Annotated in this window: 412 protein-coding genes, 1 tRNA gene, 3 rRNA genes and 15 pseudogenes (2 of these 431 cut by a window edge); 267 read left to right on the top strand and 164 right to left on the bottom strand. The window is 61.4% G+C overall.

Annotated features, from left to right (window positions below; all coding sequences use genetic code 11):
- Positions 1-960: the 5' portion of a TadE/TadG family type IV pilus assembly protein gene (locus AC1Z3V_RS03845; RefSeq protein ID WP_483497313.1), read on the bottom strand. Its footprint begins 375 nt before the window's first position; 960 of the gene's 1,335 nt are visible here — the first part of the coding sequence; the start codon lies at positions 958-960; its stop codon lies off the left edge, out of view.
- A gap of 247 nt (positions 961-1,207) precedes the next feature.
- Between AC1Z3V_RS03845 and AC1Z3V_RS03840 the strand changes: the two genes are divergently transcribed.
- From AC1Z3V_RS03840 to AC1Z3V_RS03825, 4 genes are all read left to right on the top strand, one after another.
- Positions 1,208-1,339, top strand: a complete 132-nt coding sequence (locus tag AC1Z3V_RS03840; protein WP_483497312.1) for a hypothetical protein — start codon at positions 1,208-1,210, stop codon at positions 1,337-1,339.
- A 635-nt stretch (positions 1,340-1,974) separates the two neighbouring features.
- A complete protein-coding gene (locus AC1Z3V_RS03835) occupies positions 1,975-2,865 on the top strand; it encodes a hypothetical protein (RefSeq protein ID WP_483497311.1) in 891 nt (296 codons plus the stop codon).
- Positions 2,866-2,988: 123 nt separating this feature from the next.
- Positions 2,989-4,680 (top strand): type I secretion system permease/ATPase, encoded by a 1,692-nt coding sequence (locus tag AC1Z3V_RS03830; RefSeq protein ID WP_483497310.1) that lies wholly within the window; start codon positions 2,989-2,991, stop codon positions 4,678-4,680.
- 1 nt (position 4,681) lies between these two features.
- Positions 4,682-6,217 (top strand): HlyD family type I secretion periplasmic adaptor subunit, encoded by a 1,536-nt coding sequence (locus AC1Z3V_RS03825; protein ID WP_483497309.1) that lies wholly within the window; start codon positions 4,682-4,684, stop codon positions 6,215-6,217.
- Positions 6,218-6,849: 632 nt separating this feature from the next.
- Here AC1Z3V_RS03825 and AC1Z3V_RS03820 read toward each other — a convergent pair.
- A complete protein-coding gene (locus AC1Z3V_RS03820) occupies positions 6,850-7,746 on the bottom strand; it encodes a LysR family transcriptional regulator (RefSeq protein ID WP_483497308.1) in 897 nt (298 codons plus the stop codon).
- Positions 7,747-7,883: 137 nt separating this feature from the next.
- Between AC1Z3V_RS03820 and AC1Z3V_RS03815 the strand changes: the two genes are divergently transcribed.
- Both AC1Z3V_RS03815 and AC1Z3V_RS03810 read left to right on the top strand, forming a co-directional pair.
- A complete protein-coding gene (locus AC1Z3V_RS03815) occupies positions 7,884-8,213 on the top strand; it encodes a nuclear transport factor 2 family protein (RefSeq protein WP_483497307.1) in 330 nt (109 codons plus the stop codon).
- Positions 8,210-8,989, top strand: a complete 780-nt coding sequence (locus AC1Z3V_RS03810; RefSeq protein WP_483497306.1) for an SDR family oxidoreductase — start codon at positions 8,210-8,212, stop codon at positions 8,987-8,989. Before AC1Z3V_RS03815 ends, AC1Z3V_RS03810 begins: the two co-directional genes overlap by 4 nt.
- Before the next feature lie 337 nt (positions 8,990-9,326).
- Here the strand turns inward: AC1Z3V_RS03810 and AC1Z3V_RS03805 are convergent, their stop codons facing one another.
- Both AC1Z3V_RS03805 and AC1Z3V_RS03800 read right to left on the bottom strand, forming a co-directional pair.
- On the bottom strand, positions 9,327-10,187 hold the full coding sequence (locus AC1Z3V_RS03805; RefSeq protein WP_483497305.1) for an ImmA/IrrE family metallo-endopeptidase: 861 nt from the start codon (positions 10,185-10,187) through the stop codon (positions 9,327-9,329).
- Positions 10,180-10,566 (bottom strand): helix-turn-helix domain-containing protein, encoded by a 387-nt coding sequence (locus AC1Z3V_RS03800; RefSeq protein WP_483497303.1) that lies wholly within the window; start codon positions 10,564-10,566, stop codon positions 10,180-10,182. Before AC1Z3V_RS03800 ends, AC1Z3V_RS03805 begins: the two co-directional genes overlap by 8 nt.
- Positions 10,567-10,749: 183 nt before the next feature.
- Between AC1Z3V_RS03800 and AC1Z3V_RS03795 the strand changes: the two genes are divergently transcribed.
- The 4 genes from AC1Z3V_RS03795 (at position 10,750) to AC1Z3V_RS03780 (ending at position 13,734) form a co-directional block, all read left to right on the top strand.
- Complete coding sequence (locus AC1Z3V_RS03795; protein WP_483497302.1) at positions 10,750-11,202, top strand: multiubiquitin domain-containing protein; 453 nt, start codon at positions 10,750-10,752, stop codon at positions 11,200-11,202.
- Entirely contained in the window at positions 11,162-12,364 is a 1,203-nt protein-coding gene (locus AC1Z3V_RS03790) for a ThiF family adenylyltransferase (protein ID WP_483497301.1), read from the top strand. The genes AC1Z3V_RS03795 and AC1Z3V_RS03790 overlap by 41 nt, the downstream gene beginning before the upstream one ends.
- Positions 12,361-12,771 (top strand): ubiquitination-like system serine protease family protein, encoded by a 411-nt coding sequence (locus AC1Z3V_RS03785; protein ID WP_483497299.1) that lies wholly within the window; start codon positions 12,361-12,363, stop codon positions 12,769-12,771. The genes AC1Z3V_RS03790 and AC1Z3V_RS03785 overlap by 4 nt, the downstream gene beginning before the upstream one ends.
- A 141-nt stretch (positions 12,772-12,912) precedes the next feature.
- Complete coding sequence (locus AC1Z3V_RS03780) at positions 12,913-13,734, top strand: DUF3800 domain-containing protein (protein ID WP_483497298.1); 822 nt, start codon at positions 12,913-12,915, stop codon at positions 13,732-13,734.
- Between the two features lie 290 nt (positions 13,735-14,024).
- On the opposite strand, the gene AC1Z3V_RS03775 is transcribed toward AC1Z3V_RS03780, so the two are convergent.
- From AC1Z3V_RS03775 to AC1Z3V_RS03765, 3 genes are all read right to left on the bottom strand, one after another.
- Complete coding sequence (locus tag AC1Z3V_RS03775; protein WP_483497297.1) at positions 14,025-14,237, bottom strand: hypothetical protein; 213 nt, start codon at positions 14,235-14,237, stop codon at positions 14,025-14,027.
- A gap of 100 nt (positions 14,238-14,337) precedes the next feature.
- Complete coding sequence (fabF, locus tag AC1Z3V_RS03770; RefSeq protein WP_483497295.1) at positions 14,338-15,615, bottom strand: beta-ketoacyl-ACP synthase II; 1,278 nt, start codon at positions 15,613-15,615, stop codon at positions 14,338-14,340.
- 50 nt (positions 15,616-15,665) lie between these two features.
- Positions 15,666-16,250 (bottom strand): TetR family transcriptional regulator, encoded by a 585-nt coding sequence (locus tag AC1Z3V_RS03765; RefSeq protein WP_483497293.1) that lies wholly within the window; start codon positions 16,248-16,250, stop codon positions 15,666-15,668.
- A gap of 97 nt (positions 16,251-16,347) precedes the next feature.
- Between AC1Z3V_RS03765 and AC1Z3V_RS03760 the strand changes: the two genes are divergently transcribed.
- Together AC1Z3V_RS03760 and AC1Z3V_RS03755 are read left to right on the top strand one after the other, a co-directional pair.
- Complete coding sequence (locus tag AC1Z3V_RS03760; protein WP_483497291.1) at positions 16,348-17,460, top strand: efflux RND transporter periplasmic adaptor subunit; 1,113 nt, start codon at positions 16,348-16,350, stop codon at positions 17,458-17,460.
- A pseudogene (locus tag AC1Z3V_RS03755) lies at positions 17,460-17,906 on the top strand (efflux RND transporter permease subunit); the annotation flags it as partial. The gene AC1Z3V_RS03760 and the pseudogene AC1Z3V_RS03755, both read left to right, overlap by 1 nt.
- Positions 17,907-18,028: 122 nt before the next feature.
- Here the strand turns inward: AC1Z3V_RS03755 and ppk2 are convergent.
- Genes ppk2 through AC1Z3V_RS03740 form a run of 3 tightly spaced genes read right to left on the bottom strand, consistent with a single transcriptional unit; the run spans position 18,029 to position 21,263 of the window.
- Positions 18,029-18,889: a polyphosphate kinase 2 gene (ppk2, locus tag AC1Z3V_RS03750; protein ID WP_483497290.1), complete on the bottom strand. Its 861-nt coding sequence runs from the start codon at positions 18,887-18,889 to the stop codon at positions 18,029-18,031.
- 55 nt (positions 18,890-18,944) lie between these two features.
- The gene (locus AC1Z3V_RS03745) at positions 18,945-19,919 is read right to left on the bottom strand and encodes a DUF2950 domain-containing protein (RefSeq protein WP_483497289.1); all 975 of its coding nucleotides are present in this window, start codon (positions 19,917-19,919) and stop codon (positions 18,945-18,947) included.
- A gap of 21 nt (positions 19,920-19,940) precedes the next feature.
- Positions 19,941-21,263, bottom strand: a complete 1,323-nt coding sequence (locus AC1Z3V_RS03740; RefSeq protein ID WP_483499537.1) for a DUF3300 domain-containing protein — start codon at positions 21,261-21,263, stop codon at positions 19,941-19,943.
- Between the two features lie 271 nt (positions 21,264-21,534).
- Here AC1Z3V_RS03740 and AC1Z3V_RS03735 point away from each other — a divergent pair, with 271 nt between their 5' ends.
- The gene (locus tag AC1Z3V_RS03735) at positions 21,535-22,137 is read left to right on the top strand and encodes a helix-turn-helix domain-containing protein (protein WP_483497288.1); all 603 of its coding nucleotides are present in this window, start codon (positions 21,535-21,537) and stop codon (positions 22,135-22,137) included.
- A gap of 48 nt (positions 22,138-22,185) precedes the next feature.
- Here the strand turns inward: AC1Z3V_RS03735 and AC1Z3V_RS03730 are convergent, their stop codons facing one another.
- Positions 22,186-22,446 carry a hypothetical protein gene (locus AC1Z3V_RS03730; protein ID WP_483497287.1) on the bottom strand — a complete coding sequence of 87 codons (261 nt, stop codon included), beginning with the start codon at positions 22,444-22,446 and terminating at the stop codon, positions 22,186-22,188.
- 297 nt (positions 22,447-22,743) lie between these two features.
- Between AC1Z3V_RS03730 and AC1Z3V_RS03725 the strand changes: the two genes are divergently transcribed.
- The 5 genes from AC1Z3V_RS03725 (at position 22,744) to AC1Z3V_RS03705 (ending at position 29,585) form a co-directional block, all read left to right on the top strand.
- Positions 22,744-24,522, top strand: a complete 1,779-nt coding sequence (locus AC1Z3V_RS03725; protein WP_483499536.1) for a hypothetical protein — start codon at positions 22,744-22,746, stop codon at positions 24,520-24,522.
- 132 nt (positions 24,523-24,654) lie between these two features.
- Positions 24,655-25,872: an alpha/beta hydrolase gene (locus AC1Z3V_RS03720; RefSeq protein WP_483497286.1), complete on the top strand. Its 1,218-nt coding sequence runs from the start codon at positions 24,655-24,657 to the stop codon at positions 25,870-25,872.
- 34 nt (positions 25,873-25,906) lie between these two features.
- Positions 25,907-27,835 (top strand): mechanosensitive ion channel family protein, encoded by a 1,929-nt coding sequence (locus AC1Z3V_RS03715; RefSeq protein ID WP_483497285.1) that lies wholly within the window; start codon positions 25,907-25,909, stop codon positions 27,833-27,835.
- Positions 27,836-27,908: 73 nt separating this feature from the next.
- Complete coding sequence (locus tag AC1Z3V_RS03710; RefSeq protein WP_483497284.1) at positions 27,909-28,349, top strand: hypothetical protein; 441 nt, start codon at positions 27,909-27,911, stop codon at positions 28,347-28,349.
- 3 nt (positions 28,350-28,352) lie between these two features.
- A complete protein-coding gene (locus AC1Z3V_RS03705; protein ID WP_483497283.1) occupies positions 28,353-29,585 on the top strand; it encodes an HlyD family secretion protein in 1,233 nt (410 codons plus the stop codon).
- A 467-nt stretch (positions 29,586-30,052) separates the two neighbouring features.
- Here the strand turns inward: AC1Z3V_RS03705 and AC1Z3V_RS03700 are convergent.
- From AC1Z3V_RS03700 to AC1Z3V_RS03690, 3 genes and pseudogenes are all read right to left on the bottom strand, one after another.
- Positions 30,053-30,526 (bottom strand): annotated as a pseudogene (locus tag AC1Z3V_RS03700) (KUP/HAK/KT family potassium transporter); the annotation flags it as partial.
- A gap of 13 nt (positions 30,527-30,539) precedes the next feature.
- A complete protein-coding gene (locus AC1Z3V_RS03695; protein ID WP_483497282.1) occupies positions 30,540-31,235 on the bottom strand; it encodes a hypothetical protein in 696 nt (231 codons plus the stop codon).
- Positions 31,232-31,801: a hypothetical protein gene (locus AC1Z3V_RS03690; RefSeq protein WP_483497281.1), complete on the bottom strand. Its 570-nt coding sequence runs from the start codon at positions 31,799-31,801 to the stop codon at positions 31,232-31,234. The genes AC1Z3V_RS03695 and AC1Z3V_RS03690 overlap by 4 nt, the downstream gene beginning before the upstream one ends.
- A 673-nt stretch (positions 31,802-32,474) precedes the next feature.
- Here AC1Z3V_RS03690 and AC1Z3V_RS03685 point away from each other — a divergent pair.
- From AC1Z3V_RS03685 to AC1Z3V_RS03595, 19 genes are all read left to right on the top strand, one after another.
- Positions 32,475-33,386, top strand: coding sequence for a nucleotidyltransferase and HEPN domain-containing protein (locus AC1Z3V_RS03685; RefSeq protein WP_483497280.1), 912 nt, complete (start codon positions 32,475-32,477; stop codon positions 33,384-33,386).
- Positions 33,387-33,877: 491 nt separating this feature from the next.
- Positions 33,878-36,751, top strand: coding sequence for a DNA translocase FtsK (locus AC1Z3V_RS03680; RefSeq protein WP_483497279.1), 2,874 nt, complete (start codon positions 33,878-33,880; stop codon positions 36,749-36,751).
- A 230-nt stretch (positions 36,752-36,981) separates the two neighbouring features.
- Complete coding sequence (locus tag AC1Z3V_RS03675; protein WP_429818452.1) at positions 36,982-38,052, top strand: LacI family DNA-binding transcriptional regulator; 1,071 nt, start codon at positions 36,982-36,984, stop codon at positions 38,050-38,052.
- Positions 38,053-38,071: 19 nt separating this feature from the next.
- Positions 38,072-38,818: a transporter substrate-binding domain-containing protein gene (locus AC1Z3V_RS03670; RefSeq protein ID WP_334196993.1), complete on the top strand. Its 747-nt coding sequence runs from the start codon at positions 38,072-38,074 to the stop codon at positions 38,816-38,818.
- Positions 38,819-38,898: 80 nt separating this feature from the next.
- The gene (locus AC1Z3V_RS03665) at positions 38,899-40,554 is read left to right on the top strand and encodes an amino acid ABC transporter permease (RefSeq protein WP_483497278.1); all 1,656 of its coding nucleotides are present in this window, start codon (positions 38,899-38,901) and stop codon (positions 40,552-40,554) included.
- A gap of 10 nt (positions 40,555-40,564) precedes the next feature.
- Entirely contained in the window at positions 40,565-41,227 is a 663-nt protein-coding gene (locus AC1Z3V_RS03660) for an SDR family oxidoreductase (protein WP_483499534.1), read from the top strand.
- 13 nt (positions 41,228-41,240) lie between these two features.
- The gene (locus AC1Z3V_RS03655; RefSeq protein WP_483497277.1) at positions 41,241-44,273 is read left to right on the top strand and encodes an aminotransferase class III-fold pyridoxal phosphate-dependent enzyme; all 3,033 of its coding nucleotides are present in this window, start codon (positions 41,241-41,243) and stop codon (positions 44,271-44,273) included.
- A 194-nt stretch (positions 44,274-44,467) separates the two neighbouring features.
- Entirely contained in the window at positions 44,468-45,616 is a 1,149-nt protein-coding gene (locus AC1Z3V_RS03650; RefSeq protein ID WP_483497276.1) for an ABC transporter ATP-binding protein, read from the top strand.
- A gap of 20 nt (positions 45,617-45,636) precedes the next feature.
- Positions 45,637-46,866, top strand: coding sequence for an ABC transporter substrate-binding protein (locus AC1Z3V_RS03645; protein WP_483497274.1), 1,230 nt, complete (start codon positions 45,637-45,639; stop codon positions 46,864-46,866).
- 19 nt (positions 46,867-46,885) lie between these two features.
- Entirely contained in the window at positions 46,886-47,842 is a 957-nt protein-coding gene (locus AC1Z3V_RS03640) for a carbohydrate ABC transporter permease (RefSeq protein ID WP_483497273.1), read from the top strand.
- Positions 47,835-48,647 carry a carbohydrate ABC transporter permease gene (locus tag AC1Z3V_RS03635; protein ID WP_429818464.1) on the top strand — a complete coding sequence of 271 codons (813 nt, stop codon included), beginning with the start codon at positions 47,835-47,837 and terminating at the stop codon, positions 48,645-48,647. Before AC1Z3V_RS03640 ends, AC1Z3V_RS03635 begins: the two co-directional genes overlap by 8 nt.
- Before the next feature lie 4 nt (positions 48,648-48,651).
- Positions 48,652-50,349, top strand: coding sequence for an amylo-alpha-1,6-glucosidase (locus tag AC1Z3V_RS03630; protein ID WP_483497272.1), 1,698 nt, complete (start codon positions 48,652-48,654; stop codon positions 50,347-50,349).
- A gap of 20 nt (positions 50,350-50,369) precedes the next feature.
- Positions 50,370-51,404, top strand: a complete 1,035-nt coding sequence (locus AC1Z3V_RS03625; RefSeq protein ID WP_483497271.1) for a LacI family DNA-binding transcriptional regulator — start codon at positions 50,370-50,372, stop codon at positions 51,402-51,404.
- 121 nt (positions 51,405-51,525) lie between these two features.
- Entirely contained in the window at positions 51,526-53,538 is a 2,013-nt protein-coding gene (locus tag AC1Z3V_RS03620) for a beta-galactosidase (protein ID WP_483497270.1), read from the top strand.
- Positions 53,539-53,786: 248 nt separating this feature from the next.
- Positions 53,787-54,536, top strand: a complete 750-nt coding sequence (locus tag AC1Z3V_RS03615) for a GntR family transcriptional regulator (RefSeq protein WP_483499533.1) — start codon at positions 53,787-53,789, stop codon at positions 54,534-54,536.
- A 4-nt stretch (positions 54,537-54,540) separates the two neighbouring features.
- Positions 54,541-55,326, top strand: a complete 786-nt coding sequence (locus tag AC1Z3V_RS03610; protein WP_483497268.1) for a transporter substrate-binding domain-containing protein — start codon at positions 54,541-54,543, stop codon at positions 55,324-55,326.
- Positions 55,327-55,447: 121 nt separating this feature from the next.
- Positions 55,448-56,119: an amino acid ABC transporter permease gene (locus tag AC1Z3V_RS03605; RefSeq protein WP_483497267.1), complete on the top strand. Its 672-nt coding sequence runs from the start codon at positions 55,448-55,450 to the stop codon at positions 56,117-56,119.
- Positions 56,116-56,775, top strand: a complete 660-nt coding sequence (locus tag AC1Z3V_RS03600; protein ID WP_483497266.1) for an amino acid ABC transporter permease — start codon at positions 56,116-56,118, stop codon at positions 56,773-56,775. Before AC1Z3V_RS03605 ends, AC1Z3V_RS03600 begins: the two co-directional genes overlap by 4 nt.
- Entirely contained in the window at positions 56,753-57,478 is a 726-nt protein-coding gene (locus AC1Z3V_RS03595) for an amino acid ABC transporter ATP-binding protein (protein ID WP_483497265.1), read from the top strand. Before AC1Z3V_RS03600 ends, AC1Z3V_RS03595 begins: the two co-directional genes overlap by 23 nt.
- Before the next feature lie 71 nt (positions 57,479-57,549).
- Here the strand turns inward: AC1Z3V_RS03595 and pcaF are convergent, their stop codons facing one another.
- Genes pcaF through AC1Z3V_RS03580 form a run of 3 tightly spaced genes read right to left on the bottom strand, consistent with a single transcriptional unit; the run spans position 57,550 to position 60,410 of the window.
- A complete protein-coding gene (gene pcaF, locus AC1Z3V_RS03590; protein WP_483497264.1) occupies positions 57,550-58,755 on the bottom strand; it encodes a 3-oxoadipyl-CoA thiolase in 1,206 nt (401 codons plus the stop codon).
- Positions 58,755-59,537, bottom strand: a complete 783-nt coding sequence (locus AC1Z3V_RS03585) for a CoA-transferase subunit beta (protein ID WP_483497262.1) — start codon at positions 59,535-59,537, stop codon at positions 58,755-58,757. Before AC1Z3V_RS03585 ends, pcaF begins: the two co-directional genes overlap by 1 nt.
- Before the next feature lie 12 nt (positions 59,538-59,549).
- The gene (locus AC1Z3V_RS03580) at positions 59,550-60,410 is read right to left on the bottom strand and encodes a CoA transferase subunit A (RefSeq protein ID WP_483497261.1); all 861 of its coding nucleotides are present in this window, start codon (positions 60,408-60,410) and stop codon (positions 59,550-59,552) included.
- Positions 60,411-60,587: 177 nt separating this feature from the next.
- Here AC1Z3V_RS03580 and AC1Z3V_RS03575 point away from each other — a divergent pair, with 177 nt between their 5' ends.
- The 3 genes from AC1Z3V_RS03575 to olsE all read left to right on the top strand — a co-directional run bounded on the left by AC1Z3V_RS03575 (position 60,588) and on the right by olsE (position 63,533).
- Positions 60,588-61,343 (top strand): IclR family transcriptional regulator, encoded by a 756-nt coding sequence (locus tag AC1Z3V_RS03575; RefSeq protein ID WP_429818478.1) that lies wholly within the window; start codon positions 60,588-60,590, stop codon positions 61,341-61,343.
- 89 nt (positions 61,344-61,432) lie between these two features.
- A complete protein-coding gene (locus AC1Z3V_RS03570; protein WP_483497260.1) occupies positions 61,433-62,095 on the top strand; it encodes a sulfite oxidase-like oxidoreductase in 663 nt (220 codons plus the stop codon).
- Between the two features lie 496 nt (positions 62,096-62,591).
- Positions 62,592-63,533 (top strand): ornithine lipid hydroxylase OlsE, encoded by a 942-nt coding sequence (gene olsE / locus AC1Z3V_RS03565; protein WP_483497258.1) that lies wholly within the window; start codon positions 62,592-62,594, stop codon positions 63,531-63,533.
- A gap of 49 nt (positions 63,534-63,582) precedes the next feature.
- Here the strand turns inward: olsE and AC1Z3V_RS03560 are convergent, their stop codons facing one another.
- Entirely contained in the window at positions 63,583-65,031 is a 1,449-nt protein-coding gene (locus AC1Z3V_RS03560; RefSeq protein WP_429818484.1) for an NCS1 family nucleobase:cation symporter-1, read from the bottom strand.
- Positions 65,032-65,222: 191 nt separating this feature from the next.
- Here AC1Z3V_RS03560 and AC1Z3V_RS03555 point away from each other — a divergent pair, with 191 nt between their 5' ends.
- Positions 65,223-65,681, top strand: a complete 459-nt coding sequence (locus tag AC1Z3V_RS03555; RefSeq protein ID WP_483497256.1) for a hypothetical protein — start codon at positions 65,223-65,225, stop codon at positions 65,679-65,681.
- A 41-nt stretch (positions 65,682-65,722) separates the two neighbouring features.
- Positions 65,723-66,037, top strand: coding sequence for a hypothetical protein (locus AC1Z3V_RS03550; protein WP_483497255.1), 315 nt, complete (start codon positions 65,723-65,725; stop codon positions 66,035-66,037).
- A gap of 34 nt (positions 66,038-66,071) precedes the next feature.
- Here AC1Z3V_RS03550 and AC1Z3V_RS03545 read toward each other — a convergent pair whose 3' ends face one another.
- Entirely contained in the window at positions 66,072-66,959 is an 888-nt protein-coding gene (locus AC1Z3V_RS03545; protein ID WP_483497254.1) for a helix-turn-helix domain-containing protein, read from the bottom strand.
- A gap of 128 nt (positions 66,960-67,087) precedes the next feature.
- Between AC1Z3V_RS03545 and pobA the strand changes: the two genes are divergently transcribed.
- Positions 67,088-68,260, top strand: a complete 1,173-nt coding sequence (gene pobA, locus AC1Z3V_RS03540; protein ID WP_483497252.1) for a 4-hydroxybenzoate 3-monooxygenase — start codon at positions 67,088-67,090, stop codon at positions 68,258-68,260.
- Here pobA and AC1Z3V_RS03535 read toward each other — a convergent pair.
- Positions 68,254-68,796, bottom strand: a complete 543-nt coding sequence (locus AC1Z3V_RS03535) for a GNAT family N-acetyltransferase (RefSeq protein ID WP_483497251.1) — start codon at positions 68,794-68,796, stop codon at positions 68,254-68,256. The genes pobA and AC1Z3V_RS03535 overlap by 7 nt on opposite strands.
- Positions 68,797-68,877: 81 nt before the next feature.
- Positions 68,878-69,792, bottom strand: coding sequence for a LysR substrate-binding domain-containing protein (locus AC1Z3V_RS03530; RefSeq protein ID WP_483497250.1), 915 nt, complete (start codon positions 69,790-69,792; stop codon positions 68,878-68,880).
- 701 nt (positions 69,793-70,493) lie between these two features.
- On the opposite strand from AC1Z3V_RS03530, the gene AC1Z3V_RS03525 reads away from it, so the two are divergent.
- The 12 genes from AC1Z3V_RS03525 to AC1Z3V_RS03470 all read left to right on the top strand — a co-directional run bounded on the left by AC1Z3V_RS03525 (position 70,494) and on the right by AC1Z3V_RS03470 (position 82,982).
- Positions 70,494-71,603 (top strand): NAD/NADP octopine/nopaline dehydrogenase family protein, encoded by a 1,110-nt coding sequence (locus tag AC1Z3V_RS03525; RefSeq protein ID WP_483497248.1) that lies wholly within the window; start codon positions 70,494-70,496, stop codon positions 71,601-71,603.
- A complete protein-coding gene (locus tag AC1Z3V_RS03520; RefSeq protein ID WP_483497247.1) occupies positions 71,604-72,791 on the top strand; it encodes a glycine C-acetyltransferase in 1,188 nt (395 codons plus the stop codon).
- A 13-nt stretch (positions 72,792-72,804) separates the two neighbouring features.
- Positions 72,805-73,839 carry an L-threonine 3-dehydrogenase gene (tdh, locus tag AC1Z3V_RS03515; protein ID WP_483497246.1) on the top strand — a complete coding sequence of 345 codons (1,035 nt, stop codon included), beginning with the start codon at positions 72,805-72,807 and terminating at the stop codon, positions 73,837-73,839.
- A 108-nt stretch (positions 73,840-73,947) separates the two neighbouring features.
- A complete protein-coding gene (locus AC1Z3V_RS03510; RefSeq protein ID WP_483497245.1) occupies positions 73,948-74,943 on the top strand; it encodes a LysR family transcriptional regulator in 996 nt (331 codons plus the stop codon).
- A 61-nt stretch (positions 74,944-75,004) separates the two neighbouring features.
- Positions 75,005-76,105 (top strand): extracellular solute-binding protein, encoded by a 1,101-nt coding sequence (locus AC1Z3V_RS03505; protein ID WP_334196962.1) that lies wholly within the window; start codon positions 75,005-75,007, stop codon positions 76,103-76,105.
- A 76-nt stretch (positions 76,106-76,181) separates the two neighbouring features.
- Positions 76,182-77,162: an ABC transporter permease gene (locus AC1Z3V_RS03500; RefSeq protein WP_483497244.1), complete on the top strand. Its 981-nt coding sequence runs from the start codon at positions 76,182-76,184 to the stop codon at positions 77,160-77,162.
- Between the two features lie 10 nt (positions 77,163-77,172).
- On the top strand, positions 77,173-77,964 hold the full coding sequence (locus tag AC1Z3V_RS03495; RefSeq protein WP_483497243.1) for an ABC transporter permease: 792 nt from the start codon (positions 77,173-77,175) through the stop codon (positions 77,962-77,964).
- A gap of 5 nt (positions 77,965-77,969) precedes the next feature.
- Complete coding sequence (locus AC1Z3V_RS03490; RefSeq protein WP_483497242.1) at positions 77,970-79,040, top strand: ABC transporter ATP-binding protein; 1,071 nt, start codon at positions 77,970-77,972, stop codon at positions 79,038-79,040.
- Positions 79,041-79,054: 14 nt separating this feature from the next.
- Positions 79,055-80,524, top strand: a complete 1,470-nt coding sequence (locus tag AC1Z3V_RS03485) for an NAD(P)-binding domain-containing protein (RefSeq protein WP_483497241.1) — start codon at positions 79,055-79,057, stop codon at positions 80,522-80,524.
- Between the two features lie 27 nt (positions 80,525-80,551).
- The gene (locus AC1Z3V_RS03480) at positions 80,552-81,052 is read left to right on the top strand and encodes a CMD domain-containing protein (protein WP_483497240.1); all 501 of its coding nucleotides are present in this window, start codon (positions 80,552-80,554) and stop codon (positions 81,050-81,052) included.
- Position 81,053: 1 nt separating this feature from the next.
- Positions 81,054-81,632 carry a peroxidase-related enzyme gene (locus AC1Z3V_RS03475; RefSeq protein ID WP_483497238.1) on the top strand — a complete coding sequence of 193 codons (579 nt, stop codon included), beginning with the start codon at positions 81,054-81,056 and terminating at the stop codon, positions 81,630-81,632.
- The gene (locus AC1Z3V_RS03470) at positions 81,633-82,982 is read left to right on the top strand and encodes an MATE family efflux transporter (RefSeq protein ID WP_483497236.1); all 1,350 of its coding nucleotides are present in this window, start codon (positions 81,633-81,635) and stop codon (positions 82,980-82,982) included.
- Positions 82,983-83,000: 18 nt separating this feature from the next.
- Here the strand turns inward: AC1Z3V_RS03470 and AC1Z3V_RS03465 are convergent, their stop codons facing one another.
- Together AC1Z3V_RS03465 and AC1Z3V_RS03460 are read right to left on the bottom strand one after the other, a co-directional pair.
- Entirely contained in the window at positions 83,001-84,239 is a 1,239-nt protein-coding gene (locus AC1Z3V_RS03465) for an NAD(P)/FAD-dependent oxidoreductase (RefSeq protein WP_483497235.1), read from the bottom strand.
- A 23-nt stretch (positions 84,240-84,262) separates the two neighbouring features.
- Entirely contained in the window at positions 84,263-85,087 is an 825-nt protein-coding gene (locus tag AC1Z3V_RS03460; RefSeq protein ID WP_483497234.1) for a M55 family metallopeptidase, read from the bottom strand.
- Positions 85,088-85,198: 111 nt separating this feature from the next.
- Between AC1Z3V_RS03460 and AC1Z3V_RS03455 the strand changes: the two genes are divergently transcribed.
- From AC1Z3V_RS03455 to AC1Z3V_RS03410, 10 genes are all read left to right on the top strand, one after another.
- Positions 85,199-86,656: a M81 family metallopeptidase gene (locus AC1Z3V_RS03455; RefSeq protein WP_483497233.1), complete on the top strand. Its 1,458-nt coding sequence runs from the start codon at positions 85,199-85,201 to the stop codon at positions 86,654-86,656.
- Positions 86,657-86,833: 177 nt separating this feature from the next.
- The gene (locus tag AC1Z3V_RS03450; protein WP_429818528.1) at positions 86,834-87,466 is read left to right on the top strand and encodes a helix-turn-helix domain-containing protein; all 633 of its coding nucleotides are present in this window, start codon (positions 86,834-86,836) and stop codon (positions 87,464-87,466) included.
- Positions 87,467-87,589: 123 nt separating this feature from the next.
- Positions 87,590-89,131, top strand: coding sequence for an ABC transporter substrate-binding protein (locus tag AC1Z3V_RS03445; RefSeq protein ID WP_483497231.1), 1,542 nt, complete (start codon positions 87,590-87,592; stop codon positions 89,129-89,131).
- A 134-nt stretch (positions 89,132-89,265) separates the two neighbouring features.
- Entirely contained in the window at positions 89,266-90,279 is a 1,014-nt protein-coding gene (locus AC1Z3V_RS03440) for an ABC transporter permease (protein ID WP_483497230.1), read from the top strand.
- A gap of 2 nt (positions 90,280-90,281) precedes the next feature.
- Entirely contained in the window at positions 90,282-91,190 is a 909-nt protein-coding gene (gene ddpC / locus AC1Z3V_RS03435) for a D,D-dipeptide ABC transporter permease (RefSeq protein ID WP_483497229.1), read from the top strand.
- The gene (locus tag AC1Z3V_RS03430; RefSeq protein ID WP_483497228.1) at positions 91,187-92,209 is read left to right on the top strand and encodes an ABC transporter ATP-binding protein; all 1,023 of its coding nucleotides are present in this window, start codon (positions 91,187-91,189) and stop codon (positions 92,207-92,209) included. The genes ddpC and AC1Z3V_RS03430 overlap by 4 nt, the downstream gene beginning before the upstream one ends.
- Positions 92,206-93,198, top strand: a complete 993-nt coding sequence (locus AC1Z3V_RS03425) for an oligopeptide/dipeptide ABC transporter ATP-binding protein (RefSeq protein ID WP_483497227.1) — start codon at positions 92,206-92,208, stop codon at positions 93,196-93,198. The genes AC1Z3V_RS03430 and AC1Z3V_RS03425 overlap by 4 nt, the downstream gene beginning before the upstream one ends.
- 225 nt (positions 93,199-93,423) lie before the next feature.
- Complete coding sequence (locus AC1Z3V_RS03420) at positions 93,424-94,584, top strand: alanine racemase (protein WP_483497226.1); 1,161 nt, start codon at positions 93,424-93,426, stop codon at positions 94,582-94,584.
- A gap of 63 nt (positions 94,585-94,647) precedes the next feature.
- A complete protein-coding gene (locus tag AC1Z3V_RS03415; protein ID WP_483497225.1) occupies positions 94,648-95,472 on the top strand; it encodes a creatininase family protein in 825 nt (274 codons plus the stop codon).
- Positions 95,473-95,526: 54 nt separating this feature from the next.
- Positions 95,527-97,146: an ABC transporter substrate-binding protein gene (locus AC1Z3V_RS03410; protein ID WP_483497224.1), complete on the top strand. Its 1,620-nt coding sequence runs from the start codon at positions 95,527-95,529 to the stop codon at positions 97,144-97,146.
- Positions 97,147-97,222: 76 nt separating this feature from the next.
- On the opposite strand, the gene AC1Z3V_RS03405 is transcribed toward AC1Z3V_RS03410, so the two are convergent.
- The gene (locus AC1Z3V_RS03405) at positions 97,223-97,519 is read right to left on the bottom strand and encodes a hypothetical protein (protein WP_483497223.1); all 297 of its coding nucleotides are present in this window, start codon (positions 97,517-97,519) and stop codon (positions 97,223-97,225) included.
- A gap of 81 nt (positions 97,520-97,600) precedes the next feature.
- Positions 97,601-98,527 carry a pca operon transcription factor PcaQ gene (pcaQ, locus tag AC1Z3V_RS03400; protein WP_483497221.1) on the bottom strand — a complete coding sequence of 309 codons (927 nt, stop codon included), beginning with the start codon at positions 98,525-98,527 and terminating at the stop codon, positions 97,601-97,603.
- Positions 98,528-98,618: 91 nt separating this feature from the next.
- On the opposite strand from pcaQ, the gene pcaD reads away from it, so the two are divergent.
- The 5 genes from pcaD (at position 98,619) to AC1Z3V_RS03375 (ending at position 102,350) form a co-directional block, all read left to right on the top strand.
- A complete protein-coding gene (gene pcaD, locus AC1Z3V_RS03395; protein WP_483497220.1) occupies positions 98,619-99,431 on the top strand; it encodes a 3-oxoadipate enol-lactonase in 813 nt (270 codons plus the stop codon).
- Positions 99,424-99,828, top strand: coding sequence for a 4-carboxymuconolactone decarboxylase (pcaC, locus tag AC1Z3V_RS03390; RefSeq protein WP_334196943.1), 405 nt, complete (start codon positions 99,424-99,426; stop codon positions 99,826-99,828). Before pcaD ends, pcaC begins: the two co-directional genes overlap by 8 nt.
- 12 nt (positions 99,829-99,840) lie before the next feature.
- Positions 99,841-100,590, top strand: coding sequence for a protocatechuate 3,4-dioxygenase subunit beta (gene pcaH, locus AC1Z3V_RS03385; protein WP_483497219.1), 750 nt, complete (start codon positions 99,841-99,843; stop codon positions 100,588-100,590).
- Positions 100,590-101,204, top strand: coding sequence for a protocatechuate 3,4-dioxygenase subunit alpha (pcaG, locus tag AC1Z3V_RS03380; RefSeq protein ID WP_483497217.1), 615 nt, complete (start codon positions 100,590-100,592; stop codon positions 101,202-101,204). The genes pcaH and pcaG overlap by 1 nt, the downstream gene beginning before the upstream one ends.
- Positions 101,205-101,294: 90 nt before the next feature.
- Positions 101,295-102,350 (top strand): 3-carboxy-cis,cis-muconate cycloisomerase, encoded by a 1,056-nt coding sequence (locus tag AC1Z3V_RS03375; protein ID WP_483497216.1) that lies wholly within the window; start codon positions 101,295-101,297, stop codon positions 102,348-102,350.
- A gap of 20 nt (positions 102,351-102,370) precedes the next feature.
- Here AC1Z3V_RS03375 and AC1Z3V_RS03370 read toward each other — a convergent pair whose 3' ends face one another.
- Both AC1Z3V_RS03370 and AC1Z3V_RS03365 read right to left on the bottom strand, forming a co-directional pair.
- Positions 102,371-103,108, bottom strand: coding sequence for a FadR/GntR family transcriptional regulator (locus AC1Z3V_RS03370; RefSeq protein ID WP_483497215.1), 738 nt, complete (start codon positions 103,106-103,108; stop codon positions 102,371-102,373).
- Positions 103,109-103,195: 87 nt separating this feature from the next.
- Positions 103,196-103,990, bottom strand: coding sequence for an NAD-dependent epimerase/dehydratase family protein (locus AC1Z3V_RS03365; protein WP_483497214.1), 795 nt, complete (start codon positions 103,988-103,990; stop codon positions 103,196-103,198).
- Between the two features lie 284 nt (positions 103,991-104,274).
- On the opposite strand from AC1Z3V_RS03365, the gene kdgD reads away from it, so the two are divergent.
- From kdgD to AC1Z3V_RS03335, 6 genes are all read left to right on the top strand, one after another.
- A complete protein-coding gene (kdgD, locus tag AC1Z3V_RS03360) occupies positions 104,275-105,186 on the top strand; it encodes a 5-dehydro-4-deoxyglucarate dehydratase (protein ID WP_483497213.1) in 912 nt (303 codons plus the stop codon).
- 19 nt (positions 105,187-105,205) lie between these two features.
- Complete coding sequence (locus tag AC1Z3V_RS03355; RefSeq protein ID WP_483497212.1) at positions 105,206-106,348, top strand: mandelate racemase/muconate lactonizing enzyme family protein; 1,143 nt, start codon at positions 105,206-105,208, stop codon at positions 106,346-106,348.
- Positions 106,345-107,217: an amidohydrolase family protein gene (locus AC1Z3V_RS03350; RefSeq protein WP_483497210.1), complete on the top strand. Its 873-nt coding sequence runs from the start codon at positions 106,345-106,347 to the stop codon at positions 107,215-107,217. Before AC1Z3V_RS03355 ends, AC1Z3V_RS03350 begins: the two co-directional genes overlap by 4 nt.
- A gap of 129 nt (positions 107,218-107,346) precedes the next feature.
- Complete coding sequence (locus AC1Z3V_RS03345) at positions 107,347-108,324, top strand: TRAP transporter substrate-binding protein (protein WP_483497209.1); 978 nt, start codon at positions 107,347-107,349, stop codon at positions 108,322-108,324.
- Positions 108,325-108,407: 83 nt separating this feature from the next.
- Positions 108,408-108,929 (top strand): TRAP transporter small permease, encoded by a 522-nt coding sequence (locus AC1Z3V_RS03340; RefSeq protein WP_483497207.1) that lies wholly within the window; start codon positions 108,408-108,410, stop codon positions 108,927-108,929.
- The gene (locus AC1Z3V_RS03335; protein WP_483497205.1) at positions 108,930-110,210 is read left to right on the top strand and encodes a TRAP transporter large permease; all 1,281 of its coding nucleotides are present in this window, start codon (positions 108,930-108,932) and stop codon (positions 110,208-110,210) included.
- A 67-nt stretch (positions 110,211-110,277) separates the two neighbouring features.
- On the opposite strand, the gene AC1Z3V_RS03330 is transcribed toward AC1Z3V_RS03335, so the two are convergent.
- From AC1Z3V_RS03330 to AC1Z3V_RS03320, 3 genes are all read right to left on the bottom strand, one after another.
- Positions 110,278-110,610 carry a tetratricopeptide repeat protein gene (locus AC1Z3V_RS03330; protein ID WP_483497203.1) on the bottom strand — a complete coding sequence of 111 codons (333 nt, stop codon included), beginning with the start codon at positions 110,608-110,610 and terminating at the stop codon, positions 110,278-110,280.
- A gap of 30 nt (positions 110,611-110,640) precedes the next feature.
- Positions 110,641-111,237: a flavin reductase family protein gene (locus AC1Z3V_RS03325; RefSeq protein WP_483497202.1), complete on the bottom strand. Its 597-nt coding sequence runs from the start codon at positions 111,235-111,237 to the stop codon at positions 110,641-110,643.
- A gap of 249 nt (positions 111,238-111,486) precedes the next feature.
- Complete coding sequence (locus AC1Z3V_RS03320; RefSeq protein WP_483497201.1) at positions 111,487-112,095, bottom strand: superoxide dismutase; 609 nt, start codon at positions 112,093-112,095, stop codon at positions 111,487-111,489.
- 134 nt (positions 112,096-112,229) lie between these two features.
- On the opposite strand from AC1Z3V_RS03320, the gene AC1Z3V_RS03315 reads away from it, so the two are divergent.
- Positions 112,230-112,874 carry a helix-turn-helix transcriptional regulator gene (locus AC1Z3V_RS03315; protein WP_483497199.1) on the top strand — a complete coding sequence of 215 codons (645 nt, stop codon included), beginning with the start codon at positions 112,230-112,232 and terminating at the stop codon, positions 112,872-112,874.
- A gap of 66 nt (positions 112,875-112,940) precedes the next feature.
- Here AC1Z3V_RS03315 and AC1Z3V_RS03310 read toward each other — a convergent pair whose 3' ends face one another.
- From AC1Z3V_RS03310 to AC1Z3V_RS03285, 6 genes are all read right to left on the bottom strand, one after another.
- Complete coding sequence (locus tag AC1Z3V_RS03310) at positions 112,941-113,708, bottom strand: 3-hydroxyacyl-CoA dehydrogenase (RefSeq protein WP_483499531.1); 768 nt, start codon at positions 113,706-113,708, stop codon at positions 112,941-112,943.
- A gap of 144 nt (positions 113,709-113,852) precedes the next feature.
- On the bottom strand, positions 113,853-114,173 hold the full coding sequence (locus tag AC1Z3V_RS03305; RefSeq protein WP_483497198.1) for a FliM/FliN family flagellar motor switch protein: 321 nt from the start codon (positions 114,171-114,173) through the stop codon (positions 113,853-113,855).
- A 155-nt stretch (positions 114,174-114,328) separates the two neighbouring features.
- The gene (locus AC1Z3V_RS03300) at positions 114,329-114,718 is read right to left on the bottom strand and encodes a hypothetical protein (protein ID WP_483497197.1); all 390 of its coding nucleotides are present in this window, start codon (positions 114,716-114,718) and stop codon (positions 114,329-114,331) included.
- A gap of 264 nt (positions 114,719-114,982) precedes the next feature.
- Positions 114,983-115,252: a hypothetical protein gene (locus tag AC1Z3V_RS03295; RefSeq protein WP_483497196.1), complete on the bottom strand. Its 270-nt coding sequence runs from the start codon at positions 115,250-115,252 to the stop codon at positions 114,983-114,985.
- Positions 115,249-116,043 carry a DUF899 domain-containing protein gene (locus AC1Z3V_RS03290; RefSeq protein WP_483497195.1) on the bottom strand — a complete coding sequence of 265 codons (795 nt, stop codon included), beginning with the start codon at positions 116,041-116,043 and terminating at the stop codon, positions 115,249-115,251. Before AC1Z3V_RS03290 ends, AC1Z3V_RS03295 begins: the two co-directional genes overlap by 4 nt.
- Before the next feature lie 179 nt (positions 116,044-116,222).
- The gene (locus tag AC1Z3V_RS03285) at positions 116,223-117,119 is read right to left on the bottom strand and encodes a LysR family transcriptional regulator (RefSeq protein WP_483497193.1); all 897 of its coding nucleotides are present in this window, start codon (positions 117,117-117,119) and stop codon (positions 116,223-116,225) included.
- 94 nt (positions 117,120-117,213) lie between these two features.
- Between AC1Z3V_RS03285 and AC1Z3V_RS03280 the strand changes: the two are divergent.
- Positions 117,214-118,221 (top strand): annotated as a pseudogene (locus AC1Z3V_RS03280) (cyclase family protein).
- 204 nt (positions 118,222-118,425) lie between these two features.
- Here AC1Z3V_RS03280 and AC1Z3V_RS03275 read toward each other — a convergent pair.
- A complete protein-coding gene (locus AC1Z3V_RS03275; protein WP_483497192.1) occupies positions 118,426-119,910 on the bottom strand; it encodes an MFS transporter in 1,485 nt (494 codons plus the stop codon).
- A gap of 159 nt (positions 119,911-120,069) precedes the next feature.
- Positions 120,070-120,918 (bottom strand): LysR family transcriptional regulator, encoded by an 849-nt coding sequence (locus tag AC1Z3V_RS03270; protein ID WP_483497191.1) that lies wholly within the window; start codon positions 120,916-120,918, stop codon positions 120,070-120,072.
- A 97-nt stretch (positions 120,919-121,015) separates the two neighbouring features.
- On the opposite strand from AC1Z3V_RS03270, the gene AC1Z3V_RS03265 reads away from it, so the two are divergent.
- The 6 genes from AC1Z3V_RS03265 to AC1Z3V_RS03240 all read left to right on the top strand — a co-directional run bounded on the left by AC1Z3V_RS03265 (position 121,016) and on the right by AC1Z3V_RS03240 (position 127,413).
- Positions 121,016-122,326: an aspartate aminotransferase family protein gene (locus AC1Z3V_RS03265; RefSeq protein ID WP_483497190.1), complete on the top strand. Its 1,311-nt coding sequence runs from the start codon at positions 121,016-121,018 to the stop codon at positions 122,324-122,326.
- Positions 122,327-122,728: 402 nt separating this feature from the next.
- Entirely contained in the window at positions 122,729-123,901 is a 1,173-nt protein-coding gene (locus AC1Z3V_RS03260; protein ID WP_429818604.1) for an ABC transporter substrate-binding protein, read from the top strand.
- 183 nt (positions 123,902-124,084) lie between these two features.
- Positions 124,085-124,951 (top strand): branched-chain amino acid ABC transporter permease, encoded by an 867-nt coding sequence (locus AC1Z3V_RS03255; protein ID WP_429818606.1) that lies wholly within the window; start codon positions 124,085-124,087, stop codon positions 124,949-124,951.
- A 2-nt stretch (positions 124,952-124,953) separates the two neighbouring features.
- Positions 124,954-125,952 (top strand): branched-chain amino acid ABC transporter permease, encoded by a 999-nt coding sequence (locus tag AC1Z3V_RS03250; RefSeq protein WP_483499530.1) that lies wholly within the window; start codon positions 124,954-124,956, stop codon positions 125,950-125,952.
- Positions 125,952-126,716, top strand: a complete 765-nt coding sequence (locus AC1Z3V_RS03245; RefSeq protein ID WP_483497188.1) for an ABC transporter ATP-binding protein — start codon at positions 125,952-125,954, stop codon at positions 126,714-126,716. The genes AC1Z3V_RS03250 and AC1Z3V_RS03245 overlap by 1 nt, the downstream gene beginning before the upstream one ends.
- Positions 126,697-127,413, top strand: coding sequence for an ABC transporter ATP-binding protein (locus AC1Z3V_RS03240; protein ID WP_483497187.1), 717 nt, complete (start codon positions 126,697-126,699; stop codon positions 127,411-127,413). Before AC1Z3V_RS03245 ends, AC1Z3V_RS03240 begins: the two co-directional genes overlap by 20 nt.
- An 8-nt stretch (positions 127,414-127,421) precedes the next feature.
- Here AC1Z3V_RS03240 and AC1Z3V_RS03235 read toward each other — a convergent pair whose 3' ends face one another.
- From AC1Z3V_RS03235 to AC1Z3V_RS03225, 3 genes are all read right to left on the bottom strand, one after another.
- Entirely contained in the window at positions 127,422-129,410 is a 1,989-nt protein-coding gene (locus AC1Z3V_RS03235; protein ID WP_483497185.1) for a CHASE2 domain-containing protein, read from the bottom strand.
- Positions 129,411-129,427: 17 nt separating this feature from the next.
- Entirely contained in the window at positions 129,428-133,084 is a 3,657-nt protein-coding gene (locus AC1Z3V_RS03230) for a FecR domain-containing protein (protein WP_483497183.1), read from the bottom strand.
- Between the two features lie 336 nt (positions 133,085-133,420).
- Positions 133,421-134,107: a GntR family transcriptional regulator gene (locus tag AC1Z3V_RS03225; RefSeq protein ID WP_483497182.1), complete on the bottom strand. Its 687-nt coding sequence runs from the start codon at positions 134,105-134,107 to the stop codon at positions 133,421-133,423.
- Positions 134,108-134,310: 203 nt separating this feature from the next.
- On the opposite strand from AC1Z3V_RS03225, the gene AC1Z3V_RS03220 reads away from it, so the two are divergent.
- The 8 genes from AC1Z3V_RS03220 (at position 134,311) to AC1Z3V_RS03185 (ending at position 143,088) form a co-directional block, all read left to right on the top strand.
- The gene (locus AC1Z3V_RS03220; protein WP_483497181.1) at positions 134,311-135,354 is read left to right on the top strand and encodes a 4-hydroxythreonine-4-phosphate dehydrogenase PdxA; all 1,044 of its coding nucleotides are present in this window, start codon (positions 134,311-134,313) and stop codon (positions 135,352-135,354) included.
- A gap of 74 nt (positions 135,355-135,428) precedes the next feature.
- Entirely contained in the window at positions 135,429-136,415 is a 987-nt protein-coding gene (locus AC1Z3V_RS03215; protein WP_483497179.1) for a tripartite tricarboxylate transporter substrate binding protein, read from the top strand.
- A 159-nt stretch (positions 136,416-136,574) separates the two neighbouring features.
- A complete protein-coding gene (locus AC1Z3V_RS03210; protein ID WP_429818622.1) occupies positions 136,575-137,075 on the top strand; it encodes a tripartite tricarboxylate transporter TctB family protein in 501 nt (166 codons plus the stop codon).
- 128 nt (positions 137,076-137,203) lie between these two features.
- On the top strand, positions 137,204-138,742 hold the full coding sequence (locus AC1Z3V_RS03205) for a tripartite tricarboxylate transporter permease (protein WP_483497177.1): 1,539 nt from the start codon (positions 137,204-137,206) through the stop codon (positions 138,740-138,742).
- A 46-nt stretch (positions 138,743-138,788) separates the two neighbouring features.
- Positions 138,789-139,724 (top strand): sugar phosphate isomerase/epimerase family protein, encoded by a 936-nt coding sequence (locus tag AC1Z3V_RS03200; RefSeq protein WP_483497175.1) that lies wholly within the window; start codon positions 138,789-138,791, stop codon positions 139,722-139,724.
- A gap of 13 nt (positions 139,725-139,737) precedes the next feature.
- Complete coding sequence (locus AC1Z3V_RS03195) at positions 139,738-141,456, top strand: dihydroxyacetone kinase family protein (RefSeq protein WP_483497174.1); 1,719 nt, start codon at positions 139,738-139,740, stop codon at positions 141,454-141,456.
- Positions 141,457-141,800: 344 nt separating this feature from the next.
- Positions 141,801-142,325, top strand: coding sequence for a DUF992 domain-containing protein (locus AC1Z3V_RS03190; RefSeq protein ID WP_429818630.1), 525 nt, complete (start codon positions 141,801-141,803; stop codon positions 142,323-142,325).
- A 166-nt stretch (positions 142,326-142,491) separates the two neighbouring features.
- On the top strand, positions 142,492-143,088 hold the full coding sequence (locus AC1Z3V_RS03185) for a DUF922 domain-containing Zn-dependent protease (RefSeq protein ID WP_483497173.1): 597 nt from the start codon (positions 142,492-142,494) through the stop codon (positions 143,086-143,088).
- Between the two features lie 66 nt (positions 143,089-143,154).
- On the opposite strand, the gene AC1Z3V_RS03180 is transcribed toward AC1Z3V_RS03185, so the two are convergent.
- Genes AC1Z3V_RS03180 through phnG form a run of 8 tightly spaced genes read right to left on the bottom strand, consistent with a single transcriptional unit; the run spans position 143,155 to position 148,596 of the window.
- The gene (locus AC1Z3V_RS03180) at positions 143,155-143,769 is read right to left on the bottom strand and encodes a DapH/DapD/GlmU-related protein (RefSeq protein WP_483497172.1); all 615 of its coding nucleotides are present in this window, start codon (positions 143,767-143,769) and stop codon (positions 143,155-143,157) included.
- Positions 143,766-144,473 (bottom strand): phosphonate C-P lyase system protein PhnL, encoded by a 708-nt coding sequence (phnL, locus tag AC1Z3V_RS03175; protein ID WP_483497171.1) that lies wholly within the window; start codon positions 144,471-144,473, stop codon positions 143,766-143,768. Before phnL ends, AC1Z3V_RS03180 begins: the two co-directional genes overlap by 4 nt.
- Positions 144,474-144,475: 2 nt before the next feature.
- Entirely contained in the window at positions 144,476-145,252 is a 777-nt protein-coding gene (phnK, locus tag AC1Z3V_RS03170) for a phosphonate C-P lyase system protein PhnK (protein WP_483497170.1), read from the bottom strand.
- Positions 145,249-146,127 (bottom strand): alpha-D-ribose 1-methylphosphonate 5-phosphate C-P-lyase PhnJ, encoded by an 879-nt coding sequence (locus tag AC1Z3V_RS03165; RefSeq protein ID WP_483497168.1) that lies wholly within the window; start codon positions 146,125-146,127, stop codon positions 145,249-145,251. The genes phnK and AC1Z3V_RS03165 overlap by 4 nt, the downstream gene beginning before the upstream one ends.
- Positions 146,124-146,411, bottom strand: coding sequence for a hypothetical protein (locus AC1Z3V_RS03160; protein ID WP_483497167.1), 288 nt, complete (start codon positions 146,409-146,411; stop codon positions 146,124-146,126). Before AC1Z3V_RS03160 ends, AC1Z3V_RS03165 begins: the two co-directional genes overlap by 4 nt.
- Positions 146,408-147,517 (bottom strand): carbon-phosphorus lyase complex subunit, encoded by a 1,110-nt coding sequence (locus AC1Z3V_RS03155; RefSeq protein WP_483497165.1) that lies wholly within the window; start codon positions 147,515-147,517, stop codon positions 146,408-146,410. Before AC1Z3V_RS03155 ends, AC1Z3V_RS03160 begins: the two co-directional genes overlap by 4 nt.
- Before the next feature lie 3 nt (positions 147,518-147,520).
- A complete protein-coding gene (gene phnH, locus AC1Z3V_RS03150; protein WP_483497164.1) occupies positions 147,521-148,129 on the bottom strand; it encodes a phosphonate C-P lyase system protein PhnH in 609 nt (202 codons plus the stop codon).
- The gene (gene phnG, locus AC1Z3V_RS03145) at positions 148,129-148,596 is read right to left on the bottom strand and encodes a phosphonate C-P lyase system protein PhnG (protein ID WP_483499528.1); all 468 of its coding nucleotides are present in this window, start codon (positions 148,594-148,596) and stop codon (positions 148,129-148,131) included. The genes phnH and phnG overlap by 1 nt, the downstream gene beginning before the upstream one ends.
- A 90-nt stretch (positions 148,597-148,686) precedes the next feature.
- Here phnG and phnF point away from each other — a divergent pair, with 90 nt between their 5' ends.
- From phnF to AC1Z3V_RS03130, 3 genes are all read left to right on the top strand, one after another.
- Positions 148,687-149,418, top strand: coding sequence for a phosphonate metabolism transcriptional regulator PhnF (phnF, locus tag AC1Z3V_RS03140; RefSeq protein WP_483499526.1), 732 nt, complete (start codon positions 148,687-148,689; stop codon positions 149,416-149,418).
- Between the two features lie 162 nt (positions 149,419-149,580).
- Positions 149,581-150,975, top strand: a complete 1,395-nt coding sequence (locus tag AC1Z3V_RS03135; RefSeq protein ID WP_483497163.1) for a selenium-binding family protein — start codon at positions 149,581-149,583, stop codon at positions 150,973-150,975.
- A gap of 33 nt (positions 150,976-151,008) precedes the next feature.
- Positions 151,009-151,635, top strand: a complete 627-nt coding sequence (locus tag AC1Z3V_RS03130) for a hypothetical protein (RefSeq protein WP_483497162.1) — start codon at positions 151,009-151,011, stop codon at positions 151,633-151,635.
- 37 nt (positions 151,636-151,672) lie between these two features.
- On the opposite strand, the gene AC1Z3V_RS03125 is transcribed toward AC1Z3V_RS03130, so the two are convergent.
- Positions 151,673-152,362 carry a glutathione S-transferase family protein gene (locus AC1Z3V_RS03125; RefSeq protein ID WP_483497161.1) on the bottom strand — a complete coding sequence of 230 codons (690 nt, stop codon included), beginning with the start codon at positions 152,360-152,362 and terminating at the stop codon, positions 151,673-151,675.
- Positions 152,363-152,451: 89 nt separating this feature from the next.
- The gene (locus AC1Z3V_RS03120) at positions 152,452-153,042 is read right to left on the bottom strand and encodes a VOC family protein (RefSeq protein ID WP_483497160.1); all 591 of its coding nucleotides are present in this window, start codon (positions 153,040-153,042) and stop codon (positions 152,452-152,454) included.
- Between the two features lie 256 nt (positions 153,043-153,298).
- Between AC1Z3V_RS03120 and AC1Z3V_RS03115 the strand changes: the two genes are divergently transcribed.
- The 4 genes from AC1Z3V_RS03115 (at position 153,299) to AC1Z3V_RS03100 (ending at position 155,614) form a co-directional block, all read left to right on the top strand.
- A complete protein-coding gene (locus AC1Z3V_RS03115; protein ID WP_483497159.1) occupies positions 153,299-153,754 on the top strand; it encodes a hypothetical protein in 456 nt (151 codons plus the stop codon).
- A gap of 118 nt (positions 153,755-153,872) precedes the next feature.
- The gene (locus AC1Z3V_RS03110; protein WP_483497158.1) at positions 153,873-154,472 is read left to right on the top strand and encodes a hypothetical protein; all 600 of its coding nucleotides are present in this window, start codon (positions 153,873-153,875) and stop codon (positions 154,470-154,472) included.
- Positions 154,472-155,062, top strand: a complete 591-nt coding sequence (locus AC1Z3V_RS03105; protein WP_483497157.1) for a hypothetical protein — start codon at positions 154,472-154,474, stop codon at positions 155,060-155,062. Before AC1Z3V_RS03110 ends, AC1Z3V_RS03105 begins: the two co-directional genes overlap by 1 nt.
- Before the next feature lie 12 nt (positions 155,063-155,074).
- Entirely contained in the window at positions 155,075-155,614 is a 540-nt protein-coding gene (locus AC1Z3V_RS03100) for a hypothetical protein (protein WP_483497156.1), read from the top strand.
- On the opposite strand, the gene AC1Z3V_RS03095 is transcribed toward AC1Z3V_RS03100, so the two are convergent.
- The 5 genes from AC1Z3V_RS03095 to AC1Z3V_RS03075 form a co-directional block, all read right to left on the bottom strand.
- The gene (locus AC1Z3V_RS03095) at positions 155,595-156,857 is read right to left on the bottom strand and encodes a hypothetical protein (protein WP_483497155.1); all 1,263 of its coding nucleotides are present in this window, start codon (positions 156,855-156,857) and stop codon (positions 155,595-155,597) included. The genes AC1Z3V_RS03100 and AC1Z3V_RS03095 overlap by 20 nt on opposite strands.
- 69 nt (positions 156,858-156,926) lie before the next feature.
- Positions 156,927-159,065 carry a methylmalonyl-CoA mutase gene (gene scpA, locus AC1Z3V_RS03090; RefSeq protein ID WP_483497153.1) on the bottom strand — a complete coding sequence of 713 codons (2,139 nt, stop codon included), beginning with the start codon at positions 159,063-159,065 and terminating at the stop codon, positions 156,927-156,929.
- Positions 159,066-159,105: 40 nt separating this feature from the next.
- Entirely contained in the window at positions 159,106-161,109 is a 2,004-nt protein-coding gene (locus tag AC1Z3V_RS03085; RefSeq protein ID WP_483497152.1) for an acetyl-CoA carboxylase biotin carboxylase subunit, read from the bottom strand.
- Positions 161,110-161,139: 30 nt separating this feature from the next.
- Entirely contained in the window at positions 161,140-161,430 is a 291-nt protein-coding gene (locus AC1Z3V_RS03080) for a hypothetical protein (RefSeq protein WP_483497151.1), read from the bottom strand.
- 11 nt (positions 161,431-161,441) lie between these two features.
- Complete coding sequence (locus AC1Z3V_RS03075; RefSeq protein ID WP_483497150.1) at positions 161,442-162,974, bottom strand: acyl-CoA carboxylase subunit beta; 1,533 nt, start codon at positions 162,972-162,974, stop codon at positions 161,442-161,444.
- Positions 162,975-163,133: 159 nt separating this feature from the next.
- On the opposite strand from AC1Z3V_RS03075, the gene AC1Z3V_RS03070 reads away from it, so the two are divergent.
- From AC1Z3V_RS03070 to AC1Z3V_RS03035, 8 genes are all read left to right on the top strand, one after another.
- The gene (locus AC1Z3V_RS03070) at positions 163,134-164,552 is read left to right on the top strand and encodes a helix-turn-helix domain-containing protein (RefSeq protein WP_483497149.1); all 1,419 of its coding nucleotides are present in this window, start codon (positions 163,134-163,136) and stop codon (positions 164,550-164,552) included.
- Between the two features lie 195 nt (positions 164,553-164,747).
- Entirely contained in the window at positions 164,748-165,890 is a 1,143-nt protein-coding gene (locus AC1Z3V_RS03065) for an isobutyryl-CoA dehydrogenase (RefSeq protein ID WP_483497148.1), read from the top strand.
- Positions 165,891-165,913: 23 nt separating this feature from the next.
- Complete coding sequence (locus tag AC1Z3V_RS03060) at positions 165,914-166,966, top strand: enoyl-CoA hydratase/isomerase family protein (RefSeq protein WP_483497147.1); 1,053 nt, start codon at positions 165,914-165,916, stop codon at positions 166,964-166,966.
- A 56-nt stretch (positions 166,967-167,022) separates the two neighbouring features.
- Positions 167,023-167,919, top strand: a complete 897-nt coding sequence (mmsB, locus tag AC1Z3V_RS03055) for a 3-hydroxyisobutyrate dehydrogenase (protein WP_483497146.1) — start codon at positions 167,023-167,025, stop codon at positions 167,917-167,919.
- A gap of 516 nt (positions 167,920-168,435) precedes the next feature.
- Positions 168,436-169,987 (top strand): 16S ribosomal RNA (locus tag AC1Z3V_RS03050).
- A gap of 225 nt (positions 169,988-170,212) precedes the next feature.
- Positions 170,213-173,136 (top strand): 23S ribosomal RNA (locus tag AC1Z3V_RS03045).
- Positions 173,137-173,366: 230 nt separating this feature from the next.
- Positions 173,367-173,481: ribosomal RNA gene (gene rrf, locus AC1Z3V_RS03040) — 5S ribosomal RNA — on the top strand.
- Together the 16S, 23S and 5S rRNA genes with 1 tRNA gene alongside form the textbook arrangement of a ribosomal RNA operon.
- Before the next feature lie 265 nt (positions 173,482-173,746).
- Positions 173,747-173,823, top strand: a tRNA-Met gene (locus tag AC1Z3V_RS03035).
- 181 nt (positions 173,824-174,004) lie between these two features.
- Here AC1Z3V_RS03035 and AC1Z3V_RS03030 read toward each other — a convergent pair.
- Genes AC1Z3V_RS03030 through AC1Z3V_RS03020 form a run of 3 tightly spaced genes read right to left on the bottom strand, consistent with a single transcriptional unit; the run spans position 174,005 to position 175,228 of the window.
- Positions 174,005-174,511, bottom strand: coding sequence for a recombinase zinc ribbon domain-containing protein (locus AC1Z3V_RS03030; protein WP_483497145.1), 507 nt, complete (start codon positions 174,509-174,511; stop codon positions 174,005-174,007).
- Positions 174,508-174,783 carry a recombinase family protein gene (locus AC1Z3V_RS03025; protein WP_483497143.1) on the bottom strand — a complete coding sequence of 92 codons (276 nt, stop codon included), beginning with the start codon at positions 174,781-174,783 and terminating at the stop codon, positions 174,508-174,510. Before AC1Z3V_RS03025 ends, AC1Z3V_RS03030 begins: the two co-directional genes overlap by 4 nt.
- Before the next feature lie 19 nt (positions 174,784-174,802).
- Positions 174,803-175,228, bottom strand: coding sequence for a hypothetical protein (locus tag AC1Z3V_RS03020; protein ID WP_483497141.1), 426 nt, complete (start codon positions 175,226-175,228; stop codon positions 174,803-174,805).
- 68 nt (positions 175,229-175,296) lie between these two features.
- Between AC1Z3V_RS03020 and AC1Z3V_RS03015 the strand changes: the two genes are divergently transcribed.
- Both AC1Z3V_RS03015 and AC1Z3V_RS03010 read left to right on the top strand, forming a co-directional pair.
- Entirely contained in the window at positions 175,297-175,596 is a 300-nt protein-coding gene (locus AC1Z3V_RS03015) for a type II toxin-antitoxin system TacA family antitoxin (protein ID WP_483497139.1), read from the top strand.
- Positions 175,597-175,599: 3 nt separating this feature from the next.
- Complete coding sequence (locus tag AC1Z3V_RS03010; RefSeq protein WP_483497138.1) at positions 175,600-176,103, top strand: GNAT family N-acetyltransferase; 504 nt, start codon at positions 175,600-175,602, stop codon at positions 176,101-176,103.
- 69 nt (positions 176,104-176,172) lie between these two features.
- Here AC1Z3V_RS03010 and AC1Z3V_RS03005 read toward each other — a convergent pair whose 3' ends face one another.
- The gene (locus tag AC1Z3V_RS03005; RefSeq protein ID WP_483497137.1) at positions 176,173-176,334 is read right to left on the bottom strand and encodes a hypothetical protein; all 162 of its coding nucleotides are present in this window, start codon (positions 176,332-176,334) and stop codon (positions 176,173-176,175) included.
- 43 nt (positions 176,335-176,377) lie between these two features.
- Between AC1Z3V_RS03005 and AC1Z3V_RS03000 the strand changes: the two are divergent.
- The 3 genes and pseudogenes from AC1Z3V_RS03000 to AC1Z3V_RS02990 form a co-directional block, all read left to right on the top strand.
- A pseudogene (locus AC1Z3V_RS03000) lies at positions 176,378-176,904 on the top strand (ArdC-like ssDNA-binding domain-containing protein); the annotation flags it as partial.
- Between the two features lie 91 nt (positions 176,905-176,995).
- A complete protein-coding gene (locus AC1Z3V_RS02995) occupies positions 176,996-177,220 on the top strand; it encodes an antitoxin MazE family protein (RefSeq protein ID WP_483497135.1) in 225 nt (74 codons plus the stop codon).
- Positions 177,217-177,570: a type II toxin-antitoxin system PemK/MazF family toxin gene (locus tag AC1Z3V_RS02990; RefSeq protein WP_483497134.1), complete on the top strand. Its 354-nt coding sequence runs from the start codon at positions 177,217-177,219 to the stop codon at positions 177,568-177,570. The genes AC1Z3V_RS02995 and AC1Z3V_RS02990 overlap by 4 nt, the downstream gene beginning before the upstream one ends.
- Before the next feature lie 272 nt (positions 177,571-177,842).
- Here AC1Z3V_RS02990 and AC1Z3V_RS02985 read toward each other — a convergent pair.
- The 3 genes and pseudogenes from AC1Z3V_RS02985 to AC1Z3V_RS02975 form a co-directional block, all read right to left on the bottom strand.
- Positions 177,843-178,617 (bottom strand): annotated as a pseudogene (locus AC1Z3V_RS02985) (recombinase family protein); the annotation flags it as partial.
- 10 nt (positions 178,618-178,627) lie between these two features.
- On the bottom strand, positions 178,628-179,008 hold the full coding sequence (locus AC1Z3V_RS02980) for a helix-turn-helix domain-containing protein (protein ID WP_483497133.1): 381 nt from the start codon (positions 179,006-179,008) through the stop codon (positions 178,628-178,630).
- Positions 178,998-179,321, bottom strand: coding sequence for a type II toxin-antitoxin system HigB family toxin (locus tag AC1Z3V_RS02975; protein ID WP_483497132.1), 324 nt, complete (start codon positions 179,319-179,321; stop codon positions 178,998-179,000). Before AC1Z3V_RS02975 ends, AC1Z3V_RS02980 begins: the two co-directional genes overlap by 11 nt.
- A gap of 202 nt (positions 179,322-179,523) precedes the next feature.
- Between AC1Z3V_RS02975 and AC1Z3V_RS02970 the strand changes: the two genes are divergently transcribed.
- Positions 179,524-179,835, top strand: a complete 312-nt coding sequence (locus tag AC1Z3V_RS02970; protein WP_483497131.1) for a DUF2958 domain-containing protein — start codon at positions 179,524-179,526, stop codon at positions 179,833-179,835.
- A 292-nt stretch (positions 179,836-180,127) separates the two neighbouring features.
- On the opposite strand, the gene AC1Z3V_RS02965 is transcribed toward AC1Z3V_RS02970, so the two are convergent.
- On the bottom strand, positions 180,128-180,607 hold the full coding sequence (locus tag AC1Z3V_RS02965) for an Lrp/AsnC family transcriptional regulator (RefSeq protein WP_483497130.1): 480 nt from the start codon (positions 180,605-180,607) through the stop codon (positions 180,128-180,130).
- Positions 180,608-180,612: 5 nt separating this feature from the next.
- Positions 180,613-181,206 carry an amino acid synthesis family protein gene (locus AC1Z3V_RS02960; RefSeq protein ID WP_483497129.1) on the bottom strand — a complete coding sequence of 198 codons (594 nt, stop codon included), beginning with the start codon at positions 181,204-181,206 and terminating at the stop codon, positions 180,613-180,615.
- 138 nt (positions 181,207-181,344) lie between these two features.
- Between AC1Z3V_RS02960 and AC1Z3V_RS02955 the strand changes: the two genes are divergently transcribed.
- From AC1Z3V_RS02955 to AC1Z3V_RS02910, 10 genes are all read left to right on the top strand, one after another.
- Positions 181,345-183,174, top strand: a complete 1,830-nt coding sequence (locus AC1Z3V_RS02955) for a helix-turn-helix domain-containing protein (RefSeq protein WP_483499525.1) — start codon at positions 181,345-181,347, stop codon at positions 183,172-183,174.
- A 166-nt stretch (positions 183,175-183,340) separates the two neighbouring features.
- On the top strand, positions 183,341-184,333 hold the full coding sequence (locus AC1Z3V_RS02950; RefSeq protein WP_483497128.1) for a flavin reductase: 993 nt from the start codon (positions 183,341-183,343) through the stop codon (positions 184,331-184,333).
- Position 184,334: 1 nt separating this feature from the next.
- Complete coding sequence (locus tag AC1Z3V_RS02945) at positions 184,335-185,849, top strand: aldehyde dehydrogenase (protein WP_483497127.1); 1,515 nt, start codon at positions 184,335-184,337, stop codon at positions 185,847-185,849.
- Between the two features lie 39 nt (positions 185,850-185,888).
- The gene (locus AC1Z3V_RS02940) at positions 185,889-186,965 is read left to right on the top strand and encodes an LLM class flavin-dependent oxidoreductase (protein WP_483497126.1); all 1,077 of its coding nucleotides are present in this window, start codon (positions 185,889-185,891) and stop codon (positions 186,963-186,965) included.
- 1 nt (position 186,966) lies between these two features.
- On the top strand, positions 186,967-187,776 hold the full coding sequence (locus tag AC1Z3V_RS02935) for an alpha/beta fold hydrolase (protein ID WP_483497125.1): 810 nt from the start codon (positions 186,967-186,969) through the stop codon (positions 187,774-187,776).
- Positions 187,769-188,158, top strand: a complete 390-nt coding sequence (locus tag AC1Z3V_RS02930; protein ID WP_483497124.1) for a carboxymuconolactone decarboxylase family protein — start codon at positions 187,769-187,771, stop codon at positions 188,156-188,158. Before AC1Z3V_RS02935 ends, AC1Z3V_RS02930 begins: the two co-directional genes overlap by 8 nt.
- Before the next feature lie 144 nt (positions 188,159-188,302).
- Positions 188,303-189,136 carry a transporter substrate-binding domain-containing protein gene (locus tag AC1Z3V_RS02925; protein WP_483497123.1) on the top strand — a complete coding sequence of 278 codons (834 nt, stop codon included), beginning with the start codon at positions 188,303-188,305 and terminating at the stop codon, positions 189,134-189,136.
- Between the two features lie 61 nt (positions 189,137-189,197).
- Positions 189,198-190,172: an amino acid ABC transporter permease gene (locus AC1Z3V_RS02920; RefSeq protein WP_483497122.1), complete on the top strand. Its 975-nt coding sequence runs from the start codon at positions 189,198-189,200 to the stop codon at positions 190,170-190,172.
- Complete coding sequence (locus tag AC1Z3V_RS02915) at positions 190,169-190,912, top strand: amino acid ABC transporter ATP-binding protein (RefSeq protein ID WP_483497121.1); 744 nt, start codon at positions 190,169-190,171, stop codon at positions 190,910-190,912. The genes AC1Z3V_RS02920 and AC1Z3V_RS02915 overlap by 4 nt, the downstream gene beginning before the upstream one ends.
- 459 nt (positions 190,913-191,371) lie before the next feature.
- Positions 191,372-192,718 carry an IS5 family transposase gene (locus AC1Z3V_RS02910; protein ID WP_483497120.1) on the top strand — a complete coding sequence of 449 codons (1,347 nt, stop codon included), beginning with the start codon at positions 191,372-191,374 and terminating at the stop codon, positions 192,716-192,718.
- Between the two features lie 736 nt (positions 192,719-193,454).
- Here the strand turns inward: AC1Z3V_RS02910 and AC1Z3V_RS02905 are convergent.
- Positions 193,455-194,453, bottom strand: coding sequence for a nucleotidyl transferase AbiEii/AbiGii toxin family protein (locus AC1Z3V_RS02905; RefSeq protein ID WP_483497119.1), 999 nt, complete (start codon positions 194,451-194,453; stop codon positions 193,455-193,457).
- Entirely contained in the window at positions 194,386-194,979 is a 594-nt protein-coding gene (locus AC1Z3V_RS02900; RefSeq protein WP_483497118.1) for a hypothetical protein, read from the bottom strand. Before AC1Z3V_RS02900 ends, AC1Z3V_RS02905 begins: the two co-directional genes overlap by 68 nt.
- 109 nt (positions 194,980-195,088) lie before the next feature.
- Between AC1Z3V_RS02900 and AC1Z3V_RS02895 the strand changes: the two are divergent.
- The 6 genes and pseudogenes from AC1Z3V_RS02895 to AC1Z3V_RS02870 all read left to right on the top strand — a co-directional run.
- Positions 195,089-195,240: pseudogene (locus AC1Z3V_RS02895) on the top strand (type II toxin-antitoxin system RelE/ParE family toxin); the annotation flags it as partial.
- A 13-nt stretch (positions 195,241-195,253) separates the two neighbouring features.
- Positions 195,254-195,562 carry a HigA family addiction module antitoxin gene (locus AC1Z3V_RS02890; RefSeq protein ID WP_010400830.1) on the top strand — a complete coding sequence of 103 codons (309 nt, stop codon included), beginning with the start codon at positions 195,254-195,256 and terminating at the stop codon, positions 195,560-195,562.
- A gap of 151 nt (positions 195,563-195,713) precedes the next feature.
- Positions 195,714-196,007, top strand: coding sequence for a hypothetical protein (locus AC1Z3V_RS02885; RefSeq protein WP_483497116.1), 294 nt, complete (start codon positions 195,714-195,716; stop codon positions 196,005-196,007).
- Positions 195,946-196,542: pseudogene (locus AC1Z3V_RS02880) on the top strand (recombinase family protein); the annotation flags it as partial. The gene AC1Z3V_RS02885 and the pseudogene AC1Z3V_RS02880, both read left to right, overlap by 62 nt.
- 112 nt (positions 196,543-196,654) lie before the next feature.
- Complete coding sequence (locus tag AC1Z3V_RS02875) at positions 196,655-196,957, top strand: hypothetical protein (protein ID WP_483497115.1); 303 nt, start codon at positions 196,655-196,657, stop codon at positions 196,955-196,957.
- Positions 196,954-197,336: pseudogene (locus tag AC1Z3V_RS02870) on the top strand (PIN domain-containing protein). The gene AC1Z3V_RS02875 and the pseudogene AC1Z3V_RS02870 overlap by 4 nt, the downstream one beginning before the upstream one ends.
- A 240-nt stretch (positions 197,337-197,576) precedes the next feature.
- Here AC1Z3V_RS02870 and AC1Z3V_RS02865 read toward each other — a convergent pair.
- A pseudogene (locus tag AC1Z3V_RS02865) lies at positions 197,577-197,740 on the bottom strand (cold-shock protein); the annotation flags it as partial.
- Between the two features lie 231 nt (positions 197,741-197,971).
- Between AC1Z3V_RS02865 and AC1Z3V_RS02860 the strand changes: the two are divergent.
- Positions 197,972-198,898, top strand: a complete 927-nt coding sequence (locus tag AC1Z3V_RS02860) for a nucleotidyltransferase and HEPN domain-containing protein (RefSeq protein ID WP_483497114.1) — start codon at positions 197,972-197,974, stop codon at positions 198,896-198,898.
- A gap of 147 nt (positions 198,899-199,045) precedes the next feature.
- Here AC1Z3V_RS02860 and AC1Z3V_RS02855 read toward each other — a convergent pair.
- From AC1Z3V_RS02855 to AC1Z3V_RS02845, 3 genes and pseudogenes are all read right to left on the bottom strand, one after another.
- A pseudogene (locus AC1Z3V_RS02855) lies at positions 199,046-199,335 on the bottom strand (YciI family protein).
- Positions 199,336-199,344: 9 nt separating this feature from the next.
- Positions 199,345-199,956 carry a TetR/AcrR family transcriptional regulator gene (locus AC1Z3V_RS02850; protein WP_483497113.1) on the bottom strand — a complete coding sequence of 204 codons (612 nt, stop codon included), beginning with the start codon at positions 199,954-199,956 and terminating at the stop codon, positions 199,345-199,347.
- Positions 199,957-200,170: 214 nt separating this feature from the next.
- The gene (locus AC1Z3V_RS02845; protein WP_483497112.1) at positions 200,171-201,727 is read right to left on the bottom strand and encodes a winged helix-turn-helix domain-containing tetratricopeptide repeat protein; all 1,557 of its coding nucleotides are present in this window, start codon (positions 201,725-201,727) and stop codon (positions 200,171-200,173) included.
- 107 nt (positions 201,728-201,834) lie between these two features.
- On the opposite strand from AC1Z3V_RS02845, the gene AC1Z3V_RS02840 reads away from it, so the two are divergent.
- Entirely contained in the window at positions 201,835-202,296 is a 462-nt protein-coding gene (locus tag AC1Z3V_RS02840; RefSeq protein WP_483497111.1) for a cupin domain-containing protein, read from the top strand.
- A 95-nt stretch (positions 202,297-202,391) separates the two neighbouring features.
- On the opposite strand, the gene AC1Z3V_RS02835 is transcribed toward AC1Z3V_RS02840, so the two are convergent.
- The 16 genes from AC1Z3V_RS02835 to AC1Z3V_RS02760 all read right to left on the bottom strand — a co-directional run bounded on the left by AC1Z3V_RS02835 (position 202,392) and on the right by AC1Z3V_RS02760 (position 220,635).
- Positions 202,392-203,159: a GntR family transcriptional regulator gene (locus AC1Z3V_RS02835; RefSeq protein ID WP_483497109.1), complete on the bottom strand. Its 768-nt coding sequence runs from the start codon at positions 203,157-203,159 to the stop codon at positions 202,392-202,394.
- 12 nt (positions 203,160-203,171) lie between these two features.
- Entirely contained in the window at positions 203,172-203,915 is a 744-nt protein-coding gene (locus AC1Z3V_RS02830; RefSeq protein WP_483497108.1) for an aspartate/glutamate racemase family protein, read from the bottom strand.
- Between the two features lie 12 nt (positions 203,916-203,927).
- Entirely contained in the window at positions 203,928-204,650 is a 723-nt protein-coding gene (locus AC1Z3V_RS02825; RefSeq protein WP_483497107.1) for an ABC transporter ATP-binding protein, read from the bottom strand.
- Positions 204,651-204,653: 3 nt separating this feature from the next.
- Positions 204,654-205,433, bottom strand: coding sequence for an ABC transporter ATP-binding protein (locus AC1Z3V_RS02820; RefSeq protein ID WP_483497106.1), 780 nt, complete (start codon positions 205,431-205,433; stop codon positions 204,654-204,656).
- A 4-nt stretch (positions 205,434-205,437) separates the two neighbouring features.
- Entirely contained in the window at positions 205,438-206,418 is a 981-nt protein-coding gene (locus AC1Z3V_RS02815; protein ID WP_483497105.1) for a branched-chain amino acid ABC transporter permease, read from the bottom strand.
- Positions 206,419-206,422: 4 nt separating this feature from the next.
- Positions 206,423-207,289 (bottom strand): branched-chain amino acid ABC transporter permease, encoded by an 867-nt coding sequence (locus AC1Z3V_RS02810; RefSeq protein ID WP_483497104.1) that lies wholly within the window; start codon positions 207,287-207,289, stop codon positions 206,423-206,425.
- A 71-nt stretch (positions 207,290-207,360) separates the two neighbouring features.
- Positions 207,361-208,560, bottom strand: coding sequence for an ABC transporter substrate-binding protein (locus AC1Z3V_RS02805; protein ID WP_483497103.1), 1,200 nt, complete (start codon positions 208,558-208,560; stop codon positions 207,361-207,363).
- A 332-nt stretch (positions 208,561-208,892) separates the two neighbouring features.
- Positions 208,893-210,452, bottom strand: a complete 1,560-nt coding sequence (locus tag AC1Z3V_RS02800) for an ABC transporter substrate-binding protein (RefSeq protein WP_483497102.1) — start codon at positions 210,450-210,452, stop codon at positions 208,893-208,895.
- An 854-nt stretch (positions 210,453-211,306) separates the two neighbouring features.
- On the bottom strand, positions 211,307-212,653 hold the full coding sequence (locus AC1Z3V_RS02795; protein ID WP_483497101.1) for an NAD(P)/FAD-dependent oxidoreductase: 1,347 nt from the start codon (positions 212,651-212,653) through the stop codon (positions 211,307-211,309).
- A 102-nt stretch (positions 212,654-212,755) separates the two neighbouring features.
- The gene (locus AC1Z3V_RS02790; RefSeq protein WP_483497100.1) at positions 212,756-213,667 is read right to left on the bottom strand and encodes a dihydrodipicolinate synthase family protein; all 912 of its coding nucleotides are present in this window, start codon (positions 213,665-213,667) and stop codon (positions 212,756-212,758) included.
- A 109-nt stretch (positions 213,668-213,776) separates the two neighbouring features.
- Positions 213,777-214,814 (bottom strand): quaternary amine ABC transporter ATP-binding protein, encoded by a 1,038-nt coding sequence (locus AC1Z3V_RS02785; RefSeq protein ID WP_483497099.1) that lies wholly within the window; start codon positions 214,812-214,814, stop codon positions 213,777-213,779.
- Entirely contained in the window at positions 214,807-215,694 is an 888-nt protein-coding gene (locus AC1Z3V_RS02780; protein WP_483497097.1) for an ABC transporter permease, read from the bottom strand. Before AC1Z3V_RS02780 ends, AC1Z3V_RS02785 begins: the two co-directional genes overlap by 8 nt.
- 89 nt (positions 215,695-215,783) lie before the next feature.
- Entirely contained in the window at positions 215,784-216,785 is a 1,002-nt protein-coding gene (locus tag AC1Z3V_RS02775) for an ABC transporter substrate-binding protein (RefSeq protein ID WP_483497096.1), read from the bottom strand.
- 113 nt (positions 216,786-216,898) lie between these two features.
- Positions 216,899-218,245, bottom strand: a complete 1,347-nt coding sequence (locus tag AC1Z3V_RS02770; protein WP_483497095.1) for an NAD(P)/FAD-dependent oxidoreductase — start codon at positions 218,243-218,245, stop codon at positions 216,899-216,901.
- 3 nt (positions 218,246-218,248) lie between these two features.
- Entirely contained in the window at positions 218,249-219,133 is an 885-nt protein-coding gene (locus tag AC1Z3V_RS02765) for a dihydrodipicolinate synthase family protein (RefSeq protein WP_483497094.1), read from the bottom strand.
- A gap of 2 nt (positions 219,134-219,135) precedes the next feature.
- A complete protein-coding gene (locus AC1Z3V_RS02760; RefSeq protein WP_483497093.1) occupies positions 219,136-220,635 on the bottom strand; it encodes an aldehyde dehydrogenase in 1,500 nt (499 codons plus the stop codon).
- Positions 220,636-220,973: 338 nt separating this feature from the next.
- On the opposite strand from AC1Z3V_RS02760, the gene AC1Z3V_RS02755 reads away from it, so the two are divergent.
- The gene (locus tag AC1Z3V_RS02755) at positions 220,974-221,687 is read left to right on the top strand and encodes a GntR family transcriptional regulator (RefSeq protein ID WP_483497092.1); all 714 of its coding nucleotides are present in this window, start codon (positions 220,974-220,976) and stop codon (positions 221,685-221,687) included.
- A gap of 50 nt (positions 221,688-221,737) precedes the next feature.
- On the opposite strand, the gene AC1Z3V_RS02750 is transcribed toward AC1Z3V_RS02755, so the two are convergent.
- The 7 genes from AC1Z3V_RS02750 to AC1Z3V_RS02720 all read right to left on the bottom strand — a co-directional run bounded on the left by AC1Z3V_RS02750 (position 221,738) and on the right by AC1Z3V_RS02720 (position 229,409).
- Complete coding sequence (locus tag AC1Z3V_RS02750; RefSeq protein ID WP_483497091.1) at positions 221,738-222,736, bottom strand: Ldh family oxidoreductase; 999 nt, start codon at positions 222,734-222,736, stop codon at positions 221,738-221,740.
- A gap of 1 nt (position 222,737) precedes the next feature.
- On the bottom strand, positions 222,738-224,723 hold the full coding sequence (locus AC1Z3V_RS02745; RefSeq protein WP_483497090.1) for an oxidoreductase: 1,986 nt from the start codon (positions 224,721-224,723) through the stop codon (positions 222,738-222,740).
- Positions 224,724-224,843: 120 nt separating this feature from the next.
- Positions 224,844-225,923 carry a quaternary amine ABC transporter ATP-binding protein gene (locus tag AC1Z3V_RS02740; protein WP_483497089.1) on the bottom strand — a complete coding sequence of 360 codons (1,080 nt, stop codon included), beginning with the start codon at positions 225,921-225,923 and terminating at the stop codon, positions 224,844-224,846.
- Positions 225,916-226,803 carry an ABC transporter permease gene (locus AC1Z3V_RS02735; RefSeq protein ID WP_483497088.1) on the bottom strand — a complete coding sequence of 296 codons (888 nt, stop codon included), beginning with the start codon at positions 226,801-226,803 and terminating at the stop codon, positions 225,916-225,918. The genes AC1Z3V_RS02740 and AC1Z3V_RS02735 overlap by 8 nt, the downstream gene beginning before the upstream one ends.
- 100 nt (positions 226,804-226,903) lie before the next feature.
- Positions 226,904-227,905: an ABC transporter substrate-binding protein gene (locus AC1Z3V_RS02730; RefSeq protein ID WP_483497086.1), complete on the bottom strand. Its 1,002-nt coding sequence runs from the start codon at positions 227,903-227,905 to the stop codon at positions 226,904-226,906.
- 66 nt (positions 227,906-227,971) lie between these two features.
- Positions 227,972-228,772: a pyrroline-5-carboxylate reductase family protein gene (locus tag AC1Z3V_RS02725; protein ID WP_483497085.1), complete on the bottom strand. Its 801-nt coding sequence runs from the start codon at positions 228,770-228,772 to the stop codon at positions 227,972-227,974.
- A gap of 7 nt (positions 228,773-228,779) precedes the next feature.
- Positions 228,780-229,409, bottom strand: coding sequence for a TetR/AcrR family transcriptional regulator (locus AC1Z3V_RS02720; RefSeq protein WP_483497084.1), 630 nt, complete (start codon positions 229,407-229,409; stop codon positions 228,780-228,782).
- A gap of 148 nt (positions 229,410-229,557) precedes the next feature.
- Here AC1Z3V_RS02720 and AC1Z3V_RS02715 point away from each other — a divergent pair, with 148 nt between their 5' ends.
- The 5 genes from AC1Z3V_RS02715 to AC1Z3V_RS02695 all read left to right on the top strand — a co-directional run bounded on the left by AC1Z3V_RS02715 (position 229,558) and on the right by AC1Z3V_RS02695 (position 235,263).
- Positions 229,558-231,594, top strand: coding sequence for an oxidoreductase (locus AC1Z3V_RS02715; protein WP_483497083.1), 2,037 nt, complete (start codon positions 229,558-229,560; stop codon positions 231,592-231,594).
- Positions 231,595-231,596: 2 nt separating this feature from the next.
- Positions 231,597-232,202, top strand: coding sequence for a dimethylsulfonioproprionate lyase family protein (locus AC1Z3V_RS02710; RefSeq protein WP_483497081.1), 606 nt, complete (start codon positions 231,597-231,599; stop codon positions 232,200-232,202).
- Between the two features lie 45 nt (positions 232,203-232,247).
- Positions 232,248-232,997 (top strand): electron transfer flavoprotein subunit beta/FixA family protein, encoded by a 750-nt coding sequence (locus AC1Z3V_RS02705; RefSeq protein WP_483497080.1) that lies wholly within the window; start codon positions 232,248-232,250, stop codon positions 232,995-232,997.
- Between the two features lie 117 nt (positions 232,998-233,114).
- Entirely contained in the window at positions 233,115-234,044 is a 930-nt protein-coding gene (locus AC1Z3V_RS02700) for an electron transfer flavoprotein subunit alpha/FixB family protein (RefSeq protein ID WP_483497079.1), read from the top strand.
- A gap of 91 nt (positions 234,045-234,135) precedes the next feature.
- A complete protein-coding gene (locus tag AC1Z3V_RS02695) occupies positions 234,136-235,263 on the top strand; it encodes an S-(hydroxymethyl)glutathione dehydrogenase/class III alcohol dehydrogenase (RefSeq protein ID WP_483497078.1) in 1,128 nt (375 codons plus the stop codon).
- 308 nt (positions 235,264-235,571) lie between these two features.
- On the opposite strand, the gene AC1Z3V_RS02690 is transcribed toward AC1Z3V_RS02695, so the two are convergent.
- Both AC1Z3V_RS02690 and AC1Z3V_RS02685 read right to left on the bottom strand, forming a co-directional pair.
- Positions 235,572-236,657 carry an FAD-binding oxidoreductase gene (locus AC1Z3V_RS02690; RefSeq protein ID WP_483497077.1) on the bottom strand — a complete coding sequence of 362 codons (1,086 nt, stop codon included), beginning with the start codon at positions 236,655-236,657 and terminating at the stop codon, positions 235,572-235,574.
- The gene (locus tag AC1Z3V_RS02685; RefSeq protein ID WP_483497076.1) at positions 236,647-237,900 is read right to left on the bottom strand and encodes an aromatic ring-hydroxylating oxygenase subunit alpha; all 1,254 of its coding nucleotides are present in this window, start codon (positions 237,898-237,900) and stop codon (positions 236,647-236,649) included. The genes AC1Z3V_RS02690 and AC1Z3V_RS02685 overlap by 11 nt, the downstream gene beginning before the upstream one ends.
- Positions 237,901-238,022: 122 nt before the next feature.
- Between AC1Z3V_RS02685 and AC1Z3V_RS02680 the strand changes: the two genes are divergently transcribed.
- The 8 genes from AC1Z3V_RS02680 (at position 238,023) to apnL (ending at position 247,415) form a co-directional block, all read left to right on the top strand.
- On the top strand, positions 238,023-238,934 hold the full coding sequence (locus AC1Z3V_RS02680) for a LysR substrate-binding domain-containing protein (RefSeq protein ID WP_483497075.1): 912 nt from the start codon (positions 238,023-238,025) through the stop codon (positions 238,932-238,934).
- A gap of 375 nt (positions 238,935-239,309) precedes the next feature.
- Positions 239,310-240,137, top strand: coding sequence for a phosphogluconate dehydrogenase C-terminal domain-containing protein (locus tag AC1Z3V_RS02675; RefSeq protein WP_483497074.1), 828 nt, complete (start codon positions 239,310-239,312; stop codon positions 240,135-240,137).
- Positions 240,138-240,259: 122 nt separating this feature from the next.
- On the top strand, positions 240,260-241,201 hold the full coding sequence (locus tag AC1Z3V_RS02670) for a substrate-binding domain-containing protein (RefSeq protein ID WP_483497073.1): 942 nt from the start codon (positions 240,260-240,262) through the stop codon (positions 241,199-241,201).
- A gap of 68 nt (positions 241,202-241,269) precedes the next feature.
- Complete coding sequence (locus tag AC1Z3V_RS02665; RefSeq protein ID WP_483497072.1) at positions 241,270-241,914, top strand: DUF2291 family protein; 645 nt, start codon at positions 241,270-241,272, stop codon at positions 241,912-241,914.
- Positions 241,911-243,452: a sugar ABC transporter ATP-binding protein gene (locus AC1Z3V_RS02660; protein WP_483497071.1), complete on the top strand. Its 1,542-nt coding sequence runs from the start codon at positions 241,911-241,913 to the stop codon at positions 243,450-243,452. Before AC1Z3V_RS02665 ends, AC1Z3V_RS02660 begins: the two co-directional genes overlap by 4 nt.
- Positions 243,452-244,516 (top strand): ABC transporter permease, encoded by a 1,065-nt coding sequence (locus AC1Z3V_RS02655; protein ID WP_483497070.1) that lies wholly within the window; start codon positions 243,452-243,454, stop codon positions 244,514-244,516. The genes AC1Z3V_RS02660 and AC1Z3V_RS02655 overlap by 1 nt, the downstream gene beginning before the upstream one ends.
- A 2-nt stretch (positions 244,517-244,518) precedes the next feature.
- Positions 244,519-245,553 carry a Gfo/Idh/MocA family protein gene (locus AC1Z3V_RS02650; RefSeq protein WP_483497068.1) on the top strand — a complete coding sequence of 345 codons (1,035 nt, stop codon included), beginning with the start codon at positions 244,519-244,521 and terminating at the stop codon, positions 245,551-245,553.
- Complete coding sequence (apnL, locus tag AC1Z3V_RS02645) at positions 245,550-247,415, top strand: D-apionate lactonase (protein WP_483497067.1); 1,866 nt, start codon at positions 245,550-245,552, stop codon at positions 247,413-247,415. Before AC1Z3V_RS02650 ends, apnL begins: the two co-directional genes overlap by 4 nt.
- 3 nt (positions 247,416-247,418) lie before the next feature.
- On the opposite strand, the gene AC1Z3V_RS02640 is transcribed toward apnL, so the two are convergent.
- On the bottom strand, positions 247,419-248,135 hold the full coding sequence (locus tag AC1Z3V_RS02640; RefSeq protein WP_483497066.1) for a transcriptional regulator NanR: 717 nt from the start codon (positions 248,133-248,135) through the stop codon (positions 247,419-247,421).
- 135 nt (positions 248,136-248,270) lie between these two features.
- On the opposite strand from AC1Z3V_RS02640, the gene oiaX reads away from it, so the two are divergent.
- From oiaX to AC1Z3V_RS02625, 3 genes are all read left to right on the top strand, one after another.
- On the top strand, positions 248,271-249,527 hold the full coding sequence (oiaX, locus tag AC1Z3V_RS02635) for a 3-oxo-isoapionate-4-phosphate decarboxylase OiaX (protein WP_483497065.1): 1,257 nt from the start codon (positions 248,271-248,273) through the stop codon (positions 249,525-249,527).
- Between the two features lie 3 nt (positions 249,528-249,530).
- Positions 249,531-250,832, top strand: a complete 1,302-nt coding sequence (locus AC1Z3V_RS02630; RefSeq protein ID WP_483497064.1) for a four-carbon acid sugar kinase family protein — start codon at positions 249,531-249,533, stop codon at positions 250,830-250,832.
- A gap of 423 nt (positions 250,833-251,255) precedes the next feature.
- On the top strand, positions 251,256-253,634 hold the full coding sequence (locus AC1Z3V_RS02625; RefSeq protein WP_483499524.1) for an OmpA family protein: 2,379 nt from the start codon (positions 251,256-251,258) through the stop codon (positions 253,632-253,634).
- Positions 253,635-254,245: 611 nt separating this feature from the next.
- Here the strand turns inward: AC1Z3V_RS02625 and AC1Z3V_RS02620 are convergent.
- The 5 genes from AC1Z3V_RS02620 to AC1Z3V_RS02600 all read right to left on the bottom strand — a co-directional run bounded on the left by AC1Z3V_RS02620 (position 254,246) and on the right by AC1Z3V_RS02600 (position 258,532).
- A complete protein-coding gene (locus tag AC1Z3V_RS02620) occupies positions 254,246-254,461 on the bottom strand; it encodes a hypothetical protein (RefSeq protein WP_483497063.1) in 216 nt (71 codons plus the stop codon).
- Between the two features lie 140 nt (positions 254,462-254,601).
- Entirely contained in the window at positions 254,602-255,384 is a 783-nt protein-coding gene (locus AC1Z3V_RS02615) for a FadR/GntR family transcriptional regulator (RefSeq protein ID WP_483497062.1), read from the bottom strand.
- A gap of 44 nt (positions 255,385-255,428) precedes the next feature.
- Positions 255,429-256,325: an NAD-dependent epimerase/dehydratase family protein gene (locus tag AC1Z3V_RS02610; RefSeq protein WP_483497061.1), complete on the bottom strand. Its 897-nt coding sequence runs from the start codon at positions 256,323-256,325 to the stop codon at positions 255,429-255,431.
- A gap of 186 nt (positions 256,326-256,511) precedes the next feature.
- Positions 256,512-257,504 (bottom strand): sugar-binding protein, encoded by a 993-nt coding sequence (locus AC1Z3V_RS02605; RefSeq protein ID WP_483497060.1) that lies wholly within the window; start codon positions 257,502-257,504, stop codon positions 256,512-256,514.
- A 47-nt stretch (positions 257,505-257,551) separates the two neighbouring features.
- Entirely contained in the window at positions 257,552-258,532 is a 981-nt protein-coding gene (locus AC1Z3V_RS02600; protein ID WP_483497059.1) for an NAD-dependent epimerase/dehydratase family protein, read from the bottom strand.
- A gap of 172 nt (positions 258,533-258,704) precedes the next feature.
- Between AC1Z3V_RS02600 and AC1Z3V_RS02595 the strand changes: the two genes are divergently transcribed.
- From AC1Z3V_RS02595 to nuoG, 16 genes are all read left to right on the top strand, one after another.
- Complete coding sequence (locus AC1Z3V_RS02595; protein ID WP_173515008.1) at positions 258,705-259,475, top strand: ATP-binding cassette domain-containing protein; 771 nt, start codon at positions 258,705-258,707, stop codon at positions 259,473-259,475.
- Positions 259,476-259,521: 46 nt separating this feature from the next.
- Entirely contained in the window at positions 259,522-260,517 is a 996-nt protein-coding gene (locus tag AC1Z3V_RS02590; RefSeq protein ID WP_483497058.1) for an ABC transporter permease, read from the top strand.
- Positions 260,518-260,812: 295 nt separating this feature from the next.
- Complete coding sequence (locus AC1Z3V_RS02585) at positions 260,813-261,313, top strand: NADH-quinone oxidoreductase subunit J family protein (RefSeq protein WP_483497057.1); 501 nt, start codon at positions 260,813-260,815, stop codon at positions 261,311-261,313.
- Positions 261,313-261,615, top strand: coding sequence for an NADH-quinone oxidoreductase subunit NuoK (gene nuoK, locus AC1Z3V_RS02580; protein ID WP_077965613.1), 303 nt, complete (start codon positions 261,313-261,315; stop codon positions 261,613-261,615). Before AC1Z3V_RS02585 ends, nuoK begins: the two co-directional genes overlap by 1 nt.
- A 4-nt stretch (positions 261,616-261,619) precedes the next feature.
- A complete protein-coding gene (locus tag AC1Z3V_RS02575; RefSeq protein ID WP_483497056.1) occupies positions 261,620-263,083 on the top strand; it encodes a monovalent cation/H+ antiporter subunit D family protein in 1,464 nt (487 codons plus the stop codon).
- On the top strand, positions 263,080-263,334 hold the full coding sequence (locus AC1Z3V_RS02570) for a hypothetical protein (RefSeq protein WP_483497055.1): 255 nt from the start codon (positions 263,080-263,082) through the stop codon (positions 263,332-263,334). The genes AC1Z3V_RS02575 and AC1Z3V_RS02570 overlap by 4 nt, the downstream gene beginning before the upstream one ends.
- A complete protein-coding gene (locus tag AC1Z3V_RS02565) occupies positions 263,327-265,087 on the top strand; it encodes a Na(+)/H(+) antiporter subunit D (RefSeq protein WP_483497054.1) in 1,761 nt (586 codons plus the stop codon). Before AC1Z3V_RS02570 ends, AC1Z3V_RS02565 begins: the two co-directional genes overlap by 8 nt.
- Positions 265,088-265,095: 8 nt before the next feature.
- Positions 265,096-266,571: a complex I subunit 4 family protein gene (locus AC1Z3V_RS02560; protein ID WP_483497053.1), complete on the top strand. Its 1,476-nt coding sequence runs from the start codon at positions 265,096-265,098 to the stop codon at positions 266,569-266,571.
- Positions 266,568-268,004 (top strand): NADH-quinone oxidoreductase subunit N, encoded by a 1,437-nt coding sequence (locus AC1Z3V_RS02555; protein WP_483497051.1) that lies wholly within the window; start codon positions 266,568-266,570, stop codon positions 268,002-268,004. Before AC1Z3V_RS02560 ends, AC1Z3V_RS02555 begins: the two co-directional genes overlap by 4 nt.
- A gap of 155 nt (positions 268,005-268,159) precedes the next feature.
- Positions 268,160-268,525 carry an NADH-quinone oxidoreductase subunit A gene (locus AC1Z3V_RS02550; RefSeq protein WP_483497050.1) on the top strand — a complete coding sequence of 122 codons (366 nt, stop codon included), beginning with the start codon at positions 268,160-268,162 and terminating at the stop codon, positions 268,523-268,525.
- Entirely contained in the window at positions 268,513-269,016 is a 504-nt protein-coding gene (nuoB, locus tag AC1Z3V_RS02545) for an NADH-quinone oxidoreductase subunit NuoB (protein WP_173515017.1), read from the top strand. Before AC1Z3V_RS02550 ends, nuoB begins: the two co-directional genes overlap by 13 nt.
- Positions 269,013-269,549: an NADH-quinone oxidoreductase subunit C gene (locus AC1Z3V_RS02540; protein ID WP_483497049.1), complete on the top strand. Its 537-nt coding sequence runs from the start codon at positions 269,013-269,015 to the stop codon at positions 269,547-269,549. The genes nuoB and AC1Z3V_RS02540 overlap by 4 nt, the downstream gene beginning before the upstream one ends.
- 92 nt (positions 269,550-269,641) lie before the next feature.
- Positions 269,642-270,856: an NADH dehydrogenase (quinone) subunit D gene (gene nuoD / locus AC1Z3V_RS02535; protein WP_483497047.1), complete on the top strand. Its 1,215-nt coding sequence runs from the start codon at positions 269,642-269,644 to the stop codon at positions 270,854-270,856.
- Positions 270,857-270,872: 16 nt separating this feature from the next.
- Positions 270,873-271,385: an NADH-quinone oxidoreductase subunit NuoE gene (nuoE, locus tag AC1Z3V_RS02530; protein ID WP_483497046.1), complete on the top strand. Its 513-nt coding sequence runs from the start codon at positions 270,873-270,875 to the stop codon at positions 271,383-271,385.
- A gap of 4 nt (positions 271,386-271,389) precedes the next feature.
- Positions 271,390-272,655, top strand: coding sequence for an NADH-quinone oxidoreductase subunit NuoF (gene nuoF / locus AC1Z3V_RS02525; RefSeq protein ID WP_483497044.1), 1,266 nt, complete (start codon positions 271,390-271,392; stop codon positions 272,653-272,655).
- Positions 272,656-272,686: 31 nt separating this feature from the next.
- A complete protein-coding gene (gene nuoG, locus AC1Z3V_RS02520; protein WP_483497042.1) occupies positions 272,687-275,257 on the top strand; it encodes an NADH-quinone oxidoreductase subunit NuoG in 2,571 nt (856 codons plus the stop codon).
- 60 nt (positions 275,258-275,317) lie between these two features.
- Here the strand turns inward: nuoG and AC1Z3V_RS02515 are convergent, their stop codons facing one another.
- From AC1Z3V_RS02515 to nuoH, 3 genes are all read right to left on the bottom strand, one after another.
- Positions 275,318-275,758, bottom strand: a complete 441-nt coding sequence (locus tag AC1Z3V_RS02515; RefSeq protein ID WP_429810384.1) for a CBS domain-containing protein — start codon at positions 275,756-275,758, stop codon at positions 275,318-275,320.
- A gap of 35 nt (positions 275,759-275,793) precedes the next feature.
- On the bottom strand, positions 275,794-276,360 hold the full coding sequence (locus AC1Z3V_RS02510; protein WP_429810382.1) for an NADH-quinone oxidoreductase subunit I: 567 nt from the start codon (positions 276,358-276,360) through the stop codon (positions 275,794-275,796).
- Between the two features lie 131 nt (positions 276,361-276,491).
- Entirely contained in the window at positions 276,492-277,478 is a 987-nt protein-coding gene (gene nuoH / locus AC1Z3V_RS02505; RefSeq protein WP_483497041.1) for an NADH-quinone oxidoreductase subunit NuoH, read from the bottom strand.
- A gap of 96 nt (positions 277,479-277,574) precedes the next feature.
- On the opposite strand from nuoH, the gene AC1Z3V_RS02500 reads away from it, so the two are divergent.
- From AC1Z3V_RS02500 to AC1Z3V_RS02470, 7 genes are all read left to right on the top strand, one after another.
- Positions 277,575-277,712 (top strand): hypothetical protein, encoded by a 138-nt coding sequence (locus AC1Z3V_RS02500; RefSeq protein ID WP_483497040.1) that lies wholly within the window; start codon positions 277,575-277,577, stop codon positions 277,710-277,712.
- A 343-nt stretch (positions 277,713-278,055) separates the two neighbouring features.
- Positions 278,056-279,054 (top strand): LacI family DNA-binding transcriptional regulator, encoded by a 999-nt coding sequence (locus tag AC1Z3V_RS02495; protein ID WP_483497039.1) that lies wholly within the window; start codon positions 278,056-278,058, stop codon positions 279,052-279,054.
- A 53-nt stretch (positions 279,055-279,107) separates the two neighbouring features.
- Positions 279,108-280,400, top strand: a complete 1,293-nt coding sequence (locus AC1Z3V_RS02490) for an ABC transporter substrate-binding protein (protein WP_483499523.1) — start codon at positions 279,108-279,110, stop codon at positions 280,398-280,400.
- A 66-nt stretch (positions 280,401-280,466) separates the two neighbouring features.
- A complete protein-coding gene (locus AC1Z3V_RS02485) occupies positions 280,467-281,399 on the top strand; it encodes a carbohydrate ABC transporter permease (protein ID WP_483497038.1) in 933 nt (310 codons plus the stop codon).
- Positions 281,392-282,285 carry a carbohydrate ABC transporter permease gene (locus AC1Z3V_RS02480; RefSeq protein ID WP_483497037.1) on the top strand — a complete coding sequence of 298 codons (894 nt, stop codon included), beginning with the start codon at positions 281,392-281,394 and terminating at the stop codon, positions 282,283-282,285. The genes AC1Z3V_RS02485 and AC1Z3V_RS02480 overlap by 8 nt, the downstream gene beginning before the upstream one ends.
- Before the next feature lie 2 nt (positions 282,286-282,287).
- On the top strand, positions 282,288-283,994 hold the full coding sequence (locus AC1Z3V_RS02475; protein ID WP_483497036.1) for a GH32 C-terminal domain-containing protein: 1,707 nt from the start codon (positions 282,288-282,290) through the stop codon (positions 283,992-283,994).
- 13 nt (positions 283,995-284,007) lie between these two features.
- A complete protein-coding gene (locus tag AC1Z3V_RS02470; protein WP_483497035.1) occupies positions 284,008-285,054 on the top strand; it encodes an ABC transporter ATP-binding protein in 1,047 nt (348 codons plus the stop codon).
- 198 nt (positions 285,055-285,252) lie between these two features.
- On the opposite strand, the gene AC1Z3V_RS02465 is transcribed toward AC1Z3V_RS02470, so the two are convergent.
- Entirely contained in the window at positions 285,253-285,501 is a 249-nt protein-coding gene (locus AC1Z3V_RS02465) for a DUF982 domain-containing protein (protein ID WP_483497034.1), read from the bottom strand.
- Between the two features lie 211 nt (positions 285,502-285,712).
- Between AC1Z3V_RS02465 and AC1Z3V_RS02460 the strand changes: the two genes are divergently transcribed.
- Complete coding sequence (locus AC1Z3V_RS02460) at positions 285,713-286,357, top strand: glutathione S-transferase family protein (RefSeq protein ID WP_483497032.1); 645 nt, start codon at positions 285,713-285,715, stop codon at positions 286,355-286,357.
- A 92-nt stretch (positions 286,358-286,449) separates the two neighbouring features.
- On the opposite strand, the gene AC1Z3V_RS02455 is transcribed toward AC1Z3V_RS02460, so the two are convergent.
- On the bottom strand, positions 286,450-286,653 hold the full coding sequence (locus AC1Z3V_RS02455; RefSeq protein ID WP_483497031.1) for an Lrp/AsnC ligand binding domain-containing protein: 204 nt from the start codon (positions 286,651-286,653) through the stop codon (positions 286,450-286,452).
- 71 nt (positions 286,654-286,724) lie between these two features.
- On the opposite strand from AC1Z3V_RS02455, the gene AC1Z3V_RS02450 reads away from it, so the two are divergent.
- Positions 286,725-287,069, top strand: a complete 345-nt coding sequence (locus AC1Z3V_RS02450; protein WP_483499521.1) for a DMT family transporter — start codon at positions 286,725-286,727, stop codon at positions 287,067-287,069.
- Positions 287,070-287,072: 3 nt separating this feature from the next.
- Positions 287,073-287,633 carry a TetR/AcrR family transcriptional regulator gene (locus AC1Z3V_RS02445; protein ID WP_483497030.1) on the top strand — a complete coding sequence of 187 codons (561 nt, stop codon included), beginning with the start codon at positions 287,073-287,075 and terminating at the stop codon, positions 287,631-287,633.
- 892 nt (positions 287,634-288,525) lie between these two features.
- Here the strand turns inward: AC1Z3V_RS02445 and AC1Z3V_RS02440 are convergent.
- Entirely contained in the window at positions 288,526-289,905 is a 1,380-nt protein-coding gene (locus AC1Z3V_RS02440) for an enoyl ACP reductase FabMG family protein (protein WP_483497029.1), read from the bottom strand.
- Between the two features lie 274 nt (positions 289,906-290,179).
- Between AC1Z3V_RS02440 and AC1Z3V_RS02435 the strand changes: the two genes are divergently transcribed.
- On the top strand, positions 290,180-290,482 hold the full coding sequence (locus tag AC1Z3V_RS02435; RefSeq protein ID WP_173515036.1) for an alkylphosphonate utilization protein: 303 nt from the start codon (positions 290,180-290,182) through the stop codon (positions 290,480-290,482).
- A gap of 220 nt (positions 290,483-290,702) precedes the next feature.
- On the opposite strand, the gene AC1Z3V_RS02430 is transcribed toward AC1Z3V_RS02435, so the two are convergent.
- Positions 290,703-292,820 carry an oxidoreductase gene (locus AC1Z3V_RS02430; RefSeq protein WP_483497028.1) on the bottom strand — a complete coding sequence of 706 codons (2,118 nt, stop codon included), beginning with the start codon at positions 292,818-292,820 and terminating at the stop codon, positions 290,703-290,705.
- A gap of 439 nt (positions 292,821-293,259) precedes the next feature.
- Here AC1Z3V_RS02430 and AC1Z3V_RS02425 point away from each other — a divergent pair, with 439 nt between their 5' ends.
- From AC1Z3V_RS02425 to AC1Z3V_RS02400, 6 genes are all read left to right on the top strand, one after another.
- Positions 293,260-295,371, top strand: a complete 2,112-nt coding sequence (locus tag AC1Z3V_RS02425) for a carboxy terminal-processing peptidase (RefSeq protein WP_483497027.1) — start codon at positions 293,260-293,262, stop codon at positions 295,369-295,371.
- A gap of 557 nt (positions 295,372-295,928) precedes the next feature.
- Positions 295,929-297,143 carry a septal ring lytic transglycosylase RlpA family protein gene (locus tag AC1Z3V_RS02420; protein WP_483497026.1) on the top strand — a complete coding sequence of 405 codons (1,215 nt, stop codon included), beginning with the start codon at positions 295,929-295,931 and terminating at the stop codon, positions 297,141-297,143.
- 86 nt (positions 297,144-297,229) lie between these two features.
- A complete protein-coding gene (gene cysP, locus AC1Z3V_RS02415; RefSeq protein WP_483497024.1) occupies positions 297,230-298,216 on the top strand; it encodes a thiosulfate ABC transporter substrate-binding protein CysP in 987 nt (328 codons plus the stop codon).
- A 78-nt stretch (positions 298,217-298,294) separates the two neighbouring features.
- Positions 298,295-299,116 (top strand): sulfate ABC transporter permease subunit CysT, encoded by an 822-nt coding sequence (cysT, locus tag AC1Z3V_RS02410; protein WP_483497023.1) that lies wholly within the window; start codon positions 298,295-298,297, stop codon positions 299,114-299,116.
- 2 nt (positions 299,117-299,118) lie between these two features.
- Positions 299,119-299,994, top strand: coding sequence for a sulfate ABC transporter permease subunit CysW (gene cysW / locus AC1Z3V_RS02405; RefSeq protein WP_483497022.1), 876 nt, complete (start codon positions 299,119-299,121; stop codon positions 299,992-299,994).
- Positions 299,991-301,010 (top strand): sulfate/molybdate ABC transporter ATP-binding protein, encoded by a 1,020-nt coding sequence (locus AC1Z3V_RS02400; protein ID WP_483497020.1) that lies wholly within the window; start codon positions 299,991-299,993, stop codon positions 301,008-301,010. Before cysW ends, AC1Z3V_RS02400 begins: the two co-directional genes overlap by 4 nt.
- A 168-nt stretch (positions 301,011-301,178) precedes the next feature.
- On the opposite strand, the gene AC1Z3V_RS02395 is transcribed toward AC1Z3V_RS02400, so the two are convergent.
- The 4 genes from AC1Z3V_RS02395 to AC1Z3V_RS02380 all read right to left on the bottom strand — a co-directional run bounded on the left by AC1Z3V_RS02395 (position 301,179) and on the right by AC1Z3V_RS02380 (position 309,510).
- Positions 301,179-303,542 carry an ethanolamine ammonia-lyase gene (locus AC1Z3V_RS02395; RefSeq protein WP_483497019.1) on the bottom strand — a complete coding sequence of 788 codons (2,364 nt, stop codon included), beginning with the start codon at positions 303,540-303,542 and terminating at the stop codon, positions 301,179-301,181.
- A 157-nt stretch (positions 303,543-303,699) separates the two neighbouring features.
- Positions 303,700-307,554 (bottom strand): GH36-type glycosyl hydrolase domain-containing protein, encoded by a 3,855-nt coding sequence (locus AC1Z3V_RS02390; RefSeq protein WP_483497018.1) that lies wholly within the window; start codon positions 307,552-307,554, stop codon positions 303,700-303,702.
- 137 nt (positions 307,555-307,691) lie between these two features.
- Positions 307,692-308,720: an alcohol dehydrogenase AdhP gene (adhP, locus tag AC1Z3V_RS02385; RefSeq protein ID WP_483497017.1), complete on the bottom strand. Its 1,029-nt coding sequence runs from the start codon at positions 308,718-308,720 to the stop codon at positions 307,692-307,694.
- Positions 308,721-309,243: 523 nt separating this feature from the next.
- The gene (locus AC1Z3V_RS02380; protein WP_483497015.1) at positions 309,244-309,510 is read right to left on the bottom strand and encodes a hypothetical protein; all 267 of its coding nucleotides are present in this window, start codon (positions 309,508-309,510) and stop codon (positions 309,244-309,246) included.
- A 556-nt stretch (positions 309,511-310,066) separates the two neighbouring features.
- Between AC1Z3V_RS02380 and AC1Z3V_RS02375 the strand changes: the two genes are divergently transcribed.
- Both AC1Z3V_RS02375 and AC1Z3V_RS02370 read left to right on the top strand, forming a co-directional pair.
- Positions 310,067-310,189: a hypothetical protein gene (locus AC1Z3V_RS02375; protein WP_483497014.1), complete on the top strand. Its 123-nt coding sequence runs from the start codon at positions 310,067-310,069 to the stop codon at positions 310,187-310,189.
- A gap of 18 nt (positions 310,190-310,207) precedes the next feature.
- Positions 310,208-311,008 carry a M55 family metallopeptidase gene (locus tag AC1Z3V_RS02370; protein ID WP_483497013.1) on the top strand — a complete coding sequence of 267 codons (801 nt, stop codon included), beginning with the start codon at positions 310,208-310,210 and terminating at the stop codon, positions 311,006-311,008.
- Here AC1Z3V_RS02370 and AC1Z3V_RS02365 read toward each other — a convergent pair whose 3' ends face one another.
- Positions 311,009-311,950 (bottom strand): LysR family transcriptional regulator, encoded by a 942-nt coding sequence (locus AC1Z3V_RS02365; protein ID WP_483497012.1) that lies wholly within the window; start codon positions 311,948-311,950, stop codon positions 311,009-311,011.
- 40 nt (positions 311,951-311,990) lie between these two features.
- Between AC1Z3V_RS02365 and AC1Z3V_RS02360 the strand changes: the two genes are divergently transcribed.
- From AC1Z3V_RS02360 to AC1Z3V_RS02325, 8 genes are all read left to right on the top strand, one after another.
- Complete coding sequence (locus tag AC1Z3V_RS02360) at positions 311,991-312,134, top strand: hypothetical protein (protein ID WP_483497010.1); 144 nt, start codon at positions 311,991-311,993, stop codon at positions 312,132-312,134.
- A 20-nt stretch (positions 312,135-312,154) separates the two neighbouring features.
- On the top strand, positions 312,155-313,780 hold the full coding sequence (locus AC1Z3V_RS02355; protein WP_483497008.1) for an amidohydrolase: 1,626 nt from the start codon (positions 312,155-312,157) through the stop codon (positions 313,778-313,780).
- Between the two features lie 55 nt (positions 313,781-313,835).
- A complete protein-coding gene (locus AC1Z3V_RS02350; protein WP_483497006.1) occupies positions 313,836-315,428 on the top strand; it encodes an ABC transporter substrate-binding protein in 1,593 nt (530 codons plus the stop codon).
- 82 nt (positions 315,429-315,510) lie between these two features.
- The gene (locus AC1Z3V_RS02345) at positions 315,511-316,446 is read left to right on the top strand and encodes an ABC transporter permease (RefSeq protein WP_483497004.1); all 936 of its coding nucleotides are present in this window, start codon (positions 315,511-315,513) and stop codon (positions 316,444-316,446) included.
- Positions 316,447-316,451: 5 nt separating this feature from the next.
- Positions 316,452-317,273, top strand: coding sequence for an ABC transporter permease (locus tag AC1Z3V_RS02340; protein WP_429810334.1), 822 nt, complete (start codon positions 316,452-316,454; stop codon positions 317,271-317,273).
- A complete protein-coding gene (locus tag AC1Z3V_RS02335; protein WP_483497002.1) occupies positions 317,270-318,181 on the top strand; it encodes an ABC transporter ATP-binding protein in 912 nt (303 codons plus the stop codon). Before AC1Z3V_RS02340 ends, AC1Z3V_RS02335 begins: the two co-directional genes overlap by 4 nt.
- Positions 318,178-319,140, top strand: coding sequence for an ABC transporter ATP-binding protein (locus AC1Z3V_RS02330; RefSeq protein ID WP_483497000.1), 963 nt, complete (start codon positions 318,178-318,180; stop codon positions 319,138-319,140). Before AC1Z3V_RS02335 ends, AC1Z3V_RS02330 begins: the two co-directional genes overlap by 4 nt.
- Positions 319,141-319,263: 123 nt before the next feature.
- Complete coding sequence (locus AC1Z3V_RS02325) at positions 319,264-319,968, top strand: gamma-glutamyl-gamma-aminobutyrate hydrolase family protein (RefSeq protein WP_483496998.1); 705 nt, start codon at positions 319,264-319,266, stop codon at positions 319,966-319,968.
- A 47-nt stretch (positions 319,969-320,015) separates the two neighbouring features.
- Here AC1Z3V_RS02325 and AC1Z3V_RS02320 read toward each other — a convergent pair whose 3' ends face one another.
- Positions 320,016-321,308 (bottom strand): MFS transporter, encoded by a 1,293-nt coding sequence (locus tag AC1Z3V_RS02320; RefSeq protein WP_483496996.1) that lies wholly within the window; start codon positions 321,306-321,308, stop codon positions 320,016-320,018.
- Between the two features lie 78 nt (positions 321,309-321,386).
- Here AC1Z3V_RS02320 and AC1Z3V_RS02315 point away from each other — a divergent pair, with 78 nt between their 5' ends.
- The 3 genes from AC1Z3V_RS02315 to AC1Z3V_RS02305 all read left to right on the top strand — a co-directional run bounded on the left by AC1Z3V_RS02315 (position 321,387) and on the right by AC1Z3V_RS02305 (position 324,063).
- The gene (locus tag AC1Z3V_RS02315; RefSeq protein WP_483496994.1) at positions 321,387-321,593 is read left to right on the top strand and encodes a hypothetical protein; all 207 of its coding nucleotides are present in this window, start codon (positions 321,387-321,389) and stop codon (positions 321,591-321,593) included.
- 54 nt (positions 321,594-321,647) lie between these two features.
- Positions 321,648-322,508, top strand: a complete 861-nt coding sequence (locus tag AC1Z3V_RS02310; protein ID WP_483496992.1) for a LysR family transcriptional regulator — start codon at positions 321,648-321,650, stop codon at positions 322,506-322,508.
- Between the two features lie 103 nt (positions 322,509-322,611).
- Entirely contained in the window at positions 322,612-324,063 is a 1,452-nt protein-coding gene (locus AC1Z3V_RS02305) for an amidohydrolase family protein (RefSeq protein ID WP_483496990.1), read from the top strand.
- 180 nt (positions 324,064-324,243) lie between these two features.
- Here the strand turns inward: AC1Z3V_RS02305 and AC1Z3V_RS02300 are convergent, their stop codons facing one another.
- From AC1Z3V_RS02300 to AC1Z3V_RS02275, 6 genes are all read right to left on the bottom strand, one after another.
- Entirely contained in the window at positions 324,244-324,948 is a 705-nt protein-coding gene (locus AC1Z3V_RS02300) for a GntR family transcriptional regulator (RefSeq protein ID WP_173515047.1), read from the bottom strand.
- Between the two features lie 161 nt (positions 324,949-325,109).
- Positions 325,110-326,306, bottom strand: a complete 1,197-nt coding sequence (locus AC1Z3V_RS02295) for a cyanate transporter (protein ID WP_483496988.1) — start codon at positions 326,304-326,306, stop codon at positions 325,110-325,112.
- Positions 326,307-326,524: 218 nt separating this feature from the next.
- A complete protein-coding gene (locus AC1Z3V_RS02290; RefSeq protein ID WP_483496986.1) occupies positions 326,525-328,237 on the bottom strand; it encodes a dipeptide ABC transporter ATP-binding protein in 1,713 nt (570 codons plus the stop codon).
- 1 nt (position 328,238) lies between these two features.
- A complete protein-coding gene (locus tag AC1Z3V_RS02285) occupies positions 328,239-329,135 on the bottom strand; it encodes an ABC transporter permease (protein WP_429810314.1) in 897 nt (298 codons plus the stop codon).
- The gene (locus AC1Z3V_RS02280) at positions 329,135-330,100 is read right to left on the bottom strand and encodes an ABC transporter permease (protein WP_483496984.1); all 966 of its coding nucleotides are present in this window, start codon (positions 330,098-330,100) and stop codon (positions 329,135-329,137) included. The genes AC1Z3V_RS02285 and AC1Z3V_RS02280 overlap by 1 nt, the downstream gene beginning before the upstream one ends.
- Positions 330,101-330,262: 162 nt before the next feature.
- On the bottom strand, positions 330,263-331,837 hold the full coding sequence (locus AC1Z3V_RS02275; protein WP_429810311.1) for an ABC transporter substrate-binding protein: 1,575 nt from the start codon (positions 331,835-331,837) through the stop codon (positions 330,263-330,265).
- 165 nt (positions 331,838-332,002) lie between these two features.
- Between AC1Z3V_RS02275 and AC1Z3V_RS02270 the strand changes: the two genes are divergently transcribed.
- The 5 genes from AC1Z3V_RS02270 to AC1Z3V_RS02250 all read left to right on the top strand — a co-directional run bounded on the left by AC1Z3V_RS02270 (position 332,003) and on the right by AC1Z3V_RS02250 (position 337,353).
- Positions 332,003-333,379, top strand: coding sequence for an amidohydrolase family protein (locus AC1Z3V_RS02270; protein WP_483496982.1), 1,377 nt, complete (start codon positions 332,003-332,005; stop codon positions 333,377-333,379).
- A 26-nt stretch (positions 333,380-333,405) separates the two neighbouring features.
- Positions 333,406-334,602 carry an amidohydrolase gene (locus AC1Z3V_RS02265; protein WP_483496981.1) on the top strand — a complete coding sequence of 399 codons (1,197 nt, stop codon included), beginning with the start codon at positions 333,406-333,408 and terminating at the stop codon, positions 334,600-334,602.
- A gap of 39 nt (positions 334,603-334,641) precedes the next feature.
- Positions 334,642-335,355 carry a GntR family transcriptional regulator gene (locus AC1Z3V_RS02260; RefSeq protein ID WP_483496980.1) on the top strand — a complete coding sequence of 238 codons (714 nt, stop codon included), beginning with the start codon at positions 334,642-334,644 and terminating at the stop codon, positions 335,353-335,355.
- Between the two features lie 601 nt (positions 335,356-335,956).
- On the top strand, positions 335,957-336,613 hold the full coding sequence (locus tag AC1Z3V_RS02255) for a flavin reductase family protein (protein WP_483496978.1): 657 nt from the start codon (positions 335,957-335,959) through the stop codon (positions 336,611-336,613).
- Positions 336,613-337,353 carry an aspartate/glutamate racemase family protein gene (locus AC1Z3V_RS02250; protein ID WP_483499519.1) on the top strand — a complete coding sequence of 247 codons (741 nt, stop codon included), beginning with the start codon at positions 336,613-336,615 and terminating at the stop codon, positions 337,351-337,353. The genes AC1Z3V_RS02255 and AC1Z3V_RS02250 overlap by 1 nt, the downstream gene beginning before the upstream one ends.
- Before the next feature lie 148 nt (positions 337,354-337,501).
- Here the strand turns inward: AC1Z3V_RS02250 and AC1Z3V_RS02245 are convergent, their stop codons facing one another.
- The 8 genes from AC1Z3V_RS02245 to AC1Z3V_RS02210 all read right to left on the bottom strand — a co-directional run bounded on the left by AC1Z3V_RS02245 (position 337,502) and on the right by AC1Z3V_RS02210 (position 346,469).
- The gene (locus tag AC1Z3V_RS02245; protein WP_483496977.1) at positions 337,502-338,452 is read right to left on the bottom strand and encodes a beta/alpha barrel domain-containing protein; all 951 of its coding nucleotides are present in this window, start codon (positions 338,450-338,452) and stop codon (positions 337,502-337,504) included.
- An 11-nt stretch (positions 338,453-338,463) separates the two neighbouring features.
- Positions 338,464-339,138, bottom strand: a complete 675-nt coding sequence (locus AC1Z3V_RS02240; protein ID WP_483496975.1) for an iron-sulfur cluster-binding protein — start codon at positions 339,136-339,138, stop codon at positions 338,464-338,466.
- A 6-nt stretch (positions 339,139-339,144) separates the two neighbouring features.
- Positions 339,145-340,716: an AbgT family transporter gene (locus AC1Z3V_RS02235; protein ID WP_483496973.1), complete on the bottom strand. Its 1,572-nt coding sequence runs from the start codon at positions 340,714-340,716 to the stop codon at positions 339,145-339,147.
- Between the two features lie 440 nt (positions 340,717-341,156).
- Positions 341,157-342,071, bottom strand: coding sequence for a TIM barrel protein (locus AC1Z3V_RS02230; protein ID WP_483496971.1), 915 nt, complete (start codon positions 342,069-342,071; stop codon positions 341,157-341,159).
- Between the two features lie 30 nt (positions 342,072-342,101).
- Positions 342,102-343,223, bottom strand: coding sequence for a sn-glycerol-3-phosphate import ATP-binding protein UgpC (locus tag AC1Z3V_RS02225; protein ID WP_483496970.1), 1,122 nt, complete (start codon positions 343,221-343,223; stop codon positions 342,102-342,104).
- Between the two features lie 42 nt (positions 343,224-343,265).
- Positions 343,266-344,153 (bottom strand): ABC transporter permease subunit, encoded by an 888-nt coding sequence (locus AC1Z3V_RS02220; RefSeq protein ID WP_429810293.1) that lies wholly within the window; start codon positions 344,151-344,153, stop codon positions 343,266-343,268.
- 7 nt (positions 344,154-344,160) lie between these two features.
- Positions 344,161-345,051: a carbohydrate ABC transporter permease gene (locus tag AC1Z3V_RS02215; RefSeq protein ID WP_429810291.1), complete on the bottom strand. Its 891-nt coding sequence runs from the start codon at positions 345,049-345,051 to the stop codon at positions 344,161-344,163.
- Between the two features lie 74 nt (positions 345,052-345,125).
- On the bottom strand, positions 345,126-346,469 hold the full coding sequence (locus AC1Z3V_RS02210) for an extracellular solute-binding protein (protein ID WP_429810289.1): 1,344 nt from the start codon (positions 346,467-346,469) through the stop codon (positions 345,126-345,128).
- A gap of 433 nt (positions 346,470-346,902) precedes the next feature.
- Between AC1Z3V_RS02210 and AC1Z3V_RS02205 the strand changes: the two genes are divergently transcribed.
- The 5 genes from AC1Z3V_RS02205 to AC1Z3V_RS02185 all read left to right on the top strand — a co-directional run bounded on the left by AC1Z3V_RS02205 (position 346,903) and on the right by AC1Z3V_RS02185 (position 352,226).
- A complete protein-coding gene (locus AC1Z3V_RS02205) occupies positions 346,903-347,325 on the top strand; it encodes a hypothetical protein (protein ID WP_483496969.1) in 423 nt (140 codons plus the stop codon).
- A 308-nt stretch (positions 347,326-347,633) separates the two neighbouring features.
- Positions 347,634-348,164 (top strand): YcnI family copper-binding membrane protein, encoded by a 531-nt coding sequence (locus tag AC1Z3V_RS02200; protein ID WP_483496968.1) that lies wholly within the window; start codon positions 347,634-347,636, stop codon positions 348,162-348,164.
- Positions 348,165-348,209: 45 nt separating this feature from the next.
- Complete coding sequence (locus tag AC1Z3V_RS02195) at positions 348,210-349,820, top strand: copper resistance CopC/CopD family protein (protein ID WP_483496966.1); 1,611 nt, start codon at positions 348,210-348,212, stop codon at positions 349,818-349,820.
- Between the two features lie 777 nt (positions 349,821-350,597).
- Complete coding sequence (locus AC1Z3V_RS02190; protein WP_483496964.1) at positions 350,598-351,881, top strand: DUF763 domain-containing protein; 1,284 nt, start codon at positions 350,598-350,600, stop codon at positions 351,879-351,881.
- Positions 351,882-352,031: 150 nt separating this feature from the next.
- On the top strand, positions 352,032-352,226 hold the full coding sequence (locus AC1Z3V_RS02185; protein ID WP_173520071.1) for a hypothetical protein: 195 nt from the start codon (positions 352,032-352,034) through the stop codon (positions 352,224-352,226).
- On the opposite strand, the gene AC1Z3V_RS02180 is transcribed toward AC1Z3V_RS02185, so the two are convergent.
- The 3 genes from AC1Z3V_RS02180 to AC1Z3V_RS02170 form a co-directional block, all read right to left on the bottom strand.
- Positions 352,223-352,690 (bottom strand): NUDIX hydrolase, encoded by a 468-nt coding sequence (locus tag AC1Z3V_RS02180; RefSeq protein WP_483499518.1) that lies wholly within the window; start codon positions 352,688-352,690, stop codon positions 352,223-352,225. The genes AC1Z3V_RS02185 and AC1Z3V_RS02180 overlap by 4 nt on opposite strands.
- A 144-nt stretch (positions 352,691-352,834) precedes the next feature.
- Positions 352,835-353,875: a glutathione synthetase gene (locus AC1Z3V_RS02175; RefSeq protein ID WP_483496962.1), complete on the bottom strand. Its 1,041-nt coding sequence runs from the start codon at positions 353,873-353,875 to the stop codon at positions 352,835-352,837.
- 113 nt (positions 353,876-353,988) lie between these two features.
- Positions 353,989-355,791, bottom strand: a complete 1,803-nt coding sequence (locus AC1Z3V_RS02170) for an ABC transporter ATP-binding protein/permease (protein ID WP_483496960.1) — start codon at positions 355,789-355,791, stop codon at positions 353,989-353,991.
- Between the two features lie 419 nt (positions 355,792-356,210).
- On the opposite strand from AC1Z3V_RS02170, the gene AC1Z3V_RS02165 reads away from it, so the two are divergent.
- Positions 356,211-356,708, top strand: coding sequence for a YciE/YciF ferroxidase family protein (locus AC1Z3V_RS02165; protein ID WP_483496958.1), 498 nt, complete (start codon positions 356,211-356,213; stop codon positions 356,706-356,708).
- Positions 356,709-356,801: 93 nt separating this feature from the next.
- Here the strand turns inward: AC1Z3V_RS02165 and AC1Z3V_RS02160 are convergent, their stop codons facing one another.
- A complete protein-coding gene (locus tag AC1Z3V_RS02160; RefSeq protein ID WP_483496956.1) occupies positions 356,802-357,098 on the bottom strand; it encodes a PRC-barrel domain-containing protein in 297 nt (98 codons plus the stop codon).
- A gap of 193 nt (positions 357,099-357,291) precedes the next feature.
- On the opposite strand from AC1Z3V_RS02160, the gene AC1Z3V_RS02155 reads away from it, so the two are divergent.
- The 3 genes from AC1Z3V_RS02155 to AC1Z3V_RS02145 all read left to right on the top strand — a co-directional run bounded on the left by AC1Z3V_RS02155 (position 357,292) and on the right by AC1Z3V_RS02145 (position 358,743).
- A complete protein-coding gene (locus AC1Z3V_RS02155; RefSeq protein ID WP_483496954.1) occupies positions 357,292-357,615 on the top strand; it encodes a PepSY domain-containing protein in 324 nt (107 codons plus the stop codon).
- 12 nt (positions 357,616-357,627) lie between these two features.
- Positions 357,628-358,227, top strand: a complete 600-nt coding sequence (locus AC1Z3V_RS02150; RefSeq protein WP_483496952.1) for a hypothetical protein — start codon at positions 357,628-357,630, stop codon at positions 358,225-358,227.
- A gap of 252 nt (positions 358,228-358,479) precedes the next feature.
- On the top strand, positions 358,480-358,743 hold the full coding sequence (locus AC1Z3V_RS02145) for a hypothetical protein (protein WP_483496951.1): 264 nt from the start codon (positions 358,480-358,482) through the stop codon (positions 358,741-358,743).
- A gap of 143 nt (positions 358,744-358,886) precedes the next feature.
- Here AC1Z3V_RS02145 and AC1Z3V_RS02140 read toward each other — a convergent pair whose 3' ends face one another.
- Entirely contained in the window at positions 358,887-359,255 is a 369-nt protein-coding gene (locus AC1Z3V_RS02140) for a hypothetical protein (RefSeq protein ID WP_483496950.1), read from the bottom strand.
- Positions 359,256-359,381: 126 nt separating this feature from the next.
- Positions 359,382-360,884 (bottom strand): MocR-like pyridoxine biosynthesis transcription factor PdxR, encoded by a 1,503-nt coding sequence (pdxR, locus tag AC1Z3V_RS02135; protein WP_483499517.1) that lies wholly within the window; start codon positions 360,882-360,884, stop codon positions 359,382-359,384.
- A 143-nt stretch (positions 360,885-361,027) separates the two neighbouring features.
- On the opposite strand from pdxR (AC1Z3V_RS02135), the gene tauA reads away from it, so the two are divergent.
- The 8 genes from tauA to pta all read left to right on the top strand — a co-directional run bounded on the left by tauA (position 361,028) and on the right by pta (position 369,619).
- Positions 361,028-362,044 carry a taurine ABC transporter substrate-binding protein gene (tauA, locus tag AC1Z3V_RS02130; protein ID WP_483496949.1) on the top strand — a complete coding sequence of 339 codons (1,017 nt, stop codon included), beginning with the start codon at positions 361,028-361,030 and terminating at the stop codon, positions 362,042-362,044.
- An 86-nt stretch (positions 362,045-362,130) separates the two neighbouring features.
- A complete protein-coding gene (locus AC1Z3V_RS02125) occupies positions 362,131-362,943 on the top strand; it encodes a taurine ABC transporter ATP-binding protein (RefSeq protein WP_334196753.1) in 813 nt (270 codons plus the stop codon).
- Complete coding sequence (locus AC1Z3V_RS02120; RefSeq protein ID WP_429810259.1) at positions 362,936-363,763, top strand: ABC transporter permease subunit; 828 nt, start codon at positions 362,936-362,938, stop codon at positions 363,761-363,763. Before AC1Z3V_RS02125 ends, AC1Z3V_RS02120 begins: the two co-directional genes overlap by 8 nt.
- Positions 363,764-363,874: 111 nt before the next feature.
- Positions 363,875-364,261, top strand: a complete 387-nt coding sequence (locus AC1Z3V_RS02115) for a nuclear transport factor 2 family protein (RefSeq protein ID WP_483496947.1) — start codon at positions 363,875-363,877, stop codon at positions 364,259-364,261.
- An 18-nt stretch (positions 364,262-364,279) separates the two neighbouring features.
- Positions 364,280-365,680 (top strand): NAD(P)/FAD-dependent oxidoreductase, encoded by a 1,401-nt coding sequence (locus AC1Z3V_RS02110; RefSeq protein WP_483496945.1) that lies wholly within the window; start codon positions 364,280-364,282, stop codon positions 365,678-365,680.
- Between the two features lie 35 nt (positions 365,681-365,715).
- Positions 365,716-367,491, top strand: coding sequence for a sulfoacetaldehyde acetyltransferase (xsc, locus tag AC1Z3V_RS02105; protein WP_483496943.1), 1,776 nt, complete (start codon positions 365,716-365,718; stop codon positions 367,489-367,491).
- Between the two features lie 71 nt (positions 367,492-367,562).
- On the top strand, positions 367,563-368,600 hold the full coding sequence (locus tag AC1Z3V_RS02100; RefSeq protein ID WP_483496941.1) for a YeiH family protein: 1,038 nt from the start codon (positions 367,563-367,565) through the stop codon (positions 368,598-368,600).
- The gene (gene pta, locus AC1Z3V_RS02095; RefSeq protein ID WP_483496940.1) at positions 368,600-369,619 is read left to right on the top strand and encodes a phosphate acetyltransferase; all 1,020 of its coding nucleotides are present in this window, start codon (positions 368,600-368,602) and stop codon (positions 369,617-369,619) included. The genes AC1Z3V_RS02100 and pta overlap by 1 nt, the downstream gene beginning before the upstream one ends.
- A gap of 165 nt (positions 369,620-369,784) precedes the next feature.
- Here pta and AC1Z3V_RS02090 read toward each other — a convergent pair whose 3' ends face one another.
- Complete coding sequence (locus tag AC1Z3V_RS02090; protein ID WP_429810249.1) at positions 369,785-370,660, bottom strand: LysR substrate-binding domain-containing protein; 876 nt, start codon at positions 370,658-370,660, stop codon at positions 369,785-369,787.
- Positions 370,661-370,778: 118 nt separating this feature from the next.
- Here AC1Z3V_RS02090 and AC1Z3V_RS02085 point away from each other — a divergent pair, with 118 nt between their 5' ends.
- From AC1Z3V_RS02085 to AC1Z3V_RS02050, 8 genes are all read left to right on the top strand, one after another.
- Positions 370,779-372,431 (top strand): Na/Pi cotransporter family protein, encoded by a 1,653-nt coding sequence (locus AC1Z3V_RS02085; protein WP_483496939.1) that lies wholly within the window; start codon positions 370,779-370,781, stop codon positions 372,429-372,431.
- 102 nt (positions 372,432-372,533) lie between these two features.
- On the top strand, positions 372,534-373,736 hold the full coding sequence (locus AC1Z3V_RS02080; protein WP_483496937.1) for a 2-aminoethylphosphonate--pyruvate transaminase: 1,203 nt from the start codon (positions 372,534-372,536) through the stop codon (positions 373,734-373,736).
- A 17-nt stretch (positions 373,737-373,753) separates the two neighbouring features.
- A complete protein-coding gene (gene phnA / locus AC1Z3V_RS02075; protein WP_483496936.1) occupies positions 373,754-375,016 on the top strand; it encodes a phosphonoacetate hydrolase in 1,263 nt (420 codons plus the stop codon).
- Positions 375,017-375,026: 10 nt separating this feature from the next.
- Positions 375,027-376,481, top strand: a complete 1,455-nt coding sequence (gene phnY / locus AC1Z3V_RS02070) for a phosphonoacetaldehyde dehydrogenase (protein WP_483496935.1) — start codon at positions 375,027-375,029, stop codon at positions 376,479-376,481.
- A 400-nt stretch (positions 376,482-376,881) separates the two neighbouring features.
- Positions 376,882-377,940 (top strand): IS110 family RNA-guided transposase, encoded by a 1,059-nt coding sequence (locus AC1Z3V_RS02065; protein WP_483496593.1) that lies wholly within the window; start codon positions 376,882-376,884, stop codon positions 377,938-377,940.
- 254 nt (positions 377,941-378,194) lie between these two features.
- On the top strand, positions 378,195-379,217 hold the full coding sequence (locus AC1Z3V_RS02060) for a putative 2-aminoethylphosphonate ABC transporter substrate-binding protein (protein WP_483496933.1): 1,023 nt from the start codon (positions 378,195-378,197) through the stop codon (positions 379,215-379,217).
- 80 nt (positions 379,218-379,297) lie between these two features.
- Positions 379,298-380,467 carry a putative 2-aminoethylphosphonate ABC transporter ATP-binding protein gene (locus tag AC1Z3V_RS02055; RefSeq protein ID WP_483496932.1) on the top strand — a complete coding sequence of 390 codons (1,170 nt, stop codon included), beginning with the start codon at positions 379,298-379,300 and terminating at the stop codon, positions 380,465-380,467.
- Between the two features lie 8 nt (positions 380,468-380,475).
- Complete coding sequence (locus AC1Z3V_RS02050) at positions 380,476-382,485, top strand: putative 2-aminoethylphosphonate ABC transporter permease subunit (protein WP_483499516.1); 2,010 nt, start codon at positions 380,476-380,478, stop codon at positions 382,483-382,485.
- A gap of 69 nt (positions 382,486-382,554) precedes the next feature.
- On the opposite strand, the pseudogene AC1Z3V_RS02045 reads toward AC1Z3V_RS02050, so the two are convergent.
- Together AC1Z3V_RS02045 and AC1Z3V_RS02040 are read right to left on the bottom strand one after the other, a co-directional pair.
- Positions 382,555-382,743, bottom strand: a pseudogene (locus AC1Z3V_RS02045) (helix-turn-helix domain-containing protein); the annotation flags it as partial.
- 26 nt (positions 382,744-382,769) lie between these two features.
- Positions 382,770-383,702: a LysR family transcriptional regulator gene (locus tag AC1Z3V_RS02040; RefSeq protein ID WP_483496930.1), complete on the bottom strand. Its 933-nt coding sequence runs from the start codon at positions 383,700-383,702 to the stop codon at positions 382,770-382,772.
- A gap of 90 nt (positions 383,703-383,792) precedes the next feature.
- On the opposite strand from AC1Z3V_RS02040, the gene speB reads away from it, so the two are divergent.
- The 7 genes from speB to betA all read left to right on the top strand — a co-directional run bounded on the left by speB (position 383,793) and on the right by betA (position 390,614).
- Positions 383,793-384,764: an agmatinase gene (gene speB / locus AC1Z3V_RS02035; RefSeq protein WP_483496928.1), complete on the top strand. Its 972-nt coding sequence runs from the start codon at positions 383,793-383,795 to the stop codon at positions 384,762-384,764.
- A gap of 4 nt (positions 384,765-384,768) precedes the next feature.
- Positions 384,769-385,551, top strand: a complete 783-nt coding sequence (locus AC1Z3V_RS02030; RefSeq protein ID WP_483496926.1) for an SDR family NAD(P)-dependent oxidoreductase — start codon at positions 384,769-384,771, stop codon at positions 385,549-385,551.
- Entirely contained in the window at positions 385,548-386,285 is a 738-nt protein-coding gene (locus AC1Z3V_RS02025; RefSeq protein ID WP_483496925.1) for an SDR family NAD(P)-dependent oxidoreductase, read from the top strand. The genes AC1Z3V_RS02030 and AC1Z3V_RS02025 overlap by 4 nt, the downstream gene beginning before the upstream one ends.
- Complete coding sequence (locus AC1Z3V_RS02020) at positions 386,282-387,172, top strand: polysaccharide deacetylase family protein (protein WP_483496924.1); 891 nt, start codon at positions 386,282-386,284, stop codon at positions 387,170-387,172. Before AC1Z3V_RS02025 ends, AC1Z3V_RS02020 begins: the two co-directional genes overlap by 4 nt.
- Before the next feature lie 103 nt (positions 387,173-387,275).
- Positions 387,276-387,446, top strand: coding sequence for a hypothetical protein (locus tag AC1Z3V_RS02015; protein WP_483496923.1), 171 nt, complete (start codon positions 387,276-387,278; stop codon positions 387,444-387,446).
- Position 387,447: 1 nt separating this feature from the next.
- Positions 387,448-388,911, top strand: a complete 1,464-nt coding sequence (locus AC1Z3V_RS02010; RefSeq protein ID WP_483496922.1) for a purine-cytosine permease family protein — start codon at positions 387,448-387,450, stop codon at positions 388,909-388,911.
- Between the two features lie 17 nt (positions 388,912-388,928).
- Positions 388,929-390,614: a choline dehydrogenase gene (betA, locus tag AC1Z3V_RS02005; RefSeq protein ID WP_483496921.1), complete on the top strand. Its 1,686-nt coding sequence runs from the start codon at positions 388,929-388,931 to the stop codon at positions 390,612-390,614.
- A 633-nt stretch (positions 390,615-391,247) separates the two neighbouring features.
- On the opposite strand, the gene AC1Z3V_RS02000 is transcribed toward betA, so the two are convergent.
- Genes AC1Z3V_RS02000 through AC1Z3V_RS01985 form a run of 4 tightly spaced genes read right to left on the bottom strand, consistent with a single transcriptional unit; the run spans position 391,248 to position 394,418 of the window.
- Positions 391,248-391,931 (bottom strand): transporter substrate-binding domain-containing protein, encoded by a 684-nt coding sequence (locus AC1Z3V_RS02000; protein WP_483496920.1) that lies wholly within the window; start codon positions 391,929-391,931, stop codon positions 391,248-391,250.
- On the bottom strand, positions 391,918-392,709 hold the full coding sequence (gene hpaI / locus AC1Z3V_RS01995) for a 4-hydroxy-2-oxoheptanedioate aldolase (RefSeq protein WP_483496919.1): 792 nt from the start codon (positions 392,707-392,709) through the stop codon (positions 391,918-391,920). Before hpaI ends, AC1Z3V_RS02000 begins: the two co-directional genes overlap by 14 nt.
- An 8-nt stretch (positions 392,710-392,717) precedes the next feature.
- Positions 392,718-393,500, bottom strand: a complete 783-nt coding sequence (locus AC1Z3V_RS01990; RefSeq protein WP_483496918.1) for a fumarylacetoacetate hydrolase family protein — start codon at positions 393,498-393,500, stop codon at positions 392,718-392,720.
- Between the two features lie 24 nt (positions 393,501-393,524).
- A complete protein-coding gene (locus AC1Z3V_RS01985; protein WP_483496916.1) occupies positions 393,525-394,418 on the bottom strand; it encodes an intradiol ring-cleavage dioxygenase in 894 nt (297 codons plus the stop codon).
- A 252-nt stretch (positions 394,419-394,670) separates the two neighbouring features.
- Between AC1Z3V_RS01985 and AC1Z3V_RS01980 the strand changes: the two genes are divergently transcribed.
- Genes AC1Z3V_RS01980 through AC1Z3V_RS01935 form a run of 10 tightly spaced genes read left to right on the top strand, consistent with a single transcriptional unit; the run spans position 394,671 to position 402,042 of the window.
- Positions 394,671-395,408: a GntR family transcriptional regulator gene (locus AC1Z3V_RS01980; protein ID WP_429810215.1), complete on the top strand. Its 738-nt coding sequence runs from the start codon at positions 394,671-394,673 to the stop codon at positions 395,406-395,408.
- Positions 395,408-396,229, top strand: coding sequence for a sugar phosphate isomerase/epimerase family protein (locus AC1Z3V_RS01975; RefSeq protein ID WP_483496915.1), 822 nt, complete (start codon positions 395,408-395,410; stop codon positions 396,227-396,229). Before AC1Z3V_RS01980 ends, AC1Z3V_RS01975 begins: the two co-directional genes overlap by 1 nt.
- A 46-nt stretch (positions 396,230-396,275) precedes the next feature.
- Positions 396,276-396,944, top strand: coding sequence for an amino acid ABC transporter permease (locus AC1Z3V_RS01970; protein WP_483496914.1), 669 nt, complete (start codon positions 396,276-396,278; stop codon positions 396,942-396,944).
- Between the two features lie 9 nt (positions 396,945-396,953).
- Positions 396,954-397,604 (top strand): amino acid ABC transporter permease, encoded by a 651-nt coding sequence (locus AC1Z3V_RS01965; RefSeq protein WP_429810209.1) that lies wholly within the window; start codon positions 396,954-396,956, stop codon positions 397,602-397,604.
- Between the two features lie 42 nt (positions 397,605-397,646).
- Complete coding sequence (locus AC1Z3V_RS01960) at positions 397,647-398,471, top strand: transporter substrate-binding domain-containing protein (RefSeq protein ID WP_483496913.1); 825 nt, start codon at positions 397,647-397,649, stop codon at positions 398,469-398,471.
- Between the two features lie 7 nt (positions 398,472-398,478).
- On the top strand, positions 398,479-399,252 hold the full coding sequence (locus tag AC1Z3V_RS01955) for an amino acid ABC transporter ATP-binding protein (RefSeq protein WP_483499514.1): 774 nt from the start codon (positions 398,479-398,481) through the stop codon (positions 399,250-399,252).
- 18 nt (positions 399,253-399,270) lie between these two features.
- On the top strand, positions 399,271-400,131 hold the full coding sequence (locus tag AC1Z3V_RS01950; protein WP_483496911.1) for a shikimate dehydrogenase: 861 nt from the start codon (positions 399,271-399,273) through the stop codon (positions 400,129-400,131).
- A gap of 14 nt (positions 400,132-400,145) precedes the next feature.
- The gene (locus AC1Z3V_RS01945) at positions 400,146-400,514 is read left to right on the top strand and encodes a 5-carboxymethyl-2-hydroxymuconate Delta-isomerase (RefSeq protein ID WP_483496910.1); all 369 of its coding nucleotides are present in this window, start codon (positions 400,146-400,148) and stop codon (positions 400,512-400,514) included.
- 33 nt (positions 400,515-400,547) lie between these two features.
- Positions 400,548-400,997: a type II 3-dehydroquinate dehydratase gene (gene aroQ / locus AC1Z3V_RS01940; RefSeq protein WP_429810203.1), complete on the top strand. Its 450-nt coding sequence runs from the start codon at positions 400,548-400,550 to the stop codon at positions 400,995-400,997.
- Positions 400,998-401,004: 7 nt separating this feature from the next.
- Positions 401,005-402,042: a Gfo/Idh/MocA family protein gene (locus AC1Z3V_RS01935; protein ID WP_483496909.1), complete on the top strand. Its 1,038-nt coding sequence runs from the start codon at positions 401,005-401,007 to the stop codon at positions 402,040-402,042.
- Positions 402,043-402,234: 192 nt separating this feature from the next.
- Here AC1Z3V_RS01935 and AC1Z3V_RS01930 read toward each other — a convergent pair whose 3' ends face one another.
- From AC1Z3V_RS01930 to AC1Z3V_RS01910, 5 genes are all read right to left on the bottom strand, one after another.
- Positions 402,235-403,260 carry a mechanosensitive ion channel family protein gene (locus AC1Z3V_RS01930; RefSeq protein ID WP_483496908.1) on the bottom strand — a complete coding sequence of 342 codons (1,026 nt, stop codon included), beginning with the start codon at positions 403,258-403,260 and terminating at the stop codon, positions 402,235-402,237.
- 75 nt (positions 403,261-403,335) lie between these two features.
- On the bottom strand, positions 403,336-403,755 hold the full coding sequence (locus AC1Z3V_RS01925) for a cupin domain-containing protein (RefSeq protein ID WP_483496907.1): 420 nt from the start codon (positions 403,753-403,755) through the stop codon (positions 403,336-403,338).
- 61 nt (positions 403,756-403,816) lie between these two features.
- On the bottom strand, positions 403,817-404,569 hold the full coding sequence (locus AC1Z3V_RS01920) for an SDR family oxidoreductase (protein WP_483496905.1): 753 nt from the start codon (positions 404,567-404,569) through the stop codon (positions 403,817-403,819).
- 163 nt (positions 404,570-404,732) lie between these two features.
- Positions 404,733-405,701 (bottom strand): MBL fold metallo-hydrolase, encoded by a 969-nt coding sequence (locus AC1Z3V_RS01915; protein WP_483496904.1) that lies wholly within the window; start codon positions 405,699-405,701, stop codon positions 404,733-404,735.
- Positions 405,702-405,951: 250 nt separating this feature from the next.
- Positions 405,952-406,407, bottom strand: coding sequence for a carboxymuconolactone decarboxylase family protein (locus AC1Z3V_RS01910; protein ID WP_483496903.1), 456 nt, complete (start codon positions 406,405-406,407; stop codon positions 405,952-405,954).
- 355 nt (positions 406,408-406,762) lie between these two features.
- Between AC1Z3V_RS01910 and AC1Z3V_RS01905 the strand changes: the two genes are divergently transcribed.
- Complete coding sequence (locus tag AC1Z3V_RS01905; RefSeq protein WP_483496902.1) at positions 406,763-407,671, top strand: alpha/beta hydrolase; 909 nt, start codon at positions 406,763-406,765, stop codon at positions 407,669-407,671.
- Between the two features lie 3 nt (positions 407,672-407,674).
- Here AC1Z3V_RS01905 and AC1Z3V_RS01900 read toward each other — a convergent pair whose 3' ends face one another.
- The gene (locus tag AC1Z3V_RS01900; RefSeq protein WP_483496901.1) at positions 407,675-408,604 is read right to left on the bottom strand and encodes an MBL fold metallo-hydrolase; all 930 of its coding nucleotides are present in this window, start codon (positions 408,602-408,604) and stop codon (positions 407,675-407,677) included.
- A 399-nt stretch (positions 408,605-409,003) separates the two neighbouring features.
- Here AC1Z3V_RS01900 and AC1Z3V_RS01895 point away from each other — a divergent pair, with 399 nt between their 5' ends.
- From AC1Z3V_RS01895 to AC1Z3V_RS01875, 5 genes are all read left to right on the top strand, one after another.
- Entirely contained in the window at positions 409,004-409,984 is a 981-nt protein-coding gene (locus tag AC1Z3V_RS01895; protein ID WP_483496899.1) for an alpha/beta fold hydrolase, read from the top strand.
- Between the two features lie 398 nt (positions 409,985-410,382).
- Positions 410,383-413,592, top strand: a complete 3,210-nt coding sequence (locus tag AC1Z3V_RS01890) for a PAS domain-containing protein (protein ID WP_483496898.1) — start codon at positions 410,383-410,385, stop codon at positions 413,590-413,592.
- Positions 413,589-414,230 (top strand): response regulator transcription factor, encoded by a 642-nt coding sequence (locus AC1Z3V_RS01885; RefSeq protein WP_483496897.1) that lies wholly within the window; start codon positions 413,589-413,591, stop codon positions 414,228-414,230. The genes AC1Z3V_RS01890 and AC1Z3V_RS01885 overlap by 4 nt, the downstream gene beginning before the upstream one ends.
- Position 414,231: 1 nt before the next feature.
- On the top strand, positions 414,232-414,621 hold the full coding sequence (locus tag AC1Z3V_RS01880) for a response regulator (protein WP_483496896.1): 390 nt from the start codon (positions 414,232-414,234) through the stop codon (positions 414,619-414,621).
- Complete coding sequence (locus AC1Z3V_RS01875; protein WP_483496895.1) at positions 414,611-415,306, top strand: response regulator transcription factor; 696 nt, start codon at positions 414,611-414,613, stop codon at positions 415,304-415,306. Before AC1Z3V_RS01880 ends, AC1Z3V_RS01875 begins: the two co-directional genes overlap by 11 nt.
- A gap of 49 nt (positions 415,307-415,355) precedes the next feature.
- Here the strand turns inward: AC1Z3V_RS01875 and AC1Z3V_RS01870 are convergent, their stop codons facing one another.
- Positions 415,356-416,288, bottom strand: coding sequence for a LysR family transcriptional regulator (locus AC1Z3V_RS01870; RefSeq protein WP_483496893.1), 933 nt, complete (start codon positions 416,286-416,288; stop codon positions 415,356-415,358).
- Between the two features lie 58 nt (positions 416,289-416,346).
- On the opposite strand from AC1Z3V_RS01870, the gene AC1Z3V_RS01865 reads away from it, so the two are divergent.
- Entirely contained in the window at positions 416,347-417,096 is a 750-nt protein-coding gene (locus AC1Z3V_RS01865; RefSeq protein WP_483496891.1) for an SDR family NAD(P)-dependent oxidoreductase, read from the top strand.
- A 67-nt stretch (positions 417,097-417,163) separates the two neighbouring features.
- On the opposite strand, the pseudogene AC1Z3V_RS01860 reads toward AC1Z3V_RS01865, so the two are convergent.
- Positions 417,164-417,366, bottom strand: a pseudogene (locus tag AC1Z3V_RS01860) (hypothetical protein); the annotation flags it as partial.
- Positions 417,367-417,455: 89 nt separating this feature from the next.
- Positions 417,456-418,967, bottom strand: a complete 1,512-nt coding sequence (pdxR, locus tag AC1Z3V_RS01855; RefSeq protein WP_483496890.1) for a MocR-like pyridoxine biosynthesis transcription factor PdxR — start codon at positions 418,965-418,967, stop codon at positions 417,456-417,458.
- A 251-nt stretch (positions 418,968-419,218) separates the two neighbouring features.
- On the opposite strand from pdxR (AC1Z3V_RS01855), the gene AC1Z3V_RS01850 reads away from it, so the two are divergent.
- From AC1Z3V_RS01850 to AC1Z3V_RS01825, 6 genes are all read left to right on the top strand, one after another.
- Positions 419,219-420,313, top strand: a complete 1,095-nt coding sequence (locus AC1Z3V_RS01850) for an ABC transporter substrate-binding protein (protein WP_483499512.1) — start codon at positions 419,219-419,221, stop codon at positions 420,311-420,313.
- 81 nt (positions 420,314-420,394) lie between these two features.
- On the top strand, positions 420,395-421,279 hold the full coding sequence (locus tag AC1Z3V_RS01845; protein WP_483496889.1) for an ABC transporter permease: 885 nt from the start codon (positions 420,395-420,397) through the stop codon (positions 421,277-421,279).
- Complete coding sequence (locus AC1Z3V_RS01840; RefSeq protein WP_483496887.1) at positions 421,276-422,064, top strand: ABC transporter permease; 789 nt, start codon at positions 421,276-421,278, stop codon at positions 422,062-422,064. The genes AC1Z3V_RS01845 and AC1Z3V_RS01840 overlap by 4 nt, the downstream gene beginning before the upstream one ends.
- Positions 422,065-422,066: 2 nt before the next feature.
- A complete protein-coding gene (locus tag AC1Z3V_RS01835; RefSeq protein ID WP_483496885.1) occupies positions 422,067-423,125 on the top strand; it encodes an ABC transporter ATP-binding protein in 1,059 nt (352 codons plus the stop codon).
- An 86-nt stretch (positions 423,126-423,211) separates the two neighbouring features.
- On the top strand, positions 423,212-424,183 hold the full coding sequence (locus AC1Z3V_RS01830) for a sugar phosphate isomerase/epimerase family protein (protein ID WP_483496883.1): 972 nt from the start codon (positions 423,212-423,214) through the stop codon (positions 424,181-424,183).
- Positions 424,180-425,001 carry an inositol monophosphatase family protein gene (locus AC1Z3V_RS01825; protein ID WP_483496882.1) on the top strand — a complete coding sequence of 274 codons (822 nt, stop codon included), beginning with the start codon at positions 424,180-424,182 and terminating at the stop codon, positions 424,999-425,001. Before AC1Z3V_RS01830 ends, AC1Z3V_RS01825 begins: the two co-directional genes overlap by 4 nt.
- 68 nt (positions 425,002-425,069) lie before the next feature.
- On the opposite strand, the gene AC1Z3V_RS01820 is transcribed toward AC1Z3V_RS01825, so the two are convergent.
- Entirely contained in the window at positions 425,070-426,035 is a 966-nt protein-coding gene (locus AC1Z3V_RS01820) for a LysR family transcriptional regulator (RefSeq protein ID WP_483496881.1), read from the bottom strand.
- Positions 426,036-426,288: 253 nt separating this feature from the next.
- Between AC1Z3V_RS01820 and AC1Z3V_RS01815 the strand changes: the two genes are divergently transcribed.
- The 8 genes and pseudogenes from AC1Z3V_RS01815 to AC1Z3V_RS01780 all read left to right on the top strand — a co-directional run.
- Complete coding sequence (locus AC1Z3V_RS01815) at positions 426,289-426,933, top strand: glutathione S-transferase family protein (protein WP_483496879.1); 645 nt, start codon at positions 426,289-426,291, stop codon at positions 426,931-426,933.
- 51 nt (positions 426,934-426,984) lie between these two features.
- Entirely contained in the window at positions 426,985-427,908 is a 924-nt protein-coding gene (locus AC1Z3V_RS01810; RefSeq protein WP_483496877.1) for a DMT family transporter, read from the top strand.
- Between the two features lie 298 nt (positions 427,909-428,206).
- Complete coding sequence (gene ugpB / locus AC1Z3V_RS01805; RefSeq protein ID WP_483496875.1) at positions 428,207-429,511, top strand: sn-glycerol-3-phosphate ABC transporter substrate-binding protein UgpB; 1,305 nt, start codon at positions 428,207-428,209, stop codon at positions 429,509-429,511.
- A gap of 64 nt (positions 429,512-429,575) precedes the next feature.
- On the top strand, positions 429,576-430,457 hold the full coding sequence (gene ugpA, locus AC1Z3V_RS01800) for a sn-glycerol-3-phosphate ABC transporter permease UgpA (RefSeq protein ID WP_483496874.1): 882 nt from the start codon (positions 429,576-429,578) through the stop codon (positions 430,455-430,457).
- A gap of 7 nt (positions 430,458-430,464) precedes the next feature.
- A complete protein-coding gene (gene ugpE / locus AC1Z3V_RS01795) occupies positions 430,465-431,313 on the top strand; it encodes a sn-glycerol-3-phosphate ABC transporter permease UgpE (RefSeq protein WP_483496873.1) in 849 nt (282 codons plus the stop codon).
- Complete coding sequence (locus tag AC1Z3V_RS01790; RefSeq protein ID WP_483496872.1) at positions 431,313-432,362, top strand: sn-glycerol-3-phosphate import ATP-binding protein UgpC; 1,050 nt, start codon at positions 431,313-431,315, stop codon at positions 432,360-432,362. The genes ugpE and AC1Z3V_RS01790 overlap by 1 nt, the downstream gene beginning before the upstream one ends.
- Positions 432,363-432,586: 224 nt before the next feature.
- A complete protein-coding gene (locus AC1Z3V_RS01785; protein ID WP_483496871.1) occupies positions 432,587-432,895 on the top strand; it encodes a type II toxin-antitoxin system RelB/DinJ family antitoxin in 309 nt (102 codons plus the stop codon).
- A pseudogene (locus tag AC1Z3V_RS01780) lies at positions 432,892-433,101 on the top strand (type II toxin-antitoxin system RelE/ParE family toxin); the annotation flags it as partial. The gene AC1Z3V_RS01785 and the pseudogene AC1Z3V_RS01780, both read left to right, overlap by 4 nt.
- A 215-nt stretch (positions 433,102-433,316) precedes the next feature.
- On the opposite strand, the gene AC1Z3V_RS01775 reads toward AC1Z3V_RS01780, so the two are convergent.
- From AC1Z3V_RS01775 to AC1Z3V_RS01765, 3 genes are all read right to left on the bottom strand, one after another.
- The gene (locus AC1Z3V_RS01775; RefSeq protein ID WP_483496870.1) at positions 433,317-435,116 is read right to left on the bottom strand and encodes an NAD(P)-binding domain-containing protein; all 1,800 of its coding nucleotides are present in this window, start codon (positions 435,114-435,116) and stop codon (positions 433,317-433,319) included.
- Positions 435,117-435,183: 67 nt separating this feature from the next.
- Positions 435,184-436,257, bottom strand: coding sequence for a 2,3-butanediol dehydrogenase (locus tag AC1Z3V_RS01770; RefSeq protein ID WP_483496869.1), 1,074 nt, complete (start codon positions 436,255-436,257; stop codon positions 435,184-435,186).
- A gap of 162 nt (positions 436,258-436,419) precedes the next feature.
- Positions 436,420-438,291, bottom strand: a complete 1,872-nt coding sequence (locus AC1Z3V_RS01765; protein ID WP_483496868.1) for a sigma-54-dependent Fis family transcriptional regulator — start codon at positions 438,289-438,291, stop codon at positions 436,420-436,422.
- A gap of 208 nt (positions 438,292-438,499) precedes the next feature.
- Here AC1Z3V_RS01765 and AC1Z3V_RS01760 point away from each other — a divergent pair.
- From AC1Z3V_RS01760 to AC1Z3V_RS01745, 4 genes and pseudogenes are all read left to right on the top strand, one after another.
- Positions 438,500-438,779: pseudogene (locus AC1Z3V_RS01760) on the top strand (transposase); the annotation flags it as partial.
- 162 nt (positions 438,780-438,941) lie between these two features.
- On the top strand, positions 438,942-440,381 hold the full coding sequence (locus tag AC1Z3V_RS01755) for an FAD-binding oxidoreductase (RefSeq protein WP_483499511.1): 1,440 nt from the start codon (positions 438,942-438,944) through the stop codon (positions 440,379-440,381).
- Between the two features lie 707 nt (positions 440,382-441,088).
- Positions 441,089-442,486 (top strand): endo-1,3-1,4-beta-glycanase EglC, encoded by a 1,398-nt coding sequence (gene eglC / locus AC1Z3V_RS01750; protein ID WP_483496866.1) that lies wholly within the window; start codon positions 441,089-441,091, stop codon positions 442,484-442,486.
- 92 nt (positions 442,487-442,578) lie between these two features.
- Positions 442,579-442,698 (top strand): annotated as a pseudogene (locus AC1Z3V_RS01745) (peroxiredoxin); the annotation flags it as partial.
- A gap of 137 nt (positions 442,699-442,835) precedes the next feature.
- Here the strand turns inward: AC1Z3V_RS01745 and AC1Z3V_RS01740 are convergent.
- The 6 genes from AC1Z3V_RS01740 to AC1Z3V_RS01715 all read right to left on the bottom strand — a co-directional run bounded on the left by AC1Z3V_RS01740 (position 442,836) and on the right by AC1Z3V_RS01715 (position 448,436).
- Positions 442,836-444,170, bottom strand: a complete 1,335-nt coding sequence (locus AC1Z3V_RS01740; protein WP_483496864.1) for a sensor histidine kinase — start codon at positions 444,168-444,170, stop codon at positions 442,836-442,838.
- Entirely contained in the window at positions 444,167-444,907 is a 741-nt protein-coding gene (locus AC1Z3V_RS01735; protein WP_483496863.1) for a response regulator, read from the bottom strand. The genes AC1Z3V_RS01740 and AC1Z3V_RS01735 overlap by 4 nt, the downstream gene beginning before the upstream one ends.
- Positions 444,908-445,130: 223 nt before the next feature.
- On the bottom strand, positions 445,131-445,370 hold the full coding sequence (locus AC1Z3V_RS01730; RefSeq protein WP_483496862.1) for a tautomerase family protein: 240 nt from the start codon (positions 445,368-445,370) through the stop codon (positions 445,131-445,133).
- Between the two features lie 127 nt (positions 445,371-445,497).
- Positions 445,498-446,211 (bottom strand): SDR family NAD(P)-dependent oxidoreductase, encoded by a 714-nt coding sequence (locus AC1Z3V_RS01725; RefSeq protein ID WP_483496860.1) that lies wholly within the window; start codon positions 446,209-446,211, stop codon positions 445,498-445,500.
- Between the two features lie 143 nt (positions 446,212-446,354).
- A complete protein-coding gene (locus tag AC1Z3V_RS01720; RefSeq protein ID WP_483496859.1) occupies positions 446,355-447,287 on the bottom strand; it encodes a LysR family transcriptional regulator in 933 nt (310 codons plus the stop codon).
- Positions 447,288-447,407: 120 nt separating this feature from the next.
- Complete coding sequence (locus AC1Z3V_RS01715) at positions 447,408-448,436, bottom strand: NAD(P)H-dependent flavin oxidoreductase (protein WP_483496858.1); 1,029 nt, start codon at positions 448,434-448,436, stop codon at positions 447,408-447,410.
- Between the two features lie 256 nt (positions 448,437-448,692).
- On the opposite strand from AC1Z3V_RS01715, the gene AC1Z3V_RS01710 reads away from it, so the two are divergent.
- The gene (locus tag AC1Z3V_RS01710) at positions 448,693-448,890 is read left to right on the top strand and encodes a hypothetical protein (protein ID WP_483496857.1); all 198 of its coding nucleotides are present in this window, start codon (positions 448,693-448,695) and stop codon (positions 448,888-448,890) included.
- 322 nt (positions 448,891-449,212) lie between these two features.
- Here the strand turns inward: AC1Z3V_RS01710 and AC1Z3V_RS01705 are convergent, their stop codons facing one another.
- The 3 genes from AC1Z3V_RS01705 to chrA form a co-directional block, all read right to left on the bottom strand.
- Positions 449,213-449,620: a PIN domain-containing protein gene (locus AC1Z3V_RS01705; RefSeq protein WP_483496856.1), complete on the bottom strand. Its 408-nt coding sequence runs from the start codon at positions 449,618-449,620 to the stop codon at positions 449,213-449,215.
- Positions 449,620-449,874: a type II toxin-antitoxin system Phd/YefM family antitoxin gene (locus tag AC1Z3V_RS01700; protein ID WP_429810125.1), complete on the bottom strand. Its 255-nt coding sequence runs from the start codon at positions 449,872-449,874 to the stop codon at positions 449,620-449,622. Before AC1Z3V_RS01700 ends, AC1Z3V_RS01705 begins: the two co-directional genes overlap by 1 nt.
- 443 nt (positions 449,875-450,317) lie before the next feature.
- Positions 450,318-450,800: the 3' portion of a chromate efflux transporter gene (gene chrA, locus AC1Z3V_RS01695; RefSeq protein ID WP_483496855.1), read on the bottom strand. The gene runs 924 nt beyond the window's last position; 483 of the gene's 1,407 nt are visible here — the last part of the coding sequence; its start codon lies off the right edge, out of view; the stop codon is at positions 450,318-450,320.

Genomic DNA, 450,800 nt, shown 5'->3' with positions numbered 1-450,800 from the left:
CTGGCTGGCGAATTTAAGTGGGCTGCCGTCGATGATGTAGGCGCCCGGCCGCAAGAGAACCTTGCCCTTGATCTCCAGACCGCCATAGGTGCCAGGCTTCAGTTCGACGGTATAGCCGGCGGGCGGATTGTTCGGCGTCTTGCTGGTACCGTTGCAGTCGCCATTGCCGCTACCGCCACCGACAAAGTTCTGTCCGCATCCCGCGAGGCTCACCCAGTTCCCCGTCGGCGGCATTTTCTTTGACTGGAACGGGTCTTGGACCGGCGCAACGTCTTCCACCGCCTTGGGGCAGGCAAGTTCGAGATGGGCCAGCGTCGCCGAGACTTTGCCAGCCGTGTAAAGGCATTCGGTTTTGAGCGTGGCTGAACCGCTGAGATAGATCGACTGCGGGTCGCTCGAATTCGAAGTGATGGTACAGCCGGACGTATCGACCGTGGCGCTGCCGCTCACTTCGAAAGCCCGGGTTGCGGTCGAGCTAAGCGCCAGCATACAGGCTTCTCTTCCCGGCATGCGGGCGGCGACGCTTACGCGATCAATCGTATAGGGTTGAAGACCAAAGAATAGCGGCGCGTATTTGAGTTCATAGGTCGCCGTTGCCGTACTCTCCACCCCGAGGGAACCAAAAGCGACCTTGACTGCTTGAGAAGCCCCAGGTGCCGAACTCCCCGAACCCAGCTCGTCGACGATCTCAGACGTGCCGAAATTGGCGAAGAAGGTGCCATTCGCGAGGTCCTTCGCCTTGGTTTCATTTCCTTCGTCACCGTAGGATTTCAGCGCGGAAAAGGCGGCCGCATCGAGCGCGTCCTGCATCTTGGCGGACTCGAGATTGATGCGGGCGAGATTGATGGCGATGGAAGCAGCCGTAAACAACGGTACTATCGCCAAAGCTGTCATGATGGCGAAGTTTCCGTTTTTGTCCGCAAGGATGCGGATAAACGTGTTCCTCAGTTTGCTTAGCATTTTGCTTCGTTGCCCCTCAACAGATCACGACGGCTTCGGAGCCACGAGACCCGAAAGCAAAAAGCGTCGTCGATTTTAATGAGCGGGGGCGAAATGCGGCCAGTTGGCTGCACGTTCCCTGCCGCCCCAATCGGTACATTAGGAATAGATAATGTTATGCGGACTAAGAAGTCGTTAAAAGCGAACAGGAGCAGTAGCTGATTCAATCATTCCGCGAGAATAAGCCTCGTAAGCAGGGATGATTGGCATGGCGCGCGAGAATTTCTCGGACTGCCTCAGCGACGAGGTGAGCGAAAGGCGTGTTCATACCTCGCCGAACCGTTTAGCTACGATCCGGATGTTCAAGGTCGAGGCGCGCAGCCCCCCGGAGAAGCCCTGACGAGATCAAAGTGTGTGGACGTAAGTCTCACTCAAGAAGAAGCAGGCAAAACCATTAAAATCGTGGGGGTTACGCAATGACATACGTATTTGAAATCGTCGATGAAGCTGGGGCGGTGCGCAACTACGTAGCCAGATTTATGCGCCGGGAAGCAGACAAGCTTGTCGTGGAGTATCGCGGGCTTCAGATGAGATTTGCAATATCGCATATCCGCGACTGGTGCGCGGTGGAGTAATACGAAGGGACTGGTTGCACTCCCCGAAAGTCGACGGCAGGAAGCAGCCGACGATGAATCGCCTGCGTTCAGCGGATCGGGGCACGAGGGGCGACCAGGAATTATCCCTGTGCGATCATCGTTAGGGCCCCTGGTTCTGGGAGCTGCACCCAACCTCAGCGCCCGGCGCTCCGTTGCTTGTGGCGAGCGACGCAATGGCTTCGACTAGTCCCTCATTGCAATGAAAAAAGAGCCAGCACCTCAGGTTCAGACCAGCGCCGCCCAATAGGAATAGTGAATTGTTTGGTATTGACTGAAGTCGCCAGGAGTACCCACATGCCAAGCCGGGGAAAAATCGTCGGACTTATAGCGGAGAGCGACGTTTATATTGATGGGTTGAGTATCCCGCCGGGCCTCTACTGTGACGGAGTGGACGTCGGGCAACGCTAAAAACGTGCAGTACCACGCCCGCGAATATTACACGGACTTCCATGCGGACGCTGCGCCGGCCAACTGGGATCACCCGGTAACAGAGAACCATCAGCCCACGGCCACAACGATCCATGTGGACGTGACCGAGACGCAATCGATCTATAACGCCGCTCATCAGATCACCAACCTCGCCCCCGATGTCGAGACCGTCCAGCTCGTCAACGGCGTCGCAAGTGATGTAGACGGAGATGTGCTGCACATCGTTGACGGCAGCGTGAGCTTGGACGGCGGTGGAAACCTGCCCTCCTATATCACGGTCGTTGGAGATACTATCGAGATCGATAAGAACAGCCGTGCGCTCGATGAGCTCTTGAGTGGTGGCGTCAAGGAAATCAAGCTCACCTACCAGATTACCGACGGCCATACCGATCCGATCACCAACACGGTAACAATCGATATCACCGGCACGGCAGATCAATATCATGTTGAGGGTGAAGGCCACGTTTCCGCTACTCACTACCGCTCGGATTCGACCACCGGCGGCGGCAACATCAATGGAAACGTCCTGTCCTTTACCAATCCGCTTCCGAGTGACGCCTTCGACTTCCACTTCAGTGGTACGCTGAAGGCAGAGTCGGCGGACCTGACAGGCAACCAAAATGGTGGCGTGAGTGATAGCGGCATCGGTGCAGCAGTCGACTGGACTAGCGGGGCTATCAATCTGGATGCAACGCATCAGTCGGGGCAGGCGAACCTGACCTCGACCGCGTTGAACGATCACCAGGTTGATTACAATATTCACTTTAACGGCCAGGCGGATCCTGGCGATTCAATAAAAGTAACACTCGATTACCAGTACGATTACTGGCACATGGCCTGAGCGAGGTCCTCACTGGACTTTGACAAGGGGCGCGTCTGCGCAACTTGTTGCAAGTCCCGAAAGTTCAGCCAGCGGGGCGGCCTCGGCCGGCAAAGCGTGAGCGTCAAACCGAAATCCGAGGAATTGAACGCGGCCTTTTCGGCCTGCCGGCGTTATTTCGCGACGGCGGCGCTGTTCAGCCTTGCCATCAACATCCTGTACCTGGCCTCGCCGCTTTACATGCTGCAGGTCTACGACCGGGTCATCAATAGCGGCAGCGAAGTCACGCTGGTGATGCTGACGCTGGTTCTGCTTGTGGCGCTGGGCGCGCTTGCTTCGCTGGACATGGTGCGGGCGCGCATCTTGTCGCGCGCCGGGGTTCGCCTGGACAGCCTTCTCGCACGGCGCATTGTCGGCGCCACCTTCGACGGCATATTGCGGCGCGGGCGCGCGGCGCATCCGCCGCTGCGCGATTTCGACACCTTCCGGCAGTTCGTTACCGGGCCGGGCATCCACGCGCTGTTCGACCTACCTTGGGCGCCGATCTACATCTTCGTCATCTTTCTGCTTCACCCATATCTGGGTGCCTTTGCCCTGTGCTGCGCGCTCATCCTGGTCGGCATGACGGTCGCCAACGAATGGCTGGTGCGCCAACCGATGGTCGACGCCAACGAAGCCGCCTCGCGCAGCTACAATTTCACCGAGGCAAGCTTGCGTAATGCGGAGGTAATCCAGGCCATGGGCATGTTGCCCGGCCTTCTTCTGCGCTGGCGGCGCGATCGCAACAGGATGATCGATCGCCAGCAACTCGCCAGCGACCGCTCCGCGGCGGCGTCGGGCCTGATACGGTTCCTGCGGTTGACGATGCAGTCCCTCATTCTGGGCGTCGGCGCCTATCTGGTCATCGAGCGCATGGCGACCAGCGGCGCGATGTTCGCGGCCTCCATCATGCTGGGGCGTGCCTTGCAGCCGGTGGAACAAATGGTCGGCTCCTGGCGCAACCTCGTCGCGGCGCGCAGCGCCTATGAGCGCGTCAAGCTTATGCTCCTCGACAACCCGGTACAGGAACAGAATTTGAACCTGCCGCGCCCGGAAGGGCACCTGACGCTGGAGGCGGTGGGTTTCGCGTTGCCGGGCAACGGAAAGCCTATCCTGCGTGGCATCAGCTTCGGCATCGGCGCCGGCGAGGTTCTGGGTGTCGTCGGCCCCTCGGGCGCTGGCAAGTCGACGTTGGCCCGCCTCATCATCGGGGTCACGGCGCCCTCCGCGGGCGTTGTGCGATTGGACGGCGCCGACGTTTCCGTTTGGCCGCGCGCCACGCTCGGCCGCCATCTCGGCTACCTTCCGCAGGATATCGAACTGTTCGCCGACACGGTTGCTGCCAACATCAGCCGCTTCCGCCGTGAGGGCGACATGCGCGTTATCGAAGCCGCCAGGTTGGCCGGCGTGCATGACATCATTCTGCGCCTGCCGAAGGGCTACGACACCAATCTCGGGGAGGGGGGAGCTGTGCTTTCCGGGGGCGTGCGCCAGCGCATTGCCCTGGCGCGGGCCGTTTACGGCGATCCTAGCCTCGTCCTTCTCGATGAGCCGAGTTCGAACCTGGACGCGGACGGCGACGCCGCGCTTCTTGCCTGCATCGCGGAATTGAAGCGGCGCGGGACGACCGTTGTCATGGTCACCCACCGGCCCAATACCTTGTCAGTGGTGGATACTCTACTGGTGCTGAAAGACGGTATGGTGGAGGCCATGGGACCGCGGCAGGAAGTGATGGCCCGGCTGGTGCGCCCGACCGTTCCCAATGCCTTGCAGGACGGCAACAGGCGGGGGGCATGAAGTGGCGCCGACCAATGTGAGCAATTTGAAATCGCTTCTAGGACGCCTTGACAGCCGGCTGCGGCCGGCGGTGGCCGATGCCCTGCGTGCGGCGCCTGTGCAGGAGATGGTGGAGCAGGCCGGAGCGGACCGCGCGATAGCGGTGGCGCGCGCGGCCACTTCGCTACCGGATACTCACCGAAAGAGCGTCCAGAAAATGGACCCCGGCGCGGTGGGCGATGACGGCCAAGACGGGAACGAACCACCGCCGTCAGATTCCATCCGCCATCTGTCGCTGTTCGGCTGGGCCGTCATCTTCCTGTTTTTTGGTGTGCTCGGTGGCTGGGCCTTGTTCGCTCCGCTGCGTGGCGCGGTGGTGGCCAATGGCGTCGTCAAGGTGGAGGGGAACCGCAAGAGCGTCCAGCATCTGGATGGTGGCATCGTCAAGAGACTGTCGGTGAAGGAAGGCGACCACGTCAAGGCGGGCGACCTTCTGTTAGCGCTGGACGATAGCCAGGCGCGCGCCGAGTTCAAGGTGCTGCTGCAACAACTCTATGCGCTGCGGGCCGCAGGTGCGCGGCTGAAGGCGGAACTCGCACGCGCTTCCAGCCTTGTCATGCCCGCGGATCTGAAATCCGCGCAGAAAAAGGACGTGCAGGTCACCGATATCTGGAACGGGCAGGTGCAGCAGTTCGAAAGCCGGCAGGCGGCGCTGGAAGGGCAGCGCAGCGTCCTGCGGGCGCGGATCGCGCAATATGAAGCACAGATCCATGGCAGCGAGGCGCAGGTGAACGCCTTACGCGCACAGCTTCAGTCCGTTCTCGAGGAGCTGAAAAGTATCGACCCGCTCGTCAAGAAAGGATTGACCTCGAAGCCCCGCCAGCTCCAGCTCGAACGCACCGGCGCCCAGCTCGAAGGCGAACTGGCGGATATGATTTCCGCGATGGCAAAAGCGCGCCAGGCAATTGCTGAGCAAAATCAGCAGATCGCGCAACTGGACAACGAACGGCTTTCCGACGCTTCGAAGGAGTTGGAAGCCACGCAGGCCAAGGAACTCGAAGTGCTGTCGCGCCTGGACAATGCCAGGGCCGTTTTTGCGCGAACCGAAATTCGTGCGCCCTATTCCGGGCAGGTGGTCGGACTGACTGTGTTTTCCGTCGGTGGCGTGATCATGCGCGGAGAGAAGATCCTCGATCTGGTGCCGGACCGGGACTCACTGGTGATCGACGCACAAATCGCGGTTGACGAGATCAGCGATGTCCATCCCGACATGCTGGCTGAGGTTCACCTGACGGCATATAAGCAGCGCATAACGCCGATGGTGCAAGGCCGCGTCGTCAATGTTTCGGCCGACAGGCTGGTGGATAACCGAACAAACGCGCCATACTACGTCGCGGAAATCAGAATAGACCAGAACCAGCTTGCCGAACTTCCGCAGGTGAAACTGTATCCGGGCATGCCGGCGAATGTTATCATACCGACCGTCGAACGCACTGCGTTCGAATACATCGTCGGCCCGTTGACCATGACGTTCAACAAGGCGTTCAGGCAGAAATAGGTTTCAGGCTAGGGGCGCACTCTGGACCACAAGCGTCAATGATGGTGGGGTCAAATCTAATGCCGTTGACGCGTGTCTACAAATGGCTTGCCGTTTCCGATCCGGCAAACGCAAATGCCCCTCCTCTTAGGCGGTAAGAGGAAGGGCCGGCGTCTGAGCGTTCGACTTCACAGACATTTCATCTGTGGCTGAAGTAACCAAGATATCAACCCCTTCACGAAATAATTAGCCAGCACAGGGTCTTGGGGACAGGTTTGGCTACTGATACACCAATGAAAGGTGAGGGCGTCGCATGGAGCGTGGTATGGTGGGCCCGGGCCATGTATCAAGTGGGAGCATCTTAACTCGTTGCTTTGCTTGGCTTCGCAGCCAACCGTATCGACCAGGCGCCTGAAGGCCTCGAACAGTTGTGAACAGAGCCGCCCCGGTAACGGGAAAATCATCCGGTGTCGTCATTTCACCAGCTCGACCTCGCTTGGACGCCAAGTTTTATCGAAAACCGAAGGTAGTACATTGTCCAGATGAAAAGCGTCCGGAAAACGGTCGTTTCGCTTACAAGGAGAGCTAGAAGATTCTCTTTGACTTTGGAAAGCTGATGTGGCTGATCCCAAAATGCCGATCTATGCGGGAGGTCAGCGACTCGCGAAATCGCGAGCAGCCTGAATGAACGCACTGAAGGCAGCCGGCGGGTTCTTTCTGCCAGGGTAATAAAGCGCGAGTGGCGCCAAAGACGGTGTCCAGTCCTCAAGAACGCGCACCAATCGCCCCGCCGCAATGTCATCGCGCACGTCCGCTTCCATGACGTATCCAAGACCCACCCCATTCTGCGCCGCTATCCTGACAAGGCTTGGCTCGTCGAGCGTGATCGAGCCTTCCACGTCAATCTGGACAGGGTTCCCGTCCTTCTCGAAGCGCCAACGGAACAATGCGTTATTGGGCAGGCGTGCGCGGATGCAACGAAACCGGTACAAATCGGCAGGAACGACAGGCTTGCCGTGCGTACGCAGGAACTCTGGCGATGCGACGACGGCGTTGCTGCGCTTAAGACCGAGTGGCACAGCGATCATGTCGTTCGGCACCAAATCGGCCGACCTCAAGCCCAGGTCGAAACCGGCCGCTACTATGTCGACGAGCCGCCCCTCCGTGACCAGATCAATGTGCACCTGCGGGAAGCGCTGCAGGAAAGAGAGAATGAGCGGCGCCATGACCTCTCGGGCTGCCGAAGCAAAGGCATTGATGCGCAACGTGCCGGTCGGAATCTCCTGATGCGCTTGAGCGGCGAGCATAGCATCGTGGATGTCGGTCATTGCCGGCCCAACCCGCTCGACAAAGGTCTTTCCTGCATCGGTAAGCGAGACGCTTCTCGTTGTGCGGTTGAACAGGCGAATACCCAGGCGCTGCTCAAGCTTTGCGATGGCGTTGCTCAACGCTGTCGTGGATATGCCCAGCTCCAACGCGGCAGCCCGGAAGGACCCTAGGCGAGCGATGCTGAGAACGGCATCCAGATCGGCAAGAACAGATCGCGTCATTATCCCTCTTTTCGCAACGCCTCATCCTGCTTTGTCCCAGTTATCAAGCCAATCGTCCAGTCTTAGATTAGGCGTGTCGGCCTCAAGAGGGTCGCGGCACAGCTGGCTAAGGCTGGAAATATGATTGGAAGACCAAAATGACTGTCGAACTACCTAAGGCCATAAAAGTCTATTTCGACGCGGACAGAGCTGGCGACCCCGATGCTGTCGCTGCCGCCTTCACCGAAAACGGCAGCGTGAAAGATAAGGGCAAGACTCATGAGGGCCGTGACGCCATTCGCAAGTGGATGGCTGAAGAAAGCCAGCAATACAGCTACACGGTGGAACCCTTCTTTATTGCCACCGAAAACGGGAAGACCCAAGTGACGGCCCACGCCGTCGGCACCTTCCCTGGCAGCCCGATTGACCTGCGGTTCTTCTTCGTCCTCGCGGACGAAAAGATCGCCGAACTGGAGATCACCGTATGACACAGTTTCTTACATTACAGGGACGCCGATCCCTGATCACCGGAGGCACTTTGGGTGCCGGCGCTGCAACCGTGGCCTTGTTCAAGGAACTTGGTGCCCGTGTGCTGACGACGGCGCGCACCAAGCCAGCGGACTTCTCCGGTGCGGCATTCGTTGAAGCCGACCTGACCACTACGGCGGGGGTTCAAGCGGTCGTTGACGCGGTGCATCGGGAACTTGGCGGGCTCGATATCCTTGTGAACATGCTGGGCGGCTCTTCGGCCGCTTCAGGCGGCTTTACCACGCTCACCGACGAGGAATGGGACAAGGAGTTCAACCTAAACTTTTTTCCGGCGGTCAGGCTCGATCGTGCACTGATCCCCGGCATGATCGCTCAAGGAAGCGGCGTGGTCATCCACGTGACGTCGATCCAGAGAAACCTTCCGCTACCGGAGGCGACGACCGGCTACGCTTCTGCCAAGGGCGCGCTCAACACCTACAGCAAAAGCATCTCCAAGGAGGTTTCGCCGAAAGGTGTACGGGTGGTGCGCGTTTCTCCCGGCTGGATTGCCAGTCCAAACTCCAATGGTCTGGCCCTGCGCATCGCCGAGGAGGCCGGTATTAGCTACGACGACGCGGTGGAAGTGATCATGAAGTCGCTCGGTGGCATACCGCTGGGACGACCGGCTCAACCGGAAGAAGTTGCCGATCTGATCGCGTTCCTTGCCTCGGATCGAGCAACATCCATTACGGGGACAGAGCATGTGATAGACGGTGGGACCGTTCCGACCGCTTGAGCATACGACAGGTGCCGGCTCATCACGACCTTCATCTGCTACGAAGGAAGTGGCAAGAGCCAAGCTCGTCAATTGCTGGCGGCCGCGGTTGGGCTATGCCAGCCGCGGCCACCGAAATGGCCCTCTCAGTGCCATGCCTGCGACATTCGGCAGAGCAGGAATTGAGATCGGCGAGCACATCCGTCGGCGTCTCCCGATCAGGCATCGCGATGGTCTGAGCGTCAGTGGATTAAGCTCAGTTCTGCCGTCGGATTGCCTCGGCGGGGTCGAGGGTTCAATTTGGTTCAAGGCGAGGGATAGGAGACATCCGCGCTGCCGGGTTCCTTCAGGCCCTGACCTATCGCCGCTTCCTGCGACCCGGCCAGGGCAGATTGCCGTCAAGCTCACGCAGGCCGTAGGTCTGTTCCTCCCACTGCTTGCGCTCGAGACGCGGGGGCGGGGCATCGTCCTCTTCGTACCAAAGTAGCGACAGCGTCTGATCCCATTTTTCAACATGCAGGACATCTTCGAAAAGACCACCTTCGCGGTCCCAGTCTTCGAACCACTCATCGGCCGCAGCTTCTTCAGGTACTGACGGCTTCTCACCGGCTCGTACGCGTGCGCTGTAGGAGCTCTCCGGCAGGAGCGACCCGGGCCTGATCCAGCCCTTGGCTTGGCGTAGACTTGCCGAGCGGGCGCTGTAGCGAACCTTGCCGCCTTCCGAGACGACGAAGGCGCAGAGATTTTTTGAGAATGTTGCAAAACGCGAGCCGGTCGCGAGAAGCGAGGCGTCGAAATCATCGGCCAGAGCGCGAACAGCCGCCATGCCCATTTCCACCAAGTCAACCTGCGGCTTGAAGAGCTTATAAGGGAGAAGCAGCTCGGCGGCGAAAATGTCGCAGAAAATCTCGCCTTGGGGCCGCTTGCTGAAACTCCAGCTTGGCTGGCTATGATCGGGGGCGATGTCTAGAACCGCGTGGGCGATCTCGTGGCAGACTGTAAACCGCTGGCGCCTGCCATTCTGATTGCAGTTCACGCAGATATTGTACTTTCCTTTCGGGGTCTTGAACGACCAGCCATCTTCGCCGTCGTTCAAGGCTTCCTTTTTGATGCTGCCGCCGATTGCTGCCGCATAGGTCTCGACCGAGACCGGCTGCGCAAGAGGGCCGCATTTGCTGATAAACGCCCGTGCTGCTGAAACAACTGACAGCTCATCCATCGTCGTCATCCATCATCATGCGTCTGATGCGCGCGAGTGAGGTTGCGTAATCCGCCCTCGCGCCGCGATTCACAACGGTGGACAGCATCTGCAGCTCATCGGCGCTGATGCTCTGATCCTTACGGACAAACTCCAGGATATTCGGATCGACGTTCGTCTGGCGCGCGAGATAGCGCAGAATGTCGCGATCGCGCTTTGAGGCTGACAGCGCCTTTGCTAGCTTTTGCAGAACGTCTTCCGACGGGGCTTCCTTCACGCCCGTTTCCAGCCGATAGATGTAGGCGTGATCGACCTCGCTGCGCTGGCCGAGATCCCTCAGGCTCAGCTTCTTTTCTTCCCTTAGGCCTTTCAACCACACGCCCAGTGCTGTTTCCGGCATTCGCCCTCCTTGACAAATTTTACTCAATGCTTAATTGTTGTCTACGTAGACAACAGGCTCTGATCTTACGTGAACAAGACCAGGGCTTTTTTGGAGCCCTTCCTGTTGTCTGGCCGGACACCAAGATGCCATCGGCCAGGGCGAAACGCAAGCACCGCCAGAGGGCGGGAAAGGACATGATTCATGCTGGATATCGCCGCGCTGCACATCGTGCGCATCCATATCAACCGCGTGGCGGTCGAGTCACCCAACCCGACGACGGGTGAAGCGCTCTATGCGCTTGCCGAAATCCAGAAGCGCGAAAAGCTCTATCGCGAAGTCCCGGGCAACGGGGAAGATGAGCGCATTCCGCGTGATGAGACGCCGATCCATCTGACGCGGGGTCAGCATTTTTATAGCCAGAAACTCTTCGACATTCTCGTCAATGGCGACGAGCACGAGATCGACACCAACAAGATCACATACGCCTGCGTGGTCGATCTCTATCTCGGGCAGGGCGGTCAGCCCTCAAACGAATATCTCGTCAAATACTCCAACGGCCCGGTCGAAAACCCGAGCGGCACGCTCGCACCCGGTCAGAAAGTGAAGGTGAAAGATGGAATGCGCTTTCGGGTTGCCGGAACTGGCGAATCATAATCCCTTCCTCAGGGATCTGGATGAGACGGGATATCTGATCGACTTTGTCGGAGGGTATCTCGTGATCTACGGCCTGCCTTATCTCGATGGCCAAGGCGGGCTGCAGTATGGCGACTGGGTGAGCCCGCTCGATCTGGACGGAGCGATCATCGGCGCGCCCTCCAATCATCAGGCGTGGTGGCGGGGCGTCAGGCCGCACGACCAGCAGGGGCGCGCGCTTCGGCTTGGCGGCGGCGACGGTGTAATCACTGTGATGCCGGAACTGATCACGACCAGCGCGTTTTCGTATAAACTGATGGATGAGCAAGGCGCGCTGCGTCCGTACCAGTCGTTCGAGGAGAAGGTGCGGACTTACATCGATACGATCACGACGCCGGCGATCATTGCCTATCCGAATGCAACGCCCTTGCGCGCTATCGCCGTCAAGGCCGCTGCCCAGGGTTCGCCGCTGCGCTTTCCCGACGCTATGTCCGCGCGCTATCATCTTAATGATCTTTCGGCGCTCTTGCGCGGCAAGAAAGTTGCGATCGTCGGCCTTGGCGGGACAGGCGCCTTCATTCTCGATTCCGTAGCTCGTACCCATCTCGAGCAGATCGCGCTGTTCGATGATGACAAGGTCCATCTCCATACGATCTTCCGATGGCCGGGCTTTATCCCTGGCGCCATCGGCAAGCTGAAGGTCGAGGCACTGGCCACGCATTATGATCAATGGCATGCAGACATTGTGCCGGTCGCCGAACGCATCACGGCCGACAATGTCATGCGGCTTCGCGAATTCGATTTCGTTTTCGTCTCCATCGATGAGGGGCCCGCGCGCCTGATAATCGTGGACTGGCTGAGTGCGAATGACATTCCCTTCGTCGATTGCGGCATGGGCCTCAACCGCTCATCCGTCGGGCTCAGCGGTTTCGTGCGCATTACGGGCACCGGTCGCGAAGCCTTCGACAACAATCGAGGCACGGTGCGTCTGCCGGTCCAGAACGCGAAAGCTGACGAATACCGCAAGCAGGCGCAGATTCCTGAACTCAATGCGCTGAATGCCAACATGGCAGTGATCCGGTTCAAGCAGCATTTCGGGCTGCTGGACCGAGAGAGTGCTGCGACTGCCACAATCTTCGATACCGTGACCTTCGAAATGGACCGGGCGGAGGAACCTAAATGAGATTTCGCTATGAAGCCGTCGAACGCATGCCCAGGCCTTTGATGCCGGGCGTCGTCTACCACAGCGAGGAATTCGAGATCGGAGCCCTGCTGTGCGCCTGCGGCTGCGGTCATCGTGTCTCGCTGCTGGTGCCAGACAGCCACCAGGTCACTGAACGAGATGGAATGGCGACGGTGCGCCCGTCGATCGCCGTCTGCGATGCACCATGCAATTCGCATTACGTCATTACGGCCGGCGAAGTTGAGTGGCTGCGCGCCTTCGATCCAGCCATATCGAAAGCGGTGATGCGCGAACAGATCGCTCGTCACGCGCAGGGCGATTGCAAGCGTCTGTCCTTCCTGCAGCGTATGCTGGCTGCCCTAGGCCGAGCCTGGACCTGGCTCACTTCCTTCGGGCCGCCGCGGTAGACTTCGCGGCAGGCCGGTTGATCTTCAGGTACTGAGCGACATCAAGGTGGATGATGAAATGGTAGTGAGCAAAAATTATGTATTCGCGGGTATCAGTAGTCGACTAGAACGAAACCGATCGACTGCCACGAGAGGATTGCCTTGCCTGTCACCTTGAACCTCTACCTCGACGATTCCGGAACTAGACATCCCACCCACAAGGTCGGGAAGAAAGCGGCGCACGGGTACGACTGGTTCGCACTCGGTGGCATCCTAGTTCGAAGTGACGAAGAGGACAGCGCCCGAGACCTTCACGCAAAGTTCTGTGAGAAATGGGAAATCACGGCGCCCTTGCACTCTTCAGAAATCAGATCGCAGAACGAGAACTTCGATTTCCTGCGGGGCTGGGAAAAGGACAAGCTGGGAGCATTTTACGAGGAACTTTACATTCTGATGCGAGGGGCGCCCGTGGTCGGTATCGCGTGCACTGTCGACCGTCCCGGATACTGTGGACGATACCTCGAGCAGTACAAACAGAATCCTTGGATGCTCTGCAAAACCGCATTCACTGTCGTCGTCGAACGCGCCGCGAAATACGCTATCGCCCAAGGCATGAAGCTGCGCGTGCATCCTGAGCGCTGCAACAAGGCTGAAGATGCGAACCTGGAGGGCTACTACAAGGCTCTAAAGGCGGAGGGAATGCCGTTCGCTAAGGACAATTCCGATAAGTACGGCCCCTTGACCGCCGAGCAGTTGACCCAGACGCTCTACGAGTTCAGGACCAAGAAGAAGACTTCGCCGATGGCGCAACTGGCGGATCTGTATCTATGGCCGATCTGCATGGGCGGCTATCATGCCAGCAATCGCCCTTACCAGCGCCTGACCGACGACGGAAAGCTGATTGACTGTCATATCAAGGAAGACGAGCGGCCGATGCTCGGATCCAAATACAGCTGCTTTGAGAATGTCGAACGAAAGGCCTAAAAACTCAAAAAGCCTCCGACGTTTCCATCGAGGCTTTTGGGCGACCGCAAAGGCGATCTCGTGGGCCAGGCCCGACCGAATAACTATCGTACCCCATGATTTGTTGCAAGGAATTTTTCGTTAAGCCGAATTAACCTGACGGCGGTACGAACGCAACATTCGTCGAAATGATGTACGAACTGGCATCGCTCGTTCTCTCGTAAGCTATCACCATGCCGCTGTTGCTGTCGACATCCCACCGCGCGACGACGTCGGCCGTCACCGCCCGCGCGGCTGCAAGGTCAGCGTGTTTATTGTCTTCCACCTTCAGGGTTCAGCTTGTCGAGAGACAAGAGGCGCTCAATCGGAGATTCCGGAAAGCGCCTTTCCTTCAATAACGCCAGCTCCTTCTCAAGGCTCACCACACGCTGCTCCAGGTTCATGAGATGATCTCCGTGTAGGTCATCTATCCCGTCGAGCGCTTGCTCCCAGAGTCGCCACTTTGCCAAAAAGCGTTTCAGCATCGTAATCTCCTGCAACATGTACTTGCATCGCATCCTAAGGCTGGTTGTGCCAATCGACCCCGGATCCGGTCCTAGCCAGTGGCGACTTTTCGGCTGATGCTCACGCCCGTATTGCGGTCCAACGCTTGAACAGTGCGCTTGCGTTCACACCTCCAAAACCGAACCCATTGGTGATCGCGTAGTTCATTGGGACCGAACGGGCCTCGTGCGCGACGATGTCTATTCCGTCGCTTGCCGGGTCCGGCGCATTCAGGTTCAACGTCGGCGGCGCGATCTGGTCTCTGAGCGCCATGATCGTAAAGATGGCCTCCAGCCCGCCAGCCGCACCGAGGAGGTGGCCGGTCGCGGACTTCGTGCCGCTGACCGCCAGACCGGCCCCTTTCCCGAACACCGTCTTGATCGCCTCAATTTCCCCACGGTCTCCAACAGGGGTCGAGGTCGCATGTGCATTTAGGTGCTGGATCTCTTGCGGGGCGATGCCTGCCTGTTTGATCGCAATCTGTATGGCCCTTGCCGCGCCTGACCCGTCCTCAGGACCTGAGGTAATGTGGTGGGCGTCGGCCGTGGTGCCGTAACCGACCAGCTCGGCCAATGGTTGGGCGCCGCGCGCAAGCGCATGGCTCAGGGATTCGATCACCAGCACGCCCGCGCCTTCGCCCATCACGAAGCCGTCACGCAACATGTCGAATGGTCGTGACGCCAGCTCAGGGGTGTCGTTGAACCCTGAGGACAGCGAACGCGCAGCGGCGAAGCCGCCAAGGCTCACGATGTTCATACAGGCTTCGGTGCCACCGCAGATCGCAATATCGGCCTCGTTTCCACGGATGAGCCGCGCGGCGTCGCCGATAGCTTGTACACCCGCCGCACACGCCGTCACCGGCGCCCCGAGCGGACCTTTGAACCCATGTCGGATCGACACCTGACCCGCTGCCAGATTGACCAGGAACGAGGGGATGGTGAACGGCGACAGGCGCCGCGGTCCCTTTTGGTCGACGGTCCTGACCGCGTCGGTTATGGCCGGAAACCCACCGATCCCCGAGGCGATGATCGTTGCCGTTCTCAGGCGGTCTTCTTCCGAGATCGGCCACCAGCGCGCTTGCGCGAGCGCCTCTTCAGCCGCCGCGAGTGCGAACACAATGAAGCGATCTATCTTGCGCTGGTCCTTTGGCGGGAGGACGGTTTCGGGGTTGAATCCTACTTCCGCGTCGTCATTGCTCGAAGGAACGACGCCGCCCACCTTGGCAGGAAGATCGCCGACGATGTCGTCCGACAGACGGCGAATGCCCGACTTGCCGGCCAGAAGCCGGCTCCAGGAACTGGTTACATTGGCACCGAGCGGACTAACCGCTCCCATGCCTGTGACGACGATACGACGCATGACGACTCCAATGTATTGCAGGCTATTGCCGGATCAGGACGGGCGTCGTCCTAATCGTCGTTGAGCGGGGCGAGACGCTTGACCTCGTTTGCGGCTGCTTCGAGCAAGCGATCCGACAGATTCGCATCGGTCACGATCCGGGAGAGCGTGACGGCGCCGACCAAAAGCGACAGGACAACCATGGCCTTTTCGTTGGGATTGGGTTCACCTTGCTCCGGCATCAGTTCCTCCAACACCTGGATGTGAGCCTTGATGCCATCCTGGAAGGGTGTCCGCACCTCCGGACTCTGACGAGCCGCGTCCGCGCCGAGCGCCACAAGTGGGCACCCGTCGGCGGTTTCGCCGCGGTGACCGGCTGAAAGATAGAGATCGATGACGGCTCGAAGTGGATCGGAGCTCGAGGCTGCGACGGATGACCATCTGCGCGTCGCGCTCTCCATGGCCCGTCTTGACGCAAGGGCGGCCAGATCCTCTTTGGACTCGAACTGCTTGTAGAAGCCGCCCTGGGTCAGACCGGCACCTTTCATCAGATCCTTGAGACCGATGCCGTCAAAGCCGTGCTCGCGAAAGAGCCTGCTGGCAGCGTTGATCACGGCTTCCCGGTTCGCTTCGGCTTGGGCACGAGTGACTCTCATGGTGGTCTCCTTTTAGATTTCAATTGACATCTATATATGATTTAGAGTTAGATCACAATCTATTCAGAGCGCGTCGACCGTCAAGAAGGGTCACCACATGAAAACGAAGTTTATTCTCTCCTCGGCGGCTGTACTCGCCGGTGCGGGGGTTGCGACGGCAGCTTTTATCTTCTGGCCCAATGAGAAGGTCGCGATAGCTGCGGATCCTCGGACCGCTGTCCCCTTCGTCAGCGTCATCAAAGCGAGAACGCCGGACGCGGGGGCACGCAGCTTTACCGGAACCATAGCCGCACGTGTGCAGAGCGATCTCGGCTTCCGCGTTCCGGGAAAAATCGTTGAACGGCTGGTGGAGCTCGGAAACGAAGTACGGGCCGGGCAACCACTGATGCGGATCGATGAGACAGATCTTCGTCTGGCAGTCGCCGCCAAACGCAATGCGGTTGCGGCCGCCAAAGCAACCTTTGTCCAAGCGCAGGCCGACGAGAGGCGTTATGCGGAGCTCGTGAAGAATGGCCTGGCGGCTTCTCCTCAGAGGTACGAACAGTCCAAGACTGCTCTCGATACCGCGACAGCGCAGCTTGCTGCGGCAGAAGCTGAGGCGAAAGTTGCCGAAAACGAGGCGACATACACGCTCCTTGTGGCAGATGCCGACGGCACCATCGTCGAGACACTTGGCGAACCCGGCCAGGTCGTATCAGCCGGTCAGCCAGTCGTCAGGCTTGCCAAGGCGGGCGCGCGTGAAGCGCTGGTCTGGATGCCGGAAAATATCAGACCTGAGATCGGCGCCCTTGCCCGCGCCACCGTTTATGGCCGCCAAGCGGAAGAAGCCGCGTCCTTGCGGCAGATGTCTGCTGCTGCGGATCCTCAGACCCGCACCTACGAGACTCGCTGGGTGTTGCAGGGTGCAGCCGCTACTGCGCCGTTGGGTGCAACTGTGACGATCAGAATACCGAACAAGCACGCCCAAATTCATGCCGAGGTGCCGGTCGGCGCCGTCCTGGACGATGGCACTCAGACTGGCGTCTGGGTGGTCGATGCGCAAGCGTCGAGTGTGCACTTTCGCGAAGTAAAGATCGAACGGCTCGGTGAAGAAAACGCGATCGTGACGAACCTGAATGCCGGCGAGGCGGTAGTCGCGCTCGGCGCGCATCTTCTGACCGACGGCGCGACCATCCGCACCAACGTCGAAAAGGCAGAGGCGGCGAACTGATGAACTTCAATTTTTCCGCGCTCGCCGTTCGTGAGCGGGCAGTCACCCTGTTCTTCATCGTCCTTCTGGTTGCGGCGGGTGTCTACGCCTTCGTCAAGCTGGGGCGCGCGGAAGATCCTTCGTTCACTATCAAGACGATGACGGTCACGGCCGTCTGGCCGGGCGCGACCGCCCGAGAGATGCAGGACCTCGTCGCTGAACCGCTGGAAAAGCGTATCCAGGAACTCACCTGGTATGATCGGGTGGAGACGACAACCCGCCCCGGTTACGCATATTTGACGGTCACCCTCAAGGACAGCACGCCGGCGAGCGCCGTCGAAGAGGAGTTTTATCAGGCCCGCAAGAAACTCGGCGATGAGGCGAGAAACCTGCCGCCCGGAGTGTTCGGGCCCTTCGTCAACGATGAATATTCGGACGTGAGCTTTGCCCTTTATGCGCTGAAGGCCTTTCGATCGGAGCCGTTAAGTTCGGCCTCTGCCATGAGTCTCATGACAGCAGCACTTATCCCTGCTCAAAGAGAACACTCCGTTTCGGTAAGCCCGCGCCGCAAGGCGCGGGCTTACCAGTCCTAGAAGACGTCGGGTACCGTCCTGCGAACGTGATCGTCGTCCGCGAAGTCGTTCGGCCGCTTCTGGCGCTTGCCGAGGTCCGGTTCGGTGAACTTCACGCGTTCGTACGGGATCGAGGCGAGAATGTGCGAGATGCAATTGATGCGCGCCCGCTTCTTGTCGTCTGACGGGACGATCCACCAGGGGGCATACTCCGTGTCCGTCATGCGGATCATCTCGTTGTAGGCCCGGGTATAGTCCCACCAGCGCTGATAGGACTCGACGTCCATCGGGCTGAGCTTCCATTGGCGCAACGGGTCGGCGATGCGCTGGCGGAACCGGCGCTCCTGTTCCTTCTCGCTGACATCGAGGAAGTACTTCAGCAGGACGATGCCGCTTTCGACCATTGCCGCTTCGAAGCGCGGTGCGAGTTCGAGGAAACGTCGGGCGCTGTCTTCCGAGCAGAAACCCATGACGCGCTCGACGCCCGGGCGGTTGTACCAGGAGCGATCGAAGATCACGACCTCGCCGGCGGCCGGCAAATGCTGGATGTAGCGCTGCATGTAGATCTGGGACTTTTCCCGCTCGGTGGGCGCGGGCAGGGCCGTGACCCTGAAGACGCGGGGGCTGACGCGTTCGGTCAGCCGCCTGATCACGCCACCCTTGCCGGCGGCATCGCGCCCCTCGAAGACGATGACGATGCGCGCGCCGGTCTTTTTCACCCAGGCCTGCAGATGCGCGATCTCTTCCTGCAGTCGGGCAAGCTCCTTGGCGTAGCCGCCGGATGAGCGCTCCTCTGGTGCGGCGGCTGCTTCGGTAACCCTATCGGCGTCGTTCTTGTCCTTATTCTTTTTCTTCTTCTTGGTTTTATCTTTTCCCATTTCTTCTTCCTGTTTCGAAACTGCGCGCTGTTTTAACGGTGCTAGAGTTCGCCGCTCAATCGGGTACGACGTCCCATTTGTCGTCGGGATTGAAACGATCGATGAAGGGCACGATCTCTTCGGTGCTGGGTCCGAGATCGCGTTCGTAGACGATGCCCTGCTGGTTGACGACGAAGGTCTTGACGCCGGTTTCGGCATAGCTGACCGGCCAGGCGATCAACGCGAAACCGCCGATCATGTTGCCGTTGATGACATAGTCATAGCGGCCGCCGGCAATGTTGTCGCCCTGCGATGTCAGAATGCGGAAACGGTAGCCGAAATAGCCCTGGCCGGCCTTCGCCTTTTCCAGCGCTGCTTCGCTGATCGCGTCGCCGACCGGGCTTTCGCCGTCGCCCTGACCGGCCGGCCAGTAGAGCCCGTCGGTCTGGCCCGGCGTGCTGATCAGTTTCTGCGCATATTCGAGGACGCCGTCGGCGTCGCGATCCCGCGAGGCATATTCCTGCTGGGCATCGACATAGGCCTGTACCGTATCGATCGCCTCGAGCTCGTTCTCGCCGACGCGGCGATTGAGGATCTCCTCGAGCCCGACATAGGTGTCGAAGGCCCATTTGCCGTCCTCGCCCTTGGTGAGCGGGAAGGGCAGGGGCCACAGCCGGTCGCCGATCTGGATGATCTTGCGTCCCTCGAGGTCGCGTACGACGACGTTGCGGGCGGCACCTTCGCGAATGAGCGCGAAGGTATCCATCGCCCCTTCACCGGCCTTCAGCTTCTCGGCATTGAGCCCCAGTAGTTTTGCCAGACCGGCGAAGTCATTGGCGGCGAGCTTCGCCTTGAATTCGTCGACCGCCTTGGCGGGATTATCGAAGACCGGGGGATCCTCGTCGGCCGCATAGGCATCGAGGCCGGCCGCCATCTGATCGGTTGGTGCCTGCTCCGCTGGCGCCTTTGTCTGCGCCAAGGAAGCGTTGAGCGGCACGCTGGCCAACGCCAGAACCGATGCCAGGAGAAGCGGATTGAAGAGCTTGGTCATGGTCGTTCTCCTGTGATCCGATTAACGTCTTGCGCCGCCGCCGCGGCCACCGCCGCCGCCACCGCGTTGGATTGGAGGTTTGCCCCCGCCGCGGGTCGCTTGTGGGCGCCCACCGCCGCGCTGGCCGCCGCCCATGCTCTGTCCACCGCGCTGTGAAGAATTAACCTCGCGACGGCCGGAATTGACGTTGCCGAGGCCAGACGGCTTCGCCGGTCGGTTCTCGGCCTTACCGCCCATCTTCGGCTTTCCTGCTGGTCGGTTTGCCGGGGTTTGCTTTGTTTGCGGACGGTTTGCGCTTGCCTTGGCGTCGCCGGCCTTCGGTCTTGTCGCCTGACCATCGGCAGGACGGGTCGCGGGCCGTTGCTGCGCCTTCAACCCTTCAAGCGTGTTCTTGCGCACGTCCTTGATCTGGCCAGCGCTGCCACCGGCGGGCCGCGCGTTCGGCCGATCGCGGTTGATCTCGTTGGCGCGGTTGCGCAGGTTGTTGTTGCCGTCGGCCTTGATGTTGTTCTTGACGTTGGTCCGGTCGAAATTCTGAAGCTGGGTGCTATCAAACTTGATCTTGCTGCGATCGACATTTTTCCAGTCGACGTCGTTCCACTTGACCTTGCCGTTGATATTGTTGAAGCAATTGTTGCAGTCGATGTCGACGTCGCCGCCATTCCAGCGCCCGCCCCAGACACCCCAATCGTCCCAGTCGACGATCGCCGCGAAGGCGGCACCCGTCACAGCTCCGGCGAAGAAGGTCGCGCCCGGATACCAATAGGCGGGAGAGGGTTCTTCGTAGTAGCTGATCGGCGCCGGCGTATAGTTGGGCTGATACAGCATTTCCGGCGGATACTGCGGCACATAGATCGTTTCCGGGTTCACCGCCTGGATGACGACGTTGTCGCCCTCCTGGATCACCTTTACCTTGTCGTCCGTCTTGATGATGTTCTTGGCGACGGCCTCGTCACGCAGTTGCTGTATGGCGATCAGCACGTCTTTCTGCTGATTGCCGATCGCCTCGCCGAAAGACTGCGTCCACTCGAGGTCTTCGGCCATCATCTTGACGATCTGGGGAAAGTTGAGCAGCGAAATGACGCTGCCGTCCCAATCGTCCTTCGGCTTCATGTCGGGCTTCTTCTGGCGCACTTCCAGGAACCGCTCCGCCTCGACGATCTGAAGCGGATAGAGCGCGGCGGCGGAAATGAGCGCCACCAGTTCGTCCGGATAGAGCGCGATGCGGGCGACCAAAATCTCGAGTTCGTCGTCGCTGAGTGGTTCCGGCGCCGTTTGCTGCTCAGCCGGCGCGCCCGCTGTCTGCTGTGCGAACACCATGCCCGTCGGTGACGAGAGCATCATGGCGATAGCACTTCCAAGTACGATTATTGTCTTGCGCACTAAAGATCACCTCCGAGCATGAGGACGGCGCATCCCAGTTGGCCGGCCCAGGGGCGAATAAACATGGCTGCGCATGCGCGCGAAAGATCTCCATCGGGGGGCAGTCGTAAGTTCGCGTAAGTTACGCTGCGCGCGTAGGTGGACGTCGTATTGTCATCAAAGTGATTTTTCCTCTCGACAATCTCGATCGCATATCCGCCTGCGCACCGTTATCGCCGTCTAATGAGGCCAAATGACTGTTGGAATATCGACCAGTGGCAGCAATTGTCTCCAGGAAGGTGCTCCCCTTTTGACCTTTTTTAATGGCCAGGCAATTTACTGCGCCGGGGACGCGACCAACCGCGCCTTCCGCGTCGCTTTCGGGACCGTTCGCGTCTATCGCATGCTCTCCAGTGGCCGGCGACAGATTCTTTCGTTTCATATGGCGGGAGAATGGTTTGGGATCGAACCAGGCAAGCATCGAAATTTCTGCGCGGAGGCGATAGGATCGGTTGGTATACTCTCCGTGAACGCCACCACCGGCGATAAAACTGTGCCCCTATCCTCAATATACTTGGCCCTGTCATCTGCGCAGGAGCGGCAGCTCGTCGTCGGCCGACCAAGCGCCAATGAACGCGTTGCTGCGTTTCTGCTCGAAATGTCGGCTCGGCATCATGGTTCCAACGCGTTCGAGTTGCCAATGCCTCGCAGTGACATTGCAGATTACCTGGGTTTAACCACCGAATCGATTTCGCGCACTGTGACAAGATTGAAGCGAGGTAGGCTGATCCGGCTCGACGGCTCTCGTCGCATCGAGATCCTGAATATTAAAGCCTTGAAAGCAATTTGCGGCTGAGACGACCACAGGGGCACGGACCGGATACGTCCGGCGCGACATTTCCATTTACGCCAGGAATTCCTGGATTTCCTTAACCAGAGCCTCGATGAGCTCTTCGAACTCCTGTCGGCGTTCTTCACGAAGATGTGCCGAATACAAGCCGACCCTGGCTAGGGCATCGTCAGCAACGGCCAAGTCTTCGCACAATCCTCGAAAACTCTCCCGCCTCAGAAGAAGCTGTCTTATTCGAAGGGACTTGTCGGGGAAGCGATTCAGCGCAGCCTGAAGCCCCGCGCTACTTCCGTTTGAACTCAATCGCGCTTCCATGCTCCCCTCCCGCCGGACACGACGACCCGTCTCAACCCTTGCCGGATATTAGGGGGAGGATGGTGGTTGAAAAGGTATGATACGCGACAATACGGTCGATGCGCGCAGCACCTGACGGCTCATATCAGCAAACTTCCCGCGAAGCGGCCGATGCTGCCTAGCGGGGTGCTTGGTGTCTAAGATTTTTCTCGTCGGCGGCTATTCTTGCGCGAGTTCTAAACATAGTATCATTAAAGTGGGGTATTTAGTAACCGGATCGCCTTTAAGTTGGGCTCGGTCGACATCGAAAGGGATCTGATGATCGCGGCAAGCTCGGGCAAGGAGGAAATCGAAGCGCCCTCCGCCGACGACGTGCGAGAGCAGCTAGCCCGTATCCTCTCCAGCGACAAATTCCATCTTCCTGACCGGGCTCGGAACTTTTTGCAATTTGTCGTCAATGAAACCCTGGAAGGCCGTGCCGAATACCTGAAGGCATTCACGATTGCCCATGATGTTTTCGGTCGACGAGACACGTTCGACGCGCAAAACGACCCAGTCGTTCGAATTGAAGCTGGCCGTATCCGTCGCGAACTGGAGCGCTACTATCTGCTGTCGGGGCCAACTGAACGAGTGGTCATCACAATTCCGAAAGGTGGCTACGTGCCGGCTTTCGAATTCAATCCTGAATTCAAAGGCGTTGAGCAGGCCGGAGCTAAGACGCTAGACCAGTCCGAGCATGGACTTGAGTTTTCGTCTCCCAAACTGAAAGCTATGTTCCGCTTCGGATTCCGGCTAAAGGCCGCGCTGACCGCTGCTGTCGTGGGCGCGGTGGTCACGTCAACGTTGTTGTTGCGAGCGGGCGGTACAGATCACAGTGCTGCATCAGCGGAAATGGCGTCCGCTCGACCTGCAATCGCGGTGGAGCGCTTCAGGGATGTCGTGGCAAGCGATCGCTCCTCGAGTCTCTCGATGGGGCTGACAGATGAGATCATCGGCAATCTGGTCAAGTTCAAAGAGATCGTCGTTGTTGAGGGGACGGCGTCTGCAGGGCGCAACCCTATTGCTTCAGGCTATATCTTGCAGGGCTCTGTAAGACTGGAAGGTGACAAGGTCCGTGCGATTGCACGGCTCGTCCGACGGTCGGATGGGGTGATCATCTGGGCGAGCAACTACGATTCAGATTTGCGCGCACAAAGCGCATTCGAAATTCAAGACGCCCTTGCAAAAGACATTGCTTCCGCGGTCGCGCAGCCTTTCGGCGTCATCTTTCAGACCGATACCAAGGACATTGCGTCCCAGAGTGTAGGCGGAGTGGACGCTTATACTTGCACCTTGGCTTACTACAGTTATCGCACTGAAATGACACAGCAGGCCCACGAAGTCGCGAAAGACTGTCTGGAGGAGGCGATCAGCAGTGCACCCGCTGATGCCACAACGCAGGCGTTTCTGTCCCTTCTCTATCTCGATGAAGTGCGTTTTTCCTACAAGCTCGGCGTGAAACCCGTTCAGCCGTCGCTGGAAAAGTCTTTCAAATTGGCTGAGCACGCAGTCGAACTCGATCCGCAAAATGCTCGCGCTCTACAAGCGCTTATGCTCGCCAACGTTTTCCGCAACGATATCCAATCTGCCTTGCGGGCCGGTGCGGCTGCCTATGCCATCAACGCGAATGATACTGAGGTCGCAGGCGAGTACGGTTTGCGCCTGGCGATGTCCGGAAAATGGGAGACCGGTTGCGGACTTATATCGAACGCTGTCAGCAAAGAAGCGGGTCCCAAGGGTTATTTCGAAGTTGGCATGGCGCTCTGTGCATTCATTGGCGGTGACTTGGGGGCGGCCGAGCTCTGGTCGCGAATGTCTGACCTCAATTACAATCCGATGCACCACATGGTCTTGACGGCCATTCTCGGGGCCTCGGGTCGGGTCGATGAGGCCAGAACCGAGCTGAACTGGCTTAACGAACACGCCCCCGCGCTGATGCCGAACATCACTCGGGAGATCTCCGTGCGCATCGGCCGTCCTGAAGATCGAGAACGCATATTCGCGGGCCTGCGTGCGGCGGGTGCGGAAATCGCAAAATCTCCACCCCCTACGAATTAATCGGCTTCAGTTGGGGAAAAGCTCCCGGCCAAGGCATAGATGTTACGCGAAGCTACGCTGCCAACTGACGGCGATTTGATAAGCGTCCCGGCAAAAGGGGAGCTTGTTCTCCAGCCGGACCAGGACGCTTTGATGAGTAAACGGAACTCTGCACTTCTTCTTCTGCTGCTTCTGTCTGGCTGTGGACATCCAAGCGGCGTCATGACGCCGGTATCACCGTCAGCATCGAACGTTGCTACTTCAAAAGTTGATATGCTGGTGGCGACAACCCGTGAGGCTTCCGGCGATCCTGCTACCTTGTTCAACGGAGAGCGCAGCCCCGTGCCCTCTCTCACGCAGGTTTCGGTTTCGCTACCGCCCAACCGGCAGTCTGGAACCGTTCAATGGCCGAAAAGCCTTCCCCCCAACCCGGCGACAGACTTCGCCGTGACAAAAGTCCAGCAGATCGCGACGGTGGACGAAGGTCGGGCCTGGTTCAAGCAGCATGTGAATGGCGGCCATGCACTTGTCTTCATCCACGGCTTTAACAACAAGTACGAAGATTCGGTCTTCCGACTGGCCCAAATCGTCCATGACAGCGGCATGCAGGCGACGCCGGTGCTGTTCACCTGGCCGTCGAGGGCGGAAATCACCGCTTACCAGTATGACAAGGAAAGCACGAACTACTCGCGCACGGCATTAGAACAAGCGCTTCGCACGCTGGCTGCCGATCCGAACGTCAAAGACATTACCGTCATGGCTCACTCGATGGGCACGTGGCTGGCCATGGAATCACTGCGTCAGATGGGGATTCGGGATGGGCATGTGAATTCAAAAATTCACAACGTCATTCTCGCATCGCCAGATATCGATATTCAAGTGTTCGCGAAGCAGTACGTTGAGATGGGAGAGCCACGGCCGAAGTTCACGATTTTCGTGTCACAGGACGATAAGGCCCTGGCCGTTTCCAGCTTCATTACCGGCAAGGTGTCAAGACTGGGTGCCATCAACCCGGCGGAAGAACCCTATCGATCGAAATTAGAAAAAGCCGGCATCACGGCTGTGGACCTGACGACGCTGGATACTGAAGACAGTCTTAGCCATGGCAAATTCGCCGAAAGCCCCGCAATCGTTCAGCTCATCGGTCAGCGCTTGATGAAAGGGCAGACGCTCACCGATTCCAACGTTACGCTCGGACAGGGCATTACGGCGGTCGTCGGCGGAACCGTTACCAATATAGGCAATGTGGCGGCAACCGCAGTTGCCGCGCCGGCGACACTGGTCGAACAACCCCTGAGCGGGCGATCACGAGCACGCTCGTCGAATACGACGCTTGACGAAGATCTGAAGCCGCAAGAGCTCACGAAATAAAGTCGCATAGCATACCCGTACAGGACATACCCGCATGAAATGGCTTCTCTCCCTGGCTGCAGGGCTTCTTTTCGCGTCTCTCGCATTCGCGCAGACACCGGCCCCGGCTACCGAGCAAAAGATCGATGATTTCGTTCGGCTTTTGCAAGACCCGGACATCCAGGCTTGGCTCGACAGTCGGAAGGCGACGCCCGCTGAGCCGAACTCGGCAGTGGCAAAAGAGCCGGCAATTTCCGCTTGGGAAAACAGCGTCCGGACTCGGTTAAGCACGCTAGTGGCCGCAGTGCCGAACATACCGTCGGAAGCAGCTGCCGCGATTGTCAGAACCAGACAAGATGCGGCCGCTCATGGTCAGGCCCCGGTGTTCATCATATTTGCGGGTCTGGTCGCCTTCGGTCTGCTCGCAGAATCGCTTTACCGCGGATTTGTTTTTCGGGGGAAGTCGCTGGCCAGCAGATTGGCGCCGGTCGGCATTTTTTCGACTGCAATGGCTGTAGTGTTCTTTGCTGTTGAATGGCCACCCCTCGCGCGGATCACGTTGCTTGCCTATTTAGCGGCCTTCGTCGCTTTTCGTGTAGCTTACGCTGTTATCGGCTCGATCATTGTGAACCCAGGTCAGCGACCGCGTCTGCAGATCTTGGCTGGCATTTTATGTTTCGCGGTCGCCACAGCTGCACTCGGGGATCCGCTCGGCGTCAGCCGCCAAGTTTCTGAAGCTGCCAGCTATTGCTTCTCTATCGTGATCTTTCTGTTGGTTATCGAAGCCGTTTGGTCGACATCCACGCGACAGTCTGCCCAGAAAGCAGTGATTTCCGTCTTCGTTCTCGTGCTTTGGGTTCTTTGGTGCCTCGCCCTAAAAGGGTTGTTCTGGATCGGGGTCTACGTTCTCGTGTTGCCGGGCCTGTTGAACGCGGCAGGAAGTTTGGCGTCCGCGTTTGCTGCAAACTCAGGAAGTTTGCGCAACGTACTTGTTACACGGGGCGCGCGCGCAGTTGTGGTCGGTCTCGCTGTCGCTTGGCTTGCGCTCGTCTGGCAATTCAATCCTGACACAGTGGGCCAACGGGATCCCTGGGTGGCTGCTTTGTTCTACGGCGGATTGAAGAGCGTGCTGATTTTGGTTGCCGCAGACTTCCTGTGGCAGGTCACCAAGAACTGGATTGATCGGGGACTGCAGGTTCCGAGCAATGCGGGTGAACTTCTACCTGCCGATGCGGCGCGTCGTGCGCGGTACCGGACGCTTTTACCAATCTTTCGCAATGTGCTTGCCGTCGTCGTCGCCGTGATGGCCGGATTGATCGTGCTCGCACAACTCGGTGTCGAAATTGGTCCTTTGATCGCTGGCGCCGGCATTTTCGGTGTCGCGCTAGGCTTTGGATCGCAAACCCTCGTGAAGGATGTGATCAGCGGCGTGTTCTACATGCTGGACGACGCGTTTCGCGTGGGAGAGTACATACAGGCGAAGACCTACAAGGGCACAGTGGAAGGATTCAGCTTACGATCCGTCCGGCTGAGGCACCATCGCGGTCCCGTGTTCACGGTGCCTTTCGGCGAACTCGGCGCGATTGAAAATATGAGCCGCGATTGGGTTATAGACAAATTCCGCATCTCGGTGGGTTTCAATACCGATATCGACAAGGCAAGGAAGCTGACGAAAAAGGTTGGCGTCGAGCTTAAGGAAGACCCCGAGCTTGGCAAGCTGTTCATCGAGCCGTTGAAAATGAAAGGCGTCGAGGAATTTGGCGATTATGGTATCGTTTTGAGCTTTGCCATGACGACGGTTCCAGGGATGCAGACCTACATACGCCGCAAAGCCTACGCCCGAATCCGCGAAGTCTTCTTGGCGAACGGGATCGATTTTGCACAGCCAACCGTGCAGGTCGGGGGGGACGACAAAGGCGGCGCAGCCGCTGCAGCCACGGCCATCCGCTCGCAACAGACCAACGTGCCGGTTCCAGCAGCATAGGCAGCCTCTTGCCAGGCAACTCCATCCATCACTAAGACGATTCTGATCTGCCGGTGCGTTCCGGGGAGATACGATGTCCGACAGCATACATCCTACCGCAATTCATCATTTGCCAGCGTTCATCACGGCGCCGGGACAGAGCGACGTCCTGTTCAACGTGGTCGTCGTTTTCATGGTTCTGGCGATCTTCGCGCTTGGCACTTTCTATCTCCGGCTGCATTCGCTGCCGGAAACCATGGCGCACAAGAGCCACAAGGTTCAATACGAGCTGGTGGCGGTGCTGGGGCTGATCTCGCTGGTCACGCACAACAACATCTTCTGGATCGCGGCACTGATTCTGGCGCTGATCGACCTGCCGGACTTTTCGTCGCCGCTCGCGTCAGTCGCCCGCTCGCTGGAGCGGATCGCCGGCAAGGTGGATGCAGCAACCGAACCGGCGCCGGCCGCGCCGGAGCCGGCAGCGGGCCATCCGGCCGCGCCTGCAGATCAGCCGTCGGTGGAAGGGAAGGCCTGAGCCATGTTCGAATTCATGCTTTGCTCGATGCTGACGATCCTTCCGGATTATCTTTTCCGCCGCTATGTCCAGGGCAAGAGGTTCGGCAAGGAGATCACCATCTATTCGGTGTGGTTCGAGCTGCGCTGGGGCATCACCGCCTGCATCATCCTGACGATCTCGCTGATCACGCTGATCTTCTACTTCCATCCGTCGACGAAGAACGTCACCGCGGCGTTCCGCACGGTCGCGGTCCTGCCGGAGACGGGTGGGCGCGTCTCGGAGATCTACGTGACCACCTTCGAGAAGGTGAAGGCCGGCCAGCCGCTGTTCAAGCTCGACAGCTCGGAAGAGGAAGCCGCCGCCGAGGTTGCACGCCGGCAGATCGCCGAGGTCGATGCCGAGATGATCGTCGCCCGCACCGAGCTCATCGCTGCGGATGGCGCGATCGTGCAGGCGCAGGCGGCGGTGCAGCAGGCCCAGGACGAGTACGACACCCAGGTCGAATTGAATCGGTTGAACGCCAATGTCGTGGCGCGGCGCGAGATCGAACGCCGGCAGGTCGCGCTCGAGGGCAGCAAGGGTGCGCTGACCGCCGCCCAGTCCAACAAGCAGACGCTGGAGACCAAGCTTCAGTCGCTCTTGCCTTCACAAAAGGCGAGCGCCGAAGCGGCGCTAAAGCAGGCGGAGGTCGATATTACCAAGGCCACGGTCAGGGCCGGCGTGTCCGGTACGCTGCAGCAGTTCACCCTCCGGGTCGGCGAAGTCGTCAATCCGATGCTGCGGCCAGCAGGCGTTCTGGTACCTGAAAATGCCGGCCGGGCGCGGCTCATTGCCGGCTTCGGCCAGATCGAGGCGCAGGTGATGAAGGTGGGCATGATCGGCGAGGCGACCTGCGTCGGCAAGCCTTTCACCATCATCCCGCTGGTTGTCACCGAGGTGCAGGAGGTGATCGCCTCGGGCCAGGTGCGCGCCAGCGATCAGTTGATCGACATCACGCAGATCTCGAAGCCCGGCACGCTGACCGTCTTCATGGAGCCGCTCTATCCCGGCGTGCTCGATGACGTTCCGCCCGGCAGCAGTTGCATCGCCAACGCCTATACCAACAGCCACGACGAACTGGAGTCACCCGATATCAGCACGCTTCGCTGGGCCTATCTGCACGTGGTCGACACCGTGGGCCTCGTCCATGCGATGATCCTGCGCATGCAGGCGCTGATGCTGCCGGTGCAGACGCTGGTGCTCGGCGGCCATTGAGGGGGCGGTCTACAGCGCCGCGCGTCCTATCAGCCGCGCAAAGGTCGCTGCAGCATTTTGAATTGCTGCCTGTTTTTGTCCTTTAATCGGCTACGATTAAAGGACACATGCAGCAGCCTCTCTGGAGCGCCGCTGCGGCGGTCAAATAGAAAGGGCCCCGACTGGAAACGGTCGGGGCCAGATTTGCAGAAGCAGTTTCGTCGCAGGGGCAGCGCCGCCAAGAACTGGGTCCAGGGTTCGATACCCCTCAAGGCGTGAGATTGGGACGCTGCCAATGGTCGTGGATGTTCACTGCCATTTTCGTTGGGGGGGCTAGCGCAGGGATCCCCGATATTGCCGGTGGGCGCCCTGGTTTTAAACCAACTTCCGAATTCAGCACGCGCCCAAACTCGCGTAATGTATCGACTGGAAGGCGCCGTATTTATGCCGGCGAGCAATACGGTGTTGACGTCCGGAACGTAGATCTAACCGGTGCTGGATTCCGAAGTGAAGCGGATTTCGAGCCGCGGGAGAAAACCAAGGTGGATCGCTTGGCGTGCGAGCGAGAAGGCACCGGTGACCACGGCCTGGCTCGCAATGATGGTTGCCGCCGTTGCGAGGATGATCACCGGCAGCAGCGCCTATACCGGAAACATCAGGTAAAAGGGATCGGAGGAGGCGGATGGGGCGTCGAGGACCAGTGCACCCTGTCCGAGATAGTTGAGGGCGAGCGATGGAAACACGAGAGCGAACTAGGCCGCCTGGATCGGCCGCCTCCCGAAATGACCGAGATCGGCGTAGAGCGCCTCCGCCCCCGTGACCGTCAAGAACACTGTACCGAGCACAATCAGGCCGACAAAGCCCGCGTGCGTTATGAAGTTGACCGCATGGATCGGGTTGAGAGCATTGAGGATGGAGGCGTCGTCAGCAATATGGGCGAGGCCGCCGGCCCCCATCACCAGAGAGCTTCAATGTTCATGTGCGACTTATCGCGACGAAGCGATCCCGCACGATATCGACCCGGCCGGCAGGACCACGGATGTTGCCGTTAAGGAAATCATCGAAGTCACGGTGCTCCAACAGCGCGCGAAATTGGCCGGCAATGAAGTTCCGGATGTCGTCCTCTGTCGTGGTGATTTCGCCCGGGAGGCTTTCTCTTCCGTCGACGATAAGAAGGATGTCTTCCGCATCCCGGCTCATGAAAAGATCATCGTTTCCGGGCCCGGCAAAGGCTTCGAGCTTCGTTGCAAGAAACAGCGCCGGCGTCAGCACCTGAATGGACAGATCTTCTGAAAGCTGATGCTGCGTCGCCGTTTCGATGCCTTTCGCGTACCAGCGATTGCTGAAGCCGAGGATGTTTTCGTCATCGGGCATGAAATCAACCTTGAGAGGACCAAGACGCATCCGGCATATCACCTCCTCGTCAGCCGCCTCTACAAAACCGCGCTGTCGAAGCTCTTCCTGAAGATGCGCCCATTCCGCTTGGCCTGTCAGATCGACGATGAGATCGATGTCGTCGGTGGCGCGAACATCCTCGAGCGTGACGGGATCGGTGATGAACAGCGCAGTAGTACAACCGCCGACAAAGACCAGTCGTCTCCGCAGGTCCTCGCCAGGTGCGGCTGCAACGGCTTTGAGCATCTCTAGCAATTGAGCGCGGATTGCTGTCATTTACTCATGATCTTCGACTTGAGGTGATCGGTTGCGAGACCGACTTCCCGCTGGTTCCCGAGCCTAATCGCATCTACCAATGCCAAGTATTCATAAAGTCGCCAGTCTTTCAAAGCGGCCTCCGGGACGCTTTTGAAAAGGGGGGCGACCGTTTGACCCATCTCTCGTCCAGCGGGGTGGGGCCAGACGTAGTTATAGGTCCCGCCGCTGACGAGAAGCTCTTGAAGCATCGGCGCAGCAAACGCCGTGGGGACGCCGCGTTGCATCGGTCCCACCTGTGCGGGAAACACGAACTTAAGGCCATGGGTGACGAACCCGAAAAGGTTTCGCCGATGCGGCCGTGGTTCATTGGTGCGACTATCTTTCCGCGCGATCCCGGAAGCGATGCTTCTCTTGATCGACTGCGCGATTTCGGATTTGCTAATCCCGAGCAGGGCTTCGAGATTTCGCACCGAATAAGGGTCGCCGCCGAGGGATTCAGATCGCAGTTGATCTGTACCCCTTGTGAGTTCCTGGTCCTGCAGGCTGAGTAGCTTCAGCAGGACGATTATGTCTTGGCTTTTCATGGCGACTGTCCTTTGTCCTAGGACTGAGGACAGTAAGCACGAACTTTTCCGCCTTGTCAAAGCCGGAGTGGCCGAGATTTTACCCATTGCCAAGCCGGCGGCGTCTGCCGCCGGCCGCTCTGGCTGAAATCGAGAATACCGACAGTGTTTTGTTATTTAGCGCGGCGAGTCTTTGGGAGGTCGCCATCAAGCGCGGGCTTGGCCGCGCCGATTTTACCGTGGATGCTCGCCTACTTCGTCGCGGTCTCATCGATAACGGCTACCACGAGCTCCCAATCACTAGCGAACACGTAGTAGCGGTGGATGGACTGCCGGCGATCCATAAGGACCCTTTGATCAGATCTTGGTCGCTCAATCGATCGTGGAGGGTGTCACGCTGTTGACCGTTGATGAACTGGTCGGGCAATATCCGGCCCCCATTCGCTGCATGCAAAATAGCTCGAAGTCCCTGCTCGCTCATACGGGGCGAGCCGGTGTTGACGACTTCTGGCGCGTTCACGTTTCCCTCGGCGGTGCTGCAGCGTAGGCGCTTGCGGTAGGCCGCAGGCTAAAGGTTGAACTGCGTGCGGTCGAGGAGGCTTAAGAGACACCGATCTGCGCCACCGATCGCACGCGCGCCTTACTCATGATTCCAGTAGTAGACGGCGAATCGTCTTTATCCTATCGGTTGAGTATGAGAACGAGCCTGGAACATCTTCCCGAGAAGAAGCAGCGCGAGCTTGATCGCGTCGTGGAGATCATCCACGAGGAGTTTGCCGATGCGCTCGAGGGTGGCTCGGCCGACTTCAAGAAGCGCGGGCGGATCCTGAAGATCATCCTGTTCGGCTCCTACGCCCGCGGCACCTTTGTTGACGAACCGCACACGATGAAGGGCTATCGCTCCGATTACGATATCCTCGTCATCGTCAATTCGAAGAAGCTCGCAGAACCGGAATATTGGGACAAGGCGACCGACCGGTTGATGTGGGACAAAGGAGTGTCGACGCCGGTTGGGCTGATCGTCCATGGTGCCCGGGAGGTGAACAACTTCCTTGCGGACGGACAGTATTTCTTCGTCGATATCCTGCGCGAGGGCGTCGTGCTCTACGAACTCGACGACCGGCCTCTGGCCGAGCCGAAACAACTCTCGCCTGCCGACGCGCTCAGGGTGGCGAAGGAGCATTTCGAGAGACAATGTGCGAGCGCGAATTACTTTTGTCAGTTGGCTCGATACGCCATCTCTGACAAGCAGCGAAATCATGCAGCGTTTAATTTGCACCAAGCAGTAGAGACAGCCTATTCCTGTCTGCTCCTCACCCTTACCAACTACAGCCCACCGTCGCACAATATCAAATTTCTCCGCGGTCTCGCCGAGGATCGGGATCAGCGGCTGGTCGGAGCCTGGCCGCGCGACCAGCATCGCTTTACCGCCTGGTACAACGTTCTCAACGAAGCCTATGTGAAAGCACGTTACTCCAAGCACTTCGAGGTCACCGAAGAAGGGCTGGGCTGGCTTCTCGAGCGGACCGAACATCTCCACCGCCTTGTCGAGACGATCTGTCAGGAGCGGCTGACCGAACTGGCTCGAGTAGTGGACGCCACCTGAGCCCTCGTCTTGGTCGGGATTGATGGTTGGGTCGATGGTTCGACCGCGCCTTCACGATCAAGCAAGGCATCGTCACTCCCGACGATCTTCTCTTCAGGGTAGGCCGCTTCCATCGTAAATCGCAACCGCGATCTGTTTCGGGAAATTCAGCGGCGCAAGGAGGCAGGCGGGTGAGAGCCTGCAATCCCGCCATTCAACTGCGCGCCGGCCCGATTCGTTTTCCTGGCGACACTGATAGCGCGCCACCACAGGCGCTGGCCCCATGCATCAATTTGGCTCTTCCTCCAGAAATATTTTCTGCTCAGTGACCGCGGCGACGGAACGCCGCGGGGCCCATTGAGGCGCCGGGCGTTGACGACGTTTCTCGCCTCGGAGAAGGCGGTTTTAGACCCCGGATGTCGGCTCGAAACGGGGCGTTGGAAGGGACTTGTTAACCTTCATTTCCTATCGCTTAGAAGGCCGCGGCGATGTCTCTAGCTCTTCCAGGACCCATGCGTATTCCCAGGACAAACTTCTCACAGGCTGCTTTGCATGATGCAAACCAGGCGGATTATATCGATGGTCCGCATGACGATGCGTTGAGCGGTATGCCCACCCATGAGGCGGAAACCGCCGACCCCTATCAGTTGTATGAGGCGCCGTCGGCACCCCGCCGTGCCGCCAACCAGCAGACCGAAACGCTTAGCCGCGCAACGCGTCTCTATGGCCAGGGCTCGGCCTATGCGCCGGCGCAGGTGACCGCGACGACCAGCGAGCCGCTGCCGACGTTGTCGGAGATTGCCGGCCACTACGGCGATTCGACCTGGGAGAGCCATTTCTTCCTGGCGCCGAACGTCCGCTTTACCCGTACGCCGGAGCGCGAGTTCATGAAGCGGCGCGCGCCGCAGGTCGAAGAAGGCGAAACCGCCACCGACGAAACATCGGCGGCGGAAGTCGACGCGGCAACCGTCGAGATGACGGTGGAGCCTGCGCCGGTTTCTGCAGAAGTGATCGAGCCCGCCGTGACGGCTCCGGTTGAACCGGTACAAACGGAAACATCCGCTGTTGCCACTGACGCCGCGCCGCAGGCCGAGGTCACGCTGCCGTCCTATAGCCCGTCCGAACTGTTGCGCATGCTGACGAACCAGCTCCCGACCTGGACCGCGGCACAGAACACGATCGAGCCGGCGATGCTCCTGCGCGCCGAGGCTCTGGCCGATGACAGCGTCTCGCTTGCGCCGGTTCTCACGACGCCGATCGCCGTTTCCGAACCTGTCGCGGAGCGCGCGCCCGCTCCAGAACCGACCAGCCCGGCCGCCGATCATAGCGCCGCGCGTTCGAGCTTCCTCTCCGACTTCGCTTTCTTCGAATTCGGCCCGGCCGATGATGTCGAAATCGCCGGCGAGGAAGCCACGCGCCCGAAGCCCTTTGTCGAGACGCCTGCGCCCCCGCAGATTGCGCCGTTGACCGCTCCCGTTGCTGCTGTCCCGCCGGCACCGGTGCGTCCGGTCGAAATCCGCCGCATGCCGCCGACGGCAATCACATCGCTGTTCCGCGTCGTTGATGTCCGCGGCGCGAAGGCCGAGGGGGGGTCGGCTCCGTTGCAGCCCGCCGTCGCCGAGCCCGTTGCGGCCATTGCTTCGGCCCCCGTTGCAGTGGCCGAGACATCTGCGGTCGTCGTCACCACCGAACCGGAAGTCATCGACGCCGAACCGGTCGAAATCGAGCAGCCGGCGCCGGTCGCCTCCAAGGCGGCGATCACCATGCCGGCCCAGGTCACGCGTGCGCCGAGTGCCTTGCCGGCCATTGGTACAACCGATCGCGCCTCGAGCGCGGATAACTACGAGTTCCCGTCCGAGGACCTCCTGCAGGAAGCGCCTGTCGGCCAGGGCTTCTTCATGACTCAGGAGCAGCTCGAACAGAATGCTGGTCTGCTCGAAAGCGTGCTGGAGGATTTCGGCGTCAAGGGCGAGATCATTCACGTCCGTCCGGGGCCGGTCGTCACACTCTACGAATTCGAGCCCGCGCCGGGCGTGAAATCGTCCCGCGTCATCAACCTCGCAGACGATATCGCCCGCTCCATGTCGGCGCTTTCGGCCCGCGTCGCGGTTGTCCCCGGTCGCAACGTCATCGGTATCGAACTGCCGAACGCCACCCGCGAGACCGTCTATTTCCGTGAGCTGATCGAATCCGTCGATTTCCGCAAGACCAGCTACAAGCTGGCGCTTTGCCTCGGCAAGACCATCGGTGGCGAACCTGTCATCGCCGAGCTCGCGAAGATGCCGCACCTACTCGTCGCCGGCACCACCGGTTCGGGCAAGTCGGTGGCGATCAACACGATGATCCTTTCGCTACTCTACCGGTTGAAGCCGGAAGAGTGCCGTCTGATCATGGTCGATCCGAAGATGCTAGAGCTCTCCGTCTATGACGGCATCCCGCATCTGCTCACCCCAGTCGTTACCGACCCGAAGAAGGCGGTTATGGCGCTGAAATGGGCCGTGCGCGAGATGGAGGATCGCTACCGCAAGATGTCGCGGCTCGGTGTGCGCAACATTGACGGCTACAACCAGCGCGCCGCCGCCGCCCGCGAAAAGGGCGAGCCCGTGATGTGCACGGTTCAGACCGGCTTCGAGAAGGGCACCGGCGAGCCGCTGTTCGAGCAGCAGGAAATGGATCTGGCGCCGATGCCCTATATCGTCGTCATCGTCGACGAGATGGCCGACCTGATGATGGTCGCCGGCAAGGAGATCGAAGGCGCGATCCAGCGCCTGGCGCAGATGGCGCGTGCCGCCGGTATCCACCTGATCATGGCAACGCAGCGTCCCTCGGTCGACGTCATCACCGGCACGATCAAGGCGAACTTCCCGACGCGTATCTCGTTCCAGGTCACTTCGAAGATCGACAGCCGCACGATTCTCGGCGAACAGGGCGCCGAACAATTGCTCGGCCAGGGCGACATGCTGCACATGCAAGGCGGCGGACGCATCGCCCGTGTTCACGGTCCTTTCGTCTCCGACCTTGAGGTCGAACACGTGGTCGCGCATCTGAAGACCCAGGGGCGCCCGGAATACCTGGAGACCGTTACGGCCGATGAGGAGGAAGAGGAGCCCGAGGAAGAAACGCCGGTTTTCGACAAGAGCGCGCTTGCCTCCGAGGACGGCAACGAACTCTACGACCAGGCGGTCAAGGTGGTCCTGCGCGACAAGAAGTGCTCGACCTCGTATATCCAGCGCCGCCTCGGCGTCGGTTACAACCGTGCCGCCTCGCTGGTCGAGCGCATGGAAAAGGAAGGCCTCGTCGGCCCCGCCAACCATGTGGGCAAGCGCGAGATCATCTACGGCAACCGCGACCACATGAATGCGCCCGACAACGACGATATGGATTGATTGGAGCCGCTCTTACACGGATCCGCTATGCCGAACTATCGAATAAGCCGCCTCCGGGCGGCTTTCTCGTTTCTGTAACAGGGAATTGTTCCCGGGCGCGCTAGCCACTGCGAAGACCGGTCGTCTTGTTTTGCACATATCAAAATAAAAACGTTTTTATTTTTCTTGAAAACGTTTTTATTGGCTGCTACCTCTAATCTCCAGGAGAGGCCGACGCCTGGGGAGGGTGCATGGCGACTGAAATGCACAGGGCGCAGCGCGCGCCGACGCCGACGATCAAGACCTTGGCCGAGATGACCGGCTATTCCATCGCCACGATCTCGAAGGCGCTGCGTGAATCTCCCGTGGTCGCCCCGGCGACCCGTGACCTTATCTTCAAGGCGGCGCGTGAAGTCGGCTATCAGGCGAATGCGCGCGGCATGGCGCTTCGCACCGGCAAGAGCTTCCAGGCGGCGGTCCTGATGCCGGTAACCGCTGCGCGCGACTACGAATGGGACGGCGTCGAATATACGCAGACCTTGAGCGGCATCAGTCAGGCGCTCGAAGGTACGGACTATCGTATGTCGGTGCACGTCATCCGCGATGCCGCCGACGGCGCCGAGGCCGCGCGCCGGATTGTCGATCAGGGATTGGCTGACGGCCTGATCTTCTCCGGCATTCTCGCGGAAGATCCGCGGATCGATCTGCTCGTTGCCGAGCACTTCCCCTTCGTTTCGATGGGGCGCTGCCGCAAGGATCTCGTCTACGCCCATGTGGATATCGACAACGAATGGGCGGCGCATGCGGCGACCGCACGGCTGATTGCCGGCGGCCACAGGCGGATCGCGCTGGTCAATCCCGAGCGGCGGCTCTCCTATGCGCTCGACAGGGTCGACGGGTTCGTCCGGGCGTTTCGCGAGGCGGGTCTCGATGCGCCGATGGCGCTGATCGCCGAAGGCGATCTCTCGACCCATTTCGGCCGGCAGACGGTGATCGACTTCCTGCAGCTGGACGATGCCCCGACCGCTTTCGTCTGCATCAACGAATCCACCACGCTTGGCGTGCTTTCGGGGCTCGGCAGCCTCGGGCGCCAGATCGGCGTCGACGTCGACGTCATCGCCTATGACGACATCAATGTCAGCGCCTATTTCACCCCGCCGATCACCACCTTCTACCAGCCGATCGAAGTGCTCGGCCGCACGCTCGGACAGTTTCTGCTGCGGCGCATGGAGGGTGAGGATCCCAAGGCGCTGCGGCAGGTCTTCAGGCCGACGCTGATCGCGCGCCAGCCCGACAATCTCGGCGGCCGCCTTAAAAGTTAATCATCCAAGGAGGAGAACCATGAAAAGACTGATGATTGCCCTGGCCGTTGCGGCCCTTGCTTCGAGCGTTTCCCATGCCGCCGATCTCGGCGGTAAGCTTCTGAAGGTCGGCTCCGACACGACCTCGCCGCCGATGGAGAGCATCGATCCAGCAACCGGACAGGTTGTCGGCTTCGACGTCGACGTGGTCAATGCCGTCTGCGCCAAGATCAACTGCCAGGCCGAATTCATCACCACCGGCTGGGACGGCATCTTCGCAGCCCTCGACCAGGGCAATTTTGACCTGGTCGCATCGGGCGTCTCGATCACCGAGGAACGCAAGAAGGCGATGGACTTCTCCGATCCCTATATCGTCAACAGCCAGGCCGTGCTGATGCGGGTTGAAGATCAGGGCATCACCCTCGACCGCTTCAAGGATGCCGGCAGAAAGCTCTCTGCCCAGGCGAACACGACGGACGCGCAGGTTGCCGAGAGTGTTGTCGGCAAGGAGAATGTCGCAGCCTACGACACCTTCAGCGCGGCAATCATCGCACTCAAGAACAAGGACGTCGACGGCGTCGTCATTAACGGCGCCAACGCTGCCGCTTACGAACGCGAATTCGCCGGCGAACTCGTCGTTGCCATCAAGGACCTCGAATCCGATCCGCTTGGCCTCGTTTTCCGCAAGGGTGATGAAAACGTCGCGGCCTTCAACGAAGGCCTGAAGATGATCAAGGACGACGGCACGCTCGACCAGCTGATCAACAAGTATTGGGGCCTGAAATAGGCTCTCAGTGCCAATCGGACCCGGAGTGCGCATCGCGCTCCGGGTCTTCCGTCTGTTTATCCATGCCCCCGGAGGAATGAATGTCGTTCCTGAGAAGCGTGCGTCCGAGCAATCTGATCATCCTGACCGCGCTGCCCTTCATCATCTATCTCTTCATTTCCTCCGGCGACTACCAGCGCTCGCTGAGAGCGATCCTCGGCGTGGAAAACGGCTCCTCGGCCTTTGTGACCGGTTTCCTGGCGCTGGCAATCGCATTCTGCTCGGGCATTTCTGTGCTTGTTTTTTCGCGCGCCAAGGCGCTGCGTCCGCGCTTGGCCAACCTGGCGGCACTCCTTAATCTCGCTGCGGCCGCCGTGCTTGTCATTGGCCACAACATCCATCCCTTCATTGCCTCTGTCGTTGCCAACGGTGTCGATCCGTTCAAGTCGACGCTGATCGTCAAGGGTGTGACGCCCCGTCAACTGACCGAGGCGGCCGACCTCATGGTGCGAGGCGTCGAGGCCTGGCTGTTTCCGATCTATTTCGCTGTCACGGTGGTTGGGCTTGGTCTCCATTTCCTGAGCAGTCGCTCCGATGCCTCTTCCAACGGAAGGGCGCGGCGCATGGCCCGCTGGATCACCGGCCTCGTCAACGGCGCGGGTCTCGTCTTCGTCTTCTTTTTCGCCCATATCGCCTTTGCGGCAGGGGTCGCGACCACCATCCGTGCGGCGATCGCCGCCTATATTCTGGCGGCGCTCATGGGCCTCGTCTGGGTCGGGTTGCTGCAGCTCAGATCGACCGCCAGAACCAGCCTCTATTTCGCGCTTGCCACGCTGGTGCTGGCGCTCGCCTCCGGCTGGTTCCTGATGCAGCCGCGCGACGCCTATGTGCTGGCCGGTACGCTGGACGGCAAGGTCGGCATCGTCACCAACACACCGGCGGGCCTGATCAGCGCCGTGCGCTTCGGCCAATATGATGGCGCTCCGCAGACGGAGACACCGGTGCGCACCTTCGTCGGCTCGACCGAGGCGCTCGCATCGATCGCCAAGGGCGAAGGTGTATCCGCGGCCCTGTTGCCGGTGGCCTCCGCACCAGCCGACATGCCGGTCATCTGGAAGACCGAAGCATTGAATGATCGCGATCGCGCCGCCGGCGTCACCGTCGCCGTGCTTGCAATCATTCTCGGCCTCTTGAGCTTCGGCGGCTACCTGCATCAGCGCCATCCGCTAGCGATCGGATCGGAATTCATCGTCGATACGATCCGCGGCATCCCGATGCTGGTGATCGTACTCTATGTCGGCCTGCCTTTGAGCGGTGCACTGAAAGATGCGACGCAAGGCGTGCTCGACCCGCCGAACCTGATGCGCGGTATTGTCGCCATGGCGCTTGCCTATTCGGCCTATCTCGCCGAAATCTTCCGCTCGGGCATCAACGCCATACCGGTTGGCCAGATCGAGGCGGCGCGCAGCATCGGTCTCAACCGCTGGCAGACGGCGCGGCTCGTCGTGTTGCCGCAGGCGTTCCGCATTATCATTCCGCCGCTCGGCAACGAGTTGATCGCGATCCTCAAGGACACGTCACTGCTGTCGATCCTCTCGATCCGCGACATCACCCAGCGCATGCGCGAGTTCCAGTCGGCGAGCTTCCTGCCGTTTGCGCCTTATAACTCGGCGGCGATCTTCTACATCTTCCTGACGCTGGCGGCCGCAAGCCTCGTCAACATGATCGAGCGGAAATATGACATCAAGCACCGCTAGACCTCGCACGGTGCTGATATCAGGCACCTCCCGCGGGCTCGGCGCGGAGCTCGCGCGGCTCTATGCCGAAGACGGCTGGCGGGTGATCGCCTGCCAGCGGGGAGCGATCCGGGCCGAAGACGCGACGGATCGGTTGACGCTGGACGTTGCCGATCCTGCCTCGATTGACGCACTCGGACGGGCGCTCCAGGGCGTCGCGATCGACGTGCTGATTAACAATGCGGCCGTGCGCGGCGACATTGGCGGCCTCGCGACACTCGATACGGAAGGCTTTCTCGATGTGATGCGCGTGAATGCGCTGGCGCCGCTGCTGGTGACGCGAGCGCTGCTTGCGAACCTGCGTGCCGGCGAGCGCCGGGTCGTCGCCAATATCAGCAGCCGCGCCGGCTCGCTTGCCGAAGGTACACTCGACGATGACGACGGCGACTATGCCTATCGCTGTTCGAAGGCGGCGCTGAACATGGTGACGGTCAAGCTTGCGCAGGACCTGAAGAGCGACGGGATCTCCGTCGTCTCGCTGCATCCGGGTTGGGTGCAGACCGATATGGGCGGCAGCGAAGCCGTCGTTTCGGTCGCAGAGAGCGCGGCCGGACTGAAGGCGATCATCGACAAGACGGATTTGGCCGATAGCGGCAGCTTCCACGCCTATGACGGGCGGCGGGTTTCGTGGTGACAGGACAGTGAGAATGGCAGACAGAGATTTGAGAACCGAGCAGGAGCTGGCAACGATCCGCGGCTGGCTCAGCGAGACCCACGGCATCGAGGCGAGCCTGTCGCCGCTGCCGGGCGAACACGACCTCAACTATCGGGTCTTTGCTGCCGATGGCCAAGAGTTCCTGCTGAAGCTGCACGCCGCCGGCAACGCGGACGAGCTCGATATGCAGGTGGCGGTGCTCGAACACCTCGCTGCCAAGGTGTCGGGTCTACCGATATCCCGGGCCTTTCGCGACCGCTCAGGGGCTGCTACCAGCAAGATCGAACTTCGCGGCCCGCGTACAGCGCGGCTTCTCTCCTGGCTGCCCGGCGACGTCTGGGCGAAGGCGCCAATCCGCAGCGCCGCCAGCGCCGAAAGCCTCGGGCGCCTGCTCGCAGGGCTTGATCGCAACCTGGAAGACTTCTCCCACGCCGGCGCCAAGCGGCTCTATGGCTGGGATATCGGCCGGGCGGACATGCATCGCAAACACGTCGAGCTGATCGATGGCGCCGACAAGCGTGCGGCGGTCGACGTAATCCTCGAGCATTTCGCTACGACGGTCTTGCCATGCCTCACAACCTGCCCGATGCAGGTCATTCACAACGACGCCAACGACTACAACGTGCTGCTCGACGAGGCGGGTCAGGTCAGCGGCCTGCTCGATTTCGGCGACATGGTCGAGACCTGGCGGGTGATCGAAGTCGCCGTCGCCTCGGCCTATGCGCTGATCGGATCGGACGATCCGGTTGGGACCATCGCAGCGCTCGCCGGCGCTTACCATCAGGTCAATCGCTTGAGCGAAGCGGAAGTCGAACTGGTCTTCGATCTGGTGTTGACCCGTTATGCAGTCAGCATGTGCATGGCGGCCAAGCAGATCCGCGAGAACCCTGAGAATACCTACCTGCTCGTCAGTCAGGAGGATGTCTGGCGCGAACTCAATCGCCTGCGGAGCGAGAACCGGAAAATCGCCGTGGCGCGCATCCGCGACGCCTGTGGTTTTGCGCCGATCCCGCAGGCAGCCGCGGTCGTCCGTTGGCTGGAAAAGAACGCCCATGACTTCGCATCGATCGTTCGGTCTTCGGCCAGCAAACCGAAAGTGACGGTGTTCGACTTCTCCGCCTCCGGCCCGGAGGCCGCGCAATGGGCCAACCTCGATGCGGCGAAGGCCGAAGCCCGGATCGCGGCTGAGATCGGCAGCGAACAGGCCGCCTTCGGCATTGGTCGCTATGGCGAGGACCGCGGGATCTATCAGGGCGAGGCCTACGAAACGGCAGCAAAGGGCGCACGTCGATCGGTGCATCTCGGCGTCGATATTTTCGCCCCGGCGGGCGAGCCGGTTACCGCACCTTTTGCCGGCAAGGTCGCCTTCATTCATGACGACGCCGTTGCCTGTGGTTTCGGTCCGACCGTGTTGCTCGAACATGAGATTGAAAGTGGCGTGCAGTTCTGGACGCTCTACGGACACCTGTCGCGCGAAAGCGTCGCCAAGCTCTCCGAGGGGCAATCGATTGCCAAGGGTGAGGTCTTCGCTGCCTTCGGCACGGCCGAGGAGAACGGCAGCTGGGCGCCGCACCTGCATTTCCAGATCGTCACCGACCATCTCGGCCTTGGCGGCCGCATGCATGGCGTCGGCGTGCGCGATCAATGGCAGGTGTGGCGCGAGGTGAGCCCGGACCCGAGTGTCGTGCTTGGTCTCTCGGCGCCGGTGTCGGTGATCGTGCCGCGCGACAAGGCGTTCCTGGTGCGCGAGCGCCATCGCCGCATTGGTCGGTCGCTGAGCATCGCCTATAGCGCCGCACCGCTAAAGATCGTTGGCGGCGAAGGCGCGCATCTGATCGACGAGGACGGCACGCGCTGGCTCGACATGGTTAACAATGTCTGCCACGTCGGCCATTGCCATCCGCGCGTCGTCAAAGCCGCGCAGGCGCAGATGCAGCGGCTGAACACCAATTCGCGTTACCTGCACGATTCGCTGGTCGAATATTCCCGAAGGCTTGCCGCGCAGTTCCCGGATCCACTGAATGTCTGCTTCTTCGTCAATTCCGGCAGCGAGGCGAATGACCTGGCGATCCGGCTGGCGCGTGCCTATACCGGCAACCGCGACATCGTCACCGTCGATCACGCCTATCACGGCCATCTGTCGAGCCTGATCGACGTCAGCCCCTACAAGTTCGCCGGCAAGGGCGGGGAGGGGCAGAAGGCGCATGTGAAGGTCGCCGAGATGCCGGATCTTTACCGTGGGCGCTACCGCTACGGGGATGCGGATGCCGGTCGCAAATATGCTGAGGACGTCCGCAATCAGGTCGCAGCGCTTGCCGCCAACGGCCGTCGCCCGGCGCTGTTTTTCAGCGAGGGCATCCTCGGCACCGGCGGGCAGTTGACACTGCCGGAAGGCTATTTGCGCGAAGCCTATGCGCATGTGCGAGCCGCCGGCGGCCTCTGCCTCGCTGACGAGGTGCAGGTGGGCTTCGGCCGCGTTGGTAGCCACATGTGGGCGCATGAGCTGCAGGGCGTCGTGCCCGATATCGTCACCATGGGCAAACCGATCGGCAACGGCCACCCGATGGCGGCCGTTGTGACGACCGAAGCGATCGCCGCCTCGTTTGCCAATGGCATGGAGTATTTCAACACCTTCGGCGGCAATCCGGTTTCGGCCGAAATCGGGCTTGCGGTGCTCGACGTCATCCGCGACGAACGGCTGATGCACCATTGCCGCGTCGTCGGTGACCGGCTGATGGACGGCGCGCGGGCGCTCGCCGAAAAGCACGCGATCATCGGCGATGTCAGGGGCCATGGCCTCTTCAACGGCATCGAATTGGTGCGCGACCACGAGACGCTGGAACCGGCAGCGCGCGAGCTCGATTTCGTCATCGCCGAGATGAAGCACAACCACCGGATTCTCTTGAGCAGCGAGGGGCCGCATCACAATGTGCTGAAGGTGAAGCCGCCAGCCCCCTTCAGCGCCGAGGATTGCGATTACTTCCTCAACGCTTTGGACGAGACGCTCGGGCGTCTAACGCCCTGACAGAAATAACCAAAACGGTCGCCGTCCGGCGGCCGTTTTGCTTTTGCGCTTGACCTTCAACAGCAAAATCTGATCAACGCGATTTTTTCCTTTACAAGAAAGTTAAACGTTTTTATCGTGCATATAAACGTTTAACTAAGCGCATAGCTCGTGCCGTTGGCCTCTGCTAAGCGCTGGCCGGCAGGGAGGGCCCGTTGGCAGCGATCCGCATCGAAAATTTGCGCAAAGGCTTCGGTTCGCTCGAAGTCCTGAAAGGTATCAACCTCGATATCGCCGATGGCGAGTTCGTCTGCTTCCTCGGCCCGTCGGGCTGCGGCAAGAGCACGCTGCTTCGCTCGATCGCCGGGCTCGAGGATCTGGATGGCGGCTCTATCCACCTCGGCGAGCGCGACATCACCGAGGTAGCGTCGGCCAAACGCGACATTGCCATGGTCTTCCAGAACTACGCGCTCTATCCGCATATGAACGTGCGCAAAAACCTGTCTTTCGGTTTGGCGCTGAACGGTATGAAGCGCGACGAGATCGATCGCCGCGTCGAGAATGCCGCCGACATCCTGCGCATCAAGGAACTGCTCGCCCGCAAGCCGCGCCAGCTATCCGGCGGCCAGCGCCAGCGCGTGGCGATCGGTCGTGCGATCGTGCGCGAACCAAAACTCTTCCTGCTCGACGAGCCGCTCTCGAACCTGGATGCGGGTCTCCGCGTCACCATGCGCGTCGAGCTTGCGGCCCTGCACGAGCGCCTAGGCGTCACGATGATCTACGTCACCCACGATCAGGTCGAGGCGATGACGCTCTCCGACCGTGTCGTGGTGCTCGACAAGGGTAAGGTTAGCCAGTTCGGCACCCCGCTCGAACTTTTCTACCAGCCGGCCAACCTGTTCGTTGCCGGCTTCATCGGTTCGCCGCGCATGAATTTCGTGACGACAGAAGTAACAGGGCAGGTCGACACATCCGTAACGCTTGCCGGCGGTGGTCTCGCCCATCCGCTGACGCTCGAGATGCTTAACGCCACGCCGATTGCCGGGGCAAAGTCGGTGACGCTCGGGATTCGTCCGGACAAGATCGAGCTGGTTTCGGCTGAGGCGGGGCATCTCGTCGGCGACGTGCGCTTGGTCGAGCGGCTCGGCACCGAAAGCCATGTTCACATCAGCCTGCAAAACGGCGGCGACATGACCGCCGTCGTGCGCGGGACACACCCGGTTTCGGCGCGAGAGCGCGTGCATCTGCGCCTGCCGGCCGAGCACTGCCATCTGTTCGACGGCGATGGTCGGGCGGTCGCGCGGCGGCTCGATGTCGAGACGCAGGCGCTCATCAATCAGGAAAAGGCAAAGCGGGTCGCGTAACCCGAATGAGGAGGAGAAGCATGCTCAACAGGAAGTCGTTCATCGGCTCGCTGATGGTTCTGGCGATGGCCGGAGCCGCCACGGCCCGCGCGGAAGAAGTGCTGCGCTTTGCGACCTGGGACACGGACGAAAGCCTGGCGATCCAGCAGGCGATCGCCAAGAAGTTCGAGGAGAAGCACCCAGGTGTAAAGGTTCAGGTCGAGCCCTATGCGGATGGCTACGATCAGAAGCTGATCGCCGCCTTCGGCGCCGGCAACCCGCCGGATGTGATGTATATGTGGAACTTCCCGCAATACTACACGTCGCTGAAGCCGCTGGACGATCTGATCGCCAAGGACGCGGCCGAGATCAAGCCGGACGATTTCCCGAAGGGCCTGATGAACACCGTGCGTGTCGAGGGCAAGACCTACGGCATGCCGTCGGGCTTCACCACGCAGGTCGTCTTCTACAACAAGGACATGTTCGCCAAGGCTGGTGTCGAGGAGCCGAAGGACGGTTGGACCTGGGACGACCTGCGCGCCAAGGCCGCCAAGTTCCGCGACGAGCCGAACAAGGTCTATGGCTTCGCCGTCGACGCCAAGCCCGACCCTTATGACTTCGAGCAGTTCCTCTGGTCGAACGGCACCAAGTACATCTCCGACGATGGCAAAAAGATCGATGGCTACATGAACAGCGATGCGGCCGCCCAGGTGCTCGACATGTTCGCCGACATGGCCAAGAAGCAGGAGGCGATCACGCTGAACCTCGGCGACGACACATCAGGCAGCACGCTCTTCAAGGGCGGCAAGATCGCCATGTTCCAGAGCGCCATGTGGTCGAAGTCCGGCATCGATCAGTCGGGCATCAAGTATGGCGTGGCACCACTGCCGAAGTTCGGCGACAAGACGGCCCATTCGGCGCTCGGCGTTTCGGCGATCTCGATCGCCAAGGATGCCGCCCATCCGGACCTCGCCTGGGAGTTCGTCAAGTTCTTCTCTTCGCCCGAAGCCGTCGCCATGCGCGTCAATGACCTGCCGGTGCGCACCAGCGTCGCCGAAGAGAAGGGCATGACCAAGGACCCGATCTACAAGCCTTTCTTCGACATTCTCGCCACCTCGAACACCGAGACCCACGCGTTCCTGAAGAACGCAAACTGGGGCAAGGTCCAGGACAATCTCGCCCGCGCCATCGAGGCGACGATGATCGACCAGGGCAATGCCAAGCAGCATCTCGACGATGCGGTCAACCGCTCCAAGCGTCTGATCAAGTAAGCGAAGGGAGTACGGGGAGATGGATATGACCTATGCCGGTGCAGAGCCAAAGGTGGCAAGGCGCAAGCGCTCCGCCATCGCGCGCTATGCGGCGCCCTACCTGTTCATCTCCCCGTGGATCCTTGGGTTCCTGTTCTTCACGCTCGGCCCGCTCGTCTTCTCGCTGACGATGAGTTTCTACGACTGGCCCGTTGTCGGCGAGCGCAGCTTCGTCGGCCTCGACAACTACCGCTCCATGCTCTTCGAGGACCCGCAGTTTTGGGAGAGCCTCTGGATCACGGTGAAGTTTGCGGCAATCTACGTGCCGTTCAACATCGTCATGTCGTTCCTGCTGGCGCTGATGCTGCACCATATCACCTTCGCCAGCGGCTTCTTCCGCACCGCCTTCTACCTGCCGAGCGTCATTTCCGGCGTAGCCCTCGTGACGATCTGGAGCTGGATCTACAGCAAGGAATACGGCCTCCTGAACTTCATGCTGTCTTTCGTCGGCATCGAGGGGCCGAACTGGCTCGGCGATCCGAACCTGGCGATCGTCGCGATCATCATCGCCAGCCTCTGGGGGCTTGGCGGCACGATGCTGATCCTCTTGACCGGCCTCAAGGCGATCCCGAAGGAACTCTATGAGGCGGCGACGGTTTCCGGGGTTCCCGGCTGGGCGCAGATGCTGTTCATCACGCTCCCGATGCTCGGGCCGATGCTGCTCTTCACCTTCATCACCTCGATCATCTCCGCCTTCCAGCAACTGACGATCGCGCTGCTTCTGACCAAGGGCGGGCCGCTCGGTTCCACCTATTTCTTCGCCATGTATATCTACGACAACGCCTTCAAATATTTCGACATGGGCTACGCCGCAGCCGGCTCCTGGGTGATGTTCATCATCGTCCTTCTGCTCAGCCTTGGCGTCATGCGCTGGTCGGCCGCCTGGGTCTATTACGAAGGCGAAGTCCGCCAGAACGATGGAGAGCACAATGCGTAAGACGCTGCTCTATTCCGCGCTCATTCTGCTCTCTGCGCTGTTCATTGCGCCATTCTACTGGACCTTCATGACGGCGATCAAAAGCGCCGCCGAACTCTACCAGTTTCCGCCGGTCTTCTGGCCGTCGGAATGGCACTGGGAAAACTTTGCCGCCGCCTGGAACAAACAGCCCTTCGGCACCTATCTCACCAACTCGGTGATCGTCGTGGTGCTGTCGACGATCGGCCAGCTCATCTCCTCGTCGCTCGTCGCCTATGGCTTTGCCCGCTTCCGTTTCCCCGGCCGTGATCCGCTGTTCATCCTGCTGCTCGCCACCATGATGATCCCATGGGACGTGAAGATGATTCCGCTCTACATGGAGTTCAACCTGCTCGGCTGGATCAACACGCTGAAGCCGCTGATTGTGCCGGCCTATTTCGCCGACGCCTTCTTCGTCTTCCTTCTCAGGCAATACATCATGACCGTGCCGATGGAGATCGACGAGGCCGCGCGCATGGACGGCGCCAATGCCTTCGACATCTACTGGCGCATCCATCTGCCGCTGATGATGCCGGCGCTGGTGCTGGTCGGCACCTTCCATTTCATGAACGCCTGGAACGACTATCTCGGCCCGTTGATCTTCCTGAACGACCAATCGAAGTACACGTTGACGCTCGGCCTCTCGATGTTCAAGGGCCTGCACGAGGTAGATGTGACATCAATCGCCGCGATCACCGTCATCCTCTGCCTGCCGCCGCTGGCACTCTTCTTCGTCGCCCAGCGCTACATCATGGATGGCGCGGTCGGCTCGTCGGTGAAGGGATAACGGCATGCTGTTCGATATTAACCACGTCCCCTTCAGTCGCAGGGGCCGGTTCCTGACGCTCTCGACGATGCGGGTACCGGGCCGCGATGGCGAGCGGGCGCTTTATCTGCGCCACGTTGCCGGTGGCGACGAGCGGCCCTCGCTTGGTCGCCTCTGCCGCGTCGAGTTTCTCGATGCGGAAGGCAAGACCGTGACGCCCGAGCTGATGCTTTCCCCGGAGCGGCTCGACGCCCGCATCGGCGAGGGTATGGTCCGCTTCGTCATCGGCGAAGGAGAAAGGCTGCACATATCCGGCAAGCAGGCCGGCGTCCGCTTCCATCTGGAGGGGTCACGCTACGACTATGTTTACCGCACGCCACAAAGTGAGGATTGCCTCGTCGCCGCGGTCGAGAACGTCAAGTTCATCCCACGGGCGATCGCTGGGGAATTGAAAGTCACCGGCGCCTGGCAGCGCGACCATTCCGATGACGTGTCCTTTTCCTTTTCGGCGCCCGACCTCTTCGAGGGCAATGTGGACTTCTTCCGCACCGTGCCGCCTGTCGATCGACCCGGCCGTTTCGCAGAGGCCCTGTCCGGCGCTGCGGCCGAATTTGCTGAATGGCACGCCCGCGTTCCAAAGGGCGTCCGCGGCCAGGACGAGGCGCATCGGCTGGCGAGCTATTTGCTCTGGGCGAACGGCGTGCCCGCGGGCGGTGCACTGACGCGGCCGGCGATCTATATGTCCAAGAACCACATGATCAATATCTGGAGCTGGGACAACGCCTTCTCGGCCCTTGGTGTCGCCGCCTTCGAACAGGACCTCGCCTTCGACCAGTTCGCGGCGATCTTCGACCATCAGGACGACTCCGGCCTGCTGCCGGACTATATCAACGACCGCGACGTGCTCTTCGCGTTCACCAAACCGCCGGTGCATGGCTGGGCGGTGTCGCTAATCGCGGCAGCCGATCCGTCCTTCCTGACGGCTGAGCGCAAGTGTTATCTGCGTGATGCCATTGGCCGCCAGGTCGATTACTGGCTGACCTATGGGCGCAAGGATGCGGAGAGCCTGCCGTCCTATTTTCATGGCAACGATAGCGGCTGGGACAACGCGACCTTCTTTGCCGAAGGCGGCCCGGTGATCTCGCCGGACCTGCCGGTTTTCCTGATCCTTGCCTGCGAGACGCTGGCGGACCTGCTGGAGGACGACGCGGAACGCCAGGCGACGTGGCGGCAAAAGGCTGACCACCTGCAGGCGTTGCTGTTCGAGCGCCTGTGGACCGGCGAAACTTTTGGCGCGCGCTTGGCACAGAATCCGGAGCGAGCGCTGCCGGGCGACAATCTCATCCAGTTCATGCCGCTGCTCTTGGGCGCGCGACTGACACCCGACATGCGCGAAAAGCTCGTGGCTCGTCTCGTCACCGGCGGCTTCATTACCGACTGGGGACCGGCGACCGAAAGCCCGCAGAGTTCCTTCTACGAGGACGACGGCTATTGGCGCGGGCCGATCTGGGCGCCGACAACGCTTCTTCTTTGGGATGGTCTGCGCCGGCAAGGGAAGATTGAGCTTGCGCGTGAGGTCGCGGAAAAGTTCTGTTCACTTGCAAGCAAAAGCGGTATGGCCGAAAACTTCGATGCGCGCTCGGGGAGGGGCCTTCGCGATCGGGCATTCGCCTGGACATCCGCAGTCTATCTCGTGCTGGCGGCATCGCTCAGCGCCAACTAACCGTGACGAGTCGAGACGCCATGCAGAGACCGACGATCAAGACCATCGCGCAGGAGACGGGGCTTTCCATCGCCACCGTTTCCAAGGCCCTGAAGCATTCGCCTCAGGTTCGCCCGGAAACGCGCGCGATCGTGATCGAGGCGGCGACACGCGTCGGCTACGAGCTCAACATGCATGGCGTGCAGCTGCGCACCGGCAAGACCTATCAGGTCGCCGCGATCATGACTGCGCCGGGCCCGAAGCAGAACGAATGGGAAGGCGTCGAGTACGCCCAGCTCTTAAGCGGCATTTCCTGGGCGCTGGAAGAAAGCCCCTATCGCGTCTCGCTCTATGCCGTCCGGAATTTCGAAGAGAGCCAGGCGGTCATCAAGCAGATCGTGTCGTTGAAGAAGGCGGACGGCATCATCATCTCGGGCACGCGCGCAGACGATCCGCGCATCCGCACCATGCAGGCGGCGGACTTCCCCTTCGTCACCTACGGCACCAGCATCCACAACGCGCCGCATGCCTATGTCGATGCCGACAACGAGCAGATGATCCGGGTGTCGATGGCGCGGCTGATCGAGCGCGGCCATCGCCGCATCGCGTTGCTCAACCCGCTCTCGGACTTAAGCTACGGTATCACGCGGCTGGAAGCCTACAAACACGGCCTTGAGACGGCGGGGCTTCCCTATGATCCGGCGCTCGTTGCCCATGGCCGGCTGACGCCAGCCTTCGGCCGCGAGAACGTGCTGACGATGTCGGAACTCAGCGATGCGCCGACCGCCTATATCTGCGCCAACGAAGCTTCGGCGCTCGGTGCCTTCTCGGGCTTCCATGAGCGCGGACTGGTGCATGGGCGTGACGCCGTCATCAATGCCACCGACGATCTCAACGTCAGCCAGTATTTCGCGCCGCCGATCACCACCTACTACCTGCCGATCAGCGAACCGAGCAGCCTGCTCGGCGCCTATATTCTGAGGCGCATGGAAGGCGAACCGCCGGAGGCGCTGCAAACGCTCCTGATGCCCAATCTGATCGAGCGCTGCGACGATCGCTTGAACCCCAACCGTTGATGGAACCGTGGTCCCGAAGGGCCGCTCACTCATGCTTCAGGATATAAACGTTTATATCCGAGCGCCAGACAAACCCCAGGCCGGACCCAACCGGCCGAGAGAATGACGAAGGACCGGACCCGTGCACATGCCCCTGACGAGATCGAACCGCTTCAACGCCAAAGAGCAGCAGACCGACATGCTGGAACTCGGCGTCTGCTACTATCCGGAGCAGTGGCCGCGCGAGAACTGGGAAGAGGATGCGCGCCGCATGGTCGAGCTCGGCCTTGCTTGGGTGCGCATCGGTGAATTCGCCTGGGCGAAGATCGAGCCGCGGCCGGGCGAGTTCCATTGGGCTTGGATGGATGACGCCATCAACGTGCTCGGCAATGCCGGCCTCAAGGTGATCTTGGGAACGCCGACCGCCGCGCCACCGAAGTGGCTGATCGATCGCTATCCCGACATTCTGCCCGTCGACGCCAAGGGTGTGGTGCGAAAGTTCGGCGCTCGTCGTCACTATTGCTTTTCCAGTCGCCGCTATCGCGTCGAGGCGGCACGCATCTGCGAAGCCATGGCCGAGCGCTACGGACAGAATGCCTTCGTGCACGCCTGGCAGACCGACAACGAATATGGCGACCATGACACGATCTACAGCTATTCCGACGAGGCGCTACGCGCGTTCCGTGAGTGGCTGGCTGAGCGCTACGGCACCGTCGAGGAACTGAACCGCGCCTGGGGCACGGCTTTCTGGGCGATGAACTATCTGAGCTTCTACGAGGTCGATCTTCCGAACAACCTGGTGGAGGAGCCGAGCCCGACCCATATCGTCGATTACATCCGCTTCTCCTCCGATCAGGTGAAAAGCTTCAACAAGGCGCAGGTGGACATTATCCGCAAGCATTCGCCGGGCCGTCCGGTGACGCACAACTTCATGTCGCAGAATACCGACTTCGACCATTACAAGGTCGGCGAGGATATCGATATCGCGTCCTGGGACGTCTATCCGATGGGCGGGTTGTTGAACGGCCGTCTCTCGTCGGAAGACAAGGGCCGCTACCTCCGCGTCGGCGATCCGGACCAGCCGGCTTTCAACCACGATCTCTACCGCGCCGTCGGCAATGGCCGCGTCTGGGTGATGGAGCAGCAACCGGGTCCGGTGAACTGGGCTTCGCACAACCAGTCGCCGGCGGACGGCATGGTGCGGCTGTGGACCTGGCTCGCCTATGCCCATGGCGTCGACATGGTCTCTTATTTCCGCTGGCGCCAGGTGCCGTTTGCGCAAGAACAATTCCATGCCGGACTGCTCTTGCCGAACAGCGAGGCGGATCAGGGCTATCTCGAAGTTGCGCAGGTTGCCGAGGAGATGAAGCGGCTTCCCAAGGGCGAACGCCGCCAGAAGGCCAAGGTCGCGATCCTGCTCGACTACAATTCGCGCTGGGCGACACGCGCGCTGCCGCAGGGCCGTACTTATTTGGCATCGGCGATCGCACTCGACTGGTACTCGACGGTTTCCCGTCTCGGCGTCGATGTCGATTTCATCGGCCAGCATTCGGACCTCGAAGGCTACCAGCTCGTGCTCGCGCCCGACCTTGTCATCCCCGATCAGGCTTTCGTTCAGAAGCTTGCCGCGTCAGGCGCCAAGGTTCTGTTCGGACCGCGCAGCGGCAGCAAGACCGAGGACATGCATATTCCGGAGGGCTTGCCGCCGGGCCCGCTCGCCTCTCTGATCGACCTCAGCGTGTCCCGGGTCGAATCCCTGCCGGAGTTTCACGGCGAGAGCGTGCTCTACGGCAATGAGACCTATCCGGCCGGCGTCTGGCGCGAGACGGTCCGGACCAGCGAGACCGTGCTTGCGACCTTCGAAGGCGACTACCGCACCGGTGCTCCGGCGCTCGTCGGCAACGACAAGGCGCGCTATCTGGCAACCGGCGCCCGCGGCGAACTGCTGAAGAAGGTGATCGGCGACGCGCTGGGCTGGGCCTCGGTCGAGGCACTGGCGGATTTGGGCGATCTGCGCATCACCCGCCGCGGCAAGCTCACCTTCGCCTTCAACTACGGCAAGACAGCCGTCGAGGTACCGGCGCCTGCCAACGCGACCTTCCATGTCGGCGGCCGCAAGCTCGGCCCCGTCGATGTCGCGATCTGGTCGGAGTAGTCGGGGAGCGGGAACGCGCCCGTTTCCAACGACAACGCTTTCACACCGCGCATCGGTCCAGCTGCGCGTTGTGACCGCGCGTGCACGGGAAGGGAGCATTCATTCCGAACAAGGCAGCTCCGCGGCCCGAAATGTCTAAAAAGCGAGCTGACTGCACCTGAATAGCCGAAGGTGAGAAGTGCATCTCCCGCAAGCCCTTGAAAATATGGCTACAGGAGATTGGCACAGGCTTTGCATTCCTGTCTTGTATGCAAGGTAGAATCGCACCGACCGCCCATAATCCGATCGAGACGTCCATCGTCTCCGGCATTCTCTCGGGCCGCATAGAACCCGGAACGCGGCTCAGCGAGAACCAATTGGCCGCTCTCTTCGGCGTGTCGCGGACCCGGGTGCGCGAAGCGATGATGCGCCTCGAGACACGCTGCATCGTGCATGTCAGCCCACGTAGAGGCTGGTTCGTCGCGCAGCCATCTGCCGAAGAGGCGATGATGGTCTATGATGCCCGGCGCGTCATAGAAGCGGGGCTGCTGCGCAGTATGCGGCCGCTGACCAAGAGCGGTCGCGAACGGTTGCATGCCCATCTTGCCGAAGAAAGGGCGGCAATCGAAGCCGGCGACCGCCAGCGCCTCACCTGCCTGATGGGCGACTTCCATATTCGGGTGGCCGAATTGGCGGATAACGCCATCCTCATCGAGATACTCCGCGATCTCACGGCCAGAACCATCCTGATTTCGATGCTTTATCAGTCGGATTTCCACGCCCTGCAATCCCACCTCGGACACTGTCGCATCGTCGAAGCGATGGAGCAGGGGGATTTTTTGAGAGCGGCCGCGCTCTCTGTCGAACACCTGGACGAGGTGGAAACTGGACTGGACCTGACGAAGCATCCCGATCCGCTGGCCGACCTTCGGCGATCCCTCTCGCTTCCTCCCAAGATCGTGACTGCGCCGACCAGGGCGTCACGCAGCAAAACACCGCGAACTCAAGAAGGAGAATGACTCAATGCTCGCAAGACGACTGTTCATCGCCATGGCGGCGATGGCCGCGACCATCGGCTTCGGCTCGGTTTCCTATGCCGACGCGCTTGGCGACATCACGTCGCGCGGCGCGCTTCGCGTTGCCGTTCCTCAGGATTTCCCGCCGTTTGGCAGTGTCGGCACGGATATGGCGCCGATGGGCTATGACGTCGACATGGCCAATCTGATCGCAGACAAGCTCGGCGTGAAGGTCGAACTCGTGCCGGTTACCAGCGCGAACCGGATTCCTTATCTGCAGACCAACAAGGTCGATCTGGTCATTTCGAGCCTCGGCAAAAATCCAGATCGGGAGAAGGTCATCGATTTCTCCGCCGCCTATGCGCCCTTCTTCAATGGCGTGTTCGCGCCCGCGGAACTCGCAGTCACCAAGCCGGAGGAACTTACCGGCAAGGTCGTAGGCGTCACCCGCGGCGCGGTCGAAGACCTGGAGCTGACCAAGGTCGCGCCGGCAGATACGGTCATCAAGCGCTATGAAGACAACAACGGCACGATCTCCGCCTTCCTGTCCGGGCAGGTCGAGGCTGTTGCGACCGGCAACGTGGTGGCGGCTGCCATTCTCGCCAAGAACCCGCCAAAGCGGCCTGAGCTGAAGTTCCTGATCAAGAATTCGCCCTGCTACATCGGGCTTGGCAAGGCGCAACCCGCCCTTCTTGAAAAGGTCAATGCCATCATCGCGGCGGCCAAGGCGGACGGCTCGCTGAACGCCATTGCGCAAAAGTGGCTCGGCACGGACCTGCCGACCGATCTCTGATCAACCCAGCCTCGCCGCCTCGCCGCCAGAGCATCCTGCTTTCAGGTAGAAACACTGAAAGCGGATAAGATGCTCTAGGCAGGACGGCGCCGGCGGATACTCGTCAAACCAGGGGTACGCCTTGAATTACCAGTTCGAATTTGGCTGGCTGCTCGAATATTATCCTCAGATCATCAAAGGGATAGGCATCACCGTTCAACTGATCGCGGTTGGTGCCGTCGCCGGCATCTCGCTTGGAATCTGCTGCGCCTGGGCGAGGGCACTGGGCCCTGCCTGGCTCAAGCCGATGGTCGCAGCCTATGTCGAGCTGATCCGCAACACGCCATTCCTGATCCAGCTTTTTTTCATCTTCTTCGGCCTCCCGTCCTTGGGATTGCAGCTTAGCGAATTGCAAGCCGCCAATATCGCGATGATCGTCAATCTCGGGGCCTATAGCTGCGAGATTATCCGCGCCGGCATCCAGGCGACGCCAAGGGGGCAGTTCGAGGCGGGCGCCAGTCTCGCCATGACGCGCTTCGAGACATTTCGACACGTCGTGCTGGTTCCATCGCTCCAGCGCATCTGGCCGGCCCTGTCATCGCAAGTCGTCATCGTCATGCTCGGTTCCGCCGTCGTGTCGCAGATCGCCGCCGAAGATCTCACCTTCGCCGCCAACTTCATTCAATCCAGGACTTTCCGAGCCTTCGAGGCCTACATCGTATCCACGATCATCTACCTCGTCCTGGCGATCCTGCTTCGCCAGGCGCTGGCGATCGTCGGCGGGTTCATTTTCCCACGGAGGACCGCGCGATGATCGAGTTCACCATTTGGGATATCTTGCGCAACCTTCTGCTCGCGACGCGCTGGACCGTCGTCCTCTCGCTTGTCTCGTTCCTGGGCGGCGGTATCGTCGGGCTTGGCTTGCTCTTCCTGCGCATCAGCAAACGCAAATCGCTGCGATCACTCGCCCGCTATTATATCGAGCTGTTTCAGGGGACGCCGCTGCTGATGCAACTCTTCATCGCTTTTTTCGGGCTGGGCCTGTTCGGTGTCGATGTGCCGGCCTGGCTTGCCGCCGGATTGGCATTGATCTTCTGGACCGCCGCCTTTCTCGGAGAGATCTGGCGTGGGTGTGTCGAAGCGGTGGCCAAGGGGCAATGGGAGGCCTCCGCCAGCCTTGGCATGGGCTGGCTACAGCAGATGCGTTACGTCATCCTGCCGCAGGCGATGAAAGTTGCGGTCCCGCCAACCGTCGGGTTTTCCGTACAGGTCATCAAAGGCACGGCGCTGACCTCGATCATCGGCTTTGTCGAACTGTCGAAGGCCGGCACCGTCGTCACCAACGTCACCTTCCAGCCCTTTACCGTCTATGGCCTCGTTGCCCTTATCTATTTCGCGCTCTGCTGGCCCCTGTCGAAGAGCAGCCAGATCCTCGAAAGGAAGCTCAATGTCGCTCATCGGAATCACTGAAGTCCGCAAGAGTTATGGCGCGAACGAAGTCTTGAAGGGGATCAGTCTTGACGTTGCGCCAGGCGAAGTCATCGCCATCATCGGCAAGAGCGGCTCTGGCAAATCGACGCTGCTTCGTTGCATCAATGGCCTCGAGACGATCAACAAAGGCTCGATCTCTGTCGCGGGTGCGCAGCTCCTCGACGATGAGGTGCATCTGAAGGCATTGCGATTGAAGGTCGGAATGATCTTTCAACAGTTCAATCTCTTTCCTCATCTGACGGTCGGCGGCAATGTCATGCTGTCGCAGACGGTCGTGAAAAGGACGCCGAAGCCGGAAGCGGAGACGATCGCTCGCAAGATGCTGGAGCGCGTCGGTCTTGCCCACAAGTTCGACGCTTACCCCGACGAGCTTTCAGGCGGGCAGCAGCAGCGCGTGGCGATCGCGCGTGCGCTTGCGATGCAGCCGATCGCGCTGCTCTGCGACGAGATCACCTCGGCGCTTGACCCGGAGCTGGTGGCCGAAGTGCTTGCGGTCGTGCGCGAGCTTGCCGCAGAAGGCATGACGCTGCTGATGGTGACGCATGAGATGAAATTCGCACGCGACGTCTGCTCCCGAGTCGTGTTCATGCATCAAGGCCGTGTCCACGAAGTAGGGCGGCCGGACGAGGTTTTCGTCCGGCCGCAGACACCGGAACTGAAGCAGTTTCTCGGCCTCCATTAAGAGGCAGAGCCCGGCGCGGCGAGCGCGATCGGCTCCGCACCAGCCGGGTCTTACGTCGTTGCGCTGGAGCGCTAGACGCGCTCCAGCGCAACCGCGATGCCCTGGCCAACGCCGATGCACATGGTTGAGAGCGAGTAGCGACCGCCGGTTTCCTGCAGTTCGAGCGCGGCGGTGCCGGTGATGCGGGCGCCGGACATACCGAGCGGATGGCCGAGCGCGATGGCGCCGCCATTGCGGTTGACGCGCGCATCATCGTCGGCAATCCTGAGATCGCGCAGCACGGCAAGCCCCTGCGAGGCGAAGGCTTCGTTGAGTTCGATGACGTCGAACTGCGTCTGCGTGAGACCGAGGCGCGCCATCAGCTTCTTCGACGCCGGCGCCGGCCCCATGCCCATGATGCGTGGCGGCACGCCGGCGGTGGCCCCGCCGAGGATGCGGGCAATCGGTCGTAGGCCATACCTCTTCGCCGCCGCTTCCGAGGCAATAATCAGGGCGGTTGCGCCATCGTTGACGCCGGAGGCGTTGCCGGCGGTCACCGTGCCGCCTTCTTGTCTGAAGGGCGTGCCGAGCTTGGCGAGCGCTTCCATCGTGGTTGCGCGCGGGTGTTCGTCGCGATCGACGACGACGGGCTCGCCCTTCCGCTGCGGGATCGTCACGGCAACGATCTCCTTCGCCAGTCGTTCATTCGCCTGTGCCGCCGCCGCCTTCGCCTGGCTGCGAACGGCGAAGGCGTCCTGGTCCTGGCGGCTGACGTGAAAATCCTCCGCGACGTTCTCGCCGGTCTCCGGCATGGAATCGACGCCGTACTGCTTCTTCATGAGGGGATTGATGAAGCGCCAGCCGATGGTGGTGTCGTAGATCTCGGCGTTGCGCGAGAAGGCGGTGTCGGCCTTTGGCAACACGAAGGGCGCGCGCGACATGCTCTCGACCCCACCTGCGATCATCAGTTCCGCTTCGCCCGATTTGATGGCACGTGCCGCGGTGATCACCGCATCCATGCCGGAGCCGCAGAGCCGGTTGATCGTCGTGCCCGACACGCCGACCGGCAGACCGGCCAGCAGCAGCGACATGCGCGCGACGTTGCGATTGTCCTCGCCCGCCTGGTTGGCGCAGCCGAAGATGACGTCATCGACCGCGTCCCAGTCGACATTAGCGTTTCGCTCCATCAGGGCGCGAAGCGGGATCGCACCGAGATCGTCGGCCCGTACCGAGGAAAGCGAACCGCCGAAGCGGCCAATCGGGGTGCGCACGTAGTCGCAGATGAATGCCTCGGCCATTAGGCTGCCTCCTTGTCGCCCTGATGCGCCTTCTTGGTGCGGGCATTGATGTCGCGAAGGGTCGCAAGTTCCAGTTCCGTCGGCGCAGGCGTCTCGATCACCTGGTCGGCAAATTTGATCGCCCAGCCGCAATTTTCGACGATCTGCTCGCGCGTCACGCCAGGGTGCACCGAAACGACGGTCAGCTCCTTGGTCTCAGGATCCGGCTCCAGAATGCAGAGATCGGTGATGACCCGGGTCGGCCCCTTCGTCTTCATGCCGAGCCGTTCGCGATGATTGCCGCCTTCACCGTGGCCCATGGAGGTGATGAAGGGCAGCTTCTCGACGAAGCCGCGCTTCGACAGCGCCATGGTGATGAAGATGCGGCCGCAATTGGAGGCGATCTCCGGGGCGCCGCCGCCGCCGGGAAGTCGCACTTTCGGGTGATCGTAGGGGCCGACGACCGTGGTGTTGAGATTGGCGAATTTGTCGATCTGGGCGCCGCCGAGGAAGCCCGTGGTGATGCGTCCGCCCTGCAGCCAGTAGCGGAACATCTCGGGCACCGAGACCGTGAAAAGCGCTGTATCGCACAGTTCGCCGTCGCCGATCGAAAGCGGCAGCACGTCGGGCTTGGTTCCGACCGTGCCGCTTTCATAGATCAGCGTGATATCCGGCGCGTGCGTCAGCCGCGCGACATTGCAGGCAGCCGATGGGGCACCGATGCCGACGAAGCAGACGTCGTCGTTGGAAAGCGCCCGGGCGGCGGCGATCGTCATCATTTCGGTGGGGGTGAAGTCGCTCATCCTATCCTCCCTTTAGGCCGCCTTCGCCGGTTTGTTGCCGGCATGCCTGGCGAAATCTTCCGGCTTGGCGTTCAAAACATTTTCCTTGATCCAGGCGGTGAAGCTGTCGCGGTCGCGGGCGATCTCGTCCCAGCCGATGTAGAAGGCGTTGGAGCGCGGATAATAGCCGTGCGCATAGGACGGGAAGGCGCCGCCCGGAACGTGGGCAACAGCCGTGATTGCCCAGCTCGGCAGAACAAGCGAATTGGGCGACGGCGGGTTGAGTTCGTCGACGATCTCCTCGACCGTGACGATCGAGCGCCTGGCGGCGAGCACCGCCTCCTTCTGCACGCCGACGATGCCTTCGATCAGCACGTTGCCCTTCTTGTCGGCGCGTTGGGCGTGGATGATCGTGACATCCGGGCGGATCGCCGGCACGGCGGCCAGTACTTCGCCGGTGAAGGGGCAGATGACCGACTTGATGTTGAGGTTCACCTTCGGCAGGTCGGCGCCAATATAACCGCGCAGCGTCGCAAAGGGCAGGTTGGCGGCACCCGCCTCATAGGCATTGGCCATCGCCGCATGGGAGTGCTCCTCGATTTCGAGCGGTCGCGGCCACTGGTTTTCGACGGCATCGCGGAACCGATGCAGCGAGCCGACGCCGGGATTGCCGCCCCAGGAAAACTTCATGCCCCGCGCCGCACCCACGCCGATCAACTGGTCGTAGAGAATATCGGGCGTCATGCGCACGAGAAAGAGGTCCTTGCGGCCCTGGCGGATCACCTCATGGCCCGCGGCATAGGGGATCAGATGGGTGAAACCTTCCATGGCGACGGTGTCGCCATCCCTGACATTGTCGCCGACGGCCTCGGCGAGCGAAACGATCTTCGCCATGTTTCCTCTCTCTGCTGCTTTTCTGTTTGCGGCCCCGGCACCTCTTCGGTGGCGAGGCGGCTCGCTCTTCCGCATGCCAATAAGCGCCGATCAGAAAGCGCGGTCAAATATTTTGTGCGTTATTTGACTTTTGTTCGTATATCGCACAAAATCGTTGTCGTGATTTGGGAGGCGACAATGCGAGAAACCGATTTCGTCAGCGGCTTTGCCAGAGGGCTGGCGGTGATCGAAGCCTTTGATGAAACGCGGCCGAAACTGTCGATCGCCGAGGCGTCGAAGATCACCGGCCTCGACCGGGCGACGGTGCGTCGTTCGCTGCTGACCCTCTCCGAACTCGGCTACGCCGACTATGATGGCAAGTTTTTCGCGCTTACGCCGAAGATACTAAGGCTCGGCCATGCCTATCTTTCGGCAACGCCGCTGCCGACCATCATCCAGCCCTATCTCGACCAGCTTTCGGACCGCGCCGGGCAGAGCGCCTCGGCCTCGGTACTGGATGGCACCGAAATCGTCTACATCGCCCGGGCCTCGCAGAAGCGGGTGATGTCGATCAACCTGACGACGGGTTCGCGACTGCCTGCCTATTGCGCCTCCATGGGGCGGGTGTGGCTCGCGGCTTTGCCGGAGCAAGAGGCGCGCGAGATCCTTTCGCGCTCGAGCCTCAAGGCAAACACGCCCTATACGAAAACTGATCCGGAGGAATTGATCGCCGAGTTCCGCCGCGTGCGCGAGCAAGGCTACGCGCTTATCGATCAGGAACTGGAACTCGGTCTCTGTTCCATTGCCGTGCCGCTTGAAAATGATCGCGGCCGGATCGTTGCGGCGCTGAATATCGGCGCACCGGCCGTGCATGTGGCCGCGGCGGAGATGGTGGAGCGTTATCTGCCGCTGCTCAAGGAAACGCAGGCCGCCCTGCGTGTGGTCCTGCGATAGCAACTTTACGCGCCTGTGCTTGACGTTCCACGGCTGCGCCCTTCTTACTCTCACTTGGCGAGGGAACCAGGGGTGGGGAGCAGAGATTCATGACCGACGACACGCATCCGCCGGAAACCAAACTCACGTCGACGAAGCGGCGCTGGGCCGCGGACGGCAAATTCCTGACCAGACGAATCGCCCGGCCGGAAGACGAACGCCTGCCGCCCGGTCAGCACCTGGTCAAGGATTGGCCGGTGCTCGATCTCGGCCAGCAGCCGATCGTTCGGACGGAAAGCTGGCGGCTCGAAATCACCGGCCTTGTCGAGCACCCCGTGTCGCTCGCCTGGGCCGACTTCAAGGCGTTGCCACAGAGCGATAGGCTCTCGGACATACACTGCGTCACCACCTGGTCGCGCTATGACAACCGCTGGCAGGGTGTCGCGACCCGTGATCTGCTGGATCATGTCATGCCGAAGCCCGAAGCAAGTCATGTCATGCTCACGAGCTATGACGGCTACACGACCAACCTGCCGCTCGAAGACTTCGCCGCCGAGGATGCGATCCTGGCGACGGACTGGGAGGGGCAGCCGATCACCCGCACCCATGGCGGACCGATGCGGCTCATCGTTCCACATCTCTACTTGTGGAAGAGCGCCAAGTGGCTGACACGCATCGATTTTCGCGCCAGCGACATCGCCGGCTTCTGGGAGAAGAACGGCTATCATATGCGCGGAGACCCGTGGCGCGAGGAGCGCTATTCCGACGACTGATATCTTCGCCGCCTCTCAAGGCTTTACCGGATCCATCAGCGACTACAGGCCCGCGGACTGGTAGCGGCAGAAGAGATCGATGCCGTCTGAATGGACGCTCCATCCTTCCGACCTTTCCGCAATGCTCGTGTAATCCGCTCCCCCCAAAGTTCGGCAACAACGTTTTCAAACAAGGGCGGTTGTCGATGCGATTGGTCGTCTTGCCAATGTGGATGATGCTGTTCGGCGCGGGTGCGGGCCATGCCGACGACAAAGGACTGTGGATTGCGGACGATCCGCAACGCACCACACAGCATCTGTACGATCCCTGTCGTGATGGTCGGCTAAGTGACGGAAGGCCGCGCACTTGCGCCGAGATCAGGCACATATACGGCTGCACGAGGTGGGGCGACTGGTCCGAGCCGGACCTCCGCCTGGGTGCATGTTCTGATGGGCGCATCAGCGATGGTCGTCCGCGCACATGCCGCGAACTGCTGGATTGGATGGAGCGTCATTGATGGTTTCAGAGCGTAGCCGCGCCCATTCGAAGCTCGGGGACTTACTAAAACATGTTGTTCGATACCTGTCCTGGCCTCTGGTGTTCCTCTGCGGACTGTTGGGTTCGTATTTTGCCTTTTCAAGCGCCCATCCGATGGCCGCCTTCGCGGCGGTCTATGCCGCCGCGGTCTTCGTTCTGTTCCTGCTCGAACGATACATCCCCTACGAGAGGCGCTGGTTGATGTCGGATGGCGAAGCGGTAAACGACATCGGGCACACGCTGGCGACCAAGGGATTGCTGCAACTGGCCGGGTTGATCGCTGCCGTCTTCCCCATGTACGCCGCCAACATCCTGCAGCCCCTTGCTGCGTTGAAGTTCGGACTGTGGTCCTCGGATTGGCCGATGGTGGTTCAGGTGGCGCTCGCGGTGGTGATTGCGGAACTCGGCCTCTACTGGGCCCATCGCATCGCCCATGAAAAACTGTTCTTCTGGCGGTTCCACGCCCTGCATCACAGTGTCGTCCGGCTCTGGGTCATCAACACCGGCCGCTTCCATGTTGCCGATTCGCTCTTCAAGGTCGCGATGAGCCAGATTCCGCTCTATTTCCTCGGTGCACAGCTCCACGTTTTCTGGTGGCTTGGGGCCGTTACGGCCTTCATGGGTATCCTCACCCATTGCAATGTCGACATGCGCACCGGCGCCTTCGATTTCGTCTTCAGCACGCCGCGCCTTCACCGCTGGCATCATTCGAAAGACCTTCGTGAAGGCAACATGAACTACGGCGAGAACGTCGTGATCTGGGATCTGATCTTCGCCACCTATTATAATCCCGATCGTCCATCCTCCACCGACATCGGCATCAAGGGGCAGATCGCACGGGGATTTCTGAAGCAACTGGTCCAGCCCTTCACCAAGGAAGGCGTTCGCCAGATTCTCGGCCGCCCAAGTCGAGGCTCGTGATCGCATGGATGCCGTACCCAGCCGTTCGGCCGGGTACGGCATTGGACGGCTAGGAGGCAAAGGCCGGCTTGCGTGCGCCGATCCTCAATACGTAGTAGATCGCCCCACCGATCGCGACACCGAAGAACCAGCCATAGGTTCCCCACCAGGCCGGAAGGACATTCGTGAATGTCGGCAGGATCGACGAAAACAGCGCGCCGATCGCAAAGGCGATAAAGGCATTGCTGTGCCATCCGTTCTGGAAGCGGAATTCGCCATCCTCATGGTAGAGCGCTTCGACGTTGAGCTGGGCTCTGCGGATCAGATAGTAGTCGACCATCATCACCCCGAAGATCGGCCCCATTGTCGAACCGATGAAGTTGACGAAATGCGCTGCGCCCGTTTCCCACGGCGCGAAGGGATAAAGGATGAGGGCGATCAGGGCCGCAATATAGCCGCCGCGCTTGAAGGTGATCTGCCGCGGAAAGACGTTGGCGAAGTCGAAGGCGGGTGACACGAAGTTTGCCACGACGTTGATGCCGAGCGTCGCCACCGCAAAGGTGAGCGCCGCAAGCAGCGCCAGGAACCAGCTATCGAACTTCGCCGAAATCTGGTCCGGATGCAGCAGCACCTCGCCATAGACGGCGAAAGCCGCTGTCGTCGTCACGCCGGCAACCAGGCAGAAGGCCAGAAGGTTGATCGGCAAGCCCCATAGATTGCCCTTGCGCAGCGTACTTACGTCCGTCGCATAGCGCGAGAAGTCGCAGAAATTCAGATAGAGAGCGGCGAAATAGGTGATCCAGGTGGCAGCGACCGCCGCAAGCGCCGGGAAGGTGCCGGGCTCCCAGGGTACACCCGCATCCTTGGTTTTTTCGATGAGCACATCGCGCGGGATTTCCGAGCCGAAGGAGAAGGTACCGGATTTGACGATCAGATAGACGGCGAGGATCAGCATCATGATCCAGACCGCGGGGCCGGCCCAGTCCTGGAATTTTCGAACGGTCTCCATGCCGCGCTGGATGATCAGCAATTGCAGCGACCAGACGATGACATAGCAGATGACCTCGAGCGTCGAGTGGCCGAGCATGTGGCTGTTCTGGTGAAACGCTAGCATGCTTTCGTTGCGGACGAGAAGCGCGACGATCGCGCCTGAGGCGGCGGCCGTCTGCGCGCCATACCAGAAGCAGGCGACGACCGCGCGTACGAGTGCCGGAACGTTGGCCCCGAACGTACCGAAGGAGGCGCGGGCGAGCACGGGGAAGGGCACGCCGGTGCGCACGCCCGCATTGCCGACGAGGCTCATCAGGAAGAAGATTGCCAGCGACCCGATGCCGATCGCGATGACGAAGTTTATGAAACTGCCGCAGAGCAGGAACAGGCTCGCTGCGAGATAATAGCCCCACAGGCTATGCACGTCGGATGTCCACACATTGAAGATGCTGAAAGCGCCCCACCGGCGCTCCTCGGCCGGTGCCAGATCCTCGTTATACAACGAGGGCGACGGATCGCGTACTGCCATGTCTTCCTCCGTATATCCTCCGGGTCCCCCTCGGACCCGAGCATTGATTCTGCTCCTGTTTTGAGTCGTTGCAAAAGTCTTTTTAGGCCGGCGTGTTGCGTTTTCTCCTTGATGCAGGAAGGGTGAGTGCATTGGAATTCACATGCGCCCCACCCTGCTTGTTATAGGCGCTTGCCGCCTGGAGTATCTCGATGAAGATCAATACTGGCGCCGTGGTCGAGGTGCCCGTTTCGTCAGGACTGGCTTACGCTCAACTTACACACACGGCGAAACCTTACGGCGCACTCTTGAGGGTTTTTCCGGGCATCTTTGAAGCCAGGCCCCGGGACCTCTCGGCGGTGGTGAATAGCGTTCCGCTCTTCTCTTGTTTCTTTCCGCTGGCAGCGGCCGTCAGACAACGGCGTGTGGCAATAGCCGGCCATCAACCGGTTGCTGAGGCGCTTCGGCCATTTCCGATTTTTCGGGCAGGAATAGTGAATCCGCAGACAGGCAGGGTTGACGTCTGGTGGTTGTGGGATGGTGTGAACGAAATCCGGGTCGACAAGCTCGAACACCAGCTGCGAAAGCTCAATATCAGAGGCGTCTGGAACGATACGCTACTGGCGGTCCGCATTGAACAGCAGTGGAGGCCGGAGTGCGATCCGTGTTGATTGGCTCTGGAGGACCGAGTGCTGTCGAACGGTCGCGTCTCGTGGAAATCGTCGAGGCTGCGAAAGCCGAGGACTGGGAGCGGTTCGCATGCCTGACCGACCGACCTTTCGCGAACACCACCGCGATGGCGGAACAATTCCGGGACGCCTCCGGGATGCTGCGGCGCGTCCGTGACGAGCCGACCCTGGAGGCGATCGTCAAGTACCACGATGACGGAAGTCGCCTGATCTTCGCCAAACTGGTTTTCAACGATCCGGTTGATCTCCCGATCATTCTGACGCTTCACAGCACCTCAGCGGCGCCTGAAAGTGCCATCAGCATCTGGACATTCTATCAGGACGTGCACTTCGGCTAGGCTGGGGACGACCGGCAGGGAGGCATGGCGGCCTCTACGCGCCGAGCCTGTCTCGCTCGGCGAGCCGCCATGCGCGCGGCGTCATGCCGGTGTGGCGCAGGAAGAAGCGGGAGAAATAGGCAGGATCGGCAAAGCCGAGGCGGAAGCTGATCTCCTGCACACTGGCGCGGGTGAAGACCAGTTCGCGCCTCGCCTCGCCAACAAGCTTTCGTGAGATGACCTCGTGGGCGCTGAGGCCGATGATGGCGCGTGTGATGCGGTTAAGGTGGGTCGGCGACAGACCAAGTTCGCGGGCATAGGCTGCGGCTGGCCAGTGCGAGCGGTGGTGCTGCTGCAGGAGCGCCTGGAAGCGCTGGACCCGCTGTTCGTTTTCGCTATCGGCCGTATCGTCCCGCTCGTCGCTTGCCTCGTCGAGACGCGCCGTCAGCGTCAGGGCCGAGGTCAGATAGGCATCCAAAAGGTCGGCGCGATTGCTGCGGTTGGTTTCCCACTCCCTGGCCAGGCGGGTGAGGGTTGCTGCGATGTAGGCCGCATCCTCGCGGTCGTCGAGCCGGGTCAGATGCGGGCTGGCCAGCCATGCACCGAGACGGCTGCGTTCGCCGGGAGATGTCTTGAGATGCGAAGCCAGAATGGTGAAGACGAAGCCGTCAATGTCGCGTGAGAAGCGGAAGCCGTGGCTGAGCGCCGGTGGAACCATGATCACGGCGGGGGGCTCTATGGCATGCACCGTGTCGCCAAAGACGGCGTCGCCGGAACCGGCGGCAATGTACAAGATCTGAAAGAAGCTCTCGTGGCGATGCAGCCCGATCTCCCAATGATAGAGGCTGCTGCGTGACGGAATCGTCTCGCAATGCAGCCAGAAATCCGGCCGCTCGCCGATCCTTTCGCCATAGAGGTCATAGGTCGGAACCGTCCTCTTCATCTCACGTACCCCAAAGCCATGTTCGATTTGTGCAATTTCATGGCGGATTTGTCCATTGAGAGCGAAGTCCGCTCGGCGCAGATTTTGCCAAAAGACAATTCTGCCAAAAGACAATTCTGGAGGAGAGCATGCGCACCAAGGTCGTCATCATCGGGTCAGGGCCATCCGGGCTTTTGCTTGGGCAATTGCTGAGGGAAGCCGGCATCGACAACGTCATTCTCGACCGCGTCAGCAAGGATTATATCCTCGGTCGCGTGCGCGCCGGCGTGCTAGAGGAGGGGACGGTCGGCTTGATGGATCGCGCCAGGGCCGGCGCACGAATGCACAAGGAGGGACTTCCGCATGACGGTTTCTCGCTTGCCTTCGATGGTCGCGACCACCGCATCGATCTGTTGCATCTGACCGGTGGCAAGCGCGTCATGGTCTATGGCCAGACGGAACTGACGCGTGATCTGATGGAACATCGCGAGCGATCGGGTGCGACGACGATCTATGAGGTCGGCAATGTCGAACCGCATGACTTCGACGGCCATCGACCCTACGTCACTTTCGAGAAGGATGGCACGACGCAGCGTATCGATTGCGACTTCATTGCCGGCTGCGACGGCTTTCACGGTGTCAGCCGCAAGTCAGTCCCCGAAAAGGCTGTCCGCATCTTCGAGAAGGTCTATCCCTTTGGCTGGCTCGGCATTCTGGCCGACGTGCCGCCCGTCGATCATGAACTCATCTACGCCAACCATCCCCGCGGTTTCGCACTCTGCTCGATGCGCTCGCAGACGCGCAGCCGCTACTACATTCAATGCTCCGTGAGCGAAAGGATCGAGGACTGGTCCGACGAACGTTTCTGGGACGAGTTGCGCCGGCGGCTGCCGCAGCACCATGCGGAGGCGATGGTGACCGGTCCTTCCTTCGAAAAGTCGATCGCGCCGCTGCGCTCCTTCGTCGCCGAGCCGATGCGCTTCGGTCGTCTGTTTTTGGTCGGGGATGCCGCGCATATCGTGCCGCCGACCGGGGCGAAAGGGCTGAACCTCGCGGCCAGCGACGTGCACTATCTCTTCGAAGGGCTGCTCGAGCATTATCAGGATCGCTCGAATGCAGGGATCGATGCCTATTCGGCACGGGCGCTCGCGCGCGTCTGGAAGGCGGTGCGGTTCTCCTGGTGGATGACCACCATGCTGCATCGTTTCCCGGACACCGGCGATTTCGACCAGCGGATCCAGGAAGCCGAGCTCGACTATCTCACCCACTCGGTTGCCGCCGAGACGGTGTTGGCCGAGAACTATGTCGGATTGCCTTACTGAGAAGAGATGGCGCGCTCGGGCCATTCGCCTCTGAGAAGTCCGTAGATTGCTGTGTCCCAACGGGCATCCCCGACCTTGGCCGAGGACCGGCGGACGCCTTCCTCGCGAAAGCCGAGACTGCGGTACGTGCGGATCGCTGCCTCGTTGAAGGTGTAGACGTTGAGTTCCAGTCGCTCGAAAGAGGGATTGACGAAGAATAGCTCGGTCACCTCACGCAGAAACGGCCGGGCGAGGCCGCGACCGCGCAGGGCCGGGTTAATGGCAACCCGGCTGAGGCGGCCGACACCGTGCTGCCAATCAAGCGCGACCTGTGCATGGCCGGCGAGCTTGCCGCCGACCAGGCCGGCGAACATCAACCGTTCAGGCTCGGCAGCTTTGGTTTCCGCAAGCATCGCCTTGATGTGTGCGGCTTGCAGTGGAAAGGAGAGACCAGGGCCGCCCCATTGCACCAGCGCTTCCAGGCTCGAAAACCAATCGAGCATCTCGGGAATGTGCGCTTCGGAAAATGCGTCAACGAGGAGGGGAACGGTCGGCATGGATCACCAATTCTGTCTGGATCGCAATCTCGGTCGCAGGCCGAAGCTTGTAAAGCCGCGAAATCCGGCAGGCGCGCAGTCTCAGATTGCATCCATCGCCAGCCGCATATCCTGGACCGTGGCGCGCGTCGCCTCGACATAGGCGTCGACCAGGTGACGGTTTTTCGTATCGCGCAGCCAGCAGAGGCTGAGATCCGATGCGATGCTGGGGAGGAAAGGTTTGATCGTCAGCCGGTCGCGCTGGCCAAAGGTGAATACCGGATCGACGATGGCGATTCCCAGTCCATTGGCGACCATTTCACACACCGCCGGCGCAAGGGTGGCATCCATGATGTAGTTCAGGCGGGTGCCGTAGCTATCGAGTGTGCTTTCGATCTTCTGCCGGATGCGGTTGTCCGCGGCAAAGCCGATATAGGGTTCGCCGTGGATGTCGCCGGGCACGATCTCCTGTTTCTCAGCGAAGCGATGATCGCGCGGCGCGATGCAGACGAGGTCTCCGCCACGGAGCGGAACGCACTCGATATAGGGGTTGTCCGTATTGCGGTTGATCAGGCCGATATCCACCTGCTTGGACAGAAGCCATTCGACGATGAACTGCGAACTGCGGATCACCACCGAGATGTAGGCATCGCCGTGCCGCGCGAGAAAGCGCTTGTTGGTGTGGCTGATGAAGAGGCCCGAAAGCGCCGGCATCACGCCGACCGAGATCTGCCCGAGTTCCTCGCGCCGGATCAGGTCGACGGCACGCTCGATCTGCTTGATGCCGGCAAACACTCGATCGATTTCCTTGTAGAGCCGCATCCCATGCTCCGAAGGTATGAGCCGCCCCTTGATGCGGTCGAACAGTTCAAGTTCCGTATCTTCTTCGAGATGCGCCAGGAGCTTGCTCACCGCGGGCTGCGAGATATGCAGGACTTCCGCGGCACGGCTGACGGTGCCGCATTCGATCACGGCTTTGAGAGCCTCGATTTGCCGCAGGTTCGGTGCGCGTTTCATTCCATAACTTCCCACAGGGCCGACCTGCCTTCACCCTAGCTTTGCGCGCAGAGGTTGACAATCGAGCGCCCCGAGATCCCCGCAAAATATAGCCCTTCGCGGTTCCGGCTTAGATGTCTAGCTATAACCTTTTGGAATGGATGCAGGCTCAAAAACAATTAGACGGCTCAAATTTGCTGCGCCTATCTATAGGCGGGCTGCAGCCGGATCGATCCTGTTGCGCGATTGGCGACAGGACCGGAAGAGCGCGCATGCGCGCACCGGCGCCATCAAGTCACGCTGGGAGGCGAGCGGAGGAACAATGGTATTCGGGCAGAAAATCAATCGCAGGAACGCGCTCAAGCTGCTGGGCGCAGGTGGCGCTATCGCCCAAGGCCGGTGACGCGATCTGCGTCGTGCTGCGCCCGGAAGCGATCCAATGTTCGGCAGGCGGACCGGGTGTCGCCGACCGGGTGAAGGGTCGCATCCGCCAGCGCATTTTCAAGGGCAGCCATCATCGCTCAACGTCGAAATCGGCGAGGAGCATCTACTCAACGCGCTCGTTCGTCCGAGCGAAGTGCAAGGGCTCAGCCGCGACGACATCTGGCTTGGCTGGTCCTCGGAGGCGACCAGGCTCATTTCGTCCGGCAACGCTTCAATAGAAACGACGTCTCGACGGCGGGCGGTGCCTGCCACCGACTATCAAATGGAATGGAAACGACATGCGTGTAGGTATCGCGGGTGCTGGCTCTATTGCCTTCGGCACTGCCGCCCTTCTGGAAAAGCTCGGGCACAAGGCAACGCTCTGGTCGCCGTCTGGCACGGGAACACGGGCACTTGCCGCGGGGGAAAGCCTGACGGCCGAAGGTGCCGTCGAAGGCACCTTCCTTCCGGCAGTTGCGGAACGCGCGGAAGATCTGGTCAGCGATGCGGATGCGATCCTCATCGCGCTGCCGGCCTACGGCCACCGCTTCGTGCTGGATGCGATCGCGCCGCATCTGACGGCCAGGCAGGTCGTGATCTTCAGTTCGCATACCTCGTTCGGAGCGCTTTATCTCTCGTCGCTGCTTGCGGCGCGCGGTATCACCGTGCCGATCGTTGCCTGGGGCACGACGATCGTCAGCGGCCGGAAGCTCGGCCCGGCGGTGGTGCACGTAAATACGATCCGCAAGCAGGTTGACCTGGCGACCGTTCCCACGTCGGAGAGTGCACGCGGGCATGCGGTCTGCACGGCGCTGTTCGGCGAACATTTCGTCGACCGCGGCAGCCTGCTGGCGATCGCCCTTTCGAACCTGAACCCGCAAAACCACCTCGGCATCGCGCTCGGCAACATGTCGCGCATGGAGCGCGGCGAAACCTGGGTGCAGGCGCAAAACGTTACCCCCAATATCGGCCGTCTTCTGGAGACGCTCGATCGCGAGCGCCTGGCCATAGCCGAGAAGTTGGACCTGAAGGTGCGCGACATCTTCCAGCATTTCCACCTGTCGTTCCATGTGCCCGTCAGCACCATCTCGCAGATGAACCAGGAAATGTACCAGGCCGGAAACAACGGCATCGGCCCTGCGACAGCGGACAGCCGCTACGTGACGGAAGATGTCCCCTTCGGCTTGGTGGTCACAGCGCAGCTCGCGCGCCTCGCCGGCTGCCCGGCGGTCCTGCATGAATCAGGCATCCGAATCTTCTCGGCCATGTATGGCCGAGACTTCGAAGGCGAGAACGATCTCCTGCCTGAACTGGGCCTCGAGCGACTGGGTCTCGAAGGTCTCGATGCCCTGTGCCGCACCGGCTTTCCGCCCATTGCCGCTGCCGATCGAGCCGAGGGACGTGCCTGAATGGACGAACGCTTCCTGTCTCATCTTCGTTTCGAACTCGAGGGCCTGAAGACGGCCGGGCTTTACAAGTCCGAGCGCGTCATCACCTCGAAGCAGGCGGGCGAGATCGCGGTCGCCTCGGGCGACCGCGTGCTCAACTTCTGCGCCAACAACTATCTCGGCCTGGCCGACAACGAGGCGCTCGCCGAGGCCGGCAAAAGGGCGCTCGACCGCTACGGCTACGGCATGGCCTCGGTGCGCTTCATCTGCGGCACCCAGGAGGAGCATAAGCAGCTCGAGGCCCGCATCTCCTCCTTCCTCGGCATGGAAGACACGATCCTCTATTCCTCCTGCTTCGATGCCAATGGCGGCCTGTTCGAGACGCTGCTTGGCGAAGAGGACGCGATCATCTCCGACGCGCTCAACCATGCCTCGATCATCGATGGCGTGCGCCTCTCCAAGGCCAAGCGCTTCCGCTATGCCAACAACGACATGGCGGCGCTGGAAGAGGAACTGAAGAAGGCCGAAGGCAGCCGTTTCAAGCTGATCGCCACCGACGGCGTGTTCTCGATGGACGGCATCATCGCCAATCTCAAAGGGGTCTGCGACCTCGCCGACAAATACGGCGCCATGGTCATGGTCGATGACAGCCACGCGGTCGGTTTCGTCGGCAGGAATGGCCGCGGCTCGGCCGAGCACTGCGGCGTCGAGGGCCGGATCGACATCATCACCGGCACGCTCGGCAAGGCGCTCGGCGGCGCCTCCGGCGGCTATACCGCGGCCAAGGCCGAAGTGGTCGAGTGGCTCCGGCAGCGTTCGCGCCCCTATCTGTTCTCCAACACGCTGGCGCCGGTGATCGCGGCGGCCTCGCTCAAGGTCTTCGATCTGATCGAGAACGGCGCTGCGCTGCGCGCGCGGCTCTATGCCAATGCGAGCCTCTTCCGCGCCGAGATGTCGAAGCTCGGCTTCACGCTTGCCGGCGAGGGGCATCCGATCATCCCGGTCATGCTCGGCGATGCCGCGCTCGCCCAGGAGATGGCGGCCCGCATGCTGCAGAAGGGCGTCTATGTCATCGGCTTCTCCTTCCCGGTGGTGCCGAAGGGGCAGGCGCGCATCCGCACGCAGATGTCGGCGGCGCACAGCGACAACGACGTGCGCCGGGCGATCGCCGCCTTCGAAGAGGTCGGCCGCGACCTCGGGGTGATCTGAGGGGAGAAAACCGATGACGAACATGATGAAGGCGCTGGTCAAGTCGAAGCCGGAAGAGGGCCTCTGGATGGAGCGCGTGCCGGTGCCGGAGATCGGCCCGAACGACGTCTTGATCAAGGTCAAGAAATCGGCGATCTGCGGCACCGACGTGCACATCTGGAACTGGGACCAGTGGGCGCAGAAGACGATACCGGTGCCGATGGTGGTCGGCCATGAGTTCATGGGCGAGATCGCCGCGGTCGGCTCGGCCGTCACCAAGTACCATGTCGGCGAACGGGTGTCGGGCGAGGGGCATATCGTCTGCGGCAAGTGCCGCAACTGCCGCGCCGGCCGCGGGCATCTGTGCCGCAACACGCTTGGCGTCGGCGTCAACCGGCCGGGCTCGTTCGGCGAGTTCGTCTGCCTGCCGGAATACAACGTCGTGCCGATCCCGGACGACGTGCCCGATGAGATCGCCGCGATCTTCGACCCGTTCGGCAATGCCGTGCACACCGCGCTGTCCTTCGATCTCGTCGGCGAGGACGTGCTCGTCACCGGCGCCGGGCCGATCGGCATCATGGGGGCGCTGGTCGCCAAGCGTTCCGGCGCCCGCAAGGTGGTGATCACCGACATCAACCCGACACGGCTGGCGCTCGCGAAAAGCGTCGGCATCGACTATGTCGTCGACGCCTCGAAGGAAAACCTTGCCGACGTGATGAAGGCGATCGGCATGACCGAGGGGTTCGACGTCGGGCTGGAGATGTCCGGTGCGGCCCCCGCCTTCCGCGACATGATCGACAAGATGAACAATGGCGGCAAGATCGCCATCCTTGGCATCGCGCCGGCCGGCTTCGAGATCGACTGGAACAAGGTGATCTTCAAGATGCTGAACCTCAAGGGCATCTACGGCCGCGAGATGTTCGAGACCTGGTACAAGATGATCGCCTTCGTGCAAGGCGGCATCGACCTGTCTCCGGTCATCACCCACCGCATCACGATCGACGAATTCCGCGACGGTTTCGAGGCCATGCGCTCCGGCAACTCCGGCAAGGTCGTCATGGACTGGTGAGCAGGCGCTCAGAGGACCCAACGAGAAAAATTGTCTTTTGTCACTAGAACTAAGAATGCGTTTTATGCACTATCGATAAATCAGCATGCAAGGAGCGCATGATAGCCCATGGAAGTTCGCGATCTCGAGGCCTTTCTCGCCGTTATGTCGACGGGCAGCATTACCGGTGCTGCTCGCCTTCTCGACCGCTCGCAGTCGCAGGTGACGCGTCTGATTCAGGACCTGGAGACGTCGCTCGGCTTCGCGCTGTTCGAGCGCAATGGCCCGAGGATCGCGCCGACCGACAAGGGCATCGCCTTCCACGAGGATGCGGAGCGTTTCGTCAGCGGCATCGGCCATCTGCGCAACCGCGCCAAGGCAATCGCTGACAAGGAGCCCGAGCCGATCGAGATCGCCGCGACTCCGGCGTTCGCCAGCGGCATCATTCCGATCGCGCTCGCAGAACTGCCAGAGCATCTGCTGCCGCACACGATCAATCTTCGCAGCATGCCGGCCGAGGCTGCCGTTCAGTCGGTGTTCGCCCGCACGGCGGATTTCTGCGTTACCTCGCTGCCGGCAGACCAGCCGGGCCTGGAGGTACAAGGGTTCTTCGAAGGCCGTTGCGTGGCTGCAGTTGCGCCGCACGATCCGCTGGCTGCCAAGGACGTGATCTCGATCGCCGATCTTGCCGGGCGCACGCTCGTCACCATGTCCAATCCCTTTCGACTCCGCCACAGCGTCGATGAAGCACTCGATGCAGCCGGGGTGCGGCCCAATCGGATCATCGCGACCAACGCGGCCAACAACGCCGTGCAGATCGCATCACTCGGCCTTGGCGTGGCGATCATCGAGCCGGCGACGGCCTACGGCCTGCAATCGGCGTCCATCGTCGTTCGGCCGCTCGATGTCGAGATCCCTTTCCTGTGGGCGATCCTGTCGGCAGGTTCGCGCCCGCTCTCTGCCGGCGTCCGGGAACTCATTCGACTGATAGCGCGGATCGCCTCGGAGCGGATACCGGATCTTAGTGCCCACGATCCCAAGCAGATGGCGCGTATCGCCGAAAGGAGCTTTGCCGGCAGGAAGGCCGGCATCGGTGCGCTGCCGGATAACCCGGCGGCGGAATAAAGGGGAGCAAAAGCTCTAAACGCTCACACGGAATTGAGCCTGCTAAAATGAGGAGAATGAGATGAACAATTTTGACGTAACCCGCCGATCGGCAATGAAGCTGCTGGCGGCTGGGGCCGGCGTGCTTGCTGCGCCTTCGATCCTTCGCCCGGCTTTCGCACAGAGCAAGGTCGTCAACATCACGACCTATGACAAGTTCGTACCGCAGTCCTTCATCGACCAGTTCCAGAAGGATACCGGTATCGAGGTGCGCATTCGGCTGACCGACGACCAGGGAAAGCAGTACAACCTCCTGACCGCGGAGGGGGCCGCACCTTCCACCGACATCGTGACCGTGACCGGACACCGTCTCTCGCAGTTCATGAAGTCGAACCTCTTGGCGACGCTCGACACCGGGCGGCTGAAGAACTGGGACAAGCTCGCCGCCGCCTACAAGGGCGCGCCGCAGCTGACCGTCGACGGTAAGACCTTCGGCGTACCGCTGCTTGCAGGTTTTGAGGGCCTCGTGCGCAACACCGAATACGCCAAGGCCTCCGACAGCTGGAGCATCATGTTCGACGACGAGAACAAGAACCTGACGTCCTATATCGTCAGCGACTTCCTCTCGATCGTCATGCGCTACCAGGGCAACGACGGCGACTACGTGACCTATGGCGACAAGCCGGATGTCGCGCAGGCCGCGACGAACCAGGCCCGCGATTTCCTCATCCAGCACAAGGACAAGGTTCGCAAGTATTACGATGCCGGCTCCGAGCTGCAGCAGATGTTCGTCAACGAGGACATCTACCTGGCGCAGGCCTGGTCCGGGCCGGCCGCCAAGCTCGTCATGGACGGACATCCGATCGAAATCTCGGTGCCGAAGGAAGGCACTTTCGGCTTCCTCTATTCGTTCAACATCGTCAACAACGCACCGAACGCTGACGCGGCCTACACCTTCCTCGACGCCATCCTGTCTTCGCCGGAGATCGGCGCTGCGATGACTCGCCAGTCCGGCTTCTCGTCGGCCTTCGAAGGCGTCGACAAGGTGCTGGACGACAAGGAGCGCGCCGCGCTGTCGCTGCCGCCCGAGCAGGTCGAACGCATCCAGTTCTTCAGCTCGGTCAACCGCGACATGAAGAACGAGATGATCGACAAGGCCGCCGCCGAGATCAAGGCAGCCTGACGTCTGAACCCGGGCGATCGGCTGCGGCCGGTCGCCTTCAAAAAAATGGACTCTTCCAGAGCCGGGAACAAAGAGAATGCTGGATACGACAACACAACCGCCACCCGTCGGTTTGTCGATGGTGCCGCGCTATGCCGGTTGGATCGGTAGGACGGCGCGTTCGGGGCTTTATCGCCATACAATCGGACTTCTGGTCGAAAGCCGGCGCGTGCGTCTCGCCGTGCTCGCCGGCGTGCCACTTGTCTGGATCGCCATGCTGCATATCGGCCCGATCCTCCAGATGGCCAATATCAGCCTTCTTGCCAACTACCCGCCGCAACCGGACAAAAGCAGCGAATATACGCTTGCGAACTATGCGCTGTTCTTTTCCGACCGGCTCTATTTCCTGCCCTTCGTCCGCAGCCTGATCTTTGCCGCTGTGGTGACGATCTCGACGTTGGTGATTGTCTACCCCGTTGCCTACTACGTGGCGAAGGTAGTGCAGCCGAAGAACCGGATGCGGGCCCTGTTGTTGCTGCTCATACCCTTCTGGGCCGGTGAACTGATCCGCACCTTCTCGGTCATCATGCTGCTTGCCAATCGCGGGGCGCTGAACGTGCTCCTGCGCGAGTTCGGCTTCATCGACCGGCCGATCCCGATGCTCTACACCTTCTTTTCGCTGAGCTTCGGCGTCATCTATCTGCTCGCGCTCTATATGCTCCTGCCGCTCTATTCGGCGATCGAGAAGATCCCGACGCCGCTGATCCATGCAGCCGCCGACCTCGGCGCCGGACCCCTCCAGCGGTTCCGCCGGGTCATCCTGCCGCTCTCCAAGGACGGCATCGTCTCCGGCTGCAGCCTCGTCTACCTGACGGCCGTCGGCGTCTTCGCAGCACCGCTGCTGCTCGGTGGCCCCAATGCGGTGATCTTTCCCGAGGTCATCGCGACCCTCTTCCACGGGTCGAACGACAAATGGCCGGAAGGTGCCGCCTTCTCGATGATCATGCTGGTGGTGTCGCTGACGACCGTCGGGCTGTTCATGCGGGTCGTCGGCGGCCGCTCCGTCCGGCTGATGTGAGGGCCGACCGATGCGAAACTACTTCAACGACCTTCCGAAAACCGCGCTCGGCGCCTCCTACTGGATCTTCGCCGTCTATCTGGTCTTGCCGCTGACACTGATGACGGCGATGAGTTTCAAGGACGCGAACTTCATCGCCTTCCCGATCGGCAACTGGACGCTTTCCTGGTATGGCAAGGTGGTCCAGGATAAGCAGTTCCTCGAAGCCTCGCTCTATTCCATCGGCATCGCGCTTGCCACCACGCTCTCGGCGACGATCATCGGCGTCTGGATCGCGCTTCTCGTGTCGGCGGAAAACATCTGGGGCAAGGCGGTGATCTTCGCGCTTGCCTGTCTGCCCGCCGTCGTGCCGGGGCTGATCAACGCGATCTCGATGCGCATCTTCATCCGTGCCGTTGACATTCCGACCGGATCCTTCGCAATCATCCTCGCACATACGGTTCATGCCGTGCCCTTCGTCGTCATCATGGTTTTGACGCGGCTGCGTTCGATGCCGGCCAATCTGGTGGACGCGGCGCGCGATCTCGGGGCCGACCCCTTCATCGCCTTCCTGCGCGTAACCATCCCCTATCTGATGCCGGCGCTCTTCGGCGGCATGATCTTCTGCGTGCTGACCAGCATCGACGACTTCGTCCGCACTTTCTTCCTCGGCGGCTACCAGCCGACGCTCCCCATGCTGATCTTCGCCAAGGTGCAAAGCGGCATGTCGCCGGAAATCAACGCCATGGCGACCATCGTGCTCGTCGTCACCACTGCCATCGGCCTTTACGCCGAGCATTTCACCCGCCGTTCCAGGAGCTGACGCGAATGCAACCTGTCGTCCATTTCAAGAACGTCAACAAGTCCTATGGGGCGCTGACCGCCGTCGATGATCTCGACCTTTCGATCGCGCCCGGCCAGTTCGTCACGCTGCTCGGCCCTTCCGGCTGCGGCAAGTCGACGACGCTACGCATGCTCGGCGGTTTCGATAGCCCGACGTCGGGGGAAATCTACCTCGAGGGCAAGCCGATTTCGCACCTGCCGCCGAACAAGCGCAACGTCAACATCGTCTTCCAGGATTATGCGCTCTTCCCGCACCTGACGGTCGGCCGCAACATCGCCTTCGGTCTGGAGCTGAAGGGCATGGAAAGTGCCGCGATCCACAGACGGGTCTCCGAGCTTCTCTCTCTTGTCTCGCTGGAGGACCATGCCGAGCGAATGCCGGCGCAGCTCTCCGGCGGACAGCGCCAGCGCGTGGCGTTGATGCGGGCGCTGGCGCCCGATCCGAACGTGCTGCTCCTCGACGAGCCGCTTTCGGCGCTCGACGCCAAGCTGCGCCAGCAGATGCAGATCGAGCTCAAGTCGATCCAAAAGAAGACTGGCAAGACCTTCATCTTTGTCACCCATGACCAGGAAGAGGCGCTCACCATGTCCGATGTCATCGTCGTGATGAACAAGGGCAGGATCGAGCAGATGGGCGGACCGGACGAGCTTTATGCCCGGCCACGCAGCCGCTTCGTCGCGAACTTCATCGGCCAGAGCAATTTTCTCGAGGGCACGGTCGTATCGGTTTCGGGCCGGCTAGCCGCGGTCGAGTGGCGTGGCAACGTCGTAAACGCGGACGTGAATGGCACGGCGCCGAGACCGGGAGATCATGTCACCCTGGCGCTGCGTCCGGAGGCGGTTTTCTGCTTGTCGCGCAAGCCCGAAGATCGCCCGTCGCTGAAGGCGCGTATCAACCAGCGCGTCTTCAAGGGCGCCCACACGTCGCTGACCGTCATGCTCGACAACGGGAGCACGCTCTCGGCGCAGATCGACCCGGTGGCACTTTCACACGTCGAAGGAGACGACGTCTGGGTGGGTTGGCGCGACAGCGACGCCGTCCTGCTGGCGAAATGAAAGGGAGACCGGGGATGACCGACAGTCAACACAAGCAGCGGCTTGCCGAGCTCAATGCGCGCGTAAGGCAGGATCTGAGCTATCTCAACTATCCGCCGGCCAACTGGTCGAAGCCTGTGACGACGGCGGCGGGCGATGCCGTGAGCGACGTGGTGGTGATCGGCGGCGGTATGTGCGGGCTCGTTGCCTGGCATGCGCTCACGCGCGCCGGCATTGTCAATCTGCGCATCGTCGATCGTGCGCCGAAGGGTTTCGAGGGGCCTTGGGTGACCTATGCGCGCATGGAGACGCTGCGCTCGCCGAAGAACCTTCTCGGCCCCGCGCTGGGAATTGCCTCGCTCAGCTTTCGCGCCTGGTTCACTGCACTTAATGGCGAAGCGGAATGGGATGAACTGTTCCGTATTCCGCGGCCGATGTGGATGGATTACCTGCGCTGGTATCGCGAGGTCATGGATGTTCCGGTCGAAAACGACACCCATGTCACCCGCATCGTGCCGCGTACCGACGGTTTGCTGGAGCTTGAAATCGAAGGCGGCGCGAAGCCTGCGATCATCACCCGCAAGCTGGTGATGGCGACCGGCCGCGACGGGCTCGGTGAGCCGACCATTCCCGACTTCGTCAAGGGAATGGAGCGGCACCGGTCCTGGGCGCATTCGGCCGACGACATCGACTTCGTTCGTGTGAAGGGCAAGCGTGTTGTCGTCATCGGCGTGGGCGCTTCGGCGGTGGACAATGCGGCGGAGGCCCTGGAGCAGGGGGCAGGAGAGGTGCGGCTTCTCGCCCGCCGCAAGGAAATGCCGACCGTCAACAAGCTGATGGGCATCGGCTCCTTTGGCGTCACCGCAGGCTTTGCCGAGATTTCTCCGGAATGGCGCTGGCGGCTGATGGACTATGCAGCCAAGCAGCAGACGCCGGCGCCGCACAATTCGACGCTGCGTGTCAGCCGGCATCCGAACGCCTACTTCCATTTCGGCTGCGGTATCCGCTCGATGAAGGAGGAGGGCAGCGAGGTCGTCATCACCACCACCAACGGTCGCATCTTCCGCACCGATTTCGTCATCCTCGGCACCGGCTTCTCGATCGATCCGCTGAGCCGCAGCGAGCTTGCCCCCTATCAGCACCAGATCGCCTGCTGGGAGGATCGCTACGCGCCGCCGCCGGGCGAAGAAAACCCTGGGCTCGGGCGCTTTCCCTGGCTGAATGCGGATTTCTCCTTCACCGAGAAGGAGCCCGGAACGGCACCCTGGCTGAAGGACATCCATTGCTTCAACTACGGTGCCTCGGTCAGCGTCGGCAAGGTCAGCGGCGACATCCCCGCCATCAGTGAAGGCGCCCTCTGGCTGGCGCGCGGGGTTGCCGCCTCGCTCTTCATCCGCGACGTCGACTACCATTGGGAAGCGCTGATCGCCTACGAAAAGCCGGAGCTCGACGGGACCGAATGGGTGGATGCGGATGCGCCGACGCCGGCACAGAAGACGGCATGAACCTCATTTCAGATAACTGGAAAACCAATGACCTCACCATCGACAAATGACGTGATCGACACCGTGCTCGGGCTCGGTCGCTTTCCCGACCTGCAGGCACTGCGAGAACAACGGGCGAAACTGAAACACTTGAGCCAGACGAGCTATCAGGCAGCCCTTCGCCCGGCCGAGCCGCGCAACTTCTCCTATGCGCTGAGGGCGGCGCTTGCCGCGCGTATGGCGGCACTCTGGAAGTCGCAGGAACTTGCCGCGCATTTCCGGGCGCTGCTCGAACGCGAGGAGGAGGGCTCCGGGTTGGCGTCGATTGCCGATCCTGGCAACGGCACCGAAGATCCCCGCCTTCAGGCGATTCTCGCCCATGTCGATCTCGTCACGCTTTCACCAAAAGAGGCGACGCGCGCCCATATCGAAAAGCTTCTTGCGGCCGGCCTCGACGACCGGGACATCGTCACACTCGCCGGGCTTATCGCCTTTGTGAACTATCAGGTGCTGGTGGTGGCTGGCCTCAAGATGCTGAGGGATAACTGACATGTCACAAGCCGTGCGCGAATTCACCGTCGAAGCGCTCGACTGGAAGCCCTACGTCAAGCCGGTCGATATCGATACGGCGACAGCCGAACAGCTCGACGCGCTGAAGATTACGCCTTCCAACAAGAAGATCTCGGACTATGTGCTGGTTCTTGCCAACGAGCCCGAAACCTTGAAGGAGCGCACGCCGCTCTTCAACGACATCATGTATAGCGAGGGCGGCCTCTCCCGCGGCGGTCGCGAGATTGGTGCGCTTGCCGCGTCCTTCGTCAACCGCTGCATCTACTGCGCTTCGGTTCATGCCGCGCGTTACATCCAGCTCGAAAAGCGGCCGGAGGTGGTGGACGAGATCTATGGCAGCGGTCTCGACGCGAACCTGCCGGAGTTCGAGCAGGCGCTGTTCAATTTCGGCGTCGACCTGACCGCCCACCCGGACAATGTCGGCGCCTACCAGTTCTACCATCTGCGCGAGATCGGTCTCGACGACCTCCAGATCCTCGATCTCATCCATGCGGTCGCGATCTTCGGCTGGGCCAACCGACTGATGCATACGCTCGGCGAACCCCACCGGCTGGATTGAGTGAAACACGCGCCTCGCGACCATACTGCGGTGACGATCCGCCCCTTCGACATCGCGCATCGCGACGTGCTCCGCATCGCGCTGCCGATGATGGTCGCCTATCTGTCGAGCCCGCTGGTCGGGCTCGTCGCAACCGGTGTCATCGGCCAGCTGCGTGACGAGACCCTGATCGGCGGCGTAGCGCTTTCCACCGTCATCTTCGACGTCATCTTCGTCACTTTCAATTTTCTGCGCGGCGCGACCACGGGCTTTACTGCCCAGGCGCTCGGCGCCGGTGACCGACGCGAAGAGCAGCGCATGCTCGCAAGCGGGCTTGTCATCGCGCTGGTGGCGGGGGCGGCGCTGCTTCTGCTTCAAAAGCCGATCGGCGCGCTCGGTCTTGCCGCAATGGGAGCGGAGGGGAAAGTGGCCGAGGCGGCCGCCACCTATTTCGCCTGGCGCGTGTGGTCGGCGCCCTTCGTTCTGTTCAATTTCGTGGTCTTCGGCTGGATCATCGGGCGCGGCGATGCGCTCTGGGGCATGATCCTGCAAACCCTGCTCAATGCACTGAACGCCGGCTTGAGTGTCCATTGGGTCCTCGGCCTTGGCTGGGGCGTGGCGGGCGTTGCTGCCGCTTCGTTGGTGGCAGAGGCTGTCACGGCGCTGGCGGGGCTCTATCTCATCTGGACAAAGACCGACCGGACCGCCTGGAACCTGCCGGATCTTACCGCCTTTCGCCGCGCCTTCTCAGTTAACGGCGACATGATGATCCGGTCCTTCGCGCTTCTGATCGGGCTCTCCTTCTTCACCCGCCAGAGCGGTATGCTCGGCATCGAGATCCTCGCGGCCAATACGATCCTGCTGCGGTTCTATTTCTTCGGTGTCGCCTTTCTCGACGGGGTGGCAACGGCGGCGGAGCAACTGGCGGGGCGTGCCGTCGGCGCGCGCTACCGGCCGGCCTTTGACCGGGCTGTCGGCCTGACCACGATATGGGGCTTCATCTTTGCCGGGATCGTCGCGCTATCACTGCTTGCGGCCGGCGACTGGGTGATCGGCATCACCGCCCCGACGGAGAGCGTGTCCGCGCTTGCGCATACCTACCTGCCCTATGTCGCGGCTCTCCCGATCTTCGGCATCGTCGCCTTCCAGATGGACGGTGTCTATATCGGGGCTACATGGTCGAAACAGATGCGAAACCTGATGGTCGCGTCACTGGCGATCTATTTTGCCGCCTGGGCGATCCTGCAGCCCGTGTTCGGTAATGACGGCTTGTGGATCGCGCTGATCCTGTTCCAAAGCGCCCGCAGCGTCGCCTTCCGCCTGATGCTGCCGCGGCTCGCCGACCGCACGTTTTCGACAGCAATGCAATGACCGGGCTTCAGCGTTCGGCTATGCCCAGTCTCGGGTCGACGGCAACAGGGGCAGGGCCAGCGGATTGGTGTGATGCCCGTCAATCAGCTCTGCCAGGAGAAGCGCTGTTGTCGGCCCCAGGGTAAAGCCCTGGTGCCCATGGCCGAAATGGAACCAAAGGCCCTTGTGCCGAGTGGGCCCGACGACGGGTAACATGTCGGGCATGCAGGGGCGCGTGCCCGACCACGGTCTTGCTTCAACGGGCTCGCGCAGCGTGAAGAGTTCGCGGGCGGCGCTGACGGCGTGCCGTATCTGCCGCGACGCCGGCGGGGTGCCGAGCGGCGCCAGGTGCGCGCCGGTCAAGACCCGCCACCCCGCGTTCATCGGGGCGATGAGGGCGGCGCTATCGACGTCCAGCATCGAGATGCGAGGGCCGTCCTCGCCCGCAAAGTGCCAGTGATAGCCGCGTTTGAACACCATGGGGACACGATAGCCGAAGCGCGCCAAGAGCACCGGTGACCACGGCCCCAGAGCGACGACCGCGTTTTCAGCCGTGACGTCGCCGTCCTCCGCCCGGACCCGCCAGCCGACGCCGGTCTGCTGCAGGGACATGGCGTCGCCCCGGGCGATTTTCCCGCCACGGGCGACGAAGAGCGCGGCGTAGCGCGCGACCAGCTCGCCGGGATCGCGGCAGGTCCAGGGCGAGGTCCAGTGGACCGCCCCCGCCAGCCGGCTTTTGAGGGCAGGCTCGCTTGCCGCAAGTTCGTCGGACGTGAGCACGGCCGAGGGCACGCCGTAATCACGCTTGAGGCGCGAAGCGGTCGCGGCAGCTGCGTCGAGTTTCGCGCGTGAACGGTAGACGGCGCGCCAGCCCTGGCGAACAATCAGGTCATCGGCTTTGGCAGGCTCGACGAAGCGCGCGTGGTCGTCGCTCGCCCTCAGCGCCAGCTTCGAATAGGCCGCAATGGTTCTCGCATAGGGCGTGGGTGCCGATTGCGTGAAATAGCGCCAAAGCGGTCGCGCCAGGTGCGGCATGTCGCCGAGCCGCCAGTCCGTATCGTTGCCGCGCTTCAGGGCGACCCTGATGATTTCGGCAAGCGAGCGGGGGAAGGCATAGGGTTCGACGGCCTCGGTCTGAATGATGCCGGCGTTGCCGTAGCTGGTTTCCCGGCCCGGCGCCTTGCGATCGACGAGCACCACCTCGTGCCCGGCCTCCTTTAAGGCGAGCGCGGTGGAGACGCCAACCATGCCGGCGCCGAGGACGATAGAGGTGGTCATTGTAGGTACCGAAGTAGGGGGTTTCAGAAAGTCAGGCGGGAGTTGTAGCCGACCACGAACTGGATGAAGCGCGACACGTCGACCATGTCGTCACCCTGATAGCGGATCGTGTAGCCGTCGGTGCGTTCGACGCCCTTGAGATAGGAGAGGTATTCGGCGGGAAGGCGGTTGCGAAAGACGATCTCCAGGACAGGGTTTTCCAGCTTGAACGGTTTGGCCGAGCCGGCTTTCGCCAGCGCCGACTTGACGCCCTCGCGGATGCGGCGATGGGCGACGGCGGGCGTCAGCGTGATCGCCGATTGTGTACTGTAGACCTGCTTGACCGGCACCGTCACGATGTCGCCGATACGCTCCCTGATCTCCTCCAGGGCGACACTGTCGCCGGATGCGAGCAGCACCGGGACGCCGAAATGTCCGGCAATGGCGGCGTTGATGCCGGCCTCCGGCATGACGACTCCGTTGATCCGCACTTCGGCGAACGCCGTACCGCCGATCGTGTGCGACAGCACGCCGCCCAAATGGCTCGCTCCAGCATGGTAGCCGAGAAGCATGGCGCCGACGAAGGAGCCGAGTTCGACGCCCTGCATCATCATCAGCGGTCGCGGCCAGCTGCGCACGACCTGCACATAGTCGGGCAGGCGGTCGATCAGAATGCTCTCGCCATTTCCGTGGGAATCGCTGAGGATGACTTCTTTTACACCTTCCTCGTGCGCAGCCTCGCAGGCATGGACCACTGTGTCGGTCATCCAGCGCCTGGCGTTTTCGTATTCGAAACCTTCGGGCATCAGGTGGTCGCGGCTGACGACCCCGACGATCCCCTCGATGTCAGCGGAAATATAGATGCGCATTCCTGCCTCCCCGGTCAGCCGCGCGTGGGCGCGGATAATGCATTTGACTTTCCGACGATAAACATAGTTTTATGATTAGAAAATATCTTTCTTGATAGGCGGAGGGCGGAAATGAAACTTTTCATCGCGGGGCTGGACACCGAGACCAACACCTTCTCGCCAATGCAGACAGGCCTCGAGGCCTTCCGGGAAAACCTGATCGCATACGGCGATGCGACCAGCAAACCACTCAACTGCTGCTCGTCCCAGATGTTCGTCTGGCGCAACGCCGCTGAGGAAAATCGCTGGGATGTGGTCGAGAGCCTGTGCGCCGTGGCCGAGCCTGGCGGCAGGACGACGCGGGCGGTCTATGAAAGCTTCCGCGCCACCATTCTCGACGATCTCAGGGCAGCGATGCCGGTTGACGCCGTCATGCTTGCCCTGCACGGCGCCTGCGTCGCCGACGGATACGACGATGTCGAAGGGGATCTGCTTGCGCATGTCCGGCAGGTGGTCGGACCGGATGTGCCGGTCGCGGCCGAACTTGATCTCCACTGCCATATCACCGACCGCATGCTCGCCAATGCGACCATGATTGCTACCTACAAGGAATACCCGCATACCGACATCGAGGAGGTTGCGGAGCAACTGTTCCGGCTGATGGAGCGCACGCTCGCGGGCGAAGTGAAGCCGACAATGGGTGTGCACGACTGCCGGATGATCAACACCTTCCATCCCCATCGCGCGCCGTTGCGCGGCATTGTCGATCGCATGAAGGCGATGGAGGGAGAGGAGGGTGTGCTGTCGGTCTCCTTTGGCCATGGCTTTCCCTGGGGCGACGTCGAAGATGTCGGCGCCAAGATGCTTGTTGTGACTGACAACGATCCGGAAAAGGCGACGCGTGTCGCCCGGTCCTTCGGCCGTGAAATTTTCGAGGCACGTGAAGACATGCGGGGAGACTATCTCGGCATCGACGCCGCTCTGGACCGGGTGGTGGCCGCGAAAGCAGGACCCGTCGTGCTCGCCGATGTCTCGGACAATGCGGGTGGGGGGGCTCCCGGAGACTCGACCTTCATCCTGCGTCGCATCATCGAGCGCCGCATCGAAGATGTGGCTTCCTGTCTCTACTGGGATCCGATTGCGGTGCGCATGTGCCGCGAGGCGGGAGAGGGTGCCACATTGGCGCTGAGGATCGGCGGCAAGGTCGGGCCGGCCTCCGGTGACCCGCTCGATCTGACGGTGACCGTCAGGCGCGTGGCGTCCGGCATCACCCAGCGCTTCGGCCCGACGCCGCTTGCCATCGGCGATGCCGTGTGGGTCTCGTCCGGCAGCATCGACATCGTGCTCAACACCGTGCGCACCCAGACCTTCCATCCGGAATGTATGACGGCGCTGGGCCTGGACCCCGCACGGAAAAAGATCGTCGTGGTGAAATCCAGCAACCACTTCCGCGCCGGCTTCGAACCGATCGCGCACAACATTCTCTATGTGAGCGCGCCCGGCGCCTTGCAGCCGACTTTCGAGGATCTGCCCTTCACCAAGCTGAAGCGCCCCTACTGGCCAAGGATCGCCAACCCGTTCGCCGAGTAGGTGGGCGGCCAAACGCTGCAAGTGGATGTGGGGCGGGGACTTGCCTTCAACACGATGTTGATTTCGGTCACGTATTATAGGAAATGGTTTTCCTATCATGCCAATCGGATTCTGTGTTTCGGGCGGGTGTAGACCCGCGAGCACTTCGATGGCTGCAGGCAAATGGAGACGCCAACGATGACCGACGCGAAATCCAGCCTCGGCGATATCCTCAAGGATATTCGCAACCGCAATCGCTGGACCTTGGCCGAAGTCAGTTCCATGACCGGGCTTGCTGTCTCGACCCTCTCCAAGGTCGAGAACAACCAGATGCAGCTCACCTATGACCGGTTGATCCAGCTTGCCCAGGGCCTGAAGGTCGACATCGTCGAGCTTTTCGGGACCACGGCGGGCGGGGAAGATGCTCCCAACATGCTTGGCCGGCGCACCTATACCAAGTCCGGCGACGGGCGGGAGATCATCACGCAGAACTACGATTATCTCTATGTCTGTACGGAGATCTCGAAGAAGTCGATGGTGCCTATTCTGGCGGTGGCGCGGGCACGCACGCTCGAGGAGTTCGGCCCGCTTATCCGGCACAAGGGCGAGGAATTCTTCTACGTTATCGACGGCGAACTGGAGCTTCACACGGAGATCTATGCCCCCCTGCGGCTCAAGAAGGGCGATTCCTGCTACTTCGACGCCATGATGGGGCACGCCTATCTGAGTGTCAGCGAAGAGCCGGCGCAGATCCTGTGCGTTTGCTCGACCCCGGAAACCGAGCTGGTGTCCACGCTGGCAAATGCGCAGACGATCAAGCTCAAAAGCTGATCGAAACTAAAAAACAAATACGATAAGAAAAAATATTGCACTTAGGAAAATCGTTTCCTAGTCTAGCACTGCGGTAGGTGCCGGGAGGGCATCGCACGCCGCAGTTCTGGGGAGGACTACGAGATGAACGGTTCCAAGTGGAAATCGATCGGCATTGCATTGCTTCTGGCATCGACGCCGCTTTCCGGCGCGATGGCCGCGCAGGACGTTCTGGTGCTGGCGCGCGCGGAAGATCCGCCGACGGCCGATCCGGGCATTGAGATCAGCAACAGCGGCTACACGCTCACTTATGCCGCCTATGAAAGGCTCGTCGCCTACAAGGGCGCCTCGACTGAAGTTGGGCCGGAACTCGCCGAAAGCTGGACCGCCGACGATGCCGGCCTCGTCTGGACCTTCAAGATTGCGGCCGGTCACAAGTTCGATGACGGCTCGCCGGTCGATGCGGCGGCCGTCAAGTTCAGCTTCGATCGGCTGATGAAGCTGAAGGCTGGCCCCTCCGATGCGTTTCCGGTGCTGAAGGAGGTCGATGTCGTCGATCCGCTGACCGTGAGATTTCACCTGACGGCGCCGTTTGCGCCCTTTATCTCGACGCTTGCCGTCTCCGGTGCCGCGATCATCAATCCCAAGGTGATCGAGCATGAGAAGGACGGCGACATGGCGAAGGCCTGGCTCGCCGAACATTCGGCCGGCAGCGGCCCCTACCGCATCGCCTCCTGGGAGCGCAACCAGAGCATCGTTCTCGACCGCAACGAACACTACGCCGGAAGCCAGCCGGCACTGAAGCAGGTGGTCATCCGCATCGTCGGCGACGTCTCGGCCCGCCGCCTGCAACTGACCAACGGCGATGCCGACATCATCGAACAGATTCCGCTCGATCAGGCCGAAGCGCTGCAGAAGGATGCCTCCGTCGTCGTCGAGAGCAATCCGAGCATGTATGTGAACTACATCTACATGAACAACCGCCAGCCGCCGCTCGACGACGCCAAGGTCCGTCAGGCGATTTCCTATGCGGTCGACTATCAGGGCATCATCGACGGCATCATGCTCGGCCAGGCCAAGCAGATGCGCGGCGCGGTGCCGAGCGGCATGTGGGGACACGACCCGCAAGGCTTCCAGTACACATACGACATCGAGAAGGCCAAGGCGCTGCTTGCCGAATCCGGCAAGGGCGATATTCGGTTGACCTACACCTTCTCGCAGGCCGATCCGGCCTGGGAGCCGGTCGGCCTTGCACTGCAGGCCTCGCTTGCGGAAATCGGCATCGAGCTCGATCTGCAGGCAGTCGCCGACACGACCAAGCGCGAACTGGTCGCCAACGGCAAGTTCGATATGGCGCCGGGCGCGTGGACGCCTGACTTTGCCGACCCCTACATGTTCATGAACTACTGGTTCGACGCCGACAAAATGGGTGGGCCGGGCAACCGTTCCTTCTACGCCAACAGCAAGGTGACTGCGCTCGTCAAGGAAGCCGGATCCATCGTCGACGAGGAGAAGCGCAAGGCGCTTTACATCGAAGCGCAGAAGCTCTCGACCGATGACGCGCCCTATCTCTACATCATGGAGAAGAACGACATCTTCGCCCGCCGCGCCGCCGTCAAGGGCTATGTCTACAATCCCATGCTGATCCAAGTCTACAACTTCGCAACGATGTCGAAAACGGAATGAGGCATAGGGCCAAGCGGCGCCTTGGCCAACCTCATGTCACGGAACGCCTGCCGCCGGTCACAGCGCCCGTGCCGGCAGGGGTTCATCGTTTCCCAAGCTAGGCCGGGTTTTCCCTGCCGGAAGGGCTGGCATCCATGGCAATCACCCGCATCATACTTCCGCGTCTGATCCTGCTGCTTTTCGTGGTGCTGGGTGTCGCGGTCATCACCTTCACGATCTCGCACCTCATTCCCGGCGATCCCGCGCGCATGATTGCGGGTGACCGGGCAAGTGCTGAAACGCTGGAAAACGTCAGGCGCAACCTCGGTCTCGACCGGCCGGTCGTCGAGCAGTTCACCATCTATATCGGCAATCTCCTGCAAGGCGATCTCGGCACGTCGCTCCGCACCAATCGCCCGGTTGCCGCCGACATCCGCACCTTCCTGCCGGCGACGCTGGAGCTGGGAACGGTCGCGCTTTTCATCGCGATCTGTCTCGGCGTACCGCTCGGCGTGCTCTCGGCCGTCTACAAGGATGGCCCGATCGACCAGATCGCGCGCACGGTCTCCGTCTGCGGCATCTCGATGCCGGTCTTCTGGTTCGGGCTGATCCTGATTTACGTCTTCTACGCCAAGTTCCAGATCCTGCCCGGCAGCGGACGGCTGGCGATGGGCATCGTAGCACCCGAACGCATCACCGGCTTCCTGCTCATCGACTCGCTGTTGCAGGGTCGTTTCGATGCCTTTGGCAGTGCCCTCTACCACATCATCTTGCCGGGCTTCGTGTTGGCTTTTGCCAATATGGGCGTGATCACCCGCCAGATCCGCGCCTCGATGCTCGACGTGCTGCAGGAGGATTACATCCGAACGGCGCGCGCCAGCGGCCTGCGCAAGGGCATGATCATCTTCAATTATGCGCTCAGAAACGCGCTCACCCCTTCGATCACGCTGCTGGGGCTGGCGCTGGGCGATCTTCTCTATGGTGCGGTGCTGACCGAGACTATCTTTGCCTGGCCGGGCATGGGCACCTATGTCGTGACCTCCATTCAGACGCTCGATTTCCCCGCCATCATGGGCTTCACCATCGTCGCATCTGTCGGCTATGTGCTGATCAACCTCCTGGTCGATCTCGCCTATATGCTCGCCGATCCACAGATCAGGGAGGTCTGACCATGACCGCCGTCATGCCGACAGAACCCGTCGCAACAAAGGCAGCAATGCGCCGGACCAAGTCTCTCTCCGAGCGACTGCGCTATCTCTGGTACCTCAGCCGCCGCAGCCCGCTGACCCTGGTCGGCGTCGCGATCATCCTCGTCGTTCTCGTCATGATCGTCGCGGCACCGGTCATCGCGCCCTACAATCCGGACAAGGTGTCCCTGACGGCGCGCCTGTTGCCGCCGAGCGCCGCGCACTGGTTCGGCACCGACGAAGTCGGGCGTGACCTGTTCTCCCGCGTGATCTACGGGGCAAGGGCGTCCTGCGGCGCCGCCTTCATGATCGTCCTGATTTCAACAGCGATCGGAGTGTTGATCGGCTGTTTTTCCGGCGTGGTCGGCGGACGGGTCGACACCGCCATCATGCGGCTGATGGATGTCGTACTCGCCCTGCCGGCGCTGGTGCTGGCCATGGCGCTGGCCGCGGCCCTTGGCCCGAGCCTGTTCAATTCCATGCTGGCGGTGGCGATCGTTCGTATTCCCGCCTATGTGCGCCTCGCCCGCGGCCAGACGCTTTCGCTGCGCGAGCAGGTCTTCGTGAAGGCGGCGCGCACCTACGGCGCCTCCTCCTTCTATATTCTGCGCTGGCATCTCCTGCCGAATGCAATGTCGCCGATCATTGTCCAGGCGACGCTCGATCTCGGCGGCGTCGTGCTGATCGCCGCCGCCCTCAGTTTCATCGGCCTAGGTGCCCAGCCGCCGACCGCCGAATGGGGCGCGCTCGTCAGCAGTGGTCGCAGCTACATGCTCGATCAATGGTGGTACGCGACCTTTCCGGGGCTGGCGATCCTGATCACGGCCATGGGGTGCAATCTCGTTGGTGACGGCATTCGCGACATGCTCGACCCGCGCTTGAGCGGCAGATGATGACGGGCACGGCAGAACCACGCGGCCAGGCGCTGGCCATCAACAATCTGTCGCTGGAGTTTCCTACCTTCAGCGGCGCCGTCAGGGCGCTCGACAATGTGTCGATCAACGTCGGAAAGGCCGAGATCGTCGGTATCGTCGGCGAGTCTGGCTGCGGCAAGTCGGTGGCGACAATGGCCGCAACCGGCCTGCTGCCCAAGGGGCGCTACAGGATCACCGCCGGATCCGTCAGGCTCTTTGGCCACAGCACGCTTTCCATGGACGACAGTCAGTTGCAGGACCTGCGCGGCAAGGTGGTCTCGACCATTTTCCAGGAACCGATGAACGCACTGAACCCGACGATCCGCATCGGCAGGCAACTGACCGACGTCATCATGCGTCACGAGGAAGTGGGTCCGACTGATGCCAGGCGCATCGCCCGCGACATTCTTGCCGACATGCTGATCGGCGAGCCCGAGCGGGTGATGAACCTCTATCCGTTCGAGCTCTCCGGCGGCATGCGGCAACGGGTGCTGATCGCCATGGCGTTTTCCTGCAATCCCGGCCTGATCATCGCCGACGAGCCGACAACCGCGCTCGATGTCACCGTCCAGGCGGTGATCCTTAGGCTCATCCAGAACCGCGCGCGCCGGACGGGCACCGCCGTCATCTTCATCTCGCACAATGTCGCCGTCGTGTCGCAGCTCTGCGACCGGCTCTACGTGATGTATGCCGGGAGGATCGTGGAGCACGGCGCGACCCGCACCGTGCTCGAAACACCGCAGCATCCCTACACCCAGGCGCTGCTGCGCTGCCTGCCGGAGCGGGTGGCACCGAAACAGGAACTCGAGGCGATTCCCGGTGCCGTGCCGAACCTCCTGCATCCGCCCGCGGGTTGCTATTTCCAGCCGCGCTGCAAGGAGGCGGTCGAACAATGTCGATCCAAGACCCCGCAGTTGGCGGGAACCGACGGCCAGCAGGTGGCCTGCTGGCAGCGCGGCGTAGCAGTGGAACTGGCAGGACAAGGGAGCCGCCAATGACGGAAGGCGTTGATACGTTCACGCGGCCGGTGCTCGAAGTCTCCGATCTCCACGTCCGCTTCCCGGCGTCCCGCAACTGGCTCGGCCGCCCCACCTCCCATGTGCATGCCGTCAACGGCGTGACCTTGACGGTTCGCGCCGGGAGGAGCCTTGGCATTGTCGGCGAGTCCGGCTGCGGCAAGAGCACGCTCGCCCAGGCGATCATCGGACTTGCACCTTACGAAGTGGGCAAGGTCAAGATCGACGGCGAGGATTTTCAGGCGGCTCAAGGCAAGCAGAAGCGCGTCTTGCGGCAAAAGATGCAGATCGTCTTTCAGGACCCGCAGTCCTCGCTCGACCGGCGCCTGCCGGTCTGGCGGCTGATCAGCGAACCGCTGCATGTTCGCGGCGGCCACACGAGGGCCGAGCTGCATGAGAAGGCGGAGGAACTGGCCGTCGCTGTCGGGCTCCGGCCAGAACATCTCGATCGGCTGCCACACGAGTTTTCCGGTGGCCAGCGCCAGCGCATCGCTATCGCCCGCGCGATCAGCACCGACCCGGACCTCATGGTTCTGGACGAGCCGACATCGGCGCTCGACGTGTCGGTGCAGGCGCAGATCATCAACCTGCTCCTGAAGCTGCAGCGAGAGCGCGGGCTCACCTATCTCCTGATCTCGCATGACGTCGCGCTGGTGCGCCATTTTTGTGACGACGTCGCGGTGATGTATCTCGGCCAGATCGTCGAATCCGGCCCGGCCGAAGAGGTCCTGCGCAATCCCCGCCATCCCTATACCCAGACGCTTCTGGCGGCGGCGCCGAGTTTCGAAAGCCCGCTGCCGGACATCGCCCAGGTACGGGCAGGTGAACTGCCCAACAACCGCAGTCTGCCGGACGGCTGCTTCTACAGGCAGAGATGCGACAGGATCAGTGGTGGCTGCGAGGCAGGGCAGGCCCTGCGGCGCCTGGCCGACAGCACACGCCAAGTAAGGTGCCATCTGGCGCAGACATGAAAGCGCAGACGCCGTGGCACATCCTGGCCGCTGGCAGCCACCGGAGCGGTGCCGCATCGCCGCCTATGCCGTTTGATGCGCCGTGCGCACATTTTGAGAAATATAATTTTCTTATAGGAAAAATAATTTGATTGATATTTCCGACTGTGCAAATTTGTAGCCGCCGCCTTCGGGCGGAGCTTGCCAATCGGGGGCGCTTCTTCGCGACCCCGCCGCTTGCCGGAGATGAGATTGACTGACTCAACGTTGATCGCCGCCTTCCGTCGACCGAACGCGGCCGACCTGCCGACGCCCTATGTCGAACTCGATGAAGTCAGGCTGATGTCCAATCTGCGCGGCATGCAGGCGCGGGCCAATGCCTCGGGTGTCACGCTGCGCCCGCACATCAAGACCCACAAGAGCCTTGCGATCGCCCGCCGCCAGCTCGATCTCGGTGCCGTGGGCGTGACCGCTTCCAAGCCTGAGGAAGCGCTGGTTTTCGTCGAGGCGGGGGTCCCGTCGCTCACACTTGCCTATCCGATCGTCCGGCGCGAGAAGATCGACCGGCTGGTGGCAAGCGCCAAGGCGCGCGGAACCGAACTGCTGCTGATCGCGGCGCATGAAACGGGCGTTGACGCCATCGCAGCCGCAGCCGCGGCACTTGGCGTTCGCCTTGGCGTTTTTCTCAAGGTGGACGTCGGTCTCGGCCGCGTCGGCGCCAAGCCGCAGGATCCGGCAGCCCTTGTGCTGGGGAAGAGGATCGACCGCCATCCCCACCTGGCCTTTGCCGGCCTGCTCTCCCATGCCGGTCACGCCTACGGCAGCAAGAGCGCGGAGGAACTCGCAAACATCGCATCGGCGGAGGCGCGCGATCTTCTCGAACTGGCCGGGCGTTTGCGGCAAGCCGGGATCGACGTGCCGAGAATTTCGGTCGGCGCGACGCCGACCTGCCTTGGCGCTCCCGTTCCTGAGGGCGTCACGGAGATCCGCCCGGGCAACTACGCCTTTCTCGACCGCACGGCGCTTCGCCTCGGTATCGCCACGCCGGACGATCTTTCGCTTTCGGTGGTCGCAACCGTCGTCGCCCACAACGATAGCCATTTCATCGTCGACGCCGGCTCCAAATCGCTCTCGTCCGACCTTGGCGCGCATGGCTCCGGCGGCAGCGGCTTCGGTATCGCGGTCTGTGCCGACGATTGCGCGCAGGCGTCCTGGGAGGTCGAGCGGCTTTCCGAGGAACACGGCTTTGTCCGTTTTGCAGACGCCCCACCCGCCATCGGTAGCCGCGTCCGCATCTTTCCCAACCATTCCTGCGCGGTCGTCGCGCAATTCGACAACGTCACCCTGCGGCCATCGGACGGGGGCGCTGTGACGCTGCAAGTCGATGCCCGGGGACGCCAGACGTAAGCCGCACGCCGCCCGTGCGGCGGCGAACAGATTTTGGTTCGATGAAATGAAAGAGAACTGGACATGACGAAGGAAGTCGAATGGGCGCGCATGACCGCGCCGAGCCTGCGCGAAATCGCCGGCAAGCCGGGCGCGCTGGCAATCCTGCCGATCGGCTCGCTGGAGCAGCATGGACCGCACCTGCCGGTCATCACGGACACGGCGAGCGCATCGGCAGCCGCGATCCGCGCTGCCCGGCTGGTAGCCGATGACATTCCGGTCGCCGTTCTGCCGGGCTTGTGGACCGGCATGAGCGAGCATCATCTGCCCTTCGGCGGTACGATCACGCTCGACTACGATACGCTGAGCCGCCTCATCCGCTGCATCGTCCGCTCGCTGAAGACGCTCGGCTTCCAGCGCCTGTTCATCGTCAACGGTCACGGCGGCAATATGGATCCGCTGGCGGTTGCCGTGCGCGAACTGGCGGTCGAGTTCGCCATGCCGATCGTCGCCACCACGCCATGGATGCTGGCACCGGAGGAAGCATCAAAGATCTTCGAGGTCGACACGGGCGCCCACCATGCCTGCGAAGGCGAGGCCTCGGTCATGCTGGCAATCGTGCCGGACGCGGTGAAGACCGAGATGTTCGGCCAGGCCTTCGGCAACCAGCAGCACCCCGTCGACGTGCCTGCGGACGTGTCGCGCTTCTATTCCTTCTCCGAGCGCGCGCCGGTCACCGGCACCTGGGGCGATCCGCGCAGCGCAACGGCTGAAAAGGGAGAACGCTTCCTCGACCTGCAGGCACGCGAACTCGTCAAGCTCATCCGCAACGACGTGCTCTGGACTGCGCCGGATCCCGTCTGGGCGCCAGGTCGCGGGCTCGGCACGACGGCCGGCAGGGCCGACTGATCTTTCCGGCACGCCATCTGCCGGTCCATCGCATTTCTTAGGGAGGACACACCAATGAACCCGAAATTCGCGCGCACGCGCAAGCTCCTTGTCTCGCTCTTCGCTGCAACCGTGCTTTCGGGCGCAGCACTGTCTCCGGCCATGGCAAAGACGCTCGTCTATTGCTCCGAGGGCGCGCCGGAAGGCTTCGACGCGGCCCTCTATTCGGCCAACAGCACTTGGGACGCGTCGGCCGAGACGGTCTATGACCGCCTCACCGAATTCGAGCCCGGCACCACTAATGTCGTGCCCGGCCTTGCCGAAAGCTGGACCATTTCCGCCGACAATCTCGAATATACGCTGAAGCTGCGCCAGAGTGTGAAGTTCCAGACGACGGACGATTTTACGCCGACGCGCGATTTCAACGCGGATGACGTGCTCTTTACCTTCAATCGCCAGCTGGACAAGGATGATCCGTGGCACAGCTATTTTGCCGGCGCGAACTGGGAAATGTTCAACGCGATGGAGATGCCGGCGGCGATCAAAGAGATCGTCAAGGTCGATGACCGGACCGTCAAATTCGTCCTGAACCAGCCGGATGCGTCGCTGCCGTCGAAGCTCGCGCTGAATTTCGGCTCGATCGTTTCGAAGGAATATGCCGACAAGCTGGCGGCGGAAGGCCGGCGCGAGGACCTCGACCGCAAGCCGGTCGGCACCGGGCCGTTCCGCTTCGTCGACTACCAGCAGGACGCGGCGATCCGCTTTGCCGCCAACGCCGACTATTGGGATGGCGCGCCGAAGATCGACAATCTCATCTTTGCGATTACCACCGACCCGACGACCCGCATGCAGAAGCTTCAGGCAGGCGAATGCCATGTCGCTCCCTATCCGGCACCGGCTGATATCGCAGGGCTGAAGGCCAATCCGGACCTCAACGTTCTCGAGCAGCCCGGCCTCAACGTTTCCTATCTGGCGATGAACACCCTGGTCGCGCCGTTCGATAAGCTGGAGGTCCGCCGCGCCATCAACATGGCGATTGACCGCAAGGCGATCGTCGATTCCGTTTATCAAGGCATGGGCCAGCTCGCCCAGAGCGTGCTGCCGCCGACGATGTGGGGCTATAACGGCAGTATCGATGGATACAGCTATGATCCGGAGGCGGCAAAGAAGCTCCTCGACGAGGCAGGCGTCAAAGATCTAAGCATGAAGATTTGGGCGATGCCGGTCAGCCGCCCGTACATGCCGAACGCACGCCGTACGGCGGAACTGATGCAGGCGGATCTCGCCAAGGTCGGTATCAAGGTCGAAATTGTCTCCTACGAGTGGGGTGAATACCTCAAGAAGTCGCGCGACAAGGCGCGCGATGGCGCCATCATCCTCGGCGGCACGAGTGACAACGGCGACCCGGACAACCTGCTCAGCTACTTCTTCAGCTGCGCCGGCGTCGGCGGCAGCAACAATGCCAACTGGTGCTACAAGCCGCTCGACGAGATCTTCCAGAAGGCGCGGATGAGCGCGGATCAGAGTGAGCGGACCAAGCTTTACGAGGAGGCACAGGCGATCATCAGCGAGCAGGCGCCGTGGGTACCGATCGCCCATTCCACTGTCGTGCTGCCGATGTCAAAGAAGGTGAAGAACTACGTGATGGAGCCTCTGGGTTCGCATCGCTTCGACAAGGTCGACATCGAGGAGTAGCCCACGCGCCCCGCGCCGGGTCTGTTTGCGGCTCTCAGGCGGTGTTCGTCCGGTCCCGTCCGGGGAGCTGAAGTTCTCAGGCTTCAGTGGTCCCCGGGGAGGGGTGGATGAACGGCCGCGACAATTCCCGTCTGGCGGTGGCCGTTTCCACGGGCTCGAAGATGAGATTGTGCGCCGGCGTCTTGGCGGCGAGCATGCGGACACAGCCGCCGGCGCCGGAGACGACGCCCTCTTCATTGATCTCGTGCGCGATCCCCACCGGACCAACGCCGATATCGCAGCCGCCGGCTATCCGCTGGTGCAGGCCGCCGGTTTGCTGAGCAGCAGCCGTATAATGAATGTCGGAGCGGTTGCCGGCGCGAGATGATGGCAAGCGGGCTTGTCGGCCCGTCGCTTTGATCAGGAAACGGCTCGCTGCTGTCGCCTCCGTGATGCAGCAGCCGCCGCCGGCCCGCTAGAGCTTGGTCGAGACCGCCGTCGCCGCTTCGCGAATAGTCTGCATCAGCAGCGAGAGGGCGAGCGTCGGCGCCGCGTCGGCGCGCATGGTCAGGCCGACCGGTCCCTTCGTTTCGCTGGTGTCGATCGGCAGGATCGCGATCGTGCCGTCGTCGACATCGGCGGCGACGACGCCGGCGGAGATGATCCAGATCGCATCGCTCGCCCGCACGAAAGCACGGCCGAAGGCGTCGGACACGGTTTCTATCTGGTTCGGCAGGCTGGCGATGCCGTTGGTGATCAGGAAGCGTTCGACGAAGGGGCGGATGATTGAGGCGCGCGTCGGCATCAGCACCGGGAAATCCGCGAGCCGTGCAAATGTGGAATGCGCGCCCGCAAGCAGGGGATGGCCAGCCCTGACGGCAAAGACCACCTGTTCGGAATAGAGATGTTCGAAGGAAAAACCGGTCATCTTGTCCGGCGCCGCAAGCCGCCCGACGACGAGGTCGAGGTCGCCGACGCGCAACTGTTCGAGAAGCACGGCGTTTTCGCCGGTGACGATCTTGATGCGCGCACCGGTATCCTCTTTGAGGAAGAGCGTCATGGCGTGCGGCATGATCCGTGTCGAGACCGTCGGTAACGCCCCGACCCGGACCGGTACCCCGTCGCCAGCGCGCTGCTGCGAAACGGAATCGAGCCCTTGCCGCAGCGCCGTCAGTGCCGCACCGGCGTGGCGCAGGAATACCTCGCCGTAACGTGTTATCTTGATGCCGCGCCCATCGCGCTCGAAAACCGCGACGCCAAGCACCTCTTCGAGTTCGCGGATCGTCTTGGTCACGGCCGGCTGGCTGACATGCAGCAGTTCGGCCGCCTTCATCACGCTCTTCTGCCGGGAGACCTCGACAAAAGTCTGCAGATGGCGAAACTTGACCCGGGCGTCGAGCATGGAATTCATAACCCTCAAGTTAATGAAAGGCCATGAAATATCATTTTACCTAACCAGATTAAATATCCAATTTGGTGACGGAGGAGAGCCCGTGCAGTTTGCCCGCATCAACGACATCACGATCCACTACCAGGTGATCGGCGCGACCGGCGACCGGCCGGTGCTGGTTTTTGCCAATTCGCTCGGCACGGATTTTCGCATCTGGCGCGACGTCGTCGTTCGGCTCGCGGGGGACTACGCCATTGTCCTCTATGACAAGCGCGGCCATGGCCTTTCGGAAATCGGGCCGACGCCCTATGCGATCGAGGATCATGCCAACGACCTTGCCGGCCTGCTCGACATGCTTTCGGTCAAGCAGGCGATCGTCTGCGGCCTCTCCGTCGGCGGCCTGATTGCGCAGTCGCTCTACCGGCGCCGGCCCGATCTCGTGCGTGCGCTGGTTCTTTGCGACACGGCGCACAAGATCGGTACCGCCGAGATGTGGGCGGCGCGCATCGCCGCCATCGAGGAACATGGTATCGAAGGGATCGCCGACAGTGTGCTCGAACGCTGGTTCACGCCGGCCTTCCGCCGGCCGGAAAACACCGCCTATGCCGGCTATCGCAACATGCTGGTGCGCCAGCCGGTAACCGGATACTTGGCCACTTGTGCCGCCATCCGCGACGCCGACTACACGGAGGCCGCCGCCCACATCGCGGTGCCGACGCTCTGCGTCGTCGGCGACCAGGACGGTTCGACGCCGCCAGATGTCGTGCTCGCCACAGCCCGCCTCATTCCCGGTGCACGATACGAAGTCATTCGCGATGCAGGTCATATTCCCTGCGTCGAAAGCCCGGAGGCGCTGACCGCGGTGTTGCGCGCCTTCTTCGAAATCGCAATGCATGGAGACAAGACCCATGAATGACGCCTCTGCGCCCTCCGATCGCTATCGCCAGGGCATGGCCACGCGCCGGGCCGTGCTCGGCGACAATCACGTGGATCGGACGCAGTCGGTTTCCACCGAGTTCGATCGCCCCTTTCAGGAACTGATCACCGAGGCGGCCTGGGGTCATGTCTGGTCGCGTCCGACTTGGACGAAGCGCGAGCGCTCGATCGTAACGATCGCGCTGCTCGCTGCGCTCGGCCAGGATGACGAGGTGGCGATGCATGTGCGGGCGACGAGTAATACGGGTGCAAGCCGCGAGGATATCTGCGAAGCGCTGCTGCATGTGGCGATATATGCCGGCGTGCCGGCGGCCAATCACGCAATCAAGATCGCCAAGCAGGTCTTTGCCGAGATCGATGCCGGCAAGGCGGCCTGACGGGAGAAGATGATGTCCGACAGAACGAATGGAAAGCCGGAGACCGGCGCCTTTTTCCCGCGTGACCGGCAATGGCACGCGCCGGCGCTGACGCCAGGCTACAAAACCTCGGTTTTGCGCTCGCCGCAAAAGGCACTCCTGTCGCTCGACGGTACGATCTCGGAAATCACCGGCCCGGTCTTCGGCCATTCTGTCATCGGCGAGCTCGACAACGATTTGATCCACAATTTCGCCAGACCAGGGGAAAGCGCCATCGGCGAGCGCATCATCGTGCATGGGCGCGTGCTCGACGAGCGCGGGCGCGCAGTACCGGGCGCGCTGCTCGAATTCTGGCAGGCCAATGCCGGTGGCCGTTATCGCCACAAGAAGGAAAGCTACCTTGCGCCGCTCGACCCGAATTTCGGCGGCTGCGGCCGCACGATCACCGACGACGAGGGCTGCTATTCCTTCCGCACGATCAAGCCTGGCCCTTATCCCTGGCCGAACGGCGTCAACGACTGGCGTCCGGCCCACATCCATTTCTCGGTCTTCGGCCACGGCTTCGCGCAGCGCCTGATCACTCAGATGTACTTCGAGGGCGACCCGATGATCTGGAAGTGTCCGATCGTCAACACGATCCCCGATCGCCAGGCGATCGAACAATTGATCGCGCCGCTCGACTGGGCGAACACGATTCCGTTCGACGCGCGTGCCTACAAGTTCGATATCGTGCTGCGGGGACGCCGCTCGACGCTGTTCGAGAACCGGCTGGAGGGCAACTGATGGTTCAGCAACTTAGCTATCTCAAGGAAACGCCGTCACAGACGGCCGGCCCCTATGTGCATATCGGCCTGACCCCGAACTTCTGCGGCATCGGCGGCGTCTATGAAACGGATCTGGGCGCACGGATGGTGAACGAGCAGACGCTTGGCGAGCGGATCACCATTACTGGCCGCGTGATCGATGGCGCGGGTACGCCGCTGAAGGACGCGCTCGTCGAGATCTGGCAGGCGGATGCGGCGGGTCTCTATAACTCGCCAACCGAGTTGCGCGGTTCGGCAGATCCGAATTTTTCCGGCTGGGGACGTTGTCCGACCGCCGCGGACGACGGCGTCTTCATCTTCGAGACCGTTAAGCCGGGGCGCGTGCCTTTCAAGGACGGCCGGCCGATGGCGCCGCACATCACCTTCTGGATCGTTGCGCGCGGCATCAATGTCGGGCTGCACACGCGCATGTATTTCCCCGAGGAAGCCGAGGCCAACGCCGTCGATCCGTTGCTTGCGCGAATAGAACATCGCCATCGCGTCGCGACGCTTGTCGCGACCGGAGCGGCGCCTAATTATGTTTTTGACATTCACCTGCAAGGTGAGAAGGAAACGGTGTTCCTCGACATCTGAACAGGAATGTCACGCCTGGACATGGGGCGAAGAATAGTGCGTCCCATGCAGCAGGTGGCATTTCGTTCAGCAAGCAGAAACGGGGAAACCATGACCTATTCCGCCTTCGACCATCCTTATCTTTCCGGTCTCCTGGGTGATGAGGCGGTTGCCGCCGAGTTTTCGGCCTCCGCCGAGATCCATGCGATGCTCGCCTTCGAGGCGGCGCTTGCACGGGCGGAAGCCGTGCACGGCGTCATCCCGGCAAGCGCCGCCGACCGGATCACCGGGGCCTGTCGTGCTTTCTCCCCCGACGTCATCGCGCTCAAACGCGCCATGGGTGTGGATGGGGTGGTTGTGCCGGAACTCGTCCGGCAATTGCGTGCAGCCGTTGGTGGCGAGGTTGCGGACTATGTGCATTACGGCGCCACCAGCCAAGATGTCATCGATACCAGCATGATGTTGCGCATGAAGGCGATCGCCGAGCTTTTCGCCGTGCGCCTCGGCAATGTCGTTTCGGTGCTCGAGGAGTGCGACAACGAATGGGGGGAGCGTTCGCTGATGGGGCGGACCCGGATGCAGGCGGCGATCCCGATCACCGTATCCGACCGGCTGCGCAGCTGGATCGAGCCGCTGCTTGACCACAAGGACCGGCTGGAAGCGATGGACCGTGACCTCTTCGCCGTCCAGTTCGGAGGCGCTGCAGGAACGCTCGAAAAACTCGATGACCGGGCAGATGACGTGCGCGCCACGCTTGCGGAAGAACTGGGACTCGCCGATTTTCCGCAATGGCACAGTCAGCGCTCGGAAGTGGCGGATTTTGCCAATGCGCTATCGCTGATGACCGGCAGCCTGGGTAAGTTCGGCCAGGATATCGCGCTGATGGCGCAGCAGGGCGACGAGATCGAACTTGCCGGTGGCGGTGGTTCCTCGGCGATGCCGCACAAGCAGAACCCCGTTGCGGCGGAGGTTCTGGTATCCTTGGCACGTTTCAACGCGACCCAGCTCTCCGGCATGCACCAGGCGCTGATCCACGAGCAGGAACGCTCCGGTGCCGCCTGGACGCTCGAATGGCTGATCATGCCGCAGATGGCTGGTGCAGCGGCGGCAGCGCTTCGCCTGGCGGCCGAGCTTGCGAGCAACATACGCCGGCTTGGCCGGGCCTGAGCGCGGCCGCCACCCGGCCCTCAACGGGCCGCGCGCAACATCGAGCGGTATCGCACCTGACTGTTCTTGAGGTGCTGGCGCATGGCGCTGCGCGCCTGTTCCTCGTCGCCATCCTGAATTGCGATGAGGATGGCCTCGTGCTCGGAGATCAATCGGCTCAGTTCTGTCGACGCCAGCACGGTCTCCTCGCCACTTTCGGAAACCGCGCGGCGGGGAATAAGGGCCGGACCCAGCATCTGCAGGAACTCGCTGAAGCGCGGATTGTTGGTCGCCTGGGCAATCGCGAGATGGAAATTGAAATCGGCTTCGGCGGTTGGACGTCCCTCGGAGGCGCTCGTACAGAACCTGTCGAAGGCTTCGACGATCTTTTCCTCCTGCGCCGGCGAGCGGCGAAGGGCGGCGAGGGCGGCGGCATCGCCTTCGACTGCGGTTCTGAGCTCCAGCATTTCGATCAACGAGGAGACCCGCGCGAGATCGACGCCGTGGAAAGGCAAGGGAGCGACCGGAGTCGGCTCCAGCACGAAGACGCCGATGCCGTGTCTCGCCTCGACCAGTCCGCCGGAGCGGAGTGCCGCAATCGCCTCACGCACCACGGTGCGGCTGACGCCGAACTCCTGGGTAAGTTGTGCCTCGGACGGCAGGCGGTCTCCCGGCTTGTAATGACCGCCGGCAATCTGGCTGCTGAGTGCATCCGTCACCTTCGCCACCAGTGTCTTGCCTGGTGGAGCGGCGGTCTCGGATGCGGTTGCATTGGTCATGGGGCCAATTCCGTAATTTAACGAAGGCTTCTGGATACGCCATTGCCGATCGGCAGTGCAATCCATGGGGGGCAAAGCACGATCCGCTTAATCCTTGAAAATCGGATCATCGACGAAGGCGCCGCCCTGAAACCGCACCAGGGAATCCTCCGGCTTCGGTTTCGGCGTGTTTGCGGCGATCTTCTCGCGGAAGACCTCCGCATTATCCTTCGCTCGCCACCCGAGCCAGGAAACATGGGCGTTGTCCCACCATCCGGCGTCGTTTGCGGAGGCGCCCCAGATGACCGGGCAGCCAAGAACCGGCACGCGGAACACCGCTTCGATCATCGAGGCGAAGTCGTCATGCGAAAGCCAGGTGGAGAGCATGCGGTAGTTGGTCGGTTCAGGCATGCAGGAGCCGATGCGGACAAGTGCCGTCTCCTGCCCGAACTTCTCGAAATACATGCGGGCAAGCGCTTCACCGAAACACTTCGAGACGCCGTAGAGCCCATCAGGCCGGTAGGGCGCGTTCGGACCCAGCCGCTCGTTTTGCGGATAAAAGCCGATCGTGTGGTTGGTGCTGGCGAAGAGAATGCGTGGTTTGCCGTTCGCACGGGCCGCCTCGTAGAGATTGTAGAGGCCGAGGATGTTGCCGTCGAGGATTTCCGAGAACGGCCGCTCGACCGAGATGCCGCCGAGATGCAGGATCGCGTCGCAACCGGTGACGAGGTCATGGACGGCCGCGGCATCGGCGAGATCGCATTGAATGCACTCTTCGTTTTCGCTTGGCGGATCGAGCGGCGACCGGTCGGAAAGTCGGATCACGGTTGCCAGCGGCGCAAGTTTCTTGCGCATGGCGCGGCCGAGCTGCCCCGCCGCGCCGGTGATCAAAAGCCGTTCCATTTCCTCTTTCCTCCAGAAGGCCAGCCGGTGTCGCGGCATTGTCATATGCCATCATACAATAGGGGCTAACACATAATATGTGATCGACGCAATATGGACGAGTTGCGTCAATTTTGTTTCTGCGTCGAAGTGAGATATGCCCCAAAATCCGGCGGAAAGGCCTGCTTTCAAGCGCGATTGTGGCATATTTTAGCTTGTATGATCACTTGTATTATGACCTATTGACATGAATGCCATGACTTGCTTAGTAGGATGCATCGCGTTTTGAGGAGGACCCGCACGAAATGACCCCCGAGCAGATCAAGGCCGCTCTTGGATCGGGCCTGCTTTCTTTCCCGGTCACGCATTTTGATGCCGAGGGCCGTTTTGCGCCGGACAGCTATCGGGCGCATGTCGAGTGGCTGGCCGGCTACAAGGCGCCGGTGCTATTTGCTGCCGGCGGCACCGGCGAATTCTTCTCGCTGAAGCCCGATGAAATTCCCGGCATCGTGCGGGCCGCTAAGGAGGTTGCAGGCGACACGGCAATCGTTTCCGGTTGCGGTTACGGTACGGAGATGGCCATCGATATCGCCCGGTCGGTCGAGCGCGTTGGCGCGGACGGTATCCTGCTTCTGCCGCACTACCTGATCGACGCGCCGCAGGAAGGGCTTTACGCCCATGTGAAGAAGGTCTGCCAGTCGGTCGGTATCGGCGTCATGGTCTATAACCGCGACAATTCGGTGCTGCAGGCCGACACGCTGGCCAGGCTCTGTGACGCGTGCCCGAACCTGATCGGCTTCAAGGATGGCACCGGCGACATCGGGCTTGTGCGTCAGGTCACGGCCAAGATGGGCGACCGCCTGATGTATCTCGGCGGGATGCCGACCGCCGAGCTCTTTGCCGAGGCCTATCTCGGCGCCGGTTTCACCACCTATTCCTCTGCCGTCTTCAACTTCGTGCCGGGCCTTGCCAACGAATTTTACGCCGCCCTTCGCGGCGGCGACCGCGTCACCTGCGAGCGCATCCTCAAGGACTTCTTCTATCCGTTCATGGCAATCCGCAACCGGGGCAAGGGCTATGCGGTTTCGGCGATCAAGGCCGGTGTGCGCCTGCAGGGCTTCAATGCCGGCCCGGTCCGCGCCCCGCTGAAAGACCTCACCGATGACGAAGTCGCGATGCTCGATGCCCTGATCGGTGCGAACAAGCGCAAGAATTGAACCGCAGCGAGGGCAACCGATGAAAATCACCGCCGTCCGCACCCATCTCCTCGAGCACCGGCTGGCCGTGCCCTTCGAAAGCGCGTCCATGCGCTTTGATCGTCGCGCCCATGTGCTGGTGGAGATCGAATGCGATGATGGCACTATCGGCTGGGGCGAGTGCCTTGGGCCGGCGCGGCCGAATGCGGCCGTGGTCGCGGCCTATTCCCCCTGGCTGATCGGCCAGGATCCGCGCCAGACCGAAAAGCTCTGGGCGATCCTCTATAACGCGCTTCGCGACCAGGGGCAGCGCGGCCTCGCGATCACGGCGCTGTCCGGCATCGACATCGCGCTCTGGGACCTCAAGGGCAAGCACTACGGCGCCTCCGTCTCGATGCTGCTTGGCGGTCGCTGGCGCGAGAGCGTTCGCGCCTATGCGACCGGCTGCTTCAAGCGTGATGGCGTCGACCGTGTGTCCGACAACGCGATGGAGATGGCGGAGCGCCGGGCGCAGGGGTTTCACGCCTGCAAGATCAAGATCGGCTTCGGCATCGCGGAAGACCTTTCCGTCATCCGCGCGGTGCGCGAGGCGATCGGCGACGAGATGCGGCTGATGATCGACGCCAACCACGGCTACACCGTCACCGAAGCGATCCGCCTCGGCAAGGCTGCGGCGGACTATGACATCGATTGGTTCGAGGAGCCGGTCGTGCCGGAGCAGCTCTCGGCCTATCGCGAGGTCAGGGCAGGGCAGCCTATCCCGGTCGCGGGCGGCGAGACCTGGCATGCGCGCTATGGCATGTGGCCGGCGATCGAGAGCCGCGCCGTCGACATCCTGCAGCCGGACCTGTGCGGTTGCGGCGGTTTTTCCGAAATGCTGAAGATCGCCAGCCTCGCGACGTTGCATGGCGTTCGCATCGTGCCGCATGTCTGGGGCACGGGGGTTCACATTGCCGCGGCGCTGCAATTCATGGCGGCGATGACGCCGGATCCGGTGCGGGTGAAGCCGATTGAGCCGATCCTGGAGTTCGACCGGACGGAGAACCCGTTCCGCCAGGCCGTGTTGACGGCGCCGATCGAGGCCGTCAACGGCGTCGTCGCCATACCGGACGCCCCGGGGCTCGGTATCGAGATCAATCGCGATGCGCTCGCCGAATTCAAGATGCCCGAGACTGCAAGATGATCGAGCGAATCCTGACCGGCCGCCCGCCTGAACCGCGTCTGCCGAAGGGCGCGATCGATTCGCAGATGCACATGTATCTGCCAGCCTTCCCGTCGCTTCCCGGCGGTCCGCCTTTGCCTGTTGAACCCTTGCCGGACGCTGCGGCCTATCGTCAGGTCATGGCCTGGCTCGGCATCGACAGGGTGATCATCACCCAGGGCAACGCCCATCAGCGGGACAATGCCAACACGCTTGCCTGTGTTGCGGCAATGGGTGCCGCCGCGCGCGCCGTCGTCGTCATCGACGAGGACACTTCGGATGCGCAGATGCGAAAGTTGAGCGAAAGCGGCGCTGTCGGCGCACGCATCATGGACTTGCCGGGTGGCGCGGTGGGGCTCGGCGCGCTGGAAGCAGTGGACGCGCGGGCATACGCGGCAGATTGGATGATCGCCGTGCAGTTCGACGGCAACAGGCTGCTCGACCATCTGTCGCGGCTGGAGCGCATCAGGTCGCGCTGGGTGTTGGATCACCACGGCAAGTTCTTTGCCGGCGTCGATCCTGATGGACCGGATATCGCGGCGCTGCTGAAGTTGATCGACCGCGGCAATGTCTGGTTCAAATTCGCTGGCGTCTACGAAAGTTCGCGGGAGGGATGGCCATACGAAGACGTGGCCGCCTTTTCGCGCCGGATCGCCAAACATGCTCCGGAACGCATCGTCTGGGGCTCGAACTGGCCGCATAACATGATCCGCAAGACGGAAGACTATCCCGATGACGCGCGGCTCGCGGAACTGGTGCTCGGCTGGCTTGCCGACGACCGGGCGCGGCACCTGGCCCTCGTCGAGAACCCGGAACACCTGTTCAAGCTGCCGGCCTTCGCCGTGGCGTGACGTCAGCCCGCAATGGGAGTTGGGAGGCTCCCTGCCGGGCCTAACGACAAGAGGATTTCGCATGCCGGCCCGGACGGGCAGCAACCCGGCCTTGGGAGAGGCCGAAGCACGATCAGAGGAGGAGAAAACATGAAGAAAATTGCAGGCATGCTTTGCGTCGCCATGGGGCTGGCGTTTGCCGGCACAGCGGCGCAGGCGCAGGAAATCACCCTGCGCTCGGCGGATATCCACCCGGACGGCTACCCGACGGTCGAGGCCGTCAAATACATGGGGCAACTGCTTTCCGAGCGCAGCAACGGGCGGATCAAGGTCGAGGTCATGAACAATGGCGTGCTCGGCGGCGAGAAGGACACGATCGAGCAGACGCGCTTCGGTGTCATCGACATGAACCGCGTCAACGCGGCGCCCTTCAACAACCTCGTCAAGGAGACGATGGTGCTTGGCATGCCGTTCCTGTTCCGCTCGACCGAGCACATGCACAAGACGGTCGACGGCCCGATCGGCGACGAGGTGCTGGCGGCCTTCGAACCGCACGGCCTGATCGGTCTCGCCTTCTATGATTCCGGCGCGCGTTCCTTCTACACCACCAAAAAGCCGATCGAGAAACTGGCGGACCTCAAGGGCCTGAAAATCCGGGTGCAGCAGTCCGATCTCTGGATCGCCATGATGCAGGCCTTCGGTGCCAACCCGACGCCGATGCCGATGGGCGAGGTCTATTCGTCGCTCGAGACCGGTGTCGTCGATGGCGCCGAGAACAATTGGCCGTCCTACGAATCCGCCCGTCATTTCGAGGTCGCCAAGAACTATTCGCTCACCGAACATTCCCTCAATCCGGAAATCCTGGTCATTTCCAAGATCACCTGGGACAAGCTTTCCCCCGAGGATCAGGTCCTGGTTCGTCAGGCGGCCAAGGATTCCGTTGGCAAGATGCGTGAACTCTGGAGCGCGCGCGAGAAGGTCTCGGAAGAGAAGGTTCGTGCCGCCGGCGCAAACGTCATCAAGGTCAACAAGGAGGAGTTCGCAGCCGCGATGGCGCCGGTCTACGACCAGTTCGTCAGCGACCCGAAACTCAAGGACCTTCTCGAGCGGGTGAAGGCGGTCAAGTGACGGCAGATGAAAGGCCGGGTCCGGAAAAGGAACCGGCCTTCGCAACTGTCCATAGGATCGCTTTTTGCGGAGGAGGAAGAAAGATGCGTCGTTTCATGCGGGCGATACGCCCGCTTCTCGGGGCGCTAAGCTGCGCGTCGCTCTATATCGCCGGCACCGGCATGGTCGCCATGACACTGATCGTCGGCTGGCAGGTGTTTGCCCGCTATGTTCTGAACGACTCGCCAAGCTGGTCTGAGCCCTTGTCTCTCCACCTGATGGCCTGGTTCATCATGCTTGGCGCGGCGGTCGGCGTGCGCGAGAGCGTCCATCTCGGCCTCGATGTCATCCGCCACGTGATGAAGCCTTCGGTCCAGCTTGCCATGGATCTGACGAGCCTTGGCCTGATCGTCATCTTCGGGGCATCCATGGCCTATTACGGATTGCTTCTTTGCATCGGCACATGGAGCGCCACCATTCCGGTCCTTGGATGGCCGGGAGGGGTCGACTTTTTTCCGCTCATCGTCGGCGGCGTGATGATTGCCCTCTTCGCTGCCGAGCGTTTCATCGATCTGGTTCTGGGTGTCGACGTCGCCGCCGATATTGTCGTGCAGGAGATGGCCTGAATGGCTTACACTATTCTCTTCGGGGTCTTCACCCTGCTGATGTTCATCGGCACGCCGATCGCGTTTTGCCTCGGCATCGCTTCCTTCGCCACCGTACTCTATCTCGGCCTGCCGCCGGTGGTGGTGTTCCAGCAGTTGAATTCCGGCATGAACATTTTCGCCATGATGGCGATCCCGTTTTTCATCTTTGCCGGCGACCTGATGGTGCGCGGCGGCATCGCCAACAGGCTGATCCAGTTCGCCGCCGGTCTCGTCGGGCATCTGCGTGGCGGCCTCGGCCAGGTCAACATCGTGGCCTCGACGCTCTTCGGCGGCATCTCCGGCTCGGCGGTCGCGGATGCTTCGGCCGTCGGCGGCCTGATGATCCCGCAAATGGCAAGGCGCGGCTATGACCGTGACTACGCCGTCAACGTGACCGTCAACGCAGCCATCATCGCGCTGATGGTCCCGCCGTCGCACAACATGATCCTTTATTCGATCGCCGCCGGCGGCAATGTCTCGGTCGCCGATCTCTTCACCGCCGGCATCATTCCCGGCCTGCTGCTCGCGCTTTCGCTGATGGTGACCGCCTATGTCGTCGCAAGGCGTAGAGGCTATCCGGCCGAGCCGTTCCCGGGTTTTTCCAGGCTCTTCTACTACCTGCTCGCCTCATTTCCGGGCATCGTACTGATCGGCATCATTTTCGGCGGCGTGCGCTCCGGCGTGTTCACCGCCACCGAAAGCTCCTGCATCGCCGTGCTCTATGCTTTCCTCGTCGCGATGCTGGTCTATCGCGAACTGGATTGGACAGGCTTCGTCGAAGCGGTCATGGGGGCGGTGCGCACCACCGCCATGGTTCTCCTCGTCATCGGTATGGCGGCATCCTTCGGCTGGCTGATGGCCTTCCTGCAGGTGCAGGCGCTGATGATCGGCGCGATCGGTGCGATTTCGGAGAACCCGATCATCGTGCTGCTCGTCATCAACATTATCCTCTTGTTCCTCGGCACCTTCATGGACATGGCGCCGATGGTGATCATCTGCACGCCGGTGCTGCTTCCGGTCGTCAAGGCCTTCGGCATCGACCCGGTGCATTTCGGGGTGGTGATGATCCTGAACGCCGGCATCGGGCTCAACACGCCGCCGGTGGGCACGGTGCTCTTCGTCGGCTGCGCCGTCGGCGGAATTACCATTCGCGAGGCGATGCGCACGATCTGGCCGTTCTTCGGCGCCAGCATCGCGGTGCTGATGGCCGTCACCTACATCCCGGCGCTGTCGCTCTGGTTGCCGTCGGTCTTCAAGTGAACTGACCGTTCGCGATGTTTCCGGGCTCGGCATTTATGCCGGGCTCGGTCCAGTTTCGGGGTGAGGGCTATTCGTTCCTGTTGGCGGCGATGCACTGGCGTTCCAGGCGCTTGAGGAAAACGCCGATCTCCTTCGCCGCCTGCAGATCGCCCTTCCGCTCGGCGACGGCGCGACCTTCGCGCCAAACCTGGAGCGCCTCTTCGAACCGGCCGAGCTTGTGTAGAATGGCGCCATGCAGTTTCCACGCAGCGGAATAGTCCGGGTCGAAGGCGATCGCGCGCTCGACATGGGCAAGTGCGGTATCGAGGTCCGCTTCCTGAAGGCAAATGCTTCCGAGCGTGAAGCGCAGCATGGCGTCGTCCTTGCCGGCTTCTAAGAGCTTTTCGAGCGCTTGCCGCATTGCTGGCATTCCTCCTACGCGATCGCCGGTTCAGGCCGCAGGCTTGCTTGGGTGCAAGGTCGCGTGCCCGTTGCTCGGCTGCGCCGGCAACGCTCTCGTCCTGTCGAGAGACTGATATCGCCGGCGGCTCCAGATCAAGGGGCCGGCATGGGTGGAAGTCTCGGTTGCGACAATTGTTCCGACGAACAGCATGTGGTCGCCGACCTCGAGCGCTGCGCTCAGCACGCAGTCGAGTGCTGCGGCGGCTCCGAGAAGCCTCGGCCGACCGCTCGGCCAATCGGCCCAGATGCCGACGAGGTAACGCTTGGACGCTTCGATCTTGCCGGCGAAGGCGTCCGCGATCAATTCTTGCCCCTCGGCCAGCATGGCGAGCGAGAAACCTTGCTCGGCGACAATCCGCACGGCGAGCCGGCTGTCCGCCTTGATCGAAACGACGATCGAGGGTGGGTTTGCGGACAGCGAAAAAGTGGCGGTCACGGTCCGGCCAAGACTCTCGGCGCCTTTGCCGGCGCTTGCCACGCAGACGGTCGCAGCGAGATGCGACAGGGTGTCGGCGAACTCCGGTTTCGACACCGCCAGATCAGTGTGGGCGTCGATGTCGACGGAAAGCGGAGGCTGCTGGCGCATGGGTCTTGTTCCAACTGAGGATAGCCCGTGGCGGCGGGGAGACGCCACGGGGTTTGCGGAAGCCCAGGCTCAGGCGGGGGGCGAGAGGGCTGCCGCAAATTCTCTGACTTGTTGCCTACGGCGCCGCGCGTCGACGCGCAAAGGTCGCTGTGGCACTTTGAATGGCTGCATATCCTTGTCCTTTAACCGGCTACGATCAAAGGAGACATGCAAAAAAGCTGCTTCCAGCTCCGGGCGAATCGCGGCCGGTCAGGCGGACTTCAATTCCGCTTCGGCAAATTCGTAGTTGGCAAGCTTGTCGAGGAAGTTCGACGCATAGTCCGGCCGGCGGTTGCGGTAGTCGATGTAATAGGCGTGTTCCCAGACATCGAGGCCAAGCAGGGCCTTGCCTTCGTCGGTCGCGACCGGATTGGAGCCGTTGGCAGTCTTCGTCACCTTGAGCTTACCGTCCGGGCCGAGCACGAGCCAGGCCCAGCCGGAGCCAAACTGGCCGGTGGCGGCCGCCTTGAAGGCGTCCTTGAAGCCTTGAACGCTGCCGAAGTCTTCGATGAGCTTCTTTTCGAGTGCCCCGGGGATCTGACCGCCCTTGGGCGAAAGGTTCTTCCAGAACAGGATGTGGTTCCAATGCTGGCCGGCATTGTTGAAGACCGGCGCCAGTTCCGCCTTGCCGTGGCTGTGGCGTATGATCTCTTCGAGCGACAGGCCGGCGAGCGATGCATCCTTCTCGACGAAACCGTTCAGCGCCGTGACATAGGCCTGGTGATGCTTTCCGTGGTGGAACTCGATCGTCTCGGCGCTCATGCCGTTTTCAGCGAGCGCACCGGGTGCATAGGGAAGGGCGGGAAGGTCGAAGGCCATGATCAAATCCTTTGCGGGCGGGACACTCTCGATGGATCACTTGTCTGCGGTTGGTTGAGAGTGTATTTAGCAAGAGAGTTCTTTGTAAATCTGCGCGCAGGAATATGTCAAGCGATCCCTTTTTAAATCCAGAGATGAGCAGCGGCCGCACGCCGGGCGAGCGCATCATGCTGGCGCTCAAGCTGCATGGCCCGCAAACGGCGGCGGCGCTCGGAAAGCGTCTGACGATTACCGGCGAGGCCGTGCGCCAGCAGCTAGTCCGTCTTGCCGAGGATGGTTTGGTTCTATCGTGGTCGGAAGCGAAAGGCGTCGGCCGCCCCTCGCAGTTCTGGGGGCTGACCGCCGCCGGCCATGCGGAGTTTCCCGATACCCATGCGGAGCTTACCGTCCAGCTCTTGAGGACGATCCGCCAGACGCTTGGCGAGGCGGCGATCGAGCGGCTGATCGCGGCGCGGGAGGACGAGACCCGACAGAACTATGGCGCAGCGATGACGGACAAGAAGAGCCTGCGCGAGCGGGTGGAAGAACTGGTGCGGCTGCGGTCGCAGGAAGGCTATATGGCGGCTTGCGAGGATCCTGGCGACGGCACTCTGCTCTTCGTCGAGAACCACTGTCCGATCTGCGCTGCCGCAACGAGCTGCCAGGGCTTCTGCCGGGCGGAATTGAGCGTGTTCCGTGCGGTGCTCGGCCCCGGTGTCGATGTCGAGCGCGCCGAGCACATTCTCGCCGGCGCGCGGCGCTGCGCCTACGTCGTCAAAATGGCGGATCGAGCCGCCTGATCGGCGTCGGTAAGAGCATGGCGCCGCGCCGGCTGAATGCAGGCGCGGCGCCGGAAGCTGATCCTATCAGCGCGCGCCCATGCGCAGCGCGCCGTCGAGGCGGATGACTTCGCCGTTCAGCATGCGGTTCTCGCAGATATGCTGCACGAGCGCGGCAAACTCGTCCGGTTTGCCGAGGCGCTGCGGGAAGGGCACGCTCTTGCCAAGCGAATCCTGTACCTCCTGCGGCATGCCGGCCATCATCGGCGTTTCAAAGATGCCCGGAGCGATGGCGACGACGCGAATGCCGTGGCGCGCAAGTTCGCGGGCGATCGGCAACGTCATCGAGACGACGCCGCCCTTGGAGGCAGCATAGGCCGCCTGGCCGATCTGGCCGTCGAAGGCGGCGACCGACGCGGTGTTGACGATCACGCCCCGCTCGCCGTCGTCGCCCGGCTCTTCTCGCTCGATCGCCTCGGAGGCAAGCCGCAGCATGTTGAAGGTGCCGATCAGGTTGATCGTGACCGCGCGTGAAAAGCTCTCCAGCCGATGCGGCCCGTCGCGGCCGAGCACCTTTTCGCCGGGCGCAATGCCTGCACAGTTCACCAGCCCGTGGAGATGACCAAAGCGATCCAAGGCCGCCGCAACGGCGGCGGCGGCATCCGTCTCGTTGGTGACATCCGTCTTCTGGAAGAGGGCGTTGCTGCCGAGTTCTTCAGCCATTTTCTGGCCTGCCTCGGCGTTCACGTCGGCAAGAACCACACGGGCGCCTTCGCCATGCAGCCGCCGCGCGACGGCTGCGCCAAGGCCCGAACCGCCGCCGGTCACGATAAAGACTTTTCCATCGATCAGCATCTGAGGCTCCTCCCGTACCGGATCGTGTCGATAGGACATGGACATAGCCTTGCGGCGGCATGAAGCCAAGGGCGGTTGGGAAATCGGGTCAACACCCAACAAGGACGGCCACGGCTCATCAGTGTGGACCGCGTGATGCGGAATCTAGCGTCGCGTGATCGGTGATGTCTCGATGATCTTGATGCCGACGGCGTTACTGGATTCGTCATAGACGATCTCGCCTCTGCCGATGATCATGCCGTTGACCTTGAGTTCGACCGGTTCGCCGAAATTGCGGTCGAGATGGATCGTGTCTTCAGGATGGAGCTTTGAAATCTGGGAAACCGTCAGCCTGGCACGCCCGATGACGGCTTCGATCGCCAGGGGAATGCCCTGGACCGCACGCTCGCTCATTACCGAGCGGCTCTCAAGCGCAGGGCTCTCGTCGAGTTCGACCAGTTCATCCTGTAGCTTCTTGTTAATCATTCTGCACCATCCAAAGCACTGATTCACGACTCTTTAACAAAGAGTTGCGCCAGTTCGCCCTGGGTGGCAACCGTGGCTAAATGGGGGTTCTCCCTGCCTCGCAGGCGAGCGTTAACAAACGGTTAACATCCACAACGCCCGGCCGGAAGAAGCCCTCAAAGCGTCACGGCGTTCCAGTTTCCGTCCCGTTTTTGGAAACCGATCATGCGCCGGCCATTCGGCAACTTGTCGCCGAGTCGCACGATGTAGACATAGCCTTCGTAGACCATTAGCCCCTGATCACCGTTGCTGTAGAGAATCTCGAAGCTTGGCGGTTCGTTCGGGGAAACGCCTGCATCTGTCGGCGTCCCCGACGGATCGATCGCCGCGATTTCCGTGGGAACGCTTTGCGGGCCAACGAAATAGTATAGCGACGACGCAATGGCGGTGGCGCAGAGGAGGGCGCCGGCCAGTGACGGCGCCAGGCGCAGCTTGAAAGGTGTTGGCGTTGGCTGAGGTGTGGCAACACTCAAGTTCGTTTTCCCGATTCGATCAAAATCTTCCATCGGAACCGTTCGTACACGGCATCTTCGGACAGCCATTGCAGACACCGCTGCTTGGTAGATGGCCGGACCTGCTTCGTGGAACCGTTCTCTGCTTCAATCCGAGAAGATGACGTCCTCCCAGAATCAACAGCATGCCCATTCGCCGATATCAGGGACATATGGTTCCGGTCGTTTCCACACCTTTTGGGTGTCGCGAACACCGGCCCCACTTCGCCTTCAAGTAGGGCCGGTAAGGTGCATTGCCAGGCGGACATACGGACAGCTTTAGGCTGCTTCGGGCTTGGTGGCGCGAAGGAGCCGCAGCCATGGGGCCAGATGAAAGACGCTCATCAGGAGGTACATGATGGTCATCCCGCCAATCTGCAGCCCCGGCTCGCCGACGCATAACATCTGCCCGACGTCGTCGCCCCATGCCCCGGTCGAAATCGCCATGAGCGCGAAGGTCGGCGACGCCGCAAGGGCAAGCCCATCAGCCGCCCTCCGCGCTGCCGTCCGGTGGAGTTCTCGCGCCCCGGCAGAGAGGCCGGCGCTCATCGCACCGAGCTCGCGTCCTGGGTTCGCATCGCTGCCTCGCCGGCGTCCGAGACCTCGACCCAGCGCTGATCGGGCGCGGCGCCTTCGACGTAGCTGTCGTTCCAGTTCCACCACTTGTAGGTCGGGGTCTGGGGATAGCCTTCGGGAGAGTCCTCCCAGACCTCTTGTCGGCCGAGCGGCGTGATGTCGAGATAGTTCCAGGTGCCGCCCATCTGTTCGTCGCCTCGGTTGTTGATGAAATAGGTCCGGAACAGTCGGTCGCCGTCGCGGAAGAACACGTTGTGTCCGTGCCACTCGTCGACGCCGAAATCGAGGTCGAAGTTGTCGGTGATGGTGTACCAGGGCATCGTCCAGCCCATGCGCGCCTTCAGCCTGGCGATATCCGCCTGCGGCGCCCGAGAAACGAAGACCAGGGTAGTGTCACGGGCGTTGAGATGGGAAAGTTGGGCAACCTGATCCGCGACCATGGAGCAACCGCGACAGGCATGCTCGGGCCAGCCATAGACACCCGGCTCATAAAAGGCGCGGTAGACGATCAACTGGTGCCGACCGGCGAAGAGATCGAGGAGGCTCGCCTTGCCTTCCGGACCCTCGAAGACATATTCCTTCGTGACCGCCATCCACGGCATGCGCCGGCGCTCGGCGGCGAGCGCGTCGCGAGCGCGTGTATGGGCCTTCTCCTTTACGAGCAGGTTCTGGCGTGCCGCTTCCCAGGCCTGCGGAGAGACTACCTCCGGCTTTTGCATGGCCGGCTGGTCGGCCCCCTGCCCATTCTCGACTGTCTTGATCATGGCTTTCAATCTCCTCGTTTGAGACGAACCTGCGTCGTGCGGCAAGAGTGCCGGGATGCAGGTCATCGCGCGTCATCGAGGGTAGTTTGGCACCGCGGATCAAATGTCGGGAGTAACAACTGTGACGGTATTAGATCGGGCGACGCGATGGAGGCGTGTGCGCCGGCGACCTTTCCGTCCTAGAGCCTGGCCTGCCGAATCTCGCTGGCGAAGAAATTGGTGAAGGCCTTTACCTTCGGCAGCAGCAATCGATTGGTTGGATAGACGACATAGATGCCGCGCTCAGCGAGCCTATGCTGCGGCAGGATCCGTACGAGCTTGCCTTGGGCGAGCAGCGGGTTGGCGATGAAGGATGGCAAGGCGCCGAGACCGATGCCGGCCTGGATCATCTCGCTCAGCATCAGGCTGTTGTCGACGACGAAGCGGGCCGGCAGTTCGATGCTCGTCGCGCCGTCGGGGCCTTCCACGATCCAGCTTCCAGGCTGGTCGGCGAGTCGGTAGCTGAGGCAATCGTGGTTCTTGAGATCGCTGGTGCTTGTTGGCGTGCCCCTCGCCGACAGATAGGCGGGCGCGGCGCAGATGATCTGTTCGACCTCGCCGAGCCGCTTGGCGATCAGGGATGAATCCGCAAGCGCGGCGCGCACACGGATCGAGACGTCGAACCCCTCCGAGACGACGTCAAGCACATGATCGTCGAGCGTCACGTCGACCTTCAACTGCGGATACAGCGCCATGAAGCGGGCCAGCATCGGCGCGAGGACCGTCACTCCGAAGGAAAGGGGCGCGTTGATCCGTAGCCGGCCATTGATCTCGCCGGCCTCGCCCGACGTCGAACGCTCCAGATGGTCCAGTTCGTCGAGAAGTCGGCAGCATTCGGTGAAGTAGCCACGCCCCGTCTCCGAGAGGCTCATGCGGCGGGTGGTGCGCAGAATGAGCACGGTGCCGAGGCGTTCCTCCAGTTGCCGGATTTGCTTGCTGATCGACGCGTTCGATTGTCCGAGCTCTTCGGCCGTTCTGTTGAAGCTTTGAAGCTCGACGACGCGCCGAAACGCGCGCATGGCCGCCAACAGATCCATAATTTCTCCAGAGTAAAATATCTATTTTCCTTATCGCTGATTATTCGCGATGCGGCCAGCAATAAGGTGAACTCAGCTTCCTGATGTTCAGGCAATGCAGAAGAAGGAGTTCATCATGCTCAAAATCGCAACGCTCAGCCGCACGGTGGCGGTCTCTCTCGTTACCGGATTGCTGGGGAGTGCGGCCTTCGCGCAGGACGTCGGCAAAAGCCCCTGGGGGCCGAAGGACGAGATCGGACGTCTCAATCTGATCACGCCCGCCTCTCGTGCTGCGATCCTGTCGCGCATCGAAGGCGCCAAGTCCTACGACCTCGCCGTGGAGTATTTCATCGGCATGCCGAGCTGGGAGGCGGCCGGCGATCCGCCATACCAGATGTGGATGACCCACACGCCGCACGGCACGACGGTTTCAGACCCGATGAAGGTCGGCAAGGAGATGAACCAGCACGTCAGCTACTCCGGTTCGGCCGTTTCGATGTACGCGCATATGGGCACGCATATCGATGCGCTGAATCACTTCGGCCTGAACGGCAAGATCTGGAACGGTTATGCGGCGGCCGACCACCTCTGAGACCAGGGCTGGACCGTCACCGGCGCGGAGAAATTGCCGCCGATCATTGCACGTGGTGTCTTGATCGATGTCGCGGTAGCCAAGGGCATGCAGATGCTGCCGGAGAATTATCGCATCACCCGCAGGGATCTGCAGGAGGCGCTTGATGGCCAGGGCGTCAAGCTCCAGGAAGGCGACGTGGCGCTGATCCGCACGGGGCGCATGCAGCGCTATGAAGACAAGTCCGCCTATATGAGCAATCCGCCCGGGCTGAGCATCGATGCAGCGAAGTTCCTGGTCGAAGACGGTGGCGCCATGGTCGTCGGTGCCGACAATTTGAGCTTCGAAGCGTTTCCGGCCGAAACCGAAGACAACTACATTCCGGTTCATACCTATCTGTTGGCCCAACAGGGCGCTCCGATCATCGAGCTCATCAATCTCGAAGAACTGTCGAAGGACCGGATCTACGAGTTTGCTTTCGTCGGCGCGTCGCTCAAGTTCCGCGGGGCCGATGCAGCACCGATCCGCCCTGTCGCTTTCCCGCTGCGCTAAGCCTGTTCCTCAGCGGCCTTGGCTGAAATCAGAGCAGCCGAACGATCAAACGACGAATACGCCGCGATATTTCTGCGGCGCATTCGCTCGTCATCGGGGCGATCTGATCGCGATGGGGCCTGCGCCGATGGGCGGCATCGACTTGGAATGCGATGGCCGAACCGACATCGGTTGCCCGAAGGGCAATCCGAGGGCGCTCCACCACTAGTCGATGGCGGCCGGCGTCTCCGCTTCGGCACGGCCCCGCAGTGGCTTCTCCGGCATGAGATGGAACATCACCAGCGAGATCACCATCGCCGCGGCGCAAGCGGCGAAAATATAGGCGAACGGCATTGCCGAGGTGGCCGTGGCGCTGATCGCTTGGATGGCCTCACCGCCGAGCGGCAGGCCATTGCCGAGGGCGATAGCGCCAAGTATTGCGACGCCAAGAGCGCCGCCAAGCGATCGCAGGAAGGTCAGGACCCCGGTTGCGACACCGAGATGCGCCTGATCGACGGCGTTCTGCACGGAAATGGTCGCAACCGGAAAGGTCATGCCCGAGCCGAAGCCCGCGCTCGAGGTCAGCAGGACCAGCAGCGACAAGGATGTTCGCCCGGCCAGAGCCGCGAGCGTAGCCAGGCAGAGAAAGCTGAGGGTACTGCCGACGAGTGCCATCATTTTGTAGTGGGCAAGGCGCGGTATCGTCCGCGCGCTGGTCGTTGCTCCGAACACGGTGCCCAGCAACAGGCCGAGCATGATCAGTCCCGAGCCATCGGCGGAGAGGCCATGGAACGACTGCGCATAGACCGGGAGATAGACCGAGACGCCGACATTGGCGCCCTGCGCCAGAAACATCGCCAGAGTTCCGTAGCGCACGATCGGATTGCCGAGCACTTCCAGCGAGATCAGCGGCTCGGTCACGCGCCGAAGGCGCAAGGCGAACGCGCCCCAAAGGAGTGCCGAACACCCAAGCAAGCCGACTATGGCCGGCGACAACCAGGCGTAACGGCTGCCGCCCCAATTCAGCGCCAGCAACAAAAGCGCCGTTGCCGCGACGAGCAATGCGGCGCCAGCCCCATCGATCCGGTGCGCTCGGGTTATGATCGGCAGCTTCTTCAATGGATTGTTGATGATCGCCAAGGCCGCAAGGCCGAGCGGAATGTTGATCCAGAAAATCAGCGACCAGTGGAGATACTCGGCGAAAGTGCCGCCCAGCAGCGGCCCGGCGATGCTTGCGACCGCCCATGTTCCGGATATCCAGGCGGCGTAGCGGGCGCGCTCGCGTGGCGGAACGAGGTCGCCAATCACCGTTTGCGAGAGGGCGAAGAGACCGCCGCCGCCCAGGCCCTGGACCGCGCGGCCGATGATCAGCGTCAGCATGTTCGGCGCCAGCGCGCTGATCAGCGACCCCGCAAGGAAGATGATCACGGCGGCGAAGATCGTCGGACGTCGCCCGTGGATATCGGAGATCTTGCCGTAAAGGGGAGCCATGGCCGTCGCGGTCAACAAATATGCCGTCACGACCCATGGCAGATAGTCGCTGTGTCCAAGTGCTTTACCGATTGTCGGCATCGCCGGCGCCACGATCGTCTGGTCGAGCGCGGCGAGAAGCATCGCAAGAAGCACGCCCCCGATGATGACGTTCTTTTCCGGCTCCGAGAGGGCGGAAACCGTCGCGGCCGTTTCATTCGGATGACGTATCTCATTCATGCAGGCGATCCGATGCAATCATTTCCACTTTGCCGGGAGGCATTCAGAGAGGTTGGGCACACGATAGTCAACCGTGCGAGCGATCGTATCTGCGCAAGAACCAGCGATGCTCTCATGGCGCGTGCGATCAACTGGCCAAGATTATCGACCACGGCACGTTCAAATGGCGGGCAATACTGCCCGTACATGGTCCGCGAGCGCTTTTACTACGGATGATGGGCGGGGTTCGGCAAATTCGAGCGCGATGCCGATCGCAGGGAGCTTCGGCAGCCCGGCTGAAATGATGTGCAGATCGGAGGGGACGGCGGTTCTCGTCAGGACGCTGATCGCATGGCCGGAACGGGCAAACGCGATGAGGCCGGCAAGGCTGTTGCTCGCAAAGGCGACGCGGTACCGGCGATTGATCGCCTCCATGGCATCGCAGGCTGCCCGATAGTCGAGCGTCGTCGGGGCGGACAATGCCAGGGGAAGAGCCGCGCGGTTCAGGATGTCCGGTTCGGCAGCCTTGCCGACCCATACGAAGTCTTCCGTTCGAATGACTTCGCCGTTTGAACTGTCGGCGATGGAGACGAGCGCCAGGTCGATTTGCCGCCGCAGCAACATTGGACGCAGTTCCGTGGTTGGGGCGCAGATCATGCGCAATTCGACGTCCGGGTGCCGCTCGAGAAAGCTCTCGATGATCCCTGGAAGAAAAGCGATCGAGTAATCTTCCGGACAGCCCAGGGTGACGGAGCCTTTGAGGCCCTTGCCTTCCATCTCCCCCAGGATCTCATCATGTTTGGCGAGAAGACGTTCGGCATGCGCCAGCAGCTTTTCACCGGCCGCGGTCAGCCGCACGCCCGATCCGGTGCGATGGAAGAGGGCCTGTTCGAGAAAATCCTCGAGCCGCTGCATCTGCATGCTGAGCGTCGATTGCGTCCGCCCGACCTGCTGGGAGGCAAGGCTGATCGACCCCGTCCGCGCGATGACGGTGAAGTTTCGAAGCAAGGCAAGGTCGAGATTCCTCATGATATCAAAATATCCGATATCGGAACGGAACACTATCAATTTGCCTGAAGCCGCAATGCCCGTTAGCCATTTAGAACCGCCAATGAGGAGCAATCTGATGTCCCTGAATTCCGACCCTGCGTTCTGGGCCTCCGCCAACAAACACCTCACGCGCTACGGGCCTGGCTTCGAGGCGATCATCGTGGAGCGAGCGGAAGGAAGCTTCGTCTATGATGCGGACGGTCGCGCCGTCCTGGACTTTACCTCCGGTCAGATGAGCGGTGTCCTCGGTCACACACACCCTGACATCGTTGCGACCGTCGACCGGCAAATGCGGACGGTCGCCCATCTCTTCAGCGGCATGCTGTCGAGGCCCGTCGTCGAACTCGCCACGCGCCTTGCCGCGCTTGCGCCGGGGCTCGACCGGGTTCAGCTTCTGACGACCGGCGCCGAATCGAACGAGGCGGCCATTCGCATGGCGAAGCTGGTGACCGGCGGGCACGAGGTCGTTGCCTTCGCGCAGAGCTGGCACGGGATGACGGGAGCCGCCGCCTCGGCCACCTACAGCGCCGGCCGAAAGGGTTATGGTCCGGCCGCCGCAGGCTCGTTCGTGATACCGGCGCCCAACGCCTATCGGCCGCGGTTCACCCACCCGGATGGCAGCAATGATTGGAAGACGGAACTCGACGACGCCTTCTCGCTGATCGACCGGCAGTCGACGGGCAGCCTCGCGGCGTTCATCGCCGAACCGATCCTTTCGAGTGGGGGGATCCTTGAGCTTCCGCCGGGCTACCTCGCCGCGCTCAAGCGCAAATGCGAGGAACGGGGCATGCTTCTCATCCTCGACGAAGCCCAGACGGGGGTCGGCCGGACCGGGCACATGTTTGCCTTCCAGCGCGATGGGGTGACGCCGGATATTCTCACGCTGTCGAAGACTTTGGGCGCTGGGCTGCCGCTTGCCGCGGTCATGACGACGGCGGAAATCGAGCAAAAGGCCCATGAAAGGGGCTTCCTCTTCTATACCACCCATGTCTCGGATCCCCTGCCGGCGGCGGTCGGCGTGACCGTGCTCGACGTGGTCGAACGTGATGGGCTGGTCGAACAGGCGATCGCGCGCGGCGCGCGGCTGCGCGACGGTCTCCTGTCGCTACAACAGAGGTTCGAATGTGTCGGCGATATCAGGGGACGCGGCCTTCTTCTCGGGCTCGAAGTCGTCGCCGATCGGCAGACCAAGGCTCCGGGCTTCGAGCTGGGTGCCAAGGTCATGGAGGAGGCGATGCGGCGTGGTCTCAGCATGAACATCGTCAAGCTTCCGGGAATGGGGGGCGTCTTTCGCATTGCCCCGCCGCTGACGGTTGCAGACCGCGAGATCGATCTCGGACTGGAGATCATGTCTGCTTCGATCGACGCTGCGATGCGTGCCGGCTGAAGACGCCCCCGCGTTCGCCTCGCATGGCGAGCGTCGATCCGCGTCGATAGGTCGGCGGACGGATCAACGCCGATATGTCGAAGATTTTTTGCCATCAACTTGAGGGCCGCTTGCCGCGTTTCCCGGGGGCATGCTGCGCGATGGCGCGAGATGACGCTTGGACGCGCGCGATCGAGAGCTGCCGCCGTCATTCTGTTATCGTTGACGTGGCGCGCATCGCCGTTAAATACGCTTCGATGGTTGGGTCCAATTCTTCCGAATGCATAACTTCCCGATTATGATTTTGGCCCCATATTTCATTTTTACATCACCGTTTGGCATGGCAAGTTGATGCCTATCAAATCAACGGGGTTTGCGAGGACGATGTCGGTTCGGGAGCGATCGGCATCTCAGGGAGGAAACATGAAACGGATGATTCTGGCTGCGGTCGCGGCTTTGGCAATGAGCGGCGCGGCCTATGCCGACACGATCAAGATCGGCGTCGTCGGGCCATTCTCCGGTCCGTTCGCGCTTCAGGGCAAGAATTTCAAGGCCGGCATCGACGCCTATATGGCGCTGAACGGCAGCAAGGTCGGCGACGACGATATCGAGATCATCTATCGCGACGTGCCGCAAGCCGATCCCGCCCAGTCCAAGGCGCTGGCGCAGGAACTGGTGGTGAAGGAAGGCGTGCAATATCTTGCCGGCTTCTACTTCACGCCGGATGCCATGGCGGTAACGCCGCTCCTTACCCAGGCGAACGTGCCGCTCGTCATCATGAATGCGGCGACCTCCGCGATCGTCACCAAGAGCCCACTCGTCGTGCGCACCTCCTTCACCACCTGGCAGACCTCCACGCCGATCGCCAAGGTCGCCAAGGACGCCGGTGTTTCCAAGGTGATCTCCGTCGTCAGCGATTACGGCCCGGGCGTCGATGCCGAGAACGCCTTCAAGGCAGGATTCGAGGCGGCGGGCGGCCAGGTGGTCGAGGCGATCCGCATGCCGCTTGCGACCAATGATTTCTCGCCGATCATGCAGCGCATCAAGGATTCCGGTGCCGAGGGCGTTTTCGCCTTCCTGCCGTCCGGCCCGACGACGCTCGGTTTCGTCAAGGCCTTCAAGGAGAACGGCCTGAAGGACGGCGGCATCAAGTTCTTTGCCCCCGGCGATCTGACGCAGGAATCCGACCTGCCGGCCCTCGGTGAGGCAGCACTCGGCATCCAGACGACCTTCCACTACGCGGTCTCGCATGACTCCCCGGAGAACAAGGCCTTCGTCGAAGCGGCAGGCAAGGCGATCGGCAACCCGGCCGAGCTCTCCTTCCCAGCGGTAGGTGCCTATGACGGCATGCACGTGATCTACAAGATGATCGAGGCGACCGGTGGCGAGCAGGACGCGGCCAAGGCGGTCGAGGCGGTCAAGGGCCTCTCCTGGACGAGTCCGCGCGGCCCGGTCACAATCGATCCGGAATCGCGCCACATCACCCAGAACATCTATCTGCGCGAAGTCGCCAAGGCCGATGACGGCACCTACTATAACAAGGAAATCCAGACCTTCGAGAAGCAGGGCGACCCCGGTCTCGCTGCGCTGAAGTAGGCAGGTTGGGGCGGGCGCCCAGCGCCCGCCGACACCGATGATGCGCCGATCGGCTGCGCCCGTGAGCGGGGCCGCGTGCACCGCGACGTCACAGGCGCTGGTGCAGGAATGGCGCTGCGCGCATATAGTGCGTCCCGAATCCGGCACGGCAAAAACCTGGAAGAAAGGGCAACGGATAGCCCCATGCAAACCGTCCTCAGCATTGCGATCGATGCCCTTGCCTATGGCATGGTGCTGTTCGTCATCTCCATCGGTCTTTCGGTCACAATGGGCCTCATGCGGGTGGTCAACCTGGCGCATGGCGCCTTTGCCATGATCGGCGGCTACATTGCTTCCTATGCGGCGCGCGATCTCGGCCTTGCCTATGGCTTCGCCATTCTCCTTGCGATCTTTGGCACCATCGCCATCGCAGTTCCGATCGAAAGGCTGCTCTACCGGCGGATTTACGGCGCGCCGGAACTGACACAGGTGCTGATGACCATCGGCATCACCTTCTGCATCATTGGTATCGCCAACTACGTTTTCGGTCCGACGCTGAAGACCGTGCCGCTGCCAAGCGAATTGCAGGGATCGGTCGACCTTGGCTTCCGGGCGATCGCCACGCACCGCATTTTCGCGATCCTTTGCGGCCTCGCGGTCGCCGCCGGTCTCTGGTACGCGATCGAAAAGACTGCCTTTGGCGTGAAGCTGCGCGCTTCGGTTGACAATGCGGCGATGGCCGCCGCCCTCGGGGTGCGCACGGAGATCGTCTATGCCGTGAGCTTTGCGGTCGCCGTTGGGCTCGCCGCTTTCGGTGGCGTCGTCGGCGCCGAGTTGCTTCCGGTCGAACCCTATTATGCGCTGCGCTACATGGTGACCTTCCTCGTCGTCGTCTCTGTCGGCGGTGCCGGCTCGATCCCCGGCGCTCTGATCGCCTGCCTGCTGCTCGGCGCGATTGATACGACCGGCCGCTATCTCATGCCGGAATTCGGCGAGTTCTTCTTCTACCTGGCGGTGATCGCGATCATCTGCGTCTTTCCGCGCGGGCTTGCCGGGAGGGCCAAGGGATGAGCATGACGACGACGAACGACCTGATTGCGGCATCGCCCGTGCGCCGACGCTTCGGCGGTGGAGACCTCATTGGCCTGGGCATCATCCTGCTGGTCGCGGTGATCGGCTATTTCCTGTTTCCCAACAATCTGGCGCTTCTGACCCGGATCATTGCGGTAGCTCTTCTGGTGCTGTCGCTCGATCTCGTCACCGGCTATTGCGGTGTTGCGACGCTCGGTCACGCCGCCCTCTTCGGCGCCGGCGCCTATGCCGCCGGCATCGCCTCGGCGCATTACGGCATCAACGATCCGCTCGCCATGCTGGCGTTCGGTATTGTGGCTGGCGCGGTGGCCGGGCTCGTCTGCGGTGTCGTCATCCTGCGCGCCCACGGTTTGCCACAACTGGTGCTGTCGATCGCGCTCATCCATCTCTTTCATGAGCTCGCCAACAAGGCATCGTCCTGGACCGGTGGCAGCGACGGCCTTTCCGGGATCGCACCGACGGCGCTCCTCGGTCTCTACGAGTTCGACCTATGGGGACGCACAGCTTACGTCTTCGGCGTTGCGTTGCTCGCGATCGTCTTCGTTTTGTTGCGGCTGATCGTGCGCTCGCCTTTCGGCATGCTGTGCCGAGGCATCAAGGAAGATCCGATCCGCATCCGCTCCATGGGTGCCTCGCCGAAGATCGCGCTGATGAAGATGTATGTCATATCCGGTGCCGTTGCCGGCGTCGGCGGCGCGCTGAACGCGATCACGACCCAGGTCGTCGGTCTCGACAGCCTTTCCTTCACGATGTCGGCCGAAAGCCTTGTCATGCTGGTGCTCGGCGGTACTGGCTCGCTTTTCGGCGCGCTGACGGGGACGGTCGTCTTCATGTTCTTCGAGGACGTCGTGTCGGCGGCAAACCCCTTTCATTGGCTGACGATGGTCGGGGCGCTGTTGATCGCCGTCGTGCTGTTCGCGCCGAGGGGCATCTACGGTAGCGTCGCCAGTTTCGTTACCCGCCGCCGGGAGGCAAAGTGATGCAGCCGATCTTTGAAGTCCGCAACTTGAAGCGCGCCTTTGGCGGGCTTGCGGTCACCAACGATGTCAGCCTCAGCATGGTGCCGGGAGACCGGGTGGCGCTGATCGGCCCGAACGGCGCCGGCAAGACCACCTTCGTCAACCTGGTCTCCGGCAACCTCCGGCCTGACTCCGGCGAGGTGCGCATCGGTGGCGAAGCCGTGACCGGCGTCGATGCGATCGGCCGCGTGCGGCGGGGGCTCGTCCGCTCGTTCCAGGTGACCCGCCTCTTTGCCGACATGACGCCGGCCGAGCATGTTGCTCTGGCCGTGCTGCAACGAAGCGGCCGCGCTGGCCGCCTGTTCGGCAATTTTCTGGGCATGTCCGATGTCATGACCGAAGTTCAGGAGCTTCTCGCCAAGCTCGGACTAAAGGAGTTGATGCACCGCAAGGTGAGCGAGATCGCCTATGGCCAGCAGCGTCTGTTGGAGATTGCCGTCGCACTGGCGCTGAAACCGAGGGTGTTGCTGCTCGATGAGCCCGCCGCCGGCGTGCCGCAGAGTGATACCGGCCGCATCGAGCAGGCGCTGGCCGATCTGCCTGATGATCTCGCCGTGCTGATGATCGAGCACGACATGGACCTCGTCTTCCGCTTCGCCAAGCGTGTCGTCGTGCTGGCCGCAGGAGCGATCATCTTCGACGGGTCGCCGTCGGAAGTGACGAAGGATCCACGTGTACGGGAAGCCTACCTGGGGAGCTATGCCAATGCCAGCCACGCCGCTTGAGGTCGAAAACCTGTCCGCGGGCTATGGCCCGACGCGCGTGCTCGAAGGTGTGTCTTTCGCCGTTCCGGCAGGCGCCCGCCTCGCCGTTCTTGGCCGCAACGGCATGGGCAAGACGACACTGCTTGCCACTCTTGCCGGCCAGACGCGGCGATATGACGGGCGCATCCGCATGGGGGGCACGGACGTGACGGCGCTGCCGAGTGCCGCGCGCGCCATGCAGGGGCTTGGTTTCGTGCCGCAGGCGCGTTGCGTCTTTCCGACACTGACCGTCGAGGAGAACCTTTTCGTCGGGCTCAAGAGCCGTCCCAAGAGCGCAATCCAGGAAGCCTACGACATGTTCCCGCGTCTCCATGAACGGCGACGCAATCTCGGCAGTCAGCTATCCGGCGGCGAGCAGCAGATGCTGTCGACGGCGCGCTCGATCCTCGGGCGACCTTCGATCCTGCTACTCGACGAACCGCTGGAGGGCCTGGCGCCGGTTATCTGCGAGGAACTGATGAAGGCCTTCGCCGAACTGGCAAAGACCGGCGACATGACCATCCTGCTGGTCGAACAACGCATCCAGAGCGCGCTCGACTTTGCCGATCATGTGATCGTACTCGAGCGCGGCCGCATCGCCTGGACAGGAACACCTGACGCGCTCACCAAGGACCACGGCGCAGTCGAGCGGCTGCTGGGAGTCGGCGGCTTGCATTGAGCCTGGGTTCAACCCGGTTCGTGCCGGGTCGGATCGAGACGGCTGCGCTCACGCTCGTAGTAGCGCGCAAGTGGCGGCAGGGCCTTTTGCAATTGGTCGAAGACCACGTCATGCGCCTGAAGCACGCCGTCATACTTGGCTTGCACGAAAGACCGGTGGCGCTCGAGCGCTTCCTTCTTGGCGCCGACGGCGACGGTGAAGACCGGCGATACGGTGCTGCGTCCCTTGACGGTGATGCGGTCTAGTTCCGCGATCGGGAAGGTCTTCTCTACCAGACGCGCGGTCTCCTCGCCAAGGAGCAGCGAGATACCGTAATTCTTGGATGCTCCTTCGAGACGCGAGGCGAGATTGACCGCATCGCCGAGGGCGGAGTAGTCGAAGCGCTGATGCGAGCCCATGTTGCCGACGACGCACTCGCCGGTGTTGATGCCGATGCCGATCCGCAGCGTCTGCGCGGGCCCGCGCTCCCGCTTCGCCTCGGCCTCCAGCTCCTCGTTGACCCGTGCAAGCGCCGCAAGCATGTCGAGCGCTGCACGCACCGCATGAACCGCATGGTCGGGGTCGTCGAGCGGCGCATTCCAGAAGGCCATGAGGCAGTCGCCGATGTATTTATCGATAGTACCGCCCTGCTTCAGCACCGCATCCGAGAGCGGCGTCAGCAATCGGTTGACGAGCGTCGTCAATCGCTCCGGATCGTCCTTCATCTCTTCGGCAATGGTGGTGAAACCGCGGATGTCGCAGAAGAGAATCGAAAGCGTGCGTCGCTCGCCGCCGAGCTTCAGATGCGACGGGTCCTTGGCCAGTCGTTCGACAAGGGCAGGGGATAGGTACTGCTGAAATGCGCGGGTGATTTCGCGGCGCCGTCGACGTTCGTCGGCATAGTCGAGCCCAGCCTGGCCGGCGGCCACAGCAAGGAAGGCGAGCCCCGGGCCGAGAGGCGAGAGGAAGACATGGCCAAGACGCATCGTCGCGTAGCTTGAAAGAACAATGAGACTGAGTGCGACAATGGCGTAACCGAGCGTGCGCCACCCCGTTGTTCTGAGCACGGCGAAAGCGGCCAGGATCGCCGCAAATGCGATTGCAGCAATCACAACGGGTCGTGGAGCCCGCTGGATGAAGAGGTCGTGCGCAAGGTTGTCGTAGATCGTTGCCTGCATCTCGACACCGGAAACGAGCTTGTTCGAATGGACGGTATCGGACGTTGCAAAAGCATCGGCACCGCCATCGGCAATCGAAGGTGCATTCTGCAAGCTGAGGCCGACGAGCACGACACGATCGCGAAAGGTGCCCTCGGGCAGAAAATTGTCGGGATCGAGCGCCTGGTAATAGGAAACGGTCGGATAGGTTCGCGCCGGTCCGAAGACCTGGATGAGCGCGTCCGTCGGGGGAAGTTGCCTCCGCGTGCCGGCGATCCCGGCGAGAGCGGCGGCAAAACCGTCCGGATAATCGGGGATAGAGCGTAGCGTGCCGTCGCCGCCAAGATTGACCGAGGCAATGCCGGTTATGGCACCCCTGGCGGTGAAGCGGGCAAGCGGCTCGGTGCGCACGAACTGATCGGCCTGTGGTGCTTCCACCAGCGTCTGGTCGCCGGCGAGGACGACGTCGGTACCAAGCGCATTTTCCAGCTCATCATCATGCGCCGGATCGGCAGACGGCTCGGCAAAAATGACGTCCATTCCGATCGCGCGGGCACCGGCCTTGCGCAGCGCCTTGATGAGACGGGCGTGGAGGGCACGTGGCCATGGCCACTGCCGGCCGATCTCGGCCATCGATGGCTCGTCGATGGCAACGACGACGGGGCTGTTGTCGGGCAGCGGCGGCGTGCCGACGGTCGACAGATAGTCGAAGCTGCGCAATTCGTTGAGCAGCCAGGCATTGGTCAGGGTCGCAAGCGAAAGCGCGATGCTGACGAAGGCGGCAAGCCCCAGAAGCTTCAGCCGTCGCAGTGCGAAGCCACGCGAATCCAACTGTCCGTATCGGCCGCCCGATGCCTGCACGGCGACGTGCTCCTTGATCAGAACCGTACCTTGACCGTGCCCTTGAACGTCGGCCCCCAGCCGGGAATGCCGCTTCTGAGCTCGAAGTCTTCGTCAAGCAGATTGAAGGCCGCGAGGTCGACTTCGATCTGCTTGTCGAATGGTTCCCATTGCAGCGATGCGTCGAGCGTCCAGAAGTCGTCGAGCGTCGTCCCGCCTGCCGGCCGCGAGCCAATGTAGTTTGCAGCGATCGTCGCCTTGACGTTGGCGGTGTTGACCCAGGTCAGCGCTACCTGGCCGGTGTTTTCCGGCACGAAGAGAAGTTCGTCCAATTGGTTGGCGGTGTGCTCCTTGACGTCGGCCTCCGTATGGGCCGCCGTCAAGGAAAGACCGAAGCCGTGGCCGATCGCAAAGTTTGCCGTCGCAGCCACCCGATCGAGCTCGACCTTGGCGTAGTCCAGGTTGATTGTGGAGAGCGGGACATTGAGGGAGAGTTCGCGCACTTCCTGATGCTGATAATCGAGCGCCGTGAACAGCCAGTTGTTCCATTCCGCGTCCCAGCGGAATGCCAGTGTGTCGGCGTAGCCTTCCGCGCCGAAGCGAAGCTGGTTTGGCTGCAGGGCCACGACGCCGATCGGGGCAAGCGTAGCAACATCGAAATTCAAGCCATCGCGCATCGCGGCCGCCCGCAGCCAATGGCCTTCTGCTGGCGCCCAGGCGATGCCGAGTTTTGGCTCCAGGCGGATATCGCCGTCGTTGACATCCTCGATGTAGCGGGCAAACAGCGCACCTTCCGCCTTCAGGTCCGGCGTGATTTCGTAGATCGTGTCGAGATAGGCCTTGCCGACCGTCTGCGTCGCGGATGTCGAGGCGGATGCGATCAGGGGATTGTTGATGTTGCCGCTACTCATCCCGAGCGGATCGAAGATACCGAGCGTGCTCGACGATCTGACCACACCGCCTTCGATCCCGTACCGCCAGGTGAAATCACCATCACCATAGAGGTGATTGATGGCAGCGATATAGGTCCGCTGTTCGTCCTCGCTTCGACTGGTGGCAAGGTCGGGAAAAGTCGCGTCCGAGAACCGAACTCGCTCGTTTTCGACGATGTTTCGGTCTGAGAAGAAGAAAGCGGCGTTGGCTATGTTGCGGTAGCCGAACGTATGGCTCCAGGCCACGCCCGATAGCAGCCGTGACGAGCTGTCGTCATTGATCCCATCCAGATCAAAAGGTACCGCGCCCGGACCCGGAAAGTCAAAAATGCTTCTGACATCGTCAAAATCGGCATAGTTGGCGTAGGCGACAACCCTGTCGTCCGGCGTGGGGGAGGCGGTCAGGTAGCCGTTGCCGCCGAGAAGGCGTGTCTCGCGCTCGATCGCCAGGCCCTGACCAAGGTCCACCGTATCGCGTGGCTCCTCCCAATGGAGGTTGCCAAAGACGCTGATCGGGAACGGCGAGAAGGTGAGCCCGCGCACCTCCGCTTCGCCGATCCAGCCGGTGTGATCGTCGTCGGTGATGATGCCGCCGCCAAGCGCTGCCTCGAAGAACGGTCGTTGGACGATGTTCGCCGTGCGCTCGCGGCTCGCCAGCATATGGGGTTCGATCAGCAAGCCTTGAAAGAAGGCGGAGAAGCTTTGCGGGTTGGCGGTGTTGACGACCGGGCTGCCGTCGAAATCGTAGTCATTGAACAGCGGATTGACGCTGCCGCGCACCGCCTGGTCGACATAGCTCGATCCCGTGAATGGATCGAAGACCACATCGCCGTAATATTGGCCCCAGGCATTCAGCCCCTGAAGGCGGAAGGCATCGTTGAGCGTCGAGCCGGCGTCCTGGTTGGCGCCAAGCGGCGCACTTTCGCCACCGCGCGCCCGGGTTCGTCGCATCAGTTCCTGCGCATAGCGGATTGCAGCATCGGAATCGTACTCGTCGATCGCAATGGCGGTTCGCATCTGCATGATGACCGGATCGTTCTGATCGAGGCGATCGGCATTGTCGAGCGCCTGCGCGGCGGGGATGCGGTCGCCTTTCTCGTAGTAGGCGCCTGCCAGCAGCAATTGGGCATTGGAATAGGCGGGATTGGCGGTCGAGCCGGCGAGCAGGTCGTTCAAGGCCTTGTCCAGTTCGCCGGTCTGCATGTGGTAGCGCCCGCGGGCGACCAGGGTGATGTCAAAGGACGGGTCGGCGGCGAGCGCGGCGTCGATCTCAGCCTTCGCCTCCGTCATCCGGTTTTCGTCGAGGTAGAGGATCGAGAGATTGGCGTGGTAGAGTGGGTCTGCCGGATCAAGTTCGATTGCCTTCTTGAACGCTCTTTCGGCGCCGCGATTGTCGCCCCGATCGCTCTTGGCCAGGCCTATCCAGTTCCAGATGGATGGGTCGCCCGGCGTGATTTCGACAGCGCGCTCAAGATCCGCCAGCGCACCGCGCCGATCATTTTCAATGAGCAAACGATACTTGGCGCGAGACTCAAGCGCGGTTGGATCGTCGGGATCGTTCGCAAGAGCCCTTTCGATGCCGTCGCGGATTTCGTCGCGATCGTCGAGCAACATGGCAAATTGCGCGCGCGCTGCCGGAAGGAACGGGTCGTCCGGATATTGCCGTTCCGCTTTCTTGATCGTTTCAATCGCCGCGCGAATGTCGGTGCGGAACCCCGCGGTCCAGGCGGCGGCAAAAGCCCCATAGGCCCCCGCCGCCTGAGATGGCGGCTCCTCGATACGATCCGGATCTGCGAGGGCGCGGGCGAAATAGCCGCCGTAGGCGGCGACCGAGCGGCGCTTGGCATCGAGTCCAGGGGCCGCCTTTTCAAAGAGCCGCGCCGCATCGCTATATCGGTTCTCGGAACCGGCAATGAGCGCTTCGATGAGATCTGCGCGCGCGTTTTGCGATCGATTGAGGCCGAGCCGCCGTGCCTGTTCCAGTGCCGCTGACGCCTTAGTCCGTCCGTCGAACCGCAGGTATATTTCGGCGATCGTCAGCCAGTCTTCGGTCGAGCGGGAGGATTCCGGCTGCGCTTCGATCCGCTCGCGCTCACGGCGCATGTCACGCACCTTGAGCGGCGTCGGCGGCATCAAGGCGAACGCATCACGGAGCGACAGATGGAACAGCATCTGCTCGCGGTCTTTCGGCGTGACGATCACGATTTTGGTTGGCGCCTTGCCAATCGCGGCCACCGCACCTTCGCCCTGCTTTACCGTCACGCTACCATAGGCGTTCTTAAGTTCGACGACGCCTTCGAGAACGGTCAGTGAGGTCGTGTCGCCGGCGACGGTCAACGTCCAGTCCGTGCCGCGAATGGCCGCCGTTGCCGCAGGCGTGTCGATTTCGAGACCCTGGCCGCCGCGTTCCGCGCGCGCCCAGATCGTGCCCGACTGCAGTTCGAGGTTCGTGTCGCCGCCTACTCCCATGCGCTTGACGCGCAGCGCCGTATTGCGGCCGAGCCGGATTTGCGTGTGGTCGGAGAAGAGAACCGCGAGCGCCCCGGTTGCGTTGGTGCGCAGCACGTCGCCAGAGAGCAGATCCTGGGCGAGGTCGACGAAGCGCCAGTTCGAGACGTCGACGAAACGAACTTCCTCGCCGGATTTGCGGGCGATTACCGATCCGGCGACGGGCGGTGTTCGCTTAACCGGTTCCGCGAATACCATGCTTGGACAGAGTATCGCTGCTGTCGCAAGCAGTACCCGAAGTCTTTGCCGCCCCATCTTATTTCCCGTCTCCACCCCACTGTGGATTCAGTGAATTTCGAGTGAGTCAAAGTCAATAGCGTTCGAATATTCGAAGTTGTTTTCCAAGCTATGTGTCTTATTCCGGAAACAGGTTGTATCGTGCCGCGCGTAACGCTCGGGAAGGCGCAAGCCAGCTGGGTGCGCAGTTTCGTCGGCGACTGCTCAGGCAGCGCTGCGAACTCATCTAAAATGCAACCTTCGCGTGGGCGAAACGCGAAGGCCGTTAGGAACGCCTATTCGAAGTTTTGATGGAAGGCGCGTGACTGGACGAGCCCCGTAGGGGGCTCGCTTGCGACGGGCCTGCTGCGATGCTTACACCGCGTCGCGCACGCGCTCCCAGGCGTTCATGAGGTGGCGGGCGAGGACCTCGGAGAGCTTTGCCTTGTCGCGAGCTTCGAGTGCGACGATCATTTCCTCGTGCTCGGCAACGGCCGCTGCCCATTTCTCCGGTCCCTCGTGGCCGATGAAGCGGATGCGCTTCAGCCGCGTCTGCAGAATGCCATGCATGTCCGCCAAAGCGGCGTTTGCGGCAAGCTGGACGATGGCCGAGTGGATCTGTTGGTTGAGCTTGTAATATTGCAGCCGATCGCCGGCCTTGTAGCGCCGGACCATCTCGTCATGGAGCGCGCGCACTTCGGCAATGCCGGCATCGCTTGCAGCCTCGCAGGCGAGCTTGCCGGCAAGCTCCTCCAGCGTCTGCAGCACCGTCAGCATGTCGTGCACGTCCTTGGCGCTGAAACGCTTGACGACGGCGCCGCGGCTCGGAACGAGCTCCACCAGACCCTCGCTGGCAAGATATTTGATGGCTTCGCGCAGCGGCGTGCGGGACACCCCGAGCTGCTCGCCGAGTTGACCTTCGTGCAGGCGGGTACCGGGCGATAGATCGCCCTCGATGATCATGTCGCGCAGATGGCTGACCAGCGTGTCGTGCAGTGCCGTGCGTCGGATCGGGCCTGGGCCGCCGTCCGGCCGCCTCTCAAGAGATGTGATTTCGTTCATGGTCTTGCTTCTGCGTCTGGCGGCCACGCGCCGGCCGTCTGTTCCCGTTCGCGCCGATTGAATCAGTGCTGTCTCATTAAAGCATGGAGACCGGCTCTCCTATCGTCAACAGAAAATGCTGCATACAGAATACAAAAGACTTGATGCAGAATTTTGAATAACGTATGACGGCAGCCGAAAGAATGAAGCGGAGGACATCTCACATGACGACCAACGGTGCTGCCGGTAACGGCGCGCGTCCTGTCATTGCGCTCGCCATGGGCGATCCGGCGGGCATCAGCCCGGAACTGACCGCAAAGCTGCTGACGCTTGCGGACATCCGCGAAGTCGCGCACATCATCACCATCGGCGATCGCCGGATTTTGGACGAAGGTGCCAAGGCTGCCGGCGTGACGCTCGACCTCGAGTCGTCGACGCTCGCCGATCTCGACAAGGCCGGAACGTCGCGTCACGTTTTCGTCGATCTCGCTCATCTCGATCCTTCCGATGTCGTTCGCGGCGAGGCGACGCTTGCCGGCGGCACCTTTGCGACCCGCAACTTCCGCACGGCGCTCGAGTTGGCGGATGCGGGAAAGGCCGATGCCGTCTGCTTCACCCCCTTCAACAAGAAGGCCATGCGCTTCGCCTATCCGGGCTATGACGACGAAATCCGCTTCGTTGCCGATGTTCTCGGCTTCACCGGCAAGGTTCGCGAGTTCAACGTCCTCGAAAAGGTCTGGAACGCCCGCGTCACCTCGCACATCCCGCTCAAGGATGTGGCCGACAATCTCTCGGTCGATGGCATCATCGCCGAGCTCGAGCTGACCCAGGCCTGTCTCAAGGAGGCGGGTTACGACGAAGCAAGGATTGCCGTCGCGGGTCTCAACCCGCATGCCGGCGACGGCGGCAGCTTCGGCATGGAAGAGATCGACATCATCGAGCCCGCGGTCGAGAAGGCGAAGTCGCTCGGTTTCAACGTCGAGGGCCCGTTCCCGGCGGATACCGTTTTCGGCCGGGCGCTGAAGGAAGGCTACAACGCCGTCCTCACCATGTATCACGACCAGGGCCAGATCGCGATGAAGCTGATGGGCTTCGACAAGGGCGTGACCATGATGGGCGGTCTGCCTTTCGCGCTCTGCACGCCGGCTCACGGCACAGCCTATGACATCGCCGGCAAGGGGATTGCCGACGTCGGCGCCAGCCGCGAAGCGTTGCTGCTTGCCGTGCGCATGGCGGAGAAAAAGGCCGCGCTCAAGGCGGCTGCCTGATTTCGCGCGCTTTCACGCAATAACGGCGCAGGAGGAGGTCTTGCGCCACAACTCAAATAACGGGAGGACCAGACATGAAGAAATCCGTTTCCATCGCATGCATCATGGCAGCCGCTTTCGGCGTTGCCGCTCCAGCCGCCGCTTTCGAACCCGATCGCCCGGTTGAATTCGTCGTCACCGCCGGTCCGGGCGGCGGCACCGACATCTTCGCCCGCACGATCCAGGCGATCATCGGCAAGTACGAGCTGATGAAGGCGCCGGTCGTCGTCACCAACAAGGGCAGCGCCGGCGGCGCCGAAGGCTTCGTCTATACCGCCACCAACAAGGGCGACGCCTACAAGCTGGCATTCGGCACCAACAACGCCTACCTGCTGCCGGTTCGCGCCAAGGTTCCCTACAAGACCGAAGACCTGACGCCGGTGGCGGCGCTTGCTTCCGACGAGTTCGTTCTCTGGGTCAACGGCAAGGCCTCCTACAACACCGCAGCAGACTTCGCCGCCAAGGCGAAGGAAGGCGGCCTGAAAATCGGCGGCAGCCAGTCGAAGGACGTCGACCAGATCCTGACCTCGATGATCAACGAGGCGACCGGTGCGACGATCAACTACATCCCGTTCAAGAGCGGCGGCGAAGCGGCCGTCCAGCTCGCCGGCGAGCACCTCGACGCCAACGTCAACAATCCGAGCGAAAACCTCGGCCAGTGGCAGGCCGGCATGGTCAAACCGCTCTGCGTCTTCAAGAGCGTCAAGCTTTCGAACGACGCCAAGGTCGCCGGTGACAAGGCCTGGAGCGATATCCCGACCTGCAAAGAATCGGGCATCGCCATCGACAACTACTCCATGCCGCGCACCGTCTGGCTGCCGGCCGGCGTTGACCAGGACGTGGTCAAGTTCTATGCGGACCTGATGCGCAAGGTTTCCGAAACGCCGGAATGGGCGAAGTACCTCGCCGACACCTCGCAGTCGCCGTCCTATATTGCCGGCGATGACTTCAAGGCCGCCATCGAGATGGATGGCGCGGCTGTCGGCGAAGTGCTGAAGCGCGAGGGTTGGCTCGCCAACTAACAGGCGCGATTATCGGGACGGGTGCCTCTACAGCGACGTGCGTTACGCCTGACGTGCCATGGACGCTGTAGCACTTAAATTGCAGCATAGTTCCTTGAATCGATCCCGATTCAGGAATCATGCGGAGGCGCCCGTCATCCGCTTTGAAAGGTCACGATCATGAGCGAGAACGGTGCGAATGGGGTCTCCCGCTTCGCGGTTGAGCTTGGCGTTGCTGCGCTGACCGGCGCCTTTGGCGCGGCGGTCTGCTACGGATCCCTCGATGTCGGTGCCGGATGGACCGAATTTGGGCCGGAAGCCGGTTATTTTCCCTTCTATGTCGGCCTACTGATCCTTCTCGGAAGCGTCGCCAACATCATCCACGCTTTCGTCAAGCATCGCGGCACTGGCGAGATCTTCATCGAGGGTCAGCGCGCAAAGGTGGTCGCGTCGTTCCTGTTGCCGCTGATTGCCTTTGCCGGCGTTTCCGCCTGGCTCGGCCTCTATCTCGGCACGGCGCTCTACATCGCCGGCACGATGCTCTTCCAGGGGCGTTACAAATGGTGGATCGCGTTGCCTTCAGGCGTCGCCGTTTCACTGTTCTTCTTCGTCGTATTCGAGATCGGCTTCAAGGTTCCGCTGCTCAAGGGACCGGTCGAGGCCTGGTTCGGGATCTACTGATCCTGACGCCTAAGGCGTGTCGCGCAAAAGTGCACAGCGGTTTTGCGATAACGACATGCAGAAATCAAAGACTTAAAGCGCAAAGAGCAAATCTGAAAGATCGCGCTTTAAGCCCCGGGAGGAATGACATGGAAAATATCGGTCTTCTGATCGATGGCTTCGGCCACATCCTCAGCTGGAACCACATCCTGCTGATGATGGTCGGCGTCACGCTCGGTATCCTAGTCGGCGTGCTGCCGGGCCTCGGCGCGCCGAACGGCGTGTCGCTGTTGCTGCCCCTGACCTTCTCGATGGATCCGATCTCCGCCATTATCCTGCTCTCCTGCATGTATTGGGGCGCACTCTTCGGCGGATCGACCACATCGATCCTCTTCAACATTCCCGGTGAGCCCTCGTCGGTGGCGACGACCTTCGATGGCTATCCGATGGCGAAAGCCGGTCAGGCGAGCCGGGCTCTGACGCTTGCCTTCGTGTCCGCCGGTATCGGCGCACTCGCCGGCGTCGTCATGATCACGCTGCTCTCCGGCTGGGTGGCAAACTTCGCGTTGCGCTTCTCGTCGCCCGAATATTTCGCCGTCTATTTCCTCGCCTTCGCAAGCTTCATCTCCATGGGCGCGCAATCGCCCTTCAAGACGCTCGTCTCGATGATGCTCGGCTTTGCGCTTGCTTCCGTCGGCATGGACACGATTTCCGGCGATCTAAGGCTCACCTTCGATATCCCGACCCTGATCAAGGGCGTCAGCTTCCTGATCGCCGTCATGGGCCTCTTCGGCATCGGCGAGCTCTTGCTGACGACCGAGGAGGGACTGCGCTTCGAGGGTATCAGGGCGCGCGTCAAGCTCGTCGAGATCGGCCGCACGCTGGTCGAGATCCCCCGCTATTGGTTCACGATCCTGCGTTCGACGATCATCGGCATCTGGATGGGCATCACGCCCGCCGGCCCGACGGCCGCCTCGTTCATGAGCTATGGCGTTGCCCGCCGCTCGGCGCGCGACAAGTCGAAGTTCGGCAAGGGCGATCCGCGTGGCGTCGTGGCCCCGGAAACTGCCGATCATTCCGCCGGTACCTCGGCGCTGCTGCCGATGCTGGCGCTCGGCGTACCGGGTTCGGCGACGGCTGCGGTGATGATGGGCGGCCTGATGATCTGGGGCCTGACACCCGGTCCGATGCTCTTTACCGAACGGCCGGATTTCGTCTGGGGCCTGATTGCCTCGATGTATCTCGGAAACGTCGTTGCGGTGTTCCTGGTGATTGCCACCGTGCCGCTCTACGCCTCGATCCTGCGCGTGCCCTTCGCGATCATTGGCCCGGTCATCGTCGCGGTGATCTTCTCCGGCGCCTACCAGGTGGCAAACTCGGTTTCCGACATCTTCCTCGTCATCGGCTTCGGCGTGCTCGGCTACGTGTTCAAGAAGCTCGACTACCCGCTGGCGCCACTGGTTCTCGCCATGGTGCTCGGCGACAAGGCGGAAGACGCCTTCCGCCAGTCGATGCTGCTCTCCGGCGGCAGCCTGAACATCTTCTGGTCGAATCCGCTGGTCTCCTCTCTGATGGCGCTCGGCCTTGCGCTTTTGCTGTCGCCGCTCGTCTTCGGATTGATCGGCCTGGCTCGCAAGCGCAAGGCAGATGCCGAGCCATCGCATGGTGACGGCAACGCGGCGGCTTGACGGAGCCGTCGTATCCCAGAAAGTCCAGTTAACCGTGAGGAGAGCCATGCCGGACGCGCGCAAATGGACCCGTAAAACCTGGCCGATCGCGGCCGCGATGATCCAGTATCCGAACGTGCTCGCCGACGGCAGTTCGGTGCAGGAGCAATCCGTCGAGCAATGGGCCGAAACCTTGGCCGACGTGGCCGACGCCGGCTTCACCGAACTCGACCCGACCGATAGCTGGATCCGCCTAGCCGATCTCTCGCCAGAACGGCTCGACAGCTTCGTCAAACTCACCCGCGACCTCGGCCTTACCATGCCGGCGATCTCGACCTCGCGGCGCAGCGTGATCGACCCCGAGCATGGCGACGAATATCTCGCCTACGGCCACCGCGTCATCGAAACCGCGGCGGCAATCGGCGCGGGCTCCGTATCCTTTGGCTTTTTTGGCCCGTTGACCGAGGCGCAGAAGAAGGCGCTCTGGTTCTGGACGGTCGATGGTGTGAAGAACCCGGACGATCCAGCCGTCTGGCAGAAAGCCGTTCAGCGCATCCGCGAGCTCGGCCGACATGCCGAGGAACTCGGCATCGAGCTGGCGCTCGAGATGTACGAGGACACCTACATCGGCTCGGCCGACAGTGCCGTGCGCTTCATCACCGATGTCGGGATGGCCAATGTTGGCATCAACGCCGACCTTGGCAACCTTGTGCGTCTGCATCGCCCGGTCGAGCACTGGCAACAGATGATGGCCAAGGTCGCTCCATTCGCAAAATATTGGCACGTCAAGAACTACTACCGCACCGAGGACGAGACATCGGGGCTGGTCGTCACCCATCCGGCGCCGCTGGAGTTCGGTGTGATCAACTATCGCGCTGCCATCCGCATGGCGCTGGCCCACGGCTTCAACAGCCCGTTCCTCTGTGAACACTACGGCGGCGACGGCCTCTCCGTCAGCGCGGCCAATCGGGACTATCTGAGGCGCATTCTGCCTCGCGACTAAGGGAAGAGACGCGATGACCACCATCTTTGACGCACCGGAAGAGTTCGCCACGACCGCGCTTGCCGGCTTCAGTTCGATCTATGCCCGCAACGTCCGTCTCGTGAAGGGCGGCGTCGTTCGCTCAACCAAGGTGCCGAAGGGCAAGGTCGCGGTCGTCATCGGCGGCGGCTCCGGGCACTATCCCGCTTTTGCCGGCTATGTCGGCCCGGGCATGGCGGATGCGGCCGTTGCCGGCGACGTCTTCGCTTCTCCCTCGACCGCGGCCGTGGCCCGTGTCTGCCGCCGGGCCGATCAGGGCGGTGGTATCCTGCTCGGCTTCGGCAACTATGCTGGCGACGTGCTGAACTTCGGCGTTGCAGCCGAACGCCTGCGCGCCGAAGGCATCGACGTGCGCATCGTACCGGTGACGGACGACGTCGCCAGCGCATCCGCCGAAACGCCTGCCAAGCGCCGCGGGATCGCCGGTGACCTCGTCGTTTTCAAGATCGCCGGCGCGGCCGCCGAGGCGGGCCTCGCTCTCGACGAGGTCGAGCGCATCACCCGCCTTGCCAATGACCGCACCGTTTCCTTCGGGGTCGCCTTTGGCGGCTGCACGCTTCCGGGCGCCAAGGCGCCGCTCTTCACCGTGCCGAAGGGCGAAATGGCGCTTGGCCTTGGCATTCACGGTGAGCCGGGCATCAGCGAAGAAAAGATGGTTTCGGCGAGCGAATTCGCCAAGCTTCTCGTCGGCAATCTTTTGGCCGAGCGGCCGGCTGATGCCCGCAAGGTCGCACCGCTCCTGAACGGTCTCGGTGCGACGAAGTACGAAGAACTCTTCGTTCTCTGGGTGGCGATCGAGAAGGAACTGAAGGCGGCCGGTCTCGAAATCGTCGATCCCGAATGCGGCGAGTTCGTCACTAGCCTGGACATGCAGGGCTGCTCGCTGACGCTGATGTGGCTGAACGACGAGCTTGAGACCTACTGGCGCGCTCCTTGCGATGCGCCGGTGCTGCGCAAGGGCACGATCATCGTCGCCGAGACCGCGACCGACGAGCTCAAGGACGAAGACGGCGCGATTGCGTTTGCACCCGCCTCGGATGCATCCCGGGAAAGCGGCAAGTGCATTGCCCGGCTGATTGGTGAAATCGCCGAAGCGTTGAAGCAGGCTGAAGACGAACTCGGCCGCATCGACGCCTTCGCCGGCGATGGCGACCATGGCCAGGGCATGCGCCGTGGTTCGGCGGCGGCCGACGAGGCGGCAAAGACGGCAGTCGCGGCCGGCGCCGGAGCGGCAAGCGTCCTGGCGGTGGCCGGTGATGCATGGGCGGATCGCGCCGGCGGCACCTCGGGCGCGATCTGGGGGCTGTTGTTGCGTTCGTGGAGCAATGCCTTCGACGATGAGACGGCGCCTTCGGACTCAGCCATCGTCGATGGTGCCTGCCGTGCGCTCGATGGCGTCACCCATCTCGGCCGTGCGCGCGTTGGCGACAAGACGCTCGTCGATGCGCTGGTGCCGTTTGTCGAGACCCTGGAGCGTGAATTTGCCAGTGGCAAGCGTCTGACCGAGGCGTGGAAGGCTGCTGCCAGGGCCGCGACCGAAGCGGCCGAGGCAACCTCCGGCCTGACGCCGAAGCTTGGTCGCGCACGCCCACTTGCCGAAAAGAGCATCGGTCATCCGGATGCGGGCGCCGTGTCGCTGGCACTGACGGCGCGTGTTGCCGACGGGTTCCTGGCGCAAGCCGCAAGGGCCTGACGCTTTAAGTGCCGGGATCGGGCGGCGGCAATGCCGTCCGATCGCAATCTCAGGCGCGTGGTGGCCGCCTTTTTGAGGCCGACTCTTCATCCCTGGACACGCCCAGCCCTCCGGTCTTGCGGACGCTAACCAGGCCGGGTGCGCCGTGGGGCGTGGCTTTTTCAACACAATCTCTGGTCATTGTTGGGGAAACCCAATCAATTTTCTCGGCCGACGACGGCCTGCCACGGAATTGCCCGAAGCCAGGCTATGGCTTTGATTTCCTGCAGCGTGCGCTATGTGCTCGAGTTCGTGTGCCGCCGGTCATTGCCAATCATTTCTGACGTTCCGAGAAGGAGACAAGAATGAAAAAGAGTTTTGCCGTGAAGGTATCCGCAGCGTCTCTGGTTCTCGCTGGCGCGATGGCCGCAAACGCAGCCGATCTTGCGACTGTTCAACCTCAGCCTGAGCCCGATGCCAGCAACGGCGTCAAGATCGGCTATCTCGACTGCAACATCGCCGGCGGCGTCGGCTATGTGCTCGGTTCTGCCAAGGAAGTGGATTGTGTCTTCCGCTCGACGATGGGTGCCGAAGCATCCGACCATTACGCGGGTGCCATCCGCAAGATGGGCGTCGATGTCGGCTTCACCACGCAGAGCCGCCTGATCTGGGCGGTGTTTGCACCGACCGCCGGCTACCACCGCGGCTCGCTCGGTGGTCTTTATCAGGGGGCAACCGCCGAGGCGACGGTCGGCGCCGGCATCGGTGCCAACATCCTCGTTGGCGGAACCTCCGGCTCGATCCATCTGCAGACGGTGAGCGTGACCGGCCAGATCGGCCTCAACCTTGCGGCCACCGGTACCTCGATGACGCTGACGGCGGTCAACTAAGGTCGGTATCGTCGGCCGATTGCACCCCCGCAACAGGCCCGACATGACCGGACAAATGACAAGGGCATCGCATTTGCGGTGCCTTTGCATTTGAACTTCGCCGATTCCCGTTTAAGGAAGGCCGACCGGCGTTCTGCGCCGCAAAAGCGAATGTCGAGGGTTCGGATTGAACAAAAGCCTTTGCCTGGGTGTCGTTGCCATTTGCCTCGCGACCGCGCCGCGGGCCGCCACTGCCGAATGGCAGGCGGTCGAGAAGGAAGCGCTCTACACCGTCAACGGGCAGACGGGTGCCGAGCTCTACGCCTCGATCGGCGAACGTGGTCCGAAAGCCGGCCTCGGCCGGGCGATCGCCCATACCAATTTCAAACTGACCTGGACGCGGAAATACGAGGAACAGGCCGGCGCCTGCGTGCTGACCACCGCCAAGCCGAAGCTGATCATCACCTATACGCTACCTAAGCCGGCAAAGCCGCTGCCCGCGGGCACGCGGGAGAATTGGGACATCTTCATCGATGGCGTGCGCAAGCACGAACGCGTGCACGGTGATTTCATCAAGGAGATGGTGCACGCGATAGAAGGCGCGACCTTGGGCCTCACTGTCCCTGACGATCCCAAGTGCCGGAAGATCAGGGGCGAAATGACCATGCGCCTTGGTGCGCTTTCGCAAGCCCAGCGCCAGCGCAGCCGCGACTTCGATCAGGTCGAGCTGACGGACGGCGGCAATATCCACCAGCTCATCCTGAGGTTGGTGAACGGGCCGTAGATCGCTGGTCCTCTCTGGCCGAAAAGGACGCCGAACCTGTGCTCGGCGGCCTGATTGGCCATCCGCTCAAGCATACCGCACCAGGAACTCCTCGGCCGTCAGCTCGCGGAAATCGTCGAGAGCGCGACGGAGGCGCTGGTGGTCCCAGTCCCACCAGGCAAGCGCGTCCATCCGTTCGCCGATGCCCTCGTTGAAGCGGGTGCGGATGAGCTTCGCCGGCACGCCGCCGACGATGGTGTAGGGCGCGACGTCCTTCGAGACGACGGCGCCGGCGCCGATGACCGCGCCGTTGCCGACGGTGACGCCGGGCAGGATGGTGGCGCCATGGCCGATCCACACGTCATGGCCGATCGTCACCCGGTTGGATCTGCGCCAGGCGAAGAGGTCATGGTCAAGCTCAGTATCGTCCCAATAGTTCGGCGCGCGATAGGTGAAGTGGTGCAGCGTCGCCCGCCATGTCGGGTGATTGGTGGCATTGATGCGGACGGCGGCTGCGATGTTGACGAATTTGCCGATCGTCGCGCACCAGATCGAGCCGTCTTGCATGATGTAGGAGTAATCGCCGAACTCGACCTCGTCGAGCCGGGAACGCTCCTGCACCTCGGTGTAGCGGCCGAGCGTCGAATTGTTGACGCTTGCGGTCGGATGAATGAAGGGCTCGAGCCCAAGCTTCTGGCTCATGCGGCGGCCTTTCGTGGCGAAAACAGCGAAACGTCCAGGATGCGGTCGGCAACCGCGTCGCGCACTTCCTCGTCATGGAAAATGCCGATCAGCGCCGTGCCCTTGGCCTTCTTCTCGGCGATCATCTCGACCACGACCGCCCGGTTCTTCGCGTCGAGCGAAGCTGTCGGCTCGTCGAGCAGCAGGATCCTGTGGTCGGTGATGAAGCCGCGGGCGATGTTGACGCGCTGCTGCTCGCCGCCGGAGAAGGTGGCGGGCGGCAGGCTCCAGAGTTCGCGCGGCAGGTTGAGCTTGCTCAGAAGCTCGGCCGCCTGTGCACGGGCCTCTTCGATCGCGGTGCCGCGAGCCTGCAGCGGTTCCGCGACGATGTCCAGCGCCGAGACGCGCGGCACGACGCGCAGGAACTGGCTGACGTAGCCGAGCGTTGTGCGCCGGACTTCGAGCACGGTGCGCGGCTCGGCAGTCGCGAGGTTCACGAGCTTGCCGTCGTGATCCATTAGGATCTGGCCTTCATCGACGCCGTAATTGCCGTAGAGCATTTTCAGGATCGAGCTCTTGCCGACGCCGGACGGGCCGCCGAGAACGACGCACTCGCCCGCCTTTACCGAGAAGGAGACGTTGGCGACCACGGGCCGGCGGACGCCGTCACGTAAGTGCATGGTGAAGCTTTTCGCGACTTCGGAAACAACGAGAGGGGTTGCCATGGTTACACCTGCAAGATGGAAGAAACGAGGAGCTGGGTATAGGGCTCGCGCGGATCGTCGAGCACACGGTCGGTGAGGCCCTGTTCGATGACGGCACCGTCCTTCATCACCATCATGCGGTGGGAGAGAAGGCGGGCGACGGCGAGGTCGTGGGTGACGATGATCGCCGCCAAACCGAGGTCGTGCACCAGGCCGCGCACCAGATCGAGCAGTCGCGCCTGGACCGAGACGTCGAGGCCGCCGGTCGGCTCGTCCATGAAGACGAGGCGCGGGGAGGTGACGAGATTGCGGGCGATCTGCAGGCGCTGGCGCATGCCGCCGGAAAAGGCGCGTGGCTGGTCGTCGATGCGGTCGATGCCGATCTCCACCCGCTCCAGCCAGTCGCTGGCGGTAGCGCGGATGTTGCCGTAGTGACGGTCACCGACGGCCATCAGCCGTTCGCCGACATTGGCGCCGGCAGACACGGTCATGCGCAGGCCTTCAGCCGGGTTCTGGTGCACGAAGCCCCAATCGGTGCGCATCAGGAAGCGGCGTTCGGCTTCTCCCATGCGGGCGAGGTCGCGGTACTGGCCATCGCGCATATGGTATTCGACGATACCCGACGTCGGCATCAGCCGGGTCGACAGGCACGACAGAAGCGTCGTCTTGCCCGAGCCGGACTCGCCGACGATGGCGAGGACTTCACCCGGATAAAGCTCGAAGGAGACGTTGCGGCAGCCGATGCGGCTCCCGTAGAACTTCGAGACGTCGTTCACTTTCAGAAGCGGGAGGGTACTCATTCTGCGGCCTCCTGGCGGGCGAGCATGTGACCTGCATGGCCGCAGGCGCGGCGGTCTTCGCAATGGTCGGTGTCGGAGCAGACGAACATGCGTCCGCCCTTGTCGTCGAGGATCACCTCGTCGAGATAGACGTCTTCGGCGCCGCAGAGCGCGCAGGGCTTGTCGAAGCTCTGGATCTCGAAGGGATGGTCGTCGAAGTCGAGGCTGACCACGTCGGTATAGGGCGGTACGGCGTAGATGCGCTTCTCGCGGCCGGCGCCGAAGAGCTGCAGCGCTTCCGACATGTGCATCTTCGGATTGTCGAATTTCGGCGTCGGCGACGGATCCATGACATACCGCTCCTCGACCTTGACCGGATAGGCATAGGTCGTGGCGATATGGCCGTTGCGAGCGATGTCCTCGTAGAGCTTCACATGCATCAGCCCGTATTCCTCGAGCGCATGCATCTTGCGCGTTTCGGTCTCGCGCGGCTCGAGGAAGCGCAGAGGTTCCGGGATCGGCACCTGGTAGACGAGCGTCTGGCCTTCCGAGAGCTTTTCCTCCGGAATGCGGTGGCGCGTCTGGATGATCGTCGCCTCTTTCGTACGGGTAGTCACCGCGACATTGGCGACCTTCTGGAAGAAGGCCCGGATCGAAACCGCATTGGTGGTGTCGTCAGCGCCCTGGTCGATGACCTTCAGCACGTCCTGCGGACCGAGGATCGAGGCGGTGACCTGGACGCCGCCGGTGCCCCAACCATAAGGCATCGGCATTTCGCGCGAGGCGAAGGGCACCTGATAACCGGGAATGGCGATCGCCTTGAGGATCGCGCGGCGGATCATGCGCTTCGTCTGCTCGTCCAGATAGGCGAAATTATAGGTAGCAAGGTCGTTCATCGCTGATTACCCTTGAGTGTGTCGACCGCGGATGGGGCCAGGATTTGAGCGCGATAGTTTTCTGGGTTGTTGTGACTGGCGTCGCGGCGGTAGCGACCTTGTTCTGGGTCGCTCGCAACGCCCAGCGTCAGCCGAATGGCAAAGGGCGCAAGAACGATGGCGGGGGCGATGCCGGCGTCGTCTTTGCCGGTGACAGCGGTGGCGATTGCGGTGACGGAGGCGGCGGAGATGGTGGTGGCGGCGGTGACTGAATTATCGCCGTGTGCCAAGGCTTGCCCGATCATTCTGCGGCCTCCTGTCGTTCCTTCGGCGTCTCGCCGGCGTTGGCCGTCTCATAGTCGCGGCGCATGCGGCGGACGAGGTCGAGTTCCGCCTGGAAGTCGACATAGTGCGGCAGCTTCAGGTGCTCGACGAAGCCGGTCGCCTGGACGTTGTCGGCATGCGAGATGACGAATTCCTGATCCTGCGCCGGGGCGACGATGTCCTCGCTGAACTCGTCGGTCCTCAGCGCCCGGTCGACCAGCGACATCGACATTGCCTTGCGTTCGCTCTGGCCGAATACGAGGCCGTAGCCGCGGGTGAACTGCGGCGGTTGCTTTGCCGAACCCTTGAACTGGTTGACCATCTGGCATTCGGTCACGCGGATCGTTCCGAGCGAGACGGCAAAACCGAGTTCAGGCAGATCGAGTTCCACCTCCACTTCGCCGATGCGAACTTCGCCGACGAAGGGATGGGTGCGGCCGTAGCCGCGCTGGGTGGAGTAAGCGAGCGCCAGCAGGAAGCCTTCGTCGCCGCGGGCGAGTGCCTGCAGGCGCAGGTCCCGGGCCATCGGAAACTCCATCGGCTCTCGGGTGAGGTCACCCATCACATGGCCTTCGGGCATCTGACCGTCACCTTCGATCAAGCCCTCACCATCGAGAATATCGGAGACGCGCATCACATGTTCGCCCGGCTCCTTGATCGCCGGCTCCTCGACGGTCTCGTCGGAGATCAACGACGGGTCGAGCAGGCGGTGCGTGTAGTCGAAGGTCGGCCCGAGCAACTGCCCCCCGGGCAGATCCTTGTATGTCGCAGATACGCGGCGTTCGACCTTCATGTTGGCGGTATCGACCGGTTCGGAATAGCCGAAGCGCGGCAGCGTCGTGCGATAGGCGCGCAGGATGAAGATCGCCTCGATCATGTCGCCACGCGCCTGGCGCACGGCGAGCGCCGCAAGCGCGCGATCATAGAGCGAGGCCTCCGCCATGACGCGGTCGACGGCGAGGCCAAGCTGCTCGACCACTTGCTCGATGGTGATCGAAGGAAGGTTGCGATCGCCGCGGCGGCGGTCGGCGAGAAGGCGGTGCGCATTGGCAATGGCGGTTTCCCCGCCCTTGACGGCTACATACATGGATCACACCTCATTGAGCGCTAGACGGGTTGTTCGCGGCAGGCAGACGAGCCTGTCTCCGGCCGTCAGCACGAGATCGACACCGCGCGGGAAGATCGCGCGATTGGCGGTCCAGAATTCGAGGAAGACGTCGGGCAGGCCCTTCACGGCAATTTCCGTCTCGCCCTTGATCCCGGGACCCTTGGCGGTGAGCACTTGGCCGCCGGTCAGCGCCTCGACTTCAATGACGAGCGTCGTCGAACGATCCGGGTATTCCTGGGTGCCGAGCGAGAACTGGTCGAAACCGGGGAAGGCGGCGCCCTTTTCGATGAAGGCGAAGCGGGCATCCGTCTTGCTGGTGGTGGCCGAGGCACCCGTGTGGAAGGCGATCCATTGCGGAACGGCCGATTTTCCGAGCGCCGAAGTCAGCCAGATGGGCGTGTCATGATCGCAAAGTGTGAGCGCCACCGCGCCGGCAGCTACGCCGAGCGGAGCGGGTGGGGCGCTCGTCGTCTCGATGTGCTTGATTGTGCCCGGACGAGCGAAACCGTCCATCAGGCAGCGGAAGACGGATTGGGCGGCAAAGACCGGATCTGCGAAAGCGCCGGCGTAGATCTGCGATTGGCTGGCCATCAGTCGTCTCCCCGGACCATGGTGAAAAAGTCGACACGGGTTGCCGCTGTCTCTTCGGCCTTGCGGCGTTCTTCCTGCGCGAGCCGCTCGGCCACGCGGCGAAGCAGGCACTCGACATCTGTTTTGTTGCCAACGCGCTGGGAAAGGGCGTCGAAGATTGCCGCCAGGCGGGCGCGCTGCCTGTCGGTTCCGAGCATCTGCCCGTGGCCGATCTCGCCGGTCGAAAGCCGGATGGTCGCGCGCGAGACCGTGGCCTCGCCAAGATTGAATGGATCGCCGCCGCCGCCGATCCGGCCGCGCACCATGACGAGACCTGTTTCCGGGCCGCGGACCGGATGAACCTCCGGTTTATCGGCCAGCGCTTCCCAGGCGGCATTGAGCTCGTCGAGGGTTGAGCGGGCGAGCAGCCCCATGGCTTTCTTGCGCGCCGGATCCGGCGGGCTTTCCTGTTTCAGCTTCGCATCCATCATTATCACCTCAAATGTCTATTGATCTAGACAACTGTACATCTTATACTCTTCCATAGCGTCGGCAAATGACAGGCTTGTGACATGGCAATGCGAAAAGTGGTGGAACGCCAGACCGGTGTCGCTCTCTGGCGGCAGATCGCCGACAGGATCCGCCTGGCCATCAGCAATGGCGACTATGACGCGACCGGCATGGTGCCGCCCGAAATGGCGCTCGCCGGAGAGTTCGGCGTCAATCGGCACACGGTCAGAAGCGCGCTGGCAGCCCTTGCCGAAGAGGGGCTGGTGCGGGCCGTCCAGGGACGCGGCACGATGATCGAGCGCAAGGAAAGGGTGAGCTATCCGATCTCGAAGCGCACGCGGTTCTCACAGGGCCTTGGCCAACAGGTAAAGGAGATCGGAGCCAGACTGATTGCGCATGCCGAAGTGCCGGCAACCGGCGAAGTGGCGACAGCACTTGGCATCAGGCCCGGTGATCCGGTGGTCGAACTCAGGACCGTCAGCAGCGGTGATGGCCGCCCGCTCTCGGTGGCGTCGAGCTACTATCCGGCGCATCGGTTTCCCCGCATGGCCGAGGAGTTCGAGCGCTTGCACTCCGTCACCAAGGCCTTCGCCGCCCATGGCCTGGATGACTATGTGCGCGCCTCGACCGAGATCGTCGCCCGCCATGCCGACGCCGAGGAACTCTCGATGCTGAAGCTTTCGCCGGGCGCGATCGTGCTTGAGGCGCAATCGCTTAACGCCGATCTCGACGGCATACCGGTGGAGTTCTCCCGCAGCCGCTTTGCGGCAGACCGGATGAAGCTGCGGATCGAGACATAGGATAGCGCCGCCAACTGCCCACGGCGAAGACGCCATACCCAGCGTCAAGCGTTCGATCGAAGAAATAAGGCGGATAGGTCGCATTTCCGACGTGTTTTTGCCGCATCACCGATACTTGCATCAGGATCCACGCATTGGGAATTCTCGCAGGGGAGAATGGAAATGGCGACGTGGCGACCCGATCCCTCCTTCTATCCATCACCGCGCATGGCGGCCAAGGCTCCAAAGGAAACGCTTGCCTATGTGGCGGCGTTCGACCCAGAGCGAACAAGGCCGGATGCGATTGCAGTCGTTGACGTCGATCCGGCGTCTTCAAGCTATTCGCAGATCGTCGGAAAGGTTGAGATGCCGAATGTCGGCGACGAACTGCACCATTTCGGCTGGAATGCCTGCTCCTCGTGCCTGTGCCCCAATGCGCCGCATCCGCATGTCGAGCGGCGGTATCTGGTGGTGCCGGGTTTGCGATCCTCGCGTCTGCACATCATCGACACCAAGCCGGATCCGCGCAATCCGACGATCGTCCGGGTGATCGAGCCTTCGGAGATCGCCGAGAAGGCGAATTATTCGCGGTTGCACACGACCCACTGCGGACCCGAGGGGATTTACGTCAATGCGCTCGCCGATCGCGACGGCAAGGCGCCCGGCGGCATCTTCCTGCTCGACCATCGGAGCTTCGACGTCCTCGGGCAATGGGAAATGGATCGAGGTCCGCAGAAGCTCGCCTATGATTTCTGGTGGCACCTCGGCCATGACACTATGATCACCAGCGAATGGGGCACGCCGGATACGTTCGAGAACGGGCTGGTTCCGGAGGTGCTGCTCGGCTCAAAATATGGCCGCCGCTTACATTTCTGGGACCTGCACAAGCGCAAGCACCTGCAGGAGATCGATTTCGGCGAGGAGCACCAGCTCGTCTTCGAACTGCGCCCGGCCCATGATCCGACCAAGGCCTATGGCTTCGTTGGCTGCGTCATCAGCCTCAAGGACCTCTCGGCCTCGATTTGGACCTGGTATCGTGACGGCGACCGATGGGCCGTGAAGAAAGTGATCGAGACTCCGGCAGAACCGGCAGATCCGGATCTGTTGCCGCCGGTGCTGAAAGGTTTCAGCGCGGTCGCGCCGCTCGTCACCGACATCGATCTCTCGATGGACGACCGTTTCCTTTACGTCTCCTGCTGGGGCACCGGCGACATGATCCAATACGACGTTTCCGACCCCTTGGCGCCGAAGGAAACGGGCCGGGTGCGGATCGGCGGCATCGTTTCGCGTGCCTCCCATCCGAAGGCGAAGAACGGAGCGCTGAACGGCGGGCCACAGATGGTGGAGATTAGCCGCGACGGCAAGCGGGTCTATTTCACCAATTCGCTCTATGGCGCCATCGATCCGCAATTCTACCCTGATGGTATCGACGGATGGATGGTCAAACTCGATGTCGCCGACGGTGGCGGCATCGCCTTCGACGAGAACTTTTTCGTCGACTGGCCGAAAGGCCACCGCCCGCATCAGGTTCGCCTCGAAGGCGGCGACTGCTCGTCCGATTCCTATTGTTATCCATAGGGAGGGGGCGACCATGCGGTCCTCTCAGGGCGAATGACGACCGTCTGGCCATGGCTTTCGATTATCGGTCTCGGCGCCTTTCACGGCATCAATCCGGCGATGGGCTGGCTCTTTGCGGTCGCGCTAGGGCTTCACCGCCAGAGCCGCCGGATCGTGTGGTTGTCGCTTGCTCCGATCGCTGTCGGTCATGCCGTCTCCGCTGCGCTCACGCTGGCGGTGGTCGTCACGTTCGGCGCGGTGTTGGAGCCGCATCATTTCAGGCTCGTCGCGGCACTGCTCATTCTCAGCGTCGCCGGGTACGGCGCGCTTTACGGACACCGCCACCGGGTAAGGGTCGGCATGCGTGCCGGCATGGCCGGACTTGGCTTCTGGTCCTTCCTGATGGCGACGAGCCACGGGGCGGGCCTGATGCTGGTTCCGGCGGTACTCAGCCTCTGCGTGGCGGATCGAGCCGGAGACCTTGCTGTCGCAGGCTCGCTGCCGGTCGCGCTTGCCGCTGTTGCCGTTCATGGCGCGGCAATGCTGGCCGTCGTCGCGGCGATGGCGATTGCCGTCTTCGAATGGCTTGGCCTGGCAGCACTTCGCTCGGCCTGGATCAATTTTGACCGCCTCTGGACGGTGGCGCTGAGCGCGACCGGTATTGTGCTTCTCGTCCAGTGAGCCTGTGCTTATGACCGCCGATCGCGGCGGGATGCGCCTAACCTTGGGCCTTCACATAGCTGATGTAACCGCGCACGTCGGTGGCCGGTTCGGTGTAGGCATTACCGAGCGTCTTCTCCATGTTGCCGACGTAGGTCTTCGCCCAGTCCGGAAGCGCGTAGTCGATTGCCGCCAGGAACTCGAGGGTGGCTGCGAGCCGGATGTCGGCGATCGACGGCTTGGATCCGCCGATGAAGGGCTTGTCGCCGATATAGAACGCCCGAAAGACGTCGAGCGGTTCGGCAAGCGCCTCTACGGCTGCCCATCGCGCCTTCTCCTTCGTCTCCGCATCGGCATCGCTGCAACCGACTTCGCCCGCATAGAGCGGGAAGTTCAGGGCCGGGTAGGTGGCCCGCGCTAGATAGGGATAGAAGGTGCCGATAAGGTAGAACATAGCGCTATCGATCATGGCGCGGGCCTCGGGATCCTTGGGATAGAAGTCGTCGAGCCCGTGCTTGTTGCAAAGATACTGCATGATCGCGCAGCTCTCCCACAGGGCACCCTTGGGCAGTTCCGCAGTCTCCATCATCGGTGTCAGATGCGACGGAGCCTTCGCCAGATATTCGGCCGTCCGAGTCTGGCCAAAGACGTCCTGCTCGCTGAAATCGAGTTTGGCGGCCCGTAGGAAGACGCGCGCCGTCATGTTGTTGACGCTGGGCTTGATCACGTTGAGCTTGATTGCAGACATGTCACTCCTCCCTTTGGTCGCGATACCGCAATTGCTGCCTTGCCGGCCGGTTGCGCGCGTTGGACGATAGGCGATGAGCGCGACGGAACTTATCGCGACCGATACGGGTCCTTCGGCTGCCGGTCGGACGACAGTGTCGGTCGGGCGCGCGCGGTCAGTGCCTCGATCGCATCGGCCAAGTGCACCTCGGCGATATTGTAGTCGCCGCGTGCGACCCTGACCCTGTGTGCCTCCATCAGCACCTCGGCATGGCTGTGGCCCGGCGGCGGCTCGAAGCGATAGGAGGCGAGTTCGATCAGAAGCCCCAAAGGATCCTCGAAGTAGATCGAGTCCATGAAGCCGCGATCCTTGACGCCACTATGCTGGATGTTTCGCTCGTCGAGTCGCTCCACCGCCTGGTTGAACGTCGCGCGTGAGACGGCGAAGGCGATGTGGTGCACGCAGCCGATATCCGTCGGTGTTCGCTCGGGGGCGGGCTTGCGGTTCTCGTCGGTGAAGATGGTGATCAGGCGGCCATCGCCCGGGTCGAAATAGAGATGGCTTTCGCTTGCCCGGTCGAGGTTCGGCTGCTCGAAAATAAAGGGCATGCCGAGAAGCCCCTCCCAGAAATCGATCGACGTCTGTCGGTCGGCGCCGACGAGCGTGATGTGATGAACCCCTTGCGATTGCAGCTTTCGCATCGAAGGCCTCCCAGATGAAGCGGAGGACTCAGGACAAAATGGGATCCGGTTCCATCCTTTCCGCTCAAGTCAATTGTCGTCCGTCGCGGTAAGAAGGCAAGCGCCAATGCAGGGGGAAGCTGCGAGGAGGGCGTCGGCAAGTATCGCTATCTCAGCTACTTTCTTCCGGGTTGCTGCGTGTGTATTGTGCAATCAGTGAGTGTGTCGGCAACATCCCCGGCGGCCTGACGGCTGGGAACGATCAGGGAGTTGAGGCGTGGAGTTTCTCCGGGGAGTCGGTATTGTCTGCCTGTTGTTTCTTTTGCTTCCGGCGGCGGCGCGTGCGGACGGCCATGCCTTCGCCGGACAATGGCGACAACTGACGTCGACGGCCGGTCGTTGCGATCGGTGCCACATCGGTATTGTGCGACACGGCGACCTGCTGACTGTCACGAGCAACACTGGCTGGCAAGCCGTCGTGAATGTCGAGAATTTCGCGGACCTAGAGCTTGCCGCGGGTACGGGGCAATGGAACGCTACTGTCTCCAGCGCTGCCTATAGCGGCAAGCATTTCGCTATCCAGTTCGTTCGGCGTGGCCGGGAACTGCAGATGTTCATGGTGGTTCCGCAGGCAACAGGCAGGCCAGTTTCGATTCGCGCAACCTTCGAAAGAGGACTTCCCGCTACGAACGGGCGCCATGAGGCGGCGCCCACCGAGATGCAGCGAATTTAGGTGCCAATGTTGCGATCCGATCTGACAAAGGTGCTTGCCCCGACACTCGTGTTTTGATTTTCCGCGCGAACCTCCCTATCTTCCGGTTGCAATATCCGGAGGGGTAGACGGAGGACAAATGCCGATCGTGCAGCGGCCGAAACGCAGGCAGCGTCTGTTGATCCTGCTGGTCACCGGTATGGGCGGCATGGCTGCGGCTGCGGTCTCCTTTGCGACGGCGGTCTATGATGCGGCGCACCCGAGACCCACTGTAAGCGCCACCAAGGGTGAGGCAATCGATACCGGAAGGTGGCTGGTGACGATCAACAACGCCGCCATGGCTTCCGTGCCGCCGACCGGCACCAAGCCATTCGAGCCGAAACGGTTCCTGATGGTGGATCTCGAACTCGACAATCGCTCTATCGCCACCAGCAATGCCTTTATGAACCTGATTACGATCAAGGACGAGCGAGCCTTGGTGTCACTGAAGCCGGTCTATTATCTCGCCAGGGATAAATGGATCGCCAGCGCGATCAACCCGAACATGCCGGAAAAGCTGATCGCGGTATGGGAATGGCCGGCGGATCGGCCGGAACCGGACAAGCTTTCGCTGTCCATCGGTAAGCAAATCTACAAGCCGCGTGACAATCTCTACGGCGCGCCCAATTGGTTCGATGACGGCGAGGCTGCCTTGGTTGAGTTGGCAGTCACGCAAGTTGCGGGATCGACGGAGCAATGATGTCGGCTCTCCGTACGCTGCTGCTCTGTGCGTTGAGCATCGCAACACTCGACGCAGTGCGAAACAGCACGCCCGGCTACGGCGAAATCACTGCGCCGATTGCCATTCATGGCGCCGTCGGCGAACGGGTCGAAAGCCAGGACTTCGCCTTCGGCGCAGCCAATGTGCATCTGGCACGTCAGGTCATGGTCGAGAGCATCGGCCGCGTCCAGGAATACTCCACATCCGGTGTCTGGCTCATCATCGAAGGCGCGGCCGTCGCCAAGACCGAAACGATGACGCTGACTTCTGCGGAGTGGCTGGCAGGCAATGGATTGCGCTACGGGCTCAGTCAGCGGCTTTCGACCGCGCCCGGCTATCTGCCGACGGAGAGGCTCGAGCCGGGTCTGCCGAAGCCGGTGCTTCTCGCCTTCGAACTTCCCGAAGGGGCTGTCGGCAAAGGCACGCTGCTCGTTGCCCGCAGCCTCGCGATGCCACTTGCGGAGGAGCTTTGGATAGCGCTCGGCGACAAACAGCCAACGGATATAAAGCCATCTGTCACGATTGCGCGCAGCAGCAGCGGCGCCCCCTGGATGCTTGCCGCGCGCTGAGGAGGGAACGGTATGAGCGAGAAACGCACGTTCTGGGTCTGCCTGCTGGCGCTGGTCGTCATGCTGCCGCTCGCCTTCGTTGTCCGTGCATGGGAGAGCCTGCGAGAGAGCCATTGGCTCGCCGCCAACAGGACTGAAATCGTTGTCGAGGATGATGCGGCGCGGGACTTTGCCGGCGGCACGTGGAGGCTCCTGGACATGAAACGCCTGCCTGGCGCCAATGACGCGCGTGTCATTCTTGCCGAATTCGAGGCGTCGCCGAACGATCCGGCCGTTCTGTCCCAAGGTGCCTGCCGCGTTCGGCTGATCGACGACAAAGGCCGCCGCTTCGAGCCCGTCACCCTGACCGAGCCGATCGTCCGGAAGATGTACCCGGAGGCAGCCGAGCGCCCGCGCTGCGGTGTGCTCGCCTTTGCTGACACCAAGAACGGTGCCGTGGTCCGGATGGCCGAGAGCTTTATCGTTCCCGCCGAGGCACGGGATCTTACGCTCAGGATCGAATTTCCGGGCGCCAGCGACGAGACATTGATCTTCAAGTGGACGCGTAGCTGACGCGGCTCTGTTCCGCTTGCCGGGATAGGGCGTGCTCCAGCATGGCCGCCAGCAAGGTGATGCGCAGGGCATCGAGCACGATGCCGCCGTCGAGATCGCTGGGACTGCCGACAAATAGGCTGAGCGCATCGAAAACAAGCTGCCAACTGGCCAAATCGCCCATGCCAAGTGTTCGCGTCGCGGCGTACCAGATCCAGGCACCGAGCCAGGCGATGGCGCGGTAGGCGATGATGAAGGCAAGAAGCGTCGCAACGCCCGAACCGAGCGTCAGCTTCAGGCAAGTCCAGATCGGAGCGTAGCGGGAGCGGTAATCACTGACAAAGTGATCGAGAAAATCGGCGATCCATTTGCGAAAGGTCCGGGCGCGGCGAGGGCGGGGCGATCTCGGCTTCACAAGCGGTGCCGGGGTCGACAGCTCGTACCCGTTGATGATCGCAGCCATGACCAGCCAGATGATCGGTAGAAGCGCGTAGAAGAACAGGCCCTCGGCCTCAGTGTTCCAATCGGGTTTTCTCAGTTCCACCGGCACGAATGCCTCGGCGGCATGGGCGATGCCGGTAATCGAGAAGCCGTTCATGCTCAGAAGCTTGCCGGCGCCGAGCCAGATGATCACCTGGTCCTTCCAGACCGACAGGCCGTAAAGACCGATGAAGATCCAGCTCGCATCCGCCGCCACGACCAGCAGTCGCCAGAAGGGGGCGTCGCTGCGCTTGCTCGTCCGCTTTGCGCCCCAGCGCACCAGCCAGCAGAACGCGATCGAGATCAGGACGCCTCGCGATTTCAGGATGTCGAAGAAATCGGCTTTCTGGCCGAAGGCGACGGCGTTGAGCGCCAAACGCGAGTATTCGCGGACTGTATCGCCAAGGAAGCCCCAGGCGGCATAATAGGCAAAGAACGGCAGGATGGCGGCCGCGGTGACGGCGAGCAGTCTGCGATCAGCCTTCGGTACAGCGCTTGTGGCGCCGGCTGCAGCCGGCAGTTGGCGCAGCGCTTCGAGGGCCGGCAGGCCGGGGCGAAGCACCATGAACATCAACACGATGACGACGAGCTTCGCCAGTACGACGAATGAGAGCGTCACCATACCGCCGAGCGGATGCTGCATCCCGATCCACACCGCCGCACGCATCAGGAGATCATGTACGATGTAGCCGCAGGCCCCGATCAACAGGAGCTGCGGCCAGAATCGGCCAAGCAGGCGCCCCATGAGGGCAAAGGGTCCGAACACTTCGGCGATCGACGTCATCGACACAACATAGTTGCATCCACCGGCGACGACAACCGCGCGAGACAGCAGAGACCCTCCGCCTCCGTGTCAGATATTGCGGCGCTTGCCCTCGATCAGGTCGAGCACGGCGCGCGCGGCGTCGAGCACGTTGGTGCCCGGGCCGAAGACGGCCGAAACGCCGTTGTCCATCAGGTAGTCATAGTCCTGGCGCGGGATGACACCGCCGCAGATGATGATGACATCTTCGCCCCCGCGCTTCTTCAGGGCTTCCGCGAGTTGCGGCATTAGGGTCTTGTGGCCGGCCGCAAGCGAGGAGACGCCGATGACATTGACCTTGCTGGCAAGCGCCATGTCTGCGGCCTCTTCCGGCGTCTGGAACAGCGGGCCCGCAAGCACGTCGAAGCCGATGTCGCCGAAGGCAGATGCGATCACCTTGGCGCCGCGGTCATGCCCGTCCTGGCCGAGCTTGGCGACCATGATCTTCGGCTTGCGGCCGAGTTTTGCCGAAACCTCGTCGAGACGTCCGGAGAGAACGTCGAGTTCCGGCTCGCCCTCATAGGCCTTGCCGTAGATCTTGCTGACGACCTTGGGCGTTGCCGCGTGGTCGCCGAAAGCTCTGCGCATCGCGTCGGAGATCTCGCCGACGGTCGCGCGCGCCCGAGCCGCCTCGACAGCGGCGGCAAGCAGATTGCCTTCGCCGGTACCTGCCACCTCGGAAAGGGCGCCTAGAGTCTCCTCGACCTTGATGCTGTCGCGTCGCCGCTTCGTCTCCTCGATGCGGCGGATCTGCGCGGCCCGCACGGCGCTGTTGTCGATTTCCAGGATGTCGATCGGCTCCTCGTTGTCGAGCCGGTACTTGTTGACGCCGACGATGATCTCCTCGCCCTTGTCGACGGCGGCCTGGCGACGGGTCGCCGCTTCTTCGATCAGCCGCTTCGGCAGGCCCGCATTGACGGCGCGGGTCATGCCGCCCATCGCCTCGACCTCTTCGATCAGTAACCAGGCTTTCTCTGCGAGCTCGTTGGTCAGGCTTTCGACGTAATAGGAGCCGGCGAGCGGATCGACAACCTTGGTGACACCGGTCTCGTGCTGCAGGATTAGCTGCGTGTTGCGGGCGATGCGGGCGGAAAACTCCGTCGGCAGCGCGATCGCCTCGTCGAAGGAGTTGGTGTGAAGCGATTGCGTCCCGCCGAGGGCCGCCGACATCGCCTCGAAGGCCGTGCGGATGATGTTGTTGTAGGGATCCTGCTCCTGCAGCGAGACGCCGGAGGTCTGGCAGTGGGTGCGCAGCATCAGCGAGGACGGCTTCTTCGGTTCGAACTCCTTCATGATCCGTGTCCAGAGCAGACGCGCGGCCCGGAGCTTCGCCGCCTCCATGAAGAAATTCATGCCGATTGCGAAGAAAAAGGAGAGCCGGCCGGCGAAGTCGTCGACACTCAGACCCTTCGCCAGCGCCGCGCGCACATATTCACGTCCGTCCGCGAGCGTGAAGGCGAGCTCTTGCACCAGTGTCGCGCCGGCCTCCTGCATGTGGTAGCCGGAAATCGAGATCGAGTTGAACTTCGGCATCTCCTTGGCCGTGTACTCGATGATATCGGCGACGATGCGCATCGAGGGTTCGGGTGGGTAGATATAGGTATTGCGGACCATGAACTCCTTCAGGATGTCGTTCTGGATCGTGCCTGAAAGCTTGTCGCGCGAAACGCCCTGTTCTTCGCCGGCGACGATGAAGGAGGCGAGGATCGGGATGACCGCGCCGTTCATGGTCATCGACACCGACATTTCGTCGAGTGGGATTCCGTCGAACAGGATCTTCATGTCCTCGACCGAATCGATCGCCACGCCCGCCTTGCCGACATCGCCCTCGACGCGCGGGTGATCGCTGTCGTAGCCGCGGTGGGTTGCTAGATCGAAGGCGACCGAAAGACCCTTCTGGCCGGCCGCGAGGTTCTTGCGGTAGAAGGCGTTCGAGGCCTCGGCCGTGGAGAAGCCCGCATATTGGCGGATAGTCCAGGGGCGCCCGGCATACATGGTGGCGCGCGGTCCGCGCACGAATGGCTCGAAGCCCGGCAGCGAATTCAGATGATCGATGCTGGCGAGGTCATCGGCCGTGTAGAGCGGCTTTACCGCAATGCCCTCTGGCGTCTGCCATGTGAGCCTTTCCGGCGCTGCCTTGAGTTCACGCTCGGCGAGCGCTTCCCAGTCCTTGATGGTCTTGTCGGTCATCGGATGTTCTCCTGGACGATGGCGTCGACGGCGGGCGCCATCATTCGAATTCCATGATCAGTTCGTCGACGGCGAGGCTGGCGCCGGCGGCGACCGCCACGCGCTTGACCACGGCCCGTTTTTCGGCGCGCAGGATGTTCTCCATCTTCATTGCCTCGACGACCGCGAGCGCCTGTCCGGCCTCGACGGTATCCCCCGCCTTGACCGAGACCGAGGTGATGACGCCGGGCATCGGGCAGAGCAGCATGCGCGAGGTGTCCGGCGGCAACTTCTTTGGCATCAGCCGCGCGAGTTCCGCAACGCGCGGGCTCCTGACATGCGTAACGACATCAATGCCGCGCCAGCGGAGCCGGAGGGCGGTTCCGACCAGATCGACTTTGACGCTCATAGGCTCATTGTCGATGTTGAAGGTGGCAAGCGTACGACCGGGCGTCCAGTCGCCGGCGATGGTCACCGACGTGCCATCGGCGAAGCTTACATAGGATCCGTCGGCGGATGCGCCGGCAGTCACGGCGAGATCGCGATCGGCGAGGCTCACCACCCAATCATGGCCGACGACGCGGCGATGATTGCCGATCGTGCCGGAGATCTGGCTGGCGCGTTCCTGCAGCACCTGGTTGATCGAGACGGCGACGGCAGCAAGCTTGCGCAGCGACTGCTCGTCGGCCGTAACGCCATGAAAGCCTTCGGCAAATTCCTCGGCGATATAGGCGGTCGTCAGCCGACCGTCGCGGAAACGCTGCTGCTGCATGACAGCCGCAAGGAACGGCAGGTTATGACCGATGCCTTCCACCTCGAACTGGTCGAGCGCGTCGGCCATTGCCTCGACCGCCATAGGCCGGTCCGGTGCCCAGGTGCAGAGCTTGGCGATCATCGGATCGTAGAACATCGAGATCTCGCCGCCCTCGAAGACGCCGGTGTCGTTGCGCGTCACCGTGCCATTGTCGCGCGTGCCCTCGAACGGGGGGCGGTAACGCGTCAGCCGGCCGATCGACGGCAAGAAGTTTCGATAGGGGTCTTCGGCATAGAGTCGGCTTTCGATCGCCCATCCGTCGAGCTTCACTTCGTCCTGGCCGAAAGCGAGCTTTTCGCCGGCGGCGACACGGATCATCTGCTCGACGAGATCGAGCCCGGTGATGAGTTCGGTCACCGGATGCTCGACCTGCAGGCGGGTGTTCATCTCCAGGAAGTAGAAGTTGCGCTTGCCGTCAACGATGAATTCCACGGTGCCGGCCGAGTGGTAGCCGACGGCCCTGGCAAGCGCGACAGCCTGTTCGCCCATGGCCTTGCGGGTCTCTGCATCGAGGAAGGGCGAGGGGGCCTCCTCGATGACTTTCTGGTTGCGCCGCTGGATCGAGCACTCGCGCTCGCCGAGGTAGAGCGTGTTGCCGTGCTTGTCGCCGAGCACCTGGATCTCGATATGGCGCGGCTCGGTCACGAACTTTTCAACGAAGATGCGGTCGTCGCCGAATGCGTTCTTTGCCTCGTTCTTCGAGGACTGGAAGCCTTCACGCGCTTCCTGGTCGTTCCAGGCGATGCGCATGCCCTTGCCGCCGCCGCCGGCGGATGCCTTGATCATCACGGGATAGCCGATCGACGCGGCGATCCTAACGGCCTCGTCGGCATCCTCGATGAGGCCCATATGGCCCGGAACCGTCGAGACGCCGGCTTCTGCCGCCAGCTTCTTGGACGTGATCTTGTCGCCCATTGCCTGGATCGCGCCAACCGGCGGACCAATGAAGGCGACCCCTTCCTTTTCCAGGGCTTCGGCAAAGCTGGCGTTTTCGGATAGAAAACCGTAGCCAGGATGGACGGCATCGGCGCCGGTCTTGCGGATCGCGTCGATGATCTTGTCGATGACGATATAGGACTGAGCCGAGGGTGAGGGGCCGATATGCACGGCCTCATCGGCCATGCGCACATGCATCGCGTCGCGGTCGGCGTCGGAGTAGACCGCGACCGTCGCAATGCCGAGCTTCTTCGCGCTCTTGATGACGCGGCAGGCGATTTCACCACGGTTGGCGATGAGGATTTTCTTGAACATTTGTTTCTCTTTCAAAGCCTTCATGGCGCGTCAGCGTTTGAATTTGCGGCGATAGGGCAAAAGCGCGATCGACGATGCCGCGGCAGCACCTCCGAAAAGCAAAGCGAAGGGCACGACGACCATGAGGGTCGCGAGAACCGGGCTAGTGGAGCGGGCGATATGCGTACCGACGGCGCCGATGTTGAGCCAGATCAGCACGCCGGCCGTCAGCGCCCCGATCGCCACGCCGATCAGCGCGTTGACGCTCAGGTAACGCAGCATCTGCCAATGGTCGCGCCGGGCCTCTTCCGGCGTCATGACGCGCTCCGGCTCCCGTTCCATCGTTGCCTCCATCAGAGCGGGATCGTATCGTGCTTACGCCAACGAACATCGACCTGCTTGTTGCGCAGCGATGCGAAGGCGCGGGCGATGCGGCGGCGCGACGAATGAGGCATGATCACCTCGTCGATGAAACCGCGCTCGGCCGCCACGAACGGGTTGGCGAAGCGCTCTTCATATTCCTTCGTTCGCGCGGCGATCTTCTCGGCGTCGCCGAGTTCCGAACGGTAGAGGATCTCGGTCGCGCCTTTGGCACCCATGACGGCGATCTCGGCGGTTGGCCAGGCATAGTTGACATCGGCGCCGATATGTTTCGAGGCCATAACGTCATAGGCGCCGCCATAGGCCTTGCGGGTGATCAGCGTCACCATCGGTACGGTTGCCTGGCTGTAGGCGAAGAGCAGCTTGGCGCCGTGCTTGATCACGCCGCCATATTCCTGGCTCGTGCCGGGCAGGAAGCCGGGCACGTCGACGAGCGTCAGGATCGGGATCGAAAAGGCATCGCAAAAGCGCACGAAGCGGGCGGCCTTGCGTGAACTGTCGATATCGAGGCAGCCGGCGAGCACCATCGGCTGGTTGGCGACGACGCCGACCGTCTGGCCTTCCATGCGGATGAAGCCGGTGATGATGTTCTTGGCGAAGCTCTGCTGCAGTTCGAAGAAATCACCCTCGTCGGCAAGAGCCAGGATCAGTTCCTTCATGTCGTAAGGCTTGCTGGCGCTATCGGGGATCAGGCTGTCGAGACGCATTTCGAGCCGCGACGGATCGTCATGGAAGGGACGGACCGGCGGCTTCTCGCGATTGTTGAGCGGCAGGAAGTCGAAGAGCAGCCTGGTCGCTTCCAGTGCCTCGATGTCGTTCTCATAGGCGCCATCGGCGACCGAAGACTTTGAGGTGTGCGTCCGTGCGCCACCAAGTTCCTCCGCCGTGACGATCTCGTTCGTCACCGTCTTCACGACATCGGGACCGGTCACGAACATGTAGGACGAGTCACGGACCATGAAGATAAAGTCGGTCATGGCGGGCGAATAAACCGCGCCGCCGGCACAGGGGCCCATGATCACCGAAATCTGCGGAATGACGCCGGAGGCTTCGGCATTGCGGCGAAAGACCTCGGCATAACCGGCAAGCGAGGCAACGCCTTCCTGGATTCGGGCGCCGCCTGAATCATTGAGGCCGATGACCGGCGCGCCGTTTCTGACCGCCATATCCATGATCTTGCAGATCTTCTGCGCATGGGTTTCGGAGAGCGAACCGCCGAGCACGGTGAAATCCTGGGAGAAGACATAGACCTGACGGCCGTTGATCGTGCCCCAGCCGGTGACGACGCCATCGCCGGCGACTTTTTGGCTCTCCATGCCGAAATCGACGCAGCGGTGCGTGACATACATGTCGTATTCTTCGAAGGAGCCCTCATCGAGCAGCACTTCGATGCGTTCACGTGCCGTCAGCTTGCCTTTGCCATGCTGGGCGTCGATCCGCCGCTGGCCGCCCCCGGCTCTCGCTTCGGCCCTGCGGGCTTCGACCTGTTCTAGTATGGCGCGCATGGTGCCCTCCCGATTTTTTCACTGCCCGGCTTTTTTCAATGATTGTGCAGAGGCGCTTCGAGCTTCGCAATAGCGTCGAAGGTCGGATGGAAAAACGTCCCTTCATGTGCAAATGTGAAATAGAGAAATTTGTAAAACGTAAATTGCAAAGTTGCGAACATGGCGATCGGCAAGCTCTATATTGGCCGCAAGGTCAGGGAACTGCGGGAAGCGAAAAAGGCGACGCAAGGTCAGTTCGCCGAGCGCATCGGCATCTCCACCAGTTATCTCAACCAGATCGAAAACAACCAGCGGCCGGTCTCGGCTGCCGTGCTTCTGGCACTGGCCGAAAAGTTCCAGATCGATATTGCCGAGCTTTCGACCGGCGAGGGCGATCGCCTGCTCTCGGCGCTCTCGGAGGCTCTCAGCGATCCCTTGTTCGAGACCTATTCGGCAAGCCTGCAGGAGCTGAAGCTCGTCGCGCAGAACGCGCCGGGGCTGGCGCATGCACTGATCACCTGTCACCAGGCCTATCGCCGCAACAGCGAACAGCTTGCAAGCATCGACGACACGATCGGCCGCGGCGGGCCCTTCGTCGAAACGACGCCCTATGAGGAAGTGCGCGACTTCTTCCATTTCGTCGACAATTACATTCACGAGATCGACATGCTTGCGGAGCGGCTTGCCGGGGAACTCGGACTCGGTGAGGGTGACAATCACGCCGCACTTGCAAGCTATCTGGAGCAGCGGCACGGCGTCCGGGTCGTCCGCGGCGCCGCCGGCGACGAGGCGATCCGTCGCTTCGATCCGCGTGCCCGGCTTCTCACCCTCAACCCCTATGCGCCGGCGGCAACCCGTGATTTCCAGATCGCCTTGCAGATCGCTCAGCTTCATGCCCGCGAGGAGATTGACCGGGTGGCCGGCAGCGCCGGCTTTCGCACCGAAGAGGCCTATGAGATCTGTCGCATCGGCCTGCAGAACTACTTCGCCGGCGCCCTGATCCTGCCCTATCAGGCCTTCTCAAAGGCCGCCCGTGACTTGAGGCACGACATCGAGCTGCTCGCCGCCCGTTTTGGCGCGTCGCTGGAACAGGTCTGCCACCGCCTCTCGACCCTGCAGCGGCCGGGACAGAAGGGTATTCCGATCTTCTTTGCCCGCATCGACCGGGCCGGCAACATCACCAAGCGCCACAGTGCCGCGAAGCTGCAATTTGCCCGTTTCGGTGCTGCCTGTCCGCTCTGGAACGTGCACCAGGCGTTCGAGACGCCCGGCCGGATCATCCGGCAACTGGCCGAGACGCCTGACGGCGTTCGCTATCTTTGTCTCGCCACCCAGATCACCAAGGGGGGCGGCGGTTTCCGCGCCGCGCAGCCGCGCTATGCGCTGGCGCTCGGCTGCGAGATTTCTTACGCCGACGCCTTCGTCTATGCCGACGATATGGATCTCGGTAACCGCGCCGCTTTCGATCCGATTGGCATTTCCTGTCGCATCTGCGAGCGGACGAAATGCGCGAGCCGCGCCGTACCGCCTTTGAAGCGTCGACTGATCGTGGATCATGACTTACGCGGCGCTCTGCCGTATCGTCTAAGCGAGAGTTGATTTGGGCGTCTGTTCATTTTTGAACATAACCTGTGAGAAGTTGCATCTGTGCCGGTACGAAGTTTGGTGTAACTAGGCCCCCACGCCTACCGTGCCGCACGTCTCGTGAGACGCGCAAAGGTCGCAGTAGGAATCTGAGTTGCTGCAGGACTAAAAGAAACCTGCAGTAGGTATGCGGTCAGGGAGGACATGCATATGGATTTTCGCTTGTCGGAGGAGCAGGAGGCCATTCGTCAGATGGCGCTCGATTTCGCCCGCGACGAACTCGCCCCTCACGCAATCGACTGGGACCAGCAGAAGCACTTTCCGGTCGACACGCTGCGCGGTGCCGCGGCCCTCGGTATGGCCGGCATTTATGTCCGTGACGATGTCGGCGGCACGGGGCTGACGCGGCTCGATGCCGCGATCATCATAGAGGCGCTTGCAACCGGCTGCCCGGCGGTCGCCTCCTTCGTCTCGATCCACAACATGTGCGCCGGCATGATCGACCGCTACGGCACGCACGAGCAGCGCCAGCGGCTGCTGCCGAAGCTTTTGACGATGGAAGTGCTTGCAAGCTACTGCCTGACCGAGCCCGGCTCGGGCTCGGATGCGGCAGCGCTGAAGACCAAGGCGGTGAAGGACGGCGACAGCTATGTGCTGACCGGCCAGAAGCAGTTCATCTCCGGGGCTGGTGAAGCCGGCCTCTACGTGATCATGGCCAGAACCGGCGAGGATGGCCCCAAGGGCATTTCCACCTTCGTCGTCGAGAAGGATGCCCCTGGCCTGACGTTCGGCGCCAACGAGAAGAAGATGGGCTGGCACGTCCAGCCCACCCGCGCCGTTATGCTCGATGGCGTCCGCGTGCCGGCGGAAAACCGTCTGGGTGCGGAAGGCGATGGCTTCAAGATCGCGATGGGTGGGCTCGATGGCGGCCGTCTCAACATCGCCGCCGCGTCCCTCGGCGGCGCCCAGTCCGCCTTCGAGAAAGCGCTGGCTTACGTTCAGGAGCGCCGCGCCTTCGGCAAGGCGATCGGCGAATTCCAGGCGCTGCAGTTCCGTCTGGCCGACATGGCAACCGATCTCGAAATCGCCCGGACCTTCCTGTGGCGTGCCGCTTCGGCGCTGGATGCGGGCGATGCGGAAGCGACGAAACTTTGCGCCATGGCCAAACGCTTCGTCACCGACCGGTGCTTCGCTGTCGCAAACGACGCCCTGCAGCTTCACGGCGGCTACGGCTATCTCGCCGACTATGGCGTCGAGAAAATTGTCAGAGATCTCCGGGTGCACCAGATCCTCGAAGGTACCAACGAGATCATGCGCCTCATTGTTGCGCGTTCGCTCATCGGCCGGAAGTAGGCCGGAAACAGAAAGGACCGTTCATGGACATGCAGGCGCCAGAAGTCATCGTCGAGCGGCAGGGAGCGATCGGCAGGATCCGGCTTAATCGAACGCGGGCGCTGAACAGTCTCAACGTGCCGATGATCCGGCTGATCGCGGCGGCCCTGACCGAATTCGAAAACGACCCGGCTGTTGCGGCGGTGCTCGTGACCGGCGAGGGCGAGCGCGGGCTTTGCGCCGGCGGCGACATTCGCATGATCTATGAGAGCGGCCGCGAGCGGCCGGCGGAAGGTGCGCAGTTCTGGCGCGAGGAATTCATCGTCAACAGCCGCATCTCAGGCTACCGCAAGCCGTATATCGCGATCATGGATGGTATCGTCATGGGCGGCGGTGTCGGGATTTCCGCGCATGGCAGCCACCGCATCGTCACTGAACGCACGCGGCTGGCGATGCCGGAGACCGGGATCGGCTATTTCCCAGACGTCGGCGCGACCTGGCTGCTGCCGAAAGCCCCCGGGGAATTCGGCACCTATCTCGGGTTAACCGGCCGGGATATCGTCGCTGCGGATGCCGTCCATGCCCGGCTTGCTGACAGCTTCGTTACCTCGCAAAAGCTGGAGGCACTCGTCACGGCTCTTGCGAGGCTGCCGGCGACGGCAGGCAGCGCTGATGTTGATGCGGTGATTGCAAGGCATTCGTCTGAAGCTCCGCCCACGCCGCTTCAGCACCAATTTGCACTGATCGATCGCTGCTTCGCCTTCGATACGGTGGAGGAAATCCTGGCGGCGCTTGCGGCGGACGGCTCCGATTTCGCAAAGGAAACGCTGGCGCTGCTCAATTCCCGTTCGGCGCTGAGCATGAAGCTGACACTCGACCTCTTGCGGGCCGGTCGTCGCAGTACGTCACTGAACGAATGCCTCGAACGGGAGTATTCTGCGACGCTCGGCATGCTTTCCAACGACGACTTCTATGAAGGCGTGCGTGCCGCGGTGATCGACAAGGACCGCAGTCCAAAATGGAATGTGGCGCTGGCCGACGTCACGCCTGAGATGCTCTCGCGTTTCACCAGAAAGGACCACCCGCCGCTGTTCTAGCGCCTGAGGATGGGGTGCATGTCGGCTTGGCCGAGTTTCAATGCAGGAGGAGTAACATGACGAAGATCGCCTTTATCGGGCTCGGCAACATGGGCGGACCGATGGCCGCCAATCTGGTGAAGGCGGGCCACGCGGTCAGCGGCTTCGACCTGTCGGAAGCCTCGCGCAATGCGGCGGCAAAGACCGGGGTCTCCGTCGCCGGCTCGATCGCCCATGCGGTGCGCCGCGCCGAGTGCGTGATCACCATGCTGCCCGCCGGCACCCATGTACTCTATGTCTGGGATGAACTGCTCGGTTTCGTCGATCCGGGCACGCTCCTGATCGACAGTTCGACGATCGATGTCGACAGCGCCCGCAAGGCGCATGCCCTTGCGGAAAAGATCGGTTGCCCGTCTCTCGATGCGCCGGTTTCCGGCGGAACCGGTGGTGCTGCGGCCGGCACGCTCACCTTCATGGTTGGCGGCAGCGACGACGCCTTTGCCCGCGGCAAGCCGCTGCTCGAGGCCATGGGCAAGAAGATCGTCCATTGCGGCGGGGTTGGCGCCGGCCAAGCGGCAAAGATCTGCAACAACATGATCCTCGGCATATCCATGGCCGGGGTTTGCGAAGCCTTTGTGCTGGCGGAACGGCTGGGCCTGTCGCACCAGGCGCTGTTCGACGTCGCCTCGACTTCGTCCGGCCAATGCTGGTCGCTGACGACCTATTGCCCGGTGCCGGGTCCGGTCCCGACCTCACCCGCCAATAACGACTACAAGCCGGGCTTTGCCGCGAGCCTGATGCTGAAGGATCTGAAGCTTTCGCAGCAAGCTGCAAGTGCCAGCGGTGCGACGACGCCGATGGGCGCGCAGGCCGCGCAGCTCTATTCGATGTTCGAGACGCTCGGTCATGGTGGCGAGGACTTTTCCGCCTTGATCCGGCTGCTGCGCGGCAGCGATGAGGCAAAGGCCGGCTAATCCGCCCACACCGATGGATTTTCGCCCGCCCAAACGGCCGAAAATCGGCTGTTCATGCCTGTGAATAGAAATTCGATTTTATTTTCAATCGGTTGCAAGAATTCTATCGAGGTCGTGAAAATGTCTGTTGACGTGTTGGAGGTGTGGGGTCTATAAGCCCGATCACTGACGAGGGCGGCGGCGCTGCTGGCGACGACGACCTTCGCTCTAGAGTTTCCTTGGTTGGCTGAGGCTGATTTTGGGGTCTGAGGCGAGAGTTTCGGGCTTGTTGGAAACGGTTTGACGGATGGTGAGTTCGTCGGTTTTTTGACAATTGAATATAGAGAAAGAGAAACGTGGGCGGCGGAGCTCGCGGAACCTTGAGAGATTGAGGTTCTGGAAAGAGACTTTGGCGGTCACGTTTTAACAAGAGACAACACCAGTTTTCTCGATGACGGTCTTCGGATTGTTGTTGATTGAAGATGGGTGTGAGTTCTCGTCGATTCAGAACGTGACGTAAGCCAATGATTGAATTCTCAACTTGAGAGTTTGATCCTGGCTCAGGATGAACGCTGGCGGCGTGCCTAATACATGCAAGTCGAGCGAACTGATTAGAAGCTTGCTTCTATGACGTTAGCGGCGGACGGGTGAGTAACACGTGGGCAACCTGCCTGTAAGACTGGGATAACTTCGGGAAACCGAAGCTAATACCGGATAGGATCTTCTCCTTCATGGGAGATGATTGAAAGATGGTTTCGGCTATCACTTACAGATGGGCCCGCGGTGCATTAGCTAGTTGGTGAGGTAACGGCTCACCAAGGCAACGATGCATAGCCGACCTGAGAGGGTGATCGGCCACACTGGGACTGAGACACGGCCCAGACTCCTACGGGAGGCAGCAGTAGGGAATCTTCCGCAATGGACGAAAGTCTGACGGAGCAACGCCGCGTGAGTGATGAAGGCTTTCGGGTCGTAAAACTCTGTTGTTAGGGAAGAACAAGTACGAGAGTAACTGCTCGTACCTTGACGGTACCTAACCAGAAAGCCACGGCTAACTACGTGCCAGCAGCCGCGGTAATACGTAGGTGGCAAGCGTTATCCGGAATTATTGGGCGTAAAGCGCGCGCAGGCGGTTTCTTAAGTCTGATGTGAAAGCCCACGGCTCAACCGTGGAGGGTCATTGGAAACTGGGGAACTTGAGTGCAGAAGAGAAAAGCGGAATTCCACGTGTAGCGGTGAAATGCGTAGAGATGTGGAGGAACACCAGTGGCGAAGGCGGCTTTTTGGTCTGTAACTGACGCTGAGGCGCGAAAGCGTGGGGAGCAAACAGGATTAGATACCCTGGTAGTCCACGCCGTAAACGATGAGTGCTAAGTGTTAGAGGGTTTCCGCCCTTTAGTGCTGCAGCTAACGCATTAAGCACTCCGCCTGGGGAGTACGGTCGCAAGACTGAAACTCAAAGGAATTGACGGGGGCCCGCACAAGCGGTGGAGCATGTGGTTTAATTCGAAGCAACGCGAAGAACCTTACCAGGTCTTGACATCCTCTGACAACTCTAGAGATAGAGCGTTCCCCTTCGGGGGACAGAGTGACAGGTGGTGCATGGTTGTCGTCAGCTCGTGTCGTGAGATGTTGGGTTAAGTCCCGCAACGAGCGCAACCCTTGATCTTAGTTGCCAGCATTTAGTTGGGCACTCTAAGGTGACTGCCGGTGACAAACCGGAGGAAGGTGGGGATGACGTCAAATCATCATGCCCCTTATGACCTGGGCTACACACGTGCTACAATGGATGGTACAAAGGGCTGCAAGACCGCGAGGTCAAGCCAATCCCATAAAACCATTCTCAGTTCGGATTGTAGGCTGCAACTCGCCTACATGAAGCTGGAATCGCTAGTAATCGCGGATCAGCATGCCGCGGTGAATACGTTCCCGGGCCTTGTACACACCGCCCGTCACACCACGAGAGTTTGTAACACCCGAAGTCGGTGGAGTAACCGTAAGGAGCTAGCCGCCTAAGGTGGGACAGATGATTGGGGTGAAGTCGTAACAAGGTAGCCGTATCGGAAGGTGCGGCTGGATCACCTCCTTTCTAAGGATTTTTACATGACGTACGTTTTGACACTTTGTTCAGTTTTGAGAGTTCAATCTCTCAATTATAGAAAGCATACTACTTTCTTCTTATTAGATAAGAAGAATTTTGGTTGCGATTGTTCTTTGAAAACTAGATAACAGTAATTGCTGAGGAAAAGTGAAACTTTTCTTTAATCAAACCAATAAATAACACAACTTTATGTTGTACCATTTATTCGCTAATGGTTAAGTTAGAAAGGGCGCACGGTGAATGCCTTGGCACTAGGAGCCGATGAAGGACGGGACTAACACCGATATGCTTCGGGGAGCTGTAAGTGAGCTTTGATCCGGAGATTTCCGAATGGGGAAACCCACTGTTCGTAATGGAACAGTATCTTTATCTGAATACATAGGATATTGAAGGCAGACCCGGGGAACTGAAACATCTAAGTACCCGGAGGAAGAGAAAGCAAATGCGATTTCCTGAGTAGCGGCGAGCGAAACGGAATTAGCCCAAACCAAGAGGCTTGCCTCTTGGGGTTGTAGGACACTCTATACGGAGTTACAAAGGAACGAAGTAAATGAAGCGACCTGGAAAGGTCCGTCGAAGAAGGTAACAACCCTGTAGTTGAAACTTCGTTCCCTCTTGAGTGGATCCTGAGTACGGCGGAACACGTGAAATTCCGTCGGAAGCTGGGAGGACCATCTCCCAAGGCTAAATACTACCTAGTGACCGATAGTGAACCAGTACCGTGAGGGAAAGGTGAAAAGCACCCCGGAAGGGGAGTGAAAGAGATCCTGAAACCGTGTGCCTACAAGTAGTCAGAGCCCGTTAACGGGTGATGGCGTGCCTTTTGTAGAATGAACCGGCGAGTTACGATCCCATGCAAGGTTAAGCTGATAAGGCGGAGCCGTAGCGAAAGCGAGTCTGAATAGGGCGTTTAGTATGTGGTTGTAGACCCGAAACCAGGTGATCTACCCATGTCCAGGGTGAAGTTCAGGTAACACTGAATGGAGGCCCGAACCCACGCACGTTGAAAAGTGCGGGGATGAGGTGTGGGTAGCGGAGAAATTCCAATCGAACCTGGAGATAGCTGGTTCTCTCCGAAATAGCTTTAGGGCTAGCCTCATGTTGTGAGAGTCTTGGAGGTAGAGCACTGATTGGACTAGGGGCCCCCAACGGGTTACCGAATTCAGTCAAACTCCGAATGCCAAAGACTTATCCATGGGAGTCAGACTGCGAGTGATAAGATCCGTAGTCAAAAGGGAAACAGCCCAGACCACCAGCTAAGGTCCCCAAGTATACGTTAAGTGGAAAAGGATGTGGAGTTGCTTAGACAACCAGGATGTTGGCTTAGAAGCAGCCACCATTTAAAGAGTGCGTAATAGCTCACTGGTCGAGTGACTCTGCGCCGAAAATGTACCGGGGCTAAACGTATCACCGAAGCTGTGGATTGACATCTTTGATGTCAGTGGTAGGAGAGCGTTCTAAGTGCTGTGAAGTCAGACCGTAAGGACTGGTGGAGCGCTTAGAAGTGAGAATGCCGGTATGAGTAGCGAAAGACAAGTGAGAATCTTGTCCACCGAATGCCTAAGGTTTCCTGAGGAAGGCTCGTCCGCTCAGGGTTAGTCGGGACCTAAGCCGAGGCTGAAAAGCGTAGGCGATGGCCAACAGGTTGATATTCCTGTACCACCTCCCCGCCGTTTGAGTAATGGGGGGACGCAGTAGGATAGGGTAAGCGCGCTGCTGGATATGCGCGTTCAAGCAGTTAGGCTGATGAGTAGGCAAATCCGCTCATCATAAAGGCTGAGCTGTGATGACGAGGGAATTATAGTACCGAAGTTCCTGATTCCACACTGCCAAGAAAAGCCTCTAGCGAGGCGGGAGGTGCCCGTACCGCAAACCGACACAGGTAGGCGAGGAGAGAATCCTAAGGTGATCGAGAGAACTCTCGTTAAGGAACTCGGCAAAATGACCCCGTAACTTCGGGAGAAGGGGTGCTCTGGTAGGGTGTATAGCCCGAGAGAGCCGCAGTGAATAGGCCCAGGCGACTGTTTAGCAAAAACACAGGTCTCTGCGAAGCCGCAAGGCGAAGTATAGGGGCTGACGCCTGCCCGGTGCTGGAAGGTTAAGAGGAGGGGTTATCCTTTGGGAGAAGCTCTGAATCGAAGCCCCAGTAAACGGCGGCCGTAACTATAACGGTCCTAAGGTAGCGAAATTCCTTGTCGGGTAAGTTCCGACCCGCACGAAAGGCGTAACGATCTGGGCACTGTCTCAACGAGAGACTCGGTGAAATTATAGTACCTGTGAAGATGCAGGTTACCCGCGACAGGACGGAAAGACCCCGTGGAGCTTTACTGTAGCCTGATATTGAATTTTGGTACAGCTTGTACAGGATAGGTAGGAGCCTGAGAAGCCGGAGCGCTAGCTTCGGTGGAGGCGTCGGTGGGATACTACCCTGGCTGTATTGAAATTCTAACCCGCGGCCCTGATCGGGCCGGGAGACAGTGTCAGGTGGGCAGTTTGACTGGGGCGGTCGCCTCCTAAAATGTAACGGAGGCGCCCAAAGGTTCCCTCAGAATGGTTGGAAATCATTCGTAGAGTGTAAAGGCACAAGGGAGCTTGACTGCGAGACCTACAAGTCGAGCAGGGACGAAAGTCGGGCTTAGTGATCCGGTGGTTCCGCATGGAAGGGCCATCGCTCAACGGATAAAAGCTACCCCGGGGATAACAGGCTTATCTCCCCCAAGAGTCCACATCGACGGGGAGGTTTGGCACCTCGATGTCGGCTCATCGCATCCTGGGGCTGTAGTCGGTCCCAAGGGTTGGGCTGTTCGCCCATTAAAGCGGTACGCGAGCTGGGTTCAGAACGTCGTGAGACAGTTCGGTCCCTATCCGTCGTGGGCGTAGGAAATTTGAGAGGAGCTGTCCTTAGTACGAGAGGACCGGGATGGACACACCGCTGGTGTACCAGTTGTCTTGCCAAAGGCATCGCTGGGTAGCTATATATGGAATGGATAACCGCTGAAGGCATCTAAGCGGGAAACCAACCTGAAAACGAGTATTCCCTTGAGAACCGTGGAAGACGACCACGTTGATAGGCTGGGTGTGGAAGTGCGGCAACGCATGAAGCTTACCAGTACTAATCGTTCGATCGGCTTGATCGTTCCCATTGCTTGTGTTCATCAAACAAGTTTGATGATGCTATAGACGTCCTCACGCTGTCGGCCTTCGGCCTTCGCTGCGGACGGCGCGCCAGACGACTGGCGGCTCGGCTTTGCCGGCTGCTGGAGTTGTCCGGATAAGACGCAAAGACGTGTTCAAAACAAATGAAGTGAAAACTTCAACCAGCTTCTCATTCCGGTTTGCCCGCAAGGCAAATCTTGCGCTTTGCCGACCTGGTGGTTCTGGCGGGGTGGCTGCACCCGTTCCCATTCCGAACACGGCCGTGAAACGCCCCAGCGCCGATGGTACTTCGTCTTAAGACGCGGGAGAGTAGGTCGCTGCCAGGTCTGCAAAACGCAAGATAAAAACCGGAAACGCCGCTCCCCTTCGAGGCAAAGCCGAGAAGGACAAGGCAGCGGCAAAACAAAGATCTCCTTCTCGACACTCACTTCGGCCCCGCCGAAACCAAGGGCCGCCAACAAGCGGCCTTTTTGATTCGATACGATCAGAAAACAAACGGGATTTTGCTGCGCAAAACCCGGACCGGACAAAAGCATAAACCGCAAAGCGGTTTACGCTACCGCGACAAATCCCATAGGGATTTGCGCTGGACGCGGGGTGGAGCAGCCCGGTAGCTCGTCAGGCTCATAACCTGAAGGCCGCAGGTTCAAATCCTGCCCCCGCAACCATCTTTACTTGCAACCCCGTAGCCTTACCCGCTGCGGGGTTTTGCGTTTGTGCGGCAATCGTCAGAATGCCAGCCAGATCGCCCTGGACATCGATTTCCATCTTGCCCTCCGCCGGCGTCAGAACGATCTGGTCCACCAGCGAGCGCAGAATGTCGGCCGCCTCGATCCGCTTCTCTTCCTCTTAGTCCTGCAAGGCTTCGTAGAGCTGCTGGACCCGCTTGCGGCATTGCAGCGCCATTGAGCGATGCAGAAGGGGAGGCGGCTCCTCCGCTTCGGCCAGGAACAAGGCCAGTTCTTTCTTGCGCTGTTCCAGAAGGACCATCTTAGCGTTGATCGCGTCGGCCGCGCCACCCTTGAGAATCAGGTTGAGCAGCGTGTCCAGTTCCCTGTCGATCTGCGCGCTCTCCGCTTCAGCCGCGGCGATACCGGCGCGGCCTTCCCTGCGCAGGCGGTTCATCTCCTGAGTGAACACGAACATGGCGGGATCGACGAGCTTGGTGCGCAGCGCGTTCAGCACGCGCGTCTCCAACTCATCTCGGCGGATGTTCATTCGATTATCGCAGGTGCCCTTCTTGCGGGCCGTGGAGCAGCCGATCAGCGTCGCCGAAATCGTGGAATAGCCGCCACCACAGCAGGCGCATTTGGTCAGGCCGGAGAACATATATTTGGGTCGGCGGCGATAGTTCATCGTTCGGAGCCCGCTATGTCCTCCTGATCGCGCGAAAGCCGATCCATGGCTTCGGCGAGGATCAGATCGAAACGCCCGCGCGTGGCGTCGGAGATCAGGGCCTGAATGCCGGGGCGCAGCAGCGACGAGCCGGAGATCGCGTGGTCGGAATATTCCTCGACGATCTGCCAGCCCTGCTTCTCGGCATGAAGGCGGCACATGCGGAACTGGTCGGCGATCGAGGCGTCGCGTTGATTATCGGACGAGTAGCGGGCGTAGATCGCGACCTTCAATGCACCTCTCCTTTCGGCATCAGGAGGTGCGCTTCCCCCGTCGCCTCGTCATCTTGACTTCTTCCGCGTAGCATTCCCGTGCCGCCTGCCGTGCCAGAAAGTCGACCAGACGCAAAAGCCGTGGATCGGGATCGCCCCTCGGCGTAAAGGTCAGTGCCGGCTCGTCGATGAGCAGGGATCGAGCAGCTCTTCGCGCTCTCTTCCTGTCATCTTCGACGGATATTGGGGTGCTCGTAAAGTCATGTCCGGCAGGATTTGCCGGAAAGACAGTATAAGCAACTGAAAACACGGTAGAATATTCGGCGTTGATTGGTGTCGCGCGGCGCATGGCGGCGTGGTCGAGCGCGCAAGCGCGCACCGTGGCATAGCGAAATAACCTATGCGCTTTTGCCCCCGAACCGATGGTCGGGCGTATCGACACCGCTGTTTCGAGATCGCTCAACATGGGGGATGACATCATCGTATTGCAAATTACAATACAATCCCCTATCTTGCTTCCAAAGGAGACAACTCATGGCCACCACAGCGGAACGCAAGGAACACCCCATCTCGATGCGACTGCCGGAAGCGGATGTCGCGATGATCGATCGTGCGGCGACGCTGCGCGGCCGCTCGCGCACCGACTTCGTGCGCGATGCCGCCGTGCGCGCGGCCGAGGAGGTCGTGATGGAGCAAAGCCTGATCCGTATGAGCCCGGAAGGGTTCGATGCGTTCATGGAGGTTCTCGCCGCCCCGGCAGCGCCTGTTCCCGAAATGGTCGAATTGGCGAAACGGCCGGCGCCATGGGAAACTGGCTACGAGCCGAAGCGGTAAGTCGTGGCGTTATCGGCTCCCGAACCGCTTACCGCCGCGCATGATGTGTCTGAATTCTCTTGCGGCAAGCCGACGCTCGATCACTGGCTGAAGACGCGCGCGCTTTCCAATCAGCAGAAGGGCTTCACCGCCATTTTGGTCGTCCATGAGGCGGGGCGCGTCGTCGGCTATTATGGTCTGGCGCCGACGGCCGTGGTGCCGTCGGTCATGCCGCGCTCGATTCGCACCGGCCAGCCGCCCAATCCCGTTCCGTGCCTTCTTCTCGGCCAGCTTGCCACCGATACCGGATGGGCGGGGCAGGGGATTGGGACGGGTCTCGTCAAACACGCGCTGCAGCGTTGCGTCCAGGCGGCCGGTCTCGTGGGCGGGCGAGCGCTGATGGTCAATGCCGTCGATGATGAAGCTGCCGGTTTCTGGCAACGGCGTGGCTTCTTGCCGTCGAAGGACGATCCACTTGTCCTCTTCCGCTCGATTGCCGATGTCGCGGCGTCGCTGGCCGAGGCGTGAGCCAAGCAGAATAGAATATCGATGTATCAAGGGAGACGAATATCTCACCGCGAAATACACCGAATATCGTCAGGCGTTCAGCAAGGTCGAGAGATTCACCCCACTCATGCCATTCGGCTGGTTCAAGTCGCCGCAGACCATCAGGTTCGATGGGGTGTCGGGGTACAGCAGGTGGCATATCGGGATTTCGCCAGCGACGCTGCCCGAGATCTGGCGAATGGGATCAATCACTTGATCGTCCTCACGATTCCGGCGCCCGTCGCGGAGAACCGCGATGTCCAGACATGATCGCAGCGTTCGCACCGGCTCGGACCGGTCGAACCTTTGACGAAATCACCACCAAAATCATCGCCGAGCTTGAGGCCGGTCGCGTGCCGTGGGTGCAGCCCTGGGGCACGTCGGCCGCCAAGGCCCCGCTCGGCCTGCCGAAGAACGCCGCGACCCCCCCGCAGCTACAGCGGCATCAACGTGCTCATCCTCTGGGGCGCCGTCATCGAGCACGGCTTTCCCGGTCAGGGCTGGCTCACATTCCGACAGGAGCTTTCGCTCGGCGGCCATGTCCGCAAGGGCGAGCACGGCATCACGGTCGTCTATGCCGACCGCTTCACGCCGGAAGACGAGAAGCGCCGCGCCCGCGAGACTGGCGAGGAAGCGCATGCCATCCCGTTCGTGAAGCGCTTTACCGTCTTCGACGTGGCGCAATGCGACGGGCTGCCCGACGACATCGCCAACGTCGCACCGCCGCCACCGCCCGGCCTGATCGAGCCGAGGGTCGAGGCGTTTCTATCCGCCGCAGGCGTGACCGCGACCCGCGAATGATTCGGAAGAAAATGGTAGGCATTAGCCCATGCTTATGATAGGTTACATGTAACCGATGCCGAAGGAGAAAATCATGGCTTCTGCATCAAAGCCGAAGCCCACGCGCGTAAAGGTGGGCGAACATCGCGCCCGGTTGCGCGCCCAAGGTCTGCGCCCGATCCAGATTTGGGTGCCGGACGTGCGGGCGTCCTCCTTCAAGGCAGAGGCTCACCGCCAGTCGCTTGCGGTCGCGGTAAGCGCGCATGCGGCGGACGATCAGGCGTTCATCGACGCCGCCTCCGATTGGGGCGATGAATGAGGCGAGGGGATATCTGGAAGGTCGCGGGCGGCAAGGATTACGCGGGTAAACCGCGCCCTGTTGTGATCGTGCAGGACGACAGTTTCGACGGGACGGGTTCGATCACCGTCTGCGCCTTCACATCGGATGATACGGAAGCGCCGTTGTTTCGACTTCCCGTTGTTCCGAATAAGCGCAACGGACTTGGGCTGGCTTCCCGCCTGATGGTGGACAAGATCACCACGGTTCCTAAATCGAAGATCGGTGAGCTAGTCGGACGGCTGGATGACGAAGACATAGTGCGACTCAATCAGGCGATGCTGGTTTTTCTCGGACTTGCGGTTTCGCCGAGGGTGAAAAGAGAGGCTTGAGACGCGGATTGCGATCTACGTCAAAACCGCAACGCGCAAGTATTTACCGCCGATAGCACTACGACACGATTTTAGTACTTTCCATCGGGTGTTTGTCTGCATCTTTTGTCAGGTCGATCCACAGTTTCGGTGCGACCGACATGGCAGAAGACGAGAATAAAGGGCCGGAAACCATCGTTCCGGCGAACTTTTCGATCAGCACTCGCAAAGCCTCGGCCGCCTGTTGCCGTTCGTCGCAGCGATTCAGAGCCTCGGTGATCGCGGATGATCCGATTGAGGCGCGAGACGCGCTTGCCAGTGGACGGATCCTTGATGTAGCGCAGCCGGTTCCAGATCAGCTGGCCGATATAGAGCTCATTGTTGATGATGCCCGTGCCGCGCTTCCCATGGCCGCGGATGGTCGTGTCGTTCCAGAGCTTGCCGTTCGGACCGGCACACCTTCCTCGTTCAGCGTACGCGCAATCGTCCGCGGCGCGATCCCCGACGCGAAGTCGCGGAACACGCGGCGGACGACGTTGGCCTCCGCTTCGTCGATCTCGCGATCATCCCGGATCGGATCGCCACGCGCGTCGAGCTGCTTGACCACCTTGTAACCGAAACGCAGCCCGCCGCCCGACTTGCCGTCCTCCACCCGGCCGCGAATGCCCCGATGCGTCTTGGCGGCGAGGTCCTTGAGAAACAGCGCATTCATCGTGCCCTTCAGGCCGACTTGCAGTTCGCTGATCTCGCCCTCGGCCAGCGTGACGACCGGCACGCCGACTTCAAATACTTGAACAGCGTGGCGACGTCGGCCTGGTCGCGCGAGATTCGATCCAGCGCCTCGGCCAGCACGATGTCGAATTGACCCGCCTGCGCGTCCTGCAACAGCGCCTGGATGCCGGGACGCAGGATCATGCTCGCGCCCGAGATGCCGGCGTCCTTGTAGCTGCCGACGATCTTCCACTTCTCGCGCTTCGTCTGCTCCCGGCAGATGCGGAACTGGTCCTCGATCGACGCTTCGCGCTGGTTGTCGGAGGAGTAGCGGGCATAAAGGGCAACGCGGGTCATCGGCAATCTCCTACGTAACCTTATCCATCCGGCTCGGCCGGATCAGCACCTCGGCCGAGATGCCGAGACGATCATGCAACTGCCGGATCATCTCGATCGACAGGCTGCGCTTGCGATTCAAGACGTCGGCCACACGGTTGCGTGGTCCAATCATTGGCTCCAGATCCTTGCGACTGAGCCCCTGCTGTTCCATGCGGAACCGGATCGCCTCCACCGGATCAGGCGGGTCCATCGGGTAGTGCTTGGTCTCGTAAACATCGATCAGCGTCGCGAGCACATCGAGGCGGTCGCCCTCGGGTGTGCCGCTCTTCGCACCCCAGAGCCGCTCGACCTCGGCAAGCGCGTCCTCGTAATCCGCTTCGGTGCGGATCGGCTTCAGGTCAGTCACCATGTTTGACCTCCTTCACATCGATCTTGTCGTAAGCCTTGTGCGTGCCGATCCGCTTGATCCAGACGATTCCTTTCTCGAAATCGACCGACACGACGAGGCGATAGTCATTGCCCTTGATGTTGAAGACGATCCGCTCGGCGCTGACGATGCTCGCCGTCGCATAGAGTCGCTTCACATCCGCGGAGCTCGCCCACTCCGCCTTGCTCACTTCATCGAACCACGCGTCGAGCGCAGCCTTGACGGCTGGTTGATCCTTCTGCCCTGACAGGCTTTCGATAGATTCCCGCAAGGTGCGGCGGGCGATAATCCTCATTGTCTCACCTATAGCGCGGGACCAAAATGGTCTCAATAGGACTCTATTGTGCTCGGCCGATTGGAAGTCAATCGACCGCTAATTGGAATGTGTGAGATCGCGATATGGAAGGCCTTTTCCTGGCCGGCGCTACGGTCGCCGGAACACCCCTTCTGCGGGGGAGACCCCGCAACGCCCCTGAGAGCCAGAGTGCGGATCGGTTTTGCCGCTTGCAAATGGCCGCCAGCGCGACGCTGACCATCTGTCGGTCGTCGAATTCTTTAACCCGCTTGGAGAAAGCGTCTGGCTTGCGACCGAACTCGATGCCGATGGCGATATCATGTTCGGGCTCGCCGATTTCGGCGATCCCGAGCTGGGCAACTTCTCGCTGGAAGAGATGCAGTCCGCTCGGCTAACCGAGCAGGCTTTCGAGACGATCGGCACCATTTTGCGTTCCATCGCAGTTCCCGTGATTTTGGTACAGGAGGGCGGATACGATGTCGGAGCGCTCGAGAGCGCAGCGAGCAGGGTTTAAAGTCACAGAGTGAAGATTCGGCCTCAGGGCCACAGGTCTTGCTTCAATAAGGGAGACGCCGTCCGCTCTTGCAGGTCGGCGTCGTCTTGGGATGCGTTGGGGATCAGAAAGGGCCCGCTGTGTGGGACGAACGATGATCTCACTCACATCCACGTCAGCAGGTTGGTAGTCGGCGAGGATCTCCAGTTCAAACCCGAGTTTGCCCATCCATTGCGCCATCAGCTTGCGGCCGAGCTCGACCTTGTCGCGGCCGTAGACCGGCCGCATGATGTCTCTATGCGTCGTTCAAGATTTAACCGGGCTCCACGAGCGCAGCGACGGGCAGCACAGTCTCGTCCTTGACCGTCTTGGTGACGATGTAGGTGAAATAGCGCTCGATCCCGAGTTCTCGGTCGAGCAGCCCATCGATCAGCCGCTGATAGGCATCAATGTCGGGTGCAGTGATGCGCAGGAAGTAATCGACCCCGCCGCCAACGGACCAGCACCCGACGATCTCGGGAATGCCCTCGATCACCCGCTCGAAGCGCTCGAAATCGCTCTGCCGGTGGTTGGCAAGCGTGAGCTCGAGCATGACGCTTGCGACTGGGGCAATTTTGCGAAGCGCGATACGGGCATGATAGCCGGTGACGATCCCAGCCTTTTCAAGCTTGCGCAGCCGCATCCAGCAGGGGGTGGGAGAAAGACCGGCCTTTTCTGCCAAAGCAAGTTTGGTAATGCGGCCATCCCGCTGAATCGCATCGAGAATTCTGAGATCGATGGCATCTAACTTCATTCTCGCTAGACCTTAGCGGCCTTTTCGGCTTCCATCTCGGCAATATCCTGGAAGCGATCGGCAATGCGTGCATGCGGCCGGCCGCCATCAGCGGCGCCGATTGCCACGACGATCTCGTCCGGCCCGGGCGCATCCGCAATCAGGAAGTTGGCGGTCAGGAAATGCGAGCGTTTGCCGCTCTCACTCTTGTGCATCATAGGCAGCGACAGAAGTGCGCCGGGGCCGTTGCGGGTATTGGCGAATTCCAGGTAGTTGGTACCGCCGATCGCCTCGCGGAACGGGTTGCCGAAGCGCAGCGTGTGGATCATCGCCGAGGGGTGCTCGATCTCGCCGTTGATGCCCGTTGCCGCCGCCTTGCCACAGGCCTCAATCTTGTCGGCGTCCATCCGCCGCAGCAGGCGGCTGGTCATCTCATGGCTGAGCTCGCCGGCAATGCGGATGATCTCCGGCCGCAGGTTCTCGACAAAGCCACGTCCTGCCCAGGGGTTCTGGATCACCGCGGCAACGACGACCATAGTCACCGGACGCGGAGCCACCTTGCCGCCCTCGACGAGGGTCTCTTCCAGGAAGGTCGAAATTTTTCTGATGCCGAGTGTCATGCCTTGCGCCGATACGAAAATGTTGAAACTCGCAGAAGCCTAGCGGTTAAATGGCGAACGTCTTCCTCCGATCGGCGGAACTGCGTGGCTTCGGCTTCCGTCGAAACGGAGTAGATTTCGGTCGAACGCACGCGCATGATGCGGTCAGTTGGAGGGCGAGGCAGTTTGAATCAGAAGTTTCAGATATCGGCGCTCCGCGACGTCGCAAGCCAGATCAACAGCGGCGGCGATCTCCAGACCGTGCTGCAGCATCTGATTGCGGCGGCTTGCCGCCATGCCCATTGGTCGCTCGGTTCGATCATGGGGATCGATGCGGCGCATGGCTATGCCTATGTCATCGTCCGCTACGACCCGACACTGATTGAGCGGCAGCTGCCGGACAGGTGGGAGCTGGCGACCAGCCCGTCGTTGATCGCCCTGCAGCGCAACGAGCCCGTTTATATTCGCGACGCCCGTGAGTCCGTCGAATTTCCCGGCTACCGCAAGGAGGCCTTCGAACGGGACTACCGCACCGTTCTCGTCATGCCGATGAACTGCAAGGACGCCGAGGGCCGGCCGATGGTGCTGAGCGTCATCTCACGCCACATCACCGAAGTCTCCGAAGACGACCTCGCCTTTCTTGGGGCGATTATCCATATGGGCGCCATCGCCGTCGAGCGCGAACATCGGCTGGAAGCCGAGAAGCGTGCGGCGCAGCGGCTTGAGCGGGCGTTGCAGGCGCATACCTCGTTGCTTGAACATGTCTTGAGCGACGGCGCCGTCGCCCCGCTCTCGGCCATGGTCGGAATGATGTTGCCCAATCCGACCGTCGTCGTCGATTTCACCGCCAATCAGGTCATCGCGGGGCGTCCGCCGAATGCCCTCTATGACGAGGCTTCCTGGCAGGAGGTAGCAGCCACGACGCTTGCCCGGCCGCTGATGAAGGCGGCGCGCGAGGCGATCGATCGCGGCGCGACCGATGCCGCCAGCCTGTTTCTCGATGACGGCGCGCAACGCTTCAAGATTTCTGCGCGCATCGAGCCGCTGACGGTCGATAATCAGTTGGTCGGCGCATTAATCATCTTCCCGACCTCGCGCGAATTCAGCGATCTAGATCTGCTGATGCTCGACAGTGCAAAGTTTGCGCTCAGTGTGCAGATGATGCGCAGCTTCATCCGCTTCAGGTTCGAGACCCGCACCCAGACCGAGCTGTTCTTCGAGATCGTCGAGGCCCGTTGGCGCAATGCCGGCGATGTCACTCAGCGCGCCCAACGGTTGGGCCTGAATTTCTCGCAGCCGCAGCAGATGATCGTCGTCGATTTCCCCGACAAGACTAAGGCCTTCGGCGGCGCTTCCGTCGATGTCGAGCATACGATCGCCCGTATCATGCAGCAGGCTTCGCTGCAGGCAAACCTGATCGCCATCGATGGCGGTGTCATCTGCCTCGTGCCCTATGATGCCAGCAAAAGGCAGGAGCGGACGGTCAAGCTGACGCGCCGTATCGCCGAGGAGCTTGGCCGCTATTTCGACGAACCGCCTGTTGTTGTCGCGGGCAATCGCTGTGCGGCGCTTTCCGATTATCCGGCCGCTTGGGAACGCTGCAGCCGGATGATCCGCATCGGCCGTTCCTTCGGCCTGACGGGTGCTGTTTCTGCACAGGATTTCGGGCCGCTTCCGATGCTGGTGGCAGCCTCTGAAGCGGGCGATGTCCGCAGCTTCGTTCAGGAAAGCGTCGGTGCCATTGCCGAGCATGACCGCGAAAACGGTACGCCCTATCTGGAAACACTCTCCACCTATCTGCAGGAGGGCTGCCGCAGCCAAGCCTGCGCCGATACGATGGGGCTGCATGTGACGACGCTGCGCTACCGCCTGTCACGCATTCAGGAGCTGTTCGGCATCGATGTCGACACACCCGAGAAGCGCTTTGCCGTCGAGCTGGCAATCCGCTTGCACAGAGTCATCGACAACCGCGTCAGTGCCGAAAAGTAATTCTTCCCGCCTCGCTCTATCCTAGTTTCCAGCGCTTTCGCGCGGCCATTTTCGGTCTCCTACTGATCGCAGCAGAAGTTTTCCACTCGCTCCTTCGAAGCCGAGGAAGAATGGCCGGACCGGCAGCGCTAGCCTCCTTTCAACAACGAAAGGGAGGCGAGACAGCATGGCGGAGACAGCGGCAAAGGCGGATGCGCCGATTGACCCGATCGCCCTGCGCCGGGCCTTCGGAACCTTCGTGACAGGCGTCACCGTTATTACGACGCGCGACGAGGACGGAACGCCGCGCGGCATGACCGCGAATTCCTTCACCTCGGTCTCGCTCGATCCGCCGCTGCTTCTGGTTTGCGTCGCGAAATCGGCATCCAGCTATCGATCCTTCACCCATGCCGGATGCTTCGCCGTCAATATCCTGCATGAAGGCCAGGTGGATGTGTCGGGCACCTTCGCCTCGAAATCTCCGGACAAGTTTCAGGCGGTCAATCACGACCATATCCATACTGGCGCACCTGTCCTGACCGACAGCCTCACCTGGTTCGACTGCACGACCTATAACACCGTCGATGCCGGCGATCACTCCCTCCTGATCGGCCAGGTTCGCGCCTTCGGCACCAGCCCGTCCGCGCCACTCGGTTTCTGCCGGGGCCGCTATGCCAGCGTCAAGGATCCGCTGCCATCGGGCTGGCTCGCCTCGCGTGGGATGATCATCGGCTATCTGATCGAGGCGGGCGACGGTCTGCTGCTGCGCTCGGATGGCAAGGGCGGCTGGGTACTGCCCTCGGCTCGCCGCCGCAAGGCAGACAGCCAGCTGGTCGTCGAAGGCGGTGATGCGCTGCGTCTCGTTCCCGAGGAGACGTTCCTCTACTCCGTCTTCGACGTTGCCGACAGCGATCCCGGCTATCTCGTCTACCGCGCCCGGCTGGCGGGCGAAGGCGCCGGCATCAGCCTGCCCGCCGATCTCCGTTTCTTCCCGATCGACGATCTGCCCTACGAAGCGATCGCCACCCACGAACTGCGCTCGATGCTGCGCCGCTATGTGCGCGAGCGGCAGGCGGGCCGCTTCGGCATCTACATGGATTCAGACGATGGCGGCCGCGTCGCGATGATCGACGGCGAAGCCCGCGCCTGGACGCAAGCCTCCCAAGACCAAGGACAATGAGATGAAGACGTCAGTCAGCTCCATCGAAGGCTCGCGCCAGGGCCTGTTCATCAACGGCGAATTCGTGTCGCCGAAGAATGGCAACTATATTGCCAGCTACGATCCGACCACGGGCACGCCTTGGTACGAGTTTGCGGAAGCCGATGCCGATGATGTCGCGGCGGCCGTCGCAGCCGCAAATGCCGCCTTCCGCAATCCAGCCTGGCGGCGCATGACGCAGACCGACCGCGGCGCACTGGTGCGCAAACTCGCAGAACTCGTCCGCGCCAATGCCGATATGCTTGCCGAAATCGAGACACGCGACAACGGCAAGCTGCTCAAGGAAACCCGGGCGCAAATGCGCTCGATGCCGGATAGCTATCACTATTTCGCCGGCATGGCCGACAAGCTGCAGGGTGACACCATCCCGATCAACCGGATGGATACGCTGAACATCAACCTCCGCGAACCGCTCGGCGTCGTCGGCATGATCACGCCGTGGAATTCGCCGCTGATGCTTCTGACCGGTACGCTGGCGCCGTGTCTGGCGATCGGCAACACCGTCGTCATCAAGCCGTCGGAACACGCGACCGCCTCGACGCTGGCGCTCGCCGAACTCATCCATGAAGCAGGTTTTCCGGCCGGTGTCGTCAACGTCGTCACCGGCACCGGCAAGAGCGCCGGCGAGGCGCTGACCCGCCATCCGGGCGTCGCCAAATATGTCTTCACCGGCAGCACCGCGACCGGCCGCCGCATTGCCGGAAATGCCGCGCAGAACCTTGTCCCCTGCTCGATGGAGCTCGGCGGAAAATCGCCGCATGTCGTCTTCGGCGATGTCGAGATCGAGCACGCCGTCAACGGCGTTGTCTCGGGCGTCTTTGCCGCGGCGGGGCAGACCTGCGTTGCCGGTTCGCGCTGCTTCGTCGAGGCCAGCATCTACGACAAGTTCATCGATGCGCTGATCGCCCGCACGGCCCGTATCTGTGTCGGCCTGCCGACTGTTGATGACACCGATATCGGCCCGCTGGCGCTCGCCGATCAGCTTTCCAAGGTCGAGGGCTATGTCGCCTCAGGCGTCAAGGAAGGTGCCAAGGTCGCTGCCGGCGGCCGGCGGCCGCAGAAGAAAGGCCTCTCGAGCGGCGGCTGGTATTACGAGCCAACGGTCATGGTGGATGCCCAGAATGACATGGGCTTTATGCGCGACGAAATTTTCGGGCCCGTCGTCGGCGTCATGCCGTTCCGCGACGAGGCCGAGATGATCGCGCTCGCCAATGACAGTCACTACGGCCTCGCCTCCGGCATCTGGACCAAGGATATCGATCGGGCGCTGCGCTTCGCCAACCAGATCGAAGCCGGCACCGTCTGGGTCAATACCTATCGATCGGCATCTTTCATGTCCGCCAATGGCGGCTTCAAGGAGAGCGGCTACGGGCGGCGCGGCGGCTTCGAGGTGATGCACGAATTCTCGCGGCTGAAGAACGTCATCATCGATTATTCCGGCGCCATGCAGGATCCCTTCGTCATCCGTCTGAAGTGACGGCACGTACAAAACTGAACCCGCAAGGGAGGCAAGCAGATGAAATTCGCAGTATCGCTGACCATGGAGCGCTTCTCGCCAGACGTTCCGATGTCGAGAGTGAAGAACAACCTTCTGGACCTGGCGCGCATGGCCGACGAGGGCGGCTTCGAGGCGCTGTGGACCGCCGAGCATCACACCATCGAGTGCACGATCTCTCCCAATCCGTTCCAGACGCTGGTCTGGCTGGCGCAGCATACCGAGCAGATCCGCCTCGGCACTTCGACGCTTGTTGCCCCTTACTGGAGCCCGATCCGGCTCGCCGGCGAATCCGCGCTCTGCGATCACCTGACCAATGGTCGCCTGGAATTCGGCATCGCCCGCGGCTCCTACCAGTACGAGTTCGACCGGATGGCCGGCGGCATGCCGCAGCAGGAAGGCGTCGCCTACATGAAGGAGATCGTTCCGGCTGTGAAGAAGCTCTGGGCCGGCGATTATGCCCATGACGGGCACTATTGGAAATTCCCGGTCGCGACGTCGGTGCCGAAACCGCTGCAGCAGCCGCATCCGCCGATCTGGGTCGCAGCCCGTGATCCCGGCTCCTTCGACTGGGCGATCGCCAATGGCGCCAGCATTCTCTCCACGCCGCTGTCGCAACCGGCAGCCGAGATCCAGGTTCTGGCCGACAAGTTCAACAAGGCAGTTGCGGATCATCCCGAGGTCCCGCGCCCGCGCTTCATGATGCAGCGCCGCACCTGCGTCTACGACAAGGCTGATGGCTGGGAACTGGCGGTCAAGCACAGCATGGACTACGGCCGCGCCTTCGAAAACCTGATGCAGAATATCGGCACCGTCCGCGATGGCTTCCCGGAAGCCGTGCCCTACGAAGCGGTCAAGGGCAAGGACAACTACAATCCGGACAATATCCGCAAGAACCTGATGTTCGGCACGCCTGACGAGGCGATCGAGAAGTTGCTGGTCTATGAGGCAGCCGGTGTCGATCAGTACTGCCTCGGCCTGACCTTCAATCTGCCCTTCGAGCTGCAGAAGCGGACGATCGAGCTCTTCGTCAAGGAAATCATGCCCGTCTTCGCCGCGCGCGAAAAGGACAAGCAGCGCAAGGCGGCGGCAGGCTGACATGGCAGAGGCACAGCGCCATACCGTCGGAGACGTGACGCTCAACTACCGGATCGATGGCAGCGGCGAGCCGCTGGTCTGCATCCACGGCGTCGGCTCCTATCTCGATGCATGGTCAGGCGTCGTCGAGCGCCTGAAGGATAGTTTCACGATCCTGACCTTCGACTTGCGCGGCCACGGCCAATCGAGCCGGGTGAAGGGCCGCTACGAGATCGACGATTTCGTCAACGAGGCGCTGGCGCTCGCCGACAAGGCAGGCTTCTCGACCTTCAATCTCGCCGGCTTCTCGCTCGGCGGGCTGATCGCCCAGCGCTTGGCGCTGACCCACCTGGACCGGTTGCGCAAGCTGGTGCTTCTCTCCACGGTGGCCGGCCGGACACCGGAAGAGCGGACGCGGGTTCTGGAGCGGCTTGCGGCGCTGCGTGCTGGCACCCCTGCCGACCATCACAACGCCTCGCTGTCACGCTGGCTGACGGAAGAGTTTCAGACCGCGAACCCGGAGGTCATCGCAAGGCTTCGCGAGCGCGATGCCGAGAACGATCCGGAATGCTATGCGGCTGCCTACCGCGTGCTCGCCGAGACCGACTTTGGCGGCTTCCTCGACCAGATTCGCTGCCCGACGCTGATTGCGACCGGCGAGGACGATGCCGGGTCCAATCCGCGCATGGCGCGCTACATGCACGAGCGCATCCCGGGCTCGACGCTGTCGATCCTGCCGTGCCTGCGTCACTCCATCCTGATCGAGGCGCCGCAGACGGTGGCCGATCTGATGCGCGGTTTCCTGACCACCAAGGAGGCGAACTGTGGATGAAGCGCTTAGAAAGAGCGGCGAAGCCATTCGGCGCAAGGTGCTGGGTGATGACTATGTCGACCGCGCCATCGACGGCGCCGACAGCTTCTCGGCACCGTTTCAGGATGTGCTCAACGAATATTGCTGGGGCACGGTCTGGACTGACTGCGGCCTGGACCTCAAGCAGCGCAGCCTCCTGAACCTCGGCATGCTGGCCGCGCTGAACCGCATGCACGAATTCGGCATCCACTTCCGCGGCGCGATCCGTAACGGCCTGACCGAGGAGGAACTGCGCGCAGCCCTCGTCCAGATCGCCGTCTATTGCGGCATTCCCGCCGGCGTCGAAGCCTTCAGGGTCGCCCGCTCCATCCGCGATGAGATGCGACAGAAAGGAGAACTCTGACTTCCATGATTCAAGGAAGCGACCGGCCTGCGGCTGCTTCAGATCGCCGGAAGACGAAAAGGTCTCTTCGATATCAAGATTGCATGACGGTACGGGAATGAGCCCGGGTCAAAAACCAAGAATGACAATAAAGGGAACCATCGCATGAACAGACTGAGCAAGATTTCCGCAGCGGCAGTGTCGCTTGCCGTAGCCTTCGCCGCCCTCCCGGCTAATGCCGGCGCCGTCCTCGACCGCGTCATGGCGGCCAAGAATCTGAAGGTTGCGACCGACGCCAACTGGGCGCCGCAATCCTTCATGAACGAAAAGAACGAACTCGATGGTTTCGACGTCGATGTCGCTAAGGATATCGGCAAGCGCCTCGGCATGAAGGTCGAGTTCGTCACCCCGGGGTGGGACATCATCACCGCCGGCAACTGGGCCGGCCGCTGGGACATGCATGTCGGCTCGATGACGCCGACCAAGAAGCGCGCGGAGATCTTCGATTTTCCGGCCGTCTACTACTATACCCCGGCAGCCGTTGCCGTTCACAAGGACAGCAAGGCGACCAAGCTTTCTGATCTCGACGGCAAGGTGGTCGGCACCACGGCAACCTCGACTTTCGAAGCCTATGCCAAGGGCGACCTGACGCTCGATGCGGCCGGCGCGCCTCCCTTCAAGTACGAGTTCAAGCCGAAGGAAGTGAAGTCCTACGCCAACTCGACCACCGCCTTCGACGATCTGCGTCTCGGTGATGGGACCCGTCTCGATGCGGTCGTCTCGTCGCTGCCAAGCATTCTCGACGCGGTGAAGGCCGGTTACCCGATCAAACAGATCGGCGACCCCGTCTTCTACGAGCCGCTCGCTGTTGCCATCGAGCATGGCGACAAGGAATTCAACGACAAGATCGCCGAAGCCGTGAAGGGCATGCAGGCGGACGGCACACTGAGCAAGCTCTCCGTGAAGTGGTATGGCGTCGACTACACGGTCGTAAAGTAACTACCGCCAGAAACGGACGGTCCGGGCAATCGGACCGTCGATTTGCCGCAAGGGACAAGAGATGCTTTATCCCGATACCGTCGAGTCTGAAGTGCTCGTCCATAAGCCGTGGTTCATCGCGACGATATTTGCGGTCGTGCTGGCTTTCTTCCTGATGTTCAACATGACCGGCACAGCGATGGGCGAATTGATGCGTCCCGTGATCGGCGACCCCTCCGTCAGCGGCCTTTACGGACGCTTGGCGATCGCCTTCGTCATATCCGTTATCTTCGTGCTCAATGTCGTGCTGATCGGCTTTGCGCCCCTCAGGGTGCAGATCGCCGTCGTCTGGCTGGAGCTGCTGCTTCTGTTCCTCGCCTTCTTCGCGACATTTCATCTGAGCCTGCCGTTCATCGTCGAAAAACTGCCCTTCATGATCACCCAGGGCCTGGTGACGACGATCTATGTGTCCGCCGTTTCGATCGTCATTGCCTCGGCGATTGCCATTCTCGGCGCGGTCGCCAAGCTCTCGACCAATGGCTTTGCCTATGCGATCGCCAGCTTCTACACCTCGTTCTTCCGCGGCCTGCCGCTCCTCATGCAGGTCTATCTGATCTATCTCGGCCTGCCGCAGCTCGGCTTCGTGATCGACGCAGTGCCGGCCGGCATCCTCGCCCTTTCGCTCTGCTACGGCGCCTACATGACGGAGATTTTCCGTTCGGGCATTCAGAGCATCGACCGCGGCCAGTGGGAGGCCTCGCGCTCGATCGGCTTCGGCTTCGGCATCACCATGCGGAAGATTATCTTGCCGCAGGCGCTGCCGGTCATCATCCCGCCAACCGGCAACCAGTTCATCTCCATGCTTAAGGACAGCTCGCTGGTCTCGGTCATCGGTGTCTGGGAGCTGATGTTCCTAGCCCGTACGCTGGGGCAGAAGACCTTCCAGCACATGGAAATGCTGATCTCCGCCGCCATGCTCTACTGGATCATGTCGATCTGCCTGGAGCTCATCCAATCCCGCATCGAGCGTCACTACGCCAGGAGCAAGGTCCGATGAACGGCGACAAGATCATCGAAGCGAAGAACGTTTCCAAGTGGTACGGCGCGTTCCGGGTGCTGAAGGATATCAACCTGACGGTCAGTAAGGGCGAGCGTATCGTCGTCTGCGGTCCCTCGGGCTCCGGCAAGTCAACGCTGATCCGCTGTTTCAACAGGCTGGAAGCGCATCAGGAAGGCGAAATTTCGGTTACCGGCATCACACTGCACAACAAGATGCGCAACGTCGGCGAAGTGCGCAAGAATGTCGGCATGGTGTTTCAGCACTTTAATCTCTTCCCGCATATGACGGTGCTGATGAACTGCATGGTGGGTCCAATGTGGATCAAGGGCGTGCCGGAGGCGGAGGCCAAGAAGACGGCGCTAAAATTCCTTGAGCGCGTGCGCATTCCCGAACAGGCCAACAAATATCCGATCCAGCTGTCTGGCGGTCAGCAGCAGCGCGTCGCCATCGCCCGCTCGCTCTGCATGCAGCCGGCGGTCATGCTGTTCGACGAACCGACTTCGGCGCTCGATCCAGAGATGGTTTCGGAAGTGCTGGAGACGATGACGGGTCTGGCGAAGGACGGTATGACGATGGTCTGCGTCACCCACGAGATGGGCTTCGCCCGCGCCGTCGCCGACCGGGTGATTTTCATGAATTCGGGCCAAATCGTGGAGGAAGGCAAGCCTCATGACTTCTTCACCAATCCGCAGCACGAGCGGACCAAGCTCTTCTTGAGCCAGATTTTAAAGCACTGATTGCCGGCTTATTGGTCATAATAAAGGATGGTTCAATGCAGACCGTAGATGTGAACGCTGCGCCGCTGGTCACGCCGTCACTCAATATCGGGAACAGGGAAGCGTTCTCTACGTAGGTGGCCCTGCCAAGTTGAAGCGACGTAGACGTCAGATTGCTATCCGCTGGCGCATTCACAATGCGAGGCCCATCGAACTCGCATTGTGACGTCTCGGCAGGTCGTAACCTGCTACTTGCATAAATTACGCCATCACTATCGCGAAAATATATGCAGATTTCTCAGTCGTCCGTGAACTATCCGTACGTCTCTGATAACACGCGGTAATTTCCGCTTTCCTGCGATGCAGTGTTGCAAGAAAGGCGCTCGCTGAGGGCGCTTTTCTTGCAATATGATTTTGCGGTTTGCTGCTTCGGCGCGGCGTGATTCACTCGTTTTAGCGGCGGTGAATCGAGGAGCGGCGATGTCGAGACCACGCGAGCGGCGCGAGACGGGAGAGCAGGACCTGTTCCGCGCCCGACTGGATCAGATCATCAACAGGACGCACGAACTGGTGCGGCTGGCGCAGGCGATCGACTGGCCGCTTTTGGAGCGGCGCTTCGGCGCGGTCTATTCCGATGGCCCCGGCATGCCGCCGCTGCCGACGCGGCTGATGGCCGGACTGGCGATCCTCAAGCATACCTTCAACCTGTCGGACGAGGAGCTGTGCGCCCGTTGGGTGGAGAACCCTTATTTCCAGTATCTCTGCGGTGAAGAGTTCTTCCGCCACGACCTGCCCTTCGACCGCTCGTCGATGACGCGCTGGCGGGGCCGCATGGGCGAGGAGCGGCTGACGGCGCTGTTGCAGGAAAGCCTGGCGGTTGCGGTCAAGACCGGGGCGATGCAGCCGTCCGATACCCGCCGGGTGATCGTCGATACCACCGTGCAGCCGAAGAACGTCATGTTCCCGACCGACGCGAAGCTGATCCACCGGGCGCGCGAGCGACTGGTGCGACTGGCAAAGAAGACCGGTGTGAAGCTGCGCCAGACCTATGTCCGGGTCGGCAAGCTGGCGCTGATCAAGCACCAGCGCTACGCCCACGCCAAGCAGTTCAAGCGGGCCAACAAGGCCTTGCGGACCCTCAGGACCTATCTCGGCCGCACCGTCCGCGACATTCGCCGCCAGATCGGCAAGGACGAGAAGCTGCGGGCCGTGTTCCTCTGGCCGCTCCATCAGGCAGCGACGGTGCTGGAGCAGCGGCAGCGCCAGCGCGGCCGCAAAATCTTCAGCCTGCATGCGCCGGAGGTCGAATGCATCGGCAAGGGCAAGGCGCACAGGCCGTACGAATTCGGCGTCAAGGTCTCGGTCGCCACCACGCTCAAGCGCTCGAAGGGCGGCCAGTTCGCCCTGCATGTCAAGGCTCTGCCCGGCAATCCCTATGACGGCCACACGCTGGCGACCGTCATTCCCGACATCGAGAACACCATCGGCAACGAGATCGAGCGCATCCTCGCCGACGCCGGCTACCGCGGCCACAGTGCCCCTGAAAGCCATCGGTTCCGGGTCTTCACCAGCGGCCAGAAGCGCCGCGTCACCCCGGCAATCAAGCGCGAAATGCGCCGCCGCTCGGCGGTCGAGCCAGTCATCGGCCATTTCAAGGCCGAGCATCGCATGGGCCGCAACTATCTCGCCGGCGAACACGGCGACGCCATCAACGTCGTCCTGGCCGCCGCCGGCTACAACTTCTCGCTCCTCCTCAACTGGTTGAGGATGCTTTTGTGGTTGCTGCTCGCCTGGCTGCACAGCGAACCGAAACCGCGTGCCGCTTAACGACGGTCATTCTTCACGGTCGACTTCTCAGTGATATGCGTTTCCGAATTCGTTTGACGTCGGTGAATCGTCTACGCTGCTGTACGAAATAGACCGTTGCGGTCGTCGGCGAGAACAATATTTAATAGAGCGTTGGGCGGCTGCGACGTTCGCAAATTAAGATCAAACCCTGCCCCCGCAACCATTTACTACTCCATACTATCCCACAATAGCCCAAAACCGCGATCCAGTACGCCAAAGCGCTACGATCAAATGCTAAGTCCCCGCCGAACACAAATTTCAAAATCGATAGATGCACAGCGGAGGCTGATCGCTAGCGCTGGGTAGCCGCCGTCCCAAGAATCACGGCGCGAATGGCAACACCGCACTCGGCCAAGATTCCCTGAGATCATTCGATCGTCTTCCACGCCGACGCGAGGAGGGGCTGGGCGCTGTCGGAGTTCGAGGCAATAGTGCTGATGGCAGTGGGATATTTCCAGCCGACCACGGTGAGCCGTCAGATATTTTTGGGCAAGGAGGTTAGCCGGAGCGCCATCGCCGCGCTCAGGGGACGGGTTCTTCTCGTTGGGACCGCGCCTCTCATTGCGGTTATCATTCCGGCCAGTTGTATGGCACGAGCGCTCTATCTCCTCGCCATTCCCTTGCGATACCGTCCACATCGCATGATACCTATCAATGGTTTGAGAAAATCAGCCAGGGGTGCGAGCCGGTTCAAGGCGATTGTGCCCCAATTCCATCAAAGCTGCGGCGCGAATTCTCTTATACGCTCAATGATCTGTTCGAAGGTGGGACGCTCTCGATAATATAGGGACCTCGTGCTGCGATAGGCTGCCTGATATTCAGCGAAGATGGCGTCGTTAGTGATGTTGAAGGCTAGATTGATCGTCAGATCCCGCTCCTCAGACCGGAACCGCTTTTCCTTGTGCGCGAAGTAGCGGTCGCTGCCGAGAAATTCGAGAACCTCGGTATTTCCGAGAAGCGCGTAGACATCATAATAGTGCCGCAGGAAGTTCGCGGGGAATTCTCCGGTTTCGCGCTGCTTGCGGAATTTCGTGGAAATGGTCTGAAGCTTTTCCACCAGTGTGTAGCCGGGATGGTAGCAGGCGATACCGAGCGCGCGATTGTCGGCAATGTTCACCTTGTCGGCTGCAAAATCGTATGCCCATGAGCTGATATTGACCGGCCTGTTTGGTGTAACATCGTCGAATCCGATTTCCAGGAGAACGCCTTCCTTCAGGTCCGTTTCATCGGAGGTTGCGGCAGGATAATGCAAGCGGATGCCGCCGCTTCGAAACTTCTCGTCATCGAAGATATGATCCCGCTCAATGCTGGTTATTCCGTCGATCGAGATTTCTTCTGCCAGCCTGTCATAGAAATTCCGCCGGCTTTCGATCTGTTTCGCTTTGTTCTGATTGCGTCCGACGGCGACAGTCATTCCTTTAGTCGGATTTATCCTGAGATCGATGTCTTCGGAGAAGCGGTCGATAATTCCGAAGCCTTTGGAAAGCGATGTGCCGCCTTTCAATTCGAAGGAGTAACCTGCCTGCTTCAGGCCGAAGAGGCAATGCATGATCCAATAGTCTTTCTCGACGAGGGCAGGGAGAATGCCGATTTCCTCGCCGACGATGCGAAGCAGGTCTGCAAATTCCGGGTGCCGATGCAGATAATCAGCCATCAGCAGCTTCCAATTCGACGAAGACGTCTTTGAAGAACTTCTTGGCCCGCACGCCGCCATAGTCGTCAGCAGCCTGTCGCAAGGTATCCTGATCGAGTTCTCTCGCCACCATCCTCGCGCGTCCCAGTACCTGGGTTTCGTCCTCGGCAAGCCGCTTAAGGTTGTTGACCAGATCGACCAGCAGGAATTCTTTGGTTATGATCGCTGGAAACTCGGGCTTCATCCGGAAATCATAGACCCGGTTGCCTAGCTTGAAGCGGCCATGGCGCTTCCTGTTATACACAACGGTTTCGTTATAAAGCTGTGTAGCGCCGACGCCGAGCGTATTATAGGCATTCGGCGTCAGCAGCAGAAACCGCTTGTCTTTGAGAAACGCTTCCACGAGATCGTGGTCACCGGCCGGAGCGCGCCCGAAGCTAGTGGTTTTCGGGCGCACGTAGACACCGCCGGAGAGCTTTGTCAGCTCGCCGGCATCCAGCAACTTCCTGATGTCCCGATCCACAGAGGCGGTCCATCGCGTCAGGTCTGCCCTGCGATAGACCTTGCCCGGAATCAGATGTTGTTTCAGTTCGTCCGATCTGGCCATGTTTATCACCTGACCTTCAAGATAGGGCAGAGGAAGGATTGTGCAAGTATTTTCATTTAAAATTCATGCATGTCGGAAGCCCACCGGATGGCGTATCGCTGTCTGGTCGCTGCCGCCCAGCAATCATTTCGAGAAGCTGCGCGGCAATCTGGCGGGCTTCCTTCGATCCGCGTCAACCAGCAATGGCGACTGATCTTCCGCTGGGATGGCGAACGCGGCGAGGCGGCCGGGATTTATCTGGACGATCACAGCTACCGATGAAAGCGAGGCGAACATGCTGACCACCAAGCGCAAGCCGGCCACCGTCGGCGAGATTTTAACCGAAGAGTTCATGGAGCCGATGGGCTTGACGCAGGGTGCGCTTGCCGAGGCGATGGGCGTGCAGCGCAAGCACGTCAACGAATTGTGCGGCAACCGCAGGAACGTGACCGCCGCGACGGCGCTCATCCTTGCGCGCGTCTTCGGCAACAGTCCTGACTTCTGGCTGAACGTACAGCGGCGCAACGATCTCTGGGAAGTGATGAACACACCGAAGGAACGCGAGCGTGTGGAACGTGCGCGCCCGTTGAAGGATGCGGCATGATGGAGGTTGTGCGGCCGGGTTTGGATACTAATCCGTCCTATGTGCCGCCGATGCTACGCCATGGCCGCACCCTCGCGTTTTATGCCTACACAGTCTGAATCCGGTCCCGCTTCCTGCCTGTTTGACTCAAAAACAGCTTGGAGCGCACGGCATGGAAGACAGTGGGAAAGACGGGTGGGGCGGCAGGATACCGGCCAACGACAACAAGTCCGAAAGAGAGGCGGAGGGCGGAGAGCATGTTGCGCCCATGGAAAAGCTGGATCGGGTGGTGCTCGACATTGCCCGTCTGATCGGGCGGCAGATGGCGCGGGAGGATTTTGCCCGGCTGCAAGCCTCTGCCGCCAATGACAATGCGCCTTCGAGGATTTTACGGAGCACCGCCCATGATCAGCGCTGCGCTTTACGCGCGCTATTCGTCCGACAACCAGAGCGAGGCGTCGATTGAGGACCAGTTCTGGCTTTGTCCGGGAGCGCGCGGCGCAGGAGCGGTGGCAGATCGTCGGTTCCTATGAGGATGCGGCCATATCCGGCGCAAGCACGGTTCTGCGCCATGGCATCCAGCGGCTGATCCGTGATGCGCAGCGCGGCGACTTTACCGTGGTGCTCGCCGAGGCGCTGGACCGCATCAGCCGCGATCAGGCGGATGTGGCGACCCTCTACAAGCATCTGAAATTCGCGGGCGTCACTATCGTCACCTTGGCTGAGGGCGAAATCTCCAAGCTTCACGTCGGCCTGAATGGCACGATGAACGCCCTGTACTGAAAGACTTCGCCATGAAGACCCGTCGCGGCCTTCGCGGACGTGTCGAGAAAGGCAAGGCGGGCGGCGGGCTTTGCTACGGCTACAAGGTGGTCAAGCAGACCGACGCCAACGGCGAGCCGATGCGGGGCGACCGGGAAATCATCTCTGAAGAAGCCGACACCGTACGCCGCCGCGAATTTGCCTCTGGCAAAAGCACGAAGGCGATTGCCGTCGACCTGACGATGGCGCAGCCTTGAGAACGCGCCAAAACCGTCGGAAAGCTCTGCCGTCCTGCCTTACTGTCGGGCTACAAATGCGGACTATATGTCCAGACATAGTTGGAGGGTAGCCATGGGCAATGCCGCACAGAAAAGAGCGACGCAGAATTATCGCGCGCGCCTGACGCAGCGGGGGCTCACTCGCTTCCAGATTATGGCGCTTGAATCCGACCGTGAACTGATCCGCACACTTGCGCGCCATTTGGCTGAAGAAGGCCCGGAAGCGGAGCACGTCCGCTCGGCTGTTAAGACAGCCGTCGCCGGCAAGCCGGCGAAGCCCGGAAATATCCTAACCGCTCTGGGGCGCTCGCCCCTTGTCGGCGCCGAACTCGACCTTTCCCGCCCGCGTGAAGAGGGGCGCAAGGTCGATCTGTGACGCGCTACCTTCTCGACATCATCAGCAATATCGTAAAGCCTACGCCGTCGGAGTCGCTGCTGGCCTGGATGGGGGAGCAGCGCGATGAGGATTTGTTTATTGCCTCGCTGACATCGCCGAAATCCGGCGCGGCATTCTGGAAAAGCCGCGCGGCAAAAAGCGTGATGCACTCGACGCATGGTTCGCCGGGCAGGCGCGGCTCATGGCGGAGGGAAAGGCGGCCGGCCGCCCCCGCAATGCGCTCGACATGATCATTGCCGCCGTCGCCGGGGCAAATGACTGCGTTGTGGTGACGGACAACGAAAAAGAGTTCGTAGGGCTTCAGATCATAAATCCGCTGCGCCGCCTGTACCCATCGAGTATCAGCTCATTGGCCTGACGGAAGATGGGAACGCCGACGATCTTCTGTTAGGGCGCGACCAGAAACAAGGGCGCGCTTGCCTCCAGCGTAGAGGCGTAGCTGCGAATATCATTCGAGAGAAACAGAATTAAAAGTTCGTCAGACCTGAACACCTGACGTGCAGTCTAACGTGTTCACCGCATTGGCACGTCAATGGCGGGAAAGCCTCCTGCCCGTAGCACGCTTCACGATGGGGTACTTCAATCCCCAGACCGGGTGCTAGTTGTTCAGCGAGACAGACGCCGTCAAGCGCGTATTCACGGCGCACTTGACGTTTTCGGCTCGCGATTTTCGGGTCTTGCGATCCTGGCCAACCTCGTGGTTGACCTTTTGACGATCGCGTAGAAGGCCCCCTCGACGGCTGACATGTGGACGAACACGTCTTTTTCGCTGTCGCTGGTTTCTGACCTAACGCAGTCCATGCCGATCAGGATGTCACCGGTTCCGATGCGCCATGCGACACCACGAACCAACGTCATCAATTCCGTTCCAGAGCAGCCATAGCGTATGCGCCGGATCGCAAGCGACGCAGGGTCATGGACGTGCGTCAAGGCGCCGGCTCACTCATAATTCCAGTAGTAGACGAGGAGTCGTCTTTATCCTATCGGTTGAGTATGAAAACGAGCCTGGACCATCTTCCCGAGAAGAAGCAGCGCGAGCTTGCCCGCGTCGTGGAGATCATCCACGAGGAGTTTGCCGATGCGCTCGAGGGCGGCTCGGCCGACTTCAAGAAGCGCGGGCGGATCTTGAAGATCATCCTGTTCGGCTCCTATGCCCGCGGCACCTTTGTTGACGAGCCGCATACGATGAAGGGCTATCGCTCCGATTACGATATCCTCGTCATCGTCAATTCGAAGAAGCTCGCAGAACCGCAATATTGGGACAAGGCGACCGACCGTCTGATGTGGGACAAAGGAGTGTCGACGCCGGTTGGGCTGATCGTCCATGGTGCCCGGGAGGTGAACAACTTCCTTGCGGACGGACAGTATTTCTTCGTCGATATCCTGCGCGAGGGCGTCGTGCTCTACGAACTCGACGACCGGCCTCTGGCCGAGCCGAAACGACTCTCGCCTGCCGATGCGCTTAGGGTGGCGAAGGAGCATTTCGCGAGTCGATTTACGGAAGCCCAGTTGATGCTTCGCACCGGACAGTGGCAAGCTGGCCAGGTTGGTGATGCCCCCGAGTGGAACCGTCTTGCTGCGTTTAGCTTACACCAAGCCAATGAGCAGGCCTATGCCTGCCTTCTCCTCACCCTCACCAACTACAGTCCGCCGTCACACAATCTCAAATTTCTCCGCGGTCTCGCCGAGGATCGAGATCAGCGGCTGATCGAAGCCTGGCCGCGCGATCAGCATCGCTTTACCGCCTGGTACAACGTTCTCAACGAAGCTTATGTGAAAGCACGCTATTCGAAGCACTTCGAGATCACCGACGAAGGGCTCGAGTGGCTCCTCGGGCGGACGGAGCATCTTCTTCGCCTCGTCGAGACGATCTGTCAGGAGCGGTTGAGCGAACACGCACGGGCAGCAGGCGCCACCTGAGCCCTCGCCTTGGTCGCAGATAGGCACGCGATCAGCCCCAGGGTGATTGTGACGCACCTGATCGATAAATTCCGACGCACGGCCGGTCGTGGCGGCCTGATTCTGTGAGTGCCTGCGGCGCCCCGCTAATGGCAGCGCAGACATTTCTCACGCCGTGAGAAAGGCCAGGCGATCGTCCGTGCGGCGGGGCGCGATCTCGAAGAATGTCGGCGGCAACGACATCTTCCGCAACGAAGGGGTCTTCTTGAACGCGTGTTTCAAGGTCGGCGCGGGAGGTGTTATGGGGCGAGGACCGCTCCGCCTTCGTTATGCTGAAGGCTTCCGGCAAGAAGGAAGATACCGTCGTCGAAGCCTCGCTTGATCCAGGCATTGTGTTCTTCCATCAACACAGGTGCCTTGGCCTTGTTGGCGGAGAATTTGAGCATAACGACGAACATGGGTGCCTCTCAGCTATTGTGGACGGAAATGGCTTCTCTATGAGTAAATGGATCGGGCCGCTGCGCTGCCAGCCACTGGTACATGTCTTCGACCTCACGGCGCACGAATGCCTCATCGCGCAGGGCTGTCGCGAGTGCCGCAACACCTTGGCTGCGCATGAGAAGGTGCATGGCGAACTCATCGGCATTGGCCTCGTCATGGCCGAGTGCCGTAAACTGGCGCGACAGCCAGTGGCGGAACAAAGTGAAAAGCTTGGCTGCATTCTCCTGGGCAGCGTGATCGAGCTTGGCGAGTTCGTTGCAAAGCGTCCCGACCGGACAGCCATGCGCCACGATCTTTGCCTGGTTCATGGTAAGGATGTTGATGAATCTGCGGATGCGCTCCATCGGGGTTTCCGCCCTAATTTCCCAAGCATCGAGCATTGCCCCGGTCGTTGAAAGGCGGCGGTCTATCACGGCATCGAGAATCTCGTCTTTGGTCCTGAAGTGGTAGTAGAAGTTCCCACGCGAAAGCCCGACGACGGCTGCGATGTCGGCGAAGGACGTTGCCTCGAAGCCTCGTTCGTAGAAGAGCCTGTCTGCAGCCTCGACAATCTGCTGTCGCGTGGTCGCGGCGACCACGTTTCGAGTCCTCTGAATGTGCGGTGCCAACGGCTTTACCTCGTTAGGGCGTTTGACCTAGAGTGAATTAGGACAATTGACCTACAAACTGCAAGGTGTATTTTGAAGCGCGTGCATTTTACCGGGCGAGGCGTTTCCGCGGTTCGCATCCTCAACCACGCTTCCAAACGGTGCGGGTTTTGCAAGTCGTGGCCGGGGAGATTGTCTGGCTCACCTACTCTGGCAATCCGGCCTCTTGCAACGCGCCGCCAAGAGCGGCCGCGAGCGCCGGCGCACAATTTACGCCAGCAAACTGGCGGCTGTAGCGAAAAGAGGGCTGGAGCTCGAGCACGCGCGCGGCGGCCGCCCTTGCTTCGTCCATCCGGCCAAGTTTGGCGAGCGCGGCCGTCAATTGCACATAAGTGATGCTGTGTGCCGGATTGGCTTGAACGGACTTGTAGGCTGCACGACAGCTATCCTCGTAGCGGCCGCGTAACAAATGACTCATTGCCTGCGCGTCAAACGCGGCCCACGCCCAAGAATCGAACGGGCTTAGCCGTATACCCCGTTCACTCCATTCTATCGCGCGCTCGGCTTCGCCGCCCCATCCGAGGATCACGCTGCCGAGAATATAGGTCAGGGCGGAAGACGGGCTAATGGCGATGGCAGCCTCTAGCGCCGTGAATGCAGCGGCGCGATCGTGCGCGTCCATGCCGATGGAAAATCCGGCCCATGTCAGAGCGAGCGCGTCGTCTTGACCGTAGACAATGGCGGATCGGGCATGGCGGATCGAAGCGGCACGGTTGACCTCCTGCAGACCCGCGCGAAGGAACAAGCAATGGTGACACATCGCGGCATTGCCATGCGCCAGAGCATAAGCGGGCTCGAGCGCGATCGCGCGCTCAAGAAGCGCAAGCGCTCTCGTCACCTGTGTGGGCATGCCTGAATCGACGTCGGGTTGCGCTTGCAGCACGAGATCGTAGGCATCAAGGCTGTCTGGGCGCTTCCGCCTGACACGCTCGATTTCCGCTTTCCGCACGCTCGGCGCAATCGCGCCCACCGCCGATAGCGCGATTTCGTCTTGAAGCGCGAAAATGTCCTCGGAACTGCAGTCGTAGCGCTCGGCCCATACATGCGCGCCGGTCGATGCGTCGATTATCTGCGCGGTCACGCGCACGTTGCCACCGGCCTTGCGCACGCTGCCTTCGAGGACATAGCGCACGCCAAGCTCGCGGCCGACCTGCTTCACGTCCACGGCGTGGCCCTTGTAGGCGAAGGTTGAGTTTCGGGCGATGACGAACAGCCACTTTACGCGCGCAAGGCCGCTAATAATGTCGTCGACCATTCCATCGGCAAGATATTCCTGCTCCGGATCGCCGCTCAGGTTCGAGAATGGCAGAACGGCGATCGAGGGCTTTTCGGGCAGGATGAGTGCCGGTGCGGCGTGGTCGCGTGGCATGTCGGGAACATTTGTGACAACGGTCGGTCCGACATATCGATAGCCGCGTCGTGGCATCGTTTCGATCCAATCTTCGGCATCTGCTTCGGCCAGAACCCGGCGCAAGGCAGCGATTTGAACCGTCAAATTGTTGTCGGCAACCGCCAATCCGGCCCAACCGGCCTCGATCAGCGCGTCCTTCGACACCGGTGCGCCGGCGCTTTCGAGCAGCCGCCGTAGCAGCGCGACGGCGCGACGCCCAAGGATCGTCGGCTCGTCCCCCCGGTATAAAATCCCTGCCGGCGGGTCGAGACGGAACGGGCCGAACTGGTAGATGTCGTTCCCAGTCTTCATTCAGCACTTTTAGCAGATATTTAGGAATGGATTCACGACTTTCCGGCACGGAGCGCCGATCTTGTTGGGTGTTTGCAGAAGCAAGCACGTGGTCAAGGGAGGGTCACATGAGCGCCGATGCCATTATCCGCATGCCCGACGAGAAGAACGGAGTGACACTGCGTGGTCAACCGATGGTCTTCCTCGTTACTGGCGAAAATACCAGGTACACGAGCATGTTCGACTGGACGATTCCGGCGGGGTTCGCCACCGGACGGCATGTTCACCGGGTGCAGGAGGAGACCTTCTATTTGCTTGAGGGCGAATGTGAGTGGCATGTCGGCGACAAGACGATCCACGCGACGCCCGGGACCTATCTGTTCATCCCACCGGGCACGCCGCACAACATCACGAATGTGAGCGAGAAACCGGCGCGCGTGCTGATGACAGTCTCTCCGCCCGGGCACGAGCATTATTTTGAAGAGCTGGAGAAACTCGCGGCGCACGGTGCACCGGATCCAAAGGCACTCGCCGATCTGCGAAATCGCTATGACACGGATCAGCACTCGACTTTGACAACCGGCGCGTAAGCGGCTGCTCTTCCCAATCCTGGGCTGGACCATAGAGCATTCCTTGATGCGGAAGATGCAGCGCGACCGGACTTGGTGACAGTCCGGCGAAGAAATCAGCACAGCATCTCTGCAAGGCTCTCCGGCTTCTTTGCCGGCGGGGCGAGCTCCAGGCCTGACAGAAGGTCGAGCAGATGTTCCTGCATCAGTTCGGCGGCCTTGGCGGCTTCGCCTGCTTCGATCGCGTCGACGAGCGCGTGATGGGCGTGGCTTTCGCAGGTCGTGTCGCGCCGCTTCCAGTAGAGGGCGATAATCAGCGAGGAGTGGGAAACGAGATCACGTACGAAGCTGGTCAGGACGGAATGGCCGGCAATTTCCGCGATACCTACATGAAATCGCGCCGACAGCATGATCGCGTCGCTGTCCCGGCCGGCATGCAGCGCTTCATGCTCCTTTTCGAGATGGTGCCGCAGCAGCAGGACGTCCTCCGGCTTGGCCACTTCCGCCGCAAGGGCGGCGACTCGGGGTTCGATCAGTGCACGCGCCTCGAAGACCTCGCGCGCCTCCCGTGTTGACGGCTGAGCGACAAAGGCACCCCGATTGGGTTCGAGTCGCACGAGACGGTCGTGGGCGAGCGCCTGGAGAGCGGCCCGGATGACCGTGCGGCTGACCGAATAGATCGACGCGAGTTCGTCTTCCGGCAGCTTCGTGCCCGGAGCGAGCCGATGTCCGACGATTGCGTCCCGGAGGCCGTGATAAATCGGCGACCAACGCGTGGCCGGTATCCGACTATGGGATTCCGGATCGCGTGCCGCCGATATATCCGGCGCTTCTGGCGAATTCGTCTTTGATCTCTTGCGCGGGCGGACAACGTCCTTGGACATCCCGATGCATCCTTATCGCAGCTTGTTCAACCCCGGCGACAATGGCGCGTAGTGACCGGCAAATTGCTTGGCGAGCGGGCTGGCGTAACCGCCGACCTTCGAGGTCCTCAGGCCCAAGCTCGATATGGCTTCGGCAAGCCTGACCGCACAGGCCACACCGTCGATCACCGGCACCCCGTGTTCGGTGGAAAGCTGGTGGGCCAAATCGGCCATCCCGGCACAACCGAGTACGATCGCCTCCGCCTTGTCTTCGATGATCGCACGGGAAATTTCAACCGAGATCTTTTGACGGGCTTCAGAACACGGTTCTTCGAGGTCAAGGACGGCGACATCCGATGCCCGCACCTTGGCGCAGCGAGAAGACAGGCCGTATTTCGATAGATTGTGCTCGATCGCAGGCACCGAGCGCGCGAGCGTGGTGACGACGCTGAATTTGCCGGCAATCAGCGTTGCAATGTGAAACGCCGCTTCACCTATTCCGATCACCGGCGCGCTCGTAGCGCAGCGCGCCGCATCGAGCCCTGTATCGTCGAAACAGGCGATCACATAGGCGTCCATATCGCCTGCCTTGAACATCTCGGCGAGAATGCCAGGCACCACGAAGGCCTCGTCGAAATAGCCCTCGATGCTCGGTGGACCGTCCTTCGGATTGACTGCGATGATCTTGGTTCCGGCCGACGCGGCGATTTTCGCGGCCTTGCCGATCTTGTCGGTCATCGAGGTCGTCGTATTGGGGTTTATGACGAGGATGCGCATATTCGGTCCTGCCTACACTTCGCCGCCGAGATAGAGATGTTTGACGCGATCGTCGCTCAGCAAATCCGCCGAGGTTCCGCTGAGCGCAACCCGGCCGGTCGTCAACGCGTAGGCGCGCTGGGAGATACGCAGCGCCATGCGCGAGTTCTGCTCGACAAGCAGAACGCTGACCTTTTCGTCGCGGTTGATGGCCACGATCGAACGCGCGATGTCCTGCACCAGCTTCGGCGCGACGCCGAGTGACGGTTCGTCGAGGAGCAACAGGCGAGGGCGCGCCATCAGGGCTCGCCCGATCGCCAGCATCTGTTGCTCGCCGCCGCTCATCGTGCCTGCCTGTTGCGTGTAGCGCTCCTTAAGTCGCGGGAAACGCGTCAGCACCATGTCCATGCTCTGCCGGATCTCGACCTTGTCGGAGCGGGTAAAGGCGCCCATCAGCAGGTTGTCGCGCACAGTCATGAAAGGGAAGACGCGACGCGCTTCGGGCACCATCGAGATACCCATACGGACGATCTCGTCCGGCGCGACGCCGTCGATGCGGTTGCCGCGATAGCGGATCTCCCCCTTGCGGATCTTTCTGAGGCCGGTGATGGCCCGCAGGATCGACGACTTGCCCGCACCGTTGGCCCCGATCAGGGCGACGGTTTCCCCTTCCTTGACCTCGATCGACACGCCCTTCAGGGCATAGACGTGGTCGTAGTAGAGTTCAACGTCGTCGAATTTGAGGAGCGGTTCCATGGCCTACAATCCGATCGATTCGTCTTCGACACCGAGATAGGCTTCGATGACCTTCGGGTTCTGCTTGATTTCCGCCGGCGTACCCTCGGCGATCTTCAGGCCGAAGTTGAGCACGACGATGCGGTCGGAAATGTTCATGACGGCCGGCATGTCGTGTTCGACCAGGAGCACAGTAAGGCCGCGCTCACGCAGCTTTCTGACGATCTCGACCGCACGCCTGGTCTCGTCGTGATTCATGCCCGCGAAGGGCTCGTCGAGCAGGATCACAGACGGATCGGTGGCAAGGGCGATGGCGATGCCGAGCGCCCGCAAATGCCCGTGGGGCAGGTTGCTGGCGATCTCGCCCTGCATCGTTCCCAACCCGAGAAAGTCGAGGATTTCGTCGGCGGATCTTCCGAACGCGTCCAGATCGCTGCGGGCCGAGGCACTGCCGAAATAGAAGCCGGCGAGGGTGGCGCTCGAGCGCAAGTGATGCGCCGTCACAACATTGTCGCGCACGGTCATGTTCTTGAAGATCGTGGTCTCCTGAAAGGTCCGCACGACGCCCTTGCGTGCGACGACGTGTGGCGACAGGCCGGAGATTTTCTTCCCCTTAAACCTTACTTCGCCTTCGGTCGGCCTGAGGAACGAGGCGACCAGCTTGAACAGCGTCGACTTGCCAGCGCCGTTTGGCCCGATGACCGAAAGGATCTCGCGCTCGCGCACCGAAAAGGAGACATCGTTGACCGCGACGAGCCCGCCGAAACGTTTGGTAAGGCCGATGATTTCGAGAATGTCGGCCATGGCGCTAGAGGCTCCTCTTGCCAGGCAAGGCGAGGCTCAGCAGACCGTTGGGCAGGACCAGCATCAGCAGGATCAGCACGGTCGAAAAGATCAGGAGCTGGTATTCGCCCGTCTGGAACAGCACGTCCCAGCCGAAATAGAGAACAAAGGTTCCAAGCATCGGCCCTAGCACATAGCCGAGCCCGCCAAGGAAACAATTGAGCATGAAATTCACCGAGTCGGCGACCGTGAAGCTCGACGGATAGATTGACTGGGAGATCGACGCGAACATCGCCCCACCCAGACCGCCGAGGAAGGATGAGAGCGCATAGGCGACGACGCGCAGATAGGCGATGTTGACGCCGATCGAAGAGGCGAGCTCCTCGTTCTGCTGCAGTGATTGGCAGAGCTGGCCGATGCGCGAATGGGCAAGCCGATAGAGACCGAGGAAACACAGCGCCATCAGCAATACGGCGACGATGTAGAAGGCGAGCCGGGGATTGGCGAGGCTCGAGAAATCCGGAATGAGAGTGATGCCGAAAAAGCTAATGCCGCTTGGCAGGGGGATGCTGACGATGCCTTTGGCGCCGTTGGTGATCGGTATGGCAAGGGCAAGCAGACGCGCGACTTCCGTCAGCACCAAGGATACCATGGCGAAATAGACGCCGCGCAGGCGCAGTATGGGTAGCCCGATGAGAACGCTCGCCGCTGCACAGAAGAGGCCCGCCAGAGGCAGGGTCAGCCAGAAGGACACACCATAGTTCATCACCAGGATGGCGGAGACATAACCGCCCATCAGCGCGTAGGCGCCCTGGCCGATATTGATGCGGCCGATATAGAAAGTGATCCACACGCCCGCGCTGATGATGCTGAGCAGTGCCACCGAGGTCAGCGTGTAATAGAGATCGGTCCGCCCGGTCGCGTTGATGAGCAACGGCACCCCGACGACAAGAACGATGAGGAAGAGTACGGCCGAGACGATTTTGGGCGTTGCGGATGGTTTCATCGCATCAGCCCCACGGTTTGCCCATCAGCCCGTTCGGGCGGATGCTCAGGAAGATCATCAGCAGCGCGAAAATGGCGAGGTAAGTCACGTCGCCGTATTCGCGCAGCACGGTAAGGCCGACCGATTCCATCATGCCGAGAATGAAGCCGCCGGCAATGGCGCCGGCAACCACGCCGGCGCCGCCGATCATCACCATCAGAAAAGCCTTGATCGAGATCGGTCCGCCGATACCGGAATTGACGCCGGTGATCGTCACCAGCAAGCCGCCAACGACCCCGGCAAGCATCGCTCCGAGCGCGAAGCCGATCATGGAATAGCGCTCGACCTTGACCCCCATCAACTGCGCGGCAATGCGGTCTTGCGCCAGCGCCCGCATGGCTCGGCCCGGTTTGCTGTATTGCATGTAGAGCATGAAGGCGGCGATCATCAGTATCGCGATCACGCCGACGAGGATGCGATCGTAAGGCAAGATCACCCGGTCGGAGATGAAAACGCCGCTGATGATCTTTGGCACGCCACGCTGCTTCTCGCCGAACAGAAGCAGGATGATCGCTTCAAGGAAGAATGCGGTGGCAGCGGCAAGCAGCATCGTGCTTTCCTCGCGCTTGCTGCGTTGGATCACTGGCCGGAAAAGAAACTTCTCCATCAGCGCGCCGACGACCGCGAGCGTCACCCCCGAACAGACCAGCGCAACCACGAAAGGCAGCTTGAGCTGGCCGTAAACCGAGTATGTCACGAAGCCGCCCAGCACGTACATTTGTCCGTGCGCGAAGTTGAGAACGTTCATGAGCGCGAAGATCAGCGTCAAACCGAGCGCGATCAGCGCATACTGCGCGCCCAGATAGAGACCGTTGGCAATGACTTGTTCCATGGCTGCAAATCCGGTCGACGGGAGGTTCGGGACCGGTCCCGAACCTCGATTGACTTTAAATCAAGGTCACGTCAGTCCACTTCGCCGACAAACAAAGTCTTGAAGGTGCCGTTTTCGAACTCGGTCACCACCATCGGTACCGAAACCTGGCGCTTCTGGCCGAAGGAGGTGCTGCCGACATATTTCAGCGTGCTGTTCTTGGCGTAGGGATTGGGTGCGGAGAAGCTGTCGATGGTCTTCTTGAACTCCTCCACGTTGTCGATCGCCTTGGGGTTCGCCTTGAGCGTTTCAATGATGTATTCAAGCGCGTAGACCTTGGTGTTGGACTCATCGTTGTATTCGCCAAACTTCTTGGTGTAGCGTTCGATGAACTCCTCCATCAGGGGCGTACGGATCTCCGGCGTCGAAGCGCCGCCGACCGAGATAAAGCCGTTGGCGAGTTCGCCGGCACCTTCCTGCAGCACGGTCGCGTCCTGCGCCGTTTCCGCCGAGATCAGGCCCTCATAACCGAGTTCGCGTGCAGCGCGGATCAAAAGCGGCGCGTTGGCGGGGGCCACACCGGACAGGACGAGCAGATCCGGCTTCAACTGGACGATAGGCGTCAACACCGGTGTGAAGTCGCGTGTGTCGTTCTGGTAGGTGTCGGTCTCGGCGACAACTTCCAGCCCCAGTTCTTTAGCGGCAGCAACCCCGCTGTCGCGCTGGCTGATCGGGTCGGATTCGTTGGCGGCGATGAAGGCCACCTTCTTCACGCCCTTGTTTTCCTTCAAATATTTATAGATCGCCGGCCCGGACTGATAATTGGCGACCATGCCGAGGATCGCATTCGAGGCCGGTGCGACATAAAGCGATTTCGGGAAGGCGTAGGGGAAATAGATAATCCCCTTGGATTCCGCCACAGGCCGAACGGCTGCCGCGCCGTCATCGACGTTCGGACCGACGACATAATGGATGCCTTCCTGGGCCATCTTCTCCATGCCGGCGATGGCCCGCTTGGGATCCTTCTGGTCGTCAAAGGTCACGATGGTGATTTTGTAGGTGTCCTCGCCGATCTTCACGCCGCCCGTCTCGTTGAGCCAATCTGCGCGTGTCTGCATCGAGCGAACGTTGGATGTGCCCCATGCCGCGGCGGGACCGCTGGTCACGCCGACGAAGCCAATCTTGAGTTCCTTGTTTTCCGCTTGTGCGGGAAGGGTGCTTGCGACTGCAATTGCCAGGATCGAAACGGCGCCGAGCGCCAACGATTTCAATGTCGAGCGTCTGTTGATCATCTCACTCCCCATTTTTGGCATCCGGCACGAATGGCGCGGCGGATCAGAATAAGGAAGCGCTAATGTATCATATTGTCAACATAGTAAGGAAGTATTGTATACGTTGTTTGCGTAAATGGCGTGCGCGGATGCCTTTCGGCGGGCATATCCCTGTGTGGACTGAAATTCCGTGGGCCCGCGGGGCGTCCGTTCGGCGGGTGGCTGTCAAGAAAAGCGAGGTGATCGTCACGGGCGTGAACGAGATCACAAGCATGAACGACTCCACGGCGCACGCCGAGGCCTTGCAAGGTGAGCAGGAGCTGGAACGATTGCCGTTCCAGCTCAGATGCGCGCTACTCCGCGAAATAAGTCAGCCAGTGGCGCGGCTTGTTGTCCGCCAGTTGAGCGACCCGATCGATCTTACTGCTCATCACCCAGGCCATTGGCTGCTGGTGCAGCGGCAACATGATCATTTCGTCCTTGACCATCTGGAGTGCCTTGGTCTGCAGTTCGAGCCGCTTCGTGCGATCCATTTCGGTCGATGCCTGGATGATTAGCTTGTCGATCTCCGGATAGCTCCAGCCACCCCAGTTGAAGACGCCCGCCTTGTCGCTTCTCGTTTCGATCATCTGGAGCAGGATCGAGTAGCTGTCGAGCATCGGCTCGTTCGCCCAGCCGATGATGTAGACGTCAGACAGACCGCCCGTGCGCTTGGGCGCCTGTGCGGCCGTCGGGCCGATGTCGAGCTGCGGCTTGAAACCGGCTCGGCTCAGCATGTTGACGATACTCTGACAAAGCTCCTCCTCATTGACATAAGCCTCGTTCGTGCAGACGAGCGTGAAGGGGAGATCGCTTGCGCCGGCTTCGGCGAGCAGCTTCTTCGACAGTTCGGGATCGAACGGCACCACCGTGTCCAGGGCTTCGACATACCCCGGAATCTCCGGCGCGATGATCGCGCCCGCCGTCCTCGACTTGCCGCGCATGACCCGCTTCTGGATGAGGTCCTTGTCCAGCGCATGGGCGACAGCCTGACGGACAAGCAGATCATTGAACTTGTTGTCAACGCCGTCGGCCAGTTTCGGCTTGCGATTGAAGCCCATCATGATGGTGCGCAGGTCGGTGCGCTCCATGACCTTCAGGTTTGGTTGCGCGACAAGACGCGGAATATCCTGCGCAGGCGCATTCTCGGTGAAGTTGATCTCGCCCGACAACAGTGCGGCTACACGCGTTGCCGCCGAAACGATCGGCGTGAACTCGATGCGATCGATATTGGACTGCGACTTGTCCCACCATTCGTCGTTCTTGACGAGAACGGTCTTGCTGTCAGGCGTGCGGCTCTCGAGCTTGAAAGGACCGGTGCCGTTGGTGTGGTAGGTGGCGTAGCCTTCGATCTTTTTGCCGACATCCGTCGGCTTCAGCGAGTTGTTATCGGTAAGCCAGGTCGCGTCGAAAATGTGGATGTTCGTCAGGTCGTTCAGGAGCAGCGGATAGGGGCCAGTCAGTTCGATATCGACGGTGTGGTCGTCGACCTTCTTCGCCGACTTGTAGGCCGGAAGGTTGCCGCGGAGCGGAGACGCCGGATCGCTGACGCGAGTGAGAGAGGCGATCACGTCATCCGCAGTGAAGTCGGCGCCATCGTGGAACTTGACGCCGTCGCGCAGATGGAACCGCCAGACCGTATCCGATACGGTCTCCCAGGACGTCGCCAGCGCCGGCTCGATCTTCAAATTGGCGTCATAGCGGACAAGCCCCTCATAGACGTGGTTGAGGAAGGAGAGCGTGTAGCTGTCGCCATAGGAGTAAGGATCGAGCGAATAGATGTCGCGCGAGGCGCTCCATTTGAGCGTTTCCGCATGGACAGCCGCGGAAAGCAAAGCCGACACGACGGCTGCTAGGGCCAATTTCTTGAGCATTCTGCAGTTCTCCTTGGTTGAGGTCGCCTGTCCCGTTTGGTCGGGGTCTTCGTTTTTAGAGGCAAGGACGGCTCGCAGGCCGTCATCTACGGATCAGCCGTTGGCGCGCCGTTGTCGGCGCACGCTTGAGCTGCTCAGTCTTGTTGTTCGTCGGTTGCCGGTGCAGCGGGATCGTGGCCGATTCACCCGTGGCCTGCTTGTGCGCTACCGTTCGACCGTCGGACGTTTTTGGCGGTCGATCTCTTTGGTTCGTGCGGGAGTGAGGGCGTCAGACGCAGCTTGACACGTAGCGCTGTTCGGAACGCCAAATCCGGTTGCTGTCAGTCGGCAGGCCGCGCGAATATCGCCCCGAACTCAGTCCAAGGTCGGGTGTGCACGCGTGGGATGTGAGAAGGTGTCGCGCTGGCCAGCCCAGCGGAGTGTATTGGCGTAAAAGTCCATCGCCAAAAGCCCCGGCGATAGGGTCTTTCAAAGACTTGCATCAACACTGCTCCTCCCAGCTCGTGCCTGCCGATCGGTACCATTGCACAGCGAGGATATTTGTCAACGTTCTTGTCGACAATTATGAGTACTATTTGCAATGAGTTTGTTGACAATCGAAGTGACTGGATCTCGCCCTGCCAGAGGTGCGCTCCGGTATCGATCTCCTCAAGCCCGGTCCGGGGCGTCCCGGGCGAGCACGAAGCCGATCTTGAGGCGATCCGTCGCCGTTGCGTTGGATTTCATATTCGTGGTCATTGCAAGCCTACCTCACTGCCCGCATCTTGGGTGTCGTGCTCGGGCGGGTGTCGCGGTCGAGAGGGTATCGGAAGTCACCCTGCAATCGCTCTTCACCGGGTTTTACAGCCCGTGGTTCATCCCTCGCGTCCCGCGCGCAATTCCTGTAATCGGATCACCGAGTTTATCCCGAGCCAGGCAAAGGGTTCAGGTGGGAGCCGGGTTGGGCCACGGTGATCCATGTATTCTTCGAGTTCCCGTGAGACCGTCCTCGTCGCCAGGTCGGCGGCCATCATGCCGGCAAGGGTGCTCTTGACGGTACCAAGTCCGTTTTCGCAGCACGCGGAAAACAGCCCATCCTCGATCTCGCCAAATGCCGGCACGTGGTTGAGACTGAGGCAAAGGCGACCTGCCCAACTGTGCTCGAACGGTATGCCCGTGAGGTCAGGGAATCTCGCATCCATCGAACGTCGATGCGCATGCGCCATTTTCGAGATGCGACTTTCTGAAAGCGCGACCGTCGTGTCATAGGTGTACTTGGTGCGGATGACGATGCGCGACTGACCACCGGACGTGATCTTGCGCACGGTGGCTCCCATTGCGTCGGCCGGAAGCAAAGCCCAGCGATCCCGGCCGGACGCCTTATGTCCGCTGTCGTCGGCCGCAAACGGCGCCGTCATGGAGGCGTAAGCGAAGATGTGAATCAGCCGCCTGCCGAAATGCCCGAAGTCTTCCACATGACCGTTGACACCCAGGATGACCTTGGGAGCACTGACCGATCCGCGGGCCGCCGTCGCCGTCCAGATTCCATCGTCGCGTTTGAGCGAGGTTACGGGAGTGCGTTCGAAGAGATCGACATGGTGGGAAAGCCCAGCAGCGAATTGGCGCACATAGTCCGCCGGTTGGATCAGGACTGCCCCGGGCGTATAGAGACCGCCGAGGTAATAGTGCGATCCCGTGATCTCCCGCATCTCTGCAGCGTCGAGGAAGGTGTGCTTCTCGCCCGCCGCTGCAAGGGACTGGCCAAAGCTCCTATTGAGCCTCATGCCGCGGGCTGTCGCAGCCGCGTTGATCTTGCCTGCGGGATCAAAGGTCTCGCGCGACATCCCGTAGGCTTCCGCCGCGCGTTTGGCGAACTCGATGGCGTTACGGTTCTGCGCCATTTCGCGGCGCGTGGTATCCGCGCTTCCGCTCGAATATTCGCTCGATGACAGATTGTGGGGCACATCGATCATGTAGCCTGAGTTTCGGCCCGACGTTCCCTTGCCGACTTCACTCGCTTCAAGAATGACGATCTTGTCGTCGGGTCGCAGTTGCAGCAGGCGGCGTGCTGCCGAAAGGCCGGCAAAACCGGCGCCGATGACCAGCCAATCGGCGTTTACGTTGCCGTCGAGAGGGCGGACGGGGAACGAACGTTGGCTGATCGCCTCCCAGCCCGAGATGCCGTTCTCGACAGGCAGGCGTTTGACGAGCCGCGTGATCATCGGATCGGCTCGTTCATCGATAGAAGGGACCACCTGCCGGACCCCATGGCGGGCGATTGAACGCGCTCGGCGATCGCCATGTTTTTGGCTGCGATCGTTCGCTCATGCATGGCCGGTTCCCGCGGTGATCTGAGTGACGCGGTGCTTCAAGGTGGCGACGATTGTCTTGAGCGTTTCCTTCTCTTGTCCACTGAGGGGGGCGAGCGGCGCCCGGACCGGTCCCGCCGGCAGTCCAGCCAGCTCACATCCGTGCTTGATCGACTGGACGAACTTGCCGCATTCGAGGAAGTCCATGAGCGGCAGCATTGCCGTCATGATCGCGCGCCCCTTGTCGAAGTCCTTCTCGACGACGCAGGCCTCATAGAGGGCGATATGTTCCTTGGGCAGGAAGTTGGAGCCGGCGCAGACCCAGCTCCTTGCGCCCCAGGCGAAGAACTCGAGTGCCTGATCGTCCCAGCCACAGGATAGCGCGATGTGAGGATATTTCCGGGCCAGCAGGTGAAGACTGGCCATGTCGCCGGAACTTTCCTTGATCACCACGATGTTTCTGGATTCGCTGACGCGGGAGAAATACGCGTCTCCCATCATCACCCCCATACGCGCCGGATAGTTGTAGAGCATGATCGGCAGGCCGGCTGCCCGGTCCACCGTCAAGGCGTGGATCGCGTTCTCCTCCTCCGTCGGCAAGGCATAAGGCGGCGATGAAACGAGAATGGCGTCAGCGCCGATCTCCTTGGCCGCCTTGGCGAATGCCACGGAGTCCTCCGTTCTGGTGGCACCCGTGCCGACGATCAGCGGCAGCCGTGAGCCGATCACATTCTTGGCGAGGACGGCGAGGTCGAAACGTTCCTGGGCACTCTGGGCATAGTATTCGCCAGTGGATCCACCAATGATGATGCCGTGAACGCCAGCTTCGATAAGGGACTCGAGCACGGCTGCAAAACCCTTGCGGTCGATTTGCCCGTCTTGCCCGATCGGCGTGATGGCGGGGGTGTAAATGCCTTCGAACTTCATGATCTCTTCTCCATCGATAGGGTCGGAATAGGGGCGAGTGGTCTCCGCCGCGGCGACGCCTGTCCCGGCTTTCAAAGTTTCGTTCGGATGGGTGCAGGTCTGCCGCCGCTCAGTGCGGCGTTACAACCGCTGCGGCCAGCCGCTTCAGATCAACAACGCCGACGGGCATGCCGACGGCGTCGACCACCACCAGATCCTTCGCATCCTTGTGCGCCAGGATCTTGAGGGCGGCCTCGATCGTGCTTCCCGTGCGCAGCGTTGCGCCATTGACGGTGTGATCCGCAGAGACCGGCGTCATGACGGCTTCCACATGAACGACTCGACCACGGTTCACCTCCTTGACGAAATTGGCGATGTAGTCGTCGGCCGGCCTCAGCACGATATCCTGGCTTGATCCTTGCTGGATGATTTCCCCGTCGCGCAGGACGGCGATCTGGTCTCCCAATCGCAGCGCCTCGTCGAGATCATGCGTGATGAAGACGATCGTCTTCTTGATCTCCTTCTGCAGGTCGAGAAGCACCGTCTGCATGTCCATGCGGATCAGCGGGTCGAGTGCCGAATAGGCCTCGTCCATCAAGAGCACCGGTGCATCGTTGGCGAGCGCGCGGGCAAGGCCGACGCGCTGCTGCATGCCACCCGAGAGCTGATTGGGGTATTTGTTCTCAAAGCCCTTCAGTCCGACGCGTTCGATCCAGCGCATGGCGATGTCAACGCCCTTTTCGCGCTCGACGCCCTGCACCTCAAGGCCATAAAGCGTATTGTCGAGAACATTGCGATGCGGGAGCAGCGCGAATTTCTGGAACACCATTGCCGTCTGGTGCCTGCGGAATTCGCGCAGCTCTGGTTGGCCCATCTTGACGACGTCGACACCATCGACGAGCACTTCGCCGGCTGTCGGATCGATCAGGCGGTTGATGTGGCGGATGAGCGTGGACTTGCCCGAACCAGACAAGCCCATGATCACCTGAATGTAGCCGGAGGGGATTTCAATGTTGATGTCCCGCAAGCCGAGAACATGCCCGTGCCGCTCGTTGAGCTCTGTCTTCGTCAGGCCCTTTTGCACGGCGTCGACATGCGCTTTCGCGTTCGGTCCGAAGATCTTGTAGAGGTGGCGGATCTTGATGCCGCCAAAAGCATGATCAGCCATGGACGATCTCCCGGTGTTTCTGCAGCCGTTCGCCATAGGCCTGGCTGACACGGTCGAAGATGATGGCGATGCCGACGATGGCGAGACCGTTGAAGATGCCGAGCGTGAAGTACTGGTTGGCAATCGCTTTCAGCACCGGCTGGCCAAGGCCCTGAACACCGATCATCGAGGCGATGACGACCATGGCGAGCGCCATCATGATCGTCTGGTTGATGCCAGCCATGATGGTGGGCAGCGCCAGCGGCAACTGCACGTTCTTGAGCTTCTGCCAGCTCGATGAACCGAAGGCGTCGGCCGCCTCCAGCACATCCTTGTCGACGAGGCGAATGCCGAGATTGGTAAGCCGGATCATCGGCGGGATGGCGTAGATGACGACGGCGATCAGGCCGGGAACCTTGCCGATGCCGAGCAGCATCACGACTGGGATCAGGTAGACGAAGCTCGGCATGGTCTGCATCACGTCAAGCACGGGATTGACGACGCGCTGAAGGCGATCGGAACGGGACATCAGAATCCCGATCGGGATGCCGATGGCGATCGACAGCAGCGTGCAGACGAAGATCATCGAGACCGTCCGCATCGTATCGTCCCACATGTCGAAATAGCCGATCGCCAAGAGGGTCACCAGACAGCCGAGCACGACTTTGAAACTTCTGCTGGCGCCCCAGGCGATCGCTAGGATGATGATGAGGATGATCGGCCAGGGCGTTTGCGTCATGAAGCGCTCGGAAGCGATCAGAAAGTGCTGCAAGGGGGAGAAGAAGCCCTCGATGGTGTCGCCATAGGCGCGCGTGAACGACCGGAAGCCTTCGTCTATCGCTTTTTTCAGCGTGCGAAGCGCGTCGTCATTCATGTGTGGGAATTCATAAAGCCATTCCATTCGGTTCCTCCTTTTTGAAGAAGCCGGCGCAAGATTTCGATTTTGACAAAGGGTGCGGCGCGCCTGAGCTCACCGCACCCAACAGCGGCTTAGAGGGCCGATTTGATCTTTTCGGCCGCTTCCGGCGAGACCCACTTCGACCAGACCGCTTCGTTCTCCTCGAGGAAGTGCTTGGCGCCTTCTTCGCCGCTTGCCTGATTGTCCGTCATCCAGGCCATCAGCTTGCTGACGGTGTCATTGCTCCAGGCGCGCTTGTTGAGGTAGTCCATGACCTCAGGCCCAACCTTCTCGGAGAACGGCTTGGCCACCAGCGTCACGATCGTATCGACGGGCCAGGCGCTCGGCTTGGGATCTGAACAATCGGCAACGGTGATGCAGCGCTTCCATTCGGCGGCGTCGAGCGGTACACCGGCATCGAGCTTGACCATCTCATATTTGCCAAGCAGTGCAGTTGGTGCCCAGTAGTAGCCGGCCCATCCTTCCTTGCGTTCGTAGGCCTTGGCGATGGAGCCGTCGAGACCCGCTGCCGAACCGGTGTCGACCAGCGTAAAGCCGGCCTTCTCGGCTTCAAACGCCTTGAAATACTGGGCGGTGACCACCGTACCACCCCAACCTTGCGGGCCGTTAAATATGGCGCCCTTCTTCGGGTCTTCCGGATCGGGGAAGAGTTCCGGATGTTTCAGCACGTCGCCAATCGTCTTGATGTCCGGATGGGCATCGGCAAGATACTTCGGGATCCACCAGCCCTGTACGCCGCCATCGGGAAGGGGGGAGCCGACCTTGATGATCCGGCCTTCTTCCGTTCCCTTCTTGACGATGTCGGGCAACAGGTCGATCCATGCTTCCGGGGCGATGTCGGGCTGGCCCTTCTCCGCCATGGAGGTGATCGTCGGCACGGTGTCGCCGATGGTGATCTCGGCGCTGCAGCCGTAGCCCTCGTTGAGGATGAACTTGTCGAGATTCGATAGCACCTCGGCGCTCTGCCAGTTCATGCTGGCGATGGTCACGCTTCCGCATTCGGCGGCACTTGCTACTGACGCTCCGCCAAGTAGGCCGAACATCAAGCAGGTCGATGCAAGTAATTTTTTCATTTTTTCCGTTCCCTCTTTTGGCGGCGTGTTTGTTTCATCAAAGCCGGAGTGCCGCGACCACCGACTGCAGTTATCGAAAGGTTCCGCCGCCGCGTTTTTTGCGCGGCGATTATCTATTCACCGCCGGCGCGCCATTCCCTGAACGCGAGGTTCGCCTTCGCACCGATTGTCCGGAACGGTTGGCGGGGCAGCGGTTTCGGTGCGGCAAAGCGCGCGAAGATTTCGGTCAGTCGTGACTTGACGCCGAGCATCAGGTCGGCCGCCGCGATGCCGTTTGCGGTGGCTTTCGTGGCGCCGACGCCGTTGCACCCGCAGGCTGCAAATAGGCCGCGTTCGATCTCGCCGAAGGCGGGCACGGAGTTCCATGTCAGCGCCATTGCGCCACCCCATCGAAACTCCATCGGAATATCCGCCAGTTGGGGAAAGCGGGCATGATACTTCTGGTCATGCTTGGCACCCGCACGCCGAAGAGTCCCATCGCCCGCCTCGATGTCGTGGTGATAGGTGTAGCGGGAGCGAACGAGAATACGATCGCCACCTTGACCCTGAATGCGCCGGACAGTCGTGCCCATCGGAAGGGCAGGTGTGGCCGCCCATTTGCGTTGACCAGGCAACAGGCTCGGGTCGAATTCTCTCGTCATCGAGGCAAAGGTGAAGACGTGGAGGAGCTGGCTCTTGAAGAAGCCGAAGCTTTCCGCATGGCCATTGTTCGCCAGGATGATCCGGGCCGTGCTGATCGATCCTTGGGGTGTCTTGACGAGCCAGCCGGGCCCCATGTTTTCCAACTGCACCGCAGGGGTTTCTTCATAGACCCTGACCGGTTCGCGCAGGCTATCGGCGACGCCGCGAATATACGCCGCCGGCTGCACCATGACGGTTCCAGGGGTAAACAGCGCCGACGTATAGGTGTTGGTGCCCGTCACTTCGGCGATTTCGTGGGCATTGAGTAGCTGATGCTTTTCGTCGAGTTTCACCAGCCCCTTGGCATAGTCGACCAGATGCTGGTCCCCCGCATCGCTGATCGCGACGCTGTAGCGCCCACACGGATCGAAAATCTCTCGGCTCCAGCCCTGTTCCTCGGCAACGGCATGGGCAAGAGCAATGGCCGTCCGGCTGATCTCGATCGCTTCGCGGCTTTTTGCGGTCGAGTCCCCGCCGTAATCTTCCGAGGAGACTTCATGTGGCAGGTCGATGATAAATCCGGAGTTTCGACCTGCCGCAGCGTCGCCGATGATGCCGGCCTCAAGGACGGCGACATGGAGTGTCGGATCGAGTTCCATGATTCGACGTGCTGCGGAAAGGCCCGCGAACCCACCGCCGATAATGACGACATCGGCGCTGCTGTGCTCCTGAAGCCGGGTTTTAGCTCGGCGGGGAGGAAGCATCGCCACCCATCCCGAAACCCCCGTGTTCTTCGGGAGCCTCTTTGCGGCGAATACCTTTTTCGAGGGCGTGCTCACGGCTTAGGCTTCTCGTTCGATCAGGCCGCCCAGGGCAGCGCGGATGGTTTCGATCCGGTCTGCCGAGAGCGGGCGGAGCGGCTTGCGCGGCCCGCCGGCGCCATGGCCCGTGAGTTCGGCCGCGGCATAGACTGACTGCACGTAGTCGCCTTCCCAGATGAGGGACATGGCCGGTTCAAGCATGGACCAAATCTCTCGCGCCTTGCTCCATTGCCCGGCGGTCGCTGCGGCGACCAGCGCGAGGGCCGTGCGCGGCGCAAAGTTGGCGCCACCCCAGATCAGGCCGCTCGCCCCAGACCAGAGAGCGAAGGGAACGAGATGGTCAGACCCGTTCATGACCGGAAGACCGGTGCGGATGAGCGACGCTTGCTTGCCGAGATCGCCGCTGCTGTCCTTGACGGCGCAGAAGTTCGGGATCGCGCAAAGCGCGCTTAGGAGCGAGGGCGTCACCGTCACGCCGACGGCGTGCGGGACGTTGTAACCGATGACCGGAAGGCCGGCGGCGGCCACTTCCGTGTAGAAGTCGATGACGCCCTCATCGTCCGTCGGGCCTTCGAAGAAGGGTGGCAGCACCATGACGCCGTCAGCGCCGCAATCGGCTGCAAACTTCGTCCGCTCCACCACGTCGTCGGTCAACAGCGCCGAGGTTTGCGCAATCACCTTTGCCCGGCCGTTGATGATCTTCGAGCCGCGCCGTACGAGATCCTTCGATTCTTCTCTTGTCAGATAGACATGCATGCCGGTGCCCGAACTCAGCACGAAGCCGGGCACGCCGAGCGCCAGGTAGCGCTCGATATTCTGCTCGAGCCTCGCATAGTCGATGCGACCTTCAGCATCGAACGGTGTTGCAATGGCGAGGTTCAGTCCGGGAAACGGAAAGCTGCTCATGATTACAGGTCCGCGGTTTCGTCGTCGTTGAGATCGAGCCAGATGGTCTTGAGCTGGGTGTATTGGTCGTGGGCGTGAACGGAATTGTCCCGCCCGCCAAAGCCGGACTGTCTGTAGCCGCCAAACGGCGTGGTGATATCGCCTTCGCCGAAGGAGTTGACGGTGACCGTGCCTGCCCGAAGAGCGCGGGCAGCCCGCATGGCGCGCTTGCCGTTGCCGGTGAAGACGGAGGCCGTCAGGCCGTAGTCCGTCTCGTTGGCGATCGCCACCGCCTCTTTCAGGCTGTCAACGGTGATGACCGTCAGGATCGGTCCAAAGATCTCTTCCTTCGCATGCCGGGCGGCGTTGCTTCCGACCTCGACGATTGTCGGGTGAACGAAGCGGCCGTGGCTGGTCTCGCCGCCATGAAGGACCTTCACGTCATTGCCGAGATAGCTCGCAACTTTTCTATAGTGCGCCTCGGAGACGAGGGGGCCGACACGGTTGGCCGGATCCAGCGGATCGCCCACGTGCCAGTTCTTCACCTCGGAGACGATCTTTTCAACGAGCTTTTCCTTGATGCCGGAATGGACGATCAGCCGAGAGATGGCTGAGCAATTCTCCCCCATGTTCCAATAGGCGCCGTTGACGATATGGGCGGCAACCGCGTCGAGGTCGTCGGTGTCATCCATGACGATCGAGGGGTTCTTGCCCCCCATTTCCAGGACGACTTCCTTGAGGTTGGACTCGGAAGAATATTTGAGGAAACGTCGACCGGTCTCCGTGGATCCTGTGAAGGACACGGCATCGACATCCATGTGCCGGCCGATCGGCTCGCCGACCTGCGAACCAGAGCCAGTCACGACGTTGAGGACGCCGGCGGGTATGCCTGCCATGAGGGCCAATTCGGCGACACGCAGGGCCGTCAGGGACGTTTCCGCGGCCGGTTTGACCACCAGGCTGCAGCCCGCCGCAAGCGCCGGCCCGATCTTCCAGGCAAGCATGAGGAGCGGAAAGTTCCACGGCAGCACCAATCCGACAACACCCACGGGTTCGCGGACAACAAGCGCGATATGGTCGTTCGAGGCAGGCGAAACCTGATCGTAGATTTTGTCAATCGCTTCCGCATGCCAGCGCAGGCAGTTGATCGTCTCCGGTACGTCAACCGTCTGGCAGTCGAGGATCGTCTTGCCGCTGTCCAAGCTTTCCATGACCGAGAGCTCGACCAGATTGTCCTCAATAAGTTGGGCCAGGCGAAGAAGGGCCTGTTTGCGGGCGGCGGGATGCTGTTTCGACCAGCGCCCGTCGACAAATGCCTGCCGCGAGCTTGCGACTGCCGCATCGACGTCCTCAGGACCGCAAGCAGGCAAATCCGCGAGCTTCTCTCCTGTCGCGGGATTTGTCGTTGCGAACGTGCGTCCCGATTGCGCAGCGACAGAACGACCGTCGATGACGGCCTTTGAGGGGAGGAGCAGTTTCGAGGCGATTTGCTCGTATTGCGCTCTAGTCAGAAGTTCCGTCATTTTTCCTCACATCACTCCGAAAAACCATCCGCCCCGCTCGGGCCCGGCTCGACGCTCCTGTGGAGCACGCTCGCCAATGAGTCATAATACAATAGATAGACATATGATCTACTGTCAATAGACAAGCGGTAGTTAGTTGGAAGATGGGCTCCCGCCCGCCTCCCGGACGCGGATAGGCCCCAAAAACGATGCTGGGCACTCGCTTTTATGTAGCGGCTTGCAGATCTCTGGCTGAGCAGGCAAAAGGAGTTGTGTTGCCCGCGCAGTTGTCGACGCAAATCGAAAAGCGTTGACTGGTCTACTTTTTGTAGACAAGATAGGTTCAAAAGGAGTTTGCCATGGCGAACAATCTAAGCTCACCTGACCTGAGCGTCGGACCGGATCGAAAAGCTGCCCTGAGCAGCACCTTGCGCCACCGCATCCTTACCATGCAGATAGCGCCGGGATCGGTCCTGGACGAAGTGGCGTTGAGTGAGGAGTTTGGCCTGTCCCGCCCCCCGGTGCGCGAAGCGATGCGACAGCTTGCGGGGGAAGGGTTCATTGAACTTGAAGCGAACCGACCGGCCCGCGTAACCTCAATGAGCTACCAATCCCTTCGTGATTTCTTTTTGATCGCGCCGATGATCTATGTGGCGGCCACGCGGCTGGCCGCCGAACACGCGTCGAAGGCCGACATCGCGGGCCTGCGCGAGATTCAGGACAGCTTTCGCGACGCGGTCCACAGCAATGATGTCGACGCCCGCGTCTTCTACAATGATAAATTTCACCTTCGGGTCGGTGAAATTGCCAACAATGCATTCATTCTTCCAAGCCTTCGCCGGCTGCTGATCGATCATGCGCGCATCGGCAAGATTTTTTACAGACCGAGCAACGCGCGCATGTTGGAGGAATTGCACGAGGCGTCCCGCCAGCACGACGAGATGATCGATGCAATTGCGAACCACGACCCTGACCGAGCGGAGGTGCTGGTTCGTGCTCACCTGGATCTGTCGCGCCGGAACATGGCGATGTATGCCGCCCCGGAGGGGATGGCGATTGCTCTCGGCGTTTAACGCATCCGGGGCGGTAGGTATTAATACGCTAGCCGGCCAGACGAGTAATCTCAATTGGAAGCGAAACGACCAATCGCGTCGAAGACAGTGCGGGACATGCGGAGGGGTTGCTCCAGCGAGCGAGGCGGCCTGCCGCTGACACCCGGCACGTGAACTCCGAGTTTTTCAAGCCGTCGGATCTGGTCATGGGCGCGCAAGACGTGGTCGCTCCCGGGCGGGCCGGGCATCATGGCAATCACCGTCAGCCCGACGGCGGGAGAGGCATCGCCCGTTCGAAAACTTGGCGTGTCCAGCGACCAGGATCCGCCGGAAAGACCGGCCGACAGCATTTCGACCAGCAGCGCGACATTCGCTCCCTTCCGTCCGCCGAAGGGTAAAAGGGCGCCGGCGAGCGCCATTTCGGGATCCTGGGTATCGGAGCCGGTGGCGTCGACCGCCCATCCCTCCGGGATATGCCGTCCTTCGGCGGCGGCCGCGACGATGTTGACGTAAGCGGTGGCGCTCGAGGATTGGTCGATGATGAGTGGCGGTTCGTTGTCGCCGAGCGGGAACCCGAAGGCGATCGGGTTCGTGCTGTAGACGGCCGCTCCTCCGGCCTTTGCGGTGACCATGGCATTCGCATTGGTGGCCGCAAGGCCGCTCAGGCCCTCCAGCGCGAGCCGGCGGACGTAATAGCCCAGTTCGCCCGTGGTGTAGCTGTTCTTCTGGCCGAACATGGCAATCCCGAAGGTGCGTGCTGCGTCGACGAAGTCCCGGAAGGCAAGATCAAAGCCGAGTTGTGCGATGCCTTGGTCCGCGTCGGATGCCAGAAAGGCGGGAAAGGGGCGCGTGACGACCGGCGCCGGATCGCAATTGATACGGCCGTCACGGAAACTGTTGAGATAGTCCACCAGATGTGGAAACCCGACCGCGAGGGGGCCAAAGCGAGCGGCCGAAAGGGTCGCGTCGACGAGTGAGCGGGCACTTTGCGGATTGGCGCCGGCGCCAAGGCATGCTCTGAGCGCAAGTTCCTCCCCTTCCGCCCCGCCGAGTTCCACTTCATCCGCCATATCAGATCTCCAATCCCGCCTTCCGGCCCTCGTAAAATGCATAGGGCGCCTGGCGCGGCGCCGCGCAATCGCCGATCTGGTGGGTCGGAATACCTCGTTCCGTCAGCCCCGGCATCAGCCAGTCCGCCGGCGAATTGGTGGTGGCCGTGACCAGCGCATCGGCTTCGACGAAGCGGCGTTCTCCCGTGTTGTGATCGACGATTGTTGCGCCATTGCCGTGCCATTCGCTGATGCTGGCTTCGACGATCCATTTGACGCCGAGCTTGCTTAGCGCCTGCCGCGTGGGAACGTCGGCGGCGGTTCTCTGCAACTCCTTGCCGACGAAGGGATCGGGCGTCAGGATCGTCACCAGGTGGCCTTCCTCGGCAAGCTTCCAGGCGGTGCCGCAGCCGCGCCAGCCGCCACCTTCGTCGAGAAGCAGGACGCGTTTGCCCGGCCTTGCCTGGCGTGCCATGACGGCTTCGACCGTAAAGACGTTGCCCTTCGCCAGACCCGGCATTGTCCCGACCGTCGGTAGCGCTTTCTGGAAGCCCGTCTCTGGCGAGTAGGAGCCGGTGGCGACGACGACCCGGTCGAATTCGGAAGGTTCGATGTCCTCAGCCTCGATATAGGTGTTGAGGCGAAGCTCGACGCCGAGTTTCTCGAGCTGGCGCTCATACCAGGCGATGAGATCGAGGATCTGTGCCCTTCGCGGCTGCATCCCAGCCAGCAGGAAGTTTCCGCCGAGACGGCTCGATGCTTCGGCAAGCACGACCTTGTGGCCACGCTCCGCGGCCACCCGAGCGGCTTCCAGTCCGGCGGGACCACCGCCGATCACCAGCACGCGCTTTGAAGCACCGGTCTTCAGGAAACGGTCGCCGTTCCATTCGGCCTCGCGGCCGACGGATGGGTTGATCAGACAACTGATCCAGTAGTCTCGCGATCGACGTCCCCAGCACATCTGGTTGCACGAGATACAGCCACGAATGTCGTCCGGACGATCCTCGCCCGCCTTCGTCGCCAGATGTGGATCGGCGATCTGGCCGCGCACGATCGAAACGAGGTCGGCTACTCCTTCGCCAAGCACTGTTTCTGCGTTTTCCGGGGTGCGGATGTGACTTTCGGCGATCACCAGGGCATTCTTGACGACACCTTTCAGGACCGATGCGAGATCGGCGCCAAGTTTCTCCGGGTAAAGGAACGTGGGCATCAACTTGTAGAAATCAAGGTAACCGCCCGAACCGCAGGTGACATAGTCGATGAGGCCCAGTTCATCGTGCAGGCGGATGATCTCGGCAAGTTCGTCGCGTTGAAGAGCAACTTTGACGTCCGGCTCGTCGCTGACGGCAAGGCCGACGATGAAGTCCGGGCCGCAGACTTCCCTGATCCGCGTCAGGATTTCCCGCGACATGCGCGTGCGATTTTCGAGCGAGCCGCCCCATTGGTCGTCGCGTCGATTACACCAGGGGGTCCAGAATTGGTCGACCATGCCGAGATAGGCCGCCCAGACCTCGACGCCGTCGAAGCCGGCATCCCGACAGCGCCGTGCCGCGTCGACGAAGCCGTCGATCGTCTCCAGGATTTCCACTCCGGTCATCGGATGCGAGCCGTCGCTGTCGTGATAGCTCGGCCCGCCCGACGGCGACCAATGCGGATGAAAGGAGTTGTCGGAATCTCCATGGGCGCCGACGTGGTAGAGCTGCTGGATCGCGATCGCCCCATGTTCCCTGATCGCCTCGACCACCTTCTTGAAGTGGGGGATAACGCTATCGTCGGAGTGGCGGAAATTGCCGCGGGTCAAAACGGCTGCGGCGTGGACCGGCATGGGCTCGACAACGATCATCGCGGCCCCGCCGATCGCCCGTTCACGGTAATAGGCGGCATGGCGTTCGGTCGGCAGGCCCTCGACCGCCATGTTCGCCGTGTGGGCGCCGAAGACGATCCTGTTCTTCAGGGTATGGGCGCGTAATTTGAGAGGGGAGAACAGCCGGGGAAACTTCTTGGACATGGCGCAACTCCGGACGGAAGGGGATCGGGACTGGAATGGGTGCGCTTCGGCAACCCTTACGCTTTTCCGGGCGGAGAACCGTCCGCCCGGAGGGGAGACATATTGGGGCGGTCGCCCGTGTCACGCGGCGGTGGCTGCAATCGCCATTGCACGATCGTTTGCTTCATGCGCATTGACCATCGCACCCGCCAACTGACGGAATGTGACGATGCCGAGAGGCTTGCCCAAAGGATCGACGACGGTGATGTCGCCTTCGGGCGCTGACGCGAGCGTGCGCACCGCCTCTTCGATCGTGAGATTGGCGGCAATCCGCGGTCCGCTATCGACGGCGGTCGCGCCGCATGGCGTCATGATTGCCTCAACATGCACGACACGCCCGCGGTTTACCTCCTTCACGAAGTTGGCGACATAGTCGTCGGCGGGTCTCAGCACGATGTCCTGGCTTGACCCCTGCTGGATGACCTCGCCGTCGCGCAGAATGGCGATCTGGTCGCCGAGCCTGAGCGCCTCGTCGAGATCGTGGGTGATGAAGACGATCGTCTTCTTGATCTCCTTCTGCAGGTCCAGAAGCACAGTTTGCATGTCTGTGCGGATGAGCGGATCGAGTGCCGAATAGGCCTCGTCCATCAGCAGAACCGGTGCGTCGTTGGCAAGCGCCCGGGCAAGGCCGACGCGCTGCTGCATGCCGCCGGAGAGCTGATTGGGATATTTCTGCTCGAAGCCTTTGAGACCGACCCGTTCCAGCCACCGCATGGCGGTGTCGGTGCTCTGCGCACGCGACACGCCCTGGATTTCGAGGCCGAAGATCGTGTTGTCGAGCACGCTGCGATGCGGGAGCAGCGCAAACTTCTGGAACACCATTGCCGTCTGGTGGCGGCGGAATTCCCGCAACTCCATTTCGGGCATCTTCACCACATCGACGCCGTCGACAAGGACTTCGCCGGCCGTCGGGTCGATCAGCCGGTTGATATGGCGGATGAGCGTCGACTTGCCCGAGCCGGAAAGCCCCATGATGACCTGGATGGAGCCCGACGGCATTTCGATATTGATGTCGCGAAGGCCGAGCACATGTCCATGGCGCTCGTTGAGTTCGGCCTTGCTCAGGCCGTTCTGGACCGCTTCGACATGAGCCTCAGCGTTCGGCCCGAAGATCTTGTAGAGATGGCGGATCGCGATGCCGCCGAAAGCATGATCAGCCATGGACCACCTCCCGGTGCTTCTGGAGCCGTTCGCCATAGGCCTGGCTGACGCGGTCGAACATGATGGCGATACCGACGATCGCAAGGCCGTTGAAGATGCCGAGCGTGAAGTACTGGTTGGCGATCGCCTTCAGCACCGGCTGGCCAAGACCCTGGACGCCGATCATCGACGCGATGACGACCATGGCGAGCGCCATCATGATGGTCTGGTTGATGCCCGCCATGATGGTCGGAAGCGCAAGAGGAAGCTGCACCTTGAAGAGCTTCTGCCTGTTGTCGGCGCCGAAGGCATCGGCTGCCTCCAGCACGTCCTTGTCGACCAGGCGAATGCCGAGATTGGTGAGCCGGATCATCGGTGGGATGGCGTAGATGACGACGGCGATCAGGCCGGGAACCTTGCCGATGCCGAGCAGCATGACGACGGGGATCAGATAGACGAAGCTCGGCATGGTCTGCATCACGTCGAGCACGGGATTGACGACCCGCTGTACCCTGTCGGAGCGCGACATCAGAATGCCGATCGGCAGTCCGATCGCGATCGACAGCACGGTGCAGACGAAGATCATCGAGATCGTCCGCATCGTGTCGTCCCACATGTCGAAGTAACCGATCAACAGCAGCGTCACGAGACAGCCGACGACGATCCGCAGGCTTCTGGTCGCTGCCCAGGCGATAGCCAGGATCAGCAGGGTGATGATCGGCCACGGCGTCTTGGTCATGAACCGTTCGGCGGCGATCAGAAAATGCTGCAGTGGCGTAAAGAAACCCTCGATCAGGTCGCCGTAGCTGCGTGTAAAGCCGCGAAACGTCTCGTCGATGACCTTCTTCAGGTCGCGAAGCGCGTTGTCGTCCATATGCGGAAATTGATAAAACCAGTCCATTCGGTTCCCCTTCTCGAAAGAGCCGATCCGTTCTTCCTTGTTATGTCGGCATGAACGATGCGGCGTGCAGAAGCACGCCGCATCGGCGCGGCGGTGCCGATTACAGCGCCGCCTCGATCTTCGCGGCGGCTTCCGGCGAAACCCACTTCTTCCAGATATCCGGGTTTTCTTCGAGGAAGTGCTTGGCACCTTCTTCGCCGCTTGCCTGGTTGTCGGTCATCCAGGCCATGAGCTTGGCAATGGTCTCGTTGCTCCAGGAGCGCTTGTTGAGATACTCCATGACTTCCGGCCCTGCCTTTTCCGAGAAAGGCTTGGCGACGAGCGTCACGATCGTATCGACCGGCCAGGCGCTGGGTTTGGGGTCGGTGCATTCGGCAACCGTGATGCAACGCTTCCACTCAGCTGCATCATAGGGGACGCCGGCTTCGAGATGTACCATCTCGTATTTGCCGAGCAGAGCAGTCGGTGCCCAGTAGTAGCCGACCCAGCCTTCCTTGCGTTCGTAGGCCTTTGCGATCGAACCATCGAGACCTGCCGCAGATCCGGTGTCGACCAGCGTCCAGCCGGCCTTTTCCGCTTCAAACGCCTTGTAGAGCTGCGCGGTCACGACCGTGCCGCCCCAGCCTTGTGGGCCGTTGAAGATCGCGCCCTTGCTCGGGTCTTCAGGGTCCTTGATAAGGTCGGGATGCTTCAGGAGGTCGGGAATGCTCTTGATGTCGGGATGGGCATCGGCGAAGTATTTCGGGATCCACCAGCCCTGGACGCCGCCGTCGGGAAGCGGCGAGCCGACCTTCACGATACGGCCTTCCTCGGTTCCCTTCTTGACCACGTCGGGAAGCAAGTCGATCCAGGCCTCGGGCGCGATATCGGGTTCGCCTTTCTCTGCCATCGACGTGATGGTCGGGACGGTGTCGCCGATGGTGATTTCGGCGCTGCAGCCGTAACCTTCATTGAGAATGATCTTGTCGAGGTTGGAAATCACCTCGGCACTTTGCCAGTTCATGCTGGCGATGGTGACGCTGCCACAGTCCGCAGCATTGGCGAGCGACGAACCGGCGACGGTTCCAAGGAACAGGCATGTCGATGCAAGCAAGCTTTTCATTATCGTTCCCTCTTTTGGCGGCTTCTTCTGTTGGAGCGGGATGCCGCGGAGCCCGCTCCTACGGCGCTAGGAGGCGTCTCCCATGCGAACCGATTTCCTCAATGCCGCCGACAATCCGCGCGAAACGGCGGCACCAAATCCGGCCGCGCGCATTTCCTCGATCGCTGCCGCAGTGGTGCCGCGATAGTCAAGGAAGGTCTGGACCGTTTCGCCGGGACAGTCGTCCCGTTGTTCCAGTAACCTGCCCGCACCCACGATAAGGGTGTTGACGGCACGCTTGGCGATCTCGGGCGCCAGGCCATAGGAGATGGCGTCTGTCACCATCGCCTCGGCAAGAAGCGCCGGAAAGGCGGGACCGGAGCCGGTGAGGCCGGTCAGATAGTCGATCTCCGCCTCTGAACGCACTTCATCTTGGGAGCCGCAGGCGTCGAAGATAGCCCGTATGATCGACCGATCATCCTCCCGCACATCGGCCGCGACGATCCACGGCGTATAGGATTTGCGGACTTCGGCCGCCGCATTCGGCAAGGCACGGACCACGCGGCCCGTCCGGTGTCGCGCACCAAGAGCACTCAGGCGGATGCCTACCATGACGGAGATGAGCAGCTTGTCTTCGGCATCGACGTTCAGGCTGGGCCAGTCGGCCGGGCGGACGGAGAGAACGATAACATCCGAACGGTCGGCAAGGGCCTGGTTGTCTGATGTCCAGAACGAGCGGTCGAAACGGTTCGGCCGCTCACTGCGATAGGAGAGCGACAGATTTTGAGGCTCGGCAATGCCGGCATCGAGAATGGCTTCGGCGATTGCCCCGCCCAGCCAGCCGGCACCTCCAATTATGCCAACCCTCAAAGGTCCGCCCGCTTCCATGCTTCTCTCACTCTGGTTTGTAGCCGTGCCGGGCAAAGAAGCGGTCGAGCTCCCTTTGCTGCGGCGTTTGTCCGGTGTAGATCGCGATGTATTCCGGAATGCGCTTCATACGGAGCGCGAGGTCTTCCTTGGACTGCATCGAGATGTATCCGATCTGAACGAGATAGGTCGTTCGGGCGCGAACGTCCGCCGGTCCCGCCTCATAGCCGAACCGCATGAACATGCGGCCCAGCGCCTCCATTCTCGCCTGATCGGCCTGCTGCACTTCGGCCAGTATCTCGGGCGATTGCAGTGCCCAGCTGCGAACGGCGAACTCGAACTGGGAGTCGAACAGATCCTTGTTCACCCAGCAGTCGAAAACGTTCAGCATCGCCTCGGCCAGCGACTCCGCATAGGCTTCGGACTGCTTGATGAGATTGCCCGTATTCTTCTCCCTCCAGCGCGCGATAAGAGCGTTCAACAGTTCTTCGCGGTCCTTGAAGAACCAATAGAAGCTGGTCCGGGAAAGATTGAGCCGTTTGGCCAACGGCAGGATCTTCACCGAATCCACGCCCGACTCGAGCAGGGAGTCGTAGGCGGCTTCGAGCCACCCCTCCTGTGAACCGCGCCAACCAGTGTCACTCATCGCCTGTTCCATGATTGCCTCCTAACAAATCCAAAGGGCTGGTTCAAGCAAAATGTACATATATGTCGAATTGCCAAACTCTAGTGTTTTTGATTGTTGACACATATGTACATTTCCGCTTACCGTTGCGATCAAAGTCCCATAAACCGGAGCCCGTGGCATGTCGAACGATCCCCTGCTTCAGCCGTTTCAGTTGAAGCATTTGACCCTGCGTAACCGCATCATCGTCACGTCGCACGAGCCTGCCTATCCGGAAGACGGTATGCCGAAGGGACGCTATCGCGCCTATACGGTTGAACGGGCGAAGGGGGGTGTGGCGCTGACGATGACCGCCGGCTCTGCGGCAGTCTCGAAAGACAGCCCTCCAGTCTTCAACAACCTGCTCGCCTACAAGGACGAGATCGTGCCGTGGATCAGGCAGATGACCGACGCCGTGCATGAAGAGGGCGCGGCGATCATGATCCAGCTCACGCACCTTGGCAGGCGCACCCGCTGGGACAAGGGCGACTGGCTCCCGGTCGTTGCGCCCTCGCACCATCGCGAGGCAGCGCACCGCGCCTTTCCCAAGAAGCTCGAAGACTGGGACATCGAGCGCATCATCAAGGACTTTGCAGACGCCGCCGAACGGATGAAGGCGGGCGGCATGGATGGCGTGGAACTGGAAGCCTATGGCCATCTCATCGACCAGTTCACCTCGCCGCTCACCAACGAACTCGATGGCCCCTACGGTGGTTCGCTCGACAATCGCCTGCGCTTCTGTTTCGACGTCTTCAAAGCCATGCGCGAAAGGGTCGGAAACGACTTTATCCTGGGCGTTCGCTATACGGCGGACGAGTGTCTTCCCGGCGGGACCGGAAAGGCCGAAGGCCTGGAGATCTCCCGTCGTCTCAAGGAAAGCGGCCTCATCGACTACCTGAATGTCATCCGCGGTCATATCGATACGGATCCGGGCCTGACAGATGTCATCCCGATCCAGGGGATGGCGAGCGCACCGCATCTGGATTTTGCCGGCGATGTGCGCGCAGCAACCAAGTTCCCGACCTTCCATGCCGCGAAGATCCAGGACGTAGCGACGGCGCGTCATGCGATCGCTGCCGGCAAGGTCGACATGATCGGCATGACCCGCGCCCATATGACCGACCCGCATATTGTGCGGAAGATCATGGAAAAGCGCGAGGATGATATCCGCCCCTGCGTCGGCGCCAACTACTGTCTCGACCGCATCTACCAGGGTGGCATGGCCTTCTGCATCCACAATGCTGCGACCGGCCGCGAAGAAACGATGCCGCATCGGATCCCGAAAGCTGCCGTCCGCAAGAAGATCGTGATCGTCGGTGCGGGCCCGGCCGGTCTTGAAGCCGCCCGCGTCTCCGCGGAACGAGGTCATGAGGTCGTGGTTTTCGAGGCCGCGAACAATCCGGGCGGACAGATCCGGCTTACGGCCCAGAGCGAACGTCGCCGCGAAATGATCAGCATCATCGATTGGCGCATGAGTCAGTGCGAAAAGCTCGGCGTCACCTTCCGGTTCAACACCTGGGCCGAGGCTGGCACCGTACTCACTGAAAAGCCCGACGTCGTCATCATCGCGACCGGTGGATTGCCGCATACAGAGATCTTGTCGAAGGGCAACGAACTCGTCGTTTCCTCCTGGGACATCATCTCGGGGGATGTGAAGCCTGGTACCAACGTGCTCGTTTTCGACGACGCCGGCGACCATGCGGGCCTGCAGGCTGCAGAATTCCTCGCCAAGGCCGGCGCCAAGGTCGAGATCATGACGCCGGACCGGTCTTTCGCGCCGGAAGTCATGGCGATGAACCTCGTTCCCTACATGCGCTCGCTGCAGAAACTCGACGTCACCTTCACCGTCACCTACCGCTTGGAGTCGGTTGAAAAGAGTGGCAACCAGATCATCGCCCATGTCGGCAGCGACTATGGTGGCGTTGCCAAGCAGCAGACCTTCGACCAGATCGTCGTCAACCACGGCACCATTCCGCTCGACGACCTCTATTTCGAACTGAAGCCTGGTTCGAGGAACCTCGGCGAAGTCTCCTACGACGAGCTCATCGCGGGCACGCCGCAGTCCATCGAGCGCAATCCGGAAGGCGCCTATCAACTCTTCCGGATCGGCGACGCGGTGGCGGCCCGCAACACGCATGCGGCCATCTACGATGCGCTGCGCCTGGCCAAGGACATCTGACGATGGCGCGGATCGACGTCCTGCAGGCTTTTCTGGACGCGGCTTTTGTGGCCTTCGACCAGTTCGCGCAGGACATCAGAGCACGTCAGTCGATCATGAAGATCTTCGAGCAGCTCGAGGCGCCGCAGCCGCTGCGTTCGGACATTGCAATGCGCCTCCCTGTCTGCGGCCGCTATCTCGATGGTGTCCTCGCGACGAAGACCGGGCGGCCGTCGTTGGACGCGCTGATCGAGCGCTTTGCGTCGCTTGAACCGATGCTCGAATGGAAGTGGCGTTCGGTCTACGACCATACCGCCAGCGAAAATTTCCTGATGAGCCATGCCAACGCGATGATCGTCGGACCGGGCGGCCTGGAGGATCGGAGGGATCTCTGGCTTGGCGTGACGTTGATGGCGCCGAACGCGCGCTATCCCGATCACGACCACGCCCCCGAAGAGACCTACCTCGTCCTGTCGGAGGGCGAGTTTCAGCACGGCGATTCCGAATGGTTCTCTCCGGGGATCGGAGGCTCCTTCTACAATCCGCCTGGCATCAAACACGCTATGCGTTCGGGTGAAAAGCCGCTGTTCGCCTTCTGGGCGTTGTTGCCTGATCGACCGAGACATTGACGAAAAGGCGTTCGGGCACAACCGAGCGCGGGAGGAAGGTTTGCGATGAAAATACTTGTGACGGTCAAACGTGTCGTTGACTACAACGTCAAGATCCGCGTGAAGGCAGACGGTTCGGGCGTCGAACTTGCGAACGTGAAGATGTCGATGAACCCGTTCGACGAGATCTCGGTCGAAGAGGCGCTGCGACTGAAGGAAGCCGGCAAGGCGAGTGAAGTCGTCGTCGTTTCCGTCGGTCCGGCCAAGGCCGAAGAGACGCTCCGGACGGCGCTCGCCATGGGCGCCGACCGCGCCATCCTCGTCGAGACCGAAGACCAGGTCGAGCCGCTCGCCGTCGCCAAGATCGTCAAGGGTGTGGCCGAGGCCGAACAGCCGGGCCTGATCATCGTCGGCAAGCAGGCAATCGACGACGATTCGAACCAGACCGGCCAGATGCTGTCGGCCCTCCTGGGCTGGGCGCAAGGGACGTTCGCCTCCAAGGTCGAGCTCGGCGACGGCAAGGCGACCGTCACCCGCGAAGTCGACGGTGGCCTGCAGACGATCGACATTAAGCTGCCGGCGGTCGTCACCACCGACCTGCGCCTGAACGAGCCGCGCTACGCCTCGCTGCCGAACATCATGAAGGCGAAGAAGAAGCCGCTCGACAAGAAGTCGCCGGCCGACTTCGGCGTCGACACTTCAGCCCGCCTCAAGGTGCTGAAGACCGAGGAACCGTCGGGCCGCAAGGCCGGCATCAAGGTCAAGTCGGTCGCCGAGCTCGTCGACAAGCTCAAGACCGAAGCCGGCGTGCTCTAAGTTTCATGCGTCCGGAAAGTGGGAACCGGTTTCCGGACAAACGCATGAACCACGCGACAATCCTGGAGCTCCGGTCCGGAACGGACCGTTGAGCTCAAACCAAAGGGAGATTAAATCATGGCCATTCTTCTTCTGGCTGACCACGACAGCAACCACCTTTCCGACCAGACCGCCAAGGCGCTGACCGCTGCCGCCAAGATCGGCGGCGATGTGCATGTGCTGGTCGCCGGCAGCGGCGCCAAGGCGGCAGCCGAACAGGCCGCCAAGCTTGCCGGCGTCGCCAAGGTGCTCGTCGCCGACGACGCCTCGCTTGCCAACAACCTCGCCGAGCCGCTGGCGGCGCTGATCGTCTCGCTTGCCGGCAGCTACGACACGATCGTTGCGGCCGCGACCTCGGTCGGCAAGAACGTCATGCCGCGCGTTGCCGCCCTGCTCGACGTTTCTCAGGTCTCGGAAATCATCGAGGTCGTCTCCGCCGACACCTTCAAGCGGCCGATCTATGCCGGCAACGCCATCCAGACGGTGCAGACGACGGAAGCCAAGCGCGTCATCACCGTGCGCACCGCCGCCTTCGCTTCCGCTGCCGAAGGCGGTTCGGCTGCGGTCGAAAGCGTTTCGGCGGCCGCCAACCCGGGCGTTTCCTCCTTCGTCGCCGACGCGCTGTCGTCGTCCGACCGTCCGGAACTGACCTCGGCGAAGATCATCATCTCCGGCGGCCGCGCGCTTGGTTCCTCGGAGAAGTTTAAGGAAGTGATCCTGCCGGTCGCCGACAAGCTCGGCGCCGCCGTCGGCGCCAGCCGAGCCGCCGTCGATGCCGGTTACGCCCCGAACGACTGGCAGGTCGGCCAGACCGGCAAGGTGGTCGCGCCCGATCTCTACATCGCCTGCGGCATCTCCGGTGCGATCCAGCATCTCGCCGGCATGAAGGACTCCAAGGTCATCGTCGCGATCAACAAGGACGAGGAGGCGCCGATCTTCCAGGTCGCCGACTACGGCCTCGTCGCCGATCTCTTCGATGCCCTGCCGGAGTTGCAGAAGGCTTTCTGAAGCGCTCCAAGCCATCCGATTTGACAGCTGGCCGGTCGAAGTGCGGCCGGCCTCTCAGTTGATTAAGCCAATAATGTAAAGGGATCCGACAATGGATGTACGCGCCGCCGTTGCCGTTCAGGCCGGCAAGCCGCTCGAGATCATGACGGTTCAGCTCGAGGGCCCGAAGGCCGGCGAGGTGCTGATCGAGGTCAAGGCCACCGGCCTCTGCCACACCGACGACTTCACCCTGTCCGGTGCCGACCCGGAGGGCCTGTTCCCGGCGATCCTCGGCCATGAAGGCGCCGGCATCGTCGTCGACGTCGGCCCGGGCGTCACGAGCGTGAAGAAGGGCGATCACGTCATCCCGCTCTACACGCCCGAATGCCGGGAATGCTATTCCTGCCTGTCGCGCAAGACCAATCTCTGCACCGCGATCCGCGCGACCCAGGGCCAGGGCCTGATGCCGGACGGCACCTCGCGCTTCTCGATCGGCAAGGACAAGATCCACCACTATATGGGCTGCTCGACCTTCGCCAACTACACGGTGCTGCCGGAGATCGCCGTCGCCAAGGTCAACCCGGAGGCGCCGTTCGACAAGATCTGCTACATCGGCTGCGGCGTCACCACCGGCATCGGCGCGGTCATCAACACGGCCAAGGTGGAGATCGGCGCGACCGCGATCGTCTTCGGTCTCGGCGGCATCGGCCTCAACGTCATCCAGGGCCTCAGGCTTGCCGGTGCCGACATGATCATCGGCGTCGACATCAATCCGGACCGCAAGGAATGGGGCGAGAAGTTCGGCATGACCCACTTCGTCAACCCCAAGGAGGTCGGCGACGACATCGTGCCCTATCTCGTCAACATGACGAAACGCCATGGCGACCTGATCGGTGGCGCCGACTACACCTTCGACTGCACCGGCAACACCAGGGTGATGCGCCAGGCGCTGGAATCGGCCCATCGCGGCTGGGGCAAGTCGGTGGTGATCGGCGTCGCCGGCGCCGGCCAGGAGATCTCCACCCGGCCGTTCCAGCTCGTCACCGGTCGCCAGTGGATGGGCACCGCCTTCGGTGGCGCCCGCGGCCGCACCGACGTGCCCAAGATCGTCGACTGGTACATGCAGGGCAAGATCCAGATCGACCCGATGATCACCCATACCATGGCCCTCGAAGACATCAACAAGGGCTTCGAACTGATGCATTCCGGCGAAAGCATCCGCAGTGTGGTGCTCTATTGAACCGGGGGTCAACCCCGCCTGCAGACGGAAAGGCCTGTCCCGCACCGTCGCGCCAGCGGCCGGCGATACCAATGAACAGCCGGGCCTTCAGCCCCGGCCAAAAGGAGGGGAAGCCCATGCCAGCGTTCCGGCCGCGATGGAGGCCGTGCGTGCCCGGCTGCGCGAATCGGGTATGGAGCCCTTGATTGCCTCAATCCCGGCCAGATGGACGTTATCGTCACATGGGCGGCGAAGAAGAGCGGCGCGCTCAAGACGGCCTGAGATGGTCCGGCCCGACCAATGGTCGGGCCGGAATCATTTGCCAGGACCTAGCGATCGATGACGAGATCGCTCAGCGGCTTTGAACAGCATGGCAGAAAGAGACCGGCATCGATCTCTCGCTGCCGAATGCCGCCATTGTGGTTCATCTCGACCGAGCCGGAGACGAGCTTCGACTTGCAGGTGCCGCAGACGCCGTTCGAGCAGGACGAGGGGAGTTTCACCCCTGCCTTCTTTGCGCAAGAGAGCACGGTCTGCTCCTCTGAAACCTCGATCTTGCGGGCCTGTTTGGAGAACTCGACCTGGAATATTCGGGTGGCCGGTTGCTCGACGGCAGGGGTATCGACGTCATCGGTCACGGCCGCGTCGAAGCTCTCCTCGATGTAGTTTGACGGGGGAACGCCCAGTTCGGCAGAGATCGTGCGCGCTGCCGCCATGAACGGCGCCGGGCCGCAACACATGACGACGCGTTCGGCAATGTCGGGAACTGCAAGCTTCAGATAGGCTGCCGATATGCGCCCCGTCAGTCCGGACCAGTTGGCTTCACCGGAAACGACTTCCGGAAGTAACTGAAGCCGGAGCCCCTTCACCCGATTGGCCAGGTTGGCAAGTTCGTCGCGGAAGATGAGGTCCTTCGGGGTTCGCGCTGCGTGCATGAAGACGACGTCGGCCGGCTCGCATGTATCGGCGATCTCGCGGACCATCGCCATAACCGGGGTGATCCCCGAACCTCCGGAAAGAAACAGATATTTCCTCGCGTTCGGCCGAATGAAGTGGCCGAGGGGACCGTTTGCCTTGACCTTGGTGTTGGCGGCCAGGTTGTCGTGAAGCCAGTTTGAGATCTTGCCGCCGGCTACGCGTTTGACCGTGACCGAAAACGCATTGTTGCGTTTCGGGGAGGACGAGATGCTATAACACCGGCTTTCCGGCTCGCCCCCGACATCAAGGTCGAACAGGAAGTATTGACCGGCTTCGAAGGCGAAGCGCTTGCCCTTTGGGCACGCAAAGGTGAATGTCTTCACATCGTGCGTTTCCTGGTGGACATCGACGCAGACCAGGTCCTCGTCCGAATTGCGGTTCCACAAATCGCCAAGGTCAGGGCGCTCAGCCGGAGAAAAGGTGCTCTTAGTATCCATGGGCGCGCATCCGATCGATGTACCACGACGCAAACTTGTCGAGATTGGTTTCGGAGAAGGGTGAATAGGGGCCCGGCACGTAAGCCGGATCCTCGATGCCGGCGTGCGAGCGGGCGACGAGCTCGGCGTCCTGATCGGTCGTGGCAAGCCAGACGTTGGTCAGTTTCTCGAGATCGTAGTCGACGCCTTCGACGGCATCCTTGTGCACGAGCCACTTCGTCCGCACGAGCGTCCTATTCGCAGAAAGCGGTATGACGATCGCAACGACGGCGTGGTCGCCCATGAAGTGGTTCCAGCTGTTGTGGCCCCAAAGATGCATGTCGCCGAGGTCCTTGCGCGACATCGTACCGAGCAGCTTTGCCGATGCGGCGGTCGCATCGGGCGTCTGGGATTCGCCGGCACCCGAAATGATCAGCCGCTGTGTGCGAAAATTTGTGCTGCAGTCCACCAATTGCTCGACCGCCGCGGACGGGTAGCCGTCCGCCTCCCACAGCTTGGTCCGTTCCTCATAAAGCGAAAAATGCTCCTCGGCCTGGGCTCGATCTTCCGGGCTCAATGCGTCCGGGTCGAAGCCGAAATCGAGATCGACGAAGGAGACGCAGAGCTCGGGGTGGTTGGCAGAGCAATGGTAGCATTCACGGTTGTTCTCGATCGTGAGTTTCCAGTTGCCCTGTTCGATGACATCGGATTCGTAGGCGACCTTGGCGTTGCGGATGTCGTAGGGCGCGAGGCGTTCGGCCATGACGTCGACAAGGCGGTCGATGTCTTCGGGGGCATTGTCGGAAAGGCAGACGTAGATGAGGCCACTGACCGACTTGAATGTCACGGGTTTGAGGCTGCGGCATTCCTTGTCGAAGCCCTTGCCCATGTGGGGGGCATAGCTCAACTCGCCGGTCAGCTCATAGGTCCAGGTATGGTAGGGACAGACGAGCTTCGAAACGATCGTCTTGCCGGCATCGAGCAGGCGCGCGCCGCGGTGGCGGCAGACATTGTGCATGACGCGGATCTCGCCGTCATCGTCGCGAAGGAGGATGAGACTCGTCTTGCCGATATCGACGACCGTTGCGTCACCCGGCTCAGGCACATCGCATTCAAGGCCGATGCAGATCCAGTGCTGGCGGAAAAAGACCTCGAGATCCGCCTCGAAGACGTCCTCTCGCGTATAAAGACCGGCGGGAAGGGAGTGTCCCTCGGCTCTTGCATCAAGGAGCGACGATATGGGAGAAGCAAATGTCTGCAGCATAATTCCACCTTATGTTCCTATCGAAAGGTCGACGGGTTCCAGGGGCAGGATCGCTCAGCTATTCTGGTCACTCAACGGCATAAATATGCGCGTATGACATTACCAAATGTAATGGAACAAAGATGGCGAACCTGAGGAAGAAACTTCCGCCACTCACCGCCTTGACGGCCTTTGAAGCGGCGGCCCGCCTGTCCAGCTTCACGCGCGCTGCGACGGAACTCGGTGTGACCCAGGCTGCCGTAAGCCGGCAAATCCATTTGCTGGAAGAGGATTTCGGCTTCCCCCTGTTTCGGCGGCTCCACCGCAAGATCGAACTGACCGAGAAGGGCAGGCTGCTATCCGCGGCGGCGGGCGACGCATTCAACCTCATTGCCGACACCGTCGCCGAGCTCCGGTCGGAGAGTGCCGATGACGAACTGGCGATTTCGGCGACTATCTCCTTTTCGCATTTCTGGCTGTTGCCAAGGATTGCCGCATTTTCTCGCGCTCATCCCGAAATCAAGCTTCGCATCATTACGCAGGATGCCCGGACGAGCATCGAAGCAAGCGATGTGGACCTGGCGATTCGCTATGGGACCGGTACCTGGCCGGACGGTCAGGCGGAGCTTTTGTTCGAGGACGAAGTTTTCCCGATTTGCAGCGCCGACTATCTGGTCACGGCCGACCCAATCTGCACGGTGGATGATCTCGTAGGTCATCCGCTCATATCGAGCGACACGGATGACCCGACATGGACAGGCTGGGACGAGTGGCTCGCGGCCTTTTTCGTGAAGGCGCCGAAAAAGGCCCGAGGCCTGCGATGCAGCTTCTACACCGAGGCCATTTATGCAGCGTTGAACGGCCAAGGCATCGCGCTTGGTTGGAACCGCCTCGTCGGTGACCTTATAAAGCAAACGCGCCTTGTTCGTGTTACGGAAGCATCTATTCGCACCAGGGCGGCCTACTTCGTGGTTGTACCGACGAGGAGACCACGAAAGGAAAGCGGGCGACTGTTCATAGAGTGGCTGCGCCAGGTTTCCGCTCTAGCCGACTGAGAATTCAAAGCTTCCCGGTAGCTCTTCGCGCTCCTGAAGCCGGTCGCACTAAGGTGCGCAAGCGGTTTTGCGCGACATGCGAAGTATCGAAAACCTGAAGCACTTGGGCGACACCAAAGCGCCGCGACGCACTTTTGCCGCGTCGAGGAGAAGGCTGTCGGGCGCAAAGAGTTTCCGTACCCTGGCTTACAGCGGGGCCCCCCGCAACCACGGACTCTTAAATGTCGCGACGCGGGCTACTCCCATGTCACATATTCTCAAGGATAGTTATTGACATGTTATACCAGTTGAGAAATATATCTCCGAGCGCCGAATGGATGGCGCAGCGAAATTGCGCCTGACCGACGTGGTCTGCGGCATTCTAGGGAGGTCTCGATGACATCGATCGCGCTGTTTGGTGCCGGTGGTAAAATGGGCTATCGGCTCGCCAAGAACCTTAAAGGTTCGCGCTTCGATGTCCGGCATGTCGAAGTAAATGGGGCCGGAAAAGCACGGCTTGCGAATGAACTCGGTATCGCGTGCGTTCCGGCCGAGGAGGGTCTCAAGGGGGCTGATGTCGTCATTCTTGCCGTTCCCGACACGGCCATTGGCAAGGTCGCGTCTGCGGTCGTCGACAAGCTGGAGCCCGGCACAATGGTCGTCGCGCTCGATGCTGCGGCACCCTTTGCAGGCCATCTGCCTGACCGCGCTGATCTGACCTACTTCGTCACGCATCCCTGTCACCCGCCAATCTTCAACGACGAGACGGATCCGGCTGCCAAGCGCGACTTCTTCGGCGGCATCGCTGCAAAGCAGCATATCGTGTCAGCGTTGATGCAGGGGCCGGAAAGCGCCTATGCCCTTGGAGAAGAGATCGCCAAGGTCATTTGGGCGCCGGTCATGCGGTCGCATCGTGTGACGGTCGAACAGATGGCGCTCCTCGAACCGGGCCTTTCCGAAACGGTCTGCGCTTCATTGCTCGTCGTCATGCGTGAAGCCATGGACGAATGTGTCCGCCGCGGTGTTCCGAAGGAGGCGGCCCGCGACTTTCTGCTTGGGCACATGAATGTGCTTGGCGCGGTCATCTTCGAGGAAACGCCGGGTGTCTTCTCCGACGCCTGCAACAAGGCAATCGAATTCGGCAAGCCGGTGCTCATGAAAGACGACTGGAGGCGTGTCTTCGAGCCGGAGGAAATAGCCGCTAGCATCCATCGCATCACCTGACGAGCAGCGAGGTCGCTTGCCGTTCGAGGGCGCAAGATCGCCCGAAACACGCAATCGCACGGGAGGGCCACTTTCAATGGAGGAGTGGTCGAGGAAATCTTGTGCCTAACTGGGAGGAGAATATGAAAGTTACCCGCAGACTGATCACCGTCGGCTTCGCTGCCGTCATGGCGGCAAGCGCCGCGATGCCGGTTTTCGCAGCCGATCTCATCGCGATCGTTACGCCGAGCCACGACAATCCCTTCTTCAAGGCGGAGGCGGTCGGCGCCGAGGCCAAGGCGAAAGAACTCGGCTATGAAACGCTCGTGCTCGTGCATGACGACGACGCCAACAAGCAGTCGCAGCTTATCGACACCGCCATCGGCCGCGGCGCGAAGGCGATCATTCTCGACAACGCCGGCTCCGAGGCGTCGATTGCTGCGGTGAAGAAAGCGAAGGATGCAGGCGTTCCCTCCTTCCTGATCGACCGTGAGATCAACGCGACCGGCATCGCCGTCTCGCAGATTGTCTCGAACAACTACCAGGGCGCCCAACTCGGTGCGGAAGAGTTCGTCCGCTTGATGGGCGAGAGGGGGAACTACGTCGAATTGCTCGGCCGCGAGGCCGATCTCAATGCCGGTATTCGTTCCAAAGGCTACCACGACGTCATCGACGAGTTTCCTGAGATGAAGATGGTCGCCCAACAGTCGGCGAACTGGAGCCAGACCGAGGGCTACTCCAAGATGGAGACGATCCTTCAAGCCAATCCCGACATCCAGGGCGTGATCGCCGGCAATGACACGATGGCCATGGGGGCAATCGCAGCGCTTCAGGCAGCCGGTCGCAAGGATGTCATCGTCGTCGGCTTCGACGGTTCGAACGACGTGCGCGACTCGATCAACGCCGGTGGCATCAAGGCGACCGTCATGCAGCCGGCTTATGCGCAGGCCCAGCTCGCGGTGCAACAGGCGCATGATTACATCACGACCGGCAAGGCTCCGGCGGAAGAGAAGCAGCTCATGGATTGCGTGCTCATCACCGCTGACAATGCCGACAAGCTCGAGACCTTCGCGCTCTCCCAGTAATCTTCCCGCGACTACGCAAGGCTGGCTGATCCCCGCCTTGCGTTCATTGTTCATGACGGAGAATGGGAATGCCCAGGTTTCAGGCTGCATGCGCACTCATGTTTGCCGGCGCGCTCGCGCTTGGCGGCTGCAAGCTCGTCAAAACGGAGGACGAGCAAAGGCAGGCGGCGGCAGGCGCGTTCAATCCCGACAAGCTGGTTGCCGATATATGGGACACGAAGGTCGTGCCCTATCTCGAACAGCGGGCCGGCGCCTTCCCGGAGGTCTCGACGCTTGTCGCCAGCGACCTCAACGCTGCGGCGGAGAAGTATGGGCATAAGGAGAAACAGGGTAACGCGCCCTGGACTTTTGCCGCCAAAATCGACGGCGTGATCGTCGGGCAGGAAACGAAATCGCGGGCGGCCTATGTCGATGTGGATGTCGATGGTGACGGCAAGGCGGATGTCCGTGTTTCAATCGGTCCGGCCATTCGCGGCACGGCGCTGCGCGACAGCCTCACGTTCGTGAACTTCAACGAGTTCAAGAACCAGATCGAGTGGGCGCAATACGGCAAATCGTTCAACACCCATGTGAACGGTACGCTGCTCGAAAAGCTGCCGCGCGACGGCTTGACAGGTAAGACGATCAAGGCAACCGGTGCCTATCCACTGCCCGCCAAGGGCCAGTTGCCGCAATTCGTTCCGGCCACGATCATCGTCGGGGGTGCGTCATGAGAGATGCGGACGAGGATGTCATTCTCGAACTCAAGGATGTGACCAAGGCCTATGCCGGCATCGTTGCCCTGAAGAAGGCCAACTTGAAACTCCGTCGTGGGGCCGTGAACGTCCTTGTCGGTGAAAATGGCGCCGGTAAATCGACTATGATGCGCATCATCGCCGGCGTGGAACGGCCGACGCTCGGCGAAATTTGGCTGGATGGCGAACTCATCCATCTCAATAGCCCGGCCGACGCGGTCAGGCATGGAATCGGTATCGTCTTTCAGGAATTGAACCTGTTCGGAAATCTCTCCGTCGCCGAAAATATCTTTGCCACCCGCGAGATCACCCGCGGTATTCGTGGCATCGACCACCGCGGCCAGGTCAAAAAAGCCAACGCGTTTCTCGATCGTTTGGAGGCCGGGATCTCCGCCGAGACGCTGGCCGAGGATCTGCCGATCGGCCAGCAGCAGCTCGTCGAGATCGCCCGTGCGGTCTCGCTCGACACGCGAATCCTGATCATGGACGAGCCCACCTCGGCGCTCAGCGCGGCAGAAGTCGATGTGCTGTTCCGCGTGATCGTTGATTTGAAGGCGCGTGGCGTGGCGATCGTCTACATTTCGCATCGGCTGGAAGAGCTGATGCGCATCGGCGACTATATCACGGTGCTGAAAGATGGCCAGATCACCGGTCACGCCAAGGTCAAGGATATCGATACGCGCTGGATCGTCCGCTCGATGATCGGCTCAGATGCCAAGGATTTCGCAAAAAAGGTCGACCACAATCCAGGCGAAGAGATCTTCCGTACGGAAAACATCTGCCTACAGCGGGCTCAGGGCGGGTTTGCCGTCGATCACGTCTCGATCGGTGTGCGCAAAGGCGAGATCCTCGGCATCTACGGGTTGATGGGCGCCGGTCGCTCGGAACTCTTCGAATGCATCATGGGGCGTCACGAACATTGCACAGGCAAGATCTTTGTCGAAGGCAAGGAACTCAAGGGAGGCGACACCACCCGGCGCATTCGTGAAGGGTTGGCCCTCATCCCCGAGGACCGCCAGCGTGAAGGGCTGGTACAGTCGATGTCGATTGCCGACAATCTGACGATGGCGAGCCTGGGCCAGTTCTTGAAAGCGGGATTTCACATCGACCTTGGGCGCGAAGCAAAAGCGATCGCCGAGGCAATCCGGAACCTCTCGATCAAGGCGAAGAATCCGGAGTTCGACGTGACGTCGATGTCGGGTGGAAATCAGCAGAAGGTCGTGATCGGCAAGGCGCTCATGACCGGGCCAAAAGTCCTTCTCATGGACGAGCCGAGCCGCGGCATCGATGTCGGCGCCAAGGCCGATGTCTTCCTCACCATGCGTCGCCTGGCGGGGGAGGGGCTGGCGATCCTCTTTTCCACGTCCGATCTCGAAGAAGTCATGGCGCTTTCCGATCGTATTGCGGTGATGAGCAATGGCCGCCTAGTGACGGTTGTCGACCGCAAGGACGCGACCGAAGAAATGATCGTTTCGGCCTCCGCAGAGGGACACAAAACCAAAAGGATGCATGCGTGATGACGACAGCAACGCAAACTGCCGCCGCCGACAGTTTCTCCAGCGGCTCGGCGCTCCTCACGCTGATGAGGCTGAGGACGTTCATCGCGCTCTTCGCGGTGATTATCTTCTTCTCGATCGCTGCGCCGAACTTCCTGTCGACCGCAAACATGATCCTGATGACGAAGCATGCGACGCAAAATGCATTTCTCGCGATCGGCATGACTTTCGTCATCATCACCGGCGGCATCGACCTGTCCGTCGGTTCGATCGTCGGTCTGTGCGGCATGATCGCCGGTGGTTTGATCATGTATGGGGTGGCGCTGCCTCTCGGCTATACCTTGTATTTCAACGTCGTCGAGGTTGCCATCATCGTCGCCGTCGTCGGCATCTTGATCGGCGCGATCAATGGTCTGCTGATCACGAGGTTGAACGTGGCTCCTTTCATCGCGACGCTTGGCACCCTGTATGTCGCGCGCGGCATGGCGTTGCTCTATTCCGATGGCCAAACCCTGCCCAATCTCACCGGACGCGAGGACCTCGGTAATCAGGGCTTCAGCTACCTCGGCTCCGGTACGATCCTGGGCTTGCCAGTTTCCGTTTGGATCCTGATCGCTGTCGCCGGCGGCGCAGCCTATTTCGCCCGCTTCGTACCTCTCGGCCGGCATATCTTTGCCGTTGGCGGAAACGAACGCGCCTCGCGCATGTCCGGCATCCGGGTCAACCGAGTCAAGATGTTCGTCTATATGTTCTCCGGCTTCTGCGCGGCGATCGTGGGGCTGGTCATTTCGTCGGAACTCATGGCCTCGCATCCGGCGACCGGCACCAATCTGGAACTTAATGCCATTGCGGCGGCCGTTCTCGGAGGTACATCGATGTCAGGTGGGCGCGGAACGATCGGGGGTACGATCATCGGCGCTTTCGTGATCGGCATTCTCTCTGATGGTTTGGTAATGATGGGTGTGAGCTCGTTCTGGCAGATGGTGATCAAGGGGCTGGTAATCATCGTGGCCGTCGTGGTGGACCAGGCTCAACGCCGCCTGCAGCAGCGTGTCACGCTGATGCAAATGGCAAAGGCAGGCTGACAATGGCGAAGATCAAGGGCGCGCTGGTTGGTTGCGGCTTCTTCGCCATCAACCAAATGCATGGCTGGCGAGAGCTGCAGGAAGTCGAGATTGTTGCGATCTGCGATCGCGATCCGGAGCGGCTCAACATCGTGGGCGATCAGTTCGACGTGGCGCGGCGCTACTCGTCGGCGGATGCGATGTTCGCCGAGGGCGGTTTCGATTTCGTCGACATCGCCACCACCGTTGGCAGCCATCGGGCGCTCGTCGAACTTGCCGCGCGCCACAGAGTACCGGCGATCTGCCAGAAGCCGTTCGCGGCGACGCTCGATGATGCCAAGGCCATGGTGGCCGAGGCTGAAAAGGCGGGGATCGCGCTGATGATCCACGAAAACTTCCGCTGGCAGACGCCCATCCTTGCGGTCAAGGAGGTCATCGACGGTGGCGAGATCGGGACCCCTTTTTGGGGGCGGGTATCGTTCCGCTCCGGCTTCGACGTGTTTTCCGGCCAGCCTTATCTTGCGAAGGGCAAGCGCTTCATCATCGAGGATCTTGGCATCCATTCGCTCGACATCGCCCGCTTCCTATTCGGTGACGCCCGCAGCATGTCTGCCCGCACGCGCCGGATCAATCCGGATATTGCCGGTGAGGACATGGCGACCATGATGCTCGATCACGACAACGGCGTTACCTCGATCGTCGACGTCAGTTATGCGACGAGACTTCCGGAGGAGCCGTTCCCGCAAACCTTAATCGAGGTCGACGGAACCAAGGGTACGCTGCGCCTCGGCCTCGGCTACAAGCTGGCCGTCCACAGTCCCGCCGGTACGTTCGAACGCGACGTCTCACCGAACCTACTGCCGTGGGCGTCGAAGCCATGGCACAACATCCAGGAAAGCGTCGCGCTTATTCAGAGACACTGGATCGAGCGACTCGGTTCCGGCCGGGAGCCGGACACCTCCGGGCGCGACAACCTCAAGACCTTCGCATTGGTCGAGGCCGCTTATCTCAGCGCCGAACGCGAAGAGACGGTTGCAGTCGGAGACCTGTTGCGATGAGGGACGACCTGTTCCGGCTCTTCGGCACAGCCGAGCGCGAGCCGGAAAGCCGGACGCTGGCTGTCGGCAAAATGAGCATGAACTTTCAGGACGGTAATCTGCGCAGCTTGCGGTTCGGCGGTCATGAGGTATTGCGGGCGATTTCCTTTCTCGTGCGCGACAAGGATTGGGGCACTTGCCGCGCTCGGCTGAGTAACCTGAGCTTGGAGGAGGACGAACAAGGGTTCTCGCTCGCCTATACCGCGCGCTTCACGGCTCCTTCCGGCGCCAATCTCGATTGCGATATCGCGATCTCCGGCACGGCGACGAGCGTGCGCTTCTCCGCCGATTGTGTGAGCGATGCGGATTTCGAAACCGCCCGTGCCGGCTTCGTGGTCTTGCATCCGGTCATCGGTGTTGCAGGAGAACCGGTTGCAATCACGCATGGTGATGGCTCGGTGGAAGAGGCGCGCTGGCCAGATACGATAGAGCCCTGGCAACCTTTCAAGGATATCGCTCAGATCACGCACCGTGTGGCGCCCGGCATCATGGCGACGACGAAGTTCATTGGCGATGTCTTCGAGATGGAGGACCAACGCAACTGGACCGATGCTTCCTACAAGACCTACGTGCGGCCCCTGGCCTTGCCTTGGCCCTATCTCGTGCCGCAGGGTCAGCGCTTCGGTCAGCGGATCTGCGTGGAGGTTCTTGCCGAGAAGAATGCGGCGCCTGCGGCCGATCGCTCGGATGCGATCTCTGTCAGGGTCATCCCGACGAATGTCAGATGTCCTGCCGTTGGCGTGGGGCTCCGACCCGAGTGCCTTCGGGAAGAATTGGCTGCGCTCGATGTCTTGAAGGCCATCGGCGCAGAACATCTGCTTGCCCATTTCGATCCCGCTGCAGGACATGGCATCGAGGCATTGAAGGGCTATGCGGCGATAGCGACGAAGTCCGGCCTCAAGGTGACGCTGGAGCTTGCGGTGCCTTGCCTAAGACCCCTCGAAGAAGAGATGGCGCAGTTCGCAGCGATGGTCGGTCAAACCGGGCTTGATCTCGATACGCTATTCGTCTGCCCGTCCGTGGATCGACAGTCGACACCGCCGGGCAGCAAGTGGCCGGAGTGCCCGGCGCTCAGTGACGTCTATGCCGCAGCGCGCGTTGCGTTTCCCGGCCTTCGGCTCGGTGGCGGTATGATGAGCTACTTCACGGAGCTTAACCGCAAGCGCGTGCCGCCGGATCAGCTCGACTTTGTCAGTCACTCGACGAACCCGATCGTGCATGCAGCCGATGATCTTTCGGTCATGCAGACGTTCGAGGCACTGCGTCATGTCGTCAGCTCCACCCGGGCGATCTACGGCAACAAGCCGTACCGCATTGGGCCTTCGACGATTGCCATGCGCCAAAATCCCTACGGCAGCGCCACGAAGGACAATCCGACGGGCTCGCGCATCCCCATGGCGAATGTCGACCCTCGGCATAATGGTCAGTTCGGGGCGGCCTGGACGCTGGCCTATGCGGCAACGGTGGCGCCGGCGGCGCTGGACGTCTTGACCCTTTCGACCCTTGCCGGTCCCTTCGGGCTTGTTGCTGGCGAGGGGGAAGCCACGGTCAGGGGCGAGTTGCGACCGCTCGCACGCGTCCTCGCTCGTCTTGCTTCCTTGTCGCACGAGCTCCTGTATGCCGTCGAGACTTCCCGGCCCGATGCCGTATTGGGACTTGCTTCGCAGAAGCGGCTTCTGCTGGCGAATATCACCTGCGCCGAGCAGCCGGTCGTCTTGCCGGCAAAGCCGCGGAAGGTTTCAATAATCGCGGATGGGCGCGAGCTTGCCACGCAACGGCAAGTCACGCTGAAGCCTTACGCCTGTATTGATGTCGATCTTTGATTTCTACGCCGGGCTCTTGAGGGCATAGAGCGCGCGCGAGCGTTCGAGGTGCTTGACCATCGCCTGCTCGGCAAGATCGGCATCGCGGCTCTCGATGGCGCGGATGATTTCCTCGTGTTCGGAAAGCGTGAAATTTTCGCGACCCGTCCAGATGAGCATTTCGGTATGGTAGGATTTCAGCCACCCCAGCATCGCGCCGCTGACCGCGACAAAGATCGGATTGCCGGAAATCCTGGCGATGCATTGATGAAACTCCATGTCTGCATCGATGAAACCATCCGCATCGCCAAGGCTCTGCTTTTGCTTGTCCAGAAGGGTGCGAAGTTCGGCTATATGCGATGGGGTCGCCTTGGCCGCCGCCTCGCGGATCATGCCGCGCTCGAAGAAGATGCGCGCGTTCTTCAGGTGCTCCAGCGTATCCGAGGAACCGGAGAGCATCAGTTTTGCCGGCAGGTCGACCTGCTTGATGATGGATTCGGCGGTAATGCGCAGCACCTTGGCGCGCTCGCCCTGCGAGATTTCGACGAGTCCCTTTCCGGCAAGCGCCTGCATTGCTTCGCGGATGGCCGGACGACCGACGCCGTAGCGTTCCATGAGTTCGCGCTCGGATGGCATTTCGTCGCCCGCCTTGAGTTCGCCGGCTTCGATCATCTGCTTCAGCCGCGCGAAGACCTCATCGGACAGTTTCTTTCGCACAATCGGTTCGGAAACGATGTTCATGGTTCACCTGATTTTGACAGGTTTGAATATGCATCAAGTTTCGCCGCCGCAATAGCCTGTCAGCGGATGGCTTGCAATAACATAAATACTCATTATACCAGTTGGCAAGCTTTAACTTGGCTGTGGGAGAGAAGCATGATCCGCCTGACCTATCGGATAGAGACGCCCGGCTCGGTGGAGGCGCTGGCAGCGAAGATTGCCAGCGATCAATCGACGGGAACTTTCGTTGCATTGCCGGGCGAGACGGAGGAACTGAAGGCGAGGGTGGCTGCCCGCGTCGTTGAGATCCGTCCCCTTCCTTCGTCCGACAGAGCCTCCTTTCCCGATGAGGCCCGCGGAGCCACGCATTTCAACCGCGCGGATGTCGACATTGACTTCCCATTGGATGCGATCGGTACCGATCTTTCCGCGTTGATGACGATTGCGATTGGCGGCGTTTACTCGATCAAGGGCATGACGGGCATTCGGGTGGTCGGCATGCAATTGCCGGAGGAATTCGCCGCGGCGCATCCTGGCCCACAGTTCGGCGTTCGCGGCAGTTTTGCGCTGACAGGGGTGAGAGACCGCCCGATCATCGGCACCATCGTCAAGCCGGCGCTGGGCTTGCGACCGAGCGAGACTGCCGAGATGGTCGGTGAACTGATCGATGCGGGCGTCGATTTTATCAAGGACGACGAAAAGCTGATGAGCCCGGCCTATTCACCTCTAAAGGAGCGCGTGGCGGAAATCATGCCGCGCATTCTTAATCACGAGCAGAAGACCGGCAAGAAAGTCATGTATGCCTTCGGCATCAGCCATGCCGATCCCGACGAGATGATGCGCAATCATGACATGGTGCTTAAAGCCGGGGGCAATTGCGCCGTGGTCAATATCAACTCGATCGGTTTCGGCGGTCTCGCCTTCCTGCGCAAACGCTCAGGCCTGGTGTTGCATGCCCATCGCAACGGTTGGGATATCCTCACGCGCCATGCCGGCCTTGGCCTTGAGTTTTCCGTCTGGCAGCAGTTCTGGCGCCTGCTCGGTGTGGACCAGTTCCAGATCAACGGCATCCGGGTGAAATACTGGGAGCCGGACGAGAGCTTCGTACGCTCCTACGAGGCCGTCAGCATGCCGTTGTTTTCCGAAAGCGACGTGGTGTTGCCGGTTGTCGGCTCGGGCCAGTGGGGGGGACAGGCACCGGATACGATCGTGGCCACAGGGGGCTCCACCGATCTCCTCTATCTTTGTGGCGGTGGGATAGTCAGCCATCCCCGTGGCCCGGGCGCCGGTGTGAAAGCGGTCAAGCAGGCCTGGGAAGCAGCCGTCGCCGGCGTTCCGCTCGAAGCCTATGCGAAGGAGCATCCGGAGCTTGCGCAATCCATCGAAAAATTTGCCGATGGCAAGGCGGCCTGAGACATGACACGACCGCTGATCAGTTATTACGGCGATGATTTCACCGGCTCGACCGACGTCATGGAGGCGCTGTCCTCCAACGGCGTGGAGACAGTGCTGTTTCTGGAAGTTCCGGACAAGGCACTAACGTTGCGTTTTCCCGACGCGCGCGCATTCGGTCTCGCCGGGACGAGCCGCAGCGAGACGCCGGAATGGATGGACGTGCATCTGCGCGAAGCCTTCGAGTGGCTGAGAACGCTCGACGCGGAACTTTGCCACTACAAGGTTTGCTCGACCTTTGATTCCGCTCCGCATGTTGGCAATATCGGCCGGGCGATCGAGATCGGCCGAACCGTCTTCGGCGCAGAGACTGTGCCGCTCGTCGTGGGGGCTCCACAGATTCGTCGTTATACGGCGTTCGGCGAACTGTTTGCTGCCTACCAGGGTGTGAACTATCGCATCGATCGCCATCCGGTGATGTCACGCCATCCGGTCACGCCGATGGATGAGGCCAATCTGCTGCGGCACCTCTCCCGCCAGACGAAGCTGTCGTCGGCACTCGTCGACATTGTTTCCCTTCTCGCCGGCGCCAAGCCGGAGAAGGCCGATATCATGCTTCTCGACGTGCTCGACCAGGCAACTCAAACCGCAGCCGGTTCGCTGCTCTGGAACGAGTTGCGGCAAAAGGGCCGCTTCGTCTGCGGCTCCTCGGGCGTCGAATACGCTCTGCTCCCGGCTTGGCGCAGCGAAGGCATCATTGGCGCCAGGCCTGTCTTTCCAGTGGCCGGCCCGGTCGATCGCCTTGCTGTCGTTTCCGGTAGCGTTTCGCCGACAACTGAGCGGCAGATCCGACACGCGATCGCAAACGGTTTTGAGGGCATCATGCTCGATCCACTTGCATTGTCGCGCGAAACCGACTGCCCGGAGATTGCGATCGCCGTGGAGGCTGCGCTCAAGCTGCTGAAGGAGGGCCGCAGCGTCATCTTGTACACGGCACTCGGGCCGGCGGCGGACAGGGGACGCGAACTCGATCTGTCGAGCGGTGCGCGCCATCGTCTCGGTCGGGCGCTTGGCCGCATCCAGGCGGCCCTTGTTTCGCGTGCCGGATTGACCCGGGCCGTGGTTGCCGGTGGAGATACGTCGAGCCACGCACTTGGCGAGATGGGCATTTCGGCCTTGACCCTGAAGATGCCCCTTCCACAGACGCCCGGCTCGCCACTCTGTATCGCTCACGGCGGTCCCTCGGACGGCTTGGAAATAGCGCTCAAGGGCGGCCAGGTGGGCGGCGACGACTACTTCTCGATGATCCGTTCCGGCCGCTGCTAAATCACCTTCACACGTTGCCGCCAGGGCACCGGATAAAGGGTTGCTTGGCGCGTCGCCTGGACGGCAGATCTTGAGCCTGAAGGTCGTCTTCTCCGTTCCAGTTCGCTTCGCCGCCCGTGCCGGGTTCGTCATGGACAGGTGTATTTCCGAAAACATGGATGGGGCCGAGCCGCTCGCGCGCCCCGGCTGGCAGCCTCCGCATTTTCGCCTTTTCGATCAATACAACGGACAAAGCGATCTGCTGTCTGCAGGTACGAGATCGGCCTGCAAGCGGAACCGATCGCCAGCTGCGGCGTTGGGATTAGCCTTTGTCCGACACAAAAAAGTCGGAGCCGCGGGTCATGGCCCCTTGCTCGACCCGGCTTTGATGCGGGCGATAAGCGCAACTGGCGCGGGGACGTCAGAATAAGAGGAAGAAAGATCATGTCGATTCCATCCAAACTTTTCGCAACGGTGGCCTGGCCTTTATTCGCCGTATCATTTGCGATTCAGCCGGCGCTGGCCGAGAGCTTGAAGGCGCCGTTCCAGATAGCGCAGGAAGGGGCCGACCAGCAGTCGCCCGAGGACTTACTGCTGCTCAAGAAGCGCAAGAAGCAGCGTGCTGCCGAGGAAGGGCAGACAGAACAGCAGCAGCCACAGGCCGAGGAGCCGCAGCGCCAGGTAGAAGAGCCGGTGCGCAAGAAGCGTAAACAGCAGGCCGAAGAGCAGCAGCCCGGCGTAGAGGAAAGCGCACCGCGGCAGGCTGAAGAACTGCAAGCACCTGTGCGCAAGAAACGCAAGCAGCAAGCCGAAGAACAGCAGCCCGGCGCAGAGGAAAGCGCTCCACGGCAGGCTGAGGAGCAGCAAGCACCGGTGCGCAAGAAGCGCAAGCAGCAAGCCGAAGAACAGCAGCCTGGCGCAGAGGAAAACGCGCCACGGCAGGCTGAAGAACTGCAAGCACCTGTGCGCAAGAAGCGCAAACAGCAGGTCGAAGAACAGCAGCCTGGCGTAGAGGAAGGCGCTCCGCGGCAGGCCGAGGAGCAACAAGCTCCTGTGCCGAAGAAGCGCAAGCAGCAGGCCGAAGGGCAGCAACCTGGTGCCGAGGAAGGCGCTCCGCGACAGGCCGAGGAGCAACAAGCTCCTGTGCCGAAGAAGCGCAAGCAGCAGGCCGAAGAGCAGCAGCCCGGTGTCGAGGAAGGCGCTCCGCGACAGGCCGAGGAGCAGCAAACGCCTGTGCCGAAGAAGCGCAAGCAGCAGGCTGAGGAACAGCAGCCCGGCGCAGAGGAAGGCACCCCTCAGAAGGCTGAGGAACAGCAGATACCTGTGCCCAAGAAGCGCAAGCAGCAGGCTGAAGGACAACAGCCCGAGGAGCAGAAGGCCCTCGAACAGCGTGCCTCACCGAAAGGCGCAACCGGTCAACCCTCCGCCGAGCAGCCGACGCCGCAGACGGGCGAGGGTGAGCAGCAGCCGGTTCCGGGAAGCGAACAACCCGCAACGGCTGAGCAGCGCCAGGGTGAGGAACCTCAGGCCAAGCCTGCTCCGGTCGTCGTCGACAAGCGCACGAAGGAAGAGAAGCGCAAGATCGCCCAGGATCCTGCGGCGACCGACGAAACCGTGGTGCTTCCCGTCGATAACGGCGCGGCTGTGCTCGACAGCGACAAGGACGCCGACAATACCGGTGGCGAGCGGGCGCGTGAGGCCCGGCGTAAGCAGCGCGAAGAACTGCGCGCCCAGGAGAAGAACATAGCGCCGCCGACCGACGACGCCGCAGCCCAGGCGGAAATTCCGGCCGAGGTGCGGCAGGCGGTTCCGAAGAGGATCGAGGCCGCGATCAAGGAAGAAGGCCAACGCGTTGAAGCGGCGCCTGCCTTCGCCGTCCCGGAGACGACGAATATCGTCAACAACACGGTCATCAATAACACGGTGATCAACAACACGACGGTCAACAACACGACGAACAACGAAGTGACCGAGGTGCAGGTGGTCGAAAGGGTCGACGATCGCGTCGTCCTCGGCGTCGGTGACCAGATCTTCGTGCGTGGCGACGATCGGCCGAGGCTCCGCCGCGATTCCGAGGAGAGCTATTACGATCAATTGTCGCGCGGCCGTGTTCGTGAAACGATCGTTCGCCCGGGCGGCTACCAGATCGTCACGGTCTACGACCGCTACGGCAACATCCTGCAGCGCTCGCGCGTCGACCGCGACGGCAACGAATATGTGCTGATGTACGCACCGGACTATCAGGAGGAACGTCCGGCGATCATCGACGTCGGTTACGAGCTGCCACCGATGCGCCTGACGATTCCGGTCGACGACTACATCGTCGATTACTCGGAAGAACCGGATCGGGACTACTACGAGTTCCTGTCCGAGCCGCCGGTCGAACAGGTCGAGCGAGTCTATACGATTGATGAGGTCCGCAATTCGGCCCGCCTCCGCGACAAGGTCCGGCGCATCGATCTCGACACGATCCACTTCGCGACGGGTAGTGCTGAAGTGTCGATGTCCCAGGCAAAGACACTGCGTACAGTTGCCGACGCAATGCGGAAGATCCTCGACAAGGATCCCGGTGAAACCTTCTTCATCGAGGGGCACACGGACGCTGTCGGTTCCGACCGCTCGAACCTGGTGCTCTCCGACGAGCGCGCCGAGTCCGTCGCAGTCCTCCTGACCGAGGTCTATGGTATACCGGCGGAGAACCTGGTCACTCAAGGCTATGGTGAGCGCTTCCTGAAGATCCGAACGCAGGAGCCCGAGGAGGAAAACCGCCGCGTGACCATCCGCCGCGTGACACCGCTGGTGCGCCCGGTGGCGCAGCGGTAAAGGAAACCTGCATCGCCATGCGTCTGAAGACGACGCATGGCGATGCAAATTCGAGCAGCCGGCCGTCATGACCGGGCAGCCGCTTTATTCGACCAGCAGCCGAGAGCAAGCGTCAACGTCGGGTATCAAGAAGTGATACCGACGGCGTGGCCGCCTCAAGAGTTGCCGCTCATGGCGGGTCGGATTACCGGTCGGCAGCGAATTCTGCAAAATCACTTGCGGCCCGGTGGTGAATGCCGGTCCAACTCCCGCCAAGACGGATCTGGCTCTCCCCGTGAGCCACAATGCTGCCGTTCAATGGTCAGCAAATTACCCCGGTACCGCCGCAGCGAGCCCTTGCAAGGGCGTCATCGTTCCCGCCGCGTTCGGCGCAGCGCAGAGCGACCCGGCAGTCGCCAAGAAGGTTCAGGCAGAACTTCAAAAGACGGCTCCGGCACAGCAATAGATGAAGTCAGCGGCAATCGGTGCCGGATTTCTGCGTGTGGCCCGCGGGATCAACTTGCGGGCTTCCCGCCGCTAGGTCGAAAAGGGGGGAACGGCGTCCGGAGCGTAAAAAACGTTCGATGAGTGTAAAAGTTGAACCTGCTTGTTCAGCCAATCCAACAAGTCTTTCATTGCAACCAGGATGCCCGTGCGTCCTCGTCATGAGCGAGGAATTGTGCCAGGGCCGAAAGCAATGCCTCCGCACTGTAGCGATCGAGCAATACCTCGATTGTTTCGCCTGTCGAACAGGTGATTTCGAAAGTGCCCAGAAGCGGGTCACTCGACAATACGCTGACGGCGCTGCCATGGAACTCGGCGTTCATTGTGATCCCAATGTCCTTCATGGTTCTCTCTCCAAGGTTATATAAGTAGATTATAATATATTTGGGATCGAACTGAAGGGGATTTTGGGCGCGTCTCGATGTCGACCGTGAGCGAGCGGCAAGGCCAGGCGTTCACGCCTCCCTGCCGCGTGACCTCACGATCACGCCTTGCGCTCCGGCTGCGCAATGAGTTCGTCGGTATTGGCGAGAAGTCGCCGCACGGCGTTGCGGGCCGCGTTCGGGCGTCGAAGGCGAATGCTTTTCTCGATGTCCGCATGGAGTTTCAGGGCATGGACGGAGCTGCTGTCCTCCCTAGTCACCAGTTGGAAAAGGTGGTTGAGCGCAGATTCGATCAGCGCCCCCAGTGGTACCAGGAGATCGTTTCCGGAGGCATGCAGGATTGCAAGATGGAAGCGCGTATCAGCCTGGATGCGGCTCTGCAGCGTTGACGCCTGTTGCATGTCTCTCAAGGCCGCGTTGATTTCGGCCATCTGCTCGCTGCTTCGGCGGGTGGCGGCAAGCGCCGCCGCTTCCGGCTCCAGGATGTGGCGAAATTCCTGCACGGTCTTGAGGAACTGCAGTCGGTCCGGTGAGGCCGCGTACCAGCTCAGCACGTCGCGATCGAGCAGGTTCCAACGCTCCTTCGGCTCGACCCAACTTCCGATTTTCGGGCGCGAGGCAAGCAGCCCCTTGGCCATCAATATCTTGATCGCCTCCCTGACGGCAGTGCGGCTGACGTGGAAGTTCTCCGCCCATTGCGCCTCGTTCGGTAGGATCGATCCAGGCGGATAGTCGCCACGCACGATCTTGAGCCCTATGTCATCGGCAAGCGACATGTGAACGCTGGGTCCCGACATGCGCGGCGCGTCGAGGCGTCGGCTCGCACGCGCCGGCTCCACCTTGACCGCTCCGGTGGAGGCTTTTCCTGATTGCCGTTCAGCCATTTTCGCCATTTTCTCGCATCTATGCCGCCAAGCCGCGCATTGCGTCACCTGACGTCAACATAGTTCCGCCAGCTGTGTTGCGGTTGAAAGCCGAGCATCACGCGTGCTTTGCGGTTTGATAAGAGCGTCTCGTATTCGCCGAGCGGTCCCTTGACCGGCACGCCGTGGTAGAAGCGGTCGATCAGTTCCAGGGTCGGAATGTCGGAGGACGTATCGTCGCTTGCCGCGTTGAAGACTTGGAACCCGAGGCCATCGGTCTCCACGGCCTTGAGCGTAATCTGGCCGAGATCGCGCGCATCGACATAGCTCCAGGCAATGCGCTTGCGAAAGCCCGGATCGGCGAACCAGGCTGGGAAGAGATCGTATTCGTGCGGCTCGATGACGTTGCCGATGCGCAAGGCATAGATGTCGGCGCCGCTCCTGAGTGCAAAGGCGCGCGCGGTTTTTTCGTTGACGACTTTGGAGAGCGCGTAGCTGTCCATCGGGTCGACGTCATAGTCCTCATCAAGCGGAAAATAGCGCGGGTTTCGCGGCTCGTTGGCAAAAACGAGGCCGTAAGTCGTCTCACTCGATGCGATGACGATCTTGCGGATGCCAAGCTTCACCGCCGCCTCAATGACATTGTAGGTGCCCATCGCATTGACGCGGAAGAGCTCATTGTCGGGGGCGATCAGGATGCGCGGGATCGCGGCAAAGTGGACAACAGCATCGATTGGCTGCGGTGCAAGTGACGGGTCGAATTCGTGCAGGCCCGTGTAACTTGACAGGGCGTTGAACACTTGACCGCTGTCCGTGATGTCGGTGATCAGCGTGCGTACTTTCGGGTTGTCGAGGGGTTTCGCGTCGAGGTTGAGCACCTGGTGGCCCTCATTGACGAGGTACTGCACGACATGGCGGCCAGCCTTGCCGCTGCCTCCGGTGAAGATGATCCGCTTGGTCATTGTGTCCTCCATGTTCCGCAAGATCGGGAGATGATCCTTGATCGATGATAGTTCGTCAGGGGGATCTTCCAAGCGGGGTCGTTGCAGGGTGCCGTGGTCAGCCGGCAAGACTGCGGGCTGACCACCGCCGTAGCGGAGAGGGCGGAGACACCGGAGAGCTCGACAAAGCGCGCTCAGCCACCGTTTTTACTTCTGGATGCAGGTGTCCGCAGTGTCCTTGGTGCATTCGTCGAGGCCAGTGAATACCGGATCCTCCACCGGCTTGCCGGCAATCAGGTCCAGCATGACCGACGGCGCCTTGTAGCCCATTTCGAACGGGCGCTGGCCAACGAGCGCAGTTACGAGACCTTCCTTGGCAATCGCCACCTCATCGCCGATCGTATCCGCCGCGCCGATGACGAATTCATTCTTCGCGATCTTGTCCGCCATCGGCTTGAACAGGTCGCGATAGGGTTGCGGCGCGCCGAAGAGCGGCCAACCGCCCATGATGCCGAAGGCATCGAGATCGGGATTGGCAGCGAGGATATCCGTCATTGCCTGCACGCCCTTGGCGCCGTCGTCATTGGTAAAGACCGGGCAACCCGCGACCTCCGTCCAGCCGCCTTCGCCCTTCAGTTCGGTCAGGCCTTCTTTCCCGGTGAGCACGTCACGCATGCCCTGGGCACGCCGCAGGATGTTGTCGGCACCTGGATTGCCCTCGATCGTGCAGATCTTGCCGCCGTTCGGCTTGGCCTTCTTGATGTATTCGGCGATCCGCGACCCCATCATGTAGTTGTCGGTCCCGAGATATGTCTTGCGCAGGCCCGCGTCCTCCTTGGCGAGGTCGGCATCCAGCGTCATCACAGGGATGGTCGGGTTGGCCGTCTTCAGCGTCTGGGCAATCAGCTTGGCGTTGGATGGCGAAATGGCGATCGCAGCCGTGCTGGACTTGCCGAGCATGTCCTGGACGATCTGCGCCTCGCCGGCTTCGTCGGAGGTCGATGCCGGGCCGGTATAGAAGCACTCATATTCCGAGCTTGTGTTTTCCTTGTTCCACTTCTGGCATCCCTGATTGATTGCCTCGAAGAACGGATTGTCGAGGCCCTTGACGACGATGACGAGCTGCTTCTTCGACTGGGCTCCGGCGGGGCCGGTGGCCAGCGCGAGTGCTGCAACTGCAAGCACCAATGCTTTCCTCATTCTATCCTCCCGTTGAACAAGCGGACACCATCCGTCCGCGGCACAAATCAACCCGGATACCAGACGATGCGAGGATCGTTCTGCGGACGCTCGTATTGCCAGGCCTGGTCGATAAGCTTTTCGAGATCGTATTCTGGCTGCCAGTCGAGCAGGTATTTTGCCTTGCTGTTGTCCATCCAGTTTGAGTGGAAATGGCTTGGAACGTCGACGGACGGCAAGCCGCGCGAGCGCTTGAGGTAGCTTGCGACCTCGCCGTAATCCACCGGGCGGTCCATGGCGATGTTGAAACGCTGGCGCTCTGCGCGCGGATTGTCGACCGCGCTACGCACTGCGGACACGAGGTCGCTGACGTGGACGAAGTTGCGCTTGAGCGGCCTTCCATCGGCATCGCGCAGCAGCGGCACCGTTCCGGCTTCTGCATGACGCTTGGCTTCGTCGGGCGCAAAATAAGTCTTCCAGTCGGGTCCACCGAACACGTCGTCGCCGAAGGAAAGCGAGTACTTGAAGTCGTCCTTCTCCATGATCCACGGCGCCCGAAGGCAACACACGTTCATCCCGTATTGGATTGCGTACTGCTCGACGATCACCTCCTCGAGCACTTTCGAGAGCGCGTAACAACCAGGATAGGCGCGGTGCGGTGTCGCCTCGGTTATCGGTCCGTCATGAGCATAGAAGAAATGGCCGACCGCTGCGTCGCCGCCGATCAGGATGAACTGCCGGGCTGTTGGGCTCATTCTGAACGCTTCGAGCAGCCAGAAGAGGCCCTTGACCGTCACATCCATGACGTCGGCAGGTGTTTCCTTGCAAGTTGCGAGATGCACGACGTGGCTGACGCCGGCAATCGCCGTTTCTGCGACCGCGCGATCGGCGATGGAGCCGCGGATGATGCCAAGCCGCTCGGTCGGATCAAGCACGCGGTTGTGGCAGAGCGCGCGAATGCGCGCTTGCGAAAAACGTGGCCGATCAAGCAGCGTTGCTATGAGGTGCCGCCCGACCTTGCCAGTTGCCCCGGTGACAAGGATAAGCATGCTCATCTCCCAAGCATTAGCTAATATATGATCGCTTCGCCCGTCAATGTCTATTTGTCATACAAAACAGGTTTATCGGGTGAGGGATTATTGACGCGTTCATGACGATTTGCGTAAATAAGCAGTCGCTTGCTCGCTAGGAGGCGGGCATGCGGCGAGGCGTCCTGGCGGATTGGCGCGTCTTGGCGAGTCTGGAAGGCTGGTCGTGCTGCTAGAACTCAGCAATATTTCCAAGCACTTCGGGGCCATACAGGCCGTGAACGACATTTCGCTGTCGTTGGAGGCCGGTCAGGTTGTCGGCCTGATGGGCGACAACGGCGCCGGCAAATCGACGCTTGTCAAAATGATCGCGGGCAATTTCCGTCCGAGCCATGGAACCATGCGTCTTAACGGCAACGATATCGTCCTGCATCGCCCCATCGAGGCAAGGCAGTTCGGCATCGAGATCGTTCACCAGGATCTGGCCCTTTGTGACAACCTCTCCGCGGCCGCGAATGTCTTCCTCGGCCGCGAACTGAGGCGCGGTATCGGCCCCTTGCGCGTGCTTGACTACAAGGCAATGTACCGCCGCGCCGGGGAGATCTTCAAAGAACTCCGCTCTGAGACCAGGCCACGCGACCTCGTGCGGCAGATGTCGGGTGGGCAGCGGCAAGCTGTGGCGATTGCGCGTACGATGATCTCGCAGGCGAAGATCGTCTTGATGGACGAGCCGACAGCGGCAATATCTGTGCGCCAGGTGGCCGAAGTGCTGCATCTGATCCGGCAACTGCGCGATCGCGGCATCCTGGTGGTGCTCATCAGCCACCGCATGCCCGATGTCTTCGAGGTCGCCGATCGCGTGGTCGTCATGCGCCGGGGCCGCAAGGTGGCGGACAAGCCGATCGCAGAGACCTCGCCGGAGGAGGTGACGGGGCTGATTACTGGCGCCATCGAGGGTGGATGAGGGGCAAGAAAACTCAATCGTCTGCACCGGAGGAACGGGAGGAACGATGGCAACGACGCTGGACCAGACGATCGCCCGCAGGCAGCGCACGCTCGGAGGAACGATCCTTGGCAACCAGACCTTCTGGGTTCTGGTCGCTGTCGTCCTTGCCTGCATTTTTCTGTCCTTTGCCACCGACAGCTTCGCGACGGCAAAGAACCTCTACAACATCACCCGCAACGTCACCTTCGTCGCAATCATCGCACTCGGCATGACGCTCGTCATCATCACCGGTGGAATCGACCTCTCGGTGGGCTCGGTCCTCTGCCTGTGCAGCATGGTGCTCGCGGTCACGATGCACGCGGGATACGGCATCGAGACGGGGATTGCCGTCTCTGTCGCAACGGCGCTGGTGATAGGCGCGTTCAATGGCATCCTCATCGCCTATCTCGGCTTTCCGCCCTTTGTCGTGACGCTCGGCATGCTCTCGATTGCCCGGAGCTTGGCGATGGTCGCGTCCAACAATACCGTTGTCTTCGAGTTCGGCCCGGACCACGACAAGCTGCTGGCGCTCGGCGGCGGGTCCGTCTTCGGTATCGCCAACCCGGTGATCTACATGATCGTGCTGGCACTTTTGACCGGGTTCGTGCTGCGCTGGACGCGGATTGGCCGCTACATTTACGCCATCGGCGGCAACGAGCAGGCGGCCGTTGCGACAGGCCTCCCGGTGCTGCCCATCAAGGTCTGTGTCTACATGGTTTCGGCGCTCTCGGCCGGCATCGCCGGCATCATCCAAACCGGCTGGCTCGGGGCGGTGACAACCAATATCGGCGCCGGCATGGAGCTGCAGGTCATCGCCGCCGCCGTGATCGGCGGGGCGAATCTCGCCGGCGGCGTCGGCACTGCCTTCGGTGCGCTCGTCGGTGCAGCACTGATCGAGGTGATCCGCAACAGTCTTGGGCTTCTCGGCATCAGCGCCTTTTGGCAGGGGACATTCATCGGCAGTGCCACGATTCTCGCGGTCCTTTTCGATCGTGTCCGTAATTTCCGCCAGAGCGAGTAGCATCAGCCTTCTGGCGCAAGGGACCGCAAAATTGTCCGTTGGCTCATGAAAGCGTCAGTTTCGGAGCGTGCACGGACTGGCCAAGAGGGAAGTCGCCCTGACGGTCGCGCCCCGGCAGATCGCTAGTGCGAAGCCGGTCTGGGCTCCGTGCGGACTCAGTCAATTATGTTGCCGACAATATTCTTGTGAAAAATCCTTCCCTAGGGCACAATTTATGAACGCAACTGAAGTGCGGCGCTATCTGAATTCGGCCGTCACGCGCCGCGGAATAGTTCGCGCGGGAGAGGCTGCGTCAATGGGCCAGGGGTTCTTCCTTCTGTTTGCTGCGGGGGCCGTGATCACCGCCCTGACAGTCGTCCTGGCGCGCAATCCTGTTCACAGCGCATTGGCGCTGATGGCATGTTTCCTGCAAATTTCGGCAATCTTCGTCCTGCTCGAGGCGCCGCTGCTCGCGGTTGTGCAGATCTTCGTCTATGTCGGCGCCATCATGGTCCTCTTCCTGTTCGTGATCATGATGATCGATGTGCGCGAAGCGGTGCTGCAGCGGTTTCTGCCGGGGCGAAATCTGCCTGCACTGGCGCTGCTCGTCCTGCTTGGGGTCGAGATGCTTGCGCTGGTGTTCTGGAGTGGCCGCTTTTCGGCGGTTGAGCCGATCGCGCCACGCGGCGGCGACCAGGTCAGGCAACTCAGCACGACACTTTTCGCCGACTATCTCCTGCCGTTTGAAGTCGCCTCTGTCATCCTTCTCGCGGCACTTGTCGGCGCGATCGTACTGGCACGCAAGGAGTCCGGGTGATGGTTCCGCTCTGGTGGTACATTTCGCTCGCAGTGGTCCTGTTCGTGATCGGAGCCGCGGGTGTGCTGCTCAGGCGCAATATCCTGGTCGTGCTGATGTCGCTCGAATTGCTGCTCAACTCGGTCAACATCAATTTCATCGCCTTCGGACGTTACTACGATGATTTTCGCGGACAGATATTCGCGATCTTTGTCATCGCCATCACCGCGGCGGAGGTTGCCGTCGCCCTCGGCATTCTGGTCGCCCTCGTGAGGAACAAGTCCACCCTCAAGATCGACGACGTGACGACGATGAAAGGATAGCGGCTTGGAACCGGTGCTATCAGTCCGGCCGCTACTTGCCGTCGCCATCGCCGGGCTGGCGGCGCTTGCAGTTCTCCTTCTGAACAAGCATGAGAAAATCCGGGATGCCGTCTCGCCTCCGGCCGCGGTCGCCATGTTCGCGATCGTGATCTCGATGGCGCCCACCGTGCTCGCGGGTGGCACCGTCGAATTGCACCTGTTCGAGATCCTGCCGGGGATCGACTTCGCTTTCCGGGTCGATGCGCTCGGCATGGTGTTTGCCACCGTCTCGTCGCTCCTTTGGATTGTCGCGGCGGTCTATTCCATCGGCTACATGCGGCACCTGAACGAGCACGCGCAGACCCGCTTCTTCGCCTGTTTTGCAACCAGTCTCGCGGCGGCAGTCGGTGGTGCTTTTGCCGCCAATCTGTTCACGCTGGTGATCTTCTACGAGGTGCTGAGCCTCGTAACCTATCCGCTCGTCTACCACCATGAGGACGAAGAGGCCTGGGCGGGAAGCCGCAAGTACCTCGTCTACCTGATGGGGGCGTCGAAGAGCGTGCTTCTCGCCGCGCTGGCGCTGACTTATCAAATCGCCGGATCACTCGACTTTCTACCCGGAGGGTTGCTGGCGAAGGCCGATGCCTCGGCGCCGCTGCTGACGATTATCTATTTCTGCTACCTCTTCGGCTTCGCCAAGGCCGCGGTGATGCCGATGCATGCCTGGCTGCCTGCTGCAATGGTTGCACCGACGCCGGTCAGTGCGCTCTTGCATGCCGTGGCGGTGGTGAAGATGGGCGTGTTCTGCGTGCTGCGGGTCGTGTTCCATGTCTTCGGCGTGGATCTGGTCGGCAGGCTGGGGCTCGGAATTGCAACGGCCTATCTCGTTTCATTCACCATCTTGATGGCGTCGATCTATGCTCTGACGCGGGATGACCTCAAGGCGCGACTTGCCTATTCGACCGTCAGCCAGCTCTCCTACGTGGTGCTGGGCGCTGTGCTTTTATCCCCCGTCGCGATGGTCGGCGGTATCATTCACATCGCGGTGCACGCCTTCTCCAAGATCACACTGTTCTTCTGTGCCGGATCGATCTACTGCGCCTCGGGAAAACGAAACATCAGCGACATGGCCGGCATTGGCCGCCGGCTGCCCTGGACGATGGGGGCCTTCTTCGTCGCTTCACTCAGCATGATCGGCGTGCCGCCGACCGCCGGTTTCGTCAGCAAGTGGTATCTGACGCTCGGCTCGGTCGAAGCGGGAGAGATGGCTTTCCTGGCCGTCCTCTTGGCGAGCTCGGTCCTCAACGCCGCCTACTTCCTGCCGGTGAGCTATATCGCTTTTTTCAAAGCGGAGGCACCGGGAGCGGTGGAGCCGGTCCGTGAAATTCCGCTGGTAACGATCCCGCTGGTCGCGACCGCCGCCTTGTCGGTGCTGATGGGCATCTTCCCCGGTTACTTCCTCGCATTGGCGGAAGGAGTGGTCAGATGATCAAGCGTGTCGTCGATTTCTTTGGTGACGAGGGCCATGCGAGGTCACGCCGCCGATTGTTCTATCTCGTGCTCGTTCTGGTCGTCGTCGCCGATCTTCTGGTTCCGCGCGAACACGCCGAATATCTCTGGGACCGCTTGCCTGGCTGGTCTGCCGCCTATGGCTTCGGCTCCTGCGTGCTGCTCATTTTCGTTTCCAAGTTCCTCGGCCATCAGGGCGGGCTCATGCGGCGCGAGGACTATTATGATTGATTTCGTCCATCCCGCCCTTCTGTTCATTCTCGGCGCCGTGCCGATCCCGTTCCTGAAGGGGGCGATCCGCAAGACCTATCTGGTGCTGATTCCGGCTTTGGCGATCGTCGCGGTCCTCACGATGGAGCCAGGTAGTCATGGCGCAGGGCAATTCATCGGGCAGGAAATCCTGTTTGTAAAGGTCGACAAGCTCAGCATCGTCTTTGCCACCGTTTTCACCATCATGGCGTTGATCGGCACGATCTACGCGCTGCATCTGCCAACGGCGGGCCAGCATGTGGCGGCCTTCGTCTATGTTGGCGGCGCGCTCGGCGTGGTCTTCGCCGGCGATTACCTGACGCTCTACCTCTTTTGGGAAGGCATGGCGCTCGCCTCGGCCTATCTGGTCTTCGCGCAAGGGGGCGAATGGGCGATCCGTGCCGCCTTCCGCTATCTGATGGTTCATGTCACGGGTGGTGTCGTTCTGCTCGGCGGCATCGTGCTTCACGGGCTCGCCGCCGGCTCGCTGCTCTTCGGCCCGATTGCGGGAACGATGGATACCGGCGGCTATCTGATCCTTGCAGGCTTCCTCCTCAATGCTGCGGTGCCGCCGCTCAACGCCTGGCTGACCGACGCCTATCCTGAAGCGACCGTCACGGGGGCGGTGTTCATGAGCGCCTTCACCACCAAGACGGCCGTCTACGTGCTGGCGCGCGCGTTCCCCGGGACCGAGCTTCTCGTCTGGCTCGGCACGGTGATGGCGCTCTACGGCGTCATCTATGCGGTGCTCGAAAACGACTGTCGGCGGCTGCTCGCCTATCACATCGTCAGCCAGGTGGGCTACATGGTGGCGGGCATCGGTATCGGTACCGAGATGGCCGTGAACGGAGCCACCAGCCACGCCTTCGCCCATATCCTCTACAAGGCGCTTCTCTTCATGGGGGCAGGGGCGGTGATCGAGGTCACCGGGCGGCGCAAGCTCACCGAACTGGGTGGGCTCTACAAGACCATGCCGCTGACGGTTGCCCTCTACATGGTCGGCGCCTTCGCGATCTCGGCCTTTCCGTTCTTTTCGGGTTTCGTCACCAAGTCGATGGTCATAGCCGCCGCCGGGCAGGACCACCGGGCGCTCGTGGTTCTGGCGCTCACGATGGCATCGTCGGGGACGTTCCTGCACACCGGCCTCAAGCTGCCGTATTACATGTTTTTCGGACACGATCGAAAGCTGGAAGGGCGCGAGCCGCCTCGCAACATGCTGGTTGCCATGGCTATTGCCGCGGTGTTTTGCATCGTGATTGGCATGTTCCCGGAACCGCTCTACGCGCTCCTTCCCTATCCTGTCGCCTTCGAGCCCTATACCGGCGCTCATGTCACCGAGAGCCTCGCTCTGCTGATGTTTACCGCTCTGGGCTTCGTCCTGTTCCTGAAAGCGCTCGATCCGGAAAACACTGTTAGCATCGACACGGACTGGTTCTACCGAAAGGGCGCGCAGGCTTTCCTGTGGTTCGCCGAGAAGCCGGTGGCGCGCTATGAAAAGGCGGTGAGCAACGTGTCCGACTCCGTTGCGCTGCCGCTCCTGCACGGGACGGCGCGGGCCGGACTGCGGGTCGATCTCAATGGCGTCGATGCCGCCGTGAATGGCCTCGCCCGCGCGATCCTTGTTGGCGGTGGCGCACTCCGGCGTCTGCAGACCGGCGTCGTCACGCACTACGCGCTGGCCATGATCGCCGGTGTGATCGCGGCGGTCGCCGTTTTTGCCGTCGTGTGGCAGTAGGGGGTGTGATGGCATTCCCTCTGCTCAGCCTGATCGTCTTCGTACCCGCCGCCGGGGCAGCGGTCGTGATGTTCCTGCGCAGCGACGATCTCGTGCGATGGGCGGCACTTGCCGTCACTTTACTCGACCTGGCGCTCACCATCGCGATGCTTGCCGGTTTCGACACCGGGACCTCCGGGATGCAATTCGTCGAGAGGCGCCCATGGGTGCCGGCGCTCGGCATTACGTTTGCGCTCGGCGTCGACGGAATCAGCGCCCTCTTCGTGTTTCTCACGGCGCTGTTGGGCTGGATCTCGGTGCTCGCCTCATGGATCGCCATCGACCGCAAGGTGAAGCAGTTCACGATCAGCCTGCTGGCGATGCAGGCCTTGATGCTGGGTGTGTTTTCGGCGCTTGACCTCTTTCTGTTCTACGTCTGCTGGGAAGCGATGCTGATCCCGATGTATCTGATCATCGGCGTCTGGGGCGGCGACGGTCGGGTCTATGCGGCGTTCAAGTTCTTCCTCTACACCTTGGCGGGCAGCCTCCTGTTCCTGGTCGGCATCATCGTGCTGTATTTCGAGGGCGGCAGGACCTTCGACATCCTCGCCTTGATGGCACTTGACCTGCCGTTCGACGTTCAGTCCTGGCTGTTCTTCGCCTTCCTCGTGGCATTTGCGGTCAAGGTGCCGATGGTTCCCCTCCATACCTGGCTGCCGGACGCCCACGTGCAGGCTCCGACGGCGGGCAGCATCATCCTCGCCGGTGTGCTTCTGAAGATGGGCGCCTACGGGTTCCTGAGGTTTTCGCTGCCGATGCTGCCGGAGGCCTCGGTATATTATTCGACCCTGATGATGGCGCTCTCGGCACTCGCGATCGTCTACGGCGGCCTGCTTGCGCTGGCGCAGGACGATTTGAAGAAACTGGTGGCCTATTCCAGCATCAGCCACATGGGTTTCGTGACGCTTGGGATTTTTGCCCTCAACCCGCTCGGGCTCCAGGGCAGCATCCTGCAGATGTTCAATCATGGCGTGACGACCGGCGCGCTGTTTCTGTTCGTCGGCCTGATCTACGAGCGGACCCACACCCGCAGCATCGCCGACTATGGCGGCTTGATGAAGGTGGCGCCTGTCTACACCGGGTTTCTGGCGCTGTTCGTGCTGTCCTCGATGGCACTGCCGGGGACGAACGCGTTCGTCGGCGAGTTGCTGGTGCTGTCGGGTGGGTTTGCGGCCAACCTTGCTCTTGGCGCGGTCGCGGTTTTGGGCGCATTGCTGGGTGCGGCCTATCTGCTCGGCATGTATCGGAGGGTAGCGCTTGGCCCGGCGAGCGTCGGTGCGCGCTTTAAGGTCCGCGATGTCAATGGCCGCGAGATGGCAGCGATCTTGCCGCTTGCCGTCTTCGTGCTTTGGGTCGGGCTCTACCCGAAGCCTTTTCTCGCCATCATCGATAGCTCGGCGATGCATCTCTTGCAGCACGTCCAAGACAAGGGGAGCGCCCCATGACCGCCGCAGCGCTCCTTCCCTCGATCCTCGCGAGCCTGCCCGAAATCACCGTGGTTGCGGGAGCTTGCATCCTGCTGATCGTCGGACAACTGGTGCCGAAGGGACAGGAAGCCACCCTTGTCTGGGCCTCGGTCGCAGTCGTGCTCTTTGCCGCCCTGGCAACATTCACGCTGTCGGGCGGGCCCTCGGCCTATGCGGGCATGTTCGTCGCCGACCCGTTCTCCGTCTTCTTCAAATCGCTGTTCTACCTGGCGATCGTCCTGACGTTTCTGCTCTCGCGCAATTATGCCGACATTGAGGGGATCGGCGGCAGCGAATACTACGTCCTGTTGCTCCTTGCACTTTCTGGAATGATGATCATGGCCTCGGCCATCGATCTCCTGTCGATCTATGTCGGCCTCGAATTGATGGTGCTCTGCACCTACGTGCTGACCGGCTTCCTGCGGCGTGAACAACGGTCAAACGAGGCGGCGCTGAAATACGTGATCCTCGGCGCGGTCTCGACCGGGATTTTTCTCTATGGCGTCTCGCTGGTCTACGGCCTCACCGGCACGACGCAACTGGACCGGATGGCGGCGGCCGTCACCGCCGATCCGCTCGATCCGGGCCTGCTGCTGGCGGTGGTCTTCATCGTCGCCGGACTGGTTTTCAAGATTGGCGCGGTGCCGTTCCACATGTGGGTGCCGGATGTCTACGAGGGCGCACCGACGACGATAACCGCCTTCATGTCCGTCGGGCCCAAGGCGGCGGGCTTCGCGGTAATCCTCAGAGTGTTCCTCAACCCGCTGGTTGCAGGCTCCAACGTCTGGATCATATTGGCCGTGATCGCGGTGGTGACGATGGCGCTCGGCAGTTTCGTGGCGCTGGTGCAGGATAATTTCAAGCGCCTGCTCGCCTATTCCAGCATCGCCCATGCCGGCTTTGCCATTTTCGGCATCGTGGCCGGCGGTGCCGACGGGATCGCCAGCGTGATGCTCTACCTGCTGATCTACACCTTCATGAATCTCGGTATCTTCGGTGCCGTCATCATGATGCGGAACGGCAATTTCTCGGGCGAGGTTATCGAGGACTACGCGGGTTTCGCCAAGATGCATCCGGGGCTGGCATTGTTGATGTTGCTCTATCTGTTCTCGCTCGCGGGCATTCCGCCGACAGCCGGATTTTTCGCCAAGTTCTATGTGCTGGTGGCGCTTGTCGAACGTGGTTTCGTCTTGCTGGCCGTGATCGCAGTGCTCTTGAGCGCCGTTGCCGCCTATTTCTACATCCGTATCGTCATGGTGATGTTCATGCGCGAGCCGGCGCGGGAGTTCGAGCCGGCGCTGACGCCCCTGGTCGGCGCCGCTCTCGCCGTCACCGCCGCCGGCACTGTCGGCATCGGTTTGTTTCCTGCGTGGTTCCTGAGGCTGGCGCAGCAGTCAGCTTTCGGCGGCTGAGCGATCGGATTTGCATTGGCCTATCCGACGGAATAAACTAGCGGTTTAGGAAAGGAATGCCCTTCGTCGCTTCCCTGGGGCGACCGCGTTACCGGCCCGAAGGAGCCGATCGCGGCTTGTGCAACGCCCCCCGATAGGTGACAGGGCTGCGCGCCATGTCTGCAGCGGATTTCCTGCCGGTTCTTATCATGATCGCCGGAATTGTTCTGGTGGCGGGGGGAACACTTTTTGTTTCCTCGCTGTTGCGGCCGTCCAATCCTTACCCCGAAAAGAACATGCCCTATGAATGCGGCATGGACCCATCAGGCGAGGCAGCCGGTGGGCGATTCAGGGTGCAGTTCTTCATCCTCGCGATCCTCTTGGTCGTCTTCGATGTCGAGGCGATGTTTCTCTTCCCCTGGGCGGTCGTCCTCAAGGAGATTGGTATCGTCGGCTATCTTGAGATGTTCGCCTTCATCGTGCTGCTTCTCGTGGGTTTCGCCTATGCCTGGCTGAAAGGAGCGCTGGAATGGGAGGAATAGGAAACACGATCCAGGATAGCGTCCTGTTCACCACGGCCGACAGCGTCATCAGTTGGAGCCGAAGATCGGCCCTGTGGCCCGAAACCTTCGGGATCGCCTGCTGCGCCATCGAAATGATCTCGGCGGGTTGCGCGCGCTACGATCTCGATCGGTTCGGTGTGGTGTTCCGCCCTTCGCCGCGGCAGTCCGACGTGATGATCATCGCCGGCACCGTCACCCGAAAATTCGCTCCTGTCGTGCGCCGGCTCTACGACCAGATGCCGGAGCCGCGCTGGGTGATCGCCATGGGCACCTGTGCCATATCGGGCGGCGTCTACAACACCTATGCCGTCGTGCAAGGCTCTGAAACCTTCGTGCCGGTCGATGTGCACGTGCCTGGCTGCCCACCGCGCCCCGAGGCGCTGATGCACGGTTTCCTGCTGCTGCAAGAGAAGATCAAGAGGTCCCGCGCGCTCGCCGGAACGCCTCTCGATCGGGCTGCGGCATCATGAGTGTGGAGCCGTCTCTCAATCGCGCTCCGATCCTGGAGCGCTTCGGGCAAGCGATCGAGGATCTCGGCAACGTGCATGACATCGATGTCTTTGCCGTTCCGCCTGAAAAGATCGTCGAGTTCTGCCGTTTCCTGAAAGACCAGCCGGAGCTTCGGTTCAATTTCCTTTCCGACATCTGCGGGGTCGACCATTATCCCGAAACACCGCGCTTCGAGGCGGTGTACCACCTCTATTCACTGCCCAATCGTTGGCGGGTCCGCATCAAGTGTCGGCTTGGCGATCCGCCCGAAGTCCCCTCTGTCACCGGGGTCTGGCGCACCGCCAACTGGCACGAGCGCGAGGCCTGGGACATGTATGGCATCCGCTTTCTGGGACATCCCGACTTGCGCCGGATCTACATGTGGGAGGGCTTCGAGGGCTTTCCCCAGCGCAAGGATTTCCCGCTCAGGGGTTACAAGGACAAGCTGAACCCGTTTGGTGCCGAAGGTCCGCCGCCGACACAGCCCGACCTCGCCACCCGGGACATACCATAGGGAGGGAGAAGGCAAGGTGTGCGCGGTTTGCGGTTTGGACGGATCCGAAATCATCGTGAACTACGCAAGCCGATCGACGCCGGAAAGTTGAGATGACCGAAGTCACCGAGCTCACGAGACCGGAAGGTGAAGCGCTCAATAGCAAGGAAGTGCTTCTCAACCTCGGACCCCAGCACCCCAGCACCCATGGGGTCCTCCGGCTCGTCCTTCAGTTGGACGGCGAGTATGTCGAGCGCGTTGATCCCCATATCGGCTACCTGCATCGCGGCACCGAAAAGCTGGCGGAGAGCTTTACCTATACCCAGATCTTCCCGCTGACCGATCGGCTCGACTATCTCTGTCCACCGTCGAACAACCTGGCCTTCGCGCTCGCGGTCGAGAAGCTGCTCGGCATCGAGGCGCCGATCCGGGCGCAATATATCCGCGTGATGATGGCGGAACTCGCGCGCATCTCCGGTCATCTTTTGATCACCGGTGCGCTGCCGATGGATCTCGGCGCCATGACCGCACTGCTTTACGTCATGCGCGAGCGCGAAATGATTATGGATCTCCTGGAAATGATCACCGGTGCGCGCATGCACACCTCCTTCTGTCGGGTCGGCGGCGTGCGCGAGGACCTGCCTGAGGGGTTCTTTGCGAAGATCAGGGAGTTTTGCGACATCTTCCCGAACCGGATCCGCGACTACGAGCGGCTGCTCGAGAACAACCGGGTGTTCCTCAAACGCACTCAGGGCATCGGCGTAATCGCTGCCGAGGACGCCATTGATCTCGGCCTGAGTGGCCCCAACCTGCGGGCTTCCGGCGTCGATTGGGACATCCGCCGTGACGAGCCTTACGAGATTTACGACCGGCTTGAATTCAATGTCGTCACCCGCGGGGAGGGCGATTGTTATGCGCGTTGGAGGTGCCGGGTCGATGAGATGCGTGAAAGCCTTCGGATCATCGAACAATGCGTCGAGCAGATGCCCGAGGGACCGTTCCAGATCGACATGCCGACTGTCGCCTTCCCCGTCGACAAGGAGCGCGTGCATTGTTCGATGGAGGCGTTGATCCAGCATTTCGACCTGTCGGCCTATGGCTTCAACGTGCCGAAGGGCGAGGTCTATTCGGCAATCGAGGCGCCCAAAGGCGAGCTCGGCTTCTACATCATCAGCGACGGCTCGCCGAAGCCGTTCCGCATGAAGGTCAGGGCGCCCTCGTTCGTCAACCTCCAGGCAGTCTTCGGGGTGACGAACGCCCGCTATCTGGCGGACATGATCGCCGTGCTCGGCAGCCTCGATCCCGTCATGGCGGAGGTGGACAAGTAGCGGGGATTTTGACGTGATGACGATGCGCGAAAAGATCGAACAGGCGGCGGCGCGGTACCCCGATCGGCGCTCGGCGATCATGCCCGCGCTTCTGATCGCGCAGCGGAAACATGGCCATTTGCCTGGGCCGGTGCTGGAGGAGGTGGCAGAAATCCTCGGCGTCGAGCGGATCTGGGTCTACGAGCTTGCGACCTTCTACACGCTTTTCCACACCGAGCCGGTGGGGAAGTTTCATCTGCAGCTCTGCGACAATGTTTCCTGCATGCTGCGGCGATCGGAGGATCTGCTGAGGCATCTGGAGGACGTTCTCGGGATCGAGAAGGGCGGCACCACACAGGATGGCCTGTTCACGCTCTCGACCGTCGAATGCCTGGGGGCCTGCGAGATGGCCCCGGTGATGCAAGTCGGCGACGACTATCACGGCAATCTCGACATTGCGCGGATCGATGCGCTCCTCGCCCGGCTGCGCGCGACGGTGCCCCGCACGATCGGCGCGGATCTTGCTGCTACGGAATCCCCGGGGGAATAGCATCATGTTCGAGCCGGTCCTTTTGAAAAACATGAACGTGCCGGATGGATATCTCCTCTCCACCTATGAGGCTGGCGGCGGTTATCGGGCACTGGAGAAGGCGCTCAAGGAATACACGCCCGACGACGTCATTGAGCTCATAAAAAGATCGAATCTGCGGGGCAGGGGCGGAGCCGGCTTTCCTACGGGAATGAAATGGAGCTTCGTGCCGAAGCGGGCAGACAAGCCGAAATATCTCTGCTGCAACGCCGACGAGGGAGAGCCCGGAACCTTCAAGGACCGGCTCATCATGGAGCGGGACCCGCACCAACTGATCGAAGGCATGGTCATCAGCGCCTACGCGATCGGGGCCGAGGTCGCCTATGTCTATGTCCGCGGGGAGTACGTGCTGGCGATCCGACGCCTGGAACAGGCGATCGCAGAAGCCGAGGCCAAGGGGTATCTAGGGGCGCGGATACTCGGATCGGATTTCAATTTCGTCGTGCACGTCCACTGCGGCGCGGGCGCCTATATCTGCGGCGAGGAGACTGCGATGCTCGACTCGCTTGAGGGCAAGAGAGCGCAGCCGCGCCTGAAGCCGCCGTTCCCGGCGGTCGCGGGGCTCTATGCCAGCCCGACGGTCATCAACAATGTCGAGACCCTGGTCTGTGTGCCGCATATCGTGGTGCGCGGCGCCGATTGGTTCCGTGGCATCGGGCCCGAGAAGAGCCCCGGCCCGAAGCTTTACTGCGTCAGCGGGCATGTGCGCAAACCGGGGCTTTACGAATTGCCGATGGGAGTTCCGCTTCGCGAACTCGTCGAGGACCATGCCGGCGGGCCGCCGACCGGGCGCAAGATCAAGGCGGTGATACCAGGTGGGGTTTCCGCGCCGGTGATCCCGGAGCAGGGCCTGGACGTCGGGATGGATTTCGACTCGCTTGCCGCCGTTGGCTCCATGCTCGGCTCGGCCGGGGTGATCGTTGTTGACGACACGACCTGCATGGTCAAGGTCGCCACCCGGATCATCGAGTTCTTTCACCACGAGTCCTGCGGCAAGTGCACGCCCTGCCGCGAGGGCTTGAACTGGGTGGTGAAAGTGCTTCGCCGGATCGAAGCTGGCGAGGGCGCGCCCGGCGACATGGAGCAGCTGGACATGCTCTGCAAGGGCATTTTCGGCAATACCTTTTGTGCCTTGGGTGACGGTGCGGCGATGGGCCTGCGGGCCTCGCTGACGCACTTCCGCGATGAGTTCGTCGCCCATATCGAAGAGCGGCGCTGCCCGTTTGTTTGAGGGACGCCCTCGGCGAGGGCGCGAGTAAGTCATGGTAAGCGTTACGATCAATGGACAGACACTCGACGTTGATGCCGGTACGACGGTGCTGCAGGCCGCGCAGCGATTGGGCATAGAGATTCCGACCTTCTGCTACCTGAAGCGCCTGCCGCCGCTCGCCTCCTGTCGCATGTGTCTCGTCGAGATCGAGGGACTGCGCCGGCTACAGCCTTCCTGCGCCACCGCGGTCATGGAAGGCATGGTCGTGCGAACCGACACGCCGTTGATTGATGAAACGCGCTCATCCATGCTCGACATGTTGCTCGCCAACCACCCGCTCGACTGTCCGATCTGCGACAAGGGCGGCGAATGCGAACTTCAGGACATGGTGATGGCCTATGGTCCGGGGAAAAGCCGCTTTCGTGATCCCAAGCGTGTCTTCCACTCCCGCGACATTCGGCTGAGCCCAGTCGTCATCATGAATGTCAACCGCTGCATCCAGTGCCAGCGCTGTGTGCGCATGTGCGAGGAGGTCGTCGGCGCGGTCGCCCTTGGCACCGTCGAGAAAGGCATGGATACGGCCGTCACCGGGTTCGAGGGCAGTCTCGCCAGCTGCGACCAGTGCGGCAACTGCATCGAGGTCTGCCCGGTCGGCGCATTGATGAGCTTCCCCTATCGCTACAAGGCACGACCCTGGGACCTCGCCGAGACCGACACTGTCTGCCCGCATTGCGGGACCGGCTGCCAGTTGACCGTCGGGGCGCGCAAAGGCGAGTTCATGCGGGTCCGCTCCAAGGAGGAGCACGGCGTCAACCGCGAAACGCTCTGCGTGCGTGGCCGCTTCGGCCTCGACTTCATCGAGGGACACGATCGGATCAAGCGACCGATGATCCGCCGCGATGGCATCCTGGCTCCGGTTTCCTGGGATGAAACAGGAGCCTATCTGCGTCGGCGGCTGGCAGCGGTCGAAAGCAAGGCGGCTGGCGGAATTGTCTCGCCGCGCCTGCCGAACGAGGTGCTCTATCAGTTCCAGAAACTGATGCGCACGGTCTTTAGAACCAACAACATCGACTGCTCGTCGCGCTGGTCCACTCCCTTCGATGCGCTCGCCCCGCTGATGGCGAACTACACGCGTGCGCCGCTGAAGGAGGTGATCGGCGTCGATCGGGTGCTTGTCATCGGCGGCAATGTGACGGAGGAAAATCCGGTTACCGAATATCTGCTGCGGGATGCTGCCCGGCGGCGGCGCACCGGATTGCTCATGCTCACGACGCGGCCGTCCCGTCTCGACGCCGATGCCGATGTTGTGGTTCGCGTGCCCCCCGGTGGAGAGGCCGCGAACATTGCGGCCGTGGTCGCTCGACTTGCTGTGGCGGCCGGTGAGAAACTGCCGGGCGACGCTCTTGACGAACTCGGAGCGACGAAAGGCCGGCCGGCGGGCAATGGCAGCGACGGACCTGATCGTCTGGCCGCCGCGCTCAATGAAGGCAGCACCGCCACCGTGCTTGTCAGTGTCGATCTCCTGAGGTCGTCCGAAGCGCGCGCGTCGTTGCAGCAGCTCAGCAACCTGTTGCAACTTCTCCGCCTCCTCGGCAAGGCCCCGGCGTTGCAGCTCCTCTTCGATCGCGCCAACCAATTGGGCGCCTGGGACATGGGGGCCGTAGCGGGTGCCTTGCCGGGGCTGCAGGCGGTCGCCGACGACACGCGGCGCGCCGCTCTTGCCCGGGACTGGGCGGCCGAAATCCGCCATGAGCCGGGCGTCGATCTCGACGGGATGCTGGATCTCTGCGCCGCTGGGCAGATGGGGATGCTCTACCTCGTCGGAACCGACCCAATGATCGCCTATCCGGACAGGGAGTTCGTCGCCCAGGCCCTCGGTGCCGTCGATCTGCTGATCGTGCAGGACAGTTTCCTGACGGAGACGGCGGGTCTCGCCGAAGTCGTCTTGCCGGCAGCGGGCTACGGTGAAGAACCCGGCAGCTTTACCAACAACGAGGGCCGCGTCCAGCAGGTGCGCAAGTTCCGGGAACCGGTCTTCGAGGCGCGAGGCAATCTCGCGATCTTCGATTTTGTCGCAGCGATGCGCGGCCAAACATTGCAGCATTCGACGCAGGTCGAGATTTTCGAAGAGATCGCCCAGCTGATTCCGGCCTATCAGGCGTTGACTTGGCCAGGGCTTGGCGCCGACGGCGCCTTCACCAAGGCGGGCCCGCCGCCGGCGGGTGCTTTCTGCGCTCCGCCACCTGTCTCGCGGAAGGGCGACGGGCTCGTGCTCATCACGGGCAACTGCCTGTTCCACAATGGCTATCTTTCAGAGCGCTCGGAGATCCTGAACACGGTCGCGAACGATCCCTATGTCGCGTTGAGCGCCGAGGACGCTGCGCAGCTTGGCCTTTCGGATGGTGATCAGGTGGTCGTTCGTTCGCCCCGCGGTACGCTGACGGCGCAGCTCAAAGTCGACAAGGCATTTCCCAAGGGCCTCGTCTTCGTTCCCGAAAACTTTCGGTCTTTGCGCCTCAACAGCTTGATGCGGCGAGGCGAATACCCGTGTCCAGTCGAGGTCCAAAGGGCGCAAGCTGCGCGCGAAGCCGACGGCAGGACCCGGATCTGGCGCGGAGCATGAGGGTTGGTCACGAAGCGCCCGCGAGGCGCGGCGTCTTCATCCAGCCAGCGCGAAGCTTCATCAATGATAGCCGGCCCCGGCAATGTATTCGTGTAGGTGCCGCTCCGTGCGCTGCGCTTCGTCCAGCCGATGCTTGACCACGTCGCCGATGCTGACGACGCCGACGATGGCGTCCTCTTCCATCACCAGCACATGACGCGTCCGCCGCTGGGTCATGATCGACATTACCAGGGGCAGGCCATCGAGAGCCGAACAGATCGCCACATTGCGGTTCATGATGTCGGCAACCGGCATCAGCGCCGCCTCGGGTCCGTATTCCGCAAGCGCGTTGCAGCAATCCCGCTCCGACAACGTGCCGAGATACCTTCCGGGCGCGTGGCTGACGACCACGAAGCCGATATTGTTGTCACGAAAGAGCCGCAGGACCTCCACCATCGTCTGGTCGGGAGCGACTGCGATCACGCCGACGCCCTTGTCCTTCACGATTTCACCGACAAACATCTGAGCCTCCTATCTTCGCGCCCCGGTTCAATCCTTCACGTTCGCCGGATGTTGCGCCACCAGTTGTAGCCATGCGGCTCGCTCGTCTCGACCAGCACGTCCTCTTCTGTATTCAGACGTGCGGCCACGACGCCACCGCCGGTCATTGCTTTTCCAGGTTTGCCAAGCAGATCGTCACGTCCGATCACGAGGTCGCGTGACGAGAAACTCGAGAACTCATACTGCTGGCCAAGCGCGATGGCGTCCGCCGGGCAGGCGTCCTCGCATAGGCCGCAAAACAGGCACCGAGCCGTGTCGATCTCGAATTTTGCCGGGTGGCGGTTGCCGTTTTCGTCCTCGTAGGGGACGACCTCGATGCAATCGCAGGGGCAGATGCGAGCGCATAGTTCGCACGCGACGCATTTGATCTCGCCCTCTTCATCGCGTTTCAAGAAGTGATGGCCGCGATAGCGCGAGTAGGGGAGCCACTTCTCCTTATCCGGATACTGCATGGTCACGGGCTTGGAGAACATATAGCCAAAGGTCAGCATGAAGGCTTTTGCCAGATCGCCAAAAAGGGCCCAGCCGATCCATGTTCCAGCTCTGTCGACTACGCGTGACATCGTTGCGTCGTTCTACAGCGGCGTGCGTTATTCCACCGCAGGAGGGTCGCTGTAGTCCCTTCGATTGCTGCACGTTCTTTCCTGGGATCGACACCGATCCGGGGAAGTACGCGGAGAAGCCGCAACGGCTCCTAAGTAAAAGCAATACCAGTGATAATTATGTTCGCCATCGACAGAGGAAGCAAGACCTTCCATCCGATCGCCATCAGTTGGTCATAACGATAGCGGGGCAAGGTGAAGCGGAACCACATAAATACGTAAATGAAGAATGCCACCTTGAGGGCAAACCACAGAAGTGGTGGCAATGGGATCAAGACGCCGTTCCAGCCGCCGAAAAACAGGATGACGGAGAGGACCGATACCAAAAGCACGATGACATATTCGCTGACCATGAAGAACGCGAACCGGATACCGCTGTACTCGGTGTGGAACCCGGCGCCGAGATCCCCTTCCGCCTCAGCCAGGTCGAAGGGAATGCGCTGCGCTTCGGCCAGTCCCGCGACGAAGAAAACGAAAAACCCGATCGGCTGATAGACGATGTTCCAGAGATCACTTTGGGCGCGCACGATATCCACGAGGCTCATCGACTGTGCCAGCATGACGACGCCGATGACCGCGAAACCCATGGGGATTTCGTAGCTGATCATCTGGGCGCAGGTCCTGAGACTTCCCAGGACCGCGTATTTGCTGTTGGCGGCCCAGCCTCCGAAGATGACCCCATAGACTTCCAGCCCGATCACCGCGAACACAAAGAGCAGTGCCACGTTCAGGTTGGAAACGTAGAGCGTGATCTTGGCATTGAGCACTGAGATGGTCTCGCCGAAGGGAATGGCGACGAAGACGACAAAGGGTGGCGCGAGCGCCAGGATTGGCGCCAGTTTGAACAGGAAACGGTCGGCCTCTGCGGGAATGTGGTCTTCTTTCGTCAGGAGCTTGATCCCGTCTGCCACGGGCTGCAGCAGCCCATGCCACCCGACGCGCATGGGACCCATCCGCTGTTGCATGTGGCCGGCAATCTTGCGTTCCAGCCAGGTCAAAGGCAAAGGCAGGAGAAGCAGCATTGCGATCAGCAATGCGATCTTGATGGCGATCAGGCCAAGGGCGAAGAGAACTTCCATGTTCCGCGGCCACCTTGAGCATGTCGCGCAACGTGTGCAACGGTTTTGCGCCTACGACATGCGGAATATCAAAAACTCAAAGCGCAAGAAGCGAACTTGAAGTATCGCGACGCGCTCTACTGCATGTTTCTTTTAATCGTCCCGATTAAAGGACAAAAACATGCAGCAATTCAAAATGCTACAGCGGCCTTTGCGCGTCTGATAAGACGCGCGGCGCTGTGGCTGGCAGGCTGATACGCGACTGGAGTTGGCCCAACTTCCCCGTTGAGGGCTTCGGGCACTTCTAGCTTTTTCGATTTTCTCACGAAACGGCGGCCGTGGACAAGCGGGCGTTTCCGGTCGTGTGCTTGACGGTGAAAGCCGAACCCGTCGAGCGAGCCTATTGCCGCTCGTCGCGGTCATGCTCTTGGGGGGCCGTCGGCTTTGGTTTTTCTTCCTTCACGCCGCCGCCTCGTCATAGGTATCGAGCCCAGCGGCGACAGATACGTTCAAAGCCCGTCGGTTCCGTGCGTGGTGCTTGACAATGACCATATGTTTGGATTATTGGGTAATCGATAACCCAACAGAAAGAGCCAAGGTGACAATCTCGCTTTCTGACATTGCGGAGCGTGCGGGCGTCTCGGTGAAGACGGTTTCCGGCGCATTGCATGGCGGCTCCGCCCGCATGTCGGATGAAACACGCCAGAAGGTCAAGGCGATTGCCGAGGAACTTGGCTATGTCACGAACCTCGCCGCTCGTGGTGTCCGGCAGGGGTGGCTGCCGCTCGTCGGCGTCGTTTCCGATGGGCTGATTACCTCGCCGTTCGCCACCGAGATCGTTCGGGGATTGGACGGCGCGGCCCGCAGTGCCGGTATGGCCGTCTTCGCGGTCAATCACAGCACCGGACAGTCGATCGGCTCGGTGCTCGATGAAGTGCAGCAATTCCGGCCGCGCGCCGTCGCCTACGCCGCCATGTACCACAAGGACGTTGATTTGCCCGGGACACTGGCCGGCGCAGTCGGCGTGATGATCAATTGCCGCGAGGCTGCCGGGCGGGTGACGTCGCTGGTGCCCGACGAAGAGGGTGGAGCACGCGAAATCATCCGCTATCTGGTGGCCGCCGGTCGACGCCGCATCGCCTTCATCAATCTGCCCGGCATTCTCGCTGGCACGCTGCGCGAGAAGGGCTTTCGCGATGCGCTGGAGGAGGCGGGCATTGAGCCACTCGGTGTGTTCCCGGCGGTGCGCCGCAGCGTCTATAGCGACCGCGCGCCAAGTCTTGTCGCTTCGCATGTGGACGCGCTGCTTGCTTCCGGTCAAGAGCCGGACGCCATACTGTGCGGCAACGATCGCGTGGCAATGGAAGTCTATGCGGCGCTTGCCCGCGCTGGCTGCCGCATTCCTGACGACATTGCAGTGGCGAGTTTTGACAACCAGGTCGAACTTGCCTCCCGGCTGGATCCGCCATTGACCACGATGGCCCTGCCGCACCGCGCCATGGGGCGCCTCGCCATGGAGATCCTTCTGGCTGGGCAACCTGAACCGCCGCATCTGCGGAAATTGCCCTTCCATCTGGTCGAACGGGCATCAGTCTAGGAATCAGCGTTTCAATCGCATTCAAACGGAGGAGAACTTTCATGACTGCGCAATTGGGTAATCGTTTACTTAGCACGCTTCTTGCCACTGCGGCGCTTCTTGGCGCTGCCGGTATGGCCGAGGCAAAGAGTGTCATTCATGTCATGCACCAGGGCGATCCGGGCTGGGTGAAAGCCTACGGCGATGTCGCCAAACGTTTCGAGGAGGCAAATCCGGATATCGACGTCGAGATGATCTACGCACCGCACGACGCCTATAATGAAAAGTTCAGCGCCGCGGTGATGGCCAAGCAGCTTCCGGACGTAATGGAACTCGACGCGCCGTTCCTGGCGAACTACGTCTGGTCTGGTTACCTGCAGCCGATCAAGCCGCTCGTTGATCAGGATCTCCTCGATGACATGACGAGTTCGAACATTTCGCAGGGTACCTATCCGATCGACAAGGATCTCTATGCGATCGGCCTCACCGATTCCTCGGTCGTCCTCTATGGCAACAAGAAGTACCTGGAGGCCATCGGCGCACGCATTCCAAAATCCGTCGATGACGCTTGGACGCGCGAGGAGTTCGAAGGCTATCTCGAGAAACTCTCCAAGCTCGAAGGCGTGAAGTGGCCGATCGACACGTTTCGCGGTTACGGCATCAAGACAGAATGGATTACCTATGCTTACGGCCCGCTCCTCGAAAGCGCCGGCTGCGATCTGATCGATCGCAAGACCTGGACGGCGAGCGGCACGCTCGACAGCGAAGCCTGCGTCAAGGCGCTCACCATGATGCAAACCTGGGTGAAAAATGGCTGGGTCGTTCCCACGTCGTCCGGCACCAACCAGTTCTATGCCGAAGGTCAGCCGGCTGCCCTCGCGATGGGCGGGCACTGGTTCTACGCCGAGGCGGCCGCGGCGATGAAGGACAATATCGTCGTCATGCCGCTGCCGAAGATCGGCGACAAGGGCGTCAGCCCCAATGGTACCTGGATCTGGGGCATTTCGGCGACGTCCGAAAATCCTGAGGCCGCCGGTAAGTTCCTGAGTTTCCTCTTGAAGGACAAGGAATACCGCGACTACGCCAAGACCCAGTCGGCCTATCCGGGCCTCAAGAGCTTCGCGGCGGAATCGCCACTCTACGCAGAAGGCGGACCGCTTGCAGTGGCCTTCGAGCAGGCCTCGAAGACGGCAGTCGCGCGTCCGCCGCACCCGGCCTACCCGACGATTACCTCGGCCTTCATGCAGGCGGTCGACAAGATCTTCAACGGTGGCGACGCGCAGGAAGCCCTGACGGCGGCAGCCAAGAAAATCGACCAGGATATCGAGGACAACGCTGGCTATCCGCCCTTCGACGAACAGCACTAAGGCGCTTTCGCGGGGCCGGTGAGTTGGCCGGCCTCGCAGCCACTCGGGAGGATTGAGGAGGAGACCATGACTTTGCAACAGACGTCCGCGCCGGTCATTCCGCGCACGGGCAGGCGACACGACCGGCAGCGGTTCTGGCAGGAAGTTGCCATGATCGCGCCCGCCGTACTGCTGCTCGCAACCTTCCTGATCACGCCGTTCCTTCTGTCCTTCTGGACGGCGATGACCAACCAACCGCTCGTGCCGCGTCCGACGCCGGTGCGCTTCGTCGGCCTCCTGAACTTTCAGCGGGTCTTCACCGACCCGCTGTTCTGGACGTCGCTCTGGAACGTCACACGCTTCACGGTCTGGGTGCTGCCCGTTCAATGCGGCCTTGCTTTCCTGACAGCGCTGCTGCTGCACCAGAAGCTGCCGATGCGCAATCTTTTGCGCGGCATGTTCTTCCTGCCGGCGATCACTTCCATGGTGGTGGTTTGCGTGATCTGGGGCACGCTGTTCCAGTATCCGAGCGGTCCTCTCAATCAGATCGTTGGTTTCCTTTCCGGCGGTGCGATCCAGCCGATCGATTGGCTTGGCGACCCGAATTGGGCGATGTTCTCGATCGTGTTGCTCTCCGCCTGGCAGGCCTATGGCTTCCAGATGATCATCTACCTCGCCGGCCTGCAGGGCATTCCGGAAGAGCTTTACGACGCCGCCCGCATCGACGGGGCAAGCGCGCTCCGCCGGTTCTGGCACGTCACCATGCCGGGGCTGCGCCCCACCCATGTTTTCGTGCTGGTCATCACCACGATCCAGGCCTTCAAGCTCTACACCCAGGTGGCGATCCTCACCCAGGGTGGGCCGAAGGAAAGCACGGAAACCGTGGTGCACTACATGGTGCGCGCCGGTTTCGAGGAACAGAAGCTCGGTTACGCGTCCGCCGTCTCCGTCATCCTGTTCGTCATCGTTCTCCTGATCGCGCTTCTCCAGCGCAAACTCCTGAGGCGCTTCGATGTCTGATCTCGTGCTCAGCCAGCCCGCCCCGCTGGCCATATCCCGGGGCAACAGCAAGACCGGCCTGCGTATCGTCCAGACGGGTTGCATCTTCATTATCGCGCTGGTGATGATCTCGCCGCTCTTCATGCTGCTGATCGCCAGCCTCAAGGATGATCGCTTCCGCATCCTCGCCGACATGGGCAGCTTCCGAGCCTTCTGGGTGAATGATCCGACGCTCTCGAACTATAGGGAGATCGCCAATTTCTCCGGCGAACTCGCCTATGGCCGTTATCTCTTCAATTCATTGGTGATCCTCGTCGTCACGGTCGTTTCCGGACTGATCATCAATTCCATGGCAGGCTTCGTGCTGGCTTGGGGTTCACTGCGCGGCAAAGCCATCCTGCTCGCGCTTGTCGTCGCGCTCTATGTCATCCCGCAAGAAAGCATCATCATGCCCCTCGTCGTCATGATGTCACGGGCGGGTTTGACGGATACTTTCGCCGTACAGATTCTGCCTTGGGTGGCGAGCCCGCTCTACGTCTTCCTTTTCTATCAGTTCTTCGCGCAACTGCCGAAGGAACTCTACGAAGCCGCAGAAATGGACGGGGCCTCGATCTTTCGCATCTATCGATCGATCTACATGCCGCTCAGTCTGCCGGCGCTTGCGACGGTTTCGATCCTCATGGGGATCGAAAGCTGGAACCAGTATCTCTGGCCGACGCTCGTCACCCAGACCGACTATGCAAGGCCGATTGCCGTCGCGATTGCAACCTTCTTCGGACAGGACAGCATCTACTGGGACCGCGCCATGGCCGCGTCCGTCCTGATGATGATCCCCGTCCTCATCCTCTACCTCGCATTCCAACGTTGGTTCGTAAGCTCGTTCGTCGGCTCTGCCGTGAAAGGTTGACTATGACTCTCCAAGCAAAACCCGTGAGCGCCGCACTTGAAATCATAGAGGCGGACCTCCCTGCCGGGACGGTGTTGCATCTCTGGTTGAAGGCGCGCGCGGCTGGCAGCGAAGCGAAGCTCTTCGTCACAGTTGACGGCAATGACATTGCCTCTCCGTCGACCCATCGCGCCGCCGAGTTCGAATTCTTCGCGGTCGCGCTGGGGGCAGGCGGGCACACGGTACTCGCCTGTGACACCACCACCACGGCCGTTTCCGCCGCCTATGCCTTTCATCCGCAGATGGTGCTGGAGGAGGGGATCCGAGTGCTCTTCCATGATGCCCGCACGGCACCGCCGCAACTGCCGGCCGGATATCACTTCCGGCCGCCCTTCGGTTGGATGAACGACCCGAACGGCTTTGGCCGATTTGGCGGCCGCGGTCATCTCTTCTACCAGCACTATCCGCACGGCCTGCGCTGGAACACCATGCACTGGGGCCATGCCGTCTCAAAGGATTTCATCCGCTGGAGGCACCTGCCGATGTTCCTCTTCCCGGCAGACCACCTTTCAGAGACCGACGACGGCCGCGGCGGCGCCTTCTCCGGGTCGGCCATCCCCATTTCCTGCGCAAAGGGGGAGGAGATCCGTGTCTTCTACACCGAGCATGTCCGTGACCGCGAGCCGGAAGAACAGATCCAGCTTTCCGCCCTCAGCCGCGACGGTATCGTCGCCGGCCCGTCAGAAGTGGTCCTGCCAGTGCGTCCGGATGGCCTGAACCTCACCACCGATTTCCGCGACCCTTATGTGTTCAAGGGGCCGGACGGCCGCTGGAAGATGCTGCTCGGCAGCCGCGACAGGGCGGGCGGCGTCGTCCTGCTCTATGAGACGACAGACCCCGACGGTGCCGCTGGCTGGACGTTCCTTGACATTATTCATCGCGAGGACCGTTTCGGTATGACCGCGGCGGAATGCCCCTGCATGGTGCCGGTCGGCGGCAGAGCCGAAGACCCGGATACCCGCTGGGCGCTGATCTTCGGGTTGCTCACAAGCCGGGACCCCGCCACCGGACGTCGCAACCTCACCTCCGTCACTGTCGGTCGCTTCGATGGCCGCGCTTTCACGGCACAGTTCGAGCAGGAACTGGATTTCGGCTCTGACGCCTATGCCTTCCAGGCCTTCGTCGATGGCGGCGAGCCGGTCGGCATTGCCTGGCTCGCCAACTGGACTGACTTTTCCAAGAAGGACGATTTTCCGACGGCCATGACCCTGCCGCGTCGTGTACTTCTCGATGGGGACGCTATCCTGACGCCGCCTGTCGCAGCGGCCGAGAGCCTCCGCCACATGCTGCTCGATGAAACGGCGCTTGGCGCCGGCGAGACTGTTCCGCTCGGCAACGGCGCGGTCGAGATCGTGCTCTCGCTGCCCAAGCCCGGTGCCGCGTTTGCGCTCACTTTCGATCATCCGGACGTCGAACTCGGCGTGAAGCTTGATGGCGATGGCCTGGCGGTCGTCTTCGATGCCGGTACTGGGAAGGCGCCTCCGCGCTATCTCGCGACCGGTGCCAAACCTTCGCAGTTGCGCATCTTCCTTGACGCTGGCTCCATCGAAGTTTTCGCCGACAACGGGCGCTGGACGGGCACCAAGCGCATCCCCGGATTCTCCGCGGCGCGTTCGGCAACGCTGACCGCTGCCGAGGTGAGCGCAAAAATCTGGCAACTCAAGCTTTGAGGGAGGAAGAAAAATGGCATCGGTAGCGATCGATCGCGTTCTGAAACAATTTGGTGCAGCCTCCGTCATCCACGGCGTTTCCGTGGATATCGAGGACGGTGAGTTCGTCACGCTCGTTGGACCCTCGGGATGCGGCAAGTCCACGCTTCTGCGCATGCTGGCCGGCCTGGAGGATATCAGCGGCGGTGAGATCCGTATCGACGGGCGCGTCGTCAACGAGGTGGCGCCAAAGGAACGGGACATTGCCATGGTGTTCCAGAGCTACGCGCTCTATCCACATATGACGGTCGCGGAGAACATGGGTTTCGCCTTGAAACTCCAGGGCCGCGACAAGGCGACGATCGACAAGCTCGTGAACGAGGCTGCCGGCATCCTTGCCCTCGAACCGTTGCTCGACCGTCTACCGAAGCAGCTTTCCGGCGGCCAGCGCCAGCGCGTCGCCATGGGGCGCGCTATTGTGCGTCATCCGAAAGTGTTTCTATTCGATGAGCCACTGTCGAACCTCGATGCGAAGCTGCGTGTAACCATGCGTAGCGAGATCAAGGACCTGCACCGACGGTTGGGGACGACCATCGTCTACGTCACGCACGATCAGATCGAGGCGATGACCATGGCCGACAAGATCGTCGTCATGCGCGCCGGCCGTATAGAGCAGATCGGCAAGCCGCTCGAGCTTTACGATCGCCCTGGCAATACCTTCGTTGCCACCTTCATCGGATCACCAGCGATGAACCTCTTTGAGGGCGCCATGAGCGACGGTGGCTTCCGTATCGAGGACGGGCTCTTTTTGCCGCTGCCGGCTCCCATCGGCAACAGCGCCGCCCGCACCTACGGCATCCGCCCGGAAGACCTCGACCTTGCCGAAACGGGAGTCCCGGCAACGGTGCTCACGGTCGAACCGACGGGGGCAGAAACCCATCTTTCGGTCCGGATCGGCACGCAGATGGCCGGGATCGTACTGCATCGCCGGGTGGACCTCGAACCCGATCAGCAGATCCACATCGCTCCAAAGACTGACAAGATCCATCTGTTCGCCGCCGATGGCACGCGGATCAATTGACCCGCCGGGACCTCCAGCCATACCGCGTTTGTCCCTAGGCGCGGTTCTGGCCCAAAGCGTTCAATAGCGTGGGCGGCAGGCGAGAGGGCCCGCGGCAGTCGGCGGTACCCGTGTGGCTGCGGGCTCAGGTCACGTGCATGATCGAAGGGGGGCTGCTTCAATGCAAGGACGGGGGCGTTCGCGCGATCAGGTTGCGCCTCAGGATGGAACGTCGTCGTCCGAGATCGGGAACGACGATTCGATAGCCGCGCCAATGAAGGCTTTCCGCGAGAGCTGAAGCTCGTCGCCGCGCTCCAGGGCAGCATGGCAGCGATTTCTTGCCCGCTCGTAGAACCATCCGCCTTGCGGCATTTCGCTGAGATATTGCAGCGCATCCTGTGGCCCGTTGATGTAGCGCTCGCCTTTCTCGCCAACCCTGACGGGGTGATCCCAAATCATAGCTTGCATTTGCGTGACCTCCGGTTCGGCGCAGAACGCCTGGCCTGGAAATTTGTTCCTTGGTCACGCGGAGAGGATCAGCAGTTCGATCGCGACCCGCTTCTGATCTCAATCCTGGCGTGCGCCGATGTTTGAACCATTCTGGAAGCTCGAGCATTTTCCGGCACAACCTTGCGGGGCGGCGATCAAAATGGCACCTTGCGCTGTGAGGAAAATGACGATGGCCGATACGCAAGCACATTACCGCCTCTACGGCGTTCCGGGCTGGGGCTCGGTTCTTGTCGAAGCGGTGCTGGTGCGCGCGCGACTGCGTTATACGCTCGAGGACGTCACGGGGTTCGATAAGCCCGGCCCGGCCCGGGACCGTCTTCTCGCCGTCAACCCGCTCGCACAGGTGCCGGTGCTCGTACTTCCCGATGGCACGGTGATGACGGAGAGCGCGGCCATACTCCTTCATCTTGCGGAGACCTATCCGGAAGCCGGACTTGCACCGCCGGTAAGGGACCCACTTCGTCCTGTCTTTCTCCGTCGTCTGATCTGGCTCGTGACTGCCCTGTATGGGACCTTCACCTACGCTGACTACCCGGAACGCTGGGCTCCGAGCATGCCTGACGAGTTGCGGCGCCGAGTGCTCGAACGCCGCATGGACTTGTGGCGACAGTGGGAGGACGAGATTGCACCTGCGCCATGGGCCCTCGGAGAGCCGTTCTCGGCGCTTGACATCTGGATTGCGGCGATGACGCGCTGGCGACCGGGACGTGACTGGCTGGCGGCAAACTGCCCAAAGCTGCTCAGCATAGCGCTGCGTGTCGACGCGGATCGCGACTTGCGCGAACTATGGGTGCGCAACTTCGACACGATTTAAGCCAGCGAGCGCGTTGAAAGGGTGCCCCCAGGGCCTTCGGTCCTCAACATTGATACGGCGCCACCGGCTCCCAGACGGTCTCGGTGACGATGTCAGCGCGCGATACTTCCCTGTCGCAAGGTGTGTCGGTCACGCGCTGAGTAGGCGCCGATGTCTGGGGTAACCATCTTCAGGACATGGTCGACGCTGCCCCCGACCGACCAACACCAGACAGGCAGGGGAATAGCCTGGATCGCCCGCTCGAACTTGTGATCGATCTCCGGTTTGCCGAGATAGGTCTCGAGGATGCCCGGCAAAGAACGACCTCTTGCAAAGATACCGACCGCGCGGTATGTTTGTCGCCATCGGGTTAGAAAAGGGGCAGGCCATGAACTCCGCCGTCTTCGCTTATGCGGCTTTGGGGCTCGCAATCATCCTGGAGGTCGCAGGATCTGTATTCTTGCAGAAGTCCGTGCAGTTTACGCGCCTGTGGCCGACGCTTGCGATGGTGGCGCTCTATGCCGGGTCGTTCTATTCCCTGACGCACGCGATCAAGGCAATCCCGTTGAGCATTGCTTACGCCATCTGGGGCGGGGCCGGCATCATCCTGACGGCGACGGTCAGCTATGTGATATTCAGGCAGGCTCTCGATTTCGCCGCTGTCGTCGGCATCGCCTTGATCGTTTCTGGCGTCTTCGTGATCAACCTGTTCTCGCAGACGGCGGTGCACTAGGCGATGAGCTACAGTCGAAAGAAGCAGCCGGAACAGGTGCAGCGTGCCTTGCTCGAATGCGCTGCGAAGATCGCTGCGGATCAGGGAATTTCCGGCGTCACGGTGCAGGCCGTCGCCGATAGTGCCGGGGTCACGAAGGGAGGGCTGTTCCACCATTTCCCGTCGAAACAGGCACTGCTGGACGGCATGGTCGACGCGCTACTTGAGAAACTCGACGCGGAAATAGATTCATCTGTCGCGGAGGATCCGGTCCCTTACGGAAGCTTCACGCGCGCCTATGTGAAATCTGTGTTTGTCGGAAACGCATTTGGCTTCGAAACCCCATGGTCGACCCTGTTCGTGGCGGTGATAAGCGATTCGGTGCTGCGCCGCCGGTGGGTCGAATGGTTCGGCGAAAGATTGGAGCGGCACAGAGCCACGGATGACGACCTAACCCTTCACGTGGTCCGGCTGGCGGCCGACGGCGCATGGCTCTCCTACGTGACCGCCGATTCAAAAGTCGGCGGGCTCGAGCTTGATGCGTTGAGGGAGCACTTGCTGTCGCTGACCGTCAAGCCCCGTTGATTCCGGCGACTTCCCTGGATCAGATCTAAGCCGCGGATCCACACCTGCGCAAATACTGGGCCATTCGTCCCGACGCGTCGACTGCGCCCAAATCGTGCAGGTGCCCGCCCGAAGGCGAAGGCCTAAAATTACTGGAGCCGCCCGCGTTCCCAGCGATTGCGTTGAAGCGGCCCCGGGCGAAAACCGCGGCTTCGCGTAAGTGAGCGCCGCCTTTCACCGATCCCAATCGCGAGCCGCCAGCCCGGATACTGCGGAGTACTGAAGTGCAGGGCCGAACCGCCAAAGCTCATCGCAAAGCCGCGTTTATCGGGACTTCCCTCAACGCGCGATGACGCTTGTGATTTGGTGCTTGTTTACCCGGCACCTTGGGAAACATTGGGGAGCCAAATGCCCTCGGCTCCACGCCACCCGGCAGCCGGGATGTCGCATTTTTGATCGAACTTGCCGACAGGCGCCTGGCGCTCGCAATTCTCCGCGGTTCTAAATTTGTGGCCCGCAATCTGTCCAGTACTCGTTTCCGCATGGGCAACGGCACATGTGGAGAGGGTCAGCGCCGTTAAGACGCACAGGGTACTCTTCGGCATATTGCACTCCTCCAGTATTTTAGAAGTCCCTGATTCTACATCAGGTAGAGGAGGCTGGTCTTTAATCATTCCGAAGTAGCGCGCAGGGATCATGCACGCGGCCGGCGCAATCCATGGAAACACCCGCCGGAATCGATGGAGAAGTCGTCTCCGATCTTCAGGGACAACTATCTTGTCGGGACATCCTGACGAAGTGGATCATACCGATCATGAGCACAGGCCAAAGCGAAGACTGCCGCAATAGGCGCAATCTCGGGCTCTTGAAGCCTCCTGAGAGATATCGGCGTCCGATCCAGGCTGGGAAGGTATCAGGCCATCTCGACCTGAGTATCCTTCGCCTCTTGCGCATTCGATGGACCCGAAGGCTCCCATTGCAGGTGGGAAGCGTTGAGCCGGCGCGCCACGATATCGTGGTTGAGCCACTGGACGGGGCCGGACGGTTCTGAAGAGGCGCCGAAAATCAGCTTCCCCGTCGCCTCCACCACGAGAGCACTCAGGTGGTCGCTGATCATCACCTTGCTGTCGCGATGCATCTGTGTGATCTCATTGGACGTGCCGATGGTCAGGTCGGACTGTGCCTGACTGTTCGCCATGGGCCAGGCCGAGAAGTCGTAAAACGGACGCATGACTTCGTTGGCCTGCATATCGGTAATCTTCTGGAACACATCCTGCATCGTGAAGCCGTCTGCCAGAAGCTGCTGGCAGACCTGCCACTGGTACTCTGCCCACTGGCCGCCGTTCTCCTTCTGCAACGCAAGCAGCAGCGGTATCAGGGGAAGCTCGATGCCCGTGAAGACGTCGGACGAATTGGTCCGGATCTCGGGGCAGTTGTAGACGGTGGCCTTGATACCCGCCGCCCAAGCTTCCTGCGCGATGCCTTCGAGCCGCATCTTGGCATAGCCTTGGGTGTAGTTGGTGTAGGTCTGCCAACGGTAGCTCCCGTCAATCAGGACTGCCGTTCCGTGGTAGCCGTAGGCCGTATAGCGGACCTGGCCGCCCGATGCCTCGATGCGCTCCCGGATTGCCGTGCTGAAGTCGATGAGATGTCGGAAGGTGATCGCGGAAACTTCGTCGAAATTCTGGAGAATGAGCCTGCCCATGTCGCTGTCGAGCAGGGCTTGCGACGACATGTGGCGGGCGCCGCGCCCCTTGTAGATTCGATTGGCGATGACCAGGAAGACCTTCGCTTTCGGGATGCCGCCTGCCATCGTATGGGCGAAAAAGACGTTGCGGCCGTCGGCAATCATTCCGCCGAGGACGGTCATGACCTGTTTGAGCGAATCCGTGAACCGCGCAGTCGCGAGCTCCCGGCACTGCTTGATGTAGTCCCAGTCGAGCCTGTCGTCTTGCCAGCTCTCCAGCGTCATGTCCGCGAGAAGGTCGGTCGGAGTTGGGCCGCCTGCCGGGGCGTCGAGGTCGAAGCCGGCCATCAGGGGGATGTTGATAATCTTGCCGCCCAGTCGGCTTTCGGCGGCAGAGAGTTCCTCGGCGTTAAGAGGGCGCAGCGCATTGTTCTCGTCGCGCCGTCCGACCGTGATCCCCACGATCTCCATTCCAACCCGCCGGGCCTCGTCGAGCAGGCCAGTCGCGTATCCGCGACCGAACAGTTCGCCGAAGAGGACGAAAACATCTCCTTTGCGAAAGACGTTGTTTTCGGCAAGGCGGTTCAATGCGATCGGGTTTTCCATGCGGTCAGCTCTTAGGTCCGTTGGTCGTCGAGCGGTGGGTCAGACGAACTTTGATCGTCACATGACCACAATGGCCCGCAATAGGAAGTCATTTTAAATGACCGTTCATTTCAAAACGTGAAGTCGCGGAAGAGCTTCCCCGGTATCTGACGCCAACTCAGCCGAGATTTGCCTCGGCGCTGCATTCGATGTAGAGGCTCTCACCAGCCGCTCCGGTTGGAGCCGTCCGCATGACGAAGGGTCACGGCGCAATTCGATACGATGCAGGGAAGAAATGAGCGATCAGAACGACGACTATGTGTATGACGAGGCAACAGGCGAGTGGCGACCTGCCTCCGAAATCGCTGCAGAAAAGGCAAAGGCCGCGGAAGTACGCGATGCATCGGGCAACGTTCTCGCAGACGGCGACTCCGTCGTCCTGATCAAGGACCTGAAGGTCAAGGGCGCCGGCCAGACGCTCAAGCAGGGAACGGTCATCAAGTCGATCCGGCTCACGGACAACCCGGAAGAGGTCGACTGCCGCCACGATACGATCAAGGGTCTTGTGCTGCGTACCGAGTTCGTCCGCAAGCGCTGAGCGATGCCTTTCGGCGTTTTGCTGTAGCGTGACCGCGGCGCCGTTTTGCTGCCAACCGGCCAATTCCTTCCGGTAGATTCTGAAAGTCGGCGCTCGTCCTGCGAGCGCCGCGACACGGTCGTTTGGATTGGCGCTCTGGACATCGACCGGTAGGACGCGGTTCGCACTCCCGGACTGCATGCACGGACCGCAGGGGCGGATCGTCGCCAGTGCTCAGATCCTATCTTGGCGTAGCGACGCTTCCAATCTCGCCAAGCCTGCCGTGAAGCGTTGCAATGTCTTCGCGCCGGAAGGGGACCATGTCCCTGTCGACGTGCTCCTGGTAGGTTCGGGCATATTCGTGGCCCGAATAGACGGCGGCAGCGATGAGGCCGGGTGCCAGGCAGTCGCCTAGCCGGACAACGGTCTTGATGCCGGCATCGGCCCATTCCGATTCGCGCGCTTTCAGCTCATGCCACAAGGTTTCATCGGGCAGCCGTGCGGTGACCGGAACGAGTGTGCCGCAGTCGATCTGTCGCGTCTTTCCGCTGTAGACGCAGGCAAGCTCGAGCCGGTCCTTCGTGCGGCCGGAAAGTCCCATGGCCGGAATGATGTCCACGCCAAGCTCGATGAGACGCCTTTGCACACGTCCCTGTTCGAGCGTGTTCTTGCTCCACGGTGACACCTGAGATTCTGGCGTCACGAACGTTACGGTTCGGCCAGCCCTGGCCAGCAGCTCAGCAAGCACACTGCCCATGTAGAAGCAATCGTCATCGAAGATTACGACCGGACCGTCGACGGACACGGCCGCGGCGCGATCGACAAGAAGGGCATCGGGCGAAACGAGAGCGCCCTGCGAAAGGAAGTCGAGGGGCTGCCGGTGCGTGCGGCCGACGCCGTCGCATCGCCAGCGCGCGCCGGTGGCAATCGCGACGTGAGGCATGCCGTATTGCAGAACGTCGTCGGCGCTCAGCGGGCTGTGCAGGTAGAGTTGGGCATTCGCTTGCGTGCTTAGCTGACTGACGCGCCAGTCGCGCACACGGCCCCAGGTCGCAAGTCCAGGCAGGCGACATTCGCGCGCGACCCGACCACCCCATTCTCCGCTTCCTTCCGCGAGCACGACGTCGACGCCGCGCTGAGCAAGAACCCGCGCAGCTTCGAGGCCGGCCGGGCCACCACCGATGATGAGCGCCGGCTCGGGCGCCTGTGACTGCGCTATGATTTCCGGGTGCCAGCCCTTGCGCCACTCTTCGCCGATCGTCGGATTCTGCGTGCAGCGCATCGGCACGTTGGTATTGTCGCCGGACGCGCAGATATTGCAGCCGATGCATTCGCGGATATCGTCGAGGCGTCCCTCCTCGATCTTCTTCGGCAGGTAAGGATCGGCGATCGACGGCCGTGCCGCACCGATGAAGTCGAGAATGCCCTGGCGGATCACCCGCACCATGCTGTCCGGCGAGGTATAGCGCCCGACGCCGACCACCGGCTTGGTCGTGACGGACTTGACGAAACGGGTATAGGGCTCCTGGTAACCTTCCTCGGAGAAGCGCGCCGTTTGGCTGTCGTTGGACCAGTCGGAAAGGTTGACGTCCCAGAGGTCGGGGAGATCGGCGAGCGCCGAGATGATGTCCTTGCCTTCTCCTTCACTGGTGATGCCGGAGGGGCCCATCAATTCGTCGACTGCGAGGCGCACGGCGAGCGCACAGGTATCGCCGACCGCTTCGCGCGTATCCTGCATAATCTCCCGGAACAGCCGCAGCCGGTTTTCGAAGGAGCCGCCATACTCGTCACTGCGCTGGTTATGGCGGCGCGACAGGAAGTGCTGCAGCACGCTCATGTCATGACCGGCATAGACATAGATGATGTCGAAACCGGCTTTCTTGGCACGCAATGCGGCGTTGCGATACCAGCGGCGCATGTCTGCAATATCGGTCTTATCCATGGCGCGCGCCTGGACGGGGTCGAGGCTGTCGGTGATGGCGTGCGACGGGGCAAGCGGGATCATCCGGCTGTAACGGTTGGCGACATGCAAACCGTTATGGACGAGCTGGATGGCCGCCAGGCTGCCGTGGTGATGGATGCGCTCGGTGACTGCGGAGAGTGCGGGCAGGTCGCCCTCGTCCCAAAGGCGCGCTTCGTTGGCTGGCGTCAGGTCGGAGGTTGGATGGATTTCCGCCTCCTGGGTAGAGACGACTGCCCAGCCACCCTCGGCCTTCATACCGCGCAGTTGCGCCTCCGCGTTCGGATATCGGTAGCCCATGCCGGAACAGTGCGGCACCTGGTAGAAGCGGTTGCGCGCCGTGACGGGGCCGATCTTGACGGGTTCAAAGAGAATGTCGAAGCGGGGGTCTCGGGACATCGTCACTACCATGAATAAGAATTTGTTTTCGGTGGCCGGCCGCAAAGCGTGGCGAGCCCAGATTAACCGGGCGCGACCGCCTCGCAAGATCATTGCTATACAATTGTATAGTTTCTTCAATGGCAAATTGTTTTGATGTCATTTCGCTTCGTCATGATCCCGGCACAGGCGGCGTGTTCTTCATACGTGGCCGGGAAAGCATGCAACCTGTCTCGCGGGCGAGGGAACTGTCGCGCTAGTTCAAGTCTGCCTGCAGCAGCAGGAAACCGCGCTCCTCCGATGAAGAGTTTCGGTTGCGATGTCGGACTTAATGGCGCGTTTGGCGCGCGTGCGTCGAACACTCGCTGCCGCATATGATCCACCCGGTTGCCAAAAAACCATAATTGTTTCACCTAGATTGGCATCGACACTCGGCATTTAAGAATTGGGTCAACGCTGAATGCGCATATCACACGTCTTCCTTGGTGCATTTCTTGCACTCGTGCAGTCCGCCTATGCCGAAGTTGCTCCTCCGCCAGTTTTGGAGCCGGTTAAGCAACAGGCACAAGCTGCCCAACTGAGTGCGAAGTTTCTTACGCGTTTCAGCTACAAGCCGGTTGCGCTCGACGACGCCTTGTCGGCCACGATCATGGATCGGTTCATCAAATCACTCGATCCGGACCGCGTGCTCTTCCTGCAGGCGGACATCGACAGGTTCATGTCTAAGCGCAGCGAGATCGACGACGCTATCAAGCAGAAAGATCTGTCGATCCCGTTTGAGATCTTCAACGCCTATGGGAAGCGCGTTGTCGACCGCATGAGCTACGCGCGCGACTTGCTTAAGCAAGACTTCGATTTCAGCGCGCAGGAGAGCTATTCCGTGATGCGCGACACCGCGCCTTGGCCGCAATCGGAGGCCGAGAGCAATGAGCTTTGGCGCAAACGCGTAAAAAGCGACTGGTTGCGGTTGAAACTGGGCGGCAAGAACGATGCGGCTATTCGCGAGACGCTCGCCAAACGATACACAAACGCTCTCGATCGTGCCTACAAGTATAAGAGCGATGACGTCTTCCAGTCGTTCATGAACGCCTACACGACGTCGGTCGACCCGCACACGGACTACTTCGGCGCCGCCGCTTCGGCCGATTTCAATATCGCCATGAAGCTTTCGCTGGTCGGAATCGGAGCGGTTCTGCAGGAACGCGACGATTACACGACCATCCGTGAGCTCGTGCCTGGAGGGCCGGCGCAATTGTCCGGCAAGCTTGCGGTCGGAGACCGCATTACCGGCGTTGGCCAGGGCAAGGATGGGCCCATAAAAGAAGTGGTGGGCACGCGCCTTGATGAAGTCGTGCAAATGATACGCGGGAAAAAGGGATCCGTCGTACGCTTGGACATCCTACCGGCGGATGCCGGAGCAGATGCCACCCATCGCGTGGTGACCCTGGTGCGTGACAAAATCAGCCTCGAAAAGCAGGCGGCCCAGAAGCGGGTGCTGCCTGTGAAAGTGGGCGAGACCACGCGCAAGGTCGGGGTGATCACTCTGCCGGCATTCTACGAGGATTTTGAAGCCCGGCACAAAGGAGACAAGAACTTTAGAAGCGCAAGCCGTGATGTCGGAAAGCTTCTCGACGAACTGAAGCAGGAACAAGTCGACAGCGTTCTTATCGACGTGCGCAACAATGGCGGCGGCTCACTGGACGAGGCGATCGAATTGACCGGCTTGTTCATCGGCAAGGGGCCGGTCGTTCAGCAGCGCGGCAGCGACGGAAAGGTCGCGGTAACAAGTGCGGACTTTCCGGCGCCCGTCTGGACCGGCCCTGTGGGTGTTCTGATCAACCGCGGGTCGGCGTCGGCTTCGGAGATTTTTGCCGCGGCCATCCAGGATTACGGTCGAGGCGTGATCATAGGCGAACCCAGTTTCGGCAAGGGCACCGTTCAAACGGTCGTGGACCTCGACCAGCTGGTTCGCAACAGCAAACCCGAATTCGGCCAGCTGAAAGTGACGATTGCCCAGTTTTTCCGGATCGACGGCGGTACGACGCAGTTGCGCGGTGTGACGCCTGATATCAATTTGCCGGGACTTTCTGATCCGACACGGTTTGGCGAGACTAGCTATGACAATGCTCTGCCGTGGACGCAGATCAAGCCCGCGAAATATGCGCCGGCAGACAGTGTAGCGGCGCTGCTTCCGAAACTGCAAAACCGCCATGATGCGCGGGTTGAGAGCGATCCGGACTTCCAACGCCTGTTGAAGGACATTGCGGACATGAAAGCGGAACGCGAGAAAGGGACTATCTCCCTCAACGAAGCCGAACGCCGTAAAGAAATGACCGCCCGAGAAAAACGGTTCAAGTCTCGAGCGCAAGCAAGCGATGGCGACGATGCTGGCGAAGACGATGGCCTCAATGCAAACGAGCGCAGCCTGAGTGCTGAGCTTGCCATTGAGAATGCCCGCAAGAATGCAAAGGATGTCTTGCTGGACGAGGCTGCCGCCATTCTTGCCGATGAGGCGGACTTGCAGGAAGGAAGGCTGAAGGCCAAACAATCGGGAAATGCAGGCGGGAAATAGTCAGACCCGGCCTGCGCCGAAACAATGCTCGGCTTGCGATCCTGTCTTCGCTCTTCGTAGCAGCCTGGAGAATTTCAAGGCGGCGAGATGTGCACCGCCTTCGCGAAATCGGCGGGTGTCTTCGGCGCGAACGATCGTCAAAAGCGGAGGGGAGCGGCCGCCCGTCAACGAGGCCTAGGCCTGTTTTTTACAAGCGGCTGCGGGCGAAGTACCAATCCCGTCTGCGGCAAACCAGTCTCGCGCCATGGCCGCCGCCTTTTGCGTTCAGGTGAAGGTGCAGTCGCATCCGCGGCTGGCGTTCCCGGCTGCCATCCAGGCAAGAGGATAGCGCAAAATTCGTGCGTCCCAATGGAACTTTCGCCATCAGACCCGATTTGGCGACTGTATCACGGATGGAGCGAATCAATGGCGCGCTCCCGGATTCGACAATGCGTCGACGCATGCTTCGGCTGCCTTTCAGTCTATCGCTCGCTCTGGCTTCGAGTGTGCAATCAGCATGAACCTTCGTGTCGAGAGATCTCGCGGATGCGCGAAAGGCCGTCGCCAGCGTAGGAAAGATGGTTATCGATGTCGGTAAGGCCGTCAGAGGCGCGCGATGCCTCTCGATCGTAATGGTCTGCGCCTGCTGCGCCACCTGCACGATCACGCAAGCCCCGGACGGTTACCACATCAAAGGATATTCCGCGAAGGTTTACAGTGTGGAGGTGAGCCCACGAGCCCCCCACAGCAAGCACATTCGCAAGGGCGATGGTCGCTACACTATCGGCAAGCCCTATCGGATGAAAGGCAAGCGCTATTTTCCGAAGGAGGATCCAATCTACGACAAGAATGGAGTCGCCTCCTGGTACGGCTCGGCCTTTCGTGGGCGCTTGACCGCAAACGGCGAGGTTTATAGCCCGGGTCACCTTTCTGCGGCGCACCCGACCCTTCCCTTGCCCAGCTACGTGCGGGTGACGAATCTCGACAACGGTTCTTCGCTCATCCTGCGCGTCAACGATCGCGGTCCGTTTCGTCAGGGCCGCATCATCGACGTTTCCAGGAGGGCAGCGGAGATGCTGGACCTGAAACACCGTGGCACCGCCCGGGTTCGGGTGCAGTATGTGGGCCGCGCCCGCTTGGACGGACATGATGCGCCCTACCTCATGGCCTCCTACGTCAGGAAACGCGATCACTTCCCCGACATTCGTCGGAGCCTCCCGAACGCAACCGGCGTGATGGTGGCTTCGATGAGGTCTGCGGACGACCATTTGCAGAGGCATAGCCGACCGCTCTGGTCTGCAAAGAGGGACCTCGTCGACAATAGGCTGAGCCCCTCCTACGGGGCAGGGATCGACGTCGTATCTGCGTTCCAGACATCCGCGCAATTCGTGATGTTCGCCGAGATCGGCCACGTGACCTTTGAGCGGCCGGCGAGCGGCGCCGCAAGCGTTCGCGATGTGGTGACGTTTGATGTCAAATATTGCCTGGAGGAGCAGCAGAGCAGTCACGCTGAGCGCGACAAGTGCGGGGTTCTCCCGCTGCCGGCGGGCAATCGCAACGGGCGCCTGGTCGGCGTGATTTCGAGAAAGCACCCGCTGAGCGGCTACCGCTGGCGAGGGAAGCCGTCATGGTCACGAAGCGCCGCGCGTCTTTCCAGGCGCTCAAAGGGACGCGGTGCATGTGGACGGGTTCGGCGTATACGGCCTGCCCGGCGACGTGACCGGGCTGACCCGTACAAGGCTCGCAGGCAAAAAACTCTGCGAATTGTGGCGAAAACTAGACAGAATTTCTAAGGCCTTGCACAACCAAAGTGCTCGCGTCCTCGCGCGGCAACACGCGCGCCGATAGGTTCTCAGGGAAAACAACACCGGAGAATTGCATGAAACGCCTCCTCATTCTCGGCGCTACCCTTGCCGCGCACTTCGTGACTCCCGCGCTGGCCGAGGAGCCTACGAAGCTCCTCAATGCCTCCTACGACGTTTCGCGAGAGCTTTTCGTCGCCGAGAACGAGGCGTTCATCAAGCAGCATCCAGGCGTGACGATCGACCAGTCGCACGCCGGCACCTCGAAGCAGGCCCGCTCGATCCTCGAAGGTCTTGAGGCCGACGTCGTGACCTTCAACCAGACCACCGACATCGAGTTCCTGGCCAAGAACGGGTTCGTGGCCAAGGACTGGGCCAAGGCTTTCCCGAACAATGCCTCGCCCTTCTATTCTTTCCCGTCGTTCCTGGTGCGCGCCGGCAATCCGAAGAATATCAAGGACTGGAGCGATCTGGCGCGCGACGATGTCCACGCCGTCTTCCCCAATCCGAAGACTTCCGGCAACGCCCGCTACACCTATCTCGCCGCTTACGCCTGGGCCAAGGAGGCTTACGAGGGCGACGAAGCGAAGATCGAGGCCTACATCACCAAGATATTCGACAACGTTCCGGTCTTCGACACCGGCGGCCGCGCCTCCACGACGACCTTTGTCGAACGCGAGACCGGCGATGTCTTGATCACGTTTGAGGCCGAGACCCGCAGCATCGTCAAGCAGTACGGTGCCGACAAGGTCGAGAGCGTCATCCCATCGGTTAGCCTGCTCGCCGAATTTCCCGTTGCCGTCGTCGAAAAGGTCGCTGAGAAGCACGGCACGGAAGCCCTGTCCAAGACCTATCTTGATTTCCTCTACACCGAAGAAGGCCAGCGCATCGCCGCTGAATTTGGCCACCGCGTCCGCAACGAGAAGGTTGCCGGCGCGTTCAAGGATCAATTTCCGGCAATCCGCCTGGTGAACGTCGACGATGTCTTTGGCGGATGGGGCAAGATCCAGACCGAGCACTTCGCCTCCGGCGGCGTTCTGGAGAAGCTCTACGGTAGCCGCTAGGCGCCACCCGATTTCGCTTTCAGCCAGCCCGGCGGACGAACCGTTTGCCGGGTTTCACCATGACAAGGAAATGACCGTTTGAGACGCAATGTCCTGCCCGGATTACGCCTGTCGCTGGGTGTGACGCTGCTCTATGTGAGCTTGATCGTCGTCCTGCCGCTGGCAGCACTCGTGTTCAAGGCAGCGAGCCTTGGCCCTACCGATTACTGGCAGATCGTCTCGTCGTCGCGGGCTCTCGCGAGCTATCGGGTCACAGTGCTCGCCGCACTTGCCGCGACCGTCTTCAATCTCTTTTTTGGTCTGGCGCTCGCCTGGGCTCTGGTGCGCTATCGCTTTCCGGGAAGGCGTATCGTTGACGCGATGGTCGATCTGCCGTTTGCGTTGCCCACCGCAGTCGCCGGCATTTCGCTGACGGCTCTTTTCACGACGAACGGCTTTTTCGGCTCGATCCTCAGCAACTTCGGCGTCAAGGTTGCCTACACTCCGCTCGGCATCATGATCGCCATGTGCTTCACATCGCTGCCCTTCATCGTGCGAACGGTGCAGCCGGTCCTGGAAGATCTCGACCCGTCGCTGGAAGAGGCGGCCCAGTCGCTTGGCGGCTCGGATTGGGCGATCTTCCGCAAGGTCATTCTACCGCTCCTCACGCCAGCGCTTCTGGCGGGCGTGTCCCTCTCCTTCGCCCGTTGCCTCGGCGAATTCGGCGCGATCATCTTTATCGCCGGCAATCAGCCGATGTCGACCGAAATTACCGCCCTGCTGATCTTCATTCGGCTGGAGGAATACGACTATCAGGCCGCTGCCGCGATCGCCTCTGTCCTGTTGTTCGCAGCCTTCTTGATGCTCGGCATCACGAATTGGCTGCAGGCAAGAGCGCTGCGCTACACGCTGAGGACCTGACCGTGAGAAAAAGAGCCGGCCGCACCCCGCCCCGCGTCGGCGACGGACCATTCTTCCGTCGTATTCTGATCGGCATCGTCCTTGTCGTCGGTGCCTTCCTCATCCTCGCACCCCTCTTGATCATCGGCGTCGAAGCCTTTGCCAAGGGCTGGCAGGTTTATCGCGACACGATCCTTCATCCCGACACCCGGCACGCGATCATGCTGACCGTGCTCGCCGCGCTCATTGCCGTTCCGGTCAATACCGCCTTCGGTATCGCCGCGGCCTGGGCCATCGCCAAATTCGACTTCCGCGGCAAAGCCTTCCTGTTGGTCGTCATCGAAATCCCGTTCTCGGTCTCACCGATCGTTGCGGGCGTCGCCTACCTCTTCGTCTACGGGCTGCAAGGCCTATTCGGCCCGACGCTCGACGCGTACGGTATTAAGATCCTTTTCGCCATCCCCGGCATCATCCTGGCCTCGATGTTCGTCACAGCGCCGTTCGTCGCTCGCGAACTTATTCCGCTCATGCAGGCCCAGGGCAGGGATCTCGAAGAGGCCGCGACTTCGCTCGGGGCATCCGGCTGGCGCACCTTTTTCTCCGTTACGCTGCCAAACATCAAATGGGCGCTGCTTTATGGCGTCGTCCTTTGCAATGCTCGTGTCATGGGCGAGTTCGGCGCGGTGTCGGTCGTTTCCGGCAATATCCGCGGCCAAACCAACACGCTACCGCTCCATATCGAGCTGCTCTACCACGACTACCAGGCGGCGGGTGCCTTCGCGTCCGCGTCCATTCTGGCGCTCATCGCCGTCTTTACCATCATTGCCAAGGTGGCGCTGGAGCGCCGCGGCGCGGGCCGTGTCCGTCCGGCAGTCAATCCTGCGGAGAAAACATCATGAAGATCCGCCTTGATCATGTCGTCAAGATTTTCGAGACCTTTCGCGCCGTCAAGGACGTCTCCCTGGAGGTCGAGAGCGGCGAACTCGTCGCGCTGCTCGGGCCCTCCGGCTCCGGCAAGACGACCATCCTGCGCATGGTGGCAGGCCTCGAATTCGCCGATAGCGGCCACATCTATTTCGGCGATCAGGATGCGACCGACATCCCGGTGCGCGACCGCGGCGTGGGCTTCGTGTTCCAGCATTATGCGCTTTTCCCACATATGACCGTTGCGGAAAACATTGCCTTCGGCATGGACGTGTCGAAGGTGAAACGCGAGAAGGCCGCGATCCATGCGCGGGTGACGGAGCTCTTGCGGTTGGTACGCCTCGAAGGGCTGGGTGACCGGTTTCCGGCGCAGATCTCCGGAGGACAGCGTCAGCGTGTTGCGCTTGCCCGTGCGCTCGCGGTCGATCCAAAAGTGCTTCTCCTCGATGAACCTTTTGGCGCGCTTGACGCCAACGTCCGGCGCGAGCTTCGCCGTTGGCTGCGCGAGATCCACACCACGCTCGGCATCACGACGCTTTTCGTCACCCATGACCAGGAAGAGGCTCTCGACCTCGCCGATCGCGTCGTGATCTTGAAGGATGGCCACATCGTCCAGCAGGGAACGCCGGAGGCGGTCTGCCGCGACCCCAAGTCGGCATTTGTCATGAAGTTCCTGGGCGATGCCAACATGCTCGCCGCCGACGTGCGCGACGGCAAGGCCTATGCCGATGGCGCGGTGATCGACGCGGCGGGTTTGGCAGATGGCAAGGCCGAACTCTACGCCCGTCCCGGTGATCTTGACTGGGCGCCGCAAGGGGCAGGCATCGCGGCCACGATCAGTCGGGTCATGGACCGGCCGGGCGGTCGCCGGGTGATTGCGACCACTCGCGACGGCGTGCATCTGGAACTCGACCTGGAACCGGAACGCGCCGTGACATCCGGCGACAATGGTTTCGTTACGCTGCGCCGTGCCAAGGTCTTTGCCGCCTAGACGGTGCGATCCATGTTCTGATGGTTCGAGCCGGCGTGCCGAACTTCGGCGGCTCACTGTCTGGCTACGGCGCATTAATTGCGCCGCCGGTGCGCATGGAGATCCCGTTCCGGCTACTGATCGCGGTTGGCTATCGCGGCCGAGACCCTCGATAGAAGCCAGGCAGGGTTATCCGTATCGACGGCTGCCATTGACTTCTTTGCCGACGATCTCCCGGATAATGGTCAGGGTTTCCCTGGCGGCTTTCTTCGGATCCAGGGCCGTATCCGCGACATTGCTTACGAGCCTCGTGATGTCGTGGTCGATATTCTTCTCTGCCCATCGCTTGCCCTTTGCGACCGTAATATAGACGGAGTAGGCGTGATGCGTGGTGCCGGGGCGTTCGCCGATAATGTGGAGGATTCCTCTTAGGCTGTCGGGGTCAGCCTTCGCGTAAAGCATCTCGCCGATGCGGTAGCCGGCCCGAACTCTTCCGCTTGTGACAACGATGTTCTTGTCCCCCACCGAGACACCCGCGTCCGAGAGAAGCCTGCGCATTTCTTCGAGGAAGGGGGCGAGGTGTCCCTCATCCATAATGGCCTTGGCGTTCAGTCCGTCTGAGATGACGATCTGGCCCTTCGGTATGTCACTGCCCCAGAGATCCCGTATTTTCTCAATCTCCGCGGCTGTTTCCGGGCTGATCGTCTCGCCCGTGCTCGGGTGGGCTATGTAATCGTTGCGGTCTCTGGAGAGCGTGCGCACCAGCACGGCGTTGGGCACGGCGGCGATGAATTCGGGCGTCAGTTCAGCCCAAAGGGATTGCTTGGCGTCGTCGTAGAGGCTCTTCACCTTGGCTGCGAGCGCCGGGTTGAGATCCCAGATTTCCGCTCCGTGACCCGTTGCAAGGTCGACACCTCGCTCTTCGACCTCCCGCATTTTCTCACGGCCTTCGGCATAGACGGCGTCCTTGGTTCTTCCGTCACCTTTGGCGAGTCGGTACTGATAGTAGACCCAGAGAGGATCACCGTAGTTCGCCGTGTACTTGCCATCCTCGCCAACGATCCCAATACGCTTGTAGAATTCCCACATCGCATCGTTGACCTTGAAACCGAACTTTTCTCTGACCCGCACGTGGTCCTGGAACGATGTGGTGAGATAACTCAACATCGGGTCGTTCTTGGTCGGCAGCGCAATTAGATAGGCGGGGTTGGCTGGAAGGACCTGGTCCTGACACCAATCCAGGTCTTCGAGACTGACTGTCATATGCAAGGTCGTGCAGATATCGAGCCCGATGGTGAGCCCATGGAGCTTGCCCATGACCATATCTTCGAGGCAACATCTGACGAGCTGCTCGCGAGTTTTGAAGACCTCCGGACCTATGAAACCCGCGACATCGTTGACGTGAAGCCATGGGCCTCTGGGCTGAACTTTTGCGAGTTCGAGTCCGACCGCCCTGCTGAACCCGTATTTGCGGGCCTCAAGAACCATCATATCGACGCCGTTTGCGACGCCGTTGGTGAATTCCGAGCCTTGCCCGGTTTCGAAGTAGAGGCCATATCGTTCGCCAGTCTTGGCGCGCGCATACTTCAGGATCTTGTCGTTCGTAATATCGAAGATCTTGTTGCAGTCGTCCGTTCCCGCAAGGCTTTGGAACATGGTTGAAACCGTTCCTGGGAAATCCTCGCCGACCTCGCCCTGAACGTCGATGTGCGCGAGCACACACCAGGGGATTACGTCACCGAGCGCAAACGTATCGACGATGTCCTTGAGCGCTCGCTCAACGGTGACGACGCTGTCCACCGTGCTGTCCACCGGATTGGTGCCGATGACGATATCGCCGGTCGCATAGGAAAACGCATCAAACACCTGCCAGACAATGTCTTCGGGGTGGTCTGTGGGGGAATTCGGTTGAATCCGGGCGCCCATATACCCTTTCGCACCCAACTTTGTGCCGGGCATCGGATTGAAAATCTTGTTGCTGACGGAGATGAGCTCCTCATTGCTCATCAGTTTCGGGACGCATCCGATGGTATCGCTGGTCAGCCCAATCATAACCGCTTTGATGTTTTCTTCCGGTTCGTTCAGAAGAAACTCTTTCAGTCGTCCCATCGTCCAGTCTTTGACCTTTTCGAATTGAGCTTGGTCGGTGGTCTGCCAGATCAGGTGCTGCAAGTTGTCCTCGAACAATGGATGCCCGTAGAGGTCCCCGATTTTGGTGTTTGTCAGCAGAGCGCGTGCATTGCGCCGCGTCGCGTCGTCTTCGGCGCCCACGCCAATCGTTTGGTCCCCCTCCTTGAACTCGTTGGCAGCGCCGATCACCTGCTGGTAGGCCTTTTGATCAAAGCCGCCTTTGATCCTGTTGAGGTAGGTAAAGACATCCTCGTCGCGCCTGATGTCCTCAATCCGGATCGCCTTTTCGCCAGGCGGCGCTGCTGCCGCTCCGTGGCCGGAGGTCGCGAGCGCGGCAGCGGCAGTTCCGGCAATGATCAGGAGGTCTCTTCTGTATACTCCGGATGGTCCGGCATGCTGATGAGAGAACGGGCCCTTCGTCATGGCCACTTCCTTTCTGCAAAGGGTCGGTACCGCGTTGGATTGAACGTTGCAGCGGACCTGTAACCTGCCGCCAATGTCGTGAATTGCACTGAGCGAATCCCTGCCCGGGGTCGGCTTCCGCCCAGTTCTGGATCTGTCGACAAGAGCTCCGACATGGTCAGCCGACAATCAGGAGGATTTGATGGTTTCGCCCGTCGTCCGCGAGCGGGACGCTGAGGTCGTGGAGTTCCTCGTCATCCATCATGAGCGTTCGTCGGTGCCCCCGTTTCCTGCTGATCTTGATGCAATAGGTCGCCGATCCAAATCGGAAGTCGACCTCAAAGCCCGGCCAATTGGTAGGCATGCAGGGCTCGATAAAGAGCTGCCCGCCTTGCCGGCGGATGCCGAGGATCGCTTCGAGACTGACGCGGTAGAGCCAGCCGGCCGATCCGGTGTACCAGGTCCATCCACCGCGGCCTGTATGGGGGGCTGCACCGTAGATATCAGCGCTCACGACATAGGGTTCGACCACGTAGCGCTCAGAGTCTTCGCCGCAGAGAGCATGATTGATAGGGTTAAGCATGCTCCAGAGCTCAAACGCTCTGTCTCCATCCCCCAACAGTGCGGTTGCCAGTACAACCCATGCGGCCGCATGGGTATATTGACCACCGTTCTCCCGAATTCCCGGAACATAGCCCTTGATGTAGCCCGGCTGCAGAGCTCCTTTGTCGAACGGTGGATCAAATAGGCGGATCAACTTGTCTTCTGGACGAACCAATCGTTCCCATACCGCTTGCATGGCCTTTGAAGCACGTTCTGCGTCGGCAGAACCCGATATGACGGCCCACGCCTGAGGTATGGCGTCGATCTGACATTCATCGTTCACCGAGGAGCCAAGCGGCGTGCCGTCGTCGAAGTACGCGCGGCGGTACCAGGAGCCGTCCCAGGCGTGTGTCTCCAGTGAAACGCGCAGCGCCTCGGCTCGCTCTTCGCACCATGCGGCCCGTTCGTTGTCTCCCCTGGCCGTTGCCAACGTGGCGAACGACTTCAGGACGGTCAGGAAGTACCACCCGTTCCAGACGCTTTCGCCCAGGCCTTCCGCGCCCACCTTGTTCATGCCGTCGTTCCAGTCGCCTGTCCCCATCAGCGGGAGGCCATGACGACCGGTGCGAAGACCGCGTTCAAGGGCGCGGCAGCAATGTTCATAAAGCGTTGCCGTCTCGGAAGAGATCTCGGGCACGCCGAAGCTCTCCTCCTGCTCGTCCGTAAGGACCGGCGACGAGATGAAAGGCACGCGCTCGCTTAGAAGCGCGTAGTCTCCTGTTACCGACACATAGTTTTGGACGACATAGGGGAGAAAATAGAGGTCGTCGGTGATGCGGGTCCGAACACCAACGCCTGTCGGCGGGTGCCACCAGTGTTGAACGTCGCCTTCCGTGAACTGGCGCGCCGCGGCGCGCAGGATGTGCGCACGCACCTCTTGGGGCGCACAGTGAACCAACGCCAAGACATCCTGCAACTGGTCTCGAAAACCATACGCCCCACCAGATTGATAAAACCCGGTCCGCGCCCAAACACGGCAAACCAGTACCTGGTAAAGCAGCCACCGGTTCATCATGAGGTCAAAGGCGTTATCTGGCGTGCGAACCGTGATCGCACTCAGGGTCTGGTCCCATTGCCGGGTGGCGGCTTCCAGAGAACGCCGTGCGCCATTCGGCTCGGCATATTCCCGAACGAGCCTGCGGACGTCGTCGCGACTGGTTGCTTGCCCGAGCACGAACACAAGCTCGACGCTCTGGGCAGGCAAGACCGACATCTCGACTGTCAGCGCAGCGCACGGGTCGCTCAAGCCGTTGGTGGATCCGCTCAGCTCGGAGCCACTCAGCCCGAGGGGCTGCATGACGGAGCCGTTGCGCCCCAGGAACTCGCTGCGATCGCAGGTGAATGATCGTGGGGGTATGCTTGATGCAACAAATGCCAGTCGTCCCGCGAATGGACCTTGCCAGATGTGTCTGGCGATGATCGCGTGTGTCTTGGTGTCATGCTCGCAGGCGATCCGCGCCGAAGCGTCCTCACGCAAGGTTCCGAGCACCCACTCAATGAAGTAGGTTGCGCTAAGCGCGCGCGCTTCGGTTCCCTCATTGCGAATGACAAGCTGGATGATCTTGAGCGGGGCAGAGACGGGAACATGCACCGTCATTTCGTGGTGAAGGGCCCTGCTGGCGCCTTCATAGCGCGTATAGCCCTGCCCATGGCTAACAGTGGTGGACCACGATTGTCCGAGCGGCAGCGGGGTCGGCGTCCAGATCTCTCCGGTCCGATCATCACGCAGATAGACGACCTCGCCCGGAGGGTCTGAAACCGGATCGTTCGACCATGGGGTAAGCCTGTTCAGTTGGCTATTGGCCGCCCAGGTATATCCAAGGCCGCTTTCGCTCGTCATGCAGCCGAATTCGGGGTTGGCGATAACATTGCACCATGGTGCCGGTGTTACGCGCTGCGCGGCGATCACATATTCACGGCCCTCTTGAGTGAAGCCCCCATGTCCGTTCCAAAAAAGAAGGCCCGTTGGAGTTTCGCTTGGCTGTCCTCGTTGGCGGCGGGGGGGTGTTTCGGGCCGCAAAGCAGAGAGTGGAACGCTTGTCCTCGGCGCGATCTGAGCGGCAAGCGACCCAAGGCTAGAAGCAAGGACGACACGCGCGGCGGCAACGATCGTCGCAATCGCAGTGCTCGGAATTTTGGCGCCACAAACGGCGTGAATTCCACCCGGTTTATCGAGGAGTTCTTCTTGCTGGCTTTCTGCGATCTGTTCGCGCAATCGCGCAGTCTCATCTTCACCACTCTCGTCGAGCAGAAGAAGGTCGAAGGCGAGGCCATGCCCGGTCAGGAATGCATGCGCATCAAGGGCATCCCGGAGAAGCGAGTTTCCGCCTTTTTGGTCGATCCGCAGCAGCAGGATAGGAAGTTCGCCGCTGACCCCGTTCGACCACAACACGCCGATCTCCAGGGGCGGCTCACCATGAACGCCGCCATTCCGAAGGTCAGGATTCGAACGGGCCAAGGCTCCTGCGAGTTGATAGTAGTCGGCCACCTTGTCGGCCGTAAGCATGAAAGTGGCGTCCGCATTGGTGTAGCTTTCCATCGCGAGTGACAGTGCCCGACCTGCCGCCGCGATATCTGAAAACCGCCTCGCAATCGCCAGTGCAGCGTTTTCCCCCTCAGACGCACCCGTCACGAAAGCGAGTTGCGCAGTCTCGGAGGGTTCCAATACCACAACCCTGCGCAAGCTGAAGATCGGATCAAGGACAGGGCCCGTCGTCGCTGAAAGGCTTTGGCCGGTCTCAAGGGCGCCGGGGTTCGATGGCGTTCCGCCTCGGCCAAGAAATCGGTTGCGATCTGTCTCGTACTCGACCGAAGGACCGCCGCTTTGGCTTGACGCCGAAACGTGCACCGCAAAGCTCGGTTTGTCGAAGGCGCTGCGCGGCCGTCGCCTTGCGAACAACGCAGTCGTTTCCGGGGCAAACCAGGTTTCGACAAAAAGCTTGGCGAACGCGGGATGCGCACTGTCGCCGCGACGACCGTTCAGGCAGACTTCGCAGTAGCTCGTTACAGCAAGTTTCCTTGTCGCAGTTCCTCTGTTGACGAACTGAAGCAAGCGCACTTCGGCATCGCAATCTACCGCGACGCATATCTGCGAGGTGATTTCGATATCGTTGACCGCACACAGAAACTCTGCGTGGTCGCCATGAAAGGCATGCTCGTATTTTGCGTCCGGCCGCTGGATCGGTTGCCCGGCGACTGACCAGACATCATTGCTGTCGAGATCCCGGATGTAGCAGAAGTGGCCCCAGCAATCGCGCGTAACATCCTCACGCCAACGCGTGACATCGAGGCCGCGCCAGCTTGCGTATCCTGACCCATTCTCTGTGAGGAGCACATGATAGCTACCGTTCGAAAGCAGGGCAGTGTCGGCAGCCGAGCCTGCTCGATGCGGGGAAGCCAGATTTTCAGTTTTGTCAATCGACCGGGCCATCGCGAGATCCCTCAAATCGATAGCAGCTTGCTTCAAGTCAGAGGTCGGTCCATTGATGTTGTTCGGGCAAGGCCATCTGAGCCTCCCGTTCAACTAGACCGGTGCTGAAATTCCTCCGGGTGGCCCGGGGGTGCAAGTCAATGCAGCCGCATGACGATACGGCCGTCGATCTTGCCCGCCTCCATCCGATGGAAGATCTCATTGATGTTCTCAAGGCGATCCCAGGAGAAATGCGGTTTCACTTTTCCATCCGCGGCAAACACCAGTGACTCTTCCAAATCCTGACGTGTGCCGACGATCGATCCGCGCACGGTGATGCGTTTCAGGACCGTTTCGAACACGGGCAGGGACATCATTCCTGGAGGAAGGCCGACCAGTGCCATCGTCCCTTTCGACCGCATGAAGCCGAAGGCTTGTTCCATCGCGGCGGGAGATACCGCGGTCACAAGGACACCATGAACGCCGCCATTGGTTGCTTGCGTTACCTGCTCGATAGCATCTTCGGCCTTGCCGTTGACTGCGATGTCGGCACCGAGCTGTTTTGCCAGCGCCAGCTTTTCCTCGAAAATGTCCGCGGCGACGACATTCATGCCCATCGCCTTGGCATACTGTACGGCCATGTGGCCCAGACCGCCGACACCTGAGATGGCCACCCACTCCCCGGGACGGACCTCGGTTTCCTTCAAACCCTTGTAAACGGTAACCCCCGCGCAAAGGACTGGCGCGGCTGCACCGAATTCCAGTTTATCTGGAACGCTGCCGACGAAATCCGGGTCCGCCAGTCCGAACTCTGCGAAGGTTCCATTCACGGAGTAGCCTGTGTTGGACTGCGAGGCGCACAGTGTTTCCCACCCGGTCCGGCAGTAAGAGCAATAACCACAGGCGGTGTGCAGCCAAGGCACTCCAACCCTATCGCCTTCCTTCACCCTTTTCACGCCGGCTCCGACCGCTGAGACGAAGCCAACGCCCTCATGTCCGGGTACAAAAGGCGGTGATGGCTTTACCGGCCAGTCGCCATTGGCCGCGTGGAGATCCGTGTGGCACACGCCTGTCGCCTCGTACTTGACCAGTATCTGTCCTGCTCCGGGTGTCGGAACGGCCATTTCTTCAATGGTAAGCGGAGCGCGGAACTGTCGAACGACAGCCGCCTTCATCGTCTTTGCCATTTCCATGCTCCTCCAGCTTGTATGACTTCGACGTATTTCGTGGGCAGTAGTGCCAGTACTGGCTATTGCGGATACGAATCCGAGTTGCTTTTAACTACGCCGCGGCACTGCGGGCACTCCGGCGAGCATCCGTGCGGTTCTTCCCCGCCGCTGATAAGATCCGCGAGCGGGCTTTCATCGCCAACAATGGGGAGGCCACTGACATGGTCGTCCAATATAATTCCAGGTTGCCTGTCTGACCGCTGTTTTCAGGCGAAAGCTTCACGACAACTGTCGTCACCAGTTCTTTGGCGCCATATGAATTTAACTTCGGCGAGAGGCATACCGTCATTAGCGGAGCGAATTTTAAACCTGTTGTCCTGGTTCGACAACCGGCTCTGCAACTTGCGACCGTTGTGATCGCCGGCGCATACTCCCGCTCGATCATGCACCTTTGTCGCCGCTTGGCGCTGTCGGCGTTGTTTGGGAAGTTGGACGGTTTAAATGCCCGGAGCGCGAGCCTCGGCGCCTGCGGGACAGAATGTTACACCGCGCCCGGTTTGACCCCCTCCGTCAGCCGCGCCAGCAGCGCTACCACTTCGGTCTGCAGATCCAGACAGGTTTGCTGATGCTCCGATACTTGCTTCTCGCGGCGTGGAAGTTGCCGCAAAAGGTTGTCGAGTGTCATCGATTCGCGGGCATAGGCCTCGAACAGATCGTAGAGTTCATGGTTCTTTGTGATGCGCAGAAGTTCGCGATGCCGTGGAAGCACCATTGCAAGGCGAGCCCGGCCGAGTTGTACCAAACCCATATCGTCTCATGTCCTTTGCTCTGACCTGTGGTCCCTCTGCTGCCTAACCCAGGTCTTCTCCTGCGGTCCGACGCGTGAAAGCACCGGAGAAAGAGGAAACGCTGCAAGACGAGAACGGGTTCCCGACGATGGGCGGGCCGAGTGAAGCGCGAGGGGAAGTGTCGGCCGTCGATGGTCGCGTTGTCGAGGGACAACGGGGACACCCAGCAGCCGGATCTTAAATCCAGTGGGTCGCTATGGGGCGAGGGCAGCCCGTGTGGCGCAGGGCTTCAGCTCTCGGAGATCACGCGCTCTGCCATCGATGTTACTCCTAGTGCGAATGTCGCGGGCGAGGCTTGCTGCCGTCGGCGACAGACGAAGGCGATGTCGGCGAGAGCCCGACCGTCTGTCGGCCAGCGGGGATGTCTATCTCCGGAGTGGGCAGATAAGTAATTGAAATATAATGAATTAGGCGATTTTTGCATGGAGTTCTGCCCAAATTGAATTGGTCAGTGAAGGCAAGTTGCACCAATGTCCCATGCCAACAACACGATGGCCAGCCAGAAGCGCCTCTCCGATGACCCATATCGACTTTGCCTCCCGCGCGGCCGCCGAGACCACGCCGGTTCTGAACGCGCTCTGCATGGCCTCTGAGACGCCGACTCGAAACGGTCGCGTCGACCTTGTTCTTGCCGATTGACTGAAGGAGAACGCACCCATGAAGGTCTTCATTTCCGCCGACATCGAAGGCACTGCCGGCATCGCGCATTGGGATGAGGCCGAGCGCACCCACGCCGACTGGGCCGAATTCCGCGCCCTGATGACCGCCGAGGTGGTTGCTGCCTGCGAGGGTGCGCGCGCTGCCGGCGTGACCGAAGTGGTGGTGAAAGACGCCCATGACAGCGGCCGCAACCTCATTGTCGACCGCCTGCCGGACTACGTCCGCATCGTGCGCGGCTGGTCCGGTCATCCCGATGCCATGATGTTCGGCCTCGATGCCGGCTTCGCCGCGGCGATCTATACGGGCTATCACTCCAAGGCCGGCAGCGAGGACAACCCGCTCGCCCATACCTCCACCATGCGCATCTCGCGCCTGCTTCTGAATGGCGAGGTCGCCTCCGAGTTCACCGTCAACGCGCTCTGTGCGGCCGGCTACGGCGTGCCATCGGTCTTCCTTGCCGGCGATGCGGGCATCTGTTCTGAGGCGCGGGCGATGATGCCGGGGCTGAAAGCCGTGGAAACGCTGGAAGGCAAAGGTCGTTCCGCGACCTCGATCTCTCCGGCGTGGTCGCGCCGACTCATCCGCGAAGGCGTAGCGGAGGCGCTTTCCGGTGATTTCGCGCAGGCCCTGCCCAATAGGGCCGAGCGCTACGAGGTGGTGATCGAGTTCAACAATCCGACGGATGCCTATCGTGCCGGCTGGTATCCCGGTGCCTATGCGCACGGCCCCCGGGCCGTCGCCTTCAAGCACGCGGATTTTGCGGAAATCCTGCGCGCACTGGTCTTCCTGAAAGCCTGATCAGGCGGGCTCGCGTTCCAGCAGCAGCTTTGCCGTTTGCCAGAGGTCTTCGACCCTGCGGCTGCGCGTCGCGGCGTGACGGTAGAGGCGTATTTCGAGGTCGAGATTCCAACCCGTATCCGCAGACGCCGGCACGAGGCCTCCGGTCTCGATCACGTCGCGTGCGAGGCTCTCCGGTAGCCAGCACACGCCCGCACCTGTCACCGCCATGTTCATCAGACCGGCGCTGATCGTGTTCTCGTGCACCGTTCGGCGCCGGAAGGGCGGGCGACGGAGCATGAGGCGTGACAGGGCGACACCGAAAAACGAGTTGAATCCGTAGCTCAGATAGGGAATGGCGAGCCGCGGCTGTGCGACGGCGCGGTCGAGAATATGCAGCCCTGGCTGTGTGCTTCCGGCCATGGAAACGTTAGCGGCGGCAAGCGGGATCAACCGGTCATGCGCGATCGTGAGCGACGAGAACTGTCCGCGGTCGAGATGGAACGGAACCTCCGAATGGGCGTAGGTCAGGAAGAAATCCGCCTCGTCGCCGATAAGGGCGTCAAGATTGGCTTCGATGCCGCCGCGGTCCGGCATCAGCGAGGTGCTGAAGGCGCCGCCGGCTTTTTCCAGGAGTTTGAGCCAGCGCGGGAAGATCGTTACCGTCAGCGTATGGAGCGCGGCGAAGCGGACGAGGCCTTCTTCGTGAGACGGCCGTAGCGACTCACGCGCCGCGTAAAAAGTTCGGATTGCCTCCTGCGCGATAGGGAGGAAATTGCGACCTGCCGGCGTCAGTTCCGCCGGCATGGTGGCCCTGCTGATCAGCGTTGCGCCGAGCCAAGCCTCGAGCTGTTTGATACGGCGGCTGAAGGCCGGCTGGGTCACGTTGCGCAGCTCGGCGGCACGCGAAAAGCTCCACGTGTCGGCAAGCGTCACGAAGTCTTCCAGCCACTTGATCTCCATGCCCAACTCCTTGTGCGTGAGAGTTGCGGGGGATCATAAGTTGTTAGAAAGAAATCGCTATGCCGATATTGCATCGGCTTTTGCTAAAAGCGAATTGGCCAAATCCAATCAAACCTTTCACCTTGCGCTCAAGGCAAACAGTTCTGATTTCACGGCGGCGGAGGCGGCCGCGAAGCCAGGCTGATAACAAAAGGGGGATTGTTAATGGCCTTGCAACTTCACGCCGATCTCATCCTGCACAATGGTCGAATCTGGCGGGGACGGGAGGAGGGGATCAGCGAGGCTCTCGCCATCTGGCAAGGCAAGGTTCTGGCCACCGGCAGCGACGACGATATGCTGAGCCTCAAGGGGCCGCGCACTGAGGTCATCGACCTTGAAGGCCGTTTCGCCAGCCCCGGCCTCATCGACAACCATCTGCACCTCATCTCCACCGGTATCACCATGGGTTGGGTCGATGCGACGCCTGCCGCCGCGCCGACGCTTGCCGTCTTGCTGGAGAAGCTTGCCGAACGCGCTGCCGCCACGCCGAAGGGCAGCTGGGTACGGGCGCGCGGCTATGATCAGGTCAAGCTCGATGTCGGCAGACATCCGACCCGCGAGGAGCTCGACCGCGCAGTGCCGGATCATCCCGTGCTGTTGACCCGCGCCTGCGGTCATGTCGCCATCGCGAATTCGCAGGCACTGAGGCTGGCCGATGTTACCGAGGCGACGCCGGTGCCGGAGGGCGGCGTGATTGGCACCACTGACGGCCGTCTCAACGGCTTCCTCGCCGAAAACGCGCAGAACCTCATCAAAGCCGCCATGCCCGAGGTGACGACGGAGGAATTGATCGACGGCATCGAGCGGGCAGGGCGCTATCTTCTCTCGCTCGGCATCACAAGTTGCATGGATGCGGCGGTCGGCCAACTCGCTGGCTTTGCCGAAATTCAGGCCTATGAGATGGCCAAGCTTTCCGGCCGCCTGCCGGTGCGTGTCTGGCTGACGCTGCTCGGCGATCCCGGTGTCTCGATTGTCGAGGACTGTTGGCGTGCAGGGCTCATTTCCGGCGCGGGCGACGACATGTTGCGCGTCGGCGCGGTGAAGATCTTTCTCGATGGCTCGGCCGGCGGGCGCACCGCCTGGATGACGAAACCCTATCTGGGTGAGCCCGACAATATCGGCGTGCAGATGCTGCCAGATGCGGACGTCCAGGCGATCATCAAGTCCTGCCACGACCGGGGCTATCAGATGGCCTGCCACGCCATCGGTGACGGCGCCATCGAGCAGCTTGTCACCGCCTATGAAAAAGCGCTTGCCGCCAATCCCGATCCGGACCGGCGTCATCGCATCGAGCATTGTGGCTTCTCGACGCCCGAGCAAGATCAGCGCATGAAGGCTGCCGGCATCCTTCCCGCTCCGCAAATGGCCTTCATCCACGACTTCGGCGACAGCTACGTTTCCGTGCTTGGCGAAGAGCGTGGCAAGGCCTCCTACCAGATCGGCACCTGGATGCGCATGGGCCTCAAGCCCTCAACCGGCTCGGATTCTCCTGTCTGCTCGCCCGATCCCTTCCCGAACCTGCACGCCATGATCACGCGCAAAACTGGCAAGGGTACCGTGATGGTGGAGGCGGAGAAGCTCACCCGCGAGGAGGCCTTGCAGGCCTATACGGAATACGGCGCCTATTCGCAAAAAGCCGAGGACGTGAAGGGCAAGCTGGTGCCGGGCCAATGGGCCGACATCGCAGTCTTCGACAACGACCTCTTGGAGGCGCCGGCGGAGACCATCCTCTCAGGCACGCGCTGCCTGATGACCCTGCTTGCAGGCCGCATCGCGCATGACGCGCGCTGACGGCCTGCCGGACTGATCGACGCAAAGCCGAAAACGGCACGAGAGGGAGAACAGCATGCTGAAAAGATTGACACTGGCCGCAATGCTCAGCCTGGGCGTGGCTACCGGGGCGCTGGCCGCCGGCGAGCGCCATGGCGGCACGCTCGTCTTCACTGCACCCTATGGCTCGAGCTTTGCCACGCTCGACGTGCAGGCAAGCCCGAACACGCAGGAAGAATTCATCACCCAGGCGATCCACCGCGCGCTCTACAGCTGGGACTCGATCCAGAACAAGCCGGTGCTGGAATTGGCAAGCTCGGAAGAGGTCTCCGCAGACGGCACGGTGCACACCTATCACTTGCGCGACAATGCCGTCTTCCACAACGGCAAGCCGCTGACGGCCGACGACATCATCTACAGCTACAAGCGCATCGCCAATCCGAAGAACGCATTCCCGGGCGCCAGCTATATTGCCGTCATCAAAGGCGCGGAAGAATACATCGCCGGCAAGGCTGAGGAGATCTCCGGTCTCAAGAAGATCGATGACCACACGCTGGAGATCACCTATACCGGACCGATCAATCCAGGCTTCCCGCTAATGCAGAACACGACGGTGATCTATCCGTCGAATGTCGCGGATGAATCGAGCTTCGCCAAGACCCCGGTCGGCCTCGGTGCCTTTGTCTTCAAGGAGCATGTGCCGGGTTCGCAGGTCGTCGTCGAGAAGTTCGACAAGTATTACGAAGAGGGCAAGCCCTATCTCGACCGCATCAATATCGTGTTGATGGCCGAAGACGCGGCCCGCGACGTCGCCTTCCGCAACAAGGAAATCGATGTCTCCATCCTCGGGCCCACCCAGTACCAGGCCTATCAGGGCGACGATGCCTTGAAGGATCACCTGCTCGAAGTCGCCGAGGTCTATACGCGCAATATCGGCTTTAACCCCGCCTTCGAACCGTTCAAGGACAAACGGGTACGTCAGGCGATCAACCACGCGATCAATGCGCCGCTGATCATCGAACGTCTCGTGAAGAACAAGGCATATCCTGCCTCCGGCTGGCTGCCGATTTCCTCGCCTGCCTTCGACAAGGACAAGGCGCCCTATGCCTTTGATCCGGAAAAGGCGAAGGCCCTCCTGGCGGAAGCCGGCTATGCCGACGGCTTCGAGTTCGAAGTGACGGCAAGCCCGAATGAAAGCTGGGGCGTGCCGATCGTCGAAGCGATCCTGCCGATGCTGAAAAAGGTGGGCATCACCGTAAAGCCGAAACCCGTCGAAAGTTCCGCGCTTGGTGACGCCGTGACGTCGAACAATTTCCAGGCCTTTATCTGGTCGAACCTCTCCGGTCCCGATCCGCTGAATGCGTTGCGCTGCTACTATTCCAAGACGCAGCAGTCGGCCTGCAACTACGCGAGCTATGCGAGCCCGGAGTTCGACAAGCTCTATGAGGCGGCCCAGCAGGAACGCGACCCGGCCAAGCAGAACGACCTGCTGCGCCAGGCCAACAACATCGTGCAGGACGACGCGCCGGTCTGGTTCTTCAACTACAACAAGGCGGTCATGGCCTATCAGCCGTGGATCCACGGCCTTGTTCCGAACGCAACCGAACTGGCGGTCCAGCCCTATGACGAGATCTGGATCGACGAAACGGCGCCGGATGGGCGCAAGTAAGGCCTGAGAGGTTCGGGGGCGGCTTCGGTCGCCCCGCACAACAGTTGTCGCACCCGTCCGGGTGGCCAAAATGGAACCGCTCATGCTTCGCTTTACCCTGCGCCGCATCCTGCAGGTCGTCCCGACGATCGTCGTGGTGGCGCTCCTTATCTTCGTCATCTTCTCCGTCGTGCCCGGCACCTTCGCGGCCAGCCTCTTTGCGGATGGCAAGCGCGCTGCCGATCCGCAAATGATTGCGCGCCTCAACGAGGAATTCGGGCTGAACAAGCCGCTGGTGGAGCGCTTCGTGACCTATGTCACGGATCTTGCGCAGTTCGACCTCGGCACCAGCTTCCGCACGCGCCAGCCCGTCATCGACCTCATCAACGACCGCATGGGCGCTTCGCTGCAGCTTGCCGTCGCCGCCATGATCTTTGCCATTGTCGTCGGTGTGCCGCTCGGCTTTCTCGCCGCGCTTAGGCCCGGTTCGATCCTCGATACGGTGACGATGGTCGGCGCGGTCTCGGGGCTCTCCATGCCGCAATTCTGGCTCGGCCTGTTGATGATGTATCTCTTCGCCCTGCAACTGAACTGGCTACCCAGTTTCGGCTATGGCGACGGCTCGTTGCAGAACCTCGTCCTCCCTGCCGTGACACTTGGCGTCACGCCGCTGGCGCTGCTTGCGCGAACCACCCGGGCGGGCGTGCTCGACGTACTGAACGCCGATTTCATCCGCACCGCCCATTCCAAGGGCATGAGCGAGGTGAAGGTGGTCCGCTGGCACGTGGCCCGCAATGCGCTGGTGCTAATCGTCACGACGGTCGGCCTGCAGTTCGGCTCGCTGATCGGCCAGGCCGTCGTCATCGAAAAGCTCTTCGCCTGGCCGGGAATCGGCTCGCTCCTGGTCGATAGCGTGGCGATCCGCGATATTCCCGTGGTCCAGGGCACGATCCTCGTCATCGTGCTTTGGTTCCTGATCATCAATACCGCCGTCGATCTGGTCTATGCCGCGATCGATCCGCGCATCAAGCAGGAGTGACGAGCGTGCGCCTCGGCTTCAATTTTTGGCTCGGTGCGACCCTGACAGCGCTGGTCATCCTCGCCGGTATCCTTGCCCACTGGATTGCACCCTTCGACCCGGTGCTCGATGCGGACCTGATGAATTCCGAACTGCCGCCGGACGCCACCTTCTGGTTCGGCACGGACGGGCAGGGACGCGACGTCTATACTCGCATCCTCTACGGCGCGCAGATCTCTCTGACCGTCGGCATCGTTTCGCAGGTAATCAATTCCATCATCGGCGTCACCCTCGGCATGACAGCCGGTTATTGGGGCGGCTGGTGGGACGATCTGGTGAACGGACTGACCAACGTCATGCTTGCCATCCCGTCTCTGATCTTCGCGCTCGCCGTCATGGCGGTGCTCGGCCCTGGTCTGCCATCGCTCCTGATCGCCCTCGGCCTCACCAACTGGAGCTGGACCTGCCGCATTGCCCGGTCCTCGACGCTGTCCTTGAAATCGCAGGGTTATGTGCAGGCGGCCCAGACGCTCGGCTATGGCGACCTGCGCATCATGTTCACGCAGATCCTGCCCAACATGATGGGACCGATCCTCGTCATGGCGACGCTCGGCATGGGGTCGGCGGTGCTGTCGGAAGCCGCACTCTCCTTCCTTGGGCTGGGCATCCAGCCGCCGTTTCCGAGCTGGGGCTCGATGCTGACCGATGCGCGCCAACTCATCCAGCTTGCGCCCTGGGCTGCGCTCTTCCCCGGCCTTGCCATCTTCCTTTCGGTGCTCGGTTTCAACCTACTCGGCGACGGCCTGCGCGACAGCCTCGACCCGCATATGAGGACGCGCAAGCCATGACGACGCCGCTTCTCGACATCAGGGATCTGCGCCTCGGCGTTTCGCTCGGCCGCTCCGCCCACCATCCGCTGCTCAAGGGCGTCTCCTTCCAGATCGTGCCCGGCGAAGCCTATGGTCTCGTCGGCGAATCCGGTTCGGGCAAATCGGTCACGTCGCTCGCGGTCATGGGGCTCCTGAAAAGGCCGCTTGCCGTGTCCGGCGGCGAGATAGTGTTCAAGGGGCAGAACCTGCTGGCGCTGCCGAAGCGCGAGATGCGGCGCCTGCGCGGCAACCGCATCGCCATGATCTTCCAGGAGCCGATGACCGCGCTGAACCCGCTTTCGACCGTCGGCCGGCAGATCGCCGAAATGTTCGTGCTGCACCAGGGAAAAAGTTGGGCGGAAGCCGAAAAGCTCGCCGTCGAGGCGCTTGGCAACGTGCGCGTGCCGAACCCCGATCGCCGCGCCAAGAACTATCCGCATCAGATGTCCGGGGGCTTGCGCCAGCGCGTGATGATCGCCATGGCGCTCGCCTGCAGCCCGGATCTTCTCATCGCCGACGAGCCGACGACGGCGCTCGACGTTACCGTCCAGGCCGAGGTGCTGCGCCTCATCAAGGAGCTTTGCGCGGCGCGTGGCACGGCTGTCCTCTTCATCAGTCACGACCTCGGCGTCATCGCCAGCATCTGCCAGCGCGTCGGCGTGATGTATTCGGGGTGCCTGGTCGAAGAGAATGAGACGCGGGCACTCTTCGAAAGCCCGCGGCACGAATATACGCGCGGCCTGCTCGGCGCCCTGCCGCGCCTTGGCAGCCGCAGCGAGCACGGGCGTCAGCGGCTCGTCGACATCGACAGCATCATCGCCGATCGCTCGAAGCTGACCGAGAGCCGCTTCATCGCGCCGCGCGAACTCGAAGGGAGCCAGCCATGACCGCCCCGCTGCTGCAGGTGGACGATCTACACGTTCGCTTCCCCATTTCCGGCGGCGGCCTGCTCGGCGCCGGGCGGCGCACGCTTCACGCCGTCAACGGCATCAGTTTCGAACTCGCCAAGGGCGAATGCCTGTCGATCGTCGGCGAATCGGGCTGCGGCAAATCGACGACAGCGCTCTCCATCCTCGGCCTCCAGGAACCGACCGCAGGCATGATCCGCTATCGCGGTCAGCCGCTCTCCGGCCCCGGCGCCCCGGGCCGGATGGAGAGGGCGAAGGCGGTGCAGATGGTGTTCCAGGATCCCTATGCCTCGCTCAACCCACGCCAGTCCGTGCGCACGTCGCTCGCCGCGCCGCTGCGCCTGCACGGGATTACCGCCACTTCGGAAATCGAGAGCCGCATCGAGGCGATGCTGAAGAATGTCGGTTTGACGCCTGAACAGGCGGGGCGCTATCCGCACGAATTCTCCGGCGGCCAGCGCCAGCGCATCGGCATTGCCCGCGCGCTGATCCTCGAACCTGAGATCGTCGTGCTCGACGAGCCGGTCTCTGCCCTCGACGTATCGATCCGCGCGCAGATCATCAACCTCCTGCTCGACCTTCAGGAAAAGCTCGGTCTCTCCTATCTGATGATCAGCCACGACCTCAGCGTGGTCGAGCACATGAGCGACCGGGTGCTGGTCATGTATTTCGGCGAGATCGTGGAAGAGGGCGGTTGGCGCGAGATTTTCGAAGCCCCCACCCATCCCTATACGCAGCGGTTGATCGCCGCCATTCCCGATCCGGATGCGGCGCTGAGCCCGCCGGCAAAGCAAGAGCGCTTTGCCGGCATGCCGCAGCTTGCCGGCCGCCGCTTCGTTTCCGACGGCAGCGCGGCGCCGGATGTCTTTACGGCCCCCGCCAGATCCGAATTGATCGAAATCGCCGGGAACCATAGGGTCCGGATGGCTTTGGCCTAGCCTGTGGAGCGCGGTCGGCAAACTCCCGTTCGAAGGTAGAGGCGGCGTCGGTTCGAAAACGACTATCCGCGTGATCCGGATGGGATAAATATGCGTAGAACTTCCAGAATTCAGGATGAACCAATGAACCGCCTGCCGAAGATCGCTGTGATCATGGACGAAAATACCAGCTCAGGCGGCGGACGCTATGATACCTCGAAGAATTACTTCTCTGCGCTCCGCCGCGCGGGCGCCTTCGCCTTCGGTATTCCGTACATCCCTGACATGGTCGGCCAGGTCATCGAGGAGTTCGACGGGTTCCTGAGCGTCGGCGGCCGTATCAACTTTCCGAAGGATTGGTACGTCGAAGGGGACCAATCCCAGTACCCGCCCTCGGATCGTCTTGCCGTCGATATGGCATTGATGGAAGGGTTTCTTGCGCGTGACAAGCCTGTGCTTGGCATCTGCAATGGCATGCAAATGCTTGGATGCCTCAACGGCTGCAGGATGGTTTCCGATGTCCATTCTTCGTGGCCGGAAGCCCTCGTTCACGACCAGGGAAATATTTCACACGAGGTGCGTGCCGTCGCCGGCACGCGAACGGCCGATATCTTCGGCGCCGAAACGTTCACCGTGAACACGTTTCATCGAGAGGCCATTGTGGAGGTATCCGGCACCGTGACCGTTACGGCTCGAGCGGCGGATGGAGTCGTCGAGGCGATCGAGATCGGCGCGCAGTCTTTTGCCATGGGCCTTCAATGGCACCCGGAATTGCTGGATGCCGAAAGTCATCCGGGCGCCCGCGTATTTGACGCATTCGTGGAAGCCGCAAGCCGTCGATCCCGCTGAGCGCGATTATCTAAATCCGATCGCGAAGGCAGCGTCCGTTCGCATGTTCAGCTGTCATGGCCGCTGTAGCGTAGCAGTTCCGGGACGCGTAAAGCCAAGACCGTGAGTGATAGGACCAACAGCGTCCCGCTGATCAATGCCACATTGGCGATACCGACGATTTCTGCCGCTGCGCCAAGCACCAGGCTCGAGACCGGCATCACGCCAATGGTCAGTTCCTGAATGCCCATCACGCGCCCCTGCACATGCGGTTCTGTCATCATCAGCATGAGCGTGGTCTGCAGGACACCGAACGGCGACGCCGACAATCCGATGAGCCCCATGAGAATAAACGAAAGAGGCATTGACGACGACAATGCGAAAGTCGCCCAGAGACCGCCCCAGATCGCCGTACCAATCAGGAAGAGGCCGCCCTTGTAGCGGAAGTCTCCGAGACTGGCGATGACGAGAGCGCCGGCCAGACTTCCGGTGCCCGCGCATGCCAGGAGCCAGCCCAGCCCCGTTGGCGTCAGATCCAGATGCTCCTTGGCGATAACTGGCATGAAGCCTTGGTAGATCGGCCACAGCAGGATATTCGCCAGGAACGTGACCCCCAGGACAGAACTGAGGAGAACGTTCTCGGAAATGGTACGAAAGCCTGCCGCCACGAGGCTCACGAGGTCTTCTTCTCGAACGGGTTGACGCCTGCTCTTCAGGTTCCTCATCGGCCAGAGCGCCATGAACGAAACGAGGTACCAGCCTGCCGAGATGGTGAGTGCCGCTGCAGCGCCGAAGGCGACGATCATCGTTCCCCCAAGCGCGGGCCCGATCATCTGCGTCATGCTCAGCACAAGCGAGTTCAGAGCATTCGCGTTGCTGAGCCTCTCGCGATCGACGAGATCGGCGACCAGTGCGAAACGCGCCGGCTGGGAAGGAGATTGCGCCAGGCCAATGCAGAAGCCACCAAAGACCAGGCCCCAGAAGGATATCTTGTCCAGTGCGACGAGAAGCGCAATCGCACTGAGCACCGTAAAGGCCCAGCCGGACGCGGCCAATAGCAGCCTGGGCCGGTCGAAGCGGTCCGAGACCACGCCTGCGAGAGGGCCGAGCATCATCGGTCCCAGTCTTGCCGCCGTGAACAGAGCGACGGAAAACTCCGAACGGGTGGTGTCGAACACCAGCCAGCCGAGCACGAGCGTCTGCGTCCACACGCCCGCGAAGAAGAAGAGATTGGATATCCAGAGCCGTCGATATCCTGGATAGCGGAGAAGAGATGACGCGATCCTGGCCAGGAAACCGGCGTGAGATGCGCATGAGGTGCATGAGGAGGAGCGCTCGCTTGGGATAGTGTCGCACCGCACTGCGCCTTCGCGACCGAAGAGCGCGATATGGCCTCGTCTATAGGGAGGTTCTTGATCGATCGGAAATTAAGAAAACCGATGGAAACCATTGTGTTAGCGAATGGAATGGGGCCTGCTTCAAAGCTTCTCGGGCCGGCTCCGGTGGAGCGTGGTCATCGTTTCGCAGTGAAACCTGAACTTTTCTCTTTGCATGCAGGTTGTATACAAGATAATAAATTCAATGCATTCAATCGTGGTGCTACGCGTGATCTGGATTGCCTGGGAATCGCACCACGCGGCGATTGACTGACGGGCCTTCATCCTCGCCCAGCAACCGGCTCCAGCGCATTCGGGGGACGAATGAACCGTTATCCCATGTTCAATCCCCAGCTGTTGCTCAGCTTTGTCGCCATTTGCGAAAGCAACAGCTTCACCCGCGCTGCCGAGCGAGTAAACCTTTCCCAATCGACAGTCAGCCAGCAAATTCGCCGGCTGGAAGAAATGCTCGGGAAAGCGCTTTTCGAGCGCTCATCGCATCTGGTGCAACTGACGGAAGAGGGCGTCAAGTTGCTAAGCTATGCACGGCGCATCATCGCGTTGAACGAAGAGGCGCATGATGCCTTGGCTGGTCCCTGGCGCGACGGCGTGCTCCGCTTGGGAATGCCTGAGGATTTCACGGTGCCGACGGTCGACCTGCTGGCGTCGTTCAATAACCAGCACCCGCACTTGCGATTGGATGTCACCAGCGGTCTGAGCGCGGATCTGCAACTTGCCTACCGGGAGGGAGAGCTCGATCTCATTCTCGTCAAGCAGCGCCGCAAGCAATTGCCGCGCGCCGCGAGACCCGAGCCGCTGCTGTGGTTGGACAGCGTCGTGCGTCCGGCGATCGAACAATTGCCGGTGCCGCTGGCAGTGTTTCCGCTCAACGGTCTCTATCGCGAGGAATTGTGCCAGGCGCTCGACAGTCTCGGTATACGCTGGCGCATTAGCTACAGCAGCGCCAGTCTCGCGGCTCTCGCCGCCGCTTCCGCTGCCGGTCTTGGCGTCAGTCTGTTGCCCGCGAGTTGCAGGCTGCCTTCCCATCGCGTGCTAGGTGCTGCCGAGCGCATGCCGCCTGTTGATGACTTCGAGCTGGCTCTCTTTTATCGCGACAACGCCAGTGCCGCCACGCTCGCGCTGGCGGAGCGCCTTATCGAGTATTGTGGCCTGAGGCGGTCGTAGACGGAAGGCGTCTCCGCCCTCCCGTCATTTGCAATCACTACGAAGCTGCCCGCATGCATTGGCAAATCGAATAGCCAGCATTGGCAAATGTCGCTGCCATGCCGTGACGCTGTTCGGTAGATTGCCGACCCGAATAACTATCCATGATGAGGCAATGATGTTGGAACAGATGCTACCGCAAAGCCGCAGGACCTTTCTCAGCCGAACCGGGACGCTCACCACCGCTTGCGCTGTCGCTGGCTTTGCTTGCGGAGCGGTTCGCGAGGCATCGGCCGGCGCCGGCGACAGCACCGGTGAGACGAATACCAAGACGCTCGCGGATCGCCACTACGTTTTGACCGGCGTGCGGTTGGAGGAGGGGTTTGAGCACGACGGCGATATCGTCGTCGCCACGCGGACTGCGCTCTACGCGTTGGAGATCAAGGACGGCGCGATTGTCGCCTTGCATCCGGAAAAGGCGACCTTGCCCGAAGGTGTGCCGCAGTATCAGGCTCATGGCCAGCTTCTGTTGCCGGCGATGCGCGACATGCACATCCATCTGGACAAGACGTTCTATGGCGGCCCTTGGCAGGCGCCGCGGCCGCGTCAGGGCAAAACCATCATGGATATGATCGCGCTCGAGGAGAAGCTGCTTCCTCAGTTGCTGCCGACCTCACGAGAGCGGGCCGAGGGGCTGATCGCCCTCTTGCAGTCCAAGGGAACAACCGTCGCGCGCAGCCATTGCAACATCGACCCGGTGAGTGGCCTCAAGAGCCTCGAGCACCTGCAACAGGCCTTGGAGAACCATCGTGACGATTTCGTGTGCGAGATCGTCGCCTTCCCACAGCACGGCCTGCTTCACTCCAAGGTCGACGGCCTGATGCGTGAAGCGATGCAGATGGGTGTTCAGTATGTCGGTGGCCTGGACCCGACGAATGTCGACGGCGCCATGGAAAAATCACTCGATGCGATGTTCCAGATCGCGCTGGACAACGGCAAGGGGGTGGACATTCATCTGCACGAAACGAGCCCTGCTGGTGTTGCCGCGGTCAATTACATGATCGATACCGTTGAGAAGAATCCCGCTCTGCGCGGAAAAGTCACGATCAGCCACGCCTTCGCATTGACCACACTTGCTCCGGAGGCCCTGGAGGAGACAGCCTCGCGCCTGGCGGAACAGAAGATCTCGATTGCCTCGACGGTGCCGATCGGAGCGCTGATGATGCCCTTGCCGCAACTGTCTGAGAAGGGTGTCTTCGTCATGACCGGAACCGATAGCGTCATCGACCACTGGTCGCCATTCGGCAGCGGGGACATGTTGGAAAAGGCGTATCTCTACGCGCAGCTTTATCGTGGGTCGGACGAATTCCGGCTCTCGCGGTCCCTGTCCATCGCCACCGGCGGCATTCTGCCCCTCGACAACGAGGGCAAGCGGGCCTGGCCAAATGTCGGCGATGAGGCCTCATTCACGCTTGTCGGGGCGAGCTGCTCGGCAGAGGCTGTGGCCCGCGTGCCGGCGAGGACCGCGACATTCCGTAAGGGACGTCTGGTGTCGGGCGGAGTCGGCGAGGCCTGATAAAGCTAAAGGGTTTGCCTGTGGCCACTTCGACGTTCGTCATCGCGGAGCCGGGCAGCGCCTGCTCTGCCGATCGACGAAGTGGGCCAGGGGCCCGTCGCGCGGATGTCCGAGGAAAGGCTCGCGCGCCGACTGTCGCACAGGGCTCCCGGATATCCTCCGGGGAGCGCCGCGCTTCGCCTAGGCAAGACCCTCCGCCACAGCGTAGGCGGAGAGCACCTCCTTGATGTTTCTGTCCCCGTCGGTCGGAAGCAGCGCACGCGTCGTCACCGAGTCGAGGTGATGTGCCATGAGGGCCGCCGCCTCGTCGGTCTTGCCGGCGATCAATTTGTCCAGAAGCTCCTGGTGCTCCGATACGGCGCATTCCGAAGAATGCGGCCGGCCATAGAGCGCAAGGATCAGGGAACTGCGGGCGACCAGTTCGTTCACGTAGCGAATGAGGCTGGCGTTGTTCGTCATCTGAGCAAGGAGCGTATGGAATTCGCCCGCCAGCCGGATCGATTGAGCGCGCTCCTTCTTCGCGGCTTCCTCGGCTTCAATATGAGACGAGAGAATGCCAATTTGCTCTTGCGTCAATTTTCCGGAAAGCGTCTCCACCACAAGACGTTCCAACGCCATTCGGGTAAGGAATAGATTGCGCCCTTCCTCAAGGGTCGGCCGCGCGACCACCGCTCCCCTGTTTGGCCTGAGCTCCACCAACCCTTCCTCGCTAAGGCGAACCAGCGCCTCGCGCACCAGGGTTCTGCTGACCCCCAGCCTTTCGCCGATCGAGTCTTCCGGCAGCTTCGATCCCGGAGACAGCGCCTGATCAAGGATTGCCCGTTTTAGGACGCGATGAACGGCCTGAGCGCGGCCACCGCCCGTTTCGTTCTCTTTCTTTGCCATAGTGGTTACTCCGCGCCGTCGCAATTATCTCTTCGAATTGCATACAAAACGGCGGGATGTCTAGTGAATTGGTCTCGCCTGCCATCCGTATTCGCGCAACCGCAAGAGCCGCCGCCCGAAAAGTCTCGTCGACTGTCCGAGCGCGGAGAGCAAAACGTCGCTTAGATGGGTGACTGCATGGCCTGCGCGTAGCGTGATGGGTTGAAGCGCATGTAGAGAAAAAACACGCTGACGACGCAGGCAAGGTGCAGCGTCCAGCCAGGGGCGAAGCTGCCACTGACATCGTGCAGATATGCCGTGGCAAATGGGCCGAGAGACGCGATCAGGAAACCACCGCCCTGCATCAATGCCACCAGCACGCCGGCCTCTTCCGGCCGTGGCAGGTGATCGAGGGCGGTGACGATCGCCAACGAGAAGCTGCTGCCAAGGCCGGCACCGCACAGGCCGACCCAGATCGCCGGCGTTGCCTGGGGCAGGAACGCAAGACCGGCAAAACCGATCGCCTGCATCGCCAGCGTCAAACGCAGAAATGCGCGGCGATCGATGCTGCGGCGGGCCAAAATCGGCAGGGCGAGGGCCGCCACCGCCTGACAGATCGCCATCAGCGCCACGAGATTGCCGCTGTCTCCGCTGCTCCAGCCGAGGGACTGATAATAGGAGGCGAGCCAGGCGACGGCGGAAGAGTAGCCCGCATTGACCAGGCCGAAGGCGAGAATAAGTGTCCACGTTCGAGGCCGACGGAGCAGCCGGACGGTGAGCGCCTTGTCCGGGCGATCGCTGCGTGAGTTCGACAGGATCAGCCAGGCGGCGCCGAGAGCAACAAGCGCCGGCGCTGCGAGCCAGGCGAGGGCCGGGCGCCAGCCGAAACCGTGATTGACGAGAAATGGCGTCAGCCGCGCCCCCAAGGCTCCACCACCCATCAGAACCGCGGAATAGAGGCCGGTGACCACCGGTATGCTGCGGGGAAATTCCGCCTTGATAATGCCGGGGAAAGCCGCCTGGATGAAAGCGACGCCGGCGCCGCAAAGAGCAGCCGTCATCACCAATGCTGCACCGCCCGGAGCGACGAGACGGAGCAGTGAGCCGGCCGCCAGCACAAACAGGGCGATGAGAATGCCGCGCCGCGTGCCGATCAAGGCCTGCAGAGAAGGAGACACGAAGGCACCCACACCCATCAGCATCATCGGCAACAATGTCAGCAGGGCCAGGCTGCCATATCCCATGCCGGTATCGGCGACGATCTCGGACAGCACGGGCCCCGGCGCGGTGAGAAATGGCCGCAGATTGACGGCGACCAGTACGACGACAATGAGCAGCATCCATTGACGGCCCGTCGTGGGCTTTGATGATTTGGGCATGATTGGGTATGTCCTTACGTCTTCTTCTTATTTTGGGGCCCGAAGGGGTATTTGGGCGCTGGCGCGTCAATCGTTGGCGATTGCGCAATACACAAAAGCGAGCGGCGCAAGCCGCGGTAGCGGCGGGCGAATGAGGATGCTGGCGACAGGTCCCTGAGCGCGCCGGCTTAGGCCGGCGAAGCGCAAGGAAGGGAGTATCGGTCTTTTGTCCTCCAGGCTTAGGCTGAAGCCAGCTCCCGCCCCATGATGCGCTCGACGGACGGAGCAAGGCGGAGGAGCTCGCGCGTATACTCGTGTTTCGGCGCGGTGAAGAGAGTTTCGGTATCCGAGAGCTCGACGATCTGTCCGGCCTTCATCACGGCGACCCGGTCGCACATCTGACGGATCACGGCGAGGTCGTGGCTAATGAACAGCATGGAGAGGCCGGCGAGATCCCGCAGATCCTTCAGCAGGTTGAGGAGCTGCGCCTGCACCGAGACGTCGAGCGCCGAAGTCGGCTCGTCGCAAATGAGCAGCGACGGGCGCGGTCCGAGCGCGCGGGCAATGGCGATGCGCTGGCGCTGGCCGCCGGAGAAGGCGTGGGCGAAGCGCGCGCCGGCATCGGCGGGAAGGCCGACCGCTTCAAGCAGGGTTCTGGCGTCCTGCCGGGCTTCCTGCGCATTGGAGGCCAGCTTGTAGAACAGGATTGGCTCCGCAATGGCGGCGTTGATCCGCAGGCGCGGATTAAGTGCCGAATAGGGATCCTGAAAGACCATCTGCAGAGACTGCCGAATCGATTTTTCACGGCGGCCGCCGAGCGCCGTGCCCTGAAAATCGATGGAACCTGCACTCTGCGTGACAAGACCCGCGATGGTGTTGGCGACGGTCGTCTTGCCGCAGCCGGATTCGCCGACGAGTCCGAAAATCTCGCCGCGCCGAACATCGAATGAAACGCCCCTGACGGCCTTGAATACCGAGGCCTTGCGAAGCAATCCACGCCCGCCGTATTCCACGGCAAGGTCGCGGACGGAGAGCACCACTTCGTCGCGGCTGCCTGTCTCGCTCTTCGCACTCTTGCGGCGCACCGAGGCGCGCGCGTCGAGGGTCACCTGCGTTTCTTCGCTCGGCACTGGCAGGCGATCGAGGCGCGTATCAATTGGCGGCACGGCCGCGATCAGCGTACGGGCGTAAGGTGCCTTCGGTGCCGTCAGCACCTCGCGCGTCGAGCCGCTTTCCACGACCGCACCGTTTTGCATGATGGTGACGCGGTCGGCGATCTCGGCGACAACGCCCATATTGTGCGTGACGAGCAGAACGCCGACGCCCCGCTCGTCGGCAAGGTCTCGAATGAGCTTGAGGATCTGCGCCTGCACCGAGACGTCAAGCGCGGTCGTCGGCTCGTCGGCAACGATCAGCTGCGGATTACAGGCGAGGGCCGTGGCGATGACCACACGCTGGCGCTGACCGCCGGAAAGCTGGTGTGGATAGCTGCCGAGCCGGCGTTCGGGTTCCGGGATGCCGACGGCCTTCATCAATTCCAGCGCCCGGGCCTTCGCTTCCCGGGAGGAGAGCTTCAGATGGGTAAGTATGCCTTCGCAGAGCTGGCTTTCCACCGTGAAGAGCGGATTGAGGCTCGTCATCGGGTCCTGGAAGATTGCGCCGACATCGCGCCCGGGCACGATGCCTTCGGTACGGCCGGTGCGCAGGTTGATTTCCTTGCCGGCGATGGTGATCGAGCCGGCGGCGATCTTGCCGGGGGCCTGCAGGAGGCCCATCAGCGCGTTGCCGACAGTGGTCTTGCCGGCGCCGGATTCACCGACGAGGGCGTGGATCTCTCCAGGGCGGATGGTCAGATCGATGTCTTTGACGGCCGTCAGCGTGTTGCCGTTGGCCAACGGATACTCGACACGGAGCTTGCGAATGTCGAGAACGGGGCGCGTTGTTTCGGTCATCTCATCTCGCCATCAGTTTCGGGTTGAAGTGGTCGCGCAGATAGTCGCCGATCACATTGACGGCCAGCACGAGGATGACCAGCACCGCCGCGGGCATCACCGCGATCCACCAGAGACCGGAGAACAGGAACTGGTTGCCGATGCGGATCAGTGTGCCGAGCGAAGGATAGGTCGGCGGCATGCCCGCGCCGAGGAAGGACAGCGTCGCTTCCGTCAGGATTGCGCCGGCGAGGTTGATCGTGGCGATGACCATCACCGAGCTCATGATGTTCGGCAGGATGTGGCGGGCCATGATGCGGGGCGACGGCAGGCCGATGACCTTGGCGGCGCGCACATAGTCTCGCGCGATCTCCACCATGGTCGAGGCCCGCACGGTTCGCGCGTATTGGACCCATTCGTTGATGGCGATGGAGAAAATCAGCACCAGCGGCGCCCAGGCAAGCATCGCATCGGCGCTAAGCTGTGCGCGGGCGATACCGCTGATGAGCAGTGCAACGAGGATGGTCGGGAAACTGACGAATATGTCTGCGACGCGCATTACGATGCCGTCGACCATGCCACCGAAGAAGCCGGCAATAAGGCCAAGCACGACGCCAAGCATGGCTGCAAAGACCACGGCGCCGAGGCCGATGACGACGGAAATCCTCAGCCCGAACAGGATGACGGAGACGAGGTCGCGTCCCTGGTTGTCCGTGCCGAGCAGGAAGCGGGAATCGCCGCCCTCCATGAACACTGGCGGGATTTCCATGTCCATCAGCGAGTAGGAGGCGACGTCGCGCGGGTCCATCGGCGCAATCAGCGGTGCGAAGATGACGAGGATCAGCATGATGACGAGCACCAGGCTGGCGATGATAACGGAAACCGGCGGAAGCCGGCGCATCACGGATTGCGTAGCCATTATCGTGTCCTCAGGCGCGGATCGATGAAGGTGTAGAGAATGTCGACGACCATGTTGATCATGACGAAGAGGAAGCCGACGAAGAGAAGGTAGGCGGCCAACACCGGCACGTCAGGATAGCCGACGGCATTGGTGAAGAGCAGGCCCATGCCGGGCCATTGGAACACCGTCTCGGTGACGATCGCGAAGGCGATGAGCTGGCCGATCTGCAGTCCTGTGACCGTGACGACCGGCATCAATGCGTTCCGCAGGGCAAGCCGCCCATAGATATAGGTTCGCGGCAGCCCGCGCGCGAAGGCGAAGCGGATGTAATCGGACGACAAGACGTCGATCATCTCCGAGCGCACCAACCGCATGATCAGAGTGAGCTGGAACAAGGCCAGCGTGATCGACGGCAGGATCAATGACTTCAGGCCTGAAAGCGAGAGGAAGCCGGTCTGCCAGAGCCCGATATCGACGAGATCTCCGCGTCCTGAGGATGGCAGCCATCGCAGGTTTACCGCGAAAATCAGGATCAGCAGCAGGCCGGTGACGAAGGTGGGCATGGAAATGCCGACGAGTGTCGCGGACTGGGTCAGCCGTGAGAAAAAGGCGTGCGGCTTCAGCGCGCAGAGCACCCCGAGCGGAATGCCGAGCGACAGCGCCAGCACGGTGGCAACGATTACCAGTTCCAGCGTGGCAGGAAGGCGGCTGAGCAGCAGGCTCGTCACGGGCTGCTGGTAGCGATAGCTTGTGCCGAGATCGCCGGTCACCACCTGGCCCAGGAAATTGACGAACTGAGCCAGGACCGGCTTATCGAGGCCGAGGGCGACGCGCACGGCGTCCTTTTCCGCCTGGGTTGCGCCTTCGCGCACCATTGAGGCGACCGGATCGCCGACGAAGCGAAACATGACGAAGGCGATGGCGGTCACCGCAACCATCACGAGGATGGCCTGAAGCAGCCTGACTGAAAGGAGTCTGATCATCGGATAGTCCTTACGGGGAGCGGTCTTGCCCAAAGGGGCGGCCACCGGGTCGTGCGCTCCCGCGTCCTCCGTGCCGTCGCCGGTTGTGGAGGGTCTGACCCGGATTGCGGCCCAGTCCCGGCTTGCTTTCGCTCGCCAGGACTGGCCTTGGGAGTATCCCGACTACTTCTTTATCTGTGCGAACCACGGACGCACGTACTCGTCCGGGAACTGCGGCATGTCGACCTTGCTGCTCATCGCCCAGGCGACCGGCTGCTGGTGCAGCGGCAGGTAGAGGACCTGATCATGGGTAATGCGGAAGGCCTGCTTCAGATCCTCGATGCGCTTGGTTTCGTCGAGTTCCACCGAAGCGGCATAGGCCAGCTTGTCAATCTCGGGATTGGAAAGTCCGTCGGCGTTGCTGCCGCCGAAGGTGCCGTCATTCGTCGCCAGGAGCGCTTGCAGCGGGCTAAAGCCATCCATCGGCGGTAGCGAGGCCCAGCCGAGAAGGTAGATGTCGAACTCTCCCTTGTCGGTGCGTGGGAAATAGGTCGTCTTGCTCTCGACACTCACGTTGGCCTGAACCCCGATCTGCGCCCACATGGAGGCGACCGCAAGGCAGATCTGTTCGTCGGCGATATAACGGTCGTTGGGGCAGGCGAGCCCTGTCTTGAAGCCATCCGGATAGCCGGCCTCGGCGAGCAGCGCCTTGGCCTTGGCGACATCGTAAGGCAGAGGCACATCGATGTCTTCATCGTAACCGGTCACCGCCGGTGCAACCAGCATGCCGGCTGTACGGGACTTGCCGCGCATCAGGCGCTTCTGGATCGTGTTGGTGTCGATCGCTTGCCACAATGCCTGGCGCACGCGCACATCGCGCAGCGGATTGGGTTGGCCTGGAGTTGCATGCAGTTCCGGCCGGTAGCTGAATACGAAGAAGATCGTGCGAAGCGACGGGTTTTCGACAACCTTCAGGCCGTCGGTGGCCGCAATGCGGTCGATGTCCTGCAGGGGAACCGGCGCAATCATGTCGACTTCACCCGACATCAGCGCCGCGACGCGGGTAGCGTCGGAGGCGATCGGACGGAATTCGACCTCGTCCAGATTATGCTGCGGCTTGTCCCACCACTCCTTGTTCACTTCGAAGACCGAGCGCGAGTCCGGCTCGTAGCTCTTCAGCTTGAAGGCGCCCGTGCCGTTGGCGTGGTTGCTGGCATAGGTGACGACGCCGGTGGACGCATTGCCCGGCTTCAGTGCGTCATGCTCCTCCATCCACGGCTTGCTCATGATGTAGATGGCGGCAAGATCGTTGAGGAGCAGCGGGTAAGGGCCACGCAGGATAAGGTCGACGGTATAGTCGTCCACCTTCTCGACGCCGACGACGGTGGAAAGGTTCTCGCGGTTGCGCGCGCCGGGGTCGATCTGGCGCTGGATCGTCGCCACGACATCGTCGGCGTTGAAGGGCTGGCCTTCATGAAATTTCACGCCCTGGCGCAGCTTGAAGCGCCAGCGCTTGGGGTCGATGACTTCCCAGGACGTGGCCAGCGCCGGCTCCAGCTTCAGATCCTTGTTACGGCGCACCAGCGGATCGAAAACCATGTGATGAACGCTCTGGGTGAAGCTGTCGACCTGGGCGTTCGGGTCGTAGGAAATGACATCGCCGGATGAGGCCCAGCGCAGCGTTTCGGCAAATGCAGGCGCAGACAGCGGCGCCAGCAGGGCGAGCCCTGCCAAGAGGGTCTTTATAGAGGTCTTCACTGGTTTCTCCCGTTTAACGTATACATATTGTCTTTGCTATTGGATACGAATGTTCCTATAAATAGTGTACATCTGCTGCGAACAAGATCAAGATGGCGAAGGTCGTTTTGGCGCCGCTTTGTCAAAAAAGAACGCCGAACCCAGCAGCCGGAGAGGGAACCTGCCATGACGAACGCACTACTGATTGAAAATGCCACGATCATCACCATGGACCCGGATCGGCGCATCATCGAGCGCGGCCATATTCTGATCGAGAATGGGCGCATCGCTGCCATGGGGGAGGAAGACTTCGCCGGAGAACGGCAGGCCGAGCGCATCGACGCTGCCGGTATGGTCGCGATGCCCGGATTGATCGATACGCACGCCCATGCCGGACATATGCTGACGAAAGGGCTTGGCAACGAGGCCGAGGATTGGATGTCCGTGACCGGCCGTATCTACGCAACCGCGACCGATCCTGAATTCTGGGCGGCGGAGGCGGCGCTGTCAGCGGCCGAGAGGATCAAGTGTGGCACGACGACCGCGGCGCTGCTGTTCGGCGGCGGCCCGGATATCATGCGCAGTGAGGCGCCTGAGGCAGCGGAGGCCCACCTTGCCTCGGTTGCCGCCATGGGCGTGCGGGAGGTTCTGGCGGTCGGGCCGAACCGGCCCGGGCAAAGGCATGTGTATCGTCACTATTCGTCGACATCGCACGACGATATCGTCGTCTCCCCAGACCGGCAAATTGACGTGGCCACGGAGCTGGTCGACGCCTGGGCCGGGCACGACGACCGCCTGCAGGTGGTCTTTTCTTTACCCGTTTTCGACGAGCAAGAACTGCGGGATGAAACGGTATACAGGATCGCATGCAAGGTCCGTGATCGGGCGCGTGAGAGACGCGGCCTTCTGGTCCAGGACGGCCATCGCGATGGATCCATCGCCGCCAATGATGCGCGTCTCGGTCTCTTTGACGAGCGATCGCTCCTTGCGCATTGCATAGACCTCACCGAGGCCGATCGCGCCGTCCTCAAACGGACGGGTGCCAAGGTTGCACACAATCCTAGTGCATTGATGTCGGTCTATGGCCGTTGCCCGGCGCCGGAACTGATGGAGGATGGCATAACGGTGTCGCTCGGCACCGATGCTGCGGCACCCGATCGACCCTTCGACATGTTTCGCAACCTGTTCCAGGCGCATCGTTACCACGCGCGTCATTTCGCGGACGACGCCGTGTTGCCGCCCCAGCGGCTGCTGGAGATGGCAACGATCGAGGGTGCGCGCGCCCTGATGATGGAGGATGAACTCGGCTCGCTCGAGGCCGGCAAGCGCGCTGATATCCTGCTCATGAACATGCGTCAGCCGCATCTCTGGCCGCCACACGATCCGGTGCAACGCCTCGCGCGGTTCGCCAACGGGGCGGACGTGGATACGACCATTGTCGGTGGACGAATTCTGATGCGCGGGCGGCGCCTCGTGGCCCAGGAGGAAGACGCAATACTGGATCGCGCCTTGCGTGCCTTTCATCTCGCCATGGCCCGCGCCGGGCTGAGCGCTCGTACCTAAGCATTGGGGATAAGGAGGATCTCACGGTGACTGCAGACCTAATCATCCGCAATGCCCGTCCCTTCGGCGGGTCCACAGAAGACCTTTTCATCCGTGACGGTCGGTTCGTCGCGGCAGACCGCGTCCATGCTGCGGTCGAGATCGACGCGGCCGGACACATCGCGCTGCCAGGGTTTGTCGAGGCCCACACGCATCTCGACAAGACGCTCATCGGCATGGACTGGTTCGAGAACCGGGTCGGCCCGACCCGCAATGACCGGATCCTCGCCGATCGCAACGCCAAGCGCGAGCTTGGCATCGACGCCCGCCGGCAGTCTGCCCGCCAAATCATGCAGACGCTGGCCTTCGGCGTTTTGAGCATTCGCAGCCATGTCGACGTCGACACCGAGATCGGCATTGCCAATATCGAAGGCGTGCTCGAAACGCGCGAGGCGCTGCGCGATCTGGTCGACGTGCAACTCGTAGCCTTTCCGCAAAGTGGCATGCTGCCGCGCGCCGGCACGCTCGAGTTGATGGATGCGGCCTTGAAGGCCGGTGCCGACATAGTTGGCGGTATCGATCCTGCCTCCATCGAGCGCGATCCGGTGCGCCACCTCGATGCTATCTTCGCCCTTGCAGATCGTCATGGAAAACCGGTCGACATCCACCTGCACGAACCCGGCGACCTCGGAGCATTTTGCCTTGAACTCATCGTTGAACGTACCCGCGCCTTGTCGTTGCAAGGGCGGGTCATGGTCAGCCATGCCTATTGCCTCGGCACGCTCGATACCTCCCGGCAAACGGCGCTGATTGACCGGCTGGCTGCGGAACGTATCGCGGTCATGACCGTAGGGAGTCCGTCGGCGCCCACATTGCCGCTAAGATTGATGCGCCGGAGCGGTCTCATCGTAGCCTCCGGTTCCGACGGCATTCAGGGAACCTGGGAGCCGTACGGGAACGGCGACATGCTGGAGCGGGCGAAGTACCTGGCGCAACGCAACGCAATGGCCAACGATGCCGATCTCGAGGATGTTGCCCGCATCTGCACTTTTGGTGGCGCTGAAGGCATCGGGCTTGGCAGCTATGGCCTCTGCGAAGGTTGTTTCGGTGATCTGGTGCTGGTACCGGCGCGCACGCTGGCGGAAGCCGTCGCCCTGACGCCCCAAAGGCGCACCGTCATCCGGCGCGGCCGCGTGCTCGTGAATGGCGGCGAACTGGCTGGCGACCTGCCGACCATCGAATAATCGCATGATCCGCGTCTCGCCGTCTTCAGGATCGTCATGATGCCCAAACCCAGCGCCGGCAATCAAAAGCCCTCGGTCCCCAAGTCGGACGTGGTCTATCGCATCTTGAAGCGCGCCATCCTCGATCAGGCGTTCGCTGCGGGAATGAAGCTTCCGGAGGATTCGATCGGCGAACGGCTCGGCGTCAGTCGTACGATTGTCCGCCAAGCTCTCGCCCGCCTGAACGGTGAGGGCTTGATCGAATTGCGTCCGAACAGGGGCGCCTGCGTGAGCCATCCCAGTGTCGAGGATGGACACAACATTTTTGCTGTGCGGCGAGCGCTGGAGACGTTGGTCGTTGACAGCCTGATCGGCAGGCTGACACCTTCGAAGATCGAGGCGCTCGAAGCGCATCTCGATGCCGAGGACAAGGCAAGGGTCAGCGATCCTTCGGCGTCGATTCAGCTCGCCGGCGAGTTTCATGTCCTGCTCGCAAGACTGACGGAGAACGCGATCCTATCACGATACGTCACGGAACTCGTCTCGCGCTCGTCTATGATACTCTCACTCTATGGACGCCCTCATTCTTCCGATTGCGCCGTATCCGAGCATCGCACCCTGATTGCTGCCCTTGCGCGGAATGACCGCGAAAAAGCACTTGATTTGATGGGCCATCACATCGAAGCCATAACGGTCCGAGCCCTGCTGAAAAGCAAAGATGAAGACGACTTGGCCAATCTCCTTGCCGCTTACGCAAAAGAAGAAGGTCTTTAGGCCCTAACGCCCTCTGGCTCGCTGCTGGAGCCGGGGTGCTCAATTATGCCAATACCATGCTCGCGCGCATCGTATGCAATTCGTTAATGGAGAGATCGGAATAGGCAGTCCGTGTCTCGGTGCGAGGGAGCCGGGCCGTTTCCCGCTCCACGCGTGTCCAGATGTCGCTTGATTGTCGTAACAAGCTGATTTCTCTTCATGTAAACCTAGGCGCTTTCCGGTGACCGTCTACTTTGTGCGGGTGGACGGCCATTTCTTTCGCAGTTATATGGCGTAATTGTATGCAATAATGGGATACTATATTGACAGAATAATGGGTACAATATAGCTCTGTATCGGCGATTGGTGCTGTCGGGGAGAGCTCCACGCGCAATGTACCCGTTGCCGGCCGGAGGGCCGGCGATGCTTTCGTGAAAATCTATCGTTCCTGCCGAAAGATACATGCCGATGGCCGGCCGTATCTGCGTGCTCGAGCGATCAATGCTCTTGGCCGCGCTTGGCCGTGCACCGACGTCGTTCCCCAATGGGGTCGACGGTTGGGGTGTGCTGTCTTCGCGCTGCCGCGATGAATTCCTTGAACTGGCAAGCAGGAGATCCGGACATGAATATAGATTTCACCACGCTTCCGCCTCCCGATCGCTATCGGCTGCTGACCAACTTCATCGGCCCCCGCCCCATCGCGCTTGTTGGCACGCGATCGCCAGCCGGACACAACAATGCAGCGCCCATGAGCTTCTTCAACGTGTTCTCCCACGAACCGCCATTGGTCGTGCTCGGGATCCAGAACCGAGGCAATGGCGACGAGAAGGATACTGTCGCGAACATCCGACGAACCGGCGAATTCGTCGTCAACATGGTCGACATGGCGCTCGCCGACGCGATGATCGTCTGTGGTGTCAATTTCGCCTCAGAAGTCGATGAGCTCGATTTCGCCCGTCTGACGCCGATAGCGTGCGAGCAGATCGACGCCGCCCGCATCGCCGAAAGTCCCTGCAGCTTCGAATGCAGGGTCGAGCAGATCCTCGATTATCACAAGCGTGTGCTGGTCATCGGCAGGGTCGTGCACATGCATATCCAGGACCGGTGCCTTGATGCGCAGGGGCGCTATGCCAATCCCGAGACCTATCAGCCGATCGCTCGGCTGCATGCCGACAACTACATCACCTCAGATCGGCAGTTCGAGCTCAAGAAGCCGGAGGCCCTGTTGCCCTTCGAGCACGCACAAGTGAATCCCAGGCCGGAAAGGGCCACGCGATGATCCGCATACACGTCATCAATCCCAACTCGACAGCGTCCATGACCGATCAGATTGTACGTGCGGCCGAAGCTGTGCGATTGGAAGGCTTCGTCATCGATGCCGAAACTGCGATGGGCACACCGGCTTCGATCGAAGGCTATGCGGATGAGGCAAGGGCCGTCCCGGCGATGCTGGCGGCGATCCGCGCGGCGGAGAAGCGGGGTGCGTCGGCGCATGTGATCGCCTGCTTCGATGATCCTGGTCTTGCGGCCGCGCGCGAGGTGGCCACCGGCCCGGTCATCGGTATCTGCCAGGCGGCGGTGCAGGTCGCCATGACGGTGGCAACCCGCTTCGCGGTGATCACCACATTGCCGAGGTCGGTGCCGGTGATCGAAGATCTCGTAGCGCAATATGGCGCGGCCTCACGCTGCCGCCGCGTGCGTTCGGTCGATCTGCCGGTTCTGGCACTCGAGGCCGACCCGAAAAATGCGCGCGCGAAGCTCCTCGACGAAGCGCGCATCGCGATACGCGAGGACGGCGTCGATGCCATCGTCCTCGGTTGCGCCGGCATGGCGGAGCTGTGCGAATGGCTTTCCCGCGAAGCCGGAGTACCGGTCATCGATGGCGTGGTGGCCGCCGTCAAGCTCGCCGAGGCATTGGCAAGTGGCGGCTTCCGCACCTCAAAGGCAGGCGCCTACGCCTATCCTCGCGACAAGTCGGGTGATGTCGTAACGGCCCGTGGAGTTGCCCGGGCGCATTAGAATTCGCGCGCGCCGGCGCTGACCGCACGAACAGGGAATACCATGCCGAGCTCACGGGTATCGAAGCTCGATACTTTGCCGTGATGTGAAAGGCTCTACGGGGAGGGTGGTGTCACACCGCGTGGACGAAGCTCTACCCTCCTGCGGCTCAAGTATCCGGGGACGCCTCCGCTCGGGCACATCCGCGGATTTCATCCAGCGAGCGCACGCCGAGGCGCTCCAGAAGCGCATAGAGATCATCGAGCAGGCGAGGAAAATAATCGGGCCGGCTCATGCTGGCAGCGCCGACCTGCACGAGATGCGCGCCCGCCATGATGAACTCAACGACATCCTCGGCCGTGGTGATCCCACCCGAGCCAATCACCGGACGTGTGGCGATGCGCGCCGCCTGCACGCAGCGCCACAGCGCGAAGGGCTTTACCCCAGAACCGGAGTAACCGCCAAAGCCCGTGGAACCGCATGCGAAGGTGCGCCGTTCGATATCGATGCGCGCGCCGGGAACGGCATTGAATAGCACCGTTCCATCCGCGCCGCCTCGCTCCGAGGCGGATACGAAGTCCTCGATGACCATCTTTGCGGACGTGGCCGCCTTCGACCATAGCAGCACTTTGCCCTTAGCCGCGGCTGAAAGCGCGCGGAACATCTCCTCGTTCTCGTGCGTATTGTCCCAGTAGGAGGGTTCGTCACGGCCGGCATAGGGGAAGTTGCCGTTGACCTCGACGCCGGCGATCCGGCCGCTGTCAACGCAGGCGCCGATCATTTCCACGAGCTGCGCGCGCGTCGGCGCCTTGATGTTGACGAAGACCGGAACCTCCTCCGCCGGGAGATGCGGCAGCACCTCGGCAATGAAGCGATCGAGCGTCATGTTGTTGATGCCGAAGGCGGAGAGATAGCCGCTCTCCGTATGCGCAAAGCGGCGGCAACGGTTCGGCTCGCCCTGCCAGGGAAGGAAGGAGTTCGCGACGACCCCACCGAGCCGCGTGATGTCGAAGACGTCAAGATACTCGACGATGTTGCCGAAGGTGCCCGCAGCCGACATGACCGGGTTCTTGAAGGTCACGCTGCCTGCGCCCATCGGTACGGTTACGGAAAGGTCCATGGCGGCGATCCTCAAATGAAGGGGGCGGAGGCAAATTGCAGGCGCACGAGGTTGACCCGCTTCAGCGCGAACCAGGGTCCGACGCGACAGCTCGCCTCGCCGTCCTTGTTGTCCGAAACCGTCACGTGACAGCTCCGGCAGGCCCCGATGCCGCAGCTCATGTCCATATTGGCAAAGAGATAGGGGTTGGCGTCGGGGAACTCGGTGGCGAAGGCTTGAAGTCGGGCCGGTTCGAGCGCGAGAAAGATGGAGGTCCAAGCGAGACCGCCTTCTACGCGCTGACGCAAATCCTGCCAAAGGTCCGCGCCTTCATCCTCGACGAGCACCGTCGCCCCGCGCTGCTCGAAGGGCGCGACACGGTAGAGGAAGGCAGGCGTGGTGACGATGAGCGAACCTGCTCCGACAGAAACGGCGGGGATTTCGTTCGACCAGACCGTCAGGCCGCCACCTGCTGCTGGCACGAGGTCATCGGCCTCGAACTTCGCGACCAGCGCGGCATGGCCGTCCGAAAACGTCTCGACCGTCGCGATCCGGCAGCGAGGGCTGTGCCGCTCCTCGGAGAAGAGCACGGTCTCTCCGGGGTTTACCGGGGCAAGGCCGGAAATTTCCAGCCGCAACCAACGGCGCGCGCCCTCGCGCCGCAATTCATGGCAGGCGACGACCTTGGTTTCACTGAGCAAGCGCATCGCGGTTCACCGTGCCATCAGCGTTGCGCCGGGACCGGGCGGCAGGTCCCACAGCACCCAGAAGACGAGCTGCAGCACGAGAACGGCGAGGATGGCGAGCGCATAGGGCATGGCCAGCATGAGCGGCGTTCCGACCTTTACCGCCTCTGTACCCTTCGGCCGCCACTTGTTGAGCAGGCCGATCACGAGGATCAGGAAGGGGTTGACCGGGCAGATCGCGTTCAGCGGCGCATCGCCGATACGGTAGATCATCTGGGTCGCGGCCGGACTGTAGCCGAGCGCCAGCATCAGCGGCACGAAGATCGGCGCATACATGATCCACAGGACGCTGCCGGAAATGATGAAGAGGTTCGATACCGAAACAAGCAGCAGGAAGAGGAAGATCGCGACCCCAGGTGACGCCTGCATGCCCTGCAGCATTACAACACCGTAGCTGCCGATATATTCGCCGATGTGGCTGTCGTTGAAGAGCTTCAGGAAGATCACCGCTGCCGCGGAAACCACCAGGAAATAGGACATGGACGAAATGCCGTTCTTCATCCATTCCGCCGCCTCACCGAGCGATTTCAGCCGACCGGACGCCCAGCCATAGGCAATGCCCGACAGCGCGAAATAGAGCGAAATCAGAACGACGATACCGCCCATGAAGGGTGACTTCGGCACGATCTGTCCGCCTTCGCCGCGCAGTGCGCCGCCCTCCGGCAAGAGGGATGCGAGGATGAGGCCGAGATAGATCACCGTGAAGATGCCGGCTGCGACAAGGCCCCGCCCTTCGCGGCCGTGACCGGTGCCGGCTTCGTCTACGACCTCCGTTTCGATTTCCAGTTCGCCCACCCGGTTCGGCGCGAGCTTCGACGGAACGAAGAAGTAGGTGATGAACAGCATCGCCGCAGTCGCGGTGAAGGCGCTGAACGCGTTGAAATACCAGTTCATGATCGGCGAGACGGTCGCCGCCGCCTCCGGCGGCAGAACGCTCGCGGTGATGCCCGAGAGCACCGTGTCCGTCTGGTTGATGACGAGCGAAGCGGAAAATCCGGCGGTGTTGCCGACGAAAACCAGGATGATGCCGAGCCAGGGATTGAGCCCCATCTGGTAGAAGAGCGTCGCCGCAAGCGGCATCAGCACGAACATCGCCGCGTCGCCGAAGAGGTCGCCGTTGATCGCCACGAACGAGACGACGCTGATGATCGCGACCTTCGGCACCCGCCGCAAAAGCCCGCGAATGACCGAGGAGAGGAAGCCGGAATGCTCGGCAACCGAAATGCCCATCATCACGACGAGCGTCAGGGCAATCGGTGGGAAGCCGACCAGCAGCTTCGGGAATTCGACGATCAGGTTGGCAAAGTAGGAGGCCGTCAGGATGTTCTCGATCGCGACCGTCTTCGCCACGGCCTGGCCCGTGGCCGGATCCACCGTCGAGAAAGCCAGCGACACGCCCGCTTGCGCCAATGGGAAAGATGCCAGTGCCGTCAGTGCTGCCAGCGCCAGCAGCAGCGTGAAGGGCTCGGGCAGTCTGTTGATGATGCCTTCGAGCCTGTCGAATAAATTGCTCTCGCGCCGTGCCAGCGTCCCGTCCATGCTGTCCCACCCCATCCTCGAAATGCCTTCGGTGACCAAGTTATTTCGCAAGTGTCGGCGAAAGGGAAGGTTATGTCGACAGGATCCGCCTAATTTTGCATACATATATTCTAATTATTGTGCGCAAAAGAGAATGTTAATGGCCTGCGATCCAGGCGGCCAGGTCAAGGATCGGGCTGAGCCAGGTCGGTCTGCGAGGGATCGGGGGTCGCTTGCCGCAACGGTTTTGCCGTATCGAGCTGGGGAAGATGCTCGGATTGACAGGCAATCCTTGCTGGTTGTCCCGGTATGGTGTTCGCCTAGCAATTCCATCTCGGACGAAGTGGGCGGCTTTGGTCGCGTCCGATGTTGACCGTCTTGGCGCAGGGCGGCCGAAGGGTCTGCTTCGGTTGAGTGTATTCGGTTGCTCCACCGCGTGTACGGTGGAGCAACCGGGAACATCACGCGGCGGAACGCTGTCCAACCGCTGCGGCAAGGCGCCTTGCCCGCTCGAGGCAGGCCGGTTGCTGATCGGCAAAGCGCTCGGCGCCGATTTCCATGATCAGCGTCGTATCCGGAAGGAAAGTCAGTTCGGAGAAGATGTCGTCCCAGGCAATGTCGCCCCAGCCGATCGGCAGATGCAGGTCGCCGATGCCGAGCGCCGTTGCCTCCGCCGGATGATAGAAGCGGTTCATGGAATAGGGCAGACCGAAACTGTCATGCACATGCAGGTGGCCAGCCACCGGGGCCATAGCCCGCAGCTCGTCACGGAAATCCAGCCCACGATGCGTGGCCTCGATATAGGCGTGCGAGAAGTCGATGAGCGCAACGACGTTGCTGGAACCGATCGCTCGCACCGTTTCTGCGACCTGGCTCGGGGTTTGCCGGTACTGGCCGCTTTCCGTCGTGAAGATGTTCTCGAGCGCGATGCGGACGCCGTAGCCTTTTGCGATCTCCGCCATCTCTGCAAGGGCGTCGCGTTCCATCTTGTCGAGATCCGCGGCGTTTTCTCCGGCGGCAAGCTGCGCTGCGCCGGAATGATGCACGAGGATCCCCGCGCCGAGCCGGTCGCACAGTTCGAGCATCGCCCTTACGACCTTCTTCTGCAGATGATGGTGCTGGCGATCCATGAAGTTGGATACGATCTGGCCGTGAAGCGAAAGCTTGTTGAAAGCGTACTTTTGGGTGATCTCGGCGACGCGCTGGACGCGGTCTTCGATGATGCGGCCACCACTGACGATCTCTTCGCCGTAGATTCCGATCTCACAGGCGTCGGCGCCCGTCTCGGCAACTTCACGCAACGAGGCATCAAGGCTCGAAAGATCGCCCTTGCCTGTCCGGTTGCAGAACCCTACGGCGGAAATGATATCGTTCATCACGGTGTCTCCTGACTATTTCAAGTGTGATCAGACTGCTTGGAGTGTCGTTTGGCTGGCAGGGCTGCGGATGGCGCGCGGCGCCAGATCGATCTCGATCCGTCGGCCGGTCTCCCGGTCGAAGAGATGCAGGTGCGCCACTGGCAGTTCCAGGGTGATCCGATCGCCGGGCCGCACGCGCGTATGCTCGTCGACGCTCGCGGCGAAAGGGGAGCCATTCAGTTCCGAGTGGATGACACGGCCGGAGCCGAGCTCCTCGATGAAATCCACCTTTAGCGACACGCCCTCAGGTGCAACGACACATTGTTCCGGGCGAATACCGACCGTGATCTGCCTTGCGCCCAGTCGCGTGGCAAGGCCTCTGTCGATCGCCATCTTCGTGCCGCCGAATGTGAGGCAGGCATTATCGACGTCGACGGTGGCATCGAACAGGTTCATCGCCGGCGAGCCGATGAAGGATGCAACGAAGATGCTTGCCGGACGATGGTAGATCTCGAGCGGCTGGCCCACCTGTTCGACCACGCCCTTGTTCATCACGACCAGCTTGTCGGCCAGCGTCATTGCTTCCACCTGATCGTGGGTGACGAAGATGGACGTTGCCGCGAGACGCTGATGCAGCTTACGGATCTCGGCCCGCATGGTGACGCGCAGCTTGGCGTCCAGGTTCGACAGGGGTTCATCGAAAAGAAAGACGTTCGGTTCGCGAATGATCGCGCGCGCCATGGCGACGCGCTGCCGCTGACCACCGGAAAGCGCTGCCGGCTTGCGATCGAGATAATCGGAAAGCCCGACGATCTTCGCCGTCTCCTCGATCCGGCGCAGGCGCTCCGCCTTTGGGACGCCTGCCACCTTGAGAGCGTAGCCGATGTTTCCTGCGACGGTCATATGGGGATAGAGGGCGTAGTTCTGGAACACCATGGCGCAGCCGCGTTCGCGCGGCTCGAGCTTGTTCACAACCTTCCCGTTGATCGCGATCTCACCGGAAGTGATCTCCTCCAGCCCTGCGATCATCCGCAGAAGCGTTGATTTTCCGCAGCCGGACGGGCCGAGGATCACGACGAATTCTCCCGATGCGAAGGCGAGGTCGATGCCATGCAGGGTGGGGTTCTTTCCGTAGGATTTGCGAACGGCGCGAATTGTGATGTCAGCCATGAGCGCGGACCTCTCTGTCTGTTCTGTTTGGGGAAAGCAGGGTCATTTTTCCGTGGCCACGAGGCCGCGCACGAACCACCGCTGCAGGACGGCAACGACGATGAGCGGGGGCAGCATGATGATCAGCGATCCGGCGAGCGTCACGTTCCAGTCCGGAGTACCATTGTCGGCCGGGAGGAGCGCAACCAGCGACATCATCGTGGTCTTGTATTGGGGGTCCGTTACCATCAGGAGCGGCCAGAGATACTGGTTCCACCCATAGACGAACATAATCGTCGTCAGCGCCAGCATGTTGGTGCGCGAGAGCGGCAATAGCATATCGATGAAAAAGCGGATCGCGCCCGACCCGTCCATGCGTGCGGCCTCCGCCAGCTCGTCCGGCAGGGTCAGGTAAAACTGGCGATAGAGGAAGGTCCCGGTCGCGGTCGCGATCAGCGGCAGCGTGAGGCCGGCATAGGAATTGAGAAGGTTCCAGTCGACCGAGACCTCGAGGCCCGTTACGGCGGAGATCAGAAGTCGAACGGGCTGGAACAGATCGGCGGCGACCGCATAGGTCGGCACAACGCGCACCTCGAGCGGCAGCATCAGGGTGATGAACACCATCCAGAAGAAGAAACCTCTCAGCGGCGTCCGGAAAAACACGATGGCAAAGGCGGTCAGCGCCGACAGCGCCACCTTGCCGATCGTGACGAGGCTGGCCATGACGAAGCTGTTCAGCATCGCCGTTCCGAGGTTGGCGCGCGACCAGGCAGCGCCGATGTTCTCGAACAGCCGATCCTGCGGCACGAAGCTGAAGGGTATGGCGTTGACCTGCTGGAATGTCTGGCTCGCGCCGGACAGGATGACGATGAACGGGCCGATCAGCAGCAGGAAGCCGAAGATCATGACGCCGTAGGTCAGCGCGTTTGCGAAAGGAGTCCGCTGGATCATGGGAGCCTCACTTGTAATGGACCTGGCGCTCGATGAAGCGGAACTGAATGAAGGTGAAGATCATGATGAGGCCTATGAGCACGAGGCTCTGGGCCGACGCGCCGGAGTAGTTCAAGCCTCGGAACGCCTCCTCGACGATGCGATAGACCATCACGTCCGTGCCGTGGTTCGGGCCGCCATCGGTCGTGCGGGCGACGATGCCGTAGGTATCGGCGCCGACGAAACCTTCGGTCATCATGATGACCAGCAGGAAGAAGAGTGTTGGCGCGAGCAGCGGTATCTGAATGTCGACGGCGCGGCGGATCGGGCCGCAGCCGTCCATCGCGGCAGCCTCGATGAGCGAGCGCGGAACCGACTGCAGGCCAGCGAGAAGGAAGATGAAGGTATAACCCGCCCATTTCCAGGCGAAGACGACGATGACGAGGATGAGGGCGTGGCTGCCGTACTTGGCCGGGTTCCAGAAGTCAGGAAACGCGGCGTTGACCGATGCCATCAGTCCGCGCTCGGGCGACAGGATGAAGCGGAAGGCCATGCCGGCCGCAGGTCCGGCGATCGCGTAAGGCAGGATGTAGAGGAACCGGAACGGCGCGGAGCCCGGCAATTGCCGATCGACCGCAAGGGCAAGAACAAGTCCGATGAAAATGGTGGCAAGTGTACCGCAAAGGGCGAACGCCAGGCTGATACCGACGGAGTTCCAGTAGAGCGGATCGGCGAACACCTCCTGGAAGTTGGTGAAACCGACGAATTCCGCAGCGCCCCCGAATGGCGGCTCCAGCGTGAAGGCCCATCGCAGCACGGCGACCGCCGGCCAATAGAAAAAGAGCAGGATCAAAATGATCTGCGGCAGGGCGAATAGGCTGGGCAGCCACCAGCTGCGAAAGGCCGCACGCTTGTCCATGTCGAATTTCCGATGCGCAAGAATAGAAATCGGAGCCCGCCGATGCTGCGGCAGGCTCCGGACGGATCAGATTTTTAGTTCAGCGTCTGCCCGGCGTAGGTCTTCTCGAAGCGACGCAGAACGGCGTTGCCGCGTTCCACCGTCCGGTCGAGCTCGGCCTGCACGTCTGCGTTCTGCATGAAGATCGCTTCAAGGGCGGTCGCGAATTCCTTGCGGATCTGCGTGAAGCCGCCGAGGCGAATGCCACGGGTGTTTTCCGAGGTAGGGGTGAAGGAGAGGCTTTGGATGGCGAGCTCACGCCCCTTGTACGGTGCCTTGTCGTAGAAGCCATTGGCCTTCATGGCGTCGAAGCCGGTCTTGGTCACCGGGATGTAGCCCGTTACCGTCGACCACCACTCGGCCATTTCCGGCGTCGCGAGGTAGTTGAGGAAGGCGGCGGCACCCTTGTATTCCGCTTCCGGACGACCGGCGAGCACCCAAAGCGATGCGCCGCCGACGAGCGAGTTCTGCCGTTCGGTGCCCTTCCATACGGGCAACATGGCGACTTCCCACTTCACACCCTCGGGAAGGGTCTTGCCGATCGTGCCATGGTCGGCAATCGAGGTCTGGATCATCTGGCAGGTCTGGGACGTGAAGGCGGGGACGATGTCCATGCCGAGCTGCTTGGTCTTGACCACGAAGAGCTTCTCGTCGGCCATCTTCTTGAAGAACTTCACATGGTCGACGAACTTGGTCTTGTTGACGACGAGTTCGGCGTCCAGTCCATTATAGCCGTTCGCCTTGGTCGCAATCGGCTGGTTGTGGATGGCCGAGAACTGCTCCATCAGCGGCCAGGTGTCGAAGTTGAAAGCAAGCGGGCATTCGTAGCCGGCAGCCTTCAGCTTGCGAGCCGCTTCCTCGACCTGCTCCCAGGTGTCCGGCTTGAAGTCGATGCCGGCCTTCTGGAAGGCGTCGACGTTGTAATAGAACATGGCCGTCGAGGAGTTGAACGGGAAGGAATTCAGCTCGCCCTTTGCGGTGGCGTAATAGTTGGCGATGCCGCCGAAATAATTGTCCCAGTCGATCGTATAGCCATTGTCGGCCATCAGCTTCTTGGCGGGTACGAAGGCGCCGGACAGCATCATGTCGAGCGTGCCGGCATCATAGATCTGGGTGATCGCCGGCTGCTTCTTGGCGCGGTAGGCGGCAATCGTGTTTTGCAGGGTCGTGTCATAACCGTTTTGCGAGGTGCAGACGATCTCGAACTCGGACTGGCTGTCGTTGAACTTCTTGCAGGCATCCTGGACACGTTCGCCAAGATCGCCCGAAAGGCCATACCAGAATTCGAATTTCGTCTTTTCGGCTGCTGCCGCCGACGCGCCAAACGCGACGCTTGCCATCAGGCCGATGAATACGGACGTAGTGACGGAGACTCTCATTGCAAAACGCTCCTTGCAGATTGGCGGACACCAGGATCGGTGGCACGAATGAAGCCGGGCGCTTGCTAACAGCTGAGTGTGACAGTCCTTGCCAATCTGCATGATGGAAAAATGAAAGTTTGATTACGCTGCCAAGACACGGTGCGCTCCATGGTTGAGCCGCATCTATTTTGCAGGCGGGCGTCGTCTACCTGGCGCCGGATGCCGCCGGGCTGTAACCGGCACGGCGCTGCGCGCCGACGGCGGCTGAGCCAGATCGTTTCTGGCACCCTTCCGATCGCTCCCAGGGGAAAATCTCTCATCGCAAACTTGGCAGAGCCTTGGGCTCAAGTCCGTGCTGACGAATTCGAATAGAGGGTTCTTTCCGATACCCTCGTGGCTTCATACTTGCTATGGAACAAGGACGGGGGCGCGTGTAACCGATAGCTATGCGATGGCTGTGGGCACTTCTGAAAAACAGCGCAGAAGGAGTTTGATTGTGGTGAGGCGACGCAACGGTTGGCGACTGGCGTTTATCGCTGCCTGCCTGTTCGTGCTGCAATCGATGGCTGGCGCATTTGCCTCCAGTTCGATGCTCGCCTTGTCGCAACTCGACGCTTTCGGCAACGCGCTCTGCCTAAGCGCGGATCACCCCAGCAACGGCAATCAAGACGCCGATCATGGGACCGGCGCCGATTGCTGCCTTCTCGGATGCTGCGTGTCCTCGCCGTTCCTGGCGGCTGCGCCCGATGCCGGCGGGTTTGGTGCACTTCAAGTCGCGTCTGCGGAGCAGCATTTGTGGCCCGCAGCAAGTCCGTTGCCGACAGGCGAACACCGGCTCGGCTATCCTCGAGCGCCTCCACGGTTGCTTGCCTGATCGATTGCGTTCGGCCGTCCTGCGTCCGATAAGATGCGCGGCGCTGTAGGCGTTTCGTTCGCCGGCGCGCGCCGGCACCATCGCAACGATCACTCCTGTCACGGGGTCCAAAGCTGACTGCAGGTCGGCATTGATCCGACGGACACTCCGCACATCGATCATGTGCGTGATCGCGGGCACTACCGATGAAAAATGTCGGCAACCTTTTCTGGATCACCGCATCCAACCGGAGATCCGCGGGAGGTATTCCTGCGTCCTCCGATCAAACGTCCAAACTGACTAAGCCAATCATCTCAAAGGAATAGCATATGTTGTCGAAACTGATCACCACCACTGCCTTCATCGCGATTAGCGCGACGGCAGCCTTTGCCCACGCCACGCTCGAAACGACGGAAGCGCATGTCGGCGGATCCTACAAGGCGGTCGTTCGAATCGGGCATGGCTGCGAAGGTAAGCCGACGATTGCTGTGCGGGTCCAGATCCCCGAAGGTGTGATCGCGGCAAAGCCGATGCCGAAAGCCGGCTGGACCGTGGAGAAGATCAAGGGAGCCTACGAGAAGTCCTATGACTACTTCGGTACCCCGATGAAGGAAGGCGTGAAGGAGATTGTCTGGAAGGGCGGCAGCCTGGCCGACGACGAATATGACGAGTTCGTCTTCCGCGCATTTCTGACCGAAGGGCTGCCAGTCGGCAAGACACTCTACGTGCCAATCGTACAGGAATGCCCTGATGGCGCGAGCGAGCGTTGGATCGAAATCCCGGCAGAAGGCAAGTCGAGCGACGATCTCGAATATCCGGCACCCGGCATCAAGCTCCTCGAAAAGAAAAGCGGGCACTGATCGGCGCAACACGGGCGGCGAAGGCCGATTGACCGGAGACCACACATGATGGCGCTGGCACCACGAAGCTTCACGCACCTGGCGAGGCTAATGGCAATCGCGCTGTGCGGGGTCCTGATGCAGGCCGCCGTGGTCTTCGCCCACGCATCGCTCAACGCCAGTGAACCGAAGGACGGCGCGGTCGTAGTCACCGCGCCGTCTGTCTATGTGTTGACCTTCAGCGAGCCGGTTTCGCCGTTGTCTCTGAAGCTCGTCAGACCGGATGGGACAGCGATCCCCCTGGAAAGGTTCGAGCTGAAAGATCGAACCGTCGAGATCGCAGCACCGGCTGACCTTGGGCGAGGCACGCATGTGCTTAGCTGGCGTGTGACCTCCGCCGACGGCCATCCGATCGGTGGATCGGTCGTCTTTTCGGTCGGCGCAACGAGCGCCGCGCCGCCCGTGACGGGAGATAAGATCGACTGGGCTGTACGTGCCGGCGTCCTGTTATCGAAACTCGCACTTTATGTGGGCCTGTTCATCGGCGTTGGCGGCGTGTTTTCGCTCTGCTGGTTGCCCCGCGGCACCCGTTCGGGGCGCAAGGTCGTTGCGATCGCGCTCGGTACAGGATTCCTTGGTGCGCTTGCCGCCGTGGGCTTTCAGGGGCTCGATGCGCTCACAGTTCCCCTGACGCACATTGTCGAGCCGGCCGTTTGGTCCACGGCGATGGCAACGAGCTTCGGTGGCACAGTCATAGCGGCGCTCATTGCCTTTGGCGTGGCCGCCGTGGCGCTTAGCGGCAGGGGGCGGTTTGCCTGCCTGTCATCTCTGGCAGCGCTGATCGTGTCATCGGCCGCCTTGTCGCTCAGCGGCCACGCTTCTACGGCCGAGCCGCAATGGCTGATGCGCCCGGCCGTGTTCCTGCACGCCGCCGCGATAAGTCTCTGGGTTGGAGCGCTGGCTCCCCTGGGCCTGGCGTTGCGGCGCGGTGACCCGATGGGCCTCCGGGCGCTGCGTCGGTTCTCGGCGTCCATTCCTTACGTGCTCGTTGTGCTTGTCGCGGCGGGTGTTGTCTTGACCATCGTACAGGTGGAGAAGCCGCGAGCGCTGCTGGAAACCGCCTATGGCCAGGTCTTTATGGTCAAGATGGCATTGCTTGCGGGACTGTTTCTGCTGGCGATCGTCAATCGCTGGCGTCTGACGGAGCCGGTCATGGCCGGCGATGGGGTATCGAAGACGCGGTTGGTCCGCTCGATCGCCGCGGAGATGCTTATCGTTTTCCTGATTTTCGGCGCCGTGTCTTGCTGGCGCTTTACGCCGCCGCCGCGCGTGCTCCTGGCTGTGGCGGCGCAGCCTGCAAGCGTTCATATCCATACTGACAAGGCAATGGCCTTCGTTGAAGTCGCGCCCGGACGAGCGGGCGAGGTCGAGGTATCGATCAACACTCTCAATGGCGAACTTGAACCACTTGCCGCCAAGGAGGTGACGCTTGTGCTGTCCAAACCTGATTCCGGCATCGAGCCGTTCAAGCGCGCAGCCGTGCGGCGCAGCGATGCGGATTGGCGCGTCGAGCACATGAACATCCCGCTGGCAGGCACTTGGCAGGTGCGCGTCGATATTCTGATCAGTGACTTCGAGAAGGTAACGTTGCGCGGCGAGATTAGCATTGGGCCGTGAGCGCGGCGCCCGTCGGCCAACTTCGCGCCATGCCGGCAGAACGAATGTCCGTTAGTATTTTAGAAATATCAAATGTGCATACTGCGCCGCCATGCGCGGTTTCCTCCTGATGGCAATTTTCGCTGGCGGATTGTGGGTGGCTGACACGACCATGTGTAAAGGCCGCTACACCCAGGAGCTTGGGCACGAATTTCAATCCGCGACCAGACGGGCCGAGTATTGGCTGAATGGCAAGTTGAACCTTCTGCGCGCTCGCTTTTAGCCGTCCATTGTCTGCCGGTGTGGAAGGGCTGAGTTTTCAGATGTCCCGAGAGCCGGCGTTTCATCTCGGCAATGACCGAGCGGCGTGGGCCGACGTCTGACGTGTTCACCGTGGATTCGATGCTGCCGTCTGCGGGAGATAGACAGCGACATTCTGACTGTCGCCGGACGCAGCAATCCCCAAGACAGCGAGCAGCATCAAGCCTATTGGCAGTTCGGTCGAAGACCTCCGCGGCTTGTCGTATCTGTGCTTGTGGTTCATTTCGAAGTCCTTGTGTGGTCGCCGTATCCTCAACAGCATCAGAGCCGTTCGAAGGGACTCTTCGGACTGCTCTGATGCTGTCGTGCGCCCATGGTCAGGGCCGAACCGCCATGGGCCTGCAGGGTTATATTAGAACCTGCGATGGTGCTTAATGTTCCCGGCCGAGACCGTCGCCTTGCGACTTGCCGGCGCAGATGAGAACGTTTGGAGAACTTTCCTGTGTGACAGGATCATCTGCCGGTGTATAAGGCCGAATGGTCCAAAGAGCAGGCAGCGCCGATCTTCCGCTTCACGGTGGCCGGGTTCCCCGGTGGCTTGGCGAGCGCATGACGAAACTTGGCGCGATCATCACCCAGGCGATCGTCATCGAATACGGTCGAGATGAATTTCTTCGCCGGCTGGCGCATCCGTTCTGGTTTCAGTCTTTCGGATGCGTCATGGGCATGGACTGGCACTCTTCCGGCATCACCACCAGCGTCATCGGCGCCCTGAAGCGTGGTTTGTCGCCTCTGTCAGGCGAACTCGGCATTCATGTCTGCGGCGGGCGAGGGCGGAATTCTCGGGAGACGCCCGGCGAGTTGATTGCGATCGGCGAGCGCGTGGGTCTGGACGGAGGTGGCCTTGCGACCACCAGCCGCCTCGTCGCAAAGGTCGACAGTGCGGCGGTGCAGGATGGCTTCGACCTTTATCTGCACGGTTTTATCCTCACGGATGACGGCAAATGGGTCGTCGTGCAACAGGGCATGAATGGCGAAAAGCGGCAGGCCCGGCGCTACCACTGGCTGTCGGAGGGCATCACCAGCTTCGTGGATTCGCCTCATACGGCGATCGAGGGTGCGCGACAGGGCGAGATCGTCAATCTTGCCGACCGCCGTGCCGCGGCCTCGCGCAACAGCCAGCTCGATCTGCTGGCTTCGCTCGGACCGGATCGGATTGTCCGGGAGGTCGTGGCTATCGAGCCCGGGCGCGAGGCCAGGCAAACCGCGCAGCCGATGCTGCCGCATCTGATCATGCCTGCCCATCACGACGTGCGTCAGGAAGACGTCAACATGAAACGTCTGCACGCCACGCTCGCGGCGGCTGCGGACCGCGGTCCAGAGGATTTCGAACATCTCCTGCTGGTGCCGGGCGTTGGGGCGCGGACCGTCAAGGCGCTGGCGATGGTGGCCGAAGTCGTGCACGGTGCACCATGCCGGTTTGCCGATCCGGCGCGCTTCTCGCTTGCCCATGGAGGCAAGGATCGCCACCCATTTCCGGTGCCCCTGAAAGTCTATGACGAGACGATCCGGGTGATGAAGTCGGCCGTGTCGAAGGCGAAGCTCGGTCGCGACGAAGAGATGCAGGTTCTCAAACGTCTGGACGATCAGGCTCGCCAGCTCGAGAAATATGTGACCGGCCCGGATCTCAAGGAAATCGTGGCCGGCGAGTTTCGCCAATCGCAAGAGTTCGGCGGCCGCAGTGTATTTGGCTGGGAAGGACCGGCAGGACCATTGGACGACGCGGCTCGGTTGCCCCGTCTGGGTCGCCGCGACCGGTAGACGGCTCTCGTGTGGCAGCAAGGCATTGCAGCGAATCTCTTTCTTTGATCTCTTCGAGAAGTTCTCGCCGGAACTCAAACCTCCTCCCAAGGGTTGGAAGGAAGCCTGCGAGGGCGAGCCAGCAGAATCCACGCCAAGAGGAGTCTCGCGATGGAAGAACTGCAGAGCATCACGGTATCTGAGGAACGGCTCGAGGATTGCCGCGACGTCGTTGAGCTTGATCTTCAGCTTTTGATCCGCGAAACGATCGACTCCGGGTTTTCGGTGGAGGAGGTGTTGATCGCGATCAGTGAACTGGTGGCGGAAGATTTCGCCAGCGCCGTCAAGGTCGCCAGCGTCCACTAAGAAGCGCATTGCTGCCCGAAACGGAGCATCTGGTCCCGCAGTGAAGGCTCGGCGACACGCTTTGCCGCTTCCCGATAGTCGAACCAGGCCAGCTTTCGCTCCCCCTTCTCGGGGAATTTCCGGCGCATGCGCCCGACTTCGAGCAGGTGGAGCTGAACCCTGCAGGAAATCTTGAGCCCGTGGTCCAGTCGCTTTTTGTAGAAGTAGTGGCCGAACGGGAACCTCTGGCAAGTGCCTTTGACGCCTGCCTCCTCATAGGCCTCTCTCGCCGCCACCTCGTGCGCGCGCCTTCCCTTCATCGGCCAGCCCTTCGGAATGACCCAGCGGCCGGTGTCCCGGCTGGTGATGAGAAGGATTTCCAGGGCGTTGTCTTTACGGCGATAACACAGGGCCGCGTATTGCATGCGTGGCGGCCGGCGAAGCATCAACTGCACGTCAGAGGCAATTTGATGTAGAAAATTCACAGAAACGCTATCTCCTTTGTTGCCCTCCGCGGCAGGCGGGCTTTCCGTCTGCCACTCGAAGATAGGGGATAACAACCAGATAGCCGGTTCTGTTCCGCCAACACATTACGCGAAAGTGGAACGCGGGACGGAAGACTGGCAGATTCAAAGCGTTGACAGGATCCGGTTGCTGAGCGATCCCCGATAGGTCTTCTTGATCTCGACCTTGTTTTCCAGTGAATCCAAGATCTCGTCGCAGAAATCAATGTCGTGGAGCTCGCGGATGGTCTGGAGGCCGCCAGGCGTGAATACGTTGATTTCGAGAAGCTTGTCGCCGACGATATCAAGACCGACCAGGAACATGCCGTCCTCAACCAGTTTCGGGCGTAGTGTTTCGGCGATCGCCAGCATCTCTTTCGTAACGTTGGCTGCCTTTGGAGTGCCGCTGGCGTGGATGTTGGACCGGACGTCTCCCTTGGGCGGCACGCGTTTGAACGCAGCATAGACGTCGCCCCTCTGGAGTGGTCGTCCGTTCATCAGGAACAACCGCGTATCACCTTCCGATGCTTTCGGAAGGTAGCCTTGCACGATCAGGTAGCCGACGACGCCGACGGCATCGACAATTTGAGTAAGATTGCCTTCCGTGCTGGTCGCCACCCTGAAAACATTTCTACCACCCGATCCCTGCAACGGTTTGATGATCACACCCTCCGAGTGCGCGTCGATGAACGCGCGAATTTCATCGATGTCCTTGGAGATCAGAGTTGTCGGGCGAACGGACACCGGGAAATCCTGAAAATAGAGCTTGTCTTGTGCCAATGCCAAGCCGCAGGGATCGTTGACGACGATCGTACCGCGCTCTGTGGCGAGACGACCGAAATTCGCCCCGGCGTACGATGCCCAAGGACGGCTATCCGCATCCTCCGACGGGTCGTTGCGCAGAAACAGAACATCCACGTCTTCAATATTGACGACGGTCCTGTCTCCGTCCGTGAGGGCGCGCAAAAGCGTCTCCGGTTTCTTTGGTCGTGTTCCGACGAAACCGGCCGCCCGTATCATCAACGTATCGTCCGGGCGCAGGATAAAATCACCGGGCGTGACATATAGGACCTCATGCCCGCGGGCGAGCGCGGCAAGCGCCAACGCGGTGGTCGTATAGGCTGGCTCTTCGGTTTCGAGTGCGTTGACAAGGAGGGCGATTCGCATTGGGGCTCCTAGCTTCGGATGGAGGAATTTGGTCCCGGTCGCACCAGCGCCTGATGCACCGCACATGACTGAAGAAATAGAGCGGGACGACACTGCACCAAGACAACCTGCTCCTACGTATCGCGCCAGGCAGCTAGCGGCGTTTTCTTTGCGGTGCCGTTGTCGATGGTGAGGACGCTGTCGAAGAAATCGGCGTCACCGTCTGATTGGATCGACGAGGTATCATGCATGATGGCGATTACCGTCGCCTCTGGGCAATGATCCTTGATCGACTGATGAAATGCCTGAACCGCCTGGCTATCCAGGGCGCTGGTTGCCTCGTCGAGGAAGAGCAGGCCCGGCCTTAACAAGACGATTTTCGCCAGGACGAGTTTCTGCTTCTCGCCTCCGGAAAGAAGTTTGTCCCAGGTCTGCCCATCGCGACCGTCTTCCGAAAGCTCGGAGGCAAATTCTTCGAGCCCGGCCTCTTCCAACGCCGCCACGACAGCGGCGTCGGTATGGGTCTCAGCCTCATCCGGCAAACAAACGAGGTCCTTCAGGCAAACGCCCTGGAGCTTGACGTCCTGGGCAACGTAGAGGCTTCTTACCGTCTCCGGCATCGTGATCGTGCCGCGGCCATGCGCCCAAAGACCGTTTATCGCTTTGAGCAGCGACGTCTTGCCACTTCCGGATTCACCAACCACCAACGTCCACTCTCCCGGAAGGAAATGCAGCTTGTCGGCAATCAGAAAAGGGTTGTCGTCGCCGGTATGCAGGAGCTCGACCGCATGGATGGTCAGGCCCCGCCCGGGATCCTGGGTCTCGTATTCGAACACCGAAGGGCCACTACGAGCATAGTAGTCCTGTGGCTGCTGCACGGCTTCTATCGCTTGCGCAAGTTCGGTGATCCGGCGTGCATCGGCCCTTAGCGTCGCGATGTCGGGCATCGCGTGGATGAACCACGAGCATTCGTTGATGAGCGCCGTCGCCAGCTCGGCGCCGGTGACATAGTCCTGCAGGCTGATCGTTTTATCGACGTAGGGGAGCAGCCCTGGTGCGTAGGCGACAATGCGTGAGCCGATGAAATTGTGCACTAGTTCGAAACCCATGAACCCGGCGGTCACGCGATTGAGGCTTGCCCAGGTGCGATCAATCTCGCGATATCGGCGCCGGTTGACTGTCTTCTGGGCCGGTTCGCCCTTAATGACCGCAACATGAAAACTGCGGTGCAACAATTGGTTCAATTCGCTGCGATAACTGCCTTCCGCCGATTGGATGCGTATCGACAGACCCTGCAGGACACTCCCGAGCTTGGCTGCGAGGTACGTATTCAGCGGCACGTAGATCGCGATTGCCAGCAGTGTCAAACAGGCGCTGCCGTAGCTGCCCAGAAGATCAAGCCCTCTGACGGTGCTCGACGTCTCGATCAGTTTTAGCCCGACGAATCCAAGCGATAGAACGACGCCGGCTATGCCCACGCCCAGGCCGATTGCACCGCCCGTCATGCCCTTTATGGCTTCCTGTATCCTCTGATCGATGTTGTCGGGCGATGAAGCCTCCGCCTCGCTTGCCGCGCCAAACCCGTTTTGCAGGAGGTGGAAATGGGTATGGTTGGAGTCGAGCAGCGCCTGGTTGAAGCGATCGTCCAGCCATTGGCGCCATTTCCGGTGGAGTGTGGTCGTAAAGAAGTGACGGACCGCAGTGAAGCCTGCGTCCCTGGTGATGGCGATCGCGGCAAGCGTGGCTGCGGTGGTCAGGAGCGACCAGGGCGTCGTCGGCACGGTAGGATGGTGAAAATTAGCGATCCGATTGACGAGTTCGCCGGAGGTCAAAGCGAACCATACGCTTGCCTGAGCCGACAAGCCGGTGAGCAGCAGGATAAGAAGCGTTAAGCCCCAGGCCTCGCGCCAACGCTCGGAGAGCCAGTAGGCCAGCAACAGACCCCAAAAGCTGCGCATTGAAGAAACAGGACTGGTCCGGCGCCGTCGCTCCCGGCCGAAGGTCCATCTGACCAGTGCTGCTGTTCGCTGTGCGTTACTGCGCACGACCTCACTTAAAGCCATCTCCATGAACTGGGGCGAGGATCGGGCTTGTCAAATCCGACTTGTCAAATCCGAGCAATATTGCAGCAGGCCGGACCAGGGCTCCGCCAGTTGCAGGGATCCTTTCATCTCCGAGCTTAAGTGTCGGTGATCGAAATGTCGTTACGGATCAATTCCGCCCGTTCACGCCCAGCCTGTCGAAGGGACCGGGCCCGGGCACGCTTCGCCCTCCGGGTACTTGCCTCAGCTCGTCCGGAACCTTTTATCGCCGCAGATGTTGGAGGCGTTCCAATCAGATGGCACAGGAGTTTGTTATGCCGGAGAAGACACTCGAGGCGCTGTTTTATGACGGCCTTAAGGACATCTACTATGCGGAAAGGCAGATACTGAAAGCGCTGCCGAAGATGGCGCGCGCGGCGCAATTGCCCGATAGCAAAGCGGCATTCCAGAAGCACCGGGACGAAACGGAGGAGCATGTCGAGCGCCTGCAACAAGTCTTTGAGATTATGGGCAAACGTGCGCAGGGCAAGACCTGTGAGGCTATTCAGGGGATCATCGCCGAGGGCGAGGAGATCATGGAGGAATTCAAGGCGAGCCCGGCTCTCGATGCCGGCCTCATCTCCACGGCCCAGGCGGTCGAGCACTATGAGATCGCGCGATACGGCACCTTGAAGACTTGGGCCAAGCAACTGGGGTTGGAGAAAGCGGCGCTGCTGCTCGACCAGACCCTTCAAGAAGAAGGGGCGACCGACAAGGCGCTCACCAAGATCGCTCTGTCCGCCGCCAACAACAAGGCAAAGGTTGCAGCTTGACCGGGGTCGAGAGGCGGAGGGCGTAGGTTCGCCCTCCGCGTCAAGGCAGGCGGTGAGCGCGAAGAGGCCCGGCACGAGGCCGGGCCACCACGGTCAATCACGATGCTCGGGCATCGCCTTGAGTTGATCCTTGGTCCAGGCCGTCACGGCATGAACCTCACCGTTCTCATCACGCATGAAATCGAGGTCGGCAGTGGGCACTGCAACCGGCTTTGCGCCGATGCCGAGAAAGCCGCCAACGTCGATGATAACGGTGCCGGCGGCACCGGCGCCGTGGACGTGATCAACCGTGCCGACCTTATCGTCATCCATCCCATATACTGTCGCACCTTCAAGGACAGCAGGCGTGAGTTCCGTCGGCTCGAGGCGTACGTGATTGGCGTGATCCATTTTCGTTGCTCCTTTGAAATGAACCGAAAAGAACCGGCACTGGACGAAACTGTTCCACTGACCACGGCTGGCAGCTTTCCTCGGCATCGAGAACCAGGTCGATGGTATCAGCATCCGGATGTTTCTCGGAACTTGCAGGGTATCCCCCGGTTAGAGCGCCACGGGCCGATTGGGACCCGGTAAGAGGTACTCCATGAAACGCACCACTCTCGCAATGGCCGCGCTCTTCGGTGTTGTCGCAATGCCGGCCTTCGCGCAAACGACGCCCAATCCAAACGGGGAGACGCCCGCCATTGCAACTCCCAACTCGAACAATCCGACCGCACCGGTGGCCGGCGCCAGCAGCTTCACCGAAGCTCAGGCCAAGGATCGTATCGAAAAGGCCGGCTACGCTTCGGTGCAGGGTTTGAAGCTGGACAACCAGGGCATTTGGCGGGCTGAGGCGACAAAAGGCGGGAAACCAGTTGAGGTCGCGCTCGACTATCAGGGCAATGTCACGTCTCAAGCGAAAGAGTGAGGAGATCTCGACATGAAAACCGTAAGTGGCTTGTTCGACGACTATGCGGATGCGCAGTCAGCGGTCAGTGAACTGGTGCAGGCGGGAATTCCTGCGGAAAATATCGGTATTATCGCCAACAACGCGGCCGGCCGATATTCTCCTGAGAGCGGCGCTGCCGAGGGCGCCGGAGCCGGCGCGGCCATCGGCGCCACCGGTGGAGGCGCGGTCGGCCTGTTGACGGGCCTCGGCCTTATGGCGGTTCCCGGTATCGGTCCGATTGTCGCGGCGGGGTGGCTGGCTGCAACGGCTGCAGGCGCCGCAACCGGCGCCATTGCCGGCGGTGCCGTGGGCGGCGTGATCGGCGCACTGACGGAATCGGGCATCGATGAAGCGGATGCGAACGTGTATGCCGAGGGCGTCCGCCGTGGCGGCGCACTCGTGACGGCGCGGTCGCTGAGCGAACCTCTGGCCGAGCAGGCGCAGATGATCTTTCGCAACAGGGGTGTCGATCTGGCCGAACGTCGCGCCGCCTACGAATCGACCGGTTGGCGTCGCTTTGATGAACAAGGGGAGCCACTGACACAGACCGAAATCGGAATGCATCGCGATCGGTTGCGTTCGGAGCTTTAGATCCAGCAGCTGCCATTAAAGGATGTCGCGCAAAAGTGCGGCAATTTGCGGTGCCCCGCTGGCCTACAATAGGGGCCAATCCTAGGGGACGCCGATGTCGAGGACCAGGCGCTTTTGCGCGCGCATAGACGCTCGCATCCGATCCCCGTGCTTTCGTTGGCGTCCGTAGCGGCGGCGCGCACGCGGGGAACAAACGTGCATGGAAGCGGTTCGATTCGGTATCCAAAGCGACTGAGCGCAAGGAGCGAGTGCATGAGCGAGGCGCAAACCACCGACAATCACGACGAAATTCGCCATTGGGCCGAAAAGCGGAAGGGACGGCCCGCCCGGGTAAAAGGTGCGCTTGATGGCGGAATATTGCGGATCGATTTCGGCGAAGCAGAGGTGAACCTGGAGCCGATCTCATGGGACGAGTTTTTCCGCATCTTCGATCACAACAAGCTGCTGTTTCTTCACCAGGACAAAACGGCGGATGGCAGCCTGAGCAGGTTCAACAAATTCCTGGACCGGCCCTGATCCCGCCGGCGAGCGTGAGGCAGGACGACCTTCCGACTGTGACCTGGCCAAACGCGCCTGAAGGAATTTGCGTAACGCGCCGATGCCCGGCGCACTATTCACCGTCGGCTGTCTTCCTCTAACATCGAAGGCTGGCTTTCCCGTCACCTGTTGGTGTCATCGGGCGCGCTGTTGTTGCTTGGTGCGCCCGTACCGGATTGTGGGGTCGGGTTGCGATCCGTGGGTGCCAGGCCTTGCGGGCTCTCGGTGCTCGGGCGCTGTTCGGCTTCCGGCCGTTGACCCGAAGAGGCGGGCTCAGTGCGTTCAACCGAACCGGTTTGATCAGAGCCACCGCCTTGCCCCCATTCCACGAGGCCCCATGCGGCCAGCGCCAAAGTCAGACTGGCTGCGAGCACCAGAAAGACGCGCGTGCCCAGTCCTGCCTGCCTGGCCTCGCGTGGCGAAAACTGGGTTCGCTCCGCGTCATGCGTTGCAGATTCCGGTTCGCCGCGCTCGTCCAAATGCTCAACCATTTGTCTACCTCCATACGTATCCTCTGCGCCCGCTACCCGACGAGGAGAGGGGCCAAGGATACAACCGAGGTCATCTTCAATGGTTCCGACCGGGCATCCGCATCGGCAAGCGCGGTGATGTTCCGGTCACGACCGCCGATCCGATTTTCTACTATCGTCGCCGCCTGAAAGGAGATCGATGCGGGCGCGAACACGGGCAACACCTTCCGGTATACTCGCGCCAGGGATGGACGAATAGCCCATGCGGAAATAGCGACAGGGCTCGTCACTTCTGGGGAAGAAGGGAGAGCCGGATTCGACGAGCACGCCATCCTGGCGCAGTTCGCTCACAAGTCGATCGGCGTCGAGCCCTTCCGGTCCCTTCATCCAGAACGACGTACCGCCGAAGGCCGACGAACCTGCGATCGTCAAACCCTCGCGGCGGAGTGCCTCTGCCATGAGGACGTGGCGCTTGTGATACTCCGTGCGCATGCGATGCAGCACGGCGTCATAATGGCCGAGCGCCAGGAAATAGGCCGCGGTGCGCTGCAGGTGACCGGGCGGATGGCGCAGCATCAGCGAGCGGAGCGCGCGGGCCTCGCGGATGAAGGCGGCTGGAGCGACGAGGTAGCCGAGCCGGAGGCCCGGAAACAGCGATTTCGAGAAGCTGCCGATGTAGAGCACGCGCCCGGTCGGATCGAGGGCCTTCAGTGCCGGCGAGGGCGGTGCCAGATAGCTGATCTCGAACTCGTAGTCGTCCTCGACGATCACGAAGTCCTTCTCCTCGGCGGCCTCAAGCAGCCGCGCGCGCCGATCGACCGGCATTGTCGCGCCCGTCGGTGAATGGTGGCTCGGAGTGACGAACACGGCGTCGACGTTCTCCGGCAGGGCATCGGGCGAAAGGCCCTCGCCATCGACGTCGACGGTCATGACATCGGCACCGCTCAGCAGCAGCGAGGCGCTGATGTCGGGGTGGCATGGGTTTTCGCAGACTGCGGCGGAGCCCTCGTCCAAGATCAGTCGGGTCACGATCCAGAGCGCATTCTGGGCGCCGACGGTGACGAGAATTTCGTCCGGAGTGGCATGGATGCCGCGTCGCGGCAACGTGCGCGAGCAGATGTAATTGACGAGCCGCACGTCATCGGCCGCGGCAAAGTCGCTCGCCATCAGGACGAAGTCCTCACGGGCGAGCGCCCGGCGGGCGCAATCACGCCACGCGTTGAGGTCGAAGAGCGTCGGATCCATCTGGCCATAGAGGAAGGGGAAGGGATAGCGGCGCCAATCCAGCGGTTTCGGGATCTGGCGCACGACGCCGAAGCTCATCTTGATCTTGCGGCTCCAGTCCACCGGGGCGGAACCGCCGGACGGGACTTTGTCGTCCACGTCCCTGCCTGGCGGATTGTCGGTGATGCGATAGGAACTGCGGCTGACGGCTTCGACGTACCCCTGAGAGATCAGTTCCTGATAGGCGAGCGTTACCGTGATGCGCGAGATGCGCAGATAGTCGGCGAGCTTGCGCGTCGAGGGCAGGTGTGCGCCGGGCTGCACCCGACCGGCGAGCACCGCCGAAACCACCGTCTCGCGCAATTGCGCCTGCAAGCCGATCCCGCTTTCGCGCTCGATGAAGAAAATCGTTTCGGAAACGCTCATGCGCACAAAGGCGGCCCTCAGCGAGGTCAATCTGGATCTATTCAACTTCCAAACTGGATATAACGCAAGCCAAGCCTCGGCCTTATCGTCATCAGCAAGACCGGAAAAACCGGCCAATCAATAATCAAAGAGGAGAACGAAGAATGCTACATGGACATTTCAAGCGGTTAGCGGCGGCGGCCAGCATCGTGGCGAGCCTTGCCGCATCGAGCGCAGCCTATGCGGAGACGAAGCTTGTCGTCGGCTATCAGCAGATTGTCGGTCCCTTCGTTGCCGCGATCGCCGATGGCCGCTTCGACGCGGCCGCCAAGGAGGCCGGCTATTCGATCGACTGGCGCCAGTTCAGTTCGGCCGGCGACATCACGACGGCGCTCGCTTCGGGAGACGTGCCGATCGGCGTTCTCGGGTCGACTGGCACGGCGGCGGCCGCAACACGCGGCGTTGACCTGCAACTCTTCTGGATCCTCGACAATATCGGCCAGTCGGAAGCACTCGTTGCGCGCGACGGCTCGGGCATCGAAACGCCGGCCGACCTCAAGGGCAAGAAAGTCGCCGTCCCCTTCGTTTCGACCTCGCACTTTCATCTGCTTGTCGGCATGAACAAGGTCTGGAACGTCGATCCCCGCGAGGTCGAAATCCTCAACCTGAAGCCGCCGCAGATCGTTGCCGCCTGGCAGCGCGGCGATATCGATGCCGCCTATGTCTGGCCGCCGGCGCTTTCAGAAATCCAGAAGACTGGCAAGACGATCTCCGATTCCGAGGTGATCGGTGCGGCAAGTGTTCCGACGTTCGACGGGCTGGTGGTCGACAAGGGCTGGGCGGAGGAGAACCCGAAGCTGATGGAGGCCTTCACCAAGGTCCTTGCGAAAGCCTATGCCGACTACAATTCCAACAAGGCCGCCTGGACGGAGGAGTCGGCCGAGGTCCAGGGTATCGTCAAGCTGATCGGCGGCGATGGCCCAAGCACCGTGGAAGCCCTGCGCCTCCTCTCCTTCCCGAATGCGGATGAGCAGGCGTCCGAGGTCTGGCTCGGCGGCGGTGCGACGCGCGCGCTTAGCGAGAGCGCAAAATTCCTGGTCGAACAGAAGCAGATCGGCAATTCGCTCGACGACTATGCGCCCTACGTCAACGCGAGCTTCGCGAAGACTGCCGCGCAATAACGTATTCTGCCTGTTGCGCCGGCCGTGGGAAGCGGCCGGTGCGTCCATCATCGAGACCGTGACCGAGGTGCAGGGAGGCATTTCTCATGGAAACACTGAGCGTCAGGAACATCAGTCTGACCTATCCGGGCCTGTACTCGGACCAGGCGATCATCGCCTTGAAAGGTGTAAATCTTACCATCAACAGCGGCGACTTCGTCGTTGCATTGGGTGCTTCCGGCTGCGGAAAGACCACCTTGCTCAATCTGATGGCGGGCTTCATGGCCCCGTCCGAGGGCGACATCACGCTTGGCAATCACCAGGTCAACGGGCCGGGCGCCGAGCGCGGCGTGGTCTTCCAGAAACATGCTCTGCTGCCGTGGCTCAACGTGATCGAGAACACCGAATTCGGTCTCAAGCTGCGCGGTGTCGACAAGGCGACAAGGCGGGAACTCGCCACCAGGAACCTCGCTCTGGTCGGGTTGCAGGATTTCCACCACCACATGATCTACCACCTGTCGGGGGGCATGCAGCAGCGCGTCGGCATTGCGCGGGCACTGACATGCGATCCTGCCATGCTGTTGATGGACGAGCCGATGGCAGCACTCGACGCGCTGACGCGTGAGACCATCCAGGAACTGCTGCTCAAGGTCTGGCAACTCACCAACAAGATGTTCTTCTTCATCACCCACAGCGTCGAGGAGGCGCTGTTCCTCGGCTCGCGGCTGATCGTCATGTCGCCGCGGCCGGGCCGCATCACCCACACCTACGAGCTCAACTTTAACAAGCGCTTCCTCGCCGAAGGCAATGCGCGCGCGATCAAGTCCAGCCCGGAATTCATCCGCATGCGCGAGGAGGTGCTCGGCATCATCTATGGCGACGAACGTGCGTCCGGCAACCCGGAGGTGGCCCATGCTTGATAGAGTGACACGGGCCAAGCCCGCCAAGGCTGGCAAAATCTTCGGTGCGCCGGGCGACGGAAGCAGCGGCCTGATAAGTTTCGCAACGACGGTCGTTCTCCTCGCCCTCTGGTTCACCGTCACCGAATCCGGCTGGGTCAAGCCGCTCTTCCTGCCGTCGCCGCTGGCGGTCTGGGACAAGTTCATGCTGGCGCTGACCGACGGTGTTTCGAACTCGACGCTGATGGAGCATACGCTCGCAAGTATCGGTCGCGTCTTCGGCGCCTTCCTGCTGGCGCTGGTGACGGCGGTGCCGATCGGCATCCTGATGGGTGTCAATCGCGTCGTGCGCGGGCTCTTCGATCCGATCATTGAATTCTACCGGCCGCTGCCGCCGCTTGCCTACCTGCCGCTGGTGATCATCTGGCTTGGCATCGGCGAGTTCCCGAAGGTGTTCCTGATCTATCTGGCGATCTTCGCGCCGATGGCGATTGCCGCAAGGGCAGGGGTGCGTTCGGTCTCGACCGAGCAGATCCACGCGGCCTATGCGATGGGCGCCACCCGTGGACAGGTGATCAGCCAGGTGATCATGAAGGCCGCCTTGCCCGAGATCTTCACCGGCATGCGCATCGGCATCGGCGTCGGCTGGACCACCCTGGTGGCAGCGGAAATGGTTGCTGCGAACCGAGGCCTCGGCTTCATGGTCCTCAATGCCGCCGAAAACCTCGAAAGCGACACCGTGATCATGGGCATCTTCATCATCGGCATCTTCGCCTTCGCCTTCGATCTTTTGATCCGCTACCTCGAAAAGGCGCTGATCCCCTGGAAGGGCCGTCTGTAACCAGCGGCGACTTCGACACTTCATCTGAATTCGGCCTGGCGGCCTTTTGAGGACGGCATTTCCCGTCTCCGGCGAAGCCATGCCTTTTGGACCAAGCCAAAGGACAGGACCATGACACTCTCTGCAACCGATCTCAAAACCTTGTTCGATGCCTTCAATCGGCATGACATCGATGGGGTCATGCGCTTCTTCGCCGAGGACTGCGTATTCAATGCGGTCGGCGGCCCGGAGGTTCACGGCACCCGCTTCGTCGGCACCGGAGCGATCGCCGATGCTTTCAGCGGCGTCTGGAAATCGATGCCGGACGCCGAGTGGGGCAACCATAGCCATTTCGTCGAAGGCGATCGAGGCGTGTCCGAATGGACCTTCTCGGGCACGGCCGCCGATGGCAGCCGCATCGAGGCCGAGGGCTGTGACCTCTTCACGTTCCGAAACGGCAAGATCGTGCGCAAGCAGGCGTTCCGCAAGAACCGCCCGGTCCTGCAGCCCCGCTACTGATGGCCTGGAGCAAGAGCCATGCAACTGCGCGCCACCCCTCTCAAGCCCGCAAGGCAGCCGTTTGATCCGGCCTATGACCCCAACCATGCCCGCAGCCCCGGCACGGGCAAGGATTATGCGCCGACCTACTGGATCGGCACCGCCGGACCGGAGCCGGAGGATGACGGCCCCGTCACGCGGGACATAGATGTCGACGTCGCCATCATAGGTTCGGGCTACACCGGCCTCTCCTGTGCCATCCACCTGGCACGCGAGCACGGCATCCGTGCGACGGTGCTGGAGGCCAATGGCGTTGCCTGGGGCTGCAGCACCCGCAATGGCGGGCAGGCGCAGATTTCCGCCGGTCGCCTGAAGCGCTCGCAATGGATCGCCCGCTGGGGCGTCGACGTCGCACGGAAGATGCACGCCGAGATCGCCGAAGGGTTCGAGCTTTTCCGGGCGCTGGTCCGGGAGCCGGAGATCGACTGCGATCCGCAGGACGGCGGCCATCTCTATATCGCTCACCGCGAGAAGATGCTGCCGGCGCTCGAAGGCGAGGTTCGCGTCCTTAACGACACGTTCGGTTACCGTGCCCGCATGGTTTCGCGCGAGGAGATCCATCGCGATTTCGTCCGGGACGAGGAAGCGCGCGGGGCGATGTACGAGCCTGACGGCATGGGCATTCATGCGGCAAAGCTTGCCTTCGGCTATCTTCGTCTGGCGCGGCGGCTTGGCGCAAAGGTGCATACCTCAAGTCCCGTGCTGTCCTGCACGGCGAAGGGTGGCGTGCACTACCTGACGACGCCGGGCGGCACGGTTCGTGCCCGCGCCGTCTGCATTGCAACCGCCGGCTATACGTCGCCCGGCATGAATGCGCTCACGCGCCACCGGCTGATGCCGATCCTGTCGAACTCGATCGTTACGCGGCCGTTGACTGAAGGCGAGCAGCAGGCGCTGAATTTCAAGGCGCGCATACCGCTCACCGACACGCGCACGCTCCGCCACTACTACCGCATGCTGCCCGATGGCCGGGTGCAGATCGGCAGCCGCAGCGCCATTACCGGGCGCGATGCCGGCAACCCGAAGCATCTCGAACTGCTACTCGCAGGTCTCTACCGCAAGTTCCCGGCGCTGCGTGGCATCGACATCGACTACTCCTGGTGGGGCTGGGTGGATGTCAGCCACGACATGATGCCGCGCATCTTCCAGCCGGATCCGGGCCAGAGGCTGTTCTACGCCATGGGTTATGGCGGCAACGGCGTGATGTATTCCGCCCAGGCCGGCCGCCGCATGGCCCAGATGGTCGCCGGCAAGGGCGGGGCTCTCGACCTGCCCATCTTCACCTCGCCCCTGCCGAGCCACGGGCTGCTGACTCCGTTCCGCAGGCTTGGCCAATGGGGAATGTACCGCTGGTACTACCTCCGCGACGAGATCCTCTAACTCTTTGAAATAATTTCCACGAAAGGAACTGCCCCATGAAAATGACCACCGAGGAAGCCTTCGTCAAAGTCTTGCAGATGCATGGCCTCGAACATGCCTTCGGCATCATCGGCTCGGCCATGATGCCAGTGTCGGACCTGTTCCCCAAGGCCGGCATCAAGTTCTGGGACTGCGCCCACGAGACCAATGCCGGCATGATGGCGGACGGCTTCAGCCGTGCGACGGGCACGATGTCGATCGCCATCGGCCAGAACGGCCCCGGCGTCACCGGCTTCATTACCGCGATCAAGACCGCCTACTGGAACCACACACCGCTTCTGATGGTCACGCCGCAGGCGGCCAACAAGACGATCGGGCAAGGCGGCTTCCAGGAAGTCGACCAGATGGCGATGTTCGAGGAAATGGTCTGCTATCAGGAGGAAGTGCGCGACCCTTCTCGTATCCCTGAAGTCTTGAACCGCGTCATCGAAAAGGCCTGGCGTGGTTGCGCGCCTGCGCAGATCAACATCCCGCGCGACTACTGGACCCAGGTGATCGACGTCGATCTGCCGGCAATTGTCCGTTTCGAACGTCCGGCCGGTGGGCCGCAGGCGATCGCCGAGGCAGCAAAGCTGCTGTCGGAAGCAAAATTCCCGGTTATCCTCAACGGCGCCGGCGTCGTCATCGGCAATGCCATTGGTGATTCCATGAAGCTTGCCGAGCGGCTCGATGCGCCGGTTTGCTGCGGTTACCAGCACAATGACGCCTTTCCCGGCAGCCATCGCCTGTCGGTCGGTCCGCTCGGCTATAACGGCTCGAAGGCGGCAATGGAGCTGATCTCCAAGGCCGACGTCGTGCTGGCGCTCGGCACCCGGCTCAATCCCTTCTCGACCCTGCCGGGCTACGGCATCGACTATTGGCCGAAGAACGCCGCGATCATCCAGGTCGACATCAATGCCGACCGGATCGGCCTTACCAAGAAGGTGACGGTCGGCATCTGCGGCGACGCCAAGCAGGTCGCCCGCCAGATCCTCGAGCAGCTCTCGCCGTCGGCCGGTGATGCCGGCCGCGACGAGCGCAAGGCTGCAATCCACCAGACCCGATCGGCCTGGCAGCAGCAGCTCTCCTCCATGGACCACGAGGACGACGATCCGGGCACGGAGTGGAACGAGACGGCACGCTCGCGCGAGCCGAACCGCATGTCGCCGCGCCAGGCCTGGCGGGCGATCCAGGCGGCCTTGCCGAAGGAGGCGATCATCTCCACAGACATCGGCAACAATTGCGCGATCGGTAACGCCTATCCGACCTTCGAGGCCGGCCGGAAATATCTCGCACCTGGCATGTTCGGGCCCTGCGGTTACGGCTTCCCGTCGATCGTCGGCGCCAAGATCGGTTGCCCGGATGTGCCGGTGGTCGGCTTTGCCGGTGACGGGGCCTTCGGCATCTCGATGAACGAGATGGGATCGATCGGCCGCGAGGGCTGGCCGGCCATCACCATGGTGATCTTCCGCAACTACCAATGGGGTGCGGAAAAGCGCAACACGACGCTCTGGTATGCCAACAATTTCGTCGGCACCGAGCTCAATCCCAATCTCTCTTACGCGAAGGTCGCCGAGGGCTGTGGTCTGAAGGGCGTGGCCGTCGATACGCCGGCGGCGCTGACCGAGGCGCTCTCCAATGCGATCGCCGACCAGATGAAGGGTGTCACGACCTTCGTGGAAGTCATCCTCAATCAGGAGCTTGGCGAGCCGTTCCGCCGCGATGCGATGAAGAAGCCCGTACCGGTTGCCGGCATCGACCGCGCCGACATGCGTCCGCAGAAGCGGGCGTGACCGTTCACAGACCATGCCTGCCCGGTCAGCCCGGGCAGGCGAAGCTTCCCGCAAGCGACCGGAACGCAAACATGACCTTCACCGCCTCCGTCCACGAACGTTTCCGGAGGATGCCCTCCGGATTTTGGACCTATTGGCCAGGCTTCGCCGTCACCGCGGCGGTTGCCGTCGCCGCGCAGTTCCTCTCCGACCACTATGGTGCGCCGGCTATGCTGATGGCGCTGCTGCTCGGCATCGCCTTTCATTTTCTTTCGGAAGAGGGGCGTTGCGTCGCCGGCATCGATTTCTGCGCCAAGAAAGTGCTGCGCATCGGCGTGGCGCTGCTCGGCATGCGCATCAGTGTCGACCTGCTGATCGGGCTTGGCGCCAGCACGATCCTGCTCCTCGTTTCTGCCATTGCCGCGACAATCGGTTTCGGCTTGCTCGCTGCGAAACTGCTCGGCCGCGGCTGGCGGTTGGCGCTCATCACCAGCGGTTCCGTTGCCATCTGCGGCGCCTCGGCGGCAATGGCGATCGCCGCCGTGCTGCCGAAGAACGAGTTTTCCGAGCGCAACCTGATCTTCACCGTGCTCTCTGTCACGGTGCTCTCGACGCTTGCGATGATTGCCTATCCGATCATCGCTCAGACCATGGGGCTCGATGCCCGGGCGACCGGCATCTTCTTCGGTGGCACGATCCATGATGTCGCCCAGGTCGTCGGCGCCGGCTTCTCGGTCTCGCCGGAGGCGGGCGAGACGGCAACCCTCGTCAAGCTGATCCGCGTCACCATGCTGGCGCCGGTCGTGCTGAGCTTCTCGCTGGTGCTGCGCAACGTGCCGCAGCCCGAAGGCGAGACCGGCAAACGCCCGCCGCTGTTGCCCGGTTTTGTCGTCGCCTTCCTGATCTTCGCGGCGCTGAACTCCTTCGGCTTCGTACCGGAAATAGTTGCAAAGGCCGGGATGGAGACCTCGCGCTGGGCGCTGCTTGCCGGAATTGTTGCCGTCGGCATGCGCACCTCGCTTCGCCGCGTGCTCGACGTCGGCGGCGATGCTGTCGCGCTGATCGTTGCCGAAACCATCTTCATCGCTCTCTTCATCCTCGTTGGCATTCACTATCTGGGGCACGCCTGATGAAACCGCTCGATCGCATTCTCGAAGCCGCGAAGGCCGCGCCGCGTCATATCGTGCTTGCGGAGGGAGAAGACCCGCGCATCGTCGAAGGGGGCCTCAGGGCCGTTCGTGCCGGTCTTGCCGAAATCACGCTTGTCGGCAGTCGGAAGATTGTCGAAGAGCGGCTGGAGGCCGCTGGTGCGCGCCCGGACGAAATCCGCATAGAGGATCCGACCTCGTCACCGCTTACCCAGCGCCTCGCTGCGGCTTACCATGAACTGCGCCGAAACAAGGGTGTGGATGAGGCAGCAGCGGGCGAAGCGGTGCGTTCGCCGCTCGTCTTTGCCGCCATGATGGTACGGGAAGATGCGGCCGACGGTACGGTTGGCGGCGCGGTCGCAACCACCGCCGACACGGTGCGCGCCGCGCTCCAGACCATCGGCCGCGCGCCACACGTCAGTCTCGTTTCGAGCTTCTTCCTGATGATGCTCTGTGCGCCGCATCACGCGAAGAAGGGCGCTTTCGTCTTTGCAGATTGCGGTTTGGTGGTGGATCCCGATGCTGCAGGCCTCGCCGACATCGCCGTGACTTCGGCACAGTCCTTCGAGGCGCTCTCCGGCAAGCCGGCGAAGGTGGCAATGCTCTCGTTTTCGACCGCGGGCAGTGCCGCACACGAGCGCGTTTCCAAGGTGGTGGAGGCGACGAGGCTTGCCCATGCCGCGGCACCCGGTCTCGTCATCGATGGGGAACTGCAGTTCGACAGCGCATTCGTCGAGGCGGTCAGCGCCGCCAAGGCACCCAACTCGGCACTGCAGGGTGAGGCCAATGTCTTCGTTTTCCCCAATCTCGATGCGGCGAATATCGGTTACAAGATCGCTCAGCGCATCGGCGGCGCCACCGCCATCGGCCCGATCCTGCAAGGACTTGCAAAGCCCGCCAACGACCTTTCGCGCGGCTGCACTGTCGATGACGTCTTCCACATGATCGCCGTGACCGTCATTCAGGCATCAAACCGGCGGCCGACTGCACGTCTCGCTTAGTTGCAGCGGGTCAAAGGGACAAAGCATGCAGCAATTCAAAGCGCTACAGCGACACCTTTGCGTGCGACAAGAAGCGCGGCGCTATAGTGCCTGAGAGCATACTCCAAACCCAGGCGAGGGTTCAGCCATCCGCCGGATGTCGTCGGGTCATGATCCCCTGGCGGCTCACGCGGGCGCGTTTGCAAGTTTGCGCGCAATGTCGAAGAAGGCGCTGACGAGCTTGCCGTTGCTGCGCTCGCGCAGGCAGATCAGCGCTTCGTCCATCAGCATCTCGGGCGCGTCGATCTCGATGGGAACGAGGCGGGCGTCCTGGCCAAACTCGGCGGAGGAGACGAAACCGACGCCGCCGCCGGCCGCCACGATCTCGCGCACGGCCTCGCGGCCTTCGGCCTCGATCAGCGGCGTGAGCTGCACGCCGCATCGTGCCGACATGGCCTCCAGCTTTTGCCGGGTTTTCGAGCCTTGCTCGCGCATGACGAGCGGGTGCTTCACGAGCTCGGCGAAGGTGATCTTTTTCCGGTTGTCCAGCGGGTAGTTGAAGCTGGCAAAGGCTATGATTGGCGTGGAGTTGAGTTTCAGGATGTCGAAGTCGCTCGATTGCGGGATTTCGCCGAGAACGCCGATATCCGCCTCATAGGCGTGCAGGCTGGTGATAACCGTCTCGGTATTGCCGGAATCGATCGAGACCTGCACCGTCGGGTAGGTGCGCCGGAAGGCGGCAAGGATATGCAGCAGGTGGTGGGCGGCATCGGCGACGATGCGAAGCTTGCCGGCCCTGAGCGCCCGCGATTCCGAAAGAAGGTCCAGCGCCTGCTGCTCGACGTCGAACATGCGGCGCGTGACTTCCAGGAGGTGCTGGCCGGCCTGGGTCAGCGTCACCTGCTTCTTGTTTCGGTTGAAGAGCAGGACGTCATACTCTTCCTCGAGCTTGCGTACCTGGTCCGAAACGGCGGGTTGGGTGAGGAACAGCGCTTCCGCAGCGCGCGAGAAGCCGCCATGGATTGCCACATTGTGGAAGGCGCGAAGCTGTACATAGCGCATGCGTGCGGACGCCTCTTCAGGATAGATTTGACCTATGGATTTATTAGAACGAACGATTTGATTTATGTAAAGTCGCAAAGGATAGTTTTCGGATTGCTTCTCTTCCCGGAACACGCCCATGAACCTGCCGGCTGTCGCCCTCGAACTCGCCGCCGCAACCGTCCTGCTGCTCTATGCCGTCAGTCTCGTGAAGAAAGGCGTTGAAGCGGCGGCGGGCGACATCGTCGCGCGCACCGTCGGCGGCGCTGGTGGGCGGCCGCGCGCCGCCGCCTGTGGCTGTGCGGTTGCCATTGCCTTGCAGAGCTCGACGGCCGTCGCGATGCTTGCCGCCGGCTTTGCCGTCAGCGGCGCGTTGGCCCTTGATACCGGCCTGGCGGTGCTGCTTGGCGCCGATCTCGGTTCGGCACTCGTCGTCAAGATCCTGTCCTTCGATCTCCATTGGCTGGCGCCGCTCCTGATTGCGGTGGGCGGGCTCATGCATCTGAAGGCTTCGGCGCGCAAGGCTGTTGAAGGCGGACGCGCCGTGCTCGGCATCGGCCTCCTGCTCCTGTCGCTGCAGATGATCGGCCATGCGACACAGCCGCTTACGCAGAGCCCACTGCTGCCGTCGATCGTCGCCTTCATCGGCAGGGACGCGCTGACGGTGATGATCCTTGCGGCGCTTTTTACCTGGGCACTGCATTCCAGCGTGGCGGCGATCCTACTGATCCTGACCTTTGCCGCGAAAGGCATAGTGCCCATCGAGGTCGGCATTCCCTTGGTTTTGGGCGTCAACATTGGCGGCGGGTTGATCGCGCTGTGGCTGACGCGCGGTCTGCCGGTCGAGGGCCGTCGCCTGCCGCTCGGCAACCTCCTCTTTCGCGCCCTGTTCGGCGCAACGATCTTCGGCCTATTTTCGTTGCATGTCCCTTTCGCCTGGCTTCCGGGGGAGACGGCCGCCGGCCAACTCGTCAATTTGCATGTGCTCTTCAACGCCGCCCTCGTTCTCGTCGGGGTGGTTTCCTGCGCCCCGATGGCGCGGCTCGTTCAGTTGCTCATGCCGGACGCCGCCGGTGCTGGCGACCACTCTGTCCATGTCAGCGCGCTTGACCCCACGCTGATCGACAAACCGGCGCAGGCGCTTGCGGCCGCGGCGCGGGAAGTGCTGCACATGGGCAATCTCATTGCGCGAATGCTTGAGCCGGTCATGACGGTCATTCAATCGCCGACGCCGGAGGCGGTCAAGACGCTGCGCGGCATCGACGCCGACATCCACCGGGCGCATAGCGAGATCAAGCTCTACATCGCCGCCGTCAACCGCGGTGTGCTCACCGAAGACCAATCCCGGCGCGGCATCGAGCTCACCGAAGCGGCGATCCATCTCGAATATGCTGGCGATGTCGTCGCGAAGAACCTTCTGCAAATGGCAGAGGAGCGGCTGGAGGGCGCGGGCACCTTCTCGCAGGCGGGGTGGCGCGAGCTCACCCTGCTGCACACGGCCGTATCTTCCAATGTCAGGCTCGCGGCTAATCTTCTCGTCTCGCCCGACCCGGTGATCGCCCGCGAGATGGTCCGGCAAAAGGAACATGTCCGCCGCCTGGTCGAGGAGAGCAGCAAGAGCCATCTGGAGCGGCTTCGCCAGGGCGTGGCGGCGAGTATCCTGTCGAGCGACATGCATCTGGAGATCGTGCGGGCGCTGAAGGAGGTCAATTCACTGGTCACGACCATGGCCTATCCGCGTCTGCGCGAAAGCGGAGACCTGCTCGAAAGCCGTCTGGTTCCCGCAGCCTAAATATATAAGCTTGATCTATAGATTGATACAAAAGAACGATTTTACAGATATATGTTTCCGCCGCATTGTCTTTCTCGAACACGCCAACTGCGAGGACGGACCATGCCAAACACCGCTTCTGACAGAACCATCGCGCCCCTGGAAAAGCCGAGGCTCGGCGAACCCTATCTCCTGACGCCCGGCCCGCTGACCACGGCCTATGAAGTCAAGGAAGCGATGCTGAAGGATTGGGGGTCCTGGGACGGCGATTTCCGCGCGATGACTGCCAGACTTCGCGGCGAGTTGCTTGAGATTGCCGGCGATACTGAGCGCGAGTTCGACTGCGTGCCGATGCAGGGCAGCGGCTCGTTCTCGGTCGAGGCAATGCTCGGCAGTTTCGTTCCGAAGGACGGCAAGGTGCTGGTGCTGATGAACGGCGCCTATGGCAAGCGCATCGCCCAGACGCTTTCCTATCTCGGTCGCGATCACGTGACGATCGACAAGGGCGACTACATGCCGCCCCGCGGTCCCGAAGTCGCCGCGGCGCTCGATGCCGATCCGGCGATCACCCATGTCGTCGTCGTCCATTGCGAAACCAGCTCGGGCATCCTCAATCCCCTGAAGGAGATCTCCGACGCCGTCTACTCCCGCGGCCGCAAGCTGCTCGTCGATTCCATGAGCGCTTTCGGCGCCGTGCCGGCCGGTGTCAACGATTTCCGCTACGAGGCGATCGTTTCCTCCGCCAATAAATGCATCGAGGGCGTGCCCGGCTTCGGCTTCGTCATCGCCCGCAAGAGCGAGCTGGAGGCCGCCAAGGGTCGCAGCCATTCGCTGAGCCTCGATGTGCATGCCCAATGGGAATACATGAACAAGACCGGCCAGTGGCGCTTCACGCCGCCGACCCATGTGGTCGCGGCTTTCCTGGAAGCCTTGCGGCTGCACCGTGAGGAGGGTGGGGTGACGGGTCGCGGGGCGCGCTATGCCCGCAACCGCGACGTCATGGTCGCCGGCATGCGTGAGGCCGGGTTCGAGACGCTGCTTGCCGACCAGTGGCTGTCGCCGATCATCGTCACCTTCTTCAGCCCGGCCCATCCGGCCTTCGCCTTCGATCGCTTCTACGACCTGATGAAGGAGAAGGGTTTCATCATCTATCCGGGCAAGTTGACCGTCGTCGACAGCTTCCGTGTCGGCTGCATCGGCCGCATGGACGAGCATGTCATGCGCCGCGTGGTCGCGGCTGCCCGCGAATCCCTGATCGAAATGGGCGTCGACAGCGCCGCCCCGCCGGCCGTTGCCCTTGAGGAACGCCGCCGCCTCGCTGCCTGAACACAGAGGAAACTCCCATGAACCAGATGTCCAAGATCACTGTCACCGCCAACCGCCGCACCTATCCCTGGCCGAACGTTCCGGCCATCGCCATCTGCCTCGACGGCTGCGAACCGGCCTATCTCGACGAAGCCATCAAGGCCGGGCTGATGCCAACGCTCGAGCGCATCCGCAAGACCGGAACGGAGCGCACCGCGCTCAGCGTCATCCCGAGCTTCACCAACCCCAACAACCTGTCCATCGCCACCGGCCGGCCGCCGGCAATCCACGGCATCTGCGGCAACTATCTCTTCGAACCGCAGACCGGTAAGGAAGTGATGATGAACGACCCGCGCTTCCTGCGCGCGCCGACCATCTTCAAGGCGTTCTACGATGCCGGTGCAAAAGTCGCGGTCGTGACGGCGAAGGACAAGCTGCGGGCGCTTCTCGGCCATGGCCTCAAGTTCGACGAGGGCAGGGCGATCTGCTTCTCGTCGGAAAAATCCGATAAGACGATCAGGGCGGAAAACGGCCTCGACAATGCTTCGGCCTGGCTCGGTCGGCCGGTGCCGGAAGTCTATTCGGCGGATCTTTCCGAGTTCGTCTTCGCCGCTGGCGTCAAGCTGCTGAAGGAGTTCCGCCCGGATGTCATGTACCTGACGACGACCGACTACGTGCAGCACAAATATGCTCCTGGCGTACCCGAAGCGAACGCCTTCTATGAGATGTTCGACAAGTACCTGACTGAACTCGACGCGCTGGGGGCGGCGATCATCGTCACCGCCGACCACGGCATGAAGCCGAAGCACAAGGCCGATGGTTCGCCGGATGTCGTCTACGTTCAGGACCTACTCGACGAATGGCTCGGCAAGGACGCAGCGCGCGTGATCCTGCCGATCACTGACCCCTATGTCGTCCATCACGGGGCGCTCGGCTCCTTTGCGACCGCCTATCTGCCTGAAGGGACGGACAAGGAGGAGATCATCGAGCGCCTGCAGGCGATCGACGGCATCGACATCGTGCTCTCCCGTCCGGAAGCCTGCGTGCGCTTCGAACTGCCCGATGACCGCATCGGCGATCTCGTGCTGATCTCGACCGAAAACAAGACGCTCGGCACCAGCGAGCACCGTCACGACCTTGCTGCGCTCAACGAGCCGCTGCGCTCGCACGGTGGCCTGACCGAGCAGCAGGTCCCCTTCATCGCCAACCGCAAGCTGCCCGAAGTTTCGGCGGCCGGCACGTTGCGCAATTTCGACGCCTTCTACTACGCGCTCGTCGCAGCCGCGCAAGCCGCACATTAGGGAGGACGCGATGACCAAGGTGGAAACGACATTCGCAATTCGCCACGAGCCGATGCGGATCGCCGGCAAGGCGGTCGATACCGAGGGGCGCATCGACGTACGTTATCCCTGGAACGATGCCGTGATCGGCACCGTACCGGCGGGCAACGCCGAGCATGCCCGCAAGGCCTTCGAGATCGCGGCCGCCTACCAGCCGAAGCTGACGCGCTACGAGCGTCAGCGCATCTTGCTGAAGGCGGCGGAGCTGCTCGTCGCGCGCAAGGAGGAGATCTCCGATCTGATCACTCTGGAGCTCGGCATTTCGAAGCAGGATTCGCTTTACGAGGTCGGCCGTGCCTTCGACGTGCTGACGCTGTCCGGACAGATGTGCATCCATGACGACGGCGAAATCTTCTCCTGCGACCTCACCCCGCACGGCAAGGCGCGCAAGATCTTCACCACCCGCGAACCGCTGACCGCCATTTCGGCGATCACACCCTTCAATCACCCGCTCAACATGGTGGCACACAAGGTGGCGCCGGCGGTTGCGACAAACAATTGCGTGGTGTTGAAACCGACCGAACTGACACCGATGACGGCGCTTGTCTTCGCCGACATTCTCTATGAAGCCGGCCTGCCGCCGGAGATGCTCTCTGTCGTGACTGGCTGGCCTGCCGATATCGGCATGGAGATGATCACCAACCCGAACTTCGACCTGATCACCTTTACCGGCAGCGTGCCGGTCGGAAAGCTGATCGCGGCGCACGCGCATTACAAGCGTCAGGTGCTGGAACTCGGCGGCAACGACCCGCTGATCATCCTCAACGATCTGTCGGACGCCGATCTCGCCAAAGCAGCGGATCTCGCCGTCGCCGGCGCGACGAAGAACTCCGGCCAGCGTTGCACGGCGGTGAAGCGCATTCTCTGCCAGGAGAGCGTTGCGGACCGCTTCGTGCCGCTGGTGCTGGAGCGGGCGAGGAAGCTCAAGTTCGGCGATCCGATGGACCGTGCGACCGAGCTCGGCACGGTCGTGCATGCGCGCGCGGCGGAGATCTTCGAGCGGCGCGTGCACCAGGCGGCGGAAGAGGGAGCGGAGATCCTCTATAACCCCGGTCGGCAGGGCGCCCTGCTGCCGCCGATCGTGGTCGACCGGGTCGCGCACTCGAGCGAACTGGTAATGGAAGAAACCTTCGCGCCGATTATCCCGATCGTGCGCGCGCCCGATGACGACGACGCGCTGATCGCGCTATCGAATTCGACGGCCTTCGGTCTTTCCTCAGGCGTCTGCACCAACGGCTTCCGGCGCATGCAGAAATACATCGCCGGGCTGAAGGTCGGCACGGTCAACATATGGGAAGTGCCGGGTTATCGCATCGAGATGAGCCCCTTCGGCGGCATCAAGGATTCGGGCAACGGCTACAAGGAAGGCGTCATCGAGGCGATGAAGAGCTTTACCAACGTCAAGACCTTCTCCCTGCCATGGTGATCTGAGCGTTTCCCCGCGCAATCACCCTTCTGGGAGCTGCCGTGGCGGCTCCCTTTTTTGTTGTGCCGTCGGGTAGCTCGGCAGCCTGTTCCGGGCAATCGTAGATCTGCCTCAGGAATTTGCAGTCTTTCCCAGGTTCTATTGAAGGTTGCCGAAGATCTGCCCGTTTGCCTGTCGATATGCCTGGTTTTGCGGCAAAGAATCCATAGTTTTTATCTACTGAACGATAAGAATAATAAATTTTACTTACCGGAAGCCGCTGCGCAGAATATTTCCCGAAGCCGATCACAACAGGGGCAGCATCAAGATTGCCCGCCGCGCTTCCCCGGTTTTTCCAGCTGGGATAATCTGGCTTTGCGAGGCGACGGAGCTCCTTGTTGAGCGATAGGATCGCTCACTGATGAGAGAGGCGAAAGGAGAAGCCGCCGTGCATTACTCTGTCGGATTGGACGTGTCGTTGGAACAGACGGCCGTTTGCGTTTTGGATGAAGATGGCCGGGTCGTCATGGAGCGTAGCGTTGTCAGCCACCCTGATGACATCAGCGCCTGCCTTGCCGAACTGGCCGGGCCAATCCAGCGTGTTGGGCTCGAAGCCGGGCCATTGGCGCCGTGGCTCTACAGTGGCCTGGTGGACCATGGCCTGCCCGTGTTCTGCATCGAGGTTCGCCAGATGAAGGCGTTCGCCAAAGCCTCGCCGGTCAAGACGGATCGCCGTGACGCCCGCTTGATCGCCCAAGCCATGCGGACCGGCTTGTTCAAGGCGACGCATGTGAAGACTGATTATAGCCAGCGTATCCGGCTGCTGCTCCGGCATCGGCAATCGATGGTCCGCCGCAACAGGGATCTCATCAACACCGTGCGCGGCACGCTGAAGGCGTTCGGTATCCGAACCGGCGGCGGCAAGAACACGCTCTATGCACGCCGGGTTCGTGAGGCCGTTGACGATGCCGTCCTGCTGGCGATGACCGAGCCGCTGCTTGTCGCCTATGAAGATGGCCTGCGCACCCTGGCGAGGATCGACAAGATGGTGCTCGACATTGTGAAGAAGGACGCGGTTTGCCGTCTGTTGATGACTGTGCCGGGGGTCGGACCGGTGACGGCGCTCACCTTCCGCACCGGGATCGACGCTCCTTGGCGCTTCGATAGGTCGCGGCTGGTTGCTGCCGTCTTCGGCTTGACGCCGCGCGTGCATGCTTCCGGTGAAACGGAGCAACTCGGACGCATCACCAAATGCGGTGACGCGATGGTGCGGGCGATGCTCTACGAGGCGGCCAATGTCATGATGACCCGCTGCAGGGCGGACAACTGGCTGAAGTCCTGGGCGCTCGCCATCGCCCGTCGCCGCGGAGCCCGAAAGGCAAAGGTCGCGTTGGCACGCCGGCTTGCCGTGGTGCTGCATCGCATGTGGTGCGACGGAACCGAATTCTCGATGGAAAGGCCGATCACCATGAACGCCTGACCGAGATCGTCCATCACGTCTCGTCGTGAGAATGCGGAGAGCGTGTGGGCCTGAATGACTGCGTTGGAGTCCTCGTGACATTGCCGATCACGCTTTCGAGCTTGCAGCATTCAATCTCACCATTCGAACCGCCCAGAGTGGGGCGTCCATCGCGCCGACCCCGAACAGAAGCGTGAAACCCGCAGACGACGAGTACACAGGAACGGAGAAACCGTTGACCAATTACAGAAGGACTTCAGAGGAGAACTTCAATCATGAACAGACACATCCTCCTTATGCTTGCCGGCGCCACTTCCGCCGTGCTTCCTGCCATCGCTGCCGCTGAAACCCAACTGACCGTCTACACGGCGATCGAAGCCGTAGACCTCGACCGTTACAAGGCGACCTTCGAGAAGGCCCATCCGGACATCAAGATCAACTGGGTGCGCGATTCCACCGGCGTCATGACGGCCAAACTGCTGGCGGAAAAGGACAATCCGCAGGCCGATGTCGTCTGGGGTCTAGCTGCCACATCGCTGCTGCTCCTGAAAACGGAAGGCATGCTGGAACCTTACCAACCCAAGGGGGCTGAGGCACTCGACAAGAAATTCGTCGACAAGGACACGCCGCCGAGCTGGGTCGGCATGGACGCCTATGTCGCAGCATTCTGCTACAACACGGTCGAGGGCGAAAAGCTCGGCCTCAAGGCGCCCACGAGCTGGGACGACCTGACAAAGCCGGAATACAAGGGCCACATCGTGATGCCGAATCCGGCGTCGTCTGGCACCGGTTTCCTCGACGTCTCGGGCTGGATGCAGATGTGGGGCGAGGAGAAGGCCTGGGGCTTCATGGACAAGCTCCATGAGAACATTTCTGCCTATACCCATTCCGGCTCCAAGCCTTGCAAGATGGCCGGCGCCGGCGAAGCGGTGATCGGTGTTTCCTTCGAGTTCCCGGGCGCCAAAGCCAAGAGCGCCGGCGCGCCGATCGACATCATCTTCCCCTCGGAAGGTTCGGGCTGGGAGGCTGAGGCGACGGCGATCATCGCCGGTACGGCAAATCTCGAAGCCGCCAAGACCCTCGTCGACTGGTCGGTCACCAAGGAAGCCAACGAGATGTACAACGCCGGCTACGCCGTTGTTGCCTATCCGGGTGTCGCCAAGCAGGTCGAGCACCTGCCGTCCGACATCGCATCGAAGATGATCGACAACGACTTCGAATGGGCCGCCAACCATCGCGGGGCGATCCTGAAGGAATGGCAGAAGCGTTACGACGCCAAGTCGGAACCGAAGAGCTGAGCCTGATCGGCCGGGCGTAGCGCCTTGGCGCTGCGCCCACCCGCATTCTCCCGAAGTCCCTCAAGCAGCGGAGCTTGCAGATGAGGCATGCCTTGTCGATCGAACCGATGTCCACCAGCCGTCAGCGCCCTGCCGATGATGCGGCTCCGGCCCCCTATCTGCAGATCTCGGATCTGTGGAAGACCTATGGCGATTTCGTTGCGCTGCGCGACATATCGCTCAGCATAGCGAGGGGCGAATTCATCTGTTTCCTCGGCCCGTCCGGCTGCGGCAAGACGACGTTGTTGAGGGCAATTGCCGGCCTCGATCTGCAGACACAGGGCACCATCCTGCAGGACGGGCGCAATATCTCGACCCTGCCGGCCTCCAGCCGGGACTACGGCATCGTCTTCCAGTCCTACGCGCTCTTCCCGAACCTGACGATCGAACAGAACATCGCCTTTGGCCTGGAAAACACCGGTCGATCGAAGGCGGGGGTGGCGGCCCGTGTCGCTGAACTGCTGGAAACGGTCGGCCTTTCGGCCCACGGCAAGAAGTATCCGGCGCAACTTTCCGGTGGCCAGCAGCAACGCATCGCGCTTGCCCGCGCGATCGCCATCTCGCCCGGGCTGCTGCTGCTCGACGAGCCGCTCTCCGCGCTCGACGCCAAGGTCCGCGTTCACCTTCGTCACGAGATCAAGGCGCTGCAGCGCAAACTCGGCGTGACGACCATCATGGTCACGCACGACCAGGAGGAGGCGCTCGCCATGGCGGACCGGATCGTCGTCATGAACCACGGCGTCATCGAACAGGTGGGCTCGCCCACCGAAATCTATCGCCATCCCGAAACGCTGTTCGTCGCCGACTTCATCGGCGAGACCAATCAGTTTCCCGCGCGCGTGCTAAGCGACGGTGAGGTCGAGATCGGCCATTCGGCCTTCTGCTGTTCGACCGAGGATTTTTCGGCTGGTCATGCGGCGACCGCCGTCGTGCGTCCCGTCGACATTATCCCGCATGGTGCCGATGCACATGCCGCCAACGCCAGCGACCGGCCGGCAACGCCGCAGAACCTGATCGATGCGGAGGTGCGGGAAATGGAATTTCTCGGCATGTTCTGGCGCACGCGCCTGACGGCGCCGCGCCTCGGCGAGCGCACGCTCGTCGCCGATTTTTCCGTCAATGCCGTCAGGCGCCTCAGGATCGAAACGGGCGGCGCCATCCAGGTGGAGATCCCGCGCGAACGCCTGCTGCTCTATCCGAGGGGTGCCTGACGATGAACATGGTCCTCGAAGCCCCTCATCTTCCCGTTACCGGCAAGCGGCTCCGGCAGGAGGCCTCCGGCGATGACCGCGTCAAGCTCGGCTTCATGGCGGTCATCGGGCTTTACCTGATCGTGGCGCTCGGTGCGCCGCTCTTCGTCATGCTGTCGAAGTCGCTGTCCACCCACCGGTTCAACCTTGCGGCGTTCGAGTTCCAGGTGAGCGACGAGACGGGCGTGAACTGGGGGCCGGTCGTCAGTGCCGCGGACCTCAACCGGACGCTCGAAGCAGTGGCGGACAGCGAGCTTTCCAGCAGTTCCGACGGGCGGCTCGCCGCCACGAAGTTCTTTCCGGAGTTCAAGTTCCGCAGTCCCGTTCGCTACCGCATTCGCGGCACCACGGATGATGCGGCCTTCCTCGTCGGCTCCACCCTGGAAAAGGGGACGGAATGGCGCGAATACGATTCCGGCACGTTCCGGCGCGTTGTGCTGCGGCCCATGCGCAGCCTCGGCTTCGAGAACTTCGCGACCTATTTCTCGACGCCGACCCTCGCCCAGTCGATCTACAATTCGGTGCTAATGGCAGCGATCAGCACCGTGTTCACGGTCTCGATCGCTTTTGCGCTCGCCTATGGGCTGACGCGTAGCTGCATGCCGCTGAAGGGCCTGTTTCGCGGCATCCTGACGATCCCGATCCTGGTGCCATCGCTGCTGCCGGGCATAGCGCTGGTCTATCTCTTCGGCAATCAGGGCATCTTCAGGGATTGGCTGCTCGGCTATTCGATCTACGGGCCGATCGGCATCGTCATAGGCTCGATCTTCTTCACCCTGCCGCACGCCTTCCTGATCATCCTGACGGCGCTTTCCGTCGCCGATGCCCGGCACTACGAGGCGGCCGCTTCCCTCAAAGCCAGCAAGTGGCGCACCTTCACCACCGTCACCGTGCCCGGCGCGCGCTATGGCATCGTGTCGGCGGCCTTTGTCGTCTTTACGCTGGTTATCACGGATTTCGGCCTGCCCAAGGTGATCGGCGGCCAATACGGCATGCTTGCGGTCGATATCTACAAGCAGGTGATCGGCCAGCAGAATTTCGAGATGGGCGCGGTCGTTTCCGTCATCCTGCTCGTGCCGGCCGTGCTTGCCTTTGCCGTCGATCGGCATATGCAGAAGCGGCAGGTGGCGCTTCTCTCGGCGCGCGCGGTACCCTATTCGCCGAAGCCCAACATGCGTATGGATGGGCTCTGCTTCGCCTTCGCCTGCCTCGTCAGCCTGTTCATTCTCGGCATGATCGCCATGTGCCAGATCGCGGCGATCGTGAAGTTCTGGCCCTATGACCTGACGCTGACGACCAAGAACTTTGCCTTCGACCTGATGGACGGCGGTGGCTGGGCAGCCTATGGCAACTCGATCCGGCTCGCGCTGTTGACGGCGCTTTTCGGCTCGGTCGTCGTCTTTGCCGGCGCCTATATGGTCGAGAAGGCGGATGGCTTCCGCGTCGGCCGTGGCCTCTTTCATTTTCTGGCAATGATGCCGATGGCGGTGCCCGGCATGGTGCTCGGCCTTGCCTACATCTTCTTCTTCAACAACCCGGCCAATCCGCTGCACCCGATCTACGGCACGATGACGATCCTCGTCGTGTCGACGGTGACGCATTTCTATACCGTCGCGCATTTGACCGCATTGACGGCGCTGAAGCAGATGGACCCCGAATTCGAATCCGTCGCCGCCTCCCTCAAGCAGCCGTTCCATCGGCTGTTCTTCCGCGTGACCGTGCCGGTCTGCCTTCCGGCAATCCTCAACATTGCGATCTATCTCTTCGTCAATGCGATGACGACGGTCTCGGCGGTGGTCTTTCTCTATGCGACGGACACCAAGCTTGCCTCGGTTGCGGTGCTGAACATGGACGATGCGGGCGACATCGCCCCGGCCGCCGCCATGGGCATGATGATCTTCTACACGAATGTTATTGCCAAGCTCGCTCACGCGCTGATCGCCCGCAGTCTGCTGGCCCGCACGCAGGCTTGGCGATAACAATCGCGGCGGGCAGCCCGCCCCTGCAAGACCTTATCCCGAAGGAAGGCGCCACGGACGCAGCGCCTTTCAGGCCACCCGGCGCTCCTCCTTCACCATCCTCAACTCACGATTTTTACGAAGCCGCTCCATCTCGGCGCTACGCGTGCGCTGCGGCGTGCTGCCGTAGCGTTCGCGATAGGTGCGGGAAAAATGCGAGGCGGTGGAGAAGCCGCAGGCGACGGCAATCTCGATGACGGGAAGCGATGAGGTGAGCAAAGGAGATGGGCACGCTCCAGCCGCCTTCAACGAGGGGTGCGCACACTTTCGACAATGGCGCGCGCCAGCGTTTCGGCGGCGCGCGACGGCTTATTGCGCGGGTGAGCGATGTGGAACATATCCTCGAAGGTCATACGCTCTGGCGCCAGCAGCCGAAGGCGGCCGCTGTGCACCCATTCCTCAGCATAATGATCGGGCAGGAATCCGATATAGGCGCCGGAGAGGAGAAGCAGCAGCGTTCCCTCCATATGCGGCGTGGCTGCCGCCCAGCGGAAGTTCACGCCGCAAATCGTCTCGTTCAGCATATAGGTACGGCCAGCGAAGGACTGTGCTTCCAGCAGCCCCGTCGTGATTTGCGCATCCGCCACGCCGAAGAGCGGGTGGCCTTGCGCGCAATAGAGCTTCTGAACCTCGGAAAAGACCGGTTGGGTACGGAAATGCGGCGTCACGCTGCCGACCGATGGCATCAGCACGATTTGATAGCCGCCACTCAGCAGTCCCTGCTGCAAGAGTTGCGGCGCGGCGACGTCGATTTCGAGATGCACACGCGGCGCCTGCCGATGGAAGGCGGCAAGGGCGCCCTGAAGATCGAGATCCCTGTTGGTGATCATCGCATCCACTGTGCCGAAGGCAAGGCTGCCGGTCAGCTCGCCTTGCGCCTCGCCGACCCGGCTTTGGAACTTCTCCAGCGATCCGAAAAGTTCCAGCGTCGCCTCATAGACGAGGCGCCCCTCGTCTGTCAGCAGGAAGCCGCTGCGTCCGCGGCTGCAGAGCCGCAAGCCCAGGCGGTCCTCGAGATGGCGCATGTGGGTGGAAATCGTTGCCTGCGTCATTCCAAGTGCGGTTTGCGCGGAGGAGAAGCCGCCATACTGGACGACGGAGGCAAACACGCGCAGCAGCCTGAGCTCCGCGTCGCCGAGGGACAGATTGAGAACGCGGTGACGAACCTTGTTGATCATGCATTGATTAAGTCACAACTAAACATCCAATCATAGATATTTTTAAAGGTATCGTCCTTCCGCACACTCCTTCACCTGTGGAGGAGACACATGGCGAGCAATTCCTACGATTCCGGACGACTGAACCTGCCCTTCGTCGGCATCTGCACCTTCGGCAAATATCCCTATCAGCCGGATTGGGACGCGATAAACGCCGACGTCGCGATCCTGGGTGCGCCGTTCGACTGCGGCACGCAATGGCGTGCTGGCACCCGTTTCGGACCGCGCGCCATTCGTGAGGCGTCGACGCTGTTTTCCTTTGGCCACGGTGGCGCCTATGACCACGAAGACGACGTCACCTACCTGCCAAGCGACAAGGTTTCGATCGTCGATATCGGCGACGCCGACATCGTGCACACCGACACGATGAAGAGCCACGCCAATATCGAGTTCGGCGTGCGCAAGATCCTGGCCGCGGGCGCGTTGCCGGTGGTGCTGGGCGGCGACCATTCCGTCAACATTCCTTGCATCAATGCGTTCGATGAGGACTGCGCCCGGAACGGTCCGATACACATCGTGCAGATCGACGCGCATCTCGATTTCGTCGACGAGCGCCATGGGGTTCGCTACGGCCACGGCAACCCCATGCGCCGGGCGGCGGAAAAATCCTATGTCAGCGGGCTTTCGCAGCTCGGCATCCGCAACGTCTCCTCGACTGCCAAGGAGGGGTATGAGGATGCCCGCTCCATGGGCTCGGACATCCTCTCGGTGCGTCAGATTCGCGCATTGGGAACGGAAGCTGTTGCCGCGCGTGTACCGTCCGGCGCCCGCTATTATGTCACCATCGACATCGATGGCTTCGATCCCTCGATCGCGCCCGGCACCGGCACGCCGTCGCATGGCGGCTTCATCTACTACGAAGTCTTGGAGATCCTTGCGGCTCTTGCCAAGCGCGGCGCGATCGTCGGTATCGACCTGGTCGAGGTTGCGCCGGACTACGATCATTCCGGTTCCACGTCGATCCTCGCCGCGCAGGTGCTGATGAACCTCATTGGCCGCGTCATGCACGCGAAGAGGGGCTGAGACCATGGGGCGCATCCGTTACGATTTTTCCGGCGAACACGTGCTGGTGACCGGCGCGAGCCGCGGCATCGGCCGCGCAGTGGCCGAGGGGTTTGCCGCTTCCGGGGCCGAAGTGACGATCCTCTCCTCCGGCGCCGGCATCCATGAGGCAGCCCGCGAAATGTCGGCGCGTTTCGGCCGCAAGATCGCGGCGCTCGAATGCGATATCACCGACAGCGCCGCCGTGAAGGCGACACTTGCGCCGCTTGGGCGGATCGACGTTCTCGTTAATAATGCCGGGCTGGAGCGGATCACGCCGCTCACCGAAGAAGGCGATGCCGTCGAGGACACGTTCCGCCGCATCACGGATATCAACACCAACGGCACCTTCTATGTCACCCGCCACGCGGTGCCGCATATGGCCGCCGGCGGTCGTATTGTCGTCACCGCGTCGATCTGGAGCCGGGTCGCGGTGCCGGAGTTCTCGGCCTATATCGCCTCCAAGCATGCCAACCTCGGCTTTACCCGTGTGATGGCCAAGGAGCTCGGGGGAAGGGGCATCCGCGTCAACGCCGTCTGCCCGGGCTGGGTGCGCACCGAGGCGGCAATGTTGTCGCTGAAAAACATGTCGTTGCGCACGGGGCGCAGCGAAGAAGATCTCCTGGCCGAGATCGTCGGCGCACAGGTTCTGCCGGGGCTGCTTGAGCCGGAGGATCTGGCTGCTCCCTATCTCTTCCTCGCCTCCGACGGCGCGAAGGATATGACGGGGCAGGCGCTGATGCTCGACCGCGGTGAGGTGATGGCATGACACAGCGTGTTCTCATCACCGGCGCTTATCGCGGTATCGGCGCTGCCTGTGCGCTGGCTTTCGCCGCCTCCGGCGCGCGCGTCGCGCTTGCCGACATCCGCAAACCCGAGGAGACCGCGGCGGCGGCCGCACGGGCAGGGGCGGCCGAGGCGGTCACGCTCGCCTGCGACGTGTCTGACGAAGGCGCCGTCGCCACCGTTGGCGAGGCGGTGCGGCAGACCTTCGGTGCGCTGGATGTCGTCGTCCACTGCGCCGGCATTATCCACGAGGCACCCCTGCTCGAAACGCCGGTTGGCGATTTCGACCGGGTAATTGCCGTCAACCTGCGCGGCAGCTTCCTCGTCGGCAAAATGGCGCTGCGGCTGATGAACGGAACGGCCGAAACACCCGCCCGGCTGATCATGATCGCCTCCGACATGGCCTACTACGGCCGCGAGACGTTCTCGCCCTATGTCGCTTCCAAGCATGGCGTGCTCGGCCTGGTGCGTTCCTGGGCGAAGGAATTCGCGCCCCGCGTCCTCGTCAACGCCATCTGCCCCGGCCCGATCGACACTGAGATGCTGGGTGCTGCCCATATGAGCGCGGAATGGCGTGCCAGGGAGTTGGCGATCCCGCTTGCCCGCTTCGGCAAGCCGGAGGAGATCGGTGAACTTGCGCTGTTCCTTGCCGGATCCGGAGGACGCTACTTCACCGGTCAGGGGATCGGCAGCAACGGCGGGAGCATCATGCCATGATCCGCAATCCCATCCCCTGGCCGAATGGCGCCAAGTGCGCCGCCTCTATCACCTTTGACATGGATGCCGACAGCCTCATCCATATCGCCCATCCCGAGGATGGCCATAGCCGCGTCTCGGCGATCTCGATGCTGCAATACGGGCCGAAGGTAGCGATCCCGCGCATCGTCGAGAGCTACCGGCAACTTGGGATCAAACAGACGTTCTTCGTTCCTGCCTGGTGCATCGAGCAATACCCGCAAGCGATCGAGGACATCCTCGAAGGCGGTCACGAGCTTGCTCACCACGGCTTCCTGCACGAACACCCGCGCGAGCTTTCCGATGACGAAGAGGCTTACTGGCTCGATCGTGGCATCGAAGTGATCTTGAAAACAAGCGGCAAGCGGCCGCGCGGCTGGCGAGCGCCGCTCTACAATTTCTCCCATCGCTCTTCCGATCTCCTGGTGTCGCGTGGTTTTGAGTATGACGCCTCGCTGATGGGCGACGATATTCCCTACCTCCTCGAGTGTGACGCCGGGCGCCTCGTCGAACTTCCCTCGCACTGGGGTCTCGACGATTGGCCGCAATACGTCCAGTCGATGGATCTCGACTACATGATGCCGATCCGGGCGCCGGAACAGGGCTTTGCCGCTTTCGCGCAAGAGTTCGAGGCCGCCTATCGCCATGGCGCTCTCTGGGTGCCGGTCGTGCATCCTTTTGCCACCGGGCGTCTGGCCCGCTGGGAGGTGGTGCACCGCTTTCTTGAACAGGTTCTCACGCGCGGCGACGTCTGGTTCGCGCCGATGGAGGAGATCGCCGCCCATGTGCGGCGCGTTGTCGAAAACGGGAGCTGGTCGCCGAGGATCGACCGGCTGCCCTTCTATTCCGAGCCTGTGCGGGTTCGGTAGCCGGAAGCGGGTTCGTCCGCTTCCGAAGATCGGCGGCTGATGGAGCCGTGACTGTCTTCGCGGGAAAGACGCCACGAGGCGCGACGCGAAAAGGGGAACGACAATGGAACACAACGATATCGCCTGGCAGAGCGAACTGTCGCGGCGCGCCCGCATCTATGAGGACATCGAGGCTGGGGACCGCTTCGAGGGCACGATGAACAAGCTCGACTACACCGGCATGACCGTGCTGACGCTGATGCTGGTCGTCGGTTTCTGGCTTTGGGGGGCGTGAGATGACCGATCACGTCGCACTGGACCGGCTGGCCTCCGTCGAAACCGAGCAGGCAGACGCGGCGCGCAACCGCGCCGCCGCCGAACGCGGCGACGCGCCGTTGCTGCCATCCGAAAGGCTATGGGGCTTTTGGGAATTCACCTACGCCAACTCCGCGCTGGCGATTGCCACCTGGGCCTTTCTGATCGGTGGTTCCGTCGGTCTTTTCGTTGGGCCGAAGGAGGGCATCGCCGCCATTGTCATCGGCAACATCGTCGGCGTCGTTCTGACCGCGCTCGCCACGACAACCATGTCGGGCCGCTATGGTGTCGAGCAATTCGTCGCGCTGCGCAGCCAGTTCGGCTACAACGGCAGCCGTGTCGTCTATGTGCTTGCCGTGGTGGTGCTGACCATGGGCTGGCTTGCGGTCCTTGCCATGATGTTCGGCCGCTCGATTGACGGCCTGATGGCGCTCAGCGCCAACGAAGCGGCCAACCCGACCGGCACCAAGATGATCGTCGCCGCCATCGGCGCCATCCTTCTCACCTGGTTCATCGTCGCCAAGGGGCCGACCTCGATCAAGTTCTTCAATATGATCGTGTCGCCGGCATTGGTGCTGTTGATGGTGGTGATGCTCTACCTCATCCTCAGCCACCATTCGTTCGGCGAGCTTCTGGCGCTTCCCGCGCTCGCGCCGCCCTTCGAGGACAAGACGCTGAACTTCGTCGTCGCGGTCGAGGTCAATCTCGCCGCCGGCTTCTCCTGGTGGCCCTATATCGGCAATCTGGCGCGACTGACGAAGAACGAGCGCACCGCCTTCTGGCCAAACATTCTCGGCATCTTTGGTGCGGCAGCACTTGGCGAGATCGTCGGCCTGCTTGCGGCGGTTGCGCTCGGTGAAAGCGATCCGACCATCTGGATGACGAAGATCGCCGGCCCGATGATCGGCATTGTGGCGCTGCTCTTTGTCGCCTTCGCCAACATGACCTCGATGGCGAACATCCTCTACACGTCCATTGTCGGCCTCAGGCAGGTCGGCACGGCGTCGGTGCGCGCGATTTCCTGGGGCATGATCCTGTTCCTCTTCTGCCTCATCCCGTTCGGGCTCGTGATCTTCTACCCGCAGATGTACGACGGCTTCTTCATCTTCCTGGTGTGGACCTCGGCGCTGAATTCCGCACTCGCCGGCATCGGCATCGCCGATTATTTCTTCCTGCGTGGCCAGAAGCTCGACATACGCAGCCTGCACGGCCCACAGGAAAACGGACCCTACCGCTTCTGCGCTGGCTTCAACCCGATCGGGCTCTTCGCCCTTGCCGTCGGCTTCCTCGTCTATGTCGCCGTCTTCAACCCGCAGACGCTCGCGAGCCTGCCGGCCTTCAAATACCTGACCGCCTCTGTGCCGTCCTGTCTTGCTGCAGGCGCCGTGCACTACGTGCTGACCCGGCTCTTCGCCCGCGGCCGCGGCTGGGGCCAATACCCGTAACACCGGAGATCACCGCCATGAGCGACACATACGATTACATCATCATCGGCGCAGGGTCGGCCGGCTGCGTGCTCGCCAACCGCCTGTCGGAGGATCCGTCGGCCAGGGTACTCGTGCTTGAATTCGGCGGCAGCGACAAGTCAATCTTCATCCAGATGCCGACGGCGCTATCCATTCCGATGAACGGAACGAAGTACAACTGGAAATACATGACCCTGCCCGAACCCGGCCTCGACGGCCGCCGGGTGCATTGTCCGCGCGGCAAGGTCATCGGCGGCTCGTCGTCGATCAACGGGCTCGTCTACATGCGTGGCCATGCTCGGGACTTCGACGAGTGGGAGGAACTGGGCGCGCGCGGCTGGCGCTACGCCAATTGCCTGCCCTATTTCCAGCGGGCCGAAAGCTGGCAGGACGGCGGCGACAGCTATCGCGGCGCCTCCGGGCCGCTTGCGACCAACGCCGGCAACAAGATGAAAAACCCGCTCTACCGTGCCTTCGTCGATGCCGGCCGCGAGGCGGGCTACATCGCCACCGACGATCCGAACGGACATATGCAGGAAGGCTTCGGACCGATGCACATGACCGTGAAGAATGGCGTGCGCTGGTCGACGGCTAATGCTTATCTGAAGCCGGCGATGGACCGGCCGAACCTCACCGTCGTTACGCATGCCATGACACGAAGGGTGCTGCTCGAAGGCAAGCGCGCCGTTGGTGTCGAATACGAACTTGGCGGCGAACGCGTTGTTGCGCGGGCGAACCGCGAAGTGCTCATTTCCTCCGGCCCGATCGGATCGCCCCACCTGTTGCAGCGCTCCGGCATTGGCCCCGCGTCGGTTCTGCAACAGGCGGGCGTCGCCGTGTTGCACGATCTGCCGGGTGTCGGGGAGAACCTGCAGGATCATTCCGAGGTCTATATCCAGTATGCCTGCAAGGAGCCGATCACGCTCAATGGCAAGATGAACCTCTTGAGCCGCGCCTTGATCGGGGCGGAATGGCTGTTGTTCAAGAAGGGGCTCTCGGTCTCGAACCACTTCGAAAGCGGCGGCTTCATTCGTTCCGACGCCTCGCTTCAATGGCCGGATGTTCAGTTCCACTTTCTACCGGCGGCGATGCGCTACGACGGCAAGAAGCCGCTCGACGGCCATGGCTTCATGGTGCTGACCGGGCCGAACAAGCCTAAGAGCCGGGGCTATGTGCGGCTACGCTCCCCCGAAGCCCATGAGCAGCCGGATATCCTCTTCAACTATCTCGACCGCGAGGAGGACCGCGAGGGGTTCCGTCGCTGCCTGCGGCTGACACGCGAGATCATCGCCCAGCCGGCCTTTGATCGTTTCCGGGGCGAGGAGATCGCCCCAGGGGCGAATGTTCGCACGAATGACGAGATCGACGCCTGGGTGCGTGAGACCATGGAGAGCACCTATCACCCCTGCGGCTCCTGCCGGATGGGCGAGGATGGAATGGCGGTCGTCGATAGCGAGCTTAAGGTGCGTGGCATCGAAGGGTTGCGGGTCATCGACAGTTCCGTCTTCCCGTCCGAGCCGAACGCCAATCTCAACGCGCCGACGATCATGCTGGCCGAGCGGGCCTCCGACATGGTGTGCGGAAAGCCGCTGCTCGCGGCCTCCAATGCCGAAGTCGGTGTTGCGCCGGGTGTCGGCGTAACGCAGCGCAGTGGCAAGCCGCTGCGCGCCGTCCGACAATGACGTTAGAGAAGGCGGTGCGGCATGTTGCGGGGCATCGGTTACGTGGTGGCTCGGCGAGCTCGGGGCGATCCGGAGGAGCCGAACGAATGGGCTTTGGCGGTCGAGAGGTTCCTCAACCGCCTGATCTTTCGATGTGGCCTTCCTTTCGGGCGATCGCCTCGACCAGCCGAAGAAGAAGAGGTCTCATCCGATCCGCAGGAACGCCGGCATAGCCGGGAATGAGCCCGTTCAACCTCGGGGTTGCGACAATGTGCTCACCCGATCGGGCGCGATCGCGCTCGCAGTTTTCCCTGCGGTCATGGTGCTGGGGGAGCGCCGATCTGGGTCATTCTCGCGGTGCGGCGGGGCGTGGCCGACGCGCGGGGTATATCCACGCAGTCGGCAGGACGCCGAATGGCAACGACTACGGCAGGGACTTGCTGCGCCAGCTCCACGAAGCGCAACGCGCATGACCCGGGGCGGGCCACCGCCAACTCTTCGGGAAAAGAGTTGCTCGACATCGTACGCGAAAGCTCGAGGAAACATGAACTTCCGAGTCGGAACGCTCGAGAGGAAGAGGATTCCAACTGACCATTCGGGAATTAACATGTCGCATCCCCTCGACCTCGCTCCCTCGTATGTCCCGCCACTGCTTCAGTTGCTCGGCTTACCCGCACGGCAATGGTGTTGGATGAAGTCCGACAGGAAGGTTGAAGCGTGAACACACCTCCGACGTACAGCGATCGCCTGAGGCACTTCCGAGAATGTCCCCTCAACCACGCGGAAACCTGGATTCTGTTCGCAGAAACGTGACAGGGACTCAGTCAAGCCCGCAGCCGCGTCGCATCGGGAGAATACAAGCATGTCCAGGGCGGCGGCGGGATTTTCGGTATGGAGGACAATTGCATTTCTAAGCTGCCGCTCAAGCTGTTTTGTATACGCAGCGGTTCTGGCGGCGGCAATGCGCACCCCTTCGACGTCAACCTGCTCCGCGCTGCCTAGCGGGCTATTGTCTGACACAAGAAAGCTGGCGGTCACCGTGGCATAGGGGGGCGAGAAGGAGAACCTGTCGGCACGTGACGGATCGGAAGCAATGAACGCAACGTCCCACTCGTTGCCTTCGGCAGCCGCAAGAATGTCAGCGGCAGATCCATATTGAACCAGCGACAAACCGCAGTCGAGTTCTGCCGCAAGTTCGATCGCGATCTGCGCGCTCGGCCCTGTCAGAGACCCTGTCACTGGATCGAGTTGGACAAGCGCGGCATTCGACATGTTGACCGCCGCTCTGATCACTCCCGTCGGTGCGATTTCAGTGAGGAGTTCGTCACGTTGCCGCATCGCGAGACGCTCCTTGCGATGCAAATCGTGCCGCGAGTGCTTCCGATCCCCTTGCCAGAACAGCGACATCGACACCAACGGCAGTAAATAGCGTTCCCAGCGAGATGCACCGTGCCGCGAACTTCTCATCCGGGGTAAGAATGCCCGCAGGCTTGCCCAACGCTTTCAGGCGTTCAATCGCGTCGACAATGGCATCGACCACCTCCGGGTGGCTCGGTTGGCCCCTGTGTCCGAAACTCGCTGCCAGGTCTGCCGGTCCTACGAATACGCCGTCCACTCCCTCTACCGATGCAATCTGCTCGAGGTTGCCAAGCGCTTCCCGCGTCTCAACTTGCAGCAAGAGGCAAATTTCCCGTTCCGCATTTTGCGCATAGTTCGCAACTCGGCCGAAACGCGTGGCGCGCGTCAGGGCAGAAACGCCACGAATTCCCTCCGGAGGATAGCGCACTGCCGCGACTGCGGCTTTCGCCTCTTCCGCGTTCTGAATGTAGGGAATGAGCAGCGTCTGAACGCCAATATCCAGGAACCGTTTGATGAGAACGGGGTCGTTGATGGCCGGGCGGACGACCGGGGAAACGTCGTATGGTGCGACCGCCTGCAATTGTGGCAGGACGGTCAGAACGTCACCCGGAGAATGCTCCGTATCGAACAGGAGCCAGTCGAAACCTGAAGGCGCGACGATTTCCGCGGCGTAGTTTCCCGGCAAGCCACACCACAGGCCGATCTGACTTTGACCAGAAAGAAGCTTCTGCTTGAACCGATTGACAGGATGTTCCATCTGGCACCTCACACGAACGACACGCCGATGGAGCCAACAGGGCCATAGTCCGCCTGAATGACATCACCCTTTGCGATATCGACAGGACGCGTGAAGGAGCCGGCCAGGACTATTTGTCCCTTTTTCAGGCCTCCGCCCACAGCATGAAGTTTGTTGACCAGCCACGCGATGCCGGCTGCCGGGTGTCCCATGATCGCCGCCGACACGCCCGACTCCTCGATGATGCCGTTCTTGGAAAGAGTCGCTCCGACCCAACGGATATCGATGTCCATCGGGCGAATGATACGGCCACCAACGACGAGGGCGCCGAAAGCTGCGTTGTCCGCAATGGTGTCGGTGATCGCGCGAGGGACTTCGGTCCGGTAGTCGATAATCTCAAGCGCCGGGACAACGAACTCGGTCGCACGCATGACGTCATAGATTCTGGTGCCGGGCCCTGCGAGATCCTCACCCATAACAAAGGCCAGCTCGACCTCGAGGCGCGGCTTGATAAACAAGTCAGCTCTGATCTGCGCTCCGTCATTGTAAAGCGCATCGTCAAGAATGCAGCCGTAGTCCGGCTCCGTCATCATCGAAGCCATCTGCATTGCGCGTGACGTAAGGCCAATCTTATGCCCGACGATCCGTGCGCCCTTGGCTACCCTCGCTTCCGCCCACAAAGCCTGAATTCGATAGGCGTCCTCGAGTTCGAGGTTCGGGTAGGTCTTGCTTGGCTGTACGATCGGCTTGCGCTCGATTTCAGCTTTGAGCAGCGCGTCTGCCGCGGCGCGGCGTTCTTCTTCGGTGATCATATCGTTTGCTCTGCTGATCGTGATTTATTTGATTGGGGGGCGCGGCAAAACGGCTTCGCCGGGCTCCATGACATAGGTGTAGTCGAGCGAGAACCACGGACCGGGAATATCCGCTTCGGTCGGATGGGGCTCCTCATGACGAATGAAGTCGCCGGTCAGCGCTGCCGTGACACCGAACTGAACATCGGAATCGATGTTCGGGTCGCTGGGGTCGAAGACCTGGGAAATCAGCGTCTTGTATCCATGCTTGAAGATCAGTGCGTGCAGGTGCGCTGGTCGGTAAGGATGGCGTCCCTGCGCTTTGAGCAGGCGTCCGACCACGCCGTCGACCGGTATCGGATACCCGACCATCTTGACGGTCCTGAACCAGAACCGACCTTGCTCGTCGGTCATGAATTTGCCGCGCAAGTTCATTTCGGCCTGGTCCGGGTCCTGGTTTTCATAAAGCCCGATGGGAGATGCATGCCACACATCCACTTCGGCACCGGCAATTGGCTTACCGTCGCGGTCAACGACCCTGGCATGCACGAACAAGGGAGTGCCCGGCGTCTCGGATCGGATGATCGATCCGCCATTTTCAACTCGCGGAGAGTTGAGGCGCCAGAACGGACCCAACAGCGACTGGGAGGTCTCAGTCTGTCCTCTGTCGCCATTGTTCAGCAGGCAGACAAGTGAAGACACGCCAAGAGAACCGGCCATCAGCACAAACTCGTTGTGGTGATCAGTGTGCAGCTTCCCGATCTCATTCAGCGTGGCTGTCGCCTCCCGAAACTCGACCTCCGTCAATCGAACCTCGCGCACGAAGGCATGAAGATGCTTGACCATCGCCACGAGGATTTCTCGCAGGCGCGGGTCTTCAGTGCGATTCATCACAGCGAGGACGGCTGGCGTCAGATCGCTTTCAGTTTTGATCACCATGTGGGCTACCTCCCGATTTCCCGGACTATCAAAATAATCGATTATCTGTCAAGGCAGCCGGACGTTCTTGCGACGCTGATAAGCCGAGAGAGGCAAGGCATCTGCGCGGAGATCGTTGATTTAATTGCATATTAATCGAAGAAAGGAAGCTGTGGCTTGACGTTTTACAGAATTCAGCGCACTTAAGTTGACATGAATAATCGTTTATTGTATCGATCATCGACAATTGGTTAAGGGGCCTTGGGAGGAACAATGGTACCGAATGACGACGGCGCTTTTGCTCCGACGACAGAAGATGCTTCATCGTCTTCTGGCTTTCTCGACGACGGCAAAAACACAATTGGGAGCCAGCTTGCATCCCGTCTTCGTGAGGCGATCATCTCCGGCGAGCTTCAGGCCGGCAGCAAGATCAACCTCGACAAGGCGCGCAAGACGTTCAACGTGAGCCTCAGTCCGCTGCGTGAAGGGTTGGCGCGGCTGATATCGGACGGCCTGGTGGAGTTCGAGGACAATCGCGGCTACCGCGTTTCGCCAATCTCCTTGGCCAACCTGGAAGAGGTCACCACCCTGCGCGAAGAGTTTGAAGTCTTTGCGCTTCGCGAGTCCATGCGGCTCGGCGACGTGGAGTGGGAGGGCAACGTCATGCGCGCGCTGCATCGCCTAAACCGCACCGAGCGTGACGCGGCTCGGCCAGAGACACTGGAGCGCTGGGAAGAGCTCCACCGCGAATTTCATCTGACACTCATATCTGGCTGCGGGAAGCCGATCCTGCTCCATTTCTGCAGATTGCTTCTTAATCTCAACGATCGTTATCGCCGGGTGTTTCTGACCCGCACGTCGGGTGACCGCAACGTCAGCCAGGAGCACAGTGAGATTGCTCAGGGCGCGGTCGCGCGGGATCTGGACTATTCGTGCGATATGCTGCGTCAGCATATCCACCGCACGGGAACCAATCTGCGCAATCACCTCGCGACGAAGGGGATCTTGTGATGACCGTCGCGACGCCAGGGCCGAGCCTCGAACTGGGCGTGGCGCATTTTTCATCCATCGCGCTGCCGCCCAAGGAATTCGCCGTGATGGCTGCTCGGGCGGGTTTTGCGTCGATAGGCCTGCGCCTGCACCCTGCCTTTCCCGGAGCCCCTTTCTATGAGTTGCCGGTGGGTAGCCACAGTGCCCAGGAGTTCAAGACGGTTGCCGATAGCGAAGGCATCAAGGTGTTCGATATCGAGTTCTTCGTGATCGACGAGAACTTCGTTGCGGCCTCCCACGAGGCGACCGTGGCAGCCGCTGCGAACATAGGGGCGCGCCGGCTGAGTGTTTGCGGTGATGATCGAGACGGTGGTCGGCTGGCCACAAACTTTTTTGAGTTTTGCGCCCTCGCGGCGCGATATGGCATGTCAGTCGACATCGAAAACATGGGCTGGCGGACGGTAAGAACCTTTCGCGACAGCGTAGCGATCGTGAATTCCTGTGGAGCCGAGAACGCTGGTGTCCTTGTTGACGGGATTCACTTCTTCCGAAACGGCGCCTCGCTCGACGAGCTTCGAGCGAATACTGGGAAAGTGAAGCACGTCCAGCTTTGCGACGTCCGCGGGCCTGCGCCCAAAACATCGGAGGCAATGATCGCCGAGGCGAGAAGCGGCAGGCTCGCTCCTGGAGAAGGCGAATTGCCATTGAAGGACCTCTGGGCGGCAACTGAATACGGCGCCGCTATCTCGGTGGAAGTGCCACTCGTCGGGCCGGTGGATGCGGAGGCACATCTAAAACATCTGCATGACAGCGCACTTCGGATTTTGAAACCGGACCAATGATCCGGCGCCGACGCGGCGTAGGCCGGTCGGAGGGAGGAAGTCTTACATGACTTATACGTTTGATTTCGGTGCGGTCCTCGACCGCGCCCCGGAATTGCTATGGGGTGCGCTTGGAACGCTTGGCCTTGCGTTGGCTGGGATGCTCCTCGCACTCGTCATCGGAATCCTGGGCGTTGTTGCAAGGACTTCCAAGAGCGAGATCGCGCGCATGCCCGTCATCGTCTTCGTCGAGGTCGTGCGTAATACGCCATTTCTGGTGCAGATCTTCTTCATATATTTTGCCCTTCCGCTCATGGGCATACGCCTCAATCCGACCGTCACGGCGATCCTTGCCCTCGGCATCAATGGTGGGGCCTACGCAATCGAAATCATCCGAGGCGGGGTCGAAAGCGTGTCGCGCGGCCAGATCGAAGCAGGTTTCGCGCTTGGTCTGCATAAGGCGGACGTCTTCCGGCTCATCGTGCTCAAGCCGGCGCTGCGGGCGATTTATCCCTCGCTTACAAGCCAGTTCATCATGCTGACACTGACAACGTCTGTCTGCACGTCAATCGCTGCCTACGAACTGACCTCGGCCGCGCAGCGCATTGAGTCTGACACCTTCCGCAGCTTCGAAGTCTATTTCACGGTGACCGCTATCTACCTGGTCATCTCGACGCTGATGATGGGCCTCTTTGCCCTCATTTCCCGTCACTACTTCAACTACCCGACGCGATAGGAGGCAGCCATGGGTCCCATCGGCGTAAATGAATTCTTCTTTTTGATGCAGGGTTTGAAGTGGACCGTACTGCTCGCGATCGTGGGTTTCATCGGTGGGGGGATCTTCGGAATCCTGATCGCGCTGCTGCGCACCTCAAAGAGGAAAGTCGCCCGGACGATCACCGCAGGCTATATCGGCGTCTTCCAGGGTACGCCCCTTCTGATGCAGCTCTTCGTTGTCTATTACGGCGTTGCGCTGTTGGGCATCGAGGTCAACGCGTGGATCGCGGTCGCAATCGCCTTCACGCTTCATGCCAGTGCTTTCCTGGGCGAGATCTGGCGCGGCTCCATCGAGGCTGTGCCGAAGGGCCAGACGGAAGCCGCCAACGCCCTCGGTCTGCATTATGTCTCGCGGATGAAAGACGTCATCCTGCCGCAGGCCCTGAAAATCTCGATGCCGGCCACGATCGGCTTCCTTGTCCAGCTCATCAAGGGCACGTCGCTGGCAGCAATCGTCGGCTTCATTGAACTGACTCGCGCCGGCCAGATCATTTCAAACCAGACCTATCGTCCGCTGCTCGTCTTCGGGATCGTCGGCGCAATCTACTTCATCATTTGCTGGCCGCTCTCCCATGCCGGAAGTGGTCTCGAAAAACGGATGGCGAAAGCTGCCCGCTAACCGCTTCGCTCGAAGCAAAAACTCTGGAGGAGGAGAATAAGCATGCATAACAATCGTAGGAATTTTCTCGGACTTGCACTGGCCACCGTTGCCTTCGCAACCGTTGGCGCTGCCACCGCCTCTGCGGCAAGTGTGGAGGAAATCAAGGCCAAGGGCACGCTTGTGGTCGGCATCCAGGGCGACAATGCGCCATGGGGGTTCGTCAACACAAGCGGCGTGCAGGATGGCTTCGACGCTGACGTCGCCAACCTTTTTGCCAAGGAATTGGGCGTGAAGGTTCAATTCCAGCCGCTCGCCGTTGCCAACCGAATTCCGGCGCTGACGACCGGCAAGGTCGACATCCTGTTCGCAACGATGGCGATGACGGAAGAACGCGCGAAATCCATTCAATACAGCAAGCCCTACGCCGCCAACACGATTTCGCTTTATGCCGCGAAGTCCGACACGGTTGCGAAGCCTGAAGACGTTGCTGGATGGGAGATCGGCGTTCCGAAGTCCAGTTCGCAGGATAAGGCCGTAACGGACGCCGTCGGATCCACCGCAACGGTTCGCCGCTTTGATGACGACGCCGCAACCATCCAGGCTCTGATCTCCGGACAGGTAAAGGCGGTTGGCGGCAACCAGTTCTATGGTCAGCGTCTGGATGCGGCGAGTGCCGGAACCTATGAGCGCAAGATCGACTTTCTGACGACCTACAACGGCGTCGGGACCCGTCTCGGCGAGAAGGACTGGAACGAAGCCGTCAACGCCTTCATCGACAAAATCAAGTCCGATGGTGAGCTTGCCGCCATCACGAAGAAGTGGATGGCGATCGATCTGCCGCAGTTCCCGGAATCCATTCCGAACATCCCGTTCACCGCCAATTAAAGCCCAAATGGAGGGTTCCGTGCTCAATTCCGCAAACGATCGACCGACGCTGATTTCCCTTGAGGACGTGCAGAAGTGGTACGGCGCTTTCCATGCCTTGAAATCCATCAGTCTGTCGGTCCGCAAAGGCGAAAAAATTGTCCTCTGCGGGCCGTCAGGCTCCGGGAAATCAACATTAATCCGCTGCATCAATGCCCTCGAAACGATCGAGGACGGCAAGATCGTCGTCGAGGGTCAGGTACTGGATGGAAGCACCAAATCCGTCGATGCGATACGCCGCGAAGTGGGAATGGTCTTCCAGAGCTTCAATCTCTTCCCGCACATGACCGTACTTCAGAACTGTGCACTCGCCCCAATGCGTGTTCGAGGCACAAGCCGCGCTGACGCAGAGCGACTGGCTCGAAAATATCTCGAGCGTGTTCGGATCCTTGACCAGGCGGAAAAGTATCCTGCGCAGCTATCCGGCGGGCAACAACAGCGCGTTGCCATCGCTCGCGCGCTCTGCATGGAGCCGAAGGTCATGCTCTTCGACGAACCGACCTCTGCCCTCGATCCAGAAATGGTGAAGGAAGTGCTCGACACCATGATCGGGCTCGCCCGTGACGGCATGACGATGATCTGTGTCACGCACGAAATGGGGTTTGCCCGCCAGGTCGCTGATCGCGTCATCTTCATGGCCTCAGGAGAAATCGTCGAAGAGGCCGAACCGGAGGTCTTCTTCAAGTCTCCCAAGCACCAACGCACGAAGACCTTCCTCGGCGAAATCCTGGCCCACCACTGACGTTCGAAAGCGATACCAATGCGCGACAAGAAATTCCTCGTGGGACTGATCGGTGCCGACATCCAGATGTCGAAGTCTCCCGCGCTCCACGAAACGGAGGCTCGACATCAGGGCCTCGATTACCGCTACGAGCTTCTCGACCTGGCCGAGCGAGGCCTTCCCGCCTCGGCGCTGCCGGACCTCCTCGACGAGGAAGAGCGGCGCGGTTTTGCCGGGAGCAACATTACACATCCGTGCAAGCAGACGGTGATCGCCCACCTCAATCGCCTTTCCGAGGATGCGCAGATGCTCGGTGCGGTTAACACCGTGGTTTTTCGCAACGGCGAGAGGATCGGCCACAACACTGATTGGTACGGTTTCTACGAAAATTTCCAGCGCGGCCTTCCGGACGTCGCGAAGTCGCATGCCGTCCTGCTTGGCGCCGGCGGCGCCGGTGTCGCCGTGGCGCATGCCGCAATCAAGCTCGGTATTGAGAGATTATCGATCTTTGACCAGGATTCGAAACGGGCAGAGACCCTGGCCGGGCAGTTGAACGATCGGTTCTCAAGGGATTGCGCTCGTGCCACGACGGATGTCGGCGGCGCCCTGCGTTCCGCCGACGGACTTATCCACGCGACGCCAACGGGTATGAAAAGCCATCCTGGTTTGCCGATCGACCCGGAATGGCTTCTGCCACGGCACTGGGTCGCCGACATCGTCTATATGCCGCTCGTCACAGAGCTTCTTGCCCTCGCCGAAAGAACGGGCTGCCGGACCCTTCGTGGCGGCGGCATGACCGTCTACCAGGCCGCAGCGGCTTTTGAATTATTCACCGGGATAGCACCCGACGCAGAGCGCATGTCCCGTCACTTTACGGACTTGTGCCGCCTGTCGACTTGATGGAGAGATCCCAAATGCCGCATATCATCATCGATTATAGCCGGGGCGCAGGCGAGCATGTGGCCATGGACCGGCTGACGATGACCGTGCATCGCTGCGTTCGCGATGGCGGCCTTGTGAAACCTTCCGCCGTGCGCACGCTGGCGCGGGAGGCGACATACTCGTGCGTGGGCGATGAGCATGTCGATAATCATTTCATCCAAATCGTCGTGCGGATGGCACCGGGTCGTACTGCAGAGACCAAGCAGAAGCTTCTCACTGCCATTCTTGACGCCGCGCGCGCGATCGCCGCGCCTGCTCTCGAAGCGGGAAGGCTCGGCTTGCGCGCAGATCTCTACGAGTCGGACCCTGATTTTGCTGTTCAAGCAACCGGGTTCGCCTGACCAGGACGACCTCTTCAAGAAGGACACAATGCTATGAGCCTGATCTACGTTCTCAATGGACCAAACCTCAACCTGCTTGGCAAACGCCAGCCGCACATCTACGGGCATGAGACGCTCGCAGACGTAGAAGCGGACTGCCGCAAACTGGCAGCCGAACTCGGCCATGAGCTCCGCTTTCATCAGAGCAACCGGGAATACGAGATCATCGATTGGATTCATGAGGCGCGCGAGGACGGTGCGGGCATCGTCATCAATCCGGCGGCCTTCACCCACACCTCACTCGCCATCCTCGACGCTCTGAACACATTTGAAGGGCCTGTGATCGAGGTCCACATCTCCAATGTGCACAAGCGCGAAAGCTTCCGACACCATTCGTTCGTTTCGCACCGCGCGGACGGCGTGATCTGCGGCCTTGGAACAGAAGGATACCAGCTTGGCATCCGGCGCGTGGCGACAATGATCAAGGCGGCGAGCAAGGGCTGAGGTGACCATGACCCAACGGGTTAAGCTGGCCGTAATTGGGGCAGGCCTCATCGGTAAGCGCCATATTCAGCATGTCCTGGCCGAGCCCTCGGCGCAACTCAGCGCCGTGGTCGATCCCACACCGGTTGGCGAGGCCATTGCCAAGGAAGCCGGTGTGAAGTGGTTTCCAAGCTTCACGGACATGATTGCCGCAGACCGACCAGACGGCGTCATCGTGGCTACGCCCAACCAGGCTCACGTCCAGAACGGCTTGGAAGCCGTTGAAGCCGGCGTTCCCGCACTCATCGAGAAGCCTATCGCCGACGACATTGTATCCGGGGGAAAGCTCATCGCAGCGGCCAAGGCAAAAGGTGTTCCTCTTTTGACCGGCCATCACCGCCGACACAATCCGGTGATGCAGAAGGCAAAGGAAGTCATCGAAAGCGGGAAGCTCGGCCGCGTTCTTGTTGTCAATGCGATGTTCTGGCTGTTCAAGCCCGACGATTACTTCGACATCTCGTGGCGTCGTGAGCGCGGCGCCGGGCCGGTTTTCCTCAATCTCATCCACGATGTCGATAATCTGCGCTACCTTCTCGGCGATGTGGCCGCGGTTCAGGCACGCGAGTCCAACGCGGTGCGCGGCAATGCAGTTGAGGAAACGGCTGTTATCCTGATCGAGTTCAAGAATGGAGTTTTGGGAACTGCGTCAGTCTCGGACGCGGTGGTCGCACCCTGGAGCTGGGAGATGACAACCGGAGAGAATCCGGCCTACCCGAAAACCGAGCAATCCTGTTACATGATCGGAGGAACGCACGGGTCGCTGGCTGTTCCGTCGCTCGAGGTGTGGCGCAATCCTGATACCCGGAGTTGGTGGGAACCATTTGAACAAACGCGTATCGAGGTCTACGACGAGGACCCGCTCGTTCTGCAGATCAGGCAATTCTGCAAGGTGATCCGCGGAAACCAGCCGCCGCTTGTCAGCGGGCGTGAGGGGCTCGAAACCTTGAGGGTGATCGATGCGGTAAAACGCTCGGCGGCAACGGGAGAACGTATTGAGTTAAGCTGACGCCCGAGCAATGTGTAACGCAAACCGCCTGCTCGCCCTGCCTGCTGCTTGCATGGGATGCGAGGAGCACGCCCGCTCAGCAGGAACGAGCAATACGTCGCCCCCTCGATCTCGTGCGCGATGCCGGCAGAGAGCTGACCGAGCATTGCCGCTCAAGCTCGCCAATCCTGCGCCTCAGCTCGACGTCCATGGCTAAACCGTGCTGGATGAGCGGGGCCTGACGATGGCTGCGGGCTTATCGCCCGCAACGGCTGGTCCCCAGAGCAGGTTCTCGGGCGGCATTGCCAGGGAGAGGCCGTTCGTCTTGCAACCGCGGTAGACGAGATCAATGACCTCATTTTTGGCCGGCATTCTGCTCGCCGGGCTTGCCACGCAGAACTGCAGCTCGACCTCGATCGCCGTCGCATCGATCGCCTTGAGCGCGATGGCCGGCGGCGGAACCTTAACGATTTGCTCGGAGTCGTGCAGAATACCCAGCATGACCTCTTCAACGACGGACGGCGCGTGGGTGGCGGCAATGTGGACGGCAAACGCAATCCAGTGTGTCTCGTCAGGACGGCTGAGATTGGTCACCCCTTGCTTCGCCAGGAGGCTGTTGGGTACCACCACCACATTGTGTGCGCCGGTCAGGAGATTCGTCGAGCGCCAGTTGGTTTCAACGACGCGCCCTTCCGTGCCTTCGCTGAGCCGGATCCAGTCACCGATGCCATAAGCCCGCCCGAGCGTGAGCGCGATCCCCGAAAAGACGTCGGCAAGCGTATTCTGCAGCGCCAGGCCGATGATGACGGCAACCACGCCCGAGGTGGCAACCAGCGGGCCTATTGGCGCGCCGAAGACGAAGCCGATGATCGACAGCGCCACGCCGAGATAAACGACGGCGACGATCAGATCCTGCAGGAGATGTGCCTCCCGCGGCCTGTGGTTGAGACCGATATAGATGTGCACGAAGCCGATGATCGTCCACGCAAGATGGGTCCACCAGAGGATCCTCGCCGACTTGGCAACCAATAGGCCGGCGCCCTGAAGCTCGGTCTGGTCGAGCCGGTAAGGCGAAATTCCGCCCAGCCCGAGCACAACGCTCATCGTGGCGAAGAAGAGAATTTGCACGATCAGACGCCCGGTCGGACGGCTGCGCCCCTGAACGTGCCATACGACAATGCCGGCAAGTCCCAGAATATTGATCAGGACGAGCAGCAGGAAATGATCTTCGCCCAACATTGCCGAGCTCACCAGCGGTGATTTTTAACGATTGGGAAAGGGCCAAATGCCACAGACGGCCACTGGCCCTTTCGCCTACTTCTTGATCGGGAAGGTCAGTTCCTTCTCGCTGCTATCGACGACGAAAACAGCCAGTAGCTTGGCAGGCTTGGTCTTGCTGGCATTTTCGCTGACACCATGACGATCGCCCGGCATTTCAGAGAAACTTTCGCCCGCCTTGTAGACCTTGACGGGACCGTCATTGACCTGGCTGCGGATCGCGCCTTCCAGCACCGTCGCATAAATGAAGGCCGAATTGGGATGCGTGTGGGCCGAGGAGAAGCCGCCGGGACCGTATTCGACAAGAACGCCTTTCATGCTCTTGCCTGCGGCGTTCGGCAATTCGTGCTCGTAAACCAGCTTGACCTTGGCATTCTTGCTACCGGCATCACCAGCAGCGGCGGCAGCGGACAAGAGAGCGGTCATGGTAAAGGCAGTGAGGATTAACTTGATCATAGCGAAACTCTTTTCGTGAGGTAGGAAGGTGCGCCGCCTCACGCGACGCACCGGTGCTCGGTCATTTCCTTGCCGAGGTTTCAAACCACTGCTCGAAGGTAATGCGGCCGATGCGGGGATTGTTGTCGGAGACCAGCGAGCCGTCCTCGAGCTTGGTGCCGAAATAGAGGGCTTCGGGATCGGCGACGACCTTGCGGGTGTCGCCCATCGCCTTCAGGTAACGGGCGACGAAATCGCAAAGCCGGGCGCGCTCGGGGCCGGAAATCTCAATGACGCCGTTCACCGGCGCCGCAAGGGCCGCATCCGTCACGAAGTCCGCGACGTCATCGGAGGCGATCGGCTGCAAAAAGCCGGTCGACAGGCGAGCCGTGTCGCCGACGGTGCCCGCCTGGGCGATTCCACCGAGAAATTCCATGAACTGCGTCGAGTGGATGATCGTATAGGGAATGCCGGCGCCCCTGACGATCTTTTCCTGAGCAACCTTGGCTCGCATGTAGCCGCTCTCAGGCAGGCGGTCAGTGCCTATGATGGAGAGCGCGATGTGGTGCTTTACACCGGCGGCCTTTTCCGCCGCCGCCAGATTGCGGCCTGACGTCTCGAAAAATTCGAGCACGGCTTTGTCCTCGAAGGACGGCGAGTTTGCGAGGTCGATGACGACGGAGGCTCCGGCGAGCGCCTCGGGGAGACCTTCACCCGTGATCGTGTCGACGCCGGTTTTGGGAGCGGCGGCAACAACCTCATGGCCTTGCCTGCGAAGGCGGTCGGCAGTCTTCGAACCGATCAGGCCGGTTCCGCCGATGATGACGATTTTCATGAGCTTCTCCATTTGCGGCCGTCTCGCGCACCGCACTGTTCATTCGTTTCTGAACGATTGGTCGAGGATCGGGCCGGCCCTGCCGGTTCTGCAGATCCACTCGGCCGAGCCGGGGCGTGGCCTTAAAGGCCGTGCGCCGGCTCGGCTCTAGTGTACCAGGCGGTCAGTAGTCCCAGAAGACCGGCACCCATCGGAAGTGATCGCCGTCGGCTGCCACATGGCCGACGGAGGGGAACGGCATATGAGTGGCCACCAGAAGTTCGCCGGTCTCGGCCAGCTCCCGCAAAAGACGAACGCGGACGCGGGCAGCTTCTTCCGGGTCGTGTTCGAAGCCATTGAACCAGTCGGGGTGATCGAAGCCGACCGCGAACACCGCGTCGCCGGCAAACATCAGCCGGCCTTTGCCCGATGCCACGCGGACCACGCTGTGCCCGGGTGTGTGGCCGCCAGTTCGAGAGACCACCACGCCTGGCGCTACCTCGTACTCATCTTCGAACAATTGCAGGTGGCTCTCATACTCTTTTCTGAACTGCTTGGCAGCCGCCCGAAGCGCGTCCGGGAAGCCGGGCGGCATCGACACGTGAGAGAAGTCGGGTGCCTCCCAGAATTTGACCTCTGCCGTCGCCACATGGATCCTGAGGTCCGGACGCAGCCGCTCCTTCACCCCGTCGACGAGCAGCCCGCCAACGTGGTCCATGTGCATGTGGGTCAGCACCACGTCGGTTACGGATCCAAGGTCGATGCCGGCGGCTTCCAGTCGCTTGATCAATTGCCCGGCCCGCGGCAGGTTCAATTCCGGGTCCAGCCCCAGGCCGGCGTCGATGAGGATCGTCTGCTTGCCGCTGCGCACCACGACCACGTTCAGTGCCCAGTCGAAAGCATCCGGCGGCAGAAACATGTCGTTCAGCCAGGCCGCGTGCTCGGCCGGATCGGCATTGTATCCCAGCATCTTGGTCGGCAGCGGCAGCACGCCGTCACTGATCACCAGCACCTCGATATCACCGATCTGCACCGCGTAGCGCGACGGGACCAGTTCGTCGGCGCCCGCTCTCCCGAGGTGTGAGTTGTTTTCCAAGCTCATGTTGGTCTCCTGCTGAGCAATCGAACGGGGCTTTTTTTCTGTCTGCGACATGATGTTCTCCTGTGCTGCGTGATCGAAAGTGTCGGTTACAAGCCACGGCGGATTTTATGTTGAGGCGCGTTTGGCGGTCGATCCGGCGGAAGAAGAGGAGGGGCCATACCTGAGGATAGGGTAGCCTATGCTCTCAGCGCGGCCGCTGCGGAGATTTGGCAGCGAAGTGGCTGGCATGAAGGAGCGGACGCCTTGCATTGGAGCTTGCCGGGCGATGAATCCGCCCGGCACGTTCGCGTCTGCTTGGCGATTAGGCGGCGCGCTTGTGATCTGCCGGATGCTGCAGCCGAAAGCCGATCGCCAACCGGTTCCAGGCATTGATCATGGCAATGCCGACAGACAGTGCCAGGAGTTCGTCTTCCGAAAAGGCGCTCGAGGCAACTTCATAATCCGCATCCGGTGCACGGCTCTCGGCGACGTTGGTCAGCGATTCCGCCCAGGCGAGTGCGGCGCGCTCCCGGTCGCTGTAAAGCTGCGATTCACGCCAGGCGCTCAGAAGAAGCATCCGCTCCTCCGTCTCGCCCTGTTTCAGCGCGTCCTGACGATGCATGTGCAGGCAATGGACGCAGCCGTTGATCTGCGACACGCGCACCTTGACGAGCTCCATTAGCTTTGGATCAAAGCTCTTGGCTATCCAGGCCTCGACGGCGACGAGGCCATCGATGCCGTCATTCTTCCTGGCCAATATGTTCAAACGTCTGGTCATCCTGCTCTCCGTGGATTGGTTGCGATGGGGTCGAAGCCACGCGGGTCGCCCGATCACCAACTATCCACGATATCGCGGATCATTCATCTGGCCGGAAGGCGCTCCCAGTTAGCACCTGATGGAGCTAGGCCTTGCCGATTGACCAGGTTCACCGCCTTTCGTGCCATCTCTTTCTATACTTCGGCAGCGGATGGGCCCGGCTCACGTAGTATGGTTTGCGGCCGCAAACCCACGCACTCTCCCGGCATACGCAACCGCAGCGTTAGGAAAAAGCAGATGCTCAAAACTATCAGGCCTTGGCGCTTGGTGCCGCGATCACCACGCTGACTGGCGCCGGCGCACAATCCCTGAGATCATGATCTCAAGCCGACAATGCCGAGTCGTCGAACTGGGATGCTGTGATCGCAGCCTGACCAAGGACGGCTATGTGGCGATCGCGGCAGCCAACCCGTTTCGCAGCGTCGCGTCGGATGCAGCATCCGTCGCGGCAGTCGTGCGCACCATCCGTGGCCCGGTGGTTCTGGTCGGTCACTCCTATGGCGGACCGGTCATCACTGAAGCCGCAAACGGCAATCCGAACGTGAAGGCTCTGGTCTATGTCACGGGTTTCATGCCGGATATCGGCGAATCCAGCCTCACCCTGTCGGGCAAATTCCCGGGCAGTACGCTTGCCAGCGCGCTCGCAGCCGCGACGCTGCCGTACGGCACGCAGGATCTCTACATCCAGCGGTCCGAATATCATTTCCAGTTCGCCGCCGACGTTTCAGATGACAAGGCGGCGCTGATGGCCTCGGCGCCGCGTCCGGCCGCCCGGGCTGCGCTCGACGAACCCTCCGGCGCAGCATCTTGGAAGCTGCTGCCCTCCTGCATGACCTACGGATCTGCCGACCGCAACATTCCGCCAGCAGTCATGCAGTTCATGGCCGAGCGGTACACGCCGCGAAGACTGTCGTGGTCGACGGGGCCTCGCACGCGCTCATGGTCTCGCATCCCGGCGAAGTCACCTCTCTCATCGAAGAAGCGGCGTTCGCCCGGTGAGCTGCCGCGTTGTTGGTGCGGAGACGTTCCTCCTCAAACGAAATTGCGAGCTCGGCCGGCGTCCAGGCGAAACGCGCCACCAACAATCCGACAAGGTGCCCAAGTCACAGTGCTAACAAGCAGGCAAGTCCGATCGGTCCCACTTCATGCCATTGTTGCGAAATCCGGCGCATCAAGCGATGCGCCGGGCATAACTCTCCGGATATTGTTCTATCTTATCGAGTAACGTTCAGTAGTCCCACCAAGCCGGCACCCAGCGGAAGAGGTCGCCGGCCGCCGCGACGCGGCCCACGGACGGGAAGGGCATGTGCGTCGAGATTAGCCAGGACCCCGTATCTGCAAGTTCGCGCATGAGACGGAGACGAACGCGCGTGGCCTCTTCCGGATCATGTTCGAAGCCGTTGTGCCATTCCGGATGATCGAATGATACCGGGAAGATCGCATCGCCGGCGAACATCAGGCGATCCTTTCCAGACTTCACCCGGACGACACTGTGTCCGGGCGTGTGGCCGCCTGTGCGGGTTACGGAAACGCCAGGAGCCACCTCGGCCTCGTCCTTGAAGGTGCGAATGTGGCTGCCGTAGACATTCATGAAGTCGAGCGACGCCTTGCGGGCCAGCGCGGCGAGCGCCGGCGGCATGGCAGTGCGGGAGAAGTCAGGCGACTTCCAGAATTCGGTTTCGGTGGCACAGAGATGTACCCGAAGATCGGGACGCATTTTCTCCTTCACACCTTCGGCAAGAAGGCCACCGACGTGGTCGAAATGCATGTGGGTCAACACGACATCCGTAACAGATCCGAGATCGACGCCGGCCGATTCCAGCCGATGCACGAGTTGCCCTGCACGCGGAAAGTCCGGATACTCCTCGCCGAGGCCGCTGTCGATTAGCATCGTCTGCTTCCCGGTGCGGATCACGACGGCGTTGAGTGCCCAGCCGAAGGCCTCCTTCGAAAGAAATTGATTGTCCAACCAAGCCCCGCGCGTGGCCGGATCGGCGTTGGTTGCCATCGATTCAGCCGGCGGCGTCAGCACACCGTCGCTGATTACCATTACGTCGATATCACCGACCCGCACTGCGTAGCGCGACGGAACCAGTTCGTCGGGTCCCGGCTTGACCTGCTGCCCCACCGGTCGAGATGTTGCTTCTACGTTCGACATGATACGCTCCAGTTGTAAATTTGAGGCGTGGCAATCACGGGCCACGCAGCGAACTCTAGGTTCGCGGATGTTGCCGGTCAGCTATGCGTAAGTTTGGGTGGCGCAATCCAAAGGATTGTTCCCGACGACGCTTCAGTCGTTGGGGCCACGAAATTGCTTCCTGCACCGTACGGAAAATCTCCGAGATACGTCCTCTACTATTCCGACGACGATAACCTGATCCCAACCGGTCAATCGGGGTCGTTCAATCGGTTCCGCTCGTCGTCAAGGCCGAGAAATCCAGTGGTTCGATGCGATCACCTAGACTTTCGCACAGTCCGCAGATGCTTTCGGCCAATAGTTTTTCGAACAGCCGGTCTCCATCCTCTTTCGCATTCCAATCATAGCGAGGGAAAAAATATGCGAGACATTTCAAACCCATCGGCTGTCGGCGTCTCACGCCGCGACGCCCTGCTCGGCAGCCTCACCGCCGGTATCGCAGTGGGCCTGCCCGCGGTTGCCGCCGCAAAGACTTCGAAGCAGCCTCTCCCCGCCACCATCAATCACGGAAAGCAAGCCATGAGCACGATCACCACCAAGGACGGCACAGAAATCTATTACAAGGACTGGGGCACCGGCCCGGTCGTCACCTTCTCGCACGGCTGGCCGCTGAACTCAGATGCCTGGGACGGCCAGATGCTCTTCCTCGTCCAGCACGGCTTCCGCGTCGTGGCGCACGATCGCCGCGGCCATGGACGCTCCAGCCAACCGACGTCGGGGAACGACATGAACGGATATGCCGACGATCTGGCCGCCGTTATCGAGGCGCTGGATCTCAGGGACGCAACGCTGGTCGGTCACTCCACCGGCGGCGGCGAGGTCGCCCGCTATATCGGCCGGCATGGTACGAAGCGCGTCGCCAAGGCGGTCCTCATCGCCGCCGTGCCGCCGGTCATGGTGAAATCGGCGACCAATCCCGAAGGGTTGCCGATCGAAGCGTTCGACGCGATCCGTGCTGGCCTCGTCAAGGATCGCTCGCAATTCTATCGTGACCTTGCTCCGCAATTCTACGGCGCCAATCGACCCGGCTCGAACGTTTCCCAAGGCACGCTCGACCAATTCTGGCTTTGGAGCATGCAGGCTGGCCTGCTGAACGCTTATGAATGCGTCAAGGCATTCTCGGAAACCGACTTCACCGAGGATCTGAAAAAGTTCGATGTGCCGACGCTCGTCCTGCACGGGGAGGACGACCAGATCGTTCCGGTCAAGGATTCCGCCGTCAAGTCTGCCCGGCTGATCAAGGGCGCCAAGGACATCTATTATCCCGGCGCGCCGCACGGCATCACCGCCACCCATCAGGACCAGGTCAACGCCGACCTGCTCGCCTTCCTCAAGGGCTGAACCCTCCCCGGATCGCGGAGCAAACCGCCGTGCTCCGCGTCCCGTCCGGAACTGGCGCGGCCTTGCCGCGCCAGTTCCTCGATCCCGTGGCCAAATCGACAGCCGCGCTGCAGTGGAACGCGGTCAGCCGGTCGACGGACTTCGACATGGATTCGACGTCGCTTCGGCTTTTGGACTGAGACAGAAACATCCACACGGATGTCGGATATTATTGAGGCTAGACAGTTTTCACCAAGGCCGCCAAGCGACGGAATCGCCGCCAATACATGGATTTCCATAAGTTGCGGCCGCGCAGTAGCGCGAATAGGGTACGGCACGGGATCGCTGGCCGTGATGTCGAGACTACCACTCGATATGCCAGCGCCGCCCAGGCATTATTTTCGCTGCAGGAGCCGCCGATGACGCGCGTCTGGTCGAACCGCCCCCAACTCCTGCACCTGGGTCTGTTTTTTGTGGCCTATGTCCTCGGTTGCGGCTTCGCGCAGGCTCTTGCAATCGTTCCTGGAACGGGCATTTCCATCTGGGCTCCGAGCGGGCTGTTCATCGCCACCCTCATCCTTGCTCCCATGAAGAGTTGGCCGTGGTGGGTGATAGTGGGTGGTCTGGCTGAGCTACTCGGCAATGTCCTTTGGTTCCATAGCCCGCTACCTGCCGCCTTCCTGATATATGCAGGCAATGCGCTCGAAGCCGTGTTCGGCGCGTGGGTCGTGAACCGGGCCCTGGGCCGACCGGCTCGACTGGAGACGCTGCAGGAAGTTCTCGTATTCGCCGCACTGGGCGCGGTAGTTGCGCCCGTCGTGAGTGCTACGCTGGGGAGCGCGACGCTTGCCTGGTTTGGCATATTTTCGCAGACCTTCCTTGGGGCTTGGCCTCTCTGGTGGATCGGGGATGCCACGGGGATCCTGATCGTCGCGCCGCTCGCGCTGGTCGTGATCCAGAACTGGAACGGCAAGGCAGAGCTATCGACTGCGCGATGGATTGAAGCGTGCGTCCTGGGACTGATTCTTCTCGGGGTAGCGGCTCTTTCCCTCGGCGGCATCCTGCCTTTCGCTTACATCATCATGCCGCCGCTGCTTTGGGCTGCTGTGCGCTTCGAATTCAAGGGGGTTGCCGTTACTCTCGCCCTGCTAGCGCTGATAACCGCGATCTTCACGATATCCGGCGCCAGCCAGTTTGCCGGAAATGTTGAGAACCAGCGCTACAACCAGATCGTGCTGCAACTCTTCCTGGCGATCTCGGCATTTTCGGCCCTGGTCGTGGCCGCCATATCCCGGCAGCACCAGCTCGCGTTGCTGACATTACGCGAGAGCGTGGAGGCCCTGCGCGATCGAGAGCGAGAGCTCTCGCAGATCGTGAACATGGTCCCAGTCCACATCAGACGGCTGACGCCCGAAGGTGAGCCGACCTTCTTCAACAAGCGCCTGGTGGATTTTTTCGGGTTTGACCCGCAACAGTTGAAAAGGCCGGGCACCAGCCAACTGGCGGCAAATATCGAGACTCTTGTCCATCCGGATGATGCGTCCAGACTATTGCAGGCGGTGCGCGACGCCGTCGCCACAGGCGAACCATACTCGATGAAATATCGCATGCGTCGCGCCGACGGCGTGTACCGCTGGGTTGACGGCCGGGCGGAACCACTGCGGGACGACAGCGGCAAGATCGTGCAATGGTACGCAATCTCCATCGACATCGATGATGAGGTGCGCGCACAGGAGGCCTTGCGCGACCGGGAGCGGGAGCTTTCGCAGCTTGTGGACGCCTTGCCAGTCCACATCTGGAGCTGGACACCTGCTGGCAAGCTGGCCTACGTCAACAAGCGATCCTTGGAGGATCTCGGCCTTTCAAAGGCGAACTTCGAAGATAGTGTCCGGGTGGCGCAAAAGCTGGTTCATCCCGAAGATGCCGCCGAGGTGCTGCGAGCGTCAGCCAACTCGCTTAAAACTGGCGACGCCTTCATGATGCGCTATCGCCGGCGTTGGAAAGACGGCAACTATCGCTGGATGGAGGCGCGCGCGCAGCCTCTGCGTGATCAAGACGGAGCGATCGTTCACTGGTATCAGGTGTCTATCGACATCGATGATCAGGTGCAGGCCGAAGAAGCGCTGAAGAACAGCAAGCGGCAATTGGAACAAATGATCGATGCCATGCCCTTCAATATCCTGAGCTTTGCCGCTTCAGGCGAGATGACCTACACCAGCAAGCGATATCTCGACGACGTTGGTGCGCCGACGGCGGACATTAAAGACTTCGATGCGCTGGCCCGAGACGTGACTCACCCAGACGACTTTTCAACAATGTTTCAGAGGGCATTGGATGGCTTTGCGACCGGTCAGCCTTTCGCGAACCGCTTTCGCCGGCGCAACAAGCAGGGCGTCTATCGCTGGATAGAGGCGCGCGCACAGCCTCTGCGCGACGCAGATGGCACAATCGTGCAATGGTATATTGCTTCGATCGACATTGAGGACGAAATGCGCGCGCAGGCGGCGTTGCGCGAGAGAGAACGCTTCCTTTGGCAACTAGTGGAAACGTTGCCGGCGATGATCGATTGTGCCGCGCCGAACGGCGAACCAGTCTATCGCAGCCAGCAACTGCGCGAGTTCCTTGGCTATGAGCTGGAGGAACTGGATGGGAAAGCCAAATCGCGGCTGAACGGCACGCTCGATGCCGGAGTCCATCCCGACGATGTTGCCGGCGTCAAGGAGCATTATGCCCATTGCCTGTCCAGCGGCGAACCCTATCGCAGAAAGCATCGCCTGCGGCGCTTCGACGGCGAATATATCTGGGTCGAAACGCGGGCCGCGCCGATGCGCAAGGATGACGGCACCATCGTGCAATGGAACGTCATCTGCCTGGATATCGATGGCGAGGTGCGCATGCAGGAAGAGCTGCGCCTGGCGCAGGAACGGCTTGCACGTGCCAGCCAAGCAGCAAGCCTCGCGGAGCTGTCGGCATCCATCGCCCATGAGGTGAACCAGCCTCTGGCGGCGATCGTCGCCAATTCGCACGCGTGCTACCGCTGGTTATCGGCTGAGCCCGTCAATGTCGCGCGCGCCAAGATCACGATCGAACGGGTCATCCGCGACGCCAACTCAGGGGCTGAAGTCGTCGGCCGTATCCGGGCGCTGTTCAAGCAATCCGTTGAAAATAGGACGAGCCTGTCGCCTTCCGGCGTCATCGCTGAGGCGTGTAACCTGGTGGCAGGGGAGGCTTTGCGCCGTCGGATCCGGATCGACGTCGATATGGAAGACAACCTTCCGGCGATCGCGATCGACCGCATCCAGATCCAGCAGGTCCTGGTCAATCTCATGCGCAATGGCATGGAGGCAATGGAGGAGGACATCGCAGGGGAGAAATCGGTCACCGTGCGCGCCCATCGCGTGGGCAGTGAGGTGCAGACCGAAATAGGCGACCGGGGCAACGGCATCGAGTTCCCGGATCAGATCTTCGAACCCTTCTTTACAACGAAAGAGAATGGAATGGGCATGGGTCTCGCCATCTGCCGTTCGATCGTCGAGGCGCATGGCGGGCGTTTATGGGCCGAGAACAATGAACCGCGCGGCGCACGGTTCATTTTCACCCTGCCAACCGTGGGGAAAGCGGCGCTATGACAACGGACGATCCTATTGTTTTCATCGTCGACGATGACGAACGCATCAGGGAGGCGCTTGGCGAGCTCCTGGAGACCCACGGCATGCGCGCCATCGCGTTCGGTTCGGCGGGCGACTATGTGAACGCCGAGAAGCCGGATTTACCTGCCTGCCTGATACTCGACGTTGAATTGCCCGATATCAACGGCCTCGAACTGCAGCGGCAAATCGCCGAGGGCGATCATCCGGCGATCGTCTTCATTACCGGCCACGGTGACATCCCTTCCTCGGTGCGGGCGATCAAGCACGGTGCGGTGGACTTCCTCACCAAACCGTTTAGCGACGCGGACCTCATGACCGCTGTGCATATGGCGATTTCCGAGGATCGGCGAAAGCGATCGGAACGGGCTGAAGTGAACCTGCTGAGGCAGCGCTATCTCGAATTGACGCCACGCGAACGCGATGTCCTGCCGCTCGTCGTCAGCGGCCTGCTCAACAAGCAGGCGGCATCGCAACTCGGAATCAGCGAAGTGACACTGCAAATCCATCGGAGGAATGTCATGCAGAAAATGGCGGCAGCATCGCTCGCCGACCTCGTGCGCATCGCGGAGCGATTGGGAATACCGATCACCCATTCGCGCCGGACGGGAGGAAATTGAGATGGAGGAGACCAAACCGATCGTCGCGGTCGTGGATGACGATCCGCGGCTGTTGGAGTCGCTGGAAGAACTGCTGGAATCCGCCGGTTATGCTGCCTGCTGTTTCCGCTCGGCCGAGCACCTGCTCGCCCGCGGCCTGTCGGACCTGGACCTTCTGATCACCGATATTGGCATGCCGGGCACGAACGGCTTTGAGCTTCGTGACATCATCAACAAGGCGCGTCCGGAACTGCCGGTATTCCTGGTCACCGGCCGCCACGAGATCGCCGACCAGGGCCGCGCGCAGGGCATCAGCGGCTTTTTTCGTAAGCCCTTCGATGCGCCTGCCCTGCTCGACGCGATAGGGGAAGCTTTGCGGAAATCGAGAAATGGAGGGTGTTATGCGAATTGACCAGCCGCTCCCGAGATCGGCACCGCTGCGGCGGCAGCACAAGCATAACGCAAGTGAGCCCATCGTCGTCATCGTCGATGACGACGCGGCTGTTCGCGAGGCCTTGTCGGAACTGATCCTCTCCGCAGGCTTTCAGCCCGTGAGTTTCGCCTCGACCCGTGAAGTGCTCGACGCCGACATACTGGACAGCCCCGGCTGCCTGATCCTTGACGTGCGCATGCCTGGGGCAAGCGGGCTTCACCTGCAGCACCATCTGGTGCAGAGCGGCAATGCAAAGCCGATCATTTTCCTGACCGGGTACGGCGACATCCCGATGACCGTGCAGGCGATGAAGGCAGGCGCCGTCGATTTCCTAACCAAGCCGGTGCGCGACCAGACGCTGATCGATGCGGTGATCGCCGGCATTGCGCTCGATGCGTCGCGACGGGCCGACGCCCTGGTCGTTAAGCGCAACATCGAACGCTTGGAGACGCTGACGCATCGAGAGCGCGAGATTCTGCGCGAAGTGGCGCGAGGGCGGCTCAACAAGCAGATCGCCTTCGACCTCGGAATAAGCGAGGTCACGGTCAAGCTGCACCGCGCCAATGTCATGCGCAAGATGGAGGCCGGGTCGATCGGCGAGTTGATCAGGGCTTGGGAGACGCTGCCCATGGCGATGCGCGAGGCCGGCGGCGCCTTGTTCTGACGTAATCGATCCTGCCAAGGATCTCGATGTCGGCGATGATACGCTGTGCTCACATCGCTTCGATGGCTCTTGCCTCGCGTGCCATGAAGTCGCAGAACAGTTTGACGCGCGAGGGCACGGTGCGACCGAAGGCGTGCAACGCATTGAATGGCAGGCTTGGAAGCGCGATCTCCGATGCAAGCGCGACAAGCGAACCGGCTTGCAACTCGTTCGTCACCAGACACCGCAGTAGATAGGAGGCGCCCAATCCAGCGAGTGCCGCCTGGATGAGCGCGGCGCCTGAATCGCAATCGACGCGACCGCCAGGAACAAAGCTCTTGCCGTCTGCCAGGCGTACGGGCTGGATCAAGCCACCGAGCGCGTAGCGGGCATAAGGCACGGCTGCCAGACCTTCGACGGACAGAGGATTGCCCCAGGTTCCAAGAAAAGCCGGAGAGGCAACGATCACCATCGGCAGGTCGGCCAGATGGCGAACAATCAATTCGCCTTGCGTCGGATTGCCAGCGCGCAAGACTACATCGTAGTCCTCCCGGATCAGATCGACAAATCGGTCCGTAAGGCCAATATCAAGATGTAAGTTCGGATTGTCGGCCGCGAAGCCTGTAAACAGCCGCGGCAGCATCAGGGGCGCCAGCTCGCTTGGCATGCTGACGCGCAGGCGGCCGGAGAGTGCGGCGTGGGAACCGATCACCTCGTCGCTCGATTCCAGATCCCGCAGGAGCGGTGCGACGCGCTCGAAGAAAATCTGGCCGTCCTGTGTTAACGTCAGGACCCGGGTGGAGCGCAGGAAGAGGCGCGCACCGATGTTCTTTTCAAGCCTCGCCACGCTCTTCGATACCGCCGATGGGGTGGTATCGAGATTGCGCGCCGCGGCGCTAAAGGAACCGGCCTCTACCGTTCGCACAAAGGCCATCAATCCAGACGTCTCGTTCAGTAGGTTCGGCATTTGCGACTCCGCGGCACAGATCATGTGCCTGCCCATGATCTAATGGATGAGAGTGCCGGCGTTTATCTCAATCTCAGTTGAAAGGAGATAAACAATGCAACATCTCAAAGACAAGGTCGCCGTTATCACCGGTGGCAATAGCGGCATCGGCAGGGCGACCGCCAAGCTATTCGCCGAGGAAGGCGGGCGGGTCATCATCACCGGTCGACGCCAGGATGTCGTCGACCATGCGGTGCGCGACATCGGCCATCGTGCCATTGGCATCGTGGGCGACGTCGCCGACCTCGAACATCACCACGAGGTGGTGGACATGGTGGAGAACCATTTTGGTGGCCTCGATATCTATGTTGCCAACGCCGGCGTCATCAATCTCACTGCCTCCCACAGTGTGACACCGGAAGACTACGACCGGCATTTCGCCATCAACACGCGCGGCGTGTTCTTCGGTGTGCAGACGATCGCACCGCTGATCCGCGATGGCGGCAGCATCATCGTCACGAGTTCGCTGGCGGCGACAAAGGTGTTGCCGGATCACGCGGTCTACGCCGGCTCGAAGGCCGCCGTCGCTGCCTTCGCTAAGAATTGGGCGATCGAATTCAAGGCACGGCGCATCCGTGTCAACATACTGAGCCCGGGACCGGTCGAGACGGAAATCCTCGGCAAACTCGGCGTATCGGAGGCCGATCGTCCCGCATTCGAGGATCACATGGCGTCGCTCATCCCGGCAGGGCGGATGGGACGGCCGGAGGAGCTGGCGCGCGCCGCGCTCTTCCTCGCCTCCGACGCGAGCAGCTTCGTCAACGGGATCGAACTTCATGCCGACGGCGGCATGACCCTGGCTTGAAAGGCTTGGTGGCTGTTACACCTAGTCGGCGCCCGCAGTATCACAGTGCGACAGTGCGACGCGCCACCCAGAGGTGGTGCGGGACGAAGGTCAGCGGCAGGCTCTCGGGCGCTAGCCAGAGGAGGGGCTGCCGATCGCAAGCTAACACCAGGCTTCGAGATAGCCGAGATCGGAGGCAAACGCCCGCAGCGTATTGTCGCCCATGCTTTCGCTGGCCAAGTGCTTGAACGTCGCGACGTTTTCGTCAGTAGGAGCGCGCCAAGACGGCATGTTGCGGGGGCATCGTTACGGAGTGGCCCCGCGAGTTCCCGGCGGTACGGACGAGCCGAACGACCGAGCTTTGGCGGTTGAGCGGATCCTCAACCGCCTGATCTCCCGAGATGGCTTTCCTTTCGGGCGATCGCCTCGGCCAGCCGAAGAAGAAGAGGCCTCATCCGATCAGCCGGAACGCCGGCATAGCCGAGAATGAGAGCCCCGGGCTGAGGTGACGCGACCGTATAGTCGGATAGCGGATAACATTGCAGCCCCGCATCGAGCGCCGCGCGGTGCGGGGCCTGGTCCTCCCGGCCCCCCTCCAGCCAGGCGAGCGCGTTGAGCCCGCTTTCGGAGCAGTCGATGCGGGCAAGTCCGGCAAGGGTATCTCGCCCGGCCTGGATGAAGGCCTCGCGGCGCTCGGCGTAAAGGCCGCGCATGCGGCGCAGATGGCTGGCAAAATGACCGCCGCCGATGAACTCGGCGAGGGCGAGCTGGGTTTCCACTGGCACGCTGCGATGGATCAATCCCGAGAGCGTGCGAAAGGTCCCGACGAGCTGCGGCGGCAAGACGAGATAACCGACGCGGATTGCCGGGTAGAGCGCCTTGCTGAAACTGCCCGCATAGATCACCCGGTCGGAGCCGTCGATCGAGCGCATGGAGGGCAGCGGCGCACCGTCATAACGGAATTCACTGTCGTAATCGTCCTCGATGATCCAGGCATCGTTTGCCCCTGCCCATTCGAGCAAGGCAAGCCGGCGGGGCAGCGACAGGGTAATGCCGAGCGGGTGATGGCGCGACGGCATCACGAAGGCAAGGCGTGCATCGGGATGGCGCGCCATGACGCTTTCGACATCCATGCCGTCTGCGTCGACATCGGCCGTACATAGCCGCAGCCCGAGCGTGCGGAAAAGGTTGCTGGTGGTCACAGGCCCCGGATCCTCGAACCATATCCCATCGCCAGGATCGGCAAGCGCCAGGGCTGCGAGCGTGAAGGCGGCATGCCCGCCAGGCGTGATGACGATCTGCTCGGGATCGCAGGGATCGCGTCGATGCAGGGCCAGATATTCGGCGATCCTTTGGCGCAGAACCAGTTCTCCCGCAACGTCGCCATAGCCCATGGCCACGGCCTTGCCGCCGCGCGTCACCGAATTCCAGCATTTCCGCCAGACGGCGAAAGGAAACCGGTCGAGCGCCGGACGATTCGGGAGGAAAGGCCTGTCTTCCATCTGGCCGATATCGGCCGACATCAGGCGTGAGAGGTCGCCGATACGCGACAGGCGCGGCGGTGCAGTCTCTGCGGTTACCCGCCGAATTGGAGTGAAGCGGCGGTTGACGGATTGGCGGGGTAGGGCGGCCGACACGAAAGTGCCGGCTCCCTGCCGTGCCTCCAGGTAACCCTCCGCCTTCAGGTTCTCGAGCACCCGCACCAAGGTCTGGCGCGACAGGCCCAACTCCTCGGCAAGGATGCGGCTTGCGGGCAGCCGTGTTCCGGCGCGCAAATGCCCCTTGAGGATCGCCGCGCGCAATTGGTCCTGCAGCTGGCGGAATTTCGGCAGCGCGATCGTGGCGTCAAGGCGAAGGAAAGGCAGGATAGGGCCTTCAAGTTGTTTGACCATCGATGCGTCTCTAAAAATTGGTACAGTCAAATGCATCATAATGGACGTTTCTTCGTCGTCCAATTGTTACATCCTGTCCCTACACGAAAACGCACCGATGCAGCCCTTCGCAGGACGCAGACAAGGTGCGGGGGAACCGGGCAGGCGGTGATGCCGACGACCGGATGCAAGGACATAAAAGCAGCCATCGCCCACGATCCGTCGCTGACGGACAACAGGAGGAATTTATGAACAAGCTTGTATCGCGCGCAATGAGCCGCGCCTTCGTCTCCACGCTTGCCTTGGCCGCAGCACTGCCGGGCTTCGCGCGCGCCGAACCCGCCGAAGAGCTGGCCGCTGCCGCCACGAAGGAAGGCATGCTGACTGTCATCGCGTTGCCGCACGACTGGTGCAACTATGGCGAGGTCATAGAGGGGTTCAAGGCCAAGTATCCGGGCATCGAGGTCAACGAACTGAACCCTGACGCCGGTACGGCCGATGAGTTGGAAGCGATCCGGGCGAACAAGGGCAATACGGGTTCGCAGGCGCCCGACGTCGTCGATCTCGGCCTGGCCTTCGCGCCGGCCGCCGCGCAAGAGGGTCTGCTTCAGCCATACAAGGTGGCCACCTGGGATGAAATCCCCGACAACATCAAGGATGATAAGGGCTATTGGTACGGCGATTATTACGGCGTCATGGCCTTTGGCGTGAACAAGGACCTGCTTGAGACCGCACCGGCCGACTGGTCGGATCTGTCGAAGTCGGAATACTCCGGGGCGGTGGCGTTGACCGGCGACCCGCGGTCCTCCGCGCAGGCGATCCTCGCATTGATGTCGGCCGGCATTTCGCGCGGTGCCAAGCCCGGAACGGATTCCGGCGGCAAGGGCCTGGAGCTCTTTGCAGAACTGAATAAGTCCGGCAACTTCGTGCCGGTACTTGGCAAGGCCGGCACGATCGCGCAAGGGCAGACGCCGATCGTCGCTGCCTGGGACTACAATCTTCTGTCCTGGCGCGATGCACTGAAAGGCAATCCGCCGATGGACGTGGTCGTGCCGGCAAGCGGTGTCGTCGCCGGCGTCTATGTACAGGCGATCTCGGCCTATGCGCCGCATCCGAATGCCGCCAAGCTCTGGATGGAATATCTCTATTCCGACGCGGGCCAGACCGGATGGTTGAAGGGCTACTGCCACCCAGCACGCTTCAACGCCATGCTGAAGGCCGGCAAGTTCCCGCAGGATCTGCTCGACAAGCTGCCGCCGGCCGAAGCCTATGAAAAGGCGATCTTCCCGACGGTCGACGAACTTTCAGCCAACAAGACCGCGGTGGTCGAGGGCTGGGACAAGGTGGTCGGCGCCAACGTGAAATAAGTCTTCCGCTTGGGCAGAGAGGCTTACCTGTCACGAAGCCTCTCGCCCGCTTTGGCGCAATTTATTCCAGGGACAAATCCGATGACGACAAGCGTCGCATCCCTGCCGGCGGCGTTCCGGCCGCGGCAGGTTTTCAGCTGGCTCGGGGTTGCCCCTTTCTTCCTCTTCGCCACGCTCTTCCTGATCCTGCCGACACTCAACATCGTGCTCGGCGCGTTCCGCAACGCTGAGGGACACCTGACGCTGGAGAACCTTGGCAAGCTTCTGTCACCCTCCATACGCTCAGCCTTCTGGATTTCGATCGAACTCAGCCTGCTGACGGCGGCGCTCGGATGTCTGTTCGGCTTCCTGATCGCTGCTGCCATCACGCTCGGCGGCCTCCCGCGCCCGCTGCGCAGTGCCATCCTCACCTTCTCGGGCGTCGCCTCGAATTTCGCCGGCGTGCCGCTCGCCTTCGCCTTCATCGCAACACTCGGCCGACTCGGCTTCGTCACGATGCTGTTGCGCCATTGGTTTGGCATCAATCTCTACGGTGCCGGCTTCAACATCGTCTCGTTTCTGGGCCTGGCGCTTACCTACCTCTATTTCCAGATCCCGTTGATGGTGCTGATCATCACCCCCGCCCTGGAAGGGTTGCGGCGCGAATGGCGCGAGGCGGCCGAAAGCCTTGGCGCCAGCGGCCTGCAATATTGGCGCATAGTCGCATTGCCGGTGCTCTGGCCCTCGCTGCTTGGCACGCTGGCGCTGCTCTTCGCCAATGCCTTTGGAGCGGTTGCCACCGCCATCGCCCTTACGGGCTCGTCGCTCTCGATCGCCCCCATCGTGCTGTTTGCGCAGGTTCGCGGCGACGTGCTCAACGACCCGCATCTGGGCTACGCCATTGCCTTCGCCATGATCCTGCTGACCGCGATTGCCAATGCAATCTACATCCTCCTGCGCATGCGCGCGGAAAGGTGGGTCAAATGACGGAGAGACGCCTCTGGTCCTGGCTCGCCGTCCTTTTCGGCGGACTTTACTTCCTGCTGCCGCTCGTCGGCATGTTCGATTTCTCGATGCGCATGCAGCGCGACGGCTACAGCTTCGAGGCCTACCGTGTCGTGCTGGCTGATCCGCAATTCCAGCAGACGTTCGGCTATTCGGTCGTGCTGGCGCTGCTGACGATCTTGCTCGGTATCCTGATCGTGGTCCCGACCGCTTATTTCGTGCGGTTGCGGTTTCCGGGCCTGCGCCCGATCGTCGAGTTCCTGACGCTGCTGCCGCTGGTCATTCCGCCGATCGTCATCGTCTTCGGCTATATCCGCATCTACAATACGTCCTCGATCCTGCCGCTGACGGGAAGCTGGTGGGGTACCAATCTCCTGCTTCTGTTCGGCTACGCGACACTGTCGCTCCCCTACATGTATCGCTCGGTAGATACGGGCCTTCGTACCATCGATATCAGCAGCCTGACGGAGGCAGCACAGAGCCTTGGGGCCGGCTGGGCGCGCATTCTCGCCGTCGTCATCCTGCCGAACGTTTTCGTCTCGGTACTGTCAGGCGCGTTCCTGACCTTCGCGATCGTCATCGGCGAATATGTCTTTGCCGCCTTGCTCAACGTCGGCTCCTTCGGTCCCTACATGGTCTGGATGGGCGGCAACCGAGCCTATGAACCATCCGCGCTCGCGGTGGTGGCCTTTGCCATTACCTGGGCCTGTATGGGGCTGATCCAGCTTTTCACCCGCTTTTCCAAATTCTCCACCGTGAGGCGTTGACCATGGCCTTTCTCGACATCCTTCATCTGGAAAAGTCCTTCGGCGCGCATCGCGTCGTCAAGGATTTCAATCTCACCATCGAGAAGGGCGAATTCATCTCCTTCCTCGGGCCCTCCGGCTGCGGCAAGACTACGGTCCTGCGTATGGTCGCCGGTTTCGAGACGCCGACATCAGGCGCAATTTGCATCGACGGGCGCGATGTCAGCGGACTTGCTGCCAACCGTCGCAACATCGGGATGGTCTTCCAGGCCTATGCGCTCTTTCCCAACTTGACTGTCGAGCAGAACGTCGGGTTCGGGCTACGAATAAAGGGTGAAGGAAAGGCAGACATTCGCACGCGTGTCGGCGAAATGTTGGAGATGGTCGGTCTGCCGAACCTTGGCGAACGCTACCCGTTCCAGCTTTCCGGCGGCCAGCAGCAGCGGGTCGCCTTGGCGCGTGCGCTGGCAATCCGACCACAGGTTCTGCTGCTGGATGAGCCGCTATCGGCGCTTGACGCGAAGATACGCACGAGCCTGCGGGAGGAGATCCGCCGCATCCAGCGCGAACTCGGCATCACCACCATCTTCGTGACGCATGATCAGGAAGAGGCGTTGTCGATGTCAGACCGGGTCGTGGTCATGCATCAGGGCATTGCCGATCAGGTCGGCACGCCATTTGAAATCTACAATCGTCCGGCGACGCGTTTCGTGGCGCAGTTCGTCGGCACGCTCAATCTACTGGACGCCAGCCTTCTCGACGCCGCCGCAGGGCGGGTAGGGTTGGGGGATCTACCGGTTGCGCTGAACCGTGAGCTGCCCGGCCGGACCGGAGACCGGGTGAGCCTGGCGCTTCGGCCGGAAACCGTGGCGCTGGGGCGAAAGGGCGAAGGCAGCGTCGTTCTCCCCGGCCACATCGCGGAGGTGCATTTCCTGGGGTCGGTCATCCGCATCCGGGTCGCGGTTGCCGGTCAGTTCGTCTCACTCGACACCTTCAACCAACCCGATAGGCCTCCGCCTTCGGTCGGCACCCCGGTCGAGGTCAGCATTTCTGATCGCGACCTGCTCGTTCTTGCCGCCTGACGCAGCGCGCGAAGGAACCGGGGATGGTGACCGATATGTCGTGGGAAATGACGCCTCGTGCGAATTGGCGACAGAGAATAGAAGGCTTGTCCGCTGAGAGCCGCGCGCAGCTGGCTGCACGGGCGCGATGTGCGCCGCTTTTTGCTCATGCCTATGCCTTTCATCTGAACTTCCGCTTTGGCGGCATGAAACCCTTGCATCTGGCTGAGTTCGCCAAAGCTCAGGGGCTCTCGGGCCTCAAGATTCACGTCGAGGACGGCGAGCAGGCAAGTCTCGCCAGAATGCCGGACGAAGAGCTGCGTGCCTTTGGGGCAGCGGTTGGCGGCCTCGGCCTGGAACTGCATGTCGAAATCAGCACGACGGAGCTGCCCGGGCTCTCGGATGCGGTGCGCATTGCGCTTGCCACAGGCGCTACGTCGCTTCGCTGCTATCCGCGCTACGAGGGGCGCGTCTCTGAGATCGTCGAATGGACGATCGCAGATCTCCGCCGGCTCAAGATACTCGATCCCGGCGGCAGGCTCCGCTTCACGCTTGAACAGCACGAGGATCTCAAGTCGGCGGAGTTGATCCGGATTATCGAGGCGGTCGCCAATCCGCGCCTCAGTCTTCTTTTCGATTTCGGCAACATGATCAATGCATATGAAATGCCGATGTCGGCCCTGGCCGCCCAGTCGCCATACATCACCGAGGTGCATGTCAAGGACTGCCTCGTGAGACCCGATCGCGGCGGCTGGGCCCATCTCGCCTGCCTGTCTGGGGACGGCGATTTGCCGATGCTCGCGATGTTGGTGGAACTCCTGCTGCTTGGCGGCGACAAGCCTCAGATCCTGGCCTTCGGGCTGGAAGAAGAGGAGGGCTATTTCGCACCGGCACTCCGGTTCGCCTCCGAGGCTCGAGACCCGTTCATTCCTGCCCGCTCGCCAAGCTTCACGGCGATCGGAACGGGCGACCAGGAAGCCCGGCTGCGCCAGGAGGCCACTGCTGCCCGTCGACAGGTCGATACCGTCAGAATCCTGTTGCAGAGAATTACAACCCGAGCCGAGAAGGTTGAAGAATGACGGCTGAACATGTCTTTCCGCCGGCGTATCTGGCATTCGCCCACGAAATGGCCGATGCCGCCGCTACCGTTATCCGTCCCTATTTTCGCCAGCGGCTCGAGATCGCCGCCAAGGCGGACAGCAGTCCCGTTACCGTCGCCGATCGCCTTGCCGAAATGACGATGCGGCAGATGATCGAGAAGTGCTTTCCTGGCCACGGTGTTCGCGGCGAGGAGTTTGGCACTTCAAATGCGGATGCGGAATGGGTTTGGGTGCTTGACCCGATTGATGGCACGAAATCCTTTGCTTCCGGCTCGCTTGCTTTCGGCATCCAGATCGCTCTGTTGCATCGGGACGCGCCGGTCCTCGGCATTATTGATCAGCCGATAACGAACGAGCGTTGGGTCGGCCAGCGCACAAGCCCGACGCTCTTCAACGGTGTGCCAGTCCGAACGAGCGATACGGCCCGCCTCAAGGAGGCGATCGTCTATACATCGGCGTTAGAGCAGTTCGATCTCGATGCCAAAGAGCGCTTCTCGCGGCTTGCCGCGGGGGCGCGTTTCACGCGAATGTCTCATGATTGCTACGCAGCCGGCCTGTTGGCGCTTGGTAGCGTGGACCTTCTGGTCGAGAGCAACGTGTTCGACTACGACATCCTTCCGCAGATACCCATCATCGAAGGGGCGGGCGGTATCGTTACGGACTGGGAGGGCCGGTCGCTGACAGATGCGAGCCAGTACGAGACGGTCCTGATGGCAGCAAACCAGACGCTCCACGCCGAAGCACTCGACCGGCTGAAACAGAGGACAGATCCCGCGACCTACTGCATGTCTCCTTAAATCGACCTCGGTTTAAGGACAAAGACATGCAGCAAATCAAAATGCTACAGCGACCTTTGCGCGTCTGATCAGACGCGCGGCGCTGTAGGGGCAGCCGCATTTTCCGAGCGGGAGCGTTCCAAGGGAAGATGCCCTTCGAGCAGCGGGCGTTGTTTGGCAAGTGACTGGCCCGCAAACTCAGTAAAGGCACTGACGCGGGCGGTGCGGCGGAGATCCTCGTGGGTAAGCAGCCAAAGTTCCCTCGTCATTTCAGCGACAGGCGGGCCGATGCGCACCAGCCCGGCTGTCGTATCGCCGAGGTAGCACGGCAAGGCGGTAAGGCCGATGCCGGCTGCGGCAGCTTCGCGCGCCGTAACGAGTGAATCACAACGCAGCACCGTTGGAGAGGGCAGCATCGCGCGCATCCATCGTGCGACGCTTGTGGAGGCAAGCGCATCGCCGAGCCCAATCCAGCGTTCGTTTGCGTATTCGATCTCCTCAATTGAAGCGAGGCCGCGTTCCTGAAGATAGGAGGGCGCCGCATAGACGGCGAAGGCAACGCTCGCGATGCGGCGGCCGACCAGGGCATCCGGTGAATCGACCGCTGGCCGAATGGCGACGTCCGCGTCGCGATGGGAGAGATTTGCGAGAGCGTTCGAGGTGCTCACCTCGAGCAGGACGCCGGGATGACGCTTTCGGAAGGCTGCCAATATCGACGGCAGGATCGAAGCCATGAGCGTGTCGGTGGTGGTGATGCGCAGGCTGCCTTCCAGACGCAGGTCCTGCCCCGTCAGTCGGCGTTCGAGTTCCGTGACGGTCTCGGCCATCTGGCGGGCCACCGCGAGCAGTTCCTCGCCCCCGGCTGTCAGCGTGTAGCCGGAAGGGAGGCGATCAAAAAGCCGAACCCCCAGTTTCTGCTCGAACGATCCTACGCGTCTGAGCACGGTGGTGTGATTGACGCCGAGCGCGCGGGCAGCAGCGGCGAGGGAGTTTGCCTCCGCGACCGCCAAGACAAAGCGGAGGTCTTCCCAGTCGATACGGTGATGGCTGTGCATGATTGCCCAAAGCTCCAACAGGGTTGGTGATCGAGCGAGCGAAGTTGCAGCACCGTGCCCGCCATTATTGATCGGATTCGCCAAGAAGACCTCGCCTGGTCACGCCCACAATGTTGCGTCAGCCGGCGCCGTCATCATCGCTCGGGATGTGCAAATATGCAGAAGAATTTGGCAAAGCAACAGATCGCTCTGCGAGAAAGCACGGTCTAACTAAGTAGCCAAGATCGGACGGGCCGGTCGATGGAGACACAAGATGACCCCCATCCAACTCTACACCTACCAGACGCCGAATGGTCACAAGGCCTCGATCATGCTGGAGGAGGCTGGACTGCCTTACGATGTTCACGTCGTCGACATCGAAGCGGGCGAGCAAAAGAAGCCGGAGTTCCTGGCCCTCAATCCCAACAACAAGATTCCGGTCATTGTCGATCCCGATCGGGATCGCACCGTCTTCGAGTCCGGCGCAATCCTGCACTACCTCGCCGAGCGATCTGGCGTGCTCCTGCCCGGCTGCGATGCAGAATGCATCCAGGTGCAAAGCTGGATCCTGTTTCAGGCAGCCCATGTCGGGCCGACGCTGGGTCAGCTTTGGAACTACAAGGTCTTTGCGCCGGAGAAGATCCCCTACGTCATCGGCCGTTTCGAGCAGGAGGCAAATCGTGTCTACCGGGTGCTCGAGGGGCAACTGGCGCGACACGCCCACGTCGCGGGCGAGACCTATGGCCTCGCCGATGTGATGGTTTGGCCATGGATCCATGCCGGGCTCACCAAGCTCGGCCTCACGCTCGACGGAACGCCCAACCTTGCGCGGTGGTACATGGCTGTCGGCGCACGCCCGGCGGTCCTGCGTGGACTTGTCGTGCCGCGGCTTCCGGCTCGTGAGCGCATCAACGCCTGATCCTTCTCTCTCATCCGTCTTCAACGTCATTCTCATCAAGGAGGTCCCGTCATGGAGACCCTGTTCGTCCCATTGGCTCTCGTAGCGGGCGGCTTGCTCGCCGTTCAGGCCGGCGCAAACGCGCAACTTTCAAAAGCGGTCGGATCGCCGTTCGCGGCGACCACGCTCCAGCTCGCGATCGGCACCGGCTTGCTGGTTGTGGTCGCCCTGTTCACCGGGACACTGGCCGTGCTTGCTGCCGTTCCGCAGGCTAAGTGGTGGCACCTCGTTGGAGGCACTGCCTCGGCCGTCTACGTCGTCTCGACGATCGTTCTCTTCCCCCGCCTCGGTGCGGTCGTTTCCGTCGGGCTCTTTATCGCCGGGCAGATGCTCGCGTCTCTCGCGCTCGATAGCTTCGGCCTGCTGGGTGTCGTGCAAACCGGGCTTCGGGGCGGCGCCGCGGTCGGTACGCTCGTCGTGCTCATCGGCGTCGGCATGATCGTGTTCGGCCAAGGCGCAAAGGATAAGCTCGGGGCTGACAAACTTGGTTGGATCGCCCTGGCACTCGTGGCCGGTGCGGTGCTCCCGGTCCAGGGGGCCGTCAATGCGCTGCTGCGCCAGGATCTTGGCGGTGCGCCGTTTGCGGTAGGCGCGATCTCGTTCTTCGTCGCTACGCTCGCCATGGCAGCGGTGCTGCTCTTGGCGCTCGCCGGGCAGAAGACACCCCGTCCCAATATCGTCGGTGTGCAGGCCATGCCCTGGTGGGGTTGGCTCGGCGGCCTCGCCGGAGCGACCTATGTCACCACGGTCTTTACGGCGATCCCGGTGATCGGCGCTGCTGCCGCCGTTGGTTTCACGGTCGCGGGTCAGCAGGTGGCAAGCGTGTTCGTCGATCGTTACGGCTGGTTTCGCCTCCCGCAAAGGCCGGTGTCAGGCCTGCGTCTTGCCGGGGTGCTGTTGCTGCTTGCGGGCGTCGCTCTCATCAAGCTCGTCTGAGACAGGAGCGGTCGGCGATCGCCGGCCGCTCGAGAATTACCATGTCACCGCCGCCACTTTTCTGGATCCATCTCGTTCTGCCCGTTGGGCCGCTTCATCCGCCATTCGCATATGAAGCAGAACGAATATTCCAGTATGGAAAATCTGCGAATTTTCCGTTCCAGTTTTCTCTTGCGGGTTCGTTATCGTTCGTTTTTAATCGGCGCACTTTCGCTACGAAAGTCGGGCGCGTCCGATTGAGGAGAGTCGATGTGCCTGAGTATCGGGACTTATCGTCTTACCAATGGGAGGAACCGCCATGAGAGCTTTGAAATGGACCCTTGCGGCCACATCTGTGCTTTCGATCTTTGCCACCTCGAGCGCCTTCGCGGCGCAGGAACTTGCCTGGTGGCATGCAATGACCGGCGCCAACAACGAAACGGTTGAACGGCTTGCCAAGGAGTTCAACGAAAGCCAGTCGGAATACAAGGTTGTTCCGGTCTTCAAGGGGACCTATGCCGAGACGCTGAATGCCGGTATCGCCGCCTTCCGTTCCAAGCAGGCTCCCGCCATCCTGCAAGTCTTCGATGCAGGCAGCGGCGTGATGTTGGGTGCCGAGGGCGCCGTAGTCCCGGTGGCGGACGTTCTTAAGAAGGGCGGCTACGAGTTCAACAAGGATCAGTACCTGCCGGGTATCGTTGCTTATTATTCCAAGCCGGACGGTACCATGCTGTCCTTCCCTTTCAACTCGTCTTCCCCGGTTCTCTATTACAACAAGGACGCTTTCACGAAGGCCGGCATCGACACGGCAAAGCCGCCGGCCACATGGCCTGAGGTCTTCGAGGCGGCGAAGAAAATCAAGGCGAGCGGGGCGGCAAATTGCGGCTTCACCTCGACCTGGTTGACCTGGATCCAGACCGAGAACTTCGCGGCCTGGAACAATGTGCCCTATGGCACGAAGGAAAACGGGCTTGCCGGCCTCGAAGTGGAACTGAAGATCGATGCTCCGCTTTTCGTCGAGCATTTCCAGTCGATTGCCGACCTCGCCAAGGACGGTACCTTCCGCTATGGCGGCCGCACCTCGGAAGCAAAGCAGCTCTTCATGTCAGGTGAATGCGCGATCCTGACTGAATCGTCCGGTGGTCTCGGTGACATCGTGAAGTCGGGCATCAATTATGGCGTCGGCCAGCTTCCCTATTATGAAGGCCATGGCCCGCAAAACACCATTCCCGGTGGCGCAAGTCTCTGGGTTTTCGCCGGTAAGAGTGACGCCGAATACAAGGGCGTGGCCGAGTTCTTCCATTTCCTGTCGAAGACGGAAACCCAGGCCCAGCTCCACCAGGTCTCGGGCTATCTGCCCGTGACGCTCGCAGCCTATGAGGAAACCAAGAAATCCGGCTTCTATGAAAAGAACCCGGGCCGGGAAACGCCGATCAAGCAAATGATGGGCAAGGCGCCGACCGAAAATTCGAAGGGCGTTCGCCTCGTCAACCTTCCGCAGGTTCGCGACATTCTCAACGAAGAATTCGAGGCGATGCTTGCTGGCCAGAAGGATGCAAAGACGGCCCTCAGCGAAGGTGTAGCGAAGGCAAACGCGGCGATCACCGCCGCGATCGGCAACTGACCCTCTCAGCAAACGTCCGCACCGCCATGCGGTGCGGACAGGTTATTCATGGAGGGGTCGTTTCATGCAGTCCGTCGTGTTCCCCAACAAGGTGTTGCCCTATCTTCTGCTTGCGCCGCAGATTGTCCTGACGGTCGTCTTCTTCTTCTGGCCCGCAAGCCAGGCGCTCTACCAGTCGGTGTTGCGTGAGGATCCGTTCGGCCTGAAGTCCGGTTTTGTCGGCCTCGCCAATTTCCGGGCCATTCTCGCCAATCCGGACTACCTGCATTCGCTGCAGGTGACGGTCGTGTTCAGTCTCGCGACGGCGCTGTTGTCGATGGCTCTCGCCCTTTTGCTGGCTACCTCGGCCGACCGTGTGGTGCGCGGCCGCAACGTCTACCGCACACTCCTGATCTGGCCCTATGCGGTCGCCCCGGCGGTTGCCGGCATGTTGTGGCTTTTCATGTTCAATCCGGCGATGGGAACCTTCGCCTATATCTTGCGACGGAACGGCTTCGTCTGGGATCCGTTGCTCAACGGCAACCAGGCGATGTGGCTGGTCATCGTCGCGGCGGCGTGGAAGCAGATCAGCTACAATTTCCTCTTCTTCGTCGCTGGTCTGCAGGCAATCCCGAAATCGCTGATCGAGGCAGCAGCAATTGACGGCGCGCGCGGCACCAAGCGGTTCTGGACCATCGTCTTTCCGCTTCTCGCGCCGACGACCTTCTTCCTTCTCGTCGTCAACACCGTCTACGCCTTCTTCGATACCTTTGGCATCATCCACGCGGTAACCGGGGGCGGTCCGGCAAAGGCGACCGAGACGCTCGTCTACAAGGTCTACAACGACGGCTTCGTCAATCTCGACCTCGGCAGTTCGGCGGCGCAGTCGGTGATCCTGATGATCATCGTCGTCGCACTGACGGCCTTCCAGTTCCGCTTCGTTGAGAAGCGGGTCCATTATTCGTGAGACGCCGATGATCGAGAATCGTCCCATTTCCACCCTGATCAGCCACCTGGTGCTCGTGTTCGGGATCATCGTCGTCGCGCTGCCGATCTACTACACCTTCGTCGCTTCCACGCACACTTCGATCGAGATCGTGCGGCCACCCATGTCGCTTGCGGTCGGCGATCATCTCGTCTCGAACTACAAGGAGGCGGTCGGTGGCGGCGTCGAGCGCGTCGTCGGCGTCAGCCTCGAGCGGCTGCTGTTCAATTCGACGGTCGTGGCGGTCGCGATTGCCGTCGGCAAGATCGTGATTTCCTTCCTGTCGGCCTTCGCGATCGTCTTCTTTCGTTTCCCGCTGAAAATGCTGTTCTTCTGGATGATCTTTATCACCCTGATGCTTCCGGTCGAGGTGCGTATCCTGCCGACCTATAAGGTGATCGTCGACCTCGGCCTGATCGACACCTATGCGGGTTTGACGCTGCCTTTGATGGCTTCAGCAACCGCGACTTTCCTCTTTCGCCAGTTCTTCCTGACGATACCAGGCGAACTGGTCGAGGCCGCGCGCATCGACAATGCCGGTCCGTTCCGCTTCATGCGGGACATCCTGCTGCCGCTCTCGGCAACGAACATCGCCGCACTCTTCGTCATTCTCTTCATCTATGGCTGGACCCAATATCTCTGGCCGCTGCTCGTTACCAACGATGCGAAAATGAACACGATCATCATCGGGCTCAGGCGGATGATCGATTTCACCGACGCTTCGACCCCCTGGAACTATGTCATGGTGACCGCAATCCTTGCGATCATTCCCCCCATTCTCGTCGTCGTGCTGATGCAGCGCTGGTTCGTCAAAGGCCTTGTGGAGACAGAAAAGTAATGGCTGAGATTACCCTCAAAGACGTCCGCAAGACCTACGGCACGGTGGAGGCGATCAAGGGCGTTTCGCTCGACATCGACGACGGCGAGTTCGTCGTTCTGGTCGGCCCGTCGGGATGTGGCAAATCCACGCTTCTGCGCATGATCGCAGGCCTCGAAGGCATTACGGGTGGCGACATCCTCATCGGCGGGCGTCAGGTCAATAATGTCGAGCCGGCGGAACGCGACATCGCGATGGTGTTCCAGAATTACGCGCTCTATCCGCATATGACCGTGCGGCAGAACCTCGCCTATGGTCTCAAGAATCGGAAAACGCCGGCTGTCGAGATCGATCGGCGCATCGCCGCCGCGGCGAAGACGCTCGAGATCGAACCCTATCTCGACCGCAAGCCGCGCCAGCTCTCGGGCGGCCAGCGCCAGCGGGTTGCCATGGGACGGGCGATCGTTCGCCAACCCGCCGCCTTCCTCTTCGATGAGCCGCTGTCAAATCTCGACGCGAAGCTGCGCGGGCAGATGCGTATAGAGATCAAGCGACTGCAGCGCTCCCTTGGAACGACGAGTGTCTATGTCACACACGATCAGATGGAAGCGATGACGCTCGCCGACCGGCTCGTTGTCGTCAGTGCCGGCCGGATCGAACAGGTCGGCACTCCGCTGGACCTCTACGAAAGGCCCGCAACCACCTTTGTCGCCACCTTCATCGGCTCGCCTTCCATGAACCTGCTGCAGGGCAGGGACGCGTCGGCGGGATGGTCGCTCGCCCCGGATGTGGCGCGTCCGAATGGTGACTTTACGCTGGGCGTCCGTCCAGAGGACCTTTCCCCGGTACCTGCCAATGGTCCGGCGCCGGCCTTCGAGGCGACGGTCCGCGTCGATGGTATCGAACTGGTCGGAGCCGAAAGCCTGTTGCACGGCAGGCTCGAAAACGGCAGTGAACTGATCTTTCGTGTTTCCGGGCGAGCCCGCAGTGCAATCGGCGACTCGGTGAAAGTCGGGGCGAGCGCCGAGGCGCTTCACATGTTCGATGCGAACGGACATCGGTTTGGATGAGGCCCCAGTTCGAGTGCGCTTCAGGCTGCAAAAAAACCACGGTTATCAATACCGCCAATTACAAAGCGCCCGCGGCACAAGGGCGGGGACCGCACGTAGAAAAGAACGTTTGGAAAAACTGACCGAAGTGCATGATATATCGACCGGAATGCTCGGCGTGTATGGCTGGACTGGAATTTGTCATGCAATTGCATTGCACTGAAACCCAGTGAAGGAGATTTGCGATGGTTTCAAATGCACTCGTTCAAACTCGGATTGATCCCGATATTCGGGACCGCGCTACAGCTGTCCTACAGAATATGGGACTGACGGTTTCGGATGCTGTTCGAATCCTTTTAACTCGGACGGCAAACGAAGGCGCGCTTCCACTGGAACTGGTTGGTGGCACTGACGCTCATGATGCCTGGTTCCGCGCGAAGGTGTTGCAGGCTCTTGAGGACACGCGACCCGATCTCGAGGATAGCGACGCTGAGGCTCGATTCCGCGAGCGTCGGATGGCGGCTGCGCGTAAATCAGGAGCGGGCGGCCGATGAGGCTTGTCTGGGCGCAGTATGCGCTTGACGATCGCGATGCCATCTCCACTTACATTGAAAATGAGAACCCGAAGGCGGCGGTTCACGTCGACGAGGAGATTGCGCGAGCCGTTCGCCGTCTCCTCGATTTTCCCGAAAGCGGTCGACCTGGTCGAATAGAGGGAACGCGCGAGTTCGTAATCCCACGCACACCATACAGTTCGGCGACGAGCAGACACAACATCAATGCATGTTTTGCGGCCCGCGGTTCGACCTCCTTCAAGAGCTTGGCATTGTCGAATGCGATCCGTCCCCGGCGAACCTCTGACGGCGCCGCCGCTACCGAGCCGAACCTGGGTCGTTATTTGCCAGCCTCTTTCAATGGACCCGGCCGGGCACGACGAGAGGGCGGTCAAACCGCCCTCTCGTCGTCTGGCTTCAATCAGCGTTTGTGGTGAACGCTTTGCAGGCCGTAGACCGGTGTGTGAAGGCCTTCCAATCGCGCCTTCAGTTGCAGCGAGAGATACTGCGAGTAGTGGCGCGACTGGTGCAGGTTGCCGCCATGGAACCACAGCGCCTCCTGTTGCGTCGGCTTCCACATGTTGCGCTGCTCGCCCTCCCAGGGGCCAGGATCCTTCGGCGTATCGGAGCCGAGCCCCCAGACCTTGCCGACCTTGTCGGCAGTTTCCTGGTCTATGAGATCGGCGACCCAGCCGTTCATCGAGCCGTAGCCCGTCGCATAGACGATGACGTCGGCCGGGATTTCCTTGCCGTCAGACAGTTTTACGGAGGTTTCGGTGATCTCTTCCACCTGTCCCGCGGCAAGTTTCACCTTGCCGTCGATGATCAACTGCGAAGCGCCGATATCGATGTAGTAGCCGGATCCGCGGCGCAGGTACTTCATGAAAAGACCGGAGCCGTCGGCGCCCCAGTCGAGCTGGAAGCCGGCTTTTTCCAGTGCCGCGTAGAAGTCGGCATCGCGCTCACGCATCTTGTCGTAAAGCGGAATCTGGAACTCGTGCATGATCCGATAGGGGAGCGAGGCGAAGATGAGATCCGCCTTGCCCGTCGTCACGCCATTTGCCAACGCCTGTTCGGAATAGAGCCCGCCAAGGCCGATATCCATCAGCGTGTCGGACTTGACGATATGGGTTGTCGAGCGCTGGATCATCGTGACGTCGACGCCCGCTTCGTAAAGGGCGGCACAGATGTCATGAGCCGAATTGTTCGAGCCGATGACGGCGACCTTCTTGCCCTTGTAGCCATCCGGCCCCGGATGCTGCGAGGAATGGTGCTGCTCGCCCTTGAAACGCTCGCGACCCTTGAAGTCCGGAATGTTCGCCTTGCCAGACATACCGGTCGCGAAGACGAGCTGCTTCGGGCGCAGCAGCACTTCCTCGCCGTCGCGGTCGACCACGATCGTCCATTCCTTCGTGGCTTCGTCCCATTTCGCCGATTTGGCGGTGGAGCGCGTCCAATAGTTCAGCTCCATCACCTTCGTATAGAATTCCAGCCAGTCGCCGATCTTGTCCTTCGGCGCGAAGACCGGCCAGTTCTTCGGGAAATCGATGTAGGGCAGGTGATCGTACCAGACCGGATCGTGCAGGCAGAGCGACTTGTAGCGCTTGCGCCAGCTATCGCCCGGCCGATCGTTCTTTTCCAGGATGATGGTGGGCACGCCCAGCTGGCGAAGCCTGGCACCAAGCGCAATGCCGCCCTGTCCGCCGCCGATGATCACCACATAGGGCTGCGTCTCATAACCGAGCGTGCGCTCCTCGTGCTCGCGCTCCTCCTTCCAGGTCTTCGCCCCGACATTCTGGCCGTGCTTGGCACCAAGCGGGCGGGTGAAGCCGGATTTCTCCTCGTGGCCCTTGAGTTCGGCCAGCGCCGTCAGCAGCGTCCAGATGAGGCCGTTCTTGATGCGCACGAGGCCATAGCCGCGCCCGGTCGCCGTCTCGAACGAAATCCAGCTTTCGAGCACGCCGTCCGTCTCTGTCGCTTCCTCCCCGGTGGCGACGCGCCAATTGGAGGGCTTTGCGGAGGCAAGCTGCGCATGAAGCATGTCGCGTACCTGATCGCGGCCCTCGACCGTCTTGATGTTCCAGGTGAAGGCGACGAGATCGCGCCAGTAGCATTCCTCGGCAAAGAGGCCAGTCGCATCGTCGATGCGGCCGGTTTCGAGCGCGGCGCCAAAGGCATCAAGCAGTGCCTGGACGCGGGTGGTGGGGGTCTTCTCGAGCATCGTTTCTCCTCCTGCTCTGTGATGAAGAACGGGACGGCTCCTCAACCGTCCCGCAACGCGGACCGGCCTAACGCTTGAGGTCGATCAGTATTTTCAGATGGGTGCCGGCGGGATCGAGCAACTGGTCGAAGCCCGCCGAAACGGCCTCGGCGAGCGAGACATATTTGGTGACGATGCGGCGGGCCGGAATCTGGCCGCTGGCGATCAGGCGTGCGACCCGCGGCCAGTAATGGGGCGGGTAGGCCCAGGAGCCGCGAATATCGATGTCCTTGAAGGTCACGTCGAACCAGTTCAGCGGGTTTTCGCCGGGATGAAGACCGGTCTGCACCACCACACCCTGCTTGCGCACGGCGCTTGCGCAGTTTTTCAGTGCATGTTCGTTGCCGACGCATTCGATGGCGACGTCGCAACCGACACCGCCCTCGGTCTCGGCTTGCACGACGTCGCTGACCTTTTCGATTTTCGGATTGATTGTGCGGACTTCGCCCAGCGCCTCCTTTGCCAGGGCCAGCCGCGTGTCGTTGAGGTCAGAGAGGAAGATCTGCGATGCGCCGGCGGCACGCGCGGCCATGGCGACGAGAATGCCGATCGGTCCCGCGCCGGTGACCAGCACGCTGTTGCCCGCAGTGATGCCTCCGCGGTCGCAGGCATAAACGGCGACTGCGGTCGGTTCGATCAGCGCAGCCTCCTCATCTGACAGGGAATCAGGAATGGGCTGCACGTTGTAGTCATTGAGAAGGGCGGCCTCCGCCATCCCGCCGGAATGCCAGGAGAGCCCCGCAAGCGCGAGGTCAGCGCTCAGGTGAAACAGGCCGCGATCGGCATAGTAGTCGCCACGGCGCGGCATGATCAAAGGCTGGACCGAGACCCGGTCGCCCGGCCTCACATGGTTGACCCCTTCGCCGACCGCCTTCACCACGCCGCCGAATTCATGACCGAGAACCTGCGGCCCATGGGCGCCCGTGAAGGGATGCGGTTCCTTCGGGATGAAAATCGGACCATAGGCGTATTCATGCAGATCGGTCCCGCAGATGCCGCAGAACCGATTTTCCACCAGCACCTCGCCCGGCCCAGGCTCAGGTGGGGCCTCGACTTCGTCGATGCGTAAATCCCTGGCTGCGTGAAAGCGCAGAGCTTTCATTTCGTTTCCTCCTGTTGTTCTTGCACAGGAGGCGCAGCAAACGGCATGCCAAATCGACGGGCCGCCTATTTGCAGCGTGATATCAATGGCTTAAAAAAGCTCTTCGCCGAAGACCTCGGGGAATGCAACAGATGCTCTGCAACAGGTGTTGCAGACGTTGCGTCAGTTGAGCCGCTTCAGGCGACGGTGGATCGTAGAGCGGTTGACACCAAGCTTTCTGGCAAGTGCCGAGACGTTGTCGCCGCAGTCTTTGAGCGCCTGACGCAATGCGTCGTCTTCGCCAAGCGGCGGAGAGGCAGAGGCGGAGAAGAGATGTTCCGGCAGGCACTCGGCATCTATGAGGCCACGTTCGGAAAGTGCTGCGGCCACCCGCAAGACGTTGGAAAGCTCGCGCAGGTTTCCCGGCCATTCATGCGCCAGCAATGCCGCTCGCGCGGCCCTGTCGATACGGTAGGACTCGTTGTTCTCCTTCTCGATGCGAAAGAGCAACTGGTCGATCAACCAGCCGAGATCCTGGCGCTCGCGCAATGCGGGAAGTGAGAGCGTCGCGGCGTTCAGGCGATAATAGAGATCCTGCCGGAATCGCCCCTCCTTCACGAGTTCTGCGAGGTCGCGATGGGACGCGGAGACAACGCGCAGGCGGATCGGGCGGGCTTTCAGTGCGCCGACCGGCTGGACCTCGTTCTCCGAAAGCACACGCAACAGCCGGCTTTGCAGCGAAAGCGGCATGTCGCCGATCTCGTCGAGAAACAGGGTGCCGCCATCGGCGTCCTCGATCAGGCCGCGCTTACCCCTCTGGCTGGCGCCGGTGAACGCGCCGGGCGCATAGCCGAAGAGTTCGGATTCGATGAGGTGCTCCGGGATCGCCGCGCAATTGACGGCGACGAAGTTGCCATTGTCGCCGCAACTGTCGTGGATCGCACGCGCAAGATATTCCTTGCCGCTGCCCGTTTCTCCCTGAATGAGGATAGGGATATGGCGAGTGGCAAGCTTCGCCGCGCGTGTCTGCACCCGTTCCATCGCAGCGTCGCCGTGGCTGAGGTCGCGCAAGGCCCGGGGGAGCCGCGGTTCCGGAACGGCAGGCGCCCGAACATTGACGACAGGGGCGATTGCGCTGGCGAAGAGGACCAGGCCGCTCTTGGCCCGGAGCAGGCGCTCGCCGTTCGGCCGCCCGCGCATGAAGTTGGGCAGGTCGTCAACGTCGATATCGAAAACCTCGGAAATAGGCAGGCCAAGGAAGTCGCGCGTTCTGAGGCTTCGTATGTTCATCGAGCGGGCGAGTGCACCAAAACCGCCATGGGTCATTCCGGTAATGCGCCCGCTGCCATCCAGTGCGATGGCGGCGTCCGGGTCGACATCGAGGAATTCCGGGGAGCGAGCGAGCCGCAGGACCCAGTCATTGCGGGTACGGGTCATGAGATTGGCGAGCTCGATCCGACGAGCGGTGGCGGACACCAGATGCAACGCCAGTTGCTGGCTCGCCTTGGCGGAAGGCGATCGGAGCTGGGAGATATCGAGCACGGCGGTGAGGTCGCCAAGTGTGTCGAAGACGGGTGCCGCCGTACAGGTCAATCCGATATGGCTGGCATCGAAATGATCGTCCTGATGAATGATGACCGGCTCGCCGGAGACGATGCAGGCTCCGACGGCACAGGTGCCCGCGCGGCTCTCCGACCATTCCGAACCGAGATAGAGACCCGCCTTGCGCAACTGATTGTCAAAGGTCGGATCTCCCATGAAATCGACCGTGACGCCGCGCGCATCGGACAGCAACAGGACATAATTCTGTTCGGCGACTTGACTGAACAGCCCTTCGAGGCCGGAGCGACCGATGCGGATCAACTCTTCCGCCTGCTCGCGATGTTCGCGCAGCTTCGATCCCGGAACAATATATGCTTCCTGCGCGATCGTAGGATCCAGCTTGTAGTCGTTGAGGCAGCGAAGCCAGGATTGGACGACGGGTGCGTCGCGCGGGCTCGCGCCTCCCGAAGCTACACGCTCTATCTCACGTATATGCGATAGCGACGTTGTCATCGACCATCCTCCTACACCGGAAGCTGACACACTCTCGGCGTGTCGACAATGCACATCTCTCGAGACGCAAGGCCGAGACTGGGCGCATCCTCCATAGGAGGGCGTAGCGCCTGCTAAACAACGCGGTCTTTATCAACCAAAGACAGCATTGTCGTCGAGATATTTGGCTTTGCCTGCGATCCTTCGGCTTCGCCTGAGGAGACGCAAAATGCCTGTTAATGATCGTAACGCTGCAGGCATCCGCCCCCTCGAAGAGACGGTTGCTTCCGTCCGCGACGAGAAGCATTGCCGCAGATTGCCGGAAAGCATGGTATGACCCGATGGTCGGGTTTGCCCGGCCTGCGGCTACAAACGTCCGATCGCAATCGCTGGTCGGGACACAGGCAAGCGACGCGCCCGGTCTGGCATTGTATCAATGCTCAACCGGCGATTGCGGGTTCCAGCTCACAGGGACAACGCACACGCCTCTGCATTCGACAGAGCTTCCTCAACTCCGGAAGGTCGTGACGGGGACAACACGGCATCGACGATTTGGGTCGACAGCACCCCAAAGGGCGATGGGTGGGGGTCGCCGGCACGCTTGCCGGGTACGCGGCAAAGGCGCAGAATGCCGGCCGCTGGGGCAATGCTTCTGTCGGGAGGAGCGAATTATGGACGATATGAGCCTCACCAATCTGCAAGCGGGAGTAACAAAGATCAGCGCCGCGGCGATCGAGGTGCTGGCAGGACGGTTGCGCGGTCGCGTCCTAAACGCGACCGACGCCGCCTATGATGAGGCGCGGACAATCTGGAACGCCATGGTCAACCGAAGGCCCGGACTGATCGTACAGTGCGCCGGGGCTGCCGATGTCGCCCACGCGGTTCGCTTCGCGGCTGAAAACCACCTGCTCGTCGCCGTGCGCGGTGGCGGTCACAACATTGCCGGCAACGCGGTCTGCGACGGCGGCCTGATGATAGACTTGACGCCTATGAAATCGGTGCGTGTCGATGCGACTACGAAGAGAGCCTGGGTCGAGCCGGGGGCAACGCTTGCCGATGTCGACAAAGAGACGCAGGCATTCCGCCTCGCCCTGCCGACCGGTATAAATTCTACGACCGGCATTGCCGGCCTGACGCTCGGCGGCGGCTTTGGATGGATCACGCGCAAGTTCGGTTTAACGATCGATAACCTGCTTTCGGCCGATGTGGTTACGGCGAGCGGCGAACTAGTGCGCGCCAGCCCGACGGAGCACCGCGACCTCTTCTGGGGCTTGAGAGGAGGGGGCGGGAATTTCGGCATCGTCACGGCGTTCGAATTCGAACTGCACGATGTCGGGCCGGAGGTCCTCTCCGGGCTCGTCGTCCATCCCTTCGCCGACGCGCAAAACGTGCTCCAGCAGTACCGGCGGGCCCTTGAAAACGCGCCGGACGAACTCACCTGCTGGGTGGTGATGCGGCAGGCTCCGCCGTTGCCGTTCCTTCCTACCGAATGGCACGGCAAGGAGGTCCTCGTGCTCGCGGTGTGTTATTGCGGCGATCTCGAGGTGGGTGAGAAGGCGACAGCCGGCCTGCGCGCGATCGGCAGGCCGATCGCCGACGTAGTCGCTCCGCATCCCTTCGTCGGCTGGCAGCAGGCTTTCGATCCATTGCTGGCGCCCGGCGCGCGCAACTACTGGAAGAGCCATGATTTCATGGAGCTTTCCGATCAGACCACGGGCTTTCTGCTCAATGCCATCCGGCAACTGCCGGGGCCGGAATGCGAGATATTCATAGGCCATGTCGGCGGGGCCGCCGGTCGTATCGCGGTCGAGGAGACTGCTTTCCCGCAGCGCGGCTCGCATTTCGTCATGAATGTGCACGCACGCTGGCGCGACACGGCGATGGACCAGGCCTGCATCGACTGGGCGCGGCATCTCTTCGAAGCCACCAAGCCCTATGCCGCCGGCACCGCCTACGTCAATTTCATGCCGGAAGACGACGTCGACCGGGTTGAGGCGGCCTATGGCGGCAACTACCGCCGACTTGTGGAGGTCAAACGGCGCTACGACCCGCAGAACCTCTTTCGGATGAACCAGAACGTTCGGCCGATCGAGGAGCGCGGCGCGGCCTGAACGTGATCGCCTTCAGCAAAGGGTGGCCGGCGAGGGCGGCGCTGAGATCGAGACTGCGAGCAGCCCCGGTGGCATCCTGCTAGTGTGCTTCCTAAGGTCGGCAAAATACGTGTCGTCATGGCTCGGCGAATGCGCGGACACGGTCGCCGGCATCAAGCTTCTGCCTGTCGATCAGGTCGATCTCCCAACGTCCGGGGTAGCCGAGTGGCTTTGCGCTCGCGACCGATACCGCGCTTGGTTTCGGGCTGCACAATCTCGGCGTGCCGAGTCGACACTCTGCGGCGCGAGCTTGTCGCTACCAGGCGACATCACGTTCGGCGGCCTGCAAAACAGGGTGATTTCTACAAGGCTGTAATGGAAGGCGCCACCGTTATCGGGCTCGTCGACGGTGCTTACGAGCGCCCGCCATGTGGCATAAGGAATCCTCGTCGGGCTCTGCAAGGACGTGCGCATCTTCGATGCAGTTCTTTGGCAGGAAACCGGCGCTATGCCTTCATATGCGGCAGGGCACGAGGCCACAGTGCCTCAGCAGCGGTCCCTGGTCCCTCGACCACCCAGCTACTGCGGCAGTTGGGCTGCACCAGATGCTGCGTCGCAGTTGAGAGTGCATTGCGCAAAAGGTTGGGAGGTGGGGGCGACAGGCCACAGTCAGAGATGCTAGGGGTGGTCGTCGGGAAGGGGCACGCACTGAAGCAGGAGACTTCTCGATGAGCAGAACTGCCATGAATGCCCTAGGACAGCCGGTCTATTACAGCGGAAGTTCGACGGCATGGTTTTCCGCAACCGGATCCGGACCGACCCTCTATGGCACGCCGGGCAATGATTCCATCTGGGGCGACAGTTCCGTCGACGTAACGATGGTCGGCGGCAGGGGCGACGATGTCTACTATCTCTATTCATCGACGAACCGAGCCTATGAAGGCCAAGGCGAAGGCGTAGACACGATCAATACGTGGATGAGCTACACCTTGCCGGAGAATTTCGAGAATCTGACCGTCACCGGCGACGGCCGGCACGCGTTCGGCAATAGTGCCGACAACATCATCAGGGGTGGTTCGGGCAGCCAGACCATCGACGGAGGCGCCGGCAACGACGTGCTCTTCGGTGCCGGTGGCGCCGATACCTTCGTGTTCGGGCATGGCAATGGCAGCGACCTCATTGCCGATTTCAGCTCCAACGACACTGTCCGCCTCGACGGCTATGGAATCACCTCGTTTGACCAGGTCCTGGCCAATTCTGCCCAGGAGGGGGACGACCTCCGCCTTCATCTGACTGATGGCGAAAGCCTGGTCTTTTCCGATACCACAGCCGATGAGCTGCTGGAGAGCCAGTTCCAGTTGAGCCTGGACCGGTCGTCCCTGACGCAGACGTTCTCGGACGACTTCGACACGCTTCAACTCCGCAACGACACAGGCGGTGTCTGGGACCCGAAATATTGGTGGGCGCCGGAAGAGGGAGCGACGCTCGCCGAAAACGGTGAACTGCAGTGGTACGTCAATCCGAGCTACGAACCGACCGCTTCTGCCAACCCGTTTTCGGTCGAGGACGGCGTGTTGACGATCACCGCCGAGCGTGCCTCGGAGGCGATCCAGGCCGAGATCGGTGGCTACGACTATACGTCCGGTATGCTGACGACGTACTCGTCGTTCGCCCAGACCTACGGCTATTTCGAGATGCGGGCCGACATGCCAGACGATCAGGGAGCCTGGCCCGCATTCTGGCTGCTGCCCGCCGACGGCTCCTGGCCGCCGGAACTCGACGTCGTCGAAATGCGTGGGCAGGACACGAATACCGTGATCACCACCGCCCATTCCAATGAACGCGGCGAACACACCATGACCCGAGACGGAGTGCAGGTTGCCGATACCGATGGGTTTCACGACTACGGCGTGCTTTGGACGAAAGACGAGATCGTCTGGTACTTCGACGATACCGAGATCGCCCGCGCCGACACGCCCGCAGATATGCACGGGCCGATGTATATGCTCGTCAATCTCGCGGTCGGTGGCATGGCGGACACGCCCAATGACGACTTTGCCGATGGATCGGAGATGAAGATCGACCACATCGAGGCGTACTCGCTGAACTCCGATTGGGATATCTAGGCGGAAAACGGGGGGATCGGCCGCTTCCAGCGCGGCCGGCCCTGCCAGACCTTCGAAGAAGAAGATCAGGCGCCGTCGGTGGGCAATTTGCGCATGTCAGCATTCCGTGGATCGACGCTGAAGTCGCGCGTCAATTGGTCGATGCCACGCATCAGACCTGCCCCAATTCCAAGGCGATACGTGGCAACATCGACGTGACGATCAACCTCATCACTTCGTTTGCCGGAGCATTCCGCAGCACGATCCGACGGAAGCGGCGGCCGATGGGGGCGCCGCTTTTTGGTTGGAGGATCGGTTGTATTGAAGCGGCGAGGCACAGGCATGCGAAATGACCGCGCCTTGTTATGTCTCAGGCCTGATGATGACGAATGGCGAGCTCCGCGACCAATCCACCGCCGTCGCGGTTCTTGAGGGTCAGCGAGGCGTTGATCGAGGCCGCGAGCTGCTGGGCGATGGCAAGGCCGAGGCCGGTACCGCCGGTATCGCGGTTACGGGAATCCTCGAGCCGGACGAAGGGTTTGAGTACGGCATCCAGCTGACCATCGGGAATGCCCGGCCCGCGGTCGAGCACCTTGATGGTCACCGTGTCGTCCGCAAGCCGGCTCACCTCAATCTCGGCGCTGCCGCCGAACTTGAGCGCATTGTCGACCAGGTTGGTCAGGATACGTCTGAGGGCCTGGGGCCGTGTGATGATCGCGCCGCTATCGACAGCGCCGGCGGCGACCGCTTTGCCGGTGTCCTGGTAGTCATAGACGAGGCTTTCGACGAAGGAGGCAAGATCGATGCGTGTCGCCTTTTCCACGTTGCCATGGGCGCTGCGCGCATAGGCGACGCCTTCCTTGACCAGGCTCTCGATCTGGCCAAGATCCTGGATCAGCTTCTCCCGGTCGGCGAAATCATCCGCCATCTCGGCGCGTAGCTTCATGCGGGTGATCGGCGTCTGCAGATCGTGGGAAATGGCGGCGAGGATCTGGACCCGCTCTTCGAGATACTGGGCGATGCGGTCGCGCATGGCATTAAACGCGGTCGCCGCATAGGCAACCTCCGTAGGTCCGGTCTCGCTGAGGCGCGGCGTGTTCCGGTTCGGATCGAGCGTATCGGCAGCTGCGGCAAGATTGACGAGCGGGCGCACCGCCTGACGCATGGCGAACCAGGCGCACAGGAGCAGGAGCACAAGCTGGGCCACGAGCACGAAAGGCAGCCAATCAGCCAAGGGCATGACCCCCTTGGGAAAGACGTCGATCGTCAGCGGCAAGCCGTCGCTCAGCGTCAGATGCGCCTGAAGATGGCGGCGGTCGCCCGGGATCGTTTCCACCTTGACCGGAAATTGAAGGCCCGTCGCACGCTCGATCTTTGACGCGACCTCCATGGCGGCCGGATCGAGCGACGGATTGCCGGGAACGCCGGGTCCGAGAACGAAGCCGTAATTGTCGCGGGCCAGGCGCGTAAGCCACGAGGCTCGCTCGGGCGCGGGCAGGCGATCGAGGATGGCAATCGACGTCGCAATGTCGTTTTCGAGCGTATCGAACATGACCGACCTGGCGGCCATATAGCGCTCGAAGAACAGGACGGTGAACGACATGACATGCGCGATGGTGAGGCCGGCCAGAAGAATAACGAAGAGCCGCGCCCTGAGCGTGCGCGGCCACAGTCGAAAACCATTTGGCGCGGCACGCGTCGTCATACCCGCGGCTCCACGATTTCGATCGGCACCGAGAAGACATAACCTTCGCTGCGCACCGTCTTGATGTAGGTCGGTTCACGAGCATCGTCGCCGAGCCGCTGGCGAACCCGGCTGACGAGCAGATCGATCGACCGGTCGAAGAGCTCGGCCTCGCGGCCTTGGGTGAGATTGAGCAACTGGTCGCGATTGAGCACGCGCTGGGGATGGTCGATGAACACCTTCAGCAACCTATACTCGGCACCGCTGAGCGCGATCACCGTGCCGTCCGCATCGATCAGGTGCCGGGCGGTCGTATCGAGTTTCCACTGGCCGAATCGCAGCAACTGTCCGGCCTCCGAGATCTGCAGGTTCGGCGGCAGCATGCGCGCGCGCCGGAGCACCGCCTTGATGCGGGCGAGCAGTTCGCGCGCCGAGAACGGCTTGGAGAGATAATCGTCCGCGCCCATCTCGAGGCCGAGGATCCGGTCCATCTCGTCGCTGCGAGCCGTCAGCATGATGATCGGGATTGCCTTGTGTTTGCCGACGCGCAGCTCGCGGCTGAGCACGAGCCCGTCGTCGCCCGGCATCATCACGTCGAGCACGATGAGATCGACGGTATCTCCTTCGAGGAAATTGCGCATTTGTCGCCCGTCGGCGACGGCCGTTGCGCGCAGCCCGTTCTTCTTGAGATAACCAGACACGAGTTCCCGGATTTCGCGGTCGTCATCGACAATCAGTACATGGTCGATATGCTCCATCGAGCAAGCTCCTCATATCCGGTTTGGTCGTCGCATCCTTGCGGCATCATCCGGCCCGCTCAGCCTGATTGGCGCCTGGGATATGTCCTCGGTGTGTTCGCAACATCCAGACTTGCATGAGAATGTAATGCAAGCACCTCCGGATACATTTCGACACAATTTCGCAAACGAAACCCGCCGCTTGCTTTCGAGCGGCGGGTAGCAGGAACGTCTGGTCGCGGTGTCAGGCCCTTGTGCCGGCCGCCCGCTGGGCGCGATACTGCGCGGTCGGCAGGCCGCCCCAGCCCCAATTGTCGAGTTCGACTTCCTCGATGACCACGTAGGTCGATTCCAGTGGTTTGTTGAGCACGTCGAGCAGCACCTGGCTCACGCCCTTGATGATTTCGGCCTTTTCCTCGGCCGTGACCGCCTTGCGGTCCGCAGTGGTGCCTTCTCGGGTCACCTGAACTGTTACGATCGGCATTGTCGTTTCCTTTTCAATTCTGGAAGGTGATGGCCCCATCGGGTGCCGCACCCTTGTGCAATGGATGGGAAGGCGGAGGAGCGACCAGGATTGGGCCAATAGCCGCTCCCTCACGCCTCAGAGTTGCCTACCAGCGCCCGGCGTTCTGTCCGCCGTCGACATGCAGGACCTCACCGGTGACGAAGCCGGCGCCCTCCAGGTAGAGGACGGCGTCGACGATGTCGCGAATTTCGCCCATGCGGCCGACGGGATGCAGTGTCGAGAGGGCCGCATGCGTTTCCGGCGCGTGCATCGGGGTCTTGATGATGCCCGGCGAGACGGCATTGACGCGAACGCCGGTCTTGGCAAACTCAATGGCGAGCGCCTGGGTGACGGAATTCAACCCACCCTTCGTGATTGATGCAAGCGCCGCAGGGACGCCAGCAATCGGCTGGTTCACGAGGCTGGTCGTGATGCTGACGATGTGACCGGAGCCCTGCTTCAGCATTTCGCGAGCCGCGTGTTGGGTGATGTGGAAGAAGCCGGCGACGTTGACGCCCATGTTCAGATCATAGTCTTCCTGGGTGAACTCGGTGAACGGCTTGGCGGTGAAGACGCCGGCATTGTTGACCAGCGTATCGATGCGGCCGAACCGTTCCAGGCCCAGGCGAACCACCCGCTCGGCGGTCTCAGGATTGCTGATATCGCCGGCAACGCTCAGAATACCAGCGTCCGAACTTTCCTGGATGGAACGGGACGTGGCGACGACCCGGTAGTTGCGATCGCGGTAGGCCTGAACCAGGGCGGCGCCGATGCCCTGCGATGCACCAGTGATGATGGCGACCTTCTGCTCATTGCTCATGGATGTGATCCTTTTTCGATTGCAACGGGCGCTTGGTCCGGCCCGTCCTCCGCCCTCGGCGTTGGTGCAATCAGATTTAGACCCATCCAATGATTGGGAGAATTGGCGCCGATCGGCAGTCAATCAACCGATAATCGGCATAATTAGCCGAGCGTGCCGGCTTCCGTCGCCATCCGTGAAAACTCAGTTCTGAGACGCGGCAACGCGAAATCGGCAAAGGCACGAACCTTCGGCACTGTCATGCGGCCCTGTGGTGCAAGAAGGTGAACCGGCATCGGCGGATGCTCGGCGTCAGCCAGCACGATTTTCAGTCGCCCATCGCTGACGTAGCGCGCGACGTGATAGGAGTAGAGCCGGGTCAGGCCGGTACCCGCAGCGGCAGAGTCGAGCGCGGCACGCACACTGTTGACGATGCACCGCGGCGTGAACTGCACCGTGCGCGGGATCAACGAGCCTACGGCTGGCGTGAACGTCCAGGAATCGAGGCCGAAGTTGGTGAAGGCGACGATCTGGTGTTTGGCGAGATCGGCCGGCTCATCGATCCGCGGGTGGTTGGCAAGATAGCGAGGCGAGGCAACGACCACGCGCCGGACATCGCCGCCGATCCGTGTCGAAATCAGCGAAGAGTCGGCGAGATGGCCGATGCGCAGTGCGATATCGACACCCTCGTCGACGAGGTTCACAAAGCGGTCGAGCAGGAGAAGCCTGGCTGATACCGCCGGGTAGAGGTTGAGGAAGTCGTCGAGGATCGGACGCAGGACCTCTTCGCCAACGATCGGTGGTGCGGAGATCGTCAGAGTGCCGCGAGGGGCCGCACGTTCGCCACCTGCGAGCATATCGGCCTCTTCGAGATCGATCAGCACCCGCCGGCAGGCCGCCGCATAGCGCTGCCCGGCTTCGCTGAGCTTCAGCGATCGCGTCGTTCGATGCAGCAACTCGACCCCGACATGGGCTTCAAGCAAGTTCAGGGCGCGGCTGACGGCCGTCGGCGATCGCTTCAGCCGCCGGGCCGCGGCTGCGAGGCTGCCTTCGTCAACAGCAGTCACGAAGACTTTCATGGCGTCGATACGATCCATTCTGCCGACTTTCGCGATGATGGTTGCCGATTGGCAAGCATTCACCCGCGGCTTGGCAGAAGTAAAGGGGCGGGCACCTTCCTCTTGCGGGGTCAGGGCCACGTTCCCGGGAGCGGGTGATCACTCGGCGAAGAGTTTTTCGATCAGGTCGGATGCCGAGCCCTGCCAAAGCTCTCCCTTACCGGTACCCGCCCAAAGAGAGAGGAAGTCTGCCGACCCCTTTGCCGCGGATGCTCCCCGGATATCGCGTGTGAACTTGTTCTGAGCGGGGAAGGGCATCACGGCGGCGGCGTCCACCTCTTTCATGAAGCGGTTCTCGATGCCACGGGCAAACCGACCGGAGAAGGCGCGCGTTGTCCGCGTTATGCGCTCCTTACCTTGGAGTGCCGAGCGATAGGGCGCCGAGGTTCCGGCTTCGCTGGTGGCGAGGAAGGCCGTCCCCATCTGCACCGCACCGGCGCCCATTGTGAGGGCAGACCGGATGTCCGCAGCCGTCATGATGCCGCCGGCCGCTATCAAAGGTACCTTCACCCTCGGGAGGGTTTGGGTCAGCAGGTCATGAAGACCGATTTCACTGTCCGGGGCCCCGGGGTCGAAAATGCCGCGATGGCCACCAGCCTCAAAGCCCTGGAGGGTGATCGCGTCGACGCCGCTCTCTTCGAGCGCCTCTGCTTCCGCCGGTGTCGTCGCCGTGCCGATGATCAGCATCCCGGCCTTGCGCGCAGCTCGCATGTGCTCGGCAGGCAGCACGCCAAAGACGAAACTGAGGACAGCCGGCTTGGCCTTCAGCGCGGCCTCGAACTGCTGGTCGAAACCCTCTTCGTAAGGTGCGGCGAATGGCGGCGTCGGCAGATCCAGTTCGGCGCGGTACTTCGCCGTCGCCGCCAAGGCCCGCTCGATTATTGCAGCCTCGATCCGCGGCTGCGGGTGCTGGATGAAGAGGTTGATCGCAAAAGGACGCTCTGTGCCTGCGCGAACCCTCTCGACGAATGCGGTGATCGCCGCCGGGTCCGAATAGGCTGCACCGATCGAACCCAGCGCTCCTGATGCCGATGACGCGATGACGAGTTCCGGCGACGAGGGACCGCCGGCCATCGGTGCGACGATCAGCGGATGTTTCAGGCCAAGTTTCGCCAGGGGATCCAGCATGTTCGATATCCTCATGAATGTGCGTTCCTCTTCCGCCGGCTGCGCGCAGGCTGAGGTGATCGGCAACTGTGGAGACGCGTCGTCGCATTTATCGCTCCGGCATCCCGCGGGGCCATAAAGGAAACCAGGAGTGGCCAGAGGTCAATTGTCCAAAGGTTGCACTGGCGAACGGGTGACTGCGTCTGTGGAGAGTTGCAGCGAGATCGATTGACTGGCACTGTCGGTGCGTAACGAAGTTGTCTCCAAGAGGCCCCTGATGTCGCGACAGACGGACGCGCAAGATCCACCTCCAAGTCTGGTGGAACATTATCGGCCGGTACAGCTCAAGGCCGTGCTCGCCGCCTTTGCGGTGAAACATCGCGAACCTCCACCATCTCCGCCGGAGGAACGTTTCCACGGATCGCAATTGCCGGAAGGTTTTCACCTGCCGCAATCGGTCTACGACGACGAGTAGCTCTGCGCAGAGGATTTGACGGCTTGTAGCTTTGGTGCGCAGTCGGGTTCGACGAGCAATTGCTTCGTTCGACACCGGGCTGCCTTCGTGTCGATCTCGACCAATCCGAACGCCACGAACTCTTGAGCACACTGTGCAGCGGTAAGCACCCGGCGCACAAGCTCAAGCGGGCGCAAATCGAGCCCGATCGGCGAGGCGCTCGAGGTGCGCTGGCGGGGCGGCATCGCTTCCTGTGCGGTGCCGCCAGGGGTTTGTGTCGACCGTTACACCAGCGGGTGGGAGAGATCGACTTTTGTCGATTCCGAGCTCGTCGCTGAGCCGCTCACGCCGATGTCTCCCAGGGATTGATCACAGATGCGTCAGTGTCTTCAAAATCCTTGACGTTGCGCGTGACGAGGATCAGGTCGTGGACGATCGCAGTCGCGGCTAGGAGCCCTTCAATATCGCCACGCGGCCGGATCGCGGCGATGCGGCCCCATTCAACGGCGATCTGGTCCGTCACCGGCAGAATGCGGTCGCCATGGTCGTGGCGCAGCTTGCGCAGCCATTCGGTGAGGTGAGCAGCGGCCTTCGGATCCGACTTCTGCTTCAGCGCAATGCCGCGCATGATTTCGCCGAGGGTCAGCGCGCTTAGATGGATACTGAGCGGATCGACCGAGCGCAACCAGGCAACCGCCTGCTGCGTGCCGCGCCGCGCCTCCGAAACGATGTTGGTATCAACCAGATACATCAGAAGGCCACGTCGCGGCTTGGTGTCTTGACGCGCGCCTCGACCGCATCGGCAAGCTCATCATTCCAAGGGGGGCCGCCGAGTAGATCGTCGACCAGCGTCGGTCGGCCGGCCCGCAGAGCGTCATAGTCATGGGCGGACAGCACCACCGCCGCGCGCTCGCCACGCAGCGTGACGATCTGCGGCCCTTCGTGTCGCGCCTTCTGCACCACTTTCGAAAAGTGGTTCTTGGCGTCCTGCAACTGCCATTCCATTATTGCGCTCCAAACTAGCTAGGCTGTCTAGCTATATACACCCGCCCTCTAACGGATGAAAACGCAATTTTCTACGGATCGAAGGCGGGAGGACGAAGCGGCATTGCGCGATCCGGTGCTGCTGCTGATGGGCTGACGCTCGGGGACAGGGGGGCGCGTGCGAGCCCGTTGGTCGGTTCGGTTCCGGATCTGATTAGGGCGACGGCTGCCTTCGTGACGATGGTCACCATCTCGCCGATCAAGTCTTCCGAGAGGCTTTCGACGGCGAGCCGCAGTATGCTCAAGAGTTCGTTGCGTTCGGATTGATTTGGATCGACACGAAGGCAGCCCCGCGTCGCGCGAAGCGCCGAATGGCTCATCGAACCCGACGACCCACTAAGGCTACAACCCGCCAAATCCTCTGCACAAAGCGACGAGACCAAGACGAGGTGTCGCCTTCGCAATCAGGTCGTTGCAAGCGTCCAGCCCATGCCGGCAAGGGCGCAGGCAAGCAGCGTTGTGATGACCGAGGCATTGAAGCGGAAGATCGCCGTGCCGGCGGCAACTGTCAGCAGGAGCGATGGCATGACCAGCGACCGCAGCACCGGTATGTCGAGCGCGAACGGCCCGAATTGCCAGCGCACGAGCTCCGCAAACAGCGTGTGCAGGCCGAACCAGACGGCAAGGTTGAGGATCACACCGACGACGGCAGCCGTAATCGCCGACATGGCGCCTGTGAGTGCGATATTGCTCCGCAGCCGCTCGATGAAGGGTGCCCCGAGGAAGATCCACAGGAAGCAGGGCACGAAGGTCACCCAGGTGGTCAGTATCGCCCCCAGTGTCGCCGCGGCCATCGGATGGAGCGCGCCCGGATCGCGGTAGGCGCCCATGAAGCCAACGAACTGCACCACCATGATCAGCGGCCCAGGCGTTGTCTCGGCCATGCC

The organism is Ensifer sp. 38_S197 (assembly GCF_056924495.1).
The sequence above is the reverse complement of the archived record's forward strand: the minus strand, read 5'-3'. Positions and strand labels throughout refer to the sequence as shown.

Excerpts from the sequence above, each read along its gene's own strand:
- AC1Z3V_RS03840 (WP_483497312.1), top strand. The coding sequence starts at position 1,208 with ATGGCGCGCGAGAATTTCTCGGACTGCCTCAGCGACGAGGTGAGCGAA.
- AC1Z3V_RS03820 (WP_483497308.1), bottom strand. The coding sequence starts at position 7,746 with ATGACGCGATCTGTTCTTGCCGATCTGGATGCCGTTCTCAGCATCGCT.
- AC1Z3V_RS03815 (WP_483497307.1), top strand. The coding sequence starts at position 7,884 with ATGACTGTCGAACTACCTAAGGCCATAAAAGTCTATTTCGACGCGGAC.
- AC1Z3V_RS03810 (WP_483497306.1), top strand. The coding sequence starts at position 8,210 with ATGACACAGTTTCTTACATTACAGGGACGCCGATCCCTGATCACCGGA.
- AC1Z3V_RS03805 (WP_483497305.1), bottom strand. The coding sequence starts at position 10,187 with ATGGATGAGCTGTCAGTTGTTTCAGCAGCACGGGCGTTTATCAGCAAA.
- AC1Z3V_RS03800 (WP_483497303.1), bottom strand. The coding sequence starts at position 10,566 with ATGCCGGAAACAGCACTGGGCGTGTGGTTGAAAGGCCTAAGGGAAGAA.
- AC1Z3V_RS03795 (WP_483497302.1), top strand. The coding sequence starts at position 10,750 with ATGCTGGATATCGCCGCGCTGCACATCGTGCGCATCCATATCAACCGC.
- AC1Z3V_RS03790 (WP_483497301.1), top strand. The coding sequence starts at position 11,162 with ATGGAATGCGCTTTCGGGTTGCCGGAACTGGCGAATCATAATCCCTTC.
- AC1Z3V_RS03785 (WP_483497299.1), top strand. The coding sequence starts at position 12,361 with ATGAGATTTCGCTATGAAGCCGTCGAACGCATGCCCAGGCCTTTGATG.
- AC1Z3V_RS03775 (WP_483497297.1), bottom strand. The coding sequence starts at position 14,237 with ATGCTGAAACGCTTTTTGGCAAAGTGGCGACTCTGGGAGCAAGCGCTC.
- fabF (WP_483497295.1), bottom strand. The coding sequence starts at position 15,615 with ATGCGTCGTATCGTCGTCACAGGCATGGGAGCGGTTAGTCCGCTCGGT.
- AC1Z3V_RS03765 (WP_483497293.1), bottom strand. The coding sequence starts at position 16,250 with ATGAGAGTCACTCGTGCCCAAGCCGAAGCGAACCGGGAAGCCGTGATC.
- AC1Z3V_RS03760 (WP_483497291.1), top strand. The coding sequence starts at position 16,348 with ATGAAAACGAAGTTTATTCTCTCCTCGGCGGCTGTACTCGCCGGTGCG.
- ppk2 (WP_483497290.1), bottom strand. The coding sequence starts at position 18,889 with ATGGGAAAAGATAAAACCAAGAAGAAGAAAAAGAATAAGGACAAGAAC.
- AC1Z3V_RS03745 (WP_483497289.1), bottom strand. The coding sequence starts at position 19,919 with ATGACCAAGCTCTTCAATCCGCTTCTCCTGGCATCGGTTCTGGCGTTG.
- AC1Z3V_RS03740 (WP_483499537.1), bottom strand. The coding sequence starts at position 21,263 with ATGATGCTCTCGTCACCGACGGGCATGGTGTTCGCACAGCAGACAGCG.
- AC1Z3V_RS03735 (WP_483497288.1), top strand. The coding sequence starts at position 21,535 with ATGACTGTTGGAATATCGACCAGTGGCAGCAATTGTCTCCAGGAAGGT.
- AC1Z3V_RS03730 (WP_483497287.1), bottom strand. The coding sequence starts at position 22,446 with ATGGAAGCGCGATTGAGTTCAAACGGAAGTAGCGCGGGGCTTCAGGCT.
- AC1Z3V_RS03725 (WP_483499536.1), top strand. The coding sequence starts at position 22,744 with ATGATCGCGGCAAGCTCGGGCAAGGAGGAAATCGAAGCGCCCTCCGCC.
- AC1Z3V_RS03720 (WP_483497286.1), top strand. The coding sequence starts at position 24,655 with ATGAGTAAACGGAACTCTGCACTTCTTCTTCTGCTGCTTCTGTCTGGC.
- AC1Z3V_RS03715 (WP_483497285.1), top strand. The coding sequence starts at position 25,907 with ATGAAATGGCTTCTCTCCCTGGCTGCAGGGCTTCTTTTCGCGTCTCTC.
- AC1Z3V_RS03710 (WP_483497284.1), top strand. The coding sequence starts at position 27,909 with ATGTCCGACAGCATACATCCTACCGCAATTCATCATTTGCCAGCGTTC.
- AC1Z3V_RS03705 (WP_483497283.1), top strand. The coding sequence starts at position 28,353 with ATGTTCGAATTCATGCTTTGCTCGATGCTGACGATCCTTCCGGATTAT.
- AC1Z3V_RS03695 (WP_483497282.1), bottom strand. The coding sequence starts at position 31,235 with ATGACAGCAATCCGCGCTCAATTGCTAGAGATGCTCAAAGCCGTTGCA.
- AC1Z3V_RS03690 (WP_483497281.1), bottom strand. The coding sequence starts at position 31,801 with ATGAAAAGCCAAGACATAATCGTCCTGCTGAAGCTACTCAGCCTGCAG.
- AC1Z3V_RS03685 (WP_483497280.1), top strand. The coding sequence starts at position 32,475 with ATGAGAACGAGCCTGGAACATCTTCCCGAGAAGAAGCAGCGCGAGCTT.
- AC1Z3V_RS03680 (WP_483497279.1), top strand. The coding sequence starts at position 33,878 with ATGCGTATTCCCAGGACAAACTTCTCACAGGCTGCTTTGCATGATGCA.
- AC1Z3V_RS03675 (WP_429818452.1), top strand. The coding sequence starts at position 36,982 with ATGGCGACTGAAATGCACAGGGCGCAGCGCGCGCCGACGCCGACGATC.
- AC1Z3V_RS03670 (WP_334196993.1), top strand. The coding sequence starts at position 38,072 with ATGAAAAGACTGATGATTGCCCTGGCCGTTGCGGCCCTTGCTTCGAGC.
- AC1Z3V_RS03665 (WP_483497278.1), top strand. The coding sequence starts at position 38,899 with ATGTCGTTCCTGAGAAGCGTGCGTCCGAGCAATCTGATCATCCTGACC.
- AC1Z3V_RS03655 (WP_483497277.1), top strand. The coding sequence starts at position 41,241 with ATGGCAGACAGAGATTTGAGAACCGAGCAGGAGCTGGCAACGATCCGC.
- AC1Z3V_RS03645 (WP_483497274.1), top strand. The coding sequence starts at position 45,637 with ATGCTCAACAGGAAGTCGTTCATCGGCTCGCTGATGGTTCTGGCGATG.
- AC1Z3V_RS03640 (WP_483497273.1), top strand. The coding sequence starts at position 46,886 with ATGGATATGACCTATGCCGGTGCAGAGCCAAAGGTGGCAAGGCGCAAG.
- AC1Z3V_RS03635 (WP_429818464.1), top strand. The coding sequence starts at position 47,835 with ATGCGTAAGACGCTGCTCTATTCCGCGCTCATTCTGCTCTCTGCGCTG.
- AC1Z3V_RS03630 (WP_483497272.1), top strand. The coding sequence starts at position 48,652 with ATGCTGTTCGATATTAACCACGTCCCCTTCAGTCGCAGGGGCCGGTTC.
- AC1Z3V_RS03625 (WP_483497271.1), top strand. The coding sequence starts at position 50,370 with ATGCAGAGACCGACGATCAAGACCATCGCGCAGGAGACGGGGCTTTCC.
- AC1Z3V_RS03615 (WP_483499533.1), top strand. The coding sequence starts at position 53,787 with ATGCAAGGTAGAATCGCACCGACCGCCCATAATCCGATCGAGACGTCC.
- AC1Z3V_RS03610 (WP_483497268.1), top strand. The coding sequence starts at position 54,541 with ATGCTCGCAAGACGACTGTTCATCGCCATGGCGGCGATGGCCGCGACC.
- AC1Z3V_RS03600 (WP_483497266.1), top strand. The coding sequence starts at position 56,116 with ATGATCGAGTTCACCATTTGGGATATCTTGCGCAACCTTCTGCTCGCG.
- AC1Z3V_RS03595 (WP_483497265.1), top strand. The coding sequence starts at position 56,753 with ATGTCGCTCATCGGAATCACTGAAGTCCGCAAGAGTTATGGCGCGAAC.
- pcaF (WP_483497264.1), bottom strand. The coding sequence starts at position 58,755 with ATGGCCGAGGCATTCATCTGCGACTACGTGCGCACCCCGATTGGCCGC.
- AC1Z3V_RS03585 (WP_483497262.1), bottom strand. The coding sequence starts at position 59,537 with ATGAGCGACTTCACCCCCACCGAAATGATGACGATCGCCGCCGCCCGG.
- AC1Z3V_RS03580 (WP_483497261.1), bottom strand. The coding sequence starts at position 60,410 with ATGGCGAAGATCGTTTCGCTCGCCGAGGCCGTCGGCGACAATGTCAGG.
- AC1Z3V_RS03575 (WP_429818478.1), top strand. The coding sequence starts at position 60,588 with ATGCGAGAAACCGATTTCGTCAGCGGCTTTGCCAGAGGGCTGGCGGTG.
- AC1Z3V_RS03570 (WP_483497260.1), top strand. The coding sequence starts at position 61,433 with ATGACCGACGACACGCATCCGCCGGAAACCAAACTCACGTCGACGAAG.
- olsE (WP_483497258.1), top strand. The coding sequence starts at position 62,592 with ATGGTTTCAGAGCGTAGCCGCGCCCATTCGAAGCTCGGGGACTTACTA.
- AC1Z3V_RS03560 (WP_429818484.1), bottom strand. The coding sequence starts at position 65,031 with ATGGCAGTACGCGATCCGTCGCCCTCGTTGTATAACGAGGATCTGGCA.
- AC1Z3V_RS03555 (WP_483497256.1), top strand. The coding sequence starts at position 65,223 with ATGAAGATCAATACTGGCGCCGTGGTCGAGGTGCCCGTTTCGTCAGGA.
- AC1Z3V_RS03545 (WP_483497254.1), bottom strand. The coding sequence starts at position 66,959 with ATGAAGAGGACGGTTCCGACCTATGACCTCTATGGCGAAAGGATCGGC.
- pobA (WP_483497252.1), top strand. The coding sequence starts at position 67,088 with ATGCGCACCAAGGTCGTCATCATCGGGTCAGGGCCATCCGGGCTTTTG.
- AC1Z3V_RS03535 (WP_483497251.1), bottom strand. The coding sequence starts at position 68,796 with ATGCCGACCGTTCCCCTCCTCGTTGACGCATTTTCCGAAGCGCACATT.
- AC1Z3V_RS03530 (WP_483497250.1), bottom strand. The coding sequence starts at position 69,792 with ATGAAACGCGCACCGAACCTGCGGCAAATCGAGGCTCTCAAAGCCGTG.
- AC1Z3V_RS03525 (WP_483497248.1), top strand. The coding sequence starts at position 70,494 with ATGCGTGTAGGTATCGCGGGTGCTGGCTCTATTGCCTTCGGCACTGCC.
- AC1Z3V_RS03520 (WP_483497247.1), top strand. The coding sequence starts at position 71,604 with ATGGACGAACGCTTCCTGTCTCATCTTCGTTTCGAACTCGAGGGCCTG.
- tdh (WP_483497246.1), top strand. The coding sequence starts at position 72,805 with ATGACGAACATGATGAAGGCGCTGGTCAAGTCGAAGCCGGAAGAGGGC.
- AC1Z3V_RS03510 (WP_483497245.1), top strand. The coding sequence starts at position 73,948 with ATGGAAGTTCGCGATCTCGAGGCCTTTCTCGCCGTTATGTCGACGGGC.
- AC1Z3V_RS03505 (WP_334196962.1), top strand. The coding sequence starts at position 75,005 with ATGAACAATTTTGACGTAACCCGCCGATCGGCAATGAAGCTGCTGGCG.
- AC1Z3V_RS03500 (WP_483497244.1), top strand. The coding sequence starts at position 76,182 with ATGCTGGATACGACAACACAACCGCCACCCGTCGGTTTGTCGATGGTG.
- AC1Z3V_RS03495 (WP_483497243.1), top strand. The coding sequence starts at position 77,173 with ATGCGAAACTACTTCAACGACCTTCCGAAAACCGCGCTCGGCGCCTCC.
- AC1Z3V_RS03490 (WP_483497242.1), top strand. The coding sequence starts at position 77,970 with ATGCAACCTGTCGTCCATTTCAAGAACGTCAACAAGTCCTATGGGGCG.
- AC1Z3V_RS03485 (WP_483497241.1), top strand. The coding sequence starts at position 79,055 with ATGACCGACAGTCAACACAAGCAGCGGCTTGCCGAGCTCAATGCGCGC.
- AC1Z3V_RS03480 (WP_483497240.1), top strand. The coding sequence starts at position 80,552 with ATGACCTCACCATCGACAAATGACGTGATCGACACCGTGCTCGGGCTC.
- AC1Z3V_RS03475 (WP_483497238.1), top strand. The coding sequence starts at position 81,054 with ATGTCACAAGCCGTGCGCGAATTCACCGTCGAAGCGCTCGACTGGAAG.
- AC1Z3V_RS03465 (WP_483497235.1), bottom strand. The coding sequence starts at position 84,239 with ATGACCACCTCTATCGTCCTCGGCGCCGGCATGGTTGGCGTCTCCACC.
- AC1Z3V_RS03460 (WP_483497234.1), bottom strand. The coding sequence starts at position 85,087 with ATGCGCATCTATATTTCCGCTGACATCGAGGGGATCGTCGGGGTCGTC.
- AC1Z3V_RS03455 (WP_483497233.1), top strand. The coding sequence starts at position 85,199 with ATGAAACTTTTCATCGCGGGGCTGGACACCGAGACCAACACCTTCTCG.
- AC1Z3V_RS03450 (WP_429818528.1), top strand. The coding sequence starts at position 86,834 with ATGACCGACGCGAAATCCAGCCTCGGCGATATCCTCAAGGATATTCGC.
- AC1Z3V_RS03445 (WP_483497231.1), top strand. The coding sequence starts at position 87,590 with ATGAACGGTTCCAAGTGGAAATCGATCGGCATTGCATTGCTTCTGGCA.
- AC1Z3V_RS03440 (WP_483497230.1), top strand. The coding sequence starts at position 89,266 with ATGGCAATCACCCGCATCATACTTCCGCGTCTGATCCTGCTGCTTTTC.
- ddpC (WP_483497229.1), top strand. The coding sequence starts at position 90,282 with ATGACCGCCGTCATGCCGACAGAACCCGTCGCAACAAAGGCAGCAATG.
- AC1Z3V_RS03430 (WP_483497228.1), top strand. The coding sequence starts at position 91,187 with ATGATGACGGGCACGGCAGAACCACGCGGCCAGGCGCTGGCCATCAAC.
- AC1Z3V_RS03425 (WP_483497227.1), top strand. The coding sequence starts at position 92,206 with ATGACGGAAGGCGTTGATACGTTCACGCGGCCGGTGCTCGAAGTCTCC.
- AC1Z3V_RS03420 (WP_483497226.1), top strand. The coding sequence starts at position 93,424 with ATGAGATTGACTGACTCAACGTTGATCGCCGCCTTCCGTCGACCGAAC.
- AC1Z3V_RS03415 (WP_483497225.1), top strand. The coding sequence starts at position 94,648 with ATGACGAAGGAAGTCGAATGGGCGCGCATGACCGCGCCGAGCCTGCGC.
- AC1Z3V_RS03410 (WP_483497224.1), top strand. The coding sequence starts at position 95,527 with ATGAACCCGAAATTCGCGCGCACGCGCAAGCTCCTTGTCTCGCTCTTC.
- pcaQ (WP_483497221.1), bottom strand. The coding sequence starts at position 98,527 with ATGCTCGACGCCCGGGTCAAGTTTCGCCATCTGCAGACTTTTGTCGAG.
- pcaC (WP_334196943.1), top strand. The coding sequence starts at position 99,424 with ATGAATGACGCCTCTGCGCCCTCCGATCGCTATCGCCAGGGCATGGCC.
- pcaH (WP_483497219.1), top strand. The coding sequence starts at position 99,841 with ATGTCCGACAGAACGAATGGAAAGCCGGAGACCGGCGCCTTTTTCCCG.
- pcaG (WP_483497217.1), top strand. The coding sequence starts at position 100,590 with ATGGTTCAGCAACTTAGCTATCTCAAGGAAACGCCGTCACAGACGGCC.
- AC1Z3V_RS03375 (WP_483497216.1), top strand. The coding sequence starts at position 101,295 with ATGACCTATTCCGCCTTCGACCATCCTTATCTTTCCGGTCTCCTGGGT.
- AC1Z3V_RS03370 (WP_483497215.1), bottom strand. The coding sequence starts at position 103,108 with ATGACCAATGCAACCGCATCCGAGACCGCCGCTCCACCAGGCAAGACA.
- AC1Z3V_RS03365 (WP_483497214.1), bottom strand. The coding sequence starts at position 103,990 with ATGGAACGGCTTTTGATCACCGGCGCGGCGGGGCAGCTCGGCCGCGCC.
- kdgD (WP_483497213.1), top strand. The coding sequence starts at position 104,275 with ATGACCCCCGAGCAGATCAAGGCCGCTCTTGGATCGGGCCTGCTTTCT.
- AC1Z3V_RS03355 (WP_483497212.1), top strand. The coding sequence starts at position 105,206 with ATGAAAATCACCGCCGTCCGCACCCATCTCCTCGAGCACCGGCTGGCC.
- AC1Z3V_RS03350 (WP_483497210.1), top strand. The coding sequence starts at position 106,345 with ATGATCGAGCGAATCCTGACCGGCCGCCCGCCTGAACCGCGTCTGCCG.
- AC1Z3V_RS03345 (WP_483497209.1), top strand. The coding sequence starts at position 107,347 with ATGAAGAAAATTGCAGGCATGCTTTGCGTCGCCATGGGGCTGGCGTTT.
- AC1Z3V_RS03340 (WP_483497207.1), top strand. The coding sequence starts at position 108,408 with ATGCGTCGTTTCATGCGGGCGATACGCCCGCTTCTCGGGGCGCTAAGC.
- AC1Z3V_RS03335 (WP_483497205.1), top strand. The coding sequence starts at position 108,930 with ATGGCTTACACTATTCTCTTCGGGGTCTTCACCCTGCTGATGTTCATC.
- AC1Z3V_RS03330 (WP_483497203.1), bottom strand. The coding sequence starts at position 110,610 with ATGCGGCAAGCGCTCGAAAAGCTCTTAGAAGCCGGCAAGGACGACGCC.
- AC1Z3V_RS03325 (WP_483497202.1), bottom strand. The coding sequence starts at position 111,237 with ATGCGCCAGCAGCCTCCGCTTTCCGTCGACATCGACGCCCACACTGAT.
- AC1Z3V_RS03320 (WP_483497201.1), bottom strand. The coding sequence starts at position 112,095 with ATGGCCTTCGACCTTCCCGCCCTTCCCTATGCACCCGGTGCGCTCGCT.
- AC1Z3V_RS03315 (WP_483497199.1), top strand. The coding sequence starts at position 112,230 with ATGAGCAGCGGCCGCACGCCGGGCGAGCGCATCATGCTGGCGCTCAAG.
- AC1Z3V_RS03310 (WP_483499531.1), bottom strand. The coding sequence starts at position 113,708 with ATGCTGATCGATGGAAAAGTCTTTATCGTGACCGGCGGCGGTTCGGGC.
- AC1Z3V_RS03305 (WP_483497198.1), bottom strand. The coding sequence starts at position 114,173 with ATGATTAACAAGAAGCTACAGGATGAACTGGTCGAACTCGACGAGAGC.
- AC1Z3V_RS03300 (WP_483497197.1), bottom strand. The coding sequence starts at position 114,718 with ATGGAAGATTTTGATCGAATCGGGAAAACGAACTTGAGTGTTGCCACA.
- AC1Z3V_RS03295 (WP_483497196.1), bottom strand. The coding sequence starts at position 115,252 with ATGAGCGCCGGCCTCTCTGCCGGGGCGCGAGAACTCCACCGGACGGCA.
- AC1Z3V_RS03290 (WP_483497195.1), bottom strand. The coding sequence starts at position 116,043 with ATGATCAAGACAGTCGAGAATGGGCAGGGGGCCGACCAGCCGGCCATG.
- AC1Z3V_RS03285 (WP_483497193.1), bottom strand. The coding sequence starts at position 117,119 with ATGGATCTGTTGGCGGCCATGCGCGCGTTTCGGCGCGTCGTCGAGCTT.
- AC1Z3V_RS03275 (WP_483497192.1), bottom strand. The coding sequence starts at position 119,910 with ATGAATGAGATACGTCATCCGAATGAAACGGCCGCGACGGTTTCCGCC.
- AC1Z3V_RS03270 (WP_483497191.1), bottom strand. The coding sequence starts at position 120,918 with ATGAGGAATCTCGACCTTGCCTTGCTTCGAAACTTCACCGTCATCGCG.
- AC1Z3V_RS03265 (WP_483497190.1), top strand. The coding sequence starts at position 121,016 with ATGTCCCTGAATTCCGACCCTGCGTTCTGGGCCTCCGCCAACAAACAC.
- AC1Z3V_RS03260 (WP_429818604.1), top strand. The coding sequence starts at position 122,729 with ATGAAACGGATGATTCTGGCTGCGGTCGCGGCTTTGGCAATGAGCGGC.
- AC1Z3V_RS03255 (WP_429818606.1), top strand. The coding sequence starts at position 124,085 with ATGCAAACCGTCCTCAGCATTGCGATCGATGCCCTTGCCTATGGCATG.
- AC1Z3V_RS03250 (WP_483499530.1), top strand. The coding sequence starts at position 124,954 with ATGACGACGACGAACGACCTGATTGCGGCATCGCCCGTGCGCCGACGC.
- AC1Z3V_RS03245 (WP_483497188.1), top strand. The coding sequence starts at position 125,952 with ATGCAGCCGATCTTTGAAGTCCGCAACTTGAAGCGCGCCTTTGGCGGG.
- AC1Z3V_RS03240 (WP_483497187.1), top strand. The coding sequence starts at position 126,697 with ATGCCAGCCACGCCGCTTGAGGTCGAAAACCTGTCCGCGGGCTATGGC.
- AC1Z3V_RS03230 (WP_483497183.1), bottom strand. The coding sequence starts at position 133,084 with ATGGGGCGGCAAAGACTTCGGGTACTGCTTGCGACAGCAGCGATACTC.
- AC1Z3V_RS03225 (WP_483497182.1), bottom strand. The coding sequence starts at position 134,107 with ATGAACGAAATCACATCTCTTGAGAGGCGGCCGGACGGCGGCCCAGGC.
- AC1Z3V_RS03220 (WP_483497181.1), top strand. The coding sequence starts at position 134,311 with ATGACGACCAACGGTGCTGCCGGTAACGGCGCGCGTCCTGTCATTGCG.
- AC1Z3V_RS03215 (WP_483497179.1), top strand. The coding sequence starts at position 135,429 with ATGAAGAAATCCGTTTCCATCGCATGCATCATGGCAGCCGCTTTCGGC.
- AC1Z3V_RS03210 (WP_429818622.1), top strand. The coding sequence starts at position 136,575 with ATGAGCGAGAACGGTGCGAATGGGGTCTCCCGCTTCGCGGTTGAGCTT.
- AC1Z3V_RS03205 (WP_483497177.1), top strand. The coding sequence starts at position 137,204 with ATGGAAAATATCGGTCTTCTGATCGATGGCTTCGGCCACATCCTCAGC.
- AC1Z3V_RS03200 (WP_483497175.1), top strand. The coding sequence starts at position 138,789 with ATGCCGGACGCGCGCAAATGGACCCGTAAAACCTGGCCGATCGCGGCC.
- AC1Z3V_RS03195 (WP_483497174.1), top strand. The coding sequence starts at position 139,738 with ATGACCACCATCTTTGACGCACCGGAAGAGTTCGCCACGACCGCGCTT.
- AC1Z3V_RS03190 (WP_429818630.1), top strand. The coding sequence starts at position 141,801 with ATGAAAAAGAGTTTTGCCGTGAAGGTATCCGCAGCGTCTCTGGTTCTC.
- AC1Z3V_RS03180 (WP_483497172.1), bottom strand. The coding sequence starts at position 143,769 with ATGAGCCAGAAGCTTGGGCTCGAGCCCTTCATTCATCCGACCGCAAGC.
- phnL (WP_483497171.1), bottom strand. The coding sequence starts at position 144,473 with ATGGCAACCCCTCTCGTTGTTTCCGAAGTCGCGAAAAGCTTCACCATG.
- phnK (WP_483497170.1), bottom strand. The coding sequence starts at position 145,252 with ATGAGTACCCTCCCGCTTCTGAAAGTGAACGACGTCTCGAAGTTCTAC.
- AC1Z3V_RS03165 (WP_483497168.1), bottom strand. The coding sequence starts at position 146,127 with ATGAACGACCTTGCTACCTATAATTTCGCCTATCTGGACGAGCAGACG.
- AC1Z3V_RS03160 (WP_483497167.1), bottom strand. The coding sequence starts at position 146,411 with ATGATCGGGCAAGCCTTGGCACACGGCGATAATTCAGTCACCGCCGCC.
- AC1Z3V_RS03155 (WP_483497165.1), bottom strand. The coding sequence starts at position 147,517 with ATGTATGTAGCCGTCAAGGGCGGGGAAACCGCCATTGCCAATGCGCAC.
- phnH (WP_483497164.1), bottom strand. The coding sequence starts at position 148,129 with ATGGCCAGCCAATCGCAGATCTACGCCGGCGCTTTCGCAGATCCGGTC.
- phnG (WP_483499528.1), bottom strand. The coding sequence starts at position 148,596 with ATGGATGCGAAGCTGAAACAGGAAAGCCCGCCGGATCCGGCGCGCAAG.
- phnF (WP_483499526.1), top strand. The coding sequence starts at position 148,687 with ATGCGAAAAGTGGTGGAACGCCAGACCGGTGTCGCTCTCTGGCGGCAG.
- AC1Z3V_RS03135 (WP_483497163.1), top strand. The coding sequence starts at position 149,581 with ATGGCGACGTGGCGACCCGATCCCTCCTTCTATCCATCACCGCGCATG.
- AC1Z3V_RS03130 (WP_483497162.1), top strand. The coding sequence starts at position 151,009 with ATGACGACCGTCTGGCCATGGCTTTCGATTATCGGTCTCGGCGCCTTT.
- AC1Z3V_RS03125 (WP_483497161.1), bottom strand. The coding sequence starts at position 152,362 with ATGTCTGCAATCAAGCTCAACGTGATCAAGCCCAGCGTCAACAACATG.
- AC1Z3V_RS03120 (WP_483497160.1), bottom strand. The coding sequence starts at position 153,042 with ATGCGAAAGCTGCAATCGCAAGGGGTTCATCACATCACGCTCGTCGGC.
- AC1Z3V_RS03110 (WP_483497158.1), top strand. The coding sequence starts at position 153,873 with ATGCCGATCGTGCAGCGGCCGAAACGCAGGCAGCGTCTGTTGATCCTG.
- AC1Z3V_RS03105 (WP_483497157.1), top strand. The coding sequence starts at position 154,472 with ATGTCGGCTCTCCGTACGCTGCTGCTCTGTGCGTTGAGCATCGCAACA.
- AC1Z3V_RS03100 (WP_483497156.1), top strand. The coding sequence starts at position 155,075 with ATGAGCGAGAAACGCACGTTCTGGGTCTGCCTGCTGGCGCTGGTCGTC.
- AC1Z3V_RS03095 (WP_483497155.1), bottom strand. The coding sequence starts at position 156,857 with ATGACGTCGATCGCCGAAGTGTTCGGACCCTTTGCCCTCATGGGGCGC.
- scpA (WP_483497153.1), bottom strand. The coding sequence starts at position 159,065 with ATGACCGACAAGACCATCAAGGACTGGGAAGCGCTCGCCGAGCGTGAA.
- AC1Z3V_RS03085 (WP_483497152.1), bottom strand. The coding sequence starts at position 161,109 with ATGTTCAAGAAAATCCTCATCGCCAACCGTGGTGAAATCGCCTGCCGC.
- AC1Z3V_RS03080 (WP_483497151.1), bottom strand. The coding sequence starts at position 161,430 with ATGGAACGGGAGCCGGAGCGCGTCATGACGCCGGAAGAGGCCCGGCGC.
- AC1Z3V_RS03075 (WP_483497150.1), bottom strand. The coding sequence starts at position 162,974 with ATGCGCGCCATACTAGAACAGGTCGAAGCCCGCAGGGCCGAAGCGAGA.
- AC1Z3V_RS03070 (WP_483497149.1), top strand. The coding sequence starts at position 163,134 with ATGGCGATCGGCAAGCTCTATATTGGCCGCAAGGTCAGGGAACTGCGG.
- AC1Z3V_RS03065 (WP_483497148.1), top strand. The coding sequence starts at position 164,748 with ATGGATTTTCGCTTGTCGGAGGAGCAGGAGGCCATTCGTCAGATGGCG.
- AC1Z3V_RS03060 (WP_483497147.1), top strand. The coding sequence starts at position 165,914 with ATGGACATGCAGGCGCCAGAAGTCATCGTCGAGCGGCAGGGAGCGATC.
- mmsB (WP_483497146.1), top strand. The coding sequence starts at position 167,023 with ATGACGAAGATCGCCTTTATCGGGCTCGGCAACATGGGCGGACCGATG.
- AC1Z3V_RS03030 (WP_483497145.1), bottom strand. The coding sequence starts at position 174,511 with ATGAACTATCGCCGCCGACCCAAATATATGTTCTCCGGCCTGACCAAA.
- AC1Z3V_RS03020 (WP_483497141.1), bottom strand. The coding sequence starts at position 175,228 with ATGTTGAGCGATCTCGAAACAGCGGTGTCGATACGCCCGACCATCGGT.
- AC1Z3V_RS03015 (WP_483497139.1), top strand. The coding sequence starts at position 175,297 with ATGGCCACCACAGCGGAACGCAAGGAACACCCCATCTCGATGCGACTG.
- AC1Z3V_RS02995 (WP_483497135.1), top strand. The coding sequence starts at position 176,996 with ATGGCTTCTGCATCAAAGCCGAAGCCCACGCGCGTAAAGGTGGGCGAA.
- AC1Z3V_RS02990 (WP_483497134.1), top strand. The coding sequence starts at position 177,217 with ATGAGGCGAGGGGATATCTGGAAGGTCGCGGGCGGCAAGGATTACGCG.
- AC1Z3V_RS02980 (WP_483497133.1), bottom strand. The coding sequence starts at position 179,008 with ATGGTGACTGACCTGAAGCCGATCCGCACCGAAGCGGATTACGAGGAC.
- AC1Z3V_RS02975 (WP_483497132.1), bottom strand. The coding sequence starts at position 179,321 with ATGAGGATTATCGCCCGCCGCACCTTGCGGGAATCTATCGAAAGCCTG.
- AC1Z3V_RS02965 (WP_483497130.1), bottom strand. The coding sequence starts at position 180,607 with ATGAAGTTAGATGCCATCGATCTCAGAATTCTCGATGCGATTCAGCGG.
- AC1Z3V_RS02960 (WP_483497129.1), bottom strand. The coding sequence starts at position 181,206 with ATGACACTCGGCATCAGAAAAATTTCGACCTTCCTGGAAGAGACCCTC.
- AC1Z3V_RS02955 (WP_483499525.1), top strand. The coding sequence starts at position 181,345 with ATGCGGTCAGTTGGAGGGCGAGGCAGTTTGAATCAGAAGTTTCAGATA.
- AC1Z3V_RS02950 (WP_483497128.1), top strand. The coding sequence starts at position 183,341 with ATGGCGGAGACAGCGGCAAAGGCGGATGCGCCGATTGACCCGATCGCC.
- AC1Z3V_RS02945 (WP_483497127.1), top strand. The coding sequence starts at position 184,335 with ATGAAGACGTCAGTCAGCTCCATCGAAGGCTCGCGCCAGGGCCTGTTC.
- AC1Z3V_RS02940 (WP_483497126.1), top strand. The coding sequence starts at position 185,889 with ATGAAATTCGCAGTATCGCTGACCATGGAGCGCTTCTCGCCAGACGTT.
- AC1Z3V_RS02935 (WP_483497125.1), top strand. The coding sequence starts at position 186,967 with ATGGCAGAGGCACAGCGCCATACCGTCGGAGACGTGACGCTCAACTAC.
- AC1Z3V_RS02925 (WP_483497123.1), top strand. The coding sequence starts at position 188,303 with ATGAACAGACTGAGCAAGATTTCCGCAGCGGCAGTGTCGCTTGCCGTA.
- AC1Z3V_RS02920 (WP_483497122.1), top strand. The coding sequence starts at position 189,198 with ATGCTTTATCCCGATACCGTCGAGTCTGAAGTGCTCGTCCATAAGCCG.
- AC1Z3V_RS02915 (WP_483497121.1), top strand. The coding sequence starts at position 190,169 with ATGAACGGCGACAAGATCATCGAAGCGAAGAACGTTTCCAAGTGGTAC.
- AC1Z3V_RS02910 (WP_483497120.1), top strand. The coding sequence starts at position 191,372 with ATGTCGAGACCACGCGAGCGGCGCGAGACGGGAGAGCAGGACCTGTTC.
- AC1Z3V_RS02905 (WP_483497119.1), bottom strand. The coding sequence starts at position 194,453 with ATGGCGGCGTGCGGGCCAAGAAGTTCTTCAAAGACGTCTTCGTCGAAT.
- AC1Z3V_RS02900 (WP_483497118.1), bottom strand. The coding sequence starts at position 194,979 with ATGGCCAGATCGGACGAACTGAAACAACATCTGATTCCGGGCAAGGTC.
- AC1Z3V_RS02890 (WP_010400830.1), top strand. The coding sequence starts at position 195,254 with ATGCTGACCACCAAGCGCAAGCCGGCCACCGTCGGCGAGATTTTAACC.
- AC1Z3V_RS02885 (WP_483497116.1), top strand. The coding sequence starts at position 195,714 with ATGGAAGACAGTGGGAAAGACGGGTGGGGCGGCAGGATACCGGCCAAC.
- AC1Z3V_RS02875 (WP_483497115.1), top strand. The coding sequence starts at position 196,655 with ATGGGCAATGCCGCACAGAAAAGAGCGACGCAGAATTATCGCGCGCGC.
- AC1Z3V_RS02860 (WP_483497114.1), top strand. The coding sequence starts at position 197,972 with ATGAAAACGAGCCTGGACCATCTTCCCGAGAAGAAGCAGCGCGAGCTT.
- AC1Z3V_RS02845 (WP_483497112.1), bottom strand. The coding sequence starts at position 201,727 with ATGAAGACTGGGAACGACATCTACCAGTTCGGCCCGTTCCGTCTCGAC.
- AC1Z3V_RS02840 (WP_483497111.1), top strand. The coding sequence starts at position 201,835 with ATGAGCGCCGATGCCATTATCCGCATGCCCGACGAGAAGAACGGAGTG.
- AC1Z3V_RS02835 (WP_483497109.1), bottom strand. The coding sequence starts at position 203,159 with ATGTCCAAGGACGTTGTCCGCCCGCGCAAGAGATCAAAGACGAATTCG.
- AC1Z3V_RS02830 (WP_483497108.1), bottom strand. The coding sequence starts at position 203,915 with ATGCGCATCCTCGTCATAAACCCCAATACGACGACCTCGATGACCGAC.
- AC1Z3V_RS02825 (WP_483497107.1), bottom strand. The coding sequence starts at position 204,650 with ATGGAACCGCTCCTCAAATTCGACGACGTTGAACTCTACTACGACCAC.
- AC1Z3V_RS02820 (WP_483497106.1), bottom strand. The coding sequence starts at position 205,433 with ATGGCCGACATTCTCGAAATCATCGGCCTTACCAAACGTTTCGGCGGG.
- AC1Z3V_RS02815 (WP_483497105.1), bottom strand. The coding sequence starts at position 206,418 with ATGAAACCATCCGCAACGCCCAAAATCGTCTCGGCCGTACTCTTCCTC.
- AC1Z3V_RS02810 (WP_483497104.1), bottom strand. The coding sequence starts at position 207,289 with ATGGAACAAGTCATTGCCAACGGTCTCTATCTGGGCGCGCAGTATGCG.
- AC1Z3V_RS02805 (WP_483497103.1), bottom strand. The coding sequence starts at position 208,560 with ATGATCAACAGACGCTCGACATTGAAATCGTTGGCGCTCGGCGCCGTT.
- AC1Z3V_RS02800 (WP_483497102.1), bottom strand. The coding sequence starts at position 210,452 with ATGCTCAAGAAATTGGCCCTAGCAGCCGTCGTGTCGGCTTTGCTTTCC.
- AC1Z3V_RS02795 (WP_483497101.1), bottom strand. The coding sequence starts at position 212,653 with ATGATCACGCGGCTCGTCAAACGCCTGCCTGTCGAGAACGGCATCTCG.
- AC1Z3V_RS02790 (WP_483497100.1), bottom strand. The coding sequence starts at position 213,667 with ATGAAGTTCGAAGGCATTTACACCCCCGCCATCACGCCGATCGGGCAA.
- AC1Z3V_RS02785 (WP_483497099.1), bottom strand. The coding sequence starts at position 214,814 with ATGGCTGATCATGCTTTTGGCGGCATCAAGATCCGCCACCTCTACAAG.
- AC1Z3V_RS02780 (WP_483497097.1), bottom strand. The coding sequence starts at position 215,694 with ATGGAATGGCTTTATGAATTCCCACACATGAATGACGACGCGCTTCGC.
- AC1Z3V_RS02775 (WP_483497096.1), bottom strand. The coding sequence starts at position 216,785 with ATGAAAAAATTACTTGCATCGACCTGCTTGATGTTCGGCCTACTTGGC.
- AC1Z3V_RS02765 (WP_483497094.1), bottom strand. The coding sequence starts at position 219,133 with ATGAGCAGCTTTCCGTTTCCCGGACTGAACCTCGCCATTGCAACACCG.
- AC1Z3V_RS02760 (WP_483497093.1), bottom strand. The coding sequence starts at position 220,635 with ATGACGGAACTTCTGACTAGAGCGCAATACGAGCAAATCGCCTCGAAA.
- AC1Z3V_RS02755 (WP_483497092.1), top strand. The coding sequence starts at position 220,974 with ATGGCGAACAATCTAAGCTCACCTGACCTGAGCGTCGGACCGGATCGA.
- AC1Z3V_RS02750 (WP_483497091.1), bottom strand. The coding sequence starts at position 222,736 with ATGGCGGATGAAGTGGAACTCGGCGGGGCGGAAGGGGAGGAACTTGCG.
- AC1Z3V_RS02745 (WP_483497090.1), bottom strand. The coding sequence starts at position 224,723 with ATGTCCAAGAAGTTTCCCCGGCTGTTCTCCCCTCTCAAATTACGCGCC.
- AC1Z3V_RS02740 (WP_483497089.1), bottom strand. The coding sequence starts at position 225,923 with ATGGCTGATCATGCTTTCGGCGGCATCGCGATCCGCCATCTCTACAAG.
- AC1Z3V_RS02735 (WP_483497088.1), bottom strand. The coding sequence starts at position 226,803 with ATGGACTGGTTTTATCAATTTCCGCATATGGACGACAACGCGCTTCGC.
- AC1Z3V_RS02730 (WP_483497086.1), bottom strand. The coding sequence starts at position 227,905 with ATGAAAAGCTTGCTTGCATCGACATGCCTGTTCCTTGGAACCGTCGCC.
- AC1Z3V_RS02725 (WP_483497085.1), bottom strand. The coding sequence starts at position 228,772 with ATGGAAGCGGGCGGACCTTTGAGGGTTGGCATAATTGGAGGTGCCGGC.
- AC1Z3V_RS02720 (WP_483497084.1), bottom strand. The coding sequence starts at position 229,409 with ATGGAACAGGCGATGAGTGACACTGGTTGGCGCGGTTCACAGGAGGGG.
- AC1Z3V_RS02715 (WP_483497083.1), top strand. The coding sequence starts at position 229,558 with ATGTCGAACGATCCCCTGCTTCAGCCGTTTCAGTTGAAGCATTTGACC.
- AC1Z3V_RS02710 (WP_483497081.1), top strand. The coding sequence starts at position 231,597 with ATGGCGCGGATCGACGTCCTGCAGGCTTTTCTGGACGCGGCTTTTGTG.
- AC1Z3V_RS02705 (WP_483497080.1), top strand. The coding sequence starts at position 232,248 with ATGAAAATACTTGTGACGGTCAAACGTGTCGTTGACTACAACGTCAAG.
- AC1Z3V_RS02700 (WP_483497079.1), top strand. The coding sequence starts at position 233,115 with ATGGCCATTCTTCTTCTGGCTGACCACGACAGCAACCACCTTTCCGAC.
- AC1Z3V_RS02695 (WP_483497078.1), top strand. The coding sequence starts at position 234,136 with ATGGATGTACGCGCCGCCGTTGCCGTTCAGGCCGGCAAGCCGCTCGAG.
- AC1Z3V_RS02690 (WP_483497077.1), bottom strand. The coding sequence starts at position 236,657 with ATGGATACTAAGAGCACCTTTTCTCCGGCTGAGCGCCCTGACCTTGGC.
- AC1Z3V_RS02685 (WP_483497076.1), bottom strand. The coding sequence starts at position 237,900 with ATGCTGCAGACATTTGCTTCTCCCATATCGTCGCTCCTTGATGCAAGA.
- AC1Z3V_RS02680 (WP_483497075.1), top strand. The coding sequence starts at position 238,023 with ATGGCGAACCTGAGGAAGAAACTTCCGCCACTCACCGCCTTGACGGCC.
- AC1Z3V_RS02675 (WP_483497074.1), top strand. The coding sequence starts at position 239,310 with ATGACATCGATCGCGCTGTTTGGTGCCGGTGGTAAAATGGGCTATCGG.
- AC1Z3V_RS02670 (WP_483497073.1), top strand. The coding sequence starts at position 240,260 with ATGAAAGTTACCCGCAGACTGATCACCGTCGGCTTCGCTGCCGTCATG.
- AC1Z3V_RS02665 (WP_483497072.1), top strand. The coding sequence starts at position 241,270 with ATGCCCAGGTTTCAGGCTGCATGCGCACTCATGTTTGCCGGCGCGCTC.
- AC1Z3V_RS02660 (WP_483497071.1), top strand. The coding sequence starts at position 241,911 with ATGAGAGATGCGGACGAGGATGTCATTCTCGAACTCAAGGATGTGACC.
- AC1Z3V_RS02655 (WP_483497070.1), top strand. The coding sequence starts at position 243,452 with ATGACGACAGCAACGCAAACTGCCGCCGCCGACAGTTTCTCCAGCGGC.
- AC1Z3V_RS02650 (WP_483497068.1), top strand. The coding sequence starts at position 244,519 with ATGGCGAAGATCAAGGGCGCGCTGGTTGGTTGCGGCTTCTTCGCCATC.
- apnL (WP_483497067.1), top strand. The coding sequence starts at position 245,550 with ATGAGGGACGACCTGTTCCGGCTCTTCGGCACAGCCGAGCGCGAGCCG.
- AC1Z3V_RS02640 (WP_483497066.1), bottom strand. The coding sequence starts at position 248,135 with ATGAACATCGTTTCCGAACCGATTGTGCGAAAGAAACTGTCCGATGAG.
- oiaX (WP_483497065.1), top strand. The coding sequence starts at position 248,271 with ATGATCCGCCTGACCTATCGGATAGAGACGCCCGGCTCGGTGGAGGCG.
- AC1Z3V_RS02630 (WP_483497064.1), top strand. The coding sequence starts at position 249,531 with ATGACACGACCGCTGATCAGTTATTACGGCGATGATTTCACCGGCTCG.
- AC1Z3V_RS02625 (WP_483499524.1), top strand. The coding sequence starts at position 251,256 with ATGTCGATTCCATCCAAACTTTTCGCAACGGTGGCCTGGCCTTTATTC.
- AC1Z3V_RS02620 (WP_483497063.1), bottom strand. The coding sequence starts at position 254,461 with ATGAAGGACATTGGGATCACAATGAACGCCGAGTTCCATGGCAGCGCC.
- AC1Z3V_RS02615 (WP_483497062.1), bottom strand. The coding sequence starts at position 255,384 with ATGGCTGAACGGCAATCAGGAAAAGCCTCCACCGGAGCGGTCAAGGTG.
- AC1Z3V_RS02610 (WP_483497061.1), bottom strand. The coding sequence starts at position 256,325 with ATGACCAAGCGGATCATCTTCACCGGAGGCAGCGGCAAGGCTGGCCGC.
- AC1Z3V_RS02605 (WP_483497060.1), bottom strand. The coding sequence starts at position 257,504 with ATGAGGAAAGCATTGGTGCTTGCAGTTGCAGCACTCGCGCTGGCCACC.
- AC1Z3V_RS02600 (WP_483497059.1), bottom strand. The coding sequence starts at position 258,532 with ATGCTTATCCTTGTCACCGGGGCAACTGGCAAGGTCGGGCGGCACCTC.
- AC1Z3V_RS02590 (WP_483497058.1), top strand. The coding sequence starts at position 259,522 with ATGGCAACGACGCTGGACCAGACGATCGCCCGCAGGCAGCGCACGCTC.
- AC1Z3V_RS02585 (WP_483497057.1), top strand. The coding sequence starts at position 260,813 with ATGGGCCAGGGGTTCTTCCTTCTGTTTGCTGCGGGGGCCGTGATCACC.
- nuoK (WP_077965613.1), top strand. The coding sequence starts at position 261,313 with ATGGTTCCGCTCTGGTGGTACATTTCGCTCGCAGTGGTCCTGTTCGTG.
- AC1Z3V_RS02570 (WP_483497055.1), top strand. The coding sequence starts at position 263,080 with ATGATCAAGCGTGTCGTCGATTTCTTTGGTGACGAGGGCCATGCGAGG.
- AC1Z3V_RS02565 (WP_483497054.1), top strand. The coding sequence starts at position 263,327 with ATGATTGATTTCGTCCATCCCGCCCTTCTGTTCATTCTCGGCGCCGTG.
- AC1Z3V_RS02560 (WP_483497053.1), top strand. The coding sequence starts at position 265,096 with ATGGCATTCCCTCTGCTCAGCCTGATCGTCTTCGTACCCGCCGCCGGG.
- AC1Z3V_RS02555 (WP_483497051.1), top strand. The coding sequence starts at position 266,568 with ATGACCGCCGCAGCGCTCCTTCCCTCGATCCTCGCGAGCCTGCCCGAA.
- AC1Z3V_RS02550 (WP_483497050.1), top strand. The coding sequence starts at position 268,160 with ATGTCTGCAGCGGATTTCCTGCCGGTTCTTATCATGATCGCCGGAATT.
- nuoB (WP_173515017.1), top strand. The coding sequence starts at position 268,513 with ATGGGAGGAATAGGAAACACGATCCAGGATAGCGTCCTGTTCACCACG.
- AC1Z3V_RS02540 (WP_483497049.1), top strand. The coding sequence starts at position 269,013 with ATGAGTGTGGAGCCGTCTCTCAATCGCGCTCCGATCCTGGAGCGCTTC.
- nuoD (WP_483497047.1), top strand. The coding sequence starts at position 269,642 with ATGACCGAAGTCACCGAGCTCACGAGACCGGAAGGTGAAGCGCTCAAT.
- nuoE (WP_483497046.1), top strand. The coding sequence starts at position 270,873 with ATGACGATGCGCGAAAAGATCGAACAGGCGGCGGCGCGGTACCCCGAT.
- nuoF (WP_483497044.1), top strand. The coding sequence starts at position 271,390 with ATGTTCGAGCCGGTCCTTTTGAAAAACATGAACGTGCCGGATGGATAT.
- nuoG (WP_483497042.1), top strand. The coding sequence starts at position 272,687 with ATGGTAAGCGTTACGATCAATGGACAGACACTCGACGTTGATGCCGGT.
- AC1Z3V_RS02515 (WP_429810384.1), bottom strand. The coding sequence starts at position 275,758 with ATGTTTGTCGGTGAAATCGTGAAGGACAAGGGCGTCGGCGTGATCGCA.
- AC1Z3V_RS02510 (WP_429810382.1), bottom strand. The coding sequence starts at position 276,360 with ATGTCACGCGTAGTCGACAGAGCTGGAACATGGATCGGCTGGGCCCTT.
- nuoH (WP_483497041.1), bottom strand. The coding sequence starts at position 277,478 with ATGGAAGTTCTCTTCGCCCTTGGCCTGATCGCCATCAAGATCGCATTG.
- AC1Z3V_RS02485 (WP_483497038.1), top strand. The coding sequence starts at position 280,467 with ATGACTTTGCAACAGACGTCCGCGCCGGTCATTCCGCGCACGGGCAGG.
- AC1Z3V_RS02480 (WP_483497037.1), top strand. The coding sequence starts at position 281,392 with ATGTCTGATCTCGTGCTCAGCCAGCCCGCCCCGCTGGCCATATCCCGG.
- AC1Z3V_RS02475 (WP_483497036.1), top strand. The coding sequence starts at position 282,288 with ATGACTCTCCAAGCAAAACCCGTGAGCGCCGCACTTGAAATCATAGAG.
- AC1Z3V_RS02470 (WP_483497035.1), top strand. The coding sequence starts at position 284,008 with ATGGCATCGGTAGCGATCGATCGCGTTCTGAAACAATTTGGTGCAGCC.
- AC1Z3V_RS02465 (WP_483497034.1), bottom strand. The coding sequence starts at position 285,501 with ATGCAAGCTATGATTTGGGATCACCCCGTCAGGGTTGGCGAGAAAGGC.
- AC1Z3V_RS02460 (WP_483497032.1), top strand. The coding sequence starts at position 285,713 with ATGGCCGATACGCAAGCACATTACCGCCTCTACGGCGTTCCGGGCTGG.
- AC1Z3V_RS02450 (WP_483499521.1), top strand. The coding sequence starts at position 286,725 with ATGAACTCCGCCGTCTTCGCTTATGCGGCTTTGGGGCTCGCAATCATC.
- AC1Z3V_RS02445 (WP_483497030.1), top strand. The coding sequence starts at position 287,073 with ATGAGCTACAGTCGAAAGAAGCAGCCGGAACAGGTGCAGCGTGCCTTG.
- AC1Z3V_RS02440 (WP_483497029.1), bottom strand. The coding sequence starts at position 289,905 with ATGGAAAACCCGATCGCATTGAACCGCCTTGCCGAAAACAACGTCTTT.
- AC1Z3V_RS02435 (WP_173515036.1), top strand. The coding sequence starts at position 290,180 with ATGAGCGATCAGAACGACGACTATGTGTATGACGAGGCAACAGGCGAG.
- AC1Z3V_RS02430 (WP_483497028.1), bottom strand. The coding sequence starts at position 292,820 with ATGTCCCGAGACCCCCGCTTCGACATTCTCTTTGAACCCGTCAAGATC.
- AC1Z3V_RS02425 (WP_483497027.1), top strand. The coding sequence starts at position 293,260 with ATGCGCATATCACACGTCTTCCTTGGTGCATTTCTTGCACTCGTGCAG.
- AC1Z3V_RS02420 (WP_483497026.1), top strand. The coding sequence starts at position 295,929 with ATGGTTATCGATGTCGGTAAGGCCGTCAGAGGCGCGCGATGCCTCTCG.
- cysP (WP_483497024.1), top strand. The coding sequence starts at position 297,230 with ATGAAACGCCTCCTCATTCTCGGCGCTACCCTTGCCGCGCACTTCGTG.
- AC1Z3V_RS02400 (WP_483497020.1), top strand. The coding sequence starts at position 299,991 with ATGAAGATCCGCCTTGATCATGTCGTCAAGATTTTCGAGACCTTTCGC.
- AC1Z3V_RS02395 (WP_483497019.1), bottom strand. The coding sequence starts at position 303,542 with ATGACGAAGGGCCCGTTCTCTCATCAGCATGCCGGACCATCCGGAGTA.
- AC1Z3V_RS02390 (WP_483497018.1), bottom strand. The coding sequence starts at position 307,554 with ATGGCCCGGTCGATTGACAAAACTGAAAATCTGGCTTCCCCGCATCGA.
- adhP (WP_483497017.1), bottom strand. The coding sequence starts at position 308,720 with ATGGCAAAGACGATGAAGGCGGCTGTCGTTCGACAGTTCCGCGCTCCG.
- AC1Z3V_RS02380 (WP_483497015.1), bottom strand. The coding sequence starts at position 309,510 with ATGGGTTTGGTACAACTCGGCCGGGCTCGCCTTGCAATGGTGCTTCCA.
- AC1Z3V_RS02375 (WP_483497014.1), top strand. The coding sequence starts at position 310,067 with ATGACCCATATCGACTTTGCCTCCCGCGCGGCCGCCGAGACCACGCCG.
- AC1Z3V_RS02370 (WP_483497013.1), top strand. The coding sequence starts at position 310,208 with ATGAAGGTCTTCATTTCCGCCGACATCGAAGGCACTGCCGGCATCGCG.
- AC1Z3V_RS02365 (WP_483497012.1), bottom strand. The coding sequence starts at position 311,950 with ATGGAGATCAAGTGGCTGGAAGACTTCGTGACGCTTGCCGACACGTGG.
- AC1Z3V_RS02355 (WP_483497008.1), top strand. The coding sequence starts at position 312,155 with ATGGCCTTGCAACTTCACGCCGATCTCATCCTGCACAATGGTCGAATC.
- AC1Z3V_RS02350 (WP_483497006.1), top strand. The coding sequence starts at position 313,836 with ATGCTGAAAAGATTGACACTGGCCGCAATGCTCAGCCTGGGCGTGGCT.
- AC1Z3V_RS02345 (WP_483497004.1), top strand. The coding sequence starts at position 315,511 with ATGCTTCGCTTTACCCTGCGCCGCATCCTGCAGGTCGTCCCGACGATC.
- AC1Z3V_RS02335 (WP_483497002.1), top strand. The coding sequence starts at position 317,270 with ATGACGACGCCGCTTCTCGACATCAGGGATCTGCGCCTCGGCGTTTCG.
- AC1Z3V_RS02330 (WP_483497000.1), top strand. The coding sequence starts at position 318,178 with ATGACCGCCCCGCTGCTGCAGGTGGACGATCTACACGTTCGCTTCCCC.
- AC1Z3V_RS02325 (WP_483496998.1), top strand. The coding sequence starts at position 319,264 with ATGAACCGCCTGCCGAAGATCGCTGTGATCATGGACGAAAATACCAGC.
- AC1Z3V_RS02315 (WP_483496994.1), top strand. The coding sequence starts at position 321,387 with ATGGAAACCATTGTGTTAGCGAATGGAATGGGGCCTGCTTCAAAGCTT.
- AC1Z3V_RS02310 (WP_483496992.1), top strand. The coding sequence starts at position 321,648 with ATGAACCGTTATCCCATGTTCAATCCCCAGCTGTTGCTCAGCTTTGTC.
- AC1Z3V_RS02300 (WP_173515047.1), bottom strand. The coding sequence starts at position 324,948 with ATGGCAAAGAAAGAGAACGAAACGGGCGGTGGCCGCGCTCAGGCCGTT.
- AC1Z3V_RS02295 (WP_483496988.1), bottom strand. The coding sequence starts at position 326,306 with ATGCCCAAATCATCAAAGCCCACGACGGGCCGTCAATGGATGCTGCTC.
- AC1Z3V_RS02290 (WP_483496986.1), bottom strand. The coding sequence starts at position 328,237 with ATGACCGAAACAACGCGCCCCGTTCTCGACATTCGCAAGCTCCGTGTC.
- AC1Z3V_RS02285 (WP_429810314.1), bottom strand. The coding sequence starts at position 329,135 with ATGGCTACGCAATCCGTGATGCGCCGGCTTCCGCCGGTTTCCGTTATC.
- AC1Z3V_RS02280 (WP_483496984.1), bottom strand. The coding sequence starts at position 330,100 with ATGATCAGACTCCTTTCAGTCAGGCTGCTTCAGGCCATCCTCGTGATG.
- AC1Z3V_RS02270 (WP_483496982.1), top strand. The coding sequence starts at position 332,003 with ATGACGAACGCACTACTGATTGAAAATGCCACGATCATCACCATGGAC.
- AC1Z3V_RS02260 (WP_483496980.1), top strand. The coding sequence starts at position 334,642 with ATGCCCAAACCCAGCGCCGGCAATCAAAAGCCCTCGGTCCCCAAGTCG.
- AC1Z3V_RS02255 (WP_483496978.1), top strand. The coding sequence starts at position 335,957 with ATGAATATAGATTTCACCACGCTTCCGCCTCCCGATCGCTATCGGCTG.
- AC1Z3V_RS02245 (WP_483496977.1), bottom strand. The coding sequence starts at position 338,452 with ATGGACCTTTCCGTAACCGTACCGATGGGCGCAGGCAGCGTGACCTTC.
- AC1Z3V_RS02240 (WP_483496975.1), bottom strand. The coding sequence starts at position 339,138 with ATGCGCTTGCTCAGTGAAACCAAGGTCGTCGCCTGCCATGAATTGCGG.
- AC1Z3V_RS02235 (WP_483496973.1), bottom strand. The coding sequence starts at position 340,716 with ATGGACGGGACGCTGGCACGGCGCGAGAGCAATTTATTCGACAGGCTC.
- AC1Z3V_RS02230 (WP_483496971.1), bottom strand. The coding sequence starts at position 342,071 with ATGAACGATATCATTTCCGCCGTAGGGTTCTGCAACCGGACAGGCAAG.
- AC1Z3V_RS02225 (WP_483496970.1), bottom strand. The coding sequence starts at position 343,223 with ATGGCTGACATCACAATTCGCGCCGTTCGCAAATCCTACGGAAAGAAC.
- AC1Z3V_RS02220 (WP_429810293.1), bottom strand. The coding sequence starts at position 344,153 with ATGATCCAGCGGACTCCTTTCGCAAACGCGCTGACCTACGGCGTCATG.
- AC1Z3V_RS02215 (WP_429810291.1), bottom strand. The coding sequence starts at position 345,051 with ATGGACAAGCGTGCGGCCTTTCGCAGCTGGTGGCTGCCCAGCCTATTC.
- AC1Z3V_RS02210 (WP_429810289.1), bottom strand. The coding sequence starts at position 346,469 with ATGAGAGTCTCCGTCACTACGTCCGTATTCATCGGCCTGATGGCAAGC.
- AC1Z3V_RS02205 (WP_483496969.1), top strand. The coding sequence starts at position 346,903 with ATGGCTGTGGGCACTTCTGAAAAACAGCGCAGAAGGAGTTTGATTGTG.
- AC1Z3V_RS02200 (WP_483496968.1), top strand. The coding sequence starts at position 347,634 with ATGTTGTCGAAACTGATCACCACCACTGCCTTCATCGCGATTAGCGCG.
- AC1Z3V_RS02195 (WP_483496966.1), top strand. The coding sequence starts at position 348,210 with ATGATGGCGCTGGCACCACGAAGCTTCACGCACCTGGCGAGGCTAATG.
- AC1Z3V_RS02190 (WP_483496964.1), top strand. The coding sequence starts at position 350,598 with ATGGTCCAAAGAGCAGGCAGCGCCGATCTTCCGCTTCACGGTGGCCGG.
- AC1Z3V_RS02185 (WP_173520071.1), top strand. The coding sequence starts at position 352,032 with ATGGAAGAACTGCAGAGCATCACGGTATCTGAGGAACGGCTCGAGGAT.
- AC1Z3V_RS02175 (WP_483496962.1), bottom strand. The coding sequence starts at position 353,875 with ATGCGAATCGCCCTCCTTGTCAACGCACTCGAAACCGAAGAGCCAGCC.
- AC1Z3V_RS02165 (WP_483496958.1), top strand. The coding sequence starts at position 356,211 with ATGCCGGAGAAGACACTCGAGGCGCTGTTTTATGACGGCCTTAAGGAC.
- AC1Z3V_RS02160 (WP_483496956.1), bottom strand. The coding sequence starts at position 357,098 with ATGGATCACGCCAATCACGTACGCCTCGAGCCGACGGAACTCACGCCT.
- AC1Z3V_RS02155 (WP_483496954.1), top strand. The coding sequence starts at position 357,292 with ATGAAACGCACCACTCTCGCAATGGCCGCGCTCTTCGGTGTTGTCGCA.
- AC1Z3V_RS02150 (WP_483496952.1), top strand. The coding sequence starts at position 357,628 with ATGAAAACCGTAAGTGGCTTGTTCGACGACTATGCGGATGCGCAGTCA.
- AC1Z3V_RS02145 (WP_483496951.1), top strand. The coding sequence starts at position 358,480 with ATGAGCGAGGCGCAAACCACCGACAATCACGACGAAATTCGCCATTGG.
- AC1Z3V_RS02140 (WP_483496950.1), bottom strand. The coding sequence starts at position 359,255 with ATGGTTGAGCATTTGGACGAGCGCGGCGAACCGGAATCTGCAACGCAT.
- pdxR (WP_483499517.1), bottom strand. The coding sequence starts at position 360,884 with ATGAGCGTTTCCGAAACGATTTTCTTCATCGAGCGCGAAAGCGGGATC.
- tauA (WP_483496949.1), top strand. The coding sequence starts at position 361,028 with ATGCTACATGGACATTTCAAGCGGTTAGCGGCGGCGGCCAGCATCGTG.
- AC1Z3V_RS02125 (WP_334196753.1), top strand. The coding sequence starts at position 362,131 with ATGGAAACACTGAGCGTCAGGAACATCAGTCTGACCTATCCGGGCCTG.
- AC1Z3V_RS02120 (WP_429810259.1), top strand. The coding sequence starts at position 362,936 with ATGCTTGATAGAGTGACACGGGCCAAGCCCGCCAAGGCTGGCAAAATC.
- AC1Z3V_RS02115 (WP_483496947.1), top strand. The coding sequence starts at position 363,875 with ATGACACTCTCTGCAACCGATCTCAAAACCTTGTTCGATGCCTTCAAT.
- AC1Z3V_RS02110 (WP_483496945.1), top strand. The coding sequence starts at position 364,280 with ATGCAACTGCGCGCCACCCCTCTCAAGCCCGCAAGGCAGCCGTTTGAT.
- xsc (WP_483496943.1), top strand. The coding sequence starts at position 365,716 with ATGAAAATGACCACCGAGGAAGCCTTCGTCAAAGTCTTGCAGATGCAT.
- AC1Z3V_RS02100 (WP_483496941.1), top strand. The coding sequence starts at position 367,563 with ATGACCTTCACCGCCTCCGTCCACGAACGTTTCCGGAGGATGCCCTCC.
- pta (WP_483496940.1), top strand. The coding sequence starts at position 368,600 with ATGAAACCGCTCGATCGCATTCTCGAAGCCGCGAAGGCCGCGCCGCGT.
- AC1Z3V_RS02090 (WP_429810249.1), bottom strand. The coding sequence starts at position 370,660 with ATGCGCTATGTACAGCTTCGCGCCTTCCACAATGTGGCAATCCATGGC.
- AC1Z3V_RS02085 (WP_483496939.1), top strand. The coding sequence starts at position 370,779 with ATGAACCTGCCGGCTGTCGCCCTCGAACTCGCCGCCGCAACCGTCCTG.
- AC1Z3V_RS02080 (WP_483496937.1), top strand. The coding sequence starts at position 372,534 with ATGCCAAACACCGCTTCTGACAGAACCATCGCGCCCCTGGAAAAGCCG.
- phnA (WP_483496936.1), top strand. The coding sequence starts at position 373,754 with ATGAACCAGATGTCCAAGATCACTGTCACCGCCAACCGCCGCACCTAT.
- phnY (WP_483496935.1), top strand. The coding sequence starts at position 375,027 with ATGACCAAGGTGGAAACGACATTCGCAATTCGCCACGAGCCGATGCGG.
- AC1Z3V_RS02065 (WP_483496593.1), top strand. The coding sequence starts at position 376,882 with ATGAGAGAGGCGAAAGGAGAAGCCGCCGTGCATTACTCTGTCGGATTG.
- AC1Z3V_RS02060 (WP_483496933.1), top strand. The coding sequence starts at position 378,195 with ATGAACAGACACATCCTCCTTATGCTTGCCGGCGCCACTTCCGCCGTG.
- AC1Z3V_RS02055 (WP_483496932.1), top strand. The coding sequence starts at position 379,298 with ATGAGGCATGCCTTGTCGATCGAACCGATGTCCACCAGCCGTCAGCGC.
- AC1Z3V_RS02050 (WP_483499516.1), top strand. The coding sequence starts at position 380,476 with ATGGTCCTCGAAGCCCCTCATCTTCCCGTTACCGGCAAGCGGCTCCGG.
- AC1Z3V_RS02040 (WP_483496930.1), bottom strand. The coding sequence starts at position 383,702 with ATGATCAACAAGGTTCGTCACCGCGTTCTCAATCTGTCCCTCGGCGAC.
- speB (WP_483496928.1), top strand. The coding sequence starts at position 383,793 with ATGGCGAGCAATTCCTACGATTCCGGACGACTGAACCTGCCCTTCGTC.
- AC1Z3V_RS02030 (WP_483496926.1), top strand. The coding sequence starts at position 384,769 with ATGGGGCGCATCCGTTACGATTTTTCCGGCGAACACGTGCTGGTGACC.
- AC1Z3V_RS02025 (WP_483496925.1), top strand. The coding sequence starts at position 385,548 with ATGACACAGCGTGTTCTCATCACCGGCGCTTATCGCGGTATCGGCGCT.
- AC1Z3V_RS02020 (WP_483496924.1), top strand. The coding sequence starts at position 386,282 with ATGATCCGCAATCCCATCCCCTGGCCGAATGGCGCCAAGTGCGCCGCC.
- AC1Z3V_RS02015 (WP_483496923.1), top strand. The coding sequence starts at position 387,276 with ATGGAACACAACGATATCGCCTGGCAGAGCGAACTGTCGCGGCGCGCC.
- AC1Z3V_RS02010 (WP_483496922.1), top strand. The coding sequence starts at position 387,448 with ATGACCGATCACGTCGCACTGGACCGGCTGGCCTCCGTCGAAACCGAG.
- betA (WP_483496921.1), top strand. The coding sequence starts at position 388,929 with ATGAGCGACACATACGATTACATCATCATCGGCGCAGGGTCGGCCGGC.
- AC1Z3V_RS02000 (WP_483496920.1), bottom strand. The coding sequence starts at position 391,931 with ATGCGGCAACGTGACGAACTCCTCACTGAAATCGCACCGACGGGAGTG.
- hpaI (WP_483496919.1), bottom strand. The coding sequence starts at position 392,709 with ATGGAACATCCTGTCAATCGGTTCAAGCAGAAGCTTCTTTCTGGTCAA.
- AC1Z3V_RS01990 (WP_483496918.1), bottom strand. The coding sequence starts at position 393,500 with ATGATCACCGAAGAAGAACGCCGCGCCGCGGCAGACGCGCTGCTCAAA.
- AC1Z3V_RS01985 (WP_483496916.1), bottom strand. The coding sequence starts at position 394,418 with ATGGTGATCAAAACTGAAAGCGATCTGACGCCAGCCGTCCTCGCTGTG.
- AC1Z3V_RS01980 (WP_429810215.1), top strand. The coding sequence starts at position 394,671 with ATGGTACCGAATGACGACGGCGCTTTTGCTCCGACGACAGAAGATGCT.
- AC1Z3V_RS01975 (WP_483496915.1), top strand. The coding sequence starts at position 395,408 with ATGACCGTCGCGACGCCAGGGCCGAGCCTCGAACTGGGCGTGGCGCAT.
- AC1Z3V_RS01970 (WP_483496914.1), top strand. The coding sequence starts at position 396,276 with ATGACTTATACGTTTGATTTCGGTGCGGTCCTCGACCGCGCCCCGGAA.
- AC1Z3V_RS01965 (WP_429810209.1), top strand. The coding sequence starts at position 396,954 with ATGGGTCCCATCGGCGTAAATGAATTCTTCTTTTTGATGCAGGGTTTG.
- AC1Z3V_RS01960 (WP_483496913.1), top strand. The coding sequence starts at position 397,647 with ATGCATAACAATCGTAGGAATTTTCTCGGACTTGCACTGGCCACCGTT.
- AC1Z3V_RS01955 (WP_483499514.1), top strand. The coding sequence starts at position 398,479 with ATGGAGGGTTCCGTGCTCAATTCCGCAAACGATCGACCGACGCTGATT.
- AC1Z3V_RS01950 (WP_483496911.1), top strand. The coding sequence starts at position 399,271 with ATGCGCGACAAGAAATTCCTCGTGGGACTGATCGGTGCCGACATCCAG.
- AC1Z3V_RS01945 (WP_483496910.1), top strand. The coding sequence starts at position 400,146 with ATGCCGCATATCATCATCGATTATAGCCGGGGCGCAGGCGAGCATGTG.
- aroQ (WP_429810203.1), top strand. The coding sequence starts at position 400,548 with ATGAGCCTGATCTACGTTCTCAATGGACCAAACCTCAACCTGCTTGGC.
- AC1Z3V_RS01935 (WP_483496909.1), top strand. The coding sequence starts at position 401,005 with ATGACCCAACGGGTTAAGCTGGCCGTAATTGGGGCAGGCCTCATCGGT.
- AC1Z3V_RS01930 (WP_483496908.1), bottom strand. The coding sequence starts at position 403,260 with ATGTTGGGCGAAGATCATTTCCTGCTGCTCGTCCTGATCAATATTCTG.
- AC1Z3V_RS01925 (WP_483496907.1), bottom strand. The coding sequence starts at position 403,755 with ATGATCAAGTTAATCCTCACTGCCTTTACCATGACCGCTCTCTTGTCC.
- AC1Z3V_RS01920 (WP_483496905.1), bottom strand. The coding sequence starts at position 404,569 with ATGAAAATCGTCATCATCGGCGGAACCGGCCTGATCGGTTCGAAGACT.
- AC1Z3V_RS01915 (WP_483496904.1), bottom strand. The coding sequence starts at position 405,701 with ATGTCGCAGACAGAAAAAAAGCCCCGTTCGATTGCTCAGCAGGAGACC.
- AC1Z3V_RS01910 (WP_483496903.1), bottom strand. The coding sequence starts at position 406,407 with ATGACCAGACGTTTGAACATATTGGCCAGGAAGAATGACGGCATCGAT.
- AC1Z3V_RS01905 (WP_483496902.1), top strand. The coding sequence starts at position 406,763 with ATGATCTCAAGCCGACAATGCCGAGTCGTCGAACTGGGATGCTGTGAT.
- AC1Z3V_RS01900 (WP_483496901.1), bottom strand. The coding sequence starts at position 408,604 with ATGTCGAACGTAGAAGCAACATCTCGACCGGTGGGGCAGCAGGTCAAG.
- AC1Z3V_RS01895 (WP_483496899.1), top strand. The coding sequence starts at position 409,004 with ATGCGAGACATTTCAAACCCATCGGCTGTCGGCGTCTCACGCCGCGAC.
- AC1Z3V_RS01890 (WP_483496898.1), top strand. The coding sequence starts at position 410,383 with ATGACGCGCGTCTGGTCGAACCGCCCCCAACTCCTGCACCTGGGTCTG.
- AC1Z3V_RS01885 (WP_483496897.1), top strand. The coding sequence starts at position 413,589 with ATGACAACGGACGATCCTATTGTTTTCATCGTCGACGATGACGAACGC.
- AC1Z3V_RS01880 (WP_483496896.1), top strand. The coding sequence starts at position 414,232 with ATGGAGGAGACCAAACCGATCGTCGCGGTCGTGGATGACGATCCGCGG.
- AC1Z3V_RS01875 (WP_483496895.1), top strand. The coding sequence starts at position 414,611 with ATGCGAATTGACCAGCCGCTCCCGAGATCGGCACCGCTGCGGCGGCAG.
- AC1Z3V_RS01870 (WP_483496893.1), bottom strand. The coding sequence starts at position 416,288 with ATGGGCAGGCACATGATCTGTGCCGCGGAGTCGCAAATGCCGAACCTA.
- AC1Z3V_RS01865 (WP_483496891.1), top strand. The coding sequence starts at position 416,347 with ATGCAACATCTCAAAGACAAGGTCGCCGTTATCACCGGTGGCAATAGC.
- pdxR (WP_483496890.1), bottom strand. The coding sequence starts at position 418,967 with ATGGTCAAACAACTTGAAGGCCCTATCCTGCCTTTCCTTCGCCTTGAC.
- AC1Z3V_RS01850 (WP_483499512.1), top strand. The coding sequence starts at position 419,219 with ATGAGCCGCGCCTTCGTCTCCACGCTTGCCTTGGCCGCAGCACTGCCG.
- AC1Z3V_RS01845 (WP_483496889.1), top strand. The coding sequence starts at position 420,395 with ATGACGACAAGCGTCGCATCCCTGCCGGCGGCGTTCCGGCCGCGGCAG.
- AC1Z3V_RS01840 (WP_483496887.1), top strand. The coding sequence starts at position 421,276 with ATGACGGAGAGACGCCTCTGGTCCTGGCTCGCCGTCCTTTTCGGCGGA.
- AC1Z3V_RS01835 (WP_483496885.1), top strand. The coding sequence starts at position 422,067 with ATGGCCTTTCTCGACATCCTTCATCTGGAAAAGTCCTTCGGCGCGCAT.
- AC1Z3V_RS01825 (WP_483496882.1), top strand. The coding sequence starts at position 424,180 with ATGACGGCTGAACATGTCTTTCCGCCGGCGTATCTGGCATTCGCCCAC.
- AC1Z3V_RS01820 (WP_483496881.1), bottom strand. The coding sequence starts at position 426,035 with ATGCACAGCCATCACCGTATCGACTGGGAAGACCTCCGCTTTGTCTTG.
- AC1Z3V_RS01815 (WP_483496879.1), top strand. The coding sequence starts at position 426,289 with ATGACCCCCATCCAACTCTACACCTACCAGACGCCGAATGGTCACAAG.
- AC1Z3V_RS01810 (WP_483496877.1), top strand. The coding sequence starts at position 426,985 with ATGGAGACCCTGTTCGTCCCATTGGCTCTCGTAGCGGGCGGCTTGCTC.
- ugpB (WP_483496875.1), top strand. The coding sequence starts at position 428,207 with ATGAGAGCTTTGAAATGGACCCTTGCGGCCACATCTGTGCTTTCGATC.
- ugpA (WP_483496874.1), top strand. The coding sequence starts at position 429,576 with ATGCAGTCCGTCGTGTTCCCCAACAAGGTGTTGCCCTATCTTCTGCTT.
- ugpE (WP_483496873.1), top strand. The coding sequence starts at position 430,465 with ATGATCGAGAATCGTCCCATTTCCACCCTGATCAGCCACCTGGTGCTC.
- AC1Z3V_RS01790 (WP_483496872.1), top strand. The coding sequence starts at position 431,313 with ATGGCTGAGATTACCCTCAAAGACGTCCGCAAGACCTACGGCACGGTG.
- AC1Z3V_RS01785 (WP_483496871.1), top strand. The coding sequence starts at position 432,587 with ATGGTTTCAAATGCACTCGTTCAAACTCGGATTGATCCCGATATTCGG.
- AC1Z3V_RS01775 (WP_483496870.1), bottom strand. The coding sequence starts at position 435,116 with ATGCTCGAGAAGACCCCCACCACCCGCGTCCAGGCACTGCTTGATGCC.
- AC1Z3V_RS01770 (WP_483496869.1), bottom strand. The coding sequence starts at position 436,257 with ATGAAAGCTCTGCGCTTTCACGCAGCCAGGGATTTACGCATCGACGAA.
- AC1Z3V_RS01765 (WP_483496868.1), bottom strand. The coding sequence starts at position 438,291 with ATGACAACGTCGCTATCGCATATACGTGAGATAGAGCGTGTAGCTTCG.
- AC1Z3V_RS01755 (WP_483499511.1), top strand. The coding sequence starts at position 438,942 with ATGGACGATATGAGCCTCACCAATCTGCAAGCGGGAGTAACAAAGATC.
- eglC (WP_483496866.1), top strand. The coding sequence starts at position 441,089 with ATGAGCAGAACTGCCATGAATGCCCTAGGACAGCCGGTCTATTACAGC.
- AC1Z3V_RS01740 (WP_483496864.1), bottom strand. The coding sequence starts at position 444,170 with ATGACGACGCGTGCCGCGCCAAATGGTTTTCGACTGTGGCCGCGCACG.
- AC1Z3V_RS01735 (WP_483496863.1), bottom strand. The coding sequence starts at position 444,907 with ATGGAGCATATCGACCATGTACTGATTGTCGATGACGACCGCGAAATC.
- AC1Z3V_RS01730 (WP_483496862.1), bottom strand. The coding sequence starts at position 445,370 with ATGCCGATCGTAACAGTTCAGGTGACCCGAGAAGGCACCACTGCGGAC.
- AC1Z3V_RS01725 (WP_483496860.1), bottom strand. The coding sequence starts at position 446,211 with ATGAGCAATGAGCAGAAGGTCGCCATCATCACTGGTGCATCGCAGGGC.
- AC1Z3V_RS01720 (WP_483496859.1), bottom strand. The coding sequence starts at position 447,287 with ATGGATCGTATCGACGCCATGAAAGTCTTCGTGACTGCTGTTGACGAA.
- AC1Z3V_RS01715 (WP_483496858.1), bottom strand. The coding sequence starts at position 448,436 with ATGCTGGATCCCCTGGCGAAACTTGGCCTGAAACATCCGCTGATCGTC.
- AC1Z3V_RS01710 (WP_483496857.1), top strand. The coding sequence starts at position 448,693 with ATGTCGCGACAGACGGACGCGCAAGATCCACCTCCAAGTCTGGTGGAA.
- AC1Z3V_RS01705 (WP_483496856.1), bottom strand. The coding sequence starts at position 449,620 with ATGTATCTGGTTGATACCAACATCGTTTCGGAGGCGCGGCGCGGCACG.
- AC1Z3V_RS01700 (WP_429810125.1), bottom strand. The coding sequence starts at position 449,874 with ATGGAATGGCAGTTGCAGGACGCCAAGAACCACTTTTCGAAAGTGGTG.